Source organism: Enterobacter cloacae complex sp. HYC033_NIDB (assembly GCF_056673335.1).
This window is the reverse complement of sequence record NZ_CP115123.1, coordinates 3,901,636-4,363,008: the sequence shown is the minus strand read 5'-3', so window position 1 is coordinate 4,363,008 and position 461,373 is coordinate 3,901,636. Positions and strand designations below refer to the sequence as shown.

The 461,373-nt window shown below is 55.8% G+C and carries 405 protein-coding genes, 9 tRNA genes, 3 rRNA genes, 1 other RNA gene, 8 pseudogenes, 1 riboswitch and 1 other annotated feature (2 of these 428 cut by a window edge); of the genes and pseudogenes, 253 read left to right on the top strand and 173 right to left on the bottom strand.

Features of this window, described 5'->3' with window-relative positions; translation table 11 throughout:
• Positions 1-673 carry the final stretch of a hypothetical protein gene (locus O1721_RS20865; protein WP_045324738.1) on the top strand. The gene continues 887 nt to the left of window position 1, outside the view, so only the last 673 of its 1,560 coding nucleotides appear in the window; the start codon falls outside the window, past its left edge; its stop codon occupies positions 671-673.
• Positions 674-888: 215 nt separating this feature from the next.
• Positions 889-1,020, top strand: a pseudogene (locus tag O1721_RS20860) (transposase); the annotation flags it as partial.
• On the opposite strand, the pseudogene O1721_RS20855 reads toward O1721_RS20860, so the two are convergent.
• The 6 genes and pseudogenes from O1721_RS20855 to smpB form a co-directional block, all read right to left on the bottom strand.
• Positions 1,014-1,346 (bottom strand): annotated as a pseudogene (locus O1721_RS20855) (terminase large subunit domain-containing protein); the annotation flags it as partial. The pseudogenes O1721_RS20860 and O1721_RS20855 overlap by 7 nt on opposite strands.
• 67 nt (positions 1,347-1,413) lie before the next feature.
• Positions 1,414-2,394 carry a DUF6602 domain-containing protein gene (locus O1721_RS20850; RefSeq protein WP_032649158.1) on the bottom strand — a complete coding sequence of 327 codons (981 nt, stop codon included), beginning with the start codon at positions 2,392-2,394 and terminating at the stop codon, positions 1,414-1,416.
• A 533-nt stretch (positions 2,395-2,927) separates the two neighbouring features.
• On the bottom strand, positions 2,928-3,572 hold the full coding sequence (locus O1721_RS20845; protein ID WP_032649156.1) for a hypothetical protein: 645 nt from the start codon (positions 3,570-3,572) through the stop codon (positions 2,928-2,930).
• Positions 3,573-3,606: 34 nt separating this feature from the next.
• Positions 3,607-4,821, bottom strand: coding sequence for an integrase domain-containing protein (locus O1721_RS20840; RefSeq protein ID WP_032649153.1), 1,215 nt, complete (start codon positions 4,819-4,821; stop codon positions 3,607-3,609).
• Positions 4,822-4,987: 166 nt separating this feature from the next.
• Positions 4,988-5,351: a transfer-messenger RNA gene (gene ssrA / locus O1721_RS20835) on the bottom strand.
• An 89-nt stretch (positions 5,352-5,440) separates the two neighbouring features.
• Positions 5,441-5,923: an SsrA-binding protein SmpB gene (smpB, locus tag O1721_RS20830; RefSeq protein ID WP_003863115.1), complete on the bottom strand. Its 483-nt coding sequence runs from the start codon at positions 5,921-5,923 to the stop codon at positions 5,441-5,443.
• Positions 5,924-6,079: 156 nt separating this feature from the next.
• Here smpB and O1721_RS20825 point away from each other — a divergent pair, with 156 nt between their 5' ends.
• Positions 6,080-6,517, top strand: coding sequence for a type II toxin-antitoxin system RatA family toxin (locus O1721_RS20825; RefSeq protein WP_003863117.1), 438 nt, complete (start codon positions 6,080-6,082; stop codon positions 6,515-6,517).
• A complete protein-coding gene (locus tag O1721_RS20820) occupies positions 6,507-6,794 on the top strand; it encodes an RnfH family protein (protein WP_023304268.1) in 288 nt (95 codons plus the stop codon). The genes O1721_RS20825 and O1721_RS20820 overlap by 11 nt, the downstream gene beginning before the upstream one ends.
• 108 nt (positions 6,795-6,902) lie before the next feature.
• On the opposite strand, the gene bamE is transcribed toward O1721_RS20820, so the two are convergent.
• From bamE to nadK, 3 genes are all read right to left on the bottom strand, one after another.
• Positions 6,903-7,241, bottom strand: coding sequence for an outer membrane protein assembly factor BamE (gene bamE, locus O1721_RS20815; protein WP_003863121.1), 339 nt, complete (start codon positions 7,239-7,241; stop codon positions 6,903-6,905).
• 138 nt (positions 7,242-7,379) lie between these two features.
• A complete protein-coding gene (recN, locus tag O1721_RS20810) occupies positions 7,380-9,041 on the bottom strand; it encodes a DNA repair protein RecN (RefSeq protein ID WP_015571579.1) in 1,662 nt (553 codons plus the stop codon).
• 85 nt (positions 9,042-9,126) lie between these two features.
• Positions 9,127-10,005, bottom strand: coding sequence for an NAD(+) kinase (gene nadK, locus O1721_RS20805; RefSeq protein WP_017383004.1), 879 nt, complete (start codon positions 10,003-10,005; stop codon positions 9,127-9,129).
• 122 nt (positions 10,006-10,127) lie between these two features.
• On the opposite strand from nadK, the gene grpE reads away from it, so the two are divergent.
• A complete protein-coding gene (grpE, locus tag O1721_RS20800) occupies positions 10,128-10,721 on the top strand; it encodes a nucleotide exchange factor GrpE (RefSeq protein WP_003863126.1) in 594 nt (197 codons plus the stop codon).
• Positions 10,722-10,772: 51 nt separating this feature from the next.
• Here grpE and O1721_RS20795 read toward each other — a convergent pair whose 3' ends face one another.
• Both O1721_RS20795 and O1721_RS20790 read right to left on the bottom strand, forming a co-directional pair.
• The gene (locus tag O1721_RS20795) at positions 10,773-12,059 is read right to left on the bottom strand and encodes an HlyC/CorC family transporter (RefSeq protein ID WP_026094274.1); all 1,287 of its coding nucleotides are present in this window, start codon (positions 12,057-12,059) and stop codon (positions 10,773-10,775) included.
• 19 nt (positions 12,060-12,078) lie between these two features.
• Positions 12,079-12,870: a cytochrome C assembly family protein gene (locus O1721_RS20790; RefSeq protein WP_014832951.1), complete on the bottom strand. Its 792-nt coding sequence runs from the start codon at positions 12,868-12,870 to the stop codon at positions 12,079-12,081.
• Between the two features lie 166 nt (positions 12,871-13,036).
• On the opposite strand from O1721_RS20790, the gene ffh reads away from it, so the two are divergent.
• The 11 genes and pseudogenes from ffh to O1721_RS20735 all read left to right on the top strand — a co-directional run bounded on the left by ffh (position 13,037) and on the right by O1721_RS20735 (position 20,954).
• Positions 13,037-14,398 (top strand): signal recognition particle protein, encoded by a 1,362-nt coding sequence (gene ffh / locus O1721_RS20785; RefSeq protein ID WP_003863132.1) that lies wholly within the window; start codon positions 13,037-13,039, stop codon positions 14,396-14,398.
• A gap of 116 nt (positions 14,399-14,514) precedes the next feature.
• Positions 14,515-14,763 carry a 30S ribosomal protein S16 gene (rpsP, locus tag O1721_RS20780; RefSeq protein WP_003863133.1) on the top strand — a complete coding sequence of 83 codons (249 nt, stop codon included), beginning with the start codon at positions 14,515-14,517 and terminating at the stop codon, positions 14,761-14,763.
• A gap of 15 nt (positions 14,764-14,778) precedes the next feature.
• On the top strand, positions 14,779-15,318 hold the full coding sequence (gene rimM / locus O1721_RS20775; protein ID WP_015571575.1) for a ribosome maturation factor RimM: 540 nt from the start codon (positions 14,779-14,781) through the stop codon (positions 15,316-15,318).
• Between the two features lie 31 nt (positions 15,319-15,349).
• Complete coding sequence (gene trmD, locus O1721_RS20770; protein WP_014832949.1) at positions 15,350-16,117, top strand: tRNA (guanosine(37)-N1)-methyltransferase TrmD; 768 nt, start codon at positions 15,350-15,352, stop codon at positions 16,115-16,117.
• A gap of 43 nt (positions 16,118-16,160) precedes the next feature.
• Complete coding sequence (rplS, locus tag O1721_RS20765; RefSeq protein ID WP_002914145.1) at positions 16,161-16,508, top strand: 50S ribosomal protein L19; 348 nt, start codon at positions 16,161-16,163, stop codon at positions 16,506-16,508.
• A gap of 193 nt (positions 16,509-16,701) precedes the next feature.
• Positions 16,702-16,827, top strand: a pseudogene (locus O1721_RS20760) (transposase); the annotation flags it as partial.
• 120 nt (positions 16,828-16,947) lie between these two features.
• Positions 16,948-17,670 carry a hypothetical protein gene (locus tag O1721_RS20755; RefSeq protein WP_063413693.1) on the top strand — a complete coding sequence of 241 codons (723 nt, stop codon included), beginning with the start codon at positions 16,948-16,950 and terminating at the stop codon, positions 17,668-17,670.
• Positions 17,671-17,738: 68 nt separating this feature from the next.
• A pseudogene (locus tag O1721_RS20750) lies at positions 17,739-17,900 on the top strand (tyrosine-type recombinase/integrase); the annotation flags it as partial.
• Between the two features lie 12 nt (positions 17,901-17,912).
• Complete coding sequence (locus O1721_RS20745; protein WP_050594989.1) at positions 17,913-18,869, top strand: hypothetical protein; 957 nt, start codon at positions 17,913-17,915, stop codon at positions 18,867-18,869.
• A gap of 271 nt (positions 18,870-19,140) precedes the next feature.
• Entirely contained in the window at positions 19,141-19,545 is a 405-nt protein-coding gene (locus O1721_RS20740) for a DUF2946 domain-containing protein (protein ID WP_017382958.1), read from the top strand.
• A 38-nt stretch (positions 19,546-19,583) separates the two neighbouring features.
• Positions 19,584-20,954, top strand: coding sequence for a PepSY-associated TM helix domain-containing protein (locus O1721_RS20735; RefSeq protein WP_032649146.1), 1,371 nt, complete (start codon positions 19,584-19,586; stop codon positions 20,952-20,954).
• Between the two features lie 2 nt (positions 20,955-20,956).
• Here the strand turns inward: O1721_RS20735 and O1721_RS20730 are convergent, their stop codons facing one another.
• The 4 genes and pseudogenes from O1721_RS20730 to O1721_RS20715 form a co-directional block, all read right to left on the bottom strand.
• Entirely contained in the window at positions 20,957-21,442 is a 486-nt protein-coding gene (locus tag O1721_RS20730) for an OmpA family protein (RefSeq protein WP_017382956.1), read from the bottom strand.
• A gap of 12 nt (positions 21,443-21,454) precedes the next feature.
• Positions 21,455-22,675, bottom strand: a pseudogene (gene dgcN / locus O1721_RS20725) (diguanylate cyclase DgcN/YfiN).
• Positions 22,668-23,204: a regulatory sequestration protein YfiR gene (yfiR, locus tag O1721_RS20720; RefSeq protein WP_032619208.1), complete on the bottom strand. Its 537-nt coding sequence runs from the start codon at positions 23,202-23,204 to the stop codon at positions 22,668-22,670. The pseudogene dgcN and the gene yfiR overlap by 8 nt, the downstream one beginning before the upstream one ends.
• Before the next feature lie 153 nt (positions 23,205-23,357).
• Positions 23,358-23,732 carry a DUF2799 domain-containing protein gene (locus O1721_RS20715; protein ID WP_032649145.1) on the bottom strand — a complete coding sequence of 125 codons (375 nt, stop codon included), beginning with the start codon at positions 23,730-23,732 and terminating at the stop codon, positions 23,358-23,360.
• A gap of 212 nt (positions 23,733-23,944) precedes the next feature.
• Here O1721_RS20715 and aroF point away from each other — a divergent pair, with 212 nt between their 5' ends.
• From aroF to O1721_RS20700, 3 genes are read left to right on the top strand one after another with little or no spacing between them, the layout of a single operon-like run.
• Positions 23,945-25,015 (top strand): 3-deoxy-7-phosphoheptulonate synthase AroF, encoded by a 1,071-nt coding sequence (aroF, locus tag O1721_RS20710; RefSeq protein ID WP_006811632.1) that lies wholly within the window; start codon positions 23,945-23,947, stop codon positions 25,013-25,015.
• A 10-nt stretch (positions 25,016-25,025) separates the two neighbouring features.
• Positions 25,026-26,147: a bifunctional chorismate mutase/prephenate dehydrogenase gene (gene tyrA, locus O1721_RS20705; RefSeq protein ID WP_032649144.1), complete on the top strand. Its 1,122-nt coding sequence runs from the start codon at positions 25,026-25,028 to the stop codon at positions 26,145-26,147.
• A 60-nt stretch (positions 26,148-26,207) separates the two neighbouring features.
• Complete coding sequence (locus O1721_RS20700) at positions 26,208-27,080, top strand: SMP-30/gluconolactonase/LRE family protein (RefSeq protein WP_032649143.1); 873 nt, start codon at positions 26,208-26,210, stop codon at positions 27,078-27,080.
• Here O1721_RS20700 and pheA read toward each other — a convergent pair.
• From pheA to bamD, 4 genes are all read right to left on the bottom strand, one after another.
• A complete protein-coding gene (gene pheA / locus O1721_RS20695; RefSeq protein ID WP_015571567.1) occupies positions 27,077-28,237 on the bottom strand; it encodes a bifunctional chorismate mutase/prephenate dehydratase in 1,161 nt (386 codons plus the stop codon). The genes O1721_RS20700 and pheA overlap by 4 nt on opposite strands.
• A 30-nt stretch (positions 28,238-28,267) precedes the next feature.
• Positions 28,268-28,393: a sequence feature (Phe leader region), on the bottom strand.
• Positions 28,345-28,392 (bottom strand): pheA operon leader peptide PheL, encoded by a 48-nt coding sequence (gene pheL, locus O1721_RS20690; RefSeq protein ID WP_100229775.1) that lies wholly within the window; start codon positions 28,390-28,392, stop codon positions 28,345-28,347. (Overlaps the previous feature by 48 nt.)
• Positions 28,394-28,497: 104 nt before the next feature.
• The gene (gene raiA / locus O1721_RS20685) at positions 28,498-28,839 is read right to left on the bottom strand and encodes a ribosome-associated translation inhibitor RaiA (protein WP_003863162.1); all 342 of its coding nucleotides are present in this window, start codon (positions 28,837-28,839) and stop codon (positions 28,498-28,500) included.
• A 267-nt stretch (positions 28,840-29,106) separates the two neighbouring features.
• Positions 29,107-29,844 (bottom strand): outer membrane protein assembly factor BamD, encoded by a 738-nt coding sequence (bamD, locus tag O1721_RS20680; protein WP_003863164.1) that lies wholly within the window; start codon positions 29,842-29,844, stop codon positions 29,107-29,109.
• Between the two features lie 131 nt (positions 29,845-29,975).
• On the opposite strand from bamD, the gene rluD reads away from it, so the two are divergent.
• From rluD to O1721_RS20635, 9 genes are all read left to right on the top strand, one after another.
• Positions 29,976-30,956 (top strand): 23S rRNA pseudouridine(1911/1915/1917) synthase RluD, encoded by a 981-nt coding sequence (gene rluD, locus O1721_RS20675; RefSeq protein WP_017383977.1) that lies wholly within the window; start codon positions 29,976-29,978, stop codon positions 30,954-30,956.
• Positions 30,953-31,684 (top strand): purine nucleoside phosphorylase YfiH, encoded by a 732-nt coding sequence (yfiH, locus tag O1721_RS20670; RefSeq protein WP_032649139.1) that lies wholly within the window; start codon positions 30,953-30,955, stop codon positions 31,682-31,684. Before rluD ends, yfiH begins: the two co-directional genes overlap by 4 nt.
• A gap of 129 nt (positions 31,685-31,813) precedes the next feature.
• Positions 31,814-34,387 carry an ATP-dependent chaperone ClpB gene (gene clpB / locus O1721_RS20665; protein ID WP_017692862.1) on the top strand — a complete coding sequence of 858 codons (2,574 nt, stop codon included), beginning with the start codon at positions 31,814-31,816 and terminating at the stop codon, positions 34,385-34,387.
• A 429-nt stretch (positions 34,388-34,816) separates the two neighbouring features.
• Positions 34,817-36,358, top strand: a 16S ribosomal RNA gene (locus O1721_RS20660).
• Between the two features lie 84 nt (positions 36,359-36,442).
• A tRNA-Glu gene (locus tag O1721_RS20655) sits at positions 36,443-36,518 on the top strand.
• A gap of 182 nt (positions 36,519-36,700) precedes the next feature.
• Positions 36,701-39,604: ribosomal RNA gene (locus tag O1721_RS20650) — 23S ribosomal RNA — on the top strand.
• 70 nt (positions 39,605-39,674) lie between these two features.
• Positions 39,675-39,790, top strand: a 5S ribosomal RNA gene (gene rrf, locus O1721_RS20645).
• The 16S, 23S and 5S rRNA genes sit together here with 1 tRNA gene alongside, the layout of an rRNA operon.
• A 128-nt stretch (positions 39,791-39,918) precedes the next feature.
• Positions 39,919-40,371 (top strand): DUF4385 domain-containing protein, encoded by a 453-nt coding sequence (locus O1721_RS20640; protein WP_017692863.1) that lies wholly within the window; start codon positions 39,919-39,921, stop codon positions 40,369-40,371.
• A 151-nt stretch (positions 40,372-40,522) separates the two neighbouring features.
• A complete protein-coding gene (locus O1721_RS20635; RefSeq protein ID WP_032649137.1) occupies positions 40,523-41,830 on the top strand; it encodes an MFS family transporter in 1,308 nt (435 codons plus the stop codon).
• Here O1721_RS20635 and O1721_RS20630 read toward each other — a convergent pair.
• The 5 genes from O1721_RS20630 to trxC all read right to left on the bottom strand — a co-directional run bounded on the left by O1721_RS20630 (position 41,827) and on the right by trxC (position 47,548).
• The gene (locus tag O1721_RS20630) at positions 41,827-42,150 is read right to left on the bottom strand and encodes a YfiM family lipoprotein (RefSeq protein WP_003860739.1); all 324 of its coding nucleotides are present in this window, start codon (positions 42,148-42,150) and stop codon (positions 41,827-41,829) included. The two genes, O1721_RS20635 and O1721_RS20630, sit on opposite strands and share 4 nt — an antisense overlap.
• A 45-nt stretch (positions 42,151-42,195) precedes the next feature.
• On the bottom strand, positions 42,196-43,551 hold the full coding sequence (gene pssA, locus O1721_RS20625) for a CDP-diacylglycerol--serine O-phosphatidyltransferase (RefSeq protein WP_026094276.1): 1,356 nt from the start codon (positions 43,549-43,551) through the stop codon (positions 42,196-42,198).
• A gap of 109 nt (positions 43,552-43,660) precedes the next feature.
• On the bottom strand, positions 43,661-46,324 hold the full coding sequence (locus O1721_RS20620) for a bifunctional acetate--CoA ligase family protein/GNAT family N-acetyltransferase (RefSeq protein ID WP_032649132.1): 2,664 nt from the start codon (positions 46,322-46,324) through the stop codon (positions 43,661-43,663).
• Positions 46,325-46,359: 35 nt separating this feature from the next.
• Positions 46,360-47,058, bottom strand: a complete 699-nt coding sequence (gene tapT / locus O1721_RS20615; RefSeq protein WP_032649131.1) for a tRNA-uridine aminocarboxypropyltransferase — start codon at positions 47,056-47,058, stop codon at positions 46,360-46,362.
• Positions 47,059-47,128: 70 nt separating this feature from the next.
• Positions 47,129-47,548, bottom strand: a complete 420-nt coding sequence (trxC, locus tag O1721_RS20610) for a thioredoxin TrxC (RefSeq protein ID WP_032649129.1) — start codon at positions 47,546-47,548, stop codon at positions 47,129-47,131.
• Positions 47,549-47,752: 204 nt separating this feature from the next.
• Here trxC and O1721_RS20605 point away from each other — a divergent pair, with 204 nt between their 5' ends.
• A complete protein-coding gene (locus tag O1721_RS20605) occupies positions 47,753-48,838 on the top strand; it encodes a tRNA/rRNA methyltransferase (protein ID WP_032649127.1) in 1,086 nt (361 codons plus the stop codon).
• A 39-nt stretch (positions 48,839-48,877) separates the two neighbouring features.
• Here the strand turns inward: O1721_RS20605 and ung are convergent, their stop codons facing one another.
• Positions 48,878-49,567, bottom strand: coding sequence for a uracil-DNA glycosylase (ung, locus tag O1721_RS20600; protein WP_032649124.1), 690 nt, complete (start codon positions 49,565-49,567; stop codon positions 48,878-48,880).
• A gap of 315 nt (positions 49,568-49,882) precedes the next feature.
• Here ung and grcA point away from each other — a divergent pair, with 315 nt between their 5' ends.
• On the top strand, positions 49,883-50,266 hold the full coding sequence (gene grcA, locus O1721_RS20595; protein ID WP_003860727.1) for an autonomous glycyl radical cofactor GrcA: 384 nt from the start codon (positions 49,883-49,885) through the stop codon (positions 50,264-50,266).
• A gap of 50 nt (positions 50,267-50,316) precedes the next feature.
• On the opposite strand, the gene srmB is transcribed toward grcA, so the two are convergent.
• Complete coding sequence (srmB, locus tag O1721_RS20590) at positions 50,317-51,645, bottom strand: ATP-dependent RNA helicase SrmB (protein WP_017383554.1); 1,329 nt, start codon at positions 51,643-51,645, stop codon at positions 50,317-50,319.
• Positions 51,646-51,777: 132 nt separating this feature from the next.
• Between srmB and trmN the strand changes: the two genes are divergently transcribed.
• Entirely contained in the window at positions 51,778-52,515 is a 738-nt protein-coding gene (gene trmN / locus O1721_RS20585) for a tRNA(1)(Val) (adenine(37)-N(6))-methyltransferase TrmN (protein WP_032649123.1), read from the top strand.
• Here the strand turns inward: trmN and nadB are convergent.
• The gene (gene nadB / locus O1721_RS20580; RefSeq protein ID WP_032649121.1) at positions 52,500-54,119 is read right to left on the bottom strand and encodes an L-aspartate oxidase; all 1,620 of its coding nucleotides are present in this window, start codon (positions 54,117-54,119) and stop codon (positions 52,500-52,502) included. The two genes, trmN and nadB, sit on opposite strands and share 16 nt — an antisense overlap.
• Before the next feature lie 425 nt (positions 54,120-54,544).
• On the opposite strand from nadB, the gene rpoE reads away from it, so the two are divergent.
• The 11 genes from rpoE (at position 54,545) to acpS (ending at position 63,927) form a co-directional block, all read left to right on the top strand.
• Positions 54,545-55,120 (top strand): RNA polymerase sigma factor RpoE, encoded by a 576-nt coding sequence (gene rpoE / locus O1721_RS20575; protein ID WP_006176728.1) that lies wholly within the window; start codon positions 54,545-54,547, stop codon positions 55,118-55,120.
• Positions 55,121-55,151: 31 nt separating this feature from the next.
• The gene (gene rseA / locus O1721_RS20570) at positions 55,152-55,802 is read left to right on the top strand and encodes an anti-sigma-E factor RseA (protein ID WP_015572138.1); all 651 of its coding nucleotides are present in this window, start codon (positions 55,152-55,154) and stop codon (positions 55,800-55,802) included.
• Entirely contained in the window at positions 55,802-56,755 is a 954-nt protein-coding gene (gene rseB, locus O1721_RS20565; protein WP_003860717.1) for a sigma-E factor regulatory protein RseB, read from the top strand. The genes rseA and rseB overlap by 1 nt, the downstream gene beginning before the upstream one ends.
• Complete coding sequence (gene rseC / locus O1721_RS20560; RefSeq protein ID WP_006811609.1) at positions 56,752-57,228, top strand: SoxR-reducing system protein RseC; 477 nt, start codon at positions 56,752-56,754, stop codon at positions 57,226-57,228. Before rseB ends, rseC begins: the two co-directional genes overlap by 4 nt.
• A gap of 185 nt (positions 57,229-57,413) precedes the next feature.
• Positions 57,414-59,219: a translation elongation factor 4 gene (lepA, locus tag O1721_RS20555; RefSeq protein WP_003860714.1), complete on the top strand. Its 1,806-nt coding sequence runs from the start codon at positions 57,414-57,416 to the stop codon at positions 59,217-59,219.
• 15 nt (positions 59,220-59,234) lie between these two features.
• Positions 59,235-60,209: a signal peptidase I gene (gene lepB / locus O1721_RS20550; RefSeq protein ID WP_032649119.1), complete on the top strand. Its 975-nt coding sequence runs from the start codon at positions 59,235-59,237 to the stop codon at positions 60,207-60,209.
• Positions 60,210-60,432: 223 nt separating this feature from the next.
• On the top strand, positions 60,433-61,113 hold the full coding sequence (gene rnc / locus O1721_RS20545) for a ribonuclease III (protein WP_003860711.1): 681 nt from the start codon (positions 60,433-60,435) through the stop codon (positions 61,111-61,113).
• Positions 61,110-62,015, top strand: a complete 906-nt coding sequence (era, locus tag O1721_RS20540; RefSeq protein WP_003860709.1) for a GTPase Era — start codon at positions 61,110-61,112, stop codon at positions 62,013-62,015. The genes rnc and era overlap by 4 nt, the downstream gene beginning before the upstream one ends.
• A gap of 17 nt (positions 62,016-62,032) precedes the next feature.
• On the top strand, positions 62,033-62,740 hold the full coding sequence (gene recO, locus O1721_RS20535; protein ID WP_015572142.1) for a DNA repair protein RecO: 708 nt from the start codon (positions 62,033-62,035) through the stop codon (positions 62,738-62,740).
• Between the two features lie 75 nt (positions 62,741-62,815).
• The gene (pdxJ, locus tag O1721_RS20530; protein WP_015572143.1) at positions 62,816-63,547 is read left to right on the top strand and encodes a pyridoxine 5'-phosphate synthase; all 732 of its coding nucleotides are present in this window, start codon (positions 62,816-62,818) and stop codon (positions 63,545-63,547) included.
• Positions 63,547-63,927: a holo-ACP synthase gene (gene acpS / locus O1721_RS20525; protein ID WP_015572144.1), complete on the top strand. Its 381-nt coding sequence runs from the start codon at positions 63,547-63,549 to the stop codon at positions 63,925-63,927. The genes pdxJ and acpS overlap by 1 nt, the downstream gene beginning before the upstream one ends.
• Here the strand turns inward: acpS and O1721_RS20520 are convergent.
• Both O1721_RS20520 and O1721_RS20515 read right to left on the bottom strand, forming a co-directional pair.
• Entirely contained in the window at positions 63,924-64,184 is a 261-nt protein-coding gene (locus O1721_RS20520; RefSeq protein WP_003860704.1) for a YfhL family 4Fe-4S dicluster ferredoxin, read from the bottom strand. The two genes, acpS and O1721_RS20520, sit on opposite strands and share 4 nt — an antisense overlap.
• Positions 64,185-64,240: 56 nt before the next feature.
• Positions 64,241-65,089 carry a MurR/RpiR family transcriptional regulator gene (locus O1721_RS20515; protein WP_032649116.1) on the bottom strand — a complete coding sequence of 283 codons (849 nt, stop codon included), beginning with the start codon at positions 65,087-65,089 and terminating at the stop codon, positions 64,241-64,243.
• A gap of 118 nt (positions 65,090-65,207) precedes the next feature.
• On the opposite strand from O1721_RS20515, the gene murQ reads away from it, so the two are divergent.
• The 4 genes from murQ to tadA are packed head-to-tail and all read left to right on the top strand — an operon-like array spanning position 65,208 to position 68,681.
• Positions 65,208-66,104: an N-acetylmuramic acid 6-phosphate etherase gene (gene murQ / locus O1721_RS20510; protein ID WP_015572145.1), complete on the top strand. Its 897-nt coding sequence runs from the start codon at positions 65,208-65,210 to the stop codon at positions 66,102-66,104.
• 9 nt (positions 66,105-66,113) lie between these two features.
• The gene (locus O1721_RS20505) at positions 66,114-67,478 is read left to right on the top strand and encodes a PTS transporter subunit EIIC (protein ID WP_032649114.1); all 1,365 of its coding nucleotides are present in this window, start codon (positions 66,114-66,116) and stop codon (positions 67,476-67,478) included.
• A 3-nt stretch (positions 67,479-67,481) separates the two neighbouring features.
• On the top strand, positions 67,482-68,117 hold the full coding sequence (gene yfhb / locus O1721_RS20500) for a phosphatidylglycerophosphatase C (RefSeq protein WP_017383550.1): 636 nt from the start codon (positions 67,482-67,484) through the stop codon (positions 68,115-68,117).
• A 24-nt stretch (positions 68,118-68,141) separates the two neighbouring features.
• On the top strand, positions 68,142-68,681 hold the full coding sequence (gene tadA, locus O1721_RS20495; protein ID WP_022649032.1) for a tRNA adenosine(34) deaminase TadA: 540 nt from the start codon (positions 68,142-68,144) through the stop codon (positions 68,679-68,681).
• Here tadA and mltF read toward each other — a convergent pair.
• Positions 68,569-70,119, bottom strand: coding sequence for a membrane-bound lytic murein transglycosylase MltF (gene mltF / locus O1721_RS20490; RefSeq protein ID WP_017383549.1), 1,551 nt, complete (start codon positions 70,117-70,119; stop codon positions 68,569-68,571). The genes tadA and mltF overlap by 113 nt on opposite strands.
• A 267-nt stretch (positions 70,120-70,386) precedes the next feature.
• Here mltF and purL point away from each other — a divergent pair, with 267 nt between their 5' ends.
• From purL to glnB, 5 genes are all read left to right on the top strand, one after another.
• Positions 70,387-74,274 carry a phosphoribosylformylglycinamidine synthase gene (gene purL, locus O1721_RS20485; RefSeq protein ID WP_032649110.1) on the top strand — a complete coding sequence of 1,296 codons (3,888 nt, stop codon included), beginning with the start codon at positions 70,387-70,389 and terminating at the stop codon, positions 74,272-74,274.
• A 532-nt stretch (positions 74,275-74,806) separates the two neighbouring features.
• Positions 74,807-76,240 carry a two component system sensor histidine kinase QseE/GlrK gene (gene qseE / locus O1721_RS20480; RefSeq protein WP_032650081.1) on the top strand — a complete coding sequence of 478 codons (1,434 nt, stop codon included), beginning with the start codon at positions 74,807-74,809 and terminating at the stop codon, positions 76,238-76,240.
• Complete coding sequence (qseG, locus tag O1721_RS20475; protein ID WP_015572149.1) at positions 76,237-76,989, top strand: two-component system QseEF-associated lipoprotein QseG; 753 nt, start codon at positions 76,237-76,239, stop codon at positions 76,987-76,989. Before qseE ends, qseG begins: the two co-directional genes overlap by 4 nt.
• Positions 76,986-78,323 (top strand): two-component system response regulator GlrR, encoded by a 1,338-nt coding sequence (gene glrR / locus O1721_RS20470; RefSeq protein ID WP_015572150.1) that lies wholly within the window; start codon positions 76,986-76,988, stop codon positions 78,321-78,323. Before qseG ends, glrR begins: the two co-directional genes overlap by 4 nt.
• Before the next feature lie 80 nt (positions 78,324-78,403).
• Complete coding sequence (gene glnB, locus O1721_RS20465) at positions 78,404-78,742, top strand: nitrogen regulatory protein P-II (protein ID WP_003860685.1); 339 nt, start codon at positions 78,404-78,406, stop codon at positions 78,740-78,742.
• 80 nt (positions 78,743-78,822) lie between these two features.
• On the opposite strand, the gene hmpA is transcribed toward glnB, so the two are convergent.
• Entirely contained in the window at positions 78,823-80,013 is a 1,191-nt protein-coding gene (gene hmpA, locus O1721_RS20460; protein ID WP_023304225.1) for an NO-inducible flavohemoprotein, read from the bottom strand.
• 304 nt (positions 80,014-80,317) lie between these two features.
• On the opposite strand from hmpA, the gene glyA reads away from it, so the two are divergent.
• The gene (gene glyA, locus O1721_RS20455) at positions 80,318-81,571 is read left to right on the top strand and encodes a serine hydroxymethyltransferase (RefSeq protein WP_003860678.1); all 1,254 of its coding nucleotides are present in this window, start codon (positions 80,318-80,320) and stop codon (positions 81,569-81,571) included.
• Between the two features lie 53 nt (positions 81,572-81,624).
• Here the strand turns inward: glyA and O1721_RS20450 are convergent, their stop codons facing one another.
• On the bottom strand, positions 81,625-82,047 hold the full coding sequence (locus O1721_RS20450; protein ID WP_032649105.1) for a DoxX family protein: 423 nt from the start codon (positions 82,045-82,047) through the stop codon (positions 81,625-81,627).
• Between the two features lie 172 nt (positions 82,048-82,219).
• Between O1721_RS20450 and O1721_RS20445 the strand changes: the two genes are divergently transcribed.
• On the top strand, positions 82,220-83,359 hold the full coding sequence (locus O1721_RS20445) for a 3-phenylpropionate MFS transporter (protein WP_032649103.1): 1,140 nt from the start codon (positions 82,220-82,222) through the stop codon (positions 83,357-83,359).
• On the opposite strand, the gene csiE is transcribed toward O1721_RS20445, so the two are convergent.
• Positions 83,360-84,637 (bottom strand): stationary phase inducible protein CsiE, encoded by a 1,278-nt coding sequence (gene csiE, locus O1721_RS20440; RefSeq protein ID WP_032649100.1) that lies wholly within the window; start codon positions 84,635-84,637, stop codon positions 83,360-83,362. It abuts the gene before it with no gap.
• Between the two features lie 125 nt (positions 84,638-84,762).
• On the opposite strand from csiE, the pseudogene O1721_RS20435 reads away from it, so the two are divergent.
• A pseudogene (locus tag O1721_RS20435) lies at positions 84,763-85,401 on the top strand (DUF1007 family protein).
• 32 nt (positions 85,402-85,433) lie between these two features.
• Positions 85,434-86,372, top strand: coding sequence for a nickel/cobalt transporter (locus O1721_RS20430; RefSeq protein WP_087654037.1), 939 nt, complete (start codon positions 85,434-85,436; stop codon positions 86,370-86,372).
• Positions 86,373-86,433: 61 nt separating this feature from the next.
• Here O1721_RS20430 and suhB read toward each other — a convergent pair whose 3' ends face one another.
• Positions 86,434-87,237: an inositol-1-monophosphatase gene (gene suhB / locus O1721_RS20425; protein WP_003860668.1), complete on the bottom strand. Its 804-nt coding sequence runs from the start codon at positions 87,235-87,237 to the stop codon at positions 86,434-86,436.
• 132 nt (positions 87,238-87,369) lie between these two features.
• On the opposite strand from suhB, the gene trmJ reads away from it, so the two are divergent.
• The 11 genes from trmJ to sseB all read left to right on the top strand — a co-directional run bounded on the left by trmJ (position 87,370) and on the right by sseB (position 96,157).
• Positions 87,370-88,095, top strand: a complete 726-nt coding sequence (gene trmJ, locus O1721_RS20420; RefSeq protein WP_015572157.1) for a tRNA (cytosine(32)/uridine(32)-2'-O)-methyltransferase TrmJ — start codon at positions 87,370-87,372, stop codon at positions 88,093-88,095.
• Between the two features lie 236 nt (positions 88,096-88,331).
• Positions 88,332-88,823 carry a Fe-S cluster assembly transcriptional regulator IscR gene (iscR, locus tag O1721_RS20415; RefSeq protein ID WP_022649018.1) on the top strand — a complete coding sequence of 164 codons (492 nt, stop codon included), beginning with the start codon at positions 88,332-88,334 and terminating at the stop codon, positions 88,821-88,823.
• Between the two features lie 117 nt (positions 88,824-88,940).
• Complete coding sequence (gene iscS / locus O1721_RS20410; RefSeq protein ID WP_003860663.1) at positions 88,941-90,155, top strand: cysteine desulfurase; 1,215 nt, start codon at positions 88,941-88,943, stop codon at positions 90,153-90,155.
• A gap of 24 nt (positions 90,156-90,179) precedes the next feature.
• A complete protein-coding gene (gene iscU / locus O1721_RS20405) occupies positions 90,180-90,566 on the top strand; it encodes a Fe-S cluster assembly scaffold IscU (RefSeq protein WP_003860661.1) in 387 nt (128 codons plus the stop codon).
• Between the two features lie 13 nt (positions 90,567-90,579).
• Complete coding sequence (iscA, locus tag O1721_RS20400) at positions 90,580-90,903, top strand: iron-sulfur cluster assembly protein IscA (protein ID WP_003860659.1); 324 nt, start codon at positions 90,580-90,582, stop codon at positions 90,901-90,903.
• Positions 90,904-90,979: 76 nt separating this feature from the next.
• Positions 90,980-91,495, top strand: a complete 516-nt coding sequence (gene hscB / locus O1721_RS20395; protein WP_003860657.1) for a co-chaperone HscB — start codon at positions 90,980-90,982, stop codon at positions 91,493-91,495.
• A 14-nt stretch (positions 91,496-91,509) separates the two neighbouring features.
• Positions 91,510-93,360: a Fe-S protein assembly chaperone HscA gene (hscA, locus tag O1721_RS20390; protein ID WP_032668555.1), complete on the top strand. Its 1,851-nt coding sequence runs from the start codon at positions 91,510-91,512 to the stop codon at positions 93,358-93,360.
• Between the two features lies 1 nt (position 93,361).
• Positions 93,362-93,697 (top strand): ISC system 2Fe-2S type ferredoxin, encoded by a 336-nt coding sequence (gene fdx, locus O1721_RS20385; protein ID WP_003860652.1) that lies wholly within the window; start codon positions 93,362-93,364, stop codon positions 93,695-93,697.
• A 1-nt stretch (position 93,698) separates the two neighbouring features.
• Positions 93,699-93,899: a Fe-S cluster assembly protein IscX gene (gene iscX / locus O1721_RS20380; protein ID WP_003860650.1), complete on the top strand. Its 201-nt coding sequence runs from the start codon at positions 93,699-93,701 to the stop codon at positions 93,897-93,899.
• 53 nt (positions 93,900-93,952) lie between these two features.
• Positions 93,953-95,239 (top strand): aminopeptidase PepB, encoded by a 1,287-nt coding sequence (gene pepB, locus O1721_RS20375; RefSeq protein WP_032649094.1) that lies wholly within the window; start codon positions 93,953-93,955, stop codon positions 95,237-95,239.
• A 141-nt stretch (positions 95,240-95,380) separates the two neighbouring features.
• Positions 95,381-96,157, top strand: coding sequence for an enhanced serine sensitivity protein SseB (gene sseB, locus O1721_RS20370; protein ID WP_032649091.1), 777 nt, complete (start codon positions 95,381-95,383; stop codon positions 96,155-96,157).
• A gap of 17 nt (positions 96,158-96,174) precedes the next feature.
• On the opposite strand, the gene O1721_RS20365 is transcribed toward sseB, so the two are convergent.
• From O1721_RS20365 to O1721_RS20350, 4 genes are all read right to left on the bottom strand, one after another.
• Complete coding sequence (locus tag O1721_RS20365) at positions 96,175-96,945, bottom strand: MurR/RpiR family transcriptional regulator (protein ID WP_032649089.1); 771 nt, start codon at positions 96,943-96,945, stop codon at positions 96,175-96,177.
• Complete coding sequence (gene sseA, locus O1721_RS20360; RefSeq protein WP_032649086.1) at positions 96,945-97,790, bottom strand: 3-mercaptopyruvate sulfurtransferase; 846 nt, start codon at positions 97,788-97,790, stop codon at positions 96,945-96,947. Before sseA ends, O1721_RS20365 begins: the two co-directional genes overlap by 1 nt.
• Before the next feature lie 89 nt (positions 97,791-97,879).
• Positions 97,880-99,247, bottom strand: coding sequence for a 6-phospho-alpha-glucosidase (locus O1721_RS20355; protein WP_032649084.1), 1,368 nt, complete (start codon positions 99,245-99,247; stop codon positions 97,880-97,882).
• 12 nt (positions 99,248-99,259) lie between these two features.
• Positions 99,260-100,804, bottom strand: a complete 1,545-nt coding sequence (locus O1721_RS20350) for a PTS transporter subunit EIIC (protein ID WP_032649082.1) — start codon at positions 100,802-100,804, stop codon at positions 99,260-99,262.
• Positions 100,805-101,090: 286 nt separating this feature from the next.
• On the opposite strand from O1721_RS20350, the gene O1721_RS20345 reads away from it, so the two are divergent.
• The 17 genes from O1721_RS20345 (at position 101,091) to O1721_RS20265 (ending at position 125,402) form a co-directional block, all read left to right on the top strand.
• Positions 101,091-106,043, top strand: a complete 4,953-nt coding sequence (locus tag O1721_RS20345; protein WP_032649080.1) for an alpha-2-macroglobulin family protein — start codon at positions 101,091-101,093, stop codon at positions 106,041-106,043.
• Between the two features lies 1 nt (position 106,044).
• Positions 106,045-108,372 carry a peptidoglycan glycosyltransferase PbpC gene (gene pbpC, locus O1721_RS20340; protein ID WP_032649078.1) on the top strand — a complete coding sequence of 776 codons (2,328 nt, stop codon included), beginning with the start codon at positions 106,045-106,047 and terminating at the stop codon, positions 108,370-108,372.
• A gap of 88 nt (positions 108,373-108,460) precedes the next feature.
• A complete protein-coding gene (locus O1721_RS20335) occupies positions 108,461-110,839 on the top strand; it encodes a DMSO/selenate family reductase complex A subunit (protein WP_032649076.1) in 2,379 nt (792 codons plus the stop codon).
• On the top strand, positions 110,836-111,465 hold the full coding sequence (locus O1721_RS20330; RefSeq protein ID WP_015572168.1) for a DMSO/selenate family reductase complex B subunit: 630 nt from the start codon (positions 110,836-110,838) through the stop codon (positions 111,463-111,465). The genes O1721_RS20335 and O1721_RS20330 overlap by 4 nt, the downstream gene beginning before the upstream one ends.
• A complete protein-coding gene (locus O1721_RS20325) occupies positions 111,458-112,237 on the top strand; it encodes a dimethyl sulfoxide reductase anchor subunit family protein (RefSeq protein WP_032103986.1) in 780 nt (259 codons plus the stop codon). The genes O1721_RS20330 and O1721_RS20325 overlap by 8 nt, the downstream gene beginning before the upstream one ends.
• Positions 112,237-113,112, top strand: coding sequence for a 4Fe-4S binding protein (locus O1721_RS20320; RefSeq protein ID WP_032649074.1), 876 nt, complete (start codon positions 112,237-112,239; stop codon positions 113,110-113,112). Before O1721_RS20325 ends, O1721_RS20320 begins: the two co-directional genes overlap by 1 nt.
• A 124-nt stretch (positions 113,113-113,236) precedes the next feature.
• Positions 113,237-113,668 (top strand): nucleoside-diphosphate kinase, encoded by a 432-nt coding sequence (gene ndk / locus O1721_RS20315; protein WP_003860625.1) that lies wholly within the window; start codon positions 113,237-113,239, stop codon positions 113,666-113,668.
• A gap of 147 nt (positions 113,669-113,815) precedes the next feature.
• Positions 113,816-114,982, top strand: coding sequence for a dual-specificity RNA methyltransferase RlmN (rlmN, locus tag O1721_RS20310; RefSeq protein ID WP_003860623.1), 1,167 nt, complete (start codon positions 113,816-113,818; stop codon positions 114,980-114,982).
• 291 nt (positions 114,983-115,273) lie between these two features.
• A complete protein-coding gene (gene rodZ / locus O1721_RS20305; protein ID WP_032649072.1) occupies positions 115,274-116,284 on the top strand; it encodes a cytoskeleton protein RodZ in 1,011 nt (336 codons plus the stop codon).
• A gap of 26 nt (positions 116,285-116,310) precedes the next feature.
• Positions 116,311-117,429, top strand: a complete 1,119-nt coding sequence (ispG, locus tag O1721_RS20300) for a flavodoxin-dependent (E)-4-hydroxy-3-methylbut-2-enyl-diphosphate synthase (RefSeq protein ID WP_017383528.1) — start codon at positions 116,311-116,313, stop codon at positions 117,427-117,429.
• An 81-nt stretch (positions 117,430-117,510) separates the two neighbouring features.
• Positions 117,511-118,785 carry a histidine--tRNA ligase gene (gene hisS, locus O1721_RS20295; protein WP_032649069.1) on the top strand — a complete coding sequence of 425 codons (1,275 nt, stop codon included), beginning with the start codon at positions 117,511-117,513 and terminating at the stop codon, positions 118,783-118,785.
• Positions 118,786-118,798: 13 nt separating this feature from the next.
• Positions 118,799-119,419, top strand: a complete 621-nt coding sequence (locus tag O1721_RS20290) for a YfgM family protein (RefSeq protein ID WP_017383526.1) — start codon at positions 118,799-118,801, stop codon at positions 119,417-119,419.
• A 10-nt stretch (positions 119,420-119,429) separates the two neighbouring features.
• On the top strand, positions 119,430-120,608 hold the full coding sequence (gene bamB / locus O1721_RS20285; protein ID WP_017383525.1) for an outer membrane protein assembly factor BamB: 1,179 nt from the start codon (positions 119,430-119,432) through the stop codon (positions 120,606-120,608).
• A 112-nt stretch (positions 120,609-120,720) separates the two neighbouring features.
• Entirely contained in the window at positions 120,721-122,193 is a 1,473-nt protein-coding gene (gene der / locus O1721_RS20280; protein WP_022648998.1) for a ribosome biogenesis GTPase Der, read from the top strand.
• A 299-nt stretch (positions 122,194-122,492) separates the two neighbouring features.
• Positions 122,493-124,034: a peptide MFS transporter gene (locus tag O1721_RS20275; RefSeq protein ID WP_015572174.1), complete on the top strand. Its 1,542-nt coding sequence runs from the start codon at positions 122,493-122,495 to the stop codon at positions 124,032-124,034.
• 61 nt (positions 124,035-124,095) lie between these two features.
• Positions 124,096-125,130: a Gfo/Idh/MocA family oxidoreductase gene (locus O1721_RS20270; protein WP_032649067.1), complete on the top strand. Its 1,035-nt coding sequence runs from the start codon at positions 124,096-124,098 to the stop codon at positions 125,128-125,130.
• A gap of 50 nt (positions 125,131-125,180) precedes the next feature.
• Positions 125,181-125,402, top strand: a complete 222-nt coding sequence (locus tag O1721_RS20265; protein WP_017692930.1) for a zinc ribbon domain-containing protein — start codon at positions 125,181-125,183, stop codon at positions 125,400-125,402.
• Here O1721_RS20265 and O1721_RS20260 read toward each other — a convergent pair.
• From O1721_RS20260 to xseA, 3 genes are read right to left on the bottom strand one after another with little or no spacing between them, the layout of a single operon-like run.
• Positions 125,399-125,749, bottom strand: coding sequence for a protealysin inhibitor emfourin (locus O1721_RS20260; RefSeq protein ID WP_006811517.1), 351 nt, complete (start codon positions 125,747-125,749; stop codon positions 125,399-125,401). The two genes, O1721_RS20265 and O1721_RS20260, sit on opposite strands and share 4 nt — an antisense overlap.
• Positions 125,750-126,769: a M4 family metallopeptidase gene (locus O1721_RS20255; protein ID WP_023295137.1), complete on the bottom strand. Its 1,020-nt coding sequence runs from the start codon at positions 126,767-126,769 to the stop codon at positions 125,750-125,752.
• A 58-nt stretch (positions 126,770-126,827) separates the two neighbouring features.
• Positions 126,828-128,201: an exodeoxyribonuclease VII large subunit gene (xseA, locus tag O1721_RS20250; protein WP_032649064.1), complete on the bottom strand. Its 1,374-nt coding sequence runs from the start codon at positions 128,199-128,201 to the stop codon at positions 126,828-126,830.
• A 159-nt stretch (positions 128,202-128,360) separates the two neighbouring features.
• Between xseA and guaB the strand changes: the two genes are divergently transcribed.
• Positions 128,361-129,827 carry an IMP dehydrogenase gene (gene guaB / locus O1721_RS20245; RefSeq protein ID WP_003860601.1) on the top strand — a complete coding sequence of 489 codons (1,467 nt, stop codon included), beginning with the start codon at positions 128,361-128,363 and terminating at the stop codon, positions 129,825-129,827.
• A 67-nt stretch (positions 129,828-129,894) separates the two neighbouring features.
• Complete coding sequence (gene guaA, locus O1721_RS20240) at positions 129,895-131,472, top strand: glutamine-hydrolyzing GMP synthase (RefSeq protein WP_003860599.1); 1,578 nt, start codon at positions 129,895-129,897, stop codon at positions 131,470-131,472.
• A gap of 101 nt (positions 131,473-131,573) precedes the next feature.
• Here guaA and O1721_RS20235 read toward each other — a convergent pair whose 3' ends face one another.
• Positions 131,574-131,927, bottom strand: a complete 354-nt coding sequence (locus tag O1721_RS20235; RefSeq protein WP_015572178.1) for a helix-turn-helix domain-containing protein — start codon at positions 131,925-131,927, stop codon at positions 131,574-131,576.
• A gap of 337 nt (positions 131,928-132,264) precedes the next feature.
• Between O1721_RS20235 and oqxA the strand changes: the two genes are divergently transcribed.
• Together oqxA and oqxB are read left to right on the top strand one after the other, a co-directional pair.
• On the top strand, positions 132,265-133,440 hold the full coding sequence (gene oqxA, locus O1721_RS20230; RefSeq protein WP_023295135.1) for a multidrug efflux RND transporter periplasmic adaptor subunit OqxA: 1,176 nt from the start codon (positions 132,265-132,267) through the stop codon (positions 133,438-133,440).
• A 23-nt stretch (positions 133,441-133,463) separates the two neighbouring features.
• Positions 133,464-136,616, top strand: coding sequence for a multidrug efflux RND transporter permease subunit OqxB (gene oqxB, locus O1721_RS20225; RefSeq protein WP_032649062.1), 3,153 nt, complete (start codon positions 133,464-133,466; stop codon positions 136,614-136,616).
• A gap of 66 nt (positions 136,617-136,682) precedes the next feature.
• Here oqxB and oqxR read toward each other — a convergent pair whose 3' ends face one another.
• The 3 genes from oqxR to O1721_RS20210 all read right to left on the bottom strand — a co-directional run bounded on the left by oqxR (position 136,683) and on the right by O1721_RS20210 (position 139,395).
• Entirely contained in the window at positions 136,683-137,162 is a 480-nt protein-coding gene (gene oqxR / locus O1721_RS20220; RefSeq protein WP_003860591.1) for an efflux pump transcriptional repressor OqxR, read from the bottom strand.
• Between the two features lie 167 nt (positions 137,163-137,329).
• Positions 137,330-138,718: a sensor histidine kinase gene (locus tag O1721_RS20215; protein ID WP_032649060.1), complete on the bottom strand. Its 1,389-nt coding sequence runs from the start codon at positions 138,716-138,718 to the stop codon at positions 137,330-137,332.
• A complete protein-coding gene (locus tag O1721_RS20210; RefSeq protein ID WP_017383516.1) occupies positions 138,718-139,395 on the bottom strand; it encodes a response regulator in 678 nt (225 codons plus the stop codon). The genes O1721_RS20215 and O1721_RS20210 overlap by 1 nt, the downstream gene beginning before the upstream one ends.
• Positions 139,396-139,598: 203 nt before the next feature.
• On the opposite strand from O1721_RS20210, the gene O1721_RS20205 reads away from it, so the two are divergent.
• Complete coding sequence (locus O1721_RS20205; RefSeq protein ID WP_032649058.1) at positions 139,599-140,435, top strand: MipA/OmpV family protein; 837 nt, start codon at positions 139,599-139,601, stop codon at positions 140,433-140,435.
• Between the two features lie 129 nt (positions 140,436-140,564).
• Here O1721_RS20205 and O1721_RS20200 read toward each other — a convergent pair whose 3' ends face one another.
• The 3 genes from O1721_RS20200 to O1721_RS20190 form a co-directional block, all read right to left on the bottom strand.
• Positions 140,565-141,311 (bottom strand): alpha/beta fold hydrolase, encoded by a 747-nt coding sequence (locus tag O1721_RS20200; RefSeq protein ID WP_032649056.1) that lies wholly within the window; start codon positions 141,309-141,311, stop codon positions 140,565-140,567.
• Positions 141,312-141,321: 10 nt separating this feature from the next.
• The gene (locus tag O1721_RS20195; RefSeq protein ID WP_015572184.1) at positions 141,322-141,789 is read right to left on the bottom strand and encodes a DUF6130 family protein; all 468 of its coding nucleotides are present in this window, start codon (positions 141,787-141,789) and stop codon (positions 141,322-141,324) included.
• 156 nt (positions 141,790-141,945) lie between these two features.
• Positions 141,946-142,116: a YfgG family protein gene (locus tag O1721_RS20190; protein WP_017383512.1), complete on the bottom strand. Its 171-nt coding sequence runs from the start codon at positions 142,114-142,116 to the stop codon at positions 141,946-141,948.
• Positions 142,117-142,484: 368 nt separating this feature from the next.
• On the opposite strand from O1721_RS20190, the gene O1721_RS20185 reads away from it, so the two are divergent.
• Positions 142,485-144,725 carry an EAL domain-containing protein gene (locus O1721_RS20185; RefSeq protein WP_032649054.1) on the top strand — a complete coding sequence of 747 codons (2,241 nt, stop codon included), beginning with the start codon at positions 142,485-142,487 and terminating at the stop codon, positions 144,723-144,725.
• A 4-nt stretch (positions 144,726-144,729) separates the two neighbouring features.
• Here O1721_RS20185 and ppx read toward each other — a convergent pair whose 3' ends face one another.
• From ppx to purM, 4 genes are all read right to left on the bottom strand, one after another.
• Positions 144,730-146,268 carry an exopolyphosphatase gene (gene ppx, locus O1721_RS20180; RefSeq protein WP_003860570.1) on the bottom strand — a complete coding sequence of 513 codons (1,539 nt, stop codon included), beginning with the start codon at positions 146,266-146,268 and terminating at the stop codon, positions 144,730-144,732.
• Between the two features lie 3 nt (positions 146,269-146,271).
• Complete coding sequence (ppk1, locus tag O1721_RS20175; RefSeq protein WP_015572188.1) at positions 146,272-148,332, bottom strand: polyphosphate kinase 1; 2,061 nt, start codon at positions 148,330-148,332, stop codon at positions 146,272-146,274.
• 227 nt (positions 148,333-148,559) lie between these two features.
• Positions 148,560-149,201, bottom strand: coding sequence for a phosphoribosylglycinamide formyltransferase (gene purN, locus O1721_RS20170; RefSeq protein ID WP_006811493.1), 642 nt, complete (start codon positions 149,199-149,201; stop codon positions 148,560-148,562).
• Positions 149,198-150,235, bottom strand: coding sequence for a phosphoribosylformylglycinamidine cyclo-ligase (gene purM / locus O1721_RS20165; RefSeq protein ID WP_017383509.1), 1,038 nt, complete (start codon positions 150,233-150,235; stop codon positions 149,198-149,200). The genes purN and purM overlap by 4 nt, the downstream gene beginning before the upstream one ends.
• A gap of 266 nt (positions 150,236-150,501) precedes the next feature.
• Between purM and O1721_RS20160 the strand changes: the two genes are divergently transcribed.
• The 4 genes from O1721_RS20160 (at position 150,502) to O1721_RS20145 (ending at position 154,955) form a co-directional block, all read left to right on the top strand.
• Positions 150,502-151,932, top strand: a complete 1,431-nt coding sequence (locus tag O1721_RS20160) for a 6-phospho-beta-glucosidase (protein ID WP_032649050.1) — start codon at positions 150,502-150,504, stop codon at positions 151,930-151,932.
• Positions 151,933-152,158: 226 nt separating this feature from the next.
• Positions 152,159-152,785, top strand: a complete 627-nt coding sequence (gene upp / locus O1721_RS20155) for a uracil phosphoribosyltransferase (RefSeq protein WP_003860560.1) — start codon at positions 152,159-152,161, stop codon at positions 152,783-152,785.
• Between the two features lie 82 nt (positions 152,786-152,867).
• Positions 152,868-154,157 carry a uracil permease gene (gene uraA / locus O1721_RS20150; RefSeq protein ID WP_032649048.1) on the top strand — a complete coding sequence of 430 codons (1,290 nt, stop codon included), beginning with the start codon at positions 152,868-152,870 and terminating at the stop codon, positions 154,155-154,157.
• Positions 154,158-154,253: 96 nt separating this feature from the next.
• The gene (locus O1721_RS20145) at positions 154,254-154,955 is read left to right on the top strand and encodes a DnaA inactivator Hda (RefSeq protein WP_211482948.1); all 702 of its coding nucleotides are present in this window, start codon (positions 154,254-154,256) and stop codon (positions 154,953-154,955) included.
• Between the two features lie 86 nt (positions 154,956-155,041).
• Here O1721_RS20145 and O1721_RS20140 read toward each other — a convergent pair whose 3' ends face one another.
• Genes O1721_RS20140 through celB form a run of 3 tightly spaced genes read right to left on the bottom strand, consistent with a single transcriptional unit; the run spans position 155,042 to position 158,739 of the window.
• A complete protein-coding gene (locus O1721_RS20140; RefSeq protein WP_032649047.1) occupies positions 155,042-156,460 on the bottom strand; it encodes a leucyl aminopeptidase family protein in 1,419 nt (472 codons plus the stop codon).
• Entirely contained in the window at positions 156,460-157,416 is a 957-nt protein-coding gene (locus O1721_RS20135) for a glycosylasparaginase (RefSeq protein WP_017383506.1), read from the bottom strand. The genes O1721_RS20140 and O1721_RS20135 overlap by 1 nt, the downstream gene beginning before the upstream one ends.
• Before the next feature lie 3 nt (positions 157,417-157,419).
• Positions 157,420-158,739: a PTS cellobiose transporter subunit IIC gene (celB, locus tag O1721_RS20130; protein ID WP_017383505.1), complete on the bottom strand. Its 1,320-nt coding sequence runs from the start codon at positions 158,737-158,739 to the stop codon at positions 157,420-157,422.
• 145 nt (positions 158,740-158,884) lie between these two features.
• Here celB and O1721_RS20125 point away from each other — a divergent pair, with 145 nt between their 5' ends.
• On the top strand, positions 158,885-159,709 hold the full coding sequence (locus O1721_RS20125; protein ID WP_032649045.1) for a homeodomain-like domain protein: 825 nt from the start codon (positions 158,885-158,887) through the stop codon (positions 159,707-159,709).
• Here O1721_RS20125 and arsC read toward each other — a convergent pair.
• Together arsC and bepA are read right to left on the bottom strand one after the other, a co-directional pair.
• The gene (arsC, locus tag O1721_RS20120) at positions 159,706-160,062 is read right to left on the bottom strand and encodes an arsenate reductase (glutaredoxin) (protein ID WP_015572196.1); all 357 of its coding nucleotides are present in this window, start codon (positions 160,060-160,062) and stop codon (positions 159,706-159,708) included. The two genes, O1721_RS20125 and arsC, sit on opposite strands and share 4 nt — an antisense overlap.
• Before the next feature lie 13 nt (positions 160,063-160,075).
• A complete protein-coding gene (gene bepA / locus O1721_RS20115; RefSeq protein WP_015572197.1) occupies positions 160,076-161,539 on the bottom strand; it encodes a beta-barrel assembly-enhancing protease in 1,464 nt (487 codons plus the stop codon).
• Positions 161,540-161,759: 220 nt separating this feature from the next.
• On the opposite strand from bepA, the gene O1721_RS20110 reads away from it, so the two are divergent.
• Positions 161,760-162,824, top strand: a complete 1,065-nt coding sequence (locus O1721_RS20110; protein WP_003860546.1) for an AI-2E family transporter — start codon at positions 161,760-161,762, stop codon at positions 162,822-162,824.
• A 139-nt stretch (positions 162,825-162,963) separates the two neighbouring features.
• Here the strand turns inward: O1721_RS20110 and bcp are convergent, their stop codons facing one another.
• Together bcp and O1721_RS20100 are read right to left on the bottom strand one after the other, a co-directional pair.
• Positions 162,964-163,434, bottom strand: a complete 471-nt coding sequence (gene bcp / locus O1721_RS20105) for a thioredoxin-dependent thiol peroxidase (protein ID WP_015572198.1) — start codon at positions 163,432-163,434, stop codon at positions 162,964-162,966.
• Positions 163,434-164,003, bottom strand: a complete 570-nt coding sequence (locus tag O1721_RS20100) for a glycine cleavage system transcriptional repressor (protein WP_000213743.1) — start codon at positions 164,001-164,003, stop codon at positions 163,434-163,436. The genes bcp and O1721_RS20100 overlap by 1 nt, the downstream gene beginning before the upstream one ends.
• Before the next feature lie 145 nt (positions 164,004-164,148).
• Between O1721_RS20100 and dapA the strand changes: the two genes are divergently transcribed.
• From dapA to ypfH, 6 genes are all read left to right on the top strand, one after another.
• Complete coding sequence (gene dapA, locus O1721_RS20095) at positions 164,149-165,027, top strand: 4-hydroxy-tetrahydrodipicolinate synthase (RefSeq protein WP_003860542.1); 879 nt, start codon at positions 164,149-164,151, stop codon at positions 165,025-165,027.
• Positions 165,028-165,043: 16 nt separating this feature from the next.
• Positions 165,044-166,078 (top strand): outer membrane protein assembly factor BamC, encoded by a 1,035-nt coding sequence (gene bamC / locus O1721_RS20090; RefSeq protein WP_032649042.1) that lies wholly within the window; start codon positions 165,044-165,046, stop codon positions 166,076-166,078.
• 109 nt (positions 166,079-166,187) lie between these two features.
• The gene (gene purC, locus O1721_RS20085; protein ID WP_001171626.1) at positions 166,188-166,901 is read left to right on the top strand and encodes a phosphoribosylaminoimidazolesuccinocarboxamide synthase; all 714 of its coding nucleotides are present in this window, start codon (positions 166,188-166,190) and stop codon (positions 166,899-166,901) included.
• 120 nt (positions 166,902-167,021) lie between these two features.
• Positions 167,022-167,891, top strand: coding sequence for a KPN_02809 family neutral zinc metallopeptidase (ypfJ, locus tag O1721_RS20080; RefSeq protein WP_001303362.1), 870 nt, complete (start codon positions 167,022-167,024; stop codon positions 167,889-167,891).
• Positions 167,891-169,837, top strand: a complete 1,947-nt coding sequence (locus O1721_RS20075) for a tRNA(Met) cytidine acetyltransferase TmcA (RefSeq protein WP_032649039.1) — start codon at positions 167,891-167,893, stop codon at positions 169,835-169,837. The genes ypfJ and O1721_RS20075 overlap by 1 nt, the downstream gene beginning before the upstream one ends.
• Positions 169,838-169,910: 73 nt before the next feature.
• On the top strand, positions 169,911-170,606 hold the full coding sequence (gene ypfH, locus O1721_RS20070) for an esterase (RefSeq protein WP_023295120.1): 696 nt from the start codon (positions 169,911-169,913) through the stop codon (positions 170,604-170,606).
• Positions 170,607-170,645: 39 nt separating this feature from the next.
• On the opposite strand, the gene O1721_RS20065 is transcribed toward ypfH, so the two are convergent.
• Genes O1721_RS20065 through O1721_RS20055 form a run of 3 tightly spaced genes read right to left on the bottom strand, consistent with a single transcriptional unit; the run spans position 170,646 to position 172,355 of the window.
• Complete coding sequence (locus tag O1721_RS20065; RefSeq protein WP_000383991.1) at positions 170,646-170,843, bottom strand: YpfN family protein; 198 nt, start codon at positions 170,841-170,843, stop codon at positions 170,646-170,648.
• A 24-nt stretch (positions 170,844-170,867) separates the two neighbouring features.
• Positions 170,868-171,995, bottom strand: coding sequence for a succinyl-diaminopimelate desuccinylase (gene dapE / locus O1721_RS20060; protein ID WP_017383496.1), 1,128 nt, complete (start codon positions 171,993-171,995; stop codon positions 170,868-170,870).
• A gap of 3 nt (positions 171,996-171,998) precedes the next feature.
• Positions 171,999-172,355, bottom strand: coding sequence for an ArsC family reductase (locus O1721_RS20055; RefSeq protein WP_032649036.1), 357 nt, complete (start codon positions 172,353-172,355; stop codon positions 171,999-172,001).
• A gap of 387 nt (positions 172,356-172,742) precedes the next feature.
• On the opposite strand from O1721_RS20055, the gene ypfM reads away from it, so the two are divergent.
• The gene (gene ypfM / locus O1721_RS20050; RefSeq protein ID WP_015572204.1) at positions 172,743-172,802 is read left to right on the top strand and encodes a protein YpfM; all 60 of its coding nucleotides are present in this window, start codon (positions 172,743-172,745) and stop codon (positions 172,800-172,802) included.
• 109 nt (positions 172,803-172,911) lie between these two features.
• Here ypfM and acrD read toward each other — a convergent pair whose 3' ends face one another.
• Together acrD and narQ are read right to left on the bottom strand one after the other, a co-directional pair.
• Positions 172,912-176,025, bottom strand: a complete 3,114-nt coding sequence (acrD, locus tag O1721_RS20045) for a multidrug efflux RND transporter permease AcrD (RefSeq protein WP_017383494.1) — start codon at positions 176,023-176,025, stop codon at positions 172,912-172,914.
• Between the two features lie 141 nt (positions 176,026-176,166).
• The gene (gene narQ / locus O1721_RS20040; RefSeq protein WP_032649034.1) at positions 176,167-177,861 is read right to left on the bottom strand and encodes a nitrate/nitrite two-component system sensor histidine kinase NarQ; all 1,695 of its coding nucleotides are present in this window, start codon (positions 177,859-177,861) and stop codon (positions 176,167-176,169) included.
• Between the two features lie 152 nt (positions 177,862-178,013).
• On the opposite strand from narQ, the gene aegA reads away from it, so the two are divergent.
• From aegA to O1721_RS20025, 3 genes are all read left to right on the top strand, one after another.
• Positions 178,014-179,990 carry a formate-dependent uric acid utilization protein AegA gene (aegA, locus tag O1721_RS20035; RefSeq protein ID WP_063413699.1) on the top strand — a complete coding sequence of 659 codons (1,977 nt, stop codon included), beginning with the start codon at positions 178,014-178,016 and terminating at the stop codon, positions 179,988-179,990.
• 67 nt (positions 179,991-180,057) lie between these two features.
• Positions 180,058-180,651 (top strand): GDP-mannose pyrophosphatase NudK, encoded by a 594-nt coding sequence (gene nudK / locus O1721_RS20030; protein WP_032649030.1) that lies wholly within the window; start codon positions 180,058-180,060, stop codon positions 180,649-180,651.
• Between the two features lie 106 nt (positions 180,652-180,757).
• Positions 180,758-181,801 (top strand): DUF1176 domain-containing protein, encoded by a 1,044-nt coding sequence (locus O1721_RS20025; protein WP_032649027.1) that lies wholly within the window; start codon positions 180,758-180,760, stop codon positions 181,799-181,801.
• A gap of 89 nt (positions 181,802-181,890) precedes the next feature.
• On the opposite strand, the gene ygjK is transcribed toward O1721_RS20025, so the two are convergent.
• From ygjK to ebgR, 6 genes are all read right to left on the bottom strand, one after another.
• Positions 181,891-184,242 (bottom strand): alpha-glucosidase, encoded by a 2,352-nt coding sequence (gene ygjK / locus O1721_RS20020; RefSeq protein WP_032649024.1) that lies wholly within the window; start codon positions 184,240-184,242, stop codon positions 181,891-181,893.
• 15 nt (positions 184,243-184,257) lie between these two features.
• Positions 184,258-185,316: a protein YgjJ gene (ygjJ, locus tag O1721_RS20015; protein ID WP_032649021.1), complete on the bottom strand. Its 1,059-nt coding sequence runs from the start codon at positions 185,314-185,316 to the stop codon at positions 184,258-184,260.
• Between the two features lie 38 nt (positions 185,317-185,354).
• Entirely contained in the window at positions 185,355-186,791 is a 1,437-nt protein-coding gene (locus tag O1721_RS20010) for an amino acid permease (RefSeq protein ID WP_032649019.1), read from the bottom strand.
• Positions 186,792-186,844: 53 nt separating this feature from the next.
• Entirely contained in the window at positions 186,845-187,294 is a 450-nt protein-coding gene (locus O1721_RS20005; RefSeq protein ID WP_015572213.1) for a beta-galactosidase subunit beta, read from the bottom strand.
• Positions 187,291-190,374 carry a beta-galactosidase subunit alpha gene (ebgA, locus tag O1721_RS20000; protein WP_032649016.1) on the bottom strand — a complete coding sequence of 1,028 codons (3,084 nt, stop codon included), beginning with the start codon at positions 190,372-190,374 and terminating at the stop codon, positions 187,291-187,293. The genes O1721_RS20005 and ebgA overlap by 4 nt, the downstream gene beginning before the upstream one ends.
• 146 nt (positions 190,375-190,520) lie before the next feature.
• The gene (gene ebgR, locus O1721_RS19995) at positions 190,521-191,504 is read right to left on the bottom strand and encodes a transcriptional regulator EbgR (protein WP_015572215.1); all 984 of its coding nucleotides are present in this window, start codon (positions 191,502-191,504) and stop codon (positions 190,521-190,523) included.
• Between the two features lie 138 nt (positions 191,505-191,642).
• Between ebgR and O1721_RS19990 the strand changes: the two genes are divergently transcribed.
• A complete protein-coding gene (locus O1721_RS19990; protein ID WP_017383485.1) occupies positions 191,643-191,975 on the top strand; it encodes a tRNA-binding protein in 333 nt (110 codons plus the stop codon).
• An 87-nt stretch (positions 191,976-192,062) separates the two neighbouring features.
• Here the strand turns inward: O1721_RS19990 and tkt are convergent, their stop codons facing one another.
• Both tkt and tal read right to left on the bottom strand, forming a co-directional pair.
• Complete coding sequence (gene tkt, locus O1721_RS19985; protein ID WP_032649013.1) at positions 192,063-194,051, bottom strand: transketolase; 1,989 nt, start codon at positions 194,049-194,051, stop codon at positions 192,063-192,065.
• Positions 194,052-194,070: 19 nt separating this feature from the next.
• Positions 194,071-195,021: a transaldolase gene (gene tal / locus O1721_RS19980; RefSeq protein WP_015572217.1), complete on the bottom strand. Its 951-nt coding sequence runs from the start codon at positions 195,019-195,021 to the stop codon at positions 194,071-194,073.
• Positions 195,022-195,307: 286 nt separating this feature from the next.
• On the opposite strand from tal, the gene maeB reads away from it, so the two are divergent.
• The gene (gene maeB, locus O1721_RS19975; RefSeq protein WP_023295115.1) at positions 195,308-197,587 is read left to right on the top strand and encodes an NADP-dependent oxaloacetate-decarboxylating malate dehydrogenase; all 2,280 of its coding nucleotides are present in this window, start codon (positions 195,308-195,310) and stop codon (positions 197,585-197,587) included.
• 84 nt (positions 197,588-197,671) lie between these two features.
• Here the strand turns inward: maeB and hemF are convergent, their stop codons facing one another.
• Positions 197,672-198,571, bottom strand: a complete 900-nt coding sequence (gene hemF, locus O1721_RS19970; protein WP_023295114.1) for an oxygen-dependent coproporphyrinogen oxidase — start codon at positions 198,569-198,571, stop codon at positions 197,672-197,674.
• A complete protein-coding gene (gene amiA / locus O1721_RS19965) occupies positions 198,571-199,446 on the bottom strand; it encodes an N-acetylmuramoyl-L-alanine amidase AmiA (RefSeq protein WP_032649011.1) in 876 nt (291 codons plus the stop codon). Before amiA ends, hemF begins: the two co-directional genes overlap by 1 nt.
• A gap of 212 nt (positions 199,447-199,658) precedes the next feature.
• On the opposite strand from amiA, the gene O1721_RS19960 reads away from it, so the two are divergent.
• The 10 genes from O1721_RS19960 (at position 199,659) to pdxK (ending at position 208,005) form a co-directional block, all read left to right on the top strand.
• A complete protein-coding gene (locus O1721_RS19960; RefSeq protein ID WP_003861292.1) occupies positions 199,659-200,084 on the top strand; it encodes a GNAT family acetyltransferase in 426 nt (141 codons plus the stop codon).
• Positions 200,071-200,520: a DUF2919 domain-containing protein gene (locus tag O1721_RS19955; protein WP_032102765.1), complete on the top strand. Its 450-nt coding sequence runs from the start codon at positions 200,071-200,073 to the stop codon at positions 200,518-200,520. The genes O1721_RS19960 and O1721_RS19955 overlap by 14 nt, the downstream gene beginning before the upstream one ends.
• A 63-nt stretch (positions 200,521-200,583) precedes the next feature.
• On the top strand, positions 200,584-201,159 hold the full coding sequence (locus tag O1721_RS19950) for an RpoE-regulated lipoprotein (protein WP_032102764.1): 576 nt from the start codon (positions 200,584-200,586) through the stop codon (positions 201,157-201,159).
• Between the two features lie 92 nt (positions 201,160-201,251).
• Positions 201,252-202,151, top strand: a complete 900-nt coding sequence (locus tag O1721_RS19945) for a Dyp-type peroxidase (RefSeq protein WP_017383480.1) — start codon at positions 201,252-201,254, stop codon at positions 202,149-202,151.
• A 176-nt stretch (positions 202,152-202,327) separates the two neighbouring features.
• Positions 202,328-203,341 (top strand): sulfate ABC transporter substrate-binding protein, encoded by a 1,014-nt coding sequence (locus O1721_RS19940; RefSeq protein WP_032649009.1) that lies wholly within the window; start codon positions 202,328-202,330, stop codon positions 203,339-203,341.
• A complete protein-coding gene (gene cysT, locus O1721_RS19935) occupies positions 203,341-204,174 on the top strand; it encodes a sulfate/thiosulfate ABC transporter permease CysT (RefSeq protein WP_017383478.1) in 834 nt (277 codons plus the stop codon). The genes O1721_RS19940 and cysT overlap by 1 nt, the downstream gene beginning before the upstream one ends.
• The gene (gene cysW, locus O1721_RS19930) at positions 204,174-205,049 is read left to right on the top strand and encodes a sulfate/thiosulfate ABC transporter permease CysW (RefSeq protein WP_003861305.1); all 876 of its coding nucleotides are present in this window, start codon (positions 204,174-204,176) and stop codon (positions 205,047-205,049) included. Before cysT ends, cysW begins: the two co-directional genes overlap by 1 nt.
• Positions 205,039-206,133: a sulfate/thiosulfate ABC transporter ATP-binding protein CysA gene (gene cysA, locus O1721_RS19925; RefSeq protein WP_017692966.1), complete on the top strand. Its 1,095-nt coding sequence runs from the start codon at positions 205,039-205,041 to the stop codon at positions 206,131-206,133. Before cysW ends, cysA begins: the two co-directional genes overlap by 11 nt.
• 118 nt (positions 206,134-206,251) lie before the next feature.
• Positions 206,252-207,163 carry a cysteine synthase CysM gene (gene cysM / locus O1721_RS19920; protein ID WP_017383476.1) on the top strand — a complete coding sequence of 304 codons (912 nt, stop codon included), beginning with the start codon at positions 206,252-206,254 and terminating at the stop codon, positions 207,161-207,163.
• Between the two features lie 5 nt (positions 207,164-207,168).
• Complete coding sequence (pdxK, locus tag O1721_RS19915; RefSeq protein ID WP_045324508.1) at positions 207,169-208,005, top strand: pyridoxine/pyridoxal/pyridoxamine kinase; 837 nt, start codon at positions 207,169-207,171, stop codon at positions 208,003-208,005.
• A 44-nt stretch (positions 208,006-208,049) separates the two neighbouring features.
• Here the strand turns inward: pdxK and crr are convergent, their stop codons facing one another.
• The 5 genes from crr to cysZ form a co-directional block, all read right to left on the bottom strand.
• Complete coding sequence (gene crr, locus O1721_RS19910) at positions 208,050-208,559, bottom strand: PTS glucose transporter subunit IIA (protein ID WP_003861316.1); 510 nt, start codon at positions 208,557-208,559, stop codon at positions 208,050-208,052.
• 40 nt (positions 208,560-208,599) lie between these two features.
• Positions 208,600-210,327 carry a phosphoenolpyruvate-protein phosphotransferase PtsI gene (gene ptsI / locus O1721_RS19905; RefSeq protein WP_479953335.1) on the bottom strand — a complete coding sequence of 576 codons (1,728 nt, stop codon included), beginning with the start codon at positions 210,325-210,327 and terminating at the stop codon, positions 208,600-208,602.
• A gap of 45 nt (positions 210,328-210,372) precedes the next feature.
• Positions 210,373-210,630, bottom strand: a complete 258-nt coding sequence (ptsH, locus tag O1721_RS19900; protein ID WP_000487600.1) for a phosphocarrier protein Hpr — start codon at positions 210,628-210,630, stop codon at positions 210,373-210,375.
• Between the two features lie 317 nt (positions 210,631-210,947).
• Positions 210,948-211,919 (bottom strand): cysteine synthase A, encoded by a 972-nt coding sequence (gene cysK / locus O1721_RS19895; RefSeq protein ID WP_006811453.1) that lies wholly within the window; start codon positions 211,917-211,919, stop codon positions 210,948-210,950.
• A 163-nt stretch (positions 211,920-212,082) separates the two neighbouring features.
• Positions 212,083-212,844: a sulfate transporter CysZ gene (gene cysZ / locus O1721_RS19890; protein WP_032649003.1), complete on the bottom strand. Its 762-nt coding sequence runs from the start codon at positions 212,842-212,844 to the stop codon at positions 212,083-212,085.
• A gap of 229 nt (positions 212,845-213,073) precedes the next feature.
• Here cysZ and zipA point away from each other — a divergent pair, with 229 nt between their 5' ends.
• The 3 genes from zipA (at position 213,074) to O1721_RS19875 (ending at position 216,370) form a co-directional block, all read left to right on the top strand.
• Positions 213,074-214,069: a cell division protein ZipA gene (gene zipA, locus O1721_RS19885; protein WP_015572226.1), complete on the top strand. Its 996-nt coding sequence runs from the start codon at positions 213,074-213,076 to the stop codon at positions 214,067-214,069.
• Between the two features lie 68 nt (positions 214,070-214,137).
• Complete coding sequence (gene ligA, locus O1721_RS19880) at positions 214,138-216,153, top strand: NAD-dependent DNA ligase LigA (RefSeq protein ID WP_017383473.1); 2,016 nt, start codon at positions 214,138-214,140, stop codon at positions 216,151-216,153.
• Between the two features lies 1 nt (position 216,154).
• Positions 216,155-216,370 carry a DUF3820 family protein gene (locus O1721_RS19875; protein WP_003861328.1) on the top strand — a complete coding sequence of 72 codons (216 nt, stop codon included), beginning with the start codon at positions 216,155-216,157 and terminating at the stop codon, positions 216,368-216,370.
• Here O1721_RS19875 and O1721_RS19870 read toward each other — a convergent pair.
• On the bottom strand, positions 216,367-217,362 hold the full coding sequence (locus O1721_RS19870; RefSeq protein WP_015572227.1) for a bile acid:sodium symporter family protein: 996 nt from the start codon (positions 217,360-217,362) through the stop codon (positions 216,367-216,369). The two genes, O1721_RS19875 and O1721_RS19870, sit on opposite strands and share 4 nt — an antisense overlap.
• A gap of 89 nt (positions 217,363-217,451) precedes the next feature.
• Here O1721_RS19870 and O1721_RS19865 point away from each other — a divergent pair, with 89 nt between their 5' ends.
• Entirely contained in the window at positions 217,452-218,393 is a 942-nt protein-coding gene (locus O1721_RS19865; protein ID WP_032649001.1) for a LysR family transcriptional regulator, read from the top strand.
• Here the strand turns inward: O1721_RS19865 and O1721_RS19860 are convergent.
• The 5 genes from O1721_RS19860 to O1721_RS19840 all read right to left on the bottom strand — a co-directional run bounded on the left by O1721_RS19860 (position 218,384) and on the right by O1721_RS19840 (position 219,240).
• Complete coding sequence (locus tag O1721_RS19860) at positions 218,384-218,725, bottom strand: FlxA-like family protein (protein WP_017383471.1); 342 nt, start codon at positions 218,723-218,725, stop codon at positions 218,384-218,386. The genes O1721_RS19865 and O1721_RS19860 overlap by 10 nt on opposite strands.
• Before the next feature lie 137 nt (positions 218,726-218,862).
• Positions 218,863-218,938, bottom strand: a tRNA-Lys gene (locus O1721_RS19855).
• Positions 218,939-218,942: 4 nt separating this feature from the next.
• Positions 218,943-219,018: transfer RNA gene (locus tag O1721_RS19850), tRNA-Val, on the bottom strand.
• A 29-nt stretch (positions 219,019-219,047) separates the two neighbouring features.
• Positions 219,048-219,123 (bottom strand) — tRNA-Val (locus O1721_RS19845).
• Between the two features lie 41 nt (positions 219,124-219,164).
• Positions 219,165-219,240: transfer RNA gene (locus O1721_RS19840), tRNA-Val, on the bottom strand.
• 258 nt (positions 219,241-219,498) lie between these two features.
• Between O1721_RS19840 and gltX the strand changes: the two genes are divergently transcribed.
• On the top strand, positions 219,499-220,914 hold the full coding sequence (gene gltX / locus O1721_RS19835) for a glutamate--tRNA ligase (protein WP_032648999.1): 1,416 nt from the start codon (positions 219,499-219,501) through the stop codon (positions 220,912-220,914).
• Positions 220,915-220,966: 52 nt separating this feature from the next.
• On the opposite strand, the gene O1721_RS19830 is transcribed toward gltX, so the two are convergent.
• Positions 220,967-221,353, bottom strand: coding sequence for a YfeC-like transcriptional regulator (locus O1721_RS19830; protein WP_032648996.1), 387 nt, complete (start codon positions 221,351-221,353; stop codon positions 220,967-220,969).
• A 1-nt stretch (position 221,354) separates the two neighbouring features.
• Entirely contained in the window at positions 221,355-221,717 is a 363-nt protein-coding gene (locus O1721_RS19825) for a YfeC-like transcriptional regulator (protein WP_015572232.1), read from the bottom strand.
• 217 nt (positions 221,718-221,934) lie between these two features.
• On the opposite strand from O1721_RS19825, the gene O1721_RS19820 reads away from it, so the two are divergent.
• From O1721_RS19820 to O1721_RS19810, 3 genes are all read left to right on the top strand, one after another.
• Positions 221,935-222,010: transfer RNA gene (locus O1721_RS19820), tRNA-Ala, on the top strand.
• Positions 222,011-222,051: 41 nt separating this feature from the next.
• Positions 222,052-222,127, top strand: a tRNA-Ala gene (locus O1721_RS19815).
• A gap of 212 nt (positions 222,128-222,339) precedes the next feature.
• Complete coding sequence (locus O1721_RS19810; protein WP_032648994.1) at positions 222,340-224,529, top strand: sensor domain-containing phosphodiesterase; 2,190 nt, start codon at positions 222,340-222,342, stop codon at positions 224,527-224,529.
• Positions 224,530-224,575: 46 nt separating this feature from the next.
• Here O1721_RS19810 and nupC read toward each other — a convergent pair whose 3' ends face one another.
• The gene (nupC, locus tag O1721_RS19805; protein ID WP_006811440.1) at positions 224,576-225,763 is read right to left on the bottom strand and encodes a nucleoside permease NupC; all 1,188 of its coding nucleotides are present in this window, start codon (positions 225,761-225,763) and stop codon (positions 224,576-224,578) included.
• A gap of 345 nt (positions 225,764-226,108) precedes the next feature.
• Between nupC and O1721_RS19800 the strand changes: the two genes are divergently transcribed.
• The gene (locus O1721_RS19800) at positions 226,109-227,347 is read left to right on the top strand and encodes an Nramp family divalent metal transporter (protein ID WP_023295104.1); all 1,239 of its coding nucleotides are present in this window, start codon (positions 226,109-226,111) and stop codon (positions 227,345-227,347) included.
• A 33-nt stretch (positions 227,348-227,380) separates the two neighbouring features.
• On the opposite strand, the gene O1721_RS19795 is transcribed toward O1721_RS19800, so the two are convergent.
• Both O1721_RS19795 and mgrA read right to left on the bottom strand, forming a co-directional pair.
• Positions 227,381-227,728: a DUF2502 domain-containing protein gene (locus O1721_RS19795; RefSeq protein WP_015572233.1), complete on the bottom strand. Its 348-nt coding sequence runs from the start codon at positions 227,726-227,728 to the stop codon at positions 227,381-227,383.
• Positions 227,729-227,854: 126 nt separating this feature from the next.
• Positions 227,855-228,853, bottom strand: coding sequence for an L-glyceraldehyde 3-phosphate reductase (mgrA, locus tag O1721_RS19790; protein ID WP_017692976.1), 999 nt, complete (start codon positions 228,851-228,853; stop codon positions 227,855-227,857).
• Between the two features lie 186 nt (positions 228,854-229,039).
• Here mgrA and ipdC point away from each other — a divergent pair, with 186 nt between their 5' ends.
• Entirely contained in the window at positions 229,040-230,698 is a 1,659-nt protein-coding gene (gene ipdC, locus O1721_RS19785) for an indolepyruvate decarboxylase (RefSeq protein ID WP_017692977.1), read from the top strand.
• On the opposite strand, the gene O1721_RS19780 is transcribed toward ipdC, so the two are convergent.
• Entirely contained in the window at positions 230,699-231,934 is a 1,236-nt protein-coding gene (locus tag O1721_RS19780) for an ion channel protein (RefSeq protein ID WP_032648992.1), read from the bottom strand. It lies immediately after the preceding gene.
• A 205-nt stretch (positions 231,935-232,139) separates the two neighbouring features.
• Between O1721_RS19780 and glk the strand changes: the two genes are divergently transcribed.
• Positions 232,140-233,105: a glucokinase gene (gene glk / locus O1721_RS19775; protein WP_003861352.1), complete on the top strand. Its 966-nt coding sequence runs from the start codon at positions 232,140-232,142 to the stop codon at positions 233,103-233,105.
• A 35-nt stretch (positions 233,106-233,140) separates the two neighbouring features.
• Here the strand turns inward: glk and O1721_RS19770 are convergent, their stop codons facing one another.
• Together O1721_RS19770 and O1721_RS19765 are read right to left on the bottom strand one after the other, a co-directional pair.
• Positions 233,141-233,872 (bottom strand): LytR/AlgR family response regulator transcription factor, encoded by a 732-nt coding sequence (locus O1721_RS19770; RefSeq protein WP_017383462.1) that lies wholly within the window; start codon positions 233,870-233,872, stop codon positions 233,141-233,143.
• 13 nt (positions 233,873-233,885) lie between these two features.
• Entirely contained in the window at positions 233,886-235,583 is a 1,698-nt protein-coding gene (locus tag O1721_RS19765; RefSeq protein WP_003861356.1) for a sensor histidine kinase, read from the bottom strand.
• 386 nt (positions 235,584-235,969) lie between these two features.
• Between O1721_RS19765 and alaC the strand changes: the two genes are divergently transcribed.
• A complete protein-coding gene (gene alaC / locus O1721_RS19760) occupies positions 235,970-237,205 on the top strand; it encodes an alanine transaminase (RefSeq protein WP_017383460.1) in 1,236 nt (411 codons plus the stop codon).
• A gap of 58 nt (positions 237,206-237,263) precedes the next feature.
• Here alaC and ypdK read toward each other — a convergent pair whose 3' ends face one another.
• Entirely contained in the window at positions 237,264-237,335 is a 72-nt protein-coding gene (gene ypdK / locus O1721_RS19755; RefSeq protein ID WP_099458937.1) for a membrane protein YpdK, read from the bottom strand.
• Between the two features lie 358 nt (positions 237,336-237,693).
• Complete coding sequence (gene lpxP / locus O1721_RS19750) at positions 237,694-238,614, bottom strand: kdo(2)-lipid IV(A) palmitoleoyltransferase (protein ID WP_086527955.1); 921 nt, start codon at positions 238,612-238,614, stop codon at positions 237,694-237,696.
• 268 nt (positions 238,615-238,882) lie between these two features.
• On the opposite strand from lpxP, the gene O1721_RS19745 reads away from it, so the two are divergent.
• The gene (locus tag O1721_RS19745) at positions 238,883-240,262 is read left to right on the top strand and encodes a diguanylate cyclase (protein WP_032648986.1); all 1,380 of its coding nucleotides are present in this window, start codon (positions 238,883-238,885) and stop codon (positions 240,260-240,262) included.
• A 13-nt stretch (positions 240,263-240,275) separates the two neighbouring features.
• On the opposite strand, the gene O1721_RS19740 is transcribed toward O1721_RS19745, so the two are convergent.
• Positions 240,276-240,347, bottom strand: a tRNA-Arg gene (locus O1721_RS19740).
• 75 nt (positions 240,348-240,422) lie between these two features.
• Positions 240,423-241,352, bottom strand: a complete 930-nt coding sequence (locus O1721_RS19735; protein ID WP_017383457.1) for a formate/nitrite transporter family protein — start codon at positions 241,350-241,352, stop codon at positions 240,423-240,425.
• A gap of 314 nt (positions 241,353-241,666) precedes the next feature.
• On the opposite strand from O1721_RS19735, the gene mlaA reads away from it, so the two are divergent.
• Complete coding sequence (gene mlaA, locus O1721_RS19730) at positions 241,667-242,419, top strand: phospholipid-binding lipoprotein MlaA (protein ID WP_003861365.1); 753 nt, start codon at positions 241,667-241,669, stop codon at positions 242,417-242,419.
• Between the two features lie 42 nt (positions 242,420-242,461).
• Here the strand turns inward: mlaA and fadL are convergent, their stop codons facing one another.
• Positions 242,462-243,745 (bottom strand): long-chain fatty acid transporter FadL, encoded by a 1,284-nt coding sequence (fadL, locus tag O1721_RS19725; protein WP_017383456.1) that lies wholly within the window; start codon positions 243,743-243,745, stop codon positions 242,462-242,464.
• Positions 243,746-244,117: 372 nt separating this feature from the next.
• On the opposite strand from fadL, the gene O1721_RS19720 reads away from it, so the two are divergent.
• The 4 genes from O1721_RS19720 (at position 244,118) to sixA (ending at position 248,783) form a co-directional block, all read left to right on the top strand.
• Entirely contained in the window at positions 244,118-244,402 is a 285-nt protein-coding gene (locus O1721_RS19720) for a YfcZ/YiiS family protein (protein ID WP_017383455.1), read from the top strand.
• 228 nt (positions 244,403-244,630) lie between these two features.
• Complete coding sequence (gene fadI / locus O1721_RS19715) at positions 244,631-245,941, top strand: acetyl-CoA C-acyltransferase FadI (RefSeq protein ID WP_032648984.1); 1,311 nt, start codon at positions 244,631-244,633, stop codon at positions 245,939-245,941.
• Positions 245,941-248,088 carry a fatty acid oxidation complex subunit alpha FadJ gene (gene fadJ, locus O1721_RS19710; RefSeq protein WP_032648982.1) on the top strand — a complete coding sequence of 716 codons (2,148 nt, stop codon included), beginning with the start codon at positions 245,941-245,943 and terminating at the stop codon, positions 248,086-248,088. Before fadI ends, fadJ begins: the two co-directional genes overlap by 1 nt.
• Positions 248,089-248,297: 209 nt before the next feature.
• Positions 248,298-248,783 carry a phosphohistidine phosphatase SixA gene (sixA, locus tag O1721_RS19705; RefSeq protein ID WP_003861375.1) on the top strand — a complete coding sequence of 162 codons (486 nt, stop codon included), beginning with the start codon at positions 248,298-248,300 and terminating at the stop codon, positions 248,781-248,783.
• Between the two features lie 46 nt (positions 248,784-248,829).
• On the opposite strand, the gene smrB is transcribed toward sixA, so the two are convergent.
• Positions 248,830-249,381 (bottom strand): endonuclease SmrB, encoded by a 552-nt coding sequence (smrB, locus tag O1721_RS19700; RefSeq protein WP_032648979.1) that lies wholly within the window; start codon positions 249,379-249,381, stop codon positions 248,830-248,832.
• A gap of 145 nt (positions 249,382-249,526) precedes the next feature.
• Between smrB and prmB the strand changes: the two genes are divergently transcribed.
• The 6 genes from prmB to O1721_RS19670 are packed head-to-tail and all read left to right on the top strand — an operon-like array spanning position 249,527 to position 254,078.
• Positions 249,527-250,459 carry a 50S ribosomal protein L3 N(5)-glutamine methyltransferase gene (gene prmB / locus O1721_RS19695; protein ID WP_003861381.1) on the top strand — a complete coding sequence of 311 codons (933 nt, stop codon included), beginning with the start codon at positions 249,527-249,529 and terminating at the stop codon, positions 250,457-250,459.
• A gap of 60 nt (positions 250,460-250,519) precedes the next feature.
• Entirely contained in the window at positions 250,520-251,605 is a 1,086-nt protein-coding gene (gene aroC / locus O1721_RS19690; protein WP_003861383.1) for a chorismate synthase, read from the top strand.
• Positions 251,606-251,607: 2 nt separating this feature from the next.
• Positions 251,608-252,432: a penicillin-insensitive murein endopeptidase gene (gene mepA, locus O1721_RS19685; RefSeq protein WP_015572248.1), complete on the top strand. Its 825-nt coding sequence runs from the start codon at positions 251,608-251,610 to the stop codon at positions 252,430-252,432.
• Positions 252,432-253,241, top strand: a complete 810-nt coding sequence (locus O1721_RS19680; protein ID WP_003861386.1) for a sulfite exporter TauE/SafE family protein — start codon at positions 252,432-252,434, stop codon at positions 253,239-253,241. The genes mepA and O1721_RS19680 overlap by 1 nt, the downstream gene beginning before the upstream one ends.
• The gene (locus O1721_RS19675) at positions 253,241-253,786 is read left to right on the top strand and encodes an elongation factor P hydroxylase (protein WP_003861390.1); all 546 of its coding nucleotides are present in this window, start codon (positions 253,241-253,243) and stop codon (positions 253,784-253,786) included. Before O1721_RS19680 ends, O1721_RS19675 begins: the two co-directional genes overlap by 1 nt.
• A gap of 13 nt (positions 253,787-253,799) precedes the next feature.
• Positions 253,800-254,078: a YfcL family protein gene (locus tag O1721_RS19670; RefSeq protein WP_017383451.1), complete on the top strand. Its 279-nt coding sequence runs from the start codon at positions 253,800-253,802 to the stop codon at positions 254,076-254,078.
• A 58-nt stretch (positions 254,079-254,136) separates the two neighbouring features.
• On the opposite strand, the gene mnmC is transcribed toward O1721_RS19670, so the two are convergent.
• A complete protein-coding gene (mnmC, locus tag O1721_RS19665) occupies positions 254,137-256,134 on the bottom strand; it encodes a bifunctional tRNA (5-methylaminomethyl-2-thiouridine)(34)-methyltransferase MnmC2/FAD-dependent 5-carboxymethylaminomethyl-2-thiouridine(34) oxidoreductase MnmC1 (protein ID WP_032648976.1) in 1,998 nt (665 codons plus the stop codon).
• A gap of 158 nt (positions 256,135-256,292) precedes the next feature.
• On the opposite strand from mnmC, the gene fabB reads away from it, so the two are divergent.
• On the top strand, positions 256,293-257,510 hold the full coding sequence (gene fabB / locus O1721_RS19660) for a beta-ketoacyl-ACP synthase I (RefSeq protein WP_017383449.1): 1,218 nt from the start codon (positions 256,293-256,295) through the stop codon (positions 257,508-257,510).
• A gap of 67 nt (positions 257,511-257,577) precedes the next feature.
• Entirely contained in the window at positions 257,578-258,756 is a 1,179-nt protein-coding gene (locus tag O1721_RS19655) for an MFS transporter (protein ID WP_032648974.1), read from the top strand.
• An 86-nt stretch (positions 258,757-258,842) separates the two neighbouring features.
• Here O1721_RS19655 and flk read toward each other — a convergent pair whose 3' ends face one another.
• Positions 258,843-259,847: a flagella biosynthesis regulator Flk gene (gene flk / locus O1721_RS19650; protein WP_032648972.1), complete on the bottom strand. Its 1,005-nt coding sequence runs from the start codon at positions 259,845-259,847 to the stop codon at positions 258,843-258,845.
• Between the two features lie 111 nt (positions 259,848-259,958).
• Here flk and pdxB point away from each other — a divergent pair, with 111 nt between their 5' ends.
• The 15 genes from pdxB (at position 259,959) to hisP (ending at position 274,029) form a co-directional block, all read left to right on the top strand.
• The gene (gene pdxB / locus O1721_RS19645; protein WP_017692991.1) at positions 259,959-261,095 is read left to right on the top strand and encodes a 4-phosphoerythronate dehydrogenase PdxB; all 1,137 of its coding nucleotides are present in this window, start codon (positions 259,959-259,961) and stop codon (positions 261,093-261,095) included.
• 66 nt (positions 261,096-261,161) lie between these two features.
• Positions 261,162-262,175, top strand: coding sequence for an aspartate-semialdehyde dehydrogenase (locus tag O1721_RS19640; RefSeq protein WP_032648970.1), 1,014 nt, complete (start codon positions 261,162-261,164; stop codon positions 262,173-262,175).
• Positions 262,175-262,987 carry a tRNA pseudouridine(38-40) synthase TruA gene (gene truA, locus O1721_RS19635; protein ID WP_032648968.1) on the top strand — a complete coding sequence of 271 codons (813 nt, stop codon included), beginning with the start codon at positions 262,175-262,177 and terminating at the stop codon, positions 262,985-262,987. The genes O1721_RS19640 and truA overlap by 1 nt, the downstream gene beginning before the upstream one ends.
• 28 nt (positions 262,988-263,015) lie before the next feature.
• Entirely contained in the window at positions 263,016-263,675 is a 660-nt protein-coding gene (locus O1721_RS19630) for a DedA family protein (protein ID WP_003861406.1), read from the top strand.
• 154 nt (positions 263,676-263,829) lie between these two features.
• The gene (gene accD / locus O1721_RS19625; RefSeq protein WP_014884667.1) at positions 263,830-264,735 is read left to right on the top strand and encodes an acetyl-CoA carboxylase, carboxyltransferase subunit beta; all 906 of its coding nucleotides are present in this window, start codon (positions 263,830-263,832) and stop codon (positions 264,733-264,735) included.
• 70 nt (positions 264,736-264,805) lie between these two features.
• Positions 264,806-266,074, top strand: coding sequence for a bifunctional tetrahydrofolate synthase/dihydrofolate synthase (folC, locus tag O1721_RS19620; RefSeq protein WP_032648966.1), 1,269 nt, complete (start codon positions 264,806-264,808; stop codon positions 266,072-266,074).
• On the top strand, positions 266,064-266,759 hold the full coding sequence (gene dedD / locus O1721_RS19615; protein ID WP_017383444.1) for a cell division protein DedD: 696 nt from the start codon (positions 266,064-266,066) through the stop codon (positions 266,757-266,759). The genes folC and dedD overlap by 11 nt, the downstream gene beginning before the upstream one ends.
• A 221-nt stretch (positions 266,760-266,980) precedes the next feature.
• Entirely contained in the window at positions 266,981-267,469 is a 489-nt protein-coding gene (gene cvpA / locus O1721_RS19610; RefSeq protein ID WP_000262116.1) for a colicin V production protein, read from the top strand.
• A gap of 33 nt (positions 267,470-267,502) precedes the next feature.
• Positions 267,503-269,020: an amidophosphoribosyltransferase gene (gene purF / locus O1721_RS19605; RefSeq protein ID WP_006811407.1), complete on the top strand. Its 1,518-nt coding sequence runs from the start codon at positions 267,503-267,505 to the stop codon at positions 269,018-269,020.
• Positions 269,021-269,109: 89 nt separating this feature from the next.
• Entirely contained in the window at positions 269,110-269,679 is a 570-nt protein-coding gene (locus O1721_RS19600) for a UbiX family flavin prenyltransferase (protein ID WP_015572254.1), read from the top strand.
• Positions 269,680-269,969: 290 nt separating this feature from the next.
• On the top strand, positions 269,970-270,752 hold the full coding sequence (gene argT / locus O1721_RS19595; protein WP_015572255.1) for a lysine/arginine/ornithine ABC transporter substrate-binding protein ArgT: 783 nt from the start codon (positions 269,970-269,972) through the stop codon (positions 270,750-270,752).
• 226 nt (positions 270,753-270,978) lie between these two features.
• Positions 270,979-271,761 (top strand): histidine ABC transporter substrate-binding protein HisJ, encoded by a 783-nt coding sequence (hisJ, locus tag O1721_RS19590; protein WP_003861421.1) that lies wholly within the window; start codon positions 270,979-270,981, stop codon positions 271,759-271,761.
• 88 nt (positions 271,762-271,849) lie between these two features.
• A complete protein-coding gene (locus O1721_RS19585) occupies positions 271,850-272,536 on the top strand; it encodes a histidine ABC transporter permease HisQ (protein WP_015572256.1) in 687 nt (228 codons plus the stop codon).
• The gene (locus O1721_RS19580) at positions 272,533-273,246 is read left to right on the top strand and encodes an ABC transporter permease (RefSeq protein WP_003861424.1); all 714 of its coding nucleotides are present in this window, start codon (positions 272,533-272,535) and stop codon (positions 273,244-273,246) included. The genes O1721_RS19585 and O1721_RS19580 overlap by 4 nt, the downstream gene beginning before the upstream one ends.
• A 9-nt stretch (positions 273,247-273,255) precedes the next feature.
• Positions 273,256-274,029, top strand: a complete 774-nt coding sequence (gene hisP, locus O1721_RS19575; RefSeq protein WP_003861426.1) for a histidine ABC transporter ATP-binding protein HisP — start codon at positions 273,256-273,258, stop codon at positions 274,027-274,029.
• A gap of 140 nt (positions 274,030-274,169) precedes the next feature.
• Here the strand turns inward: hisP and O1721_RS19570 are convergent, their stop codons facing one another.
• The 4 genes from O1721_RS19570 to yfcG form a co-directional block, all read right to left on the bottom strand.
• Entirely contained in the window at positions 274,170-274,670 is a 501-nt protein-coding gene (locus O1721_RS19570; RefSeq protein ID WP_017383443.1) for a GNAT family N-acetyltransferase, read from the bottom strand.
• A 44-nt stretch (positions 274,671-274,714) separates the two neighbouring features.
• Positions 274,715-275,608, bottom strand: a complete 894-nt coding sequence (locus O1721_RS19565) for a TIGR01777 family oxidoreductase (RefSeq protein WP_032648963.1) — start codon at positions 275,606-275,608, stop codon at positions 274,715-274,717.
• Between the two features lie 13 nt (positions 275,609-275,621).
• Positions 275,622-275,990 carry a dihydroneopterin triphosphate 2'-epimerase gene (gene folX / locus O1721_RS19560; protein WP_003861432.1) on the bottom strand — a complete coding sequence of 123 codons (369 nt, stop codon included), beginning with the start codon at positions 275,988-275,990 and terminating at the stop codon, positions 275,622-275,624.
• Positions 275,991-276,065: 75 nt separating this feature from the next.
• Positions 276,066-276,695 carry a GSH-dependent disulfide bond oxidoreductase gene (gene yfcG / locus O1721_RS19555; protein ID WP_003861434.1) on the bottom strand — a complete coding sequence of 210 codons (630 nt, stop codon included), beginning with the start codon at positions 276,693-276,695 and terminating at the stop codon, positions 276,066-276,068.
• Between the two features lie 140 nt (positions 276,696-276,835).
• Between yfcG and yfcF the strand changes: the two genes are divergently transcribed.
• The 3 genes from yfcF to yfcD are packed head-to-tail and all read left to right on the top strand — an operon-like array spanning position 276,836 to position 278,710.
• Positions 276,836-277,480 (top strand): glutathione transferase, encoded by a 645-nt coding sequence (gene yfcF, locus O1721_RS19550; protein ID WP_017692996.1) that lies wholly within the window; start codon positions 276,836-276,838, stop codon positions 277,478-277,480.
• Positions 277,481-277,536: 56 nt separating this feature from the next.
• Complete coding sequence (gene yfcE, locus O1721_RS19545; protein WP_003861437.1) at positions 277,537-278,088, top strand: phosphodiesterase; 552 nt, start codon at positions 277,537-277,539, stop codon at positions 278,086-278,088.
• Between the two features lie 55 nt (positions 278,089-278,143).
• Positions 278,144-278,710 (top strand): NUDIX hydrolase YfcD, encoded by a 567-nt coding sequence (gene yfcD, locus O1721_RS19540; RefSeq protein ID WP_006811396.1) that lies wholly within the window; start codon positions 278,144-278,146, stop codon positions 278,708-278,710.
• 3 nt (positions 278,711-278,713) lie between these two features.
• Here yfcD and O1721_RS19535 read toward each other — a convergent pair whose 3' ends face one another.
• Positions 278,714-279,733 (bottom strand): LacI family DNA-binding transcriptional regulator, encoded by a 1,020-nt coding sequence (locus O1721_RS19535; RefSeq protein WP_017383439.1) that lies wholly within the window; start codon positions 279,731-279,733, stop codon positions 278,714-278,716.
• A 236-nt stretch (positions 279,734-279,969) separates the two neighbouring features.
• Here O1721_RS19535 and O1721_RS19530 point away from each other — a divergent pair, with 236 nt between their 5' ends.
• The 5 genes from O1721_RS19530 to O1721_RS19510 all read left to right on the top strand — a co-directional run bounded on the left by O1721_RS19530 (position 279,970) and on the right by O1721_RS19510 (position 283,951).
• Positions 279,970-280,413 (top strand): PTS sugar transporter subunit IIA, encoded by a 444-nt coding sequence (locus O1721_RS19530; RefSeq protein ID WP_032648961.1) that lies wholly within the window; start codon positions 279,970-279,972, stop codon positions 280,411-280,413.
• 79 nt (positions 280,414-280,492) lie between these two features.
• Complete coding sequence (locus O1721_RS19525; protein WP_003861447.1) at positions 280,493-280,765, top strand: PTS sugar transporter subunit IIB; 273 nt, start codon at positions 280,493-280,495, stop codon at positions 280,763-280,765.
• Between the two features lie 21 nt (positions 280,766-280,786).
• Positions 280,787-282,178, top strand: a complete 1,392-nt coding sequence (locus tag O1721_RS19520) for a PTS ascorbate transporter subunit IIC (protein WP_017383437.1) — start codon at positions 280,787-280,789, stop codon at positions 282,176-282,178.
• Positions 282,175-283,005, top strand: coding sequence for a transketolase (locus O1721_RS19515; protein ID WP_032648959.1), 831 nt, complete (start codon positions 282,175-282,177; stop codon positions 283,003-283,005). The genes O1721_RS19520 and O1721_RS19515 overlap by 4 nt, the downstream gene beginning before the upstream one ends.
• Positions 282,998-283,951 (top strand): transketolase family protein, encoded by a 954-nt coding sequence (locus O1721_RS19510; protein WP_015572265.1) that lies wholly within the window; start codon positions 282,998-283,000, stop codon positions 283,949-283,951. The genes O1721_RS19515 and O1721_RS19510 overlap by 8 nt, the downstream gene beginning before the upstream one ends.
• A 114-nt stretch (positions 283,952-284,065) precedes the next feature.
• On the opposite strand, the gene pta is transcribed toward O1721_RS19510, so the two are convergent.
• Positions 284,066-286,207: a phosphate acetyltransferase gene (pta, locus tag O1721_RS19505; protein WP_017383435.1), complete on the bottom strand. Its 2,142-nt coding sequence runs from the start codon at positions 286,205-286,207 to the stop codon at positions 284,066-284,068.
• A gap of 75 nt (positions 286,208-286,282) precedes the next feature.
• Complete coding sequence (ackA, locus tag O1721_RS19500) at positions 286,283-287,485, bottom strand: acetate kinase (protein ID WP_015572267.1); 1,203 nt, start codon at positions 287,483-287,485, stop codon at positions 286,283-286,285.
• 337 nt (positions 287,486-287,822) lie between these two features.
• Here ackA and yfbV point away from each other — a divergent pair, with 337 nt between their 5' ends.
• The 4 genes from yfbV (at position 287,823) to O1721_RS19480 (ending at position 291,444) form a co-directional block, all read left to right on the top strand.
• Complete coding sequence (gene yfbV, locus O1721_RS19495; RefSeq protein WP_017383434.1) at positions 287,823-288,278, top strand: terminus macrodomain insulation protein YfbV; 456 nt, start codon at positions 287,823-287,825, stop codon at positions 288,276-288,278.
• A 92-nt stretch (positions 288,279-288,370) separates the two neighbouring features.
• Complete coding sequence (locus O1721_RS19490) at positions 288,371-288,865, top strand: YfbU family protein (RefSeq protein WP_003861461.1); 495 nt, start codon at positions 288,371-288,373, stop codon at positions 288,863-288,865.
• 11 nt (positions 288,866-288,876) lie between these two features.
• Complete coding sequence (locus O1721_RS19485; protein WP_003861463.1) at positions 288,877-289,536, top strand: sugar phosphatase; 660 nt, start codon at positions 288,877-288,879, stop codon at positions 289,534-289,536.
• A 75-nt stretch (positions 289,537-289,611) separates the two neighbouring features.
• Complete coding sequence (locus O1721_RS19480) at positions 289,612-291,444, top strand: SLC13 family permease (protein WP_017693001.1); 1,833 nt, start codon at positions 289,612-289,614, stop codon at positions 291,442-291,444.
• A gap of 80 nt (positions 291,445-291,524) precedes the next feature.
• Here the strand turns inward: O1721_RS19480 and yfbR are convergent, their stop codons facing one another.
• Positions 291,525-292,124: a 5'-deoxynucleotidase gene (gene yfbR, locus O1721_RS19475; protein WP_003861468.1), complete on the bottom strand. Its 600-nt coding sequence runs from the start codon at positions 292,122-292,124 to the stop codon at positions 291,525-291,527.
• A gap of 116 nt (positions 292,125-292,240) precedes the next feature.
• Complete coding sequence (alaA, locus tag O1721_RS19470; protein ID WP_003861471.1) at positions 292,241-293,455, bottom strand: alanine transaminase AlaA; 1,215 nt, start codon at positions 293,453-293,455, stop codon at positions 292,241-292,243.
• A 937-nt stretch (positions 293,456-294,392) separates the two neighbouring features.
• On the opposite strand from alaA, the gene lrhA reads away from it, so the two are divergent.
• From lrhA to nuoN, 14 genes are all read left to right on the top strand, one after another.
• Positions 294,393-295,331, top strand: coding sequence for a transcriptional regulator LrhA (gene lrhA, locus O1721_RS19465; RefSeq protein WP_017693002.1), 939 nt, complete (start codon positions 294,393-294,395; stop codon positions 295,329-295,331).
• A 631-nt stretch (positions 295,332-295,962) separates the two neighbouring features.
• Entirely contained in the window at positions 295,963-296,403 is a 441-nt protein-coding gene (gene nuoA / locus O1721_RS19460) for an NADH-quinone oxidoreductase subunit NuoA (RefSeq protein ID WP_003861475.1), read from the top strand.
• A gap of 15 nt (positions 296,404-296,418) precedes the next feature.
• Complete coding sequence (gene nuoB, locus O1721_RS19455) at positions 296,419-297,093, top strand: NADH-quinone oxidoreductase subunit NuoB (RefSeq protein WP_003861482.1); 675 nt, start codon at positions 296,419-296,421, stop codon at positions 297,091-297,093.
• An 89-nt stretch (positions 297,094-297,182) separates the two neighbouring features.
• Positions 297,183-298,985, top strand: a complete 1,803-nt coding sequence (gene nuoC / locus O1721_RS19450) for an NADH-quinone oxidoreductase subunit C/D (RefSeq protein ID WP_003861484.1) — start codon at positions 297,183-297,185, stop codon at positions 298,983-298,985.
• 2 nt (positions 298,986-298,987) lie between these two features.
• Positions 298,988-299,488, top strand: a complete 501-nt coding sequence (nuoE, locus tag O1721_RS19445) for an NADH-quinone oxidoreductase subunit NuoE (protein WP_008500208.1) — start codon at positions 298,988-298,990, stop codon at positions 299,486-299,488.
• Positions 299,485-300,822 carry an NADH-quinone oxidoreductase subunit NuoF gene (nuoF, locus tag O1721_RS19440; RefSeq protein WP_003861487.1) on the top strand — a complete coding sequence of 446 codons (1,338 nt, stop codon included), beginning with the start codon at positions 299,485-299,487 and terminating at the stop codon, positions 300,820-300,822. The genes nuoE and nuoF overlap by 4 nt, the downstream gene beginning before the upstream one ends.
• A gap of 54 nt (positions 300,823-300,876) precedes the next feature.
• The gene (gene nuoG, locus O1721_RS19435; protein ID WP_032648955.1) at positions 300,877-303,600 is read left to right on the top strand and encodes an NADH-quinone oxidoreductase subunit NuoG; all 2,724 of its coding nucleotides are present in this window, start codon (positions 300,877-300,879) and stop codon (positions 303,598-303,600) included.
• The gene (gene nuoH, locus O1721_RS19430) at positions 303,597-304,574 is read left to right on the top strand and encodes an NADH-quinone oxidoreductase subunit NuoH (RefSeq protein WP_003861490.1); all 978 of its coding nucleotides are present in this window, start codon (positions 303,597-303,599) and stop codon (positions 304,572-304,574) included. Before nuoG ends, nuoH begins: the two co-directional genes overlap by 4 nt.
• Before the next feature lie 14 nt (positions 304,575-304,588).
• The gene (gene nuoI / locus O1721_RS19425; protein ID WP_003861491.1) at positions 304,589-305,131 is read left to right on the top strand and encodes an NADH-quinone oxidoreductase subunit NuoI; all 543 of its coding nucleotides are present in this window, start codon (positions 304,589-304,591) and stop codon (positions 305,129-305,131) included.
• A 10-nt stretch (positions 305,132-305,141) separates the two neighbouring features.
• The gene (nuoJ, locus tag O1721_RS19420) at positions 305,142-305,696 is read left to right on the top strand and encodes an NADH-quinone oxidoreductase subunit J (protein WP_003861493.1); all 555 of its coding nucleotides are present in this window, start codon (positions 305,142-305,144) and stop codon (positions 305,694-305,696) included.
• Complete coding sequence (gene nuoK / locus O1721_RS19415; RefSeq protein WP_003861496.1) at positions 305,693-305,995, top strand: NADH-quinone oxidoreductase subunit NuoK; 303 nt, start codon at positions 305,693-305,695, stop codon at positions 305,993-305,995. Before nuoJ ends, nuoK begins: the two co-directional genes overlap by 4 nt.
• Positions 305,992-307,833 (top strand): NADH-quinone oxidoreductase subunit L, encoded by a 1,842-nt coding sequence (nuoL, locus tag O1721_RS19410; protein WP_003861497.1) that lies wholly within the window; start codon positions 305,992-305,994, stop codon positions 307,831-307,833. Before nuoK ends, nuoL begins: the two co-directional genes overlap by 4 nt.
• Before the next feature lie 170 nt (positions 307,834-308,003).
• Positions 308,004-309,533, top strand: a complete 1,530-nt coding sequence (gene nuoM, locus O1721_RS19405; protein ID WP_003861498.1) for an NADH-quinone oxidoreductase subunit M — start codon at positions 308,004-308,006, stop codon at positions 309,531-309,533.
• 6 nt (positions 309,534-309,539) lie between these two features.
• Complete coding sequence (gene nuoN, locus O1721_RS19400) at positions 309,540-310,997, top strand: NADH-quinone oxidoreductase subunit NuoN (RefSeq protein WP_015572273.1); 1,458 nt, start codon at positions 309,540-309,542, stop codon at positions 310,995-310,997.
• Between the two features lie 164 nt (positions 310,998-311,161).
• Here nuoN and O1721_RS19395 read toward each other — a convergent pair whose 3' ends face one another.
• On the bottom strand, positions 311,162-312,166 hold the full coding sequence (locus O1721_RS19395) for a chemotaxis protein (RefSeq protein ID WP_023304150.1): 1,005 nt from the start codon (positions 312,164-312,166) through the stop codon (positions 311,162-311,164).
• Positions 312,167-312,230: 64 nt separating this feature from the next.
• The gene (gene rnz, locus O1721_RS19390) at positions 312,231-313,148 is read right to left on the bottom strand and encodes a ribonuclease Z (RefSeq protein ID WP_032648953.1); all 918 of its coding nucleotides are present in this window, start codon (positions 313,146-313,148) and stop codon (positions 312,231-312,233) included.
• Positions 313,149-313,219: 71 nt separating this feature from the next.
• Between rnz and O1721_RS19385 the strand changes: the two genes are divergently transcribed.
• From O1721_RS19385 to menE, 8 genes and pseudogenes are all read left to right on the top strand, one after another.
• On the top strand, positions 313,220-313,684 hold the full coding sequence (locus tag O1721_RS19385; RefSeq protein WP_023295084.1) for a GNAT family N-acetyltransferase: 465 nt from the start codon (positions 313,220-313,222) through the stop codon (positions 313,682-313,684).
• Positions 313,685-313,734: 50 nt separating this feature from the next.
• Positions 313,735-314,040, top strand: a complete 306-nt coding sequence (gene elaB, locus O1721_RS19380; RefSeq protein ID WP_017693006.1) for a stress response protein ElaB — start codon at positions 313,735-313,737, stop codon at positions 314,038-314,040.
• 86 nt (positions 314,041-314,126) lie between these two features.
• Positions 314,127-315,421: pseudogene (menF, locus tag O1721_RS19375) on the top strand (isochorismate synthase MenF).
• A gap of 88 nt (positions 315,422-315,509) precedes the next feature.
• Positions 315,510-317,180: a 2-succinyl-5-enolpyruvyl-6-hydroxy-3-cyclohexene-1-carboxylic-acid synthase gene (gene menD / locus O1721_RS19370; RefSeq protein ID WP_032648951.1), complete on the top strand. Its 1,671-nt coding sequence runs from the start codon at positions 315,510-315,512 to the stop codon at positions 317,178-317,180.
• On the top strand, positions 317,177-317,953 hold the full coding sequence (menH, locus tag O1721_RS19365) for a 2-succinyl-6-hydroxy-2,4-cyclohexadiene-1-carboxylate synthase (RefSeq protein ID WP_032648949.1): 777 nt from the start codon (positions 317,177-317,179) through the stop codon (positions 317,951-317,953). Before menD ends, menH begins: the two co-directional genes overlap by 4 nt.
• Positions 317,950-318,807, top strand: a complete 858-nt coding sequence (menB, locus tag O1721_RS19360) for a 1,4-dihydroxy-2-naphthoyl-CoA synthase (protein ID WP_003859452.1) — start codon at positions 317,950-317,952, stop codon at positions 318,805-318,807. The genes menH and menB overlap by 4 nt, the downstream gene beginning before the upstream one ends.
• Positions 318,807-319,772, top strand: a complete 966-nt coding sequence (menC, locus tag O1721_RS19355; protein ID WP_023295081.1) for an o-succinylbenzoate synthase — start codon at positions 318,807-318,809, stop codon at positions 319,770-319,772. Before menB ends, menC begins: the two co-directional genes overlap by 1 nt.
• Positions 319,769-321,130 carry an o-succinylbenzoate--CoA ligase gene (gene menE, locus O1721_RS19350; RefSeq protein WP_032648946.1) on the top strand — a complete coding sequence of 454 codons (1,362 nt, stop codon included), beginning with the start codon at positions 319,769-319,771 and terminating at the stop codon, positions 321,128-321,130. The genes menC and menE overlap by 4 nt, the downstream gene beginning before the upstream one ends.
• Here menE and O1721_RS19345 read toward each other — a convergent pair whose 3' ends face one another.
• From O1721_RS19345 to O1721_RS19335, 3 genes are read right to left on the bottom strand one after another with little or no spacing between them, the layout of a single operon-like run.
• Positions 321,131-322,645: a tripartite tricarboxylate transporter permease gene (locus tag O1721_RS19345; RefSeq protein ID WP_006811365.1), complete on the bottom strand. Its 1,515-nt coding sequence runs from the start codon at positions 322,643-322,645 to the stop codon at positions 321,131-321,133.
• A gap of 11 nt (positions 322,646-322,656) precedes the next feature.
• Positions 322,657-323,088, bottom strand: coding sequence for a tripartite tricarboxylate transporter TctB family protein (locus tag O1721_RS19340; protein ID WP_003859443.1), 432 nt, complete (start codon positions 323,086-323,088; stop codon positions 322,657-322,659).
• Positions 323,089-323,099: 11 nt separating this feature from the next.
• On the bottom strand, positions 323,100-324,080 hold the full coding sequence (locus O1721_RS19335; protein ID WP_032648943.1) for a Bug family tripartite tricarboxylate transporter substrate binding protein: 981 nt from the start codon (positions 324,078-324,080) through the stop codon (positions 323,100-323,102).
• Positions 324,081-324,232: 152 nt separating this feature from the next.
• On the opposite strand from O1721_RS19335, the gene tctD reads away from it, so the two are divergent.
• The 4 genes from tctD (at position 324,233) to O1721_RS19315 (ending at position 328,269) form a co-directional block, all read left to right on the top strand.
• On the top strand, positions 324,233-324,907 hold the full coding sequence (gene tctD / locus O1721_RS19330) for a transcriptional regulator TctD (RefSeq protein ID WP_006811361.1): 675 nt from the start codon (positions 324,233-324,235) through the stop codon (positions 324,905-324,907).
• Positions 324,894-326,303, top strand: a complete 1,410-nt coding sequence (locus O1721_RS19325; protein ID WP_032648940.1) for a sensor histidine kinase — start codon at positions 324,894-324,896, stop codon at positions 326,301-326,303. Before tctD ends, O1721_RS19325 begins: the two co-directional genes overlap by 14 nt.
• A 129-nt stretch (positions 326,304-326,432) precedes the next feature.
• A complete protein-coding gene (locus O1721_RS19320) occupies positions 326,433-326,975 on the top strand; it encodes a YfaZ family outer membrane protein (RefSeq protein ID WP_003859436.1) in 543 nt (180 codons plus the stop codon).
• 94 nt (positions 326,976-327,069) lie between these two features.
• On the top strand, positions 327,070-328,269 hold the full coding sequence (locus O1721_RS19315) for a nicotinamide mononucleotide deamidase-related protein YfaY (RefSeq protein WP_032648939.1): 1,200 nt from the start codon (positions 327,070-327,072) through the stop codon (positions 328,267-328,269).
• 31 nt (positions 328,270-328,300) lie between these two features.
• Here the strand turns inward: O1721_RS19315 and glpC are convergent, their stop codons facing one another.
• Genes glpC through glpA form a run of 3 tightly spaced genes read right to left on the bottom strand, consistent with a single transcriptional unit; the run spans position 328,301 to position 332,323 of the window.
• Positions 328,301-329,491 carry an anaerobic glycerol-3-phosphate dehydrogenase subunit GlpC gene (gene glpC / locus O1721_RS19310; protein ID WP_023304139.1) on the bottom strand — a complete coding sequence of 397 codons (1,191 nt, stop codon included), beginning with the start codon at positions 329,489-329,491 and terminating at the stop codon, positions 328,301-328,303.
• Complete coding sequence (glpB, locus tag O1721_RS19305) at positions 329,488-330,705, bottom strand: glycerol-3-phosphate dehydrogenase subunit GlpB (protein WP_032648937.1); 1,218 nt, start codon at positions 330,703-330,705, stop codon at positions 329,488-329,490. Before glpB ends, glpC begins: the two co-directional genes overlap by 4 nt.
• A complete protein-coding gene (gene glpA / locus O1721_RS19300; protein ID WP_032648935.1) occupies positions 330,695-332,323 on the bottom strand; it encodes an anaerobic glycerol-3-phosphate dehydrogenase subunit A in 1,629 nt (542 codons plus the stop codon). The genes glpB and glpA overlap by 11 nt, the downstream gene beginning before the upstream one ends.
• Positions 332,324-332,573: 250 nt before the next feature.
• Between glpA and glpT the strand changes: the two genes are divergently transcribed.
• Entirely contained in the window at positions 332,574-333,926 is a 1,353-nt protein-coding gene (glpT, locus tag O1721_RS19295) for a glycerol-3-phosphate transporter (RefSeq protein ID WP_003859423.1), read from the top strand.
• Between the two features lie 11 nt (positions 333,927-333,937).
• Positions 333,938-334,999, top strand: a complete 1,062-nt coding sequence (gene glpQ / locus O1721_RS19290) for a glycerophosphodiester phosphodiesterase (RefSeq protein WP_032648933.1) — start codon at positions 333,938-333,940, stop codon at positions 334,997-334,999.
• 83 nt (positions 335,000-335,082) lie between these two features.
• Here the strand turns inward: glpQ and yfaE are convergent, their stop codons facing one another.
• The 4 genes from yfaE to ubiG all read right to left on the bottom strand — a co-directional run bounded on the left by yfaE (position 335,083) and on the right by ubiG (position 339,931).
• Positions 335,083-335,337, bottom strand: a complete 255-nt coding sequence (gene yfaE / locus O1721_RS19285; protein WP_003859419.1) for a class I ribonucleotide reductase maintenance protein YfaE — start codon at positions 335,335-335,337, stop codon at positions 335,083-335,085.
• On the bottom strand, positions 335,337-336,467 hold the full coding sequence (gene nrdB, locus O1721_RS19280; RefSeq protein WP_026080618.1) for a class Ia ribonucleoside-diphosphate reductase subunit beta: 1,131 nt from the start codon (positions 336,465-336,467) through the stop codon (positions 335,337-335,339). Before nrdB ends, yfaE begins: the two co-directional genes overlap by 1 nt.
• A 100-nt stretch (positions 336,468-336,567) precedes the next feature.
• On the bottom strand, positions 336,568-338,853 hold the full coding sequence (nrdA, locus tag O1721_RS19275) for a class 1a ribonucleoside-diphosphate reductase subunit alpha (protein WP_023295072.1): 2,286 nt from the start codon (positions 338,851-338,853) through the stop codon (positions 336,568-336,570).
• Between the two features lie 349 nt (positions 338,854-339,202).
• A complete protein-coding gene (ubiG, locus tag O1721_RS19270) occupies positions 339,203-339,931 on the bottom strand; it encodes a bifunctional 2-polyprenyl-6-hydroxyphenol methylase/3-demethylubiquinol 3-O-methyltransferase UbiG (RefSeq protein WP_006811346.1) in 729 nt (242 codons plus the stop codon).
• Between the two features lie 146 nt (positions 339,932-340,077).
• Here ubiG and gyrA point away from each other — a divergent pair, with 146 nt between their 5' ends.
• Together gyrA and rcsC are read left to right on the top strand one after the other, a co-directional pair.
• Positions 340,078-342,714: a DNA topoisomerase (ATP-hydrolyzing) subunit A gene (gene gyrA, locus O1721_RS19265; protein ID WP_017693022.1), complete on the top strand. Its 2,637-nt coding sequence runs from the start codon at positions 340,078-340,080 to the stop codon at positions 342,712-342,714.
• A gap of 135 nt (positions 342,715-342,849) precedes the next feature.
• On the top strand, positions 342,850-345,696 hold the full coding sequence (gene rcsC / locus O1721_RS19260; protein ID WP_017383412.1) for a two-component system sensor histidine kinase RcsC: 2,847 nt from the start codon (positions 342,850-342,852) through the stop codon (positions 345,694-345,696).
• 111 nt (positions 345,697-345,807) lie between these two features.
• On the opposite strand, the gene rcsB is transcribed toward rcsC, so the two are convergent.
• The 3 genes from rcsB to O1721_RS19245 form a co-directional block, all read right to left on the bottom strand.
• Positions 345,808-346,458 carry a response regulator transcription factor RcsB gene (gene rcsB / locus O1721_RS19255; RefSeq protein WP_003859405.1) on the bottom strand — a complete coding sequence of 217 codons (651 nt, stop codon included), beginning with the start codon at positions 346,456-346,458 and terminating at the stop codon, positions 345,808-345,810.
• 16 nt (positions 346,459-346,474) lie between these two features.
• Positions 346,475-349,147: a phosphotransferase RcsD gene (gene rcsD, locus O1721_RS19250; protein WP_017383411.1), complete on the bottom strand. Its 2,673-nt coding sequence runs from the start codon at positions 349,145-349,147 to the stop codon at positions 346,475-346,477.
• A gap of 852 nt (positions 349,148-349,999) precedes the next feature.
• Positions 350,000-350,697 (bottom strand): IS1 family transposase gene (locus O1721_RS19245; RefSeq protein WP_223216367.1). Its coding sequence is split into 2 segments (ribosomal slippage): positions 350,000-350,448 and positions 350,448-350,697, totalling 699 coding nucleotides; the frame shifts between segments, so codons are not numbered across the junction.
• A 55-nt stretch (positions 350,698-350,752) separates the two neighbouring features.
• On the opposite strand from O1721_RS19245, the pseudogene O1721_RS19240 reads away from it, so the two are divergent.
• The 6 genes and pseudogenes from O1721_RS19240 to mgtE all read left to right on the top strand — a co-directional run.
• A pseudogene (locus tag O1721_RS19240) lies at positions 350,753-351,763 on the top strand (porin OmpC); the annotation flags it as partial.
• 114 nt (positions 351,764-351,877) lie between these two features.
• Positions 351,878-352,933, top strand: a complete 1,056-nt coding sequence (gene apbE, locus O1721_RS19235) for an FAD:protein FMN transferase ApbE (protein ID WP_015572290.1) — start codon at positions 351,878-351,880, stop codon at positions 352,931-352,933.
• Between the two features lie 72 nt (positions 352,934-353,005).
• A complete protein-coding gene (gene ada / locus O1721_RS19230) occupies positions 353,006-354,064 on the top strand; it encodes a bifunctional DNA-binding transcriptional regulator/O6-methylguanine-DNA methyltransferase Ada (RefSeq protein ID WP_032648926.1) in 1,059 nt (352 codons plus the stop codon).
• A complete protein-coding gene (alkB, locus tag O1721_RS19225) occupies positions 354,064-354,714 on the top strand; it encodes a DNA oxidative demethylase AlkB (protein WP_003859395.1) in 651 nt (216 codons plus the stop codon). The genes ada and alkB overlap by 1 nt, the downstream gene beginning before the upstream one ends.
• A gap of 76 nt (positions 354,715-354,790) precedes the next feature.
• A complete protein-coding gene (locus O1721_RS19220) occupies positions 354,791-356,434 on the top strand; it encodes a multidrug ABC transporter permease/ATP-binding protein (RefSeq protein ID WP_017383408.1) in 1,644 nt (547 codons plus the stop codon).
• 139 nt (positions 356,435-356,573) lie between these two features.
• Positions 356,574-358,010 (top strand): magnesium transporter, encoded by a 1,437-nt coding sequence (gene mgtE / locus O1721_RS19215; RefSeq protein ID WP_006811337.1) that lies wholly within the window; start codon positions 356,574-356,576, stop codon positions 358,008-358,010.
• Here mgtE and O1721_RS19210 read toward each other — a convergent pair.
• On the bottom strand, positions 357,973-359,268 hold the full coding sequence (locus tag O1721_RS19210; protein WP_032650078.1) for a SulP family inorganic anion transporter: 1,296 nt from the start codon (positions 359,266-359,268) through the stop codon (positions 357,973-357,975). The genes mgtE and O1721_RS19210 overlap by 38 nt on opposite strands.
• A 187-nt stretch (positions 359,269-359,455) precedes the next feature.
• Between O1721_RS19210 and mqo the strand changes: the two genes are divergently transcribed.
• Entirely contained in the window at positions 359,456-361,105 is a 1,650-nt protein-coding gene (gene mqo / locus O1721_RS19205; RefSeq protein ID WP_032619315.1) for a malate dehydrogenase (quinone), read from the top strand.
• Between the two features lie 135 nt (positions 361,106-361,240).
• Here the strand turns inward: mqo and eco are convergent, their stop codons facing one another.
• Positions 361,241-361,750, bottom strand: a complete 510-nt coding sequence (gene eco, locus O1721_RS19200) for a serine protease inhibitor ecotin (RefSeq protein WP_032648923.1) — start codon at positions 361,748-361,750, stop codon at positions 361,241-361,243.
• Between the two features lie 202 nt (positions 361,751-361,952).
• Here eco and O1721_RS19195 point away from each other — a divergent pair, with 202 nt between their 5' ends.
• On the top strand, positions 361,953-362,213 hold the full coding sequence (locus O1721_RS19195; RefSeq protein WP_006811332.1) for a DUF2534 family protein: 261 nt from the start codon (positions 361,953-361,955) through the stop codon (positions 362,211-362,213).
• A 66-nt stretch (positions 362,214-362,279) separates the two neighbouring features.
• Here O1721_RS19195 and O1721_RS19190 read toward each other — a convergent pair.
• The 3 genes from O1721_RS19190 to O1721_RS19180 form a co-directional block, all read right to left on the bottom strand.
• Positions 362,280-362,356: transfer RNA gene (locus O1721_RS19190), tRNA-Pro, on the bottom strand.
• 73 nt (positions 362,357-362,429) lie between these two features.
• Positions 362,430-364,190: an LPS biosynthesis-modulating metalloenzyme YejM gene (yejM, locus tag O1721_RS19185; RefSeq protein WP_479953315.1), complete on the bottom strand. Its 1,761-nt coding sequence runs from the start codon at positions 364,188-364,190 to the stop codon at positions 362,430-362,432.
• A gap of 19 nt (positions 364,191-364,209) precedes the next feature.
• Positions 364,210-364,437: a YejL family protein gene (locus tag O1721_RS19180; protein WP_001135586.1), complete on the bottom strand. Its 228-nt coding sequence runs from the start codon at positions 364,435-364,437 to the stop codon at positions 364,210-364,212.
• 134 nt (positions 364,438-364,571) lie between these two features.
• Between O1721_RS19180 and yejK the strand changes: the two genes are divergently transcribed.
• Complete coding sequence (yejK, locus tag O1721_RS19175) at positions 364,572-365,579, top strand: nucleoid-associated protein YejK (RefSeq protein WP_017383403.1); 1,008 nt, start codon at positions 364,572-364,574, stop codon at positions 365,577-365,579.
• A gap of 51 nt (positions 365,580-365,630) precedes the next feature.
• Here yejK and rplY read toward each other — a convergent pair whose 3' ends face one another.
• Together rplY and radD are read right to left on the bottom strand one after the other, a co-directional pair.
• Positions 365,631-365,915: a 50S ribosomal protein L25 gene (gene rplY / locus O1721_RS19170; RefSeq protein WP_015572298.1), complete on the bottom strand. Its 285-nt coding sequence runs from the start codon at positions 365,913-365,915 to the stop codon at positions 365,631-365,633.
• Between the two features lie 125 nt (positions 365,916-366,040).
• On the bottom strand, positions 366,041-367,801 hold the full coding sequence (radD, locus tag O1721_RS19165; protein WP_017693032.1) for a DNA repair helicase RadD: 1,761 nt from the start codon (positions 367,799-367,801) through the stop codon (positions 366,041-366,043).
• 151 nt (positions 367,802-367,952) lie between these two features.
• Between radD and rsuA the strand changes: the two genes are divergently transcribed.
• The 3 genes from rsuA (at position 367,953) to O1721_RS19150 (ending at position 370,496) form a co-directional block, all read left to right on the top strand.
• Complete coding sequence (gene rsuA, locus O1721_RS19160) at positions 367,953-368,660, top strand: 16S rRNA pseudouridine(516) synthase RsuA (protein WP_017383401.1); 708 nt, start codon at positions 367,953-367,955, stop codon at positions 368,658-368,660.
• A 15-nt stretch (positions 368,661-368,675) separates the two neighbouring features.
• Positions 368,676-369,875 carry a Bcr/CflA family multidrug efflux MFS transporter gene (locus O1721_RS19155; protein ID WP_003859373.1) on the top strand — a complete coding sequence of 400 codons (1,200 nt, stop codon included), beginning with the start codon at positions 368,676-368,678 and terminating at the stop codon, positions 369,873-369,875.
• 276 nt (positions 369,876-370,151) lie between these two features.
• On the top strand, positions 370,152-370,496 hold the full coding sequence (locus O1721_RS19150) for a YejG family protein (RefSeq protein WP_017383399.1): 345 nt from the start codon (positions 370,152-370,154) through the stop codon (positions 370,494-370,496).
• 3 nt (positions 370,497-370,499) lie between these two features.
• On the opposite strand, the gene yejF is transcribed toward O1721_RS19150, so the two are convergent.
• The 9 genes from yejF to O1721_RS19105 all read right to left on the bottom strand — a co-directional run bounded on the left by yejF (position 370,500) and on the right by O1721_RS19105 (position 382,090).
• Positions 370,500-372,089: a microcin C ABC transporter ATP-binding protein YejF gene (gene yejF / locus O1721_RS19145; protein ID WP_032648921.1), complete on the bottom strand. Its 1,590-nt coding sequence runs from the start codon at positions 372,087-372,089 to the stop codon at positions 370,500-370,502.
• Position 372,090: 1 nt separating this feature from the next.
• Complete coding sequence (locus O1721_RS19140) at positions 372,091-373,116, bottom strand: microcin C ABC transporter permease (protein ID WP_017693033.1); 1,026 nt, start codon at positions 373,114-373,116, stop codon at positions 372,091-372,093.
• Positions 373,116-374,210 carry a microcin C ABC transporter permease YejB gene (locus tag O1721_RS19135; RefSeq protein WP_003859369.1) on the bottom strand — a complete coding sequence of 365 codons (1,095 nt, stop codon included), beginning with the start codon at positions 374,208-374,210 and terminating at the stop codon, positions 373,116-373,118. Before O1721_RS19135 ends, O1721_RS19140 begins: the two co-directional genes overlap by 1 nt.
• A 9-nt stretch (positions 374,211-374,219) precedes the next feature.
• The gene (locus O1721_RS19130; RefSeq protein WP_017383396.1) at positions 374,220-376,025 is read right to left on the bottom strand and encodes an extracellular solute-binding protein; all 1,806 of its coding nucleotides are present in this window, start codon (positions 376,023-376,025) and stop codon (positions 374,220-374,222) included.
• A 75-nt stretch (positions 376,026-376,100) separates the two neighbouring features.
• Complete coding sequence (locus tag O1721_RS19125) at positions 376,101-377,654, bottom strand: cyclic di-GMP phosphodiesterase (protein WP_017383395.1); 1,554 nt, start codon at positions 377,652-377,654, stop codon at positions 376,101-376,103.
• A gap of 127 nt (positions 377,655-377,781) precedes the next feature.
• Entirely contained in the window at positions 377,782-378,351 is a 570-nt protein-coding gene (gene mepS, locus O1721_RS19120) for a bifunctional murein DD-endopeptidase/murein LD-carboxypeptidase (protein ID WP_003859364.1), read from the bottom strand.
• A gap of 415 nt (positions 378,352-378,766) precedes the next feature.
• Positions 378,767-379,480: a phosphatase PAP2 family protein gene (locus O1721_RS19115; protein ID WP_032648918.1), complete on the bottom strand. Its 714-nt coding sequence runs from the start codon at positions 379,478-379,480 to the stop codon at positions 378,767-378,769.
• A gap of 33 nt (positions 379,481-379,513) precedes the next feature.
• Positions 379,514-380,500 (bottom strand): CobW family GTP-binding protein, encoded by a 987-nt coding sequence (locus O1721_RS19110; protein WP_017383393.1) that lies wholly within the window; start codon positions 380,498-380,500, stop codon positions 379,514-379,516.
• A 123-nt stretch (positions 380,501-380,623) separates the two neighbouring features.
• Positions 380,624-382,090, bottom strand: a complete 1,467-nt coding sequence (locus tag O1721_RS19105; protein ID WP_032648917.1) for a mannitol dehydrogenase family protein — start codon at positions 382,088-382,090, stop codon at positions 380,624-380,626.
• 205 nt (positions 382,091-382,295) lie between these two features.
• On the opposite strand from O1721_RS19105, the gene uxuA reads away from it, so the two are divergent.
• On the top strand, positions 382,296-383,486 hold the full coding sequence (gene uxuA, locus O1721_RS19100; RefSeq protein WP_017383391.1) for a mannonate dehydratase: 1,191 nt from the start codon (positions 382,296-382,298) through the stop codon (positions 383,484-383,486).
• Between the two features lie 116 nt (positions 383,487-383,602).
• Here the strand turns inward: uxuA and yeiP are convergent, their stop codons facing one another.
• Entirely contained in the window at positions 383,603-384,175 is a 573-nt protein-coding gene (gene yeiP / locus O1721_RS19095; RefSeq protein ID WP_003859355.1) for an elongation factor P-like protein YeiP, read from the bottom strand.
• A 164-nt stretch (positions 384,176-384,339) separates the two neighbouring features.
• Here yeiP and O1721_RS19090 point away from each other — a divergent pair, with 164 nt between their 5' ends.
• Positions 384,340-384,594, top strand: coding sequence for a YkgJ family cysteine cluster protein (locus tag O1721_RS19090; RefSeq protein WP_003859353.1), 255 nt, complete (start codon positions 384,340-384,342; stop codon positions 384,592-384,594).
• Here O1721_RS19090 and setB read toward each other — a convergent pair.
• Together setB and O1721_RS19080 are read right to left on the bottom strand one after the other, a co-directional pair.
• A complete protein-coding gene (gene setB / locus O1721_RS19085; RefSeq protein WP_032648915.1) occupies positions 384,591-385,772 on the bottom strand; it encodes a sugar efflux transporter SetB in 1,182 nt (393 codons plus the stop codon). The two genes, O1721_RS19090 and setB, sit on opposite strands and share 4 nt — an antisense overlap.
• A 103-nt stretch (positions 385,773-385,875) precedes the next feature.
• On the bottom strand, positions 385,876-386,055 hold the full coding sequence (locus O1721_RS19080; RefSeq protein WP_139152746.1) for a hypothetical protein: 180 nt from the start codon (positions 386,053-386,055) through the stop codon (positions 385,876-385,878).
• A 75-nt stretch (positions 386,056-386,130) separates the two neighbouring features.
• On the opposite strand from O1721_RS19080, the gene fruB reads away from it, so the two are divergent.
• The 3 genes from fruB to fruA are packed head-to-tail and all read left to right on the top strand — an operon-like array spanning position 386,131 to position 389,901.
• A complete protein-coding gene (gene fruB / locus O1721_RS19075) occupies positions 386,131-387,261 on the top strand; it encodes a fused PTS fructose transporter subunit IIA/HPr protein (protein WP_032648914.1) in 1,131 nt (376 codons plus the stop codon).
• On the top strand, positions 387,261-388,199 hold the full coding sequence (gene fruK / locus O1721_RS19070) for a 1-phosphofructokinase (RefSeq protein WP_006811313.1): 939 nt from the start codon (positions 387,261-387,263) through the stop codon (positions 388,197-388,199). The genes fruB and fruK overlap by 1 nt, the downstream gene beginning before the upstream one ends.
• A gap of 16 nt (positions 388,200-388,215) precedes the next feature.
• Positions 388,216-389,901: a PTS fructose transporter subunit IIBC gene (fruA, locus tag O1721_RS19065; RefSeq protein WP_032103241.1), complete on the top strand. Its 1,686-nt coding sequence runs from the start codon at positions 388,216-388,218 to the stop codon at positions 389,899-389,901.
• A 73-nt stretch (positions 389,902-389,974) separates the two neighbouring features.
• Here fruA and nfo read toward each other — a convergent pair whose 3' ends face one another.
• Positions 389,975-390,832, bottom strand: a complete 858-nt coding sequence (gene nfo / locus O1721_RS19060; RefSeq protein ID WP_017693043.1) for a deoxyribonuclease IV — start codon at positions 390,830-390,832, stop codon at positions 389,975-389,977.
• Between the two features lie 64 nt (positions 390,833-390,896).
• Positions 390,897-391,943 (bottom strand): YeiH family protein, encoded by a 1,047-nt coding sequence (locus O1721_RS19055; RefSeq protein ID WP_017383388.1) that lies wholly within the window; start codon positions 391,941-391,943, stop codon positions 390,897-390,899.
• Between the two features lie 97 nt (positions 391,944-392,040).
• Here O1721_RS19055 and yieE point away from each other — a divergent pair, with 97 nt between their 5' ends.
• On the top strand, positions 392,041-392,907 hold the full coding sequence (gene yieE / locus O1721_RS19050) for a DNA-binding transcriptional regulator YeiE (protein WP_017383387.1): 867 nt from the start codon (positions 392,041-392,043) through the stop codon (positions 392,905-392,907).
• A 180-nt stretch (positions 392,908-393,087) separates the two neighbouring features.
• Positions 393,088-394,557 (top strand): amino acid permease, encoded by a 1,470-nt coding sequence (locus O1721_RS19045; protein WP_006811308.1) that lies wholly within the window; start codon positions 393,088-393,090, stop codon positions 394,555-394,557.
• Between the two features lie 54 nt (positions 394,558-394,611).
• Here the strand turns inward: O1721_RS19045 and O1721_RS19040 are convergent, their stop codons facing one another.
• Together O1721_RS19040 and fghA are read right to left on the bottom strand one after the other, a co-directional pair.
• Positions 394,612-396,597: a ligand-gated channel protein gene (locus O1721_RS19040; protein WP_032648913.1), complete on the bottom strand. Its 1,986-nt coding sequence runs from the start codon at positions 396,595-396,597 to the stop codon at positions 394,612-394,614.
• A gap of 267 nt (positions 396,598-396,864) precedes the next feature.
• A complete protein-coding gene (gene fghA, locus O1721_RS19035) occupies positions 396,865-397,692 on the bottom strand; it encodes an S-formylglutathione hydrolase (RefSeq protein ID WP_032648912.1) in 828 nt (275 codons plus the stop codon).
• Between the two features lie 137 nt (positions 397,693-397,829).
• On the opposite strand from fghA, the gene O1721_RS19030 reads away from it, so the two are divergent.
• From O1721_RS19030 to mglC, 7 genes are all read left to right on the top strand, one after another.
• Entirely contained in the window at positions 397,830-398,978 is a 1,149-nt protein-coding gene (locus O1721_RS19030) for a YbfB/YjiJ family MFS transporter (RefSeq protein ID WP_017383385.1), read from the top strand.
• A gap of 102 nt (positions 398,979-399,080) precedes the next feature.
• Positions 399,081-399,749, top strand: a complete 669-nt coding sequence (gene folE, locus O1721_RS19025) for a GTP cyclohydrolase I FolE (RefSeq protein ID WP_015572317.1) — start codon at positions 399,081-399,083, stop codon at positions 399,747-399,749.
• Positions 399,750-399,767: 18 nt separating this feature from the next.
• Positions 399,768-400,925 (top strand): DUF418 domain-containing protein YeiB, encoded by a 1,158-nt coding sequence (gene yeiB / locus O1721_RS19020; RefSeq protein WP_032648910.1) that lies wholly within the window; start codon positions 399,768-399,770, stop codon positions 400,923-400,925.
• A gap of 155 nt (positions 400,926-401,080) precedes the next feature.
• Positions 401,081-402,103, top strand: a complete 1,023-nt coding sequence (gene galS / locus O1721_RS19015) for an HTH-type transcriptional regulator GalS (protein WP_032648909.1) — start codon at positions 401,081-401,083, stop codon at positions 402,101-402,103.
• Positions 402,104-402,398: 295 nt separating this feature from the next.
• Positions 402,399-403,397 (top strand): galactose/glucose ABC transporter substrate-binding protein MglB, encoded by a 999-nt coding sequence (gene mglB, locus O1721_RS19010; protein WP_017383382.1) that lies wholly within the window; start codon positions 402,399-402,401, stop codon positions 403,395-403,397.
• Positions 403,398-403,476: 79 nt separating this feature from the next.
• On the top strand, positions 403,477-404,997 hold the full coding sequence (gene mglA / locus O1721_RS19005; RefSeq protein ID WP_003859320.1) for a galactose/methyl galactoside ABC transporter ATP-binding protein MglA: 1,521 nt from the start codon (positions 403,477-403,479) through the stop codon (positions 404,995-404,997).
• A 15-nt stretch (positions 404,998-405,012) separates the two neighbouring features.
• Positions 405,013-406,023 carry a galactose/methyl galactoside ABC transporter permease MglC gene (mglC, locus tag O1721_RS19000; RefSeq protein WP_003859318.1) on the top strand — a complete coding sequence of 337 codons (1,011 nt, stop codon included), beginning with the start codon at positions 405,013-405,015 and terminating at the stop codon, positions 406,021-406,023.
• A gap of 127 nt (positions 406,024-406,150) precedes the next feature.
• Here mglC and sanA read toward each other — a convergent pair whose 3' ends face one another.
• The 4 genes from sanA to O1721_RS18980 all read right to left on the bottom strand — a co-directional run bounded on the left by sanA (position 406,151) and on the right by O1721_RS18980 (position 409,089).
• Positions 406,151-406,861, bottom strand: a complete 711-nt coding sequence (gene sanA / locus O1721_RS18995; RefSeq protein ID WP_003859314.1) for an outer membrane permeability protein SanA — start codon at positions 406,859-406,861, stop codon at positions 406,151-406,153.
• A gap of 127 nt (positions 406,862-406,988) precedes the next feature.
• Positions 406,989-407,873: a cytidine deaminase gene (gene cdd / locus O1721_RS18990; RefSeq protein ID WP_032103253.1), complete on the bottom strand. Its 885-nt coding sequence runs from the start codon at positions 407,871-407,873 to the stop codon at positions 406,989-406,991.
• Between the two features lie 128 nt (positions 407,874-408,001).
• Positions 408,002-408,697, bottom strand: coding sequence for a CidB/LrgB family autolysis modulator (locus O1721_RS18985; RefSeq protein WP_032648907.1), 696 nt, complete (start codon positions 408,695-408,697; stop codon positions 408,002-408,004).
• Positions 408,694-409,089 (bottom strand): CidA/LrgA family protein, encoded by a 396-nt coding sequence (locus O1721_RS18980; protein ID WP_003859308.1) that lies wholly within the window; start codon positions 409,087-409,089, stop codon positions 408,694-408,696. Before O1721_RS18980 ends, O1721_RS18985 begins: the two co-directional genes overlap by 4 nt.
• 167 nt (positions 409,090-409,256) lie before the next feature.
• Here O1721_RS18980 and dusC point away from each other — a divergent pair, with 167 nt between their 5' ends.
• Complete coding sequence (gene dusC, locus O1721_RS18975) at positions 409,257-410,192, top strand: tRNA dihydrouridine(16) synthase DusC (RefSeq protein ID WP_003859306.1); 936 nt, start codon at positions 409,257-409,259, stop codon at positions 410,190-410,192.
• 44 nt (positions 410,193-410,236) lie between these two features.
• On the opposite strand, the gene yohP is transcribed toward dusC, so the two are convergent.
• Entirely contained in the window at positions 410,237-410,320 is an 84-nt protein-coding gene (gene yohP, locus O1721_RS18970) for a small membrane protein YohP (RefSeq protein ID WP_015572324.1), read from the bottom strand.
• 203 nt (positions 410,321-410,523) lie between these two features.
• Between yohP and mdtQ the strand changes: the two genes are divergently transcribed.
• Positions 410,524-411,942 (top strand): multidrug resistance outer membrane protein MdtQ, encoded by a 1,419-nt coding sequence (gene mdtQ, locus O1721_RS18965; protein ID WP_032648905.1) that lies wholly within the window; start codon positions 410,524-410,526, stop codon positions 411,940-411,942.
• A 50-nt stretch (positions 411,943-411,992) separates the two neighbouring features.
• Positions 411,993-412,757, top strand: coding sequence for an SDR family oxidoreductase (locus O1721_RS18960; protein WP_063142567.1), 765 nt, complete (start codon positions 411,993-411,995; stop codon positions 412,755-412,757).
• Positions 412,758-412,834: 77 nt separating this feature from the next.
• Here the strand turns inward: O1721_RS18960 and O1721_RS18955 are convergent, their stop codons facing one another.
• The gene (locus O1721_RS18955; RefSeq protein WP_015572327.1) at positions 412,835-413,407 is read right to left on the bottom strand and encodes a DedA family protein; all 573 of its coding nucleotides are present in this window, start codon (positions 413,405-413,407) and stop codon (positions 412,835-412,837) included.
• Positions 413,408-413,564: 157 nt separating this feature from the next.
• Here O1721_RS18955 and O1721_RS18950 point away from each other — a divergent pair, with 157 nt between their 5' ends.
• On the top strand, positions 413,565-414,152 hold the full coding sequence (locus O1721_RS18950) for a Yip1 family protein (RefSeq protein ID WP_003859296.1): 588 nt from the start codon (positions 413,565-413,567) through the stop codon (positions 414,150-414,152).
• Positions 414,153-414,319: 167 nt separating this feature from the next.
• Positions 414,320-415,243: a D-alanyl-D-alanine endopeptidase gene (gene pbpG, locus O1721_RS18945; protein WP_015572329.1), complete on the top strand. Its 924-nt coding sequence runs from the start codon at positions 414,320-414,322 to the stop codon at positions 415,241-415,243.
• 105 nt (positions 415,244-415,348) lie between these two features.
• Here the strand turns inward: pbpG and O1721_RS18940 are convergent, their stop codons facing one another.
• On the bottom strand, positions 415,349-415,903 hold the full coding sequence (locus tag O1721_RS18940) for a GNAT family N-acetyltransferase (protein ID WP_032648902.1): 555 nt from the start codon (positions 415,901-415,903) through the stop codon (positions 415,349-415,351).
• A 102-nt stretch (positions 415,904-416,005) separates the two neighbouring features.
• Positions 416,006-417,763: a D-lactate dehydrogenase gene (gene dld / locus O1721_RS18935; RefSeq protein WP_032648901.1), complete on the bottom strand. Its 1,758-nt coding sequence runs from the start codon at positions 417,761-417,763 to the stop codon at positions 416,006-416,008.
• Between the two features lie 189 nt (positions 417,764-417,952).
• On the opposite strand from dld, the gene bglX reads away from it, so the two are divergent.
• From bglX to O1721_RS18910, 5 genes are all read left to right on the top strand, one after another.
• Positions 417,953-420,250: a beta-glucosidase BglX gene (gene bglX, locus O1721_RS18930; RefSeq protein ID WP_032648899.1), complete on the top strand. Its 2,298-nt coding sequence runs from the start codon at positions 417,953-417,955 to the stop codon at positions 420,248-420,250.
• A 136-nt stretch (positions 420,251-420,386) separates the two neighbouring features.
• Entirely contained in the window at positions 420,387-421,304 is a 918-nt protein-coding gene (osmF, locus tag O1721_RS18925) for a glycine betaine ABC transporter substrate-binding protein OsmF (RefSeq protein ID WP_015572333.1), read from the top strand.
• 12 nt (positions 421,305-421,316) lie between these two features.
• Entirely contained in the window at positions 421,317-422,474 is a 1,158-nt protein-coding gene (locus O1721_RS18920; protein WP_017383374.1) for an ABC transporter permease, read from the top strand.
• The gene (locus tag O1721_RS18915; protein ID WP_032648897.1) at positions 422,467-423,417 is read left to right on the top strand and encodes an ABC transporter ATP-binding protein; all 951 of its coding nucleotides are present in this window, start codon (positions 422,467-422,469) and stop codon (positions 423,415-423,417) included. Before O1721_RS18920 ends, O1721_RS18915 begins: the two co-directional genes overlap by 8 nt.
• Positions 423,401-424,138, top strand: coding sequence for an ABC transporter permease (locus tag O1721_RS18910; protein WP_017383373.1), 738 nt, complete (start codon positions 423,401-423,403; stop codon positions 424,136-424,138). The genes O1721_RS18915 and O1721_RS18910 overlap by 17 nt, the downstream gene beginning before the upstream one ends.
• Here the strand turns inward: O1721_RS18910 and O1721_RS18905 are convergent.
• Entirely contained in the window at positions 424,113-424,226 is a 114-nt protein-coding gene (locus tag O1721_RS18905; protein WP_017383372.1) for a protein YohO, read from the bottom strand. The two genes, O1721_RS18910 and O1721_RS18905, sit on opposite strands and share 26 nt — an antisense overlap.
• Before the next feature lie 69 nt (positions 424,227-424,295).
• Positions 424,296-425,036 carry an HTH-type transcriptional regulator MlrA gene (gene mlrA / locus O1721_RS18900; RefSeq protein WP_063413717.1) on the bottom strand — a complete coding sequence of 247 codons (741 nt, stop codon included), beginning with the start codon at positions 425,034-425,036 and terminating at the stop codon, positions 424,296-424,298.
• A gap of 218 nt (positions 425,037-425,254) precedes the next feature.
• Between mlrA and O1721_RS18895 the strand changes: the two genes are divergently transcribed.
• The 3 genes from O1721_RS18895 to O1721_RS18885 are packed head-to-tail and all read left to right on the top strand — an operon-like array spanning position 425,255 to position 428,170.
• Complete coding sequence (locus O1721_RS18895) at positions 425,255-426,940, top strand: sensor histidine kinase (RefSeq protein ID WP_032648895.1); 1,686 nt, start codon at positions 425,255-425,257, stop codon at positions 426,938-426,940.
• Entirely contained in the window at positions 426,934-427,653 is a 720-nt protein-coding gene (btsR, locus tag O1721_RS18890) for a two-component system response regulator BtsR (RefSeq protein ID WP_015572336.1), read from the top strand. The genes O1721_RS18895 and btsR overlap by 7 nt, the downstream gene beginning before the upstream one ends.
• 46 nt (positions 427,654-427,699) lie before the next feature.
• Complete coding sequence (locus tag O1721_RS18885) at positions 427,700-428,170, top strand: YehS family protein (RefSeq protein WP_015572337.1); 471 nt, start codon at positions 427,700-427,702, stop codon at positions 428,168-428,170.
• Between the two features lie 109 nt (positions 428,171-428,279).
• On the opposite strand, the gene metG is transcribed toward O1721_RS18885, so the two are convergent.
• Positions 428,280-430,313, bottom strand: coding sequence for a methionine--tRNA ligase (gene metG, locus O1721_RS18880; RefSeq protein ID WP_015572338.1), 2,034 nt, complete (start codon positions 430,311-430,313; stop codon positions 428,280-428,282).
• 137 nt (positions 430,314-430,450) lie between these two features.
• Between metG and apbC the strand changes: the two genes are divergently transcribed.
• Positions 430,451-431,560 (top strand): iron-sulfur cluster carrier protein ApbC, encoded by a 1,110-nt coding sequence (apbC, locus tag O1721_RS18875; RefSeq protein WP_017383367.1) that lies wholly within the window; start codon positions 430,451-430,453, stop codon positions 431,558-431,560.
• Between the two features lie 89 nt (positions 431,561-431,649).
• Here apbC and O1721_RS18870 read toward each other — a convergent pair whose 3' ends face one another.
• Both O1721_RS18870 and O1721_RS18865 read right to left on the bottom strand, forming a co-directional pair.
• A complete protein-coding gene (locus tag O1721_RS18870) occupies positions 431,650-432,129 on the bottom strand; it encodes a GNAT family N-acetyltransferase (protein ID WP_032619327.1) in 480 nt (159 codons plus the stop codon).
• Positions 432,080-432,412 (bottom strand): RcnB family protein, encoded by a 333-nt coding sequence (locus O1721_RS18865; RefSeq protein ID WP_017383366.1) that lies wholly within the window; start codon positions 432,410-432,412, stop codon positions 432,080-432,082. Before O1721_RS18865 ends, O1721_RS18870 begins: the two co-directional genes overlap by 50 nt.
• A 482-nt stretch (positions 432,413-432,894) precedes the next feature.
• Between O1721_RS18865 and O1721_RS18860 the strand changes: the two genes are divergently transcribed.
• Genes O1721_RS18860 through O1721_RS18850 form a run of 3 tightly spaced genes read left to right on the top strand, consistent with a single transcriptional unit; the run spans position 432,895 to position 436,681 of the window.
• Positions 432,895-434,034 carry a polysaccharide export protein gene (locus tag O1721_RS18860; protein ID WP_032648892.1) on the top strand — a complete coding sequence of 380 codons (1,140 nt, stop codon included), beginning with the start codon at positions 432,895-432,897 and terminating at the stop codon, positions 434,032-434,034.
• Positions 434,034-434,483 carry an arsenate reductase/protein-tyrosine-phosphatase family protein gene (locus tag O1721_RS18855; protein ID WP_017383364.1) on the top strand — a complete coding sequence of 150 codons (450 nt, stop codon included), beginning with the start codon at positions 434,034-434,036 and terminating at the stop codon, positions 434,481-434,483. The genes O1721_RS18860 and O1721_RS18855 overlap by 1 nt, the downstream gene beginning before the upstream one ends.
• Positions 434,483-436,681 carry a polysaccharide biosynthesis tyrosine autokinase gene (locus tag O1721_RS18850; RefSeq protein ID WP_032648889.1) on the top strand — a complete coding sequence of 733 codons (2,199 nt, stop codon included), beginning with the start codon at positions 434,483-434,485 and terminating at the stop codon, positions 436,679-436,681. The genes O1721_RS18855 and O1721_RS18850 overlap by 1 nt, the downstream gene beginning before the upstream one ends.
• A 44-nt stretch (positions 436,682-436,725) precedes the next feature.
• On the opposite strand, the gene O1721_RS18845 is transcribed toward O1721_RS18850, so the two are convergent.
• From O1721_RS18845 to O1721_RS18825, 5 genes are all read right to left on the bottom strand, one after another.
• On the bottom strand, positions 436,726-438,192 hold the full coding sequence (locus O1721_RS18845; protein ID WP_023304100.1) for a pyridoxal phosphate-dependent decarboxylase family protein: 1,467 nt from the start codon (positions 438,190-438,192) through the stop codon (positions 436,726-436,728).
• 18 nt (positions 438,193-438,210) lie between these two features.
• On the bottom strand, positions 438,211-439,587 hold the full coding sequence (locus O1721_RS18840) for a diaminobutyrate--2-oxoglutarate transaminase (protein ID WP_015572345.1): 1,377 nt from the start codon (positions 439,585-439,587) through the stop codon (positions 438,211-438,213).
• A gap of 311 nt (positions 439,588-439,898) precedes the next feature.
• Entirely contained in the window at positions 439,899-440,342 is a 444-nt protein-coding gene (locus O1721_RS18835) for a hypothetical protein (RefSeq protein ID WP_032648887.1), read from the bottom strand.
• Positions 440,343-440,527: 185 nt separating this feature from the next.
• Positions 440,528-440,812 (bottom strand): YadA C-terminal domain-containing protein, encoded by a 285-nt coding sequence (locus tag O1721_RS18830; RefSeq protein ID WP_017693061.1) that lies wholly within the window; start codon positions 440,810-440,812, stop codon positions 440,528-440,530.
• Between the two features lie 193 nt (positions 440,813-441,005).
• A complete protein-coding gene (locus O1721_RS18825; RefSeq protein WP_032648884.1) occupies positions 441,006-441,458 on the bottom strand; it encodes a hypothetical protein in 453 nt (150 codons plus the stop codon).
• 613 nt (positions 441,459-442,071) lie between these two features.
• Positions 442,072-442,168, top strand: a riboswitch (TPP riboswitch).
• A 35-nt stretch (positions 442,169-442,203) separates the two neighbouring features.
• Here O1721_RS18825 and thiM point away from each other — a divergent pair.
• From thiM to O1721_RS18810, 3 genes are read left to right on the top strand one after another with little or no spacing between them, the layout of a single operon-like run.
• Positions 442,204-442,974 carry a hydroxyethylthiazole kinase gene (gene thiM, locus O1721_RS18820; protein WP_023295038.1) on the top strand — a complete coding sequence of 257 codons (771 nt, stop codon included), beginning with the start codon at positions 442,204-442,206 and terminating at the stop codon, positions 442,972-442,974.
• Positions 442,971-443,771: a bifunctional hydroxymethylpyrimidine kinase/phosphomethylpyrimidine kinase gene (thiD, locus tag O1721_RS18815; protein ID WP_017383356.1), complete on the top strand. Its 801-nt coding sequence runs from the start codon at positions 442,971-442,973 to the stop codon at positions 443,769-443,771. The genes thiM and thiD overlap by 4 nt, the downstream gene beginning before the upstream one ends.
• A 42-nt stretch (positions 443,772-443,813) precedes the next feature.
• Positions 443,814-444,560 (top strand): GntR family transcriptional regulator, encoded by a 747-nt coding sequence (locus O1721_RS18810; protein WP_003859242.1) that lies wholly within the window; start codon positions 443,814-443,816, stop codon positions 444,558-444,560.
• Here O1721_RS18810 and O1721_RS18805 read toward each other — a convergent pair.
• The 3 genes from O1721_RS18805 to O1721_RS18795 are packed head-to-tail and all read right to left on the bottom strand — an operon-like array spanning position 444,534 to position 447,762.
• Positions 444,534-445,487 (bottom strand): PfkB family carbohydrate kinase, encoded by a 954-nt coding sequence (locus O1721_RS18805; RefSeq protein WP_017693065.1) that lies wholly within the window; start codon positions 445,485-445,487, stop codon positions 444,534-444,536. The genes O1721_RS18810 and O1721_RS18805 overlap by 27 nt on opposite strands.
• Entirely contained in the window at positions 445,484-446,488 is a 1,005-nt protein-coding gene (locus tag O1721_RS18800; protein WP_015572351.1) for an ADP-ribosylglycohydrolase family protein, read from the bottom strand. Before O1721_RS18800 ends, O1721_RS18805 begins: the two co-directional genes overlap by 4 nt.
• Positions 446,485-447,762, bottom strand: a complete 1,278-nt coding sequence (locus tag O1721_RS18795) for a nucleoside permease (RefSeq protein ID WP_003859236.1) — start codon at positions 447,760-447,762, stop codon at positions 446,485-446,487. The genes O1721_RS18800 and O1721_RS18795 overlap by 4 nt, the downstream gene beginning before the upstream one ends.
• A gap of 248 nt (positions 447,763-448,010) precedes the next feature.
• Here O1721_RS18795 and fbaB point away from each other — a divergent pair, with 248 nt between their 5' ends.
• Positions 448,011-449,063, top strand: coding sequence for a class I fructose-bisphosphate aldolase (fbaB, locus tag O1721_RS18790; RefSeq protein ID WP_032648882.1), 1,053 nt, complete (start codon positions 448,011-448,013; stop codon positions 449,061-449,063).
• 54 nt (positions 449,064-449,117) lie between these two features.
• On the opposite strand, the gene O1721_RS18785 is transcribed toward fbaB, so the two are convergent.
• The 3 genes from O1721_RS18785 to O1721_RS18775 form a co-directional block, all read right to left on the bottom strand.
• Complete coding sequence (locus tag O1721_RS18785) at positions 449,118-450,425, bottom strand: RbtT/DalT/CsbX family MFS transporter (RefSeq protein ID WP_032648880.1); 1,308 nt, start codon at positions 450,423-450,425, stop codon at positions 449,118-449,120.
• Positions 450,426-450,521: 96 nt separating this feature from the next.
• Positions 450,522-452,129, bottom strand: a complete 1,608-nt coding sequence (locus tag O1721_RS18780; protein ID WP_032104900.1) for an FGGY-family carbohydrate kinase — start codon at positions 452,127-452,129, stop codon at positions 450,522-450,524.
• Between the two features lie 11 nt (positions 452,130-452,140).
• Positions 452,141-452,890: an SDR family oxidoreductase gene (locus O1721_RS18775; RefSeq protein ID WP_161799062.1), complete on the bottom strand. Its 750-nt coding sequence runs from the start codon at positions 452,888-452,890 to the stop codon at positions 452,141-452,143.
• A gap of 162 nt (positions 452,891-453,052) precedes the next feature.
• Between O1721_RS18775 and O1721_RS18770 the strand changes: the two genes are divergently transcribed.
• Positions 453,053-454,084 (top strand): LacI family DNA-binding transcriptional regulator, encoded by a 1,032-nt coding sequence (locus O1721_RS18770; RefSeq protein WP_032104898.1) that lies wholly within the window; start codon positions 453,053-453,055, stop codon positions 454,082-454,084.
• Here O1721_RS18770 and O1721_RS18765 read toward each other — a convergent pair.
• The gene (locus O1721_RS18765) at positions 454,081-455,028 is read right to left on the bottom strand and encodes a sugar-binding transcriptional regulator (protein WP_023295033.1); all 948 of its coding nucleotides are present in this window, start codon (positions 455,026-455,028) and stop codon (positions 454,081-454,083) included. The genes O1721_RS18770 and O1721_RS18765 overlap by 4 nt on opposite strands.
• 211 nt (positions 455,029-455,239) lie before the next feature.
• On the opposite strand from O1721_RS18765, the gene dalD reads away from it, so the two are divergent.
• The 5 genes from dalD to O1721_RS18740 all read left to right on the top strand — a co-directional run.
• The gene (gene dalD, locus O1721_RS18760; RefSeq protein ID WP_032104897.1) at positions 455,240-456,607 is read left to right on the top strand and encodes a D-arabinitol 4-dehydrogenase; all 1,368 of its coding nucleotides are present in this window, start codon (positions 455,240-455,242) and stop codon (positions 456,605-456,607) included.
• A 9-nt stretch (positions 456,608-456,616) separates the two neighbouring features.
• Positions 456,617-458,080, top strand: coding sequence for a xylulokinase (xylB, locus tag O1721_RS18755; protein ID WP_015572354.1), 1,464 nt, complete (start codon positions 456,617-456,619; stop codon positions 458,078-458,080).
• A 67-nt stretch (positions 458,081-458,147) separates the two neighbouring features.
• Entirely contained in the window at positions 458,148-459,425 is a 1,278-nt protein-coding gene (locus O1721_RS18750; protein WP_017693074.1) for an RbtT/DalT/CsbX family MFS transporter, read from the top strand.
• Positions 459,426-459,469: 44 nt separating this feature from the next.
• Positions 459,470-460,135 (top strand): HAD family hydrolase, encoded by a 666-nt coding sequence (locus O1721_RS18745; RefSeq protein ID WP_080024813.1) that lies wholly within the window; start codon positions 459,470-459,472, stop codon positions 460,133-460,135.
• 297 nt (positions 460,136-460,432) lie between these two features.
• Positions 460,433-461,373 carry the 5' portion of a mandelate racemase family protein gene (locus O1721_RS18740; protein ID WP_017383258.1) on the top strand. 214 nt of this gene lie beyond the right edge of the window, so only the first 941 of its 1,155 coding nucleotides appear in the window; the start codon lies at positions 460,433-460,435; its stop codon lies beyond the right edge, outside the window.

Genomic DNA, 461,373 nt, shown 5'->3' with positions numbered 1-461,373 from the left:
CGTTAAACTTGGAGATGATGCGAAAGAAATAAATATAGATATTTCTTTGGAGAAGTTTGCGACTCTGAAGCAGTTCATGCAAAAAATTCTCACTAATTTGATGATTGAAACACCACCTATCACAGTCAGTGGGCTATTAAATACAACCGCAGTTGATAGATTGATTATTGCTTCAGGTGGTGTAACGAGGGATTTTATTGGTATATTTACTAAATCTATTAACCATGCTAGGGAAAGAGGACCAGATCATCCTCGAGGCCCTCGAATTGGTGCTGAAGATGTGAACCTAGCAACTGGCGAATATGGTGACATAAAACGTGAGGAATTTAAACTAGATGCTGATGATGACCGTGTTGCTTTAGAAGATTCATTTGCAAAGCTTGTGGCATTTTGTTTGAATGATGCGAAGTGTAATATTTTTCTAGTTAATCAAAAAATGACAGGTCCGGTTAAAGATGCCATTAATCAATTAATTGATTTAAGACTTGTACACTTGGTTCAGTCTCGCGTAACCTTGAAGAAAGGGGCCGATGGATTAGTTTTTGAAGCATATATGCTAGATACGAGTCAATACACCGCGTCTAGAAAAGTTCGAGATCTAAATTTGATCGATTTGAACTCGAAAACATTCAGTGAAGAGATACGTAAGAAAAAACTTCTTTACGAAGGTTGAGGTAATAATAAGAGGCGTTTTTAACGCCTCTTAAATTACTAATGTTCTATTTGTGTTTAATATTTAAGATGGCTGAAGTTGATAGTCTTTAAACCGAACTATATCTTCATTTACTCATTTATTGATCTCCTGAAGTTGTAAGTATCCCTGCAAAACGAACCATTCACTTTTAGAGATCTTCCGACATACCAATTATGTCCCTGGAGGAGTTCGCCATGCGTAAAGCCCGATTCACCGAACACCAGATCATTGCTGTTCTGAAGTCCGTCGAAGCCGGACGCACCGTCAAGGATGTCTGCCGCGAAGCGGGAATATCCGAAGCTTCCTATTACAACTGGAAAGCAAAGTCGATGATGTACTGCTTGAAGACGTGCGCTTGCGCCTTGCTGGCGGAGTGAAAAATCTGGTTGCGGCCGATGGTGATGACGTCAATCAGCGCCTCCCGGGCAAAAAAGAAGGTCGCCCCGGTCTGGCGCGATTTGAGCAGGTTGTGGATACGGTGGCGGTTGCCTGCCTCGTACCAGTGGCGCTGGTAGGCGAACATCGAGCCGTGGAAAACCTCCTGCAGCTTCTCGATCTGTTCGTCGGTGAAAACATTCTTTTCGGGCTGGCGGCACGGGCCTTTGTTGCGGTTGGCAACCTTGGGATTTAAATCAGCCTCGTTCCTGCCATCTTCGCTCATTTGTGAGGCGATTACCCTATGGTTGATGAAATAATCTGCATATTTGATTAGCCTGTTCCTAGAATTTGAATTCCATTGGCCCTAACGGTGCTATTTCTCTTAATCGTCCTCCTTTTATGACATAATTCCCTTTTGCTGAAGTTAATTTCCCTCCACACTCACATAATGTATCATTTGATATAGTGCCATTAATTATTTTGAAATCATCTTGGTCAAAAGTACAAATAATTTCATCTTGATTTCCGCATTGTTCGCAAATTACAGTTAGCTTAGGTAGATTTGTGGAGGGGGTAAGTGCATATCCACCCCGGTCTGATGCAATGTAGTAGCCTAATTGAGGATACCCTCTACTTAGGGATACCTCCCTGTAAGTATTTGTTATTCCAGCTAAAAGGTTGAGTGTTTCATCGTGATCTTCTGGTGTTTTCATCGAAACCCAACAATCTCTATCCTCATAGCAATACTCTCTTCCTGCAACGCAAATAGCACTTAAATAAGGTTTGTCAGGTTGATAGGACTTTATATATCTTTCGGCTTCGGTTAAACCACCTTCCTTTAAATTACTATTAAGAGCGAACAAGACTGCTCGGGGTTTACTAATTGAGTGATTCACCCGCTTTCCTTTCTCATCAAGCTTTCCAGGAAGATATTTAAATGTGGTAATGATTTTCTTTGCCGAGTCATTGGCTGATTTCAACTCTTTTGCATTTAATGTTGTCTTAACTTCAATTGTATAGAGTACTGATTCAATCGGGAATATCCCAACATTTTCATCAATTAGCACGGGGGGGAGGATTTCTTTGTTGTAAATGACAATGTCAATCTGAGGTGAGGGCGCGTTTCCAAAAGCATCTATGATTTGCCCTGTACCGACTCCAATATCTGCAGGTAAAAGCGGTCTGAAAAGCTTACTCAATAATATTTCTAGAACCGCACCCTTAACCCCTTTGTGAGTTACATCTGCTGCGGACCTTGCTTGGGCTATTGCTGCTGCAACCTTGCCCCTTAATAATGCTTGGTATTGGTTTTTGTTTTCCATAATTTTCCTAATTAATCAAAAGCTACAAGCTACTCATATTAATGAGTAATTGTACCTCCAGCCACACAATCTACAAATTGCATATCAAAATATGACTAATGACAATCTATGGTCATGAATGCACAACTGACCGAAATTATGCGCCTTTTCCAGTAATCTACTAAATGATGATGCCGTACATATGCTTAATTATAAGATAGCAAATGCCTCATGCAACACTATATTTGGTAAAAACAGAGAAGATATCAAGATGTATTCAAAAGAATTTAATCAGCGTAAATACTTAAAATTTGTAGGAAACCTAACAGACTGAAGTAACTGTAACTTAGATCGCGTACAGTCAAGAATCCCCGCTGGCGGTGATGGCGGACGACAATTTTTGACAATTCACTCCCATCATCAACTGACTGACTTGCTCCCCGTTAATTAACATAGTCTGATTTAGCAACGTCCGCTTTTGGCACGAAGCCGACTATACGTCTGAGCTTTCAGATCTTAATCGGTTCTCTGCATCGCGCACAGATAGCAATTACCTACACTCTCTTTTCTCTCCCCATTTTCAACACTTCATAAAACGTCCCCCGCCCAAGCCCGTCTGACGGCACTCCTCGTTCCTGCGCCAGTGCCTTCAGATTACGAAGTATCCGATCCGAAGCCGGTTTATCAGACGTCCCATAACGCCCGTCAGTCTCCTCAACCAGGAGTTGAACCAGCAGCCAGCAGAGTCGGGCAGTATTCTCCCGCGCTTTGTCGCGTTTATGCATCCCACGCTGGGAAGGTTGTGTGGATGCAGTGAGATCCGGCAGCGCGTCGTCGCCGAGCGTCTTAAGCCATTTGCGGCCACGGCTGTTGCGTGACAGTTTCATCACCGCCTTCAGGCTGCGGGCCTTAATTTCTGGCGGCGTGAGTTCGTCATCAATAAGCCGCCAGGCCAGCGCGAACATTTCATCGGCATAGAACATGCGTTTGTTCGCCGGGGCGCTGACCATGCCTGTTGCCTTAATGGTCCGGCTGATGGCGTCGTGCAGGATACGGTAATTCTCCTGATGTTCTTTCGGCAGGGCGTTTGCAGATTGGGAAGCATCAAGGCCGAGAAGCAGAAGGGCGAGATGCCGGGCTTCCAGCAGCGGCATATCACATTCCCGTTCAAACAGATTCTGACGAATGGGACTGGTCACATTATTCTCCTTCCACGATCCGCAGCGGTTCTTCTTAACCGAGTAATGCCTGCCGTCTGGCAGCATCAACGTAGTTTCCCCACCACTGCATCAGCGGTCGCCTTTGTTCCAGATAGTCGCTGCGGTTGTAGGCCGCTTCGATCTCATCTTCTTTCTGGTGCGCCAGCGCAGATTCTAGGACTTCACGGGGAAAATGACCTGCGCCCGCCGTTCTGGCGATGCTGCGCATGCCGTGGGCGACCAGCTCACCACCAAACCCCATACGGATAAGCGCGGCGTTCGCGGTCTGCTGATGCATATGCTCCAGTGGTTTGCGAATGCTGGGGAAAACCCACGGGCGATGGCGACTGACGGGCTCCATTATCTGAAGAACGCGCAGCGCCTGTTTGCTGAGCGGCACCGTGTGCGAACGGTTCATCTTCATAAAGGTGTCAGGGATACGCCATTCCGCTTTTTTCATATCGATGTCGCACCAGCGGGCGCTAACGGCTTCGCCGGGGCGAACCCAGGTCAGTAGCTCCCATTCGATAAGGCAGCGGGTTTCCTTGCGGATAGAGGCGTTCTGTAGCGCCAGCATTAGCCTGCCCAGTTCGCTGGGGTGAAGGGCGGGCATGTTCTGCTTTTTCGGTTTCTTGAAGCGGGCGACCAGGTTGTCAGCTGGATTGAACTCGATGAGCTCTTCGGAAATGGCAAAACGGAAGATTTCATTGAGCCGTGAGATAACTCGCCGCAGTGTTTCGAGGATGCCCTGTTCTTCCAGCGGTGTAAGGTGTTCCTTGAGCATCTTCGGGCGGATCTCGGTGACGGGCGTACTGCCCAGAGAAGGGAAGACGTGCATCTCCAGCGAGCGCCAGACATCTTTGGCGTGATCTTCGCTAAGATCGCTGGTCCGTTTTTTCTCTTTGAGCCACTGTTCCGCAACTTTTTCCAGCGTGCATTCATTCTGGAGTCGTTTTTCTTCGGCTATTCCTGCTAAGTGTTGACGGGGATCGATGCCCTGATAGAGCAGTCGTCTGTATTTCGTGCGAGTTTCGCGGGCCATCGCCAATGTAACGACCGGGTAAGGGCCAAGGCTGGTTTTGGTGCGCTTTTTGGTGACGGGATGATAATACTCGAAATGCCAGGCCTTCCTCCCTGAAGTCTTAACCAGCAAGTACAGGCCTTCACCGTCCCGTAGCTCATAGTCCGTGCTACGGGGCTTCGCGCCAGCGATCTCCACATTTGTTAAGGGTTTCAGTTGCTTAGGCATGTTTTAGCACCACGCTTTTTTAGCCCCACGATACCGTGGTGCTAAACATGGTGCCAAAAGGTCAAGATTCATACAGAGATCATGACCACACATGCAACAAAAAAGCCTGCAACTCGTTGAAGTTACAGGCTTTTTTAAGGTTCATGATGCATCATGAATGAATGTTTGGTGGAGCTGGCGGGAGTTGAACCCGCGTCCGAAATTTCTACATCCTCGGTACTACATGCTTAGTTTGTCTTTACATTCGCACGCCAGCTGCGGACAAACACGCCACTGACGAACTAGCCTGATTAGTTTTAACGCTTCAACCCCAGGCAGGGTTTCCACGCGATCTCTTTTGGGTTTGACCTCTCTTTGATCCCCGTCTTAAGAGCGGAAGCTAGGGAGAGAGGGCTCTTAGCAGGTTATTAAGCTGCTAAAGCGTAGTTTTCGTCGTTTGCGACTATTTTTTTGCGGCTTTTAACGAGGCAAACCGCCCCTCGGCATGCACCTTGGGTTTCGCAAATCCCGTCGAATCCAGAATCAGCCCCAATAGTGTTGAACTCAGTATACCAGATTTTACTTCCTCGACACCAGCCCAAAACGCTAACTTATTGAATAGTACAATAAGTGCGCAGAATCAACGTCCTGCGTTTTTCATGATACGTGCTTTGTCGAGCTGCCACTCGCGTGCTTTCAGGTCAGTACGTTTGTCGTGCTGTTTCTTACCTTTCGCCACGCCGATTTTCACTTTGCACCAGGCATTTTTCCAGTACAAAGAGAGCGCCACCACGGTGAAGCCTTCGCGGTTGATGCGTCCGTAGAGGGATTCCAGTTCGCGCTTGTTCAGCAGCAGCTTCCGGGTGCGGGTAGGATCGCAGACGTAATGTGAAGAGGCGACGGTCAGCGGCGTAAAGTTCGCGCCGAACAGGAAGGCCTCACCGTCTTTCAGGATCACGTAGCTGTCGCCGATATTGGCTTTCCCGGCACGCAGCGATTTTACTTCCCAGCCCTGCAACGCAAGGCCGGCCTCGAATTCTTCTTCGATGAAATACTCGTGGCGAGCACGCTTGTTAAGCGCAATGGTCGCCGAACCAGGTTTATGTGCTTTTTTCTTCGTCATAAGTGTCGTAAAGCCGTCGGTAATCTGATTTTAAAAAGTCACCTCATTGCGTCCTGTGAGGTCTAACGCGCTATCTTAGCACGAGATAAGGCTTAGCGTTTTTTTAACAGGTGATAAATGTTATTATTTGTCTGTTGTGTGACCATGGAAAATGCTATGCCTCAGATTAGCCGTACCGCGCTTGTTCCCTACAGCGCGGAACAAATGTATCAGTTAGTGAACGACGTTCAGTCCTATCCGGAATTTATTCCGGGATGCACCGGTAGCCGGGTGCTGGAATCCGGCCCGACGCAGATGACTGCGGCCGTGGATGTCTCCAAAGCGGGGATCAGCAAAACGTTCACCACGCGCAATACCCTGACGAGCAATCAGAGTATTTTGATGCATCTGGTGGATGGTCCGTTTAAAAAACTGATGGGGGGGTGGAAGTTTACGCCGCTGAGCGCTGACGCCTGCCGCATTGAGTTTCATCTGGATTTTGAATTTACCAATAAGCTGATCGAACTGGCGTTTGGCCGTATCTTTAAAGAGCTGGCCTCGAATATGGTTCAGGCGTTCACCACGCGCGCCAAAGAGGTTTACAGTGTCGCATAAGATTGCTGTTGAGGTGGTGTATGCGCTGCCGGAGAAGCAGTATTTGCAGCGCGTGACGCTTGAAGAGGGCGCCACCGTTGAGGCGGCTATCCGGGCCTCCGGCATCCTTGAACTTCGCCGTGATATTGACCTGGCGAAGAATAAAGTCGGCATTTATAGCCGTCCGGTAAAGCTTGCTGATACGCTGAAGGATGGCGATCGGGTTGAGATTTATCGCCCGCTGATTGCTGACCCGAAAGAGCTGCGCCGTCAGCGAGCGGAGAAATCGGGTAAGTAACGCTTTCTCCCCCGGTGGCGCTTCGCTTACCGGGACTACGATTCTGCGTAAGAATTCAGATACAAAAAAGGTGCTCATTGAGCACCTTTTTGCGTTGCTGACGCCTGATTATTTGGTCAGGGCAGGCTTGTTGTCGATGTTGGTCAGCACGCCGGCACTGCTGAAGGTCAGCGTCAGGGTTTGCTGGGTCACATCTTCATGACCGGGCTGCTGGCGGAATACATAGAACCAGGTGTTTGTGCCGAACGGATCGGACATCATCGGGGTTCCCAGGGCATAAGCGACCTGCTGTTGTGTCATACCCACGCGGATTTTGGACACATCGTTAGGGGTAAGGTAGTTCCCCTGGTTGATGTCAGGACGGTAAACCACTTTCTCCAGAGTGGAACAGCCTGCGGTCAACATCAGAAGAACCGCTGCGGCAGCGGTCAGCGTTTTACAGCGCATAGTGATTTGATTCCTTTTCGGGCCCGAGCAGTACGCGGCTCATATGTAATATGCCGATGATAATAGACCTTGCCCCACTTTGAAACCGGTCTGGCGGCGTTTTTGTTGTTCTGTATGACCCTGAGATCCCGAAAAAGTTTATGCCGCCAGCAGTTCTTTCGCATTCGCAAGCGTATTGCGGGTGACTTCACTGCCGCCGAGCAGGCGTGCCAGCTCCTGCAAGCGTGAGCGTTTATCCAGCGGCTTCATGTGCGTTTCCGTCATTTCGCCATCGGTTTCCTTGCTGACGATAAAGTGGTGATGACCACAACCGGCGACCTGCGGCAGGTGAGTCACACACATGACCTGCGTCGATTCACCTAACTGACGCAGCAGTTTGCCGACAACGGCCGCGGTCGGGCCGCTGATCCCCACATCCACTTCATCGAAAATCAACGCCGGGGTTTCCATTTTACGGGCGGTAATCACCTGAATGGCCAGGGCGATACGCGACAGTTCACCGCCGGAAGCCACTTTCGAAATCGCCTGCAAAGGTTGGCCCGGGTTGGTGGTGACGCGGAATTCTACGCGATCTGCGCCTTCCGCCGTCAGGTGATTCTCTTCAAAGCGAACATCTATGGTGAACACCCCATGCGGCATCGCCAGCGTATGCATGCTGTCGGTAATGTGCTGGCTAAGCTCCAGCGCATAGTGTTGCCGCACGTCATGCAGCCGTTTCGCCGTTTCCAGCGCCTGCTGATGATGCAGATTAACCGCCAGAGACAAGGTTTCAAGGGAATCGGCCTGATCGTCCAGCTGCTGCTGTTCCTCCAGCAGAGACTGATAGTAATTCGGCAGCTCTTCCGGGGTTACGTGATGCTTACGCGCCAGTGAAATCTGCCGGGAGATGCGTTGCTCAAGCTCGAACAGACGGTTCGGGTCGAGATCCAGACGTTCACAGTAGTGGCGCAGTTCATCCCCGGCTTCTGAAATCTGAATCGCGGCCTCTTCCAGCATTTCCAGTACGCCAGAAAGCTTATTGTCCATGCCGGTCAGTTCGGTCACAAGCTGACGCACGTTATACAGCTGGCTCTGCAAATTCACGTCTTCGCCATCCGCCAGCATATTAAGGGCAGTCTGGCTGGTGGAAAGCAGCTGACCGCTGTTGGCCAGACGCTTGTACTCTTCGTCGATTTGCTCAAATTCACCCGCCTGCGGGTTAAATTCGTTCAGCTCTTTCAGCTGATATTCCAGCAGCTCGGCGCGCGCGGTACGCTCCTGGCTTTGCTGCTGATGCTGCGCAAGTTCGCGGCAGCTTTGATGCCACTGACGATAGTGCTCCGCCATGAGTTGAGTAAGCGCGTACTCACCTGCGTAGCCATCAAGCAGGGCTTTCTGTTGTTCGGGTTTGATTAACTGCTGGTGCGCATGCTGACCATGGATCTGGATGAGCAGCTGGCCCAGCTCGCGAAGCTGGGAAAGGGGAACCGCTGTACCATTGATAAAACCGCGGGAGCGGCCATCGCTGCTGATGACGCGGCGAAGTAAACACTCACGTCCGTCTTCGAGCTGGTTCGCTTCCAGCCAGCGCAGGGCGGCAGGTGTGTCTTTCAACGAGAAGCGGGCGCAGAGATCGGCACGGGCGGCGCCTGTGCGCACCATATCCCCCTCAGCACGACCGCCGAGGCACAAGCCGAGGGCATCAATGGCAATGGATTTACCTGCACCGGTTTCACCGGTAATCGCCGTCATTCCGCTATGGAAGTCGATCTCAAGCTCACGAACAATGGCAAAGTTGCTGATGGTCAGTTGTGCCAGCATAATTGTTTTCCTGTATGAAAAACCATAACTGTGTTTGTATACAGTATAAACTGGTTTTATATACAGTAAAGTGCTGGATGCAAAATCAGAACAATTTTTTTGACCAGCCGAGCTTGGAGCTTAATGTGTTGAAATAGCTGTAATCTTTCGGGTGAATCAGGTTCAGATGGTAATCGCAGCGGCGAATGAGGACATCTTCACCTTCCTGAATGGGGAGCGCAATCTGACTGTCGCAGCTGATCTCCAGGTCGTTACGGCGATGGGAAAAACGCAGGCGGATGGTGCTGTCGCCGTTGATCACCAGCGGACGCGCCGAGAGCGTATGCGGGAACATCGGCACCAGGGTAATGGCATCCAGCGATGGCGTCAGGATTGGGCCTCCGGCTGAAAGCGAGTAGGCAGTTGACCCCGTCGGGGTTGAAATAATCAGCCCGTCAGAACGCTGCGAGAAAGCGAAGATTTCGTCGATATAGACTTCGAACTCGATCATGTGCGCCACTTTACCGGGATGGAGAACCACCTCGTTAATGGCGGTGCTGATGCGCTTCTGGCAGTCTTGCTGACACACCTGGGCTTCCAGTAAAAACCGTTTTTCACTGATATAGTGGCCTTCCAGCACGTCCGCCAGCTGCTGCTGCGCATTGTCCGGGTCGAGGTCGGTCAGGAAACCGAGATTGCCACGGTTAATACCAATAACCTTAATATCATAGCGAGCCAGCGTTCGCGCCGCGCCCAGCATATTGCCGTCGCCACCGACCACCACGGCGAGATCCGCCTGCTGGCCAATTTCCGCCAGCGTGCCGGTTCTGACGCTTTTAAGCTGCAACTCCTGGGCGATCTGCTGCTCGACCATCACTTCATAGCCTTTACCACACAGCCAGCGATACAACATTTCATGTGTCGTCAATGCGGTAGGGTGACGCGGATGGCCGACGATCCCAATACACCTGAAATGATTATTCATTTTCTGGAGGTCCTTGTGCCTGATGAATGATGACAATCTGCCTTGTTCCCTTGAATCCAGGAAACTGATCCCCATAATAAGCGAAGTTAGCGAGATGAATGCAGAAAAACGCGGAGAAATTCATGAGTAGTAAAGAACAGAAAACGCCTGAGGGGCAAGCCCCTGAAGAAATTATCACGGAACAGCACGATGAAGTTGAGGCAGTAGAGCCAGACACGTCTGCTGAGCAGGTGGACCCGCGCGATGAAAAAATTGCCAACCTGGAAGCTCAGTTGGTAGAAGCGCAGAATCGCGAACGCGATGGCGTACTGCGTATCAAAGCGGAAATGGAAAACCTGCGCCGTCGTACCGAGCTGGACGTTGAAAAGGCGCACAAATTTGCGCTGGAGAAATTCGTCAACGAACTGCTTCCGGTGATCGACAGCCTGGATCGCGCGCTGGAAGTGGCGGATAAAGCTAACCCGGATAACGCGGCGATGATTGAAGGAATTGAGCTGACGCTGAAATCCATGCTGGATGTGGTGCGTAAGTTCGGTGTTGAAGTGATTGCCGATACGGATGTACCGCTGGATCCAAACGTTCACCAGGCCATTGCGATGGTGGAATCCGAAGACGTTGCCGCGGGTAACGTGCTGGGCGTGATGCAGAAAGGGTATACCCTGAACGGTCGTACTATTCGCGCTGCGATGGTGACCGTGGCGAAAGCGAAAGCATAACGTGCTGCCTGTAGTGCCGGGTGGCGGCGTTCGCCTTACCCGGCCTACATTTTATTCGGCAATACTTTCGCGTAGAGGCTTAACGGGCAGGACCTTCACCTGCTTAATCATGTTGTCCTGAACGTCCAGAATATCAATATCATACTGTTCAATGCGCACGCGCGTGCCTGCCGCCGGGATCTCTTCCAGCGCTTCCAGGATCATACCGTTCATCGTCCGCGCTTCGTCTTCCGGCAAATGCCAGTTGAACGCTTTATTGATTTCACGAATGTTGGCGCTGCCGTCGATAAGCACTGACCCGTCGTTTTGCGGGGTGACTTCTTCCGCAAGGGAAGGCGACATTGACGTGGTAAAGTCCCCTACAATCTCTTCCAGAATATCTTCGACCGTCACCAGCCCCTGTATGTCGCCGTATTCATCCACCACCAGGCCTACTTTCTTCTTGTTTCGCTGGAACTTCACCAGCTGCGTGCTGAGTGGGGTGCCTTCCGGCACGTAGTAAATTTCGTCGGCGGCGCGCAGCATTACCTCTTTGGTGAACTCGTTTTTCTCAGTCATCAGACGATAGGCCTCGCGCACGCGCAGCATGCTGATGGCATCGTCGAGAGAATCGCGATAGAGGACGATACGCCCGTGCGGGGAGTGCGTCAGCTGGCGGACAATGGCCTTCCAGTCGTCGTTGATATCAATCCCGACGATTTCATTGCGCGGCACCATGATGTCGTCAACGCTGACCTTTTCCAGATCCAGCACCGACAGGAGCATGTCCTGATTGCGGCGGGAGATCTGCGAGCGGGATTCATTCACGATGGTACGCAGTTCGTCTTTGCTGAGCGCGCTACTGATGGTGACGTCTGCCTTTATACCGACCATGCGCATCAGCACCCGTGTCACCATATTCAGCAGCCAGACCAGCGGCATCATCAGAATAAGCAGCGGTGCTAACAGGAAGCTGCTCGGGTAGGCGACTTTTTCCGGGTAAAGGGCGGCGATGGTTTTGGGCAGCACTTCCGCAAACACCAGCACCACAAACGTGAGCACACCTGTGGCAATCGCCACGCCTGCGTTGCCGTACAGACGCATCCCGACGATGGTGCCCAGTGCAGAGGCGAGAATATTGACCAGGTTGTTACCGATAAGCACCAGGCTAATCAGCCGGTCCGGCTTACGCAGAAGCTTTTCGACACGACGCGCGGCACGGTTACCCTGCTTGGCGCGATGACGTAACCGGTAGCGGTTCAGCGTCATCATGCCGGTTTCAGAGCCAGAGAAATAAGCGGAGATGACCACCATGATGACCAGAATGACGATCAGCGTGGTGGTAGAGATGTGTTCCAGGGGGAACTCCTTTTGTTACTTAGCCAGCAAATTGCTGTATGAAGCGGCTACCAAAATAGGCAAGCGTGAGAATGCCCGCACCCGCTACGTTGAACCAGACCACGCGACGACCGCGCCAGCCTTCATGATAATGGCCCCATAACAGGACAATATAGACAAACCACGCGATGATGGAGAGGACCGCTTTATCGATATTCTCCACGCTGAACAGGTTCTTCATATAAAACAAGCCCGTGCACAGCGTCAGCGTCAGCAGAACCACACCGACCTGGGTGATGTGGAACATCTTACGCTCAATCACCATCAGCGGCGGCATTTCGTGATTAAACGCCAGCTTTTTATTTTTCAGCTGGTAGTCAATCCAGGCGAGTTGCATGGCGTAAAGGGCGGCGATGATCAGCGTCGCGTAGGAGAACAGCGACAGGCCAATATGCACCAGCATCCCCGGCGTGGCTTCCAGGTGAGTAATAAACTCATTGGGCATGAACGTGGCTAACGCCAGGTTGATCAGCGCAAAGGCGTAGACTATCGGCAGCAGCAGCCAGCCACGGTTTTTAGACGCGACAATGGTCATGACCGTACAGATCATCAGGCTGACCAGCGAGCCGACGTTCAGTACGCTCAGATTCTGCACGCTGCCGTCGCCGGGAATGATGCGTGATTCCAGCGCAAACGCATGGCTAATCAGTGCGATCACTGCCGAAAGAATAGCCATGCGCCGCCAGCCGCTGTTTTTTTGCAGCAGGCCAGGAATGATCAGCGCGAGGCTGACAGAGTAGGCAACAAGGGCGATCAGTGCGAAAACAGGCATATAGGCGTCGACAGTTGTCTTAATAAGAAAGAGAAGCAGTATAACGTTACGTGACGCCTGCTCCAACCGTTGCATAACAACAAAGGCGCCTTCATGTTATACTCCGGCAAAATTCTGTGTATGTGTCGCCCAGGCGACCTAACGTTTCTACCCCAGGCGAGAGACAATGTTTGATAATTTAACCGATCGTTTGTCGCGCACGCTGCGCAACATCAGCGGCCGTGGACGCCTCACCGAAGAGAACATCAAGGAAACGCTGCGCGAAGTGCGCATGGCGCTGCTGGAAGCAGACGTCGCGTTGCCGGTCGTGCGTGATTTTATCAACCGCGTGAAAGAGAAAGCGGTTGGCCATGAAGTGAACAAGAGCCTGACTCCGGGTCAGGAGTTCGTCAAAATCGTCCGTAACGAGCTGGTTTCGGCGATGGGCGAAGAGAACCAGGTGCTAAACCTGGCGGCTCAGCCGCCGGCCGTCGTGCTGATGGCGGGTCTGCAAGGTGCGGGTAAAACCACCAGTGTCGGTAAGCTGGGGAAATTCCTGCGTGAAAAGCACAAGAAAAAGGTGCTGGTGGTGTCGGCGGACGTGTATCGCCCGGCGGCGATCAAACAGCTGGAAACGCTGGCCGAGCAGGTTGGCGTAGACTTCTTCCCGTCCGACGTGGCGCAGAAGCCTGTCGATATCGTTAACGCGGCGCTGAAAGAGGCGAAGCTGAAATTCTACGACGTGCTGCTGGTGGATACCGCCGGTCGTCTGCACGTTGACGAAGCGATGATGGACGAAATCAAGCAGGTGCATGCCTCTATCAATCCGGTAGAGACCCTGTTTGTTGTTGACGCCATGACCGGTCAGGATGCAGCGAACACCGCAAAAGCGTTTAACGAAGCCCTGCCGTTAACCGGCGTGGTGCTGACCAAAGTCGACGGCGATGCCCGCGGCGGTGCGGCGCTCTCTATTCGTCATATCACCGGTAAGCCAATCAAGTTCCTCGGCGTGGGCGAGAAAACCGAAGCGCTGGAGCCGTTCCATCCGGATCGTATTGCCTCCCGTATCCTCGGCATGGGCGACGTGCTGTCGCTGATCGAAGATATTGAAAGCAAGGTTGACCGCGCGCAGGCGGAAAAACTCGCCAGCAAGCTGAAAAAGGGCGACGGTTTCGATCTGACCGACTTCCTTGAGCAGCTGCGTCAGATGAAAAACATGGGCGGCATGGCAAGCCTGATGGGCAAACTGCCAGGCATGGGCCAGATCCCGGACAACGTCAAATCCCAGATGGATGACAAAGTGCTGGTGCGTATGGAGGCCATCATCAACTCGATGACGCTGAAAGAGCGCGCGAAGCCAGAAATCATCAAAGGTTCCCGTAAACGCCGTATCGCAGCCGGTTGCGGCATGCAGGTGCAGGACGTTAACCGCCTTCTGAAACAGTTCGACGACATGCAGCGCATGATGAAGAAAATGAAGAAAGGCGGCATGGCGAAGATGATGCGCGGCATGAAAGGCATGATGCCTCCCGGTTTTCCTGGGCGTTAATCGCTTTTGAGATTGCTTTTTGCCCGAAAATGAGTAAAATTTTCGGGCTTTTAATATGACACCCGGGCTCCGTTCCTCGATGGGGCCCGGTTGTTTTATTCACACAAGAGGATGTTATGGTAACTATTCGTTTAGCTCGTCACGGCGCTAAAAAGCGTCCGTTCTACCAGGTTGTTGTGACTGACAGCCGTAATGCACGCAACGGTCGCTTCATCGAGCGCGTTGGTTTCTTCAACCCACTGGCCGCTGGCGCAGAAGAAGAAACCCGTCTGGATCTGGATCGTATCGCTCACTGGGTTGGCCAGGGCGCTACTGTTTCCGATCGCGTTGCTACGCTGATCAAAGCAGCAAACAAAGCAGCTTAATCTGTCACGGTGGTCATGATGAGCAATAAAGCACCTGTTGAACCGATCGTATTGGGAAAAATGGGTTCTTGCTACGGTATCCGTGGTTGGCTCAGAGTGTTTTCCTCCACTGAAGACGCTGATAGCATTTTTAATTACCAGCCCTGGTTTATCCAGAAAGCCGGTAAGTGGGAAGAGGTCGAGCTGGAAAGCTGGCGTCACCACAATCAGGACATCATCATCAAGCTGAAAGGCATTGACGATCGTGATGCCGCGAATGCGCTGACTAATTGTGAAATTGTCGTGGATTCGTCGCAGTTGCCACAGCTGGAAGAGGGTGACTACTACTGGAAAGACCTTATGGGTTGCCAGGTAGTGACCACTGAAGGCTACAGCCTGGGGAAAGTCATCGACATGATGGAAACCGGGTCAAATGACGTTCTCGTCATTAAGGCAAACCTGAAAGATGCATTTGGCATCAAGGAGCGGTTGGTTCCGTTCCTCGATGGACAGGTTATCAAGAAAGTCGATCTCACTACTCAAACCATTGAAGTAGATTGGGATCCTGGTTTTTAAATTCTCCGGATAAACGGTAAAAGACGGCGCTATGTGGATTGGCATAATTAGCCTGTTTCCTGAAATGTTCCGCGCGATTACCGATTACGGGGTAACTGGCCGGGCAGTAAAGAATGGCCTGCTGAGCATCCAGAGCTGGAGTCCTCGTGACTTCACGCACGACCGGCACCGTACCGTGGACGATCGTCCTTACGGCGGCGGACCGGGGATGTTGATGATGGTGCAACCCTTACGGGACGCCATTCACACAGCAAAAGCCGCGGCAGGTGAAGGCGCGAAGGTGATTTATCTGTCACCTCAGGGACGCAAGCTTGATCAAGCGGGCGTGAGCGAACTGGCGACGAATCAAAAGCTGATTCTGGTCTGTGGTCGCTACGAAGGGATAGATGAGCGCGTAATTCAAACCGAGATTGACGAAGAATGGTCTATCGGCGATTACGTTCTCAGCGGTGGTGAGTTACCAGCAATGACGCTGATTGACTCCGTTGCCCGGTTCATTCCGGGTGTACTGGGCCATGAAGCTTCGGCGACAGAAGATTCGTTTGCCGATGGATTGCTGGACTGTCCACACTATACTCGTCCTGAAGTGTTAGAAGGGATGGAAGTCCCGGCAGTGTTACTGTCTGGAAACCATGCCGAGATACGTCGCTGGCGTTTGAAGCAGTCGCTGGGCCGAACCTGGCTTAGAAGACCTGAACTTCTGGAAAACCTGGCTCTGACTGAAGAGCAAGCAAAGTTGCTGGCCGAGTTCAAAACTGAACACGCGCACCAGCAGCATGAACATGATGGGAATGCGTAATACGCTCCCGAATATCAGTTTACCCAGGATAAGAGATTAAATTATGAGCAACATTATTAAGCAACTTGAACAAGAGCAGATGAAGCAGGACGTACCTTCCTTCCGTCCAGGTGACACCGTGGAAGTGAAAGTATGGGTTGTTGAAGGTTCCAAAAAACGTCTGCAGGCATTCGAGGGCGTGGTTATCGCTATTCGTAACCGCGGTCTGCACTCTGCATTCACTGTTCGTAAAATTTCCAACGGCGAAGGCGTTGAGCGTGTCTTCCAGACTCACTCTCCGGTAGTTGACAGCATTGCTGTTAAACGTCGTGGTGCTGTACGTAAAGCTAAACTGTACTACCTGCGTGAGCGTACTGGTAAGTCTGCTCGTATTAAAGAGCGTCTGAACTAAGAACGCATATCACGCGACATCCAAAGCGTGTTATAGAACAAGGGGTTAGCGTAATGCTAACCCCTTTTTTTGTTGTCATCTCTAAACCACCTCCTAGGGAGGTGGTGATTGATCCTGTAAGGCTATATCCTGAAGAATGCCCATATCGGAATATCTCTGCTTACTCACCACAAGTAAAAGGAGACAGACCGACATGGGGCTTTACAGGAGTTCATCACATGTATATTGGCGTTGCAAATACCACATAGTCTGGACGCCAAAGTATCGATTCAGGATACTGAAGGATAAGCTGGGTAAGGAGCTTTACTTCAGTGTACATAGAATGTCCACATAGATAGAGTTATTGTTAGCTTTACTTACCGCTAGTCTTTACCTACTGTTTATTTCGTTCATTTGGGTTACACTGAAATTTCTTCAATGTGCGTATTAAGGATAAAGAATGCTTTCCCACTCTTTTGAAGATCTTGCACAGGCCTTCCGGGTTTTATTAGAGTCTAATTGGTCGCTACAGCGCTTGTTGGCTGTTGATCGTGCTGAAGCAATTGGCAATTTAGAATCGGGCCTGAACACGCAGCTCAATGCTTTTCATAATTTGTATGACAACATGCAAAGTAATGGGTTAGAGCCTGATTGGTACTTGAAACCAGAGTTGTTAATGATGCTTGTTATTAGAAATGCTCGGCATCATAACAAGGCAAACCGTATAAGAAGTATTTATAATTTTCACCGTCAGGCTACGAATGATCCTACACAGCAAAAAAACTATTTTTATGTGAATTTCCCAGCTCCTCCTGAAGAAGAAGGTGGAGGTTACTTTGAGGTTCCTATCTCATGGGGTGATATTGATGAGATGCTCTCTCTACCGCGTCAAGAATCTCGACTTAGGCCAGAGGCTAAAGAACGCATCCGTAATTATTTAGATGCTGATTCATTTGAAGCTAAAGCAAGCCTAGTCGGGTTTGCAAAAGACAATATATTTATAAATTACGTGCCGTTGTCAATGTGTGCAGGAATCGCACTTTATCCTTTCATAAAAGATAATATTTCTTTGAATGAGGATTCAGTTGAAGCTAAAAGTTTTTTATCACTTTTTAAAACAACACATCCTGCTTTAACAAGACAGCATGTCTGTAAGTCGATAGCTTTTTCATTACCCATTTAAAATATGTTAGGCAAGGCCTGTTACTCAGGCCTTCACCCTAAAGCCAGAGTTGCTATTGCTTGCTGAAACGCCATACGTTTGCTAGTCATTTTATGATGAATGAAGGGAATATTTTTGTTTTACAGTAAATATTGGGGCGTGCAAACATTAGAGAGACGATGAGATATGCCCATTTTGCTCCAGAACATCTAGAATATGCCGTATTAATTAATCCATTTGTGAATATTTAAGTTAGGTAATTTATGAGTTTAAATAATGAAGATGAAAAAAGAGTTACTGAAGATGCTTCGAAATTAACTGATGGAGCGAAGAAAATAAGTGGTGAGCGAAGGGTTATCTCCCTTATGGCAAGAAATCCCGGCCTTATAAATATCATGGAGATGTTTTTATGGTTCTATGTTTCTTTCTTGACTTTTATGATTTATAAATCTCCTGGGATCGATACTGTCCCTTCTGAAACATCAGCTTTCTCCATGTTTTTAAATATGAGTGCAGGTGTTAAGGCTTTAGTCTTGGGCTTGATTCCATTGGCATTTACGATGGTGTATCGAATATCTCCGATACAAATGATCCTTAGACGTGCCTTGTCTATCAATGACGAGGTTAGAATTACTTCAGTGGCTCTTGGTGTTGTGAATGATGAACCTCAAAAAAGCAAATCAGATTTAGCTGAGGGGTATTTAAGCAATTTGGTCGTGAGCTCCGCTAGGTTATCTAAGGATATATATAGCCGAGGTAGTTTATATTTACTGTTTGGGGTGATATTTTCAATAGTGGGGTTGGTGTTTTTTTACTCGCAAGTTCATGTTTCTGATTCGCTATCGACTGTAGTTAATATTCCGAAGTCGAACAGCTTCGTAAATGAACTGGTTTATCTCGCTCCTAAGTTTGGTATCCTTTTTTTTATTGAGCTAATATCATTTTTCTTCCTCAAGCAATATAGAGTCACAATGGATGAATTCAGATATTATGAAGCGATAAAACGCTCTCGTGAGGAAACCTTAGCTGTGGTAAAGCTACTTTCAGTTAACTCTGAGAATGTCGATTATATGGCTGTTTTAGATAGATTGAAGTTTAGTTCCAATGTTGGGAGACTCGAAAGCGGGCAAACGACAGAGCTCCTAGAAGCCAGGAGATTCGATAAAGATGAATTGGATTTTCTAGCCAAAATTGCCGAGGTCGTGGCTAAGAAAGGATGATAAGCAATGTGTGATGACCATAAACTGCCCACGCAGTATTTTTTTGACCGCATTTGGCTACACCAGAGATATATGTAACTAACCTTTATAACAAAAATTTATACTTATCAATATGTTAGGTAAAAAGCGTCTGAACTAAGATTCGCTTAAGCGACATCCTGTTAGAAAGGGCTGGCCGAAAGGCTGGCCCTTTTTTTATCCCATCGCACCTCTCGCGTTAACCCTTCCGTCATAAATCATTTACAATGTTCGCCTCTTGGGTGGAGGGTAAGTGGATAACGTACTGCATCAGCATAGCTGGAAACGCGCAGCGGCATTGACCGCGCTGTTTGCGATCCTGCTGATCGTCGTGGCGCCGCTGATCTCCGTCTCGCTGCAAAAAGATCCCATGAGCGCCATGCCGGGCATGCACCACGACATGAGCATGATGTCGATGGACGAGCATCATGGTGATATGCCGCATTCTATGCCAGTTGACCATGCGGAGGCGTGCGGCTACTGCGTGCTGTTAGCGCATGTTCCGGGCGTGATGCTGGCGCTTATCGTTCTGCTCAGCGTGGTGTTGCAGCGGCTGCGCGTGAAGCCGCCTCGTCAGGCGGTCAGCCACTGGCACTTTTTCCCCTGGCTTTACCCCGATACCCGCGCGCCGCCGCGTCGGTCTGCTTTCTCCCTTTAAAACAAAATCACTCACTTTTTGCCTTAAAAAGGAAAAGTATGACTACCTGCACTCCGCGCGCGGCATGGGGAAACCTGCTGCGTCGCCTCCATTTCTATATCGGGCTGTTTGTCGGTCCGTTTATCTTCTTCGCAGCGCTGACCGGAACGCTGTACGTCGCCACGCCGCAGCTTGAACATGCGCTGTACCATCATGCACTCCACACGGAGGCCGTGGGTGAGGCGCAGCCTCTTGCTGAACAAATTGCCGTGGCGGAAAAGGCCGTGGGTTCAGCGCTGCGTTTACATGCTGTTCGTCCGGGGCTGGAAGAGGGCGAAACGACCCGCGTGATGTTTGCCGACCCGGCGCTGGGTCCCTCCGAGCATCGGGCTATTTTTATTGATCCCACCAGCCTTGAGATTCGAGGGGATATGACCGTGTACGGCACCAGCGGGATTTTACCGCTGCGTCAGACTATCGATTATCTGCATACCTCGCTGATGCTGGGCAACATCGGGCGCCTCTATAGCGAGTTAGCCGCCTCGTGGATGTGGGTTGCTGCCCTGGGCGGGATCGCGCTGTGGTTCTACACCCGACCGAAGCGCCGTATTAACAATCGTTTCCAGAATCGTCGTCGCCTGCATGTGATCTTAGGCTGGACGTTACTGGCGGGAATGCTGCTGTTCTCAGTCACCGGGTTAACCTGGTCACAATGGGCCGGTGGCAACGTCGATAAGCTGCGTGCAGAGATGAACTGGCTGACGCCGCAGGTAAACACCACCCTTTCCGGTGCGCCGGAAATGAGGGATGAACACGCCGAACATCGTGGTCATCACGGGGGAATGACGATGCCTGAAATGCCAGTCAAACTGTCGCTTTTTGACAACGTATTGCAGGTCGCCCGCCAGTCAGGGATTGATGCGAACAACGTTGAGATCCGTCCGGCAAGCAGGGTCGACCAGGCCTGGACGGTGACGGAAATCGATCGCCGCTGGCCTACGCAGGTTGATGCCGTTGCCGTGGATCCCCACTCACTGAAGGTGCTGGACAGCACTCGCTTCGGGGATTTCCCGCTGATGGCTAAACTCACCCGCTGGGGCGTGGATTTCCATATGGGGATCCTGTTTGGTCTGGCAAATCAGCTGCTGCTCATCGGGTTTGGCGTTGCGCTGTGTGTGTTGATTATCTGGGGATACCGGATGTGGTGGATGCGTCGCCCTGCAACGTCAGCCGCGAACCCGGTACAGACGCTCTGTCAAAGCTGGCTGGCATTGCCGCTGTGGGGAAGGGGAGTGTCGTTCCTGATAAGCCTCCTGCTGGGGCTGGCGTTGCCGGTAATGGGCGTCAGTCTGGCGGTCTTTATTGTGATTGACTGGCTGCGCTGGCGAGCGGTTTCAGGCGTGTCGCTCGCCGGAACATCCGTTAAATAGCCTTAAGGCGTGCTGATGACTACCGCAACCCGGCGGTTTTCAGCGCGCCCCTGCGCAGTGCGGTTGCTGCTGACAGGGTATTTTTTGCCTAAGCCCCGCGTAGTGAGATTGCTGCGCGGGATGTTCGCGCCCTTCGCCCAGGCATCCGCCACAACATTGGCACGTTTTAACGAAAGCGCTTCGTTGTAGCTCTCTTCGCCATAATTATCCGTATGGCCATCCATCCTGGCGTGGTTCAGACCGGTTGCCGCCAGGCGTGAGGCCATAGTCTGGATCTGCGTTTCACTTTCCGGGCGCAGCCTGGCGTCATTTTTATCAAACAGGATCTTATCCGACAGGCCCAGAGACCAGTCGCCATTCAGTTCGTTAAAGCCGTAGGATTTCATGGCCGCAATTTGCTCTGGCGTGAATTTCCCTTCAGGGGATGACTGGCATCCGGACATTACCAGTGATGCCAGTATTAACGGCGCAAAGTATCGCTTTAACATATCGTCTTCCTTTCAGGATATTGTTTTCGAACGCTGGTTTTTGACCAGATACATATTGCGATCGGCTTGCTCCAGTAATGCTTCAACGGAGGCATTTTCCCACGCCAGAGCAAAGCCAATGCTGAGGGACATTGATGCTGTGTGCCCGTTATGCAGATCAAACGGACGGATAAATTGCTGCGACAGCGCAGCGCAAATAAATTCGACCTCACGTGCGGTGTGGACCCCGTAAAGGATCATGGCAAATTCATCGCCGCCAAGACGGTAAGACTGATGACGTTTTTCGCCAAACTCGACCATCCTTTTGGCGGCTTCGATCAGTACGCAGTCACCCGCGGCATGACCCCAGGTGTCATTGATAACCTTGAAGTTATCACCGTCCAGGAAGAGCAGGGCAGAATTGGTTTTTGCTGAAGCGTCGTTCATTAATGCCGCAATGTTGTTGCGAAACGCGGCGCGGTTTGCAAGCCCCGTGAGCGGATCGTGCATAGCGGTACGCAACAGTTGAGCGTTTTTCGCCTGTAGCTTGAGCTGCCACTCTTCCATTTAATCCAGCAGGCTGTTGAAGTCTTCACCAAACTGGTGGAACTCTTCAATGCGGCCTTCCGTTACCCGGCGAGAGAAGTTGCGGTTAGTGCGAACGTCATGCACAACGTCAGTGATGTTTTGCATTTCAACAACCATGCCATGATGTAGCGAGCGGGTGATGGTCAATGCGACGGCAGAGGCAAAAAGAATGCAGCCGGTGAGGACCGCAAATGAGAGCCAGATAAAGTGGCTAATCAGGCTGTCTCGCGCGGTCAGACGAATTTCGCCAATCACATTGCCATTATGTATGATGGGCTGTGCGACAGGAACAGGGAACAACCACCGGTTGACCAGCGCGCCCAGCGTGTCGGTATTATCCGCCGGGTTCCATGACCACCAGGCAAACCGTTTATGATGTGCGTTAAGCACTTCCGCCACGGCGAACTGCCCCTGCTTGCCGAGGGTCGCCAGCGTTTCATTTGCCGCCACGGCATCGTTGAACACCAGAGAGGCTTCAAGGCTGTGGCTCATGGTGGCGCCGGTAAGTTCGAGGTTTTTTTGCGCGTATTGCTTTAATGTCACCACGGAAGCGAAACACAGCAGCAACCATATAAACGTCATCGTTATAATGACGCTTATCATGCTGATTCGTCGCAACGTTCTTTTAAACGTCGGACGCGGTGTTGGTGCGACTTCCTTATTCATGCTTCTTATTCCGTGCGAGCATTAATACATCCGGATTGACTCTTACGCCACTGCGCGCCAGCGCATCCAGATTTACGGAAAACCTGACGAGGTTGTGCTCTATTATCAGACAAAATGCGCTGCCAATAACGCATTCAGGATTTTGTTCTGACATTAATAGCAACGCCTGGCCCTGATATTGATTTATTATTTCCTGTTGTTTTGCCGGCGACTCGCTCCCGAAATAGAGGGCATCACACCTTGCTGCGAGTGCTTCCCGATCGCTGTGCACAATGACAGGACTATAGGGCAACGGGTTGTGTTCATCTTCACTGCTGAGCGCCTGTCTGTAATGGGAAGAGGCATAAATACAGAGCTTAGGCTGGCCGGACAGTGCTGGCCATCGGGTGTAGCTCACAATGCCAGAAACAATCGAACGTACTGATTTATCCGTTTCCGTGAACGAGCCTGCCGTTGCAGGGGCTACTAAAATGAACAGTATTAGCGCCAGGGGGAGTCGGAGCAAAGCGATCAAGATTGCATTTCTCATCAGAATCCGCCAAACCGCCCCGGAAATAGATGTCCTTAAGAATTGTCGGCAGAATACCATTGTTTATCAAAGCCGTCATTATGTCAGAAATATCCCTGTTTTGACCTAAGCTAAATCTTACAGTGAGCTATATTCAGAGGAATTAAGGCAGGCTCAATTAAGCCTGCTGGAACGCATACTTTCATCCAATCCTTGTTGCCAGGATTCATGCAGTTTTACTGCATTTTCAGTTGCATCGCAGCTGGCAGGAAATGATTTGCCCGCTAATCCCCAGGCGTGAATAAAGCCCTCTTCGCATATTTTTTTCTGTCCGTCAGCGTAGCCACGAAGATATTCCGCTCGATCAACCTGAGGGTCATTAAAACTATCGGCCAGAGCCTGGTTATCTTTAACCGGAACACCATTCATAGCGTCTTCTTTACCGGCCGTGAACCAGTCCGGTCTGGTCCAGTCAGGCTGAAAAGTATAAGGATTGATCTGGCAACCCGACAAAATCAGCGACAACAACATAAAAGCAATTGAACGCATGGCTATTCTCCTTTTTGTGAGCATAGCCTGGCTTACAGGCGTGCGTGTGTAATTTTAACTTTACGATTTTAGGCCATTATTTTTGCAATTAAAGGGTTGGTGTAAAGTAATATGTACGTATTTTGGATTGAAATCTTTACTTAATGTGATATCGTTGTGTCACCTCTTCGAGGAAAACCACTATCGCAAACGAGTTTGACAGGATCGCAATCATGCAAAAAGACGCGCTGAACAACGTACATATCACTGACGAACAGGTGTTAATCACCCCGGATCAACTGAAGGCGGAATTCCCGCTGAGCGTCGCGCAGGAAGCTCAGATTGAGCACTCGCGCCAGACCATTTCTGACATTATCGCTGGCCGCGATCCGCGCCTGCTGGTGGTATGTGGTCCTTGCTCTATTCACGATCCTGAAACCGCCATTGAGTACGCTCGTCGATTTAAAGCATTAGCGGAGGAGGTCAGCGATAGCCTCTATCTGGTGATGCGCGTCTATTTTGAGAAGCCACGTACGACCGTTGGCTGGAAAGGGTTGATCAACGATCCGCACATGGATGGCTCGTTTGATGTGGAAGCCGGCCTGAAGATTGCGCGTCGCCTGCTGGTAGAGCTGGTCAGCATGGGGCTGCCGCTGGCAACCGAGGCGCTGGATCCGAACAGCCCGCAGTACCTCGGCGATCTGTTTAGCTGGTCTGCGATTGGGGCGCGCACCACCGAGTCACAAACCCACCGCGAGATGGCGTCTGGCCTGTCTATGCCGGTTGGTTTTAAAAACGGTACCGACGGCAGCCTGGCCACGGCGATTAACGCCATGCGCGCCGCCGCCATGCCCCATCGTTTTGTCGGGATCAACCAGGCGGGCCAGGTATGCCTGCTGCAAACGCAGGGCAACCCGGACGGGCATGTGATCCTGCGCGGTGGTAAAGCGCCAAACTACAGCCCGGCGGATGTCGCGCAGTGTGAAAAAGAGATGGAACAGGCGGGACTGCGTCCGGCGCTGATGGTAGATTGCAGTCATGGTAATTCGAATAAAGATTACCGTCGCCAGCCTGCGGTTGCAGAATCTGTGATTGCTCAGATTAAAGATGGCAACCGTTCAATTATCGGCCTGATGATTGAAAGTAATATTCATGAAGGCAATCAGTCATCGGAACAGCCGCGTAGCGCGATGAAGCCCGGCGTCTCGGTCACCGATGCCTGCATTAGCTGGGAAACCACCGATGCGCTGCTGCGTGAGATCCACAAAGATTTGAACGGCCAGCTGGCGACGCGTCTGGCATAAGAGGGTAGTTATGGTTGCTGAATTGACCGCATTACGCGATCAAATTGATGAAGTGGATAAGGCGTTGCTGGATCTTCTGGCGCGCCGCATGGCACTGGTTGCTGAGGTCGGCGAGGTTAAAAGTAAATACGGACTGCCGATTTACGTTCCGGAGCGTGAGGCCTCTATGCTCGCCTCCCGCCGTAAAGAGGCGCAGGCCCTGGGCGTATCACCTGATTTGATTGAGGACGTCCTGCGTCGCGTGATGCGGGAGTCCTATTCCAGCGAAAACGACAAGGGCTTCAAAACCCTCTGTCCGTCGCTGCGCCCGGTGGTTATCGTCGGTGGTGGCGGGCAGATGGGGCGTCTGTTTGAGAAAATGCTGACGCTTTCTGGCTATCAGGTGCGTATTCTGGAGAAAAAGGACTGGTCGCACGCGCCGGAGCTGATGAAAGACGCCGGAATGGTTATCGTCAGCGTGCCGATCCATGTGACGGAGCAAATAATCGCGAAACTTCCTCCGCTGCCGGAAGATTGCATACTGGTGGACCTGGCCTCCGTTAAAAATGGTCCGCTACAGGCAATGCTGGCGGCGCACACTGGCCCCGTGCTTGGGTTACACCCGATGTTTGGCCCGGACAGCGGAAGCCTGGCGAAGCAGGTAGTGGTTTACTGTGACGGACGGCAGCCGGAAGCCTACCAGTGGTTCCTGGAACAGATCCAGGTCTGGGGAGCACGTTTGCACCGCATTAGCGCGGTAGAGCATGACCAGAACATGGCGTTTATTCAGGCGCTGCGCCACTTTGCAACCTTCGCCTATGGGCTGCACCTGGCGGAAGAGAACGTTCAGCTTGAACAATTGCTGGCGCTTTCCTCGCCAATCTATCGTCTGGAGCTGGCGATGGTCGGGCGACTGTTTGCCCAGGATCCGCAGCTTTACGCCGACATCATCATGTCGTCTGAAAATAATCTGGCGCTGATCAAGCGCTATTATCAGCGTTTTGGCGAAGCGATCACCTTGCTGGAACACGGCGATAAACAAGCCTTTATCGACAGTTTCCGTAAAGTGGAGCACTGGTTCGGTGATTACGCCACGCGATTCCAGAGTGAAAGCCGCACGCTGTTGCGCCAGGCAAATGACAGTCGCCAGTAATGCGATGATGTATATACTGAAAGCCAGCAATGCTGGCTTTTTTCATTTTGGGGAACTGTCATGGCTGAACCGCAGCTGCTGTTGAACTATACCGGGCATCTGCCCGAATGCCCGACGTGGAGTGCAGAAGAGAAGGCGCTCTACTGGGCGGATATCCTGGAAGGGGAGATCCATCGGTACCATTTGCCCACCGCAGAGCACTCGGTGCTCTCATTCCATGAAGAAGTTGGGTGTTTTGCCCTGCGTGAACGCGGCGGATTTATCGTCGCGATGCGAAACGCCATCTGGCTGACCGATAAACACGGCCTGCTCCAGCGTAAGGTTTGCGATAACCCATCCAACCCGCAGCTTGCACGCTTTAACGATGGCGGTACCGATCATCAGGGACGGTTTTATGCGGGCACCTTCTGGGGGCCGGGAGATTATAACGGCGCCATACTGATGCGTATTGACAACGACCTGACGCCGAAAGTGATCCAGTGCGATATTCACGGGCATAACGGTTTAGCGTTTAGTCCTGACAAACGATGGATGTTTACTTCTGATACGCCGAACGGTGTGATCTACCGTACGCCGCTTGATGAGCAGGGGGAACCCGGTAAGCGCGAAGAGTTTCGCCGGTTTAGCGAGGGAGAAGGTATGCCCGACGGAGCGGCAATGGACGAGGAAGGCTGCTACTGGAGCGCACTGTTTGACGGCTGGCGTATCGCACGGTTTTCACCGCAAGGCGAACAGCTGGAAGAGTACCGGCTGCCGGTACGCTGCCCGACAATGGTCTGCTTTGGCGGCGACGATATGAAAACGCTGTTTATCACCACCACGCGGGAAAATATGGAGGCGGAGGAGCTGGCGAAATATCCGCTTTCCGGTGCCATCTTCACCCTGCCTGTAAATGTGGCAGGGATGAAGAAAAGCCGCTTTATCGAACGTTAAGCCGGATCGACCGGGACCACGTTTTCGCTCGGATAGCAGCCCAGCACTTTCATGGAGCGTGTGATCTCGCCCAGTTCGCGCAGGGCTTTCTGCATGGACGCAGACTCCAGGTTGGCCTGAACGTCGAGATAAAACATTTCTTCCCACGGGTTGCCATGTATTGGGCGGGATTCCAGCTTCGTCATGATCAGGTTGTGATTACGCAGCACCAGCAGCGCTTCAACCAGCGCACCCGCCTGCTGGCCGGTCGCCATCAGCAGGGTGGTTTTCGCCGGGACCTGGTCCGACACGTTGATGGCCTTGCGGGCCAGAACCACGAAACGGGTGATATTCTGCGTCTGGTTGGCCAGATTGCGTTCCAGCACCTGTAAGCCATACAGCGCGCCGCCCGCTTCGCTACCGAGAGCCGCGACGGCAGAAGAGTTTGCCTGCGCCACTTTTTCCATCGCCGCTGAGGTGCTTTCGGTGTATTCAATTTTCCAGTGCGGATAACGGTTCAGGAACTGGCTGCACTGCTGGAACGGCTGCGGGTGGCTGTACACCGTTTCGATCTGACTCAGATCGGTTGAGCCAGAGACCAGCACGCAGTGATCGATAGGGATAGTCAACTCGCCGACTAACGACAGGCTGGTGTGCTGGAGCAGATCGTAAACATCGTTGATGGCACCGGAACTGGTGTTCTCAATAGGCACTACGGCGTAATCTGCCTGGCCGGTTTCGACCTGGTTGAAAATGTCTGCAAATTTCGCGCAGCCGCTCTCAATAAACTCTTCGAAATGGCGGGCTGCGTACTGGCGAGCTGCCAGGTGAGAATAGGACCCTTTCGGGCCGAGGAAAGCGATACGAGCAGAGTGCGGGTTGGTTTTGTTCAGATGCTGCTGGAGCAGGGCTTGTTGCGTCAGAACGGAGTCTTCGATGATGAGCTGGAACAGGCGGGTGATGTAGTGCGCATCCAGATGATGCGCTTTGCCGAGTTGAATCAACCGTTCCAGTAAATCACGTTCGCGATCGATATCGCGCACCGGCCGATGGGACTCGAGCTTGGCTTTGCCCACTTCAACGGCGAGCGCGCGGCGTTCTGCCAGCAGGGCCAGTAATTTTTCGTCGAGTGCACTGATTTTTACGCGTAAATCCAGGAGCGGGTTTTCCGGTGTCATAGTGTTGTCTGTCTCATTTTATCGTTATCAATAAAAAAGGCCTCCCGGTGTGGGAGGCCTTGTTGTTCGTCTTCGCATTCTTTATCACACGACGAAACGCCTCCCGGTCAGGGGAAGGTAAAAAAGAATGCGAAGAAAAACGGCGTCTGTTTCATAAAGTCATCCTGAAATTGATAGGGTTAAAGTACCTGCACTGTTTTGATCCTGTCAATAAAAAACGCGCCCGAAGGCGCGTTGTCGGTACACTCAATTTTAGAGGATTACTCTTCTTCAACTTCTTCCGCGAAGCTGGCGTCTTTCACCGAGGTTGCGGCGCGACGTGCTTCACCTTTGTGTTGCACTTTATTGAGCTGCCGTTCCAGCTTGTTGATCAAATCGTTAATTGCGGTGTACATATCCTCGTGTTTTGCGCTGGCGACCAGATGGCCGTTTGGAGTATTGATAGTTGCATCAGCGATGAAACCCTGCGGCTCCTTGGACAGGATGATATGTGGATTAATCAAATGTGTTTGCCATTTATCCAGTTTGGCGAGACGGTCTGCGACGTGCTGGCGGATTGCCGGAGTAATTTCCATTTGTTTACTGGTAATGTTCATTGTCATAAATTTTACCTCTTGTCTTTCCGTCTTGGTGATTCCAGCATACCCGACCTAATGTCAAAATGTGTGATTTAGATCACGTTATTTTGTCGGTTTTTGTCAGGGAATCTTTTTTGTGAGGCAGGGCAGGAAGAGGTGAGATTTACCTTGTCGAAGCCAACAATTGCGGTCATAGTTGAATGGATGTGTTGAAGCTAAACCGCTTCAGCGTAAGTCTGAAAGAATAAAAAAACGGCAGCCCGCGGGCTGCCGTTATGCGTTGTAGCGGTATCAGGTGTTGCTGCTGTTCGCGGCGATGATTTTCGCCACTTTGTCAGCCTGAGCCGTCATCTGCATCTGGCGATACGCATTTTCCATCAGCTTCAGGCCATCACGCGTGGCCTGGGTATCCGGATAATCACGCAGCATGCCTTCTACACGGTTAACCACGGCAACCCATGCGCCACGGCGGGTGTAGTATTCCGCAACGGAGTACTCATATTTCGCCAGACGATCTTTCAGGAACACCAGACGCTTAGTGGCATCGGTAATGTACTGGCTGTTCGGGTAGCTACGCACCAGCTTGGAGAAGTCATTGAAAGCATCACGCGCATGTTGCGGGTCACGGTCGGAACGATCCACCCCGAAGAAGCCCTGCAATGCACTATCATCCAGCGCCATGTTAGTCAGGCCGCGCATGTACATCACGTAATCGATGTTAGGATGGGTAGGGTTCAGACGCATGAAACGATCGATCGTTGCCTGAGCCAGCGGCAGATCGGCATTTTTGTAGTAGGCGTAGATAAGATCTAACTGTACCTGCTGCGAATACGGGCCAAACGGATAGCGATTATCCAACGCTTCCAGTTGCGTTATCGCCTGTTTCCAGTTACCGTCCTGCAACTTTTGTTGTGCAGTCGCATAGATTTCATTCGGCGGATTGTCAGGGACCTGTTCATTCGAACCGGAGCAGCCCACCAAAGCCAGGCTCAACGTGGCCGCTGCCACCAGATATTTCATGCGCGTCATGACGTTTTGACTTTCCTCAAATGTTTGTCCGGGAGAAACTCAGTTCCTGCTCCCGATTAAGACCAGCTACAATAGCACACTATATTAAACGGCAAAGCCGTAAAACCCAACGTTAAACGAAGAAGCAGTTTATGGCACAACGAGTAGAACTCACCGCAACAGTCTCCGAAAATCAGCTCGGTCAACGCTTAGATCAGGCTTTGGCCGAATTGTTCCCTGATTATTCGCGTTCACGCATAAAAGAATGGATCCTTGACCAGCGCGTGCTGGTAAACGGCAAGATCTGGGACAAACCAAAAGAGAAAGTGTTTGGTGGGGAAGCTGTCGCCATCAATGCTGAAATCGAAGAGGAAGTCCGCTTCGAGCCGCAGGATATCCCGCTGGATATCGTCTACGAAGATGACGATATTCTGGTCATCAACAAGCCGCGCGACTTTGTTGTTCATCCGGGCGCGGGCAATCCTGACGGTACGGTACTTAACGCTCTCCTTCATTATTATCCGCCGATTGCCGACGTACCGCGTGCCGGTATCGTTCACCGTCTGGATAAAGACACCACGGGTCTGATGGTGGTGGCGAAGACGGTCCCAGCTCAGACTCGCCTGGTGGAATCTTTGCAATTGCGCGAAATTACCCGTGAGTATGAAGCGGTGGCGATTGGTCATATGACCTCTGGCGGCACGGTGGAAGAGCCTATCAGCCGTCACCCAACCAAGCGTACGCATATGTCCGTACACCCAATGGGTAAACCGGCGGTAACCCACTACCGCATCATGGAACATTTCCGTATTCATACGCGCCTGCGTCTGCGCCTGGAAACCGGGCGTACTCACCAGATCCGCGTGCACATGGCGCATATTACCCATCCGCTGGTGGGTGACCCGGTTTACGGCGGTCGTCCGCGTCCACCAAAGGGCGCATCGGATGAATTCATCTCCGTGCTGCGTAAATTCGATCGCCAGGCGCTGCATGCGACGATGCTGCGTCTTTATCACCCAATTACTGGAATTCAGATGGAATGGCATGCGCCGATCCCACAGGATATGGTGGAACTTATCGACGCGATGCGCGCAGATTTCGAAGAACATAAGGATCACGTGGACTGGTTATGACCAAACTGATTGTCCCGGCGTGGCCACTGCCTGAAGGCGTGGCCGCCTGTAGTTCAACCCGTATCGGTGGCGTGAGCCAGGGCGCGTGGGAGTCTCTGAACCTCGGTGCGCACTGTGGCGATAACCTGGAGCACGTTGAAGAGAACCGTAAACGCCTCTTTGCTGCGGGAAACCTTCCTTCAAAACCGGTCTGGCTTGAGCAGGTGCACGGTAAAGCGGTGCTGAAGCTGACGGGGGAGCCCTATGCGTCTAAGCGCGCCGATGCTTCGTACAGCAATACGCCGGGAACGGTTTGCGCGGTGATGACTGCTGATTGCCTGCCGGTGTTGTTCTGCAATAAGGCAGGAACTGAAGTGGCTGCTGCCCACGCCGGATGGCGAGGCCTGTGCGAAGGCGTGCTGGAAGAGACCGTTGCCTGCTTCCATGACGATTCTGCAAATCTCATCGCCTGGCTTGGCCCGGCGATTGGCCCGCAGGCGTTTGAGGTCGGGCCCGAAGTGCGCGATGCCTTTATGGAAAAAGATCCGCAAGCGGTCGAAGCGTTTGTGGCTTCCGGAGATAAATATCTGGCCGATATTTATCAGCTTGCCCGCCAGCGCCTGAATAACGTCGGCGTGACCCAAATCTTCGGCGGAGATCGCTGTACCTTCAGCGAAAAGGGTGATTTTTTCTCCTATCGCCGCGACAAGACGACAGGTCGTATGGCAAGTTTCATTTGGCTGATATAACCTAAAGAATCAAGACGATCCGGTACGCGCCGTTTTCTTTTCACATAATTCAGGTTATTAACCTTGAATAATTGAGGGATGACCTCATTTAATCTCCAGTAGCAAATTTGACCTGTTATGGGAGGAGTTATGCGTCTGGATCGTCTTACTAATAAATTCCAGCTTGCTCTCGCCGATGCCCAGTCCCTTGCACTGGGGCACGACAACCAATTTATCGAACCTCTTCATTTAATGAGCGCCTTGCTGAATCAGGAAGGGGGATCGGTACGTCCTTTATTAACGTCCGCTGGCATTAATGCCGGCCAGTTACGCACCGCCATCGATCAGGCGCTGAGCCGTTTACCGCAGGTAGAAGGTACCGGCGGCGACGTGCAGCCGTCGCAGGATCTGGTGCGCGTGCTGAACCTTTGCGACAAGCTGGCGCAAAAACGTGGGGACAACTTTATTTCGTCAGAGCTGTTTGTTCTGGCGGCGCTTGAATCACGCGGTACCTTAACCGACCTGCTGAAATCCGCCGGTGCAACCACCGCTAATGTGACCCAGGCGATTGAGAAAATGCGCGGAGGTGAAAGCGTGAACGACCAGGGAGCCGAAGACCAACGTCAGGCTTTGAAGAAATTTACGGTCGACCTGACCGAACGTGCCGAGCAGGGCAAACTTGACCCGGTAATCGGCCGTGACGAAGAAATTCGTCGGACTATCCAGGTACTGCAACGTCGTACCAAAAACAACCCGGTGCTGATTGGTGAGCCTGGCGTCGGTAAAACCGCCATCGTTGAAGGGCTGGCGCAGCGTATCGTTAATGGCGAAGTGCCCGAAGGGCTGAAAGGCCGTCGCGTACTGGCGCTGGATATGGGCGCGCTGGTGGCCGGGGCGAAATACCGCGGTGAATTTGAAGAGCGTCTGAAAGGCGTGCTGAACGATCTGGCGAAACAGGAAGGTAACGTCATCCTGTTTATCGACGAACTGCACACCATGGTGGGCGCGGGTAAAGCTGACGGCGCAATGGATGCCGGGAACATGCTGAAACCTGCGCTGGCGCGTGGTGAACTTCACTGCGTCGGCGCCACTACGCTGGACGAGTATCGTCAGTACATTGAAAAAGATGCCGCGCTGGAGCGTCGCTTCCAGAAGGTGTTTGTCGCTGAACCAAGCGTTGAAGATACCATCGCTATTTTGCGTGGTCTGAAAGAGCGTTATGAGCTGCACCATCACGTGCAGATCACTGACCCGGCCATCGTTGCGGCGGCGACGCTTTCGCATCGTTACATTGCCGACCGTCAGTTGCCGGATAAAGCCATCGACCTTATCGATGAAGCGGCGTCCAGCATCCGTATGCAGATTGACTCGAAACCGGAAGAGCTGGACCGACTCGATCGCCGCATTATCCAGCTCAAGCTGGAACAGCAGGCGCTGAACAAAGAGTCTGACGAAGCGAGTAAGAAACGCCTCGATATGCTTAACGAAGAACTGGACGAGAAAGAGCGTCAGTATTCTGAGCTGGAAGAAGAGTGGAAAGCTGAGAAAGCCTCCCTCTCTGGCACCCAGACAATCAAGGCGGAGCTGGAGCAGGCGAAAATTGCCATTGAGCAGGCCCGTCGCGTAGGAGATCTGGCGCGGATGTCCGAGCTACAGTACGGCAAGATTCCTGAGCTGGAAAAACAGCTTGAGATCGCCACGCAGTCGGAAGGCAAAACCATGCGTCTGTTGCGTAATAAAGTGACGGATGCCGAGATTGCCGAAGTGCTGGCGCGCTGGACGGGCATTCCTGTGGCTCGCATGATGGAAAGCGAACGTGAGAAACTGCTGCGTATGGAGCAGGATCTGCATCAGCGCGTCATTGGACAGAACGAAGCGGTCGAAGCGGTATCTAACGCCATTCGTCGTAGCCGTGCGGGGCTGTCCGATCCGAATCGTCCAATCGGCTCGTTCCTTTTCCTGGGGCCAACCGGTGTCGGTAAAACCGAGCTGTGTAAAGCGCTGGCTAACTTTATGTTCGACAGCGATGACGCAATGGTGCGTATCGATATGTCCGAGTTTATGGAGAAACACTCCGTCTCGCGTCTGGTCGGTGCGCCTCCGGGATATGTCGGTTATGAAGAGGGCGGTTACCTGACGGAAGCGGTTCGTCGTCGTCCTTATTCCGTCATCCTGCTGGATGAAGTGGAAAAGGCTCATCCTGACGTGTTTAACATTCTGTTGCAGGTGCTGGATGATGGGCGTCTGACGGACGGGCAGGGAAGAACGGTCGACTTCCGTAACACGGTGGTGATCATGACCTCGAACCTGGGTTCCGATTTGATTCAGGAACGCTTCGGTGAGCTGGATTACAGCCATATGAAAGATCTTGTGCTGGGTGTGGTCAGCCAAAACTTCCGTCCGGAGTTCATCAACCGTATTGATGAAGTGGTCGTGTTCCATCCGCTGGGCGAGAAACACATCGCGTCGATTGCGCAGATCCAGTTGCAGCGTCTGTACAAACGTCTGGAAGAGCGTGGGTATGAAATCCACATTTCCGACGATGCGCTGAAACTGCTGAGCGAGAATGGTTACGATCCTGTTTATGGTGCGCGTCCGTTAAAACGTGCTATCCAGCAGCAGATCGAAAACCCGCTGGCACAGCAAATCCTCTCTGGGGAGCTGGTTCCGGGCAAAGTTATTCGTCTGGAAGCCAACGACGATCGCATTGTGGCAGTGCAGTAAGTCACAAAACGCAAAAACGGGCCGCTTGCGGCTCGTTTTTGTTTAAAAACCAGGCGAAAATTGAGGTCTGGGATGTGATTTGCCTGGAAAATGAGCGGTCAGTAAATAATTTTCACTTTATCCTTGCAGGTTCGGAATTACTCCCTATAATGCGCCTCCACTGACACGGAACAACGGCACGCAAGCCGCCGGGTCAGCAGAGAAAAGCAAAACAAACGCTTGACTCTGAAGCGGGAAAGCGTAATATGCACACCCCGCGCCGCAGCGAAAACGAAGCGGCACTGCTCTTTAACAATTTATCAGACAATCTGTGTGGGCACTCAAAGTGACATGGATTCTTAATGTCCTCGGACACTAAATGAATACCAAGTCTCAACGAGTGAACACGTAATTCATTACGAAGTTTAATTCATTGAGCATCAAACTTTTAAATTGAAGAGTTTGATCATGGCTCAGATTGAACGCTGGCGGCAGGCCTAACACATGCAAGTCGAACGGTAACAGGAAGCAGCTTGCTGCTTTGCTGACGAGTGGCGGACGGGTGAGTAATGTCTGGGAAACTGCCTGATGGAGGGGGATAACTACTGGAAACGGTAGCTAATACCGCATAATGTCGCAAGACCAAAGAGGGGGACCTTCGGGCCTCTTGCCATCGGATGTGCCCAGATGGGATTAGCTAGTAGGTGGGGTAACGGCTCACCTAGGCGACGATCCCTAGCTGGTCTGAGAGGATGACCAGCCACACTGGAACTGAGACACGGTCCAGACTCCTACGGGAGGCAGCAGTGGGGAATATTGCACAATGGGCGCAAGCCTGATGCAGCCATGCCGCGTGTATGAAGAAGGCCTTCGGGTTGTAAAGTACTTTCAGCGGGGAGGAAGGCGATAAGGTTAATAACCTTGTCGATTGACGTTACCCGCAGAAGAAGCACCGGCTAACTCCGTGCCAGCAGCCGCGGTAATACGGAGGGTGCAAGCGTTAATCGGAATTACTGGGCGTAAAGCGCACGCAGGCGGTCTGTCAAGTCGGATGTGAAATCCCCGGGCTCAACCTGGGAACTGCATTCGAAACTGGCAGGCTAGAGTCTTGTAGAGGGGGGTAGAATTCCAGGTGTAGCGGTGAAATGCGTAGAGATCTGGAGGAATACCGGTGGCGAAGGCGGCCCCCTGGACAAAGACTGACGCTCAGGTGCGAAAGCGTGGGGAGCAAACAGGATTAGATACCCTGGTAGTCCACGCCGTAAACGATGTCGACTTGGAGGTTGTGCCCTTGAGGCGTGGCTTCCGGAGCTAACGCGTTAAGTCGACCGCCTGGGGAGTACGGCCGCAAGGTTAAAACTCAAATGAATTGACGGGGGCCCGCACAAGCGGTGGAGCATGTGGTTTAATTCGATGCAACGCGAAGAACCTTACCTACTCTTGACATCCAGAGAACTTTCCAGAGATGGATTGGTGCCTTCGGGAACTCTGAGACAGGTGCTGCATGGCTGTCGTCAGCTCGTGTTGTGAAATGTTGGGTTAAGTCCCGCAACGAGCGCAACCCTTATCCTTTGTTGCCAGCGGTTAGGCCGGGAACTCAAAGGAGACTGCCAGTGATAAACTGGAGGAAGGTGGGGATGACGTCAAGTCATCATGGCCCTTACGAGTAGGGCTACACACGTGCTACAATGGCGCATACAAAGAGAAGCGACCTCGCGAGAGCAAGCGGACCTCATAAAGTGCGTCGTAGTCCGGATTGGAGTCTGCAACTCGACTCCATGAAGTCGGAATCGCTAGTAATCGTGGATCAGAATGCCACGGTGAATACGTTCCCGGGCCTTGTACACACCGCCCGTCACACCATGGGAGTGGGTTGCAAAAGAAGTAGGTAGCTTAACCTTCGGGAGGGCGCTTACCACTTTGTGATTCATGACTGGGGTGAAGTCGTAACAAGGTAACCGTAGGGGAACCTGCGGTTGGATCACCTCCTTACCTTAAAGAACCTGCCTTTGCAGTGCTCACACAGATTGTCTGATGAAAAGTAAATAGCAAGGCGTCTTGCGATTGAGACTGTACGTCCCCTTCGTCTAGAGGCCCAGGACACCGCCCTTTCACGGCGGTAACAGGGGTTCGAATCCCCTAGGGGACGCCACTTGCTGGTTCGTGAGTGAAAGTCACCTGCCTTAATATCTCAAAACTGACTTGCGAGTCATGTTTGAGATATTTGCTCTTTAAAAATCTGGATCAAGCTGAAAATTGAAACGACACACAGTTCATGTGTGTTCGAGTCTCTCAAATTTTCGCAATCAGAAGTGAAACATCTTCGGGTTGTGAGGTTAAGCGACTAAGCGTACACGGTGGATGCCCTGGCAGTCAGAGGCGATGAAGGACGTGCTAATCTGCGAAAAGCGCCGGCGAAGTGATATGAACCCTTGACCCGGCGATGTCCGAATGGGGAAACCCAGTGCAATTCGTTGCACTATCGTTAACTGAATACATAGGTTAACGAGGCGAACCGGGGGAACTGAAACATCTAAGTACCCCGAGGAAAAGAAATCAACCGAGATTCCCCCAGTAGCGGCGAGCGAACGGGGAGCAGCCCGGAGTCTGAATCAGCTTGTGTGTTAGTGGAACGGTCTGGAAAGTCCGACGGTACAGGGTGATAGTCCCGTACACGAAAGCACACATGCTGTGAACTCGAAGAGTAGGGCGGGACACGTGGTATCCTGTCTGAATATGGGGGGACCATCCTCCAAGGCTAAATACTCCTGACTGACCGATAGTGAACCAGTACCGTGAGGGAAAGGCGAAAAGAACCCCGGCGAGGGGAGTGAAAAAGAACCTGAAACCGTGTACGTACAAGCAGTGGGAGCCTCTTTATGGGGTGACTGCGTACCTTTTGTATAATGGGTCAGCGACTTATATTCTGTAGCAAGGTTAACCGTATAGGGGAGCCGAAGGGAAACCGAGTCTTAACTGGGCGTTAAGTTGCAGGGTATAGACCCGAAACCCGGTGATCTAGCCATGGGCAGGTTGAAGGTTGGGTAACACTAACTGGAGGACCGAACCGACTAATGTTGAAAAATTAGCGGATGACCTGTGGCTGGGGGTGAAAGGCCAATCAAACCGGGAGATAGCTGGTTCTCCCCGAAAGCTATTTAGGTAGCGCCTCGTGAATTCATCTTCGGGGGTAGAGCACTGTTTCGGCTAGGGGGCCATCCCGGCTTACCAACCCGATGCAAACTACGAATACCGAAGAATGTTATCACGGGAGACACACGGCGGGTGCTAACGTCCGTCGTGAAGAGGGAAACAACCCAGACCGCCAGCTAAGGTCCCAAAGTCATGGTTAAGTGGGAAACGATGTGGGAAGGCACAGACAGCCAGGATGTTGGCTTAGAAGCAGCCATCATTTAAAGAAAGCGTAATAGCTCACTGGTCGAGTCGGCCTGCGCGGAAGATGTAACGGGGCTAAACCATGCACCGAAGCTGCGGCAGCGACACTATGTGTTGTTGGGTAGGGGAGCGTTCTGTAAGCCGTTGAAGGTGTGCTGTGAGGCATGCTGGAGGTATCAGAAGTGCGAATGCTGACATAAGTAACGATAAAGCGGGTGAAAAGCCCGCTCGCCGGAAGACCAAGGGTTCCTGTCCAACGTTAATCGGGGCAGGGTGAGTCGACCCCTAAGGCGAGGCCGAAAGGCGTAGTCGATGGGAAACAGGTTAATATTCCTGTACTTGGTGTTACTGCGAAGGGGGGACGGAGAAGGCTATGTCAGCCGGGCGACGGTTGTCCCGGTTTAAGCATGTAGGCGGAGGTTCCAGGTAAATCCGGTACCTTTTAACGCTGAGGTGTGATGACGAGGCACTACGGTGCTGAAGTGATAAATGCCCTGCTTCCAGGAAAAGCCTCTAAGCATCAGGTAACATCAAATCGTACCCCAAACCGACACAGGTGGTCAGGTAGAGAATACCAAGGCGCTTGAGAGAACTCGGGTGAAGGAACTAGGCAAAATGGTGCCGTAACTTCGGGAGAAGGCACGCTGATGTGTAGGTGAAGCCCCTGCGGGTGGAGCTGAAATCAGTCGAAGATACCAGCTGGCTGCAACTGTTTATTAAAAACACAGCACTGTGCAAACACGAAAGTGGACGTATACGGTGTGACGCCTGCCCGGTGCCGGAAGGTTAATTGATGGGGTTAGCGGCAACGCGAAGCTCTTGATCGAAGCCCCGGTAAACGGCGGCCGTAACTATAACGGTCCTAAGGTAGCGAAATTCCTTGTCGGGTAAGTTCCGACCTGCACGAATGGCGTAATGATGGCCAGGCTGTCTCCACCCGAGACTCAGTGAAATTGAACTCGCTGTGAAGATGCAGTGTACCCGCGGCAAGACGGAAAGACCCCGTGAACCTTTACTATAGCTTGACACTGAACACTGGTCCTTGATGTGTAGGATAGGTGGGAGGCTTTGAAGCGTGGACGCCAGTCTGCGTGGAGCCGCCCTTGAAATACCACCCTTTAATGGCTAGTGTTCTAACGTAGACCCGTTACCCGGGTTGCGGACAGTGTCTGGTGGGTAGTTTGACTGGGGCGGTCTCCTCCCAAAGAGTAACGGAGGAGCACGAAGGTTGGCTAATCCTGGTCGGACATCAGGAGGTTAGTGCAATGGCATAAGCCAGCTTGACTGCGAGCGTGACGGCGCGAGCAGGTGCGAAAGCAGGTCATAGTGATCCGGTGGTTCTGAATGGAAGGGCCATCGCTCAACGGATAAAAGGTACTCCGGGGATAACAGGCTGATACCGCCCAAGAGTTCATATCGACGGCGGTGTTTGGCACCTCGATGTCGGCTCATCACATCCTGGGGCTGAAGTAGGTCCCAAGGGTATGGCTGTTCGCCATTTAAAGTGGTACGCGAGCTGGGTTTAGAACGTCGTGAGACAGTTCGGTCCCTATCTGCCGTGGGCGCTGGAGAATTGAGGGGGGCTGCTCCTAGTACGAGAGGACCGGAGTGGACGCATCACTGGTGTTCGGGTTGTCATGCCAATGGCACTGCCCGGTAGCTAAATGCGGAAGAGATAAGTGCTGAAAGCATCTAAGCACGAAACTTGCCCCGAGATGAGTTCTCCCTGAGACTTTAAGTCTCCTGAAGGAACGTTGAAGACGACGACGTTGATAGGTCGGGTGTGTAAGCGCAGCGATGCGTTGAGCTAACCGATACTAATGAACCGTGAGGCTTAACCTTACAACGCCGAAGGTGTTTTGGCGAAGAGACAGACACGATTTTCAGCCTGATACAGATTAAACAGAATTTGCCTGGCGGCTTTAGCGCGGTGGTCCCACCTGACCCCATGCCGAACTCAGAAGTGAAACGCCGTAGCGCCGATGGTAGTGTGGGGTCTCCCCATGTGAGAGTAGGGAACTGCCAGGCATCAATTAAGAAGAACCCCGTACCGTAAGGTGCGGGGTTTTTTGCTTTGTACGTGGAAAACATGCCGGATGGCGGCTTCCCCTTATCCGGCCTACAATTGTTAAAACAATTTTAACAATGGTGCCGCTTTGACTCGTCCCTTTGATTATCAACAAGATTTTGCCAATATTAATTTTCGCGAACATCCCGAACGGTATCAGGTGGGCCGGGGTGAGCAGGGCGTATTGATGGTCGAGCCTTATAAAAGCGAAATCCTGCCGCACTGGCGTTATAAAAATGCTGAAGTCGCAGCGCGTTCGGCAGAAGAGATCTACGCCCTCTTTGAAGAGTACCGCAGGAATAACGATTTTGTAGGTATGGATATGGCGCGTAAATTCATTCAGATGGGATACACCCGTGCCCGACGATACGCCAATCATAAAGGCGGAAAAAAGTATGATGAGAATCGCCAGGTCAAACCCCTCGATCACGATCCAGTAAAAGCAGAAGCCGCTGCGGTGTTCAAAACATGGTGGGATAAAATTCGTGCCGATGAAGATTATTTGCAGCGAAAAAAGGCACACCAGCAAGCGTGGGGATAATTACTACGTCCGCTAATAATTCGATACCTGATCGAGTTCACAAAATCCAATGAAACATATTGGAAACATTTTATTTACCTAACGATTCGTTTTAAATCCGGTTTTACTGTTTGTGGGCAATGGCCCGCAATGTGAGACAGGGGATTTTAAAATGACAGAAACCGTAGCCAGTGCAGATACGGATAACACACGTTTAGCAGGCAAGGATACTCGCCGTCGGGTTTGGGCAATCGTTGGAGCTTCATCGGGGAACCTTGTAGAGTGGTTTGATTTTTACGTCTATTCATTTTGTTCACTCTACTTTGCACATATCTTCTTCCCGTCAGGGAACACCACAACGCAGCTTCTGCAAACCGCAGGCGTTTTTGCCGCCGGGTTCCTGATGCGTCCCATTGGCGGATGGCTGTTCGGCAGGATCGCGGACAGGAAAGGGCGCAAGACATCCATGCTCATCTCCGTGTGCATGATGTGCGTCGGCTCGCTGGTGATTGCCTGCCTTCCCGGATATGACACTATCGGAACATGGGCACCGGCGTTGTTGCTGCTGGCACGCCTGTTCCAGGGGCTGTCAGTGGGTGGCGAATACGGCACCAGCGCGACATACATGAGCGAAGTAGCTGTTGAAGGGCGCAAAGGTTTCTATGCATCATTCCAGTATGTAACCCTCATTGGCGGTCAGCTGCTGGCGTTACTGGTTGTGGTGATCCTTCAACAAATCCTTAGCGATGAAGATTTACGCGCCTGGGGCTGGCGCATCCCGTTTGCCCTGGGGGCTGCCCTGGCGGTTGTGGCGCTGTGGTTACGCCGTCAGCTTGATGAAACCTCCCAGCAGGAGGTCAGGGCGCTGAAAGAAGCCGGTTCGATGAAAGGGCTGTGGCGAAACCGCAAAGCGTTTTTGATGGTATTAGGCTTTACCGCCGCAGGCTCGCTAAGCTTCTATACCTTCACCACCTATATGCAAAAATATCTGGTCAACACCACGGGCATGCATGCTAACGTTGCGAGTGTCGTCATGACGGTGGCGTTACTGGTCTTTATGCTCATCCAGCCGATTGTTGGCGCGCTGTCGGACAAAATAGGTCGCCGCACCTCCATGCTGATCTTTGGTGGCATGCTCACCCTGGGGACTGTTCCGCTTTTGACGGCGCTACAGCATACAACCTCTCCGTATGCCGCTTTCGCTTTGATTATGGTGGCACTTATTATTATTAGTTTTTACACGGCAATCAGTGGCATTTTGAAAGCGGAAATGTTTCCCGCACAGGTGAGGGCGCTGGGCGTAGGCCTCTCTTATGCGGTCGCTAACGCCCTGTTCGGCGGTTCGGCAGAGTATGTCGCGCTATCCCTTAAGTCATGGGGCAGTGAATCGACCTTTTTCTGGTATGTCACCATCATGGGGGCGCTGGCGTTTATTGTCTCCCTGATGCTGCATCGTAAAGGAAAAGGGATCCGCCTTTAATAATGCGCCATCTGCCAGACGGCGTAGCCGGTTGTTGCCCCGGCTACGTCCCAGGCAAAATCTTTCCAGCTCCAGCCGCTTCCCGAGGGGCGGCTATCCCAAAGTTCTTTTGATGCCCCCAGGCTGATGGAGAACATCAGCCCCATTGTGGCACTTCGATCCCGGCTATAACCCTGGTGCAGCGCATATTCATTACCCGCAGCGGACAACATTGCAGACGCCAGAAAGTGTTGAGCTTTATCCTGACCCGACCAGTTATCATTAGCCATATGGCTGCAACCGGTCAGGAAAAGAGGGATTATCAGGAAAGGCGTACGCATTAACAGACTCCATAAAAAAGCCCCGTCGATGACAGGGCTCGTGTATTACAGAATGCGGCTGATGAGGCGGTCGATACGGATCCGACGTAGACGGCGAATCAGCTTGCGAACTTTCACCGGATAATCAGCGATGCTTTGCAGATCGCGATAATGACGAACCACTGTAGTATGCGTGCGTATAAGCTCCAGCTCACGATCGCGTTTCGCGGCTAACGCATGCTGAGGATCGTGAATAAGGATGGCGTTTTCCAGATCCAGACGCCAGGCGCGTGGGTTGAGATTATTACCGGTCAGCAGCATCCACTCATCATCCACCCACATTCCTTTGAGGTGATAGCTGTTGTCTTCATCTTTCCAGAGACGCACAACCAGCTGGTCCGTGTTCACATAGTACTGTAAACGGCTCAGGAAGCGACGCAGGTTAATCTCATAGAGATAAGGCAGTGCGCCGATGATCTTGAAAGGCTGATCTTCCGGAATGAAAAAGTCATTTGCCGTTTTATCCCCGACAATGATTTCCACCTTTTTACCATCACGCAGCAGCTGAATGATATTACGCACCAGAACGGCGGGAAGGTTGAAGTACGGGGTGCAGATGGTGAGCTTATGCTCAGCGCATGGCATCAAATGAAAGATGGTCTTGTTCAGCAGGCTGGATTTTCCCAGGCCTACCAGAGGCGTAACGGACAGTTCTTCATTACTGGCATCACCCTGAAAACGATAAACCGCATCGCGCAGTTCCTGGCGGAAGGAGCGAACGTCGTTTTTGATTTCCGGGCTTTTCGGACGATGAGGATCGTCAAGACGGTGCACACCCCGGCCATGAACCAGGTTTTTATCAACCCAGTTGAACATGATGTCGGCCATCTGCGGATTGCGGATCAGATGGTAGCGATCGTAACGGTATTTATCGAGCTGATGGAGATACACATCATTCAGGCTGGCACCGCTATAAAGGACGCTGTCATCAATGATAAATCCTTTAAAATGAAGAACGCCAAGCGCTTCACGGGTATTCACCGGTACGCCATACACCGGGATATCAATACCCGGATTTTCCTGGGCCGTGCGGCAATACCAGTCAGCATTGGTATTCGAGGCAGCCGCACCAATACGGCCGCGCTGAGCACGGTGCCAGTCAACCAGCACGCGAACATCCAGTTCTGGACGCTGACGTTTCGCTTCATAGAGCGCGTTCAGGATCGCACGCCCACCTTCATCTTGTTCAAGATAGAGCGCCACAATACAAATACGTCGCGTAGCGCTGGCAATCTTTTCAAGAAGCGTCTCCCGGAAATGAGCGGGAGCATAAAAGAACTCTACATCATCAACTGACTGAGAAATCTTCGGTAGTTGAGCAAGGTGTTGTTGATGTTTATTACGCTTAAATTTTGACAACATCACAGTGCGTTTCTTCTCTGTTCATTGAAGGGTTGTCTGTACCAGGCAAACAACATAAGCGGACAATGATACCCCAGTGCCGCGAAAAGTGGGTAACATTTCCAGCAGCTTACTCTTGTTTATCCGTCGAAATCAGGCTGAGGGACAGAGAGACAATGCCTTCATCCAGCTGGATATCAACGTCAAAACCGAGCTTCCGCGCCAGGGTCACCATACCCCGATTGTTTGGCATAGTAATGCCATTCAGGCGTGACAATCCGTGATCGCGCGTATAACCAATGAGTTTTTCGAGCAGCCGTCTGCCCAACCCCAAACCCTTAAGATCGGAACGCACCAGTACGGCAAACTCCGCATCCACGTTATCCGGGTCGGAAATGGCACGCGTCACGCCGAGGATCTCCTCTCCCGCTCCGGAACGGCGGACCGCCACAATCGCCATTTCTCGATCGTAGTCGATCTGGGTCATATTGGCTAAATCGTCGTGGGTAAATTCATTGATTTCGCTGAAATAGCGATAGTACAAATCTTCCTTCGTCACCTGCGAGATGAACGCCCGCAGCAGCGGCTCGTCTTCCGGCAGGATAGGGCGAAACAGCGCCCGTTCCCCATTTTTCATCTCCACCCACTCTTCCAGATGAAGAGGATAAGGACGAATGGCGAGACGGCTTTCCCGATCACCGATAAAGGGCGCAATATCCAGCGTCACGTCCAGCGCGGTAAATTCATTTCCGGAGGCAAGAAGGGGGTGGATATCCAGGCGCTGGATCTCCGCACAGTCAACAATGAGGTTGGAGACCTTCACCAGAAACTGGCTTAATCCGGCGATATCAAGCGGCCGCAGAGCGCTTCTCCCGCGGATTTTTTTGCTTTTGATGGCCTGAATAATCAAATAACGCGCCAGGTTCATGTTTAGAGGAGGAAGCGCGACAACCGCCTGTTCTTCTGGCCGCCACTCAACGCCGCCTTCACCCAGCATAATGAGCGGACCAAAAACCGGATCGTGTTCGACAACCACGCGCAGCTCCTGTGCACCCGCACGGTTGGCCATGCTCTGCACCAGCAGGCCGTGGATCCGGGCCTGTGGCCACGTCATTTTTACGCGATCGATAATGGCTTCCGCGGCCTGTTGTACTTCTGTCGCGGTGCGCAGATACAGCATGACGCCCTGCACATCCGATTTGTGCGGAATATCGGGAGAGCGCAGCTTCAGCGCGACCGGATAACCAATCTGCTCAGCGATATGTACCGCCTCAGCGCTGTCGCCGGCAATCCAGGTGGGCAGGGTTTGCATCCCATAGCTGCCAAGAATGGGTTGCACCTCATGTGTGTCGAGAGAAGTGGCGCCCTCTTCGATGGCCTGCTGCAAAAGCCTGTGCACATCCACCGAATTTGCGGTGAGATTGCCCGACAGGGCAGGCGTTTCACGCAGCTGCTTCTGGTTGCGGCGGTATTCAACCATATGCATAAACGCGGTAATGGTGCCCTCCGGGGTACGGTAGGTTGGCAACCCGGCTTCACTAAACAGACGCCGTGCCTCCTGCGAGGAGAACTCGCCGCACCAGTTGGTCAGCAGGGTAACGTATTTGCCGCGGGGATGGTTTCGGACTGCCTCAATCAGCGCACGCGCACTTTCGCTGCCTGGCGCAACCGCGCTGGGCGAATGGATAATCATCAGCGCATCAAAGTCCTGGCTATCCAGCAAAATCGTGATCGCCTTAATGTAACGATCGCTGCTGGCATCATCGCGCAAATCGAGGGGATTATCGGGAACAACGCTTCCCGGTAACGCGTCCCGCAGGCGCTGTAGCGTCTCTTCACCCAGCGTGGCCAGCTTGCCGTTGCGTAGCCAGAGCTCGTCCAGCGCCAGGGCGGCGGGAGCGGCACCGTTGCTGACAATCATCAGCTTTTCACCACGCAGGGGGCGCATGTGGCTTAACGTTTCGACGGCGGAAAAAAGCTCGTGCGTATCCTGTACCCGCAGTAAACCGGCGCGCTGGATCGCTGCATCCCATGCGGGATCCATCCCGGAACGGGAATGTAGCAGGCGCTGAGCCGCGGGGCTGCGCCCGCTTTTGATGACCAGTATCGGTTTATTACGCGATGCGCTACGCGACGCCGACACAAAACGACGGGCGTCGCTCAGGTGTTCAAGGTAGAGCAGGATAGCGCTGGTTTTGCTGTCACGCGTCAGGAAATCCAGCAGCTCATCGACGTCAATGTCCAGGCTGTCGCCCAAAGCGATGAAGTAGGAAAAGCCCATCTCACGCTGCTGCGCCCAGTCGAGGATGGTATTGGATACCGCAGCCGACTGCGAAATAAAGGCCAGTTTGCCTTTACGGATCGGAACCGGGGAAAAACTGGCATTCAGCCCTTGCCAGGGCGCAAGTAGGCCGAGGCTGTTTGGACCAAGAATGCGCATCTGGTAGCGGCTGGCGCAGGCCAGCAGTTCGGGCTGCTGTTCAGGAGGCGAGGAAAGAATAATGCAGGTTTTACAGCCTTTCTGACCGAGCGACTCAAGCAGTTCGAGGTTTCGTTTCGCATGTGTACAGAGCACGGCGAGGTCGGGAACGAAAGGCAGGCTCTGCACATCCGGCCACGCCAGTACTCCCTGTACCGCTTTATAAGCGGGCGTAACGGGCATGACCGGGCCGTTAAACCCGCCAGCCAGCAGGTTACGCATCATCAGATACCCTGCGCGGTCCGGTTTCATCGAGGCGCCAATAACGGCAATGGATTTCGGACGGAGTAGCGCTTCTAACCCTCTCTGGCTCATGCAGGCCTCCCGTGAATGCAAGCGACCTGATGATTTTAAACGCTTTCTGTCTCTGTTGCTGTGACGCTACCCTTATGAACGGTTTTTCCCGCAAGATAACGTTCACGGAAGCAGGAGAAGTGGGAGCCCAGCGCGCCGGCCGCCTGGGTATCGCCCGCCAGATCCAGTAGCGCAATAGCGACTTCAGCGGTGCAATATTGACCGTCGGCATGCGCTTCACGCAAGCGATAGGCCGAAACGCGCGACAGATCGACGGAAATCACCGGCAGCGCATCAAGGTAAGGGCTTTTGCGAAACATCTTTCTCGCTTCGGTCCAGGTGCCGTCGAGCATAATAAACAGCGGCGGCTTACCGGATGGTGGCGCCGTAAGCACCTGACGTTGTTCGCCTGCATATGATGCCGGGAAAACGACCATGGGCTGATAGTCCGGGCTTGCCACCAGGTCGAGCAGAGCCTGAGGTGGCTCAGTGCGCGACCACTGAAACGCTGCGGTGCTGGGCAGAATATCGGCGATCAAACGCCCCGTGTTGCTGGGCTTCATCGGTTCGGTATCGAACATGACCAGACAAAAGCGGCTTTTCGCCTCGCTCGGTGCAAGCGTTTCGCACAGACACACTTTCAGCGGTAAAAGGCAGCGCTGACAGCGGCGAATACGATTGCCTCGGGCCAGAAAAGGGCGGGTGGCGCGCGCAAGGCGCTCGGCGCGTAATTGAAGTACAGCGTTATCAGTCATGGGCGAAAAGGCAGGAAAAACCCCATTTTCGCAGAGGAGCGAACGGGGCACAAGGTATGCCCCGCGAATGTTACAGGGATTCGTTTAACCAGCTGTCGAAAGGCGCTTTCGGTACTGCACCATTGAGCATGTCGATCACTTCACCATTTTTGAAAATCATAATGGTTGGAATGCTGCGAATGCGAAAACGGGCGCTGAGTTCACGTTCCGCTTCGGTATTCACTTTGACAAAACGCATTTTCCCGCTGCGCTCTTCAGCCACGTCTTCGAAGATGGGCGCAAAGTTACGGCAGGGGCCGCACCACGGTGCCCAGAAATCGACCACAACAGGCAGATCGTCCTTGAGGAGTTTGTCCAGCGTAGCACCCGTCGCGTTAATGACATCGCCATCAAATAATTCGTGGCCACAACGCCCGCATTTCGCACCGTCATCCATCCGGTCGTCCGGAATGCGGTTTACAGCCTGACAGTTGGCACATACGGTATTCATAACTAACCTCTGATAGAGCCGTGGAACAACGGCAGAACGCCGATAATGTTTCTGATATGTTACATATTATCAGTGAGCCTGTATGAAACGACAACGCGTTTTATTCAATGGGAACAATAGTCACAGGCTTTTGTACGAAATTATGGCTATGAGCTTGCACATCGGGTAATCTGCGCGCTTCGCGCAGCGCTGGTGGAGAAAAGCATGAACGACGAAATGAAAAACAAAAGCGGCAAGGTCAAAGTGATGTATGTCCGCAGTGATGATGACTCTGATAAACGCACCCAAAATCCGCGTACCGGAAAAGGTGGCGGGCGTCCGGCGTCTTCTCGTGCAGACGGTGGCCGTCGCCCCGCCCGCGATGACAGAAATAACCGCGGCGATGACCGCAAACGTGATGACCGTAAGCGTGACGATAGCAAACGCGATGATGTTGTCCGTGACGGTGGATCGCCATGGCGTACCGTTTCTCGCGCGCCCGGTGAAGAGGCGACCGAAAAAGCCGATCACGGCGGTATCAGCGGAAAAAGCTTTATCGATCCGGAAGTGCTGCGTCGTCAGCGTGCGGAAGAGACCCGTGTCTACGGTGAGAACGCCTGTCAGGCCCTGTTCCAGAGCCGCCCGGAGTGTATTGTTCGTGCATGGTTTATTCAGAGCGTGACCCCGCGCTTTAAAGAAGCGCTGCGCTGGATGGCGGCGAACCGCAAAGCCTATCACGTGGTTGACGATGCCGAGCTGACAAAAGCGTCCGGGACTGAACACCACGGCGGCGTCTGCTTCCTGATCAAAAAACGTAACGGCACTACCGTGCAGCAGTGGGTCAGCCAGGCGGATGCCGATGACTGCGTGCTGGCGCTGGAAGATGTGGGTAACCCGCATAACCTGGGCGCTATGATGCGTAGCTGCGCGCACTTTGGCGTGAAAGGCGTTCTGTTGCAGGATGCCGCGCTGCTGGAATCCGGTGCGGCGATTCGTACTGCGGAAGGCGGTGCAGAGCATGTTCAGCCGATCACCGGCGACAGCGTGCTGGAAGCCCTGGAGAAATTCCGTAAAGCGGGCTACACCATTGTCACCACCTCAAGCCGTGCCGCTACGCCGCTGTTTAAAGCGACGCTGCCGCGCAAAATGGTGCTGGTGTTAGGTCAGGAGCGTGATGGTCTGTCTGATGCGGCACTCTCCAGCGCTGACCTGAGCGTCTCTATCGACGGCACAGGCAACGTTGAAAGCCTGAACGTATCCGTTGCGACCGGCGTGCTGCTGGCGGAATGGTGGCGTCAGAACAAGGCATAAGCCTTTTATGTGCCGGGCCTGACCCGGCACATTCAAACCCTACTCGCTCTCTGCCGGTAACACAGGCATCCAGTCAATCGGCTTTTCGCCACGCTTTTCCAGCCACTCATTCGTCAGAACAAAATGATTACTGCCAAAGAAACCGCGATGCGCAGACAGCGGCGACGGGTGCGGTGCCTTCAGCACGTGATGACGCTGACGATCGATAATCGCCCCTTTCTTTTGGGCATGCGAACCCCAGAGTAAAAACACGACGCCTTCACGATGCTCATTGATCAGGCTGATAACCTTATCGGTAAAGGTTTCCCATCCCAGACTGGCGTGGGAGTGTGCCTGACCCGCCCGGACAGTTAATACGGTATTCAGCAACAGCACGCCCTGGCGCGCCCAGCTTTCCAGATAACCGTGATTAGGGCGGGTGAAACCAGGAATCGTTACTTCCAGCTCTTTATACATATTCAGCAGAGAAGGGGGGATGGCCACGCCCGGACGCACGGAAAATGCCAGTCCGTGAGCCTGCCCGGGGCCGTGGTACGGATCCTGCCCCAGGATAACCACCTTTACATCACTCAGTTCGGTGTAGCGGAAGGCGTTAAACACATCTTTCTGCGGCGGATAAATTGTCTGGCCGGCCTGCCGTTCAGCCGCAACGGTACTGAGGGTGTTAATAAAATAGGGCTGCTGCTTCTCTTCTGCCAGCACGTCATGCCAGGTTAAAGGTGTTGTCATCTCGCTCTCCTGCGAATCTCATTCTGTGTCTAGCTTACCTGTTAAACCCCAATGAGCAAAATTACCCGCGGAAAAGCAGGCTAAGTGTCTCAATTTATGTTGAAAACCAGGCAGGATAAGTTGAATTGGTAAACCTTTAAAATTGATCTAAAACAAAAAATACAGACCACACTCTTTGTGTGGTTGGTGGTTTTATTGATTTAAATCAATAAATCACCCAGGTCTGAATGTTATATATACACGCAACAAACAATGGTTTTACCAATTGGCCGCAAAAGGCCAGCATCAGTTAATGTAGCCTAAGGGAGGCAACACATGATTACAGGTATCCAGATTACTAAAGCTGCAAATGACGATCTGCTGAACTCTTTCTGGCTGCTGGACAGCGAGAAAAACGAAGCGCGCTGTGTAGTAGCGAAAGCAGGTTTTGCGGAAGACGAAATCGTTCCGGTGAGCAAACTGGGCGAAATTGAATACCGTGAAATTCCAATGCAAGTGCAACCAGAAGTACGCGTGGAAGGCGGTCAGCACCTGAACGTTAACGTCCTGCGTCGCGAAACGCTGATGGATGCCGTTGAGCACCCGGAAAAATACCCGCAGCTGACCATCCGTGTGTCTGGCTATGCGGTGCGTTTCAACTCTCTGACCCCGGAACAGCAGCGCGACGTTATCGCGCGTACCTTTACTGAAAGCCTGTAAAGTTCAGCTTCGGGGGTGGAGTAAAAAGCCGGGAATGTCCCGGCTTTTTTTTACTCTTCAGTTTTTGTCTCTGGCGCAGCAGAACTTGGCTTACGGCGCTTACCAATATTTTTGGTATCGCGGTGGCGCTGTTTAACGCGCGGCTTCTCTTTTTCTTTCTCTTTTCTCTCAGCACGTTTCGCGAGCGCTTTCTTGGACGGTTTACCCGTCATTTTTTCACTCGGCGCACGTGTGGTCGGACGAAGCCCGTCAATCACGCGAGCTTTCAGCGGCTCCTCAACGTAGCGGCCAATTTTCTGTAGCAGCAGATGGTCGTGCGCTTCTACCAGAGAGATAGCAATACCTTTGCGGCCCGCACGGCCGGTACGACCAATACGGTGCAGGTAAGTATCACCGCTGCGCGGCATATCAAAGTTGATTACGTGGCTCACGTCCGGGATGTCGATCCCGCGCGCGGCAACATCGGTGGCAACCAGCACATTCACGCGGCCATCGGTCAGGCGCTTAATCCCTTCGGTTCGCTTAACCTGCGCCATTTCACCTTCGAGATAGCAGTTGTTAATGCCGGCGTTGCGCAGCATTTCTGCCAGCTCATGCACGCGCTCACGTTTGCGTACGAAGACGATGGTACGGGTTGCCTCTTCCTGCTTCAGCAGGTGTTTCAACAACTCAACCTTATGCTCAAGGTTATCTGCGCGGTAGTACCACTGGTGGATCTTCTTACGCTCACGGGTCGATGGCGTAGCGGACACTTCCACCGGATCTTCCAGCAGACGTTCGGCGAAATCTTTAATGGCATCCCCTTCAAGGGTTGCCGAGAACAGCATTGTCTGATTACGCCAGCGCGTTTCACCCGCGATGTGTTCGATATCCTGGGCAAAGCCCATGTCCAGCATGCGGTCAGCTTCATCGAGAATCAGCGTTTCCACCGCGCGGCAGTCGAAGTTCTCTTCTTTTATGTATTGCAGCAGACGGCCCGTCGTCGCGACAACGATATCCTGGTTTTCGCTGAACACTTCGGCGTGGTTCATATACGCTACGCCACCGGTGATGGTCGCGATATCCAGATGGGTGTTCGCCGCCAGCTCACGCGCGTGTTCGGCAACCTGCATCGCCAGTTCACGGGTCGGGGTCAGGATCAAAATGCGCGGCGGGCCTGATTTTTTACGCGGAAAGTCGAGCAAATGCTGCAACACAGGCAGCAAGTAGGCTGCTGTCTTCCCCGTGCCGGTTGGCGCAGAACCGAGCACATCGCGGCCCTCAAGCGCAGGCGGAATGGCCGCGGCCTGAATGGCGGTCGGGCGTGTAAAGCCTTTGCTCTCAAGGGCATTGAGCAGGCTTTCATCGAGTTCAAGTTCGGAAAAAGTCGTTACAGTCATGTTCTACCTCTGTGTGGGGCGCTGATTATAGACGTTACGGCTGTAATCTTCATCTGTTTGTATGGATATCGCTTTTCGACCACTTCGCTTTCCCCTATGCTACTCCAGTTTCACTCAGAAGGTTGCCCTGACATGTCTCAACTCAAAGCGCAGTTGCGCCGCGATGGTTTTACGTTTAAACAGTTTTTTGTGGCGCACGATCGTTGTGCGATGAAAGTCGGTACAGACGGTATTTTACTGGGTGCATGGGCGCCTGTCGCAGGTGTAAAACGCATTCTGGATATTGGTACGGGCAGCGGACTTCAGGCGCTGATGCTGGCGCAGCGAACGGAAGAACACGTCACGATCGACGCCGTTGAGCTTGATCCTCAAGCGTCCCGGCAGGCAAGTGAAAACGCTGCCGACTCTCCGTGGGCAGATCGCATCAGGGTAGAATGCGCCGATGTCCTGACCTGGGCGCCGGAGCAAACCGCGCGTTACGATTTGATTGTCAGCAATCCGCCCTATTTCACGCCAGGCGTGGAATGTGGAACGCCGGAACGCGAGCAGGCACGTTACACCGGCTCGCTCGATCACAAGGCGCTACTGACCAGTGCGGCGGAGCTCATCTCGGAAGAGGGATTTTTCTGCGTGGTCTTGCCTGAAAGCACGGGTAATACCTTCATTGAGATCGCACGGGGGATCGGCTGGAATCTGCGTCTTCGTACCGATATTTCGGATACGGAAGGACGCTTACCGCACCGCGTGTTGCTGGCGCTCTCGCCGAAAGAGGGGGAATGCTTTATCGACAGGATGGTCATTCGTGGGCCAGACCAGCGTTATTCCGAAGATTACACTGCCCTGACCCAGGCCTTTTATCTGTTTATGTGAACCTGCGGCGTCAACACCGACGGGCCGGACATTTCAAGCGGTTCGGGATAGTCCAGCGTATAATGCAGGCCACGGCTCTCTTTGCGCATCATCGCACAGCGCACAATCAGCTCGGCAACCTGCACAAGGTTGCGCAGCTCCAGCAGATTATTAGAAACGCGGAAGTTGGCGTAATATTCATCAATTTCCTGCTGCAACATCATGATGCGGCGTAACGCGCGTTCCAGACGCTTCGTTGTGCGTACAATCCCGACATAATCCCACATGAAAAGCCGCAGCTCGTGCCAGTTATGCTGGATAACCACCAGTTCGTCCGGGTTTTCTACCCGGCTTTCATCCCATGCCAGCAAGTGTGTTGTCGGACGTGCATAGGGCATGCGTTTGGTAATATCTTCCGCAGCCGACCACCCATACACCAGACACTCCAGCAGCGAGTTTGAGGCCATGCGATTCGCACCATGCAGGCCGGTGTAGCTGACCTCGCCGATCGCATACAAACCATCCACGTCGGTACGACCATGATCGTCAACCATCACCCCGCCACAGGTATAGTGTGCGGCAGGTACAATCGGCACCGGATCGCGGGTTAAATCAATACCCAGACTCAGCAGCTTTTCATAAATCATCGGGAAGTGCTGGCGAATAAAGTCTTCCGGTTTATGGCTAATGTCCAGATACATACAGTCGACGCCAAGCCGCTTCATCTCGTGGTCAATGGCGCGGGCCACTATATCCCGCGGGGCAAGTTCACCTCGGGGGTCGAAGTCCGGCATAAATCGGGAACCGTTCGGACGCTTCAGATACGCGCCTTCGCCGCGCAACGCTTCAGTTAACAGGAAGTTACGTGCCTGCGGGTGGAAAAGGGCGGTAGGATGGAACTGATTAAACTCCATATTCGCCACGCGGCAGCCTGCGCGCCAGGCCATGGCGATACCGTCTCCGGAGGCGATATCCGGGTTAGTCGTGTACTGGTAAACCTTGGAGGCGCCGCCAGTCGCCAGCACAACGGCTTTTGCCTGGCAGGTTTCCACCTTCTCTTTATTCCGATTCCACATCCATGCGCCGACAACACGGCGCGTGCCGGGCAGGCCAATCTTATCGGAAATAATCAGGTCGACGGCGTTGCTGCGCTCCAGCACCCGAATATTAGGATGGCTGAGGGCTTTGCTGACCAGCGTGGTTTCAACCGCTTTTCCGGTTGCATCAGCAGCGTGCAGAATACGGCGGTGGCTGTGCCCACCTTCACGGGTCAGGTGATAGCTCTCTTCACCATTAGGCTGAACATGCGTATCAAACAGCACGCCCTGATCGATAAGCCATTGCACGCAGTGGCGGGCATTGCTGGCGACAAACTCTGCCGCATGCTCATCCACGATCCCGGCGCCGGCAATCAGGGTGTCTTCTACGTGCGAGGCTATACTATCCGTTTCATCAAACACGGCGGCAATACCGCCTTGTGCATAGAAGGTGGAACCTTCGCTCATCGGCCCTTTACTCAGCACGATTACGTTCTGATGTTCCGCCAGGCGCAGTGCGAGGGATAGGCCGGCAGCACCGCTGCCGATGATCAGTACATCACAATGAAGTTCAGGCGTCGTGTTCATGATGTTTGTTTAATTTACTAAACATGGTGTGGGGAGAATAGCATTGTGATGCGAGATATCGCACGTTTTTTTTGTTGTGTGTTGCAATGACTAAACGGAAGGCCAGAAGTTAAATCTGCGCTAAATGGCCGGAAATATTTTGCGAAGCAGATCGTTAGCTTCAGATTTTGTGGTGAAATAAAGCCTGTGTTGCGTTACTCTTCTGACGATAAAGTTGATGATTCTTGTCAGAAAGCGGGTGCGTATCGTGAACAGACTTATAATGAGAGAAAATGAACGGTCTGCGGCGCGATGAACAAAAACAAAGGCGTTACGGAACTTATTGAAGAACAGACACTCTAATTCGGTGCTTGCTCAAAGTGCAATGTTGTTAGAGTGGCGTTTCGATAACGCGTGGAATTTGGTTTGGGGAGACATTACCTCGGATGAGCGAGCAGTTAACGGACCAGGTCCTGGTTGAACGGGTCCAGAAGGGAGATCAGAAAGCTTTTAACCTACTGGTGGTGCGCTACCAGCATAAGGTAGCGAGTCTGGTTTCCCGCTATGTACCGTCAGGCGATGTTCCTGATGTGGTGCAAGAGTCTTTTATTAAGGCCTATCGCGCGCTGGATTCATTCCGGGGGGATAGTGCTTTTTATACCTGGCTGTATCGTATTGCAGTCAATACGGCTAAGAATTATTTGGTTGCTCAGGGCCGTCGTCCGCCTTCAAGTGACGTTGACGCTATCGACGCAGAAAACTTCGAAAGTGGCGGCGCGCTGAAAGAAATTTCGAACCCTGAGAACTTAATGTTGTCAGAAGAACTGAGACAAATCGTTTTTCGCACGATCGAGTCGCTCCCGGAAGATTTACGCATGGCAATTACGTTACGGGAGCTGGATGGCCTAAGCTATGAAGAGATAGCCGCCATCATGGATTGTCCGGTCGGCACGGTTCGTTCACGAATTTTCCGTGCGCGAGAAGCCATTGATAATAAAGTTCAACCGCTTATCAGGCGTTGACGATAGCGGGATACTGGAAAAGGTATTAGGCATGCAGAAAGAAAAACTTTCCGCTTTAATGGATGGTGAAACGCTGGATAATGAGCTGCTCGATGAGTTGTCTCATTCTCCCGAAATGCAACAGACCTGGGAGAGCTATCATCTTATCCGCGACTCTCTGCGCGGTGATACCAGCGAGGTTCTCCATTTCGATATCTCAGCACGCGTTATGGCGGCCATTGAGAACGAACCTGTTCATCAGACCACGCCGCTGATTCCTGAAGCGCAGCCTGCACCTCACCAATGGCAGAAAATGCCGTTCTGGCACAAGGTGCGTCCATGGGCCAGCCAGCTCACCCAAATGGGGGTCGCTGCGTGCGTATCGCTTGCAGTTATCGTTGGGGTCCAGCACTATAATACTCAGTCTGAAGCCAATCAGCAGCCTGAAGCGCCAGTGTTCAATACGCTGCCGATGATGGGTAAAGCCAGCCCGGTTAGCCTGGGCGTACCGGCAGATGCCTCCGCAAGCGGCGGACAGCAACAGCAGGTACAGGAGCAGCGCCGTCGCATTAATGCGATGTTGCAGGATTACGAGTTGCAGCGCCGTCTGCACTCCGAGCAGCTTCAGTTTGAGCAGGCCCAAACCCAGCAGGCTGCTGTGCAGGTGCCAGGAAACCAAACTTTAGGAACGCAATCGCAGTAATGAAGCAACTTTGGTTCGCCATGTCTTTGATGGCGGGTAGCCTGTTCTTCTCTGCTAACGCCTCGGCTGATGTTTCATCCGGGGCGTTGTTGCAGCAAATGAACCTGGCCAGCCAGTCACTCAATTACGAGTTGGCATTTATCAGCATCAATAAGCAGGGTGTCGAATCGTTACGCTATCGCCACGCCCGCCTTGATAACCAGCCGCTCGCCCAGCTTTTACAGATGGATGGCCCGCGTCGGGAAGTGGTCCAGCGTGGGAACGAAATCAGCTATTTCGAGCCTGGCCTTGAGCCGTTTACGCTCAATGGTGACTACATCGTTGACTCCCTGCCGTCGCTCATTTACACCGATTTTAAACGTCTCGCCCCCTACTATGATTTTATCTCGGTGGGGCGAACGCGTATTGCCGACAGGCTGTGCGAAGTGATCCGCGTTGTTGCGCGGGATGGGACACGTTACAGCTATATCGTCTGGATTGACGCAGAGACGAAGCTGCCGATGCGCGTTGATCTGCTCGATCGCGACGGTGAGACGCTGGAGCAGTTCCGCGTGATCTCCTTCGATGTGAACAGTCAGGTTGGCAACAGCATGCAGAATCTGGCCAAAGCCAGCCTGCCTCCTTTGCTTTCCGTGCCTGCCGGCGATTCTGTCAATTTTAACTGGGTACCATCCTGGATCCCGCAAGGGTTCAGCGAAGTTTCCAGCAGCCGTCGCCAGCTCCCAACCATCGAAACACCGGTTGAGTCGCGACTCTATTCCGATGGGCTGTTTAGCTTCTCGGTGAATATCAATCGCGCTACGGCGAACAGTTCCGAACAGATGCTCCGTACCGGTCGCCGGACGGTCAGCACGACGGTGCGCGATAATGCGGAAATTACCATTGTCGGTGAATTACCGCCGCCAACGGCAAAACGTATTTCAGACAGCATTAAATTCAGGGCTGCGCAATGATTAAAGAGTGGGCCACGGTCGTATCCTGGCAGGATGGCGTAGCGCTTGTCAGCTGTGACGTTAAAGCATCATGCAGCAGCTGCGCTTCGCGAGCCGGTTGCGGCAGCCGCGTGTTGAATAAGCTGGGGCCGCAAACGTCGCACACTATTGCTGTGCCGAGCGATCAGCCGCTGGTGGCAGGGCAAAAAGTGGAGCTGGGCATCGCTGAAGGTAGCCTGCTCACTTCCGCCATGCTGGTTTACCTTTCTCCGCTGGCAGGTCTGTTCGTGATGGGCGGGGTTTTCCAGATGCTGTTCGGCACAGATTTGGCCGCCATGTGCGGTGCCGCGTTGGGCGGCGTGGGCGGGTTCTGGCTTGCTAAAGGCGTTTCCCCAAGGCTTGCCGCCCGGGAAGCGTGGCAGCCCGTTATCCTCAGCGTTGCACTGGCACCCGACCAACTTCGTGTTGAGACGCTCTCTTCTGAGGCCCGGTAATCTGCCGGGCTTTATTATTATTTACATCGCAATAAAGAAAACGCCGTCTCTTCGCGCTATACCTGGCTCTAAGTGCATTTCCAGCTGACGAGGATGTAGTGTAGAATGCTGCGTTTTCGCACTGAAAAACGTCAGGCTAAGAACAGCGGCCTCCAGGAATTCGTAAGGCATAATTATTTAACTATATGAAGAACATACGTAACTTTTCGATCATTGCTCACATTGACCACGGTAAGTCGACGCTGTCTGACCGTATTATCCAGATTTGCGGTGGCCTGTCTGATCGTGAAATGGCAGCCCAGGTTCTGGACTCCATGGACCTGGAACGCGAACGCGGTATTACCATCAAAGCGCAGAGCGTGACGCTCGACTATAAAGCTTCCGATGGTGAAACCTATCAGCTGAACTTTATCGACACCCCAGGGCACGTTGACTTCTCTTATGAAGTGTCACGCTCGCTGGCGGCCTGCGAAGGCGCGCTGCTGGTGGTGGATGCCGGGCAGGGCGTAGAGGCCCAGACGCTGGCAAACTGCTACACCGCCATGGAAATGGATCTTGAAGTGGTGCCGGTTCTGAATAAAATCGACCTGCCAGCCGCCGATCCTGAGCGCGTAGCGGAAGAGATTGAAGACATCGTCGGTATTGATGCGACCGATGCAGTGCGCTGCTCGGCGAAAACCGGTGTCGGTGTTCCGGACGTACTGGAACGTCTGGTGCGTGATATTCCGCCGCCGGAAGGCGACCCGGATGCGCCGCTACAGGCGCTGATCATCGACTCCTGGTTTGATAACTACCTCGGCGTTGTCTCGCTGGTGCGTATTAAAAACGGCACCATGCGTAAAGGCGACAAAATCAAGGTCATGAGCACCGGCCAGGTCTACAACGCTGACCGTCTGGGCATCTTCACGCCAAAACAGGTTGACCGTACCGAGCTGAAATGCGGCGAAGTGGGCTGGCTGGTCTGTGCCATTAAAGACATCCTCGGCGCGCCGGTGGGTGATACCCTGACCGGTGCACGTAACCCGGCAGATAAAGCGCTGCCAGGCTTCAAAAAGGTGAAACCGCAGGTTTATGCGGGTCTGTTCCCGGTCAGCTCTGACGATTACGAAAACTTCCGCGATGCGCTCGGAAAGCTGAGCCTCAATGATGCCTCCCTGTTCTACGAGCCAGAAAGCTCAACGGCGCTGGGCTTTGGCTTCCGCTGTGGCTTCCTCGGTCTGCTGCACATGGAGATCATTCAGGAACGTCTGGAGCGTGAATACGATCTGGATCTGATCACCACCGCCCCGACGGTTGTCTACGAAGTAGAAACCACATCGAAAGAGGTGATCTACGTCGACAGCCCGTCCAAGCTCCCGCCGCTGAATAATATTCAGGAACTGCGCGAGCCAATCGCAGAGTGTCACATGCTGCTGCCGCAGGAGTTCCTCGGTAACGTGATCACCCTGTGTATTGAGAAGCGTGGCGTGCAGACCAACATGGTTTACCACGGTAACCAGGTGGCGCTGACCTATGAAATTCCGATGGCAGAAGTGGTGCTCGACTTCTTCGACCGTCTGAAGTCTACCTCCCGTGGCTATGCGTCGCTGGACTACAACTTCAAACGCTTCCAGGCCTCGAACATGGTTCGTGTGGACGTGCTGATCAACGGTGAGCGTGTGGATGCGCTGGCGCTGATCACCCACAACGATAACGCACCGTACCGTGGTCGTGAGCTGGTTGAGAAGATGAAAGATCTGATCCCGCGTCAGCAGTTTGACATTGCGATTCAGGCGGCCATTGGTAACCACATCATTGCCCGTTCAACCGTGAAGCAGCTGCGTAAAAACGTTCTGGCTAAGTGCTACGGCGGCGACGTCAGCCGTAAGAAAAAGCTGTTGCAGAAGCAGAAAGAAGGTAAGAAGCGTATGAAGCAGGTCGGTAACGTTGAGCTGCCGCAGGAAGCATTCCTTGCCATCCTTCATGTTGGTAAAGACGGTAACGGTAAATAACCTTAAGGAGTTGGCATGGCGAACATGTTTGCCCTGATCCTGGTCATCGCTACCCTGGTGACAGGTCTGTTGTGGTGCCTCGATAAGTTTATCTTCGCCCCAAAACGCCGTGAACGTCAGGCTGCCGCGCAGGCAGCCACGGGCGATGCGCTGGACGCGAAAACCCTGAAAAGAGTCGGCCCAAAACCGGGCTGGCTGGAAACAGGGGCATCGGTATTCCCGGTGCTGGCGATTGTGCTGGTGGTGCGTTCATTTATCTATGAACCGTTCCAGATCCCGTCAGGATCGATGATGCCAACGCTGCTGATCGGTGATTTCATTCTGGTTGAGAAGTTTGCCTATGGCATCAAAGATCCGATCTACCAGAAAACGCTGATCGAAACGGGTCATCCGAAACGTGGCGACATCGTGGTGTTTAAATATCCGGAAGATCCGCGGCTGGATTATATTAAACGCGCGGTAGGTCTGCCGGGCGATAAAGTGACCTACGATCCGGTGGCGAAAGAGGTGACCATTCAGCCAGGCTGTAGCTCTGGCACCGCATGTGAAAATGCGCTGCCAGTCACTTACTCCAACGTTGAGCCAGCTGATTTTGTGCAGACCTTCGCCCGCCGTAACGGCGGTGAAGCGACCAGCGGATTCTTCCAGGTGCCAAAAGGTGAAACCAAAGAGAATGGCATTCGTCTGGTTGAACGCAAAGAGACGCTGGGCGATGTTACTCACCGCATTCTGACCGTGCCCATCGCACAGGATCAGCTGGCAATGTACTACCAGCAGCCAGGCCAACAGCTGGCGACCTGGATTGTGCCGCCGGGACACTACTTCATGATGGGTGACAACCGCGATAACTCTGCGGACAGCCGTTACTGGGGCTTTGTGCCGGAAGCGAATCTGGTCGGTAAAGCAACCGCTATCTGGATGAGTTTTGAGAAGCAAGAAGGCGAGTGGCCGACCGGCGTTCGCCTGAATCGTATTGGCGGAATTCATTAATTTTCGCCAAAAATAACACGTAGCGGCTTTTATTCGCCGCTACGTGAATTATTTCAGCGATAAATCTCTTTGAACTAACGACATCCCCTGTCGTTGTGTATAGAATATTCCCCCGAAGTTTAAGGTTGGCCCTGCAAGGGTGCCACGGCACACGAAACCGCGTTGGTTTTCTCAGGTCGGTTTCGTGTGCTGCATTTTTGACGCATTCATTTATTGGTATCGCATGAACCCCATCGTAATTAATCGGCTTCAACGGAAGCTGGGCTACACTTTTCATCATCAGGAGTTGTTGCAACAGGCATTAACCCATCGCAGTGCCAGCAGCAAACATAATGAGCGTCTCGAGTTTTTAGGCGACTCTATTTTAAGTTTTGTGATTGCAAATGCGCTTTATCATCGTTTTCCGCGCGTGGACGAAGGTGATATGAGCCGCATGCGCGCCACGCTGGTGCGCGGCAACACCCTCGCTGAAATCGCACGCGAGTTTGAGCTGGGTGAATGCCTGCGTCTGGGGCCAGGTGAGCTGAAAAGTGGTGGTTTCCGTCGTGAATCCATCCTTGCCGATACGGTCGAGGCATTGATCGGTGGCGTGTTCCTGGACAGCGATATCCAGACCGTAGAAAAGCTGATCCTTAACTGGTATCAGACCCGCCTGGACGAAATCAGCCCGGGCGATAAACAAAAAGATCCTAAAACGCGTCTGCAAGAATATTTGCAGGGTCGTCATCTGCCGCTGCCATCCTATCTGGTGGTGCAGGTGCGTGGCGAAGCCCACGATCAGGAATTTACCATCCATTGCCAGGTCAGTGGCCTGAGTGAACCGGTGGTCGGCACGGGTTCAAGCCGTCGTAAGGCTGAACAGGCTGCCGCCGAACAGGCGTTAAAAATGCTGGAGCTGGAATGAGCATCGACAAAACCTATTGCGGATTTATTGCCATCGTCGGACGTCCGAACGTTGGCAAATCCACCCTGCTGAATAATCTGCTTGGGCAGAAGATTTCCATCACCTCGCGTAAGGCGCAGACCACGCGTCACCGCATTGTCGGTATCCATACTGAAGGCGCGTATCAGGCGATCTACGTCGATACACCGGGCCTGCACATGGAAGAGAAGCGCGCCATCAACCGTCTGATGAACAAGGCGGCGAGCAGCTCCATTGGCGACGTAGAGCTGGTGATTTTCGTTGTGGAAGGCACCCGCTGGACGCCGGACGACGAAATGGTCCTTAACAAGCTGCGCGACGGCAAAACGCCGGTGATCCTCGCAGTCAATAAAGTGGACAACGTGCAGGAAAAAGCCGATCTGCTGCCGCACTTGCAATGGCTGGGCAGCCAGATGAACTTCCTGGACATCGTCCCGCTGTCTGCGGAAACGGGTCTGAACGTTGATACCATCGCGGGTATCGTGCGCAAGCATCTGCCGGAAGCGACTCATCACTTCCCGGAAGACTACATCACCGATCGCTCTCAGCGTTTTATGGCGTCTGAAATCATCCGTGAGAAGCTGATGCGTTTCCTGGGCGCTGAACTGCCGTACTCTGTGACGGTGGAGATCGAGCGTTTCCAGAGCAACGAGCGTGGCGGCTACGATATTAACGGTCTGATCCTCGTTGAGCGTGAAGGGCAGAAGAAGATGGTGATCGGCAATAAAGGCGCCAAGATCAAAACTATCGGAATCGAAGCCCGTAAAGACATGCAGGACATGTTTGAAGCACCGGTTCACCTGGAACTGTGGGTGAAAGTGAAATCTGGCTGGGCCGATGATGAGCGTGCGCTGCGCAGCCTCGGTTACGGCGAAGATCAGTAACCTAAGACGACGAGCATATGGATGGATGGCAGCGCGCCTTTGTCCTGCATAGTCGTCCCTGGAGCGAAACCAGCCTGATGCTGGACGTCTTCACGGAAGAGTCCGGTCGCGTGCGCCTTGTTGCCAAAGGCGCACGTTCCAGACGTTCTAATCTGAAAGGTGCCTTGCAGCCTTTCACCCCGCTGCTGGTCCGCTTTGGCGGGCGAGGGGAAGTCAAAACCCTGCGCAGTGCTGAAGCCGTCTCCCTGGCGCTTCCTCTTTCTGGTATCACGCTCTACAGCGGTTTGTATGTTAACGAACTCATCTCACGGGTTCTTGAACATGAGACCCGCTTCTCTGAACTTTTCTTTGATTACCTGCACTGTATTCAGGCACTTGCTGGCGCAACCGGCACCCCTGAGCCTGTGCTGCGTCGTTTCGAACTGGCTCTGCTCGGGCACCTTGGTTACGGCGTTGATTTTCTGCACTGTGCGGGAAGCGGCGACGAGGTAGAAGATACCATGACCTATCGCTATCGTGAGGAAAAGGGCTTTATTGCCAGTGTCGTCGTCGATAACAGCACCTTTACCGGGCGCCAGCTCAGAGCACTGTATGAACGCGAGTTCCCGGACGCCGACACCCTGCGTGCGGCAAAACGCTTTACCCGAATTGCGCTCAAGCCGTATCTTGGGGGCAAACCTTTAAAGAGCCGCGAATTATTCAGGCAGTTTATGCCGAAACGCTAATGTTTTACCCCTCACCCCAGCCCTCTCCCGGAGGGAGAGGGAGAAGGTAAATGAACAAAAATACCGAGGATTGTCATGGCTGAATTACTGTTAGGCGTCAATATCGATCACATCGCCACGTTACGTAATGCACGCGGTACCGCGTATCCCGATCCGGTTCAGGCGGCGTTTATCGCTGAGCAGGCTGGCGCCGACGGCATTACCGTTCACCTGCGTGAAGATCGTCGCCACATCACCGACCGGGACGTGCGCATCCTGCGTCAGACGCTGGACACCCGCATGAATCTGGAGATGGCGGTCACCGAAGAGATGCTGGCGATTGCCTGCGAGACCAAACCGCATTTCTGCTGCCTGGTGCCGGAAAAGCGTCAGGAAGTGACCACCGAAGGCGGTCTGGATGTGGCCGGGCAGCTCGACAAAATGCGCGATGCCTGCAAACGCCTGGCGGATGCCGGTATCCTGGTTTCTCTGTTTATCGACGCCGATTTCACCCAGATTAAAGCCGCTGCCGACGTGGGTGCGCCGTATATTGAAATTCACACCGGCTGCTATGCCGATGCCGAAAACGATGCAGCGCAGGCGAAAGAGCTGGAGCGAATCGCCAAAGCGGCAACCTACGCCGCGAGCCTGGGACTGAAGGTTAACGCCGGTCACGGCCTGACCTATCACAACGTAAAAGCCATCGCTGCCCTGCCGGAAATGCACGAGCTGAACATCGGCCACGCCATCATTGGCCGCGCGGTGATGAGCGGTCTGAAAGAAGCGGTTTCCGAGATGAAGCGCCTGATGCTGGAAGCGCGTCAGTAATGGCTATTCTGGGCTTAGGCACCGACATCGTTGAAATAGCCCGCATTGAAGCGGTGATCGCCCGGAGCGGCGATCGCCTCGCAAGACGCGTGCTGAGCGATAACGAATGGGCTATCTGGGAGGCGCATCAACAGCCGGTGCGCTTTCTGGCAAAGCGTTTCGCGGTAAAAGAGGCGGCGGCGAAAGCGTTCGGCACGGGCATTCGTAACGGCCTGGCGTTTAACCAGTTTGAAGTGTTTAACGATGAGCTGGGTAAGCCACGTCTGCGTTTATGGGGCGAGGCGCTTAAGCTGGCGGAAAAGCTGGGCGTGGCGCACATGCACGTAACGCTTGCCGATGAACGCCACTACGCCTGTGCGACGGTGATTATCGAAAGTTAAATTTTGTCCGCATGGTGCATCAGGACAAACTTATCCCACAGCTGTTCTTCGTTCTCGACGTGTGCCGGATCTTTTAAGATCGTATTGGGAATGGGGCACACCTTCTGGCAGGTCGGCGTCTCATAGTGGCCGATACATTCGGTGCAGCGGTCGCTGTTAATCTCATAAATGCTGTCGCCCATCGAAATCGCCTCGTTCGGGCATTCGGGTTCGCACATATCGCAGTTGATGCATTTTTTGGTGATTAACAGCGCCATCAGGAAATTCTCAGAAACATCACAAACAGGGCGGGCATTATACGCTCATTCGTTGTTCAGACCAGTTTTTTTACCAGCTCTTCGCTGTGACGAATACGCTCTGGCGCACGCTCCAGATCCTGCTGAACCAGCGCCATAAACAGCAGGTCCGTCAGCATCATCTGCGCACTCGTCGACGAAATCGCCGCACTGCGAGTGGCCTGTTCCTCGGCAATGGTATACAGACAGCGGGTGGCCCGTTGCTGGAGCGCATTCGGGCTGAAGCCAGTAATCGCCAGAATTTTTCCTCCTACGCGCAGGGCTTCGTCGGTAGCCATATTAATTTCACGACGCTCGCCGGAATAGGAGATGGCCAGCAGTAAATCGTCAGGATCCATGGCCTGCACGGTCGCCAGCAGCGCGTGCATATCCTGTTCAACGATGGCGTTATAGCCGATTTTTGTCAGCTTCCAGCCAAAGTTACGCGCAACCAGTCCGGAGGCGCCGATCCCGGTCAACACAATACGCCGCGCGTCGCGAAGCATGGCTACACTTTCCAGCAGCTTCTCTTCCGTGTTCACATCCAGCGTGGCATGCATTGCCGCCACGTTCTCTTTGATCAGCTTTTCGCCGACCAGACGCATCGGATCGTCGCCGCGGATCTGGTTATGCACCGGCATTGACTGCGGATTAGGGTTGCTTACCAGTGCTTCACTGATCGCCAGTTTTAGCGCCGGAAAGCCTTTATAGCCTATCTTCTGGGCAAATTTCACCACGCTCGACTGGCTCACCCCGGCTTCGCCTGCCAGCTGCTGGGAGCTGAGGTGTCGCGCGCGATCGGGCTGGGAAAGTAAATAATCCGCCAGCTTTTTGTCACTCTGGGCAAACCCTGTGTAGCGCTGGCGAATACGAATTAAACAGTTCATACGGTCTCCTGGCGAAAATGTGATTACCCGCGCAAATACGAATTTTGCTCGCCTGAATGAATTTTATATTCCATTATAGTGCGTTTATTATGAATTAAAAATTCCAGAGGTAAATAACATGAATCTAGGCTCTCTTGTTTCTGAAACGCGTAACCCGCAAACCATGGATCTTGATGCACTGTCCACGCTGGAGCTGGTAAACCGCTTTAATCAACAGGATACCCTCGTCGCGCTGGCAGTCAAAGAGACATTGCCCGAGGTGGCGAAAGCCGTAGACGCCGCTGCCGACGCTCTGAAAGCAGGAGGACGCATTATTTACATGGGGGCGGGTACCAGTGGGCGCCTCGGTGTGCTGGATGCCTCAGAGTGTCCCCCGACCTTTGGCGTTCCGCATGGTCTGGTCGTTGGCCTGATTGCCGGTGGCCCCGGCGCGCTGCTGAAAGCGGTGGAAGGGGCAGAAGACAATAAACAGCTTGGGGAAGACGATCTCAGGGCGCTGAACCTGACCGCGCAGGATCTGGTCGTCGGGCTGGCGGCTTCTGGTCGTACGCCGTACGTCATTGGTGGGCTGGAATACGCAAGACAGACGGGATGTACCACGGTGGCCATCTCCTGTAACCCGGGTTCGCCGATTGCGCAGGTGGCTGCCATTGCCATCTCTCCGGTCGTCGGGCCGGAAGCGCTCACCGGCTCCACGCGCCTGAAATCGGGAACCGCGCAGAAGCTGGTGCTCAATATGATCTCCACCGGCGCGATGGTGAAATTCGGCAAGGTCTACCAAAACCTGATGGTGGATATGCAGGCCACCAACGTCAAGCTGGTGGACAGAGCCTGCCGCATGGTGATAGAGGCGACAGGGGCAGGTCGGGAAGAGGCGGAAGCGGTACTCAAACAGACCGATTACGACGTTAAACCCGCCATTCTGATGATATTAACCGGGCTGGATGCAGCCGCGGCCAGAGCCAGGCTCGAAGCCCATCACGGGTTTTTACGGGCGGCATTAGAACACCAATAAGAGGCGTGTATGGACAAAACAGCAGCGCTCGCCAGCGACATCCTGCTTGGGATCGGTGGGGAAAAAAATATTCAGCGTCTGGAAAACTGCATGACGCGTGTACGCGTCGAGGTGCACAACGACGAAAAGCTTGATTTAACGCGCCTGAAGCAGCTCCCCGGCGTGAGCGGGTACGTTAAACAGGGGCAACAGCACCAGCTGATTGTCGGTCCGGGCAAAGCGGCGCAGGTGGTTGATGCCATGCGCGCCCTGATGACGGGCAGTGAAACGGCTCCCGCCTTTGACGACGCGGAACGCACCAAAGCGCAGGCGAAAGCCAAATACAAAGCCCCCATGAGCGATGCGCTGCGCCAGCTGGCAAACGTCTTTATTCCTCTGATCCCGGCGTTTATCGCATCGGGGCTGATCACTGGGATTATCAATATCCTCAAGCGTCCGGATATTGTCGGGAATTTCGCCACCCAGTATCCGAACCTGCTGGGTATTCTGGCGATTTTCGGCAGCGCGGTGTTTGCCATCATGAACATTCTGGTGGGGGTAAACACGGCCAAAGTGTTCGGCGGCTCGCTGGCGATGGGCGGCGTAATGGCGGGTATCCTCTCCAGCCCGCAGCTGGCGCAGATTACGCTGTTTGGCGAGGCGCTTCAGCCTGGCCGAGGTGGGGTGATTGCCGTGCTGCTGGTGGTCATTCTGATGTGCTGGATCGAGAAAAAGCTGCGCGCGTTGCTGCCAGGCTCGCTTGAGCTGATCCTCAACCCGCTGCTGACCACATTGATTACCGGGAGCGTGGCGATTGTGGCGCTACAACCGTTAGGCGGCGCGATCTCTGAAGCCATCGCCCACGGCGCGTCTCTGGCGATCGATCGCGGCGGGCTGCTGGTGGGGGCCGTGCTGTCCGGGACCTTCCTGCCGTTAGTGCTGACCGGTCTGCATCAGGGGCTGGTGCCGATCCACGTCGAACTGGTACAGGCGCACGGCTATAACGCACTGCTGCCGATCCTGTCGATGGCGGGCGTTGGGCAGGTCGGCGCGGCCATCGCGGTGCTGATGAAAACCCGCAACGCGCGTCTGAAAAAGGTCATTAAAGGGGCGCTGCCGGTCGGGTTACTCGGTATCGGCGAACCGTTGATTTTCGGCGTGACCTTGCCTCTGGGTAAGCCGTTCCTGGCCGCCTGTCTCGGTGGCGCGGTGGGCGGGGCGTTAATCAGCTACTGGAAAGTGGCGACCGTCATTACCTTCGGGATCTCCGGTTTACCGCTGGCATTAACCATCGTGACCGGAAAAGTGATGCTCTATCTGTTAGGCTATCTGGTAGCGGTGATCGCCGGGTTCCTGTTTACCTGGCTGTTAGGATTCAACGACCCAGAGGAGTAAGGTTTGGCCAGTCACGAGCGTCGCGTTGTCTTTTTTGATCTGGATGGAACGCTGCATCAGCAGGATATGTTCGGCACCTTTATGCGCTACCTGCTGCGGCGCCAGCCCCTTAACGCGTTGCTGGTATTACCCCTGTTACCCGTTATTGGTATCGCGCTGCTGGTGAAAGGCCGTGCAGCGCGCTGGCCGATGAGCCTGCTGCTCTGGGGATGCACGTTTGGTCATAGCGAAGCGCGCCTTAAGCAGCTCGAACAGGATTTTGCGCACTGGTTTCGCGGGCACGTCGCCGCGTTTCCCGTGGTACAGGCGCGCCTGACCAGCTATCTCGACGCCAACGATGCCGATATCTGGCTGATTACCGGCTCCCCGCAGACGCTGGTGGAGCATGTCTATTTTGATACGCCCTGGCTGCCGCGCGTGAATCTTATCGCGACACAAATCGCGCGCGGCTACGGCGGCTGGGTGCTGACTATGCGCTGCCTCGGACATGAAAAAGTGGTGCAGCTGGAGAAACGCATCGGTACGCCGCTGCGTCTGTACAGCGGCTACAGCGACAGCAAGCAGGACAACCCGCTGCTCTATTTTTGCCAGCACCGCTGGCGCGTCACGCCTCTGGGCGAACTTCAGCAACTCGAATAGTCTTATCTGTACCGGCTGTGTATAATGCCGCCCGCTTTTCGACTGGAGTATCAGCCCTTGTCCAACCCTGAACACAATCATGAATACTGGATGCGCCATGCGCTGGCGCTGGCTCAGCGCGCCTGGGAAGAGGGCGAAGTGCCCGTGGGCGCGGTGCTGGTCCATAACAATCAGGTGATTGGGGAAGGGTGGAACCGTCCGATTGGCCGTCACGATCCTACCGCGCATGCTGAAATTATGGCCCTGCGTCAGGGCGGACTGGTGCTGCAAAACTATCGTCTGCTTGATACCACCCTGTATGTCACCCTTGAGCCGTGCGTAATGTGCTCCGGGGCGATGGTGCACAGCCGAATCGGTACGCTGGTGTTTGGCGCGCGGGATGAAAAGACGGGTGCTGCTGGTTCACTGATGGACGTACTTGGGCATCCGGGGATGAACCACCAGGTGAAAACTATCGGCGGGGTACTTGCACCAGAATGTTCGGGTCTGTTAAGTGACTTTTTTCGAATGCGTCGGCAGCAGAAAAAGCAACAAAAGGCAGAATTGAAACCGCAGGATGATTAAGCTCGTCCGGTGCGACCACCGGATAGCTTTCAGCCAGCTGTTGCGCCTCGGCCGCCTCTTTTTCTTTCTCCAGCAGATATCCCACCAGGCTTATCTGGTACTTACGAATATTTTCCACGTAGGCATACGCTTCATGCCCGCGCGCATAGCCGTACGTCAGCTTCTGGTACCACTGTTTCTGGCTAAGCAGCGGCAGGCGCTGTTTTACATCGGACCAGCTGTCCGGGTTACCTTTGGTTTTCGCCGTCAGCGCCCGCGCGTCGAGCATGTGCGCATAACCCATGTTATAGGCGGCCAGCGCAAACCAGATACGCTCCCCTTCCGGGACCGTCTCCGGCACTTTCGCCATCATATCCTGTAAATACTGCGCGCCGCCGCTGATGCTCTGTTCCGCATCGGTCCGGTCGCTGATGCCGAGGCTCTGGGCGGTATTTTTGGTCAGCATCATCAACCCGCGCACGCCCGTGGGTGAGGTGGCCTGAGCATCCCAGTGCGATTCCTGGTAGGAAATTGCCGCCAGCAGCTTCCAGTCAATCTCCTCGGCGTACTTCTCAAACAGCGGTTGCAGGTCCGGCAGCACACTGTCCACCGCGCGCAGGAAAGTGCGGGTGTCAACGTAATCAAAATCGTCCCCGTGACCGAGATATTTCTCTTCCAGGCGCGCCAGGGTGCCGTCTTCATTGATGGAATTAAAGAAATCGAGCATAGCCGCAGAGACGGTTTGATCGTCATCCAGCTGGGTAAACCAGGTCACCGGCTGTTCGTCGGTCACATCCAGCGCCACGGCAATTTCAGGATGAACGCGCTGGAAAAGGCTGATCGCCACCGAATCAGCAATGGTATAGGCCAGCTTTTTATCTTTTACCTGCTCCAGCAATTCAGTCGTGCCGAGTTTAGGATCGACCGTCCAGCTGAGGTTCGGGTATTTTTTCTCTTTCAACGCCCGCAGATCGTCAATCACCACATGGCCTGGCGCAATGGTCAATTGCTGGTCGGTGATGTCGGCCAGTGAGCGTGGGCGCAGGCTACCCACACGATAAACCACCTGCTGCGACACGGAGTAATAGGTCGGGCCCGGCTGATAGTTTTTGCTGCGTTCGCTGTTGTACACCAGACCTGCGGCGAGAATATCGGCACGGTCATGGTCCAAATCATCAAACAGCTGGTTGATGTTCTGCCGCACGGTAACTTTCAGCTTCACGCCCAGATAGTCCGCAAACAGCTGTGCCAGTTCGTAATCAAGACCGATGGTTTTACCGTTGATATCGTCGTAAATAAGCGGGGAGGAGAGGGTACTGACGCGCAACTCCCCCCGCTCCTGAATGGCGGCGATACGGTTTTCGGCCTTGCCGAACCAGGGGATAGACGGCCAGAGGGCCACTGCCAGCAGCAACGTAACAATGCCGATGAGCAGATAATTAATCTTTAATTTTTTCAATTAGTTAATTCTCTGCGACGCCGGTTGCCTCAGTGTGCTGTAGTCATGTTAAGAGTAGAGTTTGCCATTGATTGAGCGGCATTTTGCGCAAAGTAGCGCCAGTTGGCAACCAATTAGAGAGACAGGTCACATCTATTGTTAAACATAAAGGATGATTTTATTTCGACGCAAACGGTTTCGTCGGCGCTCAGGATTCTCTATAATGACGCCCGTTTTCCCCCCTTGCGCACACTGTAAGCGCCCCGGCGCTTCGAAGACGAGAGACTTATGATGGAAATTCTGCGTGGTTCGCCTGCACTGTCTGCCTTCCGTATTAACAAACTGCTGGCACGTTTTCAGGCGGCCGACCTTCCGGTAAGCAATATTTACGCTGAGTATGTCCATTTTGCTGACCTGAACGCCCCCCTGAATGCAGAGGAGCGCGTACAGCTGGAACGCCTGCTTAAATATGGCCCAAGCCTGAGCAGCCATACGCCGACCGGCAAATTAATCCTCGCCACGCCACGCCCTGGCACCATCTCCCCCTGGTCTTCCAAAGCCACCGACATCGCTCGCAACTGCGGCCTGAACCAGATTAACCGTCTGGAGCGCGGCGTGGCGTACTATGTGGAAGCGTCAACCCTGAGCGACGCGCAGTGGCAGGTGGTTGCCGCAGAGCTGCACGACCGCATGATGGAGAGCGTGTTTGATTCTCTGGATGATGCGCAGAAACTGTTCTCCCACCATCAGCCTGCGCCGGTACAGAGCGTGGATTTGCTGGGGCAGGGGCGTCAGGCGCTGATCGACGCAAACCTGCGTCTTGGTCTGGCGCTCGCAGAAGATGAAATCGACTACCTTCAGGATGCATTCGTTAAGCTGAATCGCAACCCGAACGACATCGAACTGTATATGTTCGCGCAGGCCAACTCCGAGCACTGCCGCCACAAGATTTTCAACGCCGACTGGATTATCGACGGCGAACAGCAGCCGAAGTCGCTGTTCAAAATGATCAAAAACACCATGGAGCAAACCCCTGACCACGTGCTGTCTGCCTATAAAGACAACGCCGCGGTGATGGAAGGTTCCGAGGTGGGCCGCTTCTTCGCCGACCGCGAAGCGGGGCGCTATGACTTCCACCAGGAGCCTGCGCATATCCTGATGAAAGTGGAAACCCACAACCACCCGACGGCGATCTCCCCGTGGCCGGGTGCAGCGACCGGCTCCGGCGGTGAAATCCGTGACGAAGGTGCGACCGGTCGCGGCGCGAAACCAAAAGCGGGTCTGGTCGGTTTCTCCGTTTCCAACCTGCGTATTCCAGGCTTTGAGCAGCCGTGGGAAGAAGACTTCGGCAAGCCAGAGCGCATTGTCACCGCGCTGGATATCATGACCGAAGGCCCGCTGGGCGGCGCGGCGTTCAACAACGAATTTGGTCGTCCGGCGCTGAACGGTTACTTCCGTACCTACGAAGAGAAAGTGGACAGCCACAACGGCGAAGAGCTGCGCGGCTACCACAAACCGATCATGCTGGCGGGCGGGATCGGCAACATTCGCGCCGATCATGTGCAGAAAGGCGAGATCGTCGTCGGCGCGAAGCTGATCGTGCTCGGCGGCCCGGCAATGAACATCGGTCTGGGCGGCGGGGCAGCATCGTCTATGGCCTCCGGCCAGTCTGATGCGGATCTCGACTTCGCGTCCGTGCAGCGCGACAACCCGGAAATGGAGCGCCGTTGTCAGGAAGTGATCGACCGCTGCTGGCAGCTCGGCGATGCCAACCCGATTCTGTTCATCCACGACGTGGGCGCGGGTGGACTCTCTAACGCCATGCCTGAGCTGGTGAGCGACGGCGGTCGCGGCGGACGCTTCAACCTGCGCGATATCCTGAGCGATGAGCCGGGCATGAGCCCGCTGGAAATCTGGTGTAACGAATCCCAGGAGCGCTACGTGCTGGCGGTTGCCGCCGATCAGCTGCCGCTGTTTGACGAGCTGTGCCGCCGCGAGCGCGCGCCGTATGCCGTCATCGGTGAAGCGACCGAAGAGCAGCACCTTTCCTTAAGCGACACCCACTTTGACAACCAGCCGATCGATCTGCCGCTGGACGTGCTGCTCGGCAAAACGCCGAAGATGACCCGCGACGTGCAGACTCGCAAAGCGGCGGGCAAAGCGCTGGATCGCCAGGGCATCACCGTGGCAGAAGCGGTTAACCGCGTGCTGCACCTGCCTGCCGTGGCAGAGAAAACCTTCCTGGTGACCATCGGCGACCGTACCGTGACCGGTATGGTATCGCGCGATCAGATGGTCGGCCCGTGGCAGATCCCGGTCGCTAACTGCGCCGTGACCACCGCGAGCCTCGACAGCTACTACGGCGAAGCGATGGCGCTGGGCGAACGCACGCCAGTGGCGCTGCTGGACTTCGCCGCTTCTGCCCGTCTGGCGGTCGGTGAAGCGCTGACCAACATCGCCGCGACGCAGATTGGCGATATCAAACGCATCAAACTTTCCGCGAACTGGATGGCCGCTGCCGGTCACCCGGGCGAAGATGCCGGCCTGTACGAAGCGGTGAAAGCGGTGGGTGAAGAGCTGTGTCCTGCGCTCGGCCTGACCATTCCGGTGGGTAAAGACTCCATGTCGATGAAAACCCGCTGGCAGGAAGGTAACGAGCAGCGCGAGATGACCTCTCCGCTGTCGCTGGTGATCACCGCGTTTGCGCGCGTGGAAGACGTGCGTCATACCGTTACGCCGCAGCTTTCCACTGAAGATAACGCCCTGCTGTTGATTGACCTCGGCAAAGGCCATAACGCGCTGGGCGCCACCGCGCTGGCGCAGGTTTACCGCCAGCTCGGCGATAAGCCAGCCGACGTGCGCGACGTCGCCCAGTTGAAAGGCTTCTACGACGCTATTCAGGCGCTGGTGGCGCAGCGTAAGCTGCTGGCCTACCACGACCGTTCCGATGGTGGCCTGCTGGTGACGCTGGCAGAGATGGCCTTCACCGGTCACTGCGGCGTTGAAGCAAACATTGCAACGCTTGGCGAAGACCGCCTGGCGGCGCTGTTTAACGAAGAGCTGGGTGCCGTCATTCAGGTACGCGCCGCAGATCGCGACGCGGTGGAAGCGATTCTGGCGCAGCACGGTCTGGCAGACTGCGTACACTATCTCGGTAAAGCGGTGCAGGGCGACCGTTTCGTGATTGAAGCCGACGGCCACGCGGTGTTCAGCGAAAGCCGCACCACGCTGCGTATGTGGTGGGCGGAAACCACGTGGCAGATGCAACGCCTGCGTGACAACCCGGAATGCGCCGATCAGGAACACAACGCGAAGGCGAACGACAACGATCCTGGCCTGAACGTGAAGCTCTCCTTCGACATTAACGAAGACATTGCCGCGCCGTACATTGCGACCGGCGCGCGTCCGAAAGTGGCCGTGCTGCGTGAGCAGGGCGTTAACTCCCACGTGGAAATGGCGGCGGCCTTCCACCGTGCGGGCTTTGACGCCATCGACGTCCACATGAGCGACCTGCTGGCCGGGCGTACCGGTCTGGAAGATTTCCAGGCGCTGGTGGCGTGCGGTGGTTTCTCCTACGGTGACGTGCTGGGCGCGGGCGAAGGCTGGGCGAAGTCTATTCTGTTCAACAGCCGCGTGCGTGACGAGTTCGAGACCTTCTTCCACCGTCCGCAGACGCTGGCGCTGGGCGTGTGTAACGGCTGCCAGATGATGTCTAACCTGCGCGAGCTGATCCCGGGCAGCGAAGCCTGGCCGCGCTTTGTGCGCAACCAGTCTGATCGTTTCGAAGCGCGCTTCAGCCTGGTGGAAGTGACCCAAAGCCCGTCTCTGCTGTTGCAGGGAATGGTGGGTTCGCAGATGCCAATCGCGGTTTCGCACGGTGAAGGTCAGGTTGAAGTGCGTGATGCGGCGCACCTGGCTCAGCTTGAAAGCAAAGGACTGGTAGCGCTGCGCTTTGTTGATAACTTCGGCAAGGTCACCGAAACCTATCCGGCTAACCCGAACGGTTCGGCAAATGGCATTACCGCAGTCACCAGCGAAAGCGGTCGGGTGACGATCATGATGCCGCACCCGGAACGTGTCTTCCGTACCGTGAGCAACTCCTGGCACCCGGAAAACTGGGGCGAGGACAGCCCGTGGATGCGCATTTTCCGCAACGCGCGTAAACAACTGGGTTAAGTTTCAACGCACTGACTGTAGGCCCGGTAAGCGCGAGCGCCACCGGGCTTTTTTGTACCTGTCGCAAAATCGCGACAATCCTCTGGGTTGAGTGTCTCCAATAAGAGACATTTAACTTATTGATTTATATATGTCAGGACAGGTTCCCGTTAAGGTGTTGCTTAATAGCGACACTTAGCCTGGAAATCATTCACCTGACAATCAATGCATTTTAATAATAAAATGATTATTAATCATAAGGATAGTATCAATTTTTGCAATCTGGCACGCGCGTTGCATAATAGTAACCTGTGGCTCATTCACCTTCTTATGTCAGCCCCTTCGGGACGTGCTACATAAACTTCGAATGACGCACAAAAAGGTGCCTGCCGTCCAACTACTGATTATTGCAATGCTTTATCAGGCCAGGGCGAAACGTCGAGTTAGGCACCGCCTTATTCCATGACAAAGCCGGGTTTTTACCCGGCTTTGTTGTATCTGAAGGGCAGACTCAGTTACGCTCTCCTCAAACCCGGATGATGAGAGTAATGTGTTGAAACGCTGGCCCGCTTTCCCTCGCTCCCTGCGACAGCTCGTTATGATGGCCTTCCTGCTGATCCTGCTACCTTTGCTGGTTCTGGCGTGGCAGGCATGGCAAAGCCTGAATGCGTTAAGTGCCCAGGCGGCCCTGACTAACCGCACCACGCTTATTGATGCCCGCCGTAGCGAGGCAATGACCAACGCCGCGCTGGAGATGGAGCGTAGCTATCGCCAGTATTGCGTGCTGGACGACCGCACGCTGGAGAGGGTTTATCAGAACCAGCGTAAACGCTACAGCGAAATGCTGGATGCCCATGCCGGGGTCTTGCCGGATGACAAACTCTATCAGGCGCTGCGTCAGGATCTGAACGATCTGGCGCAGCTCCAGTGCAAAAACAGCGGTCCTGATGCCGCCGCCGCCGCCCGACTTGAAGCCTTCGCGAACGCCAATACGGAGATGGTGCAGTCCACCCGTACGGTTATCTTTTCCCGTGGCCAGCAACTCCAGCAGGAGATTGCCGAGCGCGGCCAGTTCTTCGGCTGGCAGGCGCTGGTGCTGTTCCTCGTCAGCCTTGGGCTGGTACTGCTCTTTACCCGCATGATTATCGGCCCCGTAAAGGGGATCCAGCGGATGATTAACCGCCTGGGGGAGGGCAAATCTCTCGGGGATACGGTTGTTTTTAAAGGCCCGCGCGAGCTGCGCTCGGTCGGTCAGCGTATCATCTGGCTTTCTGAACGCCTGGCGTGGCTGGAATCGCAGCGTCATCAGTTCCTGCGCCATATCTCACACGAACTCAAAACACCGCTGGCCAGTATGCGTGAAGGCACGGAGCTGCTGGCAGACGAAGTAGCGGGGCCGTTAACCCCTGAGCAAAAAGAGATCGTGGCGATTCTGGATGCCAGTAGCCGCAATTTACAAAAACTTATTGAACAACTGCTGGACTATAACCGCAAGCTGGCGGATGGTGCTGTGGTGCTTGAAAGCGTTGAGATTGAACCGTTGGTGGACATGGTGATCTCCGCCCATAGCCTGCCAGCAAGAGCTAAAATGATGCATACCCAGGTGGATCTCAATGTGCCTTCCTGCCTGGCAGAGCCGATGCTGTTGATGAGCGTACTGGATAATCTTTATTCCAATGCGGTGCACTATGGTACTGAATCCGGTACCATTTATATCAGAAGCAATAACAACGGTTCGCGGGTATTTATTGACGTAGCGAATACGGGAAGCCCGATTCCGGATGATGAAAAAACGATGATCTTTGAGCCCTTCTTCCAGGGGAGTCATCAGCGAAAAGGTGCGGTAAAAGGAAGTGGTCTGGGGCTGAGTATTGCCCGCGACTGCATACGACGCATGCAGGGTGAGCTTAACATCGTGAGTGATGAACGCGCCGATGTCTGTTTTCGTATCGAACTGCCTCTTGAGCCGGAAAAATCAATGAAATGAATAACAACCTGGTGAGTATGTCACACGTCTTTTACCGCGCACTGCGCGCGGTGTTTTCCAGCAAAAATGTGCGCCTGAGCCTGCCCTGCTTACTGCTGGCCGGCTGTGTAACCCATGCGCCGAAAAGTGCAATTAGCCACAAACAGGAAGATAAATGGCCGCAAAAACAGCTGGCCGATTTCCTTTCAACACGTTGCGATGATATATGGAACCTGTCGGGGCGTGATGTTGAATCCAATCCGCTGTTCTGGCTGCGCGGAATAGACTGCGCCCAGCGGCTGGCGCCCGCCGAGGCCCGTGCCCAGGCGGCGATGCTGGTGGACGATACCTGGCAGGACGCGTTTAAACGTGGGATCGTGATGGCGGATGCCAGAATCACGCCTGTCGAACGCCGCGCCAACGTGACGCGGCTGGATACTTACGTGATCAATATTCCCCCGCAGGTGCGCCCGGTCTATCAGCTCTGGCGGGATGGACAAACCCTGCAATTACAGCTGTCTGAAGAGCGTTTCCGCTACAGTAAATTGCAGCAGTCGAGCGACAGCGAGCTTGATGCGCTTCGCCAGCAGCAGGAGTCGCTGCGCGAGCAGCTGGAAACCACCACCCGCAAGCTCGAAAATCTGACCGATATCGAAAGACAGCTCTCGACGCGTAAGCCGGCAGGCAGCTATCTGCCCGATGGGTCGAAAGGCAACTCTGCCACGACGCCAGACAGTGAGACGCCGAAACAAGAGGATGTGAAGCCATGACAAGCCGTAAACCTGCCCATCTGTTACTGGTGGATGACGATCCCGGGCTGTTAAAGCTGCTGGGAATGCGTCTGGTCAGCGAAGGCTACAGCGTGGTCACCGCTGAAAGCGGGCAGGAGGGGCTGAAAGTGCTCAGCCGCGAGAAAATCGATCTGGTGATCAGTGATTTGCGCATGGATGAAATGGATGGCCTGCAACTGTTCACGGAGATCCAGAAGCAGCAGCCCGGGATGCCGGTGATTATCCTCACCGCTCACGGATCTATTCCTGATGCGGTGGCCGCGACGCAGCAGGGGGTATTCAGCTTCCTCACCAAACCAGTGGATAAAGACGCCCTCTATAAAGCAATCGACAGCGCCCTTGAGCATGCGGCGCCATCCGGCGACGACGCCTGGCGTGAATCCATCGTGACGCGTAGCCCTGTGATGCTGCGCCTGCTGGAACAGGCGCGGATGGTGGCGCAATCCGACGTTAGCGTGCTGATCAACGGCCAGAGCGGGACCGGGAAAGAGATCCTGGCCCAGGCTATCCACAACGCCAGCCCGCGCAGTAAAAATGCCTTTATTGCCATCAACTGTGGCGCGCTGCCGGAACAGCTGCTTGAGTCTGAGCTCTTCGGCCATGCCCGCGGCGCCTTTACCGGCGCGGTGAGCAGCCGTGAAGGGCTGTTCCAGGCGGCTGAGGGGGGCACGCTGTTTCTTGATGAAATTGGCGATATGCCCGCGCCGTTGCAGGTCAAACTGCTGCGCGTGTTGCAGGAGCGAAAAGTGCGTCCGCTTGGCAGCAACCGCGATATCGATATCAACGTGCGTATTATTTCCGCTACCCATCGCGATTTACCCAAGGTGATGGCGCGCAACGAGTTCCGTGAAGATCTTTACTATCGACTGAATGTCGTCAACCTGAAAATCCCGGCGCTGGCCGAGCGTGCGGAAGATATCCCGCTGCTGGCAAATCACCTTTTGCGCCAGGCCGCTGACCGCCACAAACCCTTCGTGCGCGCGTTCTCCACCGATGCGATGAAACGTCTGATGACCGCAAGCTGGCCGGGCAACGTACGTCAGCTGGTGAACGTGATTGAGCAGTGCGTGGCGCTGACGTCATCGCCGGTGATCAGCGATGCGCTGGTGGAGCAGGCCCTCGAGGGGGAAAACACGGCCTTGCCGACCTTTGCGGAAGCGCGAAACCAGTTCGAGCTGAACTATCTGCGCAAGCTGCTGCAAATCACCAAAGGCAACGTAACCCATGCGGCGCGCATGGCCGGGCGTAACCGTACCGAGTTTTATAAATTGCTCTCACGCCACGAGCTGGAAGCGAACGATTTTAAAGAGTAATACCGCAAAATTCGCCTGAATATGATACTGTGAGCAACCGATTACGAGGCTGCTTACTGGCAAGAGTTTAAGGACCCACCATGAAAAAGATTGATGCGATTATTAAACCTTTCAAACTGGATGATGTACGTGAAGCGCTGGCAGAAGTAGGCATCACCGGGATGACCGTAACTGAAGTAAAAGGTTTTGGTCGTCAGAAGGGCCACACCGAGCTATACCGTGGCGCAGAGTACATGGTGGACTTTCTGCCGAAAGTGAAAATCGAGATCGTGGTGAGCGATGATATCGTCGATACCTGTGTGGACACCATCATCCGCACGGCGCAGACCGGCAAAATTGGCGACGGGAAAATCTTCGTCTTTGACGTGGCGCGTGTGATCCGTATCCGTACCGGCGAAGAAGACGACGCGGCGATTTAACATTCTTGCCGGGTGGCGCTGCGCGTACCCGGCCTACAAAACCCTTCGTAGGCCCGTGCAAGCGCAGCGCCGCCGGGCGATTACAGCACTTTATGCGGGCCGAAACATTCGTAATGAATGTTGTCTTTATTCACGCCCAGGTCTACCAGCTGCTTCGCGGCATACTGCATAAACGCTACTGGCCCACAAACGTAGAACTGCATCCCCGGTGCGCTGAACGCCCCTTCATGCTGCCCTAAATTCATCAGGCCTTCGCTGTCGAAACGAGCCGCTGCGCGGTCTGCCTCCGTCGGCAGGCGATACCAGGTATGCGCGGTGAAACGCGGCAGGGTCGCTCCGAGCGCTTTGACTTCATCCGCAAAGGCGTGCACATCACCGTTCTCCGCCGCGTGGAACCAGTTAACCTGCGCGCTGTGGTTTGCTTTCGCCAGCGTATCCAGCATTGCCAGCATTGGCGTCTGACCTACGCCTGCGGAGATCAACGTCACCGGGGTATTCGTTTCAACGGCCATAAAGAAATCGCCCGCCGGTGCCGCCAGATGGACCACGTCGCCCACGCTGGCTTCGTTATGCAGCCAGTTGGATACCTGACCGCCTTCCTCACGTTTAACCGCAATGCGATAGCCTTTGCCGTCTGGCTTGCGGGTCAGGGAGTACTGGCGAATCTCCTGGTGCGGGAAGCCTTCAGGCTTCAGCCAGACGCCCAGATACTGGCCCGGCTGGTAATCGGCAACCGGCTGACCGTCCACTGGCTCAAACTCAAAGCTGGTGATCAGTGCGCTGCGCGGGGTTTTCTCAACGATGCGGAAGGCGCGCGTGCCTTCCCAGCCGCCATTCTTGCTGGCGTTTTCGCTGTAGATCTGCGCTTCACGGTTGATGAATACGTTTGCCAGTACGCCATAGGCCTTACCCCAGGCATCCAGTACTTCCTGGCCCGGGCTGAACATTTCGTCCAGGGTTGCCAGCAGATGACTGCCGACGATGTTGTACTGCTCAGGTTTGATCTGGAAGCTGGTGTGCTTCTGGGCGATTTTTTCCACCGCAGGCAGCAGAGCCGCCAGGTTTTCGATGTTGCTGGCATAGGCGGCAATAGCGTTAAACAGCGCTTCGCGCTGATCGCCGTTACGCTGGTTGCTCATGTTGAAAATCTCTTTGAGCTCCGGGTTATGCGCGAACATGCGATCGTAGAAATGGGCGGTCAGTTTAGGACCCGTTTCAACCAGCAGGGGGATTGTGGCTTTCACGGTAGCGATGGTTTGGGCGTCGAGCATAGCAGCTTCCTTCTGATGTTACTTTAATGATGTATTTTATATGCATCTTATAAAAATACCCCTGCAATGTAAATGGTTCTTTGCATCGTGAAAAATATGCATCACAAAGCTGAAAAGAAATCCGTTGAAAATGGCGAGAGCTTTATTGCTCAAACCCTTGCGTGGCGTGGAGGTAAACGTTTGCGTAAAATCGTTTGTCAAGACCTGTTATCGCAGAACTATTCAGTTATACTGTTGCCCGTCGTCCAACAGGACTGCCTTTTCAGGCCAAAAATTTACTTGTTAGCTGAGTCAGGAGATGCGGATGTTAAAGCGTGAAATGAACATTGCCGATTATGATGCCGAACTGTGGCAGGCTATGGAGCAGGAAAAAGTACGTCAGGAAGAGCACATCGAACTGATCGCCTCCGAAAACTACACCAGCCCGCGCGTAATGCAGGCGCAGGGTTCTCAGCTGACCAACAAATATGCTGAAGGTTATCCGGGCAAGCGCTACTACGGCGGTTGCGAATACGTTGATATCGTCGAGCAGCTGGCGATTGACCGTGCGAAAGAACTCTTTGGCGCTGACTACGCGAACGTCCAGCCGCACTCTGGCTCTCAGGCTAACTTCGCTGTTTACACCGCGCTGTTGCAGCCGGGCGATACCGTTCTGGGTATGAACCTGGCGCAGGGCGGCCACCTGACTCACGGCTCCCCGGTTAACTTCTCCGGCAAACTTTACAACATCATCCCTTACGGTATTGATGAGTCCGGCAAAATTGACTACGAAGACATGGCGAAGCAGGCCAAAGAGCACAAGCCGAAGATGATCATCGGTGGCTTCTCTGCTTACTCCGGCATCGTTGACTGGGCAAAAATGCGTGAAATCGCTGACAGCATCGGCGCGTACCTGTTCGTCGACATGGCGCACGTTGCCGGTCTGATTGCGGCAGGCGTTTACCCGAACCCGGTTCCACATGCGCACGTTGTAACCACCACTACCCACAAAACCCTGGCGGGTCCACGCGGTGGCCTGATCCTGGCGAAAGGCGGTGACGAAGAGCTGTACAAAAAGCTGAACTCCGCCGTGTTCCCAAGCGCCCAGGGCGGCCCGCTGATGCACGTTATCGCCGCGAAAGCCGTCGCGCTGAAAGAAGCGATGGAGCCAGAGTTCAAGGTTTATCAGCAGCAGGTTGCTAAAAACGCCAAAGCGATGGTGGAAGTGTTCCTGAACCGTGGCTACAAAGTGGTCTCTGGCGGGACTGAAAACCACCTGTTCCTGCTGGACCTGGTTGATAAGAACCTGACCGGTAAAGAAGCTGACGCAGCCCTCGGCCGCGCCAACATTACCGTCAACAAAAACAGCGTGCCAAACGATCCGAAGAGCCCGTTCGTGACTTCCGGTATCCGTATCGGTTCTCCGGCCGTAACTCGCCGTGGCTTTAAAGAAGCGGAAGTGAAAGAGCTGGCGGGCTGGATGTGTGACGTTCTGGACAACATCAATGACGACGCGGTTATCGAGCGCGTTAAAGGTAAAGTTCTGGACATCTGCGCACGCTTCCCAGTGTACGCATAATTCTCTGCGTCGCAGAACTGAAAAAGGCCGCTCATGCGGCCTTTTTTTATGGGCTAACGTCGGTCGAGGGAGATGGCCCCCGGCCCGGTAATCGCCAGCAAAATAAAGCCGCCAGCGATACTCACATTTTTGTAGAAGTTAATCATATTTGGCAGAACCGCATCGCCCGTCATATCCCAGTAGTGGTGACCAATCACCGCTGTTCCCAGCGTATAGAAGACAAAGATCACCGCGAGGGGGCGGGTGAAAAAGCCCAGCACGATCAGAATCGCGGCGGGGACTTCCATCACCACCGCAACAATGGCGGCCAGCATGGGCATGGGGGCGCCGAGCGACGTCATATACTGAACGGTGCCGCTAAACCCCGTCAGCTTGGGATAACCGAAAATAATAAACAGGACCACAATAGCAATGCGGGCAATTAAAAGCAGGAAAGAACGAGAGGAGCCGAAATCGAAATAACGTAAGCTGTTCATGGCAAACGACCTCTTCAGGCGATGTTCTTTAAACGTAATACAATTTTGCCGCTCTCGCCATACGCCGACCAGCTGTCCATGATGTTAATTTATCGTTAATTTATAGCGCGCTAACGACTTGCTAAAGTCAGGGATTAACGCCAGACTATCGCCTCCATTTCGGGAGGGATTCATGGTCTTGCATTCCACGCGCTGGCTGGCGCTCAGCTATTTCACCTATTTCTTTAGTTACGGTATTTTTTTGCCTTTCTGGAGCGTCTGGCTCAAGGGAATTGGTCTGACGCCTGAGACCATTGGCATCCTGCTGGGCGCGGGGCTGGTGGCACGTTTCCTGGGTAGCCTGCTGATTGCGCCCCGCGTCAGCGATCCCTCCTTACTGATTAAAGCGGTGCGAATTCTGGCCCTGCTGACGCTGGTCTTTGCGGCCTGCTTCTGGGTCAGCCATCAGTTTGCCTGGCTGATGGTGGTAATGGTTGGCTTTAATCTGTTCTTCTCCCCGCTGGTGCCGCTGACGGATGCCCTGGCGAACACCTGGCAAAAGCAGATCACCATGGACTATGGCCGCGTGCGCCTGTGGGGATCGATTGCCTTCGTGATCGGCTCTGCGCTGGTCGGGAAGCTGGTCAGCCTCTATGACTATCGTGCCATTCTGGCGCTGTTAACGCTCGGCATCGCCTCGATGCTGCTCGGTATGTTGCTGCGTCCGTCGGTAATGCCGCAGGGCGAAAGCCGCCATCAGGAGAGCGCCGGCTGGCCCGCCTGGCGCTCGCTGGTGGCGCAAAGCTGGCGTTTCCTGGCCTGCGTCTGTCTGCTCCAGGGGGCACATGCGGCCTATTACGGCTTCAGCGCCATCTACTGGCAGGGGGCGGGCTACTCGGCTTCTGCGGTAGGCTACCTGTGGTCGCTCGGCGTGGTGGCGGAGGTCATTATCTTCGCGCTGAGCCAAAAACTTTTCCGTCGTTTCGGGGCGCGTGACCTGCTGCTGCTTTCCGCCGTTTGCGGCGTGGTGCGCTGGGGCATCATGGGCTGGACGACTGAGCTGCCGTGGCTGATTGTGGCGCAAATTCTGCACTGCGGAACCTTCACCGTGTGCCATCTGGCGGCGATGCGCTACATCGCGGCGCGAGAGGGTGGGGACGTTATTCGTCTTCAGGCGGTCTATTCAGCGGTGGCGATGGGCGGCAGTATTGCGGTGATGACCGTATTTGCCGGTTTCCTCTATCAGCACCTGGGGCACAGTGTGTTCTGGGTGATGGCGCTGGTCGCTTTACCTGCCATCGTCATCCGCCCAAAGGTGGCTGCTCGCTCGTAACTATGATTCGAGCATAACGCGAATATGTTCCTGCTGCTGCGTGTTCAGGGCCTCAACGGCATGAATGAGCGGCGGCGAGAACAGCGGCAGGGCGGTTGGATAAGGCGTAATGACCAGCGCCGCCTCGCGGGGGGCGCCCTCCTTCTTAAACGCCTCCAGGCTAAGATAACGAATATTGAGCGGCAGCAGCGTCAGCTCGCGAAGCTGCTGCTCAATTAACGCTTCGCAGGCTTTATCTTCCCCCGTTAACAGGACCACCTGTTTTTCATGCAGGTCGGTCTCCTGCATCAGCCAGGCACCAAAAATCACCGCCACCAGAGCCATCTCTTCACCGGAGAATCGCAGACCAAATTCGGCTTCCAGCTCAAACAGCGCCTCTTTAGTGGTGCGCAGCAGCCGGGGGTATAAACGGTGGATCTCTTCCGGCAGGCTGTTGTCGATGCCGATGTCAAATAAGGAGCGGTCCAGCGCCTGAGCCAGATGAATATAAAGCTGATCGGTCAGCCCTTGCTCATCGCTGAAGTTCATCCCGGTTTGCGCCCGGAAACGGGCAATCATACGCACGATGGCGCGACGCAGGCGCTGATCCTGCTGGTGTTTATCCATCACCGGGTCGGGTGTGCGAAGCATCATAAACAGCAGTGCCAGGAACAGCTGTTCATCGCTGTGCGTTCCCTGCGGGACGCGCCGTTTCCAGTGGCGGACAATTTCCTGCGCCGTAAAGTATTCCCCTCGGGACTGCGTCCAGCTGCGCTGAACGGGCGAAAACTCTGGCGTATTGCCCAGATGATGCTGAATCAGACAATATTGCAGATAAAGCTGTAAAAACTGTACGTCGCGGGACTCAAACTGGCGCTGAAGCTTGCGCGCACAAAAGTTGATAAGCGCCCGAAGGTTCGCATCGTCATAAAGCGGGCGGGCAATGCCGTGCTGTTTAAGCGCGGTTTTTAAGGCAGGGGTAAACTGTTGGGCGACAAAATGTGGACACAGCCGAAGCGCCCTGCGCAGCCAGTGCAGCAGGCACAAACGTTGATTAAGGGCGGACCCCTCAATTCGGTAGCAGCCATCATGGTGCGTGACGATATCAAGGCGATGATAGCGCTGGATTTCATCGCGCGTCTCGGCTATATCTTGCCGTGCCATGACGTCGTCCACGCCGTTGGCAGCGATTATGCTCTGTGCGGTGACGGCAGCATCGGGCAGGTAAAGCATCAAAAGCACCTGGCAGCGGCGCTGCGAACTGGAAAGCACAGATGGAATTTCAAGCGTCGTCATCATCTGTCGGGTATCCAGTGTGAATGTTTGATAAGAATAGCTAAAGGATGGGCGCTGAAAAGCGCACCGGCAGGCCTTTCACTCAGGATTGCTGGCGAACATCACAGAATTTTTGACGTGAGGAACAGATGCAAATAGTTAAACAAAGCGCGGTAGCGTTATTTTTGGCGGTTTTCACTTTCGCCGCCGGCGCACATCCTCACAGTTTTATCAGCCTGAAAACCGAACTGGTGACGGACGGCACGCAGCTCAGTGGCCTGAAGATGCGCTGGACGATGGATGAAATCACCTCCGCCGACCTGCTGTACGATGCCGGAAACGCAAAGCCTGGCGATGAGATCTGGAAAAAGCTGGCGGCGGAAGTGATGGCCAACGTGCTGGGTCAGCACTACTTCACCGAGTTCTGGCACAACGGACAAAAGGTGAAATTTCTTAACCGTCCCACGGAGTACGACATGACCCGCGACGGACATCAGGCGGTGCTGACCTTTATCCTTCCGCTGGCGCACCCTCAACCGCTGGCCGGGCAGAAGTAAATGTTTTCCACGTTTGACCCAACCTACTATGTCGACATGCGCTATGACAATGACAGCGACGTACGGTTGCCGGACGCGCTGCAAAAAAGCTGCAAAATTGCCGTGCACACCCCGAAACCCAGCGAAGAGACGCTGAACTTTGCCGTTTCTCTTGATAAAGACGATGCGCCCCCTGAAGACATGGAATTGGGTAAACAGTTTGCGCAGGAGGTGACGTTACAATGTCAGTGATCTCCTCTCCCGTCAGTTAGCCGCGTCGCTGGCTGCACCTCTGGCCTCTGGCGCTTTTTTTGTTGTTAGCGGTTGGCGGCGCGCTCTGGCTGTGGCAGGCATGGCCGCAGGTGATGGTGAAAAGCATCCTCTGGCAGCGGGAAGTTAATCAGCAGATGAGCGGTCTGCTGAAAGCCGTGGCGGAAAATCCGACCAAAGCGGGCGGCGCTCTTCTGGCGTTCAGCTTTATCTATGGCGTGCTGCATGCCCTGGGACCGGGGCACGGCAAAATCGTTATCACGACCTGGCTTGCCACGCATCCATCGAAGCTGAAATCGAGTATCGGCCTGACGCTGGCATCCTCTTTACTTCAGGGCGGTGTGGCGATTGCGCTGGTCGTGGTCGTCCTTTCGCTGCTACAGCTGCCGGCCCGCCAGCTGCATATGAGCAGCTTCTGGCTGGAAAAGGGGAGTTACGCGCTGGTAGGCGTGCTGGGGCTGATCCTCTGCTGGCGGGCGCTGAAAAAATTGCGCGCGTTGCTGCGAAAACCAAAATTCAAAGCCTTTACGCCGCATCACGTTCACCATGAAAACTGCGGGTGCGGGCATCAGCACCTGCCGACGCAGGAGCAATTACAGAACGGTGACGACTGGCGTGCGCGCCTGATGATTGTTCTCTCAATGGGGATGCGTCCGTGCTCGGGTGCGATCATGGTTCTGCTGTTCAGTAAGGTTATTGGCGTGTTTGGCTGGGGCATGCTGTCCGCGCTGGCGATGGCGGCAGGAACGTCTCTCACCATTTCGTCTTTAGCGTTGCTGGTACACAGCTTCCGTCAGCTGGCGGTCAAACTCAGCGGCAATAAAACGCCGGTATTGTGGCGACAGGTTGGCTGGACAACGCTTGCGCTGGCGGGCGGGGTGATTCTGCTGGTGGCTGCGGTTACGATGTGGATGAGCGCGGTGCCGGTGGGAAGGGGGTTGCGGCCTTTCTAGCCGTATCTGAGGCGTGTTGTAAGCCCGGTAAACGTAGCGCCACCGGGCTTAACAGACTGAATTAACGCTTCAGCGCATCGCTCAGTTCATCACGCATGTTTGCCAGCATGGCTTTAACAACGCGCGGGTTTCCTGCAACGATGTTGCCGGTAGACATATAGTTATGGCCGCCGGTGAAGTCGCAAACAATCGCGCCAGCTTCACGAGCGATCAGCTCGCCCGCCGCAAAGTCCCACGGCTTCAGTGACAGCTCAAAGTAACCGTCAACGCGGCCGGTCGCCACGTAGGCCAGATCCAGTGCAGCAGAGCCGGTGCGACGGAAGTCCGCGCATTCGGTGAACAGCTTGCCCAGGATATTCATATAAGTGGTTGCGTGCTGCTTCGCCTTGAACGGGAAGCCGGTCGCCAGAATCGTGCCGTCCAGATCGCGTGCATTGCTGCAACGCAGACGGTAGCCGTTCAGCTGCGCGCCCTGACCGCGGGTCGCGGTGAACAGTTCGTTACGCATTGGATCGTAAACAACGGCGACTTCAGTACGGCCTTTGATGCGTACTGCGATAGACACAGAGAAGTGTGGCAGGCGTTTGACGAAGTTGGTGGTGCCATCCAGTGGATCGATAACCCATTGAACATCCTGATCGGTACCTTCATGTTCACCGCTTTCTTCGGTGATGATGGTGTGCTGCGGGTAAGATTTGCGGATCGTTTCGATAATAATCGCTTCTGCGGCTTTATCGACGTTCGTCACGAAATCATTGCTGCCTTTCTGGCTGGTTTCTACGGAGTCTGGGGTTTCGTAGTGTTTGGCAATTACATTACCCGCCTTGCGCGCTGCGCGCACGGCGATGGTCAGCATCGGATGCATCGGTCTCTCTCACTGGATGTTAAAGAACAGGAAAATCGGCGCAGAGTATAGCAGCGGGATCGGATTATGTCTCTCGTTTATGATAATATGCCCGAATATTCTTCAGACACTGAATCCAGACATCTAAAAATTATGCTGCAAAACATTCGAATCGTGCTGGTCGAAACATCGCACACCGGCAACATGGGCTCTGTGGCCCGCGCTATGAAAACCATGGGCTTAACGAACCTGTGGCTGGTGAATCCGCTGGTGAAACCAGACTCTCAGGCTATTGCTCTGGCGGCCGGCGCCAGCGACGTGATCGGGAATGCGCAGATCGTGGACACCCTGGATGAAGCCCTGGCCGGTTGCAGCCTGGTGGTGGGCACCAGCGCGCGCTCCCGTACGCTGCCCTGGCCGATGCTGGACCCGCGCGAATGCGGCCTGAAAAGCATCTCAGAAGCGGAACAGGCGCCGGTTGCACTGGTGTTTGGCCGTGAACGCGTTGGCCTGACCAACGAGGAATTACAGAAGTGCCACTATCACGTGGCGATTGCCGCCAACCCGGAATACAGCTCGCTGAATCTGGCGATGGCGGTGCAGGTGATTGCCTACGAAGTGCGCATGGCATGGCTGGCGACGCAGGAGAAACCGGTGGAACCTAAAGAAGAGACGGCCTACCCGCTGGTGGACGACCTCGAGCGCTTCTACGGTCATCTGGAGCAGACGCTGCTCTCAACCGGCTTTATCCGTGAAGGCCACCCGGGCCAGGTGATGAACAAGCTGCGCCGTATGTTCACCCGCGCGCGTCCGGAAAGCCAGGAGCTGAACATCCTGCGCGGGATTCTGGCGTCGATTGAGCAGAAGAATAAAGAGTAGTGCAGTGTGTTCGCCGGGTGGCGCTGCGCTTACCCGGCCTACAAAGCCCGTAGGCCCGTGCAAGCGCAGCGCCGCCGGGCAAAAAATACGGCACAGAAGGTTAAATACCTGACTAAAACAGTCAAGTAAATAGTTGACCAATTTAGTCAGGAATGTCAGACTTGGCCCTGCTATGCAATACCCCCATTTTACAATAAAAAACCCCGGGCAGGGGCGAGTTTGAGGTTAAGTAAGACATGAGACTGACATCTAAAGGGCGTTATGCCGTGACCGCGATGCTGGACGTTGCGCTCAACTCCGAAGCGGGCCCGGTTCCGTTGGCTGATATTTCTGAACGACAAGGGATCTCCCTCTCTTACCTGGAACAGCTGTTCTCCAGACTGCGTAAAAATGGACTGGTGTCCAGCGTTCGTGGCCCGGGCGGCGGTTATCTGCTGGGTAAAGACGCGGGCAGTATTGCGGTTGGCGAAGTGATTAGCGCGGTTGACGAATCCGTTGACGCGACCCGTTGCCAGGGTAAAGGCGGCTGTCAGGGCGGCGATAAATGCCTGACCCACGCGCTTTGGCGCGATCTGAGCGACCGTCTGACCGGCTTCCTGAATAACATCACCCTGGGTGAACTGGTTAATAACCAGGAAGTTCTGGATGTCTCTGGTCGTCAGCATAGTCAGGATTCACAGCGCAGCACCCGTTCGCAGGACGCCATCGACGTTAAACTGCGCGCGTAATTAAAAAGATAAGTATTCAGAATCAGGCCGGGGTGGTCACACCCCGCGTACTCGGTCGTACATCCAGCCGGTTGCCTGATTCCTTGCATTGAAGCGATGTACGGAGTTTATAGAGCAATGAAATTACCGATTTATCTCGATTACTCCGCAACCACGCCGGTGGACCCGCGTGTTGCCGAGAAAATGATGCAGTGTCTGACCCTGGACGGAAACTTTGGTAACCCAGCTTCCCGTTCACACCGTTTTGGCTGGCATGCTGAAGAGGCGGTTGATATCGCCCGTAATCAGATTGCTGACCTGGTCGGTGCCGACCCGCGTGAAATTGTTTTCACCTCCGGTGCGACCGAATCCGACAACCTGGCGATCAAAGGTGCAGCCAACTTTTATCAGAAAAAAGGCAAGCACATCATTACCAGCAAAACCGAACACAAAGCCGTGCTGGACACCTGCCGTCAGCTGGAGCGTGAAGGGTTCGAAGTAACTTACCTGGCGCCGCAGAGCAACGGGATCATCGACCTGAAAGAGCTCGAAGCGGCGATGCGCGATGACACCATTCTGGTTTCCATCATGCACGTTAACAACGAAATCGGCGTTGTGCAGGACATCGCAACCATCGGCGAAATGTGCCGTGCGCGCGGCATCATCTACCACGTGGATGCGACCCAGAGCGTGGGCAAACTGCCTATCGACCTGAGCCAGCTGAAAGTGGACCTGATGTCCTTCTCCGGTCACAAAATTTATGGTCCGAAAGGTATTGGCGCGCTGTACGTTCGTCGTAAGCCACGTATCCGCATCGAAGCACAGATGCACGGCGGCGGTCACGAGCGCGGCATGCGTTCCGGTACGCTGCCTGTTCACCAGATCGTGGGCATGGGCGAAGCGTATCGCATCGCGAAAGAAGAGATGGAAACCGAGATGGCACGCCTGCGTACGCTGCGTAACCGTCTGTGGGACGGCGTGAAAGATATGGAAGAAGTGTATCTGAACGGCGATCTCGAGCAGGGCGCACCAAACATCCTCAACGTCAGCTTCAACTATGTTGAAGGCGAGTCGCTGATCATGGCGCTGAAAGACCTGGCCGTTTCTTCCGGTTCTGCCTGTACGTCTGCAAGCCTGGAGCCATCCTACGTGCTGCGTGCGCTGGGCATGACTGACGAGCTGGCACACAGCTCTATCCGTTTCTCTTTAGGTCGTTTTACTACCGAAGAAGAGATTGACTACACCATCAAGCTGGTTCGTAACTCCATCGGCCGTCTGCGCGACCTTTCTCCACTGTGGGAAATGTTCAAGCAGGGCGTGGATCTGAACAGCATTGAATGGTCACATCACTAATCGGTACATAAGGAGAATTCAATCATGGCATACAGCGAAAAAGTTATCGATCATTACGAGAACCCGCGCAACGTTGGCTCTTTTGACAACAGCGATGAATCTGTCGGTAGCGGCATGGTTGGCGCGCCAGCGTGTGGCGACGTGATGAAGTTGCAGATTAAAGTCAACAATGAAGGTATCATTGAAGACGCGCGCTTCAAGACCTACGGCTGCGGTTCAGCTATCGCCTCCAGTTCCCTAGTCACCGAATGGGTGAAGGGCAAGTCTCTGGACGAAGCACAGGCAATCAAGAACACGGATATTGCTGAAGAACTCGAACTGCCGCCGGTGAAAATTCACTGCTCAATTCTGGCAGAAGACGCGATCAAAGCCGCCATTGCGGATTACAAAAGTAAACGTGAAGCAAAATAATTGAGGTTTGAGTATGTCGATTACCCTTAGCGACAGCGCTGCCGCGCGAGTAAGCTCTTTTCTGGCGAACCGTGGTAAAGGCTTTGGCCTGCGACTGGGCGTACGTACCTCCGGCTGTTCTGGTATGGCTTACGTACTGGAGTTTGTTGACGAACCGGCGTCTGATGACACCGTATTTGAAGACAAAGGCGTGAAGGTGGTGGTCGATGGCAAAAGCCTGCAATTTCTCAACGGCACTCAGCTGGACTTCGTTAAAGAAGGCCTGAACGAAGGGTTCAAATTCACGAACCCGAACGTCAAAGACGAGTGTGGTTGCGGCGAAAGCTTCCACGTTTAACCGCGCGTCATCCGAAACCCCACCGTGGCTTTGCTACGCGTGGGGTTTGTTCTAACAGGCTACCCCTGAGATTGTTATGGATTACTTCACTCTCTTCGGACTACCCGCTCAATACCCGATCGATCTCCAGGCGCTGACGGTCCGTTTTCAGGATCTACAGCGTCAGTACCATCCGGATAAATTCGCCAGCGGAACGCAGGCAGAGCAGCTGGCCGCGGTATCACACTCCGCAACCATCAACCAGGCCTGGCAAACGCTGCGTCATCCGCTGGCGCGTGCAGAATATCTGCTCTCGCTCCACGGTTTCGATCTGGCGAGCGAACAGCATACCGTGCGCGACACCGCCTTTCTGATGGAACAGCTGGAGCTACGCGAAGAGCTGGATGAAATTGAACAGGCTAAAGACGAAGCGCGTCTGGAAAGCTTTATCACGCGCGTAAAGGGCATGTTCGATACCCGCCATCAGCAGATGGTGGAGCAACTGAACAACGAGACCTGGGACGTGGCGGCAGACACTGTGCGCAAACTCCGTTTTCTCGATAAACTGCGAAGCAGTGCTGAACAACTCGAAGAAAAGCTGCTCGATTTTTAATTTCGGAAGCAATTATGGCCTTATTACAAATTAGTGAGCCTGGCTTAAGCGCCGCACCGCACCAGCGTCGTCTGGCGGTAGGTATTGATCTGGGCACCACCAATTCTCTCTTGGCGACCGTGCGTAGCGGCCAGGCGGAAACGCTGGCTGACGAGCAGGGGCGCCATCTGCTGCCTTCCGTGGTCCACTACCAGCAGCAGGGTCACGCGGTCGGGTTTGATGCCCGCGCTAACGCCGCGCGCGATCCGGCCAATACCATCAGCTCGGTTAAGCGCATGATGGGCCGCTCGCTGGCTGATATCCAGACCCGTTACCCGCATCTGCCGTATCAGCTTCAGGCCAGCGAAAACGGCCTGCCGATGATCGCGACCGCGGCCGGTCTGCTGAACCCGATTCGCGTTTCTGCTGACATCCTTAAAGCGCTGGCGGCACGCGCCACGGCGACGCTCGGCGGCGATCTGGACGGCGTGGTAATCACCGTTCCGGCCTACTTCGACGATGCACAGCGTCAGGGCACAAAAGACGCCGCGCGTCTGGCGGGCCTGCACGTGTTGCGTCTGCTGAACGAACCGACGGCGGCGGCCATTGCCTACGGCCTCGATTCCGGTCAGGAAGGGGTGATTGCGGTTTACGATCTCGGCGGCGGGACGTTTGATATCTCCATCCTGCGCTTAAGCCGCGGGGTGTTTGAAGTGCTGGCGACCGGCGGGGATTCCGCACTGGGCGGTGATGACTTCGACCATCTGCTGGCGGACTACATTCGCGAGCAGGCGGGCATCAGCGATCGCAGCGATGCGCGCGTGCAGCGTGAACTGCTGGATGCGGCCATCGACGCCAAAATCGCGCTGAGCGATGCGCAGACGGTTACCGTAAACGTTGCGGGCTGGCAGGGTGACATCACCCGCGACCAGTTCAGCGAACTGATTGCGCCTCTGGTTAAACGCACCCTGATGGCCTGCCGTCGCGCGCTGAAAGATGCGGGCGTTGAGGCTAACGAGGTGCTGGAAGTTGTTATGGTGGGCGGTTCGACCCGCGTGCCGCTGGTGCGCGAGCGCGTGGGCGAATTCTTTGGCCGCACGCCGCTGACCTCCATCGACCCGGACAAAGTGGTTGCCGTGGGGGCCGCAATCCAGGCCGATATTCTGGTCGGCAACAAGCCGGACAGCGAAATGCTGCTGCTGGACGTCATCCCGCTGTCTCTGGGTTTAGAAACCATGGGCGGCCTGGTGGAGAAAGTCATTCCGCGTAACACCACCATTCCGGTGGCGCGCGCGCAGGAGTTTACCACCTTCAAAGACGGCCAGACCGCGATGTCCATCCACGTGATGCAGGGCGAGCGCGAGCTGGTGCAGGACTGCCGCTCTCTGGCGCGCTTTGCGCTGCGCGGCATTCCGGCGCTGCCAGCGGGCGGGGCGCATATTCGCGTCACCTTCCAGGTGGATGCGGACGGCCTGCTGAGCGTCACGGCGATGGAAAAATCGACCGGCGTGGAATCGTCCATCCAGGTGAAGCCGTCCTACGGCCTGACCGATGGCGAAATCGCCTCCATGATTCAGGACTCAATGAGCTACGCCGAGCAGGATGTGAAGGCGCGTATGCTGGCCGAACAAAAAGTGGAAGCCGCCCGCGTGCTGGAAAGCCTGAACGGTGCGCTCGCTGCCGATGCCGCGCTGTTAAGCGCCGCTGAGCGCCAGGTCATTGACGACGCTGCCGCGCGCTTAAGCGTAGTCGCCGAAGGCAATGACGCTGACGCAATAGAAGAAGCCATTAAAAACGTTGATAAACAAACCCAGGACTTCGCTGCTCGCCGCATGGACAAATCTGTCCGCGTCGCGCTGAAAGGCCAGTCCGTGGACGAGGTTTAATATGCCAAAGATTGTTATTTTGCCTCATGCGGACCTCTGTCCGGATGGCGCAGTTCTGGAAGCGAAGACCGGTGAAACCATTCTCGATGTAGCCCTGCGTGCAGGTATCGAAGTGGAACACGCCTGTGAAAAATCCTGTGCCTGCACAACGTGCCACTGCATCGTGCGCGAAGGTTTTGATTCTCTCGCCGAGAGCACCGAAGACGAAGACGACATGCTGGATAAAGCATGGGGTCTGGAGCCAGACAGCCGCTTAAGCTGCCAGGCTGCGGTGACCGATGAAGATCTGGTCGTGGAGTTCCCACGCTACACCATCAACCACGCACGCGAGCATTGATATGGGACTGAAGTGGACAGACAGCCGTGAAATCGGCGAAGCGCTCTACGACGCGAACCCGGATCTCGATCCGAAGACCGTACGATTCACCGACATGCATCAGTGGATTTGCGATCTGGAAGATTTCGACGACGATCCAAACGCATCCAATGAAAAAATTCTGGAGGCGATTCTGTTAGTCTGGTTAGATGAAGCAGAGTAAATCACTTAACGGGCTGCCTTCAGGCGGCCCGTTTGCTAATAAGGATAAATAAAATGACCGAAGCGATGAAGATTACGCTCTCCACGCAGCCAGCCGACGCACGCTGGGGCGAAAAAGCCACCTACAGCATCAACAACGACGGTATTACCCTGCACCTGACGGGCAATGATGATTTGGGCCTGATCCAGCGCGCCGCGCGTAAAATTGACGGCCTTGGCATTAAGCATGTGTCGCTGGAAGGCGAAGGCTGGGACACCGACCGCAGCTGGGCATTCTGGGCAGGCTACAAAGGGCCGAAAGGCACCCGCAAAATCGAGTGGGCGAACCTCGACGAAGCCGGTCAGAAAGAGCTGGAAAGCCGCCTGAAAATTATCGACTGGGTACGCGATACCATCAACGCCCCGGCGGAAGAGTTAGGCCCTGAGCAGCTGGCGCAGCGCGCGGTTGACCTGCTGTGCGGCGTGGCGGGCGACAAGATGTCTTACCGCATCACCAAAGGCGAAGACCTGCGCGAGCAGAATTACATGGGTATCCACACCGTGGGCCGTGGTTCTGAGCGTCCTCCGGTCCTGCTGGCGCTGGACTACAACCCAACCGGCGATAAAGAAGCGCCGGTCTTTGCCTGTCTGGTCGGGAAAGGCATCACCTTCGACACCGGCGGCTACAGCCTGAAGCAGAGCGCGTTCATGGACTCTATGAAGTCCGACATGGGCGGCGCGGCGACCATTACCGGCGCGCTGGCGTTCGCCATCACACGTGGTCTGAATAAGCGCGTGAAGCTCTACCTGTGCTGCGCGGACAACATGGTGAGCGGCAACGCCTTCAAGCTGGGCGACATCATTCGCTACCGCAACGGTAAAAACGTCGAAGTGATGAACACCGACGCCGAAGGCCGTCTGGTGCTGGCCGATGGCCTGATCGACGCCTCTGCCCAGAAGCCGGAGCTGATTATCGATATGGCGACCCTGACCGGCGCGGCGAAAACCGCCCTGGGTAACGACTACCACGCGCTGTTCAGCTTCGACGACAAGCTGGCCGCTCGCCTGCTGGCCAGCGCGGCGGCGGAAAACGAACCGTTCTGGCGTCTGCCGCTGGCCGAGTTCCACCGCAGCCAGCTGCCGTCTAACTTTGCCGAGCTGAACAACACCGCGAGCGCGGCGTACCCGGCGGGGGCCAGCACAGCAGCAGGCTTCCTGTCTCACTTCGTTGAGAACTACCATGAAGGCTGGCTGCACATTGACTGCTCCGCAACCTACCGTAAAGCAGCGGTTGAGCAGTGGTCTGCGGGTGCGACCGGTCTGGGTGTGCGTACCGTGGCGAATCTGCTGACGGCTGAGTGATCTTTTTTGCCGGGTAGCGCTACGCTTACGCGCGCCTTCGGAGTCATCATATTGCCCGGCGGCGCTGCGCTTGCACGGGCCTACGGTTTTGTAGGCCGGGTAAGCGAAGCGCCACCCGGCGTTTTTTGAAGTAGCCAAACTATGTCAGATACCAAAAACGAATTAGAAACCCTGCTGGAGCAGGCGGCGACCGAGCCCGCCCACCGTCCGGCCTTTTTCCGCACGCTGCTGGAATCCACCGTATGGGTGCCGGGCACCGCGGCGGAAGGGGAGCAGGTTGTCGAAGACAGCGCGCTGGATCTGCTGCACTGGGAGAAAGACGACGGCACGTCGGTGATCCCGTTCTTTACCTCGCTCGAGGCCTTGCAGGAAGCGGTAGAAGACGAACAGGCGTTCGTGGTGATGCCGGTGCGCACGTTGTTCGAAATGACCCTGGGGCAGACGCTGTTCCTCAACGCCAAACTGCCGACCGGGAAAGAGTTTACTCCGCGCGAAATCAGCCACCTGATTGGTGACGAGGGCAACCCGCTCAGCACTCAGGAGGTGCTGGAAGGGGGCGAAACGCTGCTGCTGTCTGAAGTGGCCGAGCCGCCCGCGCAGATGATTGACTCCCTGACCACGCTGTTTAAAACCATCAAGCCGGTGAAACGCGCGTTCCTCTGCTCCATCAAAGAGAGCGCTGACGAAAAGCCTGTTCTGCTGATAGGGATTGAGGCCGACGGCGATATAGACGAGATCATCCAGGCGGCGGGAAGCGTAGCAACCGACACCCTGCCGGGCGATGAGCCGATTGATATCTGTCAGGTGAAGAAAGGGGAGAAGGGGATCAGCCACTTTATTACCGAGCACATCACCCCGTTCTACGAGCGTCGCTGGGGCGGCTTCCTGCGCGATCTCAAGACCAACCGCATTATCTGATTACGGCGGGGTGATCTTCACCCCGTTGCTTCCAGCAGCAGTAAATCCATCAGCAGCACCAGATTCGACTCAAACGACGTCACCCCTGCGGCTTCGGCGGCGAAATGTACCGCTTCGTCATAGAGGGCAAAATGCACGTCCGCCATACCCGCCAGCGTATTGGCCGATGCGCGGGTAAACGCGACGATGGTCATGCCGACGTTTTTGGCGATCCGCGCTTTATCCAGTACCTGCTCCGTTTCGCCGCTGCGCGAAACGGCAATAAACACCTGATAGCGCGCGGCGTTGCTGAGAAAAATATTCCGGCTGTCCCCCGGTCCGGAGATGAACGCCGTTTTTCCCAGCACCTGCAACTTCTTGGTCAGGTACTCGGCAAAAAGATACGAAAACCCGGCGCCGTAGAGAAAGAAGCTCTCTTTCTGGCGCAGCAGGCTGGCAAACTGCTGACGTTTGTCCTGGGTAACCCACTGGAAGGACTGCTGATAGTTGGCAATGAACCGGGCAAAAAGCGCGGGCATTTCCGCATGTTGCTCAGGCTGTACGGTGATATGCGGCGTGTCAGAAAGCAACTGCTTGCAGTGCCAGATAAACTCGCTAAAGCCGCTAAACCCCAGCTTCTGGCACAGCCGCATAATCGTCGCGGTGGAGACAAATGTTGCCTGCGCCAGCTCGCGCACCGTGATGTTGCCCACCAGCAGCGGATGCTCAGTGAGGTGGGCGAGGACGCGATACTCCGCGCGGGTCAGCGACGACCCGCGCGTTAACAGCGTTGCCAGGCGGTTATCCATTATTTCGCCGGTTCAACCGGCAGATCGTCTCGTGCACCCCATTCACTCCAGGCGCCGTCATACAGAGTCACGTCATTTGCGCCAAGGGTTGCCAGCGCCAGGATCACCACGCAGGCCGTCACGCCGGAGCCGCAGCTGGCAATAACCGGACGATGCAAATCCACGCCCTGACGTTCAAAAATGGCACGTAATTCATCGGTGGTTTTCAGCTCGCCTTCAAACACCAGATCGCCCCACGGCACGTTCAGCGCCCCCGGGATATGTCCGCGTTTCAGTCCCGGACGCGGTTCATCCGCTTCTGCGTTGAAACGTGGAGCGGGACGCGCATCGACGATTTGCGCCGTCTTTTCGTGGCTAACGACCAGCACGTCGGTCAGGCGCTTGACCACGTTAGCGTCAAACGTGGCATCAAATTCCCCTTCCGGCAGCGTGACGTCACCCTGCTGAAGCGGTAGTTCGTCGCGCTTCCAGCCTGCAAGTCCGCCCGCCAGAATCGATACTTTTTCCACGCCGAAGTTTTTCAGCATCCACCACGCCCGCGGCGCGGAAAACAGATTACCTTCATCGTAAACAACAAGATGTTTATCTTTGCTGATGCCCAGCTCGCGCATCGCCACGGAAAACGCTTCCGGGCGAGGCAGCATGTGCGGCAGGGGAGAGGTGTGATCGGAGAGGGCTTCGATATCAAAAAATACCGCGCCCGGCAGGTGCCCTGCACGGTATTCAGCGGGAACATCACGATGCTCCTGGCCCGGAGGGGCCATGCGCGCGTCGATAATCTGAACTTCCGGATCGTCGCCGTGCTCAATCAGCCAGTCGGCAGCGACAAAATATGAGGTGGACATGGTTGCCTCCATTCTTTTCCGTAAAAAAGGATTGTCGGTGTTTTTTCTGACACCGACAAGCTAACCACGTTCAACTCGCGAGCAAGCCCCTATTTTTTCACCGCTTCACCGTCCTGCCAGGCCTTTTGCAGCGCAGGCCAGTAGTCGCGGTTGGCGTCGATCATCTCATCCAGAATCGCTTTCGCGTGCTCCATGGTCGGCACGGTGCGGTTCAGAGTAAACGCCTGCAACGCTTTCTCGTAGCTGCCTTCGATGGTTGCCTCAACCAGCAGCTGTTCAGAGGCGAGCTGCTGTTGCAGGAGCGTCTGGTGGAACAGCGGCACCTGACCCACGCGGACAGGCTCCGGCCCTTCGGAGGTGATATAGGCAGGCACTTCCACCACCGCATCGTACGGCAGGTTGGTAATCGCTCCGCGGTTTTCCACCATCACCAGATGGCGTTGGCGCAGGTTGAACGCCAGCGAACAGGCGACATCGACGATAAATTCGCCGTGAACACCTACGTGGAAGGCGTCCGGTAAAATTCCGCTGAGCTGGTACTCTTCGGCGGCGGCAAACAGCTTTTTCTCACGCCCGTTCATCACTTCGTTGGCGCGGGTATAGTCCGGGTTCTGATGCTCCACAATCTGGTTCGGCATCAGGTAGTACTGTAGATACGGGTTCGGCAGGTACTCCGGGAAGTTATCCATAATCGGTTTGATGTTGCGCCAGGTTTTCACCCACGACGGATCCGAGTGCTGCGGGTCGGTTTTCGCGGCATCTTCCGTCAGCAGGCCAAACTTCGCGATATGTTTACGCAGCTCCGGCAGCTTGTCCTCGCCGTCCACCCGCACGCGGGTAAACCAGCCGAAGTGGTTGAGGCCGAAATAGTCCACCTCCAGTTTATGACGATCCACGCCCAGAATGGCGCCCATATTGCGCATCGCGGCGACAGGCATATCGCAGATATTCAGCACGCGTGCGTTGGGACGCAGGCGACGCACGCCCTCGGCGACGATCGCCGCCGGGTTGGAGTAGTTTACGATCCACGCCTTTTCGTGCGCGTAGCGTTCCACCCGATCGATCAGCTCGACCATCGGCAGGATAGTACGCAGGCCATATGCCAGCCCGCCGGGTCCGCAGGTTTCCTGGCCGACCACCCCGTGGCGCAGCGGGATCTTTTCATCCTGCTCGCGCATTTTGTACTGCCCGACGCGCATCTGGGCAAAAACAAAATGCGCGCCGCTGAAGGCCACTTCCGGATCGCTGGTGACGGTGAATTTGATGCTCTGGCTGTGGTCGCGAATAACCTTCTCCACCACGGGCGCAATGGTGTTCTGGCGCGCCTCGTCAATGTCATACAGGCGGATCTCTGCCAGAGGGAAATCGTGCAGACGTACCATCAGGCTTTTCACAATACCTGGCGTGTAGGTGCTACCGCCGCCGGCAATCGACAGAATAAATGGGGGTGTAAACATCTTTAGCTCCTTTCAGAGAAACGTCTCAACGGCTTCTCGCATTTTTTTGACATGCAGCCCGTAGACCACCTGAACGTTGTTACCTTGTTTGATAATCCCTTTCGCGCCGGTCGCTTTCAGGCGCGGTTCGTCGATGATGGCGACGTCCTTCACCGTGACGCGTAAGCGGGTGTAGCAGTTATCTACCACCTCTATGTTTTCCCGACCGCCCAGACCCACCACGATGGATTCGCCCAGCCCGTCGTTATTGCCCTTCGCCTGGTACTCCTGCTTGCTGTAAAGGCGCGTCTCCTGGTCCTCATCCTCACGGCCCGGCGTTTTCATGTTGAAGCGCAGGATCAGGAAGCGGAACACCACGAAATAAAGGGCGAACATGATCAGCCCGACCACGATGTACATGGGCCAGTTGGACTTCTCCGTGCCGAGCGGCAGGTTGTAGAGGATGAAATCGATAATCCCGTTGGCGCCGATGGCGTGAACGCCAAACAGCGAGAACAGCATCATGCCGATACCGGTCAGCACCGCATGCACCACGAACAAAAGCGGGGCGACAAACAGGAAGGAGAACTCAATCGGCTCGGTTACGCCGACCAGCAGCGAGGTCAGCGCCGCCGGGATCAGAATCGCTTTCGCAATCGCTTTACGCTCTGGCTTCGCGGTCATGTACATCGCCAGCGCGGCGGCAGGAAGGCCGAACATCTTGCTGATGCCGCGCGCATCCCACACTACGGTGCTGCTGAGCTGCTTCACGTCCGGGCAGGCCATCTCGGCGAAGTAGATATTGCGTGCGCCCTGATAAACCGTACCGCACACCTCCTGCGTACCGCCCAGTTCGGTATACAGGAACGGCGTATAGACCAGATGATGCAGGCCCGTCGGCACCAGAATGCGTTCAAGGAAACCGTAGATCGCCACGCCAAACGGACCGGACCCTTTGATCGCCAGCGCCAGGGCGCTTATTCCATGCTGTGCGTACGGCCAGAGTTCGCTCATGACCACGCCGAGCAGCATAGAGACAGGCAGCATTACAATCGCGACAAAGCAGTGGCCGGAGTAAATCGCCATCGCGCCGTTAAACTGGACACCGGAATATTTGTTGTACAGATAACCGGAGAGCGCCCCGGTCAGGATCCCGGCGAAAACGCCCATCTCCAGCACCTGAACGCCCAGCACCATGCTTTGTCCGGCGGCTTTCATCTGTTCCGCCGGGGCCAGTTCCCCCTGAAGCTGTAACGTCACGTTCATCGCGTTAATGAATACGATAAAGGTCACCAGCCCAATCAGCGCCGCGTAGCCTTTATCTCGGGTTGCCAGACCAATGGGGATCCCAACGGCAAACACCAGCGCCAGGTTGACCAGCACCGATACGGCAGATTTGGCGATCAGCTGGCCGACACTCTGGATCAGCGGGTGGCCGAGAAACGGCAGGTACTCGGCCAGATTGCCGTTACCCAGCACATTCCCAAAGGCGATAAACAGACCGACGATGGGTAAGATAAGTACAGGTCCGTAAAGTGATTTTCCGAAATTTTGTAGGGCGTTCACGGCTCGTTTCATGGCTTTCTCTCTTATTGAACCGCGCACTCGGGGTGCGTCATGGTCATAAAACTAGCAGGCCTGATGCGAGCTTATCCAGCTATCTTCTTGTTTTAAAAACAAATGACGCGAAAGGTAACATGTTACGTTACGCTGTGTGATCGCGGTTCCAACACGGTGTGGCAGCGTGATGCCAATCTGCGAGGCGCTTTCCAGATTATAAAATTGGACTTTTTGTATTAACGAAACTTGCGGATAATACTTATCCGGACGACGACCAACAGGCCCCTCAGGCCAGGGACATAGGATGAAACCGTTTCGCTTAGCTGCGATCTCTCTCGCGCTGCTCACCACCTTTACGCTTGTCGGCTGTGATAACAGTGATGACAAACCTCAGGCCGCTGCCCCCGCAGCGTCTACTGCATCAGAACAGAAAACCCCGGCAACACCGGATCCTGACAAGCTGGCTAAGCTGGCCGCGCAGAGTCAGGGTAAGGCGTTGACGCTGCTGGATGCCTCTGAAGTGCAACTCGACGGCGCCGCGACGCTGGTTCTGACCTTCTCTGTACCGCTGGATCCCAGCCAGGATTTTGCGAAAACGGTACATGTGGTGGATAAAAAAAGCGGCAAAGTGGACGGCGCCTGGGAACTGGCCCCCAATCTGAAAGAGCTGCGCCTGCGCCATCTGGAGCCGAATCGTAATCTGGTCGTCACCGTCGAACGTGATTTGCTGGCGCTGAACAAAGCGACATTCGGCATTGACTATGAAAAAGCGATCACCACCCGGGATGTTGAACCGACGGTCGGATTCGCCAGCCGCGGATCGCTGCTGCCGGGTAAGGTGGTGGAAGGGTTGCCGGTGATGGCGCTCAACGTCAACAATGTGGATGTGAACTTCTATCGCGTGAAGCCGGAGTCGCTGGCCTCGTTTGTCAGCCAGTGGGAGTACCGTAACTCGCTGACCAACTGGGAATCTGACAACCTGCTGAAGATGGCGGAACTGGTCTACACCGGCCGTTTCGACCTCAACCCGGCGCGCAACACGCGTGAAAAACTGCTCCTGCCGCTTAAAGATATTAAGCCGCTCCAGCAGTCTGGCGTCTATATCGCCGTGATGAATCAGGCTGGTCACTATAACTACAGTAACGCCGCGACGCTCTTTACCTTAAGTGATATTGGGCTGTCCGCTCACCGTTATCATAACCGCCTGGACATCTTCACCCAGAGTCTTGAAAACGGTGCGGCGCAGTCAGGCGTGACCATTACCCTTCTGAACGATAAAGGGCAGACCCTGGCCGAGGCAAACAGCGACGCCGATGGACATGCGAAACTGGAAACCGATAAAGAAGCCGCGCTGATCCTGGCCAGTAAGGATGGCCAGACCACGCTTCTTGACCTCAAACTTCCGGCGCTGGATCTGGCGGAGTTTGATATCGCCGGTAACCCGGGTTACAGCAAACAGTTCTTTATGTTTGGCCCGCGCGATCTCTATCGTCCGGGTGAAACGGTGATCCTGAACGGCCTGCTTCGCGACAGCGATGGCAAACCGCTTCCCGATCAGCCGGTAAAACTTGACGTGCTGCGTCCGGACGGACAGGTGGCGCGTACGGTCGTTGTGCAACCTGAGAACGGCCTTTATCGCTTCAACTATCCGCTCGATAGCGGCGCCCAGACCGGCATGTGGCATATTCGCGCGAATTCGGGCGATAACCAGCAGCGCATGTGGGATTTCCACGTCGAAGATTTTATGCCTGAGCGTATGGCGCTGAATCTGACCGGGCAAAAAACGCCGGTTTCCCCGCAGGATAATGTCGACTTTAACGTTGTGGGCTATTACCTGTATGGCGCGCCAGCTAACGGCAATTCTCTGCAAGGCCAGCTTTTCCTGCGTCCGCTACGTGACGCGGTGCCTGCGCTGCCTGGCTTCCAGTTTGGGGATATTGCCGAGGAGAACCTGAACCGCAGCCTGGATGAAGTGCAGCTTACGCTGGACGAACAGGGGCGTGGGCAAGTTACCACCGAAAGCCAGTGGAAAGAGGCGCACTCGCCGCTGCAACTGATTTTGCAGGCCAGCCTGCTGGAATCAGGTGGGCGTCCGGTAACGCGACGCGCCGAGCAGGCTATCTGGCCTGCGGCTGAACTTCCAGGGATCCGCCCACAGTTCGCCAGCAAGGCCGTTTACGACTACCGTACCGATACCACCGTCAATCAGCCGATTGTCGATGAAAACGGCAACGCCAGCTTTGACATCGTCTATGCCGATGCCAGCGGGACGAAAAAAGCGGTATCCGGTTTGCAGGTGCGTCTGATCCGTGAGCGTCGCGACTACTTCTGGAACTGGTCCGAGAGTGAGGGCTGGCAGTCCCAGTTTGATCAAAAAGATCTGGTTGAGGGCGAACAGGAGCTAAACCTCAAGGCCGATGAAACCGGTAAAGTCACCTTCCCGGTGGAGTGGGGCTCATACCGTCTGGAAGTGAAAGCCCCTGATGACATGGTCAGCAGCGTGCGCTTCTGGGCGGGGTACAGCTGGCAGGATAACAGCGATGGCACGGGCGCTGCACGCCCGGATCGTGTGACGCTGAAACTGGACAAGCCATCCTATCAGCCAGGCGATACCATCAACCTGCATATTGCAGCGCCAGCCGCAGGCAAGGGCTATGCAATGATCGAGTCCAGCGAAGGACCGCTGTGGTGGAAAGAGATCGACGTGCCAGCAAACGGTCTGGATCTCGCCATTCCGGTGGATAAGGCCTGGAAACGTCACGATCTCTACCTCAGCACGCTGGTGGTTCGTCCTGGCGATAAATCCAAATCCGCCACGCCAAAACGGGCGGTTGGCCTGCTGCATTTGCCAATGGGAGACGAAAATCGGCGCCTGAACATCGCACTGGATAACCCGCAAAAAATGCGTCCGAACCAGACGCTTTCTGTGAAAGTGAAAGCCAGCGTAAAAGAGGGGACTGTGCCACAGAAGGTGAACGTGCTGGTCTCGGCTGTCGATAGCGGCGTGCTGAACATTACCGACTACGTCACGCCGGATCCGTGGGAAGCTTTCTTCGGTCAGAAGCGCTATGGCGCGGACATCTATGATGTTTACGGCCAGGTGATTGAAGGTCAGGGACGTCTGGCCGCACTGCGCTTTGGCGGAGACGGCGATGAACTGAAACGCGGCGGTAAGCCACCGGTGAACCATGTCACCATAATTGCCCAGCAGGCGCAGCCGGTTACGCTTGATGCCAACGGCGAAGGCACCATCACGCTGCCGATTGGCGATTTCAACGGCGAACTGCGTCTGATGGCGCAGGCCTGGACGGAAGACGATTTCGGCAGCAACGAAAGCAAAATAATTGTAGCGGCACCGATTATTACCGAGCTTAATACGCCGCGATTCCTCGCAAGTGGCGATACCTCTCGCCTGACGCTGGACCTGACTAACCTGACGGACCAGCCGCAAACGCTGAACATTGCGTTAACCGCAACCGATAAGTTGTCGCTCGAAGGCGCTCAGCCAGAGCCGGTTAAGCTGCCGCCTGGCGCACGTACCACGCTGTTTATTCCGGTGCGTGCCCTGGAGGGCTATGGCGATGGGGAAGTGACTGCTCAGGTGACGGGACTTCAGCTCCCTGGTGAGACGTTTGCGCCGCAGCAGAAGAGCTGGAAAATTGGCGTGCGTCCCGCATTCCCGGCGCAAACGGTGAATACGGGCACGATGCTGAACCCTGGCGAATCCTGGAGTGCGCCAGCACAGCATATCGCCGGTTTCTCGCCTGCCACGCTACAGGGGCAGCTGTTGCTCAGCGGTAAACCACCTTTGAACCTGGCGCGCTACATTCGTGAACTTCAGGCCTATCCGTATGGATGTCTTGAGCAGACCACCAGCGGCCTGTTCCCGTCCCTCTACACCAACGCGGCCCAGCTGAAGGCACTGGGCATTAAAGGCGACACCGACGATAAACGCCGTGCGGCCATTGATATCGGGATCTCCCGTCTGCTGCAAATGCAGCGTGACGATGGCGGTTTTGCCTTGTGGGATAAAAACGGTCCGGAAGAGTATTGGCTGACCGCATACGTCACGGACTTCCTGGTACGGGCAGGTGAGCAGGGTTACAGCGTGCCTGCCGAGGCAGTGAATAACGCCAACAGCCGACTGCTGCGCTATTTACAGGATCCGGGGATGATGTCCATCCGCTACAGCGACGACACCCAGGCCAGCAAATTTGCTGTTCAGGCGTACGCTTCGCTGGTGCTGGCGCGTCAGCAAAAAGCGCCGCTCGGTGCGCTGCGTGAAATCTGGGATCGCCACGCTCAGGCTGCTTCCGGGCTTCCGTTGATGCAGCTGGGCATGGCACTCAAACTGATGGGGGATGCACCGCGCAGCCAGCAGGCGCTGGATCTGGCTCTCAAAACTCCCCGTAACGACAGCCGAAACTGGATGGCGGATTACGGCAGCCAGCTGCGTGATAATGCCCTGATGCTCTCCCTGCTGGAAGAGTACAAGCTGCTGCCGGATGCGCAAAACAGGCTGCTGAACGCGTTATCTGAAGACGCGTTCAGCCAGCGCTGGCTGTCTACCCAGGAGAGCAATGCGCTGTTCCTGGCCGGACGTTCACTGCAAACCTTGTCAGGTGCGTGGCAGGCAACGACCACCCTCTCTGAACAGACCCAGAGCAGTGATAAAGCGCAGGTAGAAAACCTGAACAGCGCTCAGCTTGATGCGTTGCAGGTGACGAATACCGGCACTACGCCGCTGTGGGTACGACTGGACACTACTGGCTATCCGGAGTATGCGCCTCAGCCATCCTCTAATGTCTTGCAGATTGAACGTCATATCCTGGCGACAGACGGCAGCAGCAAGTCGCTCTCTTCTCTGAAGAGCGGTGAACTGGTTCTGGTATGGCTGAAAGTGAAGGCCAGCCAGAACGTGCCGGATGCGCTGGTGGTGGATCTGCTCCCGGCAGGTCTGGAGCTGGAAAACCAAAATCTGGCGAGCAGCAGCGCCAGCTTGCAGGACAGCGGCAGTGAAGTGCAAAACCTGCTCAATCAGATGCAACAGTCTGATATTCAGCACATGGAATTCCGCGACGATCGCTTTGTGGCCGCGGTGCCGGTCAATGAAGGTCAGCCGGTCACGCTGGTTTACCTGGCCCGTGCCGTTACGCCGGGAACCTACCAGGTGCCTGTTCCGATGGTCGAGTCCATGTATGTTCCGCAGTGGCGGGCAACGGGGGCGGCCAGTGGCCCGCTGATCGTTGTTCCGTAAAATGCGGATAGCACGCCTGATTCGCTCCCGCTGGCTGTGGCTGGCGGGAGCGCTTCTCGTTTCAGGGGGGCTGATTGTCGTCGCTGACCGCGTGTGGCCGTTGCCCCTGAAAGAGGTCAACCCTGCGCGAGTGGTGGTGGATGAGCAGGGTGTTCCGCTGTGGCGTTTTGCCGACAGCGAAGGCATCTGGCGCTATCCGGTTACCATTGAAGAGGTTTCACCACGCTATCTCGAGGCGCTGATCCAGTATGAAGATCGCTGGTTCTGGGATCACCCGGGCGTCAATCCGCTTTCTGTACTGCGTGCCGCCTGGCAGGATCTCATCTCCGGGAGAGTGGTTTCCGGCGGGAGCACGCTTACCATGCAGGTGGCGCGTCTGCTGGATCCGCATCCGCGTACCTTTGGCGGTAAAATTCGTCAGCTGTGGCGGGCGATGCAGCTGGAGTGGCATCTCTCCAAGCGTGAAATCCTGACGCTGTATCTTAACCGTGCCCCGTTTGGCGGCACGTTGCAGGGCGTGGGCGCGGCAAGCTGGACTTACCTTGGCAAACCGCCGTCTCAGCTGAGCTATTCCGACGCGGCGCTGCTGGCTGTACTGCCACAGGCACCCAGCCGTCTGCGCCCGGACCGCTGGCCGGAGCGTGCCGAAGCGGCGCGTAACAAAGTGCTCGACCGCATGCTGACTCAGGGCGTCTGGTCAGAGAAGCAGGTGAAAGAGTCCCGTGAAGAGCCGGTCTGGCTGGCTCCCCGGCAGATGCCGCAGCTGGCGCCGCTCTTTTCCCGCATGATGCTGAGTAAAAGTCGTGACACAAAAATAGTCACCACGCTGGATGCAGCATTGCAACGACAGCTTGAAGAGCTGGCAATGAACTGGAAATCACGCCTGCCTGCCCGCAGTTCGCTGGCGATGATCGTAGTGGATCATACATCCATGAAAGTGCGTGGCTGGGTAGGCTCGGTAGATATCAATGATGACAGCCGTTTCAGCCACGTGGATATGGTCAATGCGATCCGATCGCCGGGATCGGTCCTCAAGCCATTCATCTATGGCATGGCGCTGGACGATGGTCTGATCCATCCCGCTTCGTTATTACAGGATGTGCCAAGAAAAACGGGGGATTATCGTCCCGGCAACTTTGACAGTGGCTTCCATGGGCCGGTCAGTATGAGCGAAGCCCTGGTGCGTTCCCTCAACCTGCCTGCGGTGCAGGTTCTGGAAGCGTACGGCCCAAAACGTTTTGCCGGAATGCTGAGCAACGCGGGATTACCGCTCATTCTGCCTGCGGGAGCACAGCCCAACCTCTCCCTGATCCTGGGGGGCGCAGGCGCACGGCTGGCTGATATCGCTGCCGCCTATAGCGCCTTTGCGCGTCAGGGTAAGGCGGGCCGACTGCGTATGCAGCCGGGCGATCCGCTGATCGAACGTCCGCTGCTGTCGCAGGGGGCGGCGTGGATCATTCGTCGCATTCTCGCTAATGAAGCACAGCCCCTGCCGGACAGTGCGCTGCCCCAGGTTGCGCCGCTGGCGTGGAAAACGGGCACCAGCTATGGCTACCGGGATGCCTGGGCCATCGGCCTGAATGCCCGCTATGTCATTGGAATCTGGAGCGGACGCCCGGACGGCACGCCCGTTGCCGGTCAGTTTGGTTTCGCCAGCGCGGTACCGCTCCTCAATCAGGTCAATAATATGCTTCAGTCCCGCTCGATGGTGGATGAAGCGCGCCTGCCGCGCGATCCGCGTCCCGCAAGCGTAGGACGGGGCGTGATTTGCTGGCCGGGCGGCCAGTCCCTGCCTGAAGGGAGCGAAAACTGTCGGCGTCGGCTGTCAACCTGGCTGCTGGAAGGCAGTGAACCGCCTACGCTGCTGCTGCCGGAACAGGAAGGTATTCGCGGGATCCGTTTCCCGGTCTGGCTGGATAAAGAAGGCAAACGCGTTGCGGCGGATTGTCCTGATGCGACAGAGAAAGTGCTGGATGTCTGGCCGCTGCCGCTGGAGCCCTGGCTGCCTGCTGCCGAAAAACGGGCTGCTCGTCTTCCCGCCCGTTCAGCTATTTGCCCTCCGCTGGATAACCATAATGCGGCGCCGATGATGTTGTCAGGCGTCAGAGAAGGGGCGGTAATTAAACGTCTTCCGGGTGAGAAAAATATGACCCTTAACGTTTCAACCAGCGGCGGGGAGGGACAACGATGGTGGTTTTTGAATGGCGAACCGCTGGACGGGCATCAGAAGAATTATTCACTGCAATTATATTTGCCGGGTAAATATCAATTAATTGTATTAGATGAAACAGGACAAACGGCGACAGTGAATTTTGAATTAGATCGCTAAGTATTACCCCTCAAGAGTTAGCTTGATAATTATCAATATTCGTTCCTGAAAAAAAACGAGAATGCGTTTTTATTTGAAGGAACGAGCAATGAAAAAAAATAAACATCAGGGAGAAGGGCTTATTCCCGCCATATCCCGGCGTCAGTTTATTCAGGCAGGGTCGGCGCTCGCCGCCCTGCCGTTTGTCGTCAAAACCGGCAAAGTACAGGCACAGGGCGCGGCGGTTTCAGACGCTACGCCTGAAGAAACAGTGGTGCAAACCTGTAGTACGTTTGACTGCGGCGGCAAATGTGATATTCGTGCTCACGTCAGTGATGGCGTTGTGACCCGAATTTCAACGCGTCCGGATAACGCGCTGGATCCGCAGATGCCAGTAATGCGCGCCTGCGTTCGTGGTCGGGCTTATCGGCAATTTGTTTATCACCCCGATCGACTGAAATATCCAATGAAACGCGTAGGTAAACGTGGCGAAGGAAAATTTGAGCGTATTACCTGGGATGAAGCCACCACCCTCATTGCGAATCAATTAAAAACTATTACGCAAAAATACGGTGCTGCGTCACGCTATGTTCATGTGGGCACCGCGGTGTCCGGCGGGACCTTTTCCGGCGATAAAATGGTTCGTCGTCTGCTCAACTTAACCGGCGGCTATCTCGAAAGCTATCACTCGGTCAGTATGGGTAACACGGCGGCGGCAACGCCGTATACCTATGGCACCGCCGCCAGCGGCAGCTCTCTGGACACGCTGCTGGATACCAAACTGGTCATTCTCTGGGGGCATAACCCGACGGAAACCATCTTCGGGCACAGCAACCACTTCTACCAGAAGATGAAGCAAAACGGCACGCGCTTCATTGTTGTCGACCCACGCTATTCCGATACGGTTTCCTCCCTTGCCGATCAGTGGATCCCGCTGCTTCCCACGACAGACAACGCCCTGATGGACGCGATGATGTATGTGATCGTCACGGAGAATCTGCACGATCGCGACTTTATTCAACGCTACACCCTGGGCTTTGACGAAGACGCCATGCCAGAGGGCGTTCCGGCCAATGAATCCCTGATGGCTTACCTGAGCGGTGCAAAGGATGGCGTGGCGAAAACGCCCGAGTGGGCAGAGAAAATCACTCACGTGCCTGCACAAACTATTCGTCAGCTGGCGCGCGACTACGCAACCACCAAACCTGCCGCGCTGATCCAGGGCTGGGGACCGCAGCGTCACAACTGCGGCGAGCGCACCGCGCGCGGCTCGACGATACTGGCCACGCTAACGGGTAACGTCGGGGTGAAAGGCGGCTGGGCAGCAGGCTATGGCGGCTGCGCAAACCGCAAATTTGCGGCCGGGCCAGAGATGCCGGACAACCCGGTCAACGCCAAAATTTCGGTCATGAACTGGGTCCAGGCCGCGGATGATGCTTCTAAGGTAACCGCGGAAGATGGCCTGAAGGATGCTGAGAAGCTGGACAGCAATATCCGCATCCTGTTCTCGCTGGCGGGCAATTATCTGGCTAACCAGAACCCGGATCTTCATCATGCAACCCGTGTCCTGGAAGACGAGTCGAAAATCGAGTTTATCGTCGCAAGCGATCTGTTTATGACGCCGAGCGCCAGATACGCCGACCTGCTTTTGCCGGAAACCAGCTTCATGGAACGCTGGAATATCGGCGAAACCTGGGGCACCGCAAGCTATCTGATCCTGTCAGAAAAGCTGATTGAACCTGAATTTGAACGCCGTTCAGACTACGACTGGCTACGGGAGGTCGCTGCTAAGCTTGGCGTCGAGCCAGCGTTCAGCGAGGGCCGTGACGAAAAAGCGTGGATTGAGCACATCTGGGAGCAGACGCGGCTGTCCATGCCGGATGAAAACCTGCCGGACTTCGCGACGCTACAGAAGACGCGTCAGCATCTTTTCAAAAGCGCGCCGTACGTTGCCTTTGAAGACAACATTCGCGATCCGCAGAATCATCCGTTCCAGACGCCGTCCGGAAAAATTGAGATCTTCTCGAAGCGTCTGTACGACATGCAGCACCCGGAAATCCCGGCGCTGTCGCACTACGTGCCAGCCCATGAAGGGCCGGAAGACGAGCTGGTCAAAACCTTCCCGCTCCAGCTGATCACCTGGAAAGGGAAAAACCGCGCTAACTCCACCCAGTACGCCAACCCGTGGTTAATTGAGGCGCAGCAGCAAAAGCTGTGGATCAACCCGCAGGATGCGCAAAAGCGCGGCATTGCGCAGGGGGATACCGTGCGTATTCATAACGCGCGCGGCATTTGTGAGATCCCGGCGGAGGTCACGCCGCGCATCATTCCAGGCGTGGTGGCCATGCAGGCAGGCGCCTGGTGGCAGCCGGACGCGCAGGGTATCGATAAAGGCGGCTGCGCAAACGTGCTCAGTTCCGCCCGTATTACCGCGCTTGCGAAAGGGAATTCCCATCAAACCATGCTGGTGGAGGTAGCTAAAGCATGAGTCAGTTTAAACATTACGCACCGGTGAGCGACAAACAGCTGGGTTTTTATATCGACTCTTCTCGCTGCTCGGGCTGCAAGGCATGCCAGGTGGCGTGCAAAGATAAAAACAACCTTGAGGTCGGACGTCGTTTCCGTCGCGTTTATGAAGTCAACGGCGGGAGTTTTATCCCGACCGGGCAGGGCGGCGTCAGCAACAACGTTTTTGCCTACACGCTCTCTATTTCCTGTAACCACTGCGCAGATCCTGTCTGCACCAAAAACTGTCCAACCACCGCGATGCATAAGCGTCCGGGGGACGGCATTGTGCGCGTTGATACTGATAAGTGTGTCGGCTGCGGCTACTGCGCATGGTCTTGCCCTTACGGCGCGCCACAGCTCAACGAGCAGACCGGGCAGATGTCCAAATGTGATTTCTGCGTGGATCTCCAGGCGAAGGGAGAGCAGCCCGTCTGTGTGGCAACCTGTCCACTCGAAGCGATTAAATTCGGGCCGATTGATGAACTGCGGGCGAAGTATGGTGCGGTCTGTGATGTGAAAGGCCTGCCTGATTCCTCCATCACCAAACCAAACCTGGTGATCAAAGCGCATCAGGGCGCAGAGAAAGAGGGGAAACGTCATGCATGAGTTACCACTGCTGATTTTTACGTTGTTCCTGCAAGGATCGGTTGGCGTTACGCTGTGGCTGGCGTTCGGAAGCACGCAACGCAGCGCGCTGCTGCCGGCAGCCGGAGCGTTTGTGCTGGCGAGTCTGGGGCTGCTCGCCTCCGCGCTGCACATGGGCTATCCGCTTAATGCTCTTAACGCGCTGCGCCACGTATCCAGCTCCTGGCTGAGTCGTGAGATTATCTTTGCCAGTCTTTATCTTGCGGCGCTTGGCTTCGCAACGCTGCTGATGTTTGTCAAAAAGCCAGGCTGGAAGCCACTGTTGGTTGTGGCAGGTCTGGTTGGTTTAGTCGACGTGTTCTGCATGGCGCAGATCTACATGCACGCATCCGTGGTGACATGGCAGCACGTTAACACGCTGGTGCTGTTTTTCGGTTCGGTGGGGATTATCGGCTCAGCCTGCATGGCCGTTGGGACGCGTTCCCAGACTACCGTGCGTGCGGCGGTTGTCATTATCACGCTGCTGGTGCTTGTGCGTCTGGTGATGCAGCCCGTCTGGCTGGCAGATATTACGGCTATGGACAACACCGTGGTGACGTTCCCTCACGCACCGCTACAGATGCTGGAGCAACTGCGAACCGTTCATCTGCTGAGCTGGTGCGTATCCGTTGCGGGTATGCTGTGCTTTGCTGCGGGCGGTCTGAAAGCGGCGCGATCTCCCATGCTGCTGGGAAGCGCATTGCTGATTGTCGGTGAGCTGATGCTGCGCTTCGTTTTCTTCAGTATTGGCTGATGGGTGGATTGACCTTTGCCCCGGCGATGGACGTGACGCATGCGTGCGTCCGTCGCCGTTTTCGCCACGCTTCCTGCCTCGCCTGCGCGGACGTCTGTCCTGTGCAGGCTTTTACTTTTACCGACTCAAGCGTCTCGGTTGATGACAGCCGCTGTATTGAATGCGGTGACTGCCTGTTCGTCTGCCCCGCTGAGGCCATCACCGGCATCACGCCGCGAAAACGCTTTCTGTGTGGCGATACGCTTGTTGGGCCGTTTACTGACCGTGCGCCAGGGGTGAATGAGCTTCTGCTGTGGCACGCGCAGTACCACGTTCGTTTTATCAGTATCGACGCGGAGCAGAATCCTGACTGGTTGCTGGCGATTGCCCGGCTGAATCTGGCGCTTCGCCGACGCGGTGAAGCGGCGTGGGCGTTTAAACATATACCCGTCAACGAGGTTAATACCGCCCGGCGTGCGCTGATGCACGTTCCCCGTGAGGATGTCCGGGCCTGTAGCGTCGTGCCCGGTCAGCGTGAACTGCGCAGGGCGTTTTCTGCGTTTAGCGAGGCAGAGATAACTCTCGATGCCAAATCCTGCATACTGTGCGGCGCGTGTTGGCGAAGTTGTATGGAAAACGCGATTCGGTTTGAGAACGCTGAACTGATCGTGGAAACCGGACGCTGTACGGGGTGCGGCGGCTGCGAAGCGGTATGCCAGCATGCGGCGGTAAACGTGACGCAAACAGAAGGAACAGCGAAAAGCGTGACCATACCGGCATATGAAGCCGTTTGCCTGACGTGCCACCGTCATTTCTGGTCATTTACGTCTGATGAAAAGCAGTGTCCGCTCTGTTTTCATCATCAACACGGTATGCGAAATACGAGCTGTTGCTAATCTTCGTCTCATTTTAAAAAAATGTTATGCATAACCATAGGCAATGGCGCTATTGCTCTTTATAATCCGCGCCACACCATACTCAGGTATGCAAAAACAACAGAACATTTTACAGAGGTTATCAATGGCTATTGAACGTACTTTTTCCATCATCAAACCAAACGCGGTGGCAAAAAACGTTATTGGCAGCATCTTCGCTCGCTTTGAATCAGCAGGGTTTAAGATCGTTGGCACCAAAATGCTGCACCTGACCGTTGAGCAGGCTCGCGGTTTTTACGCTGAGCACGAAGGTCGCCCATTCTTTGATGGTCTGGTCGAGTTCATGACCTCTGGCCCAATCGTGGTATCCGTACTGGAAGGCGAAAACGCGGTACAGCGTCACCGCGATCTGCTGGGTGCAACCAACCCGGACAACGCGCTGGCAGGTACTCTGCGCGCCGACTATGCAGACAGCTTCACCGAGAACGGCACCCACGGTTCCGACTCTGTTGAATCTGCTGCGCGCGAAATCGCGTTCTTCTTCGCTGAAGGCGAAGTGTGCCCGCGCACTCGCTAATAATTTCGTAAATGCCGCGTGCAAACGTGGCATCCCTGCGCCAGACTTTGTACAATGCAACGCCCCGGACGAGCAGACTGCTTACCGGGGCGTTTCTTTTCAACCCACCAAGGGCCACAACGTGTAACAACGAGGCCGGAAAAAATTATGTCTGAATTAGTGAATACCTCCGAAGTCGCCATTCCTGCGGTTCCCAATAAAAATGGAAAAATTAACCTGCTGGACCTGAACCGTCAGCAGATGCGCGAGTTCTTTAAAGAGATGGGCGAGAAGCCATTTCGTGCCGATCAGGTCATGAAATGGATGTACCACTATTGCAGCGACAACTTTGATGACATGACGGACATCAACAAAGTGCTGCGCAATAAGCTTAAAGAAGTGGCGGAAATCCGCGCACCGGAAGTGGTGGAAGAGCAGCGCTCTTCAGATGGCACCATCAAGTGGGCCATTGCCGTTGGCGATCAGCGCGTTGAAACCGTGTATATCCCGGAAGACGATCGCGCCACGCTGTGCGTCTCTTCTCAGGTGGGCTGTGCGCTGGAGTGCAAATTCTGCTCTACGGCGCAGCAGGGCTTTAACCGTAACCTGCGCGTGTCGGAAATTATCGGCCAGGTCTGGCGTGCGGCGAAAATTGTGGGCGCGGCGAAAGTCACCGGTACACGTCCAATCACCAACGTGGTGATGATGGGGATGGGTGAACCGCTGCTCAACCTGACCAACGTCGTTCCGGCGATGGAAATCATGCTCGACGATTTCGGTTTTGGTCTGTCCAAGCGCCGCGTTACGCTCTCTACTTCCGGCGTTGTGCCTGCGCTGGACAAACTGGGCGACATGATTGACGTTGCGCTGGCCATCTCCCTTCACGCGCCAAACGACGCCATCCGTGACGAAATTGTGCCGATCAACAAAAAGTACAATATCGAAACCTTCCTGGCTGGCGTGCGCCGTTACCTGGAGAAATCCAACGCTAACCAGGGCCGCGTGACCATTGAATACGTGATGCTGGATCATGTTAACGACGGTACCGAGCATGCACACGAGCTGGCTGAACTGCTGAAAGATACGCCATGTAAGATCAACCTGATCCCATGGAACCCGTTCCCGGGCGCGCCGTATGGCCGTAGCTCGAACAGCCGTATCGATCGCTTCTCAAAAGTGCTGATGGAGTATGGTTTCACCACCATCGTTCGTAAAACGCGTGGCGATGATATCGACGCAGCCTGTGGTCAGCTGGCGGGTGACGTTATTGACCGTACCAAACGTACGCTGCGTAAGCGCATGCAGGGTGAGTCGATCGCGGTCAAAACCGTTTGATTATTATGCAGACACGGCGCGTTTTTTGCGCCGTGAAGCATTAATTTACTGAATATTCAGTCACAATCATTATGACTGATTAATAATTACGGTGCGTTTCATACGACTTTCGGGCAGTATGTAACGACGTAACAACAGTTTAGCGTGAAGGCCTGCCAGCGCTGTCATCTGCGGCCCGACAGTCTTATACTGTTTGTTCCAGGTTAACTGACCTAAAGTTTCGCGGTGCGGGTGGCATTGTGACTCACCGGCACCTGAACCCTTATTTTCACGTACCAGTAGTTGTAGCGAATGAATACTGAAGCCACTCACGATCAAAATGCAGCACTCTCCACTGGCGTTCGTCTTCGCAACGCCCGTGAACAACTCGGACTCAGCCAGCAAGCCGTTGCAGAACGCCTGTGCCTGAAGGTTTCCACCGTTCGCGATATTGAAGAAGATAAGGCACCCGCCGATCTGGCTTCAACGTTTCTGCGCGGTTATATCCGTTCTTACGCCAAACTGGTTCATATCCCTGAAGACGAATTACTGCCGATGATGGAGAAGCAGGCGCCTGTGCGTGCGGCAAAAGTTGCGCCGATGCAGAGCTTCTCTCTGGGTAAACGTCGTAAAAAACGCGATGGCTGGCTGATGAGCTTTACCTGGCTGGTCCTGTTCGTGGTTGTCGGCCTGACGGGCGCATGGTGGTGGCAAAACCACAAAGCGCAGCAGGAAGAGATCACGACGATGGCCGATCAGTCCTCCGCTGAGCTCAATCAGTCTGGTAATAACGGCGCGCAAAGCGTGCCGCTGAGCACCGAAGGAGCTGCGACCTCCAGCGAACCTCAAGCGGCAGCAAGCAGCACGCCTGCAACCGAGCCAGCGACGACGCCAGAAGCGACGGCGAATACCGCACCAGCCACCCAGGCCCAGGATCAGAACGCGGTCGTATCACCTTCACAGGCCAATGTTGATACCGCCCCTGCGGCAACGGCACCGGCAGATAACACCGCGGCGTCACTGCCAACTGACCCGGCGGGTACGGCGGCACCTGCCGTTGACCCGAATGCGCTGGTGATGAATTTCACGGCGGATTGCTGGCTGGAAGTGACTGATGCGACAGGTAAAAAGCTGTTCAGCGGCCTGCAACGTAAAGATGGCACGTTAAATCTAACGGGCCAGGCACCTTACAAGCTTAAAATCGGCGCACCGGCAGCGGTACAGATCCAGTATCAAGGAAAACCTGTCGATCTGAGCCGCTTTATCAGAACTAACCAGGTTGCGCGTCTTACCGTTAATGCCGAACAATCAGCAGCACAGTAACAGACGGGCAATGCGGGAGATTTTACATGCATAACCAGGCTCCTATTCAACGTAGAAAATCGAAACGGATTTACGTTGGGAACGTGCCAGTCGGCGATGGGGCGCCTATCGCCGTCCAGTCGATGACCAATACGCGTACTACGGATGTAGAAGCGACGGTCAATCAAATCAAAGCATTAGAACGCGTAGGCGCGGACATTGTTCGCGTCTCTGTACCGACCATGGATGCCGCCGAGGCGTTCAAACTGATCAAGCAGCAGGTGAGCGTTCCGCTGGTTGCCGATATTCACTTCGATTACCGTATCGCGCTGAAAGTCGCTGAATATGGTGTCGATTGCCTGCGTATTAACCCAGGCAACATCGGCAACGAAGAGCGCATTCGCATGGTGGTTGACTGCGCCCGCGACAAAAACATTCCAATCCGTATCGGCGTGAACGCTGGCTCTCTGGAAAAAGATCTCCAGGAAAAGTACGGTGAGCCGACGCCGCAGGCGCTGCTCGAATCCGCAATGCGTCACGTCGATCATCTGGATCGCCTTAACTTCGATCAGTTTAAAGTGAGCGTGAAAGCGTCTGACGTCTTCCTGGCCGTTGAATCGTATCGTCTGCTGGCAAAACAGATCGATCAGCCGCTCCACCTTGGGATCACCGAGGCGGGCGGTCTGCGCAGCGGTTCGGTAAAATCGGCGATTGGTCTCGGCCTGCTGCTCTCTGAAGGCATCGGCGACACGTTACGCGTCTCCCTGGCCGCCGATCCGGTGGAAGAGATCAAAGTCGGTTTCGACATCCTGAAATCACTGCGTATCCGCGCGCGTGGGATCAACTTCATTGCCTGCCCAACCTGTTCACGTCAGGAGTTTGACGTGATCGGCACCGTGAATGCTCTGGAGCAGCGCCTGGAAGACATCATCACCCCAATGGACGTTTCCATCATCGGCTGCGTGGTGAACGGTCCGGGTGAAGCGCTGGTGTCCACGCTGGGCGTGACCGGCGGTAACAAGAAAAGTGGTCTCTATGAAGATGGCGTTCGTAAAGATCGTCTGGATAATAGTGATATGATCGACCAGCTCGAAGCCCGGATTCGCGCGAAAGCGACGATGATGGACGAAGCGAAGCGCATCAGCGTTCAGCAGGTTGAAAAATAACGTGATGGGAAGCAGGCTGCTTCCCATGTATGATTGAACCCATTCTTTGGGTTCTTTTTTGTATATAGAAAGAGAATAAACGTGGCAAAAAACATTCAAGCCATCCGCGGCATGAACGATTATCTGCCTGGCGAAACCGCCATCTGGCAGCGCATTGAAGGCACACTGAAGCAGGTGCTCGGCAGCTACGGTTACAGCGAAATTCGTTTGCCGATTGTAGAGCAGACCCCGTTATTCAAACGCGCGATCGGCGAAGTAACCGACGTGGTTGAAAAAGAGATGTACACCTTTGAGGACCGCAACGGCGACAGCCTGACTCTGCGTCCTGAGGGGACGGCGGGTTGCGTACGCGCCGGCATCGAACATGGTCTCCTGTACAATCAGGAGCAGCGCCTGTGGTATATCGGCCCGATGTTCCGCCACGAACGTCCGCAAAAAGGCCGCTACCGTCAGTTCAACCAGCTTGGCGTGGAAGTGTTTGGTCTGCAAGGACCAGATATTGATGCCGAACTGATTATGCTTACTGCCCGCTGGTGGCGTGCGCTCGGTATTTCTGAGCACGTTTCCCTGGAGCTGAACTCTATCGGTTCTCTGGAAGCGCGTGCGAACTATCGCGATGCGCTGGTGGCGTTCCTGGAACAGCACAAAGAGAAGCTCGACGAAGACTGTAAGCGTCGTATGTACAGCAACCCGCTGCGCGTACTCGATTCCAAAAATCCTGACGTACAGGCGCTGCTGAACGATGCGCCAGCGCTGGGTGACTACCTGGATGAGGATTCCCGCGAACACTTTGCCGGCCTGTGCAAGCTGCTTGAAGCGGCGGGCATTGTTTATACCGTTAACCAGCGTCTGGTGCGCGGTCTGGACTACTACAACCGCACCGTATTTGAGTGGGTCACCACCAGCCTCGGTTCGCAGGGCACCGTCTGTGCCGGCGGTCGTTATGACGGTCTGGTCGAACAACTGGGTGGTCGCGCAGCACCGGCTGTAGGCTTCGCGATGGGCCTTGAGCGACTTGTTTTGCTGGTTCAGGCAGTTAATCCGGAATTTAAAGCCGATCCTGTTGTCGATATATACCTGGTGGCCTCAGGTGCGGATACGCAGTCTGCGGCGATGCAGCTTGCCGAACGCGTGCGCGATGCGCTGCCGGACGTTAAGCTGATGACCAACCACGGCGGCGGCAACTTTAAAAAACAGTTTGCTCGTGCCGATAAGTGGGGCGCAAGTATCGCACTGGTGCTGGGTGAGTCCGAAGTGGCCAACGGCGAAGTGGTAGTCAAAGACCTGCGCTCTGGTGAGCAAACTACGGTAACGCAGGATGGCGTTGCGGCGCACTTGCGCACTCTATTGGGCTAAGGAGAAGGACTGCGTGGAAATTTACGAGAACGAACACGACCAGGTTGATGCGGTTAAGCGCTTCTTTGCTGAAAACGGCAAGGCACTGGTTGTAGGGGTTATTTTAGGTGTTGGTGCGCTGGTAGGCTGGCGTTACTGGAACAATCATCAGGCTGACTCTGCTCGCGGTTCGTCCCTGAACTACGAAAATACCGTTAGCGCAATCCGTGCCGATCAGCCGCAAACGCTGACAGCTGCGGAGAAATTTGCCGCTGACAACAAAAACACCTACGGCGCGCTGGCTGCGCTGGAAGTGGCTCAGCAGTATGTTGATAAAAACGAACTGGACAAAGCCGCTGCGCAACTGTCTCAGGGGCTTGCTGCTGCCAGTGACGAAAATCTGAAAGCGGTGATCAATCTGCGTCTGGCGCGTATCCAGGTTCAGCAGAAAAAAGCCGACGACGCGCTGAAAACGCTTGATACCATCAAAGGCGAAGGCTTTGCCGCTATTGTTGCCGATCTTCGCGGTGAAGCACTGCTGAGTAAAGGTGATAAAGCGGGCGCGCGTAAAGCGTGGCAAGCTGGCGTGGATAGTAAAGCTTCACCTGCGCTGAGCGAAATGATGCAGATGAAAATAAATAATTTGTCCGTCTGAGAGGGACCCAATGCAATTGCGTAAATTACTTCTGCCAGGACTGCTTTCTGTTACGTTATTGAGTGGTTGTTCACTGTTCAGTGGCGAAGAAGACGTTGTTAAAATGTCCCCGCTGCCGACGGTTGAAAACCAGTTCACCCCATCCACCGCCTGGGACACCTCTGTGGGAGATGGTATTGGCGATTTTTATTCCAACCTGCACCCGGCATTTGCTGACGGCGTTGTCTATGCGGCCGATCGCAAAGGCACCGTTAAAGCGCTGAACGCTGATGACGGAAAAGAAGTGTGGTCCATTAACCTGGCGGAAAAAGACGGCTGGTTCTCCCGTAAACCTGCACTGCTTTCTGGCGGCCTGACCGTTGCTGGCGGTCACGTGTATGTGGGCAGCGAAAAAGCGCAGGTTTACGCGCTGAATGCCAGCGACGGTTCGGTTGCATGGCAGACCACCGTTGCCGGTGAATCCTTGTCGCGTCCGGTTGTCAGCGACGGCCTGGTGCTGATCCATACCAGCAACGGCCAGTTGCAGGCGCTGAACGAAGCCGATGGTCTGGTAAAATGGACGGTTAACTTGGATATGCCAGCGCTGTCTCTGCGTGGTGAATCTGCTCCGGCGACCGCCTTTGGCGCCGCCATTGTGGGCGGTGACAACGGCCGTGTCAGCGCGGTACTGATGCAGCAGGGCCAGATGATCTGGCAGCAGCGTATTTCCCAGGCGACCGGTTCAACTGAAATTGACCGTCTGAGTGACGTGGACACCACGCCAGTTATCGTCGACGGTGTGGTTTACGCGCTGGCGTACAACGGCAACCTGACGGCGCTGGACCTGCGTAGCGGCCAGATCATGTGGAAACGTGAGCTGGGTTCCGTGAACGATTTCATCGTCGACGGCAACCGTATTTATATGGTGGATCAGAACGACCGTCTGCTGGCGCTGAGCACCGAAGGTGGCGTGACGCTGTGGACGCAGAGCGATCTGCTGCACCGTCTGCTGACCGCACCAGCACTGTATAACGGCAGCCTGGTGGTGGGCGACAGCGAAGGCTATATGCACTGGATCGATCCAGAGAATGGTCGCTTCGTGGCACAGCAGAAAGTGGATAGCTCAGGCTTCCTGACGGAGCCCGTTGTGGCTGACGGCAAACTGCTGATTCAGGCAAAAGACGGCACGCTGTACGCGATCACGCGTTAATTACACGGCGGTTGTAGTATACTAAACGGCTCCTGTTCACTCAGGAGCCGTTTTGACATTTTTAAAAACGCTGCGAAAGCGACGTTATTTTGAATTTTATGAGGCTTCAAACATGGTACCTGTGGTCGCGCTTGTCGGGCGCCCTAACGTTGGAAAATCCACTCTTTTTAACCGTTTAACACGCACCCGTGATGCGCTGGTTGCGGATTTCCCGGGGCTGACGCGTGACCGTAAGTACGGTCGTGCAGAGGTGGAAGGACGCGAGTTCATCTGTATCGATACCGGGGGTATTGACGGTACGGAAGACGGCGTAGAAACCCGCATGGCAGAGCAATCTCTGCTGGCTATCGAAGAAGCGGATGTGGTTCTGTTTATGGTGGATGCTCGCGCTGGCCTGATGCCCGCGGATTCTGCTATTGCTAAACATCTGCGTTCACGCGAAAAGCCTACCTTCCTGGTGGCGAACAAAACTGACGGCATCGATGCCGATCAGGCTGTTGCGGATTTCTGGTCTTTAGGCCTGGGCGATATTTATCCTATCGCGGCCTCGCATGGTCGTGGCGTCACCAGCCTGCTGGAAACCGTTCTGCTGCCGTGGGTAGATGAAGTGAACCCGCCGGAAGAGGTGGACGAGGACGCTGAATACTGGGCGCAGTTTGAAGCCGGAGAGGAAGGCGAGGAAGAGCCGGAAGACGACTTCAACCCGCAGGATCTGCCTATCAAGCTGGCTATCGTGGGTCGCCCAAACGTAGGTAAGTCTACGCTTACTAACCGTATTCTCGGTGAAGAGCGCGTGGTGGTTTACGACATGCCAGGCACAACGCGTGACAGCATTTACATTCCAATGCAGCGCGATGAACGTGAGTACGTACTTATCGACACCGCAGGGGTGCGTAAGCGTGGGAAAATCACCGATGTGGTAGAAAAATTCTCGGTGATCAAAACCCTTCAGGCGATTGAAGACGCCAACGTGGTGCTGCTGGTCATCGACGCACGTGAAGGTATCTCCGATCAGGATCTCTCTCTGCTCGGCTTTATCCTCAATAGTGGGCGCTCACTGGTTATCGTCGTCAACAAGTGGGACGGCCTGAGCAATGAAGTGCGCGAGCAGGTGAAAGAGACGCTGGACTTCCGTCTGGGCTTTATCGACTTTGCCCGCGTTCACTTCATCTCTGCCCTGCACGGGAGTGGTGTTGGCAACTTGTTCGAATCCGTTCGTGAAGCCTATGACAGCTCTACCCGCCGTCAGAGCACGGCGATGCTGACCCGTATCATGAACATGGCTGCTGAAGACCACCAGCCGCCGCTGGTGCGCGGTCGTCGCGTGAAGTTGAAATATGCTCACGCCGGGGGGTATAACCCGCCTATCGTGGTGATCCACGGTAACCAGGTGAAGGATCTGCCGGACTCCTACAAACGCTACCTGATGAACTACTTCCGCAAGTCGCTGGACGTGATGGGTACGCCTATCCGTATTCAGTTCAAGGAAGGGGAGAACCCGTTTGCGAATAAACGCAACACCCTGACGCCGAACCAGATGCGTAAGCGTAAGCGTTTGATTAAGCACATTAAGAAAAGCAAATAATTCTTACCGAACTCACTAAAACCCGCGCCTGTCGCGGGTTTTTTTCGCCCATTCAAAAGGCCTGCCTTCCCTGTGTGATGTCAATCACTATTCGCTTTTAACCATGTTTATATCTAAGAAAGTAGACAATCATCGAATTTTCGTCTTAAAGTCCAGGGTTCGGTACTAGACAAAACTAGCGCCTGGTTATCAAATGGTTAACCAACATTTCGCCGCATGTAAAAAATCGATCGGATACGTAACCGTTCGGCGTACATGCTGGTGTTTACAAGCACGACACATACCTTTTCGGGAGAATTATGCAATCCTCTGTTAATCAAAAAGAGAGCCGAACCTTCTTCGGCCATCCTTATCCGCTCGGTTCGCTGTTCTTCACCGAGATGTGGGAGCGTTTTTCGTTTTACGGTATTCGCCCGCTACTGATTCTGTTTATGGCCGCCACCGTCTATGACGGCGGGATGGGCCTGGCGCGTGAAAACGCCTCGGCGATTGTCGGCATCTTTGCCGGCACCATGTACCTCGCTGCGCTGCCGGGCGGCTGGCTGGCGGATAACTGGCTCGGCCAGCAGCGGGCCGTCTGGTACGGTTCGATTTTGATTGCGCTCGGGCACCTGTCGATCGCCCTGTCGGCCATTATGGGCGACAACCTGTTCTTCATCGGCCTGATGTTTATCGTGCTCGGCTCCGGCCTGTTCAAGACCTGTATCTCGGTCATGGTCGGCACCCTGTATAAAAAAGGCGATGCGCGTCGTGACGGCGGTTTCTCGCTGTTCTATATGGGCATCAACATGGGCTCGTTCATTGCCCCTCTGATTTCCGGCTGGCTGATTAAAACCCACGGCTGGCACTGGGGCTTTGGTATCGGTGGTATCGGGATGCTGGTCGCCCTGATTATCTTCCGCGTGTTTGCCGTTCCGGCCATGAAGCGCTACGACAGTGAAGTCGGTCTGGACTCCACCTGGAACAGTCCGGTAGTGAAACGTAACGGCGTGGGTGCCTGGCTGCTGGCGCTGGCTGTGGGTGTTGCAATCATCGTAACGTTGATTGCCCAGGGCGTGATTGTGATTAATCCGGTCGCGGTCGCCAGCGTGTTGGTGTATGTGATTGCCGCCTCCGTCGCGCTCTACTTCATCTATCTGTTCATCTTCGCCGGGCTGAATCGCAAAGAGCGCGCAAGGCTGCTGGTGTGCTTTATTCTGCTGGTCTCCGCCGCGTTCTTCTGGTCCGCGTTCGAGCAGAAGCCAACCTCCTTCAACCTGTTCGCCAACGACTACACTAACCGCATGATCGGTGATTTTGAGATCCCGGCGGTGTGGTTCCAGTCGATCAATGCCCTGTTCATCATTCTGCTGGCCCCGGTATTTAGCTGGGCATGGCCGAAGCTGGCGAGCAAAAACATTCGTCCGAGCAGCATCACCAAGTTCGTGATCGGTATTCTGTGCGCGGCGGCGGGCTTTGGCCTGATGATGCTGGCGGCGCAGAACGTGCTGAGCAACGGTGGGGCAGGGGTTTCTCCGTTCTGGCTGGTGGGCAGTATCCTGATGCTGACGCTCGGGGAACTGTGCCTGAGTCCGATTGGTCTGGCGACCATGACCCTGCTGGCGCCGGAGAGAATGCGCGGCCAGATGATGGGCCTGTGGTTCTGCGCCAGTGCGCTGGGTAACCTGGCTGCGGGGCTGATTGGTGGTCACGTGAAGGCCGACCAGCTGGATATGCTGCCAGACCTCTTTGCCCGTTGCTCCATTGCGCTGCTGATTTGTGCTGCGGTGCTGATCGTCCTCATTGTTCCGGTGCGCCGCATGCTGGAAAATGCGCAGACTAAACCGGCCGCTAACGCCTGATAAGCCTCGACCTTGCCGGGGTGGCGTTATGCCCCGGCAATTGACTTAACGAGGTAAGAACATGCTGTTAGGGTTTGTTGGGCTTGGTGCTGTGGTTGAAACGGCTTACTTACCGGCAATACGAAATCTTTTTCCTGATACTCCGCGCTGTTTAGGTTTTGATATTTATCCCGAGAAGCAGCCTGAAGGGGTCACACGTTGCGCGTCGCTCGGTGAACTTCTTTCCCACCCGCTGGATACCCTGTTTATCACCACTTCCTCCCTGTACCATCTCGAGGTACTTGAGCAGGCGCTGGCCTCACCCGCGTCGCGTATTGTGGTAGAAAAACCGATTGTCGCCACGCTGCCCCAAATTGAAAAACTGAAAGCGCTGCTGGCTCAACCGGGAGCCGCCGACCGCGTGCTGGCGCTCGATCACTGGATGGCGCGTCTCGATAGCGTAAAGCAATCACTGGTCGCTCATGTTTCTGACATCGTCAAAATCGAAGGCTTTTTGCAGGAGCCAAGCGGGTATAACGCCGAAGGAGAGCCCATTGCGCTCAACTTCGCCACCGGCGAGCCAGACGCGCGAACGCTTCGCCATCCAGATGGTGTGATTCTGGATATCGGTACGCACGTGCTGGCGATGCTGCGTGAAACGGTGCGTTACCTGGGCGGCAGTGACGATATGACGTTGCAGGTGGTGACAGCAAAAGACCGCCTGGACCGCGAAATCGCAACGGGCGATCTGACCACGGCGGAAGGCGAGGCGCATTTGCAGGGAAGCATCAGCGGCGTGCCGGTGGACATCTGGCTTAACAAATACGCGGGACCTGCGGGTGGGCAAAAGGGATTACGCTTCCATTTGCGCGACGGGCGTATCGTCAGCCACGACCGACGCGGCGCAGAAGATGTGCTGGAGCTGATTAAGGGTAAAGAAATTCAGCGCTGGCATATTCCCGGTACGATCTACGAGCATTGCCTTGCGGAGCATATTCTGGGGGCAAAAAGTCTCTTTGAACGGGATCCGCACCAGGTGAGCCGCACGACGCGCCGGAGGGTCGAGGAGGTGACGCTGCTGCTGACCTTACAGCAACAGTTGCGTGGCCCGCACTGAACGCGACGTGGTAAAATTATCGCAGACCTGAACGCTTTGAAGGAGTCACCATGACGATTACCTGCCCGGATTGCCAGACACCGCTGGAGCCCCTGAACGGGGTAGCGCACTGCGAAAATTGTAATAAAGATATCGCGCTCGAAGCCCGCTGCCCGGAGTGTCATCAGCCACTCCAGGTACTAAAAGCCTGCGGTGCGGTGGACTATTTTTGCCAGAACGGCCACGGTCTTATCTCTAAAAAACGCGTGGAGTTTGTTCGGGCTGAAGGTTAATCGCACACGCAGCCTTCACCTTTCTGCCACAGTTCCACCAGCGACTCGGGTGCTTCCTGCTCGGGTACCAGCACGATGATATCGGCGTAGTGCGCCTGATTTTGGCCGGTCCAGATAATCTGGATGCGGAAATAGCGCTGGTCACCGCTGCCGGGGGAAGAGGCTTGCCCGGGCGGCTGGCCGCGCGGGAAAGCCTGCTCAAGAATGCTCACCAGGCGCTGGCGCTGGGCCTCATTAAGCGAGGAGAGCGCAATGGTGCGCTGGCCGCTCAGCTTAGGGATAAAGGCGACGCCGCCTTCCCGGGCCAGCTCAACCACGGCGTCATCCGTCAGTTCCGGAACCTGCATTTACAGTACTCCCACCTGTTCCCAGGCTTGTTTAATGGCCGCCCCAACGTCGCTACCGGATCGTTTCTCGCCGTGCGCTATCGTCAGTTTTGCGAAAGCGTCAAAATCCGCATCCTGCGCCAGGTTGCGATCGCAAACCGTGTCGTACCAGGCATAACCCGCTTTTTCCCAGGCGTAGCCACCGATCGCCGTTGCGGCCAGGTAAAACGCGCGGTTGGGGATGCCGGAGTTAAGATGCACGCCGCCGTTATCCTCGCGCGTTTTGATGAAATCTTTCATGTGCGCGGGCTGCGGGTCTTTGCCGAGCAGCGGATCGTCGTAGGCGGTACCGGGTTCAGACATTGAGCGCAGCCCTTTGCCGTTAATCCCCGCTGCCAGCAGCCCTTCACCAATCAGCCAGTCTGCCCGATCGGCGGTTTGCTTAAGATGGTATTGCTTCACCAGCGAGCCGAACACGTCTGATAAGGACTCGTTCAGCGCGCCCGACTGCTCAAAATAGATCAGTCCGGCTTCGGTCTCGGTCACGCCGTGGCTCAGCTCATGCGCCACCACGTCGATGGCAATGGTGAAGCGGTTGAAGATTTCTCCGTCACCGTCGCCAAAGACCATCTGCTGGCCGTTCCAGAAGGCGTTCTGATATTCCCGGCCATAGTGCACGGTGCCGGTGAGGATCAGCCCTTTGTTATCGAGCGAATCGCGCTGATATTCTTTCCAGAAGAAATCATGGGTGATACCCAGATAATCGTACGCTTCATCCACCGCCACATCGCCGTTGGAGGGCTGGCCTTCATAGCGCACCTGGGTACCCGGCAGCTCCTGGGTCTGTTTCGCATCGTAGATGTCACGCTCAAGCTGACCGGCTTTATTAACATGCGGGGCGGCGGGTTTGCCCGGCATATGGGCCATCAGCGTCTGGACGTGGGTTAAGGTCTGACGGGCGCAGCGCTGCTGCGGCTCAGAACCGCTTTCGATAATACGGCGAAGAATATACGGAGGGATGACGCTATGAAAATGGGGCATGCTGCTCTCCTTATTAAAAAAGGCAATAGCAGCAGTATAGTTTGTAACCGGCGAAGATTTATCCGCTTTTACGCTGGCGCGTTTTTTTCACCGGTTTGATCTCTTTCACCTCACTCTCGACCCAGCCGTCAGAAAGCCGGGTGGTGAGCACATCCCCGGCTTTAACCTGTTTCGTTTGTTTCAGCACTTTGCCGTCCGTCGCGGTGGTCACACTATAGCCGCGAGCCAGCGTGGAGAGAGGGCTGACGGCTTCCAGATGGGTGACCGCATTGCCGAAACGCTCGCGCGTGGTGCTCAGGCGTGAGCGGATATTTTCCGCGAGGCGGAACTCAAGCTGCTGGATACGCGTTTGTGCGCGATAAATCTTCGGCTGCGGGTTTTGCTGTTTCAGACGCTGCGTGACGCGCTGCTGGCGAGATACCGCCCGCTTAAGCTGGTTATCCAGCGCGAAGTTCATCCGCTGACGCAGACGTTCCAGCACGGTTTGCTGACGCGCCAGACGCAATTGCGGATGCTGCTGTTGCAGACGATGGTGAAGCTGGGTAAAGCGGCGGGTACGGTTGGCGAGGAAGTAGTCCATCGCCATCTCCAGGCGCTGCTGCCCGTTCTGGATCTGACGCAGCAGCTCCAGCTGGTTACGGCTGACTACCTCTGCCGCCGCGGACGGCGTGGGCGCGCGTAAATCCGCGACAAAATCCGCAATCGTTACATCCGTTTCGTGACCGACGGCGCTTACCACCGGGATAAGGCTGGCAAAGATTGCCCGCGCCACGCGCTCGTCGTTAAAGCTCCAAAGGTCTTCCAGCGAGCCGCCGCCGCGCCCAACGATTAATACATCACACTCCTGACGGGCATTTGCCAGTTCAATCGCGCGCACGATCTGCCCCGGCGCATCGTCACCCTGAACGGCAGTTGGGTAAATAATGACGGGCAGGGAAGGGTCACGGCGCTTCAGGACGTGCAAAATATCGTGCAGGGCCGCACCGGTTTTCGAGGTGATAACCCCAACGCAGTGGGCAGGTGAGGGCAGGGGCTTTTTAAACTGCTGGTCGAACAATCCCTCAGCCGAAAGCATGGCTTTGAGCTGCTCATACTTCTGTTGCAGCAAGCCTTCGCCCGCGGGCTGCATGCTCTCGACGATAATCTGATAATCGCCGCGCGGCTCATACAGGGTAATGTTGGCTCGAACCAGAACCTGCTGGCCATGCTGAGGACGGAACGTCACGCGACGGTTGCTGTTGCGGAACATCGCGCAGCGCACCTGAGCGGTGTCGTCTTTCAGCGTAAAGTACCAGTGACCGGAAGCAGGCTGCGTGAAGTTAGAGATTTCACCGCTGATCCAGACCTGTCCCATTTCCTGCTCAAGCAACAAACGTACCGTCTGATTAAGGCGGCTGACAGTATAAATTGAGGGGGATTGAGAGGATAACATGTGAGCGGGATCAAATTCTAAATCAGCAAGTTATTCAGTCGATAGTAACCTGCTGAGAGGTGAGCGCAAGCATTTTTTTCAAAAAAGTGTGGATGCAATCGGTTACGCTCTGTATAATGCCACGGCAATATTTAACCACCCAGGTCAGAGATATTGCCCATGCTACGTATCGCTAAAGAAGCACTGACGTTTGACGACGTCCTCCTCGTTCCCGCTCACTCCACCGTTCTGCCGAATACTGCCGACCTCAGCACGCAGTTGACGAAAACCATTCGTCTGAACATTCCTATGCTCTCCGCAGCAATGGACACCGTGACTGAAGCGCGTCTGGCTATCGCCCTGGCACAGGAAGGCGGCATTGGCTTTATCCACAAAAACATGTCTATCGAGCGTCAGGCGGAAGAAGTTCGCCGCGTGAAGAAGCATGAATCCGGTATCGTGTCCGATCCTCAGACCGTTCTGCCAACCACCACGCTGCACGAAGTGAAAGCCCTGACCGAGCGTAACGGCTTTGCAGGCTATCCGGTAGTCACTGAAGACAACGAACTGGTGGGTATCATTACCGGTCGTGACGTACGTTTCGTGACTGACCTGAACCAGCCTGTCAGCGTCTACATGACGCCAAAAGAGCGTCTGGTGACCGTGCGTGAAGGCGAAACCCGCGACGTGGTGCTGGCGAAAATGCACGAAAAACGCGTTGAGAAAGCGCTGGTAGTGGACGCGAACTTCCACCTGCGCGGCATGATCACCGTTAAAGATTTCCAGAAAGCAGAACGTAAACCGAACGCCTGTAAAGACGAGCATGGCCGTCTGCGCGTCGGCGCTGCGGTTGGCGCAGGTGCGGGTAACGAAGAGCGCGTTGACGCGCTGGTTGCTGCGGGCGTTGACGTGCTGCTGATTGACTCCTCCCACGGCCACTCCGAAGGCGTTCTGCAACGTATTCGTGAGACCCGTGCTAAATACCCGGATCTCCAGATCATCGGCGGTAACGTAGCAACCGGCGCAGGCGCTCGCGCGCTGGCGGAAGCGGGTTGCAGCGCGGTGAAAGTGGGTATCGGTCCTGGCTCTATCTGTACCACCCGTATCGTCACCGGCGTAGGCGTGCCGCAGATCACGGCGGTTTCTGACGCGGTTGAAGCGCTGGAAGGTACCGGTATTCCGGTAATCGCGGACGGCGGTATCCGTTTCTCTGGCGACATCGCCAAAGCGATCGCCGCAGGTGCCGCAGCCGTGATGGTGGGCTCCATGCTGGCCGGTACCGAAGAATCCCCGGGTGAAATCGAACTCTACCAGGGGCGTTCTTATAAATCCTACCGCGGTATGGGCTCCCTGGGCGCGATGTCCAAAGGTTCCTCTGACCGTTACTTCCAGACCGATAACGCCGCAGACAAACTGGTGCCGGAAGGTATCGAAGGCCGTGTGGCGTATAAAGGCCGCCTGAAAGAGATCATTCACCAGCAGATGGGCGGCCTGCGCTCCTGTATGGGGCTGACCGGCTGTGGTACCATTGACCTGCTGCGTACCAAAGCGGAATTCGTACGCATCAGCGGTGCGGGTATCCAGGAGAGCCACGTTCACGACGTGACGATCACCAAAGAGTCCCCGAACTACCGTCTGGGCTCCTGATAAATTTCCGCGCCCGGCTCAATGCCGGGCGCTTTGTTTTGTTTCACTTGCCTCGGAATTAGCGTCAATGACGGAAAACATTCATAAACATCGCATTCTCATCCTGGACTTTGGTTCTCAGTACACTCAGCTGGTGGCGCGCCGCGTGCGTGAGCTGGGCGTTTACTGTGAGCTGTGGGCGTGGGATGTCACGGAAGCACAGATTCGCGAGTTCAATCCAAGCGGCATCATCCTGTCCGGCGGCCCGGAAAGCACTACCGAAGAGAACAGCCCGCGTGCGCCGCAGTACGTGTTCGAAGCGGGCGTACCGGTGTTCGGCGTTTGCTACGGCATGCAGACCATGGCGATGCAGCTGGGCGGCCACGTAGAAGGCTCTAACGAGCGTGAGTTCGGCTACGCACAGGTTGAAGTCGTCACCGACAGCGCGCTGGTGCGCGGTATCGAAGACTCCCTGACCGCAGACGGCAAACCGCTGCTGGACGTGTGGATGAGCCACGGCGACAAAGTCACCGCTATCCCGTCCGACTTCGTGACCGTTGCCAGCACTGAAAGCTGCCCGTTCGCCATCATGGCGAACGAAGAAAAACGTTTCTACGGCGTGCAGTTCCACCCGGAAGTGACCCACACCCGTCAGGGTATGCGCATGCTGGAGCGCTTCGTGCGTGACATCTGCCAGTGTGAAGCCCTGTGGACCCCGGCAAAAATCATCGACGATGCCGTGGAGCGTATCCGCCAGCAGGTTGGCGATGACAAAGTGATCCTCGGCCTCTCCGGCGGCGTGGACTCCTCCGTGACCGCGATGCTGCTGCACCGCGCCATCGGTAAAAACCTGACCTGCGTCTTCGTGGACAACGGTCTGCTGCGTCTGAACGAAGCGAAGCAGGTTATGGACATGTTTGGCGACCACTTCGGTCTGAACATCGTTCACGTGGAAGGCGAGCAGCGCTTCCTGGACGCGCTGAAAGGCGAGAACGATCCGGAAGCGAAACGTAAAATCATCGGTCGCGTGTTCGTGGAAGTGTTCGACGAAGAAGCGCTGAAGCTGGAAGATGTGAAATGGCTGGCGCAGGGCACCATCTACCCTGACGTGATCGAGTCTGCGGCCTCCGCTACCGGTAAAGCACACGTCATCAAATCTCACCACAACGTGGGCGGTCTGCCGAAAGAGATGAAGATGGGCCTGGTTGAACCGCTGCGTGAGCTGTTCAAAGACGAAGTGCGTAAGATTGGCCTGGAACTGGGTCTGCCGTACGACATGCTCTACCGTCACCCGTTCCCGGGCCCGGGTCTCGGCGTACGCGTGCTGGGCGAAGTGAAGAAAGAGTACTGCGACCTGCTGCGTCGCGCGGACGCGATCTTCATCGAAGAGCTGCACAAAGCTGACCTGTACAACAAAGTGAGCCAGGCGTTCACCGTGTTCCTGCCGGTTCGCTCGGTCGGCGTGATGGGCGATGGCCGTAAGTACGACTGGGTTGTTTCCCTGCGTGCAGTGGAAACCATCGACTTCATGACCGCGCACTGGGCGCACCTGCCGTATGACTTCTTAGGCCGCGTGTCTAACCGCATCATCAACGAAGTGAACGGTATTTCCCGCGTGGTGTATGACATCAGCGGTAAGCCACCGGCGACGATCGAGTGGGAGTAAGCCCATGACCTTTCCTGCGAAGTTATAAGCAGGTAAGACTGATAAAACCCTCTGTTTACAGAGGGTTTTTCTTTTTGGCCGATATCCGGCCCGGCGGTGAACTACTGGCTCATCTGCCGCGATTCACGGCAGCCGATACTGCGTCGCCATGCGCCGGGTGCCTGACCATACTGACGCTTAAAGCTGCGGTTGAAGGACTGCTGAGAGTCAAAGCCCAGCGCGATCGCCACGTTCAGAATCGGTTCATCGCTGTGGGCCAGGCGCTCAACCGATTTTTGCAGCTTTTGCGCGCGAATATATTCGGCGAGAGGGGAGCCGGTATGTTCTTTGAAAAGCCGCTGGAGGTGCCATTTCGAATAGCCGGCTCGCCTGGAGACGGTTTCAATGTCCAGACGGCTATCGAGGTTGTTGTCGATCCAGTCGAGTAAATCGTGAATGAATGCACCCGTGTTCATTTTGCTTCCCCCTACGCCACGCATTAAAAAGCATCTTTGTTTGTTGCACTTAAAGGTGACCCGTTTTTACATTAATTGCAAGTTTTATTGTTGCATTTAAATCCCTTCTCAAAACGCGTGATTTATCTTCGCCGCAAATAGCACATAAAGTGCAACAATTATTCTTGCACTTAATTAAGCGCCTTCCTACAATCGCCGCGATAGTGTATTCGCAACTGTTACAGTTTTGTGGCGATGAACGACACAAATGGCCTTCAGCCAGCTACCGGACAAAGGAAGTGGCGCGGCGCCTCCCGCTGCGTCTTGCCCGGCGGCTACAATAACCGGAATAAAAATAATGAGCCTGCAAAAAACCTGGGGTAACTTTCATCTGAGCGCGATGGGGGTGGTTTTACTCTCCGCGCTTCTCGTCGGGTGCGATGACAGCGTCGCGCAAAATGCCGCGCCGCAAGCGCCCGTTGTCAGCGCTGCTGACGTGGTGGTGAAATCCATTAGCCAGTGGGACAGCTTTAACGGTCGCATTGAAGCGGTGGAAAGCGTTCAGCTGCGTCCGCGCGTCTCCGGCTACATTGAGAAAGTGAATTACACCGACGGCCAGGAGGTGAAAAAGGGCGAGGTGCTGTTCACGATTGATGACCGAACCTATCGCGCCGCGCTGGAACAGGCGCAGGCGAACCTGGCGAGAGCCAAAACGCAGGCCAGTCTGGCGCGAAGCGAGGCTAACCGTACCGATAAATTAGTCAATACCAACGTGGTGTCCCGCGAAGAGTGGGAGCAGCGCCGTTCCGCCGCTACCCAGGCGCAGGCCGATATTCGCGCCGCGCAGGCGGCGGTAGACGCTGCGCAACTTAACCTCGACTTCACCAAAGTGACCGCGCCTATCGACGGTCGCGCCAGCCGGGCGCTGATCACCAGCGGTAACCTGGTGACGGCGGGCGACAGCGCCAGCGTGCTCACCACCCTGGTCTCGCAGAAAACGGTTTATGTCTACTTCGACGTGGACGAGTCAACCTACCTTCACTATCAGAACCTGGCCCGCAGCGGGCAGCGGGTGTCCGGTGATCATGCGGCGCTGCCGGTGGAGATTGGCCTGACGGGCGAGGAGGGCTATCCCCATCAGGGCAAAGTGGATTTCCTGGATAACCAGCTCACGCCGGGTACCGGAACGATCCGCATGCGCGCGCTGCTGGATAACTCACAGCGTCAGTTCACGCCTGGACTCTTTGCCCGCGTGCGTCTGCCGGGCAGTGCGGAATTTAAAGCCACGCTTGTTGACGATAAGGCGGTGCTGACCGATCAGGATCGTAAATATGTTTATATCGTGGATAAAGACGGGAAAGCGCAGCGCCGTGACATTACGCCCGGGCGTCTGGCCGACGGTTTACGTATCGTACAGCAGGGGCTGAATCCCGGGGATAAAGTCATCGTCGATGGTTTACAAAAAGTGTTTATGCCGGGTATGCCGGTTAACGCGAAAACCGTTGCCATGACCGCCAGCGCCGCCCTCAACTGATCCCTTACCTGAGAATCCAATCCATGGACTTTTCCCGTTTTTTCATCGACAGGCCGATTTTTGCCGCCGTACTGTCGATTCTGATTTTTATCACAGGATTAATCGCCATCCCGCTGCTGCCGGTGAGCGAATACCCTGACGTCGTGCCGCCAAGCGTGCAGGTGCGCGCCGAGTACCCGGGCGCCAACCCGAAAGTGATTGCCGAGACCGTGGCAACGCCGCTGGAAGAGGCGATCAACGGCGTTGAGAACATGATGTACATGAAATCCGTCGCGGGCTCCGACGGCGTGCTGGTGACTACCGTCACCTTCCGTCCGGGTACCGACCCGGATCAGGCGCAGGTTCAGGTGCAAAACCGCGTCGCGCAGGCCGAAGCGCGTCTGCCGGAAGACGTGCGGCGTCTGGGCATCACGACTCAGAAACAGTCGCCAACGCTGACGCTGGTGGTGCATCTGTTTTCGCCTGGCGGTAAGTACGATTCACTGTATATGCGTAACTACGCCACGCTGAAGGTGAAGGACGAGCTGGCGCGTCTGCCCGGCGTGGGGCAGATTCAGATTTTCGGCTCGGGTGAATACGCGATGCGCGTCTGGCTGGACCCGAACAAGGTCGCGGCCCGCGGGCTGACCGCTTCGGACGTGGTCACGGCGATGCAGGAGCAGAACGTGCAGGTGTCCGCCGGGCAGCTTGGCGCCGAGCCACTGCCGAAAGAGAGCGATTTCCTGATCTCCATTAACGCCCAGGGCCGCCTGCATACCGAAGACGAGTTCGGCAACATTGTCCTGAAAACCACGCAGGATGGTACGGTCGTCCGACTGCGCGACGTGGCGCGTGTCGAGATGGGGTCCGGCAGCTACGCGCTGCGCTCCCAGTTGAACAATAAAGACGCGGTCGGGATTGGTATCTTCCAGTCGCCGGGGGCAAACGCCATCGATCTGTCTAACGCGGTACGCGCCAAAATGGACGAACTGTCCACACGATTCCCGGACGATATGAAATGGGCGGCGCCTTACGACCCGACGGTGTTTGTACGCGACTCGATCCGCGCTGTGGTGCAAACGCTGCTGGAAGCGGTGGTGCTGGTCGTGCTGGTGGTGATCCTGTTCCTGCAAACCTGGCGCGCGTCGATAATCCCGCTGATTGCGGTGCCGGTATCGGTAGTGGGCACGTTCAGTATTCTCTACCTGCTGGGCTTTTCGCTGAATACCCTGAGCCTGTTCGGGCTGGTGCTGGCGATTGGTATCGTGGTGGACGATGCCATCGTGGTGGTGGAAAACGTCGAACGAAATATCGAAGAGGGGCTCGCCCCACTTGCGGCAGCGCATCAGGCGATGCGTGAAGTGTCCGGACCGATTATTGCCATTGCGCTGGTGCTGTGTGCGGTATTCGTTCCGATGGCGTTCCTCTCCGGCGTGACCGGTCAGTTCTACAAGCAGTTTGCGGTAACGATAGCCATTTCCACGGTGATCTCCGCGATCAACTCGCTGACGCTCTCGCCAGCGCTGGCCGCGCTGCTGTTGAAGCCGCATGGCGCCCCGAAAGATTTCCCGACCCGGCTTATCGATCGTCTGTTCGGCTGGATTTTCCGTCCGTTTAACCGCTTTTTCCACCGCAGCTCGACTAGCTATCAGGGGCTGGTGGGCAAAACGCTCGGCCGACGCGGGGCAGTGTTCGTGGTTTATTTGCTGCTGCTTTGCGCTGCGGGCGTGATGTTTAAAGCCGTTCCCGGCGGGTTTATTCCGACGCAGGATAAGCTGTACCTGATCGGCGGCGTGAAAATGCCGGAAGGCTCGTCGCTGGCGCGCACCGATGCGGTGATCCGCAAAATGAGCGAAATCGGGATGAATACCGAAGGCGTGGATTATGCGGTCGCGTTTCCTGGCCTGAATGCGCTCCAGTTCACCAATACGCCGAACACCGGGACGGTCTTCTTTGGCCTGAAGCCTTTCGACCAGCGTAAACATACTGCGGCGGAAATAAACGCGGAGATCAACGCGAAAATCGCGCAAATCCAGCAGGGCTTTGGCTTCTCGATTCTGCCGCCGCCGATTTTAGGTCTGGGCCAGGGATCGGGCTATTCGCTGTACATTCAGGATCGTGCTGGTCTGGGCTATGGCGCGCTGCAAAACGCGGTGAACACCATGTCCGGGGCGATTATGCAGACGCCGGGGATGCATTTCCCTATCTCAACCTACCAGGCAAACGTTCCGCAGCTGGATGTACAGGTTGACCGTGATAAGGCGAAAGCGCAGGGCGTGTCGCTCACCGATCTCTTCGGGACGCTGCAAACCTATCTGGGCTCGTCTTATGTGAATGACTTCAACCAGTTCGGTCGCACCTGGCGCGTAATGGCACAGGCCGACGGGCAGTTCCGCGACAGCGTGGAAGATATCGCGAATTTACGCACCCGTAATAGCCAGGGTGAAATGGTGCCGATTGGCAGTATGGTGAAAATCACGACCACCTACGGTCCGGACCCGGTGATCCGCTACAACGGCTACCCGGCGGCGGATCTGATTGGCGATGCCGACCCGCGCGTGCTCTCTTCCGCGCAGGCGATGACGCAACTGGACGGTATGTCTAAGCAGATCCTGCCGAACGGGATGAATATTGAATGGACGGACCTGAGCTTCCAGCAGGCCACCCAGGGCAACACGGCGCTGATCGTCTTCCCGGTCGCGGTGCTGCTGGCGTTCCTGGTGCTGGCGGCGCTGTATGAAAGCTGGACGCTGCCGCTGGCGGTGATCCTCATCGTGCCGATGACGATGCTCTCCGCGCTGTTCGGCGTCTGGCTGACCGGGGGCGATAACAACGTCTTCGTGCAGGTAGGGCTGGTGGTACTGATGGGGCTGGCCTGTAAAAACGCGATTCTTATCGTGGAGTTTGCCCGCGAGCTGGAAATTCAGGGCAAAGGCATTATGGAGGCCGCGCTGGAAGCGTGCCGCCTACGTTTACGCCCGATTGTAATGACCTCTATCGCCTTTATTGCCGGGACCATTCCACTGATCCTTGGTCACGGGGCAGGGGCAGAAGTGCGCGGCGTCACCGGGATCACCGTGTTCGCCGGGATGCTGGGTGTGACGCTGTTTGGTCTGTTCCTGACGCCGGTCTTTTACGTGACGCTGCGTAAGTTCGTGACGCGCGGTAAAGCGGAAAGAGAGGTGTTGCCTGCGTAGGACGTAGCAGATAGCAAAAAGCCGCCTTCACAATGAAGGCGGCTTTTTTTTCGCAGTCCGTCAGGATTAGGGCGCTTTTTTATGCTGTGTGCAGAGTTCCGGCACCGGATCGCACCCGCTGGTATCGGCTTTTTTCACCTCTTCCAGCGCGCTGGCGACGGTATGGCGCGCTAAAACCGCTAACGAAGCCTGCTCCGCTTCATCAGCGATTGATTTGAAGTACCAGCAGGCGTTGGCGCTGACCACGCAGCGGGCCGGGACGTCAGGACGGGACGCCCACAGCTTTTTATCTTCAGTGACGGAAAGGTAGATATCACGCAGGGTAATCTCTTCCGCCGGGCGGCCAAGGTGAATAGAGCCGTTGCGGCCAAGCGTGGAGACGATAATGCCGTCGCGGGCGAGAGGAACCATTAACTTGCGGATAAAGCTCGGATTCGCTTCCAGGCCGTAAGCCAGGATTGCACTCGTCGAACGTTCACCCGATTGCTCCGCCATCGCTACGCTGAGAACCATCTGCAAAGCTGTCGGGAAGCGGTAATCTAACATTTTTCTGTCCTGGGTTGCGGTGAATCTTGTTCTTTTTGGCACCGCAGAGGTGAATAATCAGTAAGTAACAATATAACAAATACGGTAATTTTATTGAAGCAATCTGCGGCATACGTGAAGTAACGCTGCGCTGACACATGTCAGGACGTGTAGCGCCGCGTTTACGTTCATGCGAACGCCGGATTCGGGAAATCAACGGTCACCATAAGACCGCCTTCGGCTGACTTACTCAGATTGACCCTGCCGTTGTGTTGCTGCGTAACGGCTTTAACGATAGCAAGCCCCAGTCCACTCCCGCTTTGGGTCTGATTAGGATCGCGGAAGAACCTGTCGAACACGCGCTCCCGCAGTTCAACCGGAATGCCGGGACCCGCGTCTGAGACGCGCAGCTGAGCGGACTTATCACGCGATTGCAGTTGTACCTCAATGCGTCCACCCTCAGGGCTGTACTTCACGGCATTCTCAATTAAATTGTCGATCAGCGATACCAGACGTTCCCGAATGCCTGTGACATGGATTTCATCATCGGCGATGAATTCAAACTCAATTCTGCGCCCGGACGCCAGTGGTTCCAGGGCAGCCATTCGCTCCTGAATAAGCGTCGTCAGTGGCACAGGCGACATCACCGTGCTGATGTGCGCTTCGCTGTGCATCATCAGCAGAAGCTGATTGACGAGACGCGCAGCACGGCTATTGCTGCGAACAATGCCCGCAAGCAGCTCCTGCTGGCTTTCGCTGATGACCCAGGACTGCAACGCCTCGACGTTGATCCGCATCGCGGCCAGAGGCGTACGCAGTTCGTGTGCGGCATCGGCAATAAACATTCTTTCCCTTTCGGCGCTTTCCCGCACCCTGGCCAGAAAGTCATTAATCGCGTCGACCGTCTGGCGAAGCTCCCTGTGTCTGGGGACGGCTTTTAAAGGCGAGAGATCGTCCGGCGTGCGCAATGAAATTTCATTCACCACCTTGTTCCAGGGGCGCATCGCGATGCGGATGGACAGCCACGCGGGGAACAGAAGAAAAGGGATGCATATCATCAGCGGCATGACGTAGTAGCCGCGCGAGTTCAGATAGATAAAGAAATTCCAGCTACCGGCAGGGGTAAAAAGGGTGACTTCCACGTCGGAGTGCGCGGATTTGAGGGTACGGCTCGTCCATGTATGGTCCTCACTCTGGACATGCTGCATGACCCCCAGACGGCTATTTTTTACCCCCGTCGGCGCACCATCCGAAGAAAAAATAATCTCGTTATTCTTGCGAACAATGAGGTTGATGGACAGCTCCGGATCTTCGCCGCCGCCATAGCCCTCCCGCAGAGCCTTGCTGAACGCTGCCAGCACAGCATCACGCGCCTGCGGACGATCGTCCATACTCTCCACCAGGGAAAAAACGGTTTCATAAGTCTCACTGCCCGTCAGTATGGGAGGGCTACGCAGGTCTTCCAGCAAAATGAAGGTTAAAAAGAGACACCAGAGCAACGTAAGCAGCAGCATCTGGGCGACCAGCATTCGCCTGACCAGCGTGGGAAGCCGGAGGTGGTGCCAAAAATTACGCATCAACCTGCCGCCTTCTGAACGGGTACGGTATCGATGACATACCCAACGCCTCTTACCGTTCGCACAAAGCCATCGCCAATTTTTCGCCGCAGGTTACCCATATGCACGTCAAGCGCGTTGCTGAGGTTTTCTTTCGTGCCAAATATCCTTTCTTCCAGATACCGTCGCGTAAGCACGCGATCGGCGCGTAGCATTAACGTTTCAAGCAGCGCATATTCGCTTGCCGTCAGCTCAACGTGGCGTGCGCTCACCGTTACGCGACGCGTCGGAATATGAAGCGACAAACCGCGAATTTCTATTGCCTCATTTTCAAAACCGTAACTGCGCCGCGCAAGGGCTCTCACGCGCGCCAGCAGTTCGGCGAGAACAAAAGGTTTGACCAGATAATCGTCTGCACCTGCATCCAGCCCGCACAGGCGGTCCTGTAGCGTGCCTCGCGCCGTCAGGATGATGACGGGGACGCCCTTAAGCTGTTGACGCAGGCGCGTCATCAGGCTCATGCCATCGCCATCGGGCAGCCCCAGGTCGAGCAAAATAAGTTCCGGCACGCAGATCCCAAGCTGATGCAGCGCATCCTCTTTGCGGCGTACCCATATGACATCAAATCCTTGATCTGCAAGGGCGATACGCACGCCATTGCCGAGATCCAGGTCGTCTTCAATTAGTAGAATTTTCACATTGGTAACTGTATCAACAGTGCATGAAGAACAACTGAAGAAAAAACGGTAACAGGAATTCTTCAGGGTTTACAGAACCTTCACGTGCTTCAGCATTTCTTCATTTACGTCTCATAAGAACCTTAGGGTGAGTATTCAGAATGAGCGCTCTGGCGTTTAACACCGCTTGTATCGCAATCATCTGAATCCAAAGGGCTTCTTTAATGAGAAACATCACACTGCGTAATAGTTTCCCCCGTTCACGCATCGGTCGCAGCATGAAAAGCATCTTGCCGGGGGCCGTCCTGGCGTTACTGGCCACCCCGGCACTGGCGACAGAGCAGCCTCAGGGCAACGTGTTAACCCTGGGTGGCGGCGTGGATGTTGCGCCACGCTATTCCGGTTCGGACAAGAGCCGGGTCTCTGCGGCTCAGGTGGTTGATTACGCGATGGCCAATGGTTTTTTTGTCAGCACCACGCGGGGGATCGGCTACGGCAACAGCTTTGGTAACCTGGACTACAACGCAGCGCTGAGCTATCGCGCAGGACGTAAGGATCGCGACGTAAGCAGCGATTCGATCGCCTCCGGCAGCGACGACCTGCGAGGAATGGGTGACATTAAAGGCTCAGCTATCGTTGTGCCAGGGCTGGGATACAGGGTGACTGACTGGCTGACCGTGCAGTTACAGGCAGAGGTCCCGGTTTCTGAGAGAGACAATGGTGAAGCTGTGCATTTCGGCATTGCCAGCCCGCTCTATACATCTCCGAAAAATGCGTTAACGCTGGCGCTGACCGGTAGCTGGGGATCCAGTAAGTATGTGCAAACCTACTACGGGGTGAATGCCGCCCAGTCGGCCGCATCGGGTTTTGCCCGACACGATGCCGGATCGGGAATATATGCGTATTCGCTGAACCTGGACTGGACCCATAAGCTTACCTCCCGCTGGAGCCTGCTTGCCGCAGCTGGCGTTACGCAGCTGACGGGAGAGGCTGGCGATAGCCCCATTGTTCAGCGAAAAACGTCTCCTGTGGGAAGTTTGAAGGTGACGTACAGCTTCTGATGGTTCAGCGAGGGGGAAGGTGCGTTTGTGACAAAACCGCACATAACCCCGTTGCAGGAGCCGGAAGTGCATAAAGCCCGCAGGATGGCGTGGCCCGAAGTCGGACCGTTCACCATGCGGGCTTTTTTATCACTGTTGACCCGATAACGCCTGTTCAATCGTACGGGTAATGACGTCCGGCTGGCTGACCATCGATACATGGCTTGCCGCTACCTCCGTGGTGTTGGCGTTGATTTTCTTCGCCATTGCGCGCTCTAGCTCAGGATTGATCATCCGGTCATTTTTGCTGACCACATACCAGCTCGGTTTGTCATGCCAGGCGGCATGCGCGATTTTCTCCCCAAACGCATCGGCCTTAATGGGGCTCTGCGTCGCGGCAATCACGCTGCGCTCAACGTCCTTCACGTCAGGGGCGAAATTCTCGCTGACCGCTTTTATCGGCAGATATAAATACCCCTCTGTGGTTTTAGCGAGGCTGGCGCTCCCTGGCGGAGCAGGGAAGCTATTTGCCAGAGCTGCCGTCGACTGGCCGGAATCCGGCGCAAAAGCGGCAACGTAAACCAGTGACTTCACGCGGGCATTGTTTCCCGCCTCGCTGATTACCGTCCCGCCCCAGGAGTGACCGACCAGCACCACATCCCCATGAGCCCGGGCGATAGCACGCTGCGTGGCGGCGACATCATCTTTCAGAGACGTGAGCGGAAGTTGTACCGCAATGACCTCGGTATGGTGTTTTTGCAGCCGGGTAATCACCTTATTCCAGCTGCTGCCGTCGGCAAACGCCCCGTGCACCAGCACCACGCTGGCTTTCGTCTCTGCCAGCGCGCTGGTGGAAACCGCCAGCACCATCGCTGTTAATACAGACAATGCTTTCATAACAGGCTCCTTAAAAGTGATGAACCGCGGCGTGTGGCGGCACGGTGAATTCAACGGTTTTATGGTCGATGGGTTTATGCGTCGGGTCGGCAACGACGATCGTCACTTTGTGCTTTCCTGCGGGCAGCCCGACCAGGATCACCGGCTCGCCGCTGGTATCAGCCCAGTGCCAGGGCGCGTCATCCACCACAACGTGAATATGGCCGATACGCGGAGTGACTTTCAGCGCGTCGGGTCCAAATACAGGTTCAATGCGCAGGTTTTCGACACGGTACTGAATAAAGACCGCACCTTTACTTAGCGGTCCCGCCAGCGGCGGATCGACAATCAGTTTTGCTGGCGGCTGGGGGTGTTCAGGCGGGGCGACGGCGGCTGGACCGTTGACATCAGCGGCGCTCAGACCATCCAACGGTGCGGCCATTGCGCCAGCAAAGGACGTCAGCGCAAATACAGGAAGCAGGAAATATCGACGAATCATCTGTGTCTCTCCTCATCAGTTTATTATGGCGAGGGATACAGAAGACCATTTTTATGTATCGGGGATGTTTGCTTTTGCGGGCGTGTTGTACCGGTTTGTCAGCGTAGCGCTCGGGATACAGTGCGATACAGTTTGTCTTCCGGGAGCGAACACGCTTTAGCGCTCGGGCGAATCCACCACAAGACCTGATTGCTGTGACTGAATTTTGTCCTGATGGTGATACCAGGCGCCAATGGAGGAATAAACAAAGCGGCCAAAGAAAAACAGGAAACTGATGAGCAGTATGATGCGGGTCATCCGGGTGTTAAATCGATGTCGTTTTCGCATACGCGTAGCCTGACTCACTTTCTTTTCCTGAGTATACCCTTTTGGGCGATACGGCTATTAAGGCACAGCCGCAAGTCAGGGTCAATTCGGCGAAATGTAAAATAGCGTCAATGCTTACATTAATTTATGTTATTAAAAACAACGCTTTTATTTATCGCATTGATAATTAAAGGAAAAATATTCAAAAAAAACGTAAGAAAGGTTTATTCAGATAAATTAATTTGATTTAGGTCAACCGCATCCCGTCGTTGATATTTAAAATCCCTCCTCCACTGTGCTTGCCAGGAATTTTCCAGGCAACGTGTACGTCAGGTTGGATGCCTGTCTTCATTTACCCTCTGGAGCGCAAGGGTTGTAAACGAGCATCTATGAATATTCACCACATCCTGAAGCAAAATAAAGACCGCTGGTGGGCACTTCCTCTTATTTTGCCCGTCGTGTTACTCCCGGTGCTTAGTGTGGCTAATACCTTAACGCAGTTGGGCGACGGTATCGTTGCGCTCTATTATCTCCCGCTCTCCTTTTTGCTGACGCTGATGTTATTCTTTGGCCTGGAAGCCCTCCCCGGGGTGGTGGTGTCGCTGTTTTTACGTTATTACCCCTCCGTTGGGTTATTTGAAGCCATGGCCGGCATTCTGCATTTTATCGTTCCTCTGGTGCTCAGCTGGGGCGGTTATCGCGTGTTTGCGCCCCGGCGCAATATGACCGCTTACGGTGACATACGCCTGATGGGGCAGCGTATTTTCTGGCAGGTGTTTTGCCCGGCAACGCTATTTCTGCTGCTGTTTCAGTTTGCGGTCTATCTCGGCGTCTATGAGAGCCGCCAGAGCCTCGCAGGACTGAATCCCCTCAATATTCGGACCCTTATTAACTATCAGGGGCTGCTGGTGAGCGGGCTGACGGGCGTGCCGCTAAGCTACCTGCTGATCCGCCTGATACGTCATCCGCGCTATATCAAGGGACTGATGTCCCAGCTCCGCGCGCAAATAGACAAAAAGGTGACGGCCTTTGAGTTTGTGGTGTGGTTTTTAGCCCTGGGCGGGTTGCTGGTCATGCTGCTGCTGCCTATGAATGCAAACAGTTCCATTTTCAGTACCAACTACACCTTGTCCCTGCTGATGCCCGTGATGCTCTGGGGGGCGATGCGCTTTGGCTACAAGCTGATGTCACTCATCTGGACGCCGGTCCTGCTGGTGTCGATTCACTTTTTTTATCACTACATTCCGGTGCAAGAGGGTTATGGCATTCAGCTGGCGATCACCTCATCCAGCTATCTGGTCTTTTCCTTCGTTGTGACGTACATGTCGATGCTGGCGACACGCCAGCGGGCCATCAATATTCGCTCCCGCAGTCAGGCTTTTCTCGATCCGGTGGTGCATATGCCCAACCTGCGGGCGCTGTCGCGCGAGCTGGCCAGTCATCCGTGGTCAGCGCTCTGTTTACTGCGCGTGCCCGAGCTGGAGGTGCTGGGACGCAATTACGGCGTGATGCTGCGGATCCAGTATAAACAGCAGCTGGCGCAATGGATAAACGGCACCCTTCAGCCCAATGAGCGAGTCTATCACCTCACCGGGTATGACATGGCGGTGCGTCTGGAGGCGGAGTCGCATCAACAGCGCATTGAAACGCTGGACGAGCATATCAAGCAGTTTGTTTTTATCTGGGATGGTATGCCGGTACAGCCTCAGGTCGGCGTGAGCTATTGCTATGTACGCTCACCCGTCAATCATCTCTATCTGGTGCTGGGGGAACTGGGCATCGTGGCCGATCTCTCCCTTTCTACCAACCACCCGGAAAATCTTCAGCAGCGCGGGGCTGTTCATTTGCAGCGTAGCCTGAAAGATAAGGTCGCGATGATGAGTCGTTTGCAGGCCGCGCTGGAGCAGGACGCTTTTACCCTGCTGGTTCAGCCTGTTCGCGGGCTGCGCGGTGATTGTTATCACGAGGTGCTGCTGCGAATGCGTGATGATAACGGGGCACTGATCTTTCCCGAGCAGTTCCTGCCCATTGCACAGGAGTTTGGTTTATCGTCGCGTGTTGATTTATGGGTACTGGAGCGTACGTTGAGTTTTCTGGCACAGCACCGCCAGCGTTTGCCGGGCCAGCGCTTTGCGATCAACCTCGCACCTTCTACCGCCTACAGGGCGCAGTTCCCGCTTGAAGTGAGCCGCCTGTTAGCCAAATACGCCGTTGAAGCGTGGCAGCTGATCTTTGAAGTGACCGAAAGCAGCGCCTTTGGTCATGCGGATCTGGCGGCGTCGACCCTCAGGAAATTACAAAAAATGGGCATCCGGATCGCCATTGATGATTTTGGCACGGGCTACGCCAGCTATGCGCGGTTAAAAAGCGTGGACGCAGACATTCTCAAAATCGATGGCGGTTTTATTCGCAATATTGTCAGCAACAGCCTGGATTACCAGATTGTGGCTTCCATTTGCCATCTGGCCCGGATGAAGAAAATGCTGGTGGTGGCGGAATATGTGGAAACGGAAGAGATACGTAGCGCGGTGCACGCGCTAGGTATCGATTATGTGCAGGGCTATTTGATTGGGTTGCCGGCTGAGCTTGATACGTTGCTCAACACGCAGCCTTCTCAGGAGAGCGCCTGAGCCGTTACGCTGCCGCCTCAGAACTCTCTTCTTCAATCTTCAACAGCCAGCCGGTGACCGCTTCCCAGTACTGCTGCTCTTTTTCCAGATCCAGCAGCACCAGCGCGTTCTGGCTAAACCAGTCGTGCGGGAAGCTCAGCGTCCAGTGATAGTCATCCGTTTTTAGCTTCAGCGTCGGCGGCGTGGTGGTTGCCTGTCGCTGATTATTGAGCAACACGCCCAGGCGCAACAGCTGAATGAGCGGCAGGAACTGCTTTTTCTTAAATAACGTAAAGCGCGGCAGATCGTCGAGCTTGATGGCTTTGCGGTGATAGCGCACCAGCGTCGCCATCATGGTTTGCTGCTCCTGGTTGAAACCAGGCAGATCGCTGTTTTGCAGAATATAGGCTGAATGGCGATGCATTCCGCTGTGGTTAATGTTCAGCCCCACCTCGTGCAACATGGCGGCCCATTTCAACAGCGCGGCCAGCTGCGGATGCGCCAGCTTCGGATTCTGCTCCTCCCACTGCTCGTACATCTGAACCGTGGTTTCGAGCACCCGTTTCGCCTGTTCGCGGTCGATGTTGTACTGGTTGGCCAGGCTCTGCGCGGTGCGGCTGCGAATATCCTGATGACGGAAACGGCCTTCCATCTCATACAGTACGCCTTCACGCAGGGCGCCGTCAGAGAGGCGCAGCTCTTTGATCGCCAGCGCGTCAAACACGCCGCAGAGGATCGCCAGCCCCGGTACGAACACGGCTTTACGTTCGTCGGACAGACCCGGCAAACTCAGGGCGTCGAAGCTCTTATGCTTAAGCACCTCTTCGGTGAGTTTCACCAGGCGCTCAGGCGTAATAAACCCGTCTTTTTCACCCATTGCCAGCAGCACTTCATGGGCCGCTTTAATCGAACCCGATGCGCCCAGCGCCACGTTCCAGCCCTGAATACGGTATTGCCAGGCCAGATTTTCGAGTTTTTGTACGGCGGCCATGCGCGCGCGCTGGAAGTTTTCGCGGGTGATGACGCCGCCCGGGAAATACATCTGCGCGAAGCTGACGCAGCCCATACGGCGGCTTTCCACCAGACGCGGCTCGAAATCTTCGCCAATCACCAGTTCCGTGGAACCACCGCCGATATCAATCACCAGCTTGCGGCCTTTTTCCGGCTGCGTATGCTCCACGCCCATAAAAATCAGGCGCGCTTCTTCGTTACCGGAGATGATCTCAATCGGGTAGGGGATAACCTTTTCCGCGCGCTTAAGAAACTCCGGCGCGTTCAGCGCCTGGCGTAGCGTATGCGTCCCGACGATGCAGACGCTGGACGGCGAAAAGCCTTGCAGACGTTCTGCGAACAGCGACAGACAGTTCAGCCCGCGCTCCATGGCCTCTTCGCTCAGCATGTTACGCGCGTCGAGTCCATCGGCCAGATGCACACGCTGCTTCAGACGACCGATGATCTGCATCGCGCCATCCACCTCGCGGGCGATGACCATATGGAAACTGTTTGAGCCAAGATCGACCGCGGCGAACTCCTGCGGGCGTGGGGTATTATCGTTTATTGGCATAGGTTAATCGGATTGCTCAAGTGATTTAATGTAATCGTAAATCGCCAGCTGCGAGCGCACTTTACGGCGGTTGCCGCGCGGTACATAGCGATTACTGAGTTCTTTGTCGATATAACGTGCTTTCACCGTATCGCTGAACAGGATCTCGATAATGTCCAGGATACGCTGCTTAAGGCGAGGATCCAGCAGCGGTGCCGCCACTTCAATACGGTAATCAATGTTACGCGTCATCCAGTCGGCGGACGAGAGGTATACGCGCTTATCACCGGCGTTATCGAAAATATAGACGCGATCGTGTTCAAGATAGCGATCCACAATGCTGATCACGCGGATATTGTCGCTGATGCCTTCCAGTTCCGGAATGAGCGAGCACATGCCGCGAATGAGCAGATTTACCGGAACGCCGGAGCTGGAGGCCGCGTACAGGCGGTCCACCAGCCCTTTGTCCACCAGATTGTTGAGCTTCAGCGTGATGCCGGACGACAAGCCGTTCTGCGCATTGGCAATCTCTTTATCGATCATATCGTACAGCAGGCGCCGTGAGTTCTGCGGTGACACCAGCAGATAATCGAAGCTCACCGGGCGGTACGGGTTCTCAATGAAGTTGAACACCCGACGCACTTCGTTGGTGATGCGGGCATCGGCAGTCAGCAGCGAATAGTCGGTGTAGATTCTCGCGGTTTTCTCGTTAAAGTTCCCGGTACCGATATGGGCGTAGCGCACAACGTCGTCGCCCTCTTTACGGGAGATCAGGAACAGCTTGGCGTGAATTTTCAGCCCTGGCGCGGAGAAGATGACGTGTACGCCCGCTTCCGTCAGTCGGCGCGCCCAGTGGATGTTGGCCTCCTCGTCGAAGCGAGCCTGGAGCTCAACCACCACGGTCACTTTCTTGCCGTTGTGCGCCGCGTGGATCATCGCATCGATGATACGGGAATCTTTCGCCACGCGATAAATGTTGATTTTGATCGCCAGCACGTTCGGATCGAACGAGGCCTGACGCAGCAATTCCAGCACGTGTTCAAAGGTGTGATACGGATAGTAGAGCAGCACATCCCGTTCGCGGATGGCGTCGAACCCGTTGCGGAACTTATCGAACCAGATATGGCGCAGGCGCGGCAGCGGTTTGTTCACCAGATTGGCCTTGCCGACGTTCGGGAAGCCAATGAAATCTTTAAAGTTGTGGTAACGCCCACCGGGGATAATGGAGTCGTAGCGGGAGATGGTCAGCTTATCGCGCAGCATCTCCACCATCGCGTCCGGCATATCGCGTTGATAGACAAACCGCACCGGCTCCGCCGTCAGGCGCTGCTTGAGGCTGGAAGACATCAGCTCCATCATGCTGGCCTCCATCTCATGCACCAGATCGTACTCGGCGTCACGGGTCATCTTCATCGAGTAGGCGTTGAGCGCGTCGTAATCGAAGAAGCCTTTGAAGATATCGTCCAGGCAGTAGCGCAGGATGTTATCCAGCAGGATCATCGGCTTACGTCGGCGCGGGGTTTCCGGCGGCAGGTTTACAAAGCGTGGGACTTTATCAGACGGTATTTCCAGCAGCGCGTAGTTAATGGTCTCACCCCGAATGATTTCTACCGCCAGATAGGTGTAATCATCTTTCAGGAACTGCACCAGATCGGTTTCACGGTTGATCAGAATCGGGGTGATATGCTGGCGCAGATAATGTTTGAAATAGTGGCGCAGCCAGTTTTGCTGATTCGCGGAGAGCTGGCGTTCGTTGATCAGGAAGATTTGGTTGCGTGCCATTTCCAGCAGCAGCTCGTTATAGAGGCCATCAAATTCCTGATCGGCTTTCATGACGCGAGACTGGATTTTTCCAAGCAGATGCCGGGAGTGGGAGTTCAAGCCCTGTTCTTCGCTGATGATGATTCGGCGTTTCAGTTCGGCGAAGCGAACCTTGTAGAACTCATCCAGATTGTTGGAATAGATGCCTAAAAAACGCATACGTTCAATCAGCGGGTTGCTTTTATCGGCCGCTTCCTGAAGTACACGTTCGTTGAATGCTAACCAGCTTAGCTCTTTCTCGATGTATAACTTTTCCTGACCCATTACAGCTCACACTCCAGTTCAATCACAGGACGTGGTAAATCCGTCTCGTCCTTATTATGGCGAGCATTTCCACGATATGTCCAACAGTGCCAGAAAAGTATGACAGTTATTTTTTTGTTGGGGAATTTAGAGGGTTGGGGGAGGGGGGGCGGGTGGCGCTGCGCTTACCACGACCTACGGGACCGTAGGCCCGTGCAAGCGAAGCGCCGCCGGGCAATTCAAACAGACTACTCTTCAGCCGCATAACCCTGCGGGGGCAACTTCACGCCGTCCAGCCAGGCTGCGCCGTTGCGCATCTCCAGACGTCCATCGACAAACCAGCTTACCACCAGCGGATAAATGGCGTGTTCCTGCGTCTGCACACGTTCGGTCACGTCGTCTTCGTTGTCGCCGTCAAAGACCGGTACTTTTGCCTGCAAAATGACCGGACCGCCGTCCAGCTCGTCGGTGACGAAATGCACGGAGGTACCATGCTCCTCATCGCCGTTCTCCAGCACCTGACGATGGGTGTGCAGACCGGGGTATTTTGGCAGCAGGGAAGGGTGGATATTGAGCAGTCGTCCGGCGTAGTGTGCAACAAAAGCCGGGCTCAGGATGCGCATGTAGCCTGCCAGCACCACCACGTCAGGCGCGTAGGCGTCAATCTCCTGCACCAGCTCACGGTCAAAGGCTTCACGCCCGGCGAACTGGCTGGCTTCCAGCGCGTGCGCAGGAATGTTCGCTTCCCGCGCGCGCTCAAGGCCGAATGCATCGGCCTTGTTGCTGAATACTGCCCGAATGGTGCCATTGATTTTCTTCTGTTTGCAGGCGTCTATGATTGCCTGCAAATTGCTTCCGTTGCCGGAAATGAGCACCACGATGTTTTTCATTCAATGACCACACGCTGTTCGGAATCGGAAGCTTTAATCGTACCGATTTTCCACGCGTTTTCACCTTTTTCTGTCAGCAGCTTAACCGCTTTATCCGCTTCGCTGGCGGGCAGGGCGATAACCATGCCCACGCCGCAGTTAAAGGTGCGGTACATTTCGTGAGAGCTCACGTTGCCTGCGGTTTGCAGCCAGTTGAAGACGGACGGCCACTGCCATGAGGATGCGTCGATCACCGCCTGGGTATTGTCCGGCAGCACGCGCGGAATGTTTTCCCAGAAGCCGCCGCCGGTGAGGTGAGCGATGGCGTGCACGTCAACGTTCTCAATCAGCTCCAGCACGTTTTTCACGTAGATGCGGGTCGGGGCCAGCAGGTGATCTGCCAGCGGTTTGCCGTCCAGCTCGGTGGTCAGCGGGTCGCAACCGCTCACTTCGAGGATTTTACGCACCAGAGAGTAGCCGTTGGAGTGCGGACCGCTGGAGGCCAGCGCAACCAGCACATCGCCGTCAGCCACTTTGCTGCCGTCGATAATTTCTGATTTTTCTACCACGCCGACGCAGAAGCCTGCGACGTCATAATCTTCACCGTGATACATGCCAGGCATTTCCGCGGTTTCACCGCCGACCAGCGCACAGCCGGATTGCAGGCAGCCTTCGGCGATACCGTTAATGACGCTGGCTGCGGTATCCACGTCCAGCTTGCCGGTCGCGTAGTAATCGAGGAAGAACAGCGGCTCGGCGCCCTGTACCACCAGGTCGTTGACGCACATCGCCACCAGATCGATACCAATCGTATCGTGACGCTTAAGATCCATCGCCAGGCGCAGTTTTGTACCGACACCATCCGTACCCGAGACCAGCACAGGTTCACGATATTTTTGCGGTAGCGCGCACAGTGCGCCGAATCCACCCAGGCCACCCATCACTTCCGGGCGGCGGGTTTTTTTCACCACACCTTTGATTCGGTCAACCAGCGCATTACCTGCGTCAATATCAACACCGGCATCTTTGTAGCTGAGAGAAGTTTTGTTGGTCACGGCTTAAATCCCCACGCGATTGCATAGCTAGTAAGAAAAATCGGCGCAATTCTAACAGTCCAGGCAAACGTTTGCGAGCCTATTCTCGGCGCGAGGATCTTTTTTTCTGTGCGGGCTGTCCAGGGCAACAAACTTGACTCTGTTCACGAAAATGAAACCGGTTTCGGCGATCTGCTTGCAACGGCTATCCCCTTTGCACATCATCAAACTGAAACCGGTTTCTGTAACTGTTTTTGCAGAAAATAACGCAGAATGAGGGATAGCGAATGTCAGGATTTAAAGCAGGCTTTCTGTGGGGTGGGGCCGTTGCGGCGCACCAGCTCGAAGGCGGCTGGAAAGAGGGCGGCAAGGGCGTGAGCGTTGCCGATGTCATGACGGCAGGCGCCCACGGGGTACCGCGTGAAATCACCAACGGCGTGCTGGAGGGGAAAAATTACCCAAACCACGAAGCCATCGACTTCTATCACCGCTATAAAGAAGACATCAAACTCTTTGCCGAGATGGGGTTCAAATGCTTCCGCACCTCCATCGCCTGGACGCGTATCTTCCCGAAAGGCGACGAGCTGGAGCCGAACGAAGCGGGACTCAAATTCTATGACGATCTTTTTGACGAGTGCCTGAAGCACGGCATCGAGCCGGTGATCACGCTTTCCCACTTCGAGATGCCTTTCCACCTGGTGACGGAATACGGCGGCTGGCGCAACCGTAAGCTGATCGACTTCTTTGTTCGCTTCGCGAAGGTCGTTTTTGAGCGCTACCAGCATAAAGTGAAGTACTGGATGACCTTTAACGAGATCAACAACCAGGCCAACTTCCACGAAGACTTTGCGCCGTTTACCAACTCCGGGCTGAAATATGCGCCGGGAGAAGATCGCGAGCCGGTGATGTTCCAGGCGGCGCACTATGAGCTGGTGGCCAGTGCCCTGGCGGTGAAGGCGGGGCGCGAGATCAACCTGTCGCTGCAAATCGGCTGCATGATTGCCATGTGCCCCATCTATCCGCTGACCTGTGCCCCGGACGATATGATGATGGCGATGAACGCCATGCATCGTCGCTACTGGTTCACCGACGTTCACGTGCGCGGCAAGTATCCGCAGCATCTGCTCAACTACTTTGAACGTCGCGGCTTCGCGCTGGATATCACCGAAGAAGATAAAGTAGCGCTGACGCAGGGCTGCGTGGATTACATCGGGTTCAGCTACTACATGTCTTTCGCCACCAAGGCGACGGCGGATAATCCGACGCTGGATTACGACGAGAGCAAGAGCCTGGTCTCTAACCCGTACGTGCAGAAATCCGACTGGGGCTGGCAGATTGACCCGGTGGGGCTTCGCTACTCCCTCAACTGGTTCTGGGATCACTACCAGCTGCCGCTGTTTATCGTTGAGAACGGCTTTGGCGCGATCGACGTGCAGGAGAGCGACGGCACGGTGAACGACCAGTACCGCATCGACTACCTTTCCGCACACATCCGCGAGATGAAAAAAGCGGTGGTGGAAGACGGCGTGGATCTGATGGGCTATACCCCGTGGGGCTGTATCGACCTGGTCTCTGCCGGCACAGGCGAGATGAAAAAACGCTACGGCTTTATCTTTGTCGATAAAGATAACGAAGGTAACGGCACGCTGAACCGCAGCAAGAAGAAATCGTTCGACTGGTATAAGCAGGTGATTGCCAGCAACGGCGATAACCTGTAATTGTCGGGTGGCGCTAACGCTTACCCGACCTACACTACACGTAGGCCCGAGTAAGCGCAGCGCCACCGGGCAGAACCCGCACCCAAGCCGGAGCTTCGCCTCCGGTTTTTTTGTCTCTAAATCACTTTGATTGATATACGTCAAGCAAGATGGGTATGGCGCAATCCGAAAAAAGCGGTATAATCCCGCGATTTTTTTGCGGATGCCACCTCAGAGGAGAAAGAGAATGAAGATTGTGGAAGTGAAACACCCACTCGTTAAACACAAGTTGGGCCTGATGCGTGAGCATGACATCAGCACGAAGCGTTTTCGCGAACTGGCTTCTGAAGTGGGTAGCCTGCTGACCTACGAAGCGACCTCTGATCTGGAAACGGAAAAAGTGACCATCGAAGGCTGGAACGGTCCGGTACAGGTTGAGCAGATCAAAGGTAAAAAAATTACCGTGGTGCCAATCCTGCGTGCGGGTCTGGGCATGATGGAAGGCGTGCTGGAGCACGTCCCAAGCGCGCGTATCAGCGTGGTGGGTATCTACCGTAACGAAGAGACGCTTGAGCCGGTCCCGTACTTCCAGAAGCTGGTCTCTAACATCGACGAGCGTATGGCGCTGGTGGTTGACCCGATGCTGGCGACCGGCGGTTCGATGATCGCCACCATCGACCTGCTGAAAAAAGCGGGATGCAGCAGCATCAAAGTGCTGGTGCTGGTTGCGGCGCCGGAAGGTATCGCGGCGCTGGAAAAAGCGCACCCGGACGTTGAACTCTATACCGCGTCTGTCGACCAGGGACTGAACGAGCACGGGTACATCATCCCGGGGCTCGGCGATGCCGGCGATAAGATTTTTGGTACTAAATAATCGAATAACGATAAAGAAGCCGACTTTGATAGTCGGCTTTTTTTTGAATAAAAACCAACAATGACACTCAGAGGAAAACACTATGACGCGCCGTGCTATCGGGGTGAGTGAAAGACCGCCGCTTTTACAGACAATCCCGCTTAGTTTGCAGCACCTGTTCGCCATGTTTGGCGCAACCGTGCTGGTGCCAATCCTGTTTCACATTAACCCGGCTACCGTGCTGCTGTTTAACGGCATCGGTACGCTACTTTACCTCTTCATCTGTAAAGGCAAAATCCCGGCCTATCTCGGGTCGAGCTTCGCGTTTATCTCCCCGGTTCTGCTGTTGCTGCCGCTGGGTTATGAGGTCGCGCTGGGCGGCTTTATCATGTGCGGCGTGCTGTTCTGCCTGGTCTCCTTCATTGTGAAGAAAGCCGGTACCGGCTGGCTGGACGTGATGTTCCCGCCTGCGGCAATGGGGGCCATCGTTGCCGTCATCGGCCTGGAGCTGGCGGGCGTGGCGGCGAACATGGCCGGGCTGCTGCCTGCGGACGGTCAGTCACCGGATTCTAAAACCATTATTATTTCGCTGGTGACGCTGGGCGTGACGGTATTCGGTTCCGTCCTCTTCCGCGGCTTTATGGCGATTATCCCGATCCTGATCGGCGTGCTGGCGGGTTACGCGCTCTCCTTCCTGATGGGCGTTGTGGATACCACCCCGATTGCCGAGGCGCACTGGTTCGCGCTGCCAACCTTCTACACCCCGCGCTTTGAATGGTTCGCCATTTTCACTATTCTGCCTGCCGCGCTGGTGGTGATTGCTGAGCACGTCGGCCACCTGGTGGTGACGGCGAACATCGTGAAGCGCGACCTGATCCGCGACCCGGGCCTGCATCGCTCCATGTTTGCCAACGGTTTCTCCACCATCATCTCTGGTTTCTTCGGCTCCACGCCAAACACGACTTACGGTGAGAATATCGGCGTAATGGCGATCACCCGCGTCTACAGCACCTGGGTTATCGGCGGCGCGGCGATCATCGCCATTCTGCTCTCCTGCGTTGGTAAACTGGCGGCGGCGATCCAGATTATCCCGGTTCCGGTGATGGGCGGCGTTTCCCTGCTGCTGTACGGGGTGATCGGTGCCTCCGGTATTCGCGTGCTGATTGAATCCAAAGTGGATTACAGCAAGGCGCAGAACCTGATCCTGACCTCCGTTATCCTGATTATCGGCGTGAGCGGCGCGAAGGTGCACATCGGCGCGGCAGAGCTGAAGGGGATGGCGCTGGCGACCATCGTCGGCGTCGGCCTGAGCCTGATTTTCAAGCTGATCTCAGTGATCCGCCCGGAAGAGGTGGTGCTGGACGCGGACGAAAGCGAAAAAGCGCCACATTGATCGTCATGCCGGGCGAAGGATCGCCCGGTTCTCTCCTTGCAGGTTCCGTGTTAAACTCCATTCCGATTTTATGTAAGATCTCTGGTTGAGGTATTTCTGAACGGACCGGCACAGCTCTCTCTGCCACTTTATCTCCCTGACGACGAAACTTTCGCGAGTTTCTGGCCGGGTGATAACCCCTCTTTACTGGCTGCACTGCAAAACGTGCTGCGCCAGGAACACAGCGGATACATCTATATCTGGTCACGCGAAGGCGCGGGACGCAGCCACCTGCTGCATGCCGCCTGTGCGGAGCTTTCGGCGCGCGGTGACGCGGTAGGCTATGTGCCGCTGGATAAACGCACCTGGTTTGTGCCTGAGGTGCTGGAGGGCATGGAACATCTCTCCCTGGTCTGCATCGATAATATCGAATGCGTGGCGGGGGACGAACCGTGGGAAATGGCGATCTTTAACCTCTACAACCGCATTCTGGAGTCGGGCAAAACCCGGCTGCTGATCACTGGCGATCGTCCGCCGCGCCAGCTCAATCTGGGGCTGCCGGATCTGGCGTCTCGTCTGGACTGGGGGCAAATCTACAAGCTGCAACCGCTGTCGGATGAAGACAAACTCCAGGCGCTTCAGCTGCGCGCCAGACTGCGCGGATTTGAACTGCCGGAAGACGTAGGGCGCTTCCTGCTCAAGCGTCTGGATCGGGAGATGCGCACGCTCTTTGATACGCTCGATCAGCTCGATCGCGCCTCCATCACCGCCCAGCGCAAGCTGACCATTCCGTTTGTGAAAGATATTCTTAAGCTTTGAGTTTTTTGCCCGGTGGCGCTGCGCTTACCGGGCCTACGAAAACCCGTCATACCTTGTAGGCCGGGTAAGGCGTAGCCGCCACCCGGCTAAAGATCCCCCAACAAGTGCTCCACCAGCAGCGGAATCGGTCTTCCCGACGCCACGCTCCGTCCGTTTTCTCGCCACAGCGCCGTCCCGCTGATATCCAGATGCGCCCACGGAATGGTCGACGGGCAGAAGTGATGCAGCAGCCACGCCGCCGATGCGCTGATCGCCGCGTTATTGGTCGGCGTGTTGCACAGATCGGCAATCGCGCTATCGGTTTGCTTTCTCAGCCGCGCGTCCAGCGGCAGGGACCACACCTCGTCGCCGCTCCGTTTGCCCGCGTGCGTCAGTGCCTGACGCAGCGGTTCATCCTGGGTCATCAGCCCGCTCAGCTCATACCCCAGCGCTTTCACCACCGCTCCGGTTAAGGTCGCCATATCAATGATATAGTGCGCCTGCGGATGGCGCTGACTCGCCCAGGCGATAGCGTCTGCCAGCACCAGCCGGCCCTCGGCATCGGTATTGTTGATTTCAACGGTGGTGCCGTTGCAGGCCATCGCCACCGTGCCGGGCTGCATGGCGTCGGGGCCGATGGCGTTTTCCGCCAGCGCCAGCACGCCCATGATGCGCACGGGTAATTTCAGCTCCGCAACGGTCAGCATCAGCCCGAGCACGTTAGCCGCGCCGCACATGTCATATTTCATGGTGTACATGCCCGCGCCTTCCTTCAGCCACAGGCCGCCGGTGTCAAAGGTAATGCCTTTTCCCACGTAACAGCGCACCGGGCCATCAGACACGCCGTTATAGTGAATAGCCAGCAGGCGCGGCGGGCAGGTCGCCCCTTTGCCAACGGCATGCAGTAGCCCCAGCCCCTGCTCAACAATTTGCGTTTCATCCAACACTTCGCAGCACAGGGCAGGGCTGGCGGCACACAGTTTTTGCGCCTCTTCCACCACAAACTGCGGCGTGCAGCGGTCGGACGGCATATCCGCCAGACGTCCGACCGCAACCATGCCGAGCGCAATGGCCTGCTGCTGGCGGAAGGTCGTCTCCAGCTTCGCCTGCTGTTCCGGCAGGCAGAGGGCAGTGATGCAGGTAAGACGCAGCGCTTCGTCCGTCTTCTTCAGCTTCAGGTCACTGAGCCTGTACGCCTGATTAAAGAGAAAACGCAGTACCTGCGCCAGCACCACATCGTCAATATCCGTCACGTCCAGCACGAGTTCGGCGCTGGCGGGGGCGGCAAGCAGCGGTCGCAGGGCGGTGAGCAACCCTTCGGTCAGGGCGTCATGCCAGAGCGCATCCGGCAAAAGGGTGATGCGGGCAAACGGCGCGCAGCCAAAGCGCGCGTCCGCGACGGTGCTCTGCTGGCGCATTTCAGCGACAAGAGCGCTTTCCGGTAACAGGGAACTGTCAGCGCGCGCAATCAAATGGCTTTGCGGCTTCGCGTCTGAAAGCGCGTTGATAAACTGGTATGTGATCATCATGACTCCTCAATCGGTGCGCGGATCCGCGCGGCATAGGCCTGCATCCACTCCTCATCTACCGCGTGATAGTGCGTTTTCTCCCGCAGGCGTTCAGTACGGAAAACGGTGAGGGGCTGGCGAGCCGTCGCCACCACAAACGAGAAGGTTTTGATGTTGGTCGCGGCGCCAAATTCTCCTTTGCTGTTCATGCACACTACGGAGAGATCGCCCGCGCGGCCAAAGCGCGACATCAGCTTGTCTTCCAGTTCGAACACCACCGAATCCGCCGCCTGCTGCGGCGTCATCCCTTGCGCCATCCGGCGAACGATTTCGTAGCTGGTACAGCCCTTCATCAGATCTTCACCGACGCCCGTGGCGGTGGCCGCGCCGGTTTCGCTGTCGCAGTAAAAGCCGGAGCCGATGATGGGTGAGTCACCGAGGCGACCGCGTTTTTTCATAAACAGGCCGCTGGTGGAGGTGGCGACGCTCATCGAGCCCTGTTTATCGAGGCCGATGATGCCGACGGTGTCATGTCCGTCGTAGGGGCTTAACCCCTTGTCCAGCGTTTCGCGGCAGCGCTTACGGTAGTGTTGCATGGCGCGATCCGTGAGCATGGTTTTATCGGCAAAGCCCTGACTCAGCGCCCATTCGCGCGCGCCCTGGCCGACCAGCAGGCTGTTATAGCGCTGGCGGCTGAGCGCATGCGCCACGCGCACCGGGTTGGCGATATCCACCAGATTGCCCACGGCGCCGAACGCCAGCGTGTCGCCGTCCATATAGGCCGCGTCCAGCTCCACCTCGCCGTTCTCGGTCGGCAGCCCGCCGTAGCCGACGGATTTATAAAACGGAAAGTCCTCGACGGCGGCGACGGCATCCACCACCGCCGGAGCGACAGGTTTGCCCGCAGCCAGCGCAGACGCAGATTCCGTGACGCCTTCAAGCGCCATTCGCCAGGTTGCGATAATTCCCCACATGCTTTACTCCTGTTTTGCAAGGGTGGTGTCGGGTTGCGTAGCGGTAGTCAGCTCCGCCGCGCGGTACTGTTTATCCAGGATACGCATGAAAGGCAGGTACAGCATGGCGCCAATCAGCAGGTTGATCAGCTGCATCACGCTGCCGCTCAGGTGCCCGGTGACGATAAAGCCGCTGATAACCGGCGGCAGCGTCCAGGGGATAAACACCCCGGTGGTGACGGCGACCGCACCAATTTTCATCGCCGCATACTGCACGGTGACCAGCACCAGCGGCACCAGATTGAACGGGATGAGCATGATCGGGTTCATGATCACCGGCAGGCCAAAGAGAATCGGTTCGTTGATGTTAAACACCGACGCGCCCGCACCGAGGCGCGCGACTTCGCGCATGTTTTTGCTGCGGGCGAAAATCAGCATCGCAATCACCAGCGACAGCGTGGCGCCCGCGCCACCCATCCAGATCATGTCAAAAAACTGTTCGGTGATGATGTGCGGCGGCGTCGTTCCCGCCTGGATCGCGGCGATGTTGTCGGTCTGATTCTCCATCCACAGCGGGCGAATAATCCCGTTGATCATCGAACCGGAGTTAATGCCCACTGACCACAGAATGGTGATGCTGAATACGGTCATCAGCGCCCCGAAATAAGAGGTGCCGTAGTGGCGCACCGGGGTGGCAACCACTTCATAAATAAACTGGTGGATGGTGTGATAGTGGGTGTTTTCAAAGATGATGCGGATAAGCAGCACCAGAATCATCACCAGCAGGGCCGGGATCAGGGCCGCGAACGACTCCTGCACCGCCGGAGGCACGCCGTCCGGCATTTTGATGACCAGCTTTTTGCGCTTCAGCCAGCAGAACAGTTCCGTCCACAGCAGGGAACCGATCATCGCCACGAACAGCCCTTTGCTGCCAATCCACTCCACCGGCATCACGGTAATGCCGCCGTTTTCCGCCACTTTGATAAAGGGCGTCAGGATCAGAAACGCGACCAGCGCCAGGATGCCGCAGGAGATGCGGTCCTCGCCATAATGCTCAGCCAGGCGGTAGGCCACCAGGAAGCTGATAAACAGCGACATGGTTGAGAACACCGCGTTAAACGGGATCTCTATAATTGCACTCCAGCTCTCACCAAAGGCCTGAGACATAAACTGCTGATAGGCCTGATTCGGGAAGGAGGAGATCACCAGCAGAATGGAGCCGACGATGATAAACGGCATGAATGACACGTAGGCGCCGCGAATGGCCCCAAGATGACGCTGCTGGGCCGTTTTCGCCGCCAGCGGCATCAGTTTTGCTTCAAGAAATCCCAGAACATTGTTCATTGTGAACTCCGTACAAGATTGAGAGGTGTTGTTTATGTTATGTCTGTGGATTATCAGTGAAGCGTGGCGAGCGAAAGGTGAAATCGGTCACAAAGCATTCGCTGCTCTGATATAAATCTCATAAGATTAGTTCCGGAGAGACGCGATGGAAATCAAACTGCATGCCAACGCCACCACCACACCGCGTATCCGTCGTTATCTTCAGCAGTCAGATAAAAGCGACAGGGAACTTGCCGTTGAGCTGGGGATCTCGGTCACCACCGTCAGGCGCTGGCGCAACCGCGACCAGGTTTCGGATAACCACACAACGCCAAAAGTGATACACAAAGCGCTGAGACAAGAGCAGGCGGCACTGATAAATGCCCTGCGGGATATCACCGGGGCACCGCTGGACGATCTGCTGCTGCTGGTGAATGACGGATTCGGGATCGCCGTTTCCCGCGCGACCCTGAACCGCTACCTCAAACCAGCTTCGGTAAAACAAAAGGGGGCGTCGTTGCAGGGCAAAAAGGCGCTGAAGGCCGGGATCATGCCGCAGAAGCTACTCCTGCATCATCAGCCGCTGTCGCTGCATATGGACGACGGTGGCGAGCAACACCTGCTCTGGGCGCGTGAACCCGTCAGCGGCTGGTGTTACGCCCGGCTTTATGCTGGCGTATCGCCGCAGTTGCTGACCCGCTGGACGAACGAGGTGCTGGCTGCCTGTCCGGCTGATATTCAATCTGTTGAGACTTTTGGGCTAGAAGTGAACTTGCCGGAGCATAACGTCACCGTAAAAGTGCATTCACAGTATTATCTCGCCCTTCAGGTCACCGTGCCGTTACGCGAAATCATTCCGCGGGTGAACAGTGAACCGATGGGAGAGCTGTTGATCCAACTGTGTGAGTTTTACAACCGGGGAAAAGCGCAGAAAAAGCTGGGAGAGCGTACGCCGCAGGCGTTTCTGGAAGCGCTGCGGCGTAACGATTAGACGATCTCGAGCACGTCTTCCGGCGGACGGCCGATACGCGCCTTGCCATTTGCCACCACAATCGGGCGCTCAATCAGCTTTGGATTGTCGACCATCGCCTGAATCAGCCGATCTTCAGTGAGAGTGGTATCGTTCAGATTGAGCGACTTATACAGATCTTCTTTCTGACGCATCAGGTCGCGTGCGCTGCCCATGTTCAGCATCTTCAGCAGCTGGCGGATAGTCTGCGCGTCCGGCGGCGTCTCCAGGTACAGCACCACTTCCGGTTCGATGCCGTTAGACTTCAGCAGGCTGAGGGTGTCTCGGCTCTTGGAGCAGCGAGGGTTATGGTAAATTTTTACCGCGTCTGTCATGACTTCTCCTTTATTACATCTTCTCGTACGGCTTAAAGCGTTGTTGCAGGCCGCGCAGCTGGTCGATTCGCGCATCGTAGCGGGCCTGTTGCAGGCTGCCAAGCTTCACCTGCGAGCTGGCGCTGCTCAGCAGGGAAATGGCCTGATCGAGACGACCCGCCAGCGCCAGACCTTCCGCACGCGCGGCCAGCTCCTGATCGCGGTTACCCAGTTGCCCCTGGGCCTGGGCGAGCAGCTCCCAGCCGTTCTGGTCATCTTTATTGTTAAAGGTGTAGCGGTTCAGAATGGTCACCGCCTCGCCGGGCTGGCCGCCCTGTAGGTAGGCGTTCGCCAGGTTAAGCTGCAATACTGGATTATTACGAAGATCTTTCGCCCCTTTCAGGCGATTAATCGCATCGGTCGCTTTTTTCTGCCCCAGATCGATATCGGTGGCGAGGTCGAGATACCACGGATTGTCAGGCGCCGCCGCCAGCAGCGGCTGTAGCGCTTTTCGCGCTTCATCGTATTTGCTGGCCTCCATCGCCTGGAGCGCCTGACCATACTGCGCCGCGTTTTTCTCGCGCACGTTGCCTTTCGCCAGCGCGTCCAGCAGATCGCTGGTGAGCTGATTACGTCCGGAGTTGTACATGCCAAGCGTTCTCACTTTGGCCATGTAGAAATCCTGCGAAGACTGCACCACGACCGGACGCATCTGGTTGGCACGGTTACGCGCATCCGAGAGGCGGCTTTCCGGCAGCGGGTGGGTCAACAGAATTTCAGGCGGGCGCGACGAGTAGCGTGCCTGGTCGAGCAGCTTTTCCAGGAAGCTCGGCATGGCCTGCGGGTCAAAGCCGGAACGCTGTAAAACCTGAATGCCGATGCGGTCTGCTTCCTGCTCGTTCTGCTGGGTAAAGCTGATCATCCCCTGACGCGTCCCCGCCAGCGTCCCGGTAAGTGCCGCCATCCCGGCCTGCGGGCTGGCCATCGCCAGCAGAATAGAACCCAACGCGCCCACCCAGGTCAGCGGGGCGTTACGCTTCTGATCTTCCATCGCACGCGCCAGATGGCGCTGGGTGACGTGCGAAATTTCGTGCGCCATGACGGACGCCAGCTGGCTTTCGTTATCGGAATAACGGAACAACGCCGAATGCAGTACCACGTTCCCGCCAAAGAAAGCGAAGGCGTTGATTTCGTCGTTATTGATTAAATAGAAGTGGAAGGGCGTTTTTACCGAGTCGGCGTGCGCCACCAGACGCATTCCCAGACCGTTAATGTATTGCACCAGCAATGGGTCGTTAATCAGCGGAGCACTGCCGCGCAGCTGGCGTACGTAATAATCACCCATCTGCATCTCCTGCCCGATGGAGAGCGTGCTTCCTGCCGTGGTGCCCATGTCCGGCAATGAATCGGACGAGTCAGCGAAAGCGGGCAACACCTGACCCACCGTCACGGCGGCAATCAGTGTCGCAACCAGTGTTTTTCTCAACTGCCTGAACATAACCACTGTCCTGTATGTTGGATGTGCTAATTTGACCGATGAACCCGCATAACGTTCATCTCCGCTGCTCTGCGAGTGTAGCCGTGTTAAGAGATGAAGAAAATCCCATTCATCAGGGTTTTGCGAAACCTGACAGTGAAACAAAAAGGAAAGTCTTTTTTGTGACAGTTAGATACAATTCACCGTCTCACTCCCGCCATTCGATTCAGGGAAGGGTTGTATGCTCGAAATGTTAATGCAGTGGTATCGGCGTCGGTTTAGCGACCCGGAAGCCATTGCTTTGCTGGTCATTCTGGTTGCCGGATTCGGTATCCTGTTCTTCTTTAGTGGCCTGCTGGCGCCGCTACTGGTGGCAATTGTGCTGGCGTATCTGCTGGAGTGGCCCACCGCTCGTCTGGAACATATCGGCTGTTCCCGCCGCTGGGCGACCAGCATTGTTCTGGTGCTGTTTGTCGGCATTCTGCTGCTGATGTCCTTCGTGGTGATGCCCATCGCCTGGCAACAGGGGATCTACCTGATCCGCGATATGCCCGGCATGCTGAATAAACTGTCTGATTTTGCCGCCACGCTGCCGCGCCGCTATCCTGCGCTGATGGACGCCGGGATCATCGATGCGATGGCCGAAAACATGCGCGCCCGCATCATGACCATGGGTGACTCGGTGGTGAAATACTCTCTGGCCTCGCTGGTAGGCCTGCTGACGCTGGCGGTTTACCTTGTTCTCGTGCCGCTAATGGTGTTCTTCCTGGTCAAAGATAAAGAGCAGATGCTGAACGCGGTACGCCGCGTGCTGCCGCGCAATCGCGGTCTCGCCGGTCAGGTCTGGCAGGAGATGAACCAGCAGATCACCAACTACATTCGCGGCAAAGTGCTGGAGATGATTGTGGTGGGCGTGGCGACCTGGATTGGCTTCGTGATCTTCGGACTGAACTACTCGCTGCTGCTGGCGGTGCTGGTCGGATTCTCGGTTCTGATCCCGTATATTGGCGCGTTTGTGGTGACCATTCCGGTAGTCGGTGTGGCGCTGTTCCAGTTTGGTCTGGGTACGGAGTTCTGGAGCTGTTTCGCCGTATACCTGATTATTCAGGGACTGGACGGGAACCTGCTGGTACCGGTGCTGTTCTCAGAAGCAGTTAACCTGCATCCGCTGGTCATTATCCTGTCAGTGGTGATTTTCGGCGGGCTGTGGGGATTCTGGGGGGTATTCTTCGCCATTCCGCTGGCGACGCTGATTAAAGCCGTGGTCCACGCGTGGCCGGATGTGCCAGCGGTGGAAGAGAAGTAGATTTAGTGCGGGCTGATGCCCTCACCCCAACCCTCTCCCGCGGGGAGAGGGGGCAAACACTAAAAACGGTAGCGCATGCTACCGTTTTGCATTTACCTTGTAGCCCGGGTAAGCGCAGCGCCACCCGGCACTAAAATGATCACGCGTTCTCTTTCAGCCACTTCAACACCACGTCGTGGTGGTTGCTGGTTTTGAAATCATCAAACACGTGCTCAACTTTACCGTCAGCGTCAATCAGGAAACTGATGCGGTGAATACCGTCGTACGTTTTGCCCATAAAGGACTTCTCACCCCAGACGCCAAACTGCTCGCAAACCTGGTGGTCTTCATCGGAAAGCAGCGTGAAGTTCAGCAGCTCTTTTTCCGCAAAGCGTGACAGCTTCTCTGGCTTATCGGTGCTGATGCCCAGCACTTCCACACCGACCTTTTTCAACTCATCCATGTTGTCGCGTAGACCGCAGGCCTGTACGGTACAGCCCGGGGTCATGGCTTTCGGGTAGAAATAGACCAGAACACGCTGTCCCTGGAAGTCGGTCAAATTTACTTGCTCGCCGTCTTGATCCGGTAAGCTAAATTTCGGTGCGATATCACCGGCTTTCAGTGGGTTCATTACTCAACTCCATCCTGTTCGTGCTGCGAATAATCGACGACGCTTATACTGCCTTGCGCATGTAATTCTGTACAGAGGGCTTTGAACGCTTGCTCGATATTTGACGCATCCTGCGAGGCAGGGCTGTGTGCGGTAATTTGAATAAACAGCGTCGGGATTGCGTTTTCATCGCCCGGCTGCGTGCGGGAAACCAGTTCGGCAATGTTCATCTGATGGCTGTCAAACAGCGCCGTGAAACGTTCAATCAGATGAGGTGAATCAGGCACTTCAACCTGTACCCAGACCGTGGCAGGCAGAGCCGGACGCGGGCGCGCGGTGGTGCGCTTCATCACAATCAGTAAATCCAGCTCTGCGCCTTTCAGCGGCAGGGTAGATTCAATGAGGGTAATGGCATTCCATGTTCCGGAAAGCAGCATGATGAACGTGAACTCTTCGCCAAGCATAGCCAGCCGGCTATCTTCGATGTTGCAGCCGCAGCTGCTCACGTGGCGAGTGATGGTATTCACGATACCCGGCCTGTCAGCACCCAGCGCAGTGATAACCAGGTAATGTTGTGATGAGGTTGTCAAACCTGTTCTTCCTTTGCGTGGTTAAGTCTTCCTAAGGAAAGCATAAAAAAAACATGCATACAACCGCCTGAGAGCCTCAGGTCGCTTGCTTTTATTACAGTTCCAAACGTAACATTGAGGCTCTTGTTCGCACAGAGGATGGCTCATGTTCACGGGAAGTATTGTCGCGCTTGTTACACCGATGGATGAAAAAGGTAATGTCTGCCGGTCAAGCATGAAGAAGCTCATTGATTACCATGTCGCCAATGGAACCTCGGCGATCGTTTCGGTAGGGACTACCGGTGAATCCGCTACGCTGAGCCACGAAGAGCACGGCGACGTTGTGATGCTGACCCTGGAACTGGCGGACGGGCGTATTCCGGTCATCGCGGGGACGGGCGCAAACGCAACGGCAGAAGCGATTAGCCTGACTCAGCGTTTTAACGACAGCGGCATTGTCGGCTGCCTGACGGTGACCCCTTATTACAACCGTCCTACTCAGGAAGGTTTGTTCCAGCATTTCAAAGCCATCGCTGAACATACTGACTTGCCACAAATTCTGTATAATGTGCCGTCCCGTACCGGTTGCGATATGCTGCCGGAAACCGTTGGCCGTCTCTCGAAAGTAAAAAATATTATCGGGATTAAAGAGGCGACAGGGAACTTAAGCCGCGTTCATCAGATCAAAGAGCTGGTTTCAGACGACTTTATCCTGTTGAGCGGTGATGATGCGACCGCGCTGGACTTTATGCAGCTCGGTGGTAATGGCGTGATTTCCGTTACGGCGAACGTGGCGGCGCGTGATATGGCTGACATGTGCAAACTGGCCGCAGCCGGTCACTTTGATGAAGCTCGCGTGATTAATCAGCGTCTGATGCCGTTGCACAATAAATTATTTGTCGAACCCAATCCGATCCCAGTGAAATGGGCATGTAAGGAGTTGGGGCTTGTAGCAACCGACACGCTGCGTCTGCCAATGACACCGATTACCGACCACGGTCGTGAAATTGTCGCTGGCGCGCTGAAGCATGCCGGTTTGCTGTAAAGTTTAGGGAGATTTGATGGCTTATTCAGTACAGAAGTCGCGCCTGGCGAAGGTTGCGGGTGTTTCGCTTGTTATGCTCCTCGCTGCCTGTAGTTCAGACTCGCGCTACAAGCGCCAGGTGAGCGGTGATGAATCCTATCTGGATGCGCCGCCGCTTGCTGAACTTCACGCGCCTGCCGGCATGATCCTGCCGATCCAGAACGGTGATTATAATATTCCGGTTACCAACGGCAGTGGCCTGGTGGGTAAAGCGCTTGATATTCGTCCGCCGGCTCAGCCTCTGGCGCTGGTGAGTGGCGCGCGCACGCAGTTTACCGGTGATACGGCCTCTCTGCTGGTGGAAAGCGCACGCGGTACCACGCTGTGGCCGCAGGTTGTGAGCGTTATTCAGTCGAAAAACTATACGATTGATAAACGCGACGACGCCAGCCAGACCTTAACCACCGACTGGATTGAGTGGAACCGTCTCGATGAAGACCAGCAGTATCGTGGTCGTTATCAAGTCTCCGTTAAGCCGCAGGGTTATCAGCAGGCGGTTACCGTTAAGCTGTTGAATCTTGAGCAGGCAGGTAAACCGGTTGCCGATCCGGCCGCCATGCAGCGCTACAGCACTGAAATGCTGAACGTGATTGCCGCTGGTCTGGATAAGAACGCTACCGATGCCGCAAACGCCGCGCAGAACCGTAACGGTTCAACGTTTGATGTGCAGAGCGGTGCAGACGATACCGGCCTGCCAATGCTGGTGGTGCGTGCGCCGTTTAACCAGACCTGGCAGCGCCTGCCAGTAACGCTTGAAAAAGTGGGCATGAAGGTGACCGACAGCACCCGTTCAACGGGCAGCATCACAGCGACCTATAAGCCGCTGTCTGATAGCGCCTGGCAGGAGCTGGGGGCAAGCGATCCACAGCTGCCTTCCGGTGACTACAAAATCCAGGTTGGCGACCTCGATAACCGCAGCAGCCTGCAATTTATCGATCCGAAAGGACACACGCTGACCCAGGCGCAGAACGATGCGCTGGTCGCTGCCTTCCAGGCCGCATTCAGCAAATAATAGTGAGGGCTGGTTAATCCAGCCCTTTTTATTTTCGTGCTACGCAAACGTGTGCGTGGCATAATATGGCCAGTTTTGAATACAAATCATCACACCAGGAGTAATGAAGATGCAGAAGCAAGCTGAGTTGTATCGTGGCAAAGCGAAAACCGTATACAGCACGGAAAACCCGGATCTGTTGGTGCTCGAATTCCGCAATGATACGTCAGCAGGAGACGGCGCACGCATTGAGCAGTTCGATCGTAAGGGCATGGTGAACAACAAGTTCAACCACTTCATTATGACCAAACTGGCCGAAGCCGGTATCCCGACTCAGATGGAAGCGTTGCTGTCCGATACGGAATGTCTGGTAAAAAAACTGGATATGGTGCCGGTTGAGTGCGTGATCCGTAACCGTGCCGCAGGCTCCCTGGTGAAGCGTCTGGGCATTGAAGAGGGTATCGAACTGAATCCACCGCTGTTCGATCTGTTCCTCAAAAACGACGCCATGCACGACCCGATGGTCAACGAATCCTACTGCGAAACCTTCGGCTGGGTAAGCAAAGAGAACCTGGCGCGCATGCAGGAACTGACCTACAAAGCCAACGACGTGCTGAAAAAGCTGTTTGATGACGCGGGCCTGATCCTGGTCGACTTCAAGCTGGAGTTCGGTCTGTACAAGGGTGAAGTGGTGCTGGGCGACGAATTCTCGCCGGACGGCAGCCGCCTGTGGGACAAAGAGACGCTGGATAAAATGGACAAAGACCGTTTCCGCCAGAGTCTGGGGGGCGTGGTCGAAGCGTACGAAGCGGTTGCTCACCGTTTAGGCGTTAAGCTCGACTAAACTGCGCATTTGCCAAAGGATGTTGGCATCCTTTGGCGTCTTATCCTTGTTTACTATGGTAATCCTTTCATTAACCGCCTACGATCATAGCTATTATAAATGGAATAGTTCGAGGTGTTTATGCGCTGGCAAGGGCGTCGTGAAAGTGACAACGTAGAAGACAGACGCAGCAGTGGTGGCGGTGGTCCGTCTATGGGCGGGCCAGGTTTCCGGTTACCCAGCGGCAAGGGCGGCATTATTCTGCTGGTCGTCGTGCTGGTGGCGGGCTACTACGGCGTCGACCTGACCGGTTTGATGACCGGTGAAACCGGGCAACAGCAGCAGTATTCTCAGCGCTCCATCAGCCCGAATGAAGATGAAGCGGCGAAATTTACTTCCGTTATTCTCGCGACGACCGAAGATACCTGGGGTCAGCAGTTCGAGAAAATGGGGCGGACTTATCAGCCGCCAAAACTGGTGATGTACCGGGGCGCAACCCGCACTGGCTGCGGCACCGGGCAGTCCGTTATGGGGCCGTTCTACTGCCCGGCGGACAGCACCGTCTATATCGATCTCTCCTTCTATGACGACATGAAAAGCAAGCTGGGCGCCGACGGCGATTTTGCCCAGGGCTACGTGATCGCGCATGAAGTCGGCCACCACGTGCAGAAGCTCCTCGGCATTGAGCCTAAAGTGCGTCAGATGCAGCAGAATGCTTCTCAGGCGGAGGTGAATCGTCTGTCCGTACGCATGGAGCTTCAGGCCGACTGCTTCGCTGGCGTCTGGGGACACAGCATGCAGCAGCAGGGCGTGCTGGAAACAGGCGATCTGGAAGAGGCCCTGAATGCCGCACAGGCGATTGGTGACGATCGCTTGCAGCAGCAGAGCCAGGGGCGCGTTGTGCCGGACAGCTTTACCCATGGCACCTCAGAGCAGCGCTACAGCTGGTTTAAGCGTGGCTTCGACAGCGGCAACCCGTCGCAGTGTAATACCTTCGGCAAAGCTATGTGATGTTGGGGTTTGAACAGCTGGTCAACCAGCTTCAGCGTACCGGGCACCGCCGGCTGGTGGTGCTCAGCGGCGATGAAGCGTGGACGTTGAGCCAGGCGACCATCCTGCGCGATACGTTACCAGGAGACTGGCTGTGGCTGGAGGAAAACCCCTCTAAGGCCATCAGCGCCCTGCTGGGACGTGAATACCTTCACGCCGTTTTTGACGCGCGTCGCGGGTTTGACGTCTCGGCCTTCGCCGCCCTCAGCGGGACCCTGCGCGCCGGAAGCCTTCTGATTCTGCTGGTGCCGCCGTTCTCCGTCTGGGCTAACAGGCCCGACGCGGATTCTCTACGCTGGAGCGACAGCGCCGAGCCGATCGCCACCCCGCACTTTGTTCACCACTTTTGCCGGACGCTTGCCGCCGATTCAGATGCCATCGTCTGGCATCAACATCGTCCTCTGTGCCTTCCCGTTACGCCAGATTTACTCGCCTGGCAGCCCGCCAGTGGTGAACCGCAGCGCGAGCAGGCTGAGATCCTCGACGCTCTTCTGACCATGCCTGCGGGCGTGGCCGCCGTGACGGCTCCGCGCGGACGCGGAAAGTCCGCCCTGGCGGGCATGTTGCTCAACGGCATTCAGGGGAGTGCAGTAGTAACGGCACCGGCAAAAGGGGCGACGGATGTCATCGCGCGTTTCGCCGGGGAACATTTTCACTTTATGGCCCCGGATGCGCTGCTGGCCTCCACAACAGAAGCTGACTGGCTGATTGTCGATGAGGCGGCCGCCATCCCCGGCCCGCTGCTGGAGAAGCTGGCGTCGCGCTTTCCCCGCGTGTTGCTGACCACCACGGTGCAGGGTTATGAAGGCACGGGCAGGGGATTCTTGCTGAAGTTCTGCGCCCGGTTCAGCGGGCTGCGGCGTTATACCTTATCCACGCCTGTTCGCTGGGCTGCCGGATGTCCCCTTGAGCGGATAGTGGCGAACGCGCTGCTGTTCGACGATGCGCTTATCGATCGCAAACCGGAAGGCGAGGTACGTTTAACGTCGCTGGAGCCCGGGATGTGGGAGAGCGATCCGGCGCGCGGGGCAGGCGTGTATGAACTGCTGTGTGCCGCGCACTACCGGACGTCACCCCTCGATTTACGCCGGATGATGGACGCCCCCGGCCAGCACTTTGCTGTTGCTCAGGCGGGCGCGGAGATCGCGGGCGCGCTCTGGCTGGTGGAGGAGGGGGGATTACCCCCTGAACTTAGCCGCGCAGTCTGGGCGGGCTTTCGTCGGCCGCGTGGAAATCTGGTGGCGCAGTCGCTGGCAGCGCACGGCGGCTCGCCGCTCGCGGCGACGCTGAAAGGCCGACGCGTCAGCCGCATTGCGGTTCATCCCCATCGCCAGCGGGAAGGCATCGGCCAGCGGCTGATCCGCAGTGCCAGCGGAGAAGATTATCTCTCGGTCAGCTTTGGCTATACCGACGAGCTGTGGCGTTTCTGGCGGCAGTGCGGGTTTGTGCTGGTGCGAATGGGCAGCCACCGGGAAGCCAGCAGCGGGTGCTATACGGCGATGGCGTTGCTGCCGCTGAGCGAGGCGGGGCATCAGCTCTGCGAACAGGCGCATCAGCGGTTATGTCGTGATATGCGCGTCCTGTCGGCCTGGAATGGCGAAAAGATCCCGGTGACGGATGCATGGGAAGCTACCCTTAATAGTGACGACTGGCTGGAGCTGGCGGGGTTTGCCTTTGCTCACCGGGCGTTTTCAACTTCGGTTGCGGCGCTGACGCGGTTGTTGTTAGCCGTGGACATGCCGCTCCCGGCACTGCGGGGGAAAATGGAAGGGAATACGCACGATTTCGGGCGCAAAGCGTTGCTGGCGAAGCTACGCGAGGAAACCGCTCACGCGCTTGAAAGGCTTGATTACTCCCGTAGCCAGCAGCTGAAAGCCGACATTTTGCAATGGCAATTTTTTCAATGAGTTCTTCAGTAAAGTGGCATGGTCATTACCCCGCAGAGGCGTAAAATCCTGCTTATCAATTAAGGAGATCGCCATGAAACATGACCATTTTGTTGTGCAAAGCCCGGATACACCTGCTAAACAGCTACTGCTTCTGTTTCATGGCGTGGGCGACAATGCCGTCAATATGGGACAGATTGGCAGCTGGTTTGCACCCGTTTTCCCACACGCGCTGATCGTCAGCATCGGCGGCGTGGAGCCGTGCGGTCCGGACGGGCGGCAGTGGTTTTCCGTCGAGGGCGTGACGGAGGAGAATCGTCAGGCGCGTATTGATGCCGCTATGCCAGCCTTTATCGATACCGTGCGTTACTGGCAGCAGCAGAGCGGCGTAGGCGCCGACGCAACGGCGCTGATTGGCTTCTCTCAGGGCTCAATCATGTCGCTGGAAAGCGTAAAAGCGCAGCCCGGACTGGTGTCCCGCGTGATTGCCTTTAACGGGCGTTTTGCGACGTTACCGCAAAGCGCGACCACGCAGACCACGATCCATCTCATTCATGGAGGGGAAGACCGGGTAATTGAGCTTTCGCATGCGGTTGCTGCCCAAGAGACGCTGATGCGCGAGGGCGGAGATGTGACGCTGGATATCGTAGACGATCTGGGGCATGCCATTGACGATCGCAGCATGCAGTTCGCGCTCGATCATCTGCGTTATACCGTACCGAAGCACTACTTTGATGAAGCGCTCAGCGGCGGTAAGCCGAATGACGATGATATCGTCGAGTTTATGTGAGGTGTCCCCCTCTCTTTAGGGAGAGGGGAAACAGAGCGATTACTTCTTCTGGTCCTTCTTCGGCCAGTCGTCTTCATCGTCCCACTTGTCGTTAAAATCACGGTGCGGCGGAAGATCCGGTTTGTTGGCAAGGAACTTTTTGTGGTCAACGCGCTTGAGATCTTTAATCACGTTAAGCAGCACGCCTACCAGAAATACCAACACCAGAATCCACCAGTACTTTGAAAGCCAGTCCATTCGCTAATCCTCTTTAAGCACCCGTCAGGCGACGAGCTGCTCCATAATACGTTGATACATGCGGGCCAGCAGTTGTAAATCGGCAGCGTTCACGCATTCATTGATTTTGTGAATCGTCGCGTTAACCGGACCCAGTTCGACAACCTGTGCGCCCATGCGGGCGATAAAGCGTCCGTCAGACGTGCCGCCCGTTGTCAGCAGCTGTGGCTTAATTTCATTATAGTGCGCAATGGCGTTCACCACCGCATCCACCAGTTTACCGCGCTGCGTCAGGAACGGCTGGCCAGACAGCCACCAGTCGAGGGTATAGCGCAGCTGATATTTCTCGAGCAGCGCAATCACGCGCGCTTTGATCATCTCGTCGGTCAGTTCGGTGCTGAAGCGGAAGTTAAACTGGACGAAGAGATCGCCGGGAATGACGTTGTTGCTGCCGGTGCCAGCCTTGATGTTGGCTATCTGCATGCTGGTTGGCGGGAAAAATTCGTTGCCTTTATCCCATTCAATGCCTACCAGTTCGTTCAGCATCGGCGCGGCGCGGTGTACCGGGTTATCCGCCAGGTGCGGATAGGCAACGTGGCCCTGCACGCCATGAATAGTCAAATTACAGGTCAGGGATCCACGGCGGCCATTTTTCACCACATCGCCCACCACTTCGGTGCTGGACGGTTCGCCCACCAGACAGTAGTCCAGACGTTCATTGCGCGCCATCAGGGCCTCAACGACCTTTACGGTGCCGTTGTGGGCGCTGGCTTCTTCATCGGAGGTAATCAAAAACGCAAGACGGTTTTTATGGTTCGGATGCTGGGCGACGAAACGCTCTGCCGCCACGACCATCGCAGCCAGAGAACCTTTCATGTCCGCAGCGCCGCGTCCGAAAAGCATGCCGTCGCGGATGGTCGGCTCAAAAGGCGGGTTGATCCAGCGGTCTGCGTCGCCTGCGGGAACTACGTCAGTATGTCCGGCAAACGCCAGCGTCTCTCCTTGACCGCGCCATGCCCAGAAGTTCTGCGTATCGCCAAAATCCATGTGCTCCACGGTAAAACCGATGGCACGCAGGCGCTCAATCATTAATGCCTGACAACCTGCGTCGTCCGGGCTAAGGGAAGGACGGCGAATAAGCTGCTGAGTCAGCTCAATGACCGGGCATGACATAGACTACACCTCAACGAATAAATCTGAATAAAGGGTTTCACTGAAACCCAGCAGCATAGGCTGACCTGGCTTGCAGAGCAATGGGCGTTTGATTATTGCCGGCATTTCAAGCATCAGTTTGGCTGCGCTGTCGGCGTCGTTGATCGTGGTCCGGAGAGATTCATCCAGTTTTCGCCAGGTGGTCCCGCGGGTATTCAGTAGCGCTTCCCACCCCAGTTCGTTGATGGCGGAATGGAGAAACGCGGGGTCAAGCCCGTCGGCACGGTAATCGTGGAAGCGATAGTCGATGTTGTGTGCTTCCAGCCAGCGGCGGGCTTTTTTAATCGTGTCGCAATTCTTAATGCCGTACATCACAACCATAGTGAATCCTTTTGTTCTTTTGTGGATTAAATGTTCAATATTTTCGAAGATATATCCTTAAGTGGAATATAACACATTCGGAATTTTTCGGGATTTACAATTCTCCATAATTCAACGAACAGCTGTAAGCTGAATAGTCTTTCATCTTTTAAGCATAGTTGTCCACCCTGTTTAAATTGCCAATAAACTCAGGGGGAAATTAAAAATGCTGTCATTTTTCCGACTATTTCAAAATATTGCTGTAGGTCACATAAAATTTACCCGACAACGCTCATAGTGATCCTAAACCTACCAGCACAGCGGGGCTCAATCACAGCAATCGGTTAAAGTGGCTTCACAATGATGATACGTTTTCGTAGAATGCACATAATAATAAGAGAGGTTGTTATGATTGAACGTGAACTGGGGAACTGGAAAGATTTTATCGAAGGCATGCTTCGTAAATGAATTTCCGGTAAGAAATGCAAGAGCACTTAATTAACTAAAATAACCATAGTGTGAAAGAATCACACAATAAAAAGGCGGCCTGTAAAGCCGCCTTTTTTATTTCAACGTGTTATTCCGGCTTATCCTTCAGCGGGAAACGACGGCGTACCAGCACAAAGAACAGCGGTACGAAATAGATAGCCAGAATCGTCGCCGAAATCATTCCCCCCATAACGCCCGTTCCCACCGCGTGCTGGCTGCTGGAGCCTGCGCCGGAGCTGGTGGCCATCGGCAGGACGCCAAACACAAACGCCAGAGAAGTCATCAGGATCGGGCGCAGGCGCTGACGACAGGCGTGCAGCGTGGCGGCCATCAGTTCGTGACCTTTGGCATTCATCTCATTGGCAAATTCGACGATCAGAATGGCGTTTTTCGCCGACAATCCGATTACGGTGAGGAGTCCGACCTGGAAATAGACATCATTTTCCAGGCCGCGCATCCAGGTTGCCAGCAGCGCTCCGATGACCCCGAGAGGCACCACCAGCATCACCGAGAACGGCACTGACCAGCTTTCATACAGCGCCGCCAGACAGAGGAACACTACCAGCAGCGAAAGGGCATACAGGGCAGGCGCCTGAGCGCCGGAAAGCCGTTCCTGGTAGGACATCGCTGTCCACTCCAGGCCAAAGCCGGTCGGTAACTGCTGAACCAGTTTTTCCATAATGTCCATTGCGGTACCGGTACTGACGCCCGGCGCGGCTTCACCAACAATCTCCAGCGCCGAATAGCCGTTGTAGCGCTCCAGACGCGGTGAACCGGTCTCCCAGCGTGACGTCGCAAATGCCGAGAACGGCACCATGCCGCCGGTGTTATTGCGCACATACCAGCGGTTGATATCGTCCGGCAGCATGCGGTATTTGGCGGCAGACTGAACATAGACCTTCTTCACGCGGCCGCGATCCATAAAGTCATTCACGTAGCTTGAGCCCCATGCCGTTTGCAGGGTGTCGTTAATGTCGTCGATGGAGACGCCCAGCGCCTGCGCTTTACGCTGGTCAATATCCACCTGTAGCTGAGGACTGTCATCCAGACCGTTATGACGAACGCGGGTAAGCTGCGGATCTTTCCCGGCCAGCTCCAGCAGCTTGTCGCGAGCAGCCATCAACGCGTCATGCCCGGCGCCCGCGTGATCCTGAAGCTCCATATCAAACCCGGCTGAGCTGCCCAGGCCGCTGATGGCGGGCGGGCTGCTGGCGAAAACGCGCGCTTCCTTGATTTTGTTGAACGCTTTGGTTGCACGTTCAATGATGGCAAAGGAGGAGCCGGTATCGCTGTCGCGCTGGTCCCAGTCTTTCAGGCGCACAAACATACGCGCCACGTTCTGCCCGTTACCGCCAGGGCCAGAGCCGACGGTGGAGAAGACGGAGACCACGTTGTCTTTCTCCTGAGTATGGAAGTAGTTCTCAACCTTCTGCACCACTTTCAGGGTCTGCTGCTGGGTCGAGCCGCTGGGTAACTGTACGGAGGTGATAAACATGCCGCGATCTTCCAGCGGCAGGAACGAGGTTGGCAGCCGCAGGAACAGGAAGACCATGCCGCCGAGCAGCAGGACATAAACCACCATCCAGCGCACGCTGCGGTGCAGTACTTTACCCACGCCTGCTTCATAGCGCGCCGCATTGCGGTTAAACATGCGGTTAAACCAGCCGAAGAAGCCTTTTTGACCGTGGTGTTCGCCCTTATGCAGCGGTTTCAGCAGCGTCGCGCACAGGGCAGGGGTAAGGATCATCGCCACCAGTACGGAGAGCACCATTGCAGAGACGATGGTGATCGAGAACTGGCGATAAATCGCGCCCGTGGTGCCGCCAAAAAACGCCATCGGGATAAATACCGCCGACAGCACCATGGCGATACCGACCAGCGCGCCCTGAATCTGTCCCATCGATTTGCGCGTGGCCTCGCGGGGCGAAAGCCCTTCCTCGCTCATGATGCGCTCAACGTTTTCCACCACCACGATGGCATCATCCACCAGCAGGCCGATGGCCAGCACCATGGCGAACATGGTCAGAGTGTTGATGCTGTAACCGAAGGCATACAGCACCGCAAAGGTACCCAGCAGCACCACCGGCACCGCAATCGTGGGGATCAGCGTAGCGCGGAAGTTTTGCAGGAACAGGTACATCACGAGGAACACCAGCGCGATAGCTTCGAGCAGGGTTTTCACCACATCTTCGATGGAGGCTTTTACGAACGAGGTGGTTTCGTAGGCGACTTTGTACTCCAGTCCATGCGGGAAGAAATGCGACAGCTCATCCAGACGCTCTAGCACCCGCTGCGCGGTCGCCATTTCGTTGGCGCCGGAGGCCAGTTTCACCCCCAGCCCGGACGCGGCATTGCCGTTGAAGCGGCTCAGGTAGTCATATTTTTCCGCCCCCATTTCCACGGTGGCGACATCCCCCAGACGCACTTCCGAACCGTCCTGATTCACGCGTAGCGTGATATTGCGGAACTGTTCAGGTGTCTGGAGCAGCGACTGGGAGTTGATGGTGGCGTTAAGCGCCTGGTTATCCACGGACGGGGTACCGCCGAGCTGCCCCACGGCAATCTGGGCGTTCTGCGATTCGATAGCGTCGGTGACATCTTTGGCGGTCATCTGCACGCTGTTCAGCTTGTTGGGATCCAGCCAGATACGCATGGAGTACTGCGAGCCGTAGGCGTCGATATCACCCACGCCGTTGATACGGCTGAGCGGGTCCTGAATATTACTGGCGACGTAGTCCGCGATGTCCTGCTTATCCATTGAGCCATCGGTTGAAACAAACGCGATGGTCAAAATATTGGTGTCACCGGTTTTACGCACGGTCACCCCCTGGTTCTGCACCGCCTGAGGCAGTTTACGCAGGGCCGATTGCAGCTGGTTTTGCACCTGCTGCACCGCTTCATCCGGATCCGTGCCCGCCGTAAAGCTCAGGGTTACCGTCGCCTGGCCCGTGGCGCTGCTCTGTGAGGACATGTACATCAGGTTATCGAGACCCGTCATGTTCTGCTCGATAACCTGGGTGACGGTATTTTCCAGCGTCTGTGCCGAGGCGCCAGGGTAGTTCGCCGTGATACGCACGTTGGGGGGCGCGAGGTCAGGGTATTGCTCAACAGGAAGGGACGTAATCGCCAGGACACCCGTCAGACACAACAGGATTGCAAGCACCCAGGCAAAAATGGGGCGATCGATGAAAAAATTCGCCATTAAAGTGTGACCTCGTTTTGCTGCACGTCATTATTGTTTATTGCCCGCCTAACTTTAGCGGTAAGGCCCAGGCCAAACGTGGAGAAATAAAGGAGATAATGTAAATTATCATGCGCTTTTTTCAGCGTGCCTTCTTTCCCGCTATTTTTCAGCCTGGGCCGCAGGCGTCTGGAACGTTACGCTGACCTGTGTCCCGCCCTGTGGCGGCTGAGAAAAGTGTAATGTCCCGCCGAGCCGTCCCGCGCGTTCGCGCATGATATTCAGCCCGTAATGCCCCGGCGGTTCACTGGCGTCGCCGATACCAATGCCGTTGTCGCGGATCGTGACCGTGTGAGTGCCGTCCGCGGTGGTGACGCAGCTGACCACAATCTCGCTGGCGTCGGCATGTTTAATCGCATTCAGCACTGCCTCACGCACAATCTGTAAGAGGTGCACCTGTTTTTGCGCGTCCAGCGCCAGCGATGAGAGACGGCAGTCGAGCACCAGCTTCGCGCGGGTCTGGCTTTGCAACCCGTCGAGAGACTCCTGTAGCGCGGCAGGAAGATTGGCGTGATTGAGCGTCAGGCGGAAGGTGGTGAGCAGCTCGCGTAGCTGATGCCAGGCGTTATTCAGCTCGCGGGAGAAGTCCGTGATGATAGCCTGCGCCGGGGCATTGTCGCCCGGCACGGCATGCTTCAGCAGCGTAAGCTGAATACGCAAATAGGAGAGCACCTGCGCCAGCGAATCATGCAGCTCGCGCGCGATGGTGGCGCGCTCCTCCATCAGCAGCAGCTGCTGATAATGTTTCTGCGCCTGATTGAAATAGAGCCCCCGGCCCAGCATCGTCGCCACGCTTTCCATGAGCGGCAGCGGAACATCCCCGGTCGCGCTTTGCCAGCGCAGTTCGCCGTACAGGGTGTCCTGCATTAACACCGGTGAATTGTGCATTTTCTCGCCCGGGGACTCCTGTCCTTCGTAAAGCTGCCAGTCGTCACTGGTGCGCAATTGCAGGTAATTCATCTGCGTATAGTCATGCACAATCTGCAAAATATGCCGGAAGCAGTAGCTGTCTATCTGCCCGGTATTCAACGCCTGTGAGCATTTGAACAGCATTTCGAGCTGCTGATGCGCTTCATTCAGGTGGCGGGTTTTTTCGGCAACGGAGTGCTCAAGGGAACGGTACAGGGTGTGTAATTCCGCCGACATATGGTTGAAGGCGCGGGAAAGCTGGCCCAGCTCGTTAGGCAGCGTAGTATCCGGCGCGGGAGTGTCGAACTGCCCCTGTTCGATACGTTCGCTCGCCGCCACCAGATTATTCAGCGGCAGCACAACCTGACGGCGGATGCGCCGCAGGGTCACCACCGCCAGCAGCAGGATGCCCAGGCCGCCCGTCAGCGACATGCAAATCACCAGCTGAATTTTATGTTCGGTGTAGTGCTGAAGCGCCAGCACAAAGGCATCTATCCGGCCCACGAAATCCTCTATGTGGTTCTGATACCACCCGGTATCGCCGCTGGCGATGCGCGTGTCCATCTCCTGCCAGCCAAGGTGCAACTGCTGGTAACGCTGTTTGACGTCCTCAGGCACATACCAGCGGTTTAGCTTCTGCAACGCAGGCGCGCTCAGCGTTTTCTGCCAGACCGCGCGGTGCTCCGCCAGCGACGGGCTGGCGCGCTGCATTTCGTAGCCCAGGCGGTAGCTCTGCATGCGCAGCGATCCGGCGATGTTAATCGCCTCGGCGTCGCGCTGGCTGCTGGCGAGTGTAACCAGCGCAATGGCGCTGATCAGAACGGACAAGACAATCATCGAAAAGAAAGCCCGAGCCAGGCTTCCCGATACGGGGCGTTTAACGGTCACTCATCAGCTTCCTGAATTAAATTGATCTGCCACAGGTTCACTGGAAATAGTTCGCCTTCCTGGGCATTTGAACATTGCGTCGCCATGCTGCTGTGGGTAAATACGATAACAATAGAAAGAATAAGGTTATTGAACCAAAAACAGGTGTTGTTATGAATCGTTTTATTATGGCCAACGCTCAACAGTGTATCGGTTGTCGCGCCTGCGAAGTTGCCTGTGTGATGGCGCACAACGGGGAGCAGCACGCGCTGAGCGAGCGCCATTTTCATCCCCGCATTACGGTCCTTACCTCAGGCTTGCGAAAAAGCCCCGTGACCTGCCACCACTGTGAAAACGCGCCCTGCGCGCAAAGCTGCCCGAACGGAGCCATCACGCAACACAGCGACAGCGTACAGGTCAATCAACAAAAATGCATTGGCTGTAAAGCCTGCGTGGTGGCCTGTCCGTTTGGCACGATGGACATGCTGATCGCCCCGCTGGAAAACGACAGCGTAAAGGCCTCGGCGCACAAATGCGACCTCTGTCTGGAAAGGCCGCAAGGCCCGGCCTGCGTTGAAAACTGCCCGGCGGAGGTGCTTACGCTCGCCACCCCAGCCGTGCTGGATAAGCTGGTTAAGCAGCGCCGACAGCGCAGCGCAAAGCTGGACGCGCTGCCGTGGCACAGCGAGGCGGTTCAGTCAGTCCCTTCGCAAACCAAACGGCAACAGATGCAAAACACCCCGGCGCGCGGTGAGCCAGATAAGCTCAGCCCCGAAGCACGTGCAGGCCATTTTAACGAGATCTACCTGCCGTTTCGCCCGGAACAGGCGCAGCGCGAGGCATCCCGGTGCCTGAAATGTGGCGAGCACAGCATTTGCGAGTGGACCTGCCCGCTGCATAACCACATTCCGCAGTGGATTGAGCGGATCAGGGCGGGGGATATCGTCGGTGCGGCTGAGCTTTCTCACCAGACTAACTGTTTACCGGAAATTACCGGCCGCGTCTGCCCACAGGATCGATTATGTGAAGGCGCCTGCACCCTGCGGGATGTGTCAGGGGCAGTAACCATCGGGAATATCGAACGGTATATCTCGGATCGGGCGCTGGCGATGGGCTGGACGCCGGACGTCAGCCACGTTAAGCCGGTCGGTAAGCGCGTCGCCATCATCGGTGCCGGTCCGGCAGGGCTGGCCTGCGCCGATGTACTGGTGCGCAGCGGCGTCGACGTGACGGTCTACGATCGCCATCCGGAAATCGGCGGATTGCTGACCTTTGGTATTCCGGCCTTCAAGCTGGATAAATCCCTGTTAGCGCGGCGCAGAGAGATATTCAGCGCGATGGGCATCCGCTTCGAGCTGAACTGCGAGGTGGGAAAAGACGTGTCGATGGCCCAACTGCAAAACGACTACGATGCCCTGTTCATCGGCGTAGGGACCTATCGTTCCATGAAAGCGGGTATCCCTCACGAAGACGCGCCGGGCGTGTACGACGCGCTGCCGTTTTTAGTGGCAAACACGCGGAACGTGATGGGCCTTGACCCTGCCGCAGACGAGCCGTTTATCGACACGCAAGGGTTAAACGTGGTGGTACTCGGCGGGGGCGATACGGCGATGGACTGCGTGCGCACCGCGCTGCGACATGGCGCGGCGAAAGTCACCTGCGCCTATCGCCGGGACGAGGCCAACATGCCGGGCTCAAAGAAAGAGGTTAAAAACGCGAAAGAAGAGGGCGCGGCGTTTGAATTTAATGTCCAGCCGGTTGAGCTCACGCTGGATACTGACGGGAAGGTGAACGGTATCCGGATGCTGCGCACCCGTCTGGGCGAGCCGGATGCGCAGGGGCGGCGGCGTCCTGTCCCGGTGGCGGGCAGTGAGTTTGTTATGCCAGCGGATGCGGTGATCATGGCGTTTGGGTTTAATCCGCACGCCATGCCGTGGCTTCAGGCGCAGGGCGTCGACACCGACGACTGGGGGCGCATCAGGGCCTCCGTGGAGAGCCGTTATCGCTACCAGACCTCGAATCCGCAGATTTTTGCTGGCGGTGATGCGGTACGCGGTGCGGATCTGGTGGTCACCGCGATGGCGGAAGGGCGCCATGCCGCGCAGGGGATCATGGACAGGCTTGGCGTGCCGCCGCGCAACATGCATTAACGCAGACGGGCGACAAAGCGGGCTTCACGGCGTAGTATAAACAGACTCATTTTGCCGTGGAGCCCGTATGTCCCTGAACATTACCGTTATTAAAGACAAAATCCTTTCTGAAAATTACTTTGTCCTGCGTAACATCACTTACGATCTCACCCGTAAGAACGGGGACGTCATTCGCCATAAACGCGAAGTCTACGACCGGGGCAATGGTGCAACCATTCTGCTGTATAACCGTGAAAAGCAAAGCGTGGTGCTGATCCGCCAGTTTCGCATCGCGACATGGGTCAATGGCAACGCGGACGGACGTCTGATTGAAACCTGTGCAGGTCTGCTTGATGACGATGAGCCGGAAGTGTGTATCCGCAAAGAAGCCATTGAGGAGACGGGTTTTGAAGTGGGTGCGGTGCAGAAAGTCTTTGAGCTGTTTATGTCCCCTGGCGGGGTTACCGAGCTGGTTCACTTCTTCATTGCGGAATATACCGATGCTCAGCGCACGCACCGGGGCGGCGGCGTGGACGATGAAGACATTGAAGTGCTGGAAATGCCTTTCGCTCAGGCTGTCGACATGGTGAAACGCGGCGAGATCCGCGACGGTAAAGCGGTGATCCTGTTGCAGTATCTGCAAACCAGCGGGCTGATGAATGCGGCGGCGGCAGCGCGATAAGTTGTATTTCAGATAAATCTATCCGATAAATCCGATTGAGCCAGCCCGCCCAGGGCACGAAGATACGCCCCAGATTGACCTATTCGTTTCCGGGGCTGTGCCGTTCATGCGCTACTGCGTTTTTCTTCTCTTCTTCATTTGCGTGCTTCCCGCGCCTCGGGTGTGGGCTGCGCCTGCGCAGCAGTCTTTTTCTGACTGGCAGGTGACCTGCAATAACCAGAACTTCTGCGTAGCGCGCAACACTGGCGAGCATCGCGGTCTGGTCATGACGCTGAGCCGCAGTGCGGGGGCAAAAACGGACGCCAGCCTGCGCATCGATCTCGGCGGGCTTTCAGCGCCTCCGGTGAAAGAGCCTGACATCGCCCCGCGCCTGCTGCTCGACAATGTGCCGCTTAAACTCACGTCGCAACACTGGCAGTTAACCCCATGGCATCTTAAAACAGACGATACGGCCACCATCACCACGTTTCTGAAAACCATTCAGGAAGGGCAGGCGCTGACCCTGCGTGGGGGGAAGCAGACAATCTCTCTGGCCGGGCTAAAAGCGGCGCTGCTGTTTATCGATGCCCAGCAAAAACGCGTCGGAAGTGAAACGGCATGGATTAAAAAAGGGGATAGTCCACCGCTGAGCGTGCCGCCTGCGCCGGCATTAAAAAAGGTGGCGGTAGTGAACCCCACGCCAACGCCGCTGACGCATAACGAACTCAACGATCTGCTGGATTATGGTACCTGGCGCATGAACCACAGCCAGTGCTCTCTCGATCCGAACCGGCGTGAAGTGCGCGTGACCGCGCTGACCGATGACAAAGCGCTGATGATCATCAGCTGTGAGGCGGGGGCGTACAACACCGTCGACCTGGCGTGGCTGGTGTCGCGTAAAAAACCATTTTCGGCCAGGAGCGTGAGATTGCGTCTGCCGTTTACCCCTTCCAGCCAGAGTAGCGACATGGAGCTGATGAATGCCAGCTTCGACGAAAAAACGCGCGAGCTGACCACGCTGGCGCTGGGACGCGGGATTGGCGACTGTGGGATCCAGACCCGCTGGCGTTATAACGGCCAGCGCTTCCGCCTGGTACGCTACGCGGAAGAGCCAAGCTGTGATAACTGGAATGGGCCAGATGCCTGGCCCACGCTGTGGATCACAAGGTAGGGTTTTGCCGGGTGGCGCTGTCGCTTACCCGGCCTACTTTTTAGAACCGTAGGCCCGGTAAGGCGTAGCCGCCACCGGGCACGAGGGGATCACCGATCGCTCTTACGGAAAAAGTCGTTATACAGCATATACAAATGCGCCGCGCTCCAGGAGAAGTTAGGTGCGCCCTGCTGTGCTCCGGTCAGGGGGTTATAGTTCTCCTGAATCGGGCCGTCCGAGGTTAACCCTTTCGCATGCTTAAAGAAGGTTTCGGCGAGGGTTTGCGCCTGCTCACGATAGCCGTAACGTTCCATGCCTTTTAGTCCAAACCAGAACTGATCGACCCAGACCCGGCCGCGCCAGTATATGTCTGCGCCGAATGCCGGGTTTGTCAGCGCGGCGGTGCCGAGCGGTACCCAGGTATTGAACTCCTTCGGATCCAGCATCACCTTGACCACGGCATCCGCATGTTCCTGCGTCGCGGCACCGTTAAACAGCGGAGACCAGCCTTCCGGCCCTTTACCACGCTCGACGATAGGTTTGCCCGCACAGCCGTTCGCCAGCGGCTTATCCTCGATACGAAGGTCATAGTAAAACCCGCTTTTCGCATCGAACATGCAGGTGTTGATATAGGTTGCGAGCTTATCTGCCAGCTGGCGATAGTGGCTGGCCTCCTGCTCTTTACCCAGCAGGCTCGCCATCTGCGCCAGATAGTGATTGTCGCTGTACATATAGCTTGCCTGGTCAACGGACTCCTGTAATAAGGAATACCCTAACAGATCGCCTTTTTTACTCCTGTTTTCGGCAAATTTAACCGTCCAGTCGCTGCGTTTCCCGCCGTTTTCAACGTACTTATCCAGCTGCGCTTTATCGATAAATCCGAATACGGCGGCATCATCGCGCCCGGACTCCCACGAGGCGGCCACCTGCGCGGGGATCTCCAGGCCGTCGTACTGGCCGTTATCGATTATCCGTGCGTAGTTATTCAGGCCGGAAAGCGACTCTTCTTTATCACCTTTTTTCACCGTGAACAGCATCTCGCCGGTAGCGGTGTTATGGGCCTTATCACGCGTCGCACCGTACTCCGGCACGCCGTTGCCGTTATGATCGCGGTTACGCAGCCACCAGTCGTGATAGGCAACCAGTTTTGGATACATCTCGGCAAGCCAGGCTTTATCCTGCGTGGTGTTATACACCTCCATCACCGACCATGCCGCCAGGCTCGGCTTGGTGTTACGCTCGTTCCAGTTACCGCCGTCGCCGCCTCGTTCCGGGCTCAGGTTCCAGGCGATTAAATCCGGCACAAATCCGGTATCCTGCGGGCGCACCGGATCGTCGGGTTTGATCTGCCAGGAGAAGACCGCGCGGATGTTATCTTTGGCGATCTCCGGGTTGAAATGCGCCATGGCAAATGCCTGTTTCCAGGTGTCCCACGGCCAGGTCTGGTTGCCGGAGAACCAGCGTCCGGTTACGGAGGGCGTCACCGTGTTAAAACGCACCGCGCCGCCTGGCGAACGCCAGTTACCGTTCAACGTCTCGATGGCTTTCACCGCCACGCGCGTTTGTTCTGGTGTCGCGTGCGGGTTGGTTAACCCTTTTTGTAAATACCTCTCCCAGCGCGCTTGCGAGGCGGCCATAAAGTAGGCCGGACGCGCCAGAATGTCGCGGATCTGCGGCTGTTCACGCGCGACGTCATCGGCGTTCAGCAGATGGGAGTAGGTAGTGTACAGCGTGGTGCTGCCGGAAATCTGTGCCCGGCTGGTAAAGCGATGTCCGTCAACGGTGGTCTCGGCAGGAAGAGAGCGGTGTAACTGATATTCGGAACTGCCGGAGGTGAGCAGATCCCAGGTGGAGCGTACCTTGCCGAAGGTCACCTTCAGGCCGTCGCGCGTGGCTACAATTTTACGCTGATAATCAGGATATGCGCTGTCGATGGTTTTATCCGAACGCGGCTTGCCCTCTTTGGCCTCCAGTTTTTCCAGCAGCTCGCCGTCCCACACCAGCTCCAGCGGCGTTTTGCTGGTAATACGGGTTTCAAGCAGCGAAGTACGCGCAGAAGCAAAGCGCAGCGTCATCACGATCTGAACATCCCTGGCGCTCAGTTTCTGCACCAACGCGCCAGGGAGGCTGTAGGCTTCAAGGGTGAAATCCACTTTTTTACCGTTCTGGTAAACGGACAGGCGATCAAAATTCGTCGCCATAAAGTTGATGTACTCTTCGGTGAGCAGCGCTACGCCGGGAAATCCGCCCTGGGTCTGCGGCCCGTCCGGCAGCAAATGCCCATGCCAGGCACCCATATCAAAAAAGGGATTAAACCGCTGGTGGTCGTCGTAGTCGAAATCCTGCATGAAGAGCGGCGCGCCGGTACGGTTGATGACGTTTTTGAAGTCAGTTGCGGTGGCGGCGTGAGCCGAAAAACTGAGCGCCAGCGCGCAGGCCAGCGGCGTGAGGACGTATTTCATGGTGGTAGATCCTTTTTACCAGTAGAAGTATTGCATCAGGAAGACCTGATCGATCGGGTCGCCGGAGGCATTTTTCATATAGAAGCGGCTGTCGGCAGCGGTGGCAAAACGCCCGCCGCCGTACTCGTACCAGATCCCGAACTGCATAAACGAGGTAGTTTTTTCAGCCGCATCGTCCGGACGATGTTTCGCGTAGCTGTAAGCAGTGGAGAGATAAACGCCTTTCAGGGCTTCCACCATGGCGCTGACCATAAATCCGCTCTCCGTGCCGGAGACGTTCTGTCCATCTGCCCGTCCGGTATGATGCCACGCGCGTGCCGCCAGGTTGGGTGTCAAAACGCCTGTTAAAAAGAGCTGGCCTGTACCGTCGGTAATTTCAAGACCGTTCATCCAGGTGACATCTTTCATGATGTCGTACTGAATATAGCCATTCGCCATTGCCGGATAGGTATATTTGTCGTCATAACGATCGTATTTGCCGAAGTGCAGCCAGGCCTTGCTTTCGTCATGGTGACCCGCTGGCGTGGCGGTGACGCTATAGCGCAGGTTGCCGGAGAGGTTTTGCACCTTTAGTGCGTACAAGATGTCGCGGGTGTTGGGGATCACATAGCCCAGATCCGGCGTAAAATCGCCCCACCATTGCAGGTCATCGAGAGACGAGTCCTGGCGCAGGCTGAGCATGATCTCGGTGCTGTTATCGGTTTTGTAACCGCCGTAGAAGCGGTTAATCCCACCTTCAAACCCGCCCCAGCTGTGATCGGGCACCCAGGCGTTGCCCTGATGATCCGCCTGTACGGTCCAGCCTTCGCCGTAAATCAGGCCGAACCAGTTCCCCTGTTTCATCTCCAGACCGCCCTCAATATAAGTGCCGTCGCTGTATTTATGTTTATCCTGACCTTCTAAATCCATATACCCACCGACGCCCATCTCGCCATAAAAACGAAATGACGGGGAGGTTATTGCCGGTGTTTTGGTATCGTCATGTTCAGCGGGCCGGGCATCTTCTGCGGCAATAGCAGGGCAGCAGAAAGAGAGGGCAGCGAGTGCCCACAATGTTTTTTGTTTAATTTTCATAAACTCATCCCAATGAGATAAAATCCATGCCTTTTATTTCAGTTAATATTCGAGGCAGGTGATGCTTCAATTTGTTGTTGTTCTTTTGATAATCCGTTTACGTATTTGCTGTATTTCCACCAGGCAAATCCGAGGAATAAAACAATGCCACCGACGTTATAGAAAATAATGGTCAGAATATTGGCACCGGTAGGGAAAGTGGATGCCACAAAACCAATGGCGAAAATAACAATCAGCATCGACACTATGGTTATACCCGTGGTTCGTGAACCCATCCTGAAATCGCGCGGCAGGTGATCGAGCTTACGACGCAGGTTGAGGTAGGCCAGCATAATAAACAGCGGCGGTAACATGGAGGCCGCAGCGGTCATATTGATGACGGTGTTCATCAGCTCCTGCGCGGTACTGGAGCCCATGGACGGGATAATCATCAGTGGGATCACAATCAAATACTGGATCCAGGCCGCGCGCGCCGGTACGCCGTTTTCGTTCAGCGCCACGGTTTTCGGACCAAAAATGCCGGTCGGGATCTCCGAGAAAAAGATTTTGACCGGCGTCGCCGTCCACATCAGCAGGGAGCCGAACATGGCGGTAAAGGAAACCAGACCGACGAAACGGTTCATCAACACTTCCGGCAGGCCAAACCACACCGCCAGACCGTGGAACACCTGCACCGAACCCCCGGTAAACTTCAACGCTTTGCTGCTGATAAAGACGTTGATCAGTACCGAGGAGATGGAGTACAGCACGCCGATAAAGATCCCCGCCAGGATGATCACTTTAACGAAAGATTTCGAACCGCCTTTCACATCGTTTACGTACACCGCGACGGATTCCGCGCCCCCGGCAGCCATAAATATCCAGGTGGTAATGCCGAGGAATGCCCAGTTAAAATGCGGGATCATCGCGTCGACGGTAATCGGATCAGCGGGCTGCACCCCACCCATTAGCGCCGCGCCCGCCAGCAGAATGTAAGAGAGCGTCAGCAGCAGCATCAGCGTGGAGGTTACAGACGTAATTGGCCCCAGCATCTTCGCCCCGTTGGTGGAGACCCACGTTGAGAAGGCGAACAGCACCATACTTAGCACCGTTGTGGCAAATGGTGTGAGAATGTACTCATAGCCAAGAAAGGCATAAGAGGCATAGGCAATGACGCGCGGTAATAACGAGGTGAAGAAGAATAAATTCACGAACCAGTATGTATAAGCGGTAATAAATGCCCAGCGCCCGCCGAGTGAACTTTTTACCCAGGCATAAACTCCAGCTTCTGAGTTTTTATTCAACGAGACAAACTCAGCGATAATTAAGCAGAACGGGATAAAATAGAACAGGGTTGCTAAAAAGAACATCGGCGCGGAGGCAAGCCCGAGTTCGATATTATTATTGATCACGTTGTTAAAACTAAACACGGCGGCAAAGGTCAGCGACAGCAGGCCGAATTTGCCGATGGTATTGCGTTTGGTGGTTTCAGACATAACGTTTCTCCGGGTAAGAGGCTAGCGGTGCTTCATTGGCACCGCTCGTTTTTTTATTTGTTATGGAAATAACCGTCTTCGATGGTCACATTGAGAATGACTTTTTTGACCGGCTCCTCGCTGATAAAGCGATACGCCTCATGGTTCTCACAAATTACGATCTGCCCCTCGCGCACCTGTTCGGTGGTACCCACGCCTTTCAGGTATTCTCGATCGGTCTCATCGCGGTAGCACTCCACTGTCTGAAGCGCATCTTTGGCGGCATATTCAATTTTCTGCGCGCCCTGAAGGTAGTAATGCACCTCGAAATAGCGGCGATGCCCGACAAACAGCGCGTCGGTGCTGGCATCATTGGTCACACGGTAGGCCAGCGAATCGCCAATCGAATGGGCTACGCCGGGCGAGATATTATCGATATTGTTAATGGCTTCTGAGCAGCGCTGCCATTTGCGACCCGTGCGGTAATGCTGTTGAAACTGTTCCAGGCTCTCAAGAACGATCATTTGTCTGCCTCGCTGTGCAAATCCATGGAGAAGAAACCGGTGCCGAATTGCTGGCGTGCCAGCGCCATCGAGGCGATGCGGCCGCCATTGAGCGGGAGCAATGTGAAGCCGTAGCGGAACGGACTGAACCAGACGCGCCAGCTCTCCAGTACCTCACTTCCCCAGGAATTGGAGCCTAAGCCCAGCACCTGGTGGTCAAGATTAAGCGTGATGTCATCGCAGCGGCGCAGTTCGTTGCAGTGCTGTGCGGCGTGAATATTCTCAGCCGTGTAGTGCCAGGCGCTGAAGTGGAGAGGCTGTTGCGGTACGACCAGCACGCCGCTGCCATGACGATCCGCGAGGGAGGCCCAGCGCACCTGCTGACGGTTGCCGTTGTTTTGCGGGAACGGATAATTTTCAAACATCTTATCAACCGTGGTGTGCCACAGGTCGATGGTGCTGGCCTGCTGGCTGTCCGGATAGTTTTCACCCGGCCCTCGCCCGTAGTAGCTCACCTGATCGAAACCGCCGTTGATGCCAAGCGTAAAGCCGATGCACGGAATGATGTGTGGGTACTCGCCGTAGCGCTCACCGCATAGCTCAACGTTGATCTGCCCGTCGGCGGCGATGCGCCAGCGATAGGTACAGCGCATGCCAAAATCAAACACTGGCGGGGCAATCAGGGTACGGGTGGTGACGATGATCGCATCGTTATGCTGCTCAACCTCGAAACCGCGCAGATGCTCCTGCATGATCTGGAAATGATACGGCTGCCACAGCCCTTCATACTCCTGCTTATGGTTATCAATCATGGGCTTGAAGAAGTTAATCTTCGGCTCACGGGTAAGGTATTCCTCACCGTTCACCTGCCAGGCGCTGAGTTTTCCCGATACTTTAGAGAAGGTCGCGCGGAAGTTATGCCCGGTCACGGTGCAGCTCAGGCGATCTTCCTCCAGACGCAGCGGAGTGGCACTGGTGTTGATAAACGGTGTCGGGCGTGCCGTGCGGCCTTTTAACGGGAACTGATACACCGCGATCTCGTGCCCGACCTCGCTGTAGCGCGTGGGACTGTTTTTGATAATACGTACAGTCAGGAATGCTTCGCGCTCGTCCAGTTCCGGCACGTGCAGGCTGACGCTGCGGGAGCTGTTGGGGGCCAACCCGGTGATGTTCAGTGGCTCGCTGTGCAGCGTTTCACCTTCCGCACGCACCTCCGTGAGCAGGGTGTAATCATCCAGGCTGGTGAACCATAAGCGGTTATCAACGTGCAGCTCACCGTTTTGCCAGCGCAGTTTGACCGGGGCGATCACCTGCTTGTACTCACGCAAACCTGGCCCGGGCGTTTGATCGGAGTAGATCAGCCCGTCGAGGCAGAAGTTGTAATTATTGGGGTAATCACCGAAGTCGCCGCCATAGGTGTACCAGATATTGCCGCTGGCGTCTGTTTTCTGAATACCGTGGTCGCACCACTCCCAGACATAATGCCCCTGAATGCAGTCGTGGCGATCGAACACGTTCTGATACTCGGTCAACCCGCCGGGACCGTTGCCCATCGCATGGGCGTATTCGCAGATAATGCGCGGTTTGGCGTGCGGGTATTCGCCAAACAGATTCATCAGCGGTACGCGGGTATACATGGTGGAGATAATGTCCACCACCTCGGCGTCGCGATCTTCTTCGTAGTGAAGCAGGCGAGTATCATCCAGCGCTTTTGCCGCACGGGCCATCGCGCGGATGTTACAGCCGTAGCCGGACTCGTTTCCGAGCGACCAGATGATGATCGACGGATGATTTTTCTGCGCGTGAATATGGCGTTCGATACGCTCAACGTAGACCGGCTCCCACACCGGATCGTCCGTAATGCGGCTCAGGTCGCCGACGTTGGCGAAGCCGTGAGATTCCACATCCGTTTCAGCCATCACAAACAGGCCGTACAGGTCGCAAAGCTCGTAAAAGCGCGGGTCGTTCGGGTAGTGGGCGGTACGTACCGAGTTGATATTGTGCTGCTTCATCAGGATCAGGTCGCGCTCCACGCGATCCATCCCCACCGCGCGGCCCCTCAGATGATCGTTGTCATGACGATTGACGCCGTGCAGCTTCAGATAACGGTTGTTAACGTAGAACAGGCCGTCTTTCACCTTGATATCCCGAAACCCGATGCGCTGCGGGATGATTTCCAGCGTCTGGCCATGGTTATCTTTTAAAGTCATGACCAGATGATAAAGATCCGGCGATTCAGCGGACCACTGGCGGGGTTGCCTCACCTCAATGCTGAAGGCGGTTTCCGCACGCTCGCTGACGGTCAGGTTGTCGGTTGTTCCCTGGTGCAGCACTGTCTCGCCGTCGTACAGGGTATAATCCAGTTGAACACAGCCAGGGCGTGCTGCAAGGTTTTCCAGCTCAAGCTGACAGAAGAGGGTGGCATCCCGGTATGCCTCGTCGAAGGTGGTTTTAACCGTGAAATCGCGGACATGCGTGAGTGATTTTCCCAGCAGGTAGACGTCGCGGAATATCCCCGCCGTCCACCACATGTCCTGATCCTCAATGTAGGTGGAATCTGCCCACTGCATAACCCGCACGCATAACAGGTTTTGACCGCTGTGTACCGCATCGCTGATATCAAACTCGGCAGACAGTCGGCTGCCTTTGCTAAAGCCTATATAGCGGCCATTCACGTAGACTTCGAAATAGGTTTCGACGCCGTCAAACTTGATAAGGGTCTGTTTCTCTTGCCAGCTTTCAGAAAGCGTAAACCAGCGCTGGTATGCCCCGGTCGGGTTGTCTGACGGCACCCATGGTACGTCCACCGGGAAAGGAAAGCCTTCGTCGGTGTACTGCAACTGACCGTGACCTTCCATCTGCCACATGCCCGGCACGGTAATATCGCCCCAGTCGGCCATGTATTCTGAGGTAAAGTTTTCCGGGACAAGCAGCGGGTTCGTGAAGAAGCGAAAGTTCCACTTTCCGCTTAGCGACAGAAAGTGGCTGCTGGCTTCACGCGCAAACGTGCGCGCCCGGGAAACGGTGTCATAAGAGAAGAAGTACGCACGTGGCGGGAGCCGGTTTTCATGCGTGAGTTGAATATTTTCCCAGCGATTCATGTGATCTCCCTGTAGGGGTAAAACATCATTGCTGGAGATTTTAGTAAAAATTTTACTAAATAAAATCAGTAAAACCGATTTGCTTTAACTCGATCACGAAATTAAAAAAGCCGGGCGTGCCCGGCGGGAGAGTTAACAGGTGGAAATCAGCGGGTGGTGCCGCGCAGCTTCAGTACGCTCGGGACAAAGACCTGAAGCGGTAGCGCGCGGCCATCGCGGGCCTTTTCCAGCAGCAGATTAACGCCCTGGCTGCCCATCATTTCAGAGTGAATGCGCACGGTGGAAAGAGGCGGGAAGGTAAAGCGGGCGGTTGGGATGTCGTTCACGCTGATCAGTGAAATATCTTCCGGGATCGCCAGCCCTTTTTCGTGAATGGCGCGTAACACCCCGATGGCGATGGAATCGGAGGCCACGAACAAGGCGGAAGGCCAGCACTGTTGTGCCAGCATGATTTTTGCCAGTTCATAACCGGACGAGCTGGAAAAACCGCCGCGCCAGATGTCCTGTTCCGATACCACCCCTTTCAGGAGCCCGTACTCCACGAAGGCGGCTTCCCGAATATCAGCCTTGCCTGGCTCATCTTCGCCGCCGATAAAGCCAATCCGCTTAACTCCCTGAGCAATAAAGAAATCCACTATCTGCTTGCTGATGCGCGAAAGGTCAATATCGACAGAATCGTACTCGCTGCCTGGCTCGTGAAAGTCGATAAAACAGACGTTGTCGGTCAACGACATTGCCGCACGTCGAAGCGCAGGGGAGGGTTTGCCTACAATCAACACCCCGGTGAGCTTTTTCAGCTCCGGCAGGGTGGCATTAGCGTAGCAGTTACTCAGTTCGACCCCCAGTTTTTCGCACTGCGTCTCAATGCCGTGGCGAATGGCAAGATAGTAAGGGTCGTTGATCTCCAGTTCCTGCTGGTAGCTGTAGAGCGCCAGAATATGTTGCTGACCGGCAGCGACAGACTGCATTTTACGGGAGGTCGTGCTTTTGTATTCCAGCTTCTCGGCAATCTCGAGAATGCGGTGTTTCGTCTCTTCTTTCACATTCAGCGTCGGGTCATCGTTTAAAACCCGGGATACCGTTGCCAGCGAGACGCCAGCTTCCGTCGCGATGTCTTTCAGCGTTGCCATGTTTGTCCTCATTCCCCACGAGATAGCTTATTGTAAAGGATGCGTTCGGACATGCATTAATTTTTAGTAAATAACATCCCTGTTGCCCTCGCCAGTTACCATGTTAGTATTTAGTAAAATTTTACCAAGGAGGCAAAAGTGGAAACGGTAGCATACGATGATTTTGCAAAGCTCGAGATCCGCGTGGGGAAGATTGTTGACGTTAAACGTCACGCCAATGCGGACAAGCTCTATATTGCGCAGATAGAGGTGGGAGACAGAACGTTGCAAACCGTCACCAGCCTGGTGCCGTATTACCGGGAAGAGGAGCTGATGGGCAAAACGGTGGTGGTGTTGTGTAACCTGGCAAAGGCTAAAATGCGCGGTGAAACATCTGAATGCATGTTGCTCTGCGCGGAAACCGATGACGCCCGAGAAAGTGTGTTATTAACGCCGGAGCGGGTGATGGCGGCAGGGGTAAGAGTGGTGTGAAAAAGCCGGGTGGCGGCTACGCCTTACCCGGCCTACAAAGCCTCGAACCGCAGGCCGGGTAAACGACAGCGTCACCCGGCAAAAGCACTACAGCACGCTTAGCGCCTTCTCCACCACGTTCTCAACGGTAAAGCCGAAATATGGGAACAGCTTGTCGGCCGGGGCGGATTCACCGTAACCATGCATCCCGACAATTGCCCCTTTCAGGCCCACGTATTTGTACCAGTAGTCGGCAATGCCAGCTTCAACCGCCACGCGCGCCGCGACGTTTGAAGGCAGCACCGATTCGCGGTACGCCTCATCCTGAGCATCAAAGATATCCGTTGAAGGGAGTGAAACCACGCGCACCGCGTGACCCTCGGCGGTCAGTTTCTCCGCCGCTTTTACCGTGATTTCCACCTCGGAACCGGTGGCGATCAGGATCACGTCTGGCTTGCCGCCGCGGTCTTTCAGGATGTACCCGCCGCGGGCGATATTTTTCACCTGCTCCGGCGTGCGCTCGATCTGCGCCAGGTTCTGGCGCGACAGGATCAGCGCCGTGGGTCCGTTATGACGCTCTACGGCCAGCTTCCAGCCCACTGCCGCTTCCACCTGATCGCAAGGACGCCAGGTGCTGAAGTTTGGCGTTAAGCGCAGGCTCGCCAGCTGCTCTACCGCCTGGTGCGTCGGCCCATCTTCACCCAGCCCGATAGAGTCGTGGGTGTACACCATGATTTGCCGCGCCTTCATCAGGGCCGCCATACGCGCCGCGTTACGGGCATATTCGACAAACATCAGGAAGGTGGCGGTGTACGGCACGAAGCCGCCATGGTGGGCGATGCCGTTGGCAATGGCGGTCATCCCAAACTCGCGCACGCCGTAGTGGATGTAGTTCCCGGCAATGTCCTCCTTCAGGGATTTAGAGCCGGACCAGATGGTAAGGTTACTTGGCGCCAGATCCGCCGAGCCGCCCAGCAGTTCGGGCAGGATTGGGCCAATCGCGTTAAGGGTGTTTTGTGATGCCTTACGGGTGGCAATTTTCGCCGGGTTGGATTGCAGGTTTTCAATCAGCGCCTGGGTTTTCTCTTCCCAGTCTTCCGGCAGGCCGCCGCTCATGCGGCGGGTAAACTCAGCCGCCAGCTCCGGATACGCTTTTTTGTAGGCGGCAAACTTCTCGTTCCAGGCCTGCTGCGCTTTTTCACCTGTTTCGCGAGCATCCCAGGCCTTGTAGATCTCTTTTGGGATCTCAAAGGCCGGGTGTTTCCAGCCCAGTTTCTGGCGGGTCAGCGCCACTTCCTCTTCACCCAGCGCCGCGCCGTGCGCCTCCTCTTTGCCCGCTTTGTTCGGCGAGCCGAAGCCGATGGTGGTGCGGCAGATGATCAGGGACGGTTTGTCCTTCACGCTCTGCGCTTCCTGAATCGCTTTTTTCACCGCCTCTGGATCGTGACCGTCGATCTCGTGCACCACGTGCCAGTGATAGGCTTCAAAGCGTTTCGCCGTATCGTCGGTAAACCAGCCCTCGGTTTCCCCGTCAATGGAGATACCGTTGTGATCGTAGAAGCCAATCAGCTTGCCCAGCCCCAGGGTGCCCGCCAGAGAACAGACCTCGTGAGAGATCCCCTCCATCAGACAGCCGTCGCCCATAAAGACATAGGTATAGTGATCGACAATCTCGTGGTCGGGCTGGTTGAACTGCGCGGCCAGCGTACGTTCGGCAATCGCCAGGCCAACCGCATTCGCCAGCCCCTGGCCCAGCGGGCCGGTAGTGGTTTCAACGCCCGGCGTATAGCCGATCTCCGGGTGGCCCGGCGTTTTGGAGTGCAGCTGGCGGAAGTTTTTTAATTCCTCAAGCGGCAGATCGTAGCCGGAAAGGTGCAGCAGGCTGTAGAGCAGCATCGAGGCGTGCCCGTTGGAAAGAATAAAACGGTCGCGGTCGTACCAGGTCGGATCGGTAGGGTTGTGCTTCAGGAAGTCGTTCCACAGCACTTCGGCGATATCAGCCATACCCATGGGGGCGCCAGGGTGGCCGGAATTGGCTTTTTGTACGGCATCCATGCTGAGGGCGCGAATGGCGTTGGCGAGCTCTTTACGGGACATAGTTCACTCCGTGGCAAGGTTAAAGTTTGGCGGCGAGAAGATCTTCGAGTTTGCGCTGGTCGACGGCGAACTGACGGATGCCGTCCGCCAGTTTTTCCACGGCCATTGGATCCTGATTGTGCTCCCAGCGGAATTCCGCTTCGGTCATGGGTTTTGGTTTTGGCAGAACGGTGGAGGTTGGCACCAGCTTGCGGATCACCGTCTCTTCACTCTCCTGAAGCTTTTTCAGCAGGTCAGGGGAGATGGTCAGCCGGTCGCAGCCCGCGAGCGCGAGGATCTGCTCGGTGCGGCGGAAGCTGGCCCCCATCACGATGGTCTCGTAGCGGTGCTGCTTGTAATAATCGTAGATATTACGCACCGATTTCACGCCGGGATCTTCGTCCACCACATACGGATCCATCGGCTGTTTCGCCTGATACCAGTCGTAGATACGTCCGACAAACGGTGAAATCAGGAACACGCCCGCTTCGGCGCAGGCACGCGCCTGGGCGAAGGAGAACAGCAGCGTCAGGTTACAGTTGATCCCCTCTTTCTCCAGCACTTCCGCCGCGCGGATGCCTTCCCAGGTGGAGGCAAGCTTGATCAGGATGCGTGATTTATCGATCCCCTGCTCCTGATAGAGTTCCACCAGGCGGCGAGCCTTGCTAATGCTCTTTTCCTGGTCGAATGAGAGGCGGGCATCCACTTCGGTGGAGACGCGTCCCGGTATGCTTTTAAGAATTTCCGCACCGATATTGACCGCCAGCTTGTCACTGGCCTCGGCGACCTGCTGCTCCTGCGTTTTCCCGCGCTGTTTGCCGTAGGCAAGGGCGTCATCAATCAGATGACTAAAGTGCGCAAGACCGGCCGCCTTGAGCAGCAGCGAGGGGTTGGTGGTCGCGTCTTCCGGCTGGTAGTGACGAATCGATTCGATGTCGCCGCTGTCTGCAACCACGGTGGTAAATTGTTTGATGCCGTCTAGCTGGTTCATAATTACTCCTTGGAAATAAAAGAGTTAGTCGAGTGCGTCAGGTCACACTTCTGAGAAAATCATGATGGACTTAACAAAAAAGCATAGCAGACGGGGGAGGCATTGCTGTCTGAGACGGGTAACATGGCTGTTATAAATTGATAACAATTTTTATTCTGCAATGGTGAGAGTTTGGCAGCCTTCAAAGTTTAGGAGCCTGCCTGCGGCGATACTATGCGGCACACCAGGGTGTGCATAGGAACGTCAACATCACCCTTTTTGACCGAAACGTGAAAGGAATAACAAGATGGATGATCAGTTAAAACAAAGCGCTCTCGATTTTCACGAGTTTCCTGTTCCGGGTAAAATCCAGGTATCCCCGACCAAACCGCTCGCGACCCAGCGCGATCTGGCGCTGGCCTACTCGCCAGGCGTAGCTGCCCCGTGCCTTGAAATCGAAAAAGATCCGCTGGCAGCGTACAAATACACCGCCCGTGGCAACCTGGTGGCCGTTATCTCTAACGGTACGGCGGTACTGGGGTTAGGGAACATTGGCGCGCTGGCCGGTAAGCCGGTGATGGAAGGGAAGGGCGTTCTGTTTAAGAAATTTGCCGGTATCGACGTCTTTGATATCGAAGTGGACGAACTGGACCCGGATAAATTCATCAACGTGGTGGCGGCGCTGGAGCCGACCTTCGGCGGCATCAACCTGGAAGACATCAAAGCGCCGGAATGTTTCTATATCGAGCAGAAGCTGCGCGAGCGTATGAACATTCCCGTGTTCCATGACGACCAGCACGGCACGGCGATTATCAGTACCGCCGCCATTCTGAACGGTCTGCGTGTGGTGGAGAAAAACCTCTCCGACGTGCGCATGGTGGTCTCCGGCGCTGGCGCCGCGGCCATCGCCTGTATGAACCTGCTGGTGGCGCTGGGCATGCAGAAACACAACATCGTGGTCTGCGACTCCAAAGGCGTGATTTACAAAGACCGCGAGCCAAACATGGCGGAAACCAAGGCGGCCTATGCGGTGGAAGACGACGGCAAGCGCACGCTAGAAGATGTCATTGAAGGTGCCGACATTTTCCTCGGCTGTTCAGGCCCGAAAGTACTGACCCAGGAGATGGTGCAGAAGATGGCGCGCGCGCCAATGATCCTGGCCCTGGCGAACCCGGAGCCGGAAATTCTGCCGCCGCTGGCGAAGGCAGTGCGTGAAGACGCGATCATCTGTACCGGACGTTCGGACTACCCGAACCAGGTGAACAACGTGCTCTGCTTCCCGTTCATCTTCCGCGGTGCGCTGGACGTCGGCGCTACGGCAATCAACGAAGAGATGAAGCTCGCCGCCGTTCATGCTATCGCAGAGCTGGCGCACGCCGAGCAGAGCGAAGTGGTGGCCTCCGCCTACGGCGATCAGGATCTGAGCTTCGGCCCGGACTACATTATCCCTAAACCATTTGACCCGCGTCTGATCGTGAAGATCGCGCCAGCGGTGGCCAAAGCGGCGATGGACTCTGGCGTGGCGACGCGGCCGATTGAAGATTTCGATGCCTACGTCGATAAACTCACCGAGTTCGTCTACAAAACCAACCTGTTTATGAAGCCGATCTTCTCCCAGGCGCGCGCTGACGCGAAGCGCGTGGTGCTGGCGGAAGGGGAAGAGGCGCGCGTGCTGCACGCCACGCAGGAGCTGATCACCTTAGGGCTGGCGAAACCGATCCTGATTGGTCGTCCGAGCGTGATCGAGATGCGTATCCAGAAGCTGGGCCTGCAAATTAAGCCGGGCGTCGACTTTGAGATCGTCAATAACGAATCCGATCCGCGCTTCAAAGAGTACTGGAACGAATACTATTCGATCATGAAGCGTCGCGGGATCACCCAGGAGCAGGCGCAGCGGGCGGTGATCAGCAACACCACGGTGATCGGTGCGATCATGGTTCACCGCGGTGAGGCGGATGCGCTGATCTGCGGCACCATCGGCGAGTACCATGAGCATTTCAGCGTGGTGCAGGAGATCTTCGGCTATCGCGAGGGTGTCCATACTGCCGGCGCAATGAACGCGCTGCTGCTGCCAAGCGGTAACACCTTTATCGCCGATACCTACGTCAACGACGATCCTTCCCCGGACGAACTGGCGGAAATCACCGTGATGGCGGCGGAAACCGTGCGCCGCTTTGGTATCGAGCCGAAAGTGGCGCTGCTGTCGCATTCTAACTTCGGGTCATCCAAATCCGCGGCGGCGTGCAAAATGCGCCAGACGCTGGACCTGGTGCGCGAGCGTGCGCCGGAACTGATGATCGACGGCGAGATGCACGGCGACGCCGCGCTGGTGGAGAGCATTCGTAATGAACGTATGCCGGACAGCCCGCTGAAAGGCTCCGCGAACGTGCTGATTATGCCGAACGTAGAAGCGGCGCGTATCAGCTATAACCTGCTGCGCGTGTCGAGTTCTGAAGGGGTGACCGTAGGGCCAGTGCTGATGGGGGTGTCAAAACCGGTACATGTATTAACGCCGATTGCCTCCGTGCGTCGTATCGTCAACATGGTGGCGCTAGCGGTGGTTGAGGCACAGACGCAGCCGCTGTAATTTTTACCCTCACCCTAACCCTCTCCCAAAGGGAGAGGGAATTTATACTCCCTCTCCCTTTGGGAGAGGGCAGGGGTGAGGGGGTTACACCCAGTCCCGAACCCGAATAAAATCACGCAAGGCAGCCTCCGGGCTGCCTTCTTTGGGTTCAAAGCTGTATTCCCAGCGCACCAGCGGCGGCATCGACATCAGAATGGACTCCGTGCGCCCACCGGTTTGCAGGCCAAACAGCGTCCCGCGATCCCATACCAGGTTAAACTCCACGTAGCGCCCGCGGCGGTACAGCTGGAACTCACGCTCGCGAACGCCATAGTCGGTGTTTTTGCGGCGTTCGACAATTGGCAGATAGGCGTCGGTAAAGCCTTCACCCACCGCGCGCATAAAGCTGAATGCGGTATCAAAATCCGGGGTGTTGAGATCGTCAAAGAACAGCCCGCCGATGCCGCGCTGCTCGTCGCGATGCTTCAGATAGAAATAATCATCGCACCACTTTTTGTATTTCGGGTAAACGTCTTCGCCAAACGGCAGGCAGAGGTCGCGCGCGGTGGTGTGCCAGTGCACGGCGTCCTCTTCGAAGCCATAGTAAGGCGTTAAGTCGAAACCGCCGCCAAACCACCAGACGGGATCGGCTCCCGGTTTTTCCGCGATGAAAAAGCGCACGTTGGCGTGGCTGGTTGGCACAAACGGGTTATGCGGATGCACCACCAGCGAGACGCCCATCGCCTCGAAGCTGCGGCCCGCCAGTTCAGGCCGATGCGCCGTGGCGGACGCTGGCATTGCATCACCGTGAACGTGGGAGAAGTTAACCCCGGCCTGTTCAAAAATACCGCCGTTACGCAGCACGCGGCTGCGCCCGCCGCCGCCCGCTTCGCGCTGCCAGGCGTCTTCCTGGAATTCACCGCCGTCTGCGGCGGCCAGTTTCTGGCAAATCGCGTCCTGTAGCTGCATCAGGAACGTTTTGACCAGCTGTGCATTCGGTTTCATCAACGTTTCCTGGAGTGTGCTTTTTGATTATCGAACCAGTTGAAATAACTGATAACCCCGGAGGCAATGGCGTTCGCGATCTTCTGACGAAACGCCGTGGTGCCGAGTAAACGCTCCTCTTCCGGGTTGGTAATGAACGAGGTTTCAACCAGCACGGACGGAATGGACGGGGACTTCAGCACCACAAACGCGGCCTGCTCGGTGCTTTTACTGTGCAGACGGTGCACGGGCTTAATCCGTTTAAGGATATGCGAGCCGAGCGTCAGGCTGTTTTTGATGGTATCGGTCTGTACCAGATCAAACAGAACCTGCTGCAACAGATGGTCTTTGTCGGTGGCTTTTTTCCCGGCCACCTCATCCGCCCGGTTTTCGCGATCGGAGAGGTATTTCGCCATGGCGCTACTGGCGCCACGGTTGGAGAGGGCGAACACCGAGGCGCCTGCGGCGGAAGGGTTTGTGAAGCCATCCGCGTGAATGGACATAAACAGGTCGGCGCCATGCTTATGGGCAATTTCCACGCGATCGTACAGCGGGATAAACGTGTCGCCCGTGCGCGTCAGGCGGGCGTCAATGCCGTTGCTGCGTAAAATTGCGCGCACATTTTTTGCAATTTCCAGCACGACGTGTTTTTCTTTCGACCCGTTTCGGCCAATGGCGCCGGTGTCGATCCCGCCGTGGCCCGGATCGAGCATGACCAGACGCTTTGCGCCGGCTTTTTTGGTTTTCGGCTTGCTGTGTCCGTTACTGGTTTTAAGCGAGCTCTCTTCTTTTGCCTGAGCCTGCTTTGCGATGCCTGTTAACGTTAAGGCCGCCAGCCCCGCTTTGAGAACCTGACGACGCGATGTGAGTGCTTTTAATGGTTTGAATGTGCTCATGCGGCCTGAATTGTAAAAATTGGGGTCCTGGTGTTATATCGTATCGCGTTTTGCGTGACGACATTCCTTATTGAGAATTGTTTTACTTTTCATTTCAATACGTGACAAAGTGACATTATGCCAAATTTTGGCGAGTTTTTCCCCGGTTATTGGCTAAATGCCCTGTTCACGCCATAATCACTGTTTTTAAACCCGAAAAGGCGGTTAATACCATGGAGATACGCGTTTTTCGCCAGGAAGATTTCGAAGAGGTGATCACCCTTTGGGAGCGCTGCGATCTGCTGCGTCCGTGGAACGATCCGGAAATGGACATCGAACGGAAGGTGAACCACGACGTCAGTCTGTTTCTGGTCGCTGAGGTCAACGGCGAGGTGGTCGGGACGGTAATGGGCGGGTACGACGGCCACCGCGGGTCGGCCTACTATCTGGGCGTGCACCCGGAATATCGCGCGCGCGGCATCGCCAACGCGCTGCTTAACCGTCTGGAAAAGAAACTGATCGCCCGTGGCTGCCCGAAAATCCAGATTATGGTGCGGGAAGATAACGACGTGGTGCTGGGCATGTATGAACGTCTGGGCTACGAGCACGCGGATGTACTGACGCTGGGTAAGCGCCTGATCGAAGATGAAGAGTACTGAGTTCCACCCTGGCGACTATGATGTTCACGGTCGTCTGCGTCTGCCTTTTTTATTCTGGTGCGTTCTGCTGTTGCAGGCCCGCACCTGGGTGCTGTTCGTGATGGCTGGCGCGTCACGCGGGCAGGGCGATACGCTACTGAATCTCTTTTATCCCGATCACGATGCGTTCTGGCTGGGGTTACTGCCCGGTGTACCGGCGGTGCTGGCGTTCCTGTGCAGCGGTCGGCGGCAGTTCCTCCCGCGCATCTGGCGCGCACTTCGCTGGCTGTTGATTCTGGCGCAGGTTGTGCTCCTGGTCTGGCAGCCCGTGCTCTGGCTGTACGGCGAGCCGCTTTCCGGTATCGGGATTGCGCTGGTGGTGGCGGATATTGTCGCGCTGCTGTGGCTGGTCACGAACCCCCGTTTACGCGCCTGTTTTACGCAAGAGTCAGATTAAAACGGCACTTTTTGCCGATACTGCACTCCAACAAGCGTTGATTTATTACGTAAGGACGTCTCAATGAAATCGCTGCGTTTACTTTTATGCGCTCTCCCGCTGGCGTTAACCGGCTGTTCCACGCTCTCATCCATCAACTGGTCTGCGGCCTATCCGTGGAACTGGTTTGGCTCCTCAACGGAAGTGACCGAGCAGGGCGTGGGCAAAATCACCGCCTCGACGGCGCTGGATCAGGATGCCATTCAGGAGGCCATCGGCAGTGATTATCGCCTGCGCAGCGGCATGAAAACCGAGAACGGCAACATCGTGCGCTATTTCGAAGCGTTGAAAGACGACAAGGTGGCGATGGTCATCAACGGCGATAAAGGTACGGTCAACCGCATTGCGGTGATGGATGAAGAGATTCCGACCTCAGGTGGCGTGAAGGTAGGTACGCCGTTTGGCGAGCTCTACCAGAAAGCGTTTGGCCACTGCGCCAGCGTGCCGTCGGATGACAGCGTGGCGGTCGAGTGTAAGGCCGACGGCAGCCAGCACATTAGCTATGTATTCAGCGGCGCCTGGAACGGTCCGGAAGGGTTAATGCCGTCTGACGACACCCTGAAAAAGTGGAAAGTGAGCAAAATTATCTGGAAGCAGTAATTTGCGCCTGAGCAAGCCGCCTCGCTGAAATCCAGGTATAATAGCCGCCATCAATGCCACGCTGTCGTGGCATCTTTTTTTCAGGAGGAGCGATGTCTCAGGTTCAGAGTGGCATTTTGCCAGAACATTGCCGCGCGGCGATTTGGATTGAAGCCAACGTCAAAGGGGACGTGGATGCCCTGCGCGCGGCCAGCAAAATTTTCGTTGATAAACTGGCCACCTTTCAGGCCAAATTCCCCGAAGCCCATCTGGGCGCGGTGGTTGCCTTTGGCAATACCGTCTGGCGTCAGCTGAGCGGCGGCGAAGGCGCAGAAGAGCTGAAAGACTTTATTCCTTATGGCAAAGGTCTTGCGCCCGCCACCCAGTATGACGTCCTGATCCATATCCTCTCCCTGCGCCATGACGTGAATTTCTCCGTCGCTCAGGCAGCGATTGAGGCCTTTGGTGACAGCATCGACGTGCAGGAAGAGATCCACGGTTTCCGCTGGGTGGAAGAGCGCGATTTGAGCGGCTTCGTCGACGGCACCGAAAACCCGGCCGGGGAAGAGACGCGTCGCGAGGTGGCTGTAATCAAGGATGGCGTGGACGCGGGCGGCAGCTACGTGTTCGTCCAGCGCTGGGAGCATAACCTCAGGCAGCTTAACCGCATGAGCGTGCATGACCAGGAGATGATGATTGGCCGCACCAAAGACGCCAATGAAGAGATTGACGGCGATGCGCGTCCGGTCACGTCCCACCTGACCCGCGTTGACCTTAAAGAAGACGGTAAGGGGCTGAAGATTGTTCGCCAGAGCCTGCCGTACGGCACCGCGAGCGGTACGCACGGCCTGTACTTCTGCGCTTACTGTGCGCGCCTCTACAACATCGAACAGCAGCTGCTGAGCATGTTTGGCGATACCGACGGCAAGCGTGACGCCATGCTGCGCTTCACCCGTCCGGTGACCGGCGGCTACTACTTTGCGCCGTCCGTTGAGCGCCTGCTGGCGCTGTAAATCGCTCTCCATTCGCAGGCCGGGTAAGCGTTAGCGCCACCCGGCAATTTCTCCCGCACCCCTTATTCCCTTTTCTGCTTCTAAATCACCAAACGGTATATAAAACCGTTACTCCTTTAGACTCCGTTATAAATATTATGACTATAAGATAGTCATCACATTTATAAGGGTGCGCAATGGCCGTTACTGTACTGAAAAAAGGATCGCTGGCACTGGCAGGTTTACTGCTGGTGGCGCAGGCGCAGGCAACCGAGTTGCTGAACAGTTCTTATGATGTTTCACGCGAGCTGTTTGCCGCCCTTAATCCCGCATTTGAACAGCAGTGGGCGAAAGAGAACAACGGCGACAAGCTGACCATCAAACAGTCGCACGCTGGTTCATCCAAGCAGGCGCTGGCCATTTTGCAGGGGCTGAAAGCGGATGTGGTGACCTACAACCAGGTCACGGACGTGCAGATCCTGCACGACAAAGGCAAGCTGATCCCGGCGGACTGGCAAAGCCGCCTGCCGAACAACAGTTCGCCGTTCTATTCCACCATGGGCTTCCTGGTGCGCAAGGGCAACCCGAAAAACATTCACGACTGGAACGACCTGGTGCGTTCTGACGTCAAGCTGATTTTCCCGAATCCGAAAACCTCCGGCAACGCGCGTTATACCTATCTGGCGGCGTGGGGCGCGGCGGACAAAGCTGACGGTAACGATAAAGCGAAAACCGAACAGTTTATGACCCAGTTCCTGAAAAACGTCGAAGTGTTTGACACCGGCGGCCGGGGCGCAACCACCACTTTCGCCGAGCGCGGGCTGGGCGATGTGCTGATCAGCTTTGAATCCGAAGTGAACAATATTCGTAAACAGTACGAAGCGCAGGGCTTCGAAGTGGTTATCCCGAAAACCAACGTTCTGGCCGAGTTCCCGGTGGCGTGGGTGGATAAAAACGTCAAAGCCAACGGCACTGAGAAAGCGGCAAAAGCCTATCTCAACTATCTGTACAGCCCGCAGGCGCAGACGGTGATTACTGACTATTACTACCGCGTTAATAATCCGGACGTGATGAACAAGCTGAAAGACAAATTCCCGCAGACCGAGCTGTTCCGCGTGGAAGATCATTTCGGCGCCTGGCCTGAGGTGATGAAAACGCATTTTGCCAGCGGCGGTGAGTTAGACAAATTGCTGGCGGCGGGGCGTAAGTAATGTTTGCAGGATCAACAAGACGTGTGCTGCCGGGTTTTACCTTAAGCCTCGGGACCAGCCTGCTGTTCGTCTGTCTGATTTTATTGTTACCGCTCAGCGCTCTGGTGATGCAGCTCGCTGAGATGAGCTGGTCCCAGTACTGGGAAGTGGTCACCAACCCGCAGGTGGTGGCGGCCTACAAGGTCACGCTGCTGTCTGCATTCGTGGCCTCGATTTTTAACGGCGTGTTTGGCCTGCTGATGGCATGGATCTTAACCCGCTATCGCTTCCCGGGCCGCACGCTGCTCGACGCCCTGATGGATCTGCCGTTTGCCCTGCCGACGGCGGTGGCCGGTCTGACGCTGGCGTCGCTGTTCTCCGTGAACGGCTTTTACGGCGAATGGCTGGCGAAGTTTGATATTAAAGTGACCTATACCTGGATCGGTATCGCGGTGGCGATGGCCTTCACCAGCATCCCGTTTGTGGTACGTACCGTGCAGCCGGTGCTGGAAGAGTTAGGCCCCGAATACGAAGAGGCCGCGGAAACCCTGGGCGCCACGCGCTGGCAGAGTTTCCGTAAGGTTGTGCTGCCGGAACTTTCTCCGGCCTTGCTGGCGGGGGTGGCGCTTTCCTTTACCCGCAGCCTCGGTGAATTTGGCGCGGTCATTTTTATCGCCGGGAACATCGCGTGGAAAACCGAAGTGACCTCGCTGATGATTTTTGTCCGTTTGCAGGAGTTTGATTATCCGGCCGCGAGCGCGATTGCCTCGGTGATCCTTGCCGCGTCGCTGCTGCTACTGTTTTCGATTAACACTCTGCAAAGTCGCTTTGGTCGACGTGTGGTAGGTCACTGATGGCGGAAGTTACGCAATTGAAGCGCTATGACGCGCCCCGCATCAACTGGGGCAAATGGTTTCTGATTGGTACCGGCGTGCTGGTCTCCGCATTCATTCTCGTCGTGCCGATGGTGTACATCTTCGTGCAGGCCTTCAGCAAAGGGATTATGCCCGCGCTGCAAAACCTGGCCGATCCTGACATGCTCCACGCCATCTGGCTGACGGTGATGATTGCCCTGATCACCGTCCCGGTGAATCTGGTGTTTGGCGTATTGCTGGCCTGGCTGGTAACGCGCTTTAACTTCCCGGGGCGTCAGCTGTTGCTGACCCTGCTGGATATCCCGTTTGCGGTGTCTCCGGTGGTGGCGGGTCTGGTTTATCTGCTCTTCTACGGCTCCAATGGCCCGCTGGGCGGCTGGCTGGATGAGCACGACCTGCAAATCATGTTCGCCTGGCCGGGGATGGTGCTGGTGACCGTCTTTGTCACCTGTCCGTTCGTGGTGCGCGAGCTGGTGCCGGTGATGCTCAGCCAGGGCAGCCATGAAGATGAAGCCGCGGTGCTGCTCGGCGCTTCCGGCTGGCAGATGTTCCGCCGCGTCACGCTGCCGAATATCCGCTGGGCACTGCTTTACGGCGTGGTGCTGACCAACGCCCGTGCGATCGGTGAGTTTGGCGCGGTGTCGGTGGTATCCGGCTCGATTCGCGGCGAAACCCTGTCGCTGCCGTTACAGATTGAATTACTGGAACAGGACTACAACACCGTCGGTTCCTTTACTGCCGCAGCGTTGCTGACGCTGATGGCGATTTTGACCCTGTTTTTGAAGAGTGTGGTGCAGTGGCGTTTAGAGAATCAGGAAAAACGTCAGCATCAGGAGGGAAATCATGAGCATTGAGATTGCCAATATTAAGAAGTCTTTTGGTCGCACCCAGGTGCTGAATGATATCTCGCTGGATATCCCTTCCGGACAAATGGTGGCGCTGCTGGGGCCGTCTGGCTCCGGTAAAACCACGCTGCTGCGTATTATCGCCGGGCTTGAACACCAGACCAGCGGACATATTCGCTTCCACGGTACGGACGTTAGCCGCCTGCACGCCCGCGACCGTAAAGTGGGCTTTGTATTTCAGCATTATGCGCTGTTCCGCCACATGACGGTATTCGACAACATCGCGTTTGGCCTGACCGTGCTGCCGCGTCGTGAACGTCCAGATGCCGCCGCCATCAAAGCGAAAGTGACCAAACTGCTGGAGATGGTGCAGCTTGCGCATCTGGCGGACCGCTTTCCGGCTCAACTTTCCGGCGGGCAGAAGCAGCGCGTGGCGCTGGCGCGTGCGTTAGCCGTTGAACCGCAAATTCTGCTGCTGGACGAACCGTTTGGCGCGCTGGATGCGCAGGTGCGAAAAGAGCTGCGCCGCTGGCTGCGTCAGCTGCATGAGGAACTCCAGTTCACCAGCGTTTTCGTGACCCACGATCAGGAAGAGGCGATGGAAGTGGCCGATCGCGTGGTGGTGATGAGTCAGGGCAATATTGAGCAGGTTGACGAGCCAGAGCAGCTCTGGCGTGAACCGGCGACCCGCTTTGTGCTGGAGTTTATGGGGGAAGTAAACCGCCTTCAGGGCACCATTCGCGGCGGTCAGTTCCACGTTGGCGCGCACCGCTGGCCGCTGGGGTATACCTCCGCGCATCAGGGGCCGGTGGATCTGTTCCTGCGTCCGTGGGAAGTGGACGTCAGCCGCCGTACCAGCCTGGATTCACCGCTTCCGGTGCAGGTGCTGGAAGCTAGCCCTAAAGGGCACTACACCCAATTAGTGGTACAGCCCCTGGGCTGGTACACCGAGCCGTTGACCGTGGTTATGCGTGACGACGTGCCGCCGTACCGGGGGGAGCGCCTGTTTGTCGGGCTGCAACACGCGCGCATTTATCATGGCAACGAGCGCATTGAGACGCGCGAGGATATTGCTCTGGCGGAGTCAGCCTGATAGGTTATTAGTATGTTTATCGCCCGGTGGCGCTGCGCTGACCGGGCCTACAGTTATCACTGCGTCTTGTAGGCCGGGTAAGCTAAGCGCCACCCGGCTTTTTTATTGAGTAAAAATCGTGAATACACTCGAACACACCATTGGCAACACCCCTCTGGTCAAACTTCAGCGCATGGGGCCTGATAACGGCAGCGAAATCTGGGTCAAACTCGAAGGCAATAACCCGGCGGGGTCGGTGAAAGACCGGGCGGCACTGTCGATGATTGTCCAGGCCGAGAAGCGCGGTGAAATTAAGCCAGGCGACGTGCTCATTGAGGCCACCAGCGGAAATACCGGTATCGCGCTGGCAATGATTGCCGCCCTGAAAGGCTACCGCATGAAGCTGCTGATGCCGGATAACATGAGCCAGGAGCGCCGGGCCGCCATGCGCGCCTATGGAGCCGAGCTGATTCTGGTGAGCAAAGAGCAGGGGATGGAAGGGGCGCGAGATTTAGCGTTAGCGATGGCGGAGCGCGGGGAAGGCAAGCTCCTCGACCAGTTCAACAACCCGGACAACCCGTACGCGCACTACACCACCACCGGCCCGGAAATCTGGCAGCAAACCGACGGGCGCATCACCCACTTTGTCTCCAGCATGGGGACCACGGGCACGATCACCGGTGTGTCACGCTTTCTGCGCGAACAGGAGAAGCCGGTGACGATTGTCGGCCTGCAACCGGAAGAGGGGAGCAGTATTCCGGGCATCCGCCGCTGGCCGGCGGAGTATATGCCGGGCATCTTTAATGCGCAGCTTGTGGACCAGGTGCTGGATATTCATCAGCGCGAGGCGGAAAATACCATGCGTGAGCTGGCCGTGCGTGAAGGTATCTTCTGCGGCGTCAGCTCTGGCGGTGCCGTAGCGGGTGCGATCCGGGTGGCTGAGTCCACGCCGGGGGCGGTGGTCGTAGCGATTATTTGCGATCGCGGCGACCGTTATCTGTCTACCGGCGTCTTTGGTGAAGAGAGTTATTCGCAGGGGGCGGGGATTTAAGCGTCATGGAGATGTTTTTATTCCGGGATAACACCCGGGCGCAGCAAACCGATATTGTCGCCGTACAGTCGCAGGTGGTGTACGGCAGCGTGGGAAACAGCATCGCGGTGCCGAATATTCGAACCCACCGGTTGAACGTTACCGCCGTGCCAACGGTGCTGTTCAGCAATACGCCGCACTACGACACCTTCTACGGCGGGGTGATCCCGGACGAGTGGTTCAGCGGCTACCTTAAGGCGCTGGAAGAGCGCGAGATCCTGCGCGAGCTTAAAGCGGTCACCACCGGCTATATGGGCAGCGCCAGCCAGATCGCGCTGCTGGCGAAGTGGCTGAAGGCAATCAAAGTGCAACATCCCGATCTGCTGGTGCTGGTTGACCCGGTAATTGGGGATATCGATAGCGGGATGTACGTGAAGCCGGATATTCCTGAAGCCTACCGTGAGCATCTGCTCCCGCTGGCCCAGGGCATTACGCCCAACGTGTATGAACTGGAAGTGCTGAGCGGCAAACCGTGCCGTACGCCGGAGAGCGCCATTGCCGCCGCGCAGGGGCTGCTGTCCGACACGCTGAAATGGGTGGCGATCACCAGCGCGCCAGTGGCTGACGATCCGCAGAATATCCACGTCGTGCTGGTGAGCGAAGAAGGTGTTACCGTAAGCGCGCACCCGCGCGTAGAGACGGATCTGAAAGGAACGGGCGATCTGTTCTGTTCAGAGCTGGTCAGCGGCATTGTGGGAGGGAAGACCGTTGCCGATGCCATTCGCATGGCGGGCGATCGGGTGACTGACGTTATGATCTACACGCAGTCGAAAGGCTATGACGAGCTTATTCTGCCGGCATAAACAAAAATGGCGCCCGAAGGCGCCATTTTTCTGTGCGGCAAGAATTACTTCTTGATGCGGATAACCGGGGTTTCACCCACGGTGACGCTGCCAGACAGTTTGATCAGTTCTTTGATTTCGTCCATGTTGGAGATAACAACCGGAGTCAGGGTAGACTTCGCTTTTTCTTCCAGCAGCGGCAGATCGAATTCAATTACCGGGTCGCCAACTTTAACACGCTGGCCTTCTTCCGCGATACGTTTGAAGCCTTCGCCTTTCAGTTCAACGGTGTCGATACCGAAGTGAACGAACAGTTCGATACCGCTATCGGATTCGATAGAGAACGCATGGTTGGTTTCAAAAATTTTACCGATGGTGCCGTCAACTGGAGCAACCATTTTGTTGCCAGTTGGTTTGATAGCAATGCCATCACCAACGATTTTCTCAGCAAACACTACATCCGGCACGTCTTCGATGTTGACGATCTCGCCGGAGAGCGGAGCAACAATCTCAATAGTTCCGGAGTCTTTCTTGTCATCAGAAACCAGAGATTTCAGTTTATCGAACAAACCCATGATCTTCTCCTAAGCAGTAAATTGGGCCGCATCTCGTGGATTAGCAGATTGTTTTTTCTTCAATGAACTTGTTAACCAGCGTCATTAACTCGTCCGTTGTCGGTTGAGCAAGAGCCTGCTCTGCTAACACCTTCGCATCTTCGAAGTTCGTGTTACGGATAATCTTCTTAATGCGCGGGATGGAAATGGCGCTCATAGAGAATTCGTCCAGACCCATACCCAGCAACAGAAGTGTAGCACGTTCGTCGCCTGCAAGCTCACCACACATGCCAGTCCATTTACCTTCTGCATGAGAAGCATCAATAACTTGCTTGATCAAATTCAGTACGGACGGTGACATTGGCTGGTAGAGATGTGAAATCATATCATTACCACGGTCAACTGCCAGGGTGTACTGCGTTAAATCATTGGTACCGATACTAAAGAAATCAACTTCTTTGGCTAAATGACGCGCAATGGTCGCGGCTGCCGGTGTTTCCACCATCACGCCGATCTCAATGGATTCGTCAAATGCATTACCTTCGTCGCGCAGTTCCTGTTTGTAGATTTCGATCTCTTTCTTCAGTGCACGCACTTCTTCAACAGAAATGATCATCGGGAACATGATGCGCAGTTTACCGAAAGCGGAGGCACGCAGAATAGCGCGAACCTGGTCACGCAGGATCTCTTTGCGATCCATGGCGATACGCACGGCACGCCAGCCCAGGAACGGGTTCTCTTCTTTCGGGAAGTTCATGTACGGCAGCTCTTTGTCGCCACCGATGTCCATAGTACGGACGATTACAGCCTGCGAGCCGCACGCTTCCGCAACCGCTTTGTACGCTGCAAACTGCTCTTCTTCCGTTGGCAGAGCGTCGCGATCCATGAACAGGAATTCAGTACGATACAGACCTACACCTTCCGCGCCGTTGCGCTCAGCGCCGTCAACGTCACGTACGGTACCGATGTTAGCGCACACTTCAACCTGATGGCCGTCCAGCGTGATAGCTGGCAGATCTTTCAGTTTAGCGAGTTCCGCTTTCTCGGTAGCAACCTGCTCCTGAACGGAACGCAGCTGCTCGATCACATCGTTAGTTGGGTTGACGTAAACCACATTGTTTACGGCATCCAGAATCAGATAGTCGTCGTTTTTAACCTGGGAGGTAACGCTACCGGTACCCACAATGGCTGGCAGCTCCAGAGAACGCGCCATGATTGAGGTGTGGGAGGTACGTCCACCTGCATCAGTAATGAAACCCAGCACCTTGTTCAGGTTCAGCTGTGCGGTTTCAGACGGCGTCAGGTCAGCGGCAACCAGGATGACTTCGTCCTGAATCGCGCTCAGATCGATGATGGCCAGACCCAGGATGTTGCGCAGCAGGCGCTTACCGATGTCACGTACGTCAGCCGCACGTTCTTTCAGGTATTCATCGTCCAGCTCTTCCAGGGCAGATGCCTGTCCTTCGATAACTTCATGCGCAGCCGCGTCGGCCGTCATGCCTTTATCTTTAATCAGGGCTATGATTTCCTGCTCCAGCTCCTCATCTTCGAGCAGCATAATGTGCCCTTCGAAGATGGCTTCTTTTTCTTCACCGAAAGTTTCGCCAGCTTTAGTTTTAATCGCTTCCAGTTGCGCAGATGCCTTGGCACGACCGCTCAGAAAACGTTCAACTTCCTGATCAACCTTGTCGGCAGAAATTTTTTTCCGGTCAATGACGATTTCGTCTTCTTTCAGCAGCAATGCTTTGCCGAAAGCGATACCCGGGGATGCTAAAATGCCTGAAATCATAACCCTACCTTACTTGTGACTGATATTGAAAAGAACCCGGTAAACTTACTCGAGTTCAGCCATCAGCTTAACCAGATGCTCAACTGCTTTCTGCTCGTCTTCACCTTCAGCGGAGATGGTAACAACGGTACCCTGAGTCAGGCCCAGAGTTTGCAGCTTGAACAGGCTTTTTGCGCTAGCGCTTTTGCCGTTGGAAGTCACAGTGATTTCAGAAGTGAAGCCTTTCGCTTCTTTAACAAACTGAGCAGCAGGGCGGGTGTGCAGACCGTTCGGAGCGGTAATAGTAACTTCTTGCTGGAACATTGTATTTCCCCAACTTATAGGTTTAGTGTTGTGGAACTAAAGTCTAGCCTGGCGACTTAACTTTAGCCTGTATAGTTAGCGCTGACGTTTCAATCGTCATTAAACATTATGCAGTGAAAGCAAGACTTGAACCAAATCATAAAATCGATTCAGCAGCGCTATTTCGTTCACCGATTAATTTCGCGCATCAAAATAATTGCTGGTTTAAATACCAGACCCAACGGGGTGAAGCAATGCCAGGAGGGGTAAAACTTTGAAGCAGGCCACAAAAAAGCACCTGAAAAGGTGCTTTTTTACGCGTTTTTAACATGCTGGCATCACTGTTGCAGTTCTTTCTCTGTGAAGAGATCGGCAAACAGTGCTGTGCTTAAGTAACGCTCACCCGAAGACGGTAGGATAACCACAATATTCTTATTGGTAAAGGTTTCATCTTCCAGCAGTTTGAGGGCTGCCGCAACCGCCGCACCGGAAGAGATACCCGCCAGAATGCCTTCCTCGTCCATCAGGCGACGCGCCGTGGAGATGGCTTCTTCATTGGTAATGGCGACGACTTTATCGATCAGCTTCAGATCCAGGTTGCCTGGAATAAAGCCAGCGCCGATACCCTGGATTTTGTGTGGGCCAGGTTTGATCTCTTCGCCTGCCAGCGCCTGAGCGATAACCGGTGAGTCGGTTGGCTCAACGGCAACGGTAATCAGATCTTTTTTACCTTTCGTGCCTTTAATATAGCGAGACACACCGGTCAGCGTACCGCCGGTGCCTACGCCGGAGATAAACACATCAACCTGACCGTCGGTATCTTCCCAGATTTCCGGGCCGGTGGTTTTCTCATGAATTTCCGGGTTGGCCGGGTTGCTGAACTGCTGGAGCAGCAGATACTTTGCCGGATCGCTGGCAACAATTTCTTCGGCCTTCTGAATCGCGCCCTTCATGCCTTTTGCGCCTTCGGTCAGGACCAGGTTCGCACCCAGCGCTTTCAGCAGCTTACGACGCTCAATGCTCATGGTTTCAGGCATAGTCAGCGTCAGCTTATAGCCACGCGCCGCCGCAACATAGGCCAGAGCGATACCGGTATTGCCGCTGGTGGGTTCAACCAGCTCAACGCCAGGTTTCAGCACGCCACGCTTTTCAGCATCCCAAATCATATTCGCACCGATACGGCATTTAACGCTGAAGCTTGGGTTACGAGATTCGACCTTCGCCAGAATGCGTCCATTACCGATACGGTTCAGTCGAACCAGGGGCGTATGACCGATAGTCAGCGAGTTGTCTTCATAAATCTTACTCATGGCCTGTCCTTAACTGTATGAAATTGGGATACCGACCCAGCATACCTGTTGAACAGGTATGGGGAAGTAAGGAAATCGCATATCTATATGCTGCAAGGAAATAATGGGGATCAGTATGGAATAAGGGGCGGCATAAGCCACCCCTCTTTTACACATTTTTGCATTACTTCCATAACGCGTGCTTAGCACGGTAGCAGTCCACCCACATCGCCGTCGCGCCGCAAACGGCGACGGGCATGATGAACAAATTCAGGAAAGGGATCATGGTGAACAGGCTGGTCAGCGCGCCAAACTGCATGTTGGCAACCTTCTGAGTGCGCAGGGCAGTGCGCATCTCTTTAAACGGCACTTTGTGGTTATCGAACGGATAATCACAGTACTGGATAGCGAGCATCCAGGCGCTGAACAGGAACCACAGCACGGGCGCGACCGTCTGGCTAATCCCGGGTACAAAATAAAGAATAAGCAGCACAATCGCCCGCGGCAGGTACCAGGCGAACTTCTGCCATTCACGCTTCATGATGCGGGGGAGATCTTTCACGATCCCCAGTACGCCCGTGTCAGGTGGCGTCGCACCGGTCAGGCGCGCTTCCAGCTGTTCGGCCAGCAGACCGTTGAACGGCGCGGCTATCCAGTTTGCTATCGTCGAAAAGAAATAGCCGAAAACCAGCAGCACGGAGATAACCGCAATCGGCCAGAGCAGGTAGTCTAGCCACTGTAACCAGTCCGGCACATAGCTCATCAGGGAAGGGATCCAGCTTTCCAGTCTGGTGAACAGCCACCAGAAGGCCCCGCCCATCAGAATAATGTTGATCAGTAACGGCAAAATAACGAAGCGTCGAATGCCCGGCAGGGAGACCAGTTTCCAGCCCTGAGAAAAGTACCAGACCCCGCTGCGTGGGGCAGAAGAAGATGTTGAAACCATACCAGGCTGTACTCCTTTTTACACAACCAGTGGAATTGCCCGCCTATATTATCCAGTTACGGGCCAATGACCAGTTCGGAAATGTTCGAAAAACCAGCAAAAAGCACGATTTAGTTCATCTTTATGCTGTGAATGCTCTGCATACACTTGCACTTGACGTAAACGGCAAATACTCTTAGTGAGTAAATGTTTGCCGTGGTGGCAAGGTGTTAGAACAACAGAGAATATAATGATGCAGGATTTGCGTCTGATATTAATCATTGTTGGCGCGATCGCCATAATCGCTTTACTGGTACATGGTTTCTGGACCAGCCGTAAAGAGCGTTCCTCTATGTTTCGCGATCGTCCACTGAAGCGCATGAAGTCCAGTCGTGACGACGATGACGTTGAAGACGACATCGACGGTCCTGACGACGACGGCGTGGGTGAAGTTCGTGTTCATCGGGTCAATACTGCGCCCGGCGCAGCGCATGGAGAGCATGAAGCCCCCCGCGCTCCGCAGCACCAGTATCAACCACCGTATGCCTCTGCCCAGCCGCGCCAGCCAGCGCCGCCGCCAGTGGAAGAACCTGTTCGTCATCCGCCGCAGCAGCCTGTGCAACAGCAGCCCGTTGCGCCACAGCCTGTACAGCCGCAACCTGTGCAACAGCCTGCACAGCCAGTGCATCAGCCACAGCCTGTTCAGCAGCCGCAGCCGGTACAACAACCGCAGCCGCAGCCTGAACCGCCTGCGCCACAGCCCGCTCCGCGCGTTGAGCCAGAGCCGGTCGCAGAGCCAGAACCGGTTGTTGAAAAGCCGCAGCGTAAAGAAGCAGTGATCATCATGAACGTGGCTGCTCATCATGGCACCCATCTGAACGGTGACGTGCTGCTTAACAGCATCCAACAGGCAGGCTTCAAGTTCGGCGACATGAATATTTTCCATCGCCACCTGAGTCCTGACGGTAGCGGTCCGGCGCTGTTTAGCCTGGCCAATATGGTCAATCCAGGCACGTTTGACCCGGAAATGACCGGTGATTTCGTCACGCCGGGGGTTACGATCTTTATGCAGGTGCCGTCCTACGGTGACGAGCTGCAAAACTTTAAGCTGATGCTACAGTCCGCTCAGCACATCGCCGACGAAGTGGGCGGTGTGGTGCTCGACGATCAGCGTCGAATGATGACGCCGCAGAAACTGCGCGAGTATCAGGACCGCATCCGCGAAGTTAAGGAAGCGAACGCGTAATCGTCGCGTTAACTTCACCTCCTCCTCAACCCCCGCCTGTCGGGGGTTTTTCTCATTGATGGTGCGATATGGACTCAATCGAACAACAACTTACTGAACTGCGAACCACGCTTCGCCATCATGAATATCTCTATCATGTTATGGACGCACCGGAAGTGCCGGATGCGGAATATGACCGCCTGATGCGTGAACTGCGCGAGCTGGAAGCGCAGCACCCCGAACTGATTACGCCCGATTCCCCAACGCAGCGCGTCGGCGCGGAACCGCTGGGCGCTTTCAGCCAGGTGCGACATGAAGTGCCGATGCTGTCGCTGGATAACGTGTTTGATGAAGAGAGTTTTCTGGCTTTCAACAAGCGTGTGCAGGATCGCCTGAAGAGCATCGACAATCTGAGCTGGTGCTGCGAGCTAAAGCTGGATGGTCTGGCCGTTAGCATTCTTTATGAGAACGGCGTGATGGTGCGTGCCGCAACGCGCGGCGACGGCACTACCGGGGAAGACATCACCACTAATGTGCGCACTATTCGTGCGATCCCGCTGAAACTGCGTGGCGATAACATTCCCGCCCGGCTGGAAGTGCGCGGGGAAGTGTTCCTTCCGCAGGCGGGCTTCGAGAAGATCAACGAAGAAGCGCGTCGTACCGGTGGGAAAGTGTTTGCAAACCCGCGTAACGCGGCGGCAGGTTCGCTGCGTCAGCTCGATCCACGAATCACCGCGAAGCGACCGCTTACTTTCTTCTGCTACGGCGTCGGGATCCTGGAAGGCGGTGACCTGCCAGATACTCACCTGGGTCGTTTAATGCAGTTCAAAGAGTGGGGGTTACCGGTTAGCAACCGCGTGCAGCTCTGCGACTCTCCGGAGGCGGTGCTGGCGTTCTATCACAAGGTTGAAGAAGATCGTCCCACGCTCGGGTTTGATATTGATGGCGTGGTGATCAAGGTTAACTCGCTGGCGTTGCAGGAACAGTTAGGATTTGTGGCCCGTGCGCCGCGCTGGGCGGTGGCCTTTAAGTTCCCGGCGCAGGAGCAGATGACCTTCGTTCGCGACGTGGAGTTTCAGGTAGGGCGTACGGGGGCGATTACGCCTGTGGCGCGTCTGGAGCCTGTGCAGGTGGCTGGCGTGCTGGTAAGTAACGCCACGCTGCATAACGCCGATGAAATTGCCCGCCTGGGCCTGCGCATTGGTGACAAAGTGGTGATTCGCCGCGCGGGCGACGTGATCCCACAGGTGGTTAACGTTGTTGAGTCTGAACGTCCTGCCGATACCCGTGCCATCGAGTTTCCAGCCCACTGTCCGGTATGTGGTTCGGACGTTGAGCGCGTGGAGGGGGAAGCGGTAACGCGCTGTACGGGCGGGTTAATCTGCGGCGCGCAGCGTAAAGAGTCCCTGAAGCACTTTGTCTCCCGCCGGGCGATGGACGTCGACGGAATGGGTGACAAGATTATCGACCAGTTAGTTGAGAAAGAGTACGTCCATACGCCAGCGGACCTCTTTACCCTGACGGCAGGTAAGCTGACCGGTCTTGATCGTATGGGGCCGAAATCTGCCCAGAACATCGTTAACGCGCTCGAGGCGGCCAAAAACACCACCTTTGCCCGTTTCCTTTACGCGCTTGGCATTCGTGAAGTCGGAGAGGCGACGGCGGCAGGGCTGGCGGCGTATTTCGGCACGCTGGACGCGCTGGAGAAAGCCACCATCGACGAGCTACAGAAAGTCCCTGATGTCGGCATTGTGGTCGCTACCCACGTTTTCAACTTCTTCGCCGAAGAGAGCAACCGTGAAGTGATCGGTAAATTACTGGAACAGGGCATTCACTGGCCTGCACCGGTAGTGGTTAATGCCGAAGAGATCGACAGCCCGTTTGCCGGTAAAACGGTAGTGCTGACCGGCAGCCTGAGCCAGCTCTCGCGCGATGACGCGAAAGCGCGCCTGGTGGCGCTGGGGGCAAAAGTGGCGGGCAGCGTATCGAAGAAAACCGACCTGGTGATTGCCGGGGAAGCGGCCGGTTCGAAGCTGGCAAAAGCGCAGGAGCTTGGCATCGAGGTAATCGACGAAGCGGAAATGATGCGCCTGTTAGGAGAGTGACGTGGAAAAAGAGCAGCTCGTTGAGATCGCCAATACGGAGATGCCGTTCGGTAAATATAAGGGTCGCAGGCTGATTGATTTACCGGAAGAGTATCTGCTGTGGTTTGCCCGTAAGGATGAGTTCCCCGCCGGGCGTCTGGGCGAGCTGATGGCTATCACGTTACTGATCAAAACAGAGGGGTTGACCCAGCTGGTTCAGCCCCTGAAACGTCCTTAAACTTTCGCGGCGCGGGTCTCTTCCTGCGCCAGCTTTTCAGTCTGCGCCTTGTAACGCCGCGCCAGTACCGCGCACACCATCAACTGGATCTGATGGAAAATCATCAGCGGCAACACCATCATCCCAATGACGGACGTCGGGAACAGAATATTGGCCATTGGGATCCCGTTGGCCAGGCTCTTTTTCGATCCGCAAAATACAATGGTGATTTCATCGGCCTTATTGAAGCCGCATTTGCGGGCCACAAAGACGTTAACCGCGATGACAATGGCCAGCAAAACGATGCTTACCACCACAATAAACAGCAGCGATCCAGCGCCCACCCTGTGCCAGATGCCGTTCACCACGGCTTCGCTGAAGGCCGTGTAAACCACCAGCAGAATTGAGCTTTGGTCCGTTTTCCCGATCCATTTTTTATGTTTTGCCACAAATGCCCCAATCCAGGGACGGGATAAGTGTCCGAGCACAAACGGCAGCAGCAGTTGCAGACAAATTTTACCCACCTGCTCCAGATTGCCTTCCGCCCCGTGCATGTTCATCAGCAGACCGACCAGTAGCGGTGAAACAAAGATCCCCAGCAGGCTGGAAGCGGAAGCAGAACAAACCGCCGCCGCGACGTTACCGCCCGCCAGCGAGGTAAAGGCAATAGCGGACTGCACGGTGGCCGGTAAAATGCACAGATAAAGGAAACCGGTATACAGCGCCGGATCGACATTCACCGGCGCCCACCAGGCGAACAGCACGCCCAGAACCGGGAAGAGGATAAAGGTGCTGCACATTACCCACAGGTGCAGTCGCCAGTGGCTACCGCCTGCAATAATGGCTTCCCGGGAGAGTTTGGCGCCATGCATAAAGAACAGCAGGGCAATGGCTGCCGTGGTCAGTCCTTCAATAACCGGAACGAAACTGCCCCGCGCCGGGAAGAACGAGGCCAGCAAGACGACACCAATCAGGGTCAGCGTAAACGGATCAAGGATACGAAAAAGTTTCATAATCACTCCTGAAAACAGATGCCGCTATTGTGCTTTCTTCCCTTTGAGAAATAAAATTGATTTATTGCATCCATTCATGAATTAAACAGATGAATTATTCGTTACGTCAGCTTCGCGTTTTCGTCACCGTCGCGCAGGCCCGCAGCTTTAGCCGGGCAGGGGAGATCATTGGCCTCAGCCAGTCGGCGGTGAGCCATAGCGTTAAGGAGCTTGAAACGCAAACGGGAGTGAAGCTGCTCGACCGTACGACGCGAGAAGTGGTACTCACCGAAGCGGGACAGCAGTTGGCAATGCGTCTGGAGAGGCTGCTGGATGAACTGCACAGTACGCTCAGGGATGTCGGACGGCTCGGACAACAGCTTTCCGGCACCGTGAGAGTGGCGGCGAGCCAGACGATTTCGGCGCATCTTATTCCCCAGTGCATCGCTGAAAGTAATCACCGCTATCCGGATATCGATTTTGTTTTGCATGACAGGCCGCAGCAGTGGGTTCTGGAGAGTATCCGTCAGGGGGATGTGGATTTTGGCATCGTTATTGATCCCGGAGCGGTAAGCGACCTGGAATGTGAAGTGGTGCTCTCGGAGCCCTTTTTATTGCTCTGCCGCGATGATGATCCGCTGGCATCGCTGCCACACGTGGCCTGGCAGGCCTTGCAGGGGGCAAACCTGGTGTTACAGGATTATGCATCAGGCAGCCGTCCGCTGATAGATGCCGCTCTGGCCGCGCAGGGCGTTAAGGCAACCATTGTGCAGGAGATCGGGCATCCTGCCACGCTTTTCCCGATGGTCGAAGCGGGGATTGGCATCAGCGTTCTGCCGGCGCTGGCGCTGCCACTGCCGCAGGGGAGTCGTTTAACGGTGAAGCGTTTCGTACCCTGTGTCGAACGCCAGCTGATGCTGGTACGCCGTAAAAACAGGTCACTTTCCGGCGCGGCGCATGCCTGCTGGGATGTGGTGCGTATGCAGGCCGAACGTTTGATGGAGGCCCGCACACGCGATCCACTTTTTAACGAAACCAATAATCAGATGTAGATATTAATCTGATGCTCCGCGGAGGGCTTATTGATGCCTTCCGCGACTGCCTGACCTTTTTCCTGTTTTGGCATCGCCTCTTCTGCCTGCTGACGCTGCAATTGCGCCAGTTGTGCCTGCAACATAGCCAGCTGAGATTCGAGTAATTCCTGCTGCTTTTGCTTCTCTTCTGCTGTGGCATCACCCATGGCCACTTCTTTGAGCTGCTGAGTGACTTTCGTTATCTGTTTGGTCAGACGGGTGATTTGAGAAGCAATGTCGTTTCCGCCGGAGCTGTTATCTACGCTGCCGATTTCCATCGCCGACAGAGAAACGGGCTTAAGAGTTGTCATATTGAGATCCTTTTCGCCATAAAATAGAGGTATCGGCAAAGAAGGCGTGAGCTTGAGTAAAACAAGCGATCTGGCTGCAATGGGGATGTGCTATATCGCAGATAGCAAAAAAGCGCCTTTAGGGCGCTTTTTTACATTGGTGGGTCGTGCAGGATTCGAACCTGCGACCAATTGATTAAAAGTCAACTGCTCTACCAACTGAGCTAACGACCCGAAATGGTGGGCGATGACGGGCTCGAACCGCCGACCCCCTCCGTGTAAAGGAGATGCTCTACCAACTGAGCTAATCGCCCATTTCGGAACTGCTGCGATAAGGTGAGAATGGTGGGCGATGACGGGCTCGAACCGCCGACCCCCTCCGTGTAAAGGAGATGCTCTACCAACTGAGCTAATCGCCCAATCTCAATGCTTATCTACACTGCGAGTCTACCGAAGTAGATGGTGGGTGATGACGGGCTCGAACCGCCGACCCCCTCCGTGTAAAGGAGATGCTCTACCAACTGAGCTAATCACCCCCGCTGTGTGGAGTCGCATTATAGGGAGAGTTGAAAATGAGTCAACGCATTTTCTAAAGTTTTTATTCGTTCGTCGTAAAATTAGTCAAAACGATCGCAAAACGGACTGTGGCGCATGATTTATAAACAAAAACAGCAATCTCGAACCGGATAAAGTGATCGACATTGAGGAATCGGCCCACAGTGATAGAATATTGCCCATTGTTTTCTTCCCGGAATTTGCCGATTACCGGCATCTTTATAACGTAAGGCCATTTCATGAAAATCAAAACTCGCTTCGCGCCGAGCCCGACAGGCTATCTGCATGTCGGTGGTGCACGTACCGCTCTCTACTCCTGGCTTTTCGCACGTCACAACAACGGTGAGTTTGTGCTGCGTATTGAAGACACCGATCTGGAGCGCTCAACGCCGGAAGCAATTGAAGCCATTATGGATGGGATGAACTGGCTGAATCTGGCGTGGGACGAAGGTCCATACTTCCAGACCAAACGTTTTGACCGCTATAACGCCGTAATTGACGAGATGCTGGTGGCAGGCACGGCCTATAAGTGCTACTGCTCCAGGGAGCGTCTGGATGCGCTGCGTGAGGAGCAAATGGCAAAAGGCGAAAAACCGCGTTATGACGGTCGTTGCCGCCATGACCACAGCGAGCATGCTGCGGATGAGCCTTGCGTAGTGCGTTTTGCTAACCCACAGGATGGCTCTGTTATCTTTGATGACCAGATCCGTGGCCCGATCGAATTCAGCAACCAGGAGCTGGATGACCTTATCATTCGTCGTACTGACGGATCGCCAACCTATAACTTCTGCGTAGTTGTGGACGACTGGGATATGGAAATCACTCACGTGATCCGTGGTGAAGACCATATCAATAACACCCCGCGTCAGATCAACATTCTGAAAGCGCTGAACGCGCCTGTACCGGTGTATGCGCACGTATCAATGATCAACGGTGACGACGGTAAAAAGCTGTCCAAACGTCATGGCGCGGTGAGCGTGATGCAGTACCGTGATGACGGCTATCTGCCGGAAGCGCTGCTGAACTACCTGGTGCGTCTGGGCTGGGCTCATGGTGACCAGGAGATCTTCAGCCGCGAAGAGATGATCGAGCTGTTCTCTCTAAACTCGGTCAGCAAATCAGCCAGCGCGTTCAACACTGACAAACTGCTGTGGCTGAACCATCACTACATCAATACCATGCAGCCAGAATATGTGGCGACTTATCTGCAATGGCACATTGAACAGGCAAACATCGATACCCGTACGGGCCCTGAACTGGCGGATCTGGTGAAGCTGCTTGGCGAGCGTTGCAAAACGCTGAAAGAAATTGCTGAAAGCTGCCGTTACTTCTATGAAGAGTTTGACACGTTTGACGCCGACGCGGCCAAGAAACACCTGCGTCCGGTTGCGCGTCAGCCGCTGGAAGTGGTGCGTGATAAACTCGAAGCCATTACCGAATGGACTGCGGAAAATGTTCACCACGCGATTCAGGCTACCGCTGATGAGCTGGAAATTGGCATGGGTAAAGTCGGTATGCCGCTGCGCGTTGCGGTGACGGGGGCAGGCCAGTCTCCGGCGCTGGACGTTACCGTTCATGCCATCGGCAAATCACGTAGCGTTGCGCGTATCAACAAAGCGCTGGGCTTTATTGCTGAGCGTGAAAGCCAGCAGTAATACTCGTGTAATACAAAAAACGGCAGGGTAACCTGCCGTTTTTTTATGCCTGTTATTCAGCAATACCAAGACGCGTGAGAAAACCCTGCAACCCTTCACGAGCGAGCAACTTGTGCAAACGTTTCTGTTCGACAGTCGTCATGTTTTCCAGCGAGTCGATAATTTGTGGAAGCAGGCTGGATGAGGTTGCCACGCCGTAGTGGGAGGGGCTTTCCGCCACATGGTAAACAGCCCGACGGTTACGAATGGCGGGAAGACTAATGATGTGCTCCTTAACGTGCGCATCAATACATATCACCCTCGCTCTTCCGCCTTTTACACCGTTGATACCCTCCGTTTTCCATCCCTTCTGTCGTATCCAGCGATTAACGGTTTGTCGGGCTACGCCCAGACTGTCCGCCAGCTCTTCCGTGGTCATTTTGCTGCGTAATCTTTTCATATCAGCGTTGGTCGCGAATCCCTAAACGTTGTAACAAGCCGGTAATCCCTTCCCGCAGTAACAGCGATGTCATCTGCTTTTGCTCTTCCGGCGTCATTTCATTCGCCAGCGTCAGGAGCAGGGCATGAAGCGAGCCCTCGTGGTACGCCTTATCTGGCAGTTCCGGCGTCTCTGTTGCCCTGCGCGCGCTGCGAATAAAGTCGCGCACTTTTTCATTGACGTGTACCAGACGCGCTTTGCCACCCTGAACGCCTGGCTTTGGCGATGTAATCCAACCCTCTTTGCGTACCCATTTATTGATGGTCTGTCGGCTATAGCCAGTGAGCAGGGCTAACTCTTCTGGCGTCATTCGTTCCTTGATCATACAATTTCCTGAATATCTGTGGGGTTAATTAGTGGTTCATTTTATAGCACCGTTTTACGTGAAAACGTGACAAGCTTAACTCCTGGCTGCGAGCAGGCTCGCAAAGTGATTCATTTGCATGATTTTTCGGCGATTTAAAGGCGGAGGCTGAATTTGCCGTTGACACTCTGCGGCGGAATTCATATTATGCCGCCCGTCAACATGACAGCTTTACGACGGGGCTATAGCTCAGCTGGGAGAGCGCCTGCATGGCATGCAGGAGGTCAGCGGTTCGATCCCGCTTAGCTCCACCAAACTCTGAACCCAACAGAGTGCGGTATGTAAAGTAACATGTGGGGCTATAGCTCAGCTGGGAGAGCGCTTGCATGGCATGCAAGAGGTCAGCGGTTCGATCCCGCTTAGCTCCACCAAAATTTAAACCCTCGTCGCAAGACGGGGGTTTTTTTATATCTTGTAAAATATTTTAGACTGTTTTTGTTGCAATTAACGTCGTTTTCTACACCTCACCTCAATCCAAATCAATAAACAAGTCTATAAATAGACCTGAACTTGATTCGTGTTATTAATAAACCTATTATCCATGCGGTCAATGAGACGATGGTAAAATAGATTATCCGGATTAATGAATAGAAAAATTTACAATAATGTAAAGATATTTATGATTGCCCTGGCGCTAAGCCTGATTGCGATTCCTTTTTCTCGTTATATCTCTCCACGGGCCATTGTTAGCGAAAATGATGTTTATCTGGCGTGGTTGCCCTTAAGTGCCATGCTCGCCATCGTGTTGTTATTTGGACGGCGGGCAATCATTCCTTTGCTGTTAAGTTTTAGTATTACTAATATTTATAATCTTGATTTAGCACCACTACAATCTGCCGTATTATTATGTTGTCAGACGTTTACCGTCTTCGCCGCCTGTGGCGTCATCCGTCTGGTGCTGGGCAAGCGCTGGCGACACAGCATACCGAATAAGTACATTGGTATACGTATTTTCTGGCTCGGATTTATGGTGCCTGTGGGCATCAAATTATCGATGTATCTGGCGGGATATTTATTTGATTTCCCGGTGACAATCTCCTCCTATTTCGGCGAAGGCTCTGCAATTTATAACGTTATCGATATTCAGAGTCTGATTTGTGCCGCCCTGATTTTCACCATGATGTTCTATTATCCGTTAAGAATGATTATTAATCCTCGCTATGCCCGAACATTCTGGCGGCGAAGCGTGAAGCCCCTCTTTTGTCACAAAAAAGCGTTATTTATCGTTGTGTGGCTGATGCTGTTGATCTCGATGATCGCTATTTTATGCGCGCCTTTTGAGTCGCAGTTTATTGCGGGTTATTTGATGCCAATCGTTTTCATTCTTTTCACCCTGGGGATTGGTCGTCTGAGCTATGCGCTCATCTCTTTATTCTGGGCGGCCTCGGCGCTCATGCTGTTGACCTATAATTATAATTTTCTTAATGGCGTTGAATCGGGCCACTCGCTCTCCTTTATCCTGTCGGTGCTTATCTCTTTCGCCATCTGCCTGCTTTACATGTCGCGGATCTATCAGAAAAGTGAATGGCTGAAACAGGGGTGGCAGGAGAGGGCGCTTACCGATCCGCTCACCGGTCTGCCTAACATTCGTGCGCTGGAAGTGTTTTTACAGCACCATCCCGAGGCTAAAGTCTGCTGCCTGCGCCTGGATAATCTCGAATTCCTGAGCCGTCACTACGGCATCCTCATGCGTGTACATTGTAAAAAGATGATAACCGCGTCGCTGCAACCGTTATTGCAAAAAGACGAGAAGCTCTTCCAGTTGCCGGGCAGTGAGCTGGTAGTGGTCTTGCTGGGGCCGGGCACGGCTGAACGTCTGCAATATATGGTTGATCATCTGAACAGCCGTAAGATTGTCTGGAACAAGACTGAGCTCGACATCGAGTTTGGCGCCTCCTGGGGTGAAGTGCCGGATGGAGAAAGCCTGCATCATACGCTGGGTCAGCTGAGCTGGCTCTCCGAGCAGTCCTGTGCCGGGCATAACGTCCTGGCGTTAACCAACAGTCTGGATGATGTCTCCGGTCAGACGACGGACAGAGTGCTGATGCTGGCCCGCATAAAACGCGCCCTTGATGTCGGAGGGCTTCACCTTTACGCCCAGCCAATCCATAACGCGCGTGGGGAAGGGTACTTTGAAATCCTCTCAAGGCTTGAAAGCGAGGGGGAGATCATCACGCCTGATCGCTTTATTCCGCTAATTGCTCAGTTTAACCTGAGCCACCGATTTGACCTGAACGTGGTGGAAAAATTGCTGATGTGGATGCGCAGCCATCCGTCCGAACGGGCCGGAACGCGGTTCTCCGTTAATCTGATGCCGCTGACGCTGATGCAAAATGAGATAGCGGCTGAGATCATCGCGCTTTTTGAACGCTACGCCATTGCGCCGCAAGATATCGTCATTGAGATCACCGAGGAACAGGCTTTCTCTGACTCGGGAAGCAGCATCAACAATATCCAGCAGCTGCGGGATTACGGCTTCCGCATTGCTATTGATGACTTTGGTACCGGCTATGCCAACTTTGAGCGCCTGAAGCGGCTGGAGGCCGATATCATTAAGATCGATGGCTGCTTCGTGAAAGATATCTGCACCGACAGCATGGATGCGATGATCGTGCAGTCCATTTGCAACATGGCCAAAACGAAATCGCTTTGTGTGGTGGCTGAATATGTGGAATCGGCTGAACAACGCGAGATGTTGCTGCGATTCGGCGTGGACTATTTGCAGGGCTATTTGATTGGTAAACCACTGCCCCTGACGGCGCTGGAGGCATAAAAAAAACCGGGAGCGATGGCTCCCGGTTTTTATTGCACGGTATGAATTACAGAACCAGTGCTGCAATAGAGGCAGACAGGACGCTCACCAGCGTTGAACCGTAAACCAGCTTCAGGCCAAAGCGAGAAACGACGTTACCTTGCTCTTCGTTCAGGCCTTTAATCGCACCAGCGATAATACCGATGGAAGAGAAGTTCGCGAAGGAGACCAGGAAGACGGACAGGATCCCTTCCGCACGAGGGGAGAGTGTGCTGGCAATCTTCTGGAGATCCATCATCGCCACGAACTCATTGGAAACCAGTTTCGTTGCCATGATACTGCCCACCTGCAACGCTTCGTGAGCGGGCACGCCCATCACCCAGGCAATCGGGTAGAAGATGTAGCCCAGAATACCCTGGAAGGAGATACCGAGTACGGCCGCAAACAGGGCGTTCAGCGCAGCGATCAGCGCGATAAAGCCAATCAGCATCGCGGCGACGATAATTGCAACCTTGAAACCCGCCAGAATGTATTCACCCAGCATTTCGAAGAAGCTCTGTCCCTCGTGCAGGTTTGACATCTGAATGTTCTCTTCGCTGGCATCCACACGGTACGGGTTAATCAGCGAAAGCACGATAAAGGTGCTGAACATGTTCAGAACCAGCGCCGCAACTACGTATTTTGGTTCCAGCATGGTCATATACGCGCCCACGATAGACATGGAAACGGTAGACATTGCGGTTGCCGCCATGGTGTACATGCGGTTACGGGACATCTTGCCGAGGATATCTTTATACGCAATGAAGTTCTCAGACTGACCGAGAATCAGCGAGCTGACTGCGTTAAAGGATTCCAGTTTGCCCATGCCGTTAACTTTCGATAACAGGAAGCCGATCGCACGGATAACCACCGGCAGAACGCGGATGTGCTGAAGGATACCGATCAGGGCAGAGATGAAGACGATAGGGCAGAGCACCTTCAGGAAGAAGAAGGCCAGACCCTGATCGTTCATGCTGCCAAAGACGAAGTTTGTCCCTTCGTTGGCAAATCCGAGCAGTTTTTCGAACATTTCGGAGAAGCCTTTCACGAAGCCCAGGCCTACGTTGGAGTTCAGGAAGAACCACGCAAGTAAAACTTCAATGACCAGCAGTTGGACAACATAGCGAATACGAATTTTTTTGCGGTCTGTGCTGACCAGCAATGCAAGTGCAGTAACGACAACGAGTGCCAGGACAAAATGAAGGACGCGGTCCATATTTGCTCCAAATATGAGGCAGGTTTAATTTCCGTGCACATTCTATGTAACAAGCACAAAGAAAACGAGATCAAGCCCACACTATAGTTACATCCTGTGACGAGTCTCAAAAATAGTGATCAACAAGACATTTTTGTTATGTTAGGTAAATGAGTGAAAAGTTAAGTTTGTGTGCTACGCTTCACAAATGTCTGCGCATTTTCACATTCTGTGACCTTGCTCCACCTGCCTGTCTATCGTTCCTGACTATCAGAGAAATCATGTTAACCGTTACAAATGAACTTGATAATCATTCTCATTTTGATAGCATAAAACATAGCAAAGGCTATATTTCCAGAGGCAGAAATGACGAATAGTCGCGTAGAGAGTAGCAGCGGCAGAGCGGCACGCAAGCTGCGGTTCGCATTAATGGGACCGGCATTCATTGCCGCGATTGGCTACATCGATCCGGGTAATTTTGCGACCAACATTCAGGCCGGGGCCAGTTTCGGCTATAAACTGCTGTGGGTTGTGGTCTGGGCCAATCTGATGGCGATGCTGATTCAGATGCTCTCCGCGAAGCTGGGTATTGCTACCGGAAAAAACCTGGCGGAGCAAATCCGCGATCATTATCCACGTCCGGCAGTTTGGTTTTACTGGGTTCAGGCGGAAATTATCGCCATGGCCACCGATCTCGCCGAGTTTATCGGGGCGGCGATCGGCTTTAAGCTTATCCTGGGCGTCTCCCTGCTTCAGGGGGCCGTGCTGACCGGTATCGCCACTTTCCTGATTCTGATGCTCCAGCGGCGGGGACAAAAACCGCTGGAGAAAGTCATCGGCGGCTTGCTGCTGTTCGTCGCTGCCGCCTATATTGTTGAGCTGATTTTCTCCCAGCCGAATCTGGCGCAGCTGACGAAAGGGATGGTGATCCCGTCGTTACCCACTTCTGAAGCCGTTTTTCTGGCTGCCGGGGTGCTGGGGGCGACCATCATGCCGCACGTCATTTATCTGCACTCTTCATTAACCCAGAATCTGCATGGCGGGACGAGTAAAGAGCGCTACTCCGCCTCGAAATGGGATGTGACTATCGCGATGACCATTGCCGGATTTGTGAATCTGGCGATGATGGCGACCGCCGCCGCCGCGTTCCACTTTAACGGGCATACCGGGGTTGCCGATCTCGACCAGGCTTACCTGACGCTGGAGCCGTTGCTGAGTCATGCCGCTGCCACTATTTTTGGTTTAAGCCTGGTTGCTGCGGGTCTTTCATCTACGGTTGTGGGGACACTGGCCGGGCAGGTGGTGATGCAGGGGTTCGTACGTTTCCATATTCCGCTGTGGGTTCGCCGCTCGGTCACGATGCTGCCTTCCTTTGTTGTGATCCTGATGGGGCTGGATCCGACCCGCATTCTGGTGATGAGTCAGGTACTGCTAAGTTTCGGGATTGCGCTGGCGCTGGTGCCGCTGCTGATCTTCACCAGTAATAAATCGCTGATGGGCGAACTGGTGAATTCGACGTGGGTGAAGCGCGCCGGGTGGGCCATTGTGGTCGTGGTGGTGGCGTTAAACTTGTGGTTGCTGATAGGCACAGCCGCAGGCCTGTAAAAGAAAAAGGAGCCGGAAGGCTCCTTTTTGTTGTTAATGGTGATGGCCGTGACCGTGGCCTCTGCCTTTTCCATGACCCCAGCCGCCACGGCGGTCGTCACGATCGTTCCAGCCTTCGCGGTAGCCGCGTTCGTAAGCCTTACGCTTATCCCAGCCACGGTGATAGCCGTTATCGTGTTTCCACCAGCGGTTTTGACGCCATTCATAATGGCGGTGCCAGTAGTCACGGTCGCGCCAGTAGCCACCGTCCCAGTATCTGCCGTAGTCATCACGATCGCCAATTTGTAATTTAATCGATGGCAACAGGGTGATTTCGCCCGCACTGGCGACCAGCGGGGCCGAAGCCAGTAATACCGCTGCAAGAATCAGTGACCTGAACATACTCTTCTCCTTCACGATCGGGGCCGCTGTGCGACCTGTTAACGCAATTTTACGAGTTGGTAAACATTCGTTTCATCGCCTCAACTCCTAAATCATGAACGAGAGCACTTTTTGCTAAAAGTGTTTTTAATCTGAACTGGACAGGATCGTATCTATCGTCTTCAGCTCTTCTGCCGTGAACCGACAATTCTCAAGCACGCCTGCTGCATCTTCAATTTGTCCGGTCTTGCTTGCGCCGATGAGCACGGATGTCACCGCATCGTGGCGCAGGATCCAGGCCAGTGCCATTTGCGATAGCTTTTGCCCCCGGTTTTCCGCCAGCGCATTCAGCTTGCGTACCTTTTCCAGCTTTTTGTCGGTGATCTGCTCCGGGTTAAGGAACTTACTGCCGCTTGCTGCGCGAGAATCCGCCGGGATACCGTTCAGATAGCGATCGGTCAACTGTCCGCCCGCCAGGGGGGAGAAGGGGATACATCCCACCCCTTTATGCTGCAACACGTCCAGCAACCCCTCTTCAGGCGCACGTTCAAACATGGAGTACTTCGGCTGGTGGATCAGACATGGCGTGCCCAGATCCTCCAGTATTTCAATCGCCTGCCTTGCCACTTCTGCCGGGTAGTTGGACAGACCGATGTACAGCGCCTTGCCCTGACGCACCACATGGTCAAGCGCTTTCATGGTTTCACGTAGCGGCGTTTGTGGATCCGGGCGGTGGTGATAGAAAATATCGACATACTCCAGCCCCATACGCCTGAGGCTCTGGTCCAGGCTGGCGATCAGATATTTACGTGAGCCCCAGTCACCGTAAGGCCCGTCCCACATGGTGTAGCCCGCTTTAGTGGAGATGATCAGCTCATCGCGCCAGGGCAGGAAATCCTCCTGCAAAATGCGCCCGAAATTACGTTCGGCCGAACCAGGAGGCGGGCCGTAATTATTGGCAAGGTCAAAATGCGTAATACCCAAATCGAAAGCACGCTGTAAAAGTTGACGGCTGTTTTCGAGTAACGTCGCGTCGCCAAAATTATGCCAAAGCCCCAGCGAGATGGCGGGAAGCTTAAGGCCGCTTTGCCCACAGCGGCGATATTGCATTGTCTGATAACGATTTTTGTCAGGCTGATAACCCATTGGCGAGACCTCTGGCGCTGGAAAGAAACATCAGTGTATACGTTTACACTAACCTGAAGAAAATGAGCATAGCTCAGCTTTTTTCGTAAAGCATTCTTTCCAGACCCTGATTGTCGCCAATTCTGGACACGCTTCACGCTTATTTAATACTCAGAGTGAGGTCAACGTCAGAAGGACACTTATAATATGCGTACCCCCTATTGCGTCGCCGATTACCTGCTGGACCGACTAACAGATTGTGGTGCCGATCATCTGTTTGGCGTGCCGGGCGACTATAACCTGCAATTTCTCGATCACGTGATAGACAGCCCGGACATCTGCTGGGTGGGCTGTGCCAATGAACTGAACGCGTCTTACGCCGCAGACGGCTATGCCCGCTGTAAGGGCTTTGCCGCGCTCCTGACGACATTCGGCGTTGGGGAGTTAAGCGCCATGAACGGTGTGGCGGGCAGCTTTGCTGAACATGTTCCCGTCCTCCATATTGTGGGGGCCCCGGGTATGGCGGCGCAGCAGCGAGGAGAGTTATTGCACCATACGTTGGGTGACGGCGAGTTCCGCCATTTCTATCATATGAGCGAACCCATCACCGTTGCACAGGCGGTGCTTACCGAACAAAACGCCTGCTATGAAATTGACAGAGTCCTGACCACTATGCTGCGGGAGCGCCGTCCGGGCTACCTGATGCTGCCCGCTGATGTGGCGAAAAAAGCCGCTACGCCCCCTGTAAGCGCTCTCACTGTTAATCCCGCACCGGCTGATTCAGCCTGCTTGCAGGCGTTCCGTGAGGCTGCCGAAAAGCGCTTGTCCACGAGCAAACGCACCGCGCTGTTAGCGGACTTCCTGGTACTCCGCCATGGTCTGCGCACGGCCCTTCAGACGTGGGTGAAAGAGGTGCCGATGGCACACGCCACCATGCTGATGGGCAAGGGCATTTTTGACGAACGACAGAGCGGTTTTTACGGCACCTACAGCGGATCGGCGAGCGCCGCGCCGGTCAAAGAGGCCATCGAGGGGGCTGATACGGTGCTGTGTATTGGCACGCGCTTTACCGATACGCTCACTGCCGGGTTTACCCACCAGCTGACGCCAGACCAGACGATAGAGGTTCAGCCACACGCGTCCCGCGTCGGCGACGTCTGGTTTACGGGTATCCCGATGAGGGAGGCCATTGAAACGCTGACAGCGCTGTGTAAAACCTATGTTCGTGATACGCGAGCGCCATTGGATCACAGCGGCTTTTCGTTCCCGACTATCGAAGGGGCGCTGACTCAGGAGAGCTTCTGGCGTACCCTGCAAACGTTTATCCGCCCCGGAGACATTATTCTGGCTGACCAGGGAACGTCTGCTTTCGGCGCTATCGATCTGCGTTTACCGGCGGACGTGAACTTTATCGTCCAGCCGCTGTGGGGATCGATTGGCTACACGCTGGCGGCGGCGTTTGGCGCGCAAACGGCGTGTCCGAACCGACGCGTGATTGTCCTGACGGGTGACGGCGCCGCGCAGTTGACCATTCAGGAGCTGGGATCGATGCTGCGCGACAAGCAGCGCCCGATTATTCTGGTGCTTAACAACGAAGGATACACGGTGGAAAGGGCCATCCACGGGCCGGAGCAGCGCTATAACGATATTGCCCTCTGGAACTGGACGCAGATCCCGCAGGCGCTGAGCCTGGCGCCTCAGGCAGAGTGCTGGCGCGTCAGCGAAGCGGAAGCGCTGGCGGAGGTGCTGGATAAAGTGGCACACCATGAGCGGCTTTCGCTGATCGAGGTGATGCTGCCGAAAGCCGATATTCCGCCGCTGCTGAGCGCGCTGACCAAAGCGCTGGAGGCGCGCAATAACGCCTGATTACCTGTCGTTTCGCCATCCCATCAGCATCGGTTTGCCCGCCAGCAGGAGCCAGGCGGGCAACATCACGATACAGAGCAGCGGCAGAAGCGTGGTATCCGGTACGACAACGGCCGCCATAAACAGGCTCAGCCACGCATCGCGCGTGACCACCAGTACCAGCCCCAGAATGGAACAGGAGACGGTAATCGCCGCAGGGACAGCGTCAACGTGCTCATGCAGCATCAGCCCCAGCGCGACGCCAACAAATACCGCCGGGAAGATTCGACCTCCCCTGAAACCACAGGCCGCAGCGACCACCAGCGCCGCCAGTTTTACCAGCGCGAACAGCAGATAATCGGAGACGCTAAAGACCTGGCTGAAGGCCAGCTGCTGCATTTCGTCCAGACCCTTAAACAGCGTAACCGTCCCGCCGATGGCGCCTAAAACGCCCAGAATAAAACCCCCCATGCCCAGAATCAGCACCGGATGCTTCAGCCTGTGCATCAGGCGATGCAGGCGAGGGAGACACCACACCGCGACCATCCCCAGCGCAATGGCGATCGCGACGACGACGGCACCGCTGAAAATATCGGTGAGTTGCATCTGGCCGTAGTGGGGGATGGTGAGTGAAAAATGGGGATGGAAAAACAGGCTGGTGGTGAGGGCTCCCGCAGCGGCGGCCATTAGCGGCGCGAAGAGTTTATCCCACAGCGGTACTTCATGATCACTGCTGAGGGTTTGCGAAAAAATGAGCGCAGCCGCGACCGGAGTGCCAAACAGCGCCCCGATGGTGCCTGCTGACGCCAGGATCGTCCAGTCCAGCGCGCCAACGCGCGGAAAAAGACGCGCCCCCAGAAAGACCGCCAGCGCGATATTAACCGCCATAATGGGATGTTCAGGCCCGAGGCTTACGCCGCCCGCAAGACCGATAATCAGCGCGATAATAAGCCCCGGCAGAGCAGAGGGAGAGACAGGGGCGCCAATCAAGGGTTCCAGTGCCGGGTCCGGCCCGGCATGACCCGGGCTATAGCGGATCACCAGCCCTACGGCAATCCCGGTCAGGGTCAGCATCATCATGATCCAGCCCGGCGAGTCAATGCTGATGCCGAATTTTACCGGAAGCGCGGTCCATAAAATCGTTTGCAGCACCGCCGCCACTTTCATGACGACGATGAGCACCAGGCTCGACGCCACGCCAATAATCAGCGCCGGGACAGCCAATAACAGCATGGTTCTGGCTCGCGGATGGAGCATGATGATTTCCTTGTACAAAACGGCTTAACGTTACTTTGCACAATCAGCATTGTGGCAATAGTGCAAAAGGTGCTGAAACGGTAAAGTTATAATGTGACGAAGATCGATAATCCATGGGCAGTCACCTTCTGGTCGTTGTTGTTATCACGCCTTGAATTTACAGTGTCCCAAAGATTTATTCTGACTTTAGCGGAGCAGTAGAAGAATGACAAAGTATGCTTTGGTAGGTGATGTAGGCGGCACCAACGCGCGCCTTGCCCTGTGCGATGTGAACAGCGGTGAAATTTCTCAGGCGAAAACCTATTCAGGGCTGGATTACCCAAGCCTGGAAGCTGTGGTTCGCGTCTATCTGGAAGAGCATAAAGTGAGCGTTGAAGACGGTTGTATCGCCATCGCCTGTCCGATCACCGGTGACTGGGTGGCGATGACCAACCACACGTGGGCCTTCTCAATTGCCGAAATGCGGAAAAACCTCGGCTTCTCGCACCTTGAAATTATCAACGACTTCACTGCGGTTTCCATGGCTATCCCAATGCTTAAACCAGAGCATCTGATTCAGTTCGGCGGTACGGCCCCGGTTGAAGGCAAACCGATTGCCGTTTACGGCGCAGGCACCGGCCTGGGGGTGGCGCACCTGGTCCACGTCGACAAACGCTGGGTCAGCCTGCCGGGCGAGGGCGGTCACGTGGATTTTGCGCCGAACAGCGAAGAAGAGGGCATTATTCTGGAGGAGTTACGCGCCGAGATTGGGCACGTGTCGGCCGAGCGGGTGCTTTCTGGTCCGGGCCTGGTGAACCTGTATCGGGCGATTGTAAAATCAGACGGTCGTCTGCCGGAAAATCTGCAACCTAAAGATGTGACCGAACGCGCGCTGGCCGACAGCTGTATTGACTGTCGCCGTGCTTTGTCGCTGTTCTGCGTCATCATGGGGCGTTTTGGCGGCAACCTGGCGCTGAACCTTGGCACCTTTGGCGGGGTCTATATTGCGGGCGGGATCGTGCCGCGCTTCCTCGATTTCTTTACCGCCTCCGGCTTCCGTGGCGGCTTCGAAGACAAAGGCCGCTTCAGGAGCTATGTCCAGGACATTCCTGTTTACCTGATTGTCCACGACAACCCAGGCTTACTGGGCTCCGGGGCGCATCTGCGTCAGGTACTGGGTCAGATCCTCTGATGCTCATTCCCCTCTCCTACGGGAGAGGGAACGCGCTACAGGTGCATGAGCTGGCGGAACTCTTTCACTCTGCTGCGGCTTACCGGCACCTGGAAATCCAGATCCTTCAGCCGCAAAATATAGGTGTTATTAAACCAGGGTTCGATTTCGCGGATCTTGTTCAGGTTGACGCAGAACGAGCGGTGGCAGCGGAAGAAGTGAGCGGCCGGGAGTTTATTGCAGAATTCGGTGATGTTCATCGCCATGACGTAGGATTCACGCCGCGTATAGACAAACGTCATTTTTTCATGCGCTTCGGCATAGTAAATATCGTCGACAGGCGTGACGATGATCCGTTCGTCCTTCACCAGATTAATCGTGTCGTTTTCCCGCGCTACCGGGCTGGCACTGGCGGGTAATGCCTGCTGCTGCCACGCGGCTTCCAGCTTATGCAGCATGCTGATAATACGCGACTCCTGGTACGGCTTGAGAATATAGTCAAACGCCTCAAGCTCGAAGGCCTCCACGGCATGCTCTTTCCACGCGGTGACAAACACAATAAACGGCTTGTGGGCGAACTGATTGATATTTTGCGCCAGCAGGACGCCGTCCAGCGACGGAATATTAATATCGAGGAATATCGCGTCGACCCGGTTATGCTGTAAAAATTTCAGCACGTCCAGACCATCCTCAAAACAGCCAACAATCTCCATCTGGCTGTGGGTTTTGATAAGCCAGCTCAACTCCTGTTGAGCCAGAATTTCATCTTCTACGATGATGACTTTCATCTGTTACTCCGGCCTACGGCAACAAGGATATGGGGGCATTCACGGGCGTTCGCTCATTCGGAACATAAAAGGCAATTTCGGTGCCCGGCTCAAGACGGTGAATATGCAGCCCGTCACCGTACAGCAGTTTGACCCGGTGATGCACATTCAGCAGTCCGATCTTGTTGCCCGGCATTTCGTTTGATTTGACGCGCTCGATGACTTTAGGATCGATGCCGTGCCCGGTATCGCGCACGGCGATACGCACGCGGTTACCGCTTTCCGTCACGCTAATCGTTACCACGCCTTTGCCTTTACACGGCTGAATACCGTGAACAATGGCGTTTTCCACCAGCGGCTGGATCAGCAGGCTTGGGATCACGCAGTTGACCTCTTCATCAATATCGTAAATGACCGTCAGCTTATCGCCAAAGCGAGCCTGCTCGATGGCGATGTAATCCTTGATTTGATACAGCTCTTTTTTGATGTCGATCTGCTCGTCGTCTTTTAGCTCAATGTTGTAGCGCAGATAGCGCGACAGATTAAATATCAGCTGCCGCGCGGTATCCGGATTCAGACGGATGGAAGAGGAGATAGCGTTCAGCGCGTTAAACAGGAAATGGGGATTGATCTTGCTTTGCAGGGCGCGCAGCTCTGCCTTATTTGCCATCTCGCGCAGCTGCTCCGCACGCGAAACCTCAAGTTGGGTGGAGATGATCTGCGACAGGCCAATCGCCATCTCCTGGAGCGAGGAGGTGATTTGGTGCGCATGGCAGTAGTAAATTTTCAGCGTCCCCGTGACCACGCCTTTTTCCCACAGCGGGATCACCAGCATTGAGTGGATCTCTGGCGTCCGGTGGGCTTCATCATTGTTTTTAATGATGATTTTTCCGTAGTTAATCGCCTGTCTGGTGGTCGGGCTGATGGTATCGTCGCTGTCGCGATAATTGTGCTCCCCGACGCCAACGTAAGCCAGCACGTGGTCAATATTGGTGATGGCGACCGCATCGGCGTGAATATCACGGCGGATGATATCGCAAACCTGACGTAAAGATTCGGCGTTAACGTGTCGGAAAAGCGGCAGCGTCTTGTTGGCGATATCCAGCGCCAGCTTGGCCTGACGCGCGGCGCTGGCCTCTTTTTCGCCCTCCACGCTTTGCACCAGTAGCACGATAAAACCGATACAGACGCTCCCGAGGATCATAGGAATACCGATCTTCGAGACGATATCCAGCCCCAGCGCAACGGTTGGCGCCCAGACGATGACCAGGATCATGGTCAGCGTTTCGCAGACCATCCCCGCGATAATCCCTGCACGCCAGTGCTGCTTTTTCGGGATTTTGCGGTTAATCCAGCCCGAGAGCAGCCCGGCAATAATGCTGGTGATAAAGCAGGGGACTGCCGTCACACCGCCAATATCAATCAGGTATCGATGGGTGCCGGCGATGATGCCTGTGATAATCCCTACCCAGGGACCAAAGAGGATCCCGCCCGACATGACGGCGATGATGCGCACGTTCACCAGCGAGCCTTCTACCGGCACCCCGGACCAGGTGCTGAACAGGGCAAACATCGAAAAGATAAACGTGACGGCCAGCAGCTCTTTTGGCGAATGGGCAGATTTATGCAACAGTTCGCGGAACAAGCGGATGCGGATAAGGAAAAAGAGACAGATCAGCATTAATGCCGCGCGGTCGAACACCGCCAGGAGCATATTGAAGATTTCGTGCACGGTCAGGCCTGGGAAAACGGGAAAAATCTATGATAGAAAACATAGGGCCTGATGACCAGCTATCCATCAGATTTATCAAATGGGGAAAAACCATAATTCTCAAAGGGGATTGCTGGCTTTTGACTGAAAGCCGGTGCTTTTCCGTTTGGGGAGAAACGTCAGGTAACGATACTGAAAATATTGTGTTAAATCGTAGCGCTTAAAACTGCCTGTTCGCGATAAGAGTTCCGCTTTTCACTGCAATCACATTCCCGTTTTAGCGCAAAATATTGTTTTGCCGTTATCCTCTCGACAGCGTCTTTTTCTTCAGGTTATTTTCTAAGCACGCCACACGGGTGGCAGCGTCGCTCGGACGGTCCGGGCGCTAACGTGACTCTGAGGAATCTATGGCTGAATTCAGTCCTGAACGCCGTTTTACGCGTATCGATCGTCTCCCCCCTTATGTTTTCAATATCACTGCTGAACTGAAAATGGCTGCGCGTCGGCGCGGCGAAGACATTATCGATTTCAGTATGGGTAACCCTGACGGCCCAACGCCGCCGCATATCGTTGAGAAACTCTGCACGGTTGCGCAGCGTCCTGATACCCATGGGTATTCCACCTCACGCGGCATTCCACGCTTACGTCGGGCGATCTCCCGCTGGTATCAGGATCGTTATCAGGTCGATATCGATCCTGAAAGTGAAGCGATTGTGACCATTGGCTCCAAAGAGGGGCTGGCCCACCTGATGCTGGCGACGCTGGATCACGGCGATACCGTACTGGTGCCGAATCCGAGCTACCCGATTCACATCTATGGGGCGGTGATTGCCGGCGCGCAGGTGCGTTCTGTCCCGCTGGTGGAAGGCGTCGACTTCTTTAACGAGCTGGAACGGGCGATTCGTGAAAGCTATCCGAAGCCGAAAATGATGATCCTCGGTTTCCCGTCAAACCCAACAGCACAATGCGTTGAACTCGAATTCTTCGAGAAAGTGGTCGCGCTGGCTAAGCGTTACGACGTGCTGGTGGTACACGATCTCGCCTACGCCGATATCGTTTATGATGGCTGGAAAGCGCCGTCAATTATGCAGGTACCCGGTGCCCGCGATGTGGCGGTTGAGTTTTTCACCCTGTCGAAAAGCTACAACATGGCGGGCTGGCGAATTGGTTTTATGGTGGGAAACAAAACGCTGGTGAGCGCCCTGGCGCGTATTAAAAGCTACCATGACTATGGCACCTTTACGCCGTTACAGGTCGCGGCCATCGCGGCGCTGGAAGGGGATCAGCAATGCGTGCTCGATATTGCCGCTCAGTATAAACGCCGCCGAGATGTGCTGGTAAAAGGGCTTCATGAAGCAGGCTGGATGGTGGAAATGCCTAAAGCCTCTATGTACGTCTGGGCGAAAATTCCTGAGCCGTATGCGGCGATGGGTTCTCTGGAATTTGCCAAAAAACTGCTTCAGGACGCGAAGGTTTGCGTCTCTCCAGGCATTGGCTTTGGTGACTACGGTGACACGCACGTGCGTTTCGCGCTGATTGAAAACAGCGACCGTATCCGTCAGGCAGTGCGGGGCATTAAAAGCATGTTCCGCGCGGATGGCCTGCTTGCAGCGAAGAGCGTTGCGGAACAACCCGAGTCGTAACGGACAACAAAAAAAACAGGCGCCAACGGCGCCTGTTTTTTTGACTGCATTTTCTTAACTAGATCATCAGAGCAAACGTTCCGGCCCAAACTAAAACAATAACCGAAATGCCCATAAAGAAATATTTCACGTTTCATCGCTCCGCGTATCTTCCGGTACGCATTAAAAAAACAGAGTCCAACTGAGTATAGAGAGTTGAAATCATGCGAAAGGGGAAATCGGAATTATCCCGTGACGTCGCTAACTTCAGCTCTGAATTCTGTGCTTTCCTGTCGCCAGACGGCGCTAATGTACGCCTAAATTTCAGGAGTGACAAGAGGCATTTTTTTAAATAATTTCCGATACTTACGAGTGTCGTGGAACGGCGACAGTTTGATTTCGGTACGCAATAAATGCCTGTTGAGCGACGGTCGAAAAAGCCGTTACGCACTGCGATTACAGGTGTTTGAAAAGGCTAGTTTCTTAGCGAAACTAACCTTCGACAGGGGTCAGATATAGAGCGAGGCTTCGCCCAGGGGGCGGGTTTTAAAGCGGCGGTGCATCCACAGATACTGCTCAGGCGCACGCATAATCTCAAACTCAATCACCTTATTGATAAAGGTCGCGGCTTCACTCTCATCTTCTGGATAGTTCGCCATCTCTGGGGAGATATGCAGACGATAGCCTGACTTATCCGCTTTTCTGACCATGGTCACCGTCAACATCGCGGCGCCTGAGAGACGTGAAATCACAAAGGTACCGTTCGTCGTAGCGACATCTTTAACCGCAAAGAAAGGGGCAAAGCTGCTGCCTTTAGGACCGTAGTCCTGGTCCGGGGCAAACCAGACGGCTTCCCCTTTTTTCAGGGCGCCAACCATACCGCGCAGATTGTTACGGCTGATCATCGCCTTATTTGAACGCATGCGGCCCCGCGTTTGTACCCATTCCATCAGCGCGCTGTTATGCGGGCGATAGGTTGCCATCATCGGCTGACAAAGACCCATAACGCGGCCGCCCAGCTCAAGCGACATAAAATGCACACCCACAACCATCACGCCGCGGTTTTGCATCTGGGCACGTTTCAGGTTATCCAGGCCTTCCACGTCAAACCATTTACGGACACGCTCGTCTGGCCAGAACCAGGCCATACCGGTTTCAAGCAGCGCCATACCGATAGATTTAAAGTTTTCCGCAATCAGCGTTTCGCGCTGCTGGGCATTGTAATGCGGAAAGCAAAGTTCGAGATTTTTTCGGGCAATGGACTCACGACGCTTAAGGAAGTGACGCGATGCGCTACCGAGCTTAGAACCCAGGAAACGGATCACGGGATAAGGAAGTTGAACCAGCAGCCAAAGCACGCCAAGGCCGAACCATGTAAACCAGTAGCGCGGGTGCAGAAACGCCCGCTGAAATTTGGATTGAGACAAAATAGTGGAACCTATGTGAAGCCTGTGAAGGTAGCGCAGACTTCGCGATACCACGTGCCATTGAGACCGTAGGACGAGGTCATGGTTGCAGGCTTTACCGTTCTTTACGACGTTGCCTGGCCATTGCTGACTTGGGTGGGCGGCATAATGTAGCACCGTTATACATTATGAGCTATCACTCGTTTTTGTTTAAAAAAGCGGCAATTGCGGAGTGGTTTGATTTTGCTATTGTTAAATCTGCGTTCCCGCATGTCTCCTGAAGGTGCAGACCATGGAAACCTACCTGCAAACGGTGAAAGAAGAGTGGGTGAAGCTGATTAATGAAACCGATCCCGATGTGCATCGGCTTGCGACTGAGCTTGCCAGAGACAACGCAACGCCCCTGGTCGCTGAATTCTATCGTGTTGTGCTGGCAGATCCATCGGCAGCTGAATTCCTGACCACCGAACAGGTGGAGAGGCAGCTTCAGGAGGCGCTTCGTCGCTGGCTTATTGATGTGCTCTCATGCCGTGTGGAGCAGGTTGAAGAGCAGATGCGGGCGCAGCAGCGCGCTGCGGATGTTCATGCCCGTATTGGTATTTCGGTTGATTTAGTTGAAATGGGCTTCCGTGTTCTGAAAAAGCTGCTGTTACCTGTCATTACTACCAGCGCCCATTCGCCTGAGGTGAAGCTGCATATTTATCACTACGCGATAAACAGTATCGATCTGGCCATGGAAGTGATGTCGCGGGCCTATGTATTTAGCGAGAACAATGCGGCGAAAGAGGACGAAAATTATCGCATCTTTTCCTTAATGGAGAACGCAGAAGAGGAGAAGGAGAGACAGACCGCGGCGCTGCTGTCATGGGAAATGGTGCTTCTGTATAAGATCACGCTTAATTCCAGTATCGGCAATAGTCTGCCGCTGGGGCAGTCTGAATTTGGACTGTGGTTTAGCCATAAAGGTCGGCACTATTTCAGCGGCATCGCTGAGGCCGGTCATATCTCTCGTCTGATTCAGGAATTCGATGACCTTTTTAACGAGGTCCGTCTTACAGGGCAGGGTCTGAGTGATAAAGCGCAGCGGGATAAATTCTTGCAGCGAATGCGTAATACCCTCTCGCAAATCATCACGCTTTTGCGCGAACTGTTTGACGAAGTGTCGCGACACGAGGTGGGGGTTGATGTCCTGACCCGCCTGTTGAATCGCCGTTTCCTGCCAACCATCTTCAAACGCGAAATCCTGCACGCCACCCGGGCGGGAACAAAGCTCTCGACGCTGCTGATTGACGTCGACAAATTTAAACAAATCAACGATACCTGGGGGCACAATACCGGGGACGAGATCCTGCGAAAAGTCTCCGGCGCGTTCTACGACAACGTGCGAACCTGTGATTACGTTTTTCGCTACGGCGGCGATGAATTTCTGATTGTACTAACGGAAATCTCAGAGGTGGACGCGCTGCGAATTGCCGAGCGTATCCGCAGGCGGGTGGAAAAAATCAAGGTTAACTCCCCAACCGGCGATATTATCCCGCTCTCCCTCTCGATAGGCGTTGCGATGTTCAACGGGCATCCCGATTACGAGCGATTGATTCAGGCGGCGGATGAAGCCTTATACGGCGCGAAACGGCGTGGCCGAAACTGCGTGGAGCTTTGGAAGGGGGCGTAAGGAAAGACAGAAGTGTCCCCTGCAGGAATCGAACCTGCAACTAGCCCTTAGGAGGGGCTCGTTATATCCATTTAACTAAGGGGACGAAGCGGCAAGAGTATAGCGTTATTTACACTTTTCGTTAAGCGCATTGCCGCCTGACTGGTCAAAGAGTCACCGTTCACGCCGATTTTTCGGCAGTTTTATCCTTTTTTTCCTGAGCCTTAAGCTCGGCCTTACGCTTGTTGGACATGTCGTTACGGATTTGCGCATGGCTCAGCAGCGCAAAGATAAAGGTCCCGCCACAAATGTTGCCTGCGAGGGTAGGCAGGGCGAACGGCCAGAAAAAGTCGCTCCAGTGGAGTGTGCCGTTAAATACCAGATAAAGGATTTCAACAGTTCCGACAACAATGTGTGTGGTATCGGCGAGTGCGATAAGCCAGGTCATCAGGATAATTACCACGATTTTCGCGCTACCCGCTGACGGGAACATCCAGACCATAGTGGCGATGATCCACCCGGAAATTATGGCATTAGAGAACATTTCAACCGGCGTGTTTTTCATCACATCCATGCCAATTTTCACAAATGCGTCGCGGGTCGGTTCATCAAATATTGGCATATACTCGAACGCCCAGGCGGCTATGCCCGTACCGATCAGGTTCCCCAGCAGCACGACGCTCCACAGGCGCATCAGTAAACCGAAATTACCGAGGGTCGGATTTTGCATGACGGGCAGTACGGCAGTGACGGTATTCTCCGTAAAAAGCTGCTGTCGCGCCATAATGACGATAATAAAGCCGAACGTGTAGCCTAAATTTTCAAGCAAAAACCCGCCCGGTACGCCTTCCAGCTGAACGTGAAATATCCCTTTGGCGAGCAGAGAGGCACCCATCGACAGACCGGCTGCAATGGCTGACCACAGCAGGGCCATCGCGTCGCGCTCCATCTCTTTTTCCCCGTCCTGGCGAATATGCTCATGAATAGCCATGGCGCGCGACGGCAGGCGATCTTCATCGACTTCTATCTCTTCTCCCCGGTCTTTCTCCTCGCTTTCAATCTCATGTTCCTCTTTGCTTTCACCAATTTTCTCTTCGCTAATGTCTTTCATAACAGCTCCTTCGGGGTAATTGCTCATTTAAGCGTAGCGGCTTTTAGCGCTTTCCCCGTGGGGATGCTCTTAAATTGCTGAAAATGGCAATAAAGGTGAGACATCTCTTTCAAAGCCAATATAAAATTGCCAGCGAAACGAATTCCGAAAGACAGGCTATGCTGAAATTAGCGTGATGACGCGAGCGGGTCGTCATTGTCCTCGTAGACATCGGTAAGCGTGCTGTTACAATCACTTGCACGTTTCAGGCGGAGCATCACCGGCTCCGTCACAGATGGCATTCAACGATAGCCATATTGAACAGGGAGAAATTTATGAAGCTTCGGCTGTCGGCGCTTGCGCTGGGCGTAACAATGCTTGTGGGCTGCGCCAGCTCTGGCGAGCAAACGGGACGCTCCGATCCTCTCGAAGGATTTAACCGTTCAATGTACAGCTTTAACTATAATGTGCTGGATCCATATCTGGTTCGTCCGGTTGCCGTGGCATGGCGTGACTATGTTCCGCAGCCGGCGCGTAACGGGCTGAGCAACTTTACCAGTAACCTGGAAGAGCCAGCGGTTATGGTCAACTACTTCCTTCAGGGCGACCCGTATCAGGGGATGGTGCATTTCACCCGCTTCTTCCTGAACTCCCTGCTGGGTATGGGCGGCTTAATTGATGTCGCAGGCATGGCGAACCCGAAATTACAGCGTGAACAGCCGCACCGTTTCGGCAGCACGCTGGGTCATTATGGCGTAGGTTATGGTCCGTATGTGCACCTGCCATTCTACGGCAGCTTTACCGTGCGTGATGATGGCGGCGACATGGTGGATACGCTGTATCCTGTACTGTCATGGCTCACCTGGCCGCTGTCGATTGGTAAATGGACCGTGGAAGGAATTGAAACGCGTGCGCAACTGCTGGATTCTGATGGTCTGCTGCGTCAGTCTTCCGATCCGTACATCATGGTGCGCGAGGCCTACTTCCAGAACCATGACTTTATTGCCAACGGCGGTAAGCTGAAGCCGGAAGATAATCCGAACGCGAAAGCCATCGAGAACGAATTAAAAGATATCGATTCGGAATAAAAAAAAGGTGAGCAATGCTCACCTTTTTTAATCGTGTTGGGATTAGAACGCGTAGTTGAAGTTGGTACCAAACAGCCAGGCTTTACCTTCAGAGGAAAACTCGTACGGGCCTTCCTGGAAGGTCACCTTCTGGCCATGCATGTACGACACGCCCGCGTCGATAGAGGCATTCTCGTTGAACGCGTAGGTTGCCCCCGCACTCACCCAGAAACGGTCCTGATCCGGAATGGAGATAGAACGTTTATCGGCCGGTACCGGGCTGTCATCAAATGCCACGCCGGTACGGAACGTCCAGTTGTCATCCATATAATAGGTCGTACCAAGCGCGATACGGTATGCATCGTGGAAGCTTTCGTCTTTATAGAACAGCGTCTGGCCGTTGCTGCCGGTGGCTTTAAGCTCCTCGAACTGGCTCCAGCTGGTATACGCGAGGCTGTAGTGAATTGCCCACTGCGGCGCAACGCGGTTATAACCTGACACTTCCCACATTTCTGGCAGATGCAGCGACAGTGAGCCCGGTACGGTTTGATTCGAGGTACCCCATGGAATGGTGGTGCCCGCGCCTGGGACCATACCGTTGACTGGGCTCAGGATGCCGCTTTTGTAATCGCCATCGAAATCAATTTTCACTTCTGAGCGATAGGTCAGACCCCAGCGGTTGTTTTTATCCAGTTCATACAGGATACCGGCGTTCCAGCCGTAACCCCATTCATCACCTTTCAGGCTGGCAATTTTATTGCTGTTTTTCGGCAGTGCAGCAGTTTGCTCCCCGGAGTAACGCTCGATTTTTGCATCGGCGTAGACAGCATCAAAGCCCAGACCAAAGCTCCAGTTATCGTTCAGACGATATGCGCCGCTCAGGTTGAGGTTCAGGGTCGTCAGGTCGGTTTTACCGCCGTATTCACCGGCCGGATAGTTGTTATTGAACTCCGTTGCCAGGCCATAGTTAGAGGTGACAGAGGCACCCCAACCAAACTGTTCATTGATTGGCGCAACAAAGTGCAGGTTAGGCACCCACGCGGTCGGCGCAATGTTATCCGCCTTCAGATCTGCGCCGGTGAACTGAGATTTGCCAGAAATATTGACATCAGGATCGATGTAAACCGCACCGGCAGAGAAGGTAGGGCGATCAAACATCATGATCAGTGCCGGGTTACGACTCGCGTTGCCTGCGTCATCGGCAATCGCACCTTCCCCGGAATACGCACGGCCAAGGCCAGAGGAAGAAAATTCGTTTAACTGGAAGCCCGCTGACCAGGCGGACGTTGAGACGATTGCCACTGCAACTGCTAAAGCAGTTTGTTTGAACAGGGTTTTCTGGCTCATGACCATAACCTCATTGAGTTATTTTTATTCAATAATTGTTACATACCGTAACAGGAGCGCGAAGTGTAGGGTCTGAGGTATGACTTACAAATCAGACCAGTGGCGAGAGTATAGGTCTGACCAGCTGGGATGTTGCAAGTTTGTTTATTAATATTTTCAGATATGTTTCTTGAAACGAGATCTGGTTGGCAAAATTGTGACCAGTGCGATTCCTCTGAAAAGGGGAATTTTGTTTTAGATCATTTTTTAGTGTGATATTGCTCACTTATCCGATTTTGCGCCATTAACGGCTGGAGGGGGCTCGTCCGGGGGCGTAAAATAGACGCATCGTGTTTATCTCGCGCCCTGCGCGAATACAGAGGAAATTGAGCTATGAGTAAATGCAGTGCTGATGAAACCCCGGTTTGCTGCTGTATGGATGTTGGCACCATTATGGACAACACCGATTGCACCGCCTCTTACAGCCGCGTATTCCCTAACCGCGCTGAAGCGGAAGAGACGCTGGCCGCGCTGAGCCAGCGCGCGCGTGAAGTCGAATCCGATCCGTGTGAAATCAAATCCACCTTCACGGAAGTGGAAGGCGGCGTGCGGCTGGATATCGACTTTGTGTTCGCCTGCGAAGCAGAAACGCTGATCTTCCAGCTGGGCCTGCGTTAATACTTTTTGCACGGGCCTACGATCGTGTAGGCCGGTTAAGGCAACGCCGCAACCCGGCAACAAATCTCACAAATGCCTCTGCCATGCAGGGGCATTTTCTTTTTCTTCTCTGTGCCTTAGCTCGCAATTTTTCGCTTCCCCGATTGGCTCAATGTAAAAAAATAGTTAAGACTATTATCAGGTCAGACCACTTAATGTGTGCGCAAAATTTTTTTACAGGGGAGTGTTATGAGTCAGGCATTACCGCTTATCACCCGACACGGTGACCGCATTGCCATTGTCAGCGGGTTACGTACGCCGTTTGCGCGTCAGGCAACCGCGTTTCACGGTATACCGGCTGTCGATCTGGGAAAAATGGTGGTGGGGGAGATGCTGGCTCGCAGCGAGATCCCGCCAGAGGTTATTGAGCAACTGGTTTTCGGCCAGGTGGTGCAAATGCCGGAAGCGCCCAATATCGCACGTGAAATCGTGCTGGGCACCGGCATGAATGTTCACACCGACGCATACAGCGTCAGCCGCGCCTGCGCCACCAGTTTCCAGGCGGTGGCGAACGTGGCGGAAAGCCTGATGGCGGGGACCATTCGCGCGGGGATCGCCGGCGGCGCGGATTCCTCATCCGTGCTGCCCATCGGTGTTAGCAAACAGCTGGCCCGCATCCTCGTGGATGCCAACAAAGCCCGGACCACCGGTGCGAAGCTCAAACTCTTCTCGCGTTTACGTCTGCGCGACCTCATGCCCGTGCCACCTGCCGTTGCTGAATACTCCACCGGCCTGCGTATGGGCGACACTGCCGAGCAGATGGCAAAAACCTACGGTATTACCCGCGAACAGCAGGATGCACTGGCGCATCGCTCGCATCAGCTCGCTGCGAAGGCCTGGTCGGAAGGCAAACTTGCCGACGAGGTGATGACGGCTTACATCCCGCCTTTCCGCGAACCGCTGGTGGAAGATAACAATATCCGTGGCACCTCGACGCTGGAGGATTACGCAAAACTGCGCCCGGCGTTTGATCGTAAACATGGCACCGTTACGGCGGCCAACAGTACGCCACTGACGGACGGTGCCGCCGCCGTGATCCTGATGACGGAATCCCGGGCGAAAGAGCTTGGCATCACACCGCTGGGCTATTTGCGTAGCTACGCCTTTACCGCCATTGATGTCTGGCAGGACATGCTGCTCGGACCGGCATGGTCCACGCCGCTGGCGCTGGATCGCGCAGGGCTGACGCTCTCCGATCTCACGCTGATTGATATGCACGAAGCCTTTGCCGCACAAACCCTGGCAAACATTCAGCTGCTGGCAAGCGAGCGCTTCGCGCGCGATGTACTGGGCCGCGCCCACGCGACCGGCGAAGTGGATCAGAGTAAGTTTAACGTGCTTGGCGGATCCATCGCCTACGGCCATCCATTTGCGGCGACCGGCGCGAGAATGATAACTCAGACTTTGCATGAGCTGCGTCGCCGCGGCGGCGGTTTTGGTCTCGTTACCGCCTGTGCGGCGGGCGGCCTGGGTGCAGCAATGGTTCTGGAGGCTGAATAATGGAAACGACATCTGCATTTAATCTGGCTGTTCGCCTTGATAACGTGGCTGTTATCACCATTGATGTACCCGACGAAAAGATGAACACCCTGAAGGCCGAGTTCGGCGTTCAGGTGCGTGCGATGCTCAGACAGATCCGCGAAAACAAAGCGATACGTGGCCTGGTATTTATCTCGGCAAAGCCGGATAACTTTATTGCCGGGGCCGATATCAACATGATTGCCCGGGCGAAAAGCGCTCAGGAAGCAGAAGACCTGGCGCGTCAGGGGCAGCAGGTAATGGCGGAGATCCATGCGCTGTCGATACCCGTTGTCGCTGCGATCCACGGGGCCTGCCTGGGCGGTGGGCTTGAGCTGGCGCTGGCCTGTCACAGCCGCATTTGTACCGACGATGCGAAAACGGTACTCGGACTGCCGGAGGTTCAGCTTGGATTGCTGCCCGGTTCAGGGGGCACGCAGCGCCTGCCGCGTCTGGTGGGCGTCAGTACAGCGCTGGAGATGATTTTAACCGGTAAACAGCTGCGCGCCCGTCAGGCGTTAAAGGCGGGTCTGGTTGATGAGGTCGTTCCGCACGCCATCTTGCTTGAAGCCGCTGTTGAGCGGGCGCTGAAAGGTCGTCAGGCGAAACGCCCTCTGCCGGTGCGCGAGCGTATCCTCGCCGGGCCGCTGGGGCGCACGCTGCTGTTCAATATGGTGGGTAAAAAAACCGAGCAAAAAACCAAAGGGAACTATCCGGCAGCGACGCGCATTCTGAAGGTGATTGAAACCGGTTTATCGCAGGGCAGCAGCAGCGGTTATGCTGCGGAAGCGAAAGCCTTTGGCGAGCTGGCGATGACGCCGCAGTCGCAGGCGCTGCGCGGCATTTTCTTTGCCAGCACGGAGGTTAAAAAAGATCCGGGCAGTGAAGCTGAACCGGCTCCGCTGCGCGCCGTTGGCGTTCTGGGTGGTGGGCTGATGGGCGGCGGCATCGCATTTGTCACCGCCAGCAAAGGCAAATTGCCCGTACGTATCAAAGATATCAACCCTAAGGGTATCAACCACGCGTTGCAGTACAGCTGGCAGAACCTTGATCGCAAAGTGAAGCGCCGCCATATCAAGGCCAGTGAGCGTGATAAAACCCTCTCGATGATCACTGGCGCCACCGACTACAGTGGGTTTGCACACCGCGATCTGGTGATTGAAGCCGTGTTCGAAGATCTCGCCCTTAAGCAGCAGATGGTGGCGGACGTTGAACAGCATTGCGCGCCGCACACTATTTTCGCGTCAAACACCTCGTCTTTGCCGATCGGCGACATCGCGGCGAAAGCCGTGCGCCCGGAGCAGGTGATAGGGCTGCACTATTTCAGCCCTGTAGAAAAAATGCCGCTGGTGGAGGTTATCCCGCATGCCACAACCAGCCCGCAAACTATTGCCACCGTGGTGAAACTGGCGAAAAAACAGGGCAAAACCCCGATTGTGGTCGCGGACAAAGCCGGCTTTTACGTCAACCGCATTCTGGCGCCGTACATTAACGAAGCGATGCGGTTGCTGACGGAAGGGGAGAAAATTGAGCACGTCGATGACGCTCTGGTGAAGTTTGGTTTCCCCGTCGGCCCAATCCAACTTTTGGATGAGGTAGGAATTGATACGGGGACTAAAATTATCCCTGTGCTGGAAGCGGCTTATGGCGATCGTTTTGCGCCGCCTGCAAACTTTGTTTCCGCAATTTTGAAGGACGATCGCAAAGGCAGAAAAAATGAACGCGGTTTCTATCTTTACGCCGCGAAAGGGCGTAAAAGCAAGAAACAGGTCGACCCTTCGGTTTATGCGCTTATTCCTGTCACGGGTCAGGGAAAACTGTCGGCGGTTCAGTGTGCTGAGCGCTGCGTGATGATGATGCTCAATGAAGCGGCGCGCTGCTTTGGTGAGCAGGTGATCAAAAGCGCGCGCGACGGCGATATCGGCGCCGTGTTTGGTATCGGTTTTCCGCCATTTCTTGGCGGTCCGTTCCGGTATATGGATACCCTCGGGGCGGGTGAAGTGGTTGCGATCCTGGAACGTCTGGCCTCGCAATATGGTCCACGGTTTACACCTTGTGACGAATTATTGCAGATGGCGGAACGGGGTCAGACATTCTGGCCCGCAAGGGAAACTGATTGCGTAAACTGAAGTCAAAGAAGGGTAAATCCTGAGGTGATGGAACCTGTTCTGGCGAAATTGTAAACAGAGATTGACTATACTTACGCCATTGAGGTAAAAAACAGCGTTTCATTCACCGAATGGATCAGGCACAATGCCCGGCCATCGGGTTTTCTACCTCAGAGCATTAATCGCGGGTAGTTAACGCCGGTGATTCTGGTTAACAAAAGCGGTGCAATATGCAAGTTTTTATCATGCGTCACGGCGACGCGGCACTCGATGCCGCCAGTGACTCAGTACGTCCTTTAACCGTCTGTGGCTGCGACGAATCCCGTCAGATGGCGACATGGCTTAAAGGTCAAAAAGTGGACATTGAACGCGTTCTGGTGAGTCCGTTCCTGCGGGCAGAACAGACGCTGGATGTGGTAGGGGAGTGTATGAACCTGCCATCCAGTGTGGATGTTCTCCCTGAACTCACGCCGTGTGGCGATGTTGGCCTTGTCAGTGCTTACCTTCAGGCGCTGTGCAATGAAGGTGTCGCTTCCGCACTGGTCATTTCCCACCTGCCGCTGGTCGGCTATCTGGTATCTGAGCTGTGCCCGGGCGAAACGCCACCGATGTTCACAACGTCCGCCATTGCCAACGTCACCCTCGACGAAACCGGCAAAGGGGTCTTTAACTGGCAAATGAGTCCGTGCAACCTGAAGATGGCAAAAGCCATCTGACGTGACGTGCGATATGGCGGGGTGCAGCGTGCCTCCCGCCATCCTGTCAGGGCAATTCTGGCGGCTGCCACTCCTCCACCTCAATCAATACCAGCAATGCGGCATCTCCGCCGTACTCTTTTGGCGCCTGATGAAAAGCCATCACGTGTGGATGCTGAGCCAGCCACAGCGGTGTCTGTTGCTTAAGAATATGTTTGCCGTGGCCGTGCATCACGCAGGCGCAAAAAACATGCTCGCGACGACATGCCGCGATCAACGCCCCCAGCTCCTGTTTCGCCTGCATCTGGGTCAACCCATGCAGATCGAGGAACAGCTCCGGCGAGTAATCTCCCCGGCGTAATTTTTTCAGTTCAAAATGGCTGACGTCTTCGCGCACGTATTTCACCGCACCCTGCGTATTTAGCAGCGGCTGAAACTCATCTGAAAAATAGTGGCTGTTATCGGCCTGCTCCTGGAGCAACCGTTTGACCGGTACCTCGCTGACTTTTTTACGCTGCGGGCGATGGACAATGGTGTCGTGCGTGATTAGACGCGTCCCGGTCATCAGCTGGCGGAATAGAGCCTGATCCTCCTCGCTGAGCGATGTTTTCTTTTTCATTCGTCATTCTCATCTCGTATTTCCGATAGTGTACCCGACTAAACGCATTTTTTAACCTCAAGCGGTACGCGTCATTGCTGATTTATCGCCGTCTTCATGGCAAACTAGCCGCCGAAAATTATGCGAGCATGCCCTGGAGGAAAGAGTGGATAAAATTTTTGTCGATGAAGCAGTAAACGAGCTGCATACCATACAGGACATGTTGCGCTGGTCGGTTAGCCGCTTCAGCGCCGCCAATATCTGGTACGGACACGGTACCGACAATCCGTGGGATGAGGCCGTGCAGCTGGTGCTGCCGTCTCTCTACCTGCCGCTGGATATTCCGGAAGACATGCGCACCGCGCGCCTGACCTCCAGTGAAAAACACCGCATCGTTGAGCGCGTGATCCGTCGCGTAAACGAGCGCATTCCGGTGGCTTACCTGACCAACAAAGCCTGGTTCTGCGGCCACGAATTCTACGTTGATGAGCGCGTGCTGGTGCCGCGTTCGCCGATTGGCGAGCTGATCAACAACCATTTTGACGGCCTGATTAACCATCAGCCGCAGCACATTCTTGATATGTGCACCGGCAGCGGCTGCATCGCCATTGCCTGCGCGTACGCCTTCCCGGAAGCGGAAGTGGACGCCGTCGATATCTCCACCGACGCGCTGGCCGTCACCGAACACAACATTGAAGAGCACGGGCTGATTCATCACGTCACGCCTATCCGCTCTGACCTGTTCCGCGACCTGCCGACGCTGCAATACGACCTGATCGTCACCAATCCGCCGTACGTGGATGCAGAAGATATGTCCGACCTGCCGAACGAGTACCGTCACGAGCCGGAGCTGGGCCTGGCGTCAGGCTCTGACGGGCTGAAGCTGACCCGCCGCATCCTGGCCTGCGCGCCGGATTATCTGACCGACGACGGCGTTCTGATTTGTGAAGTAGGCAACAGCATGGTACATCTGATAGAGCAGTACCCGGATGTGCCGTTCACCTGGCTTGAGTTCGACAACGGCGGTGACGGCGTCTTTATGCTGACCAAGGCGCAACTGCTTGATGCACGCGAATACTTCAGCATTTACAAAGATTAATCCAGCGGGCTTCGGCCCGTTTCACAACGCTCAAACACAAACAACAACATCGGAGCCGTGATGGCAGGAAACAGTATTGGACAGGTATTCCGTGTGACCACCTTTGGCGAGTCGCACGGTCTGGCACTGGGTTGTATCGTTGATGGCGTCCCGCCAGGCATCGAACTGACCGAAGCCGATTTACAGCATGACCTTGACCGTCGTCGTCCGGGTACCTCTCGCTACACCACGCAGCGTCGCGAGCCGGACCAGGTCAAAATTCTCTCCGGCGTATTTGAAGGCCGTACCACAGGAACCAGCATTGGTCTGCTGATTGAAAACACCGATCAGCGTTCTCAGGACTACGGCGCGATTAAGGACGTTTTCCGTCCTGGTCACGCCGACTATACCTACGAACAAAAATATGGCTTTCGCGACTATCGCGGCGGCGGGCGTTCATCCGCGCGTGAAACCGCGATGCGCGTGGCGGCAGGGGCAATTGCCAAAAAATATCTCCAGCAGAAATTCGGCATCGTTATCCGCGGCTGTCTGACCCAGATGGGCGACATTCCGCTGGCAATCAAAGACTGGGATCAGGTAGAGCTCAACCCGTTCTTCTGCGCCGATGCCGACAAGCTGGACGCGCTGGACGAGCTGATGCGTGGCCTGAAAAAAGAGGGCGACTCCATTGGTGCGAAAGTCACCGTGGTGGCCGACGGCGTGCCGGCTGGCTGGGGCGAGCCGGTATTTGACCGCCTTGACGCCGACATCGCCCACGCGCTGATGAGCATCAACGCGGTGAAAGGCGTTGAAATCGGCGACGGTTTTGACGTGGTCAAGCTTCGCGGCAGCCAGAACCGCGACGAAATCACGAAGGCGGGTTTCCAGAGTAACCATGCGGGCGGCATTCTGGGCGGCATCAGCAGCGGGCAGCAAATTATTGCCAATATTGCGCTGAAACCAACGTCCAGCATTACCGTCCCGGGCCACACGATTAACCGCGCTGGCGATGAAGTTGAGATGATCACCAAAGGGCGTCACGATCCGTGCGTGGGGATCCGCGCGGTGCCGATCGCAGAAGCGATGCTGGCAATCGTGCTGATGGATCACTTCCTGCGCCAGCGCGCGCAGAATGCGGATGTGACGACCACCATTCCACGCTGGTAACTATGAAAAAAACCGCAATCGCTCTGCTGGCGCTGCTGGCCAGTGGAGCAAGCCTGGCCGCTACGCCGTGGCAGAAAATCACCCACCCGGTAGCGGGGAGTGCGCAGTCCATTGGCGCTTTCTCCAACGGGTGTATCGTCGGTGCGCAGGCGCTGCCGTTGCAGTCGGATACTTATCAGGTGATGCGTACCGATCAGCGCCGTTATTTCGGCCATCCTGACCTGCTGCTGTTTATTCAGCGTCTTGGCAACCAGGTGCATAACCTGGGGCTGGGGACGGTGCTGATTGGCGATATGGGGATGCCTGCCGGTGGTCGCTTCAACGGCGGTCACGCCAGCCACCAGACCGGACTGGATGTGGATATCTTCCTGCAATTGCCGAAAACGCGCTGGAGCTCAGCGCAGCTGCTGAAACCGCAGGCGCTGGATCTGGTCTCGGCCGACGGTAAACGGGTCGTCGCCTCGCGCTGGTCGCCGGAAATTTCCAGCATGATTAAGCTGGCGGCAGAGGATAACGACGTCACGCGGATCTTTGTTAATCCGGCCATCAAGCAGCAGCTTTGCCTGGATGCGGGAACGGATCGCGACTGGTTGCGTAAAGTGCGCCCGTGGTTCCAGCACCGGGCGCATATGCATGTTCGCCTGCGCTGTCCGGCGAACAGCCTGGAATGTGAAGATCAGCCGCTGCCACCGCCTGGCGATGGTTGTGGTTACGAACTGCAAAGCTGGTTTGAACCAGCCAAGCCTGGAACCTCTAAGCCTGAGAAGAAGACACCGCCTCCGTTGCCGCCTTCCTGCCAGGCGCTACTGGATGAGCATGTACTTTAATGGATAATTTCGTCGATCTGTTCATGGTGTCACCGCTGCTGCTGGCGGTGCTCTTTTTTGTTGCGATGTTAGCCGGATTTATCGATGCCCTGGCGGGCGGCGGCGGGTTGCTCACCGTTCCGGCGCTGCTGGCGGCAGGCATGAGCCCTGCCCAGGCGCTTGCCACCAACAAACTCCAGGCATGCGGCGGTTCGCTCTCCTCGTCGCTCTATTTCATTCGCCGCAAAGTGGTGAATCTCGCCGATCAGAAGCTCAATATCCTGATGACGTTTATTGGCTCAACAGCGGGCGCACTGCTGGTCCAGCACGTACAGTCCGACATTCTGCGCCAGATCCTGCCGCTGCTGGTTATCTGTATTGGCCTCTATTTCTTACTCATGCCAAAGCTCGGGGAAGAAGATCGACAGCGTCGTCTTCACGGCCTGCCGTTTGCGCTGATTGCCGGTGGCTGCGTCGGTTTTTACGATGGCTTCTTTGGCCCGGGGGCAGGTTCGTTTTATGCGCTGGCATTCGTGACGCTGGCCGGATTCAACCTCGCCAAATCCACCGCCCACGCCAAAGTCCTCAACGCGACCTCCAACGTTGGCGGTCTGCTGCTGTTTATCATTGGCGGCAAGGTTATCTGGGCAACCGGGTTTGTGATGATGGCAGGGCAGTTTTTGGGCGCGCGCGCAGGCTCGCGTCTGGTATTAAGCAAAGGGCAAAAGCTGATCCGCCCGATGATTGTTGTCGTCTCGGCGGTGATGAGCGCCAAACTTCTTTATGACAGCCATGGACAGGAGATCCTCACCTGGTTGGGGATGAACTAATGAACAGTACGCATAACTACGAACAGCTGATTGAGATCTTCGATAGCTGTTTCGCTGATGATTTTAATACCCGTCTGATTAAAGGCGACGACGAACCGATCTATCTTCCAGCTGATGACGAGGTTCCGTATAACCGCATCATCTTTGCCCACGGCTTTTACGCCAGCGGTTTGCACGAAATTTCGCACTGGTGTATCGCCGGGAAAGCGCGTCGCGAGCTGGTGGACTTTGGTTACTGGTACTGCCCGGACGGGCGCGACGCCGCCACCCAGGGGCAGTTCGAAGATGTGGAGGTGAAACCTCAGGCGCTCGAATGGCTGTTCTGCGTAGCGGCGGGTTTCCCGTTCAACGTAAGCTGTGACAATCTCGAAGGCGACTTCGAGCCAGACCGTATCGTCTTCCAGCGCCGCGTTCATGCGCAGGTGATGGAATATCTTGAGAAAGGCATCCCGGCACGTCCGGCACGCTTGATCGAGGCTTTACAGAATTATTACCACACGCCGGAGATCACGGCGGAATGCTTCCCTTGGCCGGAAGATCTTTAACAGAGGAAAGAAGATGATCGCAGAATTTGAATCACGCATTCTGGCGTTAATTGATGACATGGTGGAACACGCCAGTGATGATGAGCTGTTCGCCAGCGGTTATCTGCGTGGTCACCTGACGCTGGCGGTAGCCGCGCTGGAAGCCGGGGACGATCACTCTGCCGACGCCGTTCACGCGGAAGTCACTCGCAGCCTGGAAAAAGCCATTCTGGCCGGGGAACTCTCTCCGCGCGACCAGTCTTTAGTGCTGGGCATGTGGGACAATTTGTTCCAGCAGGCGAAAGCGAAGTAAGTGTATCACCGCCCTCTCCCACAGGGAGAGGGCCGGGGTGAGGGCACCAGACCGCACCCTACTTGACCATTTTCCCCTTCAGCAATTTCCGCACCCACAGTCGGTTTGGATTCAGCCCCGCGAGCGTAACCCTGTCCAGCGGAACCGGCTCGTCGCTCATTTGCGCGGCTAACGCTTCAGCCAGCAGCGGCGCGGAGCATAATCCCCGCGAGCCTAAGCCACCCAGCATAAACAGCTCGGGGTGAACGGGAGCACTTACCGCCGTTTCTTTGTTGTCAGCAAGATCCTGATAGACTTCAAGCGTGGCGTCATAGTCCGGCACGTTTCCCGCCATCGGCAGGTGATCGCGGGTCGCGCAGCGTACGCCGCAGCGCGCCTGACCCTCACCGACATTCACCTCTTTTGCCCACGACGCATCCGGGAAACAGTCGAGCAGGCGCTGGCGGTTTTGCTGCTGATCCGCTTCGCTGTACTGCATATCTGTTTCACCGCGATGGTAGCTGGCACCGATGCAGTGATGGCCGTTGGACGGGTTTTGCGGCGTCAGGTAGCCGTCGTAACACAGCACCTGACGCAGTTTGCTCAGTTGGGGGGCGGCAGGAATATGGCTTACCTGGCCGCCGACCGGATAAACCGGCAATGACGCTGTCTGGGTAAACTGGCTGATATGATGCCCGTTGGCCAGCACAACGCTGGCATGCTGCGCCTCTTTGCCGTTAGCGAAACGCAAATTCCAGTGCGCAGTGCGGCTTAGCGATTGAACCTTATGGGCATAATGCACTGTCAACCCACGCGACTGCCCGAGGGCTATCGCCGCAGAAGTCAGTTCAGCCGGACACAGCCAGCCGCCGAGTGGATACTGAATACCCCCGCAGCCGGTGTCGACGCCAGCGGTCTCTGCAACCTGCTGCGCCGTGACGGCATGGGCGATGGCCTCCGGCAGACCCAGCGACAGCATTTGTGTGATTTTCTGCTGGCTCTTCTCGTCCCAGCCGAGCTGCGTCACGCCGCACCAGTTGTGGTCGAACGCAACCGGCAGGCTATCGTAAAGGCGGCGAGCAAACGTAAACGCCGCCGGGAAGAACTGGAACAGTGCCGGATCGTGTGAACTTAATAAGGGATAAAGCGCGCCCTGACGGTTGCCTGATGCGCCCGTCGCCGGCGCCTCGTCAGCGCAGTAGAGCGTCACCTGCCAGCCACGGTGCAGCAGCGCCAGCGAGAGCAGGGCGCTGGCGATACCCCCGCCCACAATGGCGACCTCACGCGAGGTGCTGGCGCGACGGGCAAACCAGGGGGCCTGCGCCGGGATCGCCAGATCCTGTTCCATCACCCCGACCAGCATGTCGCGTTTGCGGCCAAAGCCTTTGGTTTTCCGCATGGTAAACCCCGCCTCCTGCAACCCACGGCGAACAAATCCCGCCGAGGTGAAGGTAGCAAGCGTCGCGCCCGGGCGCGCCAGACGTGCCATGGCGCTGAACAGGTGCGGGCTCCACATGTCCGGGTTTTTGGCGGGCGCAAAACCATCCAGGAACCAGGCGTCCACCTTCTGATTCATTGAGTCATCGAGCTTATCGGTCAGGTCGTTAATGTCGCCCAGCCACAGGTCGAGGGTGACGCGTCCGTCGTCCAGAATCAGACGATGACAGCCACCGATAGCCGGAGGCCACTGGGCCTGAAGCTGTTCCGCCCAGTGGGTAAGCTCCGGCCAGCGCTGATGGGCAAGCCGCAGATCGTGCGCGGTAAGCGGAAATTTTTCGAAACTGATGAAATGTAATCTTTGTAAGGTAGCCTCGGGGTGTGCAGTGCGAAACTGGTCGAACGCCTGCCAGAGGGTCAGAAAATTCAGCCCGGTGCCGAAACCGCTCTCCGCTACGACAAACAGGCTGCGCGGATGCTCAGGGAAGCGGGTGCTGAGATGATTTCCTTCGAGGAAAACATAGCGCGTCTCTTCCAGTCCGTTATCATTAGAAAAGTAGACGTCATCAAAATCTCGGGAAACAGGTGTACCCTCAGCGTTGAATTCGAGGTTGGCAGGTTGTATGGCGTTTTGTTTCACGTAAGTTACTCGTCCGACAGGCAGTGGCACGATCTTAGCGATGTGAGCCCATCGGTGCAAATTTCCACAGAAAATGGCTGATCGGACTTGTTCGGCGTACAAGTGTACGCTATTGTGCGACTCGAAACTTTTTATAGTGCGACTTACAGAGGTATTGAATGAAACGTGCAGTGATTACTGGCCTGGGCATCGTTTCCAGCATCGGTAATAACCAGCAGGAAGTCCTGGCATCTCTGCGTGAAGGACGCTCCGGGATCACTTTCTCTGAAGAGTTTAAAGATTCTGGAATGCGTAGCCACGTATGGGGTAACGTTAAACTGGACACCACCGGTTTAATTGACCGTAAAGTGGTTCGTTTCATGAACGATGCCTCTATCTACGCCTATCTTTCCATGCAGGAAGCGATCAAGGATTCTGGTCTGAGCGAAGACGCTTACCAGAACAACCCACGCGTGGGCCTGATTGCAGGCTCCGGCGGTTCCTCTAAAGCTCAGGTGTTCGGTGCTGACGCCATGCGCAGCCCGCGCGGCCTGAAAGCGGTCGGTCCATATGTTGTGACCAAAGCCATGGGGTCAGCGGTTTCCGCGTGCCTGGCAACGCCGTTCAAAATCCACGGTGTGAACTACTCCATCAGCTCTGCATGTGCGACCTCCGCACACTGTATCGGTAATGCGGTTGAGCAGATCCAGCTGGGCAAACAGGACATCGTATTTGCTGGCGGCGGCGAAGAGCTGGGCTGGGAAATGGCCTGTGAGTTCGACGCGATGGGCGCACTGTCCACCAAATACAACGAAACGCCAGACAAAGCGTCCCGTACTTATGACGCACACCGCGACGGTTTTGTTATCGCTGGCGGCGGCGGTATGGTTGTGGTTGAAGAGCTGGAACACGCGCTGGCGCGTGGCGCGCACATCTATGCTGAGATCGTGGGCTACGGCGCAACGTCTGACGGCGCTGACATGGTTGCTCCATCTGGTGAAGGCGCGGTGCGCTGCATGAAGATGGCGATGCACGGTGTTGATACTCCAATCGACTACCTGAACTCCCACGGCACCTCAACGCCGGTAGGCGACGTGAAAGAGCTGGGTGCGATCCGTGAAGTGTTCGGCGACAACAGCCCGGCTATCTCTGCAACCAAAGCCATGACCGGTCACTCTCTGGGAGCGGCGGGCGTGCAGGAAGCGATCTACTCTCTGCTGATGCTGGAAAACGGTTTTATCGCGCCAAGCATCAACATCGAAGAGATGGACGAGCAGGCGGCTGGCCTGAACATCGTGACCGAAACCACCGAACGTGAGCTGACGACCGTTATGTCCAACAGCTTCGGTTTCGGCGGCACCAACGCCACGCTGGTGATGCGTAAGCTGAAAGCGTAAGCGTTTGAAGGTATAGTAGAAGGGAGCCGCGCGGCTCCCTTTTTTATGCCTGAACACGGAGTTATGCATGAAGGCTGTTACCCCTGAGAAGAGCGCTCCTTCCGGGAACCTTTCCCTTTTCCGCATCGCCTTTGCGGTGTTTCTGACCTATATGACCGTTGGCCTGCCGCTGCCGGTGATCCCCTTGTTCGTTCACCAGGAGCTGGGCTATGGCAACACCATGGTCGGTATTGCGGTGGGCATTCAGTTTTTAGCGACGGTATTAACCCGGGGCTACGCCGGTCGCCTGGCGGATCAGCACGGCGCAAAACGCTCGGCGTTGCAGGGCATGTTTGCCTGCGGGCTGGCGGGGGGAGCCTGGCTGCTGGCGGCGCTGTTGCCGATAGATGCAGCGTATAAATTCGCGCTGCTGGTGGCAGGGCGTCTGATCCTCGGCTTTGGCGAAAGCCAGCTGCTGACCGGCACCCTTACCTGGGGAATGGGGCTGGTGGGGCCTGCGCGTTCCGGAAAAGTGATGTCCTGGAACGGGATGGCGATTTACGGCGCGCTGGCGGCAGGCGCACCGCTGGGGCTGCTGATCCACAGCCAGTTTGGTTTTGCGGCGCTGGCAGGCACCACCATGGTATTGCCGCTGCTGGCGTGGGCGTTTAACGGTTCGGTGCGTAAGGTGCCCGCCCATAAAGGCGAGCGTCCTTCGCTGTGGAGCGTGGTGGGGCAAATCTGGCAGCCGGGGCTTGGGCTGGCGCTTCAGGGGGTGGGCTTCGCGGTTATTGGTACCTTTGTCTCCCTCTATTTCATGAGCCGCGGCTGGGCGATGGCGGGCTTTACGCTGACGGCCTTTGGCGGCGCGTTTGTATTGATGCGCGTGCTGTTTGGCTGGATGCCGGATCGCTTTGGCGGCGTGAAGGTGGCCGTGGCGTCACTTGTCATTGAGACCGTGGGTCTGGTACTGCTCTGGCAGGCGCCCTCTGCATCCGTTGCGCTGCTGGGTGCGGCGTTAACCGGCTGCGGCTGCTCGCTGATCTTCCCGGCGCTGGGCGTTGAAGTGGTGAAGCGCGTGGCTCCGCAGGTGCGCGGCACGGCGCTGGGCGGCTATGCGGCGTTTCAGGATCTCTCATACGGGGTCACCGGGCCGCTGGCGGGGCTGCTTGCAACGTCGTTTGGCTATCCTTCCGTCTTCCTGGCCGGTGCGGTGTCAGCGGTGGTGGGAATTGTGGTGACGCTGGTGGCGTTTCGCAGGCCGTAGTTTTTGCCCGGTGGCGGCTTCTCCTTACCGGGCCTACAACCGCGCGAACCGTAGGCCGGGTAAGGCGTAGCCGCCACCCGGCAGTTTTAAGCAACCAGCCAGAAAATCGCCAGCGCAATCACCAACGCGATAAACATCAATCCCGGACGGGAAGAAAGCGTTTTGAACGTATCAACTACGGGGGCAAACAGCGGGCTGTAGATCGGCTGAATGTTTCTTACCTCCGGCACGCCGCCTTCCCGCTCGGCGCGGCGAATGAAGATCTGATTGAGCACATCCTGCACCTGCGCGGTGGTCAGCACCGTTTGCGGCGTAGCCTGCCAGCTCTGCTGAGCGTAATCCCGAATCATATCGAACTCGTGCGGTTCCAGCGGTTGTTTCAGCGCCGCCTGTACGCTGTGCAGGGTCGGGGCGCTCTGGGTGCTGAGCGTCTGACGCGCCTGGAGCCAGGTGACCAGATGGGTAAACTGTTTTGCCGGGATCATCTCGCCCGCTTTCACACCGGAAAGTTCCAGCATGGATTGCCAGATAAGCTTTGTGGGTTCGCCGGTAGCGGCAGCCAGCTTAGTGACCATCTGCTTAAGCGTATTATGCTCCGCAGGCTGCAATGGCCGTTCTGTAGACGGGCGCTGTTGCGGCTGCGGGATAGAAAGCTGATTGCTTTGCAGCAGGGTCAACACGGTTTTCAGCTGTTCTTGCGAAAGCTGGCTCAGGGCGGTATGACCGTACTGTTGACGGATAAAATCACTCACCGCCTGGCGATTATTCCCCTGGCCCAATAGCTCGGTCAGCTGCGAGATAATCTGGCGGGTAGTATGTTGCTGCTGTGCGCTTGTAAGACGCTGGTTCAGGTTTTGTTCGGCGGCAGGGAAATGGCGCGACTGTAGCGGCGCATCGTTTCTGACGCCCAAATCGTGCTTAACGCCGGCCCATACCTCTGCGTTTTGCTGTGAGGTTAACGCAATAAGACGCGTAATCAGACGCTCCAGTACGGTGCGTTGCTGCGTGGAGAGCGGTTGTTCGCCTGGCGTGTTGGGCGTTACGGGGCCTTCACCCGGAGGGCGCGGAGGCGTACCTGAAATGGGCTGCATCGTCAAAAATCCTTAAAGTCAAACTCTGCGTAACCGGGCGGAGATATATGCCCGGCGGCGAGATTATGGCACACTTGGCAGGTTTACTTCCTCTCAAACAGGTACTCAGACGTGAAAATCCTCGTTGATGAAAATATGCCTTACGCCCGTGAGCTGTTCAGCCGCCTGGGTGAGGTTAAGGCTGTCCCTGGTCGCCCGATTCCGGTCAGCGAACTGGACGATGCAGACGCCCTGATGGTGCGCTCGGTGACCAAAGTAAATGAGGCACTGCTCACCGGCAAAGGGGTTAAATTTGTCGGGACGGCAACGGCCGGGACCGATCATGTGGATGACCAGTGGCTTAAGCAGGCGGGGATTGGTTTTTCCGCGGCGCCAGGCTGTAACGCCATTGCCGTCGTGGAATATGTTTTCTCCTCACTATTGATGCTGGCCGAGCGCGATGGTTTTGCGCTGAAAGACCGCACCGTCGGGATTGTGGGGGTGGGCAACGTGGGCGGACGTCTGCAAAAGCGTCTGGAAGCCTGGGGTATCCGCACCCTGCTGTGCGATCCGCCGCGTAAGGATAACGGCGATGAAGGCGACTTCCGCACGCTGGATGAGCTGGTCGACGAGTGCGACGTCATTACCTTCCATACGCCGCTCTTTAAAGAGGGGCCGTACAAGACTCTGCACCTGGCCGACGAAAAGCTGATCCGCCGTCTGAAGGCTGGCACTATTCTGATAAATGCCTGCCGGGGACCGGTGGTGGATAACGCGGCGCTGCTGGCATGTCTCGACGAAGGACAAGAGCTTAGCGTCGTGCTGGACGTCTGGGAACCAGAGCCGGATCTCAACGTCGCCTTGCTGAATAAGGTGGACGTGGGTACCGCGCATATTGCGGGTTATACCCTTGAAGGCAAAGCGCGTGGCACAACCCAGGTGTTTGAGGCTTACAGCGCCTTTATCGGCCATCCGCAGCAGGTGGCGCTGGATACGCTGCTGCCCGCCCCGGAATTCGGCCGCATTACCCTTCATGGCCCGCTGGATGAGGCAACGCTGAAAAGACTGGTGCATTTGGTGTATGATGTGCGCCGCGATGACGCGCTGCTGCGTAAAGTGGCGGGTATTCCGGGTGAATTTGACAAGCTGCGCAAAAATTACCTTGAGCGCCGCGAGTGGTCTTCCCTGTATGTCATGTGCGATGACGCGTCAGCGGCGGGGCTGCTGCATAAACTGGGATTTAACGCCGTTCACCACCCGGCACGTTAATGTCTTCTTAATGCTCCCTGTCGGATGCTCCGGCAGGGACGCTTTTTATTTCTGGAGTAAACCACCATGTCTGAAGGCTGGAACATTGCCATTTTGGGTGCCACTGGCGCCGTGGGCGAAGCCCTGCTTGAAACCCTTGCTGAGCGTCAGTTCCCGGTGGGTGAGATTTACGCACTGGCGCGTACCGACAGCGCAGGAGAACATCTGCGTTTCGGCGGCAAATCCGTGATGGTGCAGGACGCCGCCGCGTTTGACTGGACGCAGGCTCAGCTGGCGTTTTTTGCCGCAGGTGCGGAAGCCACGGCGTCTTACATTGAAGAAGCGACAAATTCAGGCTGTCTGGTGATCGACCTGAGTGGCCTGTTCTCCCTGGAGCCGGATGTGCCGCTGGTGGTGCCGGACGTCAACCCGTTTGTGCTGGCTGACTACCGCAACCGCAACATCATTGCAGTACCGAACAGTCTCACCAGCCAGTTGCTGACCGCGCTGAAGCCGCTGATCGACGACGGTGGCCTGTCGCGTATTTCCGTGACCAGCCTGCTTTCAGCCTCCGCTAACGGTAAAAAAGCCGTAGAAGCACTGGCAGGGCAGAGCGCGAAGCTGCTGAACGGTATCCCGATCGACGAAGATGATTTCTTTGGCCGCCAGCTGGCGTTCAACATGCTGCCGCTGCTGCCGGATCGTGAAGGTTCGGTGCGGGAAGAGCGTCGTATCGTCGATGAAGCACGCAAAATTTTGCAGGATGACGGGCTGATGATCTCCGCGAATGTCGTGCAGTCTCCGGTCTTTTACGGCCACGCGCAGATGGTCGGGTTTGAAGCCCTGCGTCCGCTGGCGGCTGAAGAAGCCCGCGACGCGTTTGGCCGCGGAGAGGACATTGTCCTGTCCGAAGAGAGCGAATTCCCGACGCAGGTGGGCGACGCTACCGGCAGTGCGCATCTCTCTGTGGGCTGTGTGCGTAACGATTACGGTATGCCGGAGCAGGTGCAGTTCTGGTCCGTTGCCGACAACGTGCGTTTTGGCGGCGCGCTGATGGCGGTCAAAATCGCGGAAAAACTGGTGCAGGAGTATCTGTACTGATGTCAGATGTGGAACAAAAGCCGGTCCACAGAATTGCCCTCGGCATTGAGTACGATGGCAGTAAATACTATGGCTGGCAGCGGCAGAATGAGGTGCGCAGCGTCCAGGAGAAGCTGGAGAAAGCGCTCTCTCAGGTTGCGAATGAACCGATCAACGTCTTCTGCGCGGGCCGCACCGATGCCGGGGTTCACGGCACGGGGCAGGTGGTGCATTTTGACACCACCGCCGTGCGTAAGGACGCGGCCTGGACGCTGGGTGTAAATGCGAATTTGCCTGGTGACATTGCCGTGCGTTGGGTGAAAGCTGTGCCGGATGATTTTCACGCGCGTTTCAGCGCGACGGCGCGGCGCTACCGTTATGTCATCTATAACCAGCGCCTGCGCCCGGCGGTGTTAAGCCAGGGCGTGACGCATTTTTATGAACCGCTGGATGCAGAACGTATGCAGCGTGCGGCGCAGTGTCTGATTGGAGAGAATGATTTTACGTCGTTTCGTGCGGTGCAGTGTCAGTCCCGTACGCCGTGGCGTAACGTCATGCACATTAACGTCAGTCGTTATGGCGCGTATGTGGTGGTGGATATCAAAGCCAATGCCTTTGTACATCATATGGTGCGGAATATTGTGGGTAGCCTGATGGAAGTGGGCGCCGGACACCAGCCGGAGAGCTGGATTGCAGAACTGCTGGCAGCGAAGGACAGAACGCTTGCGGCAGCAACGGCGAAAGCGGAAGGGCTGTATCTGGTTTCGGTGGATTATCCGGACCGGTTCGACCTGCCAAAACCGCCAATGGGCCCGCTGTTTTTAGCGGACTAAACAAAGGTGCAATTAGGGCTTAGACAATATGGACGTAATACGTTTTCTGATTGATTTCATCCTGCATATTGATGTTCACCTGGCGGAGCTGGTCGCGCAGTACGGCGTCTGGGTGTACGCCATTCTGTTCCTCATTCTGTTCTGTGAAACCGGCCTTGTGGTTACGCCGTTCCTGCCGGGAGATTCACTGCTGTTCGTGGCGGGCGCGTTATCCGCACTGCCAACGAATGACCTGAATGTCCATCTGATGGTGGTCCTGATGATCATCGCCGCGATTGTTGGTGATGCGGTCAACTACACCATCGGGCGGGTATTTGGCGAGCGGTTGTTCAGTAATCCGGACTCGAAGATTTTCCGCCGCAGTTATTTAGATAAGACCCATGCGTTCTATGAGCGCCATGGCGGTAAGACCATTATCCTTGCCCGTTTTGTGCCTATTGTGCGTACATTTGCACCGTTTGTGGCGGGAATGGGTCACATGTCCTATCGTCATTTTGCAATGTATAACGTGGTGGGCGCACTGCTGTGGGTACTGCTGTTTACCTATGCGGGCTACCTGTTTGGCGATCTGCCTGTGGTTCAGGAAAATCTTAAGTTACTGATAGTAGCGATTATTGTGCTTTCCGTGCTGCCGGGTGTGATCGAAATCATTCGTCACAAACGCGCGGCGGCAAAACAAGCGAAGTAAATGCACGCTGGCGGTTCGACCACTTTTTTATCCAAAGTTTCGGGCTGTTATGTTTTAATGTGCAACATTCATGGTCTGTTGGAGGCAAAAATGGCATTATTCGCCTCTTACAGCAAAACTGGCATACGACCAGGTTCAGGCAGAAAGGTTATCAATGAGCTGGATTGAACGAATTAAAAGCAACATTACCCCAACGCGTAAAGCGAGCATTCCTGAAGGGGTATGGACGAAGTGTGATAGCTGCGGCCAGGTTCTGTATCGCGCAGAGCTGGAACGCAATCTTGAGGTGTGTCCGAAGTGTGACCACCATATGCGTATGTCGGCGCGTAACCGCCTGCATAGCCTGCTGGACGAAGGTTCTCTGGTAGAACTGGGCAGCGAACTGGAGCCGAAAGATGTGCTTAAGTTCCGCGACTCCAAAAAATACAAAGATCGCCTGGCCTCTGCACAGAAAGAGACCGGCGAGAAAGACGCGCTGATCGTTATGAAAGGCACCCTGCACGAGATGCCGGTGGTTGCCGCCGCGTTTGAGTTCTCCTTTATGGGCGGCTCAATGGGCTCTGTGGTTGGCGCGCGCTTCGTGCGTGCCGTTGAGCAGGCGCTGGAAGACAACTGCCCGCTGATCTGCTTCTCCGCCTCCGGTGGCGCACGTATGCAGGAAGCGCTGATGTCCCTGATGCAGATGGCGAAAACCTCTGCGGCGCTGGCGAAAATGCAGGAGCGCGGTCTGCCGTACATCTCGGTACTAACCGATCCAACCATGGGCGGCGTTTCTGCAAGCTTCGCGATGCTGGGCGACCTGAACATCGCTGAGCCAAAAGCGCTGATCGGCTTTGCGGGTCCTCGCGTTATCGAGCAGACCGTACGTGAGAAACTGCCGCCGGGCTTCCAGCGCAGTGAGTTCCTCATTGAGAAGGGCGCCATCGACATGATCGTCCGCCGTCCGGAAATGCGCCTGAAACTGGCAAGCGTCCTGGCGAAGCTGATGAATCTGCCGGCGCCGAACCCGGACGAGCCGCGCGAAGGCGTGGTGGTACCGGATCAGGAACCCGAGGCCTGATAACTGAAAAGGGCAGGGCCGAATGGCGCTGCCCTTTTGCTTTCTAAACCGTTAATGACAACCGGGCATCATGGAAAATAAAAGCATTCCTCAAGCCACGTCGCCCCTGGCCGCGTGGCTTTCTTATCTGGAAAACCTGCACAGTAAAACTATCGACATGGGCCTTGAGCGCGTAAGCCAGGTTGCCGCGCGTCTTGACGTGTTGAAACCCGCGCCTTTCGTATTTACCGTGGCCGGCACTAACGGTAAAGGCACCACCTGCCGCACGCTGGAATCTGTCCTGATGGCGGCGGGGTACAAGGTTGGCGTTTACAGCTCGCCGCATCTGGTGCGCTATACCGAGCGCGTGCGCGTGCAAAACACCGAGCTGGCGGAATCCGCCCATACGGCGTCGTTTGCCGCTATCGAAGCTGCGCGCGGCGAAACCTCATTAACCTATTTCGAATACGGCACCCTGTCGGCGCTGTGGCTGTTTAAGCAGGCGCAGCTGGACGTGGTGATCCTGGAAGTGGGGTTGGGCGGGCGTCTGGATGCCACCAATATGGTGGATGCGGATGTCGCCGTCGTCACCAGCATCGCGCTGGATCACACCGACTGGCTGGGCCCGGACCGCGAGAGCATTGGCCGTGAGAAGGCCGGTATTTTCCGGGCCAATAAGCCTGCCGTGGTAGGCGAACCGGACATGCCGCACACCATTGCTGAGGTAGCGAAAGAGAAGGGCGCTCGTCTGCTGCGTCGCGGCGTGGACTGGCAGTATGAGGTGCAGGACAAAGGCTGGCGCTTCAGCGATGCGCAGGGCGTGCTGGAGAATCTGCCGCTGCCGCAGGTGCCGCAGCCTAACGCGGCGACTGCGCTGGCAGCCCTGCGCGCCAGCGGATTAGCGGTAAGTGAGCAGGCGATCCGCGACGGCATTCAGAACGCACTGTTACCGGGACGTTTTCAGATTGTGAGTGAGTCACCGCGTCTGATTCTGGATGTTGCACATAACCCGCATGCGGCGGCGTACCTCGCAGGACGTCTCAAATCGTTACCAAAAATCGGGCGCGTGCTGGCGGTTATCGGTATGCTTCATGATAAAGATATCGGCGGGACGCTGGCCTGCATGGAGAGTGTGGTCGATAGCTGGTATTGTGCTCCTCTGGAAGGGCCGCGCGGCGCGACTGCTGAGCAGTTGATGGAACATCTCGGCAAAGGCGAAATCTACAGCAGTGTGGTTTCGGCCTGGCGTGCCGCGATGGCGGAGGCTAAACCAGAAGATACCGTGCTGGTGTGTGGGTCATTCCACACGGTGGCACATGTCATGGAAGTGATGGACGCGGGGAGAACCGGTGGCGAGTAAGTTTCAGAACCGTTTAACAGGAACCATTGTGCTGGTCGCGCTCGGGGTGATTATTCTCCCGGGACTGCTCGACGGGCAAAAAAAGCATTACCAGGATGAATTTGCGGCCATTCCGCTGGTACCCAAACCGGGCGATCGCGACGAGCCCGATATGCTGCCAGCGGCAACGCAGGCGCTGCCTGCCCAGCCGCCAGAAGGTGCAGCGGAAGAGGTGCGCGCAGGTGATGCAGCCGCGCCGTCTCTTGATCCGTCGCGTCTGGCCGCGAATAACAACGTTGAAATCGATCCTGTACCGGTAGAGCAACCCAAACCGGTTGAAAAACCGAAGCCGGTAGAGAAAACGCAGCCTAAACCGCAGCGTGACAAAGCCGACGAGCAGCTGGCTGCGGCAACGGAAACGCCGCCACCGGCCAAACAGACCCAGCAGGAGGCCGCCCCTACGGGTAAAGCCTATGTCGTTCAGCTCGGTGCGTTGAAAAATGCAGATAAGGTCAATGAGATCGTGAGTAAACTGCGCGGCGCGGGATACCGTGTTTATACTTCACCCACCACGCCAGTACAGGGTAAAATTACCCGTATCCTCGTGGGGCCGGATGCGTCTAAAGATAAGCTCAAAGGTTCGCTTGGCGAGCTGAAGCAAATCTCCGGCCTGAGCGGTGTGGTGATGAACTACAGCGCAAACTGATAGAAATTACCCCCTCACCCTAACCCTCTCCCCAAAGGGGAGAGGGCCGGGGTGAGGGGGAGGCAGACGTTCACAGAAACGTCAACGGTGCGGTGGCGTTGAGCATTTTTTCAGCGCCTTTTTTATTTACGCGTGGGAAGGAAATCCCTACGCAAACGTTTTCTTTTTCTGTTAGAATTCGCCCCGAACTGGATGACAGGGCGTTTAATCGTGGGACACATATGGTCTGGATTGATTACGCCATCATTGCGGTGATTGGTTTTTCCTGTCTGGTTAGCCTGATCCGTGGCTTTGTTCGTGAAGCGTTATCGCTGGTAACCTGGGGTTGTGCTTTCTTTGTTGCCAGTCATTACTACACTTACCTGTCTGTCTGGTTCACGGGCTTTGAAGATGAACTGGTCCGAAACGGAATCGCCATCGCGGTGCTGTTTATCGCGACGCTGATTGTCGGCGCTATCGTCAATTACGTGATAGGTCAGCTGGTCGAGAAAACCGGTCTGTCAGGAACGGACAGGGTACTCGGCATCTGTTTCGGCGCGTTGCGAGGCGTGCTCATTGTGGCCGCGATCCTGTTCTTCCTGGATACCTTTACCGGGTTCTCCAAAAGTGAAGACTGGCAAAAATCGCAGCTCATTCCGGAGTTCAGCTTCATCATCAGATGGTTCTTTGACTATCTGCAAAGCTCGTCGAGTTTCTTGCCCAGGGCATAAACCCTGAGATGTGGCTTAACGAGGAAAAGACGAATGTGCGGTATTGTCGGTATCGCCGGTTTCATGCCGGTAAACCAGTCGATTTATGACGCGTTAACGGTGCTTCAGCACCGTGGGCAGGATGCTGCGGGTATCATCACCATTGATGCAAACAACTGCTTCCGTTTACGCAAGGCGAATGGCCTGGTAAACGATGTGTTTGAAGCCCGCCATATGCAGCGTCTGCAAGGTAATATGGGGATCGGTCACGTTCGTTATCCTACTGCTGGCAGTTCCAGCGCCTCTGAGGCTCAGCCTTTTTACGTTAACTCCCCGTATGGCATCACGCTTGCCCACAATGGCAATCTGACCAATGCCCACGAGCTGCGTAAAAAGCTGTTCGAAGAGAAACGTCGCCACATTAACACCACCTCTGATTCTGAAATCCTGCTCAATATCTTTGCCAGCGAACTGGATAACTTCCGCCATTATCCGCTGGAAGCAGACAACATTTTTGCCGCCGTTGCCGCGACTAACCGCCTGATCCGTGGCGCGTACGCTTGCGTGGCGATGATCATCGGTCACGGCATGGTGGCCTTCCGCGATCCAAATGGCATTCGCCCGCTGGTGCTCGGCAAACGTGACCTCGGCGATGGCCGTTCCGAGTACATGGTTGCCTCCGAAAGCGTGGCGCTGGACACTCTGGGCTTCGAATTCCTGCGTGATGTCGCGCCAGGCGAAGCGGTCTACATCACTGAGAAGGGCCAGCTGTTTACCCGTCAGTGCGCCGACAACCCGGTGAGCAACCCGTGCCTGTTCGAATACGTTTACTTCGCGCGTCCGGACTCGTTCATCGACAAGATTTCCGTTTACAGCGCGCGCGTCAACATGGGGACGAAGCTGGGCGAGAAGATTGCCCGCGAGTGGGACGATCTCGACATTGATGTCGTGATCCCAATCCCTGAAACCTCCTGTGATATCGCGCTGGAAATTGCCCGTATTCTGGACAAGCCGTACCGTCAGGGCTTCGTAAAAAACCGCTACGTGGGCCGCACCTTTATCATGCCGGGCCAGCAGCTGCGTCGTAAGTCCGTACGTCGTAAGCTGAACGCTAACCGTGCCGAGTTCCGCGACAAGAACGTGCTGCTGGTGGACGACTCCATTGTGCGCGGCACGACGTCTGAGCAGATCATCGAGATGGCGCGTGAGGCCGGGGCGAAGAAAGTGTATCTCGCCTCCGCAGCGCCGGAAATTCGCTTCCCGAACGTGTATGGCATTGATATGCCAACCGCTAATGAGCTGATTGCTCACGGTCGTGAAGTAGACGAAATTCGGCAGATCATCGGTGCCGACGGCCTGATTTTCCAGGATCTGAACGATTTGATCGACGCGGTGCGCGCCGAGAACCCGGATATTCAGCAGTTCGAATGCTCGGTATTCAATGGGATCTACGTAACGAAAGACGTTGACCAGCAGTATCTCGACTATCTGGATTCGCTGCGTAACGACGATGCGAAAGCCGTCCAGCTGCAAAACGATCTCGAAAGCTTAGAGATGCACAACGAAGGTTGATGCGTATGCAGGTGAGGGCGCTCGCCCTCACTTGCAACTCCCCGTAAAATCCTGCACAGTCTGCCCTGAAATCAGCAAGGGCGAAAATCATGAAACGACTCATTGTAGGGATCAGCGGTGCCAGCGGCGCGATTTATGGCGTCCGGCTTTTACAGGTGCTGCGTGACGTTGCAGGCGTAGAAACCCATCTGGTGATGAGCCAGGCGGCGCGTCAGACCCTCTCTCTTGAAACCGATCTCTCTCTGCGCGACGTTCAGGCCCTGGCTGACGTTGTCCACGATGCCCGCGATATCGCCGCCAGCATCTCTTCGGGCTCGTTTAAAACGGCCGGCATGGTTATTTTGCCCTGTTCGATTAAAACCCTTTCCGGCATTGTAAACAGCTATACCGACACGCTGGTGACGCGTGCAGCGGATGTGGTGCTGAAAGAGCGTCGTCCTCTGGTGCTCTGCGTGCGGGAAACGCCGCTGCACCTGGGACATCTGCGTTTAATGACGCAGGCAGCCGAACTGGGGGCCGTGATTATGCCGCCGGTCCCCGCGTTCTATCATCGTCCGCAAACGCTGGACGATGTCATCAACCAGACCGTTAACCGCGTACTGGATCAGTTCGATATCGACCTGCCGGAAGATCTCTTTACCCGCTGGCAGGGGGCGTGAAGCTGTGCACAAACAAGGTGCATGAAAAGACAATTTGCCCTGTTTCAGGGCAAAACTGCAACCGCGATCATATCCTCGACATTTAATCCGCTTTTTCCCTTTTTCTCTTTCCGGTTCGTTCGGCAGACCTGCTATCTTTCACCATTAAGGCAGTATCGCAACGTTTTATTAACATATTTAACGTCGTAGTTTTAACCCGACGACAATGTGGCATAAGACCTGCAAGAACAGCCTGCAACACAACACACAACATAAACCATAATAAAATCACGGTTCTTGAGGGTAAATGTATGAAGAAGACGGTTCTGGCTCTGTCTTTGCTCGTGGGCTTGAGTGCAGCAGCAAGTAGCTATGCAGCGCTTCCACAGACAGTTCGTATCGGTACAGACGCAACTTACGCGCCATTCTCCTCCAAGGATGCGAAAGGCGACTTCGTGGGGTTTGATATCGATCTGGGAAATGAGATGTGCAAACGCATGGAAGTGAAATGCACATGGGTGGGCAGTGACTTTGATGCGCTGATCCCGTCGCTGAAAGCCAAGAAAATTGATGCCATTATCTCTTCTCTTTCCATCACGGAAAAACGTCAGCAGGAGATCGCCTTCTCTGAGAAGCTCTACGCTGCCGACTCACGTCTGATTGCCGCGAAAGGCTCGCCAATCCAGCCGACCATCGACTCGCTGAAAGGCAAACATGTTGGCGTGCTTCAGGGCTCGACCCAGGAAGGTTACGCCAATGCTAACTGGCGCGAGAAGGGCGTCGATGTTGTGGCTTACCAGAACCAGGATCTAATCTACTCTGACCTGGCGGCAGGCCGTCTGGATGCCGCGTTTCAGGATGAAGTCGCCGCGAGCGAAGGCTTCCTGAAACAGCCTGCGGGTAAAGAATACGCCTTTGCCGGCCCGTCGGTAAAAGACAAAAAATACTTTGGCGACGGTACCGGTATTGGCCTGCGTAAGGATGATACCGAGCTGAAAGCCGCCTTCGACAAAGCGTTTAATGAGCTGCGTAAAGACGGTACCTACGACAAACTGGCGAAGAAATACTTCGATTTCAACGTCTACGGTGATTAATGCCTGAATAAGATGCACTGAAGTGGTGCATCTTAACGGGGTTATGTTCCAGTATGGTGCAACACATGCACCATACTGGATCGCTGTGTGCATAGTTAAGCATTTAAAATGCAAAAATTCCCGTTCAAAGGCATTAATCTTTGCCTGAATGAGGGGATTAATGGCACATTAACAACACCCCGTCGTCGTAAAAATCTCGTATTAAGACAGTTTGTTGAGGACAGATATGAAAAAACTGGTGTTGTCACTTTCTCTGGTACTGGCTTTTTCCAGCGCCACCGCGGCATTCGCAGCAATTCCGCAGAAAATTCGTATTGGAACTGACCCAACCTATGCACCTTTCGAATCGAAGAATGCGAAGGGGGAACTGGTCGGTTTTGACATCGATCTGGCTAACGAGCTGTGCAAACGCATTAAAGCGCAATGTACCTACGTTGAAAACCCGCTGGATGCGCTGATCCCGTCCCTGAAAGCGAAGAAAATTGACGTGATCATGTCCTCCCTGTCCATCACAGAAAAACGTCAGCAGGAGATTGCCTTTACGGACAAACTCTACGCGGCAGATTCCCGTCTGGTGGTGGCCAAATCCTCTGACATTCAGCCAACCCTCGAATCTCTGAAAGGCAAACGCGTGGGCGTGTTGCAGGGTACGACGCAGGAAACCTACGGCAACGAGCACTGGGCGCCAAAGGGGATTGAAATTGTCTCTTACCAGGGCCAGGAAAACATCTACGCAGACCTCACGGCAGGCCGCATTGACGCGGCATTCCAGGATGAAGTGGCGGCAAGCGAAGGCTTCCTGAAACAGCCTGTGGGTAAAGATTACAAGTTCGGCGGTCCGTCCATTAAGGACGAAAAACTCTTTGGCGTCGGTACCGGTATGGGCCTGCGTAAAGAAGACAACGAACTGCGTGAAGCCCTGAACAAAGCGTTCGCCGAGATGCGCGCGGACGGCACCTATGACAAGCTGGCTAAAAAGTACTTCGATTTTAACGTTTACGGCGGCTAATCGCCCCGTCTGATAACGTGCGGCCCCTCCCGTTGCGGGAGGGGAAAAGACACGGTTCCACCACTCACGAGACGACAGGGCACGCGGTATGCTGTACGGATTTTCTGGCGTTATTTTACAGGGCGCGCTTGTCACCCTTGAGCTGGCTATCAGCTCCGTGGTGCTGGCGGTGCTGATAGGCCTGGCGGGCGCGGGGGCAAAATTATCCGCCAACAGACCGCTGGCGCTGATATTTGAAGGCTATACCACGCTGATTCGCGGCGTGCCTGACCTGGTGCTGATGCTGCTGATCTTTTACGGCCTGCAAATCGCACTTAACGGCGTGACGGATGCCATCGGCATGGAGCAGATCGATATCGACCCGATGGTGGCCGGTATTATTACCCTTGGTTTTATCTACGGTGCCTATTTCACTGAGACTTTCCGCGGCGCTTACATGGCCGTGCCGAAAGGGCATATTGAAGCGGCAACCGCCTACGGTTTTACCTCCTCACAAACGTTTCGCCGGATCATGTTCCCGGCCATGATGCGCTACGCGCTGCCGGGCATCGGTAACAACTGGCAGGTTATTCTCAAGGCTACGGCGCTGGTCTCCCTGCTGGGTCTAGAAGATGTGGTGAAGGCCACGCAACTGGCAGGTAAAAGCACCTGGGAACCGTTCTATTTTGCGGTGGTTTGCGGCGTGATCTATCTGGTCTTTACGACCGTCTCCAATGGTGTGCTGCTTCTGCTCGAACGTCGCTACTCCGTGGGTGTGAAGAGGGCTGACCTGTGATTGAGATTATTCAGGAGTACTGGAAATCCCTGCTGTGGACGGATGGCTACCGCTTTACTGGCGTGGCCATCACGCTGTGGCTGCTGATCTCCTCGGTGGTAATGGGCGGCATTCTGGCGGTGTTTCTTGCCATTGGCCGCGTGTCGAACAATAAATTTATCCAGTTCCCTATCTGGCTGTTCACCTACGTGTTTCGCGGTACTCCGCTGTACGTGCAACTGCTGGTGTTCTATTCCGGGATGTACACGCTGGAGATCGTGAAAGGCACCGAGATGCTGAACGCGTTCTTCCGCAGCGGTCTGAACTGTACGGTGCTGGCGCTGACCCTCAATACCTGCGCCTATACCACCGAGATCTTCGCCGGGGCCATCCGTTCTGTGCCGCACGGTGAGATCGAGGCGGCGCGCGCGTACGGCTTCTCGTCCGTGAAGCTCTACCGCTGTATTATTCTGCCTTCGGCGCTGCGTATTGCGCTGCCGGCCTACAGCAACGAAGTGATTTTAATGCTGCATTCGACGGCACTGGCGTTTACCGCCACGGTACCTGATCTGTTAAAGATTGCCCGCGATATTAACTCTGCCACCTACCAGCCGTTTACGGCGTTTGGCATTGCGGCAGTGCTCTATTTGATCATTTCTTACGTCCTGATCAGCCTATTCCGTAAGGCTGAAAAACGCTGGTTGCAGCATATAAAACCGTCGACGCACTGAGAATTTATGATGGCTGAGAACAAATTAAACGTAATTGATTTGCACAAGCGCTACGGCGAACATGAAGTGCTGAAAGGGGTGTCGCTGGAGGCTAACGCGGGCGACGTGATCAGTATTATCGGCTCATCAGGTTCGGGTAAAAGTACCTTCCTGCGCTGCATCAACTTCCTCGAAAAGCCGAGCGAAGGATCGATTGTGGTGAGCGGACAGAACATTAATATGGTCCGTGATAAAGACGGCCAGCTTAAAGTGGCGGATAAAAACCAGCTGCGCCTGCTGCGCACACGCCTGACGATGGTGTTCCAGCACTTCAACCTCTGGAGCCACATGACGGTGCTGGAGAACGTGATGGAAGCGCCGGTTCAGGTGCTCGGCTTAAGCAAGCAGGAAGCCCGCGAGCGTGCGGTCAAATACCTGGCGAAAGTGGGTATCGACGAGCGGCAGCAGATCAAATATCCGGTGCACCTGTCAGGGGGGCAGCAGCAGCGTGTTTCCATCGCCCGTGCGCTGGCGATGGAGCCGGAAGTGTTGCTGTTTGACGAACCGACTTCCGCGCTGGATCCTGAACTCGTTGGCGAAGTGCTGCGCATCATGCAAAAGCTGGCGGAAGAGGGCAAAACGATGGTGGTGGTGACGCACGAGATGGGCTTCGCCCGTAACGTTTCTAACCACGTTATCTTCCTGCATCAGGGGAAAATTGAAGAGCAGGGTCATCCGGATGAGGTGCTGGCGAACCCGCAAAGCCCGCGGTTGCAGCAGTTCCTGAAAGGCTCGTTGAAGTAGGTTTGGCCTTTCTCCCTCTCCCCGTGGGAGAGGGCCGGGGTGAGGGCATCAGGCCGCAGAGCCGCCCAATTGCCCGGTGGCGCTTCGCTTACCGGGCCTACAAAACCCGTAGGCCGGGCAAACGCAGTGCCGCCCGGCATTCAACACTCCAGCCGATACACCCAGTCGTCATACCGTACGCCTTTAATCTCGTACGCCTTCTCCAGCACCTGCGTGCGCACAAAACCCGCTTTCTCAAGGACCCGCACCGACCCAACGTTATCTGCCAGCACGTACGCGTTTATCGCCTTCACGCCCGTCTGGTTAAATGCATACTCGCACACCGCGTGCAGCGCCTCGCTGGCAATGCCTTTTCCCTGCGCGGCAGGCACAACCGTGTAGCCAATATCCGCCTCTTCACGGTTCGCCGCACTGATTTGCAGGCCGATATCCCCGAGCGGCGTAACGTCGTTATGCAGACGGATCACAAAGACATGCTCCGCCATCAGGCGCGCGGCAAATACGCGGCGCGTCTCTTTTTCCGGCGTGATAGCGGCCATATAGCGCATGATGGCGGGGTCTTCACGCAGAGAGCGGAAGAACGCCCAGTCAGAAGGTTCGAAAGGGGTGAGGTGAAGCCGGGTTGTGGTAATGGTTGCCATAGTTACGCCATCTCATCCAGACATGGCGTATAACTCTAACATATTCACTGCACCACATCCCCCAGCGCCTCTTCCAGGTCATACCAGCGGAACGTGAACCCGGCCGCTTCCAGCCGTTTTGGCAGCGCGCGTTGCCCGCCCAGCACCAGCACCGAAGACTCACCCATCAACAGACGAATCGCCGTTGCAGGCACGCGCAGCACCGCCGGGCGATGCAGGGCATGCCCCAGGGCGTGAGCAAATTGTTCATTACGTACGGGGTAAGGGGATACCATGTTAAATGGCCCGCGCAGATCGTTATCCAGCAGCCAGAGAATGCCGTTGACCATATCCTCGATATGGATCCACGCCAGATACTGACGACCATTGCCGATGGGCCCGCCAAGCCCCATTTTAAACGGCGGCAGCATTTTACCGAGAATACCACCCTTCGGCGCAAGTACCACGCCGGTGCGCAGCAGGCAGACGCGGGTACGATCGCTTTGCGCCGCGCAGGCGATGCGCTCCCACTGGGCGCAGAGTTTATGGGTAAACTCGTTGTGCGGCGGCTCCTCTTCGGTCACCACCACTTCACCGAGATCGCCATAGTAGCCTGTAGCAGAGCCGGAAATCAGCACCGAAGGCGGCGTCTCGCTGTTGCGAATCAGCTCAACCAGCCTTTCGGTCATGTTCCAGCGGCTGCTGCATAAACGCTGTTTTTGCTCTTCGGTCCAGCGTTTATCGGCGATAGGTTCGCCAGCAAGGTTGATGACGGCGTCAAAGCCGTTCAGATCCTGCCTTTCCGCCAGGCCTTTCCAGATCTCAACGCCGACGCCCAGCACCTGGCGCGCTTTCTCCGGGCTGCGCGTGACCACGGTAATGTCGTGATGCAACGCCTGCAAACGTGGAATGAGATGGCGACCAATCAGGCCCGTACCGCCGGTGAGCAGGATCTTCATACAACCTCCAGGTTTACGCCTGGCGCTGCCAGCTTAACGTCATGGAGACGGAGTCGGCGTAGCGCAGGGCGTGAAGTTTATCGATCTCCACTTCAGCATAAGTGACCCAGTGGTGTTCGCGTGCGATGTCGAGCACATCCTGAGTTAATTTTTCCAGTAGCGCAAAACGGTTGTTCTCAACGTACTGGATGATGCTTTTGGTGATCGTGCGATAGTTCAGCGCGTCATTGATGTCCTCGCTGGCACGCGCCTTGTCTGCCGGGTAGTGGATCACTACATTCACCACGATATCCTGGCGATTCGCGATCTCCTCCTCTTTGATACCAATGAACGTGCGTAAGCGTAAGTTTTTTATACGAATAATAGCGTCATGCTGGGACATTGCAGGTCTTCTCCGTGTCAGTATTTTCACCTCATCATACATGAGGAAAACACCTGCACCCAACGGGGCGCAGGCTCAAATCTGATGGATTTTTTGCATGGCGCGTTCGGTGGCCGGGCGCGTCCGGATGCGCTCAAACCAGTTGTTCACTGCCGGATAAGTGGCCAGATCGATCCGGTGGCGTTCATGGGTGTTAATCCACGGCCAGCAGGCGATATCTGCAATGCTGTAATGCTCACCTCCCAGCCACGGTGATTTTTCCAGCCGACGGTTCAGGACCCCGTACAGGCGCTGGGTTTCGACCTGATATCGCTCAATGGCGTAAGGGATCGTCTGCGGCGCATAGGCGGTAAAGTGGTGATTCTGCCCCAGCATTGGCCCCAGGCCGCTCGACTGCCAGAATAACCATTGCAGCGTGTGATGACGCTCGCGCAACTCACCGCTCAGGAGCTTGCCGGTTTTCTCTGCCAGATAGAGCAAAATCTCTCCAGACTCAAACAGGCTTAACGGTTTGCCGCCGTCAGAAGGCAGGTTATCAATGATGGCCGGAATTTTATTGTTTGGCGATATGGCCAGAAAAACGGGGCGGAACTGGTCGCCTTTACTGATATCCACGCGAATGATCCGGTAGTCCACTTCGGCTTCTTCGAGAAAGAGGGTGATCTTATGGCCATTAGGGGTGGGGGCATAATAGAGATCTATCATTCTCAACTCCTGTCAGTGCGAATAGTGTTGCCATAAAAAATCAGTATAGGTGCTTGTTGTAAATCGTGAGTTTTCATCAAGTGACAGCGAGGCAAAGAGATTATATGTTGAGTGAAAACCGATCAGCCGATGAGGATGTTATGAGCCAGCCTGTAATAACGTTGTGGTCCGATGCGAACTTTTTTTCTCCTTATGTCATGAGCGTTTATGTGGCGCTGGCAGAAAAGGGGCTTACTTTTAGTCTGAAAACCGTCGACCTGGACAGCGGCGAACATCTGAAGCCCCAGTGGCAGGGCTACGCGCTCACTCGCCGAGTCCCTGTGCTGGAGATCGACGGTTTTGAGTTGAGTGAATCCTCGGCGATTGACGAGTATCTTGAGGACCGCTTTGCCCCGCCAGAGTGGGAACGCATCTATCCTCACGATCTGCAAAAGCGCGCCCGCGCCCGCCAGATCCAGGCATGGCTGCGTAGCGACCTGGTGCCGATTCGCACAGAACGCTCTACGGATGTGGTGTTCGCTGGCGTCAAAAAGCCCGCCCTCAGCGAGGAAGGCTTATCCAGCGCCCGGAAGCTGATCGAAACTGCGTCATCGCTGCTGGCGCAGGGTAACCCCAACCTGTTTGGCGAGTGGTGTATTGCCGACACCGATCTGGCGCTGATGCTCAATCGCTTGATCCTCAATGGCGATGACGTCCCACAGCTGCTGGTGGATTACGCCACATTCCAGTGGCAACGCGCGTCGGTACAGCGCTATCTGGCACTCTCTGCTAAGCGCGCGGGCTGATAAGACGGGGCGCTTGAGGTATGATAGGGGCAGTCTGAATTCCTGAGGAGTAACTGATGAAACTGATGTTTGCGTCGGATATTCATGGATCGCTGCCCGCGACCGAACGCGTGCTTTCTCTGTTCGCCCAAAGCGGAGCGCAATGGCTGGTGATCCTGGGCGACGTGTTAAACCACGGCCCACGCAATGCGTTGCCGGAAGGCTACGCTCCCGCGCAGGTGGCGGAAAAACTTAATCATTTTGCCTCGCGCATTATCGCCGTTCGCGGCAACTGTGACAGCGAAGTTGACCAGATGCTGCTGAATTTTCCCATCACCGCTCCCTGGCAACAGGTGTTGATGGAAAACAGCCGTTTGTTCCTGACCCACGGGCACCTGTTCGGCCCGGATAACCTGCCGTCACTCGCCGCTGGCGATGTCCTGGTTTATGGTCATACTCATATTCCGGTGGCGGAAAAACGCGGGGCGTTTTATCACTTTAATCCCGGGTCTGTCAGCATTCCTAAAGGCGGCAATCCGGCAAGCTACGGCATGTATGAAGACGGGACATTAAGCGTTATCGCACTTAATGATCAGCAAGTTATTGCGCAGATAGCGATTAATCCGTAAGTTACACCACAACTGCAAACGCGCCAAAAGAGCGCTTAGACGAGAAGGTTTCCCGATGGTGGAGCAGAATCATTTGGCAAGTACTGAGTGGGTTGACATTGTCAGCGAAGAGAATGAAGTGATCGCGCAGGCCAGCCGCGAACAAATGCGTGCGGAGCGTCTGCGTCACCGCGCGACTTACATCGTTGTTCATGACGGCATGGGCAAGATTCTGGTCCAGCGTCGCACCGACACCAAAGATTTTCTTCCTGGTATGCTGGATGCCACAGCGGGTGGCGTCGTGCAGGCCGATGAAGTATTGCTGGATTCCGCGCGTCGTGAAGCGGAAGAAGAGTTAGGTATCGCTGGCGTGCCGTTTGCCGAGCACGGGCAATTTTATTTCGAAGATGAACATTGTCGCGTCTGGGGCGGGCTGTTCAGCTGCGTTTCCCACGGACCTTTCGCCTTGCAGGAAGAGGAAGTGAGTGAAGTGTGCTGGATGACGCCGGAAGAGATTACTGCGCGTTGCGACGAGTTCACGCCCGATTCCCTTAAAGCACTGGCGCTGTGGATGACCCGCAACGCCAAAAACGAATCCGCTAAACCGGAAAATAAGGCGGAAAAAGAGGAAGAGGCTGAGTAAGCCTTAACAGCTTTCCCGCAGACACAGGCTGGACGCGATGGGTTTATGATCGCGCCAGTCTCCGTCATTCAGACGTTCCAGTAACGCTTTCCCGGCTTCAATCCCAATCTTGCGATGCGGTACTGCCATCGTTGTCAGCGGCGGCTGGCAGACGCGGCTGACGTCGCTGTCGCCAAAGCCCACGACCGCTAAATCGTCCGGCACTTTGATGCGTCGACGCTGGCACTCATACAGCGCGCCGCAGGCCAGTTCATCTGATACGCACACCAGCGCATCCAGTTCCGGCCACGCCAGCAGGAACTCTGGCAGTTGTGCCGCACCGGTGGAGAAGTTCGGCGGCATGGCGGCATTAATCACTCTGTTCGGCGACAGGTGGTGGCGCAGCATCGCCTTGTACCAGCCCTGCAAATGCTGCTGAAAAATCCACTGCTCCTGGTTAGCGCACAGCAGGCCGATATTCTGGTAGCCACGCTGAATCACCATCTCGGTAAGTTCATACATGGCGGCGACGTTATCAATCCCGATATTCATATCAATCGGATCGGCACGCATTGCACCCATTTCCATCACCGGGATAGAGGCGTTTTTCAGCCAGTGGCGTACGGTATCGGAGTGCTCGACGCTGAGCAGTATCGCCGCGGCGATATTCGAGGCCAGCAGCGTTTCGAGCAGTTTCTCTTCCTGTTCAAGACGATGCTGAGATTCCGCCAGCATGATCTGGTATCCGGCTGGCTGGAGCACCTGCTGTAGCCCGGCGAACATCTCGGAACAGCCAGCTTCGGAAAGGTTGGGAACTACCATCGCGATCGTCCATGACGACGCCGATGCCAGTGCGCTGGCGGCAAGATTGGGCATATAACCCAGCTCCTGCACCGCGGCTTCAATTTTTTCACGCAGTTTATCGGAAACCTGTTCGGGCGTGCGGAGGGCACGGGAAACAGTCATCGTGCCTACGCCGGCAAGCTGTGCGACATCCGCGAGCGTTACTTTTCCGGTACTGCGCCGTTTTCGGGTTAAAGACATACATCTTCCTGCTGACAGGACGCGATTCAGTTTCATCCTTCATTTTACGTGACAGGCAGTATACGCCTTAAATCCCTTTTTTTGCTGTGATTTCGCACCATGATAGCAATTTGATAGCGCTATCACAGTTCTGCATGTTAGTCGTTGGTAGCGCTATCTTTGTGATCGCGATCGCAGTCATTGATTGATGGGTTGAATAGAGTTTGCCCATGTCTGGTCTTTAGCGGGAGTGAAAAATGCTCAAAAAGTGGATATATGATACAACCATCATCCTACAGGATAGCGTTGAAAGCTGGCCCCAGGCGCTGGAACTGTGCGCGAAACCGCTGCTGGATTTGCAGGTCATTGCGCCGGAATATGTCACGGCTATCATCGAGCAGCACCACACGTTAGGTCCCTACTATGTGCTGGCTCCAGGGCTGGCAATGCCACATGCGCGACCGGAAGAAGGGGCGAAAGGACTTGGCCTGTCATTGTTAAAACTGAAACAGGGTGTCTCTTTTGGTGCCGGTGAGTTTGACCCCGTCGATGTGATTGTGATGCTGGCGGCGCCGGACAAGGATAGCCATATCGAAATGATCTCGGCCTTAGCGGAATTATTTTCCAGCGACGAAGATATGGCTGAATTACATCGGGCGAATACGCTGGAGGAGATAAAAACCATCATCGATCGCTTCTGATTTAATTATTTAATCCGATTCATCTCAACATTACGCGTCAGCGTGATGGGGCGTACTCTACTCAAAAAAGGGGATAACAATGAAAATCATGGCTATTTGCGGCTCCGGCCTGGGCAGCAGTTTTATGGTCGAAATGAATATTAAAAAGGTGCTCAAAAAACTGGAAATTGAGGCAGAGGTTGAACACTCCGATCTCTCCTCGGCCACGCCGGGCGCGGCGGACCTGTTTGTAATGGCAAAAGACATTGCCGCCAGCGCCAGCGTGCCGGAAAGCCAGCTGGTGGTAATCAACAATATCATCGATATCAACGAACTCGAAGCGCAGCTGCGCGCCTGGTTCGAAAGACAATAATCCTGATAAGGCGAGGTGGATATGTTTATCCTTGAAACGCTGAATTTCGTTGTTGATATTTTAAAAGTCCCTTCAGTGCTGGTCGGGTTAATTGCCCTGATTGGTCTGGTGGCGCAGAAAAAAGCTTTTTCGGATGTGGTAAAAGGCACAATTAAAACCATTCTCGGCTTTATTGTATTGGGCGGCGGCGCAACCGTGCTGGTGGGCTCTTTAAATCCGCTCGGCGGTATGTTTGAGCACGCCTTTAATATTCAGGGCATTATTCCCAACAATGAAGCTATTGTATCGATTGCCCTGGAGAAATATGGCGCTTCCACCGCGCTCATTATGGCCTTCGGGATGGTGGCGAATATTATTGTTGCGCGCTTTACCCGCCTGAAATACATCTTCCTCACCGGGCATCACACCTTCTACATGGCATGCATGATCGGCGTGATCCTGACGGTTGCAGGCTTCGAGGGGGTCGGGCTGGTCTTTACCGGTTCGTTGATCCTCGGCCTGATTATGGCCTTCTTCCCGGCGATTGCGCAGCGCTATATGAAGCGTATTACCGGCAACGATGAGATCGCCTTCGGTCATTTCGGCACGCTGGGCTACGTGCTGTCCGGCTGGATTGGCAGCAAGGTCGGGAAAGGCTCGCGCTCCACCGAAGAGATGAACCTGCCGAAGAACCTTAGCTTCCTGCGTGACAGTTCAATCTCCATCTCCCTGACCATGATGATTATCTACCTGATCATGGCGGTGAGCGCCGGACGTGAGTACGTGGAGGCCACCTTCAGCGGCGGCCAAAACTACCTGGTATACGCCATCATTATGGCCATCACCTTCGCGGCAGGCGTGTTCATCATCTTGCAGGGCGTGCGCCTGATTCTGGCGGAAATCGTCCCGGCCTTTACCGGCTTCTCGGAAAAACTGGTGCCCAATGCGCGGCCTGCGCTGGACTGCCCGGTGGTCTACCCGTATGCGCCAAACGCGGTGCTGATTGGCTTCCTGTTTAGCTTCCTCGGCGGGATTGTGGGCTTGTTCATCTGCGGTCAGTTTAGCTGGGTGCTGATCCTCCCGGGCGTCGTGCCGCACTTCTTCACCGGCGCAACGGCGGGCGTGTTCGGTAACGCCACCGGTGGACGCCGCGGGGCAATGATTGGCGCCTTTGCTAACGGCCTGCTGATCACCTTCCTGCCGGTCCTGCTGCTGCCTGTTCTGGGCGCAATTGGCTTTGCGAATACGACCTTCTCGGACGCTGATTTTGGTGCGGTCGGGATTGTGCTGGGCAACCTGGCACGCTTCCTGTCGCCGCTTGCCATCACCGGACTGGTTGTTGTGTTGTTCGCGCTGCTGGTGGCCTACAACGTCTTCGCTAAAAACAAACCTGCCAGCGGTAACGCGCAGGAAAACCCCGGAGCCAAATCATGAATGAGAATGAAATAACCGACCTGGCGCGTCAGATCCGCCTTGAGACGCTGAAATCCCTTACGCAGCTGGGTTTTGGTCACTACGGTGGCAGCATGTCAGTCGTTGAAACGCTGGCCGTTCTGTACGGCGCGGTGATGAAAATTGACCCGGCCGATCCGGACTGGCCAGAGCGCGATTACTTTGTGCTGTCGAAAGGCCATGCGGGGCCGGCGCTGTACAGCACGCTGGCGATTAAGGGCTACTTCCCGATTGAAGAGCTGAGCACGCTGAACCAGAACGGGACGCGTCTGCCAAGTCACCCGGATCGCCTGAAAACACGCGGCGTGGATGCCACCACCGGTTCACTGGGGCAGGGGATCTCCATCGCTGGCGGCATGGCGCTGTCGCACAAGCTGGCAGGTAGGCCAAACCGGGTGTTTTGCATCGTTGGCGACGGAGAACTGAATGAAGGGCAGTGCTGGGAAGCCTTCCAGTTTATCGCTCACCATCGACTGAACAACCTGACGGTATTCGTGGACTGGAACAAACAGCAGCTCGACGGCGAGCTGGACGAAATCATCAGCGCCTTCGACCTGGAAGGCAAATTCCGCGCCTTTGGTTTTGACGTGGTGACGGTGAAAGGGGATGACATTCCGGCGCTGCTGGAGGTGACCGCGCCGATCCCTGAGGCCGATGCGCGTCCGCGGGTGGTGATCCTCGACAGCATCAAAGGGCAGGGGGTGCCATACCTGGAACAGCTCAGCAACTCGCATCACCTGCGATTAACCGGGGAGAGCAAAGCGGCGCTTAACGAGACGATTCGCCAACTGGAGGCTTCACATGATTAAGGTTGCACCGACAGGACAGAAAGATGCCGTTGAGATGCGTAAGGTCTACGCGGGTTTTGTGGCAAAACAGATTGAGGCCGGGAGCGAGATCATTGCACTCGAAGCGGATCTGATGAGTTCGATGGCGATGGACGGCGTAGCGCGTGATTATCCACAGCACGTTATCAACTGCGGCATTATGGAGGCCAACGTGATTGGGACGGCCGCCGGGCTGTCGCTCACCGGACGGAAGCCGTTCGTCCATACCTTTACCGCTTTTGCCAGCCGTCGCTGCTTTGACCAGCTGTTTATGTCCCTGGACTACCAGCGCAATAACGTGAAGGTGATTGCCTCGGATGCGGGCGTGACGGCCTGTCACAACGGCGGGACGCATATGTCGTTTGAGGATATGGGCATCGTGCGCGGTTTGGCGCATTCAGTGGTGCTGGAGGTGACCGATGCGGTGATGTTCGAAGATGTGCTGCGTCAGCTCATCGACTTGGAAGGCTTTTACTGGGTAAGGACCATCCGTAAACAGGCGCCGAGCGTGTATGCCCCGGGGTCAACCTTCACCATCGGCAAGGGCAACGTGCTGCGCGAGGGAACCGATATTACCCTGATTGCTAACGGCATTATGGTGGCGGAAGCGCTGGAGGCGGCGCGCCAGCTGGAGCAGGAGGGGGTAAGCGCAGCGGTCATCGACATGTTTACCCTGAAGCCCATCGATCGGATGCTGGTGAAAAACTATGCCGAGAAAACCGGGCGTATTGTGACCTGCGAAAATCACAGCATTCACAACGGGCTGGGGTCGGCGGTGGCGGAAGTGCTGGTGGAAACCTGTCCGGTGCCTATGCGGCGGGTGGGGGTGAAGGAACGGTATGGTCAGGTGGGTACGCAGGACTTCTTGCAGAAGGAGTATGGCCTGACGGCACATGACATTGTGTCGGCGGCGCGAGAGTTGCTGTAATAAAAAAGGCGACCTTTTGTGGTCGCCTTTTTGTTGCCCGGTGGCGCTCGCGCTTACCGGGCCTACGGTTCTGTAGGCCGGATAAGCGAAGCGCCATCCGGCAAGACCTTACAATTACTGCTGCTGCGAAGACTGGATCGCGGTCAGCGCGATGGTGTAGACGATATCGTCAACCAGCGCACCACGTGACAGGTCGTTCACAGGTTTGCGCATGCCTTGCAGCATTGGCCCGATAGAGATCAGGTCTGCTGAACGCTGTACCGCTTTATAGGTGGTGTTACCGGTGTTCAGATCCGGGAAGATGAACACGGTAGCGCGACCTGCAACCGGCGAGTTCGGCGCTTTGGATTTCGCCACGTCAGCCATTACCGCGGCATCGTACTGGAGCGGGCCGTCGATCATCAGATCCGGACGTTTTTCCTGTGCAATGCGGGTCGCTTCACGGACTTTCTCTACGTCACTACCTGCACCAGAGGTGCCGGTGGAGTAGGAGAGCATCGCGACGCGTGGTTCGATACCGAAGGCAATCGCGGAGTCCGCAGACTGGATAGCGATTTCTGCCAGCTGCTCTGCGGTTGGGTCCGGGTTGATCGCACAGTCGCCGTAAACGTAAACCTGTTCAGGCAGCAGCATGAAGAACACGGAGGAGACCAGAGAGCTGCCCGGTGCAGTTTTGATCAGCTGCAACGGTGGACGGATGGTGTTCGCGGTGGTGTGAACCGCACCGGAAACCAGACCGTCAACTTCGTCCTGCTCCAGCATCAGCGTACCCAGCACCACGTTGTCTTCCAGCTGCTCACGCGCAACGGCTTCGGTCATGCCTTTGTTCTTACGCAGCTCAACCAGACGGGCAACGTAGCTTTCGCGGACCACGTCAGGATCAACGATTTCGATGCCCGCGCCGAGCTCAACGCCCTGAGACGCCGCAACGCGGTTGATCTCATCCGGGTTACCCAGCAGCACACAGGTCGCGATACCGCGCTCTGCACAGATGGCTGCCGCTTTAACGGTACGTGGTTCGTCGCCTTCTGGCAGAACCACGCGTTTGCCCGCTTTACGCGCCAGCTCGGTCAGCTGGTAACGGAAAGCTGGAGGAGACAGACGACGGCTGCGCTCGGAGGTCGCCGTCAGGGATTCGATCCAGTCTGCGTTGATGTAGCCCGCAACGTATTCCTGAACTTTCTCGATACGCTCGTGGTCATCAACCGGCACTTCGAGGTTGAAGCTTTGCAGGCTCAGGGAGGTCTGCCAGGTGTTAGTGTTCACCATGAAGACTGGCAGGCCAGTGGCGAACGCACGTTCGCACAGCTTGCTTACGCGTGGGTCCATCTCGTAGGCACCGGTCAGCAGGATCGCGCCGATCTCCACGCCGTTCATCGCGGCCAGACAGGCTGCAACCAGCACGTCCGGACGGTCTGCGGAGGTGACCAGCAGGGAACCTGCACGGAAATGCTCCAGCATGTGCGGAATGCTGCGCGCACAGAAGGTCACGGACTTCACGCGGCGGGTGTTGATATCGCCTTCGTTGATCACGGTGGCGTTCAGGTGACGCGCCATATCGATTGCACGGGTGGCAATCAGATCGAAGCTCCATGGCACCGCGCCCAGAACAGGCAGCGGGCTGGAATCCTGCAACTTAGCCGGGTCAACTTTGATGACTTTCGCTTTGGAAGAGTCGTCAAAAATTTCGGACAGGTCAGGACGCGTACGGCCCTGCTCATCTACTGGCGCGTTCAGCTTGTTAACAATCACGCCGGTGATGCTGGTGTTTTTCGCACCGCCGAAGCTGCTGCGCGTCAGTTCGATACGCTCTTTCAGCTGCTCTGGGGTATCCGTGCCCTGAGACATCACGAAAACGATCTCTGCGTTCAGGGTTTTCGCGATTTCAAAGTTCAGAGACTGGGCAAACTGGTGTTTACGGGTCGGGACCAGGCCTTCAACCAGCACCACTTCCGCGTCCTGCGCGTTTGCGTGGTAGTTGGCAATGATCTCTTCCATCAGCACGTCTTTCTGGTTGCTGGAGAGCAGAGATTCAACGTGGCTCATCTTCAGCGGTTCAGCCGCTGGCAGATTGGAGTTCTTGCGAACGATGGTGGTGGTCTGGTCTGGCGCATCGCCACCGGCACGTGGCTGGGCGATAGGCTTAAAGACGCTCAGACGAACGCCTTTGCGTTCCATAGCGCGGATCACGCCGAGGCTGACGCTGGTCAGGCCGACGCTGGTTCCGGTAGGGATCAGCATAATAGTACGGGACACGGTTTATCCTCTTTCGTTACCGCCGCGTTGGGCGGGTTACAAAACAGCACCGCCAGCATTGCTGGCGGTGTGGAATCAGGCAGTCAGGCGGTGCGCGTCTTGCGCGATGACCAGCTCTTCGTTAGTTGGGATAACGATAGCAGGGCGGGTGCCTTCTTTGTTGATGAAGCCAGACTTGCCGAAGCGGGCAGCCAGGTTACGCTCATGATCAACTTCGAAGCCCAGAACGCCCAGTTTGCCCAGGGACAGTTCACGTACCATTGCCGCGTTCTCACCGATACCGCCGGTGAAGATAACAGCATCCAGACGGCCTTCCATCAGCGCGGTGTAAGAACCGATGTACTTCGCCAGACGGTGGCAATAAACGTCCATTGCACGTTTAGCGTCAGCTTTTTCTGCGTAGTTGTCTTCAACGTAACGGCAGTCGCTGGTGACCTCGGTCAGGCCCAGCAGGCCAGACTCTTTGGTCAGCATTTTGTTGATGTCGTCAACGCTCATGCCCAGGGTGTCGTGCAGGTGGAAGATGATCGCCGGGTCGATATCACCGGAACGGGTACCCATCACCAGACCTTCCAGCGGGGTCAGACCCATAGAGGTGTCAACACACTTACCGTTGCGGATAGCGGAAACAGAACCACCGTTGCCCAGGTGGCAGGTGATGATGTTGACTTCTTCAACCGGCTTGTTCAGCACTTTTGCGGCTTCCTGAGTCACATAGAAGTGGCTGGTGCCGTGAGCGCCGTAACGACGGACGCCGTGCTCTTTGTACAGGCTGTATGGCAGGGCATAGAGGTAAGACTCTTCCGGCATGGTCTGATGGAACGCGGTATCAAACACGGCCACGTTTTTGTCTTTCAGACTCGGGAAGGATTTCAGTGCTTCAGCGATACCGATCAGGTGAGCCGGGTTATGCAGCGGTGCGAAAGACGCAGAGTCTTTGATACCCTGGATCACGGAGTCGTCGATTACCACGGAACTGGTGTATTTTTCGCCGCCGTGGACGATACGGTGACCAATTGCGGTCAGCTGAGCAGACAGTTCTGGTTTTTGTGCCAGAATAGTGTTAACGATAAAGTTCAGCGCTTCACTGTGAGCGGCGCCTGCACCTAAAGCCGCTTCTTGTTTGCTGCCGTCCATCTTCCACTTGATACGTGCTTCAGGCAGATGGAAACATTCGGCCAAACCAGAGAGGTACTCGTCACCGTTGAGCGCATCGATGATGGCGAATTTCAGTGAGGAGCTACCGCAGTTCAGAACCAGTACTAACTTACTCGACATGGAAGTACCTATTATTGATACGTGGCTAAAAAAACGTCAGTGAGTCTAAAAGCGTAACGCATGCTGACCCAGACATTTATGATTAACATCATGCCAAACAAACATTCTGGCAGGATGGAAGAAATACCTATGATTTTAAGCCATTTTGAACATTTTTCAGACAATGGCATAATATGCGATAATTTGACGAGTTAACGCTTATCGTCTACGGCCCTATCAGGCTGGCACAGGATACCCGATACGGGGTAGCGATGACAAAATATTTTGAACGTTGTCATAGCCTGTTGTGGTTTTGCACGAAAATTTTAATTTTTATATGTGAAGTTGAGGTACAGCCATGTCGACACCCGAAATCCCGTCCGTGAACTTTTTTAGTCTGTTTCGTCGGGGACAGCATTACGCAAAGACATGGCCGATGGAAAAGCGCCTCGCGCCCATGTTTATTGAAAATCGCACTATTCGCGCCACGCGCTATGCGATTCGCTTTATGCCCCCGATTGCCGTTTTTACCCTGTGCTGGCAGATAGCGTTAGGTGGACAGCTTGGCCCTGCCGTCGCGACGGCGCTTTTTGCGTTAAGCCTGCCGATGCAGGGGCTATGGTGGTTAGGCAAACGTTCCGTCACGCCACTTCCGCCTTCTGTTTTACACTGGTTTTATGAAGTGCGTGGAAAACTGGAGGAGGCGGGCCAGGCGCTGGCACCGGTTGAAGGCAAGCCAGACTATCAGGCGCTGGCGGATACCCTCAAGCGTGCGTTTAAACAGCTTGATAAAACATTCCTCGATGACTTGTGATTGATCATCGAAACGACGACCAAAAGAAGGCACAGTAACAATCAGTTACCGTGTCTTTTTTTTACAGTGCAATGCGCTACAGGAGTCGAAAGATGGAAATGACCCATGCTCAACGTCTGATTTTGTCTAACCAGTACAAGATGATGACTATGCTTGATCCCGATAACGCTGCGCGCTACAGCCGCCTGCAAACCATTGTTGAACGTGGTTTTGGCTTGCAGATGCGCGAACTGGATCGCGAATTTGGCGAACTGAAAGAGGAAACCTGCCGTATCGTTATCGACATCATGGAGATGTACCATGCGCTGCATGTGTCCTGGACCAATCTGAAGGACCAGCAGACCATTGACGAGCGCCGCGTGACGTTCCTGGGCTTTGATGCTGCGACGGAAGCGCGCTATCTGAGCTATGTACGCTTTATGGTGAATACCGAAGGGCGTTACACCCATTTTGATGCGGGTACGCACGGCTTCAACGCCCAGACCCCGATGTGGGATAAGTATCAACGTATGCTGAGCGCGTGGCACGCCTGTCCGCGTCAGTACCATTTAAGCAGCAACGAAATTCAACAAATCATTAATGCCTGACGGAGGTGTGTGTGCAGTGTAAAGGTTTTCTGTTTGATCTGGACGGTACGCTGGTGGATTCGCTACCGGTGGTGGAGCGCTCGTGGTGCCACTGGGCCGACCGGCACGGCATCGACCATCAGGACGTACTGAATTTCATCCATGGCAAACAGGCCATTACCTCATTGCGGCACTTCCTTGCGGGACGTTCTGAGGAAGAGATTCAGGCGGAGTTCCGCTATCTTGAGCAGATTGAAGCTACCGATACCGAAGGCATCACCGCGCTGCCCGGTGCGCGTGAACTGCTTGAGCACCTGAATGAAGCGCAGATCCCGTGGGCTATCGTCACCTCCGGCTCGGTTCCCGTCGCGCATGCCCGTCATAAGGCGGCAGGTTTACCGACGCCGGACGTCTTCATTACCGCTGAGCGCGTGAAGCGCGGCAAGCCTGAACCGGATGCGTTTCTGCTCGGCGCTGAACTGCTCGGCCTGGCGCCAGCGGAGTGCGTGGTGGTGGAAGACGCGGCGGCAGGCGTGCTGGCCGGGCTGAACGCCGGAAGCCACGTCATTGCCGTTAACGTCCCGGCGGGTTCCCCCCGGCTGGAAGAGGCGGATTTCGTGCTTAACACCCTGACCGCCATCGACGTCTCGAAGGCGTCAGACGGAGTTGTAACCGTCTCGCTAAAAATGTAATCCCATGATATAGCCCCGCATTACCGGGGCTTTTTTATGGCAGAATTGCTTCTCCTCCACTGACAAGGACATGTTGTGAACGGTGAACTGATTTGGGTCCTGAGCCTGCTGTTAATCGCCATCATTCTTTTTGCCACGGGCAAGGTGCGCATGGATGCCGTCGCCCTGTTTGTGATTGTCGCATTCGTTCTGAGCGGTACCCTTTCCCTGCCGGAAGCCTTTTCCGGGTTTAGCGATCCCAACGTTATTTTGATTGCCGCCCTGTTTATTATTGGCGACGGGCTGGTACGCACCGGCGTGGCGACGATGATGGGGTCGTGGTTGGTTAAGGTGGCGGGCAGCAGCGAAACCAAAATGCTGATTTACCTGATGCTGACGGTCGCCGGGCTGGGCGCGTTTATGAGCTCTACGGGCGTCGTGGCCATCTTTATTCCGGTCGTGCTGAGCGTCTGCATGAGGATGCAGATCTCCCCGTCGCGGCTGATGATGCCGTTGAGCTTCGCCGGGCTCATCAGCGGCATGATGACGCTGGTCGCAACGCCGCCGAACCTCGTCGTGAACAGCGAACTGATCCGTGAGGGGCTTGAGGGGTTTAGCTTTTTCAGCGTTACGCCGATCGGGCTGGTGGTACTGGTGATGGGCATTATCTATATGCTATTGACCCGTTTCGCGCTGAAAGGGGAGAAGCAGGATAAAGCCAAAGAGGGCTGGAAGCGGCGCTCTTTCCGCGATCTGATTAAAGAGTATCGTCTGACCGGGCGTGCCCGACGTCTGGCTATCCGCCCGGGATCGCCTATGGTGGGGCAGCGGCTGGATGACCTTAAGCTACGCGAACGCTATGGCGCGAACGTCATCGGGGTTGAGCGCTGGCGTCGTTTTCGTCGGGTGATCGTTAACGTGAACGGGGTGTCAGAGTTTCGCGCGCGTGACGTCCTGCTGATTGATATGTCCACCGCAGACGTGGATCTGCGGGAGTTTTGTAGCGAGCAGCTGCTGGAGCCGATGGTCCTGCGCGGCGAGTATTTCTCTGACCAGGCGCTGGATGTGGGAATGGCCGAGGTGTCGCTGATCCCGGAATCGGAGTTATTGGGCAAAACCGTGCGTGAAATCGGCTTTCGTACCCGCTATGGCCTCAACGTGGTGGGCCTGAAGCGCGATGGCGTAGCCCTTGAAGGGGCGGTGGTGGATGAGCCGATCCTGCTGGGGGATATCTTCCTCGTGGTCGGCAACTGGAAACTGATTAGCCAGCTCGGGCAGAAAGGCCGCGATTTTGTGGTGCTGAATATGCCGATTGAAGAGAACGATGCATCACCGGCGCACAGCCAGGCGCCTCATGCGATTTTTTGCCTGGTATTGATGGTCGCGCTGATGCTGACGGACGAGATCCCTAACCCGGTGGCGGCGATAATCGCCTGTCTGTTAATGGGCAAATTCCGCTGTATTGACGCCGAAAGCGCTTACAAAGCGATTCACTGGCCGAGCATCATTCTCATCGTCGGGATGATGCCCTTCGCCCTGGCGCTACAGAAAACCGGCGGGGTGGATTTGATCGTGAAAGGCTTAATGGACGCGGGCGGGGGATATGGTCCGTACCTGATGATGGTTTGCCTGTTCGTCATGTGCGCCACCATTGGTTTGTTCATCTCCAATACCGCAACGGCGGTGCTGATGGCGCCCATTGCGCTGGCGATGGCAAAATCGATGGGCGTTTCGCCGTATCCGTTTGCGATGATGGTTGCGATGGCGGCGTCCGCGGCATTTATGACGCCGGTCTCTTCCCCGGTCAATACCCTGGTGCTGGGGCCCGGGAATTATAGGTTCAGTGATTTCGTGAAGCTGGGTGTGCCGTTCACCGTGCTGGTGATGGTGGTGTGCGTGGTATTGATACCGGTCCTGTTTCCGTTCTGAGCATTTTGCCGGGTGGCGGCAACGCCTTACCCGGCCTACAACCCCGTAGGCCCTGCAAGCGCAGCGCCGCTGGGCGAAAATCAGAGTGGCGAATCCTGGCTAATCTCATCCAGCGACAAATGGAAGCTCGGCACAAACACGCGCATAAAGTAGTCCATCTCTTCGCTGCGACGGGATTCCAGCGTTTTTTCCAGACGCGTTTTTGCCAGTAAAAATTCGTTATTCCCGGCGGATAACTCTTCCAGACACTTCAGGTAGGCGCACAGCGCATCGGCCTGCTTAACCAGGGATTTCTCCTCTTCCGTATACTGATGCTCATCGATCAGCGGCCCGAAGATATCGCGCAGCTCTTCAGGCACCATGTCGATCAGCTTCTGCTGGGCAATCTTCTCAATGGCCTTATATTCCTGGGCAATCTGCGAGTTGAAATATTTCACCGGCGTAGGCAGATCCCCGGTCAGCACTTCCGATGCATCGTGATACATCGCCAGCAGGGCGATACGTTCGGCATTCACCTGCCCGTTGAATTTGCGGTTTTTAATCGCGGCCAGCGCGTGCGCGACCATGGCAACCTGCAAACTGTGCTCAGACACATTTTCAGTACGCACATTGCGCATCAGCGGCCAGCGGTTGATGAGTTTCAGGCGGGAGAGGTGGGCAAAGAAATGACTCTGACTCATAGGTTACCTTATGTCTTCACTGCGACAGACTTCATTGTGCGGGGAGGGGAGGGAAGATGCAAATTTGCGGATGGTGAAGCCGGGTAAGCGCAGCGCTACCCGGCGGAAAGCCAGCGTTACTGATGGTACCCGGAGAGGAAGCGCCCGAAGCGGCTGATGGCCATCTCGAGATCGTCTTCGCGCGGCAGCGTCACGATACGCACGTGGTCCGGCCACGGCCAGTTAAACGCCGTCCCCTGAACCAGCAGCACTTTTTCTTGTAGCAGGAAGTCGAGCACCATTTTCTGATCGTCGTGAATATTGAAGCGCTTCGCGTCGATTTTCGGGAACATATACAGCGCGCCGTTAGGCTTCACGCAGGAGACGCCCGGAATATCATTAATCAATTCCCATGCGCGGTTGCGCTGTTCATACAGGCGGCCGCCTGGAACGATAAACTCGCTGATGCTTTGATAGCCGCCGAGAGCTGTCTGGATCGCATGTTGCGCCGGTACGTTGGCGCACAGACGCATGGATGCCAGCATCTCCAGCCCTTCAATGTAGCCTTTCGCATGTTTTTTCGGACCGTTCAGTACCATCCAGCCCTGACGGAAACCGGCAACGCGATAAGTTTTAGACAGTCCGTTAAAGGTGACCGTCAGCAGATCGGGTGCCAGCGCGGCGATAGAGTGGTGCTGCGCCGCGTCGTACAGGATCTTGTCGTAAATCTCGTCGGCAAAGATGATCAGGTTGTGCTGGCGGGCGATCTCGACGATCTCCATCAGCAGCTCTTTTGAATAGACCGCACCCGTCGGGTTATTCGGGTTAATGATCACGATACCCCGGGTGCGCGGGGTAATTTTGGCGCGAATATCATCCAGATCCGGGAACCAGTCAGAGGATTCGTCGCACAGGTAGTGCACCGCTTTACCGCTGGACAGGGACACCGCAGCCGTCCACAGCGGATAATCCGGGGCAGGAACCAGCATTTCATCGCCGCTGTTCAGGAGCGCCTGCATCGCCTGAACGATCAGCTCCGAGACACCGTTGCCAATGTAGATATCTTCAACGGTGACGTCGCGCATACCGCGAGCCTGATAGTGCTGCATGATGGCTTTACGGGCGGAATAAAGCCCTTTTGAATCGCAGTAGCCTTGTGCAGTGGGCAGGTTGCGGATCACATCCACCAGGATCTCATCCGGCGCTTCAAAACCAAATGGCGCGGGGTTGCCGATGTTGAGTTTCAGAACCTTATTGCCTTCCTCTTCAAGGCGTTTTGCCTCTTTGAGTACCGGGCCACGGATGTCGTAACAGACGTTGTCGAGCTTGCTGGATTTTTCGATAGGGGACATGAACCTTTAACCTTTTCGCTATTATTGCAACTTCCTGCCGTGGAAGTGAGCACGGAACAATGTACTCCCACCGCGCTTCGTTTTGAAGGGCGCACAGAAGAAGATTTCGTCCAACCGGGCAATGCCGCGGTGATCGCTTACTCTAACGACGGAGTGATTTTGTGCCTGAATTTATCGTGATAAAGAGGGGTGTTGGGTTGTTTGTGCTAAAAATTTCATATAAAGATGAATATTATTCTGGAATAAATAAAAAGACGATTCGGGCTGATGCATTAGTCCCTCTGAGTGACCATTCGTAAAACCTGAATGCTGAGATACCGATTGCCATATTAGCAAAGCCAGGTTAAAAGTTACTCATGTGAAATTAATGTTAAGGGTTATTAATGAATGGCCTGAATCTAAATTAAACTTTATTTATTATTAACGACGAAAATGCAACTTTCGTTAATTTTAATAAAAAGAGTGTAGTTGCTTATCATTGGCGGTAAATCCTTAATATTGCAATAAGACTTATAAATATAGTGGATTTGGGTTAAGATGTGTTTCGGGAATGCAGCATAGCGATAGGCCTGTTACGTATATCGGATACTGCTTTCCTGTATTAATCGATTGTTATTGTTAAAGTTATCTCTGGCTGATTGGGTAAGTCACATCTTGCTACGTTGCCAACGCTGCGATATAGATGGCAGAAAACATGTCTTACTCTTTATGGTATTAACATCGACCTGCAAACAACGAAATATCCTGGACGCAAGAGAATAAAAATAACGTCATGAAACGTGATTTCTGACTGGTGATATACCGCAGTACAATAACTATCTGTCAGGCAGTCTGCCGGGCCGGGATGCGAGGGAAACTCTTCAGAAGGAATTGCTTAACTGTTACACACAGCTTCAACCCGGGCAGCTCCGCACGAGCAACCTGAAAGTGAAAAGATATGATAAATGCAAATCGTCCGATAATGAATCTCGACCTCGATCTGCTGAGAACGTTTGTTGCGGTCGCCGATCTCAACACTTTTGCAGCAGCTGCTGCCGCCGTTTGCCGTACCCAGTCCGCCGTGAGTCAGCAAATGCAGCGGCTGGAACAACTGGTTGGTAAAGAGCTTTTTGCGCGTCATGGACGTAATAAGCTTTTAACAGAACATGGTATTCAGCTTCTGGGTTATGCCAGAAAGATACTGCGCTTTAATGATGAAGCCTGTATGTCATTAATGTTTAGCAACCTTCAGGGAGTGTTAACATTAGGGGCGTCAGATGAATCAGCAGATACCATTTTACCCTTCCTTCTCAACCGAATTAGCTCGGTTTATCCGAAGCTTGCCCTGGACGTTAGCGTTAAACGCAATGCCTTCATGGTTGAGATGCTGAAAGAAAACGAGGTTGACCTGGTGGTCACCACGCATCGACCTGGCCAGTTTGACAGCCTGACGCTGCGTACTTCTCCAACGCACTGGTACTGTGCCGCGGAGTATGTATTGCAGAAAGGTGAGCCGATACCCCTGGTCCTGCTGGACGATCCGAGTCCGTTCCGCGATATGGTGCTGGCTGCGCTCAACGAAGCCGGTATTCCATGGCGCCTGGCGTACGTGGCGTCAACCTTGCCCGCAGTGCGAGCGGCGGTGAAGGCCGGGCTTGGCGTAACGGCCCGTCCGGTGGAGATGATGAGCCCCGATCTGCGTGTGCTGGGTCAATCCGAGGGACTCCCGTCGTTGCCGGATACGGAGTACCTGCTGTGCCATAACGCCGCCAGCAACAACGAGCTGGCAAAAGTGGTGTTCGAGGCAATGGAAAACTACCACAATCCATGGCAGTACGCGCCTGTTACTCCCGAAGGAGGGGACGACTCCCTGATCGTGGAAGGGGATTTTGAGTGATCATTCCCTCAAAATTCTCGTAACAAAATGTAAGTGCAAAAAAGAGCCACTCGCATGATTTTTTCCTGCGAGTGGTTTTTTTTGCTATTCATAACCGTGAACGGAGCAGGGATAAAGCAAATACCGCTTATTTATCAATGCAGAAAATGTTTTTGGTTAAGATGTAAACAATACCTGTTCTAACTTACCTCATACCCCGCCGATGTTAAAAAAACAGGAAATATGTTGCTGTTTTTTTGATTGAATTAACAAAAGCGTGTCTCAGATCAAGAAAATACTCCCATTTGGGGGGAGGAATCGTTGGCAAATCCTGTCAAAATAGGAGGGTTATTTTTTTTACTTCCAAAACGGACACGATTCAACAAGATGCATTTGACGGAAAGTCATGTACCCACCAGGGTTAAAGGGCACCAAATGTTAATGAGAATCGCACGTTGTAATTTAATGTGAAGAAACTTTTGTTAAAGTTGACAAAAGGTTATAGAAAGGAGTAAAAAACCCCATCATTTTGCTGTCTATGTCTCATTTCTGACAGTTAGTGTAAGGTTATTTTGTTCCTCCCCATGAATCGATGTGATGCCCATCTGCCAGCAAGAGCAGTGTCGTCGGTATCACTTTTGATGAGTAAGCAATGAGTATGTCAACATCCACAGAAGTCATCGCTCATCACTGGGCATTCGCAATCTTTCTTATTGTAGCCATTGGCCTGTGCTGCCTGATGTTAGTCGGCGGCTGGTTCCTGGGCGGTCGCGCCCGCGCAAGGCACAAAAACACACCTTTCGAATCAGGTATTGATTCAGTAGGTACCGCTCGCTTACGCCTGTCTGCCAAGTTCTACCTGGTAGCCATGTTCTTCGTCATTTTTGACGTGGAAGCGCTTTACCTCTTCGCGTGGTCTACCTCCATTCGCGAAAGTGGTTGGGTGGGCTTTGTCGAGGCCGCAATTTTCATTTTAGTGTTACTGGCCGGTCTGGTTTATCTGGTGCGTATTGGCGCGCTGGACTGGACACCTGTGCGTTCACGCCGTGAACACATCAACCCGGAAAACAGTATCTCTAATCGTCAGCAGTAACAGCGAGGCAATAAGATGGATTATACGCTCACCCGCATAGATCCTAACGGTGAGAATGACCGTTACCCCCTGCAAAAACAGGAGATCGTAACCGACCCCCTGGAGCAAGAAGTCAACAAAAGCGTGTACATGGGCAAGCTCGAACATGCCATGCACGACATGGTCAACTGGGGTCGTAAGAACTCCATCTGGCCATACAACTTTGGCCTTTCTTGCTGCTACGTTGAAATGGTGACGTCATTCACTGCGGTGCATGACGTTGCGCGTTTTGGGGCCGAGGTACTGCGTGCTTCTCCGCGTCAGGCTGACCTGATGGTGGTGGCCGGGACCTGCTTTACCAAGATGGCACCGGTTATTCAGCGTCTTTATGACCAGATGCTGGAGCCAAAATGGGTTATCTCCATGGGCGCATGTGCAAACTCCGGCGGTATGTACGACATTTATTCCGTTGTGCAGGGCGTTGATAAGTTCATTCCGGTAGATGTGTACATCCCGGGCTGTCCGCCGCGTCCAGAGGCCTATATGCAGGCGCTGATGCTGCTCCAGGAGTCAATTGGTAAAGAACGCCGCCCGCTTTCATGGGTTGTTGGCGATCAGGGTGTCTATCGCGCGAACATGCAGTCTGAGCGCGAGCGTAAACGTGGTGAACGTATTGCCGTCACCAACCTGCGTACGCCTGACGAAATTTAATTTGCGCCTGTGGGCCTGGAGAACACCTTCGCATATCACTACTCAAATAGCGCGAAGCCAGGCTTAACAGTCACCACGGACCATTTGCAATGGTGAACAATATGACCGACTTAACCGCGCAAGAAGCCGCCTGGCAGACCCGGGATCATCTCGATGACCCCGTCATTGGCGAACTGCGCAACCGTTTTGGGCCGGATGCCTTTACTGTTCAGGCCACCCGCACCGGGGTACCCGTTGTTTGGGTGAAGCGTGAGCAATTACTGGAAGTTGTCGATTTCCTCAAGAAATTGCCAAAACCTTACGTCATGCTGTTTGACTTACACGGCATGGACGAACGTCTGAGAACGCACCGCCAGGGTCTCCCTGCTGCGGATTTTTCCGTTTTCTACCACCTGATCTCAATAGACCGCAACACGGATATCATGCTCAAGGTGGCATTGTCTGAAAACGACATGCATCTGCCGACGATCACCAAACTTTTCCCGAACGCCAACTGGTACGAGCGTGAAACCTGGGAAATGTTCGGCATGACCTTCGACGGCCACCCGCATCTGACGCGCATCATGATGCCGCAGACCTGGACCGGCCACCCGCTGCGTAAAGACTACCCGGCACGCGCCACTGAATTCGACCCGTTTGAGCTGACCAAAGCCAAGCAGGATCTGGAGATGGAAGCGCTGACCTTCAAGCCGGAAGACTGGGGGATGAAGCGCGGCACCGAAAACGAGGACTTCATGTTCCTCAACCTCGGTCCAAACCACCCCTCTGCGCACGGTGCATTCCGTATTATCCTTCAGCTTGACGGTGAAGAAATTGTCGACTGCGTGCCTGACATCGGCTACCACCACCGTGGTGCCGAGAAGATGGGGGAGCGTCAGTCCTGGCACAGCTACATTCCGTACACCGACCGTATCGAATACCTCGGCGGCTGCGTGAACGAAATGCCATACGTGCTGGCCGTTGAGAAACTGGCAGGCATCACCGTCCCGGATCGCGTTAACGTGATTCGCGTGATGCTGTCTGAACTGTTCCGTATTAACAGCCATCTGCTGTACATCTCCACGTTCATTCAGGACGTCGGCGCGATGACGCCGGTCTTCTTCGCCTTTACCGACCGTCAGAAAATCTACGATCTGGTGGAAGCGATTACCGGTTTCCGTATGCACCCGGCCTGGTTCCGCATCGGCGGTGTGGCGCACGATCTGCCGCGCGGCTGGGACCGTCTGCTGCGTGAATTCCTCGACTGGATGCCGAAACGTCTGGCGTCTTACGAGAAAGCCGCGCTGCGTAACTCCATCCTGAAAGGCCGTTCCCAGGGCGTTGCTGCCTACGGCGCGAAGGAAGCGCTGGAGTGGGGAACCACAGGTGCTGGCCTGCGTGCGACCGGGATTGATTTCGACGTGCGTAAAGCCCGTCCTTACTCTGGTTACGAGAACTTCGACTTTGAAGTCCCGGTTGGCGGCGGCGTTTCCGACTGCTACACCCGCGTGATGCTGAAAGTGGAAGAGCTGCGCCAGAGCCTGCGCATCCTTGAGCAGTGCCTCAACAACATGCCGGAAGGCCCGTTCAAGGCGGATCACCCGCTGACAACGCCGCCACCGAAAGAGCGCACGCTGCAACATATCGAAACCCTGATCACCCACTTCCTGCAAGTTTCCTGGGGCCCGGTCATGCCAGCACAGGAATCCTTCCAGATGATTGAAGCGACCAAGGGTATCAACAGCTACTACCTCACCAGCGACGGCAGCACCATGAGCTACCGCACCCGCGTGCGTACGCCAAGCTTCGCGCACTTGCAGCAGATCCCGGCCGCCATTCGCGGCAGTCTGGTCTCCGACCTGATTGTGTATCTGGGTAGTATCGATTTTGTTATGTCAGATGTGGACCGCTAATTATGCACGAGAATCAACAACCACAAACCGAGGCTTTTGAGCTGAGTGAAGCAGAGCGTGCCGCCATTGAGCACGAGATGCACCACTACGAAGACCCACGTGCGGCGTCCATTGAAGCGCTGAAAATCGTACAGAAACAGCGTGGTTGGGTGCCGGATGGGGCGATCTACGCGATCGCGAAAGTGCTGGGTATTCCGGCGAGTGACGTAGAAGGCGTAGCCACGTTCTACAGCCAGATCTTCCGTCAGCCGGTAGGCCGCCATGTGATCCGCTACTGTGACAGCGTGGTCTGCCACATCACCGGTTATCAGGGCATTCAGGCTGCGATTGAGAAGAAACTCAATATCAAGCCGGGCCAGACCACCTTCGACGGACGCTTTACTCTGCTGCCAACCTGCTGCCTGGGTAACTGCGACAAGGGGCCGACCATGATGATTGATGAGGACACTCACAGCCATCTGACGCCGGAAGCGATTCCTGACCTGCTGGAGCAGTACAAATGAAAACTGTAATTCGTACTGCTGAGACGCATCCGCTGACCTGGCGTCTGCGTGATGACAAACAGCCGGTCTGGCTCGACGAATATCAGAGCAAAAACGGCTATGCCGGCGCGCGTAAAGCCCTTGGCGGCATGGCGCCGGACGACATCGTTAACGCGGTGAAAGAGTCTGGCCTGAAAGGCCGCGGGGGCGCGGGCTTCTCCACCGGTCTGAAGTGGAGTCTGATGCCGAAAGATGAATCCATGAACATCCGTTACCTGCTGTGTAACGCCGATGAAATGGAGCCGGGTACCTATAAAGACCGCCTGCTGATGGAACAGCTGCCGCACCTGCTGGTGGAAGGCATGCTGATCTCCGCGTTCGCGCTGAAAGCGTACCGTGGCTATATCTTCCTGCGCGGTGAATACATCGAAGCGGCTGAAAACCTGCGTCGCGCGATTGCCGAAGCCACTGAAGCCGGTCTGCTGGGTAAAAACATCCTGGGCACCGGGTTTGACTTCGAGCTGTTCGTGCACACCGGTGCCGGGCGTTATATCTGCGGTGAAGAAACCGCGCTGATTAACTCCCTGGAAGGCCGCCGCGCGAACCCGCGCTCCAAGCCACCGTTCCCGGCAAGCTCCGGCGTGTGGGGTAAACCGACCTGCGTCAACAACGTCGAAACCCTGTGCAACGTCCCGGCGATCCTCGCGAACGGCGTGGAGTGGTATCAGGGCATCTCCTCAAGCAAAGATGCCGGTACCAAGCTGATGGGCTTCTCCGGTCGCGTGAAGAACCCTGGCGTCTGGGAGCTGCCGTTCGGCACCACCGCACGCGAAATTCTTGAAGACTACGCCGGCGGCATGCGCGATGGCCTGAAATTCAAAGCCTGGCAGCCGGGTGGGGCAGGGACGGACTTCCTGACCGAAGCCCACCTTGACCTGCCAATGGAGTTCGAAAGCATTGGTAAAGCAGGCAGCCGTCTGGGTACGGCGCTGGCGATGGCCGTCGACCATGAGATCGGCATGGTATCCCTGGTGCGTAACCTGGAAGAGTTCTTCGCCCGCGAGTCCTGCGGCTGGTGTACACCGTGCCGTGATGGTCTGCCGTGGAGCGTGAAGATCCTGCGTGCTATCGAACGTGGCGAAGGCCAGCCTGGCGATATCGAGACACTTGAGCAACTGTGTCGATTCTTAGGGCCGGGTAAAACCTTCTGTGCCCACGCACCGGGCGCCGTCGAGCCGCTGCAAAGCGCGATTAAATATTTCCGCGACGAATTCGAAGCAGGCATCAAGCAGCCGTTCAGCAATACCCATTCGATCAATGGTATTCAGCCGAACCTGCTGAAAGCGCGCTGGTAAAAACAGAATTTTGATTAACGCTCGGTTTCGGCCGAGCCAACTGGAAGCATGCTAATGGCTACGATTCATGTAGACGGCAAAGAATACGAAGTCAACGGGGCGGACAACCTGCTGGAAGCTTGTCTGTCTCTTGGCCTCGATATTCCGTACTTTTGCTGGCATCCGGCGCTGGGCAGCGTCGGTGCTTGCCGCCAGTGTGCGGTGAAGCAATATCAAAACGCGGAAGACACGCGTGGTCGCCTGGTGATGTCCTGTATGACGCCAGCCGCCGAAGGCACCTTTATTTCGATTGATGACGAAGAAGCCAAACAGTTCCGCGAAAGCGTGGTGGAGTGGTTGATGACCAACCACCCGCACGACTGTCCGGTGTGTGAGGAGGGCGGTAACTGCCACCTTCAGGATATGACCGTCATGACCGGTCACAGCTTCCGTCGCTATCGCTTTACCAAGCGTACCCACCGTAACCAGGATCTGGGGCCGTTCATCTCTCACGAAATGAACCGCTGCATCGCCTGCTACCGCTGCGTGCGTTACTACAAAGATTATGCAGACGGACAGGATCTGGGCGTATATGGCGCGCATGACAACGTCTACTTCGGTCGTCCGGAAGACGGTACGCTGGAAAGCGAATTCTCCGGTAACCTGGTAGAAATCTGTCCGACCGGCGTATTCACGGATAAAACCCACTCTGAACGTTACAACCGTAAATGGGACATGCAGTTTGCGCCAAGCATCTGCCAGCAGTGCTCCCTTGGCTGTAACACCAGCCCGGGTGAACGTTACGGCGAACTGCGTCGTATCGAAAACCGTTACAACGGTACAGTTAACCACTACTTCCTCTGCGACCGCGGTCGTTTCGGCTATGGCTATGTGAACCTGAAAGACCGTCCGCGTCAGCCGGTTCAGCGCCGTGGCGATGACGTCATTACCCTCAACGCTGAGCAGGCGATGCAGGGCGCGGCAGATATTCTGCGTCAGTCGAAGAAAGTGATCGGCATCGGTTCCCCGCGCGCCAGCATCGAAAGCAACTTCGCGCTGCGCGAGCTGGTTGGGGCGGAAAACTTCTACACCGGTATCGCCCAGGGCGAGCAGGAACGTCTCCAGCTGGTGCTGAAAGTGCTGCGTGAAGGCGGCATTCATACGCCTGCGCTGCGCGAAATCGAATCCTATGATGCGGTTCTGGTGCTGGGTGAAGACCTGACGCAGACCGGCGCACGCGCGGCTCTGGCGGTTCGTCAGGCGGTGAAAGGTAAAGCACGTGAAATGGCAGCGGCGCAGAAAGTGGCTGACTGGCAGATTGCGGCCATCCTCAACATCGGTCAGCGCGCGAAGCATCCTCTGTTTGTGACTAACGTTGACAACACTCGTCTGGACGATATCGCCGCGTGGACCTACTGCGCGCCGGTTGAAGATCAGGCGCGTCTCGGCTTTGCCATTGCCCACGCGCTGGACAGCAACTCGCCGGCCGTTGAACTGGATCGCGACCTGCAAAACAAGGTCGACGTGATTGTTCAGGCGCTGGCGGGGGCGAAGAAACCTCTGATTATTTCCGGTACCAACGCCGGTAGCGCTGAAATCATTCAGGCCGCAGCGAACGTTGCCAAAGCCCTGAAGAGCCGCGGCGCTGACGTCGGAGTTACCATGATTGCCCGTGCGGTGAACAGCATCGGTCTGGGTATGATTGGCGGCGGCTCGCTGGAAGACGCGTTAAGCGAACTGGAATCCGGTGCCGCTGACGCCGTTGTGGTGCTGGAAAACGACCTGCATCGCCATGCTTCTGCCGCTCGCGTTGACGCCGCGCTCTCCAGAGCGCCGCTGGTGATGGTTATCGACCATCAGCGCACCGCGATCATGGACAAAGCGCACCTCGTGCTCTCTGCGGCAAGCTTCGCAGAAAGCGACGGGACGGTGATCAACAACGAAGGCCGCGCCCAGCGTTTCTTCCAGGTTTATGACCCGGCCTACTACGACAGCAACACCGTGATGCTGGAAAGCTGGCGCTGGCTGCACTCTCTGCACAGCACCGTGCAGAGCCGTGAAGTGGACTGGACGCAGCTCGACCACGTTATTGACGCGGTTGTTGAGAAACTGCCTCAGCTGGCGGGCATTAAAGACGCCGCGCCTGACGCAAGCTTCCGCATTCGCGGCCAGAAACTGGCGCGTGAGCCGCACCGCTACAGCGGTCGTACCGCGATGCGCGCCAACATCAGCGTGCACGAACCGCGTCAGCCGCAGGATAAAGACACCATGTTTGCCTTCTCGATGGAAGGGAACAACCAGCCGTCTGCGCCGCGTTCGCAAATCCCGTTTGCATGGGCACCGGGCTGGAACTCCCCGCAGGCATGGAACAAGTTCCAGGCTGAAGTGGGCGGTCACCTGCGCCACGGCGATCCGGGCGTGCGTCTGATTGAAGCCTCCGAAACCGGTCTGGACTTCTTCACCACCGTTCCGGCGAGCTTCCAGGCGCAGGAAGGTCACTGGCGTATTGCACCGTACTACCATCTGTTCGGTAGCGACGAAATGTCCCAGCGTTCTCCGGTATTCCAGCAGCGTATGCCGCAGCCGTACATCAAGCTCAACCCGGCGGATGCCGCGAAGCTTGGCGTTAACGCGGGTGCGAACATTGCCTTTAGCTACGACGGCCAGACAATCAGCCTGCCGCTGATTATTTCTGAACGCCTGTCAGCAGGGCAGGTGGGTCTGCCGATGGGTATGCCTGGCATCGCGCCGGTCCTGGCGGGTGCGCATCTTGATAACCTTCAGGAGGCAAAAGCATGAGTTGGTTAACGCCGGATCTTATCGACATCCTGCTGAGCATTCTGAAAGCGGTTGTGATTCTGCTGGTGGTTGTCACCTGCGGCGCGTTCATGAGCTTTGGTGAACGTCGTCTGCTCGGTCTGTTCCAGAACCGTTACGGACCGAACCGCGTGGGCTGGGGTGGTTCACTCCAGCTGGTCGCGGACATGATCAAGATGTTCTTTAAAGAGGACTGGGTTCCACGCTTCTCGGACCGCGTGATCTTTACGCTGGCGCCGATGATCGCCTTCACCTCGCTGCTGCTGGCGTTTGCTATCGTTCCGGTCAGCCCGACCTGGGTGGTGGCTGACCTGAACATCGGCATTCTGTTCTTCCTGATGATGGCAGGCCTCGCGGTTTACGCGGTGCTGTTCGCAGGCTGGTCCAGTAACAACAAATACTCGCTGCTGGGTGCGATGCGTGCTTCCGCGCAGACGCTGAGCTACGAAGTGTTCCTGGGTCTCTCTCTGATGGGCGTGGTGGCGCAGGCCGGTTCATTTAACATGACCGACATCGTCAACAACCAGGCCGACATCTGGAACGTTATCCCGCAGTTCTTTGGGTTCATTACCTTTGCCATCGCGGGCGTGGCGGTGTGTCACCGTCACCCGTTTGACCAGCCAGAAGCCGAACAGGAACTGGCCGACGGTTACCACATTGAATATTCCGGTATGAAGTTCGGTCTGTTCTTCGTGGGCGAGTACATCGGTATCGTCACCATTTCCGCGTTGATGGTAACGCTGTTCTTTGGTGGCTGGCATGGCCCGTTCTTACCGCCGTTCATCTGGTTCGCGCTGAAAACCGCGTTCTTCATGATGATGTTCATTTTGATTCGCGCAGCGTTACCGCGTCCGCGTTATGACCAGGTAATGTCCTTCGGCTGGAAAGTGTGCCTGCCGCTGACGCTCGTCAACTTGTTGGTAACGGCGGCTGTCATTCTCTGGCAGCAGCCATAAGGGGCTTTGAGATCATGACCTTAAAAGAATTATTGGTAGGTTTCGGCACCCAGGTACGCAGTATCTGGATGATCGGCCTGCATGCGTTTGCCAAACGCGAAACCCGGATGTACCCGGAAGAGCCGGTATATCTGCCGCCGCGCTACCGTGGACGTATCGTGCTGACGCGCGACCCGGACGGTTCCGAGCGTTGCGTTGCCTGTAACCTGTGTGCGGTAGCGTGTCCGGTGGGCTGTATCTCTCTGCAAAAAGCAGAGACGGTAGACGGCCGCTGGTACCCTGAGTTCTTCCGCATCAACTTCTCACGCTGCATTTTCTGCGGTCTGTGTGAAGAAGCGTGCCCAACCACGGCGATTCAGCTGACTCCAGACTTCGAGCTGGGTGAGTACAAGCGTCAGGATCTGGTGTACGAGAAAGAGGATCTGCTGATTTCCGGTCCGGGCAAATACCCGGAATATAACTTCTACCGGATGGCGGGTATGGCAATCGACGGCAAAGATAAAGGCGAAGCAGAGAACGAAGCTAAGCCTATCGACGTCAAGAGCCTGTTACCGTAAGGAGAGGGCAATGGAATTCGCTTTTTATATCTGTGGCCTTATCGCCATCCTGGCTACGCTGCGAGTGATCACGCACACCAATCCGGTGCATGCGCTGCTGTATTTAATCATCTCGCTGCTGGCTATTTCCGGGGTGTTCTTTGCGCTTGGCGCGCACTTCGCTGGTGCGCTGGAAATCATCGTCTACGCCGGGGCCATCATGGTGCTGTTTGTGTTCGTGGTGATGATGCTGAACCTGGGCGGCTCTGAAATTGAGCAGGAACGTCAGTGGTTAAAACCGCAGGTGTGGATTGGTCCGGCAATTTTGTCGGCCATCATGCTGGCGGTGATTGTTTACGCCATTCTGGGCGTCAACGACCAGGGTATCGACGGGACGCCAATCAGCGCGAAAGCCGTGGGTATCACCCTGTTTGGTCCGTACGTTCTGGCGGTTGAGCTGGCCTCAATGCTGCTGCTGGCGGGTCTGGTTGTGGCCTTCCACGTTGGCCGCGAAGAGCGTGTCGGCGAGGTGCTGAGCAACCGCACTGACGACCGCGCGAAAAGAAAAACGGAGGAACGCGCATGATCCCCTTAACACATGGACTGATCCTCGCTGCGATTTTATTCGTTCTGGGCTTAACCGGTCTGGTTATCCGCCGCAATCTGCTGTTTATGCTGATCGGTCTGGAAATCATGATCAACGCTTCCGCGCTGGCCTTTGTGGTCGCCGGTAGCTACTGGGGCCAGACCGATGGTCAGGTGATGTACATTCTCGCCATCAGCCTCGCGGCTGCTGAAGCGAGTATTGGCCTGGCGCTGTTGCTACAGCTCCATCGTCGCCGCCAGAACCTGAACATCGATTCAGTAAGTGAGTTGCGTGGATGAACATGCTTGCCTTAACCATTATTTTTCCGCTGATTGGCTTCGTGCTGCTGGCGTTTTCTCGCGGCCGCTGGTCTGAGAATCTGTCTGCCACCGTGGGCATTGGCTCTATCGGCCTGGCTGCGCTGGTCACAGCGTATGCGGGTATCGACTTCTTTAACAATGGACGTCAGGCCTACAGCGTACCGCTGTGGAACTGGATGTCGGTCGGTAACTTCAACATCGGTTTCAACCTGGTGCTGGATGGTCTGTCTCTGACCATGCTCTCCGTAGTTACCGGCGTCGGCTTCCTGATCCACATGTTCGCCTCCTGGTACATGCGCGGTGAAGAGGGATACTCCCGCTTCTTCGCCTACACCAACCTGTTTATCGCCAGCATGGTGGTTCTGGTGCTGGCCGATAACCTGCTGCTGATGTATCTGGGCTGGGAAGGCGTGGGTCTGTGTTCTTACCTGCTGATCGGTTTCTACTACACCGATCCGAAGAATGGCGCAGCGGCCATGAAAGCGTTCGTCGTGACCCGTGTGGGTGACGTGTTCCTCGCTTTCGCGCTGTTCATTCTTTACAACGAACTGGGCACGCTAAACTTCCGCGAAATGGTGGAACTGGCGCCGGCGCACTTCGAAGCAGGCAACAACATGCTGTGGTGGGCAACGCTGATGCTGCTGGGTGGCGCTGTGGGTAAATCCGCGCAGCTGCCGTTGCAGACATGGCTGGCCGACGCGATGGCGGGTCCAACCCCTGTCTCCGCGTTGATCCACGCCGCGACCATGGTCACCGCCGGTGTCTACCTGATTGCGCGTACCCATGGCCTGTTCCTGATGACCCCGGAAATTCTGCATCTGGTGGGTATTGTCGGTGCGGTTACGCTGGTGCTGGCAGGCTTTGCCGCGCTGGTGCAGACCGACATCAAGCGCGTGCTCGCATACTCCACCATGAGCCAGATTGGCTACATGTTCCTGGCGCTGGGCGTTCAGGCGTGGGACGCGGCCATTTTCCACCTGATGACGCACGCGTTCTTTAAAGCGCTGCTGTTCCTCTCATCCGGTTCGGTGATTCTGGCCTGCCACCACGAGCAGAACATCTTCAAAATGGGCGGACTGCGTAAGTCCATCCCGCTGGTTTATGTCTGCTTCCTGGTAGGCGGCGCGGCGCTGGCGGCACTGCCGCTGATCACCGCGGGCTTCTTCAGTAAGGACGAAATCCTGGCGGGCGCCATGGCGAATGGTCATATCAATCTGATGGTTGCGGGTCTGGTCGGTGCGTTTATGACCTCCCTGTACACCTTCCGTATGATTTTCATCGTCTTCCACGGTAAAGAACAAATTCACGCTCACGCAGGGAAGGGGATTACCCACCACCTGCCGCTGATTGTGCTGCTGGTCCTGTCCACCTTCGTTGGCGCGATGATTGTGCCACCGTTGCAGGGCGTACTGCCGGCGACAACCGAGCTTGAGCACGGTCGCGTTCTGACGCTTGAAATCACCTCCGGCGTAGTGGCTATCGCGGGCATCCTGATTGCCGCATGGCTGTGGCTGGGCAAACGCACGCTGGTGACTGCCGTTGCCAACAGCGCGCCGGGCCGTCTGCTGGGCACCTGGTGGTACAACGCATGGGGCTTCGACTGGCTGTACGACATGATCTTCGTGAAGCCGTTCCTGGGCATTGCGTGGCTGCTGAAGCGCGATCCACTGAACAGCCTGATGAATATCCCGGCGATCCTCTCTCGCTTTGCAGGTAAAGGCCTGCTGTTCAGCGAGAACGGTTATCTGCGCTGGTATGTGGCGTCCATGAGCATCGGTGCGGTTGTCGTACTGGCGCTGCTGATGGTGTTGCGTTGATTTTGAGTTAGCGGGGATTGTCGGGTGGCGCTAGCGCTTACCCGACCTACGGACCGTAGGCCCGGTAAGCGAAGCGCCACCGGGCAAAAGGCCCCGCACTCAAACGTGAATTTTGTCGAATTCGTTGAAAATCGGTCCCTGAGGGACTTTAACAAGGAATAAAAATCGCCATGTTACTACCCTGGCTAATATTAATTCCCTTCATCGGCGGCTTCCTGTGCTGGCAGACCGAACGCTTTGGCGTGAAGATGCCGCGCTGGATCGCGCTGATCACCATGGGATTGACGCTCGCGCTTGGTCTGCAACTCTGGTTGCAGGGTGGCTACTCACTGACCCAGTCCGCGGGCCTTCCGCAGTGGCAGTCTGAGTTCATTCTGCCGTGGATCCCACGTTTCGGTATTACGATCCACCTCGCGATTGACGGTCTGTCGCTGCTGATGGTGGTGCTGACCGGTCTGCTCGGCGTTCTGGCGGTACTCTGCTCCTGGCGAGAAATCGAAAAATACCAGGGCTTCTTCCACCTGAACCTGATGTGGATCCTGGGCGGCGTGATCGGCGTGTTCCTGGCCATCGACATGTTCCTGTTCTTCTTCTTCTGGGAGATGATGCTGGTGCCGATGTACTTCCTGATCGCGCTGTGGGGCCACAAGGCATCCGACGGTAAAACGCGTATCACGGCGGCCACCAAGTTCTTCATCTACACCCAGGCGAGTGGTCTGGTGATGTTGATTGCCATCCTGGCGCTGGTATTTGTGCATTACAATGCGACCGGCGTGTGGACCTTCAACTACGAAGACCTGCTGAAGACCCCGATGTCTCACGGTGTGGAATACCTGCTGATGCTCGGCTTCTTCATCGCCTTCGCGGTGAAAATGCCGGTCGTACCGCTGCACGGCTGGCTGCCGGACGCGCACTCTCAGGCGCCAACGGCGGGTTCCGTTGACCTGGCGGGTATCTTGCTGAAAACGGCGGCCTACGGTCTGCTGCGTTTCTCCCTGCCGCTGTTCCCGAACGCCTCCGCAGAGTTCGCGCCGATTGCCATGTGGCTGGGCGTGATCGGTATCTTCTACGGTGCATGGATGGCCTTCACGCAGTACGACATCAAACGTCTGATTGCTTACACCTCCGTTTCCCACATGGGCTTCGTGCTGATTGCCATCTACACCGGCAGCCAGCTGGCATACCAGGGCGCGGTGATCCAGATGATTGCGCACGGCCTGTCTGCTGCCGGTCTCTTCATCCTGTGTGGTCAGCTGTACGAACGTCTGCATACCCGCGACATGCGTATGATGGGCGGCCTGTGGGGCAAAATGAAATGGCTGCCGGCGCTCTCCATGTTCTTCGCGGTGGCGACTCTGGGTATGCCGGGTACCGGTAACTTCGTCGGCGAGTTTATGATCCTGTTCGGCAGCTTCAACGTGGTACCGACGATCACCGTCATCTCCACCTTTGGTCTGGTATTTGCCTCCGTGTACTCGCTGGCGATGCTGCACCGCGCTTACTTCGGTAAAGCGAAGAGTGAAATTGCTGCACAAGAACTGCCGGGGATGTCGCTGCGTGAGCTGTTCATCATCCTGCTGCTGGTCGTACTGCTGGTGCTGTTGGGCTTCTATCCGCAGCCGATTCTGGATACCTCGCACTCCGCGATGGGTAACATCCAGCAGTGGTTTGTTAATTCTGCTTCTACTACAAGGCCGTAATTCGCCATGACAATAACTCCACAACAACTGATCGCGCTGCTACCGCTGCTGATCGTCGGATTGACGGTGGTGGTTGTGATGCTCTCCATTGCGTGGCGACGCAATCACTTCCTGAATGCGACCCTGTCCGTTCTGGGTCTGAACGCTGCGTTAGTTTCCCTCTGGTTTGTTGGCCAGGCGGGAGCGATGGACGTCACGCCGCTGATGCGCGTTGACGGTTACGCCATGCTCTACACCGGTCTGGTGCTGCTGGCGAGCCTGGCAACCTGTACCTTTGCGTACCCGTGGCTCGAAGGTTACAACGACAACAAAGAAGAGTTTTACCTGCTGGTACTGATTGCCGCACTGGGCGGTATTCTGCTGGCGAACGCGAACCACCTGGCCGCGCTGTTCCTCGGTATTGAGCTGATCTCACTCCCGCTGTTCGGCCTGATTGGTTACGCTTTCCGCCAGAAGCGCTCTCTGGAAGCGGCAATCAAGTACACGATCCTGTCTGCTGCCGCGTCGTCGTTCCTGCTGTTTGGTATCGCGCTGCTGTACGCACAGACGGGTAATCTCTCCTTCATGGCGCTCGGTAAGAGCCTTGGCGACGGCATGATGCATGAGCCGCTGCTGCTGGCGGGTCTGGGCATGATGATTGTTGGCCTTGGCTTTAAACTCTCACTGGTTCCGTTCCACCTGTGGACGCCAGACGTATACCAGGGTGCCCCTGCACCGGTCTCGACCTTCCTGGCGACGGCGAGCAAAATCGCTATCTTCGGTGTGGTCATGCGTCTGTTCCTGTACGCCCCGGTGGGCGACAGCGAAGCGGTCCGCGTGGTGCTGGGCATTATCGCGTTCGTGTCCATCATCTTCGGTAACCTGATGGCGCTGAGCCAGACCAACATCAAGCGTCTGCTGGGCTACTCCTCTATCTCCCATCTGGGTTACCTGCTGGTGGCGCTGATTGCGCTGCAAAGCGGTGAGATGTCGATGGAAACTGTGGGCGTCTATCTGGCCGGTTACCTGTTTAGCAGCCTCGGCGCGTTCGGCGTGGTGAGCCTGATGTCCAGCCCGTACCGTGGCCCGGATGCGGATTCCCTGTTCTCCTACCGTGGTCTGTTCTGGCACCGTCCGATTCTGTCTGCGGTAATGACCGTGATGATGCTCTCTCTTGCGGGTATCCCGATGACGCTGGGCTTTATCGGTAAGTTCTACGTGCTGGCCGTCGGTGTGCAGGCGGGTCTGTGGTGGCTGACGGCGGGTGTCGTTATCGGCTCCGCGATTGGTCTCTACTATTACCTGCGCGTAGCGGTGAGCCTGTACCTGAGCGCGCCTCAGCAGCTCAACCGCGATGCGCCGTCCAACTGGCAGTATAGCGCCGGCGGTATCGTGGTGCTGATCTCCGCGCTGCTGGTGCTGATCTTCGGTATCTATCCGCAGCCGCTGATTGATATCGTGCAGCGCGCGATGCCGCTGATGTAAAAACAAAAAACCCGCCTCGGCGGGTTTTTTATTGTTTTCTCCCTCTCCCCGTGGGAGAGGGCCGGGGTGAGGGCACCAGCCCGCACAGAGTAAAACATGCCCAGCGGCGCTACGCTTGCAGGGCCTACGGGTCTTGTAGGTCGGGTAAGCGAAGCGCCACCCGACTAAGCCAGCTGCTTGCGGCTAATCAACGGCCCGTCAATCTTCTTCATCGAGCGGTCCAGCACCTCTTCAATTACCGACGACAGCTCGTTCAGCTCAAACTTCGCCACATAGCCGTCCGCCTTCACTTTGCGAATATGATCTTCGTTCGCGTTGCCGGAAAGAGACGAGTGGATCACCACCGGAATATCTTTCAGTACCGGGTCGGATTTGATTTTTCGCGTCAGCGTAAATCCGTCCATCTCCGGCATTTCGAGGTCGGTTAATACCAGGGCAATCTTATCGGTAACGGGAACGCCCTCGGCCTGTGCCTGCGCGGCCAGCTGAGTGATTTTCTCCCATGCGTCTTTGCCGGTGATATGCAGCTGGGCCGGGATCTCCATCGCCTGCAATCCCTTCTCCAGCATTGAGCGCGCTACTTTTGAATCTTCTGCAACAATCGCGACAGAGCCAGGCTTGATGTTGAATTTGGTGGTTTCCAGATGGGTGGCGTGCAGATCGTGGTTCGCCGGGGTGATGTCGTACAGGATCTGCTCCACGTCCAGCACCATCGCCAGATCGTTGGTATCGGTCTTCTCGTCCAGACAGGCAATGCTGGTGATGTAGCGACCGCTGACGGCGGTTTCCGCGGCGTGCACCTGCTTCCAGTCCAGACGCATGATGTTTTCCACCGATTCTACGGCAAACGCCTGCACGCTGCGGGCATATTCGGTGATCAGCAGGATGTTCAGCCCGGTGGCTGGTTTGCAGCCGGCGACGGCGGCCAGATCGATCACCGGGATCACCTGGTCACGAATGTTCACCATCCCCATCAGCGGAGACTTCATTCCCGCCGGTTTGGTGAAGGTCGGCATCGGCACAATTTCGCGCAATTTGAACACGTTGATGCCGAACAGCTCGGATTTATTTTCGTTCAGAGAGGTGCCAAGACGGAACAGCAACAGTTCAAAACGGTTGGACAGGGTCAGGTTTGCCCTGTCATCAATATCTTTCTGGAAATTATCCATTCTACCCTCAAGAGAAATGCTGGCCTTTTAATCGTTATCGGCACGCTGAGGGAAAAATGAAGGACTAAACGCTGACCTGAGCAAAATCTTCCGCCAGCTCGCATGCCGGAAATACTTCCCGGCACTCTGCCAGCAGGCTTTCAGCGCCGCGGACGTCATAGCGTGAGCTGACGTGAGTAACAATCAGTTTCCGGACGCCAGCCTCACGTGCCAGCTGCGCCGCCTGACGCGTAGAGCTGTGCCCCCGGCTGTTGGCTTTTTCTTCCATCGCCGCTTCCAGCGTAGCCTCATGCACCATCACATCTACACCTCTGGCAAGCCTGAGCGCCGAAGGGCAGGGGGCGGTATCCCCAAAAATAGCCAGTTTTTTGCCCGGCTGCGGTGGGGCGAGGTAATCCTGACCGTTGATGACGCGCCCGTCTTCCAGCGTGACGGTCTCGCCGTGCTTCAGACGCTGGAACAGCGGGCCAGGTTTCACTCCATCGGCCTGCAACGCGGCGGCGTTCAGCGCCCCGGGCTTGTCATGCTCCTCAACGCGATAGCCGTAGCATTCCACCGGATGGTTAAGCGGGTAAGCGCGCACCAGGTAATCTCCGTCATCGAACACCAGACCCTCGCCGATCTCTAACACCTCCAGCGGATAATCGGTCCACGAGCCGCTCAGGCGCAGCGTGGTTTCAACGAATTCCTGAATACCCGCGGGGCCATAAATGGTCAGCGGGATAGCGTTACCGGCCATCGAACGGCTGCACAGCAGGCCCGGCAGGCCAAACAGATGGTCGCCGTGCAGATGGGTGATAAATATTTTATCCACTTTCCCCGGGTGGTATGAGGTATGCAGCAGCTGATGTTGCGTACCCTCGCCGCAGTCAAACAGCCACAGCCCACCCCGGGTAGGATGCTTAAGATCCAGCAGAATCGCCGTCACGTTTCGTGAGCGGGTTGGCACCCCGGCGGACGTACCCAGAAAAATCAGTTCCATAACGCAATCAGCCCTTTGCCGAATGGGAAGGGGTTTAGTATAACGTGATGAACCCCAGGAAGGAGAAACACATGATCCAGTGGCAAGATCTACACCACAGCGAACTGACCGTGCATTCACTCTACGCCCTGCTCAAGCTGCGCTGCGAAGTCTTTGTGGTTGAACAAACCTGCCCGTATCAGGATATCGACGGCGATGACCTGATCGGCGAGAACCGGCACATCCTCGGCTGGCGCGATAACGAGCTGGTGGCGTATGCGAGGATTCTGAAAAGCGAAGAGGATTTTGACCCTGTCGTCATTGGCCGCGTCATTATCAGCGGCCGCGCGCGCGGTGAAAAGCTGGGCTATCAGCTGATGGAAAAAACGCTGGACGCATGCCAGAAACAGTGGCCGGACAAGGCGTTATACCTGGGCGCGCAGGCGCATTTGCAATCATTCTATGGCCATTTTGGTTTTACCCCGGTCACGGACATTTACGACGAAGACGGCATCCCACACATCGGCATGGCACGCGAAGCGAAACAGGCGCAATAGCAATACGTTGTCTATAGTTACCGGACTGGTGTACTAACATGGAGAAAAATATGTCATTTCAATCCTGGGATACCCGAGTCGACGACGACCTGACGCTGCTAAGCGAAACGCTGGAAGAAGTGCTGCGCTCTTCAGGCGATCCTGCCGATCAGAAGTACATTGAGCTCAAAGCCCGCGCCGAGCAGGCGCTGCATGACGTGAAAAACCGCGTCAGTAACGCATCCGACAATTACTACTACCGCGCCAAGCAGGCGGTTTATCGTGCCGACGATTATGTGCATGAAAAACCGTGGCAGGGCATTGGGGTCGGTGCGGCCGTAGGGCTGGTGCTGGGTCTGCTGTTAGCCCGTCGTTAAGCCGGTAAACCACTCCCTACACGTGGGTACTGCTATTTATCGTCAGTACCCCGTATAATATAAGGCTTTAACAGGGAGAGGTTCGCGTGCACTCGATTTTCCTCGCGCTGCAAAGCCTGCGTACTCAGCTTGCGCAAGCGTTGCCAGCTACACCCGGTTTACGCCATTTCGATGTCTCTTTCCCGTTAAACGACGCCTTCGATCCGCTGGCCTGGCTCGGTGTGCAGCGATGCTATCCTCAGTTTTACTGGCAACAGCGCAGCGGCGATGAAGAACTTGCCGCGCTCGGAAGCCTCGCCCATTTTGATTCTCTGGCCTCGGCCTCGCGGTTTTTGCACACCCACGACGTAGCCAATGACACCCGTATCTGCGGCCTGAACGCCTTCAACCCGGCGCAGGGCAAGCTGTTTTTACCGCGCCTTCTCTGGCGACGGTCTGGCGGGGTCGCCACGCTGCGTCTGCAACTGTGGAGCGAAACGTCGTTGCGGGAAGATGCCCGTGAGGCGCTGAATTTTGTCGATAACCTGCGCGACGCCGCGCCGATCCGCCCGTTGTCCGTGCAGATTGTGCAGGAAACCCATCATCCGGAAAAACCGAATGGCTGGCGTTGATTCGTCAGGCGACGGATACCCTTGCTCGCGGCGATTTTGAGAAAGTGGTCCTCGCACGTGCTACAGACGTGCATTGCCAGCAGCCCGTGAACGCCATCGCGCTGATGGCTGCCAGCCGCGCGCTAAACCTCAACTGCTATCATTTTTGTATGGTCTTTGACGCCAGCAACGCGTTCCTCGGCTCGACGCCTGAACGCCTGTGGCGGCGACGCGGCACGCTGCTGCGCACTGAAGCGCTGGCAGGCACCGTCGCCAGCCATTCTGACGATAAGCAGGCCCAGCGTCTGGGCGACTGGCTGATGAATGACGACAAAAATCAGCGGGAAAATATGCTGGTGGTGGAAGATATCTGCCAGCGTCTTCAGCACCATACCCGGACGCTGGAGATCCTGCCTGCGCAGGTGCTGCGTCTGCGCAAGGTGCAGCATTTACGTCGCTGTATCTGGACCGAACTTAAACAGCCTGACGACGAGCAGTGCCTGCATATTCTGCAACCGACGGCGGCGGTGGCCGGGCTGCCGCGACAGGCGGCGCGAGAATTTATTGCGAAAGTGGAGCCGTTTGACCGGGAGTGGTACGCCGGGTCGGCGGGCTATTTATCGCGCGATCAAAGCGAATTCTGTGTGGCATTACGCTCCGCCCGCGTTCACGACGCTGCGCTGCGTCTTTATGCGGGGGCGGGCATCGTCAGCGGCTCCGATCCGGAGCAGGAGTGGCAGGAGATCGAAAACAAGGCCGCCGGGCTGCGTTCCCTTCTCCTAAGGGATTAATACTGATTCGTGCAATCCCGATTCATATCAAAATTCTGACTTTTTCTATTATTTATACTGTGTCGCATTCTTGATACTGGACAATCTCATGTCAGTAAGTTCTTTTAACCGACGCTGGGCGGCGGTGATCCTTGAAGCCCTGACCCGTCATGGTGTCAGGCATGTGTGTATTGCCCCGGGCTCTCGCTCCACGCCGCTCACCCTTGCTGCCGCGGAAAACCGGGCTTTTATTCACCACACCCATTTTGATGAGCGGGGTCTGGGCCATCTGGCGCTCGGGCTGGCGAAAGTCAGCAAAGCGCCCGTGGCGGTGATAGTCACCTCCGGCACGGCGGTGGCGAACCTCTATCCGGCGCTGATAGAAGCGGGATTAACCGGCGAAAAGCTGATTTTACTCACTGCCGACCGTCCCCCGGAACTTATTGACTGCGGTGCTAATCAGGCGATTCGTCAGCCTGGCATTTTTGCCTCGCATCCTTCACAGACGGTCTCGTTGCCGCGCCCCACCCAGGATATTCCCGCCAGCTGGCTGGTCTCAACCCTCGACCACGCCATGAACGCACTGCGCAGCGGCGGGCTGCACATTAACTGCCCGTTTGCCGAGCCGCTGTACGGTGAAATGAACGATACTGGCCTCGTCTGGCAACAGCAGCTGGGAGACTGGTGGGAGAGCGAAAAACCCTGGCTGCGCGAGCAGACGCATATGGAAAGCGCAAAACAGCGCGACTGGTTCTTCTGGCGCCAGAAGCGCGGCGTGGTGATTGCCGGGCGGATGAGTGCGGCGGAAGGCAAGCTGGCGGCGGAGTGGGCACAAACGCTTGGCTGGCCCCTGATTGGTGACGTGCTTTCCCAGACGGGCCAGCCGCTGCCCTGCGCCGACCTCTGGCTGGGTAACGCGAAAGCGGTTACCGAGCTGGCGCAGGCGCAGATTGTCGTCCAGCTGGGATCGAGCCTGACGGGGAAGCGTCTGCTCCAGTGGCAGGCCACCTGTACCCCAGAAGAGTACTGGCTGGTGGATCCGCTCGAAGGACGCCTTGACCCGGCGCACCATCGCGGCCGCCGCCTGGTGAGCAACATTGACAGCTGGCTGGAATTGCATCCGGCGGAAAAACGCAAACCCTGGGCGGTGGAGATCCCGGCGCTGTCACGTCAGGCGTGGGAACTCACCAAAGCGCAGTGCGAGGCGTTCAGTGAAGCCGGGCTTGCGCACCGTATCCGCAAATATCTTCCCGAGCAGGGACAACTTTTTGTCGGTAACAGCCTGGTGGTGCGCCTGATTGACGCCTTTTCGCAGCTGCCGGCGGGTTATCCGGTGTACAGCAACCGGGGCGCGAGCGGCATTGACGGCCTGATCTCCACAGCCGCTGGCGTACAGCGGGCCAGCGCGAAATCCACGCTGGCGATTGTGGGGGATCTCTCAGCCCTCTACGATCTCAACGCGCTGGCGCTCCTGCGTCAGGCGTCGGCCCCGTTCGTGCTGATTGTTGTGAACAATAACGGCGGGCAGATTTTCTCGTTGCTGCCGACGCCGCAAAGCGAGCGTGAGCGCTTCTATCTGATGCCGCAAAACGTGCAGTTCGAACACGCCGCCGCCATGTTCAGCCTCAAGTACCATCGCCCGGAAAACTGGGACGCGCTGGAGACGGCGCTGAACACCGCCTGGCGGCAGCCTGGCGCGACGCTGATTGAGCTGGTGGTAAACGATGCTGACGGCGCGCAGAAGCTGCAACATCTGCTTGCGCAGGTGAGTCACCTGTGATCCTCGCAGGCGTCTCCCAGCCAGGAAAACCAGGCTACCCCTGGCTGGTTTTCCTGCACGGTTTTTCCGGCGACTGTCGCGAGTGGCAGGCTGTCGGGGCGTCGCTGCATGACTACCCCCGGCTCTACATTGACCTGCCCGGGCACGGTGGTTCAGCGGATACGGGCGTGACGGGGTTTGCAGAGGTAAGTGAATTGCTCTCGCATACCCTTATTAGTTACAACATACTAAGATACTGGCTCGTGGGGTACTCCCTCGGCGGCCGCATTGCGATGTTCCATGCCTGCCAGCATCCTGCGGGGTTAGACGGGGTGATTGTGGAAGGTGGACACCCGGGCCTGCAAGACGCCGATGCGCGCCAGGCCCGGCTGATCTCTGACCGCCGCTGGGCATCACGCTTTCGCAGTGAGCCGCTGGAGGCCGTCTTTGCCGACTGGTATCAACAGCCGGTCTTTGCCTCACTTACGGATGATCAGCGCAGGGCGCTGATCGCGCTGCGCAGCCGGAACAACGGCCCGAGGCTGGCAGAGATGCTGGAGGGCACCTCGCTTGCCGTTCAGCCTGATTTACGTCCCGCGCTCATCGCGCGTAATTTTTCTTTTGACTATCTCTATGGCGAACGTGACGGGAAGTTTGCAGCTATCGCCGCTGAACTTAACGCCACGCGTCATGCTATCCCTCACGCCGGACACAACGCCCACCGGGACAACCCGGAAGCGGTTGCCGCGAGTCTGGCTCAGATACTGCGTTATCGAACAAAGGACACGCTATGATCTATCCTGATGAACACATGCTTTACGCGCCGGTTGAATGGCAGGACTGCTCCGAAGGCTACACCGACATTCGTTACCACAAATCCGCCGATGGTATCGCCAAAATCACTATCAACCGTCCACAGGTGCGCAACGCGTTTCGTCCACTGACCGTAAAAGAGATGATCCAGGCGCTGGCGGATGCCCGCTACGATGACACTATCGGCGTCATCATCCTCACCGGGGAAGGGGAGAAAGCCTTCTGCTCCGGCGGCGATCAGAAAGTCCGCGGTGACTACGGCGGATACCAGGATGATGCGGGCACGCACCACCTGAACGTGCTGGATTTCCAGCGCCAGATCCGCACCTGTCCAAAACCGGTGGTCGCGATGGTGGCAGGGTATTCCATCGGCGGCGGTCACGTGCTGCACATGATGTGTGACCTGACGATCGCGGCGGAAAATGCCATTTTCGGTCAGACTGGCCCGAAAGTCGGCTCTTTCGACGGCGGCTGGGGCGCGTCCTATATGGCGCGCATTGTCGGTCAGAAAAAAGCCCGCGAAATCTGGTTCCTGTGCCGTCAGTACAACGCCCAGGAAGCGCTGGATATGGGGCTGGTTAACACCGTGGTGCCGATCGCCGATCTGGAAAAAGAGACCGTGCGCTGGTGTCGCGAAATGCTGCAAAACAGCCCAATGGCGCTGCGCTGCCTGAAAGCGGCCCTCAACGCCGACTGTGACGGTCAGGCGGGCCTTCAGGAGCTGGCAGGTAACGCCACCATGCTGTTCTATATGACCGAAGAGGGTCAGGAAGGGCGCAACGCGTTCAACGAAAAACGCCAGCCGGACTTCAGCAAATACAAACGGAACCCGTAATGCGTTGCGCGCAGGTTTACCGCTGGCAGATACCGATGGACGCGGGCGTGGTGCTGCGTGAACGGCGGTTAAAAACCCGTGACGGCTTTTGCGTGCATCTCCAGCAGGGCGAGCGGGAAGGGTGGGGCGAAATCGCCCCGCTTCCGGGTTTTAGCCTGGAAACGCTGGACGAGGCGCAGGCTGCGCTGATGGCCTGGACGTACGAATGGCGTGAGGGAGCAGATCCGGCGCTGCCGGACGTTCCTTCCGCCGCGTTCGGCATCAGCTGTGCGCTGGCAGAGCTGGACGGCAGTTTACCGGATGCGGCGAACTATCGCGCCGCGCCGCTCTGTACCGGCGATCCGGATGAACTTTTCGCGCTCCTTTCCGCGATGCCTGGCGAGAAGGTGGCGAAAATAAAGGTTGGCCTGTACGAAGCAGTGCGCGACGGAATGGTGGTTAACCTGTTACTGGAGGCCATTCCCGATCTGCACCTGCGCCTGGACGCCAACCGCGCCTGGACGCCGCTCAGGGCGCAACAGTTTGCGAAGTACGTCAACCCGGCGTACCGCAGCCGCATCGCGTTTCTCGAAGAGCCGTGCAAAACGCGCGACGATTCGCGCGCCTTTGCCCGGGAAACCGGCATTGCCATCGCCTGGGATGAGAGCCTGCGCGAAGCCGATTTCGCGTTTGCCGCCGAGCCGGGCGTCAGGGCCGTGGTGATTAAGCCAACTCTGACCGGCAGCCTCGACAAGGTGCGCGAGCAGGTTGCGGCGGCCCATGCCGCAGGGCTGACGGCGGTGATCAGTTCATCCATCGAATCCAGCCTCGGCCTGACGCAGCTGGCGCGCATCGCTGCATGGTTAACGCCGGACACCGTTCCTGGTCTCGATACGCTAAACCTGATGCAGGCCCAGTTGATTCGTCAGTGGCCTGGCAGCACCTTGCAGTGCCTCGACGTCGGGGCGCTGGAGCCATTGCGATGAGTTTTACCGACTGGCCGTGGCGGCACTGGCGCACCCGGCGTGCCAATAAACCCGCGCTGCGTTTAGACGATGTAACGCTCAGCTGGTCTCAGCTGGGCGAGCGTATCGATCGTCTCGCAGCCGGTTTTCAGTCTCAGGGCGTTACGGACGGTGATGGCGTCATGCTGCTCGCCCACAACCACCCGCAGACCCTGCTGGCCTGGCTGGCGCTGCTTCAGTGCGGCGCCCGCATTTTGCCGGTGAACCCTCAGCTTCCCCGTCCGCTGCTGGACGTCCTCCTGCCGCAGATGACCCTGCGCTTTGCGCTGGTGCTTAACGGTGAGTATGACGGTCTGCCCGGTCTGGTATTAAGAGAGGGCGAGGGGCAGGGCGGCGTCACGTGGCGGGCAGAACGGCTGGCCTCAATGACGCTCACCTCTGGCTCCACCGGCTTGCCGAAAGCGGCGGTGCACACCTGTGCCGCCCACCTTGCCAGCGCAAAGGGCGTGCTGGCGCTGATGCCTTACGGCGGTAGCGACGACTGGCTGCTCTCTCTGCCGCTGTTTCACGTCTCCGGTCAGGGGATTTTGTGGCGCTGGTTGCAGGGCGGAGGTCGTCTCACCGTGCGTGAAAAACAGCCGCTGGAGCAGGCGCTACAGGGCTGTACCCACGCCTCGCTGGTGCCAACGCAGCTGTGGCGGCTGCTTAATTCACACCATCCCGTCGCGCTGAAAGCCGTGCTGCTCGGCGGGGCGGAAATCCCCGTTGCGCTGACCGAACAGGCGCGCGAGCAGGGGATCCGTACGTTCTGCGGTTACGGTCTGACCGAGTTCGCCTCCACCGTCTGCGCCAAAGAGGCCGACGGCGCGCCGGACGTGGGCAGCGCGCTGCCGGGCAGAGACGTTCAGGTGGTGAACGGTGAAGTCTGGATCCGGGCGGAAAGCATGGCGGCGGGCTACTGGCGAGACGGCGCATTATTGCCGCTGGTCAATGAGCAGGGCTGGTTCGCCACCCGCGATCGCGGCGAGTGGCATGACGGACGCCTGACCATTCTGGGCCGAATGGACAATCTCTTTTTCAGCGGCGGAGAAGGGATCCAGCCCGAAGCGCTGGAGCGCGTTATCGCCACGCATCCGCAGGTAAGCCAGGCGTTTGTCGTTCCGCTGGATGATGCCGAGTATGGGCAACGTCCGGTGGCGGTAGTGGAATGCGAGCCGGGCACGGATATCACGCTGCTGCGGGAGTGGGTTCAGGGGAGGCTGGCGCGCTTTGAGCAGCCGGTACACTGGCTGGCGCTGCCGTCAGAACTGAAAAATGGCGGGATTAAAATCTCCCGCCAGGCGTTAAAGCAGTGGGTCAATGCCCTGTTGAGGGGCTAATCAACCGATATCCGGCTGCGGTTTGTGCTGGCGTCGGCGGACCCAGCGCAGCACCGGCGGCACGACAATCACCATAATCGCCATTGCCAGCAGGATCTTCGTCACGCTGCTCTCCCACAGGATCCCCATGTTGCCATTGCTGATGGAGAGGGCGCGGCGCAGGTTCTGCTCCAGCATTTCCCCCAGCACAAACCCTAAAATCAGCGGCGACATCGGGAAGTGCATCTTGCGCAGAATGTAGCCCAGCACGCCGAGCAGCACCATCAACACCAGGTCGAAGGTGGTGCTGTGCACCGCGTACACCCCAACCGCAGAGACGGCGGCGATGGCCGGGACCAGGAACCACAGGGGAATGGTCAGCATGCGGGTGAACAGGCCGATCAGCGGGATGTTCATTACCAGTAACATCACGTTGGCGATCAGCAAGGCGGCAATCAAACCCCAGACGATATCGGGCTGTTCGGTAAACATCGCCGGACCCGGGGTGATGTTATAGAGCGTCAGCGCGCCCATCATTACCGCCGTGGTGCCGGAGCCCGGCACGCCGAGGGTCAGCATCGGGATAAACGAGCCGCAGGCCGAGGCGTTATTCGCCGCCTCCGGCGCCGCCACGCCGCGGATATCGCCTTTGCCGAAGCTGTCGCTGTTACCGCTCAGCTTTTTCTCGGTCATGTAGGTGATAGCGCTGGCGATAGTAGCCCCCGCGCCGGGCAGAATGCCGACGAAGAAACCGATCACCGACGAACGCAGGGTGGCGCCAATACACTGCGCCCCCTCTTTGGCATTAAAGAGCATACGTCCGGTTTTACGCACCAGCGTCTGCCCGCTGCTGGTATGCTCCAGCATCAGTAAGATTTCTGAGACAGAGAACAGACCAATCACCACGACGATAAACTGCACGCCGTCGGAGAGATGAACGCTGTCGAAGGTAAAACGATAAACCCCGGTGTTGGCATCCACGCCGACGGTGGCCAGACTGAGGCCAATCAACGCAGACAAAAACGACTTCAGCGGATTCTGCGCCATCATGCTGCCGAGACAGGCGATGGCGAACACCATCAGGGCAAAATACTCGGCCGGACCAAACGCCAGCGACCACTGGGCCAGCGCCGGGGCGAAGAGGATGATGCCGCCAATGGCGATCATGGAGCCAAAGAACGAGCTGACGGCAGAAATAGAGAGCGCCACGCCGCCGCGCCCCTGCTGCGCCATCGGGTAGCCATCCAGCGCGGTCATAATGGCGGCGGCATCGCCGGGCACGTTAAGCAGAATCGAGGAAATACGCCCCCCGTATTCGCAGCCGATATAGACCGTCGCCAGCAGGATCAGCGCCGATTCCGCAGGCAGGTGCAGCGCAAAGGCCAGCGGCAGTAAAATCGCCACGCCGTTGATAGGGCCAAGGCCCGGCAGCAGGCCGACGATGGTCCCGACGAAACAGCCGATCAGGGCGATCACCAGGTTTTCCGGGGTCATCGCTACCGCGAACCCCTGAGAGAGATAGATCCAGGTATCCATAGCGTGCTCCGTTAGTTAAACCATGCGCCGAGCGGCAGGGTCACGTCCAGCAGGCGGTCGAAGGCGTACCAGAGTAAAATGCCCAGTACGACCCCGGAGATCCCCGCCGCAGGCAGCGAGGCGTTAAACAGTATGCCAATCACCATCGTCAGCAGGGCGGTGGCAATCGGGAAGCCGAGCCACTCAAAGCCCCACGCATACATCAGCAGGACAATTACCATTACCAGCAGACGTTGCAGCGTACGGCGTGGCGGCCACTCCACGGTATCCGGATGGCGCAGCAGCAGCGCCACCGAGCAGAGCAGCATCAGGCCGACTATGCCGACGGGGAAGGGGCGTGGCCCCACGGGTTCATAGCTGTATTCGCTGTGGATCTGCCAGGCGACGAACATGCCGCCAATGCAGAGCAGCAGCCATATCCCGGCAAAAATGCGATCGCTCATAGCGCCTCCGGTTATTTCGCCAGACCAAAGGCTTTCGCCTGTTCGCGGTAGTCATTCACCTGTTTTTTGACATACTCGTCCAGCTGCTTGCCGTTCAGGTTGAACTCAAACAGCCCGCGCAGATCGCGCTGTTTTTTGAACTCCTCGGTTTGCTGAAGTTTTGCGAAGGTATCCACCCACCACTGGTACTCGGCGTCGGTCACTTCTGGCCCGACGAAGAAGCCGCGGATGATCGGCCAGACCAGGTTATAACCCTGCTCTTTGGCGGTTGGGACGTCTGCCAGCTGGCCCGGCAGACGGTTTTCCGAGAAGACCGCCAGCACGCGGATCTTATCCCCGCTCAGGTAGGGCACCATTTCGCTGAGATCGCCCGATACCGCCTGGACGTGATTGCCCATCAGCGCCGTCACCGGCTCGCCGCCGCCTTCAAAGGCCACGTAACGCATCTTGTGCGGATCCACTTTGGCCTGCTGCGCCAGCAGCGCGGCTTTCATCCAGTCCTGGCTGCCGATAGAGGCGCCCGCGCCAATGACCACGCTGTTCGGATCTTTTTCCATGGCGGTCAGCAGATCTTTCAGGGATTTCCACGGAGAGTCCGCGCGCACGGCGATCATGCCGTAATCGGTGCCTACGGTGGCGAGCCAGCGCACGTCATTCACGTCATAACGACCAAATTTCCCCTGCGACAGGTTCAGCAGCGAACCGCCGGAGAAGGCCACCACGGTGCCCGCTTCGGCAGGGCGCTGCGCGACGATGGCGTTATAGGCTACCGCGCCCACGCCGCCGGGCATGTAGGTGACGCGCATCGGTTTTTCAATGGCCTTCGTCTCCAGCAGGCTAACCTGAATCAGCTTACAGGTCAGGTCGAAGCCGCCGCCGGGTTTGGCCGGGGCGATACATTCGGTACGGGATGGCGCGTCCTGCGCCTGGACGACAGAGGCACTCAACAGCAATACGCTTGCAGCAAGGGTAGAAAGTAATTGTTTTTTCATCGTTTATCCTCACGCCGGAGAACCGGGAGTACGGGTACGGGTGTATTTTTTCTGATTATGTGAACCACCTTGTAGCGGTTACGTTGCGTGATTGTTAAAACAATAACCTTTCATTTCCCTTTCACTGCGACACCAACTTTACAGGATGTGATATGCGTCTCTTACTGGCGGAAGATAATCGTGAGCTGGCTCACTGGCTGGAAAAAGCGCTGGTACAAAACGGATTTGCCGTGGATTGCGTCAACGATGGACGGGCGGCCGATCATCTTTTGCAGGGAGAAAACTATGCCGTCGCGATCCTTGATATCGGCATGCCCGGCTTCGACGGGCTGGAGGTGGTGCATCGCCTGAGAAAGCGCGGGCAGACGCTGCCGGTGCTGTTTCTTACCGCCCGCAGCAACGTGGCAGACAGGGTGAAGGGGCTGAATGCCGGGGCGGATGACTACCTGCCGAAACCGTTCGAGCTGGAGGAGCTTGATGCCCGCCTGCGCGCGCTGCTGCGCCGCAGCGAAGGACGAACCCAGGAGCGCCAGCGGCTGGGAGAGCTGGAGTACGATGATGAAGGCTTTTTTCTGCTGCGCGATGAACCCCTTTCCCTCACGCCGCGCGAACTCTCTTTGCTGAAGGTGCTGATGCACCGCCGGACCCGTCCCGTCTCCCGGCAACAGCTTTTCGACCAGGTATTCAGCCTGAACGACGACGTCAGCCCCGAGAGCATCGATCTCTATATTCACCGCCTGCGTAAGAAGCTGACCGGCAGCGGGGTGCGGATCATTACCCTCCGGGGGCTGGGCTACGTGCTGGAGTGCGGCGATGAGGTGGGTTAAGCCGCAGTCGCTTTACCTGCAACTTTTGCTTTTTCTGGGTTTGCCGCTGCTGCTGTTATGGGGGCTGTCAGCCTTTAACAGCTACGTTAGCGCGTTACAGGCGGCGACGCAGGCCTATGACCGCACGCTGTTATCCTCGGCGCGCACGGTGTCAGAGCGGCTGGTGGTGCACAACGGTAAACTCCAGGTGAACGTGCCCTGGGTCGTGCTCGACAGCTTCGAGCTGAACATGAACGATCGCCTCTATTACAAGGTCGTGGACCCTGACGGGCGGACGATCTCCGGCTACGACGATCTGCCGAATATGCCTCCCTCCACGTCGCGCACTACACACTATCCGGCGCTGGCGTGGTTTTATCATACCGAGTATCGCGGACAGGCGATCCGCGTGGCGAAGCTGCTCCAGCCGGTTAACGAGGACAGTGTGTTCGGGATGGCGGAGATCTACGTCGCCGAAACGTTGCAGTCGCGGCGCTATCTGGCCACTCAGCTGCTGTTTTCCTCGCTCGTGTCGCAGGGGCTGCTGGTGCTGCTGACGCTGGTCCTGACCGCGTGGCTGCTGCGTCGTGTGCTGCGCCCGATGCGGCAGCTCTCGTCCCTGATGGTGCGCCGTGAGCCCGGGCTGCTGGCTCCGCTGCCGGAGCTGCTGCCCTGGTCGGAAACGCGGCTGCTGATTGTGGCATTTAACCGCTATATCGACAGGTTACGTGGCGTGCTTTCGCGGCAGGCGCGCTTTAACGCTGACGCCTCACACCAGCTCAAAACGCCGCTGGCGGTGCTGAAAACCCAGGTATCGGTTGCCCTGACGCGTAACGATCCGGCGCTGTGGCAGGAGAGCTTACGGGCGATGAACGTCATGCTGGATAACACCATCGTGCTGACGGAAAGGCTGTTGCAGCTTTCGGCGGTGAAGCGAAAAGAGCAGGGGGAGCGACAGTTTGCGCCTGTCGATCTGGTACAGGTGGTGCAAAACTGCTGCTTTTCCCGGCTGGCGCAGGCGCGCAGCAAGGGTATCGATCTCGGTTATGACGGCGTACAGCAGCCGGTAATGATTGAGGGGGATGACGTGTTGCTGGGCGAACTTTGCGCCAACCTGCTGGAGAACGCGATCAAATACACACCGGAGCAGGGCGTCGTGACGGTGTACTTGCGCACGGCTAACGATGCCGTTGAGCTGAGCGTGGAGGACAGCGGACCGGGCATTGCTGAAGACCAGATCTCCCAGGCCATGCTGCCGTTTCATCGGCTGGATAACGTGGGCGATGCCGCCGGGTCCGGCATTGGCCTGGCGCTGGCTAACGATATTGCCCGCCTGCACCGCAGCCATCTTCAGCTGATGCCCAGTGAAAATCTGGGTGGGCTGAGCGTGAAAATGCGCTTTCTGATGCTGGTATAAATGCCGATATTATCAAATCGTTACAAACTAATTGCCCGCCGCACGCGGAGTCCATTGATCACACAGGCAGTCAGGTTAAAATCTCGCGGTTTTTGGACATCTCTGAATAAATTGTGCGGGATCACGACAATGAAAAAAGTGGCATTAATGGGCTTAAGCGGCCTGATGTTTGTTTCAGCAGCGGCAAACGCAATTTCCTTCAACGGCTCGGCGGGACAAGATTATACCCATCTGGGCTTTGGTCTTGGCACGGATAGCGCAGGCCTGGCAATGACCGGCGGCTGGACGCACAACGACGACGATGGGGATGCGGCAAGCCTGGGCCTCGGCTTCAACGTGCCGTTGGGTCCCTTCCTGGCGACCGTCGGCGGTAAAGGCATTTACACCAACCCGAACGACGGCGACGAAGGCTACGCGGCGGCAGTGGGCGGCGGCTTGCAGTGGAAAATTGGCGACAGCTTTGGCCTGTTCGGTGAGTACTACTACTCCCCGGATTCCCTCTCCAGCGGTATCGACAGCTATCAGGAAGCTAATGCCGGCGCGCGCTGGACCATCATGCGTCCGATCACCATCGAAGCGGGTTATCGCTATCTGAACCTGGCCGGTAAAGACGGCAACCGCGACAACGCCCTGGCAGACGGCCCATACGTTGGCGTTAGCGCCGGTTTCTAATCCTCTCGGCGCGGCGTTCAGTCGCGCCAGTTTCTCTCTTCCCCCGGTCTTCGATTGCGCTATAGTGTTTTGACCATTGAAATGGGAGAACACAATGATAAACGTGGAAATGTTATCCACTGGCGACGAAGTGCTGCATGGGCAAATCATTGATACCAATGCCGCCTGGCTCGCCGATCTCTTCTTTGAGCAAGGATTACCGTTAACGCGCCGCAACACCGTAGGTGACAATCTTGAGTCGCTGGTCAACGTTCTGCGCGAGCGCAGCGAACGCTGCGACGTGCTGATTGTGAACGGCGGGCTGGGACCCACCAGCGACGATCTCAGCGCGCTGGCCGCCGCCACGGCCAAAGGCGAAGGCCTGGTTCTGCACGAGGCGTGGCTGGCACAGATGGAGCGCTTTTTCTCCGGGCGTGGCCGCGTGATGGCCCCCAGCAACCGCAAGCAGGCTGAAATTCCCGCCAGCGCGGAACTGATTGATAACCCGGTCGGCACCGCCTGCGGGTTTGCCGTTCAGCTGAACCGCTGCCTGATGTTCTTCACCCCGGGCGTCCCGTCGGAATTTAAAGTGATGGTCGAGCAGCAGATCCTGCCGCGCCTGCGCGCGCGCTTTACGCTGCCTGAACCGCCGCTGTGCCTGCGTCTGACCACCTTTGGTCGCTCGGAAAGCGATCTGGCCCAGAGCCTCGATCACCTGCAACTGCCTCCTGGCGTGTCGATGGGCTATCGCTCCTCCATGCCGATTATTGAACTGAAGCTGACCGGACCGGCGTCAGAGAAAGCCGCCATGCTGGCGCTGTGGCCGGAAGTGCAGCGCGTCGCCGGGGAAAGCCTGATTTTCGAAGGAACGGAAGGGCTGCCGGCGCAGATCGCAGGGCATTTGCAGTCCCACCAGCTGAGCGTGACGTTAAGCGAGCAGTTTACCGGTGGGCTTCTGGCGCTTCAGCTTACCCGGGCGGGTGCGCCGCTGCTGGCCAGTGAAGTGGTGCCGTTCCAGCAGGAGACGCTGGCGCAGACCGCGCGCTGGGCGTCCGAGCGCAGAGTGAAGCATTTCGCCGGGCTGGCGCTGTTTGTGGGCGGGCTGGATGAGGAGCACCTCAACTTCGCCCTGGCAACGCCGGAAGGGACGCACGCCCTGCGGGTCAGGATGAGCATTACCCGCCACAGCCTGGCCGTGCGTCAGGAGGTGTGCGCGATGATGGCGCTGAACATGCTGCGCCGCTGGCTGAACGGGAAAGAGGTCGCCAGCGAGCACGGCTGGATCAACGTCGTGGAATCGCTGTTCGTAGAGTGAGAGTGTGCCGGGGCAGAGTCCCCGGCAACGGTTACGCCAGCGCTTTTGCCAGCAAGGTAATGGGATGTTCACAGCGTTTGCTGGTGGACATCTCGATCTGCCACTTACAGGTTTCGCAGTCCGTCACCACGATATCTGCGCCGCTCTCTTCAATCTGGCGGAACAGCGGCGCGCCAATGGCCTGTGACGTTGGGTAGTTTTCACGCTTGAAGCCGTAGGTGCCAGCGATGCCGCAGCAGCGTGAGTCCAGCACCGTCAGCTCCAGCCCCGGGATCAGCCGCAGCAGTTCAAGCGTATAGATCGACCAGCCCATCTTCTCCATATGACATGGCGTGTGATACACCACCTTCAGCGGCAATTTGCCCAGCGGTAACGTCTGCCCGCTGTCCAGTTTGCGCCAGAGAAAACGGGTCGCCAGCTCAATGTGCTCGCGCAGGCCGGTGTTATCTACATCCAGCAGATGCGGATATTCATCGCGCAGCGTGAAGGTACAGGTTGACGACGTCGCCAGTACCGGTATGCCTTTGTCGACGATCGCCTCGCGTAAAAAGGTGACGTTGCTGCTCGCCTGCTTGCGCGCTTTGTCGATGAAACCGTTGGCAATCAGCGGAACGCCGCAGCACTTTTCTTTGCTCAGCAGCTGAACGCCCGTTCCCATGGCGTTCAGCACTTTCAGCAGGTCTTTTCCCAGCTGCGGATGGTTGTAGTTCACGTAGCAGCCGTGGAAGAAGGCGACCTGCTCAGAGAACTGCGCCTGTTCTGCCGCCACGGATTTAAACCAGCGGCGGAAGGTGCCGTGAGAATATTTCGGCAGACTGCGGTGATGGTCGATTTTGAGCGTCGCATCCAGCAGCCTGCGCACCGGCTTCAGGGCGGTGGCGGCATTGACGACCGGCGCGAAAGGCGTCGAGAGGCTACCCATCAGATCGGTGTGGCTCAGTATCGCGTCACGCAGCGTCGGTTTTTGCGTACTGTAGCGGGCGCGGGCGCGCTGGATGATATCGCCTATTTTCACGTCCGACGGGCAGGCAACTTCGCAGCGTTTGCAGTTGATGCAGTATTTCAGCGCCTCGTCGTAGAGCGCGCCATCCTTCAGGCGCAGACGCTCCCCGTCGGGACCGGCCTGTTTCGGGCCGGGATAGCGCGGATCGACGCCGCTGACCGGGCAAACCGTGGTGCAGACCGTGCATTTGATACAGCTTTCAAATTGGGTGTCGTTCATTGTGCTCCCTCCCTGCGCTGGATAATCTGCTCCGCGACATGCAGCGCAGTGACGGCGCAGACGCCGCCACCGCAGCCCTGCGCCACGGGATCGTACCCGCCCAGAACCGAGCCGATGGCGTAAAGATTTTCAACCGGTTCCCCGCCCAGCCGCGGGCGCAGTTGGCTGTCGACGATCACGCCGAACTGCTGCCAGGGCTGCGGGGTGAAGAAATCGCTTTGATACCAGTCCGCGCGGGAAGCGCTTTGCCGGACGTCCAGACCGAGGATCGCCTCACGCACGCCATCCCGGCTGCTCAGCAGACCGTTACTGAAGAAACTGCCACTTGCCAGCACCGTAAAGCGTGCGCGAAGCGGGATGTCGCCGTGGTTGCGGGTCCAGATTTCGCTTACCGCGCCCTCAGCCAGGGTGATTTTTTTCACCTCGTCGCCTGCCATCCAGACGCCACCCTGGGCAACAAACTGACGCTGAAGCTGGGTGTGCAGACGAATGCCGGGCACGGAAGGGGGGAGCGTCGGCAGTAAACCGAGCGTACAGGGCAGGCGCGCCGAGAGCCAGCGCCAGAGCCGGTTGTCCGTTAAGCCAAAACAGGCGGGCATAAACAGGGCGTCGCAGGTCTCGCCGAGCGGTTGAAGCGCCGCGTACAGCTGCGGCCAATAACTTTCATTATCCAGCAGGCGGGCAATGTTCACCGCACGAAACTCGCTGGGGTTTTCGCGCAGCACGTCGAGTTCGGGGAGATCAATCTCCGCCGTATCCACCTGAACACCCTGCTGTCTGAGAGACGCGGCGGCCAGATGTGGCTGGAAATCGAGGAAGCCGCTGATCCCCACCACCCGCACGCGCTCGGCAGCGATGGGGGCGACAGGCACCTCTTCCGGGCTAAGCCAGGCGGCGCGCAGGGTGCCGAGCGGCGTGACGCGCTGATGATTTTGCTCGGCGTCACCCTGCATGCGTGCGCCGCAGGTGGTGAGCAGGTGTTCGGTTTCGCAGGCAAAGCGGGCCATATTCTCTGCGCCCGTCAGGCGGTAGGGATGTTCAGGCGGCAGATCGGCGAACGATAGCGCGCCCAGTAAATCCAGCGAGCCGGAAGAGAAGTGCAGGGCACTCTGACCGCGAGTGACAATGGCGCAGCGCAGACCCCGCTGCGTCAGTTTGAGGCCGCACAGCAGGCCCGCCAGCCCCCCACCCACAATCACGGTATCAAATTTCATGGTTGTGCTCCTTCTCCAGACCGCAAAGCCCCTGATAGACCCAGCGGGTAAACTCGCTTTCGCGCAGGGCATCGCCCCAGGCGACGGGCTGAATGCCTTTCCAGCGCTCGTTTAAAAAATCGCTGAGCTGGGCAAGCGACTGGGTTGACGTGGTGGCGTGAAAACGTTGCAGCAGCCCGGCGGCACGGCAGGCGCACAGCTCCCCCTGACAGGTGCCCATCCCGACGCGCGTGCGGCGGCGTAAATCGAGCAGGTTGTTCACCGTCAGGTTTTCCACGGCATACTGCACCTCGCCTGCGGTCACGGCTTCGCATTCGCACACCAGGCTGCGGCTGAGTCGCCCTTCACCGAGCCAGGTTGGGGTGCGGTCGCCGTGACGGTAAATCGCCGAACCGCGAAGCGGGGCAGGGAGTGAAATGATTTTGTGCAGCGTTTTTTCTGTCGATTGCTGCGAGCCGGGCAGAGCCTGTTCCGCCGTCACGCACGGTGCGGTGTTGCCGAGCTTACGGCAGACGGCATCGGTGGCCCACTGGGCCATCAGCCGGTAGGTCATCAGCTTGCCGCCGGTAATGGTGATAAACCCGTCCATGCCGTCGCGTTCGGCGTGATCGAGCAGCACGATGCCGCGGCTGACGTTACGCCCGCTCGGATCGTTATCGCTGGCGACGAGGGGACGCACGCCCGCGTAGGCACGCAGAATACGCGTCTGCGCCATCACCGGGGCCAGCTTTTCCCCTTCGCGCAGCAGGATATCCACCTCTTCAGCGGTGACGCGGTTGTAATCAATTTCGCTGTAGTCCACATGCATTGAGGTCGTGCCGATTAACGAAATGGTGTCCCCCGGCACGAGGATATCGGCGTCAGACGGTTTACGGCAGCGGTTGATGACATGGTTATTGATGCGGTGGTCGAGGATCAGCAGCGAGCCTTTCGCCGGGAACATGCGCACCGACAGGTCCGCGTATTCCGCGATGCGCTGGCCCCAGATCCCCGCCGCGTTGACCACGACGGCGGCATACAGCTCGCGGTGTTCGTTGTACTGCGCATCAAACACGCGCACCCCGCGCACGGTATTACCTTCACGAATAAGCCCGGTGACGTGATGCCCGGTCAGGATCCGGGCGCCATGTTCCCGCGCGTCGAGCATATTGGCGGCGGTCAGGCGGAAAGGATCAACGGTTCCGTCCGGTACTTTTACCGCGCCCAGTAACGCCGGGTTTACCGAGGGTTCAAGACGGCGCGCCTGCGCAGGATCGATCGCCTCGGCCTGAATGCCTGCCGCCGTGCAGGCGGTGATAAAGGTTTGCTGAAAGCCGAGGTCATCTTCTGGAAGGGTGATAAAAAGACCGTTGGTCGGTTCAACGCAGTGGCGGGCGATGCGCCTGAGGATCTGGTTTTCAGCGATACACTCGCGTGCTGACTCAGCGTCAGTGACCGCATAGCGGGCGCCGCTGTGCAACAGACCGTGATTACGTCCCGTCGCGCCGGTGGCGATATCGTGGCGTTCCAGAAGCGTGACGCTCAATCCCCGCAGGGCGCAGTCGCGTGCGATGCCGGCACCCGTCGCGCCACCGCCAATGATAATCACATCGCTGAAGCGTGGATCGTGAATTGTCATTGCCTTTCCTCTATGTTCGTTTTTTAGCATTTAGCCACATTGATCGTGTGGTTTGTTTGATTTCGAACATAAACGCGCGAAATTCGAAAGTGAAACGTGATTTCATGCGCTTTTTTGCGCATTCTGTCATATTTCTGTAACAATCTGTGCGTTGATTCACAGTAACATTCACCGTGATTTCTTAACATCGCCGCCTCTGTAGCCGGGCGCGAGATGCCCGGTCATTTTTTGAAAGGCCACGGAGGCTGTTATGCTCAGTATCTTTAAACCTGCGCCACATCGGGCGCGACTGCCAGAGGCAGAGATTGATCCTCTCTACCGCCGTCTGCGTTGGCAAATCTTCCTCGGGATCTTCTTCGGGTATGCGGCGTACTATCTGGTACGTAAAAACTTTGCGCTCGCCATGCCGTACCTGGTGGAGCAGGGCTTCTCTCGCGGCGATCTGGGATTTGCGCTGTCGGGGATCTCCATCGCGTACGGTTTTTCGAAGTTCATTATGGGGTCGGTGTCGGATCGCTCGAATCCGCGCGTGTTCCTGCCCGCCGGCCTGATCCTAGCGGCCGCGGTGATGCTGTTCATGGGCTTTGTGCCGTGGGCGACCTCCAGCATTGCCATCATGTTCGTGCTGCTGTTCCTCTGCGGCTGGTTCCAGGGGATGGGATGGCCGCCATGCGGACGCACCATGGTTCACTGGTGGTCACAGAAAGAGCGTGGTGGAATTGTTTCGGTCTGGAACTGTGCGCATAACGTCGGGGGCGGGCTTCCGCCGCTGCTGTTCCTGCTGGGGATGGCCTGGTTCAACGACTGGCATGCCGCGCTCTATATGCCAGCCTTTGGCGCCATTCTGGTGGCGATTATCGCCTTCGCTCTGATGCGCGACACCCCACAGTCCTGCGGCCTGCCGCCGATTGAAGAGTACAAAAACGACTACCCGGATGATTACAGCGAGAAGCACGAAGAAGAGCTGACGGCAAAGCAGATCTTCATGAAGTATGTGCTGCCAAACAAGCTGCTGTGGTACATCGCGGTGGCGAACGTATTTGTCTACCTGCTGCGCTACGGGATCCTCGACTGGTCGCCAACCTACCTGAAAGAGGTGAAGCACTTCGCGCTGGATAAATCCTCCTGGGCCTATTTCCTGTATGAATACGCGGGCATTCCCGGCACGCTGATCTGTGGCTGGATGTCGGACAAAGTGTTTAAGGGCAACCGTGGGGCGACGGGCGTGTTCTTTATGACGCTGGTCACCATCGCGACGGTCGTTTACTGGCTTAACCCGCCGGGGAATCCGGGTGTGGATATGGCCTGTATGATCGTCATCGGCTTCCTGATTTATGGTCCGGTTATGCTGATTGGTCTGCATGCCCTGGAGCTGGCGCCGAAGAAAGCGGCAGGCACGGCGGCAGGCTTTACCGGTCTGTTTGGCTACCTCGGCGGTTCGGTCGCTGCGAGCGCCATCGTCGGCTACACCGTCGACTTCTTCGGCTGGGATGGCGGCTTTATGGTGATGATTGGCGGCAGCGTGCTGGCTGTTCTGCTGCTGGTTGTTGTGATGATTGGTGAAAAACGTCACCACGCCGAAGTGCTGGCGCGTCGTCAATAAGGAGCATTGCGATGAAATTAACTCAGTTAGCGACAGGTCTGCTGCTGGCGGGCCTGATGACAAGCTCCGCGCTGGCGGCGGATAAGATCGTGATCGCCCACCGTGGCGCCAGCGGTTATCTGCCGGAGCATACGCTGCCGGCAAAAGCGATGGCCTATGCCCAGGGCGCGGATTATCTGGAGCAGGATCTGGTGATGACGAAGGACGACCAGCTGGTCGTTCTGCATGACCACTATCTTGACCGCGTGACGGACGTGGCGGAACGTTTCCCGGATCGCGCCCGTAAAGATGGTCGCTACTACGCCATCGACTTCACGCTGGCGGAGATCCGCTCGCTGAAGTTTACCGAGGGCTTCGAGATTGAAAACGGTAAGAAGGTACAGGTCTATCCGGGACGTTTCCCGATGGGCAAGTCTGACTTCCGTATTCACACCTTCGAAGAGGAGATCGAGTTTGTTCAGGGGCTGAACCACTCGACAGGAAAAAATATCGGTATCTACCCGGAAATCAAAGCGCCGTGGTTCCACCATCAGGAAGGGAAGGACATTGCCGCGAAGACGCTGGAGGTACTGAAAATGTACGGCTACACCAGCAAGCAGGATAAGGTTTTCCTGCAATGTTTCGACGCCGCGGAACTGAAGCGCATCAAAACCGAGCTGGAGCCGAAAATGGGGATGGATCTCAATCTGGTGCAGCTGATTGCGTATACCGACTGGAATGAAACCCAGGAAAAACAGCCGGACGGGAAGTGGGTGAACTACAGCTACGACTGGATGTTTAAGCCGGGCGCGATGAAGCAGATTGCGCAGTACGCCGACGGCATCGGGCCGGATTACCACATGCTGGTGGCGGAAGGCTCAACGCCGGGTCACGTGAAGCTGACGGCGATGGTGAAAGAGGCGCATGCGAGCAAGATGCAGGTGCATCCGTATACCGTACGCGCAGACCAGCTGCCGGAGTATGCGACGGACGTGAATCAGCTTTACGACGTGCTGTATAACCAGGCGGATGTGGACGGGTTGTTTACGGATTTCCCGGATAAAGCGGTGAGCTTTTTGAAGGATAAACGCTGAAATTGCCGGGTGGCGGCTGCGCCTTACCCGGCCTACGAACTGCGGTTTTGTAGGTCGGGTCAGCGAAGCGCCACCCGACATAATTACATCTCGATCTCAATATCGCCTTTTGCCCGGCAGCAGCAGGGCAAAATCTCCCCTTCACTGATAAAGGCCAGCGGTTCGGTCAGCCAGTCTACCTGGCCTGCGACCAGACGGCAGCGGCAGGAGCCGCAGTAGCCTTCACGACACTGGTACTCTACTTCTACCTGATGCGCTTCAAGCGCCACCAGCAGAGAAGGGTGCTCTTCCTGGCACAACACCTCTGTACCAGAAAGGCTCAGCGTTACGCGGCTCATCAGAGCTGGAAATCGCTCAGGTCGTCGGTGTTGACTTCAGAATCAATCTGACCGACCAGATAAGAACTCACTTCCACTTCCTGCGGCGCAACCTGCACGTTATCGGACACCAGCCAGGTGTTGATCCACGGAATCGGGTTAGAGCGCGTCTGGAATGGCAGATCGAGACCCACAGCCTGCATGCGGATGTTAGTGATGTACTCCACGTACTGGCACAGAATGTCTTTGTTCAGGCCAATCATGGAGCCGTCGCGGAACAGGTAGTCTGCCCACTCTTTCTCCTGCTGGGCGGCCAGCACGAACAGATCGTAGCATTCCTGCTTGCACTCTTCGGCAATCGCAGCCATTTCCGGGTCGTCCGCGCCGCTGCGCAGCAGGTTCAGCATGTGCTGAGTCCCGGTCAGATGCAGGGCTTCGTCACGGGCGATCAGGCGGATGATTTTGGCGTTGCCTTCCATCAGCTTGCGCTCGGCAAAGGCGAAGGAGCAGGCGAAGCTCACGTAGAAGCGGATCGCTTCCAGCGCGTTAACGCTCATCAGGCACAGGTACAGCTGCTTTTTCAGGGCTCGCAGGTTTACGGTAATGGTTTTGCCGTTCACGTTATGCGTGCCTTCGCCCAGCAGATGCCAGTAGCTGGTCATCTCGATCAGCTCATCGTAGTAGTGCGCAATGCCTTCCGCGCGCTTCTGGATCTGCTCGTTGGTGACGATATCGTCAAACACCACCGCCGGATCGTTCACGATGTTGCGGATGATGTGGGTGTAAGAGCGGGAGTGGATCGTCTCGGAGAACGCCCAGGTTTCCACCCAGGTTTCCAGCTCAGGAATCGAGATCAGCGGCAGCAGCGCCACGTTCGGACTACGGCCCTGGATGGAGTCCAGTAGCGTCTGGTACTTCAGGTTGCTGAGGAAGATGTGCTTTTCGTGTTCCGGCAGCGCCTGGAAATCGATACGGTCGCGGGAAACGTCAACTTCTTCCGGACGCCAGAAGAAGGAGAGTTGCTTTTCAATCAGCTTTTCGAAGATGTCATATTTTTGCTGATCGTAGCGTGCCACGTTGACCGGCTGGCCGAAGAACATCGGCTCTTTGAGCTGGTCGTTTTTCGTCTGTGAAAAGGTGGTATATGCCATTGCGGTGAGTCCTGTTGAGATTTTATTGCCCGGCGGCACTGCGTTTGCCGGGCCTACAAAACCGTAGGCCGGGTAAGCGTAGCGCCACCCGGCGAAGTGCTTAGATCTTACATGCGCCGCTTTCGCAGCCATCGTCCTGAATTGACGGCACCAGGTCGTCCTGGGCGTCTTCCGCACCATCACGGGTGTTGTGATAGTACAGCGTTTTCACGCCAAATTTGTAGGCGGTGAGCAGGTCTTTCAGCAGTTGCTGCATCGGAACCTTGCCAGACGGGAAGCGCGTTGGGTCGTAGTTGGTATTGGCAGAGATCGACTGGTCGATAAACTTCTGCATGATACCCACCAGTTGCAGATAGCCGTCGTTGTTTGGCATTTCCCACAGTAGCTCGTAGTTGTCACCCAGCGTTTCGTAATCCGGCACCACCTGACGCAGCACGCCGTCTTTCGACGCTTTGATGCTGACGTGGCCGCGCGGCGGTTCAATACCGTTGGTGGCGTTAGAGATCTGCGACGAGGTCTCGGACGGCATCAGGGCAGAGAGCGTGGAGTTACGCAGGCCGTGGGTCTTGATGGACTCGCGCAGGCCTTCCCAATCGAGATGCAGCGGCTCGCTGACAATCGCATCCAGGTCTTTCTTGTAGGTGTCGATTGGCAGAATGCCTTTCGCGTAGGTGGTTTCGTTGAACCACGGGCACGCGCCTTGCTCTTTCGCCAGCTCGTTGGACGCTTTCATCAGGTAGTACTGAATCGCTTCGAACGTCTGGTGCGTCAGGTTGTTGGCGCTGCCGTCGGAGTAACGCTTGCCGTTTTTCGCCAGCCAGTAGGCGAAGTTGATCACGCCGATACCCAGGGTGCGACGGCCCATTGCACCGCGTTTAGCGGCCGGGATTGGGTAATCCTGGTAGTCCAGCAGGGCGTCGAGCGCACGAACCGCCAGCACCGCCAGCTCTTCCAGCTCGTCCAGGCTCTTAATCGCACCCAGGTTGAACGCGGACAGCGTACAGAGCGCGATTTCACCGTTTTCGTCGTTCACGTCTTCCAGCGGTTTGGTCGGCAGGGCGATCTCCAGGCACAGGTTAGACTGGCGCACTGGCGCAACCACCGGATCGAACGGGCTGTGGGTGTTGCAGTGGTCAACGTTCTGGATGTAGATACGACCGGTAGAGGCACGTTCCTGCATCATCAGGGAGAACAGATCGACCGCTTTCACGCGCTGCTTGCGGATGCTGTCGTCTTTTTCATATTTGGTGTACAGACGCTCGAACTCGTCCTGATCGGCGAAGAACGCGTCGTACAGACCCGGGACGTCGGACGGGCTGAAGAGGGTGATGTCTTCCCCTTTCAGCAGACGGGTGTACATCAGCTTGTTGATCTGCACGCCGTAGTCCATGTGACGCACGCGGTTGCCTTCCACGCCGCGGTTGTTCTTCAGAACCAGCAGACTTTCCACTTCCAGGTGCCACATCGGGTAGAACAGGGTCGCTGCACCACCACGCACGCCGCCCTGAGAGCAGGATTTTACTGCCGTCTGGAAGTGCTTGTAGAACGGAATACAGCCGGTGTGGAACGCTTCACCGCCGCGGATCGGGCTGCCCAGTGCACGGATACGGCCGGCGTTGATGCCGATACCGGCACGCTGGGAGACGTATTTCACGATGGCGCTGGAGGTCGCGTTGATGGAATCCAGGCTGTCACCACACTCGATCAGTACGCAGGAGCTGAACTGACGGGTAGGGGTACGCACGCCAGACATGATTGGCGTAGGCAGAGAAATCTTGAACGTAGAGACCGCATCGTAGAAACGCTTCACGTAGTCCAGACGGGTTTCACGCGGGTAATTAGAGAACAGGCAGGCGGCCACCAGAATATAGAGGAACTGGGCGCTCTCGTAGATTTCGCCCGTCACACGGTTCTGAACCAGGTATTTACCTTCGAGCTGCTTCACCGCCGCGTAGGAGAAGTTCATGTCGCGCCAGTGATCGATAAACCCGTTCATCTGCTCGAACTCTTCTTCCGTATAGTCTTCCAGCAGATGCGTGTCGTATTTGCCCAGCTCGACCATTTTCACTACGTGATCGTAAAGCTTCGGCGGCTCGAACTGGCCGTAGGCTTTTTTACGCAGGTGGAAAATCGCCAGACGCGCAGCGAGGTACTGATAATCCGGTGCGTCGCGGGAGATCAGATCTGCCGCGGCTTTGATAATGGTTTCGTGGATATCAGACGTTTTGATGCCGTCGTAGAACTGAATGTGAGAACGCAGTTCAACCTGGGAGATAGATACGTTGTTCAGTCCTTCTGCTGCCCAGTCGAGAACTCGATGGATTTTGTCCAGATTGATACGCTCGGTGGTACCGTCGCGCTTTGTCACCAGCAGACTCTGATTCATGTGGGTTTTTACCTGTCCGTGAAATAAAAAAATATCCCCCGCTTATCCACAGAACCGTCTTGTGACTAACTCTGTGGATAAATACTACATATAGGGGTTTTGCGATAAGAAGAACGCTATATGGTGAGTATTCTAGTATCGAATCTTTTCAGCACAAGGGTTGATTTTGACGTTAAATTGAGGTTGTGAAAGGGTAAAAAAGGCTAAGTCCTCGTGCCGTAAGGCCTGGAAGAGATGTCAATAATTAAGAAAAAAAATTCAAAATTTGATCGAGTGCTGATTTCTTCAACGGGAGGTCAGAATTGCGCAACATGATGTCGCGCAATCATTATAAGAATAACGGATGACGTTAGTCGTTTTTGGCGGTTGTGTGCAACATATAGTTAACATCCACGCCCGGGGCAAGTTTGAATTTATCCGTCAGCGGATTGTAGTGCAGGCCCGTCATGTGCTGCTCCTTAAGCCATGTCTGGTCAACCCAGCCCAGCAGTTCGGCAGGCTTGATGAACTTCTTCACGTCGTGCGTCCCTTTCGGCACCATGCGCAGCACGTATTCCGCGCCTACCACGGCCATCAGCCAGGCTTTGCCGTTGCGGTTGATGGTCGAGAAGAAGACCTGTCCACCCGGTTTCACCAGTTTTGCACAGGCGCTGACCACCGACTGCGGATCGGGAACGTGCTCCAGCATCTCCATGCAGGTCACCACGTCATACTGGTGCGCATGTTTTGCCGCGTGCTCTTCCACGGTTTCCTGGACATATTCTACCTGTACGCCGGACTCCAGCGCATGAAGACGCGCAACCTGTAGAGGTTCGAAGCCCATGTCCAGACCGGTGACGGTGGCCCCTTCACGTGCCATACTTTCCGCCAGGATGCCGCCGCCGCAGCCGACGTCGAGCACTTTCTTACCGAACAGACCGCCGGAACGCTCCGCGATATAGCCCAGACGCAGCGGGTTAATACGATGCAGAGGTTTGAACTCACCTTCGAGATCCCACCAGCGGGACGCCACCGCTTCAAATTTGGCAATCTCTTCGTGGTCAACGTTGTGAGCCACCGGGGATTTTTCGGCATTCATGGGCGCTTTTACTCCTTATTTAGCAAGACAAATGAGTATATCAGGCAATCCCTGTGAATAAAGCGTATAGGTTTACCTGTATCACCGCGGCTGTGTTATAATTTGCGACCTTTGAATCCGGGATACAGTAGAGGGATAGCGGTTAGATGAGCGACCTTGCGAGAGAAATTACACCGGTTAACATCGAGGAAGAGCTGAAAAGCTCCTATCTGGACTATGCGATGTCGGTCATTGTTGGCCGTGCGCTGCCGGACGTCCGCGATGGCCTGAAGCCGGTACACCGTCGCGTACTATACGCCATGAACGTATTGGGCAATGACTGGAATAAAGCCTACAAAAAATCTGCCCGTGTCGTTGGTGACGTAATCGGTAAATACCATCCTCATGGTGATTCCGCGGTGTACGACACCATTGTCCGTATGGCGCAGCCCTTCTCGCTGCGTTACATGCTGGTAGATGGTCAGGGTAACTTTGGTTCTATCGACGGCGACTCCGCCGCGGCAATGCGTTATACGGAAATCCGTCTGGCGAAGATTGCCCATGAGCTGATGGCTGACCTGGAAAAAGAGACGGTTGATTTCGTTGATAACTACGACGGCACGGAAAAAATTCCTGACGTTATGCCAACGAAGATCCCAAACCTGCTGGTGAACGGTTCGTCCGGTATCGCCGTCGGTATGGCAACCAACATTCCACCGCACAATATCACGGAAGTGATCAACGGCTGCCTGGCCTACATTGACGATGAAGACATCAGCATTGAAGGGCTGATGGAACACATCCCGGGCCCGGACTTCCCGACGGCGGCAATCATCAATGGCCGTCGCGGTATTGAAGAAGCGTACCGCACCGGTCGCGGCAAGATTTACATCCGTGCCCGCGCCGAAGTGGAAGCGGACGCTAAAACCGGCCGTGAAACCATTATTGTTCACGAGATCCCGTATCAGGTGAACAAAGCGCGACTGATTGAAAAAATCGCCGAGCTGGTAAAAGAAAAACGCGTTGAAGGCATCAGCGCGCTGCGTGACGAGTCTGATAAAGACGGTATGCGCATCGTGATTGAAATCAAGCGCGACGCGGTGGGTGAAGTTGTGCTGAACAACCTTTACTCCCAGACTCAGCTTCAGGTCTCCTTCGGTATCAACATGGTTGCGCTGCACCATGGCCAGCCGAAGATCATGAACCTGAAAGAGATCCTGAGCGCGTTCGTGCGTCACCGCCGTGAAGTGGTGACCCGTCGTACCATCTTCGAACTGCGCAAAGCGCGCGACCGTGCCCATATCCTTGAAGCACTGGCCGTTGCGCTGGCGAACATCGACCCGATCATCGAGCTGATCCGCCGTGCGCCGACGCCGGCAGAAGCGAAGGCGTCGCTGGTTGCGCGTCCATGGGATCTGGGCAACGTGGCGGCAATGCTGGAACGTGCCGGTGATGACGCCGCGCGTCCTGAGTGGCTGGAACCGGAATTCGGCGTGCGTGACGGTCAGTACTACCTGACTGAACAGCAGGCCCAGGCGATTCTGGATCTGCGTTTGCAGAAACTGACCGGCCTTGAGCATGAAAAACTGCTCGACGAGTACAAAGAGCTGCTGGAGCAGATTGCCGAGCTGCTGCATATCCTGGGTAGCGCAGAGCGCCTGATGGAAGTGATCCGTGAAGAGCTGGAGCTGGTTCGCGATCAGTTCGGCGACGAGCGTCGCACCGAAATCACAGCCAACAGCTCTGATATCAACATTGAAGATCTGATCAACCGCGAAGACGTGGTAGTGACGCTGTCTCACCAGGGCTACGTGAAGTATCAGCCGTTGACCGACTACGAAGCACAGCGTCGTGGCGGTAAAGGCAAATCTGCGGCGCGTATTAAAGAAGAAGACTTTATTGACCGTCTGCTGGTGGCCAACACCCACGACACGATCCTCTGCTTCTCCAGCCGGGGCCGTCTGTACTGGATGAAAGTCTATCAGCTGCCGGAAGCGAGCCGTGGCGCGCGGGGTCGACCAATCGTCAACCTGCTGCCGCTGGAAGCGAACGAACGTATCACCGCTATTCTGCCGGTACGCGAGTACGAAGAGGGCGTGAACGTCTTTATGGCGACCGCGAGCGGTACCGTGAAGAAAACTGCGCTGACCGAGTTCAGCCGTCCACGTTCTGCCGGGATCATCGCGGTGAACCTGAACGAAGGCGATGAGCTGATTGGCGTGGATCTGACCTCCGGTTCCGATGAAGTGATGCTGTTCTCTGCCGCCGGTAAAGTGGTGCGCTTTAAAGAGAACGCCGTGCGCGCAATGGGTCGTACGGCGACCGGCGTGCGTGGTATCAAGCTGGCGGGTGAAGACAGCGTGGTTTCCCTGATCGTTCCGCGTGGCGAAGGCGCAATCCTGACCGTCACCCAGAACGGCTACGGTAAACGTACGGCGGAAAGCGAATACCCGACCAAGTCACGCGGCACGCAGGGCGTTATCTCCATCAAAGTGACCGAGCGCAACGGTTCCGTTGTTGGCGCGGTGCAGGTGGACGACGCGGACCAGATCATGATGATCACCGATGCCGGTACGCTGGTGCGTACCCGCGTGTCTGAGATCAGCGTGGTGGGTCGTAACACCCAGGGCGTTATCCTCATCCGCACTGCGGAAGATGAAAACGTCGTCGGTCTGCAACGCGTTGCTGAGCCGGTGGATGACGAAGAGCTCGACTCTATCGACGGCAGCGTTGCGGAAGGGGATGATGAAATCGCCCCGGAAGCGGACACCGATGATGAAGTAGCGGATGACGCTGACGAGTAACGTCTCCTGACGCATAAAGGGCCGGTTTCCGGCCCTTTTGTTTTGCGCAAGCAGACAAGTGAACGTTGCGACAAGCCGCGTTTACCGCTACCTTAACCACATTCTTTTTGACCCCGACGGCGGAGCCTCGCCCCTTTGAAATACCTCGTCTCCTTTCGTACCACGTTAAAAGTCTCTCGCTATCTGTTTCGGGCGCTTGCGCTACTGCTATGGTTGCTGGTGGCACTGCTCTCGGTGTTTTACATCGTTAACGCGTTACACCAGAAAGAAGCGGAGATCCGCCAGGAGTTTAACTTAAGCTCGGATCAGGCTCAGCGCTATATCCAGCGCACGTCTGACGTGATGAAAGAGCTTAAGTATATTGCTGAGAATCGACTCACGGCGGAGAACGGCATTCTTGCTATCCGCGGTCGGGATGAAAAAACCGAAGTACCTGATTTCGAACCGCTCTTCCCGGACTCCGATTGTTCCGCCATGGGCAAAGCCTGGCGTGGTTCACTGGAGTCCCTGTCATGGTTTATGCGCTACTGGCGCGATAACTTCTCGGCCGCCTACGACCTGAACCGCGTCTACCTGATTGGCAACGAAAATCTCTGCATGGCGGATTTCGGCCTGCGGGATATGCCCGTCGAACGCGAAGACGCGCTGAAAAGTCTGCATGAGCGTATAGTGAAATACCGCAATGCGCCTCAGGAAGAGCGCGGGAACAACATCTTCTGGATAAGCCAGGGGCCGCGCATGGGCGTCGGCTATTTCTATGCCCTGACTCCGGTTTACCTCGGAAACCGCCTGCAAGCGCTGCTGGGGATTGAACAAACCATCCGCATGGAAAACTTCTTCACGCCGGGCAGTCTGCCGATGGGCGTGACCATTCTGGATGAAAACGGCCATCCGCTCATCTCCCTTACCGGCCCTGAAAACCGCCTGAAGGTGGAACCCAGCTGGATGCAGGAGCGGTCATGGTTTGGCTATACCTCCGGGTTCCGCGAGCTGGTGCTGAAGAAAAGTTTACCGCCATCGTCGCTGAGCATTGTCTACTCGCTGCCGGTGGACAAGGTCCTGGAGCGCATTCGCATCCTGATCCTTAATGCCATTTTGCTGAACATCGCGGTAGGCGTCGCGCTGTTTATGCTGGCGAGAATGTATGAGCGGCGGATCTTTATTCCGGCGGAAGCGGATGCTCAGCGTCTGGAAGAGCATGAGCAGTTTAACCGTAAAATTGTCGCCTCGGCGCCGGTGGGGATCTGCATCCTGCGTACTCAGGACGGGACAAATATCCTCAGTAATGAGCTTGCCCATAACTACCTGAACATGCTCACGCATGAAGACCGCCAGCGGTTAACGCAGATCATCTGCGGTCAGCAGGTTAACTTTGTGGATGTGCTGACCAGCACCCACACCAACCTGCAAATCAGCTTCGTCCATTCTCGCTACCGCAATGAAAACGTGGCCATTTGCGTGCTGGTGGACGTCTCTGCGCGCGTGAAAATGGAAGAGTCATTGCAGGATATGGCGCAGGCGGCGGAGCAGGCCAGTCAGTCGAAATCGATGTTCCTCGCGACCGTCAGCCATGAGCTGCGAACGCCGCTGTACGGCATTATCGGTAACCTCGACCTGCTCCAGACCAAAGAGCTGCCGAAAGGGGTCGACCGGCTGGTGACGGCCATGAACAACTCGTCCAGCCTGCTGCTGAAAATCATCAGCGATATTCTCGATTTCTCTAAAATTGAATCCGAGCAGTTGAAAATAGAGCCGCGCGAGTTCTCCCCGCGCGAAGTGATGAACCATATCTGCGCTAACTACCTGCCGCTGGTGGTGCGTAAACAGCTTGGGCTGTACTGCTTTATCGAGCCGGATGTGCCGCTGACGCTGCATGGCGATCCGATGCGTCTGCAACAGGTCATCTCAAACCTGCTGAGCAACGCCATCAAATTCACCGATATCGGCTGTATTGTGCTGCACGTCTGTCGGGCAGGGGAGTACCTGACCATTCGCGTGCGCGACACGGGTGTTGGCATTCCGGCGAAAGAGGTCGTTCGCCTGTTCGATCCGTTCTTCCAGGTGGGAACCGGCGTCCAGCGTAATTTCCAGGGGACCGGGCTAGGTCTGGCGATTTGCGAGAAGCTTATCAGCATGATGGACGGGGATATCTCCGTCGATACTGAGCCGGGTATGGGCAGCCAGTTCACCATTCGTATTCCGCTCTATTCGGCACACTATCCGGCGAAAACTACGGTCGACGGGCTGAGCGATAAGCACTGCTGGCTGGCGGTGCACAACGCCTCCTTACATGATTTCCTGACCTCGATGCTGACCAGCAGCGGCGTGCGGGTTTCACGCTACGAAGGCCAGACGCCGGACGCGGATGACATGCTGATCACCGACGTTGAGCCGGAGCAGGCGTGGGCGGGGCGCGGCGTAGTGATGTTCTGCCGCCGTCATATCGGTATTCCGCTTGAGCGTTCGCCTGGGGTATGGGTGCACAGCGTGGCGACACCGCACGAGCTGCTGGGCTTGCTGGCGCGTATTTACAGCGTGCAGCTTGAGGACAGCGACGGCGCCACCGTGCTGGCTTCCCCTGATGAGCTGGCGTCGGTGAACGACGATATGATGATTCTGGTCGTCGACGATCATCCGATTAACCGTCGTCTGCTCGCAGATCAGCTTGGCTCTCTGGGCTATCAGTGTAAAACGGCCAATGATGGCGTGGATGCCCTGAATGTCTTAAGTAAGAACCATATTGATATTGTGCTCAGCGATGTAAATATGCCTAACATGGACGGCTACCGTCTGACGCAGCGTATCCGACAGCTGGGGCTGACGCTGCCGGTGGTGGGGGTGACAGCCAACGCGCTGGCGGAGGAGAAGCAGCGCTGTCTGGAATCGGGAATGGACAGCTGCCTGTCGAAGCCGGTCACGCTGGATGTACTGAAGCAGACACTGTCCGTGTATGCGGAGCGGGTACGAAAAGCGAGACAATAAAAAAGGCCCGAAAGGGCCTTTTTTATGTACCCGGCGGCGCGGCGCTTGCGCGGGCCTACGGGGTCTGTAGGCCGGGTAAGCGCGAGCGCCACCCGGCGTAGACAGCGAAGATCAATCTTTGTCCGTTGCGCTCAGCGTCACGGAAGAGAGATAGTTCAGCAGGGCGATATCGTTATCCACACCCAGCTTCATCATCGCGGATTTTTTCTGGCTACTGATGGTTTTAATACTGCGGTTCAGCTTCTTGGCGATTTCAGTGACCAGGAAACCTTCAGCGAACAGACGCAGTACTTCACTCTCTTTAGGCGAGAGACGCTTGTCGCCATAGCCACCCGCACTGATTTTTTCAAGCAGGCGTGAGACGCTCTCAGGAGTGAATTTTTTCCCTTTCTGTAGCGCCGCCAACGCTTTTGGCAGATCGGTAGGTGCGCCTTGTTTCAGCACAATCCCTTCAATATCGAGATCCAGAACGGCGCTCAGGATCGCCGGGTTATTGTTCATGGTCAGAACAATGATCGAAATGTCCGGGAAGTGGCGTTTAATGTATTTGATGAGCGTGATCCCATCACCGTACTTATCTCCAGGCATGGAGAGATCGGTAATGAGCACGTGCGCATCAAGTTTAGGCAGGTTGTTAATGAGGGCTGTGGAATCTTCAAATTCACCGACTACATTCACCCACTCGATCTGTTCAAGTGATTTGCGAATACCGAACAGTACAATCGGATGGTCATCGGCAATAATTACGTTCATATTGTTCATGTATAAGGCTACCTTGCTACAGCAAGCTCTTGACGTAAGCGTCAATGTCGCTGATGTATTTTTCAATGCCAGAGGCATCTTTCTCACGAATTAGATGTTCCAGCGTTTCACATAACTGCTTGCCGGGAACCAGATTAAGCATGGCAAACACCCCTTTAAGCCGGTGTGCTGTCTGTGCCAGCGCTGCAAAATCCTGCGCAGCGGACTCAGTATACAACCGCTTAACATCATCTGGTACTGTATCAACGAAGAGCGAATAATATCCGCTGGCATGGAGTTCGGCATTTTCATCGCCGCCTAACGGTGACTCCAGGATCTCTTCCTGCGCCAGATTCTCTTCAATCAGTTGTAATACAGCTTCCTGCATTGCATTGCTCATATTAAAGTTGACGCGCAGCTGCCCAGGGCCGATTTTCCGCACGCCTGGCTCATCATCGCTTAAAAGCAAGCCTGAGGCAGTAAGATTAGACGGATTATCAGTTAAAAATAGATCAAATTCTTGACTCGCGAGCCTTTCGTCCGGGGTAATGCAGGACGCCCCCCAGTTTTCCAGCTGACGAACGACGATATTACGGATCTCACTGGAGGTCACATCCACCATCACCACCACATCGTCCAGCAGACGCTCTTCATCCTCTTCCTGGGGATTCGCCGCCATTTTCACGTGTAAAGAGTAGCGGGTGCCGAGGGATTCGCGCGCCTTGATGTTCAGATGACCGCCCAGCTTACGCGCCAGCTGATCGCAGAGCCAGAAGGTGAGGGCATTCGCCTTGCCGTAGTGGTCGCGCTGGGTATCGTTCAGGAACGGGAAGTGCAGGTTATCAATTTCGCTCACTGTGACGCCTTCGCCCGTATCCAGAATGCGGAACGTCAGACGATCGTCGGTGGACTCATCGGTGCTGACTTCAAGGGTGATCTTGCCGATCTGCGTCGTGGTTACGGCATACTGTATCAACATCATCAGGATGCGACGCAGGGCATCGCGATCGCCGTGACGTTCGTCGTTGGCCGGTAAATGGTTGTTGATCAGCAGCTGGAGTCCCTTGCGCTTGATCACCGGCAGGACTTCCGGCACCACCTCATCAATCAGGTCCTGGATGGAGAAGAGCGTAGGGGTGCCCTTCCAGATGTCATTCTCCAGCATGTTCGCAAGCTGGATTTCGTCCACCAGACGAACCAGGGAGTCGGCCTGGCTGCTGAGCTGTCGGCTTTCCGGCGTGCTCAGATCAGCAATCTGCGTGGCGAGTGACTTCAACGGTTGTTTAAAGGCATCGCCAATATTTTGCATAAACGCCGCGCGGCCATGTTGGTTTTTCTCGTACAGCCTTTGCGCCTGCTTGAGCTTTTTATTCACCAGCACTTCGCGATCCTGATCGCGAATGATGAAGATTTGCGTGCGCGAGGCGACCTGACTGCGGAACTGACGGATCTCATACAGTTCATTATTAACGGTGGCCTGAATAACGCCCTGGTGCTGGTCCGCCATGGCCGTAATATTTTGCAGGTTAAGATGCGGCAGAAGGTGATCGGCAATTTTATTGCTCATTACCGTGCGGTTAGCCTCCTGGTCGTGAACGAGCACCCCAAGCGGCAGCACGGAAATAATCTCTTCATTCAGGGCACGAAGAATGCGCAACTCGTTGCTGGTCCCGGCTGATACCGACGTCGAGTCGCTCTGGCGGCCCGACTGGAAACGGAAGGTGCTGTAGCCAAACAGCGCCAGCGCCAGCAGGCCAATATTCAGCAACAGCGGCAGCAGAATGTTTTGCAGAGTATCAAGCATCAGGGTGCCAAAAGGCACCTGCCACACCAGACGCATACCGGTTGAGTTGAGCGATGAGGCAATCTCAATCTTTGAGCCATTAAAGGAGATCGCTACGCTGTCCGCGCCTTCTTTATCCGACGGCGTGCGCATATTTTGGGTGCTGTTGTCTGGCTCCAGACGGAAACTGTCCAGCGGCATATCCGGTGGGATGAGATCGTTAATCGGCAGGTCGAAGGCAACCACGGTCGCCAGATGGCCCGGCTGGTTAAAGGTGGTTCGCAGCGTAAAGTAGTGGCCATTCTGCCAGGCAAGACGGCGTAATGACGAGAAACTTTCGCGCTCGTCCAGCGCGTTGGCCTGTTGCAGCATTTCTGCCCGACGGGAATCCACAATACTGCCAACGGTGGTCTCTTTAAAGCCGGACGAAAGATCCTTAAGCGGCAGGGTCGAGATCAGGATCATGCTGTTGTCCTGACCGTTCAGGTAATACATTGACCACGGTACGGTCTCGGCGCCCCACAGGGTGTCCAGATAGGAGGAGATCCGCTGCGTCATCTCAAGCGTTGCGCTGTCGTGCGAGCCGAAAATCAGGGCTTCCGTCTTGCGCTGCGGTTTTTCAAGGTAATACACATCCTGCTTAAGGCGCGTTTCCTGCAACCCTTCGCCTGACGAGGTGGCAGGCGCGGCAGCGATATTGTCGTAGATTTGCCAGGTCGCATAGCGCCACGTATCAATGCGCTTATGCACCGCATGGGTGATATCGACGATTTGATAGCTTTTATCTTTAAGCCAGGTATTAACGGCGCTCTGAACCATCACCCCCATTGTGACTAACAGCACAACGATCAACAGAAGAAAGAAACGGGTGATGCTGCCCGGTAGAAGGGAGAATTTGCTCGGGGCGGTAGTTTCAGTCTGACTCATCGATGTGTTTAACCCGTAATGGCCGCGCGGTAATGGGATAGGGCAGTATAAAGGGTAATAACTGAATTTCCAGCGTCGTTAACGGTATGACCTTGACTTTTTATCCGGGTAAGCGGCTTCAACGTCCCCGGATGAAAGGTGTACAAAACCCCGTGAAATGTATAAATACGCGATCGCACCGGCAGGAAAATAGCACGAATAAACAAGAAATTAATTTCAATAGCATAAAAAAGAATTCAGCGAAAGCCGGATGCTGGATTTAGTTAATAGTCGTTATCATTTCTGAGGGGTAGCACATAAAATGTAGGCTGACGTAAAGAAAGGTAAAAAAAAACCGAATGCGAAGCATCCGGTTCAATTAGGGATAAACAGACATTCAGAACTGAATGACGGTAATAAATAAAGTTAATGATGATAGCGAGAGTTATTTTAGTGGTGTTGAAGGGAATTTTTTTGTCATTCAGTGCTGTACTGTTTTTTAAGCTAATCACTTGTATTAAATAGAATATATTTTTGTTTTGATTATCCGTGCTATATTTTTAAACTATTTATGCTCTGTAAAAGTTCCTTCAAATTTACAAATTGAAACATGTTGATAGTAAAGTGAAACATCTTCAAAGTTTTCGTATCATATTCCTGTTGGATTATTCTGCATTTTTGAGGAGAATGAACTTGCCGACTGGTTAAGAGGGTTGACCAGTAAGCAGTGGTAAATAATAAGGCATATAACAGAGGGTTAATAAAATGAAAGTTAAAGTACTGTCCCTCCTGGTACCAGCTCTGCTGGTGGCAGGCGCAGCAAATGCGGCTGAAATTTATAACAAAGACGGCAACAAAGGTAATGACTCCAACTTACTGATAGTGTTTTATGTTCAGATAATGCCCGATGACCTTGTCATGCAGCTCCACCGATTTTGAGAACGACAGTGACTTCCGTCCCAGCCTTGCCAGATGTTGTCTCAGATTCAGGTTATGCCGCTCAATTCGCTGAGTGTAACGCTTGCTGATTACGTGCAGCTTTCCCTTCAGGCGGGATTCATACAGCGGCCAGCCATCCGTCATCCATACCACGACCTCAAAGGCCGACAGCAGGCTCAGAAGACGCTCCAGTGTGGCCAGAGTGCGTTCACCGAAGACGTGCGCCACAACCGTCCTCCGTATCCTGTCATACGCGTAAAACAGCCAGCGCTGACGTGATTTAGCACCGACGTAGCCCCACTGTTCGTCCATTTCAGCGCAGACAATCACATCACTGCCCGGCTGTATGCGCGAGGTTACCGACTGCGGCCTGAGTTTTTTAAGTGACGTAAAATCGTGTTGAGGCCAACGCCCATAATGCGGGCGGTTGCCCGGCATCCAACACCATTCATGGCCATATCAATGATTTTCTGGTGTGTACCGGGCTGAGAGGCGGTGTAAGTGAACTGCAGTTGCCATGTTTTACGGCAGTGAGAGCAGAGATAGCGCTGATGTCCGGCAGTACTTTTACCGTTACGCACCACGCCTTCAGTAGCTGAGCAGGAGGGACAACTGATGGAGATGGAAGCCACGGGAGCACCTCAAAAACACCATCGTACACTAAATCAGTAAGTTGGCACCATTACCGGCAACAAATTAGATCTGTACGGTAAAGTGGATGGTCTGCACTATTTCTCTGATGACGACAGTGCAGACGGCGACCAGACCTACATGCGTCTGGGCTTCAAAGGCGAAACTCAGGTTAACGACCAGCTGACCGGTTACGGCCAGTGGGAATACCAGATCCAGGGTAACTCTGGTGAGAACGAAAACAACTCATGGACGCGTGTGGCGTTCGCAGGTCTGAAATTCGCTGATGCGGGTTCATTCGACTACGGTCGTAACTACGGCGTTGTTTACGATGTGACTTCATGGACCGACGTTCTGCCGGAATTCGGCGGCGATACCTACGGTTCTGACAACTTCATGCAGCAGCGTGGTAACGGCTTCGCGACCTACCGTAACCAGGACTTCTTCGGTCTGGTTGATGGTCTGAACTTCGCGTTGCAGTACCAGGGTAAAAACGGCAGCGCAAGCGGCGAAGGCCAGACCAACAACGGTCGTGACGCGCTGCGTCAGAACGGTGATGGCTACGGCGGCTCTCTGACCTACGATCTGGGCGAAGGCTTCGCTATCGGTACGGCAGTTACCAGTTCTAAACGTACTGCTGACCAGAACGCTGCGGGCTTCTACGGTGAAGGCGATCGCGCAGAGACCTATACCGGTGGTCTGAAATACGACGCGAACAACATCTACCTGGCTGCACAGTATACTCAGACTTACAACGCGACCCGTGCGGGCGACCTGGGCTGGGCTAACAAAGCGCAGAACTTCGAAGTGGTTGCGCAGTATCAGTTCGACTTCGGTCTGCGTCCATCCGTGGCGTACCTGCAATCTAAAGGTAAGGACCTGGAAAACGGCTACGGCGACCAGGATCTGCTGAAATATGTTGATGTTGGCGCGACTTACTACTTCAACAAAAACATGTCCACCTACGTTGATTACAAAATCAACCTGGTTGATGAGAACGACTTCACTCGCGCAGCAGGTATCGGTACTGACGATATCGTCGCGCTGGGTCTGGTTTACCAGTTCTAATTGCTCATACAGCGACAAAGGGGCCATCAGGCCCCTTTTTTCATGCTTTTTTAGGGTCTTACAAATACGCTGTTTTAGTGTACTCTTGCCGCCCTGGCATGAGGATAATAACCAATGGATATGACTTTTTTACGCGCCAGCGTTCTGGCGACTTTTTTACTCCTGACCGCGTGTGACTCTTCCACACAGCCCGCAAAAATCGACGCACCCGCCGCGACGGTGCTGGAAGGGAAAACCATGGGGACCTTCTGGCGCGTCAGCGTGATGGATATTGATAAATCCCGCGCTGAAGAATTACGCGGTAAAATTCAGGCGCAGCTGGATGCCGACGATCAGCTACTCTCTACCTATAAAAATGACTCAGCGCTGATGCGTTTCAATCGCTCCAGCAGCACCTCGCTGTGGCCGGTGAGCGAAGCGATGGCCGATATCGTCACGGAATCCATGCGCGTGGGCTACAAAACCAACGGCGCAATGGATGTGACCGTGGGGCCGCTGGTGAACCTGTGGGGATTTGGCCCCAACAAGCAGCCGGTGACTACACCCGATCAAGCCGCCATCGACGACGCCCGCGCCCGTACAGGGTTACAGCATCTGGCGGTGATCTCCCAGTACGGTCAGCAATACCTGCAAAAAGATATTCCCGACCTGTTTGTCGATCTCTCCACGGTAGGCGAGGGGTATGCTGCGGATCATCTCGCGGCCCTGATGGCGCAGGAAGGCATTCCGCGTTATCTGGTTTCCGTCGGGGGCGCGCTCGTCAGCCGGGGCATGAACGCCAGCGGCAGGCCGTGGCGAGTGGCCATCCAAAAACCAACCGATCAGCAGAACGCGGTGCAGGCGATTGTCGACATCAACGGGCATGGTATCAGCACCTCCGGAAGCTACCGCAACTATTACGAGCTGGATGGCAAACGTATCTCGCACGTGATTGATCCGCAAACCGGACGCCCGATTACCCACAACCTGGTGTCCGTGACGGTGATAGCCCCAACCGCGCTGGAAGCGGATGCCTGGGATACCGGATTGATGGTGCTCGGCACGGAGAAGGCCAAAGAGGTGGTGCGTCAGGAAGGGCTGGCCGTCTATATGATCACCAAAGAGGCTGACGGATTTAAAACCTGGAGTTCGCCGCAGTTCAATAGCTTCCTGGTGAGCGAAAAAAATTAAAAAGCAAGGTTGCGGGTTTTTGTTCGGTGGCGTTCAGGCAAGCTGAGCGTATGCTTGTAAGAGGAGCCGATAATGAAAAACACAACCTATCTTACCGATGAGGATCGCTGGCAGGCCGTACTGGCCCGCGATCCGCGTGCGGATAACCAGTTTGTCTTTGCCGTGCAGACGACCGGCATTTATTGTCGTCCGTCCTGCCGCGCCCGCCACGCGCTGCGTAAAAATGTCTGCTTTTATCCTGATGCTCACCAGGCCGCGCAGGCGGGTTTCTGCCCCTGTAAGCGCTGTAGGCCGGACCAGGTCGACCCTATGGCGCAGAAAAAGGCCAACATTGCGCTGGCCTGTCGACTGCTTGAACAGGATGCCGCGCTGAACCTGGAGGCACTGGCGCAGCAGGTTGCCATGAGTCCGTTCCATTTCCACCGCTTGTTTAAATCCGTCATCGGCATGACGCCGAAAGCATGGCAGCAGGCCGCGCGTGAACAACGCCTGCGCACCCTGCTTGCACAGGGCGGTAAAATCACCGACGCCGTACTGGCCGCTGGCTTTCCGGACGGCAGCAGCTACTACCGTAAAGCCAACGGCGCGCTGGGCATGACGGCAAAACAGTACCGCAACGGAGAGGCTGCGGTCCGCTATGCCATCAGTGACTGCTCGCTGGGCCGCTGTCTGGTGGCGGAAAGCGAGCGCGGGATCTGCGCAATACTGCTGGGTGATGACGACGCCGGGCTGACGGCTGAGCTGCTGTCACTGTTTCCGCTTGCCGTCCGTGAACCGATGGAAGGCGCGTTTGCCGGGCGTGTTCGGCAGGTTATTGCCTCTGTCGACAGCCGCGCGACGCCGCTGATGCTGCCGCTGGATATCCGTGGTACCGCCTTCCAGCAGCAGGTCTGGCAGGCGCTGCGGGATATCCCCTGCGGTGAAACGGCAAGCTATCAGCAGGTGGCGAAGGCCATTGGTAAACCCAATGCCGTACGTGCCGTGGCGGGGGCCTGCGGTGCCAACAAACTGGCGATAGTCATCCCCTGTCACCGCGTGGTGCGTAACGACGGTGCGCTGTCGGGTTATCGCTGGGGCGCAGCGCGTAAGATGCTATTGTTGAAACGTGAGGCGAACAACCCGGAGGGATAATGCTCGATCTTTTTGCTGATGCTGAACCCTGGCACGAGCCGCTCGCGCCGGGGGCGACGATCCTGAGACGCTTCGCGCTTTCCCGCGCGGCGGCGCTGTTCGACGGTATTGATGCCGTTACCGCTTGTTCACCGTTTCGCCATATGGTTACGCCGGGCGGGTATACCATGTCCGTGGCGATGACCAACTGCGGCGAACTGGGATGGGCGACGAATGAGCGGGGCTATGTATATGCCGCGAACGATCCGCTGACGGATCAGCCGTGGCCGCCGATGCCGGAGGCGTTTCAGGCGCTGTGTCATGACGCCGCCGTGGCGGCCGGCTATCCTGATTTTCGACCCGATGCCTGTCTTATCAACCGTTATGCCGTTGGGGCAAAGCTCTCCTTGCATCAGGATAAGGACGAGCCAGACCTGCGCGCGCCGATTGTCTCGGTATCCCTTGGGCTGCCCGCTGTCTTTCAGTTTGGCGGCCTGCGGCGCAACGACCCGCTCAAACGGCTGATGCTGGAGCATGGTGATGTGGTGGTCTGGGGCGGTGAATCACGGCTTTTTTACCACGGTATTCAGCCGCTTAAACCTGGCGATCACCCGGTGGCGGGGGCATTTCGCTACAACCTCACGTTCCGTCAGGCGGCATACAGAGAATAAAAATAAGAATTATTCTTGATGTGTGTGAAAGGCAGTTTACACTGCTGGCTGATTTTTCTTGTCCGGATTGCTCTGCATGCAACTACTTCTTCTTGTCTGGCGGCAGTATCGCTGGCCTTTTATCGCGGTGATGGCGTTAAGCCTTGCCAGCGCGGCGCTGGGGATCGGCCTGATTGCCTTCATTAACGTGCGTTTGATCGAAATGGTCGACACGTCACTCTCCGTCCTGCCGGAATTTCTGGGTTTACTGCTGCTGCTGATGGCAGTCACGCTCGGGTCACAGCTGGCGCTGACCGCCCTCGGCCACCATTTCGTTTTCCGTCTGCGCAGTGAGTTCATCAAACGGATCCTTGATACTCAGGTGGAACGCATCGAGCAGCTGGGAAGTGCCTCTCTGCTGGCGGGGCTGACCAGCGATGTGCGCGCCATTACCATCGCCTTTGTGCGCCTGCCGGAGCTGGTGCAGGGGATCATCCTGACATTTGGCTCGGCAGCCTATCTCGCCTGGCTCTCCAGCAAAATGCTGGCGGTTACGGCGCTGTGGATTGTTATTACCATCTGGGGCGGGTTCCTGCTGGTATCACGCGTCTATAAGCACATGGCGGTGCTGCGCGAAACGGAAGACAAGCTCTATAACGATTATCAGACGGTGCTGGAAGGGCGCAAAGAGCTGACACTGAACCGCGAGCGTGCCGAGCATATCTTCAACCATCTCTATATCCCGGATGCGCACGAATATCGTCATCACATTATCCGCGCCGATACGTTCCACCTGAGCGCCGTGAACTGGTCCAATATCATGATGCTGGGCGCGATTGGCCTGGTGTTCTGGATGGCGAACAGCCTGGGGTGGGCCGATACCAACGTGGCGGCAACCTACTCCCTGACGCTGCTGTTTTTACGCACGCCGCTGCTGTCGGCCGTTGGCGCACTGCCGACGCTGCTGAGCGCTCAGGTGGCCTTCAACAAGCTGAAGAAATTCGACCTTGCGCCGTTTAAGGCTGAGTTCCCGCGCCCGCAGGCCTTCCCGAACTGGCAAACGCTGGAGCTGCGTAACGTTACCTTCCGCTATCAGGATAACGCCTTCTCCGTAGGGCCGATAAACCTGACCATTCACCGCGGCGAACTGCTGTTCCTTATCGGCGGCAACGGCAGCGGCAAATCTACGCTGGCGATGCTGCTGACGGGCCTCTACCAGCCGCAGGCGGGTGAAATTTTGCTGGATGGTAAAGCGCTGAGCGCGGAGAAACCGGAGGACTACCGCAAGCTCTTCTCGGCGGTATTTACCGACGTCTGGCTGTTCGACCGGCTGCTGGGACCGGAAGGGCAGCAGGCGGATCCGGCGCTGGTGGAGAAGTGGCTTGCGCACCTGCAAATGTCGCACAAGCTGGAGCTCCAGGATGGCAAAATCCTGAATCTGAAGCTGTCGAAAGGGCAGAAGAAGCGCGTGGCGTTGCTGCTGGCCCTGGCCGAGGAGCGTGATATCATCCTGCTGGATGAGTGGGCCGCCGATCAGGACCCGCACTTCCGTCGCGAGTTTTATCAGGTCCTGCTGCCGCTGATGCAGGCGATGGGAAAAACCATTTTTGCCATCAGCCATGACGATCACTACTTCATTCACGCCGACCGTCTGCTGGAGATGCGCGACGGCAAGCTGAGCGAGCTGACCGGCGATGAGCGCGATGCGGCGTCACGGGACGCGGTGGCGCGTACGGCCTGATTGCAATTGTGCCGGGTGGCGCCCGGCACACTAATTTTCATATATGCCGTTTTTTTCTCCATCCCGACCCGCCGTTTATTCTTATTTACATATCCCCGCGCTATGCTTAACGCCAACTCATTTAATGGATTTATGATTGATGTCGGTATTAAAGAAAAACAGCGCCAGGCAGCGTGACCAGGAGCGTGCGCGGCTCATCTGGCTCCTGACGACCGATAAAGCGGTTACGTCAACGTTATTGGGTAAGCTAACCCTGGCTGAGCAATATGATGTCGGCACGCTGGCCGACGATATTGCTGAGGTAGGTGCGCTGGTTGCACATTTACCGCCCCCGGACCTGGCGGACACCCTGGAGGCATTGCCTTCCGAAGAGCGCCACGCCCTGTGGCGGCTGGTGCAGGATCACGAGCGCGGTCAGGTATTGCTTGAAGCCTCGGAAAACGTCTGGGATGACCTTATCGATGAGATGAGCGACCGGGACATCCTTGACGCCCTGCAAACGCTGGATATCGATGAGCAGATTTACCTCGTTCAGCATCTTCCGCGCAACCTGACCGGACGCCTGCTGGCTTCCCTGCCTGCTGAAGAGCGGGCGCGCGTGCGTCAGGTGATGCACTACGAGAAAAACAGCGTCGGCGCGATCATGGAGTTTGGCGTCATCACCGTGCGCCCGGACGTCACCCTGGGTACGGTGCAGCGCTATCTTCGTCGCCTGGGCAGTATGCCGGACAACACCGATAAACTGTTCGTCACCTCGCGGGATAAAACTCTGCTCGGGGAGCTGGAGCTGAAAACGATCCTGCTGAACAGCACCCAGCAGCGGGTGAGTGAGGTCATGGAAACCGAGCCGATGGTCTTCTCGCCGGAAGACGATGCCGAAAAAGCGGCGCGTACCTTCGAACGTGATGACCTGGTGAGCGCGGCGGTGGTGGATTCGGTGGGCAAGCTGATGGGGCGTCTGACCATCGATGAGATCGTTGACGTGGTCTATGAAGAGACCGATAACGACCTGCGTGCCCTTGGCGGGATCAGTGCCGAAGATGACGTTCATGCCTCCGTCGGCAAGGCCGTCAAAACGCGCTGGGCGTGGCTCGCCATCAATTTATGCACCGCGTTCGTGGCGTCCCGCGTTATTGACGGCTTCGAACATACCATTTCCCAGCTGGTGGCCCTGGCGTCGCTGATGCCGATTGTGGCGGGGATCGGCGGGAACACCGGTAACCAGACTATCACCATGATCGTTCGCGCCCTGGCGCTGGAAAATATTCAGCCGGGTAATTTCTCGTGGCTGATTTTCAGGGAGATGGGCGTCGCGCTGATTAACGGCCTGGTCTGGGGCGGCATCATGGGCGGCATTACCTGGTGGCTGTATGATGATATGGCGCTGGGCGGGGTCATGATGCTGGCGATGGTGCTGAACCTGCTGGTGGCGGCGATGATGGGCGTGATTATCCCGTTGACCATGACCCGGCTGGGGCGCGACCCCGCGGTGGGGTCGAGCGTGATGATCACCGCCATTACCGATACCGGCGGTTTCTTTATTTTTCTTGGACTGGCGACGATTTTTCTTCTGTAGCCAGCGCTTTTTGCTTAAGTCGGGCAGGGAGGATGAACATCATCACAATCCCGCCCAGCACGCCAATCGCCAGGTTGCCGGTGAAAACCGTTGCCACAACCGTCACCAGCATCACGACGGTTTCAGCCACCGGCGCGTTTTTCAGCGTTCCGGGCTGAACGCTATGCCAGCTAAAGGTCTTGACGGCCACAATGGCCATAATTCCCGCCAGTACCGCCATCGGAATTTTGGCCATCACCTCGCTGAGCGCCGTAACCAGCACCAGCAGTACGATGCCCGCCGCAAGGGTGGAGATACGGCTTCTGCCTTTCCCCATCTCCACGTTAACGATGGTCTGCCCAATCATCGCGCAGCCCGCAATGCCGCCGTAGAACCCGGCCATAATATTGCCCACGCCCAGCCCGATGCTCTCGCGGCGCTTACTGGAGGGGGTAGCGGTCAACTCGTCCACCAGTTTTGCCGTCAACAAGGATTCCAGCAGGCCAACGAAAGCGATACTTAGCGCGCACGGCCAGATGATGCTCAGGGTTTCCAGATTGAGCGGCACCAGCAGTTGCGTAAAGCCCGGCAAACCGCCGCCCATGGAACCTTCATCCCCTACCGTCGGCAGGATTTGCCCGCTGGTGACGGTGAACAAAGTCAGCAGCACAATGGCAATCAGCGGGGAGGGCACGCTTTTGATATAGCGTGGCACCCAGAGCACAATCAGCAGCGTCAGCACGAACAGGCCCACAATCAGCGGGCTTCGGCTCCAGAAATGGGGCACCTGGGCAAAGAAAATCAAAATGCCAAGGGCGTTAACAAACCCGGTCATCACCGACTGGGGAATAAAGCGCATCAGCCGCGCCATACCCAGCGCGCCGAACAGGATCTGAATCACGCCTGCCATCACCACTGCGGGCAGAATGTACTGTACGCCGTGTTGATGGACCATCGGCCCAATCACCAGCGCGACGGAACCTGCCGCCGCCGTCACCATGGCCGGACGCCCGCCGAGCAGGGAAAGGGCGAAACAGAGCACCACGGAGGCGATAAGGCTCACTTTCGGATCCACGCCCGCGACCACGGAAAACGAAATCACTTCCGGGATCAGCGCCAGCGCGGTAATCACACCGGCCAGGGTTTCGCGCATCAGACGGTGAGGCGAACGTAAAACAGTGGCGACATGGCCTTCTTGAGGTACAGACGAGTGGGGTAATGACATAACAATTCGCTGGTAGGGGCAGGCTTCCGTGCGCGCGATCACAAAGTGCAGCATGATAGCCAGGAAAATCGTCGGGTGCCAGCCTGTCTGCCAAATCCCTACAAACAATCCATCATTAAATTTCACAATTACAATAATTTCGTAACCTTTAAACAATATTTAAAAGTTGCTACCGTGCCACCGCAGCGTGTTTCACCTGTAATTTCCACGCATCAAGCACTATTCAACTAAGGCATAAATGATGAAAAAAATGACTGCCGTGCTCTTTTCTCTGGCCGTGGGGCTGAACGTCGTCTCGCTGGCGGCGAAGGCTGACGCACCAAAAGAGCAGGAAACGGATGTCCTTTTAATTGGTGGCGGCATCATGAGCGCCACGCTGGGAACGTATCTTCAGGAATTAGAGCCGAACTGGTCCATGACCATGGTCGAGCGCCTCGATGGCGTGGCACAGGAAAGCTCTAACGGCTGGAACAACGCCGGGACGGGGCACTCGGCACTCATGGAACTGAACTATACGCCGCAGAAAAAGGACGGTTCCATTAGTATCGAGAAGGCGGTAGAGATCAACGAAGCGTTCCAGATCTCACGTCAGTTCTGGTCTCACCAGGTGAACAGCGGTGTGTTGCACAATCCGCACTCCTTCATCAACACCGTACCGCACATGAGCTTTGTGTGGGGCGATCAAAACGTCAACTTCCTGCGCGCGCGCTACGCTGCCCTGCAACAGAGCACGCTTTTCCGCGGGATGAAATACTCTGAAGATCACGCTCAAATCAAAGAGTGGGCGCCGCTGGTCATGGAAGGCCGCGATCCGAACCAGAAAGTAGCGGCGACCCGCACTGAAATTGGTACTGACGTTAACTACGGTGAAATCACCCGTCAGCTGGTGTCCTCTCTGAAGAAAAAAGAGAACTTTAACCTGCAACTCAGCTCCGAAGTGCGTGGTTTCAAGCGCAACGCGGATAACAGCTGGAGCGTGACCGTTGCCGATCTGAAAAACAACGAAGCCGAGCATGTGATTAAGGCGAAGTTCGTGTTTATCGGTGCGGGCGGCGCGGCGCTGAAACTGTTGCAGGAGTCCGGTATTCCGGAAGCGGACGACTACGCGGGCTTCCCGGTTGGCGGCCAGTTCCTGGTGTCGGAAAACCCGGAAGTGGTTAACCGTCATCTGGCGAAAGTGTACGGTCAGGCCTCTGTGGGCGCACCACCGATGTCCGTTCCGCATATCGACACCCGTATGCTGGACGGTAAGCGCGTAGTGCTGTTCGGGCCGTTCGCCACATTCTCCACCAAATTCCTGAAAAACGGTTCCCTGTGGGATCTGCTGAGCGCGACCACGACGTCAAACGTCAAGCCAATGATGGACGTGGGGCTGGATAACTTCGATCTGGTGAAATACCTGATTAGCCAGGTGATGCTCTCTGATGAAGAGCGCTTCGAGGCGCTGAAAGAGTACTATCCGCAGGCGAAGAAAGAAGACTGGCGTCTGTGGCAGGCGGGTCAGCGCGTGCAGATCATCAAACGCGATCCGAAAGAGGGCGGCGTGCTGCGTCTGGGTACCGAAGTGGTAAGCGATAAGGATGGCACCATTGCCGCGCTGCTGGGGGCATCTCCGGGGGCGTCTACCGCTGCGCCAATCATGCTGCACCTGATGGAAAAAGTGTTTAAGGACAAAGTATCCAGCCCGGAATGGCAGGCGAAGCTGAAAACCATTATTCCATCCTACGGTACGAAGCTGAACGGTAACGTTGAAGCCACGGAACAAGAGCTGGAATACACCAGCCGCGTTCTGCAACTGCAATACGTCAAACCGCAGGCTGCGGATGCTGCGCCTAAGGCAGAGCTGAAGCCTCAGGCGGAAAGCAAGCCGGTAGCGGATATCGCGCTGTAAGGTAAACGCAAAACGGTAACATCTGTTACCGTTTTTAGTGTTTTCTCCCTCTCCCCGGTGGGAGAGGGTTGGGGTGAGGGCACCAGACCGCACCCTTTCCAGGTCGGGTAAGCGTGAGCGCCACCCGACTTATTTTTAACGAACTACCGCTTGTCCTACCGTCTCATCAGCCTTCCATACGCGATATTTCACATCCACGTTTTCCGGCGTGTATACGACGATCGGCAGCTTGCTGTTATAGCGCAGCAGACTGTTATCACCCAGATACGCGGTAATAAATTTCTTCTCTTTCTTGCCGTCCGGACACGCCATCATGGTGGAGACTGGCGAGGTTACTTTGTCGAAGACATAGTAGTCATAGCCCCAGCCTTCCAGCGTTTTGCTTTCCAGCTGGCCGCCCAGGCGATGCTGGTTGCAGTCCACTTCCAGCGTCTGGCCGATTAACAGCTCAACTTTGAAATTTGCTTCATCCTGCTGAGCCGGGAGCTGAATAACCTGGCGCTTCATCCCTTTGTCCGCTTGCGGATACGGAGCAACTTTTTCCAGCGGCTGCTCTTTCTGGGTTTCGCTGGCGAAAGCACTGGTGCTGGCGCACGCAGCGGCGATGAGGGCGATGGCAAATTTAGGTGCGTTTTTCACTGTCATTCCTTTTTGTTAAAACGATCCTGGAAAGACTAACATATAGCACGTGAATAGTTGGCGCAATTTACTCATATTTTCATTTTAAACGGAGTAATGCACTGCTTTTATGTTCATTTATTGGTGTTTAATGCTGTGTTGGAGTCGATGCGGCAATCGTGTTATTTTACGCGTTAATTATTGTTATTCATCTGTAAAGGGAGGGGAGATGGTACGGGAAAAACTGAAGACACCTGAAGGCCGCAAGTTCCTGCTGGCGTTACTGGTTGTGTTTATGATTGCTGCTGCATGCGTGGGGCGAGCAACCATTGTCGGTGTGATTGAGCAGTACAACATCCCGCTCTCTGCCTGGACAACCAGCATGTTTGTCCTGCAATCGGCGATGATCTTTGTTTACAGCCTGGTGTTCACCGTCCTGCTGGCGATTCCGCTGGGGATTTTCTTTCTCGGTGGGCGTGAAAAACACTAAGCATTGCGCATGCGGAGACAGGCAATAAAAAACCAGCCATAAGCGGCTGGTTTTTTTGTGTAGTTTTGGTCGGCACGAGAGGATTTGAACCTCCGACCCCCGACACCCCATGACGGTGCGCTACCAGGCTGCGCTACGTGCCGACGCATAAAAGGAATACTACTCGATTCCTTTTTGAATGCAAGGGGCAAGCAACGCTAACTGATTCATAAATAATCAGTTAGCGATAAAGCGCTTCTCGTCTGTCAGCACCTGCAACAGCAAACTGAGCTGCGGCTTCTGGTCTTTCAGCTTCTCACCTTCGAGGTTATACGTCTGGTAATTGCCATTGCTGTTCAGCACCAGGGACAACGTCGGCGTGGTCACCACCAGCGTGTTTCCGCCAGCAGCCGTGACCCAGTTATGACGCCGCGTGGCGCTAAAGAGGTCTTGTCCCTGCGAGTAATCAATTGCCGGTGTGCTAACGTGCAGCAGCCGTTGCATTAACGTGGTCATGACGTCTTTATGGTCGGTGAGCATGTTGATGCGCTGCGCGGGAGTGCCCGGCCAGTGGATCACCAGGGGAACATGCAGGTTCGGACGCGACCACTCCATGCCCTTCGCCTCGTCGCCGAGCGGCACGCCATGCCCCGCCGTGATAATCACGACCGTATTATCCAGCTTGCCCGCGTCGCGCAGGGCGGTCAGCACACGGCCGATCTGCGCATCGACATCGCCCGCCGCACGGCTATAGCGGCGCGCGAAGCCTTTCTGATTGCTGTCATCAAGCGTTGTGCCGTTAAACGCAACCCAGGAGAACCAGCGGTTATCTTCCTGCGCATAGCGCTTCAGCCAGTCTATCCACTGGTCAGCGGTCCGATCGTCAGACTGGCTCTGCGCGGCTGGCAGTGAGAAATCAGACAGCAGCGCCTGGCGGTACAGCGAGCTGTTGAAACCATCAGAGGCGAACAGCCCCAGCTGGTAGCCCTGCTGATTAAGCCCGGTAATCAATGCCGCCGGAATACGGGCCGACAGCACGCCGTCCATATAGCTCGGTGAAATGCCGTAGAACAGGCCGAAAATACCCGCGTCGGTCGAATTACCGGAGCTCATATGCTGAGTGAATACGATGTTGTTCTCAGCGAATTCAGCCAGCGCTGGCATCTGCTTCTCATAGCGGGAATAGTTCAGGCCGTCGACGGTAATCAGCAGCACGTTCTGACCGCGGCCCATGTCGCGATATTTCAGATCGCTCAGGGGATACTGCACGCTGACCGCTTCCGGATTACCCTGTTCGACCAGACGACGCTGATACTCCTGCGCGTCCAGCAGGCCGTGTTTTTCGAGGAAACGACGCGCCGTCATCGGATAGGAGAGCGGCAGATTTGCGCGCTGCATGGTAATCGGGCGGTAGAAGTTCGCATCTGCCCAGATATACATCAGGTGCGAACCGATAAATGAGGCGAAAAAGAGCGCCGCGACGGGCTTCGCATAATGGCGGCGTCGGGTCAGACTGCGGAGTTTTTGCCAGCTCCACGTGGCGAACAGCATTTCGATCAGCAGGATAATCGGCACGCTGATAAACATCAGCTGCCAGTCGCGCGCGGTCTCGTTCTGATCCGGGTTAATCACCAGCTCCCAGACGACAGGATTCAGGTGCAGGTGGAAACGGGTAAAGACTTCGCTGTCGATCAGCAACAGCGTCATGCCCGCCGTCGCAAGAATGGCGGACAGGAAGCGCATCAGCCGCTGCGACATGACGATAAACGTCAGTGGGAACAGGATCAGCAGATAGGTGGCGAAGACCAGAAAGCTAAAGTGACCAACAAGACTCATCCACGAGTAGATGCGCCCGGTTAACGTGGTTGGCCAGTCCGCCACAAACAGATAACGGCAGCCGAGCACCATCGCCAACAGAATGTTGAACAGGGCAAACCAGTGCCCCCAGCTGACCATCTGGGAGACTTTTTCACGGTAGCGCTGACGATTCGTCACCATAAACTGTTGTTCGTTTCCCTTAGTGTGCCTGGTCGTCGCTAACGGAGGACTGCAAAGCCTGGGCGAAAGATTTGGCGATCGCCTGACGCTGAGCCGGAGCAACGCTGGTATTGATCAGGTTGGTAACCATGTTTCCCAAAACCATCAGGGAGAGATCGGTTGGCGTTTTATGTTTTTCCAGTACGTTGACCAGCTCACTGAGCAGTTGTTCAACGTGTTCGTCACTGTAGCGGGAATGTTGTGGCATAAATCAAAATCAGTTTGTTGAGAGAAGGGCGACATATTACCGTAGCAACAGCTTTTTTTCCCCTTTTTTATCTTCTGTTGCACACATGCGTTGGTGGTGGTTGAATACCGCCCGGTCTTAAAGGAGAGTTTATCATGAGTCTGGAAATCAACCAGATTGCCTTGCACCAGCTTATCAAGCGTGATGAGCAAACCCTTGAAGTGGTGCTGCGCGATTCGTTACTGGAACCAACGCCTACCGTTGTCGAGATGATGGCGGAGTTGCATCGCGTCTACAGCGCGAAAAATAAAGCCTATGGCTTGTTCAGCGAAGAGAGCGAACTGGCGGATAGCCTGCGCCTGCAACGTCAGGGCGAAGAGGATTTCCTGGCATTCAGCCGCGCTGCTACTGGCCGTCTGCGTGACGAGCTGGCGAAATATCCCTTCGCCGATGGCGGTATCGTCCTGTTCTGCCACTACCGCTATCTGGCGGTAGAGTATCTGCTGGTCACCGTGCTGAATAACTTAAGCAGTATGCGCGTGAACGAGCAGCTGGATATCAGCTCAACGCACTACCTGGATATCAACCATGCGGATATTGTGGCGCGTATCGATTTAACCGAATGGGAAACCAACCCGGAATCAACGCGCTATCTGACCTTCCTTAAAGGTCGCGTGGGCCGCAAAGTGGCGGATTTCTTTATGGACTTCCTCGGTGCCAGCGAAGGGCTGAATGCCAAAGCGCAGAACAAAGGTCTCCTCCAGGCGGTGGATGACTTTACGGCTGAGGCGCAGCTTGATAAATCTGAGCGTCAAAACGTGCGTCAGCAGGTTTACAGCTACTGCAACGAGCAGTTACAGGCCGGGGAAGAGATTGAGCTGGAGTCGCTGTCCAAAGAGCTGGCAGGCGTCAGCGAAGTCAGCTTCCAGGAATTTACTGCGGAAAAAGGCTATGAGCTGGAAGAGAGCTTCCCGGCGGATCGCAGTACGCTGCGTCAGCTGACGAAATTTGCCGGTAGCGGCGGTGGGTTAACCATTAACTTTGATGCCATGCTGCTCGGGGAACGTATCTTCTGGGACCCGGCCACCGACACGCTGACCATTAAAGGCACGCCGCCGAATCTGCGCGACCAGCTCCAGCGTCGCACCTCAGGCGGTAAGTAACAGCCATAAAAAAACCCCGCAAACGCGGGGTTTTTCTCGACAGGTTTGCGATTACGCGCGAACGAAGTCGATGTGAGTCAGTTTTGGCTTGAACGCGTGACGCTGAACAGCCTGAACTTTCACTTTTTCTTCTTTACCGTCAACAACGATGGTCAGAACTTCGCTGTAGAATTCAGCTTTGTTCTGCATGTTCCATACTTTGTCGTGATCCAGTTCAATAGCAACTGGAGCAGCTTCGCCACCGTAAACGATAGCCGGGAACTTGTTTGCGGTACGCAGGCGGCGGCTCGCACCCTTACCCTGCACGTTACGTACTTCTGCTTCGATAGTGAACATTGATTTCTCTCTGTATTTAAAACCCTACTACAGGCGACCCAGCAGCAGGTGAGTGTTCTGCCTCACGGATGTGAAGCGGGCGGCATTTTATACTCAAATGGCTCGCGCATCAACGAAAAGTCCCGTTAACCGCGCAATTCGTTTGCCCGGCGAAAGCGTCCTTCATAGTCAAAGACCTTCTCACGCACCTGCCAGAACTGCCCTTTTTTGCGGGCGACAACAAAATCAGGATGGCGCAGTAACGCCTGCTGGCGCACGATATCGGCCACGGTTAGCCAGCGCAGCGGTACGCCAGGCGTGCGGGTATGCGGGCGGATAAAGAGCTGCTCGAACGCTGTGCGCTGGGCGGGCGTCTGGACCCGGAACCGCTCGCTGACGTCTGCGCCATCCTCGTCGTAATAGGTAATTTTTAGCCACTCGCCTTTTTCATCCGCGCCCGGCTGTAAGGCCATGCCGGAACAGCGCAGCACCAGCGCATCTTTTAGCTTCAGCGCCGCTTTCAGCATGTCGTCCGGGTCGACCAGGACCGTGTCGCACTCCCGACAGCGGCGGGCGGCAATGTCGTTTTCGGCATTGCACTGCGGGCAGTTTTTGAAGCGGAAGCGGAAGTCACACTGTTCGCGATGGCCTTCATCGTCTTCAAACCAGCCCTGACAGCGGCGGCCAAAATGTTCGATCAGCGTGCCGTCGGCGGTGGTTTTCCCCCAGAAGGTGTTGGCAAACCCGCAGGCAGGGCAAAAAACCTGAACGGGCACGTTGTCGCTCTTGCCTTTTGGCGTGCCGACTTCCGGCGAATAGAGATCGTGCGGGTTACCGGCGTAATCAAGGATCAGACAGTCGGTTTTGCCCGGCGCCAGGCGCAGCCCGCGGCCGACAATCTGCTGATACAGGCTGACGGATTCCGTCGGGCGAAGAATCGCAATCAGGTCGACGTGCGGGGCGTCAAAGCCGGTGGTTAGTACGGAGACATTCACCAGATAGCGGAACCGCTGAGCTTTGAAGTCCTCAATCAGGCTGTCGCGCTCCGGGCCGGGGGTTTCACCGGTAATTAACGCCGCGTCGTCGGCGGGCAGCAGCCCCGTAATTTCGCGCGCGTGTTCGACAGTGGCAGCAAAAATCATCACCCCTTTGCGCGTTTGCGCGAACTCTTCAATCTGGCTGATGATATGCGGCGTGATCCGCTTCTGTTTTTTCAGCTCATGGTTAAGATCTGCCTCGCTGAACAGCCCGTTGCTCTGCGCCTGTAAGCGGCTGAAATCGTACTGCACGACGGGCATATCCAGCCGCTCCGGCGGCGTCAGGTAGCCGTGCTTGATCATGTAGCGCAGCGGAAGCTCATAGATACAGTCGCGGAACAGGGCCTTTTCATCGCCACGCACCATGCCGTGATAATGAAACTGATAAATCCAGCCCTTGCCCAGACGAAACGGCGTGGCGGTGAGGCCAAGCAGACGGAGGTGAGGATTCACCTTTTTCAGATGAGTGAGGATTTGCTGATACTGGCTGTCGTCGTCATCGCTGATGCGGTGACACTCATCGACAATCAGCAGGGAAAACTCGCTGCGAAACAGTTCCAGGTTGCGCGCAACGGATTGTACGCTGCCAAACACCACTTTTCCGTGGCTCTCTTTGCGCTTCAGTCCGGCGGCAAAAATGTCGGCCTCCAGGCCGAGCGCGCAATATTTGGCGTGGTTTTGCGCCACCAGCTCTTTGACGTGCGCCAGCACCAGCACGCGTCCGCGGGCCAGGCGCGCCAGTTCGGCAATCACCAGGCTTTTACCGGCTCCGGTCGGGAGAACGATGGCGGCGGGCTCCCGATGCTTGCGAAACCAGGCGAGGGTGGCATCAACGGCTTCCTGCTGATAGGGGCGTAATGTGAACGTCATGGCTTCTCTATTCAGTTAACTCGCATATAGTATGCCACGAAACTTTTTCCCTTGAGTGGCGCAACCAGACCATTATACTGAACTGTTTCTGACTGCTTCTTTTTCGGACGCGTAGTCCGACTTCCAGCACCATTAAGGCTAAAAAGATTTCATGCGACTTGATAAGTTTATCGCTCAGCAACTCGGCGTAAGCCGCGCTATTGCCGGGCGTGAAATTCGCGCCAGCCGCGTAACCGTGGACGGCGACATTGTGAAAGACAGCGCTTTTAAACTCCAGCCTGAGCACCAGGTGGAGTATGACGGCAACCCGCTGACCCAGCAGAATGGCCCGCGCTACTTCATGCTCAACAAACCGGAAGGTTACGTCTGTTCAACGGACGATCCGGATCACCCGACGGTGCTCTATTTCCTCGACGAACCTGTGGCGCACAAGCTGCATGCGGCAGGGCGACTGGATATCGATACTACCGGCCTGGTGCTGATGACCGATGACGGCCAGTGGTCGCACCGCATCACCTCCCCGCGCCATCACTGTGAGAAAACCTATCGGGTGATGCTTGAGTCTCCGGTCTCGGATGACACGGCAGAGCAATTCGCGAAAGGCGTTCAGCTGCATAATGAGAAGGATCTGACCAAACCGGCGGTGCTGGAAATCCTCACCCCCACGGACGTCCGTCTGACCATCAGTGAAGGCCGCTACCATCAGGTGAAGCGGATGTTTGCCGCCGTGGGCAACCACGTTGTGGGGCTGCATCGTGAACGTATCGGCGCGATTGAACTCGATCCAGACCTGGCCCCAGGGGAATATCGCCCGCTGACGGAAGAAGAGATTGCCAGCGTCGGGCTGCCTTCACGCTAAATTCAGGAGAACCCTGTGACCACCAGGCCACACTCGTCGTTTAAAATTGTATTTATCCTTGGCCTGCTGGCCATGCTGATGCCGCTGTCTATCGATATGTATCTGCCCGCGCTGCCGGTGATTTCCGCGCAGTTTGGCGTACCGGCAGGCAGCGCGCAGATGACGCTCAGCACCTACATTCTTGGTTTTGCCCTCGGTCAGCTCTTTTATGGCCCAATGGCCGACAGCCTGGGGCGTAAACCGGTTATCCTGGGCGGGACATTGATATTTGCCGCGGCGGCGGTGGCTTGCGCGCTGGCGCAGAGTATCGATCAGCTGATTGTGATGCGCTTCTTCCATGGCCTGGCGGCGGCTGCGGCAAGCGTGGTGATTAACGCGCTGATGCGCGACGTCTACCCGAAGGAAGAGTTCTCACGCATGATGTCGTTCGTCATGCTGGTCACGACAATTGCGCCGCTGGTCGCCCCCATGGTGGGCGGGGCGGTCCTGGTGTGGTTCAGCTGGCATGCGATTTTCTGGATCCTGGCGATTGCCGCGCTGCTGGCCTCGGTGATGATCTTCGTCTTTATCGATGAAACGCTGCCGGTCGAGCGACGTCAGAAGTTCCACGTTCGCACCACGCTTGGCAACTTTGCCTCGCTGTTTCGCCATAAGCGTGTGCTCAGCTATATGCTGGCCAGCGGCTTCAGCTTTGCCGGAATGTTCTCGTTCCTGAGCGCGGGGCCGTTTGTGTACATCGAACTGAACCATGTGTCACCCCAGCATTTTGGTTACTACTTCGCGCTGAATATTGTGTTCCTGTTTGTGATGACCATTATCAACAGCCGCTTTGTCCGGCGGGTTGGGGCGTTGAATATGTTCCGCGCCGGGCTGTGGATCCAGTTCGTAATGGCTATCTGGCTGGTATTGAGCGCGTTACTGGGCGTCGGTTTCTGGGCGCTGGTGGTGGGGGTGGCGGCGTTTGTCGGCTGCGTGTCGATGGTTTCATCCAACGCGATGGCGGTGATCCTCGACGAATTTCCGCATATGGCGGGTACCGCCTCGTCGCTGGCAGGAACGTTCCGTTTCGGGATTGGCGCGATAGTCGGGGCGCTGCTCTCGACGGCGACGTTTAATACCGCCTGGCCGATGCTGTGGGCGATTGCCCTCTGCGCGACCTGCTCTATCCTCTTCTATCTTTACGCCAGCCGGCCGCGAAAGACGGCGCATAAATGACCACTTAAGGCCCGAGACGGGCCTTTTTGTTGACCCATATCAACCAACCCTCCGTTCGTTTACCCTGTGTTTGTTTCTTTTATGTAAAATCTATTTATGTAAAAAGTCACATCATTGTATTTAAAAAGGTTGAGTTAGATCGCAGAAACGGGTACATATAGCGCCGACGCGAGCCTGCAACGCCTATAAAATCCGCTAAACAGTGCAGGTTGGCGATGATGTGTTACTATAAATGTAAATAAATTGTGAAGTAAATTTGCTTCCGGGGATCTGAACGTGAATACATTACAACTCTCCATTGTCCATCGCTTGCCCCAGAGCTATCGCTGGTCGACGGGTTTTGCAGGTTCGAAAGTTGAACCGATTCCGCAAAGCGTTACCGGGGAGGATAATTGTCTGGTGGCGCTTAAGCTGCTCAGCCCGAGCGATGAAAATGCGTGGCCGGTCATGGAACGTCTCAGCCAGGCGCTGACGGACATCGAAGTGGACAGCTCCGTGCTGGAATGCGAAGGTGAGCCGTGCCTGTTTGTTAACAGCCAGGATGAGTTTGCCGCCACCTGTCGGCTGAAAAACTTCGGCGTGGCCATTGCCGAGCCGTTCTCTGGTCAATATCCTTTCTGAGTGTTAGTCAGCGGACAATAGCTGGCGCGTGTAATCCTGCGTCGGCGCGGTGAATACGCGCTGGCATTCTCCCTGCTCAACGACTTCTCCCTGCCGCAATACCACCACCTGATGGCAAAGCGCACGCACCACCTGTAAATCGTGGCTGATAAAGATATAGGCCAGCCGATGCTTTTCCTGTAGCCCCTTCAGCAGCGCCAGAATTTGCGCCTGCACGGTGCGGTCCAGGGAAGAGGTTGGCTCGTCCAGCACGATCAGCTCCGGTTTCAGGATCAGCGCGCGGGCAATCGCTATACGCTGGCGCTGTCCGCCGGAAAACTCAGCCGGATACCGGTGCCGGGTCTCGGGATCTAAACCCACTTCCGCCATCACCCGCATCACGTCGATTTCACGCTGTTGCGCCGTCATTGTCGGCTGGTGGACGCGCAGGCCCTCTTCAATAATCTGTAATACGCTCAGGCGCGGGTTAAGCGAAGAGTTTGGATCCTGAAATACCACCTGCATCCGCGGGCGCACGGGAAGCATCATCCGGCGATTCAGGTTTTGCAGCGGCATGCCGTCAAAAACAATGCTTCCCTGAGAGGCGATCAGGCGCAGCAGCGCCAGGCCGGTGGTGCTTTTGCCTGAACCGGACTCGCCCACAAGCCCAAGCGATTCGCCCGGACGCAGAGCGAAGCTCATGTCTTTCAGAACATGATTGTGATCGACCACGCGACGCAAAATGCCTTTGTGGATCGGGAATGACACCGACAGCCCCTCAACCCTCAGCAACGGCGCGCTGTCAGCGTTAAGCGGAACCGGGTCGCCAGCGGGTTCGCTATCGAGCAGGCGCTGTGTATACGGGTGCTGAGGCGCGCTCAGCAGGGCGGATGCCCGGTTCTGTTCCACGCAGCGGCCGTTTTGCATCACGGCCACCGTGTCAGCGAGCTTTTTCACGATGCTCAGGTTGTGCGTAATAAACAGCAGGCTCATGTTCAGCTCGTCGCGCAGTTCGCGCAGCAGTTGCAGAATTTGTGCCTGTACCGTGACGTCCAGCGCGGTAGTAGGTTCATCGGCAATCAGCAGTTCGGGGCGCGTGAGCAGGGCCATCGCAATCATCACGCGCTGGCGCTCGCCGCCGGAAAGCTGGTGCGGGAAATCGTTCAGCCGTTTCGCCGCATTACGGATACCGGTGCGTTCAAGGCAGTCCAGAATTTCACCCCGCGCTGCCTCTTTACGCATTCCCCGATGAAGTGACAGCACTTCATAGAGCTGTTTTTCCAGGGTATGCAGTGGGTTGAGCGACACCATCGGCTCCTGAAAAATCATGGCGATGTTGTTGCCACGAATGCCGCGCAGGGTTTGCTCGTCAGCGTTCAGCAGCGATTGTCCATGGAACAGAATATCCCCCTGCGGATAGCTGACCGGCGGGGAAGGGAGCAGGCGCAGCACCGACAGCGCCGAAACGCTCTTACCGGAGCCGGATTCCCCGACCAGCGCCAGCGTCTCTCCGCGCTGGATCTGCAACGATAAATCCGTCACCACCGTGCGTGATTCGCCCTGTTTTGAAAACGCAATCGACAGGTTCTCTATACTCAGAAGAGGCCGGGTCATGTCATACCGCCTTGTTGGGATCGAAGGCATCGCGCACGGCTTCGCCAATAAAAATCAGCAGGGAAAGGAGCACCGCCACGGAGAGGAATGCGGCGATGCCCAGCCAGGGGGCCTGGAGATTGTTTTTGCCCTGCAACAGCAGTTCGCCAAGGGACGGTGAGCCCAGCGGCAAACCGAAACCAAGAAAATCAAGCGACGTCAGGGTGGTAATGGAGCTGCACAAAATAAACGGCAGGAAGGTGAGGGTCGCCACCACAGCATTGGGAAGCATGTGGCGGAAGATGATTGCGCCATCGCTCACGCCTAACGCCTGCGCAGCGCGAATATAGTCGTAATTCCGCGTACGCAGAAACTCCGCGCGCACCACGCCGACCAGCGCCATCCAGCCGAACAGGACGGTGATCCCGAGCAGCCACCAGAAGCCAGGCTGTACCACGCTGGACAGCAGGATAATCAGAAACAGCGTCGGCATACCGGACCAGACTTCAATCACGCGCTGTCCCCATAAATCTATTTTACCCCCGTAATAGCCCTGCACGGCGCCCGCCACAACGCCCATTACGCTGCTAAAGAGCGTCAGCAGCAGCCCAAACAGGAGCGAGATGCGGGTGCCATAGAGAATGCGCGCCAGCACATCGCCGCCGTTGGCGTCCGTTCCCAGCCAGTTTTGCGCGGAAGGCGGCGAAGGGAAGGGGGTGGACGTGGCGAAGTTAATACTGTTCGCGCCAAAACGAATCGGCGCCCAGATAGCCCAGCCGTGCTGCGCTATCTGTTCACGTAACCAGGGATCTTGGTACTCGGCTGGCGTCGCAAACGGGCCGCCAAAATCGCTTTCGCTGTAGGTGGCCAGCACCGGTACATACCAGCGGTCTTTGAAATGCACCAGCAGGGGTTTATCGTTGGCAATCAGTTCCGAACACATACTTAAGGCGAACAGGACGGCGAAGATCCACAGCGACCAGTAGCCGCGACGGTTGTGGCGAAAGCGCGCCCAGCGGGCCTGATTGACGGGGCTTAAACGCGACATCAGCGACCCTCAAAATCGATACGGGGATCGACCAGCGTATAGCTGATATCGCTGATGATGTTCAGCAGCAGGCCGATCAGGGTGAAAATGTAGAGTGTGCCAAACATCACCGGATAATCACGGGAGACGGTGGCCTCATAGCCCAGCAGCCCTAATCCGTTGAGCGAGAACATCACCTCTATCAGCAGCGAGCCGGTAAAAAACATACTGATGAACGTGGCGGGGAAACCGGCAATCACCAGCAGCATGGCGTTACGAAAAACGTGCTTCCACATGATCTGCTTTTCACCGACACCCTTGGCGCGCGCGGTGACGACGTACTGTTTGCGGATCTCATCAAGAAAGGCGTTTTTGGTCAGCATCGTAAGCGCCGCAAATCCGCCGATGACCGTTGCCAGCACCGGAAGCGTGATGTGCCAGAAGTAATCGGTGATTTTCTGATACCACGGCAGGGTGCTGAAATCCGCAGAGACCAGCCCGCGCAGCGGGAAGAGGTCGAAATAACTGCCGCCGGCGAAAAAGACAATCAGCAGCACGGCAAACAGAAACGCCGGGATAGCGTAGCCGATGATAATGAATGTGCTGCTCCAGATATCGAAACGGCTACCGTTGTAGACCGCTTTTCGGATCCCCAGCGGAATGGAGACCAGATAAATAATCAGCGTCCCCCACAGTCCGAGCGTGATGGAAACCGGCAGGCTTTGTTTGATCAGGGTTAACACCGAGGCGCTGCGAAACAGGCTGTCGCCAAAATCGAAACGGACATAATCCCAGAGCATCCTGAAATAACGCTCGTGCAGCGGCTTGTCAAAACCATAGCGATGGGTGATCTCGGCGATCACCTCCGGATCCAGTCCGCGACCGCCCCGGTAGTGGCTTTCACTGATGTTGCCCACGCCCGTCCGGGCATGGCTGGCCCCCATTCCTTCACCGCCGCCGCCCGGCATGCCGCCAGCGTGACCAAATTCTATTGCCGCAATTGCCTGGTCCACCGGACCGCCGGGGGCGATCTGGACGATAAAAAAGTTAATGGTAATAATGGCCCACAGCGTCGGGATCACTAACAGCAGCCGGCGGATAAGATAAGCGCCCATCGTCACTCCTTAACGCCGCTCTGCGGGCAGTTTTGCGGCTTTATTCACGTCATACCACCAGGTGTCAAAGCCGAGGGTGTAGACCGGGCGAACGGCAGGCAGGGAGAATTTATCCCAGCGGGCCACGCGATCTTCGCCCATATACCACATCGGCAGCATGTAATAGTTCCAGGTTAAGACCCGATCGAGCGCGCGGCCAAGCGGCAGAAGCTTGTTCTTATCGCCCTGAGCGGCGACAATTTTTGCAATCAGCGCATCAATCACCGGGCTCTTTACGCCCGGGGCGTTGTAGGAGGAGTCGATATACCCCGATGCCCAGGAGATTTGCAGATCTGAACTTGGCCACGGCTGCGCGGCCCACAGGGTCTGCATCATGTCGTAATCGCGACTGCGCTTGCGGTTGGTTAACTGGGCCATATCGACCTGGCGGATATTCATGGTGACGCCAAGCCGGGCAAGGTTCTTCTTAAATGGCAGCACCCACTGATCGTTTGCGCCGGAGGCAATCAGCAGTTCGAAGCTGAGCGGTTTACCGGTTTGCACATTAACCCGTTGCCGATTTTTCAGCACCCAGCCAGCATCATCCAGCAGGTTGCTGGCTTTCAGCAGGTTGTCCCGGTCGAACCCGTTTCCGTCGGATTTGGGCGGTTCAAATACGCGGGTGAACACCTCCGGCGGGAGCTCCGCTTTCATTGGCGCCAGCAAAACCAGCTCGTCCGCGTGGGGATAATCACGGGCGGCATATTCAGTATTCTGGAAATAGCTGTTCGCCCGGCTGTAGGCTCCGTAAAACAGCGCTTTGTTCATCCATTCGAAATCAAACGCCAGGGTAATGGCTTCACGCACCCGACGATCGGAAAAAACCGGGCGCTGAATATTAAACGCCAGCCAGCGCGTGTCCTGCGCGGATTCGTTTTTGTGTTCGTCTTTAACGATATAGCCTTTCGCGAAATTTTTTCCGATATAGCGGGTCGCCCAATTTTTGGCGCTGTTCTCGACACGTAAATCAAACGCGCCCGCCTTAAATGCCTCGAAGGCCACGTTATCATCCAGGTAGTAGTCGTAGCGGATTGTATCGAAGTTCCAGCGGCCCCGGTTTACCGGCAGCGTGGCTGCCCAGTAATCTTTCACCCGGGAATAGATCACGTACTGGCCCATTCGCCAGTCGGTAATGCGATACGGCCCTCCGGCCAGCGGCGGGGTAGAGAGGGGATCGCTCAGCTTATGATTTTTCCAGAAGGATTCGGGCATGACGGGCAGGGAGAACAGGCTCAGCATATTCTCTTTGTTCGGCTCAGGGAGTTCGATTCGCACGGTCAGCGGGGCGATGGCTTTCACCGTGGTGCCCTTGTACACCAGACGAAACTGCGGCACGCCTTCGGTCATAAATTTATGAAAGGTGAATGCCACGTCACGGGCGCTAACCGGCGTACCGTCGTGAAAACGCGCCCGCGGATTAATCGCGATTTCTGCCCAGCTGAAATCATCGGCGTAACGCACGTTCTCAGCAACCAGGGGATAATAGCTGCCGGGCTCGTCGTCGGAGGTGACGAACAGCGTGTCATAGAGGGATTCGGTACGCGCTGCCGCCACGCCGCGCAGGGCAAAGCGGTTAAAGTTGTCAAACGTTCCCGTGGCGGAAAGCGTCACGTTTCCGCCTTTCGGGGCGGCGGGGTTAACGTAATCGTAGTGGTTAAAGTTAACCGCGTACTTCGGCTCGCCAATGACGGCAAAGGCCGTGCTCTCTTTGATGGTCTGCGCCTGGCTCGACAGGCTCACCAGCGCCAATAGCGTCAACACAACGCGCATAATCATAGTGCGGCGGATCCCTTTGTTCACAGGCAGGCTCGGTTGAACAGAATAATAAGGGACAGCGCCGTGATTGTGAAATTATTCCCCGAGCGTGATGTCGGGTTGCCACGTCCTGAACTGCTCCAGCGGCATCGGGCGGCCGATCCAGTAGCCCTGAAGATAGTTCACGCCATGCTCGCGCAGCCACGCCGCCTGCTCCGGCGTTTCAACACCCTCGGCAACGGTTAACATATTCAGGCGTTCTGCCAGCGTCAGCACCGCGTCAAGCACTGGCGAGGTGACGGTTTCAGTCCCGATGGCATTCACGAAGCCACGGTCAATTTTCAGGTAATCCATCGTGAAGCGTTCCAGATAGATCAGCGCGCTGTGGCCGGTGCCAAAATCATCGATGGCAATTTCAAAACCTTCTTCGTGCAGCCATTCGAATAGCTGATTAGCCTCGCGGTGGTTGATCATATCGCGCTCGGTTATTTCCAGCACAATCTGGAAGTGATCGGGTGGAAGGGCGGCGGCAAACGCGCGCATATCCTCTTTAAAGCTTTCAGCATGCAGATGCCCGGGCGCGATGTTGATCCCAAACTTGGCCCCAGGCGGGAGCACCGTTTGCAGGACAGGGGCATCGCGGATAATCAGGTCAAAAAGATGCAGCGTCAGCGGGACAATCAGCTTCTGCGCTTCAGCGAAATTAATAAAGGCATCCGGTGGAATTTCTCCCATCACCGGATGCTTCCAGCGCATCAGGACTTCCAGCCCGGTCATTTTGAGCGACTGCGCATCCACGACGGGTTGATAGACCACGTAAAACTGGTCGCGTTTGATGGCCGTTAGGATCTCTTTCCCCGGATTAAGACGGATAGTAAGAATATAGAAATTCAACAGGCCCGCCGCGATACCGCAGACCAGGCCGAAAAACAGGGCGTACAGCACTTCATCGGTCGTCCAGGCTTCCGCATAAACATGGATGGTCAGAGGCACATTTTTCAGCGTGGCGGTACGGACCGGGATATCAGGCAAATCACGCGCAGGGACCAGCGTTCCGGAATGGGTTGATAACGCATAATCGCCAATAATGATGGAAATACCGGCAAACTCATCCTGTCTTGAGGTGTAGAGGAGATAAGGAGTCAGGTTAAGATTAACGGAGGTAAATACACCGCCGTCCTTCACCAGTGGGTTGCGATACCAGATGGCAATCGCGGGCTTGTCCGGCATCATGGGGGTGCCCGGCAGGAGCGCCATATCAACCTGTTTATTGATGTGCAGTTCAGGAATAAGCGCTTGCAGGGGGACATTCATCGGGCCGGTGGCGGAAGAGCAGTAGGCGTTTTTATCCCTGACCAGCAAAAAAGCGCGCACGTTGATGCTAAAAGCCGCCCGGGAGGTCAGGGCGGCACTCACTTCCTCGCAGCTGTTCAGCGTGAGTGGCTGGAGCGTATCAATCGACATTTTGAGCTCATCGAAATAGCTCTCCATGTAGACGCTTAAATCGGTAATAAGGGTATCGAATCTGACGTCTCGCTTGTGATAACTCCAGTAAAACTGTAATGCTCCCAGGAGCAGGGCAGTGAATAACCCCGTAAGGAAACTGAGAAACAGAATCTTGCGGTTGCTGGAGAAGTAGCGGGTAAACATAGATGTCGTGATTCCTGAAATGCCGCTGGATAGTTATCAGTGTAACGGGCAAAAAAAAACACTGCCGGAGCAGTGCTTTTTTTATCGTATCGCCAGCCAAGGGATAACCAACGATACGACAGCAATATTAACTACGGCTCAGAACGCGGCGAGCTTCGTTGTAGCGCTTCTTCCAGTAAGGTTCGTTCATGCTGGAAATCGTCACACCACTGCTGGTGGAAGCATGGACAAACTGATCGTTACCGATATAGATGCCAACGTGTCGACCGGTTGAACCCGCTCTGAACAGGACTAAATCGCCCGTGCGCAGTTTAGTGCGCGAAATGGATTTGCCCATTTCCTGCTGTTCATAAGTAGAACGCGGAAGGTCTAACCCAAACTGTTCACGGAACGTACGCTGTACGAATGCGGAACAATCGATGCCTTTCTTGGTGCTGCCGCCCAGACGGTAACGCACGCCTTTCCAGTCAGCATACTGATCCATAATACGCGACTTAACATCGAGATTACGTACCATATTTTCAAATTCATCCTGAGAGGCTTGCAGTGAAGAGGAATCTTCCATTCCCACAACACGCGTCTCAGGATGCATATTCTTCGCGGTGTTCGTCGTACTACATGCCGAAAGCAGAACCGCCACTGCAATCGCCGGGATCCCCCGCAAGATATATCTCAAGATTGGTTGAGATTTGACCATTTTGTTTGTTTTCCCTTGAAGTCCTTAACGAAAATATCGTTATAAAATTGCCAACCGTGACGAGACTAATAATCTGTTCACAATGAGACAATTCTTTATGGTGAAAACTGTGGCTCAACGCACAAAATTATTCACCATGATAATAATTATCTCAGTGGGGCAAAACGAGTTCGAGGTTAACCGATTGCACGGGGTATTGCGAGCAAAAAAGTCCGTTTTTTTATAAGAAAATGTGATACACAAAGTTACAGCGCGGAATTGCTCAAAATGCCGCCATTCATATCGGTAATCCCTGCAATTGCTTCATTTTTATCACGAATTGTATGACGGGGTGATGACAGCGTTGAATGACGCCGAAAAGAAGTGACGCAGGGATCGAAAACGATCCCTGATGAATGGTGTTAATTTTCGTTATTTATTTGTTTCCAGCTTGTTTAAATTTGCCAGGAAGATAGCGATCAAAAATGCCTATTATGCGATCGCTGAGTGGGGTCATCAGCACCCACGGTAAACCAATTAACACCGCCGTGAGGGAGCCTACGGCGATATCTGTCAGCCAGTGAGCGCCAATCATCATCCGCGGGAATGCAAATACCACCACAATAACCAGGGCGATGGCGAAGGCTTTTTTACCAAAATAGCGCAGCATGAAGCCTGCAAAAATCAGCAGCATCATACCGTGGTCGCCCGGGAAACTGTCCTTCGAGGCATCTTTGGTTGGAATATGAAGCAGCTCGCTGACGCGGTTAATATTCGGGAAAAAGAGCGAAGGACTGGCGCGTTTAACCGGCATCAGATGCTGCGCCAGCTGGTTGATAATCACGGCCGTCAGCAGCATCACCAGGCCGATAATCAGAATACGGCGACGACCCGTTTTGTCTTCCTTCAGCCAGAAGGAGAGCATCAGACAGCCCATTGCCAGCAGCGAACAGCCGTCAAACGCGCGGTTGTTGGTGATCGCCACCAGCCACAGGAAGGCTTCACTCTTCGCCAGCGCCTGGTTAAAGAAGTGGAACAGCCCGGAATCCAGCGGGAACCAGAAACCGTGATCCGCCGGGATATACCAGGAGAAAAAGATCGCCAGGCCGGCAGCGTTGAGCAATAAAATAGCAGGAAGTCGAGTCGTCATAGTCTTCAGCAATGTGTGAAATCAGGGGCAACGTTAGCCGCCCAAACTTAAACGAAGCTTCAACAGGCTTGACTGGAGGGCATTCCAGTCGGTATTAACCGCACTAATTAACTCTATCCGGCTGTCGGGTGGCGCGACGTTCTGGGTTTCAATAAAGAAATCCTCGCCCTGACGGTTAATGCGCACCAGACCATCCGGAGTGCGCATGATCCCTTTTACCCGCTCAACCGGCGCCAGTCTCGCCCATTCCAGTATACCAATGGTGTCGAAAACCGTATCGGCATCGAAGATCCACCCGCAGGCCTGATGCCCCTGGCCGCTGTTCAGGTTGCGACGCCAGCGCTGATGCTCCGGCAGGCTCAGTGCAGCCAGGCCTTGCTTCGCGCCGTGGCTATGCGAATGCTCAGCGCTGGCAGGCAGTTGCGTCTGGTTTAGGCGGGGAAGGTCGAGCAGGGCGCCATCAATGTTGCCCTGGGTCGTCTGCACATACTGACGTCCACCGCCAGCCTGCTGCCACCAGGACTGGAACGCGGCCTGACTCTCAGCTGTCGCGCGATCGGATTTATTCGCCACGATAATATCTGCCGAGGCGAGCTGGTCGCGGAAATTGTCATTATTGATCGCTTTTTCATCCAGCAGCTGGCGGGGGTCGAGCAGGCAAAGCGTCGCACGCAGCTCAAGCCACGGCTCGTATACCGGGGCGGTCAGTAAATCAAGGATTTGCTTAGGATGACCCAGCCCGGTGGGCTCAATCAGCAGACGGTCCGGCTTGCCCTGACGCAGCAGCGTATTCAGCCCGACCTGCATCGGCAGACCATTCACGCAGCACATACACCCGCCCGGGATCTCTTTCACCATCGCGCCGCTGTCGGCGAGCAACGCGCCGTCGATCCCCACTTCGCCAAATTCGTTGACCAGCACGGCCCACTTTTCCGCCGGGTCTTTATTGGCCAGCAAATGCAGAATGGACGTAGTTTTACCGCTGCCGAGAAAACCGGTGATCAGGTTGGTTTTGGTCACGTGCGCTCCGATAAATAATTGTGATGTAGTAACAACTATCTATCATCCTGACGAAAAAATCGGGCATTGAGAAGAGGGAGGGCGAACGGAGCATAAAACCGTTCGCCTTAAACGCAATAATCGCTAAATTTTTAACGTTTCGATAACGGCCTGGCGCGCGCCGAGCCGGACGAGGCGCTGGTACGCGCTGGTGATTGCCTCGACAAAGACAGGGTTTTGCGGCAGGTCGTCGCCAAAGATTTCATTTAGCGTCAGCAGGGCGCTAACGCGTTCTGCGTCGCTGCTGGTAGCGACAATGGCCTGAAACTTGTCGCTCAGCGGATCGCGTACGTCAATGGCGTTGCCCTGTTCGTCCGTACCGCTGACGTAGCGCATCCAGCCCGCCACCCCCAGCGCCAGTAATGGCCAGGCGGTGTTACGCTCAAGATGCATGCGGATCCCTTCCAGCATGCGCTGAGGCAGCTTCTGGCTGCCGTCCATGGCGATTTGCCATGTACGATGCTGTAGGGCCGGGTTGGCGAAGCGGTCAAGCAGGCTGTCAGCATAGGCTGTCAGATCAACGTTGGTGATGCGCAGCGTAGGGGCCTGCTCATTCAGCATCAGCCTGCGGGCCGCCTCGCGGAAACTGTCGTCCTGCATACATTCATTTATGTGCGCGTAGCCGGCAAGGTAGCCCAGATACGCGAGGAAGGAGTGACTGCCGTTCAGCATCCGCAGCTTCATCTGCTCCCAGGGCAGGACATCCTCAACCATCTGTACGCCTGCCACCTCCCACTCCGGACGCCCGGCGACAAAGTTATCTTCCACTACCCACTGAATGAACGGTTCACAGCTGATGGCGCAGGGATCTTCAACGCCAAGTTCCTGGGTGATTTCCGCGAGTGAGACGTCGGTGGCGGCGGGCACGATTCGGTCGACCATGGTACCAGGGAAGCTCACGTGCGCCTCGATCCATGCGGCCAGCTCTGCGGAACGCTTTCCGGCCATGCCGAGAACGGCATTTTTCACCACATGGCCGTTGTCGGGAATATTGTCGCAGGAGAGCACGGTAAACGCCGGCAGGCCCCGCTCGCGGCGGCGATGAAGGGCTTCAACCAGAATACCCGGTGCGGAATGCGGCTCAGACGGGTGCTCAAGATCGTGCAGGATGCGGCTGTTCCGCATATCCAGTTTTCCCGTCGCCGGATCGATACAGTAGCCTTTTTCGGTAATGGTGAGGGAGACAATTGCCACCTGCGGTTCGCAGAATTTCTCAATAATGGCTGCCAGCGAGTCGAGTTTGGCGTTCAGGCACTCTTTTACCGCACCGATAATAATGGGCTGATTGCCTTCGGCACCTTTCTCCAGCACGGTAAACAGATGATCCTGCGCCCGGAGCTGGCCCATAAGGACATCGCCGCTAAAGAGGCTAATCTCACAAATTCCCCAGTCGCCTCCTTTGGCATTCAGTACCCGGTTTGTTAACAACGCCTGATGCGCCCGGTGGAACGCGCCAAAACCGAAATGGACGATGCGGGAGCGTAACTGCTCGCGATCGTAGCGGGGTTGCTGGACATGAGCAGGAAGCGCGGTGGAGGCAATAGTCTTCATGTAATACACACCTGATTAACCATTAATTAACAATGCCAGTGTAAAGTTATATGACAACAAATTAAATTGGTAAGCCGTAAATATCCCTGTTATGTGAGTTTGATCAATCAATGCCGCGTGCTGTATTGACCACTTCGATTAAACATGTATGGTAGTCGTCATTGAAGTAACACATATTGGTATAACAACTTGAGAGGGTGGGGCAATGGAACAAACCTGGCGTTGGTACGGGCCGAACGATCCGGTTTCTCTTGATGATGTGCGTCAGGCTGGCGCAACGGGTGTAGTCACGGCGCTGCATCATATTCCGAACGGTCAGGTGTGGCCGGTAGAGGAAATCCAAAAGCGTCAGGCTCAGCTGGCAGAGAAGGGGTTAACCTGGTCTGTTGTGGAAAGTATTCCGGTTCACGAAGATATCAAAACCCACTCCGGTGAGTGTGATACCTGGATTGCGAATTATCAGCAGAGCATTCGTAACCTGGCAGCCTGTGGTATTGATACCGTCTGCTACAACTTTATGCCGATCCTGGACTGGACGCGTACCGACCTGGAATATGAAATGGCCGATGGTTCGAAGGCGCTGCGTTTCGATCAAATCGCTTTTGCGGCTTTCGAACTGCACATTCTGAAGCGTCCGGGGGCGGAAGCAGACTACACCGCCGAAGAGCAGCAGCAGGCGCTGGCGTGGTTCAATGCCGCCGGTGAAGCGGACATTGAGAAGCTGGTTCGCAATATCATCGCGGGCCTGCCCGGTGCGGAAGAGGGTTATACCCTCGATCAGTTCCGCGCGCGCCTGGCGGAATATGGCGATATCGATAAAAACCAGCTGCGTGAAAACATGGCGCACTTCCTGCGCGCTATCGTGCCGGTGGCAGAAGAAGTCGGCGTGCGGCTGGCGGTTCATCCGGACGATCCACCGCGTCCTATTCTTGGCCTGCCGCGTATCGTGTCTACGATTGAAGATATGCAGTGGCTGAAAGAGACGGTGGACAGCATCTACAACGGCTTTACCATGTGTACGGGCTCGTATGGCGTGCGGGCGGATAACGATCTGGTGCGGATGATCGAAACCTTCGGCGATCGCATTCATTTCACCCACCTGCGTGCAACCTGCCGTGAAGAGAACCCGAAAACCTTCCATGAAGCGGCGCATCTTGGCGGCGACGTGAACATGGTTGCGGTGGTGGATGCCATTCTCTCTGAAGAGGTACGTCGTAAGCAGGCGGGGGATGTACGTCCTATCCCGTTCCGTCCGGATCACGGGCACCAGATGCTGGACGATCTGCGCAAGAAAACGAATCCAGGGTATTCGGCGATTGGCCGTCTGAAAGGGATGGCGGAAGTGCGCGGTATCGAGCTGGCGCTGAAAATGACGAAGTATCCTGAACTTCTTTAAGCCTGATCGCCCGGTGGCGCTACGCTTACCGGGCCTACGAAAAACCGGCTCTGAGGCCGGTTTTTGTGTTTTTGTAGGCCGGGTAAGGCGCAGCCGCCACCCGACAAACGCCGCAATCAGTCAGCACGACCCATATAGCGTTTTTCTTCGATATGGATACGGATTTTCTCGCCCGCTGACAGGTACTCTGGCACCTGTACGACCAGACCGGTAGTCAGGGTAGCCGGTTTGTTACGCGCACTTGCAGACGCGCCTTTGATGCCCGGCGCCGTTTCAACAATTTCCAGATCAACGGTCTGCGGCAGCTCCAGCGCCAGCAGCACGCCATCCCAGGTCAGCACCTGCATGTCCGGCATCCCACCTTCTGGAATAAACAGCAGCTCTTCTTCGATCTGATCTTTAGTGAAGATATACGGGGTGTAATCTTCTTTATCCATGAACACGTATTCGTTGCCGTCGATGTAGGAGAAATCAACGTAGCGACGGGTGAGGGTCACGGTATCGACGATATCGTCGCCTTTAAAACGTTCTTCCACTTTCAGGCCGGTGCGGACATCGGAGAAACGCATTTTGTACAGCGTTGCTGCGCCGCGGGCGCTGGGTGCCTGAATGTCGATATCTTTCACAATCAGCAGTTTGCCGTTGTAATTCAGTACCATACCTTTCTTAATTTCGTTCGCTCTTGGCATTGCAGTAATCCTGTTTACGGGAGGTAAAAAATATCGCGCCAAATTACTCGCGCGCGGCCTTTCAGGCAAGCGGAATTCGTGGGTTTTGCTATCAATACATAAAAGGTGTTACTGTGCGCGCAATGCCCGACTGCGCGGGCATCTGCCACCAACAGAGAGCATGTATGGATTGTCGTTCCGACTGTGGCGCGTGCTGTACCGCACCGTCCATCTCAAGCCCCATTCCAGGCATGCCGGAGGGCAAGCCTGCCAATACCCGCTGCGTTCAGCTCTCTGACACTAACCTGTGCATGATCTTTGGCTCGCCCCTGCGCCCGAAGGTGTGCTCCGGGCTCCAGCCAACCGCCGAAATGTGCGGCAGTACGCGCCAGCAGGCCATCACTTATCTGCTTGAGCTGGAAGCGCTCACCGCGCCTTAGACATCTTTGATTCGCGTCAGGCAGCTCAGCGTCAGGACGCACATCACCAGCGCAATCCAGAACACCGTATGATAGTTCCAGATTTCAGCCACAACGCCCGCCAGTGAGCCTGCAATAATCCAGCCCACGCGGGTGGTATTAGTATAAAGGGTGGTGGCAGAGCCTGCCTGACCCGGCATCAGATCCTGGAAGTAGAGCATGCCGATACCGGCCAGGATACCGATGTAAATGGCGTTCAGCAGCTGTAAAGCAAGAAGCAGGGCTGGCGTATGAACCGTCAGCATACCGACATAAAACAGCAGCCCGGCTACGGCGGCGACGCGCATCAAAAAGCGCTTGCCGAAGCGCTTCGCGTAATAGCCCGCAATCAGCATGGTGGGGATCTCAAGCCCCGCGGCGGTTCCCATCATGATCCCGGCCAGCTTCTCCGGCAGATGCAGCTCATCAATAATAAACAGCGGCATATTAATGATATAGAGGCTGTTGGTTCCCCACATTAGCGTACAGATAATGAATAACAGCAGCGCGTCGCGCCGGTTACGTCGCGGAGCTTCCAGCGTACCGGTCGCCACTTTCGGCTCTTTGCGCATGGAGGGCAGAAAGAACCAGACCATTGCGCCGCATACCACGAAGGCCACGGCTGCGCTGAGGTACATCACCGTAAAGCCAAAAACCATCGCCAGCGCGTAGGCGAGCGGGGGGCCAATCACCCAGGCCAGCGACACCTGCGCGCGCAGTATCGAACTGAACATCACCGCTTCTCGCCCGGTGCGGTCGGCATGCTCGCGGGCAAGGGCGAACATCTGCGGGTTGGCGGTCGAGCCGAAACTGCTCAGGAAGACGCCCACGAACAGCAGAATGAAGTAGTTACGGTTCCAGGCAAACAGCAGGCAGGCAAACACTCCAAGCAGGCAGCAAAAAACGATCAGGCTTTTGCGATCGCCTTTGCGGTCTGATCGCCCGGCAAGAAACTGGCTGACGAAAATGCCGATGATGGCGCTCCCGGTGAAGAAGAAGCCAACCATCGCCGGGCGGGCGTGAACTTCGTTGGTCAGAAACAGGCTCAGCGTAGGCGTTTGTAACGCACCGGCAATACCGGTGAGGAAAGCAACGATCAAAAACGCCGTTGACGTCAAATCAAAAGGCTTTGGTGAGCCGGCAGCGGGGGTGTTATGCATGTTCAGTCTTTGCGAGTAACAGAGAGAGGCGGAGTTTACGCCGCCTGTCATTAAATAAACAGAGGGCAAAATCAAGATTGCCACAATAAATCAAAATAGCATTTCAGTTTATCGCCGTTTCGCTGAAGCGTGCTGAACCTGTTTGCTGAACATCAGCAAAAACCTCCCGACTGAAGAAGAAATGTGCTGCACTTCTAAATTCTGCAACAAGAAATGTAACTTTTCTTGCAACCTTTTGTAGAAAAGACAAGACTTCTTGAAACGTTTCAGCGCTATCTTGCATGTCCTGACGAAGCAGGTTAGCGCTTATTTTCTCAGTTAAGCTGAAACGATTCAATTTCAGCAGGAGAGGAGAATCATGTTCCAGTTATCTGTTCAGGATATTCACCCGGGCGAACAGGCCGGAAATAAAGAAGAGGCTATTCGCCAGGTCGCCGCTGCGCTCGTGCAGGCTGGCAACGTGGCTGACGGCTACGTCAACGGCATGCTGGCGCGTGAACAGCAGACCTCCACCTTCCTCGGTAACGGTATTGCAATTCCGCACGGCACCACGGACACCCGCGATCAGGTGCTGAAAACCGGCGTGCAGGTCTTCCAGTTCCCGCAGGGCGTGCTGTGGGGCGAGGGTCAGGTGGCTTACGTGGCGATCGGCATCGCGGCCAGCGGTGACGAACACCTGGGCCTGCTGCGTCAGCTGACGCACGTGCTGAGTGATGATGCCGTCGCGGAACAGCTTAAATCCGCCACCACTGCTGAAGAGCTGCGTGCCCTGCTGATGGGCGAAAAACAGAGCGAAGCGCTGAAGCTGGATAATGAAACTCTGACGCTGGACGTCGTCGCGTCCGATTTGCTGACGCTCCAGGCGCTTAACGCGGCCCGCCTGAAAGAGGTCGGTGCGGCGGATACCACTTTTGTGACGCGCGCCATCAATGATAAGCCATTAAACCTGGGTCAGGGCATCTGGCTGAACGACAGTGCTGAAGGCAACCTGCGTAGCGCTATCGCGGTCAGCCGTGCTGCGGTTGCCTTTGAGACAGACGGCGAACACGCCGCGATGCTGGTAACGGTTGCCATGGCGGACGATCAGCCGGTTTCCGTGCTGAAGCGTCTGGGCGATCTGCTGCTGAACAATAAAGCTGAAAAACTGCTGAACGCAGACGCGGCGACGGTGCTGGCCCTGCTGACCAGCGACGATGCGCTGACGGATGAACTGCTGAGCGCAGAGTACGTGGTGCGTAACGAACACGGCCTGCATGCCCGTCCGGGCACCATGCTGGTGAATACCATTAAACAATTTGAAAGTGAGATCACTGTGACCAATCTGGACGGTTCGGGTAAACCAGCCAACGGGCGCAGCCTGATGAAAGTAGTCGCGCTGGGCGTGAAGAAAGGCCATCGTCTGCGTTTTACCGCGCAGGGTGCGGATGCTGAACAGGCGCTGAAAGCGATTGGCGACGCCATCGCGGCCGGTCTGGGGGAGGGCGCATAATGAGCAGACGTGTTGCGACCATTACGCTGAACCCGGCTTACGATCTGGTGGGTTTCTGCCCGGAAATTGAGCGTGGCGAAGTCAACCTGGTGCGGACGACCGGCCTGCATGCCGCAGGAAAAGGGATTAACGTGGCGAAGGTGCTGAAAGATCTCGGCATCGACGTCACCGTAGGCGGCTTCCTCGGTAAAGACAACCAGGATGGTTTTCAGCAGTTGTTCAGTGAACTGGGCATCGCTAACCGTTTTCAGGTTGTGCAGGGCCGTACCCGCATCAACGTTAAGCTGACCGAGAAAGACGGTGAAGTGACCGATCTGAACTTCTCCGGCTTCGAAGTGACCCCGGCTGACTGGGAGCGCTTTGTTGCCGATTCCCTGAGCTGGCTGGGCCAGTTTGACATGGTGTGCGTCAGCGGCAGTCTGCCGTCCGGCGTCAGCCCGGAAGCGTTCACCGACTGGATGACGCGCCTGCGCAGCCAGTGCCCGTGCATTATTTTCGACAGCAGTCGCGACGCGCTGGTCGCCGGTCTGAAAGCCTCGCCATGGCTGGTTAAACCTAACCGCCGCGAACTGGAGATCTGGGCGGGCCGTAAGCTGCCAGAATTAAAGGATGTGATTGACGCTGCCCATGCGCTGCGCGAGCAGGGTATCGCTCACGTGGTGATTTCGCTGGGTGCAGAAGGTGCCCTGTGGGTTAACGCCTCCGGGGAATGGATTGCCAAACCGCCTTCAATGGAGGTGGTCAGCACCGTGGGTGCCGGGGATTCGATGGTTGGCGGCCTGATCTACGGTCTGCTGATGCGCGAATCCAGTGAACATACCTTACGTCTTGCTACCGCCGTTGCGGCCCTGGCCGTGAGCCAGAGCAATGTCGGTATTACCGATCGTACCCAGTTAGCCGCGATGATGGCGCGCGTTGACTTAAAACCTTTTAACTAACAGCAGGAGAGGAATAATGAAAACGCTGCTGATCATTGACTCCGGTCTCGGACAGGCTCGTGCCTATATGGCGAAGACCCTGCTGGGCGCGGCGGCACAAAAAGCGCATCTGGATATCATTGATAACCCGGGTGATGCTGAAATGGCGATTGTTCTGGGCGACAAAATCCCCGCTGACAGCGCCCTGAACGGCAAAAAAGTGTGGCTGGGTGATATTAATCGCGCGGTGGCACACCCTGAACTGTTTCTGAGCGAAGCAAAAGGTCATGCGACGGTTTACAGCGCACCTGTTGAGGCGGCGCCGGTTGCCGCCGCTGGGCCGAAACGCATTGTTGCGGTAACGGCCTGCCCGACAGGTGTGGCGCACACCTTTATGGCGGCTGAAGCCATTGAAACCGAAGCGAAAAAACGTGGCTGGTGGGTGAAGGTTGAAACCCGCGGCTCTGTTGGTGCGGGCAATGCCATCACGCCGGAAGAGGTGGCGGAAGCCGATCTGGTGATTGTGGCGGCGGATATCGAAGTGGATCTGGCGAAGTTTGCCGGCAAGCCGATGTACCGCACCTCTACCGGCCTGGCGCTGAAGAAGACCGCGCAGGAGTTTGATAAGGCGCTGGCAGAAGCCAAACCGTATCAGGCAACCGGTGCGGCAAAAACGCCGACCGAAGGCAAGAAAGAGTCTGCCGGTGCCTATCGTCACCTGTTAACGGGCGTGTCTTACATGCTGCCGATGGTAGTGGCGGGCGGCCTGTGCATTGCGCTCTCCTTCGCCTTTGGTATCGAGGCGTTTAAAGAGCCGGGCACGCTGGCGGCTGCGTTGATGCAGATTGGCGGCGGCTCCGCGTTTGCGCTGATGGTGCCGGTGCTGGCGGGCTTTATCGCCTTCTCCATTGCTGACCGTCCGGGTCTGACGCCGGGTCTTATCGGCGGTATGCTCGCCGTGAGCACCGGTTCTGGCTTTATCGGCGGTATCATTGCCGGTTTCCTCGCCGGTTATGTGGCGAAGCTGATCAGCTCGAAGCTGAAGCTACCGCAGAGTATGGAGGCGCTGAAACCTATCCTGATCATCCCGCTGATTTCCAGCCTGGTGGTCGGTCTGGCGATGATTTACCTGATTGGTAAGCCGGTCGCGGGCATTCTGGAAGGTCTGACCCACTGGCTGCAAACCATGGGGACGGCGAACGCGGTGCTGCTGGGCGCAATCCTCGGCGGTATGATGTGTACCGACATGGGTGGTCCGGTGAACAAAGCGGCATATGCGTTTGGCGTTGGCCTGCTGAGTACCCAGACCTACGCGCCGATGGCGGCGATCATGGCGGCCGGTATGGTGCCTCCGCTGGCGCTCGGTCTGGCGACGATTATTGCCCGCCGTAAGTTCGATAAAGCGCAGCAGGAAGGCGGTAAAGCGGCGCTGGTGCTGGGCCTGTGCTTCATCACCGAAGGCGCAATCCCGTTTGCGGCACGCGATCCAATGCGTGTTCTGCCGTGCTGTATCGTGGGTGGTGCGGTGACGGGGGCTATCTCCATGGCGGTAGGTGCGAAACTGATGGCGCCGCACGGCGGTCTGTTCGTCCTGCTCATCCCTGGCGCCATCACGCCGGTGCTGGGTTATCTGCTGGCGATTGTTGCCGGTACGCTGGTGGCAGGCCTGTCTTACGCGGTGCTAAAGCGCCCGGAAGCGGAAGTGGTCGCAAAAGCAGCCTAAAAGAGGTGTCGGGTGGCGGCTTCGCCTTACCCGACCTACAAAAAAGCCGGGTGCGTAAGCAGCCCGGCTTTTTTTATGCCGCCTGTTCAGCGGTTTGCTGCGCCTTCAGCCAGGCAATCTCTTCCGCCCAGATATCCGGGTTAATGGTTTCGAGCACCATCGGAATGCCGTCGAAGCGGGCGTCCTGCATGATAAAGCGGAACGCATCATGGCCGATGTTGCCTTCGCCCAGGCTGTGGTGGCGGTCAACGCGGCTGCCGAACGCGCTTTTCGCATCGTTTAAGTGCATACCGCGAAGGTATTTAAAACCGACAATACGCTCGAACTCCTCGAAGGTATTTTTCGTGGCCTCGGTTGTGCGCAGGTCATAGCCGGCGGCAAAGGCGTGACAGGTATCGATGCACACCCCCACGCGGGATTTATCTTCCACGCCGTCGATGATCGCCGCCAGATGCTCAAACTTAAAGCCGAGGTTGCTGCCCTGACCGGCGGTATTCTCAATCACCGCCGTCACGCCCTGGGTTTTATCCAGCGTCATGTTGATGGACTCGGCGATGCGCGCCAGACAGGCGTCTTCGTCAATCTGCATCAGATGGCTGCCGGGATGGAAGTTCAGCAGCGTCAGCCCCAGCTGTTCACAGCGCTGAACCTCATCCAGGAACGCTTCGCGGGATTTTTCCAGCGCCTCGGCAACCGGGTGACCGAGGTTAATGAGGTAGCTGTCGTGGGGAAGGATTTGGCCAGGCCCATAGTGGTATTTCTCACAGGCGGCTTTGAAATCATCAATCACTTCAGCGGTGAGCGCTGCGGCGCGCCACTGGCGCTGGTTTTTGGTGAACAGGGCGAAAGCGGTCGCCTCGATTTCGGCGGCGCGAATGGCGGCATTCGCAAGGCCACCGGCAGCGCTGACGTGCGCTCCAACATATTTCATAAAAAGACTCCTGTTAACCCGAAATGCCTATGATAGCGGGTTAACAGGAGAAGGACGAGATGGTTTATGCCAACAGGCTGTGCACGGCGAGGTTAATCGCACCACCGCCAACGATTAGCCAGATGAACAGCACCAGCGCCATCAGCAGCGGTTTCGCGCCGGCTTTTTTCAGCGCGCTGACGTGTGTGGTGACGCCCAGCGCCGCCATCGCCATCGCCAGCAGGACCGTATCCAGCGTCACCAGCATATCCACCATTGCTTTTGGCAGCAGGTGGAAAGAGTTGAAGACAGCGACCACGATGAACAGGATCGCAAACCACGGGATGGTGATTTTGCTTTTCTCGCTACCGCCTGCCGGAGCAAGCTGTTTAACCCGCGCCGCGAGGAAAATCAGGAACGGGGCCAGCATCATCACGCGCAGCATTTTGGCGATGACCGCCGCGTTTTCCGCTTCCGGGTTAATGGCGTGACCTGCCGCCACCACCTGCGCCACTTCGTGCATGGTTGAGCCGATATAAATGCCGTAGGTTTCCGGACTAAACCAGTGCGCCACCAGCGGATACATGGCCGGATACAGGAAGATCGCCAGCGTACCGAAGATAACTACCGTCGCGACGGCAACCGTGACTTTACTGGCTTCGGCTTTAACGACGGGTTCTGTTGCCAGTACCGCCGCCGCGCCGCAGATGCTGCTACCCGCACCGATCAGCCAGCTGGTCTGTTTGTCCAGCCCAAAGATCTTCTGGCCGATAAAGCACGCCAGTAAAAAGGTGCTCGAAAGGGTCAGGACGTCAATGGCAATCCCGCTGACACCGACATCCGCAATCTGCGAAAAGGTGAGACGGAAGCCATAAAGGATGATCCCGAGACGTAATAAATGCTGCTTGGCGAAAATCACGCCGCCGTCGCAGGATTTCCAGATGTGTGGATAAACGGTGTTCCCGACCACCATGCCAAGCAGAATGGCCAGCGTCAGGGCGCTGAACCCTGCGCCGGCAACCGCCGGTATACTCCCGCCCCATAAAGCCACGCCGGTAACCACGGCGCTGAGCGCGAGACCCGGCACGAAGTGCCACACTGTACGATGATGTTGTAGGGTGATTTCTGACATAACCTTCTCCTTTGTCTGGCTAAAGGTTACGGCGCTCTGGCTTAAAAATAAAATTGATTATATATTTATAATCAATCTTTATAAGTGGTAAGCAACCATGCACATTACATTGCGTCAGCTGGAAGTTTTTGCCGAGGTGCTGAAAAGCGGCTCGACAACCCAGGCGTCACAAATGCTGGCGCTCTCGCAGTCCGCCGTTAGCGCGGCCTTGACCGATCTTGAAGGGCAACTGGGCGTTCAGCTTTTCGACAGGGTAGGAAAGCGGCTGGTGGTGAACGAACATGGCCGCCTGCTGTACCCGCGTGCCCTGGCCTTGCTGGAGCAGGCAACGGAGATCGAACAGCTGTTCCGCGAGGACAACGGCGCTATTCGCGTCTACGCCAGCAGCACGATCGGTAACTACATCCTGCCGGAAGTGATTGCCCGCTACCGCCGGGATTTTCCGACCCTGCCGCTGGAAATGAGCGTCGGCAACAGCCAGGACGTGATCAACGCGGTGATCGATTTCCGCGTGGACATCGGGCTTATCGAAGGGCCGTGCCACAACGTGGATATCATTGCGGAACCCTGGCTGGAGGATGAGCTGGTGGTGTTTGCCTCCCCGGCCTCATCTTTACTCCAGGGCGAGGTGACGCTGGAGCGTCTGGCGCAGGCGCAGTGGATCTTGCGAGAGCAGGGCTCCGGCACGCGTGAGATTGTCGATTATCTGCTGCTGTCCCATCTGCCGCAGTTCCAGTTAGGGATGGAGTTAGGTAACTCCGAGGCGATTAAGCATGCGGTGCGTCATGGCCTGGGCATTAGCTGTCTTTCCCGACGGGTGATTGCCGAACAGCTGGAGACCGGCTCTCTGGTTGAGATCCCCGTTCCGCTGCCGAAGCTGGTGCGCACGCTGTGGTGCATCCATCATCGTCAGAAACACCTTTCCAGCTCGCTCCAGCGTTTTCTGCGCTACTGCGCCATTTAACGTTCCCCGGTGGCGCTTCGCTTACCGGGGCTATGTGCGCTTATCACCCCACATTTTTATGCTTTACTTATAATCCTGGCCGAGTCATGAAGCTCTCTTATAACTGAGCATTTCTGCCGGAAGCAACGCAGATCGTCTGCTACAATCGCGCCTCATTTATTGAATGGACAGCATTTTCACATGGTTTCAGAAACTAAAACCACAGAAGCGCCCGCGCTACGTCGCGCACTTAAGGCGCGTCACCTGACGATGATCGCCATTGGCGGCTCCATCGGTACGGGTCTTTTCGTTGCCTCTGGCGCAACAATTTCGGCAGCCGGCCCGGGTGGGGCATTATTCTCTTATATCCTGATTGGCCTGATGGTCTACTTCCTGATGACCAGCCTGGGTGAACTGGCGGCATACATGCCGGTGTCTGGTTCGTTTTCGACCTACGGACAAAAATACGTTGAGGAAGGCTTCGGCTTCGCGCTGGGCTGGAACTACTGGTACAACTGGGCGGTGACCATCGCCGTTGACCTCGTCGCCGCACAGCTGGTGATGACCTGGTGGTTCCCGGACACGCCAGGCTGGATCTGGAGCGCCCTGTTCCTGGCGGTCATCTTCCTGCTGAACTACATCTCCGTGCGCGGCTTTGGCGAAGCGGAATACTGGTTCTCTTTGATTAAAGTGGCAACCGTCATCATCTTTATCGTCGTCGGTGTGGCGATGATCGTTGGTATTTTCAAAGGGGCTGAACCGGCGGGCTGGAGTAACTGGACTATAGGCGATGCGCCGTTTGCCGGGGGCTTCTCGGCGATGATTGGCGTGGCGATGATTGTCGGCTTCTCCTTCCAGGGTACCGAGCTGATTGGTATCGCGGCCGGTGAATCCGAAAACCCGGAGAAGAACATTCCGCGCGCGGTGCGTCAGGTGTTCTGGCGTATCCTGCTGTTCTATGTGTTCGCGATCCTGATTATCAGCCTGATTATTCCGTATACCGACCCAAGCCTGCTGCGTAACGATGTGAAAGACATCAGCGTCAGCCCGTTCACGCTGGTCTTCCAGCACGCGGGTCTGCTCTCTGCCGCGGCGGTGATGAACGCGGTGATCCTGACGGCGGTACTGTCTGCGGGTAACTCCGGGATGTACGCCTCCACCCGCATGCTCTACACCCTGGCCTGCGACGGTAAAGCGCCGCGTATTTTCTCGAAACTGTCTCGCGGTGGCGTGCCGCGCAACGCGCTGTATGCGACCACGGTGATTGCGGGTCTCTGTTTCCTGACCTCCATGTTCGGCAATCAGACGGTCTACCTGTGGCTGCTTAACACCTCTGGTATGACGGGCTTCATTGCCTGGCTGGGCATTGCCATCAGCCACTACCGTTTCCGTCGCGGGTACGTCAAGCAGGGGCATGATCTGAATAATCTGCCGTACCGGTCAGGGTTCTTCCCGCTGGGGCCGATCTTCGCCTTCGTTCTGTGCCTGATTATTACCCTGGGTCAGAACTATGAGGCCTTCCTTGCGGACACCATTGACTGGGGCGCCGTCACGGCCACCTATATTGGCATTCCGCTGTTCCTGATCATCTGGTTTGGCTACAAACTGACGAAAGGAACACGCTTCGTTCGCTACAGTGAAATGGATTTCCCGGAACGATTTAAACAATAACCGCACTTCCTCTTTTTTAGCCCGCTCAGTTGAGCGGGCTTTTTTATGGGCAGATCAGAAGCTGTAGGTCATGCCGACGGTGTAGCGACGGCCATCCAGCACGGTGTCATACGTATCGTAATCAATCTGCTTATCGAGCACGTTATACACACCGGCAGTAACCAGCAGGTTTTTGTTGGCGTTGTAGCGCATACCGACATCAACCTGAGTGTAGGACGGCGTACCCTGGGACATTGACGTGCGGCTCAGGTACTCAGACGTTTTACCGCGCAGGTTCAGACGGCTCCAGAATCCGACATCTGGCGTCGCCTGCCAGTCCAGGGTGGTGTTGAACATGTGTTTCGGCATTTTGTTCAGTGGCTTGCCGGAGAACTGGCCGCTCTTCTGCTCAGACTCCGTATAGGTGTAGTTTGCAGTCCAGTTCACATCGCGCGTGATTTTCCACCCGAAGGAGGACTCCACACCGCGCATGTTGGCTTTGTCCACGTTGACGCGATCGCTGACGAAATCATAGCTGTGATCGCCAATCGTACAGGCGGGATCGGCGCTGCTGTTACAGCGGCGAACTTCCGTAATCTTGTCCTTGAAGTCGGTATTAAACAGCGTTACGCCGGCATTCAGGTTATCGTTGTTATCCCAGAGCAGGGCGAGCTCTTCGCTCAGGCTCTTCTCTGGTTTCAGATCCGGGTTGCCAACGATGATACCGTCAAGACGGCCGCCACCCGTTACCTGGCCCCAGCTGGCAGACGACTGACGCAGATCCGGCGCACGATAGCCAGCCGAAACCCCGCCTTTTAACGTCCACTGATCGGCCAGGTGCCATACGCCGTAACCGCGCGGCGTCCAGTTAGTACCGTAGTTTTGGTCTTTGTCCATACGCAGACCGCCGGTCAACGTAAAGCTTTCCGTCATTGCCCATTCATCTTCGGCAAACAGGGCCCAGCTCCAGCGCGTCAGTTTGTTCAGTCCGTCAGCAGCTTCCAGCTGATTACCCTTGTCGCGCAGTTTCTCATAACGATACTGCCCGCCGAGGGTCAACGTATGATCGCCGAGGAAAATCTGGTTCTGGTTGTTGAAGGTGGTGTTATAGGAGCGCATTTTGCGACCTGGATTATTGGTCTCTTCCTGCTGGATATAGCTGGTGGTATTGAAGTCGTCGTAATACCCGTTGTGCGTTAAGGAGTAGGTCGTGTGCTCATAGCGCGAGTCGCTTTTGGTATTTGGCGTACAGGTTGTTCCCCGGCAGGTTTCAGCCGCTTTCGACATCCCCGGGGTGCTGTTTCTGTCCTGAAGCTCGCGAGCAAAGTCGAGGTCGAAATCGTTCTTCTCGTCCGGCGTGAAGTTCAGCGTAATGCCACCGTTACGCATTTTCTGCTCGTTATAGCCGTTCACGATTTTATCTTCTGCGCGGCGTGACAACAGCCCCGTCACTTTTGCGCCCAGCAGTCCGTCGATCAGGGGACCAGAAGCGTAGGCGTTGGTCTGGAAGATATCGCCGGAATCATTGTTTTCCTGGAAGGTCGCATCGCCATGCAACGAACCGGTCCAGGCTTTAGTGTTCGAGACTTTTTTGGTAATGACGTTAATTACGCCACCCATAGCATCGGAGCCGTAAAGCGAGGACATCGGGCCGCGGATGACCTCGATGCGCTCAATGGACTCCAGCGGCGGCAGCCAGCCTTGTTCAATACCCGAGTTGTCGCTGTTGGGGCGGGTGCTTCGCGTACTGACGCGTTTGCCGTTCACCAGGAACAGGGTGTACTGAGAGGCCATGCCGCGAATACTGATATCACTGCTGCTCCCGCCGCCAGTGACGACAACGCCCGGGACGTCTCTCAGGGCATCGGTAACATCACGGTAGGCTTTATCTTCAATCTGCTGTTTTGAAATCACAGAGATGGAGGCGGGGGCATTCTGGATCTTTTGTTCAAAACCCGTCGCGGTGACGACAACGGTGTCCTGATCGGCTGCGTGAACGAAGGGGGAACATGTGGCAGCGCCAATGGCGACGGCCAGGAGCTTAATGCGCGGTATTGTCATTTGTACATTCCGTATAAAAATGAATAAAACTCCATCGGGATAACCCTGAGAACTGTATGTTTTTGTCTTGTAAGAACTCTTTGAGATGGAGAAGAGCCTGGAATTGTACAAAAGAATGTAGAATTGCAAACACAAATGATAATTGAAATCATTTGTGTTTGGGTGTCGGCGACAGAAATCAGGCTGGATTCAAGCGGATAGAAGTATGTAAAGAGGGGGAGGGGAAGACCCGGTAGGCAGGAGGCGCTACCGGGCAAAAGGCGGAACTTATCTGAACAGATGCTCCGCATGGAAGCGGAGATGATCCTCAATAAAGGACGCTATGAAGTAATAGCTGTGGTCGTATCCCGGCTGAATGCGCAGCGTTAGCGGCCAGTCCTTCTGGCGCGCGGCTTCCGCCAGCACCGCAGGCTGTAGCTGTCCGGCGAGGAACTGATCCGCATCGCCCTGATCGATAAGCATTGGGATCGCATTCACCGAATCGCTCGCCAGCATCAACGCGCAGCTGTCCCATTCCTGCCATTTTTCTGCATCTTCACCCAGATAGTGCGTAAAGGCTTTTTGCCCCCACGGCACCTGCGTTGGGTTCACAATCGGCGCAAATGCGGACACGCTGGTGTATTTCCCCGGATTTTTCAGCGCCATTATCAGCGCCCCGTGGCCACCCATCGAATGTCCGCTTATCGCGCAGCGCTCGCTGACCGCGAACTGAGAGTGCACCAGGGCAGGCAGTTCATCGCGAATGTAGTCATACATGCGGTAATGGCTCGCCCACGGTTGTTCCGTGGCGTTGAGATAGAACCCGGCGCCTTTACCCAAATCGTATCCGGCATCGTCGGCCACGTCATCGCCACGCGGGCTGGTATCTGGCATCACCAGCGCAATGCCCAGTTCGGCGGCAATACGCTGGGCACCCGCTTTGGTGGTGAAGTTTTCGTCGTTGCAGGTCAGGCCTGAAAGCCAGTACAGCACCGGTGGATTGTCCGCAGGGGGCAGGAAAATGCTGAACGTCATAGCACAATTCAGCGTGGTGGAGTCGTGCCGCCAGCGCTGCTGTCGACCTTCAAAACAACGATGCTCTTCGAGCAGTTCCATGCAGGGCTCCTTAAAGGTAAGACGATTCATAAAACGCATAATACAGAGTTTTCATTGACCTGTGAGCAACTTTCACTTTCGCAGGACGGCGAGATGTTGCATCATAAATTTACTTTTCTTTAACAATTGGAGCGATCATGGCGCTGCGTATCGCGCTCAGCGGATTTGTGGTTCTGGTCGTGGCGATGGGGATAGGGCGCTTCGCCTTCACGCCTCAGGTGCCGCTGATGATAGCCGCCGGGCAACTCACGCTTACCAGCGCGGGGCTGGTGGCGGCAATGAACTATCTGGGCTATCTGGTGGGGGCATGGGATGCCATGCGCGCCCATCGCTTCGTTGAAACGCGTCTCTGGCTTGGCATCACCGGTGCGGTGGCGCTAACGCTGCTCTCCGCGGCGGCAGATAATGCCGTTGTTCACGGTCTGCTGCGCTTTGTGATCGGCTGCATGAGCGGCTGGTCGATGGTGCTGATTGCCGCCTGGACCAACGAGCGGCTGGGGCAGCTGGGCAAACCGGGACTCAGTGCGGCCGTCTTTGCCGGACCCGGGGCCGGCATCGCCCTGAGCGGCCTGCTGGCGGTCTATATTCAGGCGAAATCCTTGTCCGCCGGGGCGGCATGGCAAATCTACGGCGTACTGGCGCTGGTGCTGATTGTGCTGGTGGCGCGCTACCTGCCGCGGTCCGGGCAGCTCCATCGGCCCGGTACCGCGCCTGAACCGCTGCTGCTGACCGCAGATCTCAAGCGTCTGGTCTGGAGCTACAGCCTGGCAGGGTTCGGCTATATCCTCCCGGCGACCTTTTTATCGCAAATGGCGGCGGTGCGTTTTCCCGGCAGCCTGTTTGCCCAGTTTGTCTGGCCGATATTTGGCGCCGCCTCGGTGGTGGGAATTGCGCTCAGCATTGCCCTGCGGCATACATCAAGCGCTAACCGCAGGCTGGCGATTGTTCTGTGGTTACAGGGGATTGGCGTGCTGGCGGCCTGGCTGCTGCCGGGCATAGGCGGCTTGCTGACGGGTGGGCTGCTGGTGGGCGGCGGGTTCCTCTGCGCCGTGCAGCTCTCTCTTTTGTACGGTCGCGAGCTGGCGCCAGACCACACGCGTTATATGGCGGGACTGCTCACCACCGGGTATGCCATTGGTCAGCTGGTGGGGCCGGTCACGTCGGCACTGTCGACCTGGCTCACACATCGGCTGGAACCTGCGCTGGGGCTGGCGGGGATCGCGCTGTTCGTTGGCGGAGCGTTAGTCTGGAACCGTCAGGCTGAAAGGCAACAGCAATTGCAATAATTATCGTCGTGAATACTGGATTATGTGCGTCGCCTCACGCACAATGAGCGCACACTTTTGCCACAACGAGGGCAAAAGACGCCACACCTGCAGGAGAAAAGAATGTCATCACTCAGTAAAGAAGCAGCCCTTGTCCATGAAGCGCTGGTTGCGCGCGGTCTTGAAACGCCACTGCGCCCGCCCGTGCAGGAGCTGGACAATGATACCCGCAAGAGTCTGATCGCCGGCCATATGACGGAGATCATGCAACTGCTGAATCTCGATCTGAGCGACGACAGCCTGATGGAGACGCCGCACCGCATCGCGAAGATGTACGTCGACGAAATTTTCTCCGGCCTGGATTACGCGAACTTCCCGAAAATCACCGTCATTGAAAATAAGATGAAGGTCGATGAGATGGTGACGGTACGCGATATCACGCTGACCAGCACCTGCGAGCATCACTTTGTGACCATCGATGGTAAAGCGACGGTGGCCTATATTCCAAAAGATACGGTCATTGGCCTGTCCAAGATCAACCGCATCGTGCAGTTTTTTGCCCAGCGTCCGCAGGTGCAGGAGCGTCTGACGCAGCAGATCCTGACCGCACTGCAAACTCTGTTGGGTACTAACAACGTGGCGGTGTCTATCGACGCGGTGCACTACTGCGTGAAGGCGCGCGGCGTGCGTGATGCAACCAGCGCAACCACCACCACTTCGCTGGGCGGCCTGTTCAAATCGAGCCAGAACACCCGCCAGGAGTTCCTGCGCGCCGTGCGTCACCACAACTAATCAGACAGGGCAGGGACCATGGAGCGAAACGTCACGCTCGATTTTGTTCGCGGCGTCGCCATTCTCGGTATCCTGCTGCTGAATATCAGCGCCTTCGGTCTGCCGAAGGCCGCTTATCTGAATCCTGCGTGGTATGGCGACATCACGCGCAGCGACGCCTGGACGTGGGCAATCCTCGATCTCTTTGCACAGGTTAAATTCCTGACCCTCTTTGCGCTTCTGTTTGGCGCGGGACTTCAGCTTCTCCTCAAACGCGGTACGCGCTGGATCCAGTCGCGTTTAACGCTGCTGGTTATCCTCGGTTTTATTCACGGGCTGCTGTTCTGGGACGGCGATATTCTGCTCGCGTATGGTCTGGTGGGGCTGATTTGCTGGCGGCTGATCCGCGACGCGCCCGGTGTGAAAAGCCTGTTTAATACCGGCGTGATGCTCTATGTCATGGGACTGGCCGTGTTATTGCTGCTTGGCATGATTGCCGATGCTTCCACCAGTCGTTCATGGATCCCGGATGCGGCCAACCTGCAATATGAGCAGTTCTGGAAGCTGAAAGGCGGCATGGAAGCGATAGGCAACCGGGCCGATATGCTCGGCGATAATCTGCTGGCGCTGGGCGCGCAATACGGCTGGCAGCTGGCGGGGATGATGCTGATGGGCGCAGCCCTGATGCGCACCGGCTGGCTGAAAGGGGAATTTAGCCTGCGACACTATCGTCGTACGGGAGCAGGGCTGGTGCTGCTCGGCGTGATCATCAACCTCCCGGCGGTGATGATGCAGTGGCATCTTCAGTGGGATTACCGCTGGTGTGCATTCCTGTTGCAGGTGCCGCGCGAACTGAGCGCGCCGTTTCAGACTATTGGGTATGCGGCGCTGATCTACGGCTTCTGGCTCCAGCTTTCCCGCCTGTGGATCGTCAGTGCGGTGGCCTGCGTTGGGCGGATGGCGTTAAGCAATTACATCCTGCAAACGCTGATATGCACCACGCTTTTCTACCGATTCGGCCTGTTTATGAAATTCGACCGCCTGACGCTGCTGGCGTTTGTTATTCCGGTCTGGATTGTTAACGTGGTGTTTTCGGTTGTCTGGCTGCGTTTTTTCCGCCAGGGCCCGCTGGAATGGGCATGGCGACGGTTAACCGCCCGTGCTTCGGGCGTGTCATTGCGTAATACATCCAGATAACGATCTGGATCACAATCATTAACAAAACGGATGTAAGCGTTTTCATCTGTGTGAGCTTCTTCACGTAGTCTCCTCTCTCTCGCTGCCAGAATAGCCACCTTGCTAAACACAGGGGGTGTCTGTGAGTTGCTGCAATCCTTTAAAGGGTGGTGAATATGATCACCATTCGTGACGTCGCCCGCCAGGCGGGTGTTTCTGTTGCTACTGTCTCCCGCGTGCTGAACAACAGTGCGCTGGTCAGCTCTGAAACGCGTGAAACCGTAATGAAAGCCGTGACCCAACTGGGGTACCGGCCAAACGCTAATGCCCAGGCGCTGGCGACGCAGGTCAGCGATACCATTGGCGTAGTGGTGATGGACGTGTCGGACGCCTTCTTCGGCGCGCTGGTCAAAGCGGTGGACGTCGTTGCCCAGCAGCACCAGAAATATGTGCTGATTGGCAACAGCTATCACGAGGCTGAAAAAGAGCGTTATGCCATTGAGGTACTGATCCGCCAGCGCTGTAACGCCCTGATTGTGCACTCTAAAGCCCTGAGTGATGAAGAGCTGGCCGGGTTTATGGAGCAGATCCCCGGCATGGTGCTGATCAACCGTATCGTCCCCGGCTACGCGCACCGCTGCGTCGGTCTGGATAACATCAGCGGCGCGATGATGGCGACGCGGATGCTCATCAGCAACGGCCATCAGCGCATTGGTTATCTGGCCTCCAGCCACGGTATTGAAGACGACATGATGCGCCGCGAGGGCTGGCAAAACGCCCTGAAAGAGCAGGGCATTGCGCCGCTGGAAAGCTGGGTAGGTACCGGTTCGCCGGACATGCAGGGCGGTGAAGCGGCAATGGTGGAACTGCTGGGGCGTAATCTTCAGCTGACGGCCGTGTTTGCCTATAACGACAGCATGGCGGCAGGTGCGCTTACCGCGCTGAAAGACAACGGCATTGCGGTGCCGCAGCATTTATCGCTGATCGGCTTTGACGATATCCCGATTGCCCGTTACACCGATCCGCAGCTGACAACGGTGCGTTACCCCATTGCGTCGATGGCGAAACTGGCGACAGAGCTGGCGTTACAGGGGGCGGCAGGGCTGTTAGATCCTGACGCAACGCATTGTTTTATGCCGACTTTAGTACGCCGCCATTCGGTCGCTATCCGACAAACTGTGGCTCCGATCACTAACTGATAACATCACGTGATGTAACCGTTTTCAATCTGTGAGTAAATTCACAGTATCTTAACAAGCCGCTGTCTATGATGTCAGCGTTTTAGGGGCTGAAACACAATGTAACGGTGATTATTCACTTTTACCGTTACCAGCATGCCTCAAACAACGAATAAAACGCATTTCTGGAGCGTTACCGAACACGGAAGCTGGACATTTTATAAGTGAACTTCGGCGATCAGTAACGTTTTATTAACTTCTGCCCGCCGACCGTTTTTCACAAGAACTACCCTGCATAAAAAAAACCGGAGATACCATGAATAAGAAGGTGTTGACTCTGTCTGCTGTCATGGCAAGCATGCTTTTTGGCGCAGCAGCGCACGCAGCGGATACCCGTATTGGCGTGACTATCTATAAATACGACGACAACTTCATGTCCGTTGTGCGTAAAGCAATTGAAAAAGATGCTAAATCAGCGCCAGACGTGCAGCTGCTGATGAATGACTCCCAGAATGACCAGTCCAAACAGAACGATCAGATTGACGTTCTTCTGGCAAAAGGCGTGAAAGCGCTGGCTATTAACCTGGTTGACCCGGCGGCGGCAGGCACGGTGATCGAGAAAGCGCGCGGCCAGAACGTGCCAATTGTCTTCTTCAACAAAGAACCTTCCCGTAAGGCGCTGGACAGCTACGACAAAGCGTATTACGTGGGTACCGACTCCAAAGAGTCCGGGATTATCCAGGGCGATCTGATTGCGAAACACTGGGCGGCGAACCCGAACTGGGATCTGAACAAAGATGGTCAGATTCAGTTCGTTCTGCTGAAAGGCGAACCGGGCCATCCGGATGCTGAAGCACGTACCACCTACGTTATTAAAGAGCTGAACGACAAGGGCCTGAAAACCCAGCAGCTGGCGTTAGACACCGCAATGTGGGACACCGCTCAGGCGAAAGATAAGATGGACGCGTGGCTCTCTGGTCCGAACGCCAACAAAATTGAAGTGGTCATCGCCAACAACGATGCGATGGCAATGGGTGCGGTAGAAGCGCTGAAAGCCCACAACAAATCCGCCATTCCTGTATTCGGTGTGGATGCCCTGCCAGAAGCGCTGGCGCTGGTGAAATCTGGCGCTATGGCCGGTACCGTGCTGAACGATGCCAACAACCAGGCGAAAGCCACCTTCGATCTGGCGAAAAACCTGGCCGACGGTAAAGGCGCCGCTGACGGGACTAACTGGAAAATTGACAACAAAATCGTTCGCGTTCCTTACGTGGGCGTAGACCAGTCCAACCTGGCTGAGTTTATCGGTAAATAAGTTATCTGCATTGTCTTCACTGGGCGCAATTCGTTGCGCCCTTTTATAACGCGATATGCGAGGCCAACAAGGTATAATTATGGTCAGCACAACTACTCAGTCGTCCGGTGAATACTTGTTGGAAATGACCGGTGTCAACAAGTCATTCCCCGGTGTTAAGGCGCTCGATAATGTTAATTTAAAAGTTCGTCCACACTCTATTCATGCGTTAATGGGTGAAAACGGTGCGGGTAAATCAACATTATTAAAATGCCTCTTTGGGATCTATCAAAAAGATTCTGGCAGCATTCTTTTTCAGGGAAAAGAGATCGACTTCCATTCAGCGAAAGAAGCGCTGGAGAACGGTATCTCGATGGTACACCAGGAATTAAACCTGGTTCTGCAACGTTCAGTTATGGATAATATGTGGTTGGGTCGTTATCCAACCAAAGGTGTCTTTGTTGATCAGGATAAAATGTATCGCGACACCAAAGCCATTTTTGATGAGCTGGATATTGATATCGACCCGCGCGCACGCGTCGGGACATTATCCGTTTCCCAGATGCAGATGATCGAAATTGCCAAAGCGTTCTCCTATGATGCGAAAATCGTGATCATGGATGAACCGACATCGTCATTAACGGAAAAAGAGGTTAACCACCTTTTTACCATTATTCGTAAGCTGAAAGATCGCGGCTGCGGCATTGTCTATATCTCACATAAAATGGAAGAGATCTTCCAGCTGTGCGATGAAATCACCATCCTGCGCGACGGCCAGTGGATCGCCACCCAGCCGCTGGAAGGGCTGGATATGGACAAGATCATCGCCATGATGGTTGGCCGTTCTCTGAACCAGCGTTTCCCGGATAAAGAAAACAAGCCAGGCGAAGTGATTCTGGAGGTGCGTAACCTGACCTCGCTGCGTCAGCCGTCTATCCGCGATGTCTCTTTCGATCTGCACAAGGGGGAGATCCTTGGCATCGCAGGGCTGGTGGGCGCTAAGCGCACCGATATCGTGGAAACCCTGTTTGGTATCCGTGAGAAAGCCGAAGGCACCATTACGCTGCACGGTAAGAAGATCAACAACCACAACGCCAACGAAGCCATTAATAATGGCTTTGCGCTGGTGACGGAAGAGCGTCGTTCCACCGGTATTTACGCTTATCTGGATATTAACTTTAACTCGTTAATTTCTAATATTCGCAATTATAAAAATAAAGTCGGGCTGCTGGATAATTCCCGCATGAAGAGCGATACCCAGTGGGTGATTGACTCCATGCGCGTGAAAACGCCGGGCCACCGCACGCAAATTGGCTCACTCTCGGGAGGGAACCAGCAGAAAGTCATTATTGGTCGCTGGCTATTAACCCAGCCTGAAATTCTGATGCTGGATGAACCTACGCGTGGTATCGACGTGGGTGCAAAATTTGAGATTTACCAGCTGATCGCCGAGCTGGCGAAAAAAGATAAAGGGATCATTATTATTTCTTCCGAAATGCCGGAATTGTTAGGGATCACAGACCGTATTCTGGTTATGAGCAATGGTCTCGTTGCCGGTATTGTTGAAACCAAAACGACAACGCAAAACGAAATTTTGCGTCTTGCGTCTTTGCACCTTTAAGATCAGGGGCTCCTCATGAGTGCGTTAAATAAAAAAAGTTTTCTCACTTATCTGAAAGAAGGCGGTATTTACGTTGTTCTTTTAGTCTTGCTGGCGATTATTATTTTCCAGGACCCTACGTTCTTAAGTCTGCTGAACTTGAGTAACATTCTGACCCAGTCTTCCGTACGTATTATTATCGCGCTTGGCGTGGCGGGACTTATCGTTACCCAGGGGACTGACCTTTCGGCAGGGCGCCAGGTGGGTCTGGCGGCGGTCATTGCGGCAACCCTGTTGCAGTCGATGGAAAACGCCAACAAGGTGTTCCCGGAGATGGCGACCATGCCGATTTTCGTGGTGATCCTGATCGTGTGCGCCATCGGCGCGGTAATTGGCCTGATTAACGGCATCATCATTGCTTACCTGAACGTGACGCCATTCATCACCACGCTTGGCACGATGATCATCGTTTATGGTATCAACTCCCTGTACTACGATTTCGTCGGCGCGTCTCCAATCTCTGGCTTCGACAGCGGCTTCTCGACCTTCACGCAGGGGTTTGTTGCGCTGGGCAGCTTCCGTCTCTCCTACATCACCTTCTATGCGCTGATTGCGGTGGCGTTCGTCTGGATCCTGTGGAACAAAACCCGCTTCGGTAAAAACATCTTTGCTATCGGCGGTAACCCTGAAGCGGCGAAAGTGTCCGGGGTCAACGTGGCTCTGAACCTGCTGATGATTTACGCCCTGTCCGGGGTCTTCTACGCCTTCGGCGGGATGCTGGAAGCGGGCCGTATCGGCTCTGCAACCAACAACCTCGGCTTTATGTACGAACTGGATGCGATTGCAGCCTGCGTGGTTGGCGGCGTCTCCTTCAGCGGCGGCGTGGGGACCGTGCTGGGCGTGGTGACCGGTGTGATCATCTTCACCGTTATCAACTACGGCCTGACCTACATCGGCGTGAACCCCTACTGGCAGTACATCATCAAGGGCGCCATCATCATCTTCGCGGTTGCGCTGGATTCACTGAAGTACGCGCGTAAGAAGTAAGATCTTCAGAATGAAAAGGCCCGCTCACGTAGCGGGCCTTTTTTTGCCTGGTGGCGCGACGCTTACCGGGCCTACAAAATCGCGATCGTAGGTCGGGTAAGGCGAAGCCGCCACCCGACAAAAGTTATTACTTCTTCTGAATTTCCAGCAACTGCTCTGGCGTTACCGCCGGATAACCCTGCGCATCTTCCGGCACTTCATGCATCGTTGGGATCGGCACCAGCGGGCCTAAAAAGCGCGGTTCACGTTTGAACAGGTACAGGTCAGCCAGCGCACCAAAACGGGCGCCAAACTCACGTACGCGCACGCTCAGCATATCCTTTGGCGATGGCACCGCATAACACTGCGCCTGAATGCCCATATGCAGGGCGATAAACAGCGCCCGCTCGCAGTGGAAACGCTGGGTAATGATGATGAAATCATTGGTGTCGAACACCTTGCGGGTACGCACGATGGAATCAAGCGTGCGGAATCCGGCGTAGTCGAGCACGATATCGGCCGGGTCGACGCCTGCGGCAATCAGATCTTTGCGCATCGTCACCGGCTCGTTATAGCTTTGCAGCGCGTTATCGCCGCTCAGCAGCAGATAGTTCACCTTGCCGCTGTTATAGGCGTTCAGCGCGCCCTGAATACGATACCGGTAATACTGATTTATGACGCCAGTGCGGTAATACTTGGCGGTGCCAAGCACCACACCAACCTGACGGTAGGGGAGATCCTGTAGGTCATCAAAAATGTAGGGGGCTGTTTTCCAGCTCATCCAGCGGTCGAGACCCAGCACGATCAACAGCAGTATGCCGACCAGGACAGACAGGCTGTAAAACACGCGCTTTAACATGCAGATGGCTCGTACCGATGATGAAATTTCCCTCAGGCTACTGTACCCGCCTGGTTAGCGCAAGAAACAGCGATTCAACTGAGGGGTTTTTCGTCAGACTGGCGGGCAACTCTGCCCGCCGAACAGATTATGCCAGCAGCACGCGGTCGATGGTTGAACAGCCCAGCGCTTTCAGCGTGGCTGCGGTCGCGTCCCACTGGATCAGCGGCGCATCGGCCTTTTCAGCCAGGATTGCGCGCTGAATATCCGGGTAGTCATACCCGTTCAGGCTAAGCAGGTTCAGGGCACCCTGGAGCGGAGGCAGCGTCGGGTTAAATGCGGCGTTCTCTGCATAGCTGCCGGTGAAGATGCGGCCGTCGCGGCACTGAAGGGCGACGCCGCTTGGAGATTTGCTGTAGGGCGTGTGGCTTTTATTGGCGGCGGCAATGGCCGCTTCGCTCAGCTCATCTCCCGAGAGCGCATAACCGTGGTCCTGCTCGTCCATCAGCAGGGTTTTGATCTCAAGATCTTTCGGGCCGAAAGCATCCGGCAGGTAATCACCCAGCGTATGCGGTGCGCGTCCCGGCAGGTTGATACGCAGTTCAAGACCGCTGTTCAGCTCATTCATAAACTGGCGGCAGTGGCCGCAAGGGGTATAGTTGACGGTGATGGCGCGCAGGGCTTTTTCGCCGCGCAGCCAGGCGTGACTGATGGCGCTCTGCTCCGCGTGGACGGTTTGCTGCATGGTCGCACCAAGAAACTCCATGTTTCCGCCGAAGTACCAGGTTCCGCTCACGCCGCGCGCAATTGCGCCTACGTTGAAATGGGAAAGGTCAGCGCGGGCGCAGGCAGCCGCCAGGGGCAGCAGGGCGAAAGCCAGCGCGTCTTCGTCCAGCCCCGTTGCCTGTTTAAGGGTCGTGACCTGATCTGCCGTCAGCAGGGCGGGGAAATGCGCATCCGCCAGAACCGGAGCCAGGGCTGATTGCAAATTCTCTGCAAGCTGAGAGAAAGCAGCTTGAAAACGTGGATGCATGACGTTGCCTCATCAAGGTTAATGGATCGGTAGTGTACGGAGCCGTACGGCCTTTATATGTGATCCAAATCTCATTATGTGTGCAACTTATGAAATGAAAATGAAATTTGCGCGACGCATCGCAAATTTTAGCCCATGACTGCCAGAATAATCGGGAAGATAAACGGCGCGACCAGGGAAGTGATAATCCCGCAGATCACCAGCGCCAGCGAGCTGAATGCCCCTTCCTGATAATCCAGTTCCGCGCAGCGTGCGGTGCCCAGCGCGTGCGAGGCGGTACCCATCGCCAGACCGCGTGCCGCTTTGGTACGAATTTTCATGATATTGAGCAGCGTATGACCAAACACCGCGCCCAGGATACCGACGAAAATCACGCACACGGCGCTGATGGCCGGAATGCCCCCGATGCTGCCGCCCACGGCCATGGCAATCGGCGTGGTGACGGATTTAGGCAGGATAGAGGCGGCGATCTGCGGCGACGCGCCCATCAATAAGGCCACCGAGGTACCGGTGATCATCGCAACAAGGCTACCCACAAAGCAGATGGTAATGATGGATTTCCAGCGCGCGCGGATCTGATGCAGTTGCTCATATAAAGGAAACGCCAGCGCCACCACGGCAGGCTGCAACAAATCGTTGAGGATCCTGCTCCCGGCGAAGTAACGCTCATAAGGAATGCCGGTGAGCAGCAGAAAAGGAATAATCACCACCATGGCGACCAGCAGCGGATTGAGCAACGGCATTTTGAAACGCACCGCAAGCTTACGCGCAGCAAAGAACACCACCAGGGTTAACGGCAGGGACCACCAGATATTCGCCATCATTTTTTTGTTTTCTCCCCGACGACCTTGCGTTCGCCATGCACAATGTGTGAACTCCAGCTGACGACCAGGAATACCACCAGCGTACTGATGGCGCAGGAGACCACAATCGGGCCGAACTGCGCTTTAAGCACATCGTAATACTGCATCACCCCAACGCCGATAGGCACAAAAAGCAGGGCCATATAGCGAATGAGAACGAAGCACCCCGGATTAACCCATTTCGCGGGCAGCACCTGTAATGCCAGCAGCACAAACAGGATCAGCATGCCGATAATGCTGCCGGGTATCGTAATCGGCAGCAGCGAAGCGATAAAAATGCCGGCGTACAGGCAGGCATAAATGAGGACGAAGGCGCGAAGGTATTGCCAGATAGTATTCAGTGATTTGCTCATGGTGAAAGCCTTGCTGAGACGTATTCATCATACAATTAAACCTGAAAATGTGCCACGGATCACATCATGAATTTTGGGCATACCAGACATTCCGCAATGGAACGCCGGGCTTTCAACATACATAGAGAGCAGCTACTATAGCGCGTCTTTTTTCACAGGTACTCAGAATGCGTGTTTTACTGGCCCCGATGGAAGGTGTGCTCGACTCTCTCGTGCGCGAGCTGCTTACCGAGGTGAACGATTACGATCTCTGCGTGACGGAGTTTCTGCGCGTGGTCGATATGTTGCTGCCAGAAAAATCATTTTATCGTCTCTGCCCGGAACTGCATCGTCAGAGCCGTACCCCGTCCGGTACGCTGGTGCGTGTCCAGCTGCTCGGCCAGTATCCCGAGTGGCTGGCTGAAAACGCCGCCCGCGCGGTAGCGCTTGGTTCGTACGGCGTCGATCTTAACTGCGGCTGTCCGTCAAAGCTGGTCAACGGCAGCGGCGGGGGGGCGACGCTACTTAAAGATCCGGAGCTGATTTATCGCGGCGCAAAGGCCATGCGTGAGGCGGTGCCATCGCACCTGCCGGTGACGGTCAAAGTGCGTCTGGGATGGGACAGCGGCGATAAGCAGTTTGAAATTGCTGACGCGGTGCAGCAGGCGGGCGCCACCGAGCTGGTGGTGCACGGGCGAACCAAAGAGGATGGTTATAAAGCCGAGCGCATTAACTGGCAGGCGATTGGCGAGATCCGCAAACGGCTTACGATCCCGGTGATTGCCAACGGCGAAATCTGGGATTACGAGAGCGCGCAGGCCTGCCTCAAAGAGACCGGCTGTAATGCCGTGATGATTGGCCGCGGTGCGCTGAACGTGCCGAACCTCAGCCGGGTGGTGAAATATAATGAGCCGCGGATGCCGTGGGCGGATGTGGTGAAACTACTGCAAAAATACACGCGGCTGGAAAAGCAGGGCGATACCGGCTTGTATCACGTCGCGCGCATTAAGCAGTGGCTGAGTTATTTGCGTAAAGAGTACGACGACGCGCTGGGATTATTTCAGGAGATCCGTACCCTACAGACGTCTGCGGATATTGCCCGGGTGATCCAGTCAAAATCCTGAGCGAAGTGTGAAGAGTTTGCCCGGCACGGAGCCGGGCAACAGAATCAGAAAATCATCTTGAATACGCCGGTTACCACCAGCAGCCCTATCAGAAATATAATCAAAATAACCCACAATAATATTTTCATTCGCCTCTCCTGCGTATGTCTGTCGAAGTAAGTGTAGCAGCCAATTCATAATTAGCATGAATACATGAAATTAAATCATTGTCTTGGGGAATAAATTTCCGGATATGAAAATGTATAACAATATGCGGATTGCCACGCGTTACTAAAAAACGGAACGTCAGTAAGCGTAAGTTGCGCCTTTATTTTTTTGAGTTCATGGCGTAATGAAACGTTCTCTTACTTTATCTCTGAGTGCTCCTCTTGTTTTTATGCTGGCCGCCTGCGCGCCGGAACATGCCACGGTGTCTCCAGTAAAAACGCAAGCCGCCGCCGCAGCTGTAAATACCCAACTGCGTCATGCCGACTGGCCAAAAAGCGAATGGTGGAAAGACTTTAACGACCCCCAGCTCAACGCGCTGATCGACAAAGCGCTGGCGGATGCGCCGGATATGCAAATTGCCCGTCAGCGTATTACCCTGGCGGAAGCACAGGCGAAAGCCGCTGTCGCTGCTGAGGGTCCACAGCTGGATTTTTCCGCAGATGTTGAACGGCAAAAAATGTCGGCAGAGGGGCTGATGGGGCCATTTGCGCTGACCGACCCGGCGGCGGGGACAACCGGCCCCTGGTACACCAACGGCACCTTTGGTCTGACGGCGGGTTGGGATCTGGATTTATGGGGTAAAAACCGCGCCCAAATTGAGGCCCGCATCGGTCAGGTGAATGCGCAAAAAGCGGAGCTGGAGCAGACCCGCCAGCTGCTCGCCAGCAGCGTCGCGCGGCTGTACTGGGACTGGCAGACCGAGGCCGCGGTGGGTGACGTACTCGCGCAAATCAAACGGGAGCAGGAAAATATCATCGGTGCCGATCGTGAGCTTTATCAGCACGGCATTACCTCCTCGGTGGAAGGCGTTGAAACGGATATCAATGCCAGCAAAACCGATGAACAGCTCGCTGACGTGCACGGCAAAATGAAGGTCATTGAGGCGCGTCTGAATGCGTTGACCCATACCCCTTCAGTCACGCTCGCCCGGCATGCCTTACCTGACGCAGAGGCGTCGTTGCCATCAACGCTCGGTTATGAACTGCTGGCTCGGCGCCCGGATTTGCAGGAGGCGCACTGGTATATCGAAGCATCCATGAGCGAAGTGGATGCCGCCAGAGCCGCGTTCTACCCTGACATCAATTTGATGGCATTCTTGCAGCAGGATGCATTGCACCTGAGTGACCTGTTCCGCTCATCTGCGCAGCAAATGGGCGTAACCGCCGGGCTGACGCTGCCAATTTTTGACAGCGGTCGGTTGAATGCGAACCTGGATATCGCCCAGGCGCAAAACAACCTCTCCGTGGCGAACTACAACAAGGCCGTGGTAGATGCCGTAAACCAGGTTGCCCGGACGGCCAGCGAAGTGGAAACGCTGACCGCCAAAAATCAGCACCAGCAGCAGATCGAAAAAGATGCGGCGCGCGTCGTTGCGCTGGCACAGGCGCGTTTCAGCGCCGGGATCATTGCCGGCTCCCGGGTGAGTGAAGCAAAAATTCCGGCGCTCAAAGAGCGTATTACCGGGTTGATGCTGAAAGGTCAGTACGTGGATGCCACGCTCCAGCTCACCTCCGCGCTCGGTGGCGGATATCATCACGGCTAACATTGCGCATTATCTATACTTACCTCTTTGCAGATTATCAGGAGGTGAGTATGACGCGAGTCGCAATTGTTACCGCATCGGATTCAGGAATTGGCAAAACGACGGCCCTGATGCTGGCCGAACGCGGGTTTGATGTCGGAGTAACCTGGCATTCAGATGAGAAAGGGGCGCTGGCAACCTGCCGTGAAATTGAAGCGCGCGGGCAGCGTGCCGAGGCCATTCATCTCGACTTAAGCAATTTGCCGGAAGGCGCAAAGGCCATTGAAACCCTGATTACGCGTTTCGGGCGGCTGGATGTGCTGGTTAACAATGCCGGGGCGATGAATAAAGCGCCATTTCTGGACCTGTCGTTTGACGACTGGCGGCACATATTCACCGTTGACGTGGACGGCGCGTTTCTCTGCTCGCAAATCGCGGCGCGTCAGATGCTGAAGCAGGGGGAAGGGGGGAGGATCGTGAATATCACCTCGGTGCATGAACATACGCCATTGCCGGACGCCAGCGCCTATACGGCGGCCAAACATGCGCTGGGCGGGTTAACAAAGTCGATGGCGCTGGAGCTGGTTAAACATAAGATTCTGGTGAACGCCGTTGCGCCCGGAGCGATCGCCACGCCGATGAATGATATGGACGACAGCGAAGTGAAAGAAGGCGCAATGCCGGAAATCCCGCTGGCACGGCCAGGGCATACCAAAGAAATTGCCAGCCTGGTGGCGTGGCTGTGTGACAGCGACGCCAGCTACACCACCGGGCAGTCGTTTATCGTCGACGGCGGTTTTATGCTGGCGAATCCGCAGTTTAAGCCTGCGGAATAAGCATTCCCCTCACCCCCAAGGGGAGAGGGTGTATAGCGTTTGGGGAGAGGGGTAGGGTGAGGGGCAGCAGGCCGAACTCACTCTTCATCCCGCCGCTTTTCGCGATGCTTGAGCCACAGCCGTACCACAATCACCACCGCAACAACCAGGATCAACCAGGCCCAGTGTTTAAGATGCTGATCGAGATTATGCAGCCACGGACCTATTACTTCGCCACCCACGTAGCCAAGCGTGGTGAAAATCAGCGCCCAGGCAATCGCCCCGAGAATGTTCAGCGGCAGGAAGATTTTCGGCGGTAAGCGGCTCGCGCCAATCAGTATTGGCCCGATGATGCGAAAGCCGTACATAAAGCGGGTACCAATCACAAACAGCCAGGGACGTCGCTGGATAAGCCGCTGAGCACGGCGAATTTTCTTTTGATGCTTAGCAAAACGTTGCAAAAGCGTTGGGCCAAAGCGCAGCCCCAGAAAGTAGAGCAGCTGATCGCCAATCATACCGCCCAACGCGACGGCGGCGACCACCAGCGAGAATTTCAGCAATCCCTGATGTGCGGCCACCCCGCCCAGCAGCGTGATGGTTTCGCCTTCCGCGACGCTGCCGATCACCAGCGCGGCGTATCCATATTGTTCAATAAGACCGTTGATATCCATTACGTAAACGTCATCTCCCTTACTGTGCCTGCGTTAATCATATACCCCATCCATCAACCGCGCGGCAATCAACGGAAATTTCCCACTGTACATAAAATAATCTAAAGCCTGCATTATACTTAAGCTATCGCTGACGGGCCGACAACAAGGGGGCGTTATGAACCATGTCTGGGGACTTTTCTCCCATCCCGATCGTGAAATGCAGGTGATCCGTAACGAGAACGAAACGGTCGCGCATCACTATACCCACCATGTCCTGCTGATGGCAGCGGTGCCGGTGGTCTGCGCGTTTATTGGTACTACGCAGATAGGCTGGAACTTTGGTGACGGCACCGTGGTTCAGCTTTCCTGGTTTACCGGACTGTACCTGGCCATTCTGTTTTATGGCCTGATGCTGGCCGGGGTGGCGGTGATGGGGCGGGTCATCCACTGGATGGCGCGCAACTATCCGCAGCGCCCGTCGCTGGCACACTGTATGGTCTTCGCCGGATACGTCGCGACCCCGCTGTTTTTAAGCGGTATTGTCGCGCTCTATCCACTGGTCTGGCTGTGCGCGCTGATCGGTACGGTTGCCCTCTTTTACACCGGTTATCTGCTGTATGTAGGGGTGCCAACCTTCCTCAATATCAATAAAGAAGAGGGCCTGAGCTTCTCCAGCTCTACGCTTGCCATCGGCGTACTGGTCCTTGAGGCGCTACTGGCCCTGACAGTTATTCTTTGGGGTTATGGATACCGTCTCTTTTAAGTTCCCTGCATTGCTGGCGTAAATGCCAGCAATGCAGCATCTGGTTATGATTCTCCGCTGGCGACAACGCACGGTGATCGCTATGATGCCGAAGCCAGCCTGTGTTTATCCGTTGACACAGGCGGTGTACGTCATAACGTGCGTGAATCATTATCAGAAGTCTCATCATGCTGAAATTTCGAGTGTCACTCCTTAGTCTTGCGCTGCTGCTGGGCGTCTCCGCTACCGCGCCAGCCATCGCCAAAACGACCGCAGTCGCCACCGCTGCTGCGCAACCCCAGATTGCGTCCGGCAGCGCGATGATCGTTGACCTGAATACCAACAAGGTGATCTACGCCAGTCATCCGGATCTGGTGCGCCCGATCGCTTCCATAACCAAAGTCATGACCGCGATGGTGGTGCTTGATGCACGACTGCCGCTGGACGAAAAGCTGAAGGTGGATATCAGCCACACGCCAGAGATGAAAGGGATCTACTCTCGCGTGCGTCTGAACAGTGAAATCAGCCGTAAAAATATGCTGCTGCTGGCGCTGATGTCCTCTGAGAACCGCGCGGCGGCAAGCCTTGCCCACCATTATCCTGGTGGTTACGACGCGTTTATCCGCGCGATGAACGCCAAAGCCAAAGCGCTGGGGATGAAAAATACCCATTTCGTAGAGCCAACCGGTCTGTCGATTCATAACGTCTCGACGGCGCGTGATTTAACCAAGCTGCTGATCGCCAGTAAGCAATACCCGCTGATCGGTCAGCTCAGTACCACGCGTGAGGAGATGGCGACATTCTCGAACCCGGCGTATACGCTGCCGTTCCGCAACACTAACCATCTGGTGTATCGCGATAACTGGAATATTCAGTTAACCAAGACCGGATTCACTAATGCGGCAGGGCACTGCCTGGTGATGCGCACCGTGTTTAACGGTAAGCCAGTGGCGCTGGTGGTGATGGATGCCTTCGGCAAATATACCCACTTTGCGGACGCCAGCCGCCTGCGCACCTGGATTGAAACCGGGAAAGTGCAGCCGGTGCCGGCTTCAGCGCTGGCGTATAAAAAGCAGAAAGCGGAACAGATGGCGACGGCGCAGAACGACTGAGCCGCCTGTCTGTGCCGGGTGGCGGCTTCGCCTTACCCGGCCTACGGCCCTAAAGCGGCCCCGATACGTAGGCCCGGTAAGCGAAGCGCCACCGGGCGAAAGCGCCTACTCCGGCAGCGTCCAGTCACCATCGTTGAGTGGACGCTGCATGATCAACGTATCCCGCCAGTCGCCCTTCTTATACCCCACGCTGCGCAGTTGACCGACAACCTCGAAGCCATGTTTTTTATGCAGCCGTAACGATCCCGCATTATTGTTTCCGTCACCAACCACGGCAATCATCTGCCGCCAGGGTCCTTGTTCACAACGGGCGATCAGTGCCTGGAGTAAGGCCGAGCCAAACCCGCGCCCGGTAGTGCTGGCATCCACATAGATGGATTCCTCAAGGGTGTACCGGTAGGCCTGGCGTGGACGATAAAACGTGGCGTAGCAGTAGCCGACAACAATGCCGCGATACAGCGCAACCAGCCACGGTAAACCGCTGTCGGTCACGCTCTTCATCCGCTGACGCATTTCATCGACGGTGGGAGGAATTTCCTCGAAGGACGCACGGCCATGAAGCACATGCCAGGCGTATATCGCCGAGATGGCATGCGCATCGTCAGGAAGGGCGTCGCGCACATCGATTTCAGTTTCGGGGAAAATTTCTACAGCCGACATGTTCTGCCCGCTCCTTGTTTGGAAAGCCAGAGAAACGTTTCTCTGGCAACAGGCAGATACTCTAGTACGTTTGAGGAGGGCTTAACAATCTCTTAAATTTGGCTATAAGAGTTCATCAGAGGCTTGCGTATTGTGTTCCTCTGTTTCGGCACTCTCTTTCCAGTATTTCTTCCGCGTTGTCTTACCAATGCCCGGGTTCATACTGTTTGTAGGGTCATTTTTGCGATAAAAATGTTTAAGCGTCTCCGGCGCTTTGTACAGGTGTCCTACGTTGTGCTCGGCAGGATATTGCGCGCCACGCTCGTGCAGCAGCGCCAGCATCTGTTCTTTCAGCGCGTGTGCATCAACCCCTTTTTTGACGATGTAATCCTGATGGAAGACATAGCACATAAAGTGGCCGTAATAGAGCTTATGCACCAGCTTGCTGTCGATCTCCGGCGGCAGATGTTCAAACCACTCGGTATCGTTGCGACGCAGGGCGATATCCAGCGCCAGAATATCCTCCACCTCTTCGGAATGCACCGCCTGATAACGGATGGCAGCACCCGCCGCGGCGAAGCGGTGCAGGAAGGCTTTGCTGCCTTCGTCCGGCGTACAGGCAAAGAAATCCCCGTCGGCGGTTTTGAAGAATTCGGTGAGCCAGCTCTGCGCTTCGGCAATTCCGTCCCCGGCCATTTTCAGCAGCAGATGGTGCTCATACTTGTCGCGCCAGGTCTTCATCCGCTCCGGTAAATGCGCCGGGAAGACGTTACCCAGCTTCTGCATAAAGCGGTCGGTGAAGTGCGGTTTGAACAACGATACTTTCTCCAGCATCGCGTCGGTGCGGCCCTTCATAGTGAAGAAGAACGGCATTTTGTCGGTGCCGAGCTTGTCGATCATCAGGAAGGTATCTTTGCCGTAGCGCTCGGCGATGTCGTAAATGTCCCGGTGCATATACTCGCCCGCCACCGGCAGGTGAGTGAACTCGGCCAGAATATGACGACGGATCTCCGTCAGCACCTCCGGCTGATTGGTGCCGATGTAAAACACCTGCTGCTTTTTCTCTGCCGGGAAGGTATCGAGGCGCACCGCAAAAACGGCCAGCTTGCCCGCGCAGCCGGAGGATTCAAACAGGCGATCCGGATCGGCGTTATAGCGCGCCGGCGTATCGGCATTGATATCGCGCACGCGGGTGATGTAATCGTGGTCATGCGCGTGACGGCCATCGTGCTGAACGTCTTCGTCCTTCACGCGGTCATCGTCAAGTTTGCTGAGGATCTGTTCAGGCGTTACGCCCAGATCGATCCCCAGATGGTTAACCAGCGTCAGCTTGCCGTTTTCATCGATACGGGCGAACAGCGACATTTCCGTGTAAGCCGGGCCGCGCTGCACCAGCGAGCCGCCGGAGTTATTGCAGATCCCGCCGATCACCGAGGCGCCAATGCACGATGAGCCGATCACTGAGTGCGGTTCGCGTCCCAGCGGCTTAAGCGCTTTTTCCAGCGAGTAAAGCGTGGTGCCGGGGAAGGCGAGCACCTGTTCGCCCTTGTCCAGCAGGTGCAGTTTGTCGAGGCGCAGGGTGCTGATAATCACGATGTCACGATCGTAATCGTTGCCGTTCGGCGTGGAACCTTCGGTCAGGCCGGTATTCGCAGCCTGCATTAAAATAATCTTGTCTGCCGCAACGCAGGCGCTGAGCACGCGCCACAATTCGAGCAACGTACCGGGGAAGACTACCGCCAGCGCGTCGCCCTGGCCGGAGCGAAAGCCCTTACGATAGCGGGCGGTTTTGGCCGGGTCGGTAAGCAGGTGAGAGTGACCAACCAGGCGAGACAGTTCGTTAATAAATGTAGTGTTATCGTCAGTTCGAACAGAAGACATCTTCCACTCCTTGTGGTGGGGCAAATTTCTCGCTGTAAAGCATAGCGCGATTAGCCGTTGAGCGGTCGGGTATTCATGAGAAAAATCAGAGAATAACCCTGCAAGGTTTTCAGGCTTTATGGCACACTGCGCTTTTCGCACGGTCTGGCCGGGTGCTTCCCGCGGTTATTGATGAGAGAGAATAACAACATGAAATGGCTATGTTCTGTAGGTGTCGCCGTCAGCCTGGCGCTGCAACCTGCGCTGGCAGAGGATTTGTTTGGTAATCACCCGCTCACGCCCGAAGCCCGCGACGCCTTTGTCACGGATTTACTCAAAAAGATGACGGTCGATGAGAAAATCGGCCAGCTGCGCCTGATCAGCGTCGGTCCGGATAACCCGAAAGAAGCCATTCGCGAGATGATCAAAGACGGGCAGGTAGGGGCCATTTTTAACACCGTTACCCGCCAGGATATCCGCAAGATGCAGGATCAGGTGATGGAGCTGAGCCGCCTGAAAATTCCACTGTTCTTCGCTTATGACGTGGTGCACGGCCAGCGTACCGTCTTCCCGATTAGCCTCGGCTTAGCCTCCTCTTTTAATCTTGATGCGGTGAAAACCGTCGGGCGCGTTTCGGCATATGAAGCCGCAGACGACGGCCTGAATATGACCTGGGCGCCGATGGTTGACGTCTCCCGCGATCCGCGCTGGGGCCGCGCTTCGGAGGGCTTCGGTGAAGACACGTATTTAACCGCCACGATGGGCAAAACCATGGTGGAAGCGATGCAGGGCAAAAGCCCGGCAGATCGTTACTCGGTCATGACCAGCGTCAAGCACTTCGCCGCCTATGGCGCGGTGGAGGGCGGTAAAGAGTACAACACCGTCGACATGAGCCCACAGCGCCTGTTCAACGACTACATGCCGCCATACAAGGCAGGGCTGGACGCGGGCAGCGGGGCGGTGATGGTAGCGCTGAACTCTCTCAACGGCACGCCTGCCACCTCCGATTCGTGGCTGCTGAAAGACGTGTTGCGCGACCAGTGGGGCTTTAAGGGCATTACCGTCTCTGACCACGGCGCGATTAAAGAGCTGATTAAACACGGCACGGCGTCCGATCCGGAAGACGCGGTACGCGTGGCGCTCAAGTCCGGCATCAACATGAGCATGAGCGACGAGTATTACAGCAAATACCTGCCGGGGCTGGTGAAGAGCGGCAAAGTGACGATGGCAGAGCTGGACGACGCCGCTCGCCACGTGCTGAACGTGAAATATGACATGGGGCTGTTTAACGATCCTTACAGCCATCTGGGGCCGAAGGATTCAGACCCGGCGGACACTAACGCCGAAAGCCGTCTGCACCGTAAAGAAGCCCGGGAAGTAGCGCGCGAAAGCCTGGTGCTGCTGAAAAACCGTCTCGACACGCTGCCGCTGAAAAAATCCGGCACCATTGCCGTGGTTGGTCCGCTGGCCGACAGCAAGCGCGACGTCATGGGCAGCTGGTCCGCCGCAGGCGTGGCGGATCAGTCCGTTACCGTGCTGACCGGCATTAAGAGCGCCGTGGGTGATAATGCAAAAGTGGTTTACGCCAAAGGCGCGAACGTCACCAACGATAAAGACATCGTGACCTTCCTCAACCAGTACGAGGAAGCGGTGAAGGTGGATCCGCGCACGCCGAAAGAGATGATCGACGAAGCGGTGAACGCCGCGAAGCAGTCCGACGTGGTGGTCGCGGTGGTGGGTGAAGCGCAGGGGATGGCGCACGAAGCCTCCAGTCGTACCGACATCACTATCCCGCAAAGCCAGCGTGATCTGATCGCGGCCCTGAAAGCCACCGGCAAGCCGCTGGTGCTGGTGCTGATGAACGGGCGTCCGCTGGCGCTGGTGAAAGAAGACCAGCAGGCTGACGCCATTCTGGAAACCTGGTTCGCCGGTACCGAAGGCGGTAACGCCATTGCCGACGTGCTGTTTGGCGATTACAACCCGTCCGGCAAGCTGCCGATGTCCTTCCCGCGCTCCGTCGGGCAGATCCCGGTTTACTACAGCCACCTGAACACCGGTCGTCCGTATAACGCCGACAAGCCGAACAAGTACACGTCTCGTTATTTCGATGAGGCGAACGGCCCGCTGTATCCGTTTGGCTATGGCCTGAGCTACACCACCTTTAAGGTCTCTGACGTGAAAATGTCAGCGCCTACGATGAAGCATGACGGCAAAGTGACCGCCAGCGTGGAGGTGACCAACAGCGGCAAACGCGAAGGCGCGACGGTGATCCAGATGTACATTCAGGATGTCACGGCCTCCATGAGCCGTCCGGTGAAACAGCTGCGCGGCTTCGAGAAGGTCAACCTGAAACCGGGCGAAACCAGTACGGTCAGCTTCCCGATTGACGTGAATGCGCTGAAGTTCTGGAACCAGCAGATGAAATACGATGCCGAGCCTGGCAAATTCAACGTCTTCATTGGCGTGGATTCCGCCCGCGTGAACAAAGCCGAATTCGAGCTGCAATAATCTTACCTTCCTCCCCATCCCCCGCCTGGCGGGGGATGCCTCTCATCTTGTACGAAAAACGGTTAAATTCGCTGTTTTAAGCTACGCTTTTGTCTCAAGCCTATGAAAAAGGCCACAAAATAATGAGGAAAGCAGAATGACGATTATTAAGGGGATAACAGGATCGGCGGTGCTTCTGGCGGCGCTAAGCCTGCCGCTACAGGCCGCAGAGCCGGTTAAGGTGGGTTCCAAAATTGATACCGAGGGCGCGTTGCTCGGCAATATCATTTTGCAGGTACTCGAAAGCCACGGCGTGAAAACGGTCAATAAAGTACAGCTTGGCACCACGCCTGTCGTACGTGGTGCCATCACGTCCGGCGAGCTGGATATCTACCCGGAATACACCGGCAACGGGGCATTCTTCTTCAAGGATGAAAACGATCCGGCCTGGAAAAATGCCAAAGCCGGGTACGAAAAAGTCAAAAAGCTGGACGCGGAAAAAAATAAGCTGGTCTGGCTTACGCCGGCACCGGCCAACAACACCTGGACCATCGCGGTGCGTAAAGATATTGCCGAGAAAGGCAAGCTCACCTCGCTTGACGATCTCAGCCGCTACCTGAAAGAGAAGGGCGAGTTTAAGCTCGCGGCCTCGGCAGAGTTTATCGAGCGCGCTGATGCCCTGCCAGCGTTTGAAAAAGCCTATGATTTCAAGCTCGATCAGTCTCAGCTGCTCTCGCTGGCGGGCGGCGACACGGCGGTGACCATTAAGGCGGCGGCGCAGCAAACCTCCGGCGTCAACGCGGCGATGGCCTACGGCACCGACGGCCCGGTCGCGGCGCTTGGTCTGCAAACCCTGACCGACCCGAAAGGCGTTCAGCCAATTTACGCCCCAACCCCGGTCGTGCGCGAGGCGGTGCTGAAAGCCTACCCGGATATTGCGGAATGGCTCAAACCGGTGTTTGAAAAACTGGATGCGAAAACGCTGCAACAGCTGAATGCCAGCATTGCCGTTGAGGGGCTGGATGCCAAAAAGGTGGCTGCCGACTTCCTGAAACAACAAGGGCTTGTGAAGTAACAGGACAAGGCTGTGCCAATAAAATGTCATAACCGCGTCCTGCTGCTGTTGGCCTGTGTGGCCATTGCGGCGGTCGCGTTACCCTTTGTAAATGTCGCGCCAAACCGTCTGGTGTCGGGCGAACCGCGCGCGCTCTGGCAGATCTGGTCATTTACGCCGCTACTACTGGGCGCGGCGCTGGCGAGTACTGTAGCCTTAGCCTTCTGGCCAGGGCGAGCCGCCCTTTGGCTGACGCTTCTGCTCAGCGAAGCACTGTTTATCGTGCTGTTCTGGAGCGCGGGACAGGCGGCAACGCAGATGGCCTCGGTTGAAAGCCCGCTGGCGCGCACGTCGATTGGCAGCGGGCTGTGGCTGTGGCTGGCACTTTGTCTGCTGGTCTGTAGCGATGCCATTCGCCGTCTCACGCCGCTACCCGTCTGGCGCTGGCTGCTGAACGCGCAATTCTGGGTTATCCCTCTGCTGATCCTCTTTAGCGGCGATCTGAATCAACTCTCGCTGTTAAAAGAGTACGCCAACCGCCAGGAGGTGTTTGACAACGCGCTGGCGCAACATCTGACGATCCTGTTCGGGACGCTGATCCCGGCGCTGCTGCTGGGCGTGCCGCTGGGCATAGGGTGCTACCGGCATCCCAGCCGCCAGGGTGCCGTCTTTACCGTCCTCAACGTTATTCAGACCATCCCCTCCGTTGCCCTGTTTGGCCTGCTGATTGCCCCCCTCGCCGGTCTGGTGAAATCCTTCCCTGCGTTGGCGGCGGCAGGCATTGCCGGAACGGGGCTGACGCCCGCGCTGATCGCCCTTGTGCTGTATGCGCTGCTGCCGCTGGTGCGCGGCGTGGTGGCGGGGTTAAGCCAGGTTCCGCCCGACGTGCTGGAAAGCGCCCATGCGATGGGGATGAGCGCGCGGCAGTGTTTCTGGAAAATACAGCTGCCGCTTGCGCTTCCGCTGCTGGTTCGCAGCCTGCGGGTGGTGACGGTGCAAACCGTGGGGATGGCGGTGATTGCCGCGCTGATCGGGGCGGGCGGCTTTGGGGCACTGGTGTTCCAGGGGCTGCTGAGCAGCGCGCTGGATCTGGTGCTGCTGGGCGTTGTGCCCACGATTGCGCTGGCGGTCGTACTGGATGCATTGTTTGCCCTGTGGCTCGCGCTGCTCAGGAGAAGAGCCAATGATTGAATTTCATGATGTGAGTAAAACCTTTGCGGGCCGTCCGGCGGCAAGCCACCTCAATCTGCATTTTGCCGAGGGGGCGTTCTCGGTATTGATCGGGACGTCGGGGTCGGGAAAATCGACGACGCTGAAGATGATCAACCGGCTGGTGGAACATGACAGCGGGACGATTCGCTTTGCCGGAGAGGAGATCCGCAGCCTGCCGGTGCTGGAACTGCGGCGGCGTATGGGCTACGCCATTCAGTCCATCGGCCTGTTTCCCCACTGGACGGTGGCCCAGAACATTGCCACCGTGCTACAGCTGGAAAAATGGTCCCGGGGGAAGATCAATGAGCGTGTCGACGAGCTGATGGCGCTGCTGGGCCTGGACGCGTCGCTTCGCGACCGCTATCCGCACCAGCTTTCCGGCGGACAGCAGCAGCGGGTCGGGGTGGCGCGCGCGCTGGCCGCTAACCCGCAGGTGCTGCTGATGGATGAGCCCTTCGGCGCGCTGGATCCGGTCACCCGCGGCGCACTTCAGGCGGAGATGAGTCGCATCCACCGTATTCTAGGGCGCACCATCGTGCTGGTGACGCATGATATCGACGAAGCGCTGCGGCTGGCCGATCGTCTGATACTGATGGATCACGGCGAAGTCGTCCAGCAGGGTACGCCGCTTGAGCTGTTAACCTCGCCGGCGAATGATTTTGTGCGTGAATTTTTTGGCCGCAGCGAGCTGGGCGTCAGGCTGCTCTCGCTGCGCACCGTCAGGGACTATCTGCGTCCGCAGGATGCGCAAATCGGTGGTGAACCGCTGCACGATGGGATGAGCCTGCGCGATGCCCTGTCGGCGTTTGTCGCCCGGCAGTGCGAGGTATTACCCGTTGCGGACGGGCAGGGGACGCCATGCGGGACGATCCATTTTCGCGATCTGCTGGCGGGGGAGGTGACGTGTGAAGTGGGTCCGTGATCCGTTACTCTGGCTGACAGGGCTGTTTATCGCCTTACTCTACCTGATGCCGCACAGCGCGGCGCTGTTTAATGCGCTTATTCCCGGGCTGCCGCGCCCGGTGTACCAGCAGGAGAGCTTTGTTAATCTCACCCTGGCGCACTTCTGGCTGGTGGCGGTGTCAAGCGTGATTGCCATCGTGCTGGGCACAGGCGCCGGGATTGCGGTGACGAGACCCGCGGGCAGGGAGTTTCGTCCGCTGGTGGAGACCATCGCCGCAACGGGGCAGACCTTCCCGCCGGTGGCCGTGCTGGCGATTGCCGTGCCGGCGATTGGTTTTGGGCAGGAGCCTGCCATCATTGCGCTGATTTTGTACGGCGTGTTGCCCATTCTGCAAGGGACGCTGGCGGGGATTGCGGCGGTGCCTGCATCGGTGCTGAGCGTAGCGGAAGGGATGGGGATGAGCGCCTGGCAGCGGCTGGTGAAGGTCGAACTGCCGCTGGCCGCACCGGTGATTATCGCCGGCGTGCGAACGTCCGTGATTATCAACATTGGTACGGCAACCATCGCCTCGACGGTCGGAGCCAATACGCTGGGAACGCCGATCATTATCGGGTTAAGCGGGTTTAATACGGCTTACATTATTCAGGGGGCGGTTCTGGTTGCGCTGGCGGCGATTGTGGTGGATCGCCTGTTTGAACGCCTGGCCGGATACCTCAGCCAACACCGCCGCGAACAATAAATGAATAACCTGCAAGCATAACGCCACCGATACCGCTGATGGCCATCAGTGCAAAGAGGGTAATTACGGCCAGTTTCGTTGCCTTCATCATGTGCTCCTGTTGTTAACGGAACAATTATACGGTGAAGCGCAGCTGTTAATGAACCATTAAATGCCGTTACGACGCATTTGGCCCCAGCGAGTAAACGGGATAACCATGTTCGCGCCATTCCGTCAGGAGCTGCTGCTGGGAAGCGGAGGGGACTTCGCCGCACCAGACCAGCAGCGTCTGTCCCTCAAACAGTTCCGGTCTGAGCTGGGCCAGGGAGTGGGCAAGCACGTCAACGCGCCAGCCCTGCTGGGTGGCAATCCAGGCTTCGAGCCACAGCCGGGTGGTATCGTGTACGTTCCAGCCAATCATCAGCGCATCTTTGCTGTTTTTATTCCGCGCTGAGGCAAGACAGACGGAAATATAGTTAATCAGCACGCCATCAAGCATGCTAAGCAGTGCCTGTAAGGTGGTTTGCTGACACTGAAGCCGACGCCGTAGGGGAATAAAAAGATGGGTAATCAGGGTTTGCGCCGGGTAGTCTCGACCCTGTTCTTTGATCCAGCCGCGCAAACGCTGCAAATTGCCACTCTGCAACAGCCTCAGCAGCGTTTCCTGCTGCTCGCGCCAGAGAAGTTGCGTATCTGGATCGTCCTGGCTCAGAAGCGATTTTACCTTGCCGACCTGTACGCCATTGTCGATCCAGCTTTTGATCTCGCGGATCCGGTCAATATCCGCATCGTTAAACAGGCGGTGCCCGCCGTCCGTTCTTTGCGGCTTAAGCAATCCATACCGTCGCTGCCACGCCCGTAGCGTAACGGGATTGATATCACACAGGAGTGCCACTTCACCTATTGTGTAAAGCGCCATTTTCGCCCCCAGGCTTGCGCGTCCCCAGCTTAACTGTAGACCCACTTTGCGGAACCAGGAAGATTTGATTCTTTTTTGTACAAATTATACGAAAGACAGGTTATCTCCGGCAAAAGGTGTGATGGCGGACACGATTTATCGCTTTTTTGGCACGTTTCAAAGAAAGTTAACCGCTATCAGTGTATGTTACGCGTTTTTAGAATGTGCGGTTTGTGAGTATGTACGAGTTTAATCTGGTGCTGCTGTTGCTTCAGCAGATGTGCGTGTTCCTTGTCATCGCCTGGTTGATGAGCAAAACGCGCCTGTTTATCCCGCTGATGCAGGTTACCGTCCGTCTGCCGCACAAATTCCTCTGCTACGTCGTATTTTCCATATTCTGCATTATGGGGACCTGGTTTGGTCTCCATATCGAAGATTCCATCGCCAATACGCGCGCCATCGGCGCGGTAATGGGCGGGCTGCTCGGAGGCCCGGTTGTCGGCGGTCTGGTGGGGTTAACCGGCGGCCTGCACCGCTATTCGATGGGCGGTATGACGGCGCTGAGCTGCATGATCTCCACCATCGTCGAAGGGCTGCTCGGTGGTCTCGTCCACAGCTATATGATTAAGCGCGGTCGCCCGGATAAAGTGTTCAGTCCCTTTACCGCAGGGGCGATTACCTTCGTGGCGGAAATGGCGCAGATGGCGATCATCCTGCTGATCGCGCGCCCGTTTGACGATGCGTTACATCTGGTCAGCAGCATTGCCGCACCGATGATGGTCACCAATACCGTAGGTGCGGCGCTGTTTATGCGCATTCTGCTCGACAAACGCGCCATGTTCGAAAAATACACCTCGGCATTTTCTGCCACCGCCTTAAAAGTTGCGGCGTCGACGGAAGGGATCCTGCGGCAGGGATTCAACGAGGAGAACAGTATGAAGGTGGCGCAGGTGCTGTATAAAGAGCTGGATATCGGAGCCGTGGCGATTACCGATCGCGAGAAGCTGCTGGCGTTTACCGGTACCGGCGACGACCACCATCTGCCGGGCAAACCGATCTCCTCGGCCTATACCCTGCGCGCTATTGAAACGGGTGAAGTGGTGTATGCCGACGGAAATGAAGTGCCGTACCGCTGTTCCCTGCATCCGCAGTGCAAACTCGGCTCTACGCTGGTCATTCCCCTGCGGGGTGAAAACCAGCGCGTCATGGGCACTATTAAGCTTTACGAAGCCAAAAATCGCCTGTTCAGCTCCATCAACCGCACGCTGGGGGAGGGGATCGCTCAGCTGCTTTCGGCGCAAATCCTGGCGGGGCAGTATGAACGGCAAAAAGCGCTGCTGACGCAGTCAGAAATTAAGCTCCTGCACGCTCAGGTGAACCCGCATTTCCTGTTTAACGCGCTCAACACGCTGAAAGCGGTGATCCGCCGCGACAGCGATCAGGCCGCGCAGCTGGTGCAATTTCTCTCGACCTTTTTCCGCAAAAATCTGAAGCGACCCTCGGAGATCGTCACCCTCGCGGACGAGATTGAGCATGTAAACGCCTATCTGCAAATTGAAAAAGCGCGCTTCCAGTCACGTTTACAGGTGTCGTTATCCGTCCCGGACGATCTGGCGTATCAGCATCTTCCGGCCTTTACCCTGCAACCGATTGTAGAAAATGCCATTAAGCATGGGACGTCGCAGCTGCTGGGAAGTGGAGAGATTATGATTTCCGCTTCCCGTTTTAACCGCCATCTGGTGCTGGATATTGAAGACAACGCGGGGCTGTATGAAGCTTCCGCGTCAGGCGGTCTGGGCATGAGCCTGGTGGATAAACGCCTGCGCGCGCATTTTGGTGACGACTGCGGTATCACCGTCGCCTGTGAGCCAGACCGCTATACCCGAATTACCTTACGATTGCCGCTGGAGGAGAACGCATGTTAAGAGTGCTGATTGTCGATGATGAGCCGTTAGCACGGGAAAACCTGCGTGTTCTGTTGCAGGAGCAGAGTGATATCGAGGTTGTGGGGGAATGTGCCAATGCGATTGAAGGCATCGGTGCGGTGCATAAACTGCGCCCGGACGTGCTGTTCCTCGATATTCAGATGCCGCGCATCAGCGGGCTGGAGATGGTCGGCATGCTCGACCCGGAGCACCGTCCCTATATCGTCTTTCTGACGGCCTTTGATGAGTACGCGGTAAAGGCGTTTGAAGAGCACGCATTTGATTATCTGCTGAAGCCGATTGAAGAGAAACGCCTTGAAAAGACCCTGACCCGCCTGCATCAGGAGCGTACCGTGCAGGACGTGACGCTGCTGCCGGAGCATCAGCAGCCCCTGAAGTTTATACCCTGTACCGGGCACAGCCGGATTTACCTCCTGCAAATGGACGACGTTGCCTTTGTCAGCAGCCGTCTGAGCGGGGTATACGTCACCAGCGCTGAAGGTAACGAAGGCTTTACCGAGCTGACCCTGCGCACGCTGGAGAGTCGCACGCCGCTAATCCGCTGCCATCGTCAGTATCTGGTGAACATGGCGCACCTGAAGGAGATCCGTCTGGAAGATAACGGCCAGGCCGAGCTGGTGTTACGTGCCGGGCAAACCGTTCCCGTCAGTCGTCGCTACCTGAAAAGTTTGAAAGAGGCGATAGGGCTGTAAAACTGGTACACTGCGCGCCATTGCATCATCGACATTCGAAGGCTCTATGCTAAGTAACGATATTCTTCGTAGCCTGCGCTACACCCTGAAAGCGAACAATAATGACATGGTGCGCATTCTTGCGCTCTCCGACATGGAATCCACGTCCGCCGGGTTCGACACCTGGATGACTAAAGAAGATGAAGAGGGTTTTGTTCGCTGCCCGGACATTATTCTGTCGGGCTTTCTGAATGGCCTGATCTACGACAAGCGCGGCAAAGATGAATCTGCGCCTGAGCTGGCGCTGGAGCGTCGGGTGAATAACAACACGGTGCTGAAAAAGCTGCGTATTGCTTTCTCCCTGAAAACTGACGACATTCTGGCGATCATGACCGAGCAGAAATTTCGCGTGTCGATGCCGGAAATCACCGCCATGATGCGCGCCCCGGATCATAAGAATTACCGCGAGTGTGGGGATCAGTTTCTGCGTTATTTCCTGCGTGGGTTGACGCAGCGGGTGCATAACCAGAAGGGGTGATTTTAGCCGGGTGGCGGCTTCGCCTGACCCGGCCTACAAAACCCGTAGGCCCGTGCAAGCGTAGCGCCGCCGGGCAAAAAAAAAGCCGGATTCTCATCCGGCTTTTTAATTACTTCACCTGCTGACCCGGCTTCGCGCCTTCGTCAGGGCTTAACAGGAAGATATCTTTCCCGCCCGGGCCTGCGGCCATCACCATCCCCTCAGAGATGCCGAAGCGCATTTTGCGCGGCGCCAGGTTTGCCACCATCACGGTCTGACGACCAATCAGCACCTGCGGATCGGGATACGCGGAACGGATGCCGGAGAAGACGTTACGCTTCTCGCCGCCCAGATCCAGGGTCAGACGCAGCAGTTTGTCAGAGCCTTCCACGAACTCCGCGTTTTCGATCAGCGCCACGCGCAGGTCGACTTTGGCGAAATCATCAAAGGTGATGGTCTCCTGAATCGGATCGTCCGCCAGCGGGCCGGTCACCGGTGCGGCAGCCGCTTTCACCTCTTCTTTGGATGCTTCCACCAGCGCATCAACCTGCTTCATCTCGATGCGGTTATACAGCGCCTTGAAGGTGTTCACCTTGTGGCCGAGCAGCGGCTGCTGGATGGCATCCCAGGTCAGTTCGGTGTTCAGGAATGCTTCGGCGCGGGCTGCCAGCTGCGGCAGAACCGGCTTCAGCCAGGTCATCAGCACGCGGAACATGTTCAGACCCATGGTACAGATCGCCTGCAAGTCGGCGTCGCGACCTTCCTGTTTCGCCACCACCCACGGCGCCTGCTCGTCCACATAGCGGTTGGCCACGTCTGCCAGCGCCATGATTTCGCGAATGGCTTTACCGAATTCACGGCTTTCCCAGGCTTCGCCAACCGCAGCGGCAGCGTCGGTGAAGGTTTTATACAGCTCAGGATCGGCCAGTTCGGCAGAGAGCACGCCGTCAAAGCGTTTGGCGATAAAACCTGCGTTACGGGACGCCAGGTTCACCACCTTGTTGACGATGTCCGCGTTCACGCGCTGAACGAAATCTTCCAGATTCAGGTCGATATCGTCGATGCGGGAAGAGAGCTTCGCGGTGTAGTAGTAGCGCAGGCTGTCCGCGTCGAAGTGGTTCAGCCAGGTGCTGGCCTTAATAAACGTCCCGCGAGATTTAGACATCTTCGCGCCGTTCACCGTTACGTAGCCATGTACGAACAGGTTGGTCGGCTTGCGGAAGTTGCTGCCTTCCAGCATTGCTGGCCAGAACAGGCTGTGGAAGTAAACGATGTCTTTACCGATGAAGTGATACAGCTCGGCATCGGAATCTTTCTTCCAGTATTCGTCGAAGCTGACGGTGTCGCCGCGCTTGTCACACAGATTCTTGAACGACCCCATGTAGCCAATCGGCGCATCCAGCCAGACGTAAAAATATTTGCCCGGCGCGTTCGGGATTTCGAAGCCAAAGTAGGGCGCATCGCGGGAGATATCCCACTGTTGCAGCCCGGATTCGAACCACTCCTGCATTTTGTTCGCGACCTGCTCCTGCAACGCACCGCTGCGGGTCCACGCCTTCAGCATTTCGCTGAACGACGGCAGGTCGAAGAAGAAGTGCTCGGAGTCACGCATCACCGGCGTCGCGCCGGAAACCACGGATTTCGGTTCGATAAGCTCGGTCGGGCTGTAGGTCGCGCCGCACACTTCGCAGTTATCGCCGTACTGGTCCGGGGATTTACATTTCGGACAGGTGCCTTTAACGAAACGGTCCGGCAGGAACATGCCTTTTTCCGGATCGTACAGCTGAGAGATGGTGCGGTTTTTAATGAAACCGTTCTCTTTCAGACGGGTGTAGATCAGCTCTGACAGCTCGCGGTTTTCGTCGCTGTGCGTGGAGTGATAGTTGTCATAGCTGATGTCAAAGCCAGCAAAATCGGTCTGATGCTCCTGACTCATTTCGGCGATCATCTGTTCCGGGGAAATGCCCAGCTGCTGCGCTTTCAGCATGATCGGCGTGCCGTGGGCATCGTCCGCACAGATGAAGTTCACCTCGTGGCCGCGCATTCGCTGGTAACGGACCCAGACATCAGCCTGGATATGCTCCAGCATGTGGCCGAGGTGGATTGAGCCGTTGGCGTACGGCAGGGCGCACGTTACCAGAATTTTTTTCGCGACTTGAGTCATAGTAGGCATTACTTCTTTTAACTGTGAAAAGGGTTTTCGATATTACCAAAAGGGGCATTATTAAGTAAGCACAAACCGCGGCCTTTCAGGTAAACTTGTTTGTCTAAGGTCTTATTCACAAGAACAAAGGAGTCGGGATGAGTTCTCAATCCCAGGCCAAATCACCGGAAGCCTTACGAGCAATGGTCGCCGGGACGCTGGCTAATTTTCAGCATCCAACCCTGAAGCACAATCTCACGACGCTGAAAGCGCTTCATCACGTCGCATGGCTGGACGATACGCTGCACATTGAGCTACAGATGCCGTTCGTCTGGACCAGCGCCTTTGATGCTCTGAAAGAGCAAACCAGCTCTGAGTTGCTGCGCATTACCGGCGCAAAAGCAATTGACTGGAAGCTAAGCCACAGCATCGCCACGCTCAAGCGCGTGAAAAATCAGCCGGGCGTTAACGGCGTGAAGAACATCATCGCCGTCAGCTCGGGCAAGGGCGGGGTGGGTAAATCGTCGACCGCCGTGAACCTGGCGCTTGCGCTGGCGGCTGAAGGGGCGAAAGTCGGCATTCTGGATGCGGATATCTACGGCCCGTCCATTCCAAACATGCTGGGGGCGGAAAACCAGCGTCCAACCTCGCCGGACGGCACCCACATGGCGCCAATCGTGGCGCACGGTCTGGCGACCAACTCCATTGGTTACCTGGTCACGGACGATAACGCAATGGTCTGGCGTGGCCCGATGGCCAGCAAGGCGCTGCTGCAAATGTTGCAGGAGACAATGTGGCCTGACCTCGATTATCTGGTACTGGACATGCCGCCGGGCACCGGTGATATCCAGCTGACGCTGGCGCAGAACATTCCGGTTACCGGCGCCGTCGTGGTCACCACGCCGCAGGATATCGCGCTGATCGACGCCAAAAAAGGCATCGTCATGTTCGAGAAGGTGGAGGTGCCGGTACTGGGTATCGTCGAGAACATGAGCATGCACATTTGCAGCAACTGCGGGCACCATGAGCCTATCTTTGGTACCGGTGGTGCCGAAAAGCTGGCGGCGCAATACCACACGCAACTGCTGGGGCAACTGCCGCTGCATATCACACTGCGTGAAGATCTGGATAGCGGTAAGCCGACGGTGGTCAGCCGTCCGGATAGCGAATTCACGGAAATCTATCGTCAGCTGGCGGGGCGCGTTGCGGCGCAGCTTTACTGGCAGGGCGAAGTCATTCCGGGTGAAATCGCCTTCCGCGCGGTGTAACGCCTCTGCGCGTTAGTGCCGGGTGGCGGCTTCGCCTTACCCGGCCTGGCTCGATTTTGTAGGTCAGGTAAGCGTAGCGCCACCTGACTTTACCCAAGCCGATAGTGCATCAAATAATACTCTCCGTCCGGAGAATCTCCCGTCGCCTCAATGTGCCAGCCGTGGCGCTGGTAAAACGCAACCGCCCGCTCATTCTTCACCAGACACTTGAGTGAACCCGTGCTGGTGAACGTCTTCTGCACGTGTTCAAGCAACACATGTCCGACGCCCAGGCTCTGATAGTTCGGATCGACAAACAGGTTGTGCAAAAAATTATCGTTCGTCGAGACTGAGGCAAAGCCAAGTCGGTGCCCATCCTGCTCCGCCACCCAAATCCCTTCGTCCAGGGTTGCCGCGTCAAAATCTTCAAGCTGCCACGCAGAACTGTCCATCCACGGCCAGGCTTCACGTCGGGCGTGAAGGAAGAGCGTGCGCAGGAAAGGGCGATCGCTCTCCTGCCACGGACGGATTAGGATCGTATCAGCGGTGATAGAAAATATCTCCGTTATAGGCTTTGTAGATTTTGCCATCGGCATCGCCAATCAGAACATAATTCTCACCCATGTAGGTCCAGTGTGTGCCGGCATCGGGCGCGGGAAGGTTACGCAGCTGGTACTGTTTGATGGTGTACTCAGGCGTCTGATACTGCGCGGGCGCGGTGTCGCCGATTTTAAACTTCGTAAAATCGGCAATAAACTCTTGCTCTTCATAGGCCTTGATGCCGGAAGGCGCTGTCGATGTTTGCGGTGCAGCGTGCGCGGCCCCCGCCAGTGACAGTAATACACCCAGAAGCAACAATTTACGCTTAGCCATTTTTTCTCCAGTCATATCGTTACTGATACTTTTTGTGTGCAGATCCGCTAACGGATGGCAGACAGTTCATTTTAAGTATCCTCACAGGGTGAGTTTGCAAAAAATGTAACAAAAGTACACGGTTTTGTGTAGTCGCAACCGTCATTAATTATTACTTCGACGAATAAATATGAGCTTATACAGATAACATAATTATTGGTTTATTAATTAATTCTGAAAAAACATTTTCAAGGCAAATTTACTAAGATTCAGGCATGCATTCAACAAATAGAACATTTAAGATTGCCTGAAACCCTCTTTCCGAATGCCTGATTAAGACAATGCAGGGCTGTAAAGTCTGCCCAAAGGAATGTCGTGTGGTTTGATAAATACTCTTTGTGTTTCTGTTAATTCATTGAATAACAGCAACTTGTGCTTGAGTGAAATGTTACTGTTTTATCCTGTATACGATAATCACTACTATAAAAGATATTATGTAATAAATGAAAAACACAACAGTTGTATCGATATTATTTTTAATTATTACCCCCTTATCTGGCTGCGTATTTTATCCTGGCCAGCATCTCGATCTCGCTGGGAAAAAGATAATTGCCGCAGAAGATGTAAATGATCGTCTTGAGAAACGGATTGATGTTTATCCTCTTACGCCTTCGTTAATTGAAAAAATGCGACCATCGGTTTTGAAATCTCAGGCAAATCCTAATCTGGATGAACAGGTCAAAAACTGGGAATACCGTATCGGCGTTGGGGATATTCTAACCGTCACCGTCTGGGATCACCCTGAACTGACAACCCCGGCAGGGCAGTATCGTAGCGCCAGTGACACCGGTAACTGGGTCAATGCCGACGGCACGCTTTTCTATCCCTATGTCGGTAAATTGCCGGTGGCTGGCAAAACGGTCGCACGGGTACGCGAGGAGATCACGGCCCGGCTGAACAATGTTATTGAAAGCCCGCAGGTGGATGTCAGCGTCGCCTCTTTTCGCTCACAAAAAGCCTATGTGACGGGCGAGGTGGTGAAGTCAGGGCAGCAGGCTATTACCAATATCCCGTTAACGGTCATGGATGCCGTGAACGCCGCTGGGGGGCTCTCTGCCGACGCGGACTGGCGCAATGTCGTGCTGACGCAGAATGGGAAGGACACGCGCCTCTCGCTATATGCGCTGATGCAGCATGGCGATCTCACGCAAAATAAGCTGCTCTATCCCGGCGATATTCTGTTTGTCCCCCGTAACGATGCGCTGAAAGTGTTCGTCATGGGCGAGGTCGTTAAACAGAGCACGCTGAAAATGGATCGCAGCGGCATGACCCTGGCCGAAGCGCTGGGCAATGCCGGTGGGCTGAACCAGAATATGGCCGATGCCACCGGAATTTTTGTCATTCGTTCGCTGCCGAAAAGCGAGCGTTCAGAAAAAATTGCCAACCTCTACCAGCTCAATGCTCAGGACGCATCAGCCATGGTGTTAGGCACCGAGTTTCAGCTTGAGCCCTATGACATTGTCTATGTCACCACTGCACCACTGTCCCGCTGGAATCGCGTGATATCACAGCTTGTTCCGACCATCAGCGGGGTGCATGACCTTACCGAAACGGTTCGTTACATCAGATCGTGGCCGCAATAATGTTCAAATCAATACTCGTGGTTTGCACCGGAAATGTCTGCCGTTCTCCGATTGGGGAGCGGCTTTTACGCCAGCACCTGCCCGACAGATATATCGCTTCGGCGGGCATATTCGGGCTTGAAGGGTGCCCGGCGGATGACAGCGCCCAGGACGTAGCCTGGCGGCATGGGATTTCCCTCGACGGTCATGTGGCGCGCAGGCTGACACGCAATTTGATGCAGGGATCCGATCTTATCCTGGTTATGGAGCCGGAACATCTTCGCTTCATTGCGGCCATGGCGCCGGAGATTCGAGGAAAGTCGCTGCTTTTTGGGCAATGGCTGGAGCCGCAGGAGATCCCCGATCCCTACCGTCAAAGCCGGGAAGCGTTTGAATATGTGTTTGGGTTATTGGGTAAAGCCAGTCAGGAATGGGCACGTCGTTTAGGTCAGAAAGGAATGAAGCATTAATGTCGTCTTACACAACAGACAATTATGGTGCAGCGGCACCCCAACAACATGAAGTCGATCTCGTTCGTTTGCTCGTCGAGATGATCGACCACCGCACGATGATTCTGTGCGTGACGTTCCTGTTCATCCTGTGCGCCGGTCTCTATGCCTGGATTGCGCCACCTGTTTATCAGGCGGATGCCATGGTGCAAATTGAAAACAAACACGATAACAACCTGCTCAAAGGTTTGAGCCAGCTGGGCACCGATGTGTCGCCGGATGTTGCCCCTGAAATTTTACTGCTGAAATCCCGCATGATCCTCGGCGAGACCGTTGACAAATTAGCTCTGACACAGCAGGCAAAGCAGCGCGTTTTGCCTGTGGTGGGGCGTCTCTGGCAGCGTCTGCAAGGGCGTGAGCAGGGCAAAATCACGTTAGGCGAACTCCAGATCCCGCAGGTGGAAGGCAAAGCGCAAGAGCTCACGCTGACCGTACAGGAAGCGGGAAAATATCACCTGACGGGCGAAAACATTGAGGCCGACGGCCAGGTTGGGAAAACGCTGGTTACGCAAGGGATCGTTCTGCTGGTGACGTCGATTGAGGCTGAGCCAGGCACGCAATTTTCGCTTAAGTCGTTGACGCGGCTTGAGACGATCAACGCGCTGAAGAAACGTCTCACGGTTGCGGAATCGGAGAAACAGAGCGGTATCGTGACCTTAACCCTGACGGGCGAAGATCCTGACAGCATCGCCCGGGTGCTGAATGCAATTGCTGAAAATTATCTCCAGCAAAATATCGCGCGCCAGGAGGCTCAGGATTCTCGTAGTCTGGATTTTTTACAGGCGCAGTTGCCGAAAATCAGCGCGGACCTTGATCAGGCAGAAGCGCGGCTGAATGCCTACCGGGCGCAGCGAGACTCGGTGGACCTGTCTCTGGAGGCAAAATCTGTCCTGGATCAGGTTGTTAACGTTGAGAATCAGCTAAATGAGCTGACGTTCCGGGAGGCAGAGATCTCCCAGCTCTTTAAAAAAAGTCACCCTACCTATCGTGCATTGCATGAAAAGAGACAGACCCTTGAGCGGGAACGGGAGCGTCTCAATAACCGTGTGTCAGCTATGCCCTCCACGCAGCAGGAGATTTTACGCCTGAGCCGCGATGTTGAGTCGGGTCGCACGATTTATTTACAGCTATTGACGCGCCAGCAGGAGCTGAATATTTCCCGCTCCAGCGCTGTCGGAAACGTGAGGATCATTGATGAGGCTGTTACGCTGCCGGACCCGATAAAGCCGCGTAAAGCGTTAATCATCGTTCTTGGCGCGCTGTTCGGGCTAATGCTCTCAATGGGGACCGTGCTGGTACGTCAGGCGTTCAAACGTGGGATCACGCTTTCCGAACAGCTGGAAGCGCAGGGGATGCCGGTTCTGGCTACGTTGCCACGTTCACAGTGGCTGTGGAGTAAAACGCAGTTGCGCAGAAAAAATCCGTTTTCTCGTCGCTGGAAACACAAAACCTCGGATGTGCCTTTCCTGCCCGTCGATCGCCCTGCTGATATGTTTGTTGAAGCAGTACGCGGGCTGCGGACCAGTCTGCATTTCACCATGATGGAGGCTGAGAACCGCATTGTGATGATTTCTGGCCCCACGCAGGACTGCGGAAAAACGCTGGTGGCGACGAATCTGGCGGCCATCGCCGGGCAGAGCGGTCAGCGGGTGCTGTTTATTGATGCGGATATGCGTCAGGGCTATGTTCATAATATTTTTGGTCTGGAGAACCGCCACGGATTGTCCTGCCTGCTCGAAGGGAAACGCGACTTAGCGGAGGTCATTCAGCATGCTGAAAAAGGGGGAATTGACGTCATCACCTGCGGCCCGGAACCCCTGCGCCCGTTAGAATTGCTGTTAAGCGAACGATTCCTTTCCGTCATGTCCTGGGTTAACGAGCAATATGACATTGTCATCATTGATACTCCGCCGGTCCTGGCCGTCACCGATGCCGCGCTGGTCGCCAGAGCAGCCGGAACAACGCTAATGGTTGCCCGTTTCGATAAAACCAGCGTGAAAGAGATGGAGAATACCGTTAAACGGTTACAGCACGTTGGCGTGAAGGTCAGCGGCACAATCCTCAACGATATTATTAAATCCGCAGCGCTGTATTACAGCTCGGGGTACAGCCAGTATGAATACGGTTATGCTTCGAGGAAAAAAGGGGAAAGGCGTTAGCGCGGGAAAAACAATCCCTCTCCCGGGTGGGAGAGGGGTAAGCATTACTTCGCCATCACTTCCTGCGCGGTACGCTCAACCAGAGACAGCAGGATTTTTACGTCCTCCAGCGTCACGGTTGGGTTCAGCAGGGTCAGCTTCAGGCAGGTGATACCGTTATGCTCGGTCACACCGACGTTTGCACGGCCAGACTCCAGCAGCGCATCGCCAATTTTCTGGTTCAGCAGGGCAATACCGGCGTCATCCATCTGCGCCTGCGGACGGAATCGGAACAGCACGCTTGCCAGCTGGGGTTGCATCACCAGTTCCAGAGCAGACTGCTCTTTCACGTAAGCCGCAACCTGCTGTGCCAGCGTCACGCCGTGATCGATGATTGCCGCGTATTGCTCCTGACCCAGCGCTTCCAGGCTCATCCACAGTTTCAGCGCGTCGAAACGGCGCGTGGTTTGCAGAGATTTGGAGACCAGGTTAGGTACACCCGCTTCTTCATCGAACTCAGAGTTCAGATAGGCCGCCTGATAGCGCATCAGTTCATAGTGACGCGCTTCTTTCAGCAGGAACGCACCGCAGCTGATGGTCTGGAAGAACTGCTTGTGGAAGTCCAGGGTGACGGAATCCACCAGCTCGATACCGTCCAGGTAGTGACGATACTGCTCAGACATCAGCAGCGCGCCGCCCCAGGCCGCATCAACGTGCACCCAGATATTCTGTTTCGCAGCCAGCTCAGCAATAGCACGCAGCGGATCGATAGCACCCGCATCGGTCGTACCGGCCGTGGCCACAATCGCCAGGATCTGCTCGCCGTTCGCGTTGCACTGTTCGATTTTCGCCGCCAGATCGGTGAGATCCATGCGGGAGAATTCGTCAGTTTTCACCTGCACCACGGACTGGTAGCCCAGACCCATCAGCGCCATGTTTTTCTGCACGGAGAAGTGGGCATTTTCCGAACACAGCACGCGGATCTTACGCAGATCGCCTGTCAGACCGTCCTGCTGAACCGAGTGGCCCTGACGTGCAAAGAACGCGTCACGCGCCAGCATCAGCCCCATCAGGTTACTCTGGGTGCCGCCGCTGGTGAAGACGCCTGCGTCGCCAGCCTGATAACCCACGCGGGTACGCAGCCATTCGATCAGTTTGATCTCAATGATGGTTGCGGACGGGCTTTGATCCCAGGAGTCCATACTCTGGTTCGTGGCGTTGATCAGCACTTCCGCCGCCTGGCTAACCACCAGGCTTGGGCAGTGCAGGTGCGCCACGCACTGCGGGTGATGAACGGACAAACTGTCTTTCAGGAAGAACTCCACGGCGCGTTCGATCGCCGCTTCGTTGCCCAGCCCTTTCGGGTTGAAATCCAGCTTAATACGGTCGCGCAGCTCCGCGACCGTTTTGCCCTGGTACATCTCAGGCTGTTTCAGCCACTGCATCACAGCCTGAGTGCTTTGTTCAATCGCCTGCTGGTAAGCTTCAATGCTCTGCGCAGAGGAGAACAAAATTGGGTTTGAATCAGACATCGTATTCAACAACTCCGGTTACGCCGGGCTAACGCCCGCAGCAAGCAGTGCCTGCTCGAATTTATCCAGGAAGACTTTCAGCTCGTCATCGCTGATCAGCAGAGAAGGCAGCAGACGCAGAACGATACCGTTACGGCCGCCACGCTCCAGAATCAGGCCGGCTTCGAAGCATTTCTTCTGGATCAGTGCAGACAGCTCGCCATCGCCCGGGAAGCAACCCATGTGATCGGCGGCTTCATGTGGCTTAACGATTTCAATACCGATCATCATGCCCAGACCGCGAACGTGGCCGATCACCGGATAGCGTTTCGCCATCTCTTTCAGCTGGCCTTTCAGCCATTCGCCCTGTGCAGCTACTTTGCCCGCGATGTTCTGGTCTTTCAGGATCTTCAGCGTGGTCAGACCGGTAGCCATCGCCAGCTGGTTGCCGCGGAAAGTACCGGTATGGTGACCTGGCGCCCATGCATCGAACTGCTTTTTGATACCGAGCACGGCCAGCGGCAGACCGCCACCGACTGCTTTAGACATCACGATGATGTCTGGCTCAATGCCAGCGTGTTCGAAGGCAAAGAATTTACCGGTACGGGCAAAGCCAGCCTGGACTTCGTCGAGGATCAGCAGGATACCGTGTTCCTGAGTGACTTTACGGATGCGCTGCAACCACTCAACAGGCGCCGGGTTCACGCCACCTTCACCCTGAACGGCTTCGAGGATCACCGCGGCAGGTTTACGCACGCCGCTTTCGACGTCGTTAATCAGATTTTCGAAGTAGTAGGTCAGCGCCTTCACGCCCGCTTCACCACCGATACCCAGTGGGCAACGGTACTCGTGTGGGTAAGGCATGAACTGGACTTCTGGCATCATACCGTCAACCGCTTCTTTCGGAGACAGGTTGCCGGTGACGGACAGTGCGCCGTGGGTCATACCGTGGTAACCACCAGAGAAACTGATGATACCGCTACGACCGGTCACTTTTTTCGCCAGCTTCAGCGCCGCTTCAACGGCGTCAGCCCCGGACGGGCCAGTGAATTGCAGGCAGTACTCTTTGCCCTGACCAGGCAACAGAGAGAGCAGGTATTCTGAAAACGCGTCTTTCAACGGCGTAGTCAGATCCAGGGTATGTAACGGCAAGCCGCTGGTAATGACATTTTGGATGCTTTTCAGCACATCAGGATGATTGTGTCCAAGCGCGAGGGTGCCTGCGCCTGCTAAACAGTCAAGGTATTCTTTATTATCTGCATCGGTGATCCACACGCCTTCTGCTTTCGTAATCGCTAAAGGCAATTTGCGCGGATAACTCCTGACGTTAGATTCAAATTCGGCCTGACGGGCCAGATAGGTTTCGTTGCTTTTGTGGGCATCTACGGTGTCAATACGGACTTTATCCGTCATCATATCACTCCTACAACCGCCGCTTCGTTATGAGCAACGATTGAATAAAAAGTTAAAAAACAGATGGGGCCTGAAAAAAACGCCGCCAATATAGAGCCTTTTGTCACCGGGCTCAATGGTTAATTTGCTTACTGTTTTGTGACACAGGGCACAGGGCAGGGAAGATCGCCGTTTGTATGGGGGAGATTGCACTTTATGCTAAATAAAAACAGCAGCTTACGTATGATTTATCCGCATTGTAAAATCAGACAAAAGAGTGTGACAAATCGTGCGATTGTCAGGTGAAAAGGAGGCAGTGAGCCTCCTTACGCTGTTTATTTCTGGCTAACGCGTAAAATACCGTGTTCGCGTCCCTTCGTTTTATTCCACGACGCGTCCGTAATACCGTTTTCATCCAGGCTTAGCGATATCACAAAACCATTACCACGGATCTCATAGAAATTCGCATTCAGGCGTTTAACGCTGGCTTTCTTGCCGTTAACGGTAGCGCTAAAAAAGCCGTTAGAAAGCGTGGCGTTAACCGTGTCCGACGAGAACGAGGCTTCACGCAGGGGATCGTGAATGGATGTCGCTGGTTCGTGTTGTGCCGCATTTTCCGCTTTGGTTTTGCTGATATCGCAAGAGCCATCGCCAGCGCTAATTTGCGTGCATCCCGAACGCTCTAATTGAGCGCGATAATGGGCGTTTATGGCGTGCGCAGGCGAGACACAACCTGCAAGCACCGCAGTACCTATAACGAACATCATTACTTTTTTCATTTTACCGCCTTAAAAACGACACAAATACCAGGAGACATACATCACGCCGATCCAGATCCCGACCGAAATCAGCATCAGATACAGGGCTACCGAAATAAAAATATATTTAGACATCTTTTTGTATCAACGAAATGCTCATCCGCTAAAATGAGGCTTTATATTTGTCCCGATGATTGTTTTACGCTTTAAAAGCCCATTCCAATCCCAACCGAAGCGCCCATATTATTCGCGGTATCATCTGAGAAGCTCACTTTCGCGATGACATGGGAATTAAAGTTAACGGATGCACCGACAGCAAGCGCGCTCTCGCTGTTGTAAGTCGCGCCGCCAGCAGAGAACATGACGCGTTGATTGGTTTGCACTTGTGGCAAACCCGCCATCGCCCCTGAAATACCGGCATTGGCCTGCTTCTTATTATTGTCCACTTCATCACGCAGAGATTTAAATTGCTGGCTGGTGTTGGTATTCATTGCCAGTAATGTCTGCCTGGTGGCTTGCAGATCCTGCGTGGCGGCGGTAACAGCCAGGCGATTTTTAGCGACCTTCGCCTGGGTAGCCGTATCCAGCTATCGTTGTGTTACGGTGGTTGTCACACCATCTTTACCGTTATGACCGTCTACACCGTCGCGCCCATTTCTTTCCGCAATGCCTTGTGCGCCAGTATCACCCTTTATCACCTTTCGCTCCATCTGTACCGTTGATGGGTTTAGATGCATTTTCGAGAGCAGTAAGGCGGCTATCCTGAATATTATCGACGTGTTGAAGGTTGATAATGGCTGTGCCGTTAGTCGCTACACCCTGTAGGGCCGTCTCACTTTTCAGACTGGCGGTATCGACAAGCAACGCTTTCTGATGTGCGTCGTTAGCCATTTTATCCACGACTAACACGCCTGGTTTTGTGGATTGAAGGTCGTCATAAACCTGCGTTAAGCGGTTATCCATTGCGATATCACGGTTAATGCTATCAGCTTTGTTTTGTGCAATCTGATCCTGATGGTCATTTACAATATTAGTAATTTGCCGATCGTCCCAAACCGTATTCGCGGCTTCAGCCAGGCTCGTTGTACCCACTAAGACAACGCCCATTACAAAAATAGCAATAAAGGTTTTATTCATAGATTTCATTTGAAAAGCTCACATCATTAACTATTGAAAATACTGAAGCTGAACAGATTTATTTTCGGGATTTAAAACGGTTGAACGTTGTCTAAATCTTATTTAGTGACGCGAGCAAACTATCAATTAAACGCAAACCAATGATGTTGAACTAAGTCATAAATATTATGAATGGTTCCGACGGCGTAAAAGTCATTTTGCGGTTGTTATTAATGTAAACATTAAGGTGAAAATGAGGTGGTAAATGAGAGAGTTAAATTAAGTGTTTGACAGAGATAAAATTCTGCAAAATAAATGTTTACATTAATATGTGGGTTTATTTCATACGAAAGAAGGTGGGCTGTCTTATAAAAGCACTCCCGGTGCGTCATTATGGATAAAAATAATATTTCTCAGCACAGTGAGTAAATAATATTTTTCATGTGTTCTTAACAAATCTGGCGGGATAATTAACTGAACAATAATGTATACATATAGAGGGTAGTTAATATCTTGTCGTTTATTGTTCGTTACAGGGGATTAACGGACAGCCCAAAACCCCTTGCACCCGGGTTACCCCCCGGTTACACTACATGACTACGAATTGCTATTTCGTAAATAGCTGTTTTATAAGTAATTTGACTCGGGGTGCCCTTCTTTGTGAAGGCTGAGAAATACCCGTATTACCTGATCTGGATAATGCCAGCGTAGGGAAGTCAGATGCCTGCCCGGTCATCGCTTCTTCACGCACGGCAGGAGCGAAACCATGCAGCCTGACCTGCTCGATTCACACGTTTTACATCAATTCCGAACCCGTTCCCCGCTCACGCACTGTATGACCAACGATGTCGTGCAGACCTTCACCGCCAACGTTTTGCTCGCGCTGGGTGCTTCCCCGGCAATGGTGATCGAAGCCGAGGAAGCGGAACAGTTTGCCGCGCTTGCCGATGCTCTGCTCATCAACGTGGGAACACTCACCGCGCCGCGCGCCCAGTCGATGCGTCGGGCCATTGAGAGCGCGGTAGCCGCGGGTACGCCCTGGGTTCTGGATCCGGTTGCGGTTGGCGCGCTGGCGTATCGCACCCGATTTTGCCAGCAAATATTGTCCCTCAAACCTGCGGCCATTCGTGGAAACGCCTCCGAAATCCTCGCCCTTGCCGGAATGAGTGCGGGCGGGCGCGGGGTTGATTCCACCGATACGGCGGCGAGCGCGTTGACCGCTGCGCAGACGCTCGCCCGCCAGACCCACGCCGTTGTGGTCGTCACAGGAGAAGTGGATCACATCACTGATGGTCAGCGAACCCGTACGGTCGCGGGCGGCGACCCGCTGATGACCCGCGTGGTGGGAACAGGCTGTGCGCTCTCGGCGGTCGTCGCCGCCTGCTGTTCGCTGCCTGGCGACAGGCTTGATAATGCGACGGCAGCCTGCGGCTTTATGAAGCGCGCAGGGGCAGCTGCACTGACTCACAGCCGGGGCCCCGGCAGCTTTGCCCCGGCGTTTCTGGATGCGCTTTACGCGCTGGAGGAGCTGGTATGACACGCATTAATGCCCTGACTATTGCGGGAACCGATCCCAGCGGCGGAGCGGGGATCCAGGCAGACCTGAAAACCTTCTCTGCGCTCGGCGCTTACGGATGCTCGGTTATCACCGCGCTGGTGGCGCAAAACACGCGCGGTGTACAGTCGGTATATCGTATTGAGCCGGATTTTGTCGCCGCACAGCTGGATTCGGTATTCAGCGATGTACGCATCGACACCACCAAAATCGGCATGCTTGCAGAGGCGGACATTGTTGAAGCGGTCGCTGAACGTCTCAAACGTTATCAGATAAAAAACGTGGTGCTCGATACCGTGATGCTGGCCAAAAGCGGCGATCCGTTGCTCTCCGCCTCTGCCGTCGACACCCTGCGTAAAAAGCTGCTGCCGCAGGTGGCGCTGATCACGCCAAACCTCCCTGAAGCCGCCGCGCTGCTGGATGCGTCACACGCGCAAAACGAACGTGAGATGAAAGAGCAGGGCAATGCGCTGCTGGCGATGGGATGCAGCGCGGTGCTGATGAAAGGCGGTCATCTTGATGATGCAGAAAGCCCGGACTGGCTCTTCACCCGCGATGGCGCTCAACGTTTCACCGCCCCGCGGGTACAGACCAAAAACACCCACGGCACGGGATGTACGCTCTCGGCGGCGCTGGCGGCGCTGCGTCCCCGAAACGCGAACTGGGCGGATACGGTGCAGGAGGCGAAGATCTGGCTCTCGTGCGCGCTGGCAAAAGCCGATTCTCTGGAAGTGGGTCACGGTATTGGGCCGGTTCACCATTTTCATGCATGGTGGTAAGCCGTATACTGGCATAAAACCTTATGCCAGAGAAAAACAGAGATGGAACAAGCGCATACCCGGTTAATTGCTCAACTCAAGGAACGAATTGCCGCACCGGACAACACGCCGTTGTACCTGAAATTTGCCGAAACGGTTAAAAACGCGGTACGCAGCGGCGTGCTCGCGCACGGTAATATTTTGCCGGGCGAGCGCGATCTGAGCCAGCTGGCCGGTGTGTCGCGCATTACGGTGCGTAAAGCGATGCAGGCGCTGGAAGAGGCCGGCGTCGTCACCCGCGCGCGTGGATACGGTACGCAAATCAACAATATCTTTGAATATTCGCTAAAAGAGGCGCGCGGGTTTTCTCAGCAGGTGGTGCTGCGGGGCAAAACGCCCAACACGCTGTGGGTTAATAAACGCGTCGTGAAATGTCCGGAGGAGATCGCCCGCCACCTTTCCCTTGCGCCGGACAGCGATGTATTTCTGCTTAAGCGCATCCGCTACGTGGATGACGATGCGGTATCAATAGAGGAGTCCTGGGTACCGGTAGGATTAATCCCCAATCCGGACGACATCGGCGTCTCGCTTTACGATTACTTCCGCAGCCAGAATATCTTTCCGCAGCGCACCCGTTCCCGCGTCAGCGCCCGGATGCCGGACAGCGAGTTTCAGGCGCATATCAAGATGGACGATAAGATACCGGTGCTGGTGATCAAGCAAGTCGCGCTCGATCAACAGCACCGGCCAATTGAGTACAGCATCAGCTACTGCCGCAGCGACCTATACGTCTTTGTGTGCGAGGAGTAGGGCCTCGCGCGTGGGGGCGCAGTCGCCACCGCGATGGCTGACTACCCAGGCGGCTACGGCATTGCCAAGCTGCACCGCCTCTGGCAGTGACCATCCCGCGGCCAGCCCGGCAAGGGTACCTCCCGCATGGCTGTCACCCGCGCCGATGGTATCGACCACGGTAGCAGGAAACGCCGGAACGTGTCCGGAAGCGTCACCGTCGTACCAGACCGCCCCGTCTTTATCATGGCGTACGATCAGCGCAGCGCCAAACCTCTGCTGCCACCGTGTGCCGAGCTCTTCCACGTTTACGCCAAGCCATTCGGCGGCAAGTTCCGCCTCCTGACGATTGAGCGAGACGATTGGTTTGCAGGCCATGATCCGCGCCATCAGCGGGTCGGGAATATCCGCGATGCGCGGACCGAAATCGATAAAGAGCGTCACATCCTGAAGACTTTCCAGCCAGGCCGTCAGCAGCTCACCGCTGGGGGACGCCAGCTGGTAGCCGGACAAAGAGATCAGGCTCCCTGCCGGCACGCTTAACCCGTCCAGCCAGCGCTGCTGCCACTGGTTCTCCACGCCGCTAAACGACATAAAGGTCCGTTCACCGTCAGGCTCCACCAGCGCCAGGCACCAGCCGTTATCGCCCGTTTCCGCTTCCACGGCGCTGTGCAGATCCTGCTTCGCCATGGCGTTACGGATAATATCGGCCCACACGCCGTGGCCGACGGGAAGGGCGTTTTGCGCAGCAATGCCGAGCCGCTTCAGGGCGATGGCGATATTCAGCGCGCAGCCGCCAATATTCACTCCCTGTTGCTTCAGCTCGATATCACACCCGCGCCAGGGCAGGGCGTAGGCGTCGGCAATCACGTCGATGACCGCCGCGCCGAGTACCGTTACGGGGCGCGTGGCGTGAAGGGTTTCGAGACGGCGGGCAAAAGCACTCATACGCCCTCCCTTTGCTCCCGGAAGTGCAGCAGTTTTTCGCAGTAGTGGCCGAAATCGAGCCGGTTTACGGCATCAAGTTCGTTTTTGAGTGCCGGATCAATGGCCTGTACACCGTGCAGCGCGCCGCAGATGGCCGTTGCCATCGCGCCGATAGTGTCAGTATCACCGCCCAGGTTGGCGCATAACACCGCGCAGCGGTTCGGATCGGTACCCGCGAGTTCGACCATCGCAATCGCCGCCGGAACGGACTCAAGCGTGCTCGTGCCCGCGCCAATAAGCTGATAGATCTGCTCGCTGGCGGACTCGGTACCGTTGGCTTCGCGCACGGTTTTCAGGGCCAGCTCAATACGAGCGGAAAGCGATGCGCTGAAGGTGGTCGTGTTCGCCTCCTGCGCCGCACGGGCAATACCCGGCAGGGCATCGGCGATGTGATGCCAGCGCTCGCCGTCGATAGCGCGTGAAACCGCCCAGGCGATCACCACCGCACCGGCGATGGCGAGATCCGATTTATGGGTCGGGCTGGAGGCTAACGCAACCTGTTCCACAAAGTGCGCCAGACGCGTGGCTGGCAGGAGGCATCCCAGCGGGGAGGCGCGCATCGCCGCCCCGTTGGTGACGCCGTTGTTCTCCAGCTGGCTCACCGGCTTGCCGTCACGGATGGCGTTCAGGGCAATTTTGGAGGTCGGGCCGAGCACATTCTTATTGAACGCGTCAAAATCCAGCGCCCAGTCCAGAATATGCTTACCGATAACGTCAGGGTTAATTTCCCCGTCGCATTCGATAATCGCGTCGGCCAGGCACAGCGCCATCGACGTATCATCCGTAAATTCGGCCTGCTTAAAGTAACAGGCGGCATTATTCTCAGCCGGGCCGGGTAAGAAACGGTCGATCCAGCCGAAGTGCGCTTTCACCCGCTTGCGCGGCCACAGCTCCGACGGCATCCCCATCGCATCCCCTAACGCCTGCCCGTAAAGAGCACCGAGAATACGGTCTTGTTTCATTTAACTTCCCCTCGTGTCAGCGCGGTATCGCCATCAACCACCTCAATTGCGGTGATCTCTTTATCCGATTCGCGGAAAAACAGCATAAACAGCACGGCAATCACCACAATCATGATTGCACCAAACGTCCACATTCCGGCCCAGTTGAAGGTCAGCCCATTCACCGGCTCTTTATATGCGAACATTTTTTCCATCATCACGCCGCCGAGACGGTAACCCAGCAGGCTACCAAAGCCCTGACAGCACAGCGTGATCAAGCCCTGCGCCGCGTTGCGCATGTGCACGGGCGCTTTTTTATCCACGTAGATGTACGCGGTTACGTAATAGAAGTCATAGCTTACGCCGTGCAGCAGAATGCCGAGGAACAGCAGGGCGTAGGTGAAGTATTGCTCGGCGCCGCCGTAAACAAAGAAACCGTAGCGAATGGCGGCGGTGATCAGGCCCAGCAGCAAGACCTTCTTAATACCAAAGCGTTTGGTAAAGAATGGCAGAGCGAGCATGAAGAAGATTTCAGAGAACTGGCCGAGGGTCATCCAGCCGGTGGCGTTTTTCATCCCCACTTCGGTGAGATAGCCGTTGGCAAAGATATAGTAGAAGGCCAGCGGCATGGCGAACAGGAACGAGCAGAAGAAGAACACCAGGAAGTTTTTATCGCGGAGCAGGATCAGCGCATCCAGCCCCAGCATCACTTTGAAATCCAGCTTGCCGGTACTCTTCGGCGGGGTATTCGGCAGGAACAGCGCGAAGACGCCAAGCAGAAGGGAGCTGGCAGCGGTCATCAGCAGCGGGATATTGGTGTCAGAGATGTCGCTATAGCCCATCATCTGCGGCAGGAAGCCGCACGCCAGGCCGGAGGCAATCCAGCCGATGGTGCCCATCACGCGGATGCGCGGGAAATCAGCCTCCACGTCATCGACGTTCGCAAAGGCGATGCTGTTGGTCAGCGCGATGGTCGGCATATAGGTCAGGGAGTAGGCCAGCAGCAGCGGGAAGAAGGTGCTGAACTGGGTTTGCTGTGCTGCGAAATACATCAGAATCGCGCCAGCGAACATCAGCACGGCCAGCACTTTCTGGGCGGCGAAGAAACGGTCCGTCAGCGAGCCGACCAGGATGGGAGAGAGGATCGCGGCAATCGCGGTACAGGCATACGACCAGCCAATTTCCCCGGCGGTAAACCCGCTCTTACTCAGCCATAGCCACAGCGGCACAAACCATGCGCCCCAGATAAACCATTCAACGAACATCATGAATGACAGTTGGACTTTCGTTTTCATTTTTTAATCCTGCATGTCAGAGGTACGCATGTAACATACCATGTGATAATACCTTTTAAATACCTTTAAGGCGATTGTTTGATCAGTGTAACAAAAATGTTGTACACGAAACGAGCCAGCAGATTGTGCTTAAAAAAGTTGCAAATGGTGGAAAATAGGTTAAGTCGGTACCAGGCTTAGTCTGCCTGCAAAAACGTGGGCTTGGATCACACGCTCCGACATCATGTCGGACTTACGGGAGCATCACTATGACTGATATTGCGCAACTGCTTGGCAAAAACGCCGACAGCCTTTTACAGCATCGTTGTATGACCATTCCAGCCGACCAGCTTTATCTGCCTGGCCATGATTACGTAGACCGCGTCATGGTCGACAACAACCGTCCGCCTGCCGTACTGCGAAACATGCAGACGCTTTACAATACCGGTCGTCTGGGCGGGACCGGGTATCTCTCCATTCTGCCCGTTGACCAGGGCGTAGAGCACTCGGCGGGAGCGTCGTTTGCTGCTAACCCGCTCTACTTTGACCCGAAAAACATTGTCGAGCTGGCGATTGAAGCGGGCTGTAACTGTGTGGCATCGACGTATGGCGTGCTGGCCTCCGTTTCCCGCCGCTATGCTCACCGCATTCCGTTCCTCGTCAAGCTGAATCACAACGAAACCCTGAGCTACCCAACCGAATACGACCAGACACTGTACGCCAGCGTCGAACAGGCGTTCAACATGGGTGCGGTAGCGGTCGGGGCGACTATCTATTTTGGCTCTGAGCAGTCGCGTCGGCAGATAGAAGAGATCTCTGCCGCGTTTGAGCGCGCGCACGAGCTGGGGATGGTGACCGTATTGTGGGCCTATCTGCGTAACAACGCGTTTAAGAAAGACGGCGTGGATTACCACGTATCAGCGGATCTGACCGGTCAGGCAAATCACCTGGCGGCAACCATCGGCGCGGACATCGTGAAACAGAAAATGGCCGAGAATAACGGCGGGTATAAAGCGGTGAACTTTGGCTATACCGACGACCGCGTCTACAGCAAGCTGACCAGCGACAACCCTATCGATCTGGTGCGCTACCAGCTGGCTAACTGCTACATGGGCCGCGCCGGGCTGATTAACTCCGGCGGTGCAGCAGGCGGTGAAACCGATCTGACCGACGCGGTGCGCACGGCGGTGATTAACAAACGCGCCGGCGGAATGGGGCTGATCCTGGGCCGCAAGGCGTTTAAAAAATCCATGGCCGACGGCGTGAAGCTGATTAATGCGGTTCAGGATGTCTATCTGGACAATAAAGTGACGATTGCCTAATCGCACGCATCTTCCTGCCGGGATAAGCGTGACCCGGCAGGAAAGTTCTCTCGCTTACTCCTTCAGCGTTTCAGGATGAGGAGTATTCAGCAGACCCGCCATCCTTCTCTTGCTGCTATTTGCTTTTTCTAAACCCGGCTGCGTGACGCGGATAAAGGCACACAGAACAAAAGCCAGCAGATAAAGCACCGTATAGGCGATGACCACGCCGAGCGTGCTGAACCAGGGCAGCAGCACCACGGCAATCGCCGGCGCAAGGAAGTTAGACAGACCGGCTGAAAGGTTATACACCGAAATCGCCGCCCCCTTGTGCCGCGGCTCCAGCGCCGGGAACACCGCCGCCATCGGTACGAAGGCCGCCACAAAAATCCCCAGCGCGATGGCCGGGACCAGCGCCATGGCAAAGTTATGCCCGAAGTGCTGCGGAATGTAGTAAAACGCCAGGCTCGAAAGCGCCATCCCGATGCAGCCAAACCAGCGCACCACCCGCATCCAGCCCATTTTTTCCGCCACCACGCCCCAGAAGACGTTCGAGAAGATGGTGGTGAAGAAGAATACCGCCCAGACCTGAAGCCACTCGGAGGTGGTGAAGCCCAGTTCGTCAACAAACATCATCGGCATGATGACGGCAAACCCGAACAGGGAGAGGGTGTTGATGATACGCACCATGCTGGAGAGCAGAATACTGCGGTTGGTGTAGAGCAGCGTCGCTGCACGGCCCAGCTCGGCGAATTTTTCCCGGGTGGAGAGATTATGCATGTGCGTTGGGGTTTTGACGCTGCGCAGGGATACCATGGCGATGACTCCCCCCGCCAGACAAAACGCCAGTGCCAGCCACAGGGTGCCCATCTCCCCGATGTGCGGAATGGTAAAGCTCGGAATGTAGCTGCCGAACACGCCGATGCCGATAGAGTAAACCGCCCAGTACCAGCCCAGCGCCGAGCTGGATTTATCGCTACGCACATTATGAATAATGACCACGATGAAGGCGTACAAAAATAACGGGTAGGCCAGACCGCGGATCCCATAGAACAGCAGAATTAATGCGTAATTTGCCTGACCCAGACCAAAAACGAGAAACAGGACGTGGAAAACGCACCACAGGACGAAGCCAATCAGCATGGTTTTTTGCGGGGTGATGATTTCAGCCACCACGCCGGAGATCCACGCGGAGAGCGCCGCCGCGAGACCGTAGAGCGTGAAGGCGAAAGAGGCTTCAGCAGGCGTGAAGCCCAGTGATTTAATATAGTGCGACAGGAATGCCAGCTCGAAACCGTCACCCGTCATAAAGACCGCGATCGCCAGATATCCCCATAGCAGGTTCAGCGGCAATCCCAGCCACTGTTTATTTATTTCGGACATATTGACCTCGTTTGTAGCGTACAGGTAAGCCCACACCGGAAATATTCCGGCGTGAGTTTTCTTATTGTCTTTTTCTCTAAATATACTGACGTGTATTTATTCTCTGATTACTGTCGCAGTCTGTTGTAACTGCTTATAAGCCTCGTATCGACGCAGATGAAGGGACTGAAAGTTCGCTTGCGGATAGAAATATTTATCCACGTGGGTAAATTGTTTCATGGCATCGGTCACTGAAGGCGCTATATTTCCCGCCACCGCCCCGAGAATGGCCGAACCCAGTAATACCGGTTCGCTGCATTGGGTCGCTAACACCGGCAGCCCGCAGGTATCTGCCAGCAGCTGGCGAACGAAAGGGTGCTGGCCCGCGCCGCCGCTGATAACGATATTTTCGGTCTGTACGCCGCATTCACGCTGGGCGTCAATGATTTGTCGCAAACCGTAACCGATACCACACAGACCGGCCACATACAGTGCCATCAGGTTATTGATATCGTTCTCCATGCCCAGCCCGCAGATCGTGGCCCGCGCATGGGGATCGGCAAAGGGCGCGCGGTTACCCAGAAATTCGGGTACCACGTGCAGTCCTGCTGCCAGGTTCACCGCCTCTGAGGCGGTGGAGAAGGTCTGTAAAAGTCGGTCCGCCAGGTAAACCGGCAGCGGCAGGTCTGACTCCTGTGCCAGCTGGCGCGCTTGCGGTGCGGCAGGATGGAAACTTAATAACCGCTCGATAGCGGCACCCGCGGCGCTTTGTCCGCCCTCAATCAGCCACAGTCCAGGTACCATCGCGCTAAAATAAGGCCCCCAGACGCCGGGCACAAAAACGGCGCTCTCGGCGCTGGTCATGGTGCACGATGAGGTGCCAAAGACATACGCAAGATTGTTCAGCGCGCCGCCGCCAACGCCCAACGTCCCGATGCCGCCAGCGTGGGCATCAATTAACCCTACCGCCACCGGCGTGCCTGGCAGCAAGCCCATCTCACGCGCGGCCTGCTCCGTTAAGCCCTCGCCGCAAGGGGTGCCGGGGGCGGCAATATGCTGCCCTATGCGGACAAAATCTTCTCCGGCCAGCTCGTCCAGGCCAACGGTGCGGAAATAGTCCGGGTCCCAGCGATTCTCATGGGCCAGCCACGTCCATTTACAGGTTACGGTACAGATGGAACGGGTGACATCGCCCGTCGCGCGCCAGGTCAGGAAATCGGCCAAATCGAAAAATTGCCAGGCGCGATCGTAGACCTCACGATGCTTTTCTTTCAGCCACAGCAGCTTGGGCGTCTCCATTTCGGGCGATATTTTTCCGCCAACATAGTCCAGCACCGGATGATGGGTGGCGTTGATGCGCTCCGCCTGGTCTGTCGCACGGTGATCCATCCAGACGATGATATTGTTTTCCGCTTCACCGTCAGGGCTGACCGCCAGCGGTTCGCCATTGTTGTCCAACACCACCAGCGAGCAGGTGGCGTCAAACCCGATGCCGGCAACGCTCTGCGGAGTCGTCCCGGAGCGCGCCAGCGCCTCGCGGATGCAGCGGCAAACGGCCTGCCAGATCTCGGCGCTGGACTGCTCCACGCGGCTTCCGCTGCGGTGCACGGTGGCAATTTTCTGCGTCGCGTGGGAAAGCAGCCTGCCGCTGAGATCGAAAATGCCCGCGCGGACGCTGCCGGAGCCGACGTCTACGCCGATAACGGTTTCTGGTGTACTCTTCATCCTTGCGGCCCTTAAAGATCGACGCTGTTAGGCAGAATCACCAGATCCCGGACGGTAACGTTCTTCGAACGGGTCACCATGAATAACACCGATTCTGCGACTTCAATCGGCTGCATCAGGCTGCCGTTTGCCAGCGCTTCATCCATTTTGGCCTGCGGCCAGTCGTCGAGCAGAGCCGTCACTACCGGCCCAGGCAGAACGGCTCCGACGCGTACGCCATGTTCCGCGACCTGACGACGGGTGGTATGCACGAACGCCTGAACGGCAAATTTGGACGCGGTGTAGATCGGCTCCCAGATAACCGGCACCACGCCCGCAATGGAGCTGGTGAAGATAATATCGCCTGACTTCTGCGCAATCATATGCGGCAGTACGGCGCGAACGCAGCGGAAGGCGGCGTTGATATTCAGGTTCAGTACGCGATCCCAGACGTCCGGGTCGCCTTCAGCAACCGGCCCGCCGATGTAGGCGCCTGCATTGGCGTGAAAAATATCCAGGCCGCCGGCGAGGCCGACAATGTCGCTCAGCATCGCGTCGACTTGCTCGGGTTTGAACAGATCGATTTGCAGGGCAAACGCGTTCTCGCCCAGCTCGGCGACGATGCGCTGAAGCTTCTCGCCTTCACGGTCGATTAACACCACCTTAGCGCCAGCGCCGAGCAGCGTTTTTGCACACTCCAGGCCAATACCTGAGGCGGCGCCAGTGATAGCAGCGACTTTGCCCTGAAGGGAACTATTCATGGAGGGGACAGAGTGATTCATTTTATAATCCTTTATGCAGAGATGATTTTTAGGGTGTGTCTGCTTTCGCGTGAAGAACGGGGGTTCTGACTGACGCGTGAAGCAAACTGCTCAATCGATGAAGCAGATCTAGCACTTGCTTATTTCTCCAGCAAGAGACATTCAAAATGAAGAGGCGATTTTGTGACGCGCGTTGAGAAAACGAAGAAAACGACCATTTACGATCTGGCGGAACTCACCGGCGTTTCTGCCAGCGCGGTGAGTGCTATTTTGAATGGCAACTGGAAGAAACGCCGCATCAGCGCCAGCCTGGCAGAGAAGGTAACCCGCATTGCACAAGAGCAGGGCTACGCGGTTAACCGTCAGGCAAGCCTGCTGCGCAGCAAGAAATCGAACGTTATCGGCATGATTGTGCCGAAATATGACAACCGCTATTTCGGCTCTATAGCGGAAAAATTCGAAGAGATGGCGCGTGCCAGAGGGCTGTTGCCGATTATTACCTGCACACGCCGACAGCCGGAACTCGAGCTGGATGCCGCCCGTGCCATGCTCTCCTGGCAGGTTGACTGGGTCATTGCCACGGGGGCGACACACCCGGACAAAATTGCTGAACTCTGTCATCAGGCGGGCGTACCTACACTAAATCTTGATCTGCCGGGTACCCTGGCGCCCTCTATCATTTCGGATAACTACGGCGGCGCGAAGATGCTGACAGAGCGGATCCTCGCCAGCAGCTTTAAACGGTTTGGTTTGCTGACTCCGCTGACCTTCGTGGGCGGACGCCGGAGTGATAACAACACCGCAGAGCGCCTGCGCGGGTTCCTTGATGCCCATCAGGCCCATGGGCTGACCGTTCCGGAACAGCAGCTGCTGGTCACCGGATACTCGTCATCGCGCGTGGAGGAGCAGCTCAGAGCCACCTTCCCGTCGCCATCGACGGCGCTAAAGGGGCTGTTTGTCAATTCGACCATTTCGCTGGAGGGGGTGGTACGTTGGCTGGCCCAATACGGGCAGACCGGCCAAAATCAGCCGCCGATGGGTTGTTTTGACTGGGACCCATTTGTCTCTCTGCTGGGACATGATATCGACATGGTGCGCCAGGACGTCCCGGCGATGCTGGAGAAGGTATTTGAAATTCTCGATTCCGGTGATACCTCGGTCAGGCGTATTGAGATCCCACCGGAACTGATTGGCAGCCAGAGCGTCACGGGCTAGCCCTGACGCGTCAGCAGCCAGCGCGCGGTCTGTTCATCCGTCACCAGACCGTTTACCCAGCCGCCTTTGAGGGCGGCAAGGATCGCCGGGCGTTTATCCTCGCCGCAGGCGGCCGCAATACGTGGACACTGGCTCTGGCGAATATCGTAGCTGGTAATAAAGCGATTAATCTGGCTGTCGATGACGTTGCCGTCGGCATCGATAAAGCGTCCGAGTATTTCGCCAACGCCACCGCGCTGGGTCAACTCTTCCAGCTGTGCCTCATCGATAAACCCGTCTTTGAAGATAGGGCTCTGCCTGCCCAGCGCCCCGATGCCGACAAAAATCACATCGGCCGCATCCGCCACGGCGCAGACGTTACGGAACAGGCGGTTTGAGCACCACATCTCATGCTCCTCGCTGGACTGAGCATAGCGCGGCGCCGGCCACTGGTAATATTTTCCCTGAATTTTACGCGCCAGCAGCAACGGCACATCATCGTAATAGTTACATTGCCCGTGCTCGTTCATGGCGCTGATCAGGGCGACACAGCGGGTGTTGTGGCTGTCAAAATCGATACGCTTGATGGTTTTTTTTAGCGTCAGTCCGGAGCCAATTCCGACAACCGTGGGTTTATCACCTTGCAGGTAGCGGGCCATCAGCTGATAACAGCCAAACGTCACGCTATCCAGCGCGCTTTCATTGCGGTAGACGGGCACAATGTTGCAGTGGGTCAGGTGATATTTTTCCGCGAGAAGTTGCGCATAATCGAGGCAGTTAGCGACAGGGTGATGAAGCCCAATCGAGACAATGCCTTCCTCTTTCGCGGCGGCAATCAGCCGCTGCACCACCGGTCTTGATGTGCCGAGCTGGCTGGCAATTTCGCTTTGATTAAGCCCGGCGATGTAATACATCCATGCCGCCCGCACTTTTTGATCGAGCCTGATGTCATCTTCTTTGCTCACGTTTCCCTGCCTCAAGAATGGGGTTGAGGGCGGTCAACACCCACAACAATTGTCTGTCATTCTGGCGGGTGATCCGCGCTGAGGCAAGCGGTTTGCTCTTTATTGGTCATTTGTTATTTAAATGGTCATTTGTTCTTTTGTGATCTGTAGCTCTTATTTTAAGCAAATGATCATCTACAGTTCAGCCATAACCTCACTGGAGAACAGAACAATGACCGAGAAATACACATGGCTACATATTGGGCTGGGGTCTTTTCATCGTGCGCATCAGGCGTGGTATCTGCACCGCCTGATTGCCGGCGGCGATACGCGCTGGCACATCGCTGCGGGCAACATACGCAACGATGCTGAACATGTGGTGCAGGCGCTGGCCGCGCAGAAGGGGCGATATGTACTGGAGACCGTCAGCCCGGAAGGCGAGAGAGACTATGAAGAGATCGCCTCGATTCAGACGCTGATCCCGTGGCAGGCGGATTTGCAGCCGCTGATTGCCGAAGGGGCGAACCCGCAGACTCGGGTCATCGCGTTTACCGTGACGGAGGGGGGCTACTATCTGGATACCAGCCACAGGCTGGATGTGGCTAATGCCGATCTGGCGAGCGATATTAAGGGCGGCTGTAAAACCATCTACGGGACAATTGCCCGCATCCTCGAAGCGCGTATGGCGAACGGAGCGGGTCCGGTAACCTTGCTTAACTGTGACAACGTGCGGCATAACGGCGAGCGCTTCCACGACGGGTTGATTGAATTCTTAACCCTCAGCGGCAAACAGAGGGTCATCGACTGGCTGAGCGCTAATGCGACCTGTCCGAATACCATGGTGGATCGCATCACACCGCGTCCGGCGGCCGATCTCCCGGCGCGCATTAAGGCCCGGACGGGCATAGACGATAACGCCCCGGTTATGGGGGAACGCTTTATTCAGTGGGTGGTTGAAGACAATTTCCGCGACGTTCGTCCCGCGCTGGAAACGGTGGGCGTGGAGCTGGTGGGATCCGTCATCCCTTATGAAGAGGCGAAGATCCGCATCCTCAATGCCTCCCATAGCTGTATCGCCTGGGCGGGTACTCTGGTCGGGCAGCAGTATATCCATGAAAGCACGCTGACAGAATTTATCTACAAGATTGCCGACCGCTACGTGACGGAAGATGTCATTCCCTGCCTGGGAGATAATGGCATCGATCTGCCAGCCTACCGCGACGTGGTGCTTAAGCGTTTTACCAACCCCTGGATTCAGGACACCAACCAGCGCGTCGCGGCCGACGGGTTCTCGAAGATCCCGGCGATGATAGCCCCAACGCTGCGTGAATGTTACCAGCGCGGCGTACGTCCTGACGCTACCGCTATGCTGCCTGCGCTGTTCTACGTCTATATGGAGCAGTGGCATCACGGCAAGCTGCCATATGAATACCAGGACGGTATCCTCAACGCCTCTGCGGTACATGCGATGTTCGAATCGGACGATCCGATAGCCCGATATGCCAGCGATACCGCCCTGTTTGGCGATCTGACCGGCCGGGAAGATTTTGCCGCGCTTCTGCGTGAAAAAATCGCTGACGTCTACGCGCTGATTAAGTGAGAGGTGGGTATGTATCTGGGCATCGATCTTGGCACATCAGAAGTAAAGGCGCTGGTCATTGACGAAAACAACGGCGTTGTCGCCACCCATAGCGCGCCGCTGACGATACAGCGTCCGAAGCCGCACTGGTCTGAACAATCGCCGGAAGCCTGGTGGGAGGCAACCGAATACCTGATTGCCACCCTCCGGGAGAAGTGCGGCCACCACTGGCAGGCGATAAAAGCCATTGGCCTTTCCGGACAGATGCACGGTGCGGTACTGCTGGATGCCGCGGGTGAACCCCTGCGTCCGGCCATCCTGTGGAATGACACCCGCTGCGCGCAGGAGTGCGCAGAGCTGGAAGAGATGGCGCCCGAGCTGCACCAGGTGGCGGGGAACCTGGCAATGCCGGGGTTTACGGCACCAAAGCTGCTCTGGGTGCGCCGTCATGAGCCGCAGAACTTCAGCCGTCTCGCCACCGTGCTGCTGCCGAAGGATTATCTGCGCTTCAAAATGACCGGAAAAAAAATCTCTGATATGTCGGACTCGGCAGGGACGCTGTGGCTGGATGTGGGAAAACGAGACTGGTCGGATGCACTGCTGGAAAAATGTGGGCTGTCGCGTGCCGCCATGCCTGCGCTGGTGGAAGGGTGTGAGGTCTCGGCGCTACTCGAACCTGCGGTAGCGCAGCGGTGGGGTCTGAACCCCTCGGTTATCGTTGCCGGCGGCGGGGGAGATAACGCCGTCAGCGCGATAGGGGTTGGGGCCGTTTCGCCGGGCGATGCGTTTATTTCGCTGGGCACCTCCGGCGTGCTGTTTGTGGTCACAGATGCCTACCGTCCGGCGCCCCAGTCTGCCGTGCACGCGTTCTGTCACGTGCTGCCAAACCTGTGGCATCAGATGAGCGTGATGTTAAGCGCCGCCAGTTGTCTACAGTGGTTTTGCCGTCTGGTGGGCGTCACGGAGCTGGCATTGCTTGAGGAGATCGCCCAGCTAAGCGATGCGGAGAAAGCGAGCGCGCCGATGTTCCTGCCGTACCTTTCCGGGGAACGTACGCCGCATAACGATCCCTGTGCTCGGGGCATGTTCTGGGGGCTAACGCACTCCAGCCAGCGTGCGCTGATGGGGTATGCGGTGCTGGAAGGCGTCAGCTTCGGTATTGCCGATGGCCTTCGCGTGTTGCAGGAGAGCGGCACGCAGATTGAACAGTGCTCCCTCGTCGGCGGCGGGGCGCGGAGCCCCTTCTGGGCCCAGCTGCTGGCCGATATTCTGGCGATGCCGGTGGTGACGCATAAGGGCGGCGAAACCGGCGGTGCGCTGGGGGCTGCACGGCTGGCCTGTCTCGCAGCCGGTAAGCCGCTGGCTTCCGTGTGCGAAAAACCTGAAGTCTATAAAACCTGGCGCAGCGATCCGGCGCGCCACCGTGCGCTGATGACGCGTTACCAGCAGTTTAACGCGCTTTACCAAAACGACCTGAACTACCGAAACCCATAATTCTGTGGCAAAGACCCTCCGGTGATGCTGCCGGAGCGGTTCCCTGTACCCTAAAAACGAGGTCAATATGTCGTTAAATAACAAACAATGGCTGGGATTACCCCTGAGTCTGGTCTGGGGGTATATCGCTATCGCGGTCTTTATGACGGGCGATGGTTTCGAGCTGGCATTCCTGTCGCACTATATTAAGGCGCTGGGCTTCACGCCTGCTGAAGCCTCTTTCGCCTTCACGCTCTACGGTCTCGCGGCGGCGCTCTCCGCATGGATTTCCGGCGTGGTGGCTGAAATCATCACCCCGCAAAAAACCATGCTGATTGGCTTCGTCCTGTGGTGCGTTTTCCACGTCCTGTTTCTCGTTTTTGGTCTGGGTCAGGCAAATTACGCATTAATTCTGCTGTTCTACGGGATCCGCGGCCTGGCCTATCCGCTGTTCCTCTATGCCTTTATCGTCGCCATTGTGCATAACGTTCGCAGCGACAGTACCAGCGCGGCGCTGGGCTGGTTCTGGGCGGTTTACTCTATCGGCATCGGCGTGTTCGGCAGCTACATTCCTAGCTTTACCATTCCGCACATCGGGGAGATGGGCACCCTGTGGCTGGCGCTGGCATTCTGCGTAACCGGCGGGATCATTGCGCTGGTCTCTATGCGTAAGGTGGAAACGCCACGGCATATGCAGACTCTCTCCACCCGGGAAAAATTCGCCGAGCTGGGCCGTGCGGCGACGCTGCTCTACACCAACCGCAGTATTCTGCTCTCCAGCATGGTGCGTATCATCAACACCCTCTCCCTGTTCGGGTTTGCCGTCATCATGCCGATGATGTTTGTTGACGAGCTGGGCTTCACCACCTCCGAGTGGCTTCAGGTCTGGGCGGTATTCTTCTTCACCACCATCTTCTCGAACGTCTTCTGGGGCGTGGTGGCGGAAAAAATGGGCTGGATGCGGGTGGTGCGCTGGTTTGGCTGTATCGGGATGGCGCTCTCGAGCCTGGCGTTTTACTACATTCCGCAGCACTTCGGGCATAACTTTGCCATGGCGCTGGTCCCGGCCATCGCGCTGGGGATTTTTGTGGCGGCCTTCGTACCGATGGCGGCGGTGTTCCCGGCGCTGGAGCCGCGGCACAAGGGGGCGGCGATTTCGGTGTATAACCTGTCAGCCGGTCTGTCAAACTTCCTTGCGCCGGCGATTGCCGTGGTGCTGCTGCCCTGGTTCAGCACGCTCGGCGTGGTCATTGCCTACACGGCGCTGTATGTCGTGGCCTTCATCCTGTGTCCGTTTATTCGGGTTGAACAGCCTGGGTTTGTTCGTCAGGAAACCTGTAAGGGTGAAACGGTCGGAATTTCGTAATTTATTCAGGCCTGACGGCAGCGTCGGGCCATTCACGGAGACGTATGATGGATGTTAAGGCGGTAATTTTTGACATGGATGGCGTCATCATTGACTCCGAAGGCCTGTGGCGTCAGGCGCAGAAAGCAGCTCTGGCAGGCTGGCGTGCTGAGGTCAGCGACGAAGAGTGTGAGTCACTGACGAAAGGCAAGCGGCTGGATGAGATTGCCCGGACCTGGTGTGAATACTGTAAACTTGAGGCCGATCCTGTAATGATTGAAGCGGCCATTCGTCTGCGCATCATCGAACTGATTGGCCGGGAAGGCAAAGCGATAGAAGGCATCTACGACGTGATGTCGTATTTTCGTGAGGCAGGTTACCGGATTGCACTTGCCACCTCTTCGTCGCATGAAATCGTGCATGCGGTGCTTAAGAAACTCAGGATGGGTCACTATTTTGAGGTCATTTGCAGCGCCGACGATGAACGCTACGGAAAACCGCACCCTGCCGTCTATCTCTCGGCGCTGCGAAAATTAGGCCTGACGGCCTCGCAGTGCATAGTGATTGAGGACAGCCAGAGCGGCTACCGTGCCGCCCTTAGTGCGGGGCTCAAAACCCTCATCGTCTCGCCAGCGTGCCATCATGCCAGCTTTAACAATGCCAGTGGCCGGTATGCGTCTATGCATGCGCTGCTGGAAACGCTTGCCGTTCCAGCCCCGGAAGCGGGTTAGTTGACTGATTTGTAAGCGCAGAAGTTTCCGCGGGTTGTTGCCGGTCAGCATATTCCTGCTTCTGCGCTTACCTTCAAATAACGTCTCCCGATCAACCTCACATTTCCCCGCGCTTTTGTGAAAATTGTCACGTCCGACCGTGCATATGCCCAAAAAATAGCCTCTCCTTAACGCGTTTTGTCCGAGGACGTGCTGATTTTTTATGCTTAAATTACATACTGAAACGCATTTTTAAAATCATAAAACCCCTTTGTCATTTTCTGCTTCTGGGCTTATCGCCGGACTTAAGGACCGATAATGAAAATTGAATCTGTAGACGTCACCGTTTTTCAGTACCCGACGCGTCGGGTCTCTGACGCCGCGGGGCATTCGCATCCTGGGCCGGAGAGCATGGCCAAAATGGCAATGCTGACCATCACGGCAGAAGAGGGCACCCGCGGATATTCGTTCGCGCCGCCGGAAGTGGTGCGCCCCTTTGTGGTCAATACCTTCTTTCGCAAAGTGCTGGTGGGGCAGGACGCATTCAACCGGGAACGCATCTGGCAGGATCTGGCGCACTGGCAGCGGGGAAGCGCGCATCAGCTGACCGAGCGTGCGCTGGGCTTCGTTGAACAGGCGCTGTGGGATCTGATTGGCCGTAAGCTCAACCTGCCGGTCTGGAAACTGCTTGGAGGCTATCGCGATAAGGTGCCGGCCTATGGCAGCACCATGTGCGGCGACGATCTGCCGGGCGGATTATCCACGCCGGAGGAGTACGCCAGCTTTGCCGAAAAGCTGGTGGCGCGCGGTTACAAGGCCATCAAGCTGCACACCTGGATGCCGCCGGTCTCTTTCGCCCCCAATCCAAAGATGGACGTCAAAGCCTGTGCCGCCGTGCGTGAAGCGGTTGGCCCGGACATTGACCTGATGATTGACGGCTACCACTGGTACAGCCGTACCGAGGCGCTGTACATCGGCAAAGCGCTGGAAAAGCTTGACTTCGCCTGGTTTGAAGAGCCGATGGAGGAGGAGAGCATGGCCTCCTACGCGTGGCTGGCGGAGAACCTCTCGATTCCGGTTATCGGGCCGGAAAGCCTGGGCGGAAAGCACCACAGCCGTGCTGACTGGATCAAAGCCGGGGCCTGCGACATCCTGCGCGCAGGGTCGAACGGCGTGGGCGGCATTTCCCCAACGCTGAAGGTGGCGAACCTGGCGGAATCTTTTGGCATGGACTGCGAAATACACGGCAACGGCGCGGC

Bases quoted from the DNA above. Each gene is read 5' to 3' on its own strand.
- O1721_RS20850 (WP_032649158.1), bottom strand. From the start codon at position 2,394: ATGGAAAACAAAAACCAATACCAAGCATTATTAAGGGGCAAGGTTGCA.
- O1721_RS20840 (WP_032649153.1), bottom strand. From the start codon at position 4,821: ATGCCTAAGCAACTGAAACCCTTAACAAATGTGGAGATCGCTGGCGCG.
- smpB (WP_003863115.1), bottom strand. From the start codon at position 5,923: ATGACGAAGAAAAAAGCACATAAACCTGGTTCGGCGACCATTGCGCTT.
- O1721_RS20825 (WP_003863117.1), top strand. From the start codon at position 6,080: ATGCCTCAGATTAGCCGTACCGCGCTTGTTCCCTACAGCGCGGAACAA.
- bamE (WP_003863121.1), bottom strand. From the start codon at position 7,241: ATGCGCTGTAAAACGCTGACCGCTGCCGCAGCGGTTCTTCTGATGTTG.
- recN (WP_015571579.1), bottom strand. From the start codon at position 9,041: ATGCTGGCACAACTGACCATCAGCAACTTTGCCATTGTTCGTGAGCTT.
- nadK (WP_017383004.1), bottom strand. From the start codon at position 10,005: ATGAATAATCATTTCAGGTGTATTGGGATCGTCGGCCATCCGCGTCAC.
- grpE (WP_003863126.1), top strand. From the start codon at position 10,128: ATGAGTAGTAAAGAACAGAAAACGCCTGAGGGGCAAGCCCCTGAAGAA.
- O1721_RS20790 (WP_014832951.1), bottom strand. From the start codon at position 12,870: ATGCCTGTTTTCGCACTGATCGCCCTTGTTGCCTACTCTGTCAGCCTC.
- ffh (WP_003863132.1), top strand. From the start codon at position 13,037: ATGTTTGATAATTTAACCGATCGTTTGTCGCGCACGCTGCGCAACATC.
- rpsP (WP_003863133.1), top strand. From the start codon at position 14,515: ATGGTAACTATTCGTTTAGCTCGTCACGGCGCTAAAAAGCGTCCGTTC.
- rimM (WP_015571575.1), top strand. From the start codon at position 14,779: ATGATGAGCAATAAAGCACCTGTTGAACCGATCGTATTGGGAAAAATG.
- trmD (WP_014832949.1), top strand. From the start codon at position 15,350: ATGTGGATTGGCATAATTAGCCTGTTTCCTGAAATGTTCCGCGCGATT.
- rplS (WP_002914145.1), top strand. From the start codon at position 16,161: ATGAGCAACATTATTAAGCAACTTGAACAAGAGCAGATGAAGCAGGAC.
- O1721_RS20755 (WP_063413693.1), top strand. From the start codon at position 16,948: ATGCTTTCCCACTCTTTTGAAGATCTTGCACAGGCCTTCCGGGTTTTA.
- O1721_RS20745 (WP_050594989.1), top strand. From the start codon at position 17,913: ATGAGTTTAAATAATGAAGATGAAAAAAGAGTTACTGAAGATGCTTCG.
- O1721_RS20735 (WP_032649146.1), top strand. From the start codon at position 19,584: ATGACTACCTGCACTCCGCGCGCGGCATGGGGAAACCTGCTGCGTCGC.
- O1721_RS20730 (WP_017382956.1), bottom strand. From the start codon at position 21,442: ATGTTAAAGCGATACTTTGCGCCGTTAATACTGGCATCACTGGTAATG.
- yfiR (WP_032619208.1), bottom strand. From the start codon at position 23,204: ATGAGAAATGCAATCTTGATCGCTTTGCTCCGACTCCCCCTGGCGCTA.
- O1721_RS20715 (WP_032649145.1), bottom strand. From the start codon at position 23,732: ATGCGTTCAATTGCTTTTATGTTGTTGTCGCTGATTTTGTCGGGTTGC.
- aroF (WP_006811632.1), top strand. From the start codon at position 23,945: ATGCAAAAAGACGCGCTGAACAACGTACATATCACTGACGAACAGGTG.
- tyrA (WP_032649144.1), top strand. From the start codon at position 25,026: ATGGTTGCTGAATTGACCGCATTACGCGATCAAATTGATGAAGTGGAT.
- O1721_RS20700 (WP_032649143.1), top strand. From the start codon at position 26,208: ATGGCTGAACCGCAGCTGCTGTTGAACTATACCGGGCATCTGCCCGAA.
- pheA (WP_015571567.1), bottom strand. From the start codon at position 28,237: ATGACACCGGAAAACCCGCTCCTGGATTTACGCGTAAAAATCAGTGCA.
- raiA (WP_003863162.1), bottom strand. From the start codon at position 28,839: ATGACAATGAACATTACCAGTAAACAAATGGAAATTACTCCGGCAATC.
- bamD (WP_003863164.1), bottom strand. From the start codon at position 29,844: ATGACGCGCATGAAATATCTGGTGGCAGCGGCCACGTTGAGCCTGGCT.
- rluD (WP_017383977.1), top strand. From the start codon at position 29,976: ATGGCACAACGAGTAGAACTCACCGCAACAGTCTCCGAAAATCAGCTC.
- yfiH (WP_032649139.1), top strand. From the start codon at position 30,953: ATGACCAAACTGATTGTCCCGGCGTGGCCACTGCCTGAAGGCGTGGCC.
- clpB (WP_017692862.1), top strand. From the start codon at position 31,814: ATGCGTCTGGATCGTCTTACTAATAAATTCCAGCTTGCTCTCGCCGAT.
- O1721_RS20635 (WP_032649137.1), top strand. From the start codon at position 40,523: ATGACAGAAACCGTAGCCAGTGCAGATACGGATAACACACGTTTAGCA.
- O1721_RS20630 (WP_003860739.1), bottom strand. From the start codon at position 42,150: ATGCGTACGCCTTTCCTGATAATCCCTCTTTTCCTGACCGGTTGCAGC.
- pssA (WP_026094276.1), bottom strand. From the start codon at position 43,551: ATGTTGTCAAAATTTAAGCGTAATAAACATCAACAACACCTTGCTCAA.
- O1721_RS20620 (WP_032649132.1), bottom strand. From the start codon at position 46,324: ATGAGCCAGAGAGGGTTAGAAGCGCTACTCCGTCCGAAATCCATTGCC.
- tapT (WP_032649131.1), bottom strand. From the start codon at position 47,058: ATGACTGATAACGCTGTACTTCAATTACGCGCCGAGCGCCTTGCGCGC.
- trxC (WP_032649129.1), bottom strand. From the start codon at position 47,548: ATGAATACCGTATGTGCCAACTGTCAGGCTGTAAACCGCATTCCGGAC.
- O1721_RS20605 (WP_032649127.1), top strand. From the start codon at position 47,753: ATGAACGACGAAATGAAAAACAAAAGCGGCAAGGTCAAAGTGATGTAT.
- ung (WP_032649124.1), bottom strand. From the start codon at position 49,567: ATGACAACACCTTTAACCTGGCATGACGTGCTGGCAGAAGAGAAGCAG.
- grcA (WP_003860727.1), top strand. From the start codon at position 49,883: ATGATTACAGGTATCCAGATTACTAAAGCTGCAAATGACGATCTGCTG.
- srmB (WP_017383554.1), bottom strand. From the start codon at position 51,645: ATGACTGTAACGACTTTTTCCGAACTTGAACTCGATGAAAGCCTGCTC.
- trmN (WP_032649123.1), top strand. From the start codon at position 51,778: ATGTCTCAACTCAAAGCGCAGTTGCGCCGCGATGGTTTTACGTTTAAA.
- nadB (WP_032649121.1), bottom strand. From the start codon at position 54,119: ATGAACACGACGCCTGAACTTCATTGTGATGTACTGATCATCGGCAGC.
- rpoE (WP_006176728.1), top strand. From the start codon at position 54,545: ATGAGCGAGCAGTTAACGGACCAGGTCCTGGTTGAACGGGTCCAGAAG.
- rseA (WP_015572138.1), top strand. From the start codon at position 55,152: ATGCAGAAAGAAAAACTTTCCGCTTTAATGGATGGTGAAACGCTGGAT.
- rseB (WP_003860717.1), top strand. From the start codon at position 55,802: ATGAAGCAACTTTGGTTCGCCATGTCTTTGATGGCGGGTAGCCTGTTC.
- rseC (WP_006811609.1), top strand. From the start codon at position 56,752: ATGATTAAAGAGTGGGCCACGGTCGTATCCTGGCAGGATGGCGTAGCG.
- lepA (WP_003860714.1), top strand. From the start codon at position 57,414: ATGAAGAACATACGTAACTTTTCGATCATTGCTCACATTGACCACGGT.
- lepB (WP_032649119.1), top strand. From the start codon at position 59,235: ATGGCGAACATGTTTGCCCTGATCCTGGTCATCGCTACCCTGGTGACA.
- rnc (WP_003860711.1), top strand. From the start codon at position 60,433: ATGAACCCCATCGTAATTAATCGGCTTCAACGGAAGCTGGGCTACACT.
- era (WP_003860709.1), top strand. From the start codon at position 61,110: ATGAGCATCGACAAAACCTATTGCGGATTTATTGCCATCGTCGGACGT.
- recO (WP_015572142.1), top strand. From the start codon at position 62,033: ATGGATGGATGGCAGCGCGCCTTTGTCCTGCATAGTCGTCCCTGGAGC.
- pdxJ (WP_015572143.1), top strand. From the start codon at position 62,816: ATGGCTGAATTACTGTTAGGCGTCAATATCGATCACATCGCCACGTTA.
- acpS (WP_015572144.1), top strand. From the start codon at position 63,547: ATGGCTATTCTGGGCTTAGGCACCGACATCGTTGAAATAGCCCGCATT.
- O1721_RS20520 (WP_003860704.1), bottom strand. From the start codon at position 64,184: ATGGCGCTGTTAATCACCAAAAAATGCATCAACTGCGATATGTGCGAA.
- O1721_RS20515 (WP_032649116.1), bottom strand. From the start codon at position 65,089: ATGAACTGTTTAATTCGTATTCGCCAGCGCTACACAGGGTTTGCCCAG.
- murQ (WP_015572145.1), top strand. From the start codon at position 65,208: ATGAATCTAGGCTCTCTTGTTTCTGAAACGCGTAACCCGCAAACCATG.
- O1721_RS20505 (WP_032649114.1), top strand. From the start codon at position 66,114: ATGGACAAAACAGCAGCGCTCGCCAGCGACATCCTGCTTGGGATCGGT.
- tadA (WP_022649032.1), top strand. From the start codon at position 68,142: ATGCCGCCCGCTTTTCGACTGGAGTATCAGCCCTTGTCCAACCCTGAA.
- purL (WP_032649110.1), top strand. From the start codon at position 70,387: ATGATGGAAATTCTGCGTGGTTCGCCTGCACTGTCTGCCTTCCGTATT.
- qseG (WP_015572149.1), top strand. From the start codon at position 76,237: ATGAATAACAACCTGGTGAGTATGTCACACGTCTTTTACCGCGCACTG.
- glrR (WP_015572150.1), top strand. From the start codon at position 76,986: ATGACAAGCCGTAAACCTGCCCATCTGTTACTGGTGGATGACGATCCC.
- glnB (WP_003860685.1), top strand. From the start codon at position 78,404: ATGAAAAAGATTGATGCGATTATTAAACCTTTCAAACTGGATGATGTA.
- hmpA (WP_023304225.1), bottom strand. From the start codon at position 80,013: ATGCTCGACGCCCAAACCATCGCTACCGTGAAAGCCACAATCCCCCTG.
- glyA (WP_003860678.1), top strand. From the start codon at position 80,318: ATGTTAAAGCGTGAAATGAACATTGCCGATTATGATGCCGAACTGTGG.
- O1721_RS20450 (WP_032649105.1), bottom strand. From the start codon at position 82,047: ATGAACAGCTTACGTTATTTCGATTTCGGCTCCTCTCGTTCTTTCCTG.
- O1721_RS20445 (WP_032649103.1), top strand. From the start codon at position 82,220: ATGGTCTTGCATTCCACGCGCTGGCTGGCGCTCAGCTATTTCACCTAT.
- csiE (WP_032649100.1), bottom strand. From the start codon at position 84,637: ATGATGACGACGCTTGAAATTCCATCTGTGCTTTCCAGTTCGCAGCGC.
- suhB (WP_003860668.1), bottom strand. From the start codon at position 87,237: ATGCATCCGATGCTGACCATCGCCGTGCGCGCAGCGCGCAAGGCGGGT.
- trmJ (WP_015572157.1), top strand. From the start codon at position 87,370: ATGCTGCAAAACATTCGAATCGTGCTGGTCGAAACATCGCACACCGGC.
- iscR (WP_022649018.1), top strand. From the start codon at position 88,332: ATGAGACTGACATCTAAAGGGCGTTATGCCGTGACCGCGATGCTGGAC.
- iscS (WP_003860663.1), top strand. From the start codon at position 88,941: ATGAAATTACCGATTTATCTCGATTACTCCGCAACCACGCCGGTGGAC.
- iscU (WP_003860661.1), top strand. From the start codon at position 90,180: ATGGCATACAGCGAAAAAGTTATCGATCATTACGAGAACCCGCGCAAC.
- iscA (WP_003860659.1), top strand. From the start codon at position 90,580: ATGTCGATTACCCTTAGCGACAGCGCTGCCGCGCGAGTAAGCTCTTTT.
- hscB (WP_003860657.1), top strand. From the start codon at position 90,980: ATGGATTACTTCACTCTCTTCGGACTACCCGCTCAATACCCGATCGAT.
- hscA (WP_032668555.1), top strand. From the start codon at position 91,510: ATGGCCTTATTACAAATTAGTGAGCCTGGCTTAAGCGCCGCACCGCAC.
- fdx (WP_003860652.1), top strand. From the start codon at position 93,362: ATGCCAAAGATTGTTATTTTGCCTCATGCGGACCTCTGTCCGGATGGC.
- iscX (WP_003860650.1), top strand. From the start codon at position 93,699: ATGGGACTGAAGTGGACAGACAGCCGTGAAATCGGCGAAGCGCTCTAC.
- pepB (WP_032649094.1), top strand. From the start codon at position 93,953: ATGACCGAAGCGATGAAGATTACGCTCTCCACGCAGCCAGCCGACGCA.
- sseB (WP_032649091.1), top strand. From the start codon at position 95,381: ATGTCAGATACCAAAAACGAATTAGAAACCCTGCTGGAGCAGGCGGCG.
- O1721_RS20365 (WP_032649089.1), bottom strand. From the start codon at position 96,945: ATGGATAACCGCCTGGCAACGCTGTTAACGCGCGGGTCGTCGCTGACC.
- sseA (WP_032649086.1), bottom strand. From the start codon at position 97,790: ATGTCCACCTCATATTTTGTCGCTGCCGACTGGCTGATTGAGCACGGC.
- O1721_RS20355 (WP_032649084.1), bottom strand. From the start codon at position 99,247: ATGTTTACACCCCCATTTATTCTGTCGATTGCCGGCGGCGGTAGCACC.
- O1721_RS20350 (WP_032649082.1), bottom strand. From the start codon at position 100,804: ATGAAACGAGCCGTGAACGCCCTACAAAATTTCGGAAAATCACTTTAC.
- O1721_RS20345 (WP_032649080.1), top strand. From the start codon at position 101,091: ATGAAACCGTTTCGCTTAGCTGCGATCTCTCTCGCGCTGCTCACCACC.
- pbpC (WP_032649078.1), top strand. From the start codon at position 106,045: ATGCGGATAGCACGCCTGATTCGCTCCCGCTGGCTGTGGCTGGCGGGA.
- O1721_RS20335 (WP_032649076.1), top strand. From the start codon at position 108,461: ATGAAAAAAAATAAACATCAGGGAGAAGGGCTTATTCCCGCCATATCC.
- O1721_RS20330 (WP_015572168.1), top strand. From the start codon at position 110,836: ATGAGTCAGTTTAAACATTACGCACCGGTGAGCGACAAACAGCTGGGT.
- O1721_RS20325 (WP_032103986.1), top strand. From the start codon at position 111,458: ATGCATGAGTTACCACTGCTGATTTTTACGTTGTTCCTGCAAGGATCG.
- O1721_RS20320 (WP_032649074.1), top strand. From the start codon at position 112,237: ATGGGTGGATTGACCTTTGCCCCGGCGATGGACGTGACGCATGCGTGC.
- ndk (WP_003860625.1), top strand. From the start codon at position 113,237: ATGGCTATTGAACGTACTTTTTCCATCATCAAACCAAACGCGGTGGCA.
- rlmN (WP_003860623.1), top strand. From the start codon at position 113,816: ATGTCTGAATTAGTGAATACCTCCGAAGTCGCCATTCCTGCGGTTCCC.
- rodZ (WP_032649072.1), top strand. From the start codon at position 115,274: ATGAATACTGAAGCCACTCACGATCAAAATGCAGCACTCTCCACTGGC.
- ispG (WP_017383528.1), top strand. From the start codon at position 116,311: ATGCATAACCAGGCTCCTATTCAACGTAGAAAATCGAAACGGATTTAC.
- bamB (WP_017383525.1), top strand. From the start codon at position 119,430: ATGCAATTGCGTAAATTACTTCTGCCAGGACTGCTTTCTGTTACGTTA.
- der (WP_022648998.1), top strand. From the start codon at position 120,721: ATGGTACCTGTGGTCGCGCTTGTCGGGCGCCCTAACGTTGGAAAATCC.
- O1721_RS20275 (WP_015572174.1), top strand. From the start codon at position 122,493: ATGCAATCCTCTGTTAATCAAAAAGAGAGCCGAACCTTCTTCGGCCAT.
- O1721_RS20270 (WP_032649067.1), top strand. From the start codon at position 124,096: ATGCTGTTAGGGTTTGTTGGGCTTGGTGCTGTGGTTGAAACGGCTTAC.
- O1721_RS20265 (WP_017692930.1), top strand. From the start codon at position 125,181: ATGACGATTACCTGCCCGGATTGCCAGACACCGCTGGAGCCCCTGAAC.
- O1721_RS20260 (WP_006811517.1), bottom strand. From the start codon at position 125,749: ATGCAGGTTCCGGAACTGACGGATGACGCCGTGGTTGAGCTGGCCCGG.
- O1721_RS20255 (WP_023295137.1), bottom strand. From the start codon at position 126,769: ATGCCCCATTTTCATAGCGTCATCCCTCCGTATATTCTTCGCCGTATT.
- xseA (WP_032649064.1), bottom strand. From the start codon at position 128,201: ATGTTATCCTCTCAATCCCCCTCAATTTATACTGTCAGCCGCCTTAAT.
- guaB (WP_003860601.1), top strand. From the start codon at position 128,361: ATGCTACGTATCGCTAAAGAAGCACTGACGTTTGACGACGTCCTCCTC.
- guaA (WP_003860599.1), top strand. From the start codon at position 129,895: ATGACGGAAAACATTCATAAACATCGCATTCTCATCCTGGACTTTGGT.
- O1721_RS20235 (WP_015572178.1), bottom strand. From the start codon at position 131,927: ATGAACACGGGTGCATTCATTCACGATTTACTCGACTGGATCGACAAC.
- oqxA (WP_023295135.1), top strand. From the start codon at position 132,265: ATGAGCCTGCAAAAAACCTGGGGTAACTTTCATCTGAGCGCGATGGGG.
- oqxB (WP_032649062.1), top strand. From the start codon at position 133,464: ATGGACTTTTCCCGTTTTTTCATCGACAGGCCGATTTTTGCCGCCGTA.
- oqxR (WP_003860591.1), bottom strand. From the start codon at position 137,162: ATGTTAGATTACCGCTTCCCGACAGCTTTGCAGATGGTTCTCAGCGTA.
- O1721_RS20215 (WP_032649060.1), bottom strand. From the start codon at position 138,718: ATGCGTAATTTTTGGCACCACCTCCGGCTTCCCACGCTGGTCAGGCGA.
- O1721_RS20205 (WP_032649058.1), top strand. From the start codon at position 139,599: ATGAGAAACATCACACTGCGTAATAGTTTCCCCCGTTCACGCATCGGT.
- O1721_RS20200 (WP_032649056.1), bottom strand. From the start codon at position 141,311: ATGAAAGCATTGTCTGTATTAACAGCGATGGTGCTGGCGGTTTCCACC.
- O1721_RS20195 (WP_015572184.1), bottom strand. From the start codon at position 141,789: ATGATTCGTCGATATTTCCTGCTTCCTGTATTTGCGCTGACGTCCTTT.
- O1721_RS20190 (WP_017383512.1), bottom strand. From the start codon at position 142,116: ATGCGAAAACGACATCGATTTAACACCCGGATGACCCGCATCATACTG.
- O1721_RS20185 (WP_032649054.1), top strand. From the start codon at position 142,485: ATGAATATTCACCACATCCTGAAGCAAAATAAAGACCGCTGGTGGGCA.
- ppx (WP_003860570.1), bottom strand. From the start codon at position 146,268: ATGCCAATAAACGATAATACCCCACGCCCGCAGGAGTTCGCCGCGGTC.
- ppk1 (WP_015572188.1), bottom strand. From the start codon at position 148,332: ATGGGTCAGGAAAAGTTATACATCGAGAAAGAGCTAAGCTGGTTAGCA.
- purN (WP_006811493.1), bottom strand. From the start codon at position 149,201: ATGAAAAACATCGTGGTGCTCATTTCCGGCAACGGAAGCAATTTGCAG.
- O1721_RS20160 (WP_032649050.1), top strand. From the start codon at position 150,502: ATGTCAGGATTTAAAGCAGGCTTTCTGTGGGGTGGGGCCGTTGCGGCG.
- upp (WP_003860560.1), top strand. From the start codon at position 152,159: ATGAAGATTGTGGAAGTGAAACACCCACTCGTTAAACACAAGTTGGGC.
- uraA (WP_032649048.1), top strand. From the start codon at position 152,868: ATGACGCGCCGTGCTATCGGGGTGAGTGAAAGACCGCCGCTTTTACAG.
- O1721_RS20140 (WP_032649047.1), bottom strand. From the start codon at position 156,460: ATGATCACATACCAGTTTATCAACGCGCTTTCAGACGCGAAGCCGCAA.
- O1721_RS20135 (WP_017383506.1), bottom strand. From the start codon at position 157,416: ATGTGGGGAATTATCGCAACCTGGCGAATGGCGCTTGAAGGCGTCACG.
- celB (WP_017383505.1), bottom strand. From the start codon at position 158,739: ATGAACAATGTTCTGGGATTTCTTGAAGCAAAACTGATGCCGCTGGCG.
- O1721_RS20125 (WP_032649045.1), top strand. From the start codon at position 158,885: ATGGAAATCAAACTGCATGCCAACGCCACCACCACACCGCGTATCCGT.
- arsC (WP_015572196.1), bottom strand. From the start codon at position 160,062: ATGACAGACGCGGTAAAAATTTACCATAACCCTCGCTGCTCCAAGAGC.
- bepA (WP_015572197.1), bottom strand. From the start codon at position 161,539: ATGTTCAGGCAGTTGAGAAAAACACTGGTTGCGACACTGATTGCCGCC.
- O1721_RS20110 (WP_003860546.1), top strand. From the start codon at position 161,760: ATGCTCGAAATGTTAATGCAGTGGTATCGGCGTCGGTTTAGCGACCCG.
- bcp (WP_015572198.1), bottom strand. From the start codon at position 163,434: ATGAACCCACTGAAAGCCGGTGATATCGCACCGAAATTTAGCTTACCG.
- dapA (WP_003860542.1), top strand. From the start codon at position 164,149: ATGTTCACGGGAAGTATTGTCGCGCTTGTTACACCGATGGATGAAAAA.
- bamC (WP_032649042.1), top strand. From the start codon at position 165,044: ATGGCTTATTCAGTACAGAAGTCGCGCCTGGCGAAGGTTGCGGGTGTT.
- purC (WP_001171626.1), top strand. From the start codon at position 166,188: ATGCAGAAGCAAGCTGAGTTGTATCGTGGCAAAGCGAAAACCGTATAC.
- ypfJ (WP_001303362.1), top strand. From the start codon at position 167,022: ATGCGCTGGCAAGGGCGTCGTGAAAGTGACAACGTAGAAGACAGACGC.
- O1721_RS20075 (WP_032649039.1), top strand. From the start codon at position 167,891: ATGTTGGGGTTTGAACAGCTGGTCAACCAGCTTCAGCGTACCGGGCAC.
- ypfH (WP_023295120.1), top strand. From the start codon at position 169,911: ATGAAACATGACCATTTTGTTGTGCAAAGCCCGGATACACCTGCTAAA.
- O1721_RS20065 (WP_000383991.1), bottom strand. From the start codon at position 170,843: ATGGACTGGCTTTCAAAGTACTGGTGGATTCTGGTGTTGGTATTTCTG.
- dapE (WP_017383496.1), bottom strand. From the start codon at position 171,995: ATGTCATGCCCGGTCATTGAGCTGACTCAGCAGCTTATTCGCCGTCCT.
- O1721_RS20055 (WP_032649036.1), bottom strand. From the start codon at position 172,355: ATGGTTGTGATGTACGGCATTAAGAATTGCGACACGATTAAAAAAGCC.
- acrD (WP_017383494.1), bottom strand. From the start codon at position 176,025: ATGGCGAATTTTTTCATCGATCGCCCCATTTTTGCCTGGGTGCTTGCA.
- aegA (WP_063413699.1), top strand. From the start codon at position 178,014: ATGAATCGTTTTATTATGGCCAACGCTCAACAGTGTATCGGTTGTCGC.
- nudK (WP_032649030.1), top strand. From the start codon at position 180,058: ATGTCCCTGAACATTACCGTTATTAAAGACAAAATCCTTTCTGAAAAT.
- O1721_RS20025 (WP_032649027.1), top strand. From the start codon at position 180,758: ATGCGCTACTGCGTTTTTCTTCTCTTCTTCATTTGCGTGCTTCCCGCG.
- ygjK (WP_032649024.1), bottom strand. From the start codon at position 184,242: ATGAAATACGTCCTCACGCCGCTGGCCTGCGCGCTGGCGCTCAGTTTT.
- ygjJ (WP_032649021.1), bottom strand. From the start codon at position 185,316: ATGAAAATTAAACAAAAAACATTGTGGGCACTCGCTGCCCTCTCTTTC.
- O1721_RS20010 (WP_032649019.1), bottom strand. From the start codon at position 186,791: ATGTCTGAAACCACCAAACGCAATACCATCGGCAAATTCGGCCTGCTG.
- O1721_RS20005 (WP_015572213.1), bottom strand. From the start codon at position 187,294: ATGATCGTTCTTGAGAGCCTGGAACAGTTTCAACAGCATTACCGCACG.
- ebgA (WP_032649016.1), bottom strand. From the start codon at position 190,374: ATGAATCGCTGGGAAAATATTCAACTCACGCATGAAAACCGGCTCCCG.
- ebgR (WP_015572215.1), bottom strand. From the start codon at position 191,504: ATGGCAACGCTGAAAGACATCGCGACGGAAGCTGGCGTCTCGCTGGCA.
- tkt (WP_032649013.1), bottom strand. From the start codon at position 194,051: ATGTCCCGTAAAGAGCTCGCCAACGCCATTCGCGCCCTCAGCATGGAT.
- tal (WP_015572217.1), bottom strand. From the start codon at position 195,021: ATGAACCAGCTAGACGGCATCAAACAATTTACCACCGTGGTTGCAGAC.
- maeB (WP_023295115.1), top strand. From the start codon at position 195,308: ATGGATGATCAGTTAAAACAAAGCGCTCTCGATTTTCACGAGTTTCCT.
- hemF (WP_023295114.1), bottom strand. From the start codon at position 198,571: ATGAAACCGAATGCACAGCTGGTCAAAACGTTCCTGATGCAGCTACAG.
- amiA (WP_032649011.1), bottom strand. From the start codon at position 199,446: ATGAGCACATTCAAACCATTAAAAGCACTCACATCGCGTCGTCAGGTT.
- O1721_RS19960 (WP_003861292.1), top strand. From the start codon at position 199,659: ATGGAGATACGCGTTTTTCGCCAGGAAGATTTCGAAGAGGTGATCACC.
- O1721_RS19955 (WP_032102765.1), top strand. From the start codon at position 200,071: ATGAAGAGTACTGAGTTCCACCCTGGCGACTATGATGTTCACGGTCGT.
- O1721_RS19950 (WP_032102764.1), top strand. From the start codon at position 200,584: ATGAAATCGCTGCGTTTACTTTTATGCGCTCTCCCGCTGGCGTTAACC.
- O1721_RS19945 (WP_017383480.1), top strand. From the start codon at position 201,252: ATGTCTCAGGTTCAGAGTGGCATTTTGCCAGAACATTGCCGCGCGGCG.
- O1721_RS19940 (WP_032649009.1), top strand. From the start codon at position 202,328: ATGGCCGTTACTGTACTGAAAAAAGGATCGCTGGCACTGGCAGGTTTA.
- cysT (WP_017383478.1), top strand. From the start codon at position 203,341: ATGTTTGCAGGATCAACAAGACGTGTGCTGCCGGGTTTTACCTTAAGC.
- cysW (WP_003861305.1), top strand. From the start codon at position 204,174: ATGGCGGAAGTTACGCAATTGAAGCGCTATGACGCGCCCCGCATCAAC.
- cysA (WP_017692966.1), top strand. From the start codon at position 205,039: ATGAGCATTGAGATTGCCAATATTAAGAAGTCTTTTGGTCGCACCCAG.
- pdxK (WP_045324508.1), top strand. From the start codon at position 207,169: ATGGAGATGTTTTTATTCCGGGATAACACCCGGGCGCAGCAAACCGAT.
- crr (WP_003861316.1), bottom strand. From the start codon at position 208,559: ATGGGTTTGTTCGATAAACTGAAATCTCTGGTTTCTGATGACAAGAAA.
- ptsI (WP_479953335.1), bottom strand. From the start codon at position 210,327: ATGATTTCAGGCATTTTAGCATCCCCGGGTATCGCTTTCGGCAAAGCA.
- ptsH (WP_000487600.1), bottom strand. From the start codon at position 210,630: ATGTTCCAGCAAGAAGTTACTATTACCGCTCCGAACGGTCTGCACACC.
- cysK (WP_006811453.1), bottom strand. From the start codon at position 211,919: ATGAGTAAGATTTATGAAGACAACTCGCTGACTATCGGTCATACGCCC.
- cysZ (WP_032649003.1), bottom strand. From the start codon at position 212,844: ATGGTTTCAACATCTTCTTCTGCCCCACGCAGCGGGGTCTGGTACTTT.
- zipA (WP_015572226.1), top strand. From the start codon at position 213,074: ATGATGCAGGATTTGCGTCTGATATTAATCATTGTTGGCGCGATCGCC.
- ligA (WP_017383473.1), top strand. From the start codon at position 214,138: ATGGACTCAATCGAACAACAACTTACTGAACTGCGAACCACGCTTCGC.
- O1721_RS19870 (WP_015572227.1), bottom strand. From the start codon at position 217,362: ATGAAACTTTTTCGTATCCTTGATCCGTTTACGCTGACCCTGATTGGT.
- O1721_RS19865 (WP_032649001.1), top strand. From the start codon at position 217,452: ATGAATTATTCGTTACGTCAGCTTCGCGTTTTCGTCACCGTCGCGCAG.
- O1721_RS19860 (WP_017383471.1), bottom strand. From the start codon at position 218,725: ATGACAACTCTTAAGCCCGTTTCTCTGTCGGCGATGGAAATCGGCAGC.
- gltX (WP_032648999.1), top strand. From the start codon at position 219,499: ATGAAAATCAAAACTCGCTTCGCGCCGAGCCCGACAGGCTATCTGCAT.
- O1721_RS19830 (WP_032648996.1), bottom strand. From the start codon at position 221,353: ATGAAAAGATTACGCAGCAAAATGACCACGGAAGAGCTGGCGGACAGT.
- O1721_RS19825 (WP_015572232.1), bottom strand. From the start codon at position 221,717: ATGATCAAGGAACGAATGACGCCAGAAGAGTTAGCCCTGCTCACTGGC.
- O1721_RS19810 (WP_032648994.1), top strand. From the start codon at position 222,340: ATGAATAGAAAAATTTACAATAATGTAAAGATATTTATGATTGCCCTG.
- nupC (WP_006811440.1), bottom strand. From the start codon at position 225,763: ATGGACCGCGTCCTTCATTTTGTCCTGGCACTCGTTGTCGTTACTGCA.
- O1721_RS19800 (WP_023295104.1), top strand. From the start codon at position 226,109: ATGACGAATAGTCGCGTAGAGAGTAGCAGCGGCAGAGCGGCACGCAAG.
- O1721_RS19795 (WP_015572233.1), bottom strand. From the start codon at position 227,728: ATGTTCAGGTCACTGATTCTTGCAGCGGTATTACTGGCTTCGGCCCCG.
- mgrA (WP_017692976.1), bottom strand. From the start codon at position 228,853: ATGGGTTATCAGCCTGACAAAAATCGTTATCAGACAATGCAATATCGC.
- ipdC (WP_017692977.1), top strand. From the start codon at position 229,040: ATGCGTACCCCCTATTGCGTCGCCGATTACCTGCTGGACCGACTAACA.
- O1721_RS19780 (WP_032648992.1), bottom strand. From the start codon at position 231,934: ATGCTCCATCCGCGAGCCAGAACCATGCTGTTATTGGCTGTCCCGGCG.
- glk (WP_003861352.1), top strand. From the start codon at position 232,140: ATGACAAAGTATGCTTTGGTAGGTGATGTAGGCGGCACCAACGCGCGC.
- O1721_RS19770 (WP_017383462.1), bottom strand. From the start codon at position 233,872: ATGAAAGTCATCATCGTAGAAGATGAAATTCTGGCTCAACAGGAGTTG.
- alaC (WP_017383460.1), top strand. From the start codon at position 235,970: ATGGCTGAATTCAGTCCTGAACGCCGTTTTACGCGTATCGATCGTCTC.
- O1721_RS19745 (WP_032648986.1), top strand. From the start codon at position 238,883: ATGGAAACCTACCTGCAAACGGTGAAAGAAGAGTGGGTGAAGCTGATT.
- O1721_RS19735 (WP_017383457.1), bottom strand. From the start codon at position 241,352: ATGAAAGACATTAGCGAAGAGAAAATTGGTGAAAGCAAAGAGGAACAT.
- mlaA (WP_003861365.1), top strand. From the start codon at position 241,667: ATGAAGCTTCGGCTGTCGGCGCTTGCGCTGGGCGTAACAATGCTTGTG.
- fadL (WP_017383456.1), bottom strand. From the start codon at position 243,745: ATGAGCCAGAAAACCCTGTTCAAACAAACTGCTTTAGCAGTTGCAGTG.
- O1721_RS19720 (WP_017383455.1), top strand. From the start codon at position 244,118: ATGAGTAAATGCAGTGCTGATGAAACCCCGGTTTGCTGCTGTATGGAT.
- fadI (WP_032648984.1), top strand. From the start codon at position 244,631: ATGAGTCAGGCATTACCGCTTATCACCCGACACGGTGACCGCATTGCC.
- fadJ (WP_032648982.1), top strand. From the start codon at position 245,941: ATGGAAACGACATCTGCATTTAATCTGGCTGTTCGCCTTGATAACGTG.
- sixA (WP_003861375.1), top strand. From the start codon at position 248,298: ATGCAAGTTTTTATCATGCGTCACGGCGACGCGGCACTCGATGCCGCC.
- smrB (WP_032648979.1), bottom strand. From the start codon at position 249,381: ATGAAAAAGAAAACATCGCTCAGCGAGGAGGATCAGGCTCTATTCCGC.
- aroC (WP_003861383.1), top strand. From the start codon at position 250,520: ATGGCAGGAAACAGTATTGGACAGGTATTCCGTGTGACCACCTTTGGC.
- mepA (WP_015572248.1), top strand. From the start codon at position 251,608: ATGAAAAAAACCGCAATCGCTCTGCTGGCGCTGCTGGCCAGTGGAGCA.
- O1721_RS19680 (WP_003861386.1), top strand. From the start codon at position 252,432: ATGGATAATTTCGTCGATCTGTTCATGGTGTCACCGCTGCTGCTGGCG.
- O1721_RS19675 (WP_003861390.1), top strand. From the start codon at position 253,241: ATGAACAGTACGCATAACTACGAACAGCTGATTGAGATCTTCGATAGC.
- O1721_RS19670 (WP_017383451.1), top strand. From the start codon at position 253,800: ATGATCGCAGAATTTGAATCACGCATTCTGGCGTTAATTGATGACATG.
- fabB (WP_017383449.1), top strand. From the start codon at position 256,293: ATGAAACGTGCAGTGATTACTGGCCTGGGCATCGTTTCCAGCATCGGT.
- O1721_RS19655 (WP_032648974.1), top strand. From the start codon at position 257,578: ATGAAGGCTGTTACCCCTGAGAAGAGCGCTCCTTCCGGGAACCTTTCC.
- flk (WP_032648972.1), bottom strand. From the start codon at position 259,847: ATGCAGCCCATTTCAGGTACGCCTCCGCGCCCTCCGGGTGAAGGCCCC.
- O1721_RS19640 (WP_032648970.1), top strand. From the start codon at position 261,162: ATGTCTGAAGGCTGGAACATTGCCATTTTGGGTGCCACTGGCGCCGTG.
- truA (WP_032648968.1), top strand. From the start codon at position 262,175: ATGTCAGATGTGGAACAAAAGCCGGTCCACAGAATTGCCCTCGGCATT.
- O1721_RS19630 (WP_003861406.1), top strand. From the start codon at position 263,016: ATGGACGTAATACGTTTTCTGATTGATTTCATCCTGCATATTGATGTT.
- accD (WP_014884667.1), top strand. From the start codon at position 263,830: ATGAGCTGGATTGAACGAATTAAAAGCAACATTACCCCAACGCGTAAA.
- folC (WP_032648966.1), top strand. From the start codon at position 264,806: ATGGAAAATAAAAGCATTCCTCAAGCCACGTCGCCCCTGGCCGCGTGG.
- cvpA (WP_000262116.1), top strand. From the start codon at position 266,981: ATGGTCTGGATTGATTACGCCATCATTGCGGTGATTGGTTTTTCCTGT.
- purF (WP_006811407.1), top strand. From the start codon at position 267,503: ATGTGCGGTATTGTCGGTATCGCCGGTTTCATGCCGGTAAACCAGTCG.
- O1721_RS19600 (WP_015572254.1), top strand. From the start codon at position 269,110: ATGAAACGACTCATTGTAGGGATCAGCGGTGCCAGCGGCGCGATTTAT.
- argT (WP_015572255.1), top strand. From the start codon at position 269,970: ATGAAGAAGACGGTTCTGGCTCTGTCTTTGCTCGTGGGCTTGAGTGCA.
- hisJ (WP_003861421.1), top strand. From the start codon at position 270,979: ATGAAAAAACTGGTGTTGTCACTTTCTCTGGTACTGGCTTTTTCCAGC.
- O1721_RS19585 (WP_015572256.1), top strand. From the start codon at position 271,850: ATGCTGTACGGATTTTCTGGCGTTATTTTACAGGGCGCGCTTGTCACC.
- hisP (WP_003861426.1), top strand. From the start codon at position 273,256: ATGGCTGAGAACAAATTAAACGTAATTGATTTGCACAAGCGCTACGGC.
- O1721_RS19570 (WP_017383443.1), bottom strand. From the start codon at position 274,670: ATGGCAACCATTACCACAACCCGGCTTCACCTCACCCCTTTCGAACCT.
- O1721_RS19565 (WP_032648963.1), bottom strand. From the start codon at position 275,608: ATGAAGATCCTGCTCACCGGCGGTACGGGCCTGATTGGTCGCCATCTC.
- folX (WP_003861432.1), bottom strand. From the start codon at position 275,990: ATGTCCCAGCATGACGCTATTATTCGTATAAAAAACTTACGCTTACGC.
- yfcG (WP_003861434.1), bottom strand. From the start codon at position 276,695: ATGATAGATCTCTATTATGCCCCCACCCCTAATGGCCATAAGATCACC.
- yfcF (WP_017692996.1), top strand. From the start codon at position 276,836: ATGAGCCAGCCTGTAATAACGTTGTGGTCCGATGCGAACTTTTTTTCT.
- yfcE (WP_003861437.1), top strand. From the start codon at position 277,537: ATGAAACTGATGTTTGCGTCGGATATTCATGGATCGCTGCCCGCGACC.
- yfcD (WP_006811396.1), top strand. From the start codon at position 278,144: ATGGTGGAGCAGAATCATTTGGCAAGTACTGAGTGGGTTGACATTGTC.
- O1721_RS19535 (WP_017383439.1), bottom strand. From the start codon at position 279,733: ATGTCTTTAACCCGAAAACGGCGCAGTACCGGAAAAGTAACGCTCGCG.
- O1721_RS19530 (WP_032648961.1), top strand. From the start codon at position 279,970: ATGCTCAAAAAGTGGATATATGATACAACCATCATCCTACAGGATAGC.
- O1721_RS19525 (WP_003861447.1), top strand. From the start codon at position 280,493: ATGAAAATCATGGCTATTTGCGGCTCCGGCCTGGGCAGCAGTTTTATG.
- O1721_RS19520 (WP_017383437.1), top strand. From the start codon at position 280,787: ATGTTTATCCTTGAAACGCTGAATTTCGTTGTTGATATTTTAAAAGTC.
- O1721_RS19515 (WP_032648959.1), top strand. From the start codon at position 282,175: ATGAATGAGAATGAAATAACCGACCTGGCGCGTCAGATCCGCCTTGAG.
- O1721_RS19510 (WP_015572265.1), top strand. From the start codon at position 282,998: ATGATTAAGGTTGCACCGACAGGACAGAAAGATGCCGTTGAGATGCGT.
- ackA (WP_015572267.1), bottom strand. From the start codon at position 287,485: ATGTCGAGTAAGTTAGTACTGGTTCTGAACTGCGGTAGCTCCTCACTG.
- yfbV (WP_017383434.1), top strand. From the start codon at position 287,823: ATGTCGACACCCGAAATCCCGTCCGTGAACTTTTTTAGTCTGTTTCGT.
- O1721_RS19490 (WP_003861461.1), top strand. From the start codon at position 288,371: ATGGAAATGACCCATGCTCAACGTCTGATTTTGTCTAACCAGTACAAG.
- yfbR (WP_003861468.1), bottom strand. From the start codon at position 292,124: ATGAGTCAGAGTCATTTCTTTGCCCACCTCTCCCGCCTGAAACTCATC.
- alaA (WP_003861471.1), bottom strand. From the start codon at position 293,455: ATGTCCCCTATCGAAAAATCCAGCAAGCTCGACAACGTCTGTTACGAC.
- lrhA (WP_017693002.1), top strand. From the start codon at position 294,393: ATGATAAATGCAAATCGTCCGATAATGAATCTCGACCTCGATCTGCTG.
- nuoA (WP_003861475.1), top strand. From the start codon at position 295,963: ATGAGTATGTCAACATCCACAGAAGTCATCGCTCATCACTGGGCATTC.
- nuoB (WP_003861482.1), top strand. From the start codon at position 296,419: ATGGATTATACGCTCACCCGCATAGATCCTAACGGTGAGAATGACCGT.
- nuoC (WP_003861484.1), top strand. From the start codon at position 297,183: ATGGTGAACAATATGACCGACTTAACCGCGCAAGAAGCCGCCTGGCAG.
- nuoE (WP_008500208.1), top strand. From the start codon at position 298,988: ATGCACGAGAATCAACAACCACAAACCGAGGCTTTTGAGCTGAGTGAA.
- nuoF (WP_003861487.1), top strand. From the start codon at position 299,485: ATGAAAACTGTAATTCGTACTGCTGAGACGCATCCGCTGACCTGGCGT.
- nuoG (WP_032648955.1), top strand. From the start codon at position 300,877: ATGGCTACGATTCATGTAGACGGCAAAGAATACGAAGTCAACGGGGCG.
- nuoH (WP_003861490.1), top strand. From the start codon at position 303,597: ATGAGTTGGTTAACGCCGGATCTTATCGACATCCTGCTGAGCATTCTG.
- nuoI (WP_003861491.1), top strand. From the start codon at position 304,589: ATGACCTTAAAAGAATTATTGGTAGGTTTCGGCACCCAGGTACGCAGT.
- nuoJ (WP_003861493.1), top strand. From the start codon at position 305,142: ATGGAATTCGCTTTTTATATCTGTGGCCTTATCGCCATCCTGGCTACG.
- nuoK (WP_003861496.1), top strand. From the start codon at position 305,693: ATGATCCCCTTAACACATGGACTGATCCTCGCTGCGATTTTATTCGTT.
- nuoL (WP_003861497.1), top strand. From the start codon at position 305,992: ATGAACATGCTTGCCTTAACCATTATTTTTCCGCTGATTGGCTTCGTG.
- nuoM (WP_003861498.1), top strand. From the start codon at position 308,004: ATGTTACTACCCTGGCTAATATTAATTCCCTTCATCGGCGGCTTCCTG.
- nuoN (WP_015572273.1), top strand. From the start codon at position 309,540: ATGACAATAACTCCACAACAACTGATCGCGCTGCTACCGCTGCTGATC.
- O1721_RS19395 (WP_023304150.1), bottom strand. From the start codon at position 312,166: ATGGATAATTTCCAGAAAGATATTGATGACAGGGCAAACCTGACCCTG.
- rnz (WP_032648953.1), bottom strand. From the start codon at position 313,148: ATGGAACTGATTTTTCTGGGTACGTCCGCCGGGGTGCCAACCCGCTCA.
- O1721_RS19385 (WP_023295084.1), top strand. From the start codon at position 313,220: ATGATCCAGTGGCAAGATCTACACCACAGCGAACTGACCGTGCATTCA.
- elaB (WP_017693006.1), top strand. From the start codon at position 313,735: ATGTCATTTCAATCCTGGGATACCCGAGTCGACGACGACCTGACGCTG.
- menD (WP_032648951.1), top strand. From the start codon at position 315,510: ATGTCAGTAAGTTCTTTTAACCGACGCTGGGCGGCGGTGATCCTTGAA.
- menB (WP_003859452.1), top strand. From the start codon at position 317,950: ATGATCTATCCTGATGAACACATGCTTTACGCGCCGGTTGAATGGCAG.
- menC (WP_023295081.1), top strand. From the start codon at position 318,807: ATGCGTTGCGCGCAGGTTTACCGCTGGCAGATACCGATGGACGCGGGC.
- menE (WP_032648946.1), top strand. From the start codon at position 319,769: ATGAGTTTTACCGACTGGCCGTGGCGGCACTGGCGCACCCGGCGTGCC.
- O1721_RS19345 (WP_006811365.1), bottom strand. From the start codon at position 322,645: ATGGATACCTGGATCTATCTCTCTCAGGGGTTCGCGGTAGCGATGACC.
- O1721_RS19340 (WP_003859443.1), bottom strand. From the start codon at position 323,088: ATGAGCGATCGCATTTTTGCCGGGATATGGCTGCTGCTCTGCATTGGC.
- O1721_RS19335 (WP_032648943.1), bottom strand. From the start codon at position 324,080: ATGAAAAAACAATTACTTTCTACCCTTGCTGCAAGCGTATTGCTGTTG.
- tctD (WP_006811361.1), top strand. From the start codon at position 324,233: ATGCGTCTCTTACTGGCGGAAGATAATCGTGAGCTGGCTCACTGGCTG.
- O1721_RS19325 (WP_032648940.1), top strand. From the start codon at position 324,894: ATGAGGTGGGTTAAGCCGCAGTCGCTTTACCTGCAACTTTTGCTTTTT.
- O1721_RS19320 (WP_003859436.1), top strand. From the start codon at position 326,433: ATGAAAAAAGTGGCATTAATGGGCTTAAGCGGCCTGATGTTTGTTTCA.
- O1721_RS19315 (WP_032648939.1), top strand. From the start codon at position 327,070: ATGATAAACGTGGAAATGTTATCCACTGGCGACGAAGTGCTGCATGGG.
- glpC (WP_023304139.1), bottom strand. From the start codon at position 329,491: ATGAACGACACCCAATTTGAAAGCTGTATCAAATGCACGGTCTGCACC.
- glpB (WP_032648937.1), bottom strand. From the start codon at position 330,705: ATGAAATTTGATACCGTGATTGTGGGTGGGGGGCTGGCGGGCCTGCTG.
- glpA (WP_032648935.1), bottom strand. From the start codon at position 332,323: ATGACAATTCACGATCCACGCTTCAGCGATGTGATTATCATTGGCGGT.
- glpT (WP_003859423.1), top strand. From the start codon at position 332,574: ATGCTCAGTATCTTTAAACCTGCGCCACATCGGGCGCGACTGCCAGAG.
- glpQ (WP_032648933.1), top strand. From the start codon at position 333,938: ATGAAATTAACTCAGTTAGCGACAGGTCTGCTGCTGGCGGGCCTGATG.
- yfaE (WP_003859419.1), bottom strand. From the start codon at position 335,337: ATGAGCCGCGTAACGCTGAGCCTTTCTGGTACAGAGGTGTTGTGCCAG.
- nrdB (WP_026080618.1), bottom strand. From the start codon at position 336,467: ATGGCATATACCACCTTTTCACAGACGAAAAACGACCAGCTCAAAGAG.
- nrdA (WP_023295072.1), bottom strand. From the start codon at position 338,853: ATGAATCAGAGTCTGCTGGTGACAAAGCGCGACGGTACCACCGAGCGT.
- ubiG (WP_006811346.1), bottom strand. From the start codon at position 339,931: ATGAATGCCGAAAAATCCCCGGTGGCTCACAACGTTGACCACGAAGAG.
- gyrA (WP_017693022.1), top strand. From the start codon at position 340,078: ATGAGCGACCTTGCGAGAGAAATTACACCGGTTAACATCGAGGAAGAG.
- rcsB (WP_003859405.1), bottom strand. From the start codon at position 346,458: ATGAACAATATGAACGTAATTATTGCCGATGACCATCCGATTGTACTG.
- rcsD (WP_017383411.1), bottom strand. From the start codon at position 349,147: ATGAGTCAGACTGAAACTACCGCCCCGAGCAAATTCTCCCTTCTACCG.
- apbE (WP_015572290.1), top strand. From the start codon at position 351,878: ATGGATATGACTTTTTTACGCGCCAGCGTTCTGGCGACTTTTTTACTC.
- ada (WP_032648926.1), top strand. From the start codon at position 353,006: ATGAAAAACACAACCTATCTTACCGATGAGGATCGCTGGCAGGCCGTA.
- alkB (WP_003859395.1), top strand. From the start codon at position 354,064: ATGCTCGATCTTTTTGCTGATGCTGAACCCTGGCACGAGCCGCTCGCG.
- O1721_RS19220 (WP_017383408.1), top strand. From the start codon at position 354,791: ATGCAACTACTTCTTCTTGTCTGGCGGCAGTATCGCTGGCCTTTTATC.
- mgtE (WP_006811337.1), top strand. From the start codon at position 356,574: ATGTCGGTATTAAAGAAAAACAGCGCCAGGCAGCGTGACCAGGAGCGT.
- O1721_RS19210 (WP_032650078.1), bottom strand. From the start codon at position 359,268: ATGCTGCACTTTGTGATCGCGCGCACGGAAGCCTGCCCCTACCAGCGA.
- mqo (WP_032619315.1), top strand. From the start codon at position 359,456: ATGAAAAAAATGACTGCCGTGCTCTTTTCTCTGGCCGTGGGGCTGAAC.
- eco (WP_032648923.1), bottom strand. From the start codon at position 361,750: ATGACAGTGAAAAACGCACCTAAATTTGCCATCGCCCTCATCGCCGCT.
- O1721_RS19195 (WP_006811332.1), top strand. From the start codon at position 361,953: ATGGTACGGGAAAAACTGAAGACACCTGAAGGCCGCAAGTTCCTGCTG.
- yejM (WP_479953315.1), bottom strand. From the start codon at position 364,190: ATGGTGACGAATCGTCAGCGCTACCGTGAAAAAGTCTCCCAGATGGTC.
- O1721_RS19180 (WP_001135586.1), bottom strand. From the start codon at position 364,437: ATGCCACAACATTCCCGCTACAGTGACGAACACGTTGAACAACTGCTC.
- yejK (WP_017383403.1), top strand. From the start codon at position 364,572: ATGAGTCTGGAAATCAACCAGATTGCCTTGCACCAGCTTATCAAGCGT.
- rplY (WP_015572298.1), bottom strand. From the start codon at position 365,915: ATGTTCACTATCGAAGCAGAAGTACGTAACGTGCAGGGTAAGGGTGCG.
- radD (WP_017693032.1), bottom strand. From the start codon at position 367,801: ATGACGTTCACATTACGCCCCTATCAGCAGGAAGCCGTTGATGCCACC.
- rsuA (WP_017383401.1), top strand. From the start codon at position 367,953: ATGCGACTTGATAAGTTTATCGCTCAGCAACTCGGCGTAAGCCGCGCT.
- yejF (WP_032648921.1), bottom strand. From the start codon at position 372,089: ATGACCCGGCCTCTTCTGAGTATAGAGAACCTGTCGATTGCGTTTTCA.
- O1721_RS19140 (WP_017693033.1), bottom strand. From the start codon at position 373,116: ATGTCGCGTTTAAGCCCCGTCAATCAGGCCCGCTGGGCGCGCTTTCGC.
- O1721_RS19135 (WP_003859369.1), bottom strand. From the start codon at position 374,210: ATGGGCGCTTATCTTATCCGCCGGCTGCTGTTAGTGATCCCGACGCTG.
- O1721_RS19130 (WP_017383396.1), bottom strand. From the start codon at position 376,025: ATGATTATGCGCGTTGTGTTGACGCTATTGGCGCTGGTGAGCCTGTCG.
- O1721_RS19125 (WP_017383395.1), bottom strand. From the start codon at position 377,654: ATGTTTACCCGCTACTTCTCCAGCAACCGCAAGATTCTGTTTCTCAGT.
- mepS (WP_003859364.1), bottom strand. From the start codon at position 378,351: ATGGTCAAATCTCAACCAATCTTGAGATATATCTTGCGGGGGATCCCG.
- O1721_RS19115 (WP_032648918.1), bottom strand. From the start codon at position 379,480: ATGACGACTCGACTTCCTGCTATTTTATTGCTCAACGCTGCCGGCCTG.
- O1721_RS19105 (WP_032648917.1), bottom strand. From the start codon at position 382,090: ATGAAGACTATTGCCTCCACCGCGCTTCCTGCTCATGTCCAGCAACCC.
- uxuA (WP_017383391.1), top strand. From the start codon at position 382,296: ATGGAACAAACCTGGCGTTGGTACGGGCCGAACGATCCGGTTTCTCTT.
- yeiP (WP_003859355.1), bottom strand. From the start codon at position 384,175: ATGCCAAGAGCGAACGAAATTAAGAAAGGTATGGTACTGAATTACAAC.
- O1721_RS19090 (WP_003859353.1), top strand. From the start codon at position 384,340: ATGGATTGTCGTTCCGACTGTGGCGCGTGCTGTACCGCACCGTCCATC.
- setB (WP_032648915.1), bottom strand. From the start codon at position 385,772: ATGCATAACACCCCCGCTGCCGGCTCACCAAAGCCTTTTGATTTGACG.
- O1721_RS19080 (WP_139152746.1), bottom strand. From the start codon at position 386,055: ATGCAAGATAGCGCTGAAACGTTTCAAGAAGTCTTGTCTTTTCTACAA.
- fruB (WP_032648914.1), top strand. From the start codon at position 386,131: ATGTTCCAGTTATCTGTTCAGGATATTCACCCGGGCGAACAGGCCGGA.
- fruK (WP_006811313.1), top strand. From the start codon at position 387,261: ATGAGCAGACGTGTTGCGACCATTACGCTGAACCCGGCTTACGATCTG.
- fruA (WP_032103241.1), top strand. From the start codon at position 388,216: ATGAAAACGCTGCTGATCATTGACTCCGGTCTCGGACAGGCTCGTGCC.
- nfo (WP_017693043.1), bottom strand. From the start codon at position 390,832: ATGAAATATGTTGGAGCGCACGTCAGCGCTGCCGGTGGCCTTGCGAAT.
- O1721_RS19055 (WP_017383388.1), bottom strand. From the start codon at position 391,943: ATGTCAGAAATCACCCTACAACATCATCGTACAGTGTGGCACTTCGTG.
- yieE (WP_017383387.1), top strand. From the start codon at position 392,041: ATGCACATTACATTGCGTCAGCTGGAAGTTTTTGCCGAGGTGCTGAAA.
- O1721_RS19045 (WP_006811308.1), top strand. From the start codon at position 393,088: ATGGTTTCAGAAACTAAAACCACAGAAGCGCCCGCGCTACGTCGCGCA.
- O1721_RS19040 (WP_032648913.1), bottom strand. From the start codon at position 396,597: ATGACAATACCGCGCATTAAGCTCCTGGCCGTCGCCATTGGCGCTGCC.
- fghA (WP_032648912.1), bottom strand. From the start codon at position 397,692: ATGGAACTGCTCGAAGAGCATCGTTGTTTTGAAGGTCGACAGCAGCGC.
- O1721_RS19030 (WP_017383385.1), top strand. From the start codon at position 397,830: ATGGCGCTGCGTATCGCGCTCAGCGGATTTGTGGTTCTGGTCGTGGCG.
- folE (WP_015572317.1), top strand. From the start codon at position 399,081: ATGTCATCACTCAGTAAAGAAGCAGCCCTTGTCCATGAAGCGCTGGTT.
- yeiB (WP_032648910.1), top strand. From the start codon at position 399,768: ATGGAGCGAAACGTCACGCTCGATTTTGTTCGCGGCGTCGCCATTCTC.
- galS (WP_032648909.1), top strand. From the start codon at position 401,081: ATGATCACCATTCGTGACGTCGCCCGCCAGGCGGGTGTTTCTGTTGCT.
- mglB (WP_017383382.1), top strand. From the start codon at position 402,399: ATGAATAAGAAGGTGTTGACTCTGTCTGCTGTCATGGCAAGCATGCTT.
- mglA (WP_003859320.1), top strand. From the start codon at position 403,477: ATGGTCAGCACAACTACTCAGTCGTCCGGTGAATACTTGTTGGAAATG.
- mglC (WP_003859318.1), top strand. From the start codon at position 405,013: ATGAGTGCGTTAAATAAAAAAAGTTTTCTCACTTATCTGAAAGAAGGC.
- sanA (WP_003859314.1), bottom strand. From the start codon at position 406,861: ATGTTAAAGCGCGTGTTTTACAGCCTGTCTGTCCTGGTCGGCATACTG.
- cdd (WP_032103253.1), bottom strand. From the start codon at position 407,873: ATGCATCCACGTTTTCAAGCTGCTTTCTCTCAGCTTGCAGAGAATTTG.
- O1721_RS18985 (WP_032648907.1), bottom strand. From the start codon at position 408,697: ATGATGGCGAATATCTGGTGGTCCCTGCCGTTAACCCTGGTGGTGTTC.
- O1721_RS18980 (WP_003859308.1), bottom strand. From the start codon at position 409,089: ATGAGCAAATCACTGAATACTATCTGGCAATACCTTCGCGCCTTCGTC.
- dusC (WP_003859306.1), top strand. From the start codon at position 409,257: ATGCGTGTTTTACTGGCCCCGATGGAAGGTGTGCTCGACTCTCTCGTG.
- yohP (WP_015572324.1), bottom strand. From the start codon at position 410,320: ATGAAAATATTATTGTGGGTTATTTTGATTATATTTCTGATAGGGCTG.
- mdtQ (WP_032648905.1), top strand. From the start codon at position 410,524: ATGAAACGTTCTCTTACTTTATCTCTGAGTGCTCCTCTTGTTTTTATG.
- O1721_RS18960 (WP_063142567.1), top strand. From the start codon at position 411,993: ATGACGCGAGTCGCAATTGTTACCGCATCGGATTCAGGAATTGGCAAA.
- O1721_RS18955 (WP_015572327.1), bottom strand. From the start codon at position 413,407: ATGGATATCAACGGTCTTATTGAACAATATGGATACGCCGCGCTGGTG.
- O1721_RS18950 (WP_003859296.1), top strand. From the start codon at position 413,565: ATGAACCATGTCTGGGGACTTTTCTCCCATCCCGATCGTGAAATGCAG.
- pbpG (WP_015572329.1), top strand. From the start codon at position 414,320: ATGCTGAAATTTCGAGTGTCACTCCTTAGTCTTGCGCTGCTGCTGGGC.
- O1721_RS18940 (WP_032648902.1), bottom strand. From the start codon at position 415,903: ATGTCGGCTGTAGAAATTTTCCCCGAAACTGAAATCGATGTGCGCGAC.
- dld (WP_032648901.1), bottom strand. From the start codon at position 417,763: ATGTCTTCTGTTCGAACTGACGATAACACTACATTTATTAACGAACTG.
- bglX (WP_032648899.1), top strand. From the start codon at position 417,953: ATGAAATGGCTATGTTCTGTAGGTGTCGCCGTCAGCCTGGCGCTGCAA.
- osmF (WP_015572333.1), top strand. From the start codon at position 420,387: ATGACGATTATTAAGGGGATAACAGGATCGGCGGTGCTTCTGGCGGCG.
- O1721_RS18915 (WP_032648897.1), top strand. From the start codon at position 422,467: ATGATTGAATTTCATGATGTGAGTAAAACCTTTGCGGGCCGTCCGGCG.
- O1721_RS18905 (WP_017383372.1), bottom strand. From the start codon at position 424,226: ATGAAGGCAACGAAACTGGCCGTAATTACCCTCTTTGCACTGATGGCC.
- mlrA (WP_063413717.1), bottom strand. From the start codon at position 425,036: ATGGCGCTTTACACAATAGGTGAAGTGGCACTCCTGTGTGATATCAAT.
- O1721_RS18895 (WP_032648895.1), top strand. From the start codon at position 425,255: ATGTACGAGTTTAATCTGGTGCTGCTGTTGCTTCAGCAGATGTGCGTG.
- btsR (WP_015572336.1), top strand. From the start codon at position 426,934: ATGTTAAGAGTGCTGATTGTCGATGATGAGCCGTTAGCACGGGAAAAC.
- O1721_RS18885 (WP_015572337.1), top strand. From the start codon at position 427,700: ATGCTAAGTAACGATATTCTTCGTAGCCTGCGCTACACCCTGAAAGCG.
- metG (WP_015572338.1), bottom strand. From the start codon at position 430,313: ATGACTCAAGTCGCGAAAAAAATTCTGGTAACGTGCGCCCTGCCGTAC.
- apbC (WP_017383367.1), top strand. From the start codon at position 430,451: ATGAGTTCTCAATCCCAGGCCAAATCACCGGAAGCCTTACGAGCAATG.
- O1721_RS18870 (WP_032619327.1), bottom strand. From the start codon at position 432,129: ATGGCAAAATCTACAAAGCCTATAACGGAGATATTTTCTATCACCGCT.
- O1721_RS18865 (WP_017383366.1), bottom strand. From the start codon at position 432,412: ATGGCTAAGCGTAAATTGTTGCTTCTGGGTGTATTACTGTCACTGGCG.
- O1721_RS18860 (WP_032648892.1), top strand. From the start codon at position 432,895: ATGAAAAACACAACAGTTGTATCGATATTATTTTTAATTATTACCCCC.
- O1721_RS18855 (WP_017383364.1), top strand. From the start codon at position 434,034: ATGTTCAAATCAATACTCGTGGTTTGCACCGGAAATGTCTGCCGTTCT.
- O1721_RS18850 (WP_032648889.1), top strand. From the start codon at position 434,483: ATGTCGTCTTACACAACAGACAATTATGGTGCAGCGGCACCCCAACAA.
- O1721_RS18845 (WP_023304100.1), bottom strand. From the start codon at position 438,192: ATGTCTGATTCAAACCCAATTTTGTTCTCCTCTGCGCAGAGCATTGAA.
- O1721_RS18840 (WP_015572345.1), bottom strand. From the start codon at position 439,587: ATGATGACGGATAAAGTCCGTATTGACACCGTAGATGCCCACAAAAGC.
- O1721_RS18835 (WP_032648887.1), bottom strand. From the start codon at position 440,342: ATGAAAAAAGTAATGATGTTCGTTATAGGTACTGCGGTGCTTGCAGGT.
- O1721_RS18830 (WP_017693061.1), bottom strand. From the start codon at position 440,812: ATGAATACCAACACCAGCCAGCAATTTAAATCTCTGCGTGATGAAGTG.
- O1721_RS18825 (WP_032648884.1), bottom strand. From the start codon at position 441,458: ATGAATAAAACCTTTATTGCTATTTTTGTAATGGGCGTTGTCTTAGTG.
- thiM (WP_023295038.1), top strand. From the start codon at position 442,204: ATGCAGCCTGACCTGCTCGATTCACACGTTTTACATCAATTCCGAACC.
- thiD (WP_017383356.1), top strand. From the start codon at position 442,971: ATGACACGCATTAATGCCCTGACTATTGCGGGAACCGATCCCAGCGGC.
- O1721_RS18810 (WP_003859242.1), top strand. From the start codon at position 443,814: ATGGAACAAGCGCATACCCGGTTAATTGCTCAACTCAAGGAACGAATT.
- O1721_RS18805 (WP_017693065.1), bottom strand. From the start codon at position 445,487: ATGAGTGCTTTTGCCCGCCGTCTCGAAACCCTTCACGCCACGCGCCCC.
- O1721_RS18800 (WP_015572351.1), bottom strand. From the start codon at position 446,488: ATGAAACAAGACCGTATTCTCGGTGCTCTTTACGGGCAGGCGTTAGGG.
- O1721_RS18795 (WP_003859236.1), bottom strand. From the start codon at position 447,762: ATGAAAACGAAAGTCCAACTGTCATTCATGATGTTCGTTGAATGGTTT.
- fbaB (WP_032648882.1), top strand. From the start codon at position 448,011: ATGACTGATATTGCGCAACTGCTTGGCAAAAACGCCGACAGCCTTTTA.
- O1721_RS18785 (WP_032648880.1), bottom strand. From the start codon at position 450,425: ATGTCCGAAATAAATAAACAGTGGCTGGGATTGCCGCTGAACCTGCTA.
- O1721_RS18780 (WP_032104900.1), bottom strand. From the start codon at position 452,129: ATGAAGAGTACACCAGAAACCGTTATCGGCGTAGACGTCGGCTCCGGC.
- O1721_RS18775 (WP_161799062.1), bottom strand. From the start codon at position 452,890: ATGAATCACTCTGTCCCCTCCATGAATAGTTCCCTTCAGGGCAAAGTC.
- dalD (WP_032104897.1), top strand. From the start codon at position 455,240: ATGACCGAGAAATACACATGGCTACATATTGGGCTGGGGTCTTTTCAT.
- xylB (WP_015572354.1), top strand. From the start codon at position 456,617: ATGTATCTGGGCATCGATCTTGGCACATCAGAAGTAAAGGCGCTGGTC.
- O1721_RS18750 (WP_017693074.1), top strand. From the start codon at position 458,148: ATGTCGTTAAATAACAAACAATGGCTGGGATTACCCCTGAGTCTGGTC.
- O1721_RS18745 (WP_080024813.1), top strand. From the start codon at position 459,470: ATGATGGATGTTAAGGCGGTAATTTTTGACATGGATGGCGTCATCATT.